Consider the following 461,373-nt stretch of genomic DNA (forward strand, 5'->3'; position numbering starts at 1 on the left):
CCGCGCGCCGGCCCGCCCGTGGAAACTGCTACTTGACCGTGATCACCGGGCTGGTGATCTGCTGGGTGGCGCTCTCCAGGTACACCCGGTAGGTGCTGTCCTTGTCGAGGTCGGCCGGGAGCTTCACTCCGTAGGTCAGCTTGCCCAGGGCGTCGGCGGTGGTGGTGCCGACGTAAATGCGGTTGTCGACCGTGCCCTTGGTGCGGACCAGGTAGACCTTGACCTTCTCGGCGGGGTTGAAGCCGAAGGCGGTGGCGGTCAGCTGCTCGCCGGGGGCGACGGTGGTCTTGTCGACGACGACCTGCTCGCCGGTGTTGCCGGTGCCGAGTTCGGTGACGGTGCGCTCGCCCGCGTCGTTCTTGCGGATGACGAAGCCGTCGTGGTGCTCGCCGTTGGCGTAGCGGGCCTCGAAGCGGATCTGGTCCTTGTCGACGTCGATCATCTGGTAGAGCTGGGTGTTCTCGCTCTGGCTGATGACCTCGGCGCCGTTGCCGGTCCAGTTGACGCCGCCGTTGAGCTCGTACATCTTGCCGCCGACGACCGACACCACGTACGAGACGCCGTTGTGGGTGGTCGCCGACTGGCGGGCGGACTTCAGGTTGCCTCGGCCGTACGAGTGGTCGTGGCCCTGGAGGACCAGGTCGACGCCGTACTTCTCGAACAGCGGGGCCCACAGGGCGCGGACGACCGGGTTGTTGCGGGTGCCCGTGTTGGAGTAGACGGGGTGGTGGAAGGTCACCACGGTCCACTTGTTCGGGTTGTCCTTCAGCAGGCCCTCGAGCCATTCGGTCTGCTTGGTCATCAGCTCGGGGATCGACTGCACGTTGGTGTTCAGGCCGATGAAGCGCACGCCCTGGTAGTCCACCCAGTACGCGGTCTTCGCGATGTTCTGCGCGCCGGGGTAGTCGGTCCAGGCCGGGCCGTTGTCGGGGTAGGGGAACTGCGGCACCCAGAACGACGACAGGTTGGCGCCGCTGTACTCGTGGTTACCGGTGATGGAGAGGTTGTTGACCTGGCTGTCGATGAAGCCGCCGGCCTTGAACCACTGGCCCCACTGCTCCTCGCTGTTGGCGGAGTCGATGAGGTCGCCGGCGTTGACGATCATCTTGGCCTGCGGCCGGTCGGCGAACGCCTGGCGGAAGACCCTCGGGACGGCCGAGTCGATGTAGTTCTGCGCGTCGCCGTAGTAGATGAAGGAGAACGGCTGGAAGCCGGCGGCGGCGGTGGTGAAGTCGTTCCACTCGCTCCAGTTGGTGCCGTCGCCGACGCGGTAGGTGTATCGGGTGGCGGGCTTGAGGCCGGTGAACTCGACCGTGTGGTACGTCGAGGCGTAGCCGAGGGTGGTGTTAACCGGGGTGCTCGACTGCGCCTTGACGTTGCTGACGGCGCCGGCGGCGGGGGCGACCTCGCCCAGCGCGCGGGGCGACTCCAGGATCTCGGCCTGGGCGAACTCCGAGGTGGTCTCGGCGCGCCAGGTGACCTTCTGGGACGACGCGGGCGTCGTGGTCGGGGTCAGGATGACCCGGTCGGGCATCGGGGTGGGCTTGTGGATCTCGGCGGCGGGGAACTTCGGCGGGGCCGCGGCGCCGAACGCCATCGGGCTGAAGGACAGGCCGCCCACGAGCAGCGCGCTGGCGCCGATCACGATTTTGGCCTGCCGGGTCCGCAGGGACCAGGGTCGGGTGGCGTCACTCACGTCGAGCTTCACTCCTGAGGAAGGGACTTCACCCCACCGAGGGGCACGGTGGGGTGTCCGAAATCCACGCAGAACCGGTTGACCGAAGATCGGCCGCGACCTTGCCGGGAGGTGAACTGACGATCTCCGGGAGGCCGTTGTGAGCAGGGTCACCCGGGGCCGGTCGAGCCGTCATCCCCGCTCCGCGTGCCCGACACCCGGCGTTGCGGTGATATTTCACTTGATCCACCAGCCTGGGGCCATGCAGACCACCCGCCGGTCGTCGCGCCTGCTGACGACGGCGCCGGCCGTGCTGGCGCTCGGCGCGCTGTTCGTCCTGCCCGCTCCGGCGGCCGTGCACAAGGGCGCCGACTTCATGACGCCGGAGACGACCGGGGTGCTCAACCTGGAGCCGGGCGAGTGCTTCACCGACCCGGAGTACTCCCCCGCCGCGGGTGAGGAGGTCGTCCTCTACACGGCCTGCGACCAGCACGCCCACAACCAGTCCTACGGCTTCGTGCACGCCGACGACGGGCCCTACGACCGCGCCGCGCTGGCCGCGTTCGGCTGGAACAGCTGCGAGCGGGGCTTCGTGCACTACTGGCCCGGCGACGCGGGGGCCGGGCTGGACTACTACCCGATCCTGCCGACCGCCGAGACCTGGGCCGACGGCGACCGCGACGTCATGTGCGTGGTGTACGACCCCCGTGGCGAACTGACCGGATCCCTGCTCCCCCGGGCCTGAGGCGCGGAGGGGCGATGGACGCCACTCGTGCTGGCGGGCGTGCTCGACGCGCCCAGACGGCCCATGCCCAGTCGCGGCAGACCGCGCCCGGCGTGGCGTGCCGTCCGGTTCCGCGCGTTCGGAGACGATCGGCTGGTGGACGTCATCGGCGCCGGTTTCGGGCGGACCTGCACCCTGTCTCTGAAAGAGGCCCTCGAGATCATCGGTTTCGGCCCCTGCTATCACATGCTCACCGTCGTCGAGGAGCCGCGCCGCGTCCACGACTGGCTCGGGGTCGGTGACGGCAAGACGGCCGACTGGGATCGCATCTTCCGGGGGTTCCGGTCGGTGGTCGACTTCCCGGCCGTCTCCTACTGGCGGGAGCTGACCGACCATTATCCCGACGCCAAGGTCGTGCTGACCGTGCGCGATCCGGAGCGGTGGTACGAGAGCGCGCGGGAGACGATCTTCCAGCACACCGTCGACGTCGACGAGCCCGAGTCGTGGTGGCGGCGGGAGCTGCACCGGCTGGCGCTGCGGCGGGTGCCCGAGATGGCGCTGTTCCCGAAGATGGCGAAGGCCACGGTGGCCGATCAGGTGTTCGGCGGGCGGATCGGCGACCGCGCGCACTGCGTCGAGGTGTTCCGGCGGCACGTCGAGGAGGTCGAAGCCGCGATCCCGGCCGACCGGCTGCTCGTGTTCGAGTGCCGCGAGGGGTGGGAGCCGCTCTGCCGGTTCCTCGGCGTGCCGGTGCCCGACGTGCCGTTTCCGCACGTCAACGACCGCACTCACTTCAACCGAGGACAACCCTGGCGGGATCTGCGGATGCTCCTCCTAGGTCGTCGGCGGGGAGGATCACGGTGAAGGTCGCGCCCTCTCCCGGGGCGCCGGCCGCCGTCAGAATGCCGTCGTGGCCGTCGACGACCTCTTTCACCAGGGCCAGGCCGAGGCCGTAGCCCCGGCTCTCGGTCACGTGGCGGGTGAACAGGCGCGCGGGGTCGCCGGGGGCGAGGCCCGCGCCGTCGTCGGCGACCGTCAGGCTGACGCGGTCGGCGGAGGCGGCCAGGGTGATGGTGATGCGGCCGCCGGGGGAGGTGTGGGTGAGGGCGTTGTCGACCAGGGCCGACAGGACGCGGCGCAGGGCGGGGGCCGCGCCGCTGACGACCGTCGGGCCGTTCGCGCGGCGGACCTCGATGGTGACGCCGCGCGACTCGGCGCGGGGCGACTCGGCCTCGGCGAGTTCCTGGGCCAGCAGGGCCAGGTCGACGGGGCGGCGCAGGCGGTCGCTGAGCAGCAGGTCGTCGACGACCTCGCCGAGTTCGCGGGTGCCGAGGACGAGCCGGTCGACGTCCTCGACGGGCAGTTCGCCGCGCCGCAGGCGGAGCGAGACGAGCTGGGCGCGGGTGTGCAGGCGGGCGAGGGGGGTGCGCAGTTCGTGGCTGACGTCCTCGGTGAAGCGGCGCTGGCGGGCCAGGGCCTCGCCGAGCGGGGCGATGGCGCGGCGGGCGATCAGGTGGCCGATCAGCACGGCGGCCAGCAGTGACACGATCCCGGCGACGACCAGGGTGTGCAGCAGGCGTTCGCGTTCGGCGATCTGGTAGCGCAGGTCGAGCGCGGCCTGGCGGATGACGCCGCCGCGGCGTTCGGTCTGGATGAGGTATTCGAGGCCGCCGAGTTCGGCGCGCTCGATCCGGGTGCCGCCGTCGCGTTCGACGCCCCGGATCCCGGCCATCCACGGCAGGGTGTCGGGCGCTCCCGGGGAGCGGCGCAGGACGCCGCCCTCGACCTCGACGAGCCACAGGCAGGGCGGCGGGCTGGTGATGGAGGCGCGTTCGACGCCGACTCTGACCTCGCGGCGGGCGGCGGCGTCCTGCTGGCCGGCCATCACGCCGTAGACCAGGCCGCCCATGATGAGCAGCATGACCGAGATGGTGCCGGCGACGCGCAGGGTCACCCGGCGGCGGGCGCGGGTCAGCAGCGCGTTCACAGGCTGCCCAGCCGGTAGCCGACGCCGCGGACCGTGCGGACCACGCCCGAGCCGAGTTTGCCGCGCAGGTAGTAGACGTAGGTGTCGACGATCGACTCCGTCGTCGCGCCGTCGAAGACGCCCTGGCGCAGCGACGCCCTCGTGTGGACGTGCCGGGGGCGCACGGCCAGCGCGCGGAGCAGGCGGCACTCCTGGCCCGACAGCGGCACCTGCGCGCCGTCGGGCAGCCACACCGCCTGCGCGCCCAGGTCGAGCCAGGCGCGGCCGAGCGGGAGCAGCTCGGCGTGGTCGGCGTGGCGGCGGGTGAGCGCGCGCACCCGGGCCAGGAGTTCGTCGATCTCGAACGGTTTGACCAGGTAGTCCTCCGCCCCGGCGTCGAGGCCGGTGACGCGGTCGTGCAGGCTGCCGAAGGCGGTGAGGAACAGCGCCGGGACGGTGACGGCCCGGCGCCGCAGGCGGCGGATCAGGTCGACTCCGTCGAGGGCGGGCAGCCCACGGTCGACGACCATGACGTCGTAGGTCCGGCTCAGCGCCAGGTGGAGGCCGCGCTGGCCCTCCCCGGCGTGGTCGACCTCGTAGCCGTGGTCGGTGAGGATCTCGACGAGGAGCGCGCCGAGTTCTCGGTCGTCTTCGATGAGCAGCAGCCGACGTGCCACGGAACCAAAGTGTCACTCCTGTCACCGATGCGCCAGAGGCCGAAAATCATCACCTGCGGTTCTGCCGCAAAATAGGTGAAAGTTACACCAATTGATCCTCGCGTTCCGGGTCCCCGGCCTCCAGCCGGGCGGGCAGCGCGAGCTGGTAGAGCGGCAGCGCGCCGGCCGTGGTGATGACGGCGACCAGGACCAGCATCGCGAAGACCTCCTGGCCGATCATCCCGTGGGCCAGGCCGATGTTGATGAAGATCAGGATCATCAGGCCCCGGGCGTTCATCAGCGCGCCGACGGCGTACGACTCGCGCCACGAGAAGCCCATCGCCTTCATCGAGACGGCGCAGCCGAAGTACTTCCCGACGAAGCCGGCCAGCAGGATCAGCGCGAAGGCCAGCAGCATCGCGCCGCCCGCGATGCCGTCGAGGTGGGTGTTGAGGCCCGAGAAGGTGAAGAACACCGGCAGCAGCAGCGTGGAGACGACCTCCATCATGCGGCCGTGCAGGGCCTCGCGGAACCTCGGGTCGCGGGGCATGGCCAGGCCCGCGATGAAGCCGCCGAACACGGCGTAGACGCCGATCCAGTCGGTCAGCCAGCCGGCGGTCAGGGGGACGAGCACGACGACGTACATCATGGAGGGGCTCAGGGTGCCCGTGGCGGCGAAGCGGGCGCCGAGGGGGCGCAGCAGCGGGGCCACCAGCTTCAGCATGACCACGGCGAACAGGGCGGTCAGCGCGATCGTGCGGAGCGCGGCGCCGCCGCCGCCGTCGAGGTGGAGGGCGGTCAGCAGGGCCAGCAGGCACCACGCCACGGCGTCGTCGACGGAGGCCGCCAGCAGGGTGAGCCGGCCGATCGGGGAGTTCTCCAGGCCGCGTTCGTAGAGGATGCGGGCCAGCATCGGGAAGGCCGTCAGCGACAGGGCGCCGCCGAGGAAGAGGGCGAACTCCCACGGTGCGGTCTCCCCGGTCGACAGGCTCCCGTAGAAGAGCAGGCCCACGCCGAAGCCGAGGGCCAGCGACGGCAGGAAGCCCGAGACGGCCAGCACGCCGGCCCGTCTGACCTGCGCGGGGCTGCTGGCGGTGTGGTCGAGGCCGGCGCCGACGAGGAACATGTAGAGGGTCAGGCCGATGGTGCTCAGGACGTACAGGATCGGTTTGATCTCGGCCGGGAACAGCGACTGCTGCGCGGCCGGGAACAACCAGCCGAACAGGGTCGGGCCGAGCAGCACGCCCGCGACCATCTCCCCCAGCACGCGCGGCTGGCGCACCATCAGCGCGATCCGGCCGCAGATCGCGGCGACGACGAGGATGACGACCAGGGCGGGCAGCACCTTCAGCACGAGTTCGAGATTGGCGTCCATGTGATCACCTGTCTCCGAAGTGGCGGGCGCAGAGGGCCTGGCGACGGGCGTCCCAGACCATGTACGCGCCGAGCACGAGTTGGACGAGGCTGCGCCAGACGTCCTCCCACCGGTCGCGCACCGCCATGACCCGGAGTCTCCAGGCGGGCGGCGGCGAACCAGCGGGGGTGAGCAGGCAGGGGCCCCGGTTGGGCAGCGAACGGGTGTGCCGGGCCGACGAGGAGAACTCCCACCGGCTCAGGAGCTCGCGGAACGCCGCGCGCAGCGCGATGGGCGACAACCGCCAGGCCGGGCAGGGCCGGTTGGCGGCGACGCCGAACGGGATGTGGTTGAGGTCCCGGACGCCGTGCTCGAACCGGGCCGGGTCGAAGCGGTCGGGGTCGGGGAACCCGGCGCGGTGGAAGTCGGCGTAGTTGAAGCAGAGCACCGACCCCTCCGGGATGTCCGGCATGTCGCCCCGGGTGATGCGGTGCGCGACGCCGAACAGCGGATAGAGCCGGAAGGTCTCGTTGATGACCTGGTCGAGGAACCGGTCGTCTCCGGTACGGGCGCGCGCCTGCGTCTCCCGGTGGTGGGCCAGCACCATGCCGATGTGCGCGGTCGCCTCGGCCATCTGGACCACGGCCGTGTTGAAGAAGACGCCCTGCAGGTAGAGGGCCTGCTCGTGCCGGGTCAGCCCGCCGGGGAGCGGCTGCCGGACGTCGTCGAGCCGGGTCTCCAGGTAGGCGGTGAGCCGGTCGCGGCGGTCCATGTGCCGCAGGCCCGTGCACTTCAGCGCGGTCACGACGTCGTCGGCGTTGGCCGTGATCAGGGCCCGCGCCTCGGGCGGGCACTCCTCCCCGAAGACGAGCTCGTAGGAGAACTCGGCCCAGATCGGCATGGCCAGGTCGCGCAGCCGGTAGGTCGGGGCGGCGCGGCGGGCGCAGCGCGCGGCCAGGGCCTCGATCTCGGTCTTCGAGACCGCCAGGAACCCCCGCGTCGCGGCGGCCACCTCGTCGTAGCGCTCCCCCGGCTCCAGATGCTCCTGGTGCAGGTCGGCGCCCGGCGAGAGCCAGTACCAGAACAGGTCGGACAGGGCCGCGCCCCGGCTGCGGCCCGAGGCGGCCGGGTGGGAGTAGACCTCGCGGAACCGGTCGACCGGCACGTTGAGCGTCTCCTCGCCGTTGACGCGCTCGAACACCAGCAGCCGCAGCGCGACCACCCGGCCGGGCAGCCACCAGGGCAGGCTCAGCACGAAGAGGGCGAGCAGGATCAGCATCGCCGCACCACGCTCGGGTCGAGCGGGGCGCCGGTCAGCGCCATGGCGACCTCGGTCTCGGTACGGAAGCGGCGCAGCACCTCGCGCACGCCCCGTTCCCCCTCGGCGGCCAGCGCCCACACGACCGGCCGCCCGACCAGCACCGCGCGGGCGCCCAGGGCGAGCGCGGCCACGACGTCGGTGCCGCGCCGCACCCCGCCGTCGACCGTCACCGGCACGTCCCCGCCGACCGCCTCGACGACGCCGGGCAGCAGGTCGATCGCGGCGGCGACCCGGTCGAGCTGGCGGCCGCCGTGGTTGGAGACCATGACCATGGCGGCCCCGTGCGCGACGGCGGTCCGGGCGTCGGCGGGGTGGGTGACGCCCTTGACGATCAGCGGCAGGCCGGTGACCTCGCGCAGCCGGTCGAGGTGCGCCCAGGAGATCTCCGGGGAGAACTCGATCGGCCGCACGACGCCGCCCTCGCGGAGGTTCTCGCAGGCCAGTCCCTCGGGCAGGTCGTGGAAGCCGTTGTGCAGGTCGCGCGGCCGGATGCCGAACACCGGCGAGTCGGCGGTGACGACCAGGGCCCGGCAGCCCGCCTTCTCCGCCCGCCCGGCGACGCGTTCGGTGAAGGCCATGTCGGGCTGGACGTACAGCTGGAACCACAGGGTCGCGCCCGTGTCGGCGACGGCCTCGATCGGGGTGGTCGAGGCCATGCTGACGATCATGATCGTGTCCTCGGCGGCGGCGGCCCGCGCGGTCGCGAGCTCGCCGTCGGGATGCGCGAGCCGGTGGAAGGCGGTCGGGGCGATCAGCACCGGCAGGGACGCCCGGCCGCCGGGCAGGGTCACCGCCAGGTCGGGCCGGACCCCGCCGAACACGCGCGGCACCAGCCGCAGCCGCGCGAACGCCGCCTCGTTCTCGTGGACGGCGCTCTCGTCGCCCGCCCCGCCGGCGAAGTAGTCGTAGTGGGCCTTCGGGAGGCGCTCCCTCGCGACGGCCTCGTACGAGGGCATCAGACCGTCCGGGCGAAGAAGGCCCGCAGCGGTTCCAGGTGGACGTCGGGGGACGTCCAGTCGTTCTCCAGGTTCTCGGTGACGTGGTGGACGGCCGGCTCCGCGCCGGGGCGGTGGTGGCGGACGACCGGGTGGAGGTAGTGGCCCTCGTCGGCGCGCGCCGAGTCGCTCTGGGTGATCCGGCCCACCGTCACGTCGAAGGGGTCGACCTGGTCGTGGCCGGGGCCGTACTCCAGCGTGATCGTGTAGTGGGGACCCTCGATCGGCAGGTCGACCGGGCGTTCCTCCAGGTAGCGGCCGTCGTGGGTGATCACGTCGCCGATCACGCCGAACTGCTGCCACAGGGCCGAGCTGCGGTTGACCCGGTCGAGCACCGCCTGCGCCATCGCCTTCGGGTCGGCGCCGACGTCTTCGCCGGGCCACGCCACGTCGTGGTGCCGCTCCTCCAGGATGCGGTGCAGGGCGCGCACGCCGTAGCGGAAGCCGTGGATGAAGCCGCTGGTGCCGCGCTTGAAGTCGCGCGACTGGGTGATGGTGCCGGCGAAGTAGAGGCCCGGCACGTCGATCGACTCGTAGGCCGGAGTCAGCGCCGGGAAGCGGCCGCTGACGTGCAGCGCGGGGCGGCAGGTGTCGTCGAAGATCGACCGGTCGAAGGCGAACCCGGCGCAGACGATGACGCGGTCGTAGGGGATGTCCTTGGTGACCTCGTCGGCCCGCACGAACGCGACCGTCACCCGGTAGGTGCCGTCGTCGAGGCGCTCGATGTGCCGCACCTCGCCGTCGAGGATCGCGTTCTGGGACTTGAGCTGGTAGGTGTCGAGGAAGTTGTTGTTGATCGCGCGCAGGTGGCCGACGTAGTGGGTGCGCCAGGCCAGCTTGACCGAGTGGGGCCCGGCCACGTGGACGACCGCCGCGGTCTCGACCAGGTTGTCGGCGGTCTCGAAGGCCGAGTTGCCCTTGCCGATGATGAGCACCCGCTTGTCGACGAAGTCCTGCGGGTCGACGGAGACCACGCCGTACTGTTCGGCCTGCTCGACGCCGGGGATGGCCGGGACGTTCTCCCTGCTCACCCCGGTGGCGATGATCAGCCGGCGGGCGGTGCGCACGACGCCGTGGTCGTCGGTGACGGCGAAGCCGCCGTCGGTGCGGGTCACCCGGCGGGCGCGGGAGCCGTACACCACATCGAGGCCCTCGGCGAATCTGGCCAGGTAGCGCACCATGTCGTCGGCGTGCGGGAAGTAGCGGTCGCTGAAGCGGGTGAACAGCAGCTCCGGGTCGTCGGACAGGAGGCTGTTCCAGTCCATGCGGAGGTTCAGCTCGGGGTCGTCGGTGCCGTTGTACTTCTTGTTGATGGAGATGAGGGTCCGATGGCGGGGGAAGGTCGTGAAGAACGTGCCCGGCTCCGGGCCCGCCTCCATGATCGTGTACGACCTTCCGGCCGCCCTCAGGAACCATCCCATCTGCAGACCGGCCGGTCCCGCGCCGATCACCAGGTAATCCAGCATGCCCCCAGTGTTGGCGGGCGATTCTCAGAGAACGATCAGAGCCAGTAAGGCCTTCTTGTCAGGCTTGCCCGACGGGGCCAGGGGGACCTCCTCGACGACCGTGATCGTGGCGGGCACGTGGTCGGCCCCCAGTTCCTCCCTGACGTGGTCGCGCAGCTCGTCCAGGTCGGGCTCCTTCGCGACGACGAACGCGTGGGCCGCCTCGCCGGTGGCCCGGTCGGGGGCGCCGACGACGTAGGCGGCCTCGACGCCGGGGCAGCTCTCCAGGGCGCGCTCGATCGGCCCGAGGTAGACGACCATGGCGTTGACCATGACGGCCTCGCGGATGCGCCCGACGATGTGGATGTAGCCGTCGTCGTCTACGTGGCCCAGGTCGCCGGTGCGCAACCAGCCGTCGGCGATCGGGTTCTCCTCGCCGTTCCAGTAGCCGCTCATCAGGTAGGGGCTGCTCACCAGCAGCTCGCCCTCCTCGACCCTGACCCGGACCATCGGATGGGGGCGGCCGACGGTGTGCCCCTTCGCGGCCAGCTCACGCGGGGTGATCATGGAGATCGACCCGGCCTCGGTCGCGCCGTAGCCCTGGTAGACGACCGGCCCGAGCAGCTTCACCGCCCGCTCCAGCCGGGACGCCGAGATGGGCGAGCCGCCGATCATCATGGTGCGCATGTCGGGCAGCTCGGTGCCGGTGTCGACGATCTGGGTCAGCCGGGGCACCGTGAAGATCGAGCCGGTGATGCGCAGGTCGCGGTAGACGCGCGGGAACTCCGGGTCGACCGGGATCACCAGGGTGCCGCCGCCGAGCAGCGCGAGCGCGAGGTGCTCGAAGACGACCATGCTCGCCAGCGTGCCGAACAGCAGATACCGCTCGAACCCGGCGGCCATCTCCCGGGCCACCGGCGACCACTCCTGCGGCTGCCAGGCCCAGTGGCGGTCGAGCGCGCCGTAGGTGAGCGCGCACCCCTTCGGCCGGCCCGTGCTGCCGCTGGTGAAGGCCAGCAGGGCGACGTCGCCGGGCCGGGCCAGCGGGGTCAGGATGGGCGCGCCCCCGGCCTCCGGCAGGGTGTCGTCGTCGACGACGTGGTCGACGTCCATCGACAGGACGTGGGCCAGCTGCGCCCTGGAGTAGCCCGGCCGCACGCCGACCACGCGGCAACCCAGGACGTGCGCGGCCATCTGGGCGGCGAACGCCTCGGGCGTGACCGACGTCCGGAACGCGATCGCCTTGCCGCGCAGGCCCTCGGCGTCGAGGGCGCCCGCCATGGAGCCGATCATGGCGAGCAGCTCCGCGCGCGTGACGACGCGGGAGCCGTGCTCGAACACGGGCCGGTGCGGCTCCTCGTGCAGGAGGTCCAGCAGCGGGGCGGGGAAGACCATGCGCGTCTCCTTCGGGTCTGGGAAAGCGGCGACGAACGCGATACAACCACCAAGAGATCAGAGCCCGATCAGACCCCTTCAGCCCCCCGGAGGCCGCTCGTGGACGTCATCGGCGCGGGATTCGGCCGGACCGGCACCAGGTCGCTGAAGGCGGCCCTCGAACTGCTCGGATTCGGCCCCTGCTACCACATGGCCAGCGTGATCGCCGAGCCCCGCCGGGTCGGCCAGTGGCTGGAAGTGGGGGAAGGCCGGTCGGCCGACTGGGACATGATCTTCGAGGGCCACCGGTCGGCGGCCGACTTCCCGGCGTCGGCCTACTGGCGCGAACTGGCCGCCCACTACCCGAAGGCGAAGATCATCCTGACGGTCCGCGACCCCGGCCGCTGGTACGACAGCGCCCGCGAGACCATCTTCCGCCGCCCCATCGAAGCCGCCACCCCCAAACCGTGGTGGCGCCGCCTGGTGACCCGGCTGATCGCCTGGCGGGTGCCCGACTTCGCGCTCTTTCCCCAGATGTTGCGCACGACGGTCTACGACCGGGTGTTCGACGGCAAGGTCGCCGACCGCGAGCACTGCCTGGAGGTGTTCCGGCGGCACGTGGCGGAGGTCACGGCGGAGATCCCAGCCGAACGGCTGCTGGTGTTCGAGTGCAAGGAGGGGTGGGAGCCGCTGTGCCGGTTCCTGGGGGTGCCGGTCCCGGACGTGCCGTTTCCGCAGGCCAACGAGCGGGCGGCGTTCCACGGCAAACGCCCGGGGAGGGCCCTGCGGCTGATCGTGCGCGGCCGCTGAGTTCAGCCCGCCAGCATGGCGCGCATGCGGCCGATCTCGATCTGCTGGCCCGTCACGATGTCGAGCGCCAGCGTCCGCATCAGCTGGTCGCGGCCCGCCTTGAGCTGCTCCCCCGCCATCGTCACCGCGCCCTCGTGGTGGCGGATCATCAGCGTCAGGAACAGCCGGTCGAACGCCTCCCCGCGGGCCGCGCGCAGGTCGTTCATCTCCGCCAGCGAGGCCATGCCGTAGCCCGTCGTATGGCTGTGGCCGGCCGGGATCTCGCGGCCGAGGCGGGTCAGCCAGCCGCTCAGGACGCCGATCTCCGGCTGCTGGGCGGCCGTGATCCGGACGGCCAGGGCCTTCACCTGGGGGTCGGCGGCGCGATCGGGGGCCAGGCCCGTCATCTCCAGGGCCTGGCGGTGGTGGCCGATCATGCCTTCGGCGAAGCGCACGTCGGCGGCGGCCACCTCTTCGGCGTCGACGCCCAGCGTCTGGCCGGGGGTGGCGACCGCGCCGCTCTCCCCGGGGGCGCCGGGCAGCACGACCGGGGGGCCCGAGCCCGCCACCACCGGGCGCGGGTCGTCCGCGCCGGGGGTGCAGGCGGCCACCGCCGTGAGGGCGATGGCCGCTAAGACGGCACGTCTCACGGGTCGAGGTCGTCGGCCGCGCGGGCCGCGAAGGCGTCCATGGCGGCGCGGGTGACCGGGCCGGGGCCGACCGGCAGGGCCTTGCCGTCGACCAGGCCGATCGGCTGGATGTCGCGGGTCGTCGAGGTCAGGAAGGCCTCTTCGGCGTCGTAGAGCGCGGCGAGGGGGACGTCCTCCTCGACGGCGTCGGGGTACCACTCCAGGGCCAGGGCGCGGGTGACGCCGGCCAGGCAGCCCGACGACAGGGTCGGGGTGACCAGGCGGCCGCCCGTGACGATGAAGATGTTGCTGCCGGTGCCCTCGCAGAGGTTGCCGGCCAGGTTCTCGAAGATCGCCTCGCCGCCGCCGCGCTCCTTGGCGTAGGCCAGGGCCTTGGCGTTGTCGCCGTAGGAGGTCGACTTCACGCCGGTCAGCGCGCCGCGCTCGTTGCGGGGCCACGGGACGACGACCACGTCGGCGGTGACCGGGAACGGCTTCTGCTCGCCGACGATGATGATCGTGTTGGTGCCCTCGGAGCCGCGGTCGCTGCCCAGCGGCCCCGGTCCGCTCGTGTAGGTGATGCGGATGCGGCCCAGCGGCCACGCGGGAGCCGCCGCGACGGTCTCCCGGACGCCCTCGGCGATGGCCTTCGTGTCGGGTGCGGGGAGGTCCATGCGCTTGGCCGAGAGAGCCAGGCGGTCGAGGTGGCGGGTGAGGGCGAAAACCTCGCCGTTCGTCACCTTGATCGTCTCGAAGACGCCGTCGCCGACCATGAGCCCGTGGTCGAAGACGGACACGACCGCCTTCTCCGGAGCGATCAGATCGCCGTTGACCCAGATGGGAACCGCCATGTGAGCCTTCTACCCTTCGTCTGAGCGGGATGCGAGCGCGATGAGCCGGGACGCCTTCAGCTCCGTCTCGCGCCATTCGTGCCCGGGGTCGGAGCCCCATGTGATGCCGGCACCGGTGCCGAAGCGGATCTCCTCACCGGTGATCCAGAAGGTGCGGATGCCCACCGCCAGGGCGGCCTCGCGCCGATCGGCGTCGACCCAGCCCACCGCCCCACAGTATGGCCCCCGGGGCGCTGGTTCGAGCGCATTGATGATGCTCAGCGCGGACGATTTCGGCGCACCCGTGACGGAACCGGGCGGGAACGTCGCGGCAAAGATCTCCGGCCACGACCTCCGGGTGGTCGCCTGGACGGTCGACACGAGGTGCACCAGCCCGGGATGCTCCTCCACGGCCAGCAGCTCGGGCACGGTCACGGAGCCGACGTCGGCGACGATCCCGAGGTCGTTGCGGACCAGGTCGACGATCATCACGTTCTCTGCGTAGTCCTTCTCCAGCAGGTCGGCGTACGTCTCCCCGGTCCCCTTGATCGGCCGGGAGGTGATCACCGGGCCGCTGCGCCCCAGGTAGAGCTCGGGCGAGGCCGACACCACGGTCAGCCCCGGCACGTGGATCACCGCCGAGTGGGGCGCCGGGTTGCCCTCGGCCAGCAGCCCGGCCAGCGCCAGCGGGTCGCTGCGGTGGGTGAGCGGCGCCGACAACACCCGGCACAGGTTGGCTTGGTAGACCTCGCCCCGCTCGATGTGGTCGCGGATGGCCCGCACCCCGGCCTCGTAACCGGCCTGGTCGAGGGAGGAGCGCCACTCAGAACGGCGCGGCCCGATCCACGGGCCGCTGGGGGCGGGCAGCGGCGCGGGGCGGACGTCGTCGAAGCGGGCCAGGGTGACCTTGCCCTCGAACTCCACCACGACCGCCCACCAGCCGCCCTCGTCGAGGGCGGCCAGATCGGTGGCGACGTCGCTCAGGCCGGTGGCCAGACGGCCCGCGACGTGGGCGAAGGCGTCGTGCATCCGGCCATTCTCCCAGCGGCCTCCGCGAGCACGCGCGTCAGCTCCCGGGCAGCGGGCAGCGGCACGCGCGGCAGCGCCGCGAGCACGGTCCGGCGCGGGGCGTTCGCGGCGATCGGGCGCAGCACCAGGTCGGGCCGCATGCCCTGGGTCGCGAGGGCCGGGACGAGGGTCACGCCCAGCCCGGCCGCGACGAAGCCGAGCTTGGCCGTCCACTCCCCCACCCGCATGCCGACCCTCGGGGTGAACCCGGCGGCGGCGCACGCGGCGGCCAGCATGAGGCCCTGGCCCGGCCGGGCGCCCTCGATCCAGTTGTCGTCGCGCAGGTCGCGCAGGTCGACCTCGGCCCGCCCGGCCAGCGGGTGGCCGGCGGGCAGGCCGACGAGGAACTCCTCCTCCAGCAGCGGTTCGAGCACGATCGAAGGGGGCGCGTCGAGCCCGGCCGGGTAGTCGCTGACCACGGCGACGTCGATGGCGCCCTGGTCGAGCCGGTCGACGAGATGGCCGGTCATGCCCTCGATGAGGGTGGTGTCGACGTCGGGGAAGGCGGCCCGGTAGTCCTTCAGCGCGGCCGGGACCAGCGCGGCGTTCGCGGTCGCGAAGGCGCCGACGCGCAGCCGCCCGCCGGTCCCCCGGTGGACGGCGGCCAGCTCCTCCTCGGCCCGCTGGAGGCGGTCGAGCACCTCGCGGGTGTGCCGGAGCAGGGTGACCCCGGCGGGTGTGAGGCGCACCCCCCGGGGCAGCCGCTCGAACAGCGGCCCGCCCGCCCGCGACTCCAGCGCCGCGACCCGCCGGGACACGGCCGACTGGGTGTACTGGAGCTCTGCGGCCGCGGCGGTGAAGGAGCCGAGCCGGGCGACCGCGTCGATCAGGCGCAGCGCGTCGGTGTCGAACACGGGAGCTCCTCTTTGCCATTCCCTAGCAACATGCCTTCCATGAAATGTACGCGCTGGTGGAATGCCTTGAGCAGGGCTAGGGTCGAAATGTGATCGCTTTTCTGGGATTGGGGAACATGGGTTCCCCCATGGCCCGCCGCCTCGTCGCCGCGGGCCAGAAGGTGACCGTGTGGAACCGCACGCGCAAGGAGTTCGACGGCGCGGCCGTGGCCGATTCGCCCGCCGAGGCGGTGTCGGGCGCGCCGATCGTCATCTCGATGTTGTCGAACCCCGACGCCGTGGCCGAGGTCGTCGAGGCGGCCAAGCCGGGCCTGTCGGCCGGGACAATCTGGGTGGAGATGTCCACGATCGGGCCCGACGCCGTGGCCGAGGTGCGGGCCCAGTTGCCCGACGGCGTCCGCCTGGTCGACGCGCCCGTGCTCGGCACGGTCGGCCCCGCCGCCGAGGGCAAGCTGCGCGTGATCGCGGGCGGGGAGGCCGCCGACGTCGAGCCGGTCAGAGACGTGCTCGGGGTGTTCGGGACCGTCCACCACTACGGTCCGCTGGGCTCCGGCGCGAAGATGAAGCTCGCCGTCATGGCCGGGCAGTTGTCGGTGCAGGTGCTGCTGGCCGAGAACCTCGCCTACGTCCAGCGGCTCGGCCTGTCGACCGCCGACTACTTCGACCTGCTCGACGCCACCCTGCTCGGCACCGCCGGCGAACGGCTGCGCCCGGTGGTCGAGGACGGTGTGCCCGAGACCCGCTTCAAGCTCGCCCTCGCGGCCAAGGACCTCACGCTCGCCACCGAGGGCCCCGGCGAGGTGCAGACCCTGACCGCCGCCGCCCGGGACCGCTTCGCCCAGGCCGCCGCGGCCGGGCACGGCGAGGGCGACATCACCGGCATCGTGCCCGCGCTGCTGGAACTGCCGTGAGGCTCAACCCGCCGACCGTCCCGGCCACGAACGGGCGCTACTCCCACGCGGTCAGGGCCGGCGACCTGCTGTTCGTCTCGGGCCAGGTCGCCGTCGACGCCTCCGGCGAGGTCGTCGCCCCGGGTGACATGACCGCGCAAACCGAGGTCGTGTACGACCACCTCCGGCTCATCCTCGAAGATCAGGGCGCGACCTTCGCCGACGTGGTCCACATCCGCACCTTCCTGACCGAAATGGACGGCCTGCTCGACCACGCGGCCGTGCGGGGGCGGCACGTGCCCTCTCCCCCGCCGGCCAGCACGACCGTCGAGGTGTCGCGGCTGTTCCGGCCCGGCCTGGTGGTCGAGGTGGAACTCGTCGCCGACCTCGCCGGAAGCGGCCGGTGAGCGCCTTTTCGCCGTGAGCCGGCGGAGACGGCGGTGGGGGCCGGGGTGGGCGGAGCCGTAACTAGGAAAGCCGGCCTGTGATCTTCTCCACCGCCTCGACCAGCGCGCCCGAGGCGACGAGGCGCACGACCGACTCGATCTCGGGCGCGAGGAACCGGTCGGGCCCCGGCCCGGCGACCGACTCGCGCACCAGCGCCAGCGCCGCGCCGGTCCCCGGAGCGGGCCGGTGCGGCGCGCGCAGGTCGAGCGCGCGGGCGGCGGTGAGCGTCTCGATGGCGAGCACCCGGGTCAGCCCGTCGATCGCGGTCCGCAACTTCCGCGCGGCCGACCAGCCCATGGAGACGTGGTCCTCCTGCATCGCCGACGACGGGATCGAGTCGACGCTCGCCGGCACCGCCAGCCGCTTGAGCTCGGAGACGATGGCCGCCTGGGTGTACTGGGCGATCATGTGCCCCGAGTCGACCCCCGGATCGTGGGCGAGGAACGCGGGCAGCCCGTGGCTGCGGGCGACGTCGAGCATGCGGTCGGTCCGCCGCTCGGCCATCGACGCGACGTCGGCCACCGCGATGGCCAGGAAGTCGAGGACGTAGCCGACGGGCGCGCCGTGGAAGTTGCCGTTCGACTCGACGCGGCCGTCGCTGAGGACGACGGGGTTGTCGATGGCGGCCTGGAGTTCCCGACCCGCGACGAGCGCGGCGTGGTCGGCGGTGTCGCGCGCGGCGCCGGCGACCTGGGGGGCGCAGCGGAGGGAGTAGGCGTCCTGGACGCGGGTGCAGGAACCGTCGCGGTGCGACGCCATGATGCCGGAATCGCGCAGCAGTTGGCGGAGGTTGGCTGCGGAGGCGCGCTGGCCGGGGTGGGGCCTTAGCTTTTGCAGGTCGTCGGCGAAGACGGCGTCGGTGCCGAGCAGGGCCTCGACCGACATCGCGGCAGAGATGTCTGCCGATTTGAGCAGGTTGTCGAGGTCGGCGAGGGCGAGGATGAGCATGCCGAGCATGCCGTCGGTGCCGTTGACGAGCGCCAGGCCCTCCTTGGCGGCGAGCTCCACGGGCTCGATTCCCGCCTCTTTGAGGGCTTCGCCTGTGGGCCTGAGAATGTTCTTCGCATCCCTGACCCGGCCTTCGCCCATGATCGTGAGAGCGACGTGGGAGAGGGGGGCGAGGTCGCCGGAGCAGCCCAGGGAGCCGTATTCATGGACGACCGGGGTGATGTGGGCGTTGAGGAGGTCTCTGAGGACCTTCGCCGTTTCTGGACGGACTCCCGTGTGACCGGTCGCCAGGGTGCGCAGCCTCAGGAGCATGAGGGCTCTGACGACCTCGGTCTCGACCTCGGGGCCGTTGCCGGCGGCGTGGGAGCGGATCAGGCTGCGCTGGAGCTGGGCGCGGAGTTCCGGGTCGATGTGCCTCGTCGCGAGGGCGCCGAAGCCTGTGGAGACTCCGTAGGACGGGGTGTCGCCTTCTGCGAGTTCTTCGATTCGGCCTCTGGACGCGGCCATCTCGGCGACGGCGTCTTCCGTCAGGGCGACCTGGGCGCCTTGGCGGGCTACGTGGACGACGTCCTCGAAGGTCAGGTCTCCGATCCGCACGACTTGGCTCATGGCGCTCCCTCACGATGTAACTATCGTGGAGCATGTTAGCTCCTTACGCGGGTCATCGATTTGGGGGTCGGGCGAAGATTCGCTAGTGTTCTCAACGTGAGCCCGGGGAACTGGCCGGGAGCGCAAGCGGAAGTGGCTCAGGGGTAGAGCATCACCTTGCCAAGGTGAGGGTCGCGGGTTCGAATCCCGTCTTCCGCTCGGAAAGTTGCTTGGACGATTAGCTCAGCGGGAGAGCGCTTCCCTGACACGGAAGAGGTCACAGGTTCAATCCCTGTATCGTCCACCAGATCAATGCAGGTCGCAAAGGGTTTCGGAGATCCTCCGGAACCCTTTTTCGATGTTTCGAGGGGTCGCGGGGAGCCAACTCAGGCGGACTTTTCCCGGGCGCAAAACCTCGTTCTTGGCCTCTGCGCCTCTGTGATCTTCAGGCTAAGTTGCAGATGCTAGATCGACTGTTACGCGGGTGCCGACATGACGAATGAGATCGGCGATCGTCTGACGCGGACGCCGTCCGCTCAGCGGCACCTCGGCCTGCTGATGCCGAGCGGTGACATTCAAATCGACCGCCGCCGACCAGGTCAACGCGGCATCCGCACACTCCGAAGAAGAAGTGATCAAGGCCGTCGTCCAGGACATCGGTCCAGGCCAGAGAGATTACCGGCACTCCGGACTGTTGACTCCGTACGGTTTGCCTCAGCGGCGGCCTTGGCCTTCGGATAGCCTTGCCGATCGAATCGTCGCCGGCCAAAGGCACCGTGCAGGCATTGCGGTGTGACCTGCGGTGGAAGGCGGCCTGTGGGCTGGAGTTGTATGACACCGCGTTCGATCCGTCGCTGCTGACCTAATTTCCGGCGGCGGCTGGCCCGCTCCCGCAAGCCGATCTGCATGTTTGAGCCCGTCCGTGAGGTGGTCGCGGCGACCGGAGTACTCAAGGGCAGGCAGCGGCGGGCGCTGGATTCGCCGATGCTGGATGAAGCGGTGGCCACGCAGGACACCGTCCATCTCGTGCACGGGCATCCCGAATTCGAAATACGAGGAGTTCCGCCTCGATCGCGACACAGCGCATTCACATCGAAAAGCGACTATCATGATCGTTTCGCAAGGGAACCCGATTCTTGATCAGGATCAAAGAATGTGATGATTGCGATATTCTCCAGCAAGGGACGACTTCGCCGTCTCCGCAAGGTCGGCGGAAATTCCGGCCGCGCACTTTTCCAGGAATTCACCGACGACTTCGCGGGGCCAGCCGGCAGCAGCGGCAGCCGGCCAGAAGCGAAGCATGTCATACGATTCCCGCCGATCGACGAAATCAATGATCCGTCCGATGGCATCGCCATCTGGGACCATCCGCAGCATAGCCATCGCCCGGAAGGCGCCGTCCGTAAGCGCGTCGTTGTCGAGTTCCATACACCAGAATACCGGTGTAACGTCGTCGTCGGATGCCCTGTCCAGCCGCACGATCGCATCACCGAGGGCCAGGTACGCGGATTCCGAATCCAATCCGCGGGAAACCGCCACTCCTTCAGGAAAGGCAGGGCGGGGGCATATTAACAGGCCCCTAGAGACATGATCATATGATATTGGGTCTCCCATGTTCTGCTTTTTTTGACCTCTTTCCGGAGAGCAGAAAGCAGTGCCGGACCCGCTGTGACGTCCTGCAGTTTGCGTAGCATTTTCGCGGCCGCACGCCGACGACTCGACGAAGCGTCCTGAAGTTGCTCCATCGCCGCACGAAGACCGAGCGCCATCACATACCCCCCGGAACACTAATCGAAGCGGCCATATCCGGCACCACACCCGCCTCGTTCGGCACATGACATCCCCGGCGTCACATAGCCGCGGTTCTGGGCGCTGCTGTTGCAGGCCGCGCCTTCGACACAAAGGTTACTCGAGTTGAGATTCCCTCTGTTCGCCTTAGGGACATTCCGATGACCGATCTGCTTATTGGCGGGGTTTGAAGAGACCTGCTCGCAACGCCAGCACTGATATCTGTCTCCTGCTTCTGCTATTTCATCCTGGGTCCACCCCGCCTGCTCCCGGAGCCGATTGATTCTCGCGGCCTCCTCTTGGAGCATTCTCAGCCTGGTTGCACTCGGCACCGGCTTTCGCCAGACGCTGTTTCCAGAGGAGATTCGCGGACATGAATCCCTCACCGAACGGGCGGCCGAGTATGCCTTCACAGATCCTCGCGGCAGCGTGGTGCTGCAGGAGCCAATTGAGGGAGCCACTACCATCCGACTCCTTCATGCTCACCACGACCGCGCCAGTGCGTTAATGCAGGCGAGAGGCTCACGAATCGACTCAGCACGACCCGCGAAATTTCCCTGGCACGGAAGAGGTCACAGGTTCAATCCCTGTATCGTCCGCTCTCGAAGACGGGCGACCTGCGGTCGCGACTTTGGTCGCTCCGCGGGTCTTCTTCGTTTTATACGGGGGACGCCCCCCTGAACCCCCCGCTGTCAGGGGGTTGCGCCCCCTCACGCTTCGCGGTCCCGCGTCGGTTTCGCCCGGGTCGCTGCGCTCCTGGCGAAGGGCTGCGCCCCTCGCGCTCCCTGCACAGGCCTCGCTTCGCTCGGGTTTCTATCAGAGACAAGGGGTAGCCGATCCCACACAAGGTCTTAGGTCCGACGTATCAGAGTCGAAAGACACCGCAAGCCCGTAGCGCTGCAGCCTCGATAACCAATTCAGAAGCCAAGATCTTCGGGCTCTGTGCCACCCCTGACCAGTGTCTGTGAAGGGCACTTGGAGAGTCGGTCATCTACCCCCTTGAGGTCATGCGGACCATGAGCGCCCTTCTCCACATACCGTCAGTTCCAGCAGAATCGACGACATTACCCGCGCCGCCCTCGCCCTCACCCATTTCGAGCGCGATGTGCTCTCGAGCGATTCCGCAACGATCATTGAGGTCATGAGACCGCAACCGGTGATCGAGCACGGAAAGGTGACCCTGCGATGCTGGCGACCGGAGGAGGACGTCGCGGTCCTGTTTCGGCTGATCGAAGAGTCGCTGGAACACCTGCGCCCGTGGATGCCGTGGGTGGCCGGGCACAGCAGGCAGGCCACCGCTGATTTCCTGGCGGGGTGCAGGCCTCGGTGGGAGCGCGGCGAGGCCTACGACTACGCGATCGTTTACCGGGGTGCGGTCGTCGGCAGCTGTGGGATGTCCACCAGCGCCGGCCCCGGCGGCTGGCAGATCGGTTACTGGCTGCACCCGGCCCTAACCGGTCGCGGCCTGGCGACGGCGGCCGTGATCGCCTTGGCCGAGCAGGCGTTCGCGCTGCCGGGGGTGGCGTACGTCGAAATCGTCCATGATGTCGCCAACGCCGCCAGCGGCGCGGTAGCCCGGCGCGCGGGCTTCAGCCAGACGGGGCGCCAAGCCACCCGGTTGCCGCCGGTCCCCGGGAGGAGCGGCGTCGAGCTGGTCTGGCGGCTGTCTCGTCCGCCGCAGCCGTAAGGAGAGTGGTCACATCGGCCGGATGCCCGTCTGATCGCCGTAGGAGGGAGGGCCGAAGCGTTCGCACAGGCGCTCGAGCCCCAGACCGCTGATGAGCAGGCGTTCCTTGGCGCTGCCGACCAAGTCGGCGCTCCAGGTGACAAATCCGCCGTCGCCGAGGTTCAGATCATCTCCCGCCGGGGTGGTGGCGCGGATCTCGAAGCAGGCGTCCCGGTAGTAGCCGCGGCCGTTGATGCGGTCGTCGTCGAAAGCGAACGCGGTGCTGGGATACGCCTCCGTGAGCGGGTCCAGGACGTCCTCAAGCAAGGCTCCGCGGTGCCGTCCGGCGGTCAAATCGGTGACGGACACGCGCACCGCCGTAACCCGGTAACCGAGGGCGCGGACGTCGTCCAGGATGTCGAGGTGGACGCCGATCTGCTCGGCCAGGGCTGTGGTCTCGAAGGCGAACGAGCCCTCGTCGCGGCCGGCGGTGCACAGCCCCAGCAGCATGAAGTGCGCCGCCATACCTGGCCCGGCGAAGGCCTGGGCGCGCACCACCCGGTGAACGGCCGCCAGCTGGACCCGCTGGTGTGAGCGCGGATCGGAGCGCAGGACCTCCCGGCGGCGTACCGCGCATTCCAGAGCCAGCACGTTGGTGGTGTCCGCGACGACCTCGGTCGTGCGGACAGTCGTGACCATTTTGTTCTGGTCTACGGTCGCCACCGCCGAGACGGTGCCCAGCGGGCACAGCGGCGACAGGGCCACGGCAGCGAAGGCGCGCTCAGACAACCGCCCATGTACCAGGGCCTCCAGGCGTGCCAGTTCGCCGGCGTCCAGCGCCGACGGCCGGACAAAACGGTTGCGCTCATAAGTGTGCAGCAGGCGAGCGGGCGTCACCGCGGCGGCGCGGCGGTGATAGACCTCCAACAGCAGCGTCTGCAGATCGGTCGGCGACAATCGCTCGGCAAGCGCCTCGAGCAGCTCGGGAACGGCGCCTTCACGCAGAATCCGGCCAAGCCACCGATCATGCGCCCGCGCCGCCGGCGGACCATCACTGTGTCCCGACGGATCACTCATCAGTTCATCGTGGAGGACTTCCGGGCATCGGCGCACCGAATTTACCAACCGCCTTCCCCCCGTCGATCCGCAACCGCGCGTTTACTTCCCGGTGTCGACGTCCTTGAGCGCCACGCACCCCGATCAGAGTTCGGCGGTCTGCAGCAAGCCAGTCAGGGCCGACCGCGCCGGCGCCTGCACCACTCCGGCGGAGCCGGCCGGTCGGGGTCACCAGGCGTTGAGCCAGTATCGGAAGTATTCGGTCGTCGACTTGACGACGACGGGCTCCCGGTAGGCCTCGGGCCAGATCTGCAGAAGGTAGTGCATCTCCATCTCCTCCTCGTCCATCCCAAGGACGTGGTAGCGCAGGCGATAAGCACCGGGCCCGGCGGTCAAGGGAGGCACCGGGTGGGACCGCGCATCGCCCCATTCCTCCAGCGTGAGCCGACCCGACGGCGAATCGAAGGCGATTTCCACGATGTCCTCATAGCCGTCGAGGTCAGGACCGGGATCGCTGTCGGCTACGGCCACGGTGAACGGCGCGGTTCCGTATTGGAAACCGAAGATCAGCTGGGCTGTGCCCTCTCCCGGAAGAATGATCCCGACATCCGATGACGCCTCGAAGTCGAGAGGGCTTTCACACTTCTCGTCGACCAGGTAGGCCTGGCTGTAGTCGACGCCCAGTTCCACGTTGACGGTGTACACGATTGACATGACCGGCAGCCTAGACAGGCCGACCGACAAGATCGGCGTCCTCGCGCCTGTGCTCGCCCCCACGCATGACCACCAGGATCGCGACCAGGATCGCGAGTTGCACCATCGCCGACCACAGCCGGCCGAGGCCGCCACGAGCGTGGCAAGGATGTGCTGTACTCGCTTCGCTCGCTTGTAAGTCCAGAAGCATGGCGAGTCGATTACTTCGATGGAATCACGACTGTGGCCGAGGATTAGAACTTCACTGATACGGGTTCTTTTTGGGAACTGATTTCCTTCAGACGTCGGTAAGCGGCGAAGGCCGCCGAGGGGTGAGCATGCCACGTCCATTCATGCGTCGTTCCTCGCATATAGAAGCCGCCCTTCCACAGTAGGAACTGCACGGGGATGTACATCCGCGCCCTACCGACGTGGGGCTCCTCGCTCACAGCGACGGGCGGCACCCTGGACCGGCCTCTGGGGCAGTGGGACCACCTCGACCCACTGCCGGCAGAGGGCGGACTGATCAGTCGACGCACGTGGCGTAATGCGTGGATCGGATGACCCACGTGCCGCCGCCCGGGGAGATGTAGGTCGTCAGGTTGTAGTACGTCCCGGTGTCGCAGTCGTGGCCGACCGCGAGGACGGCCGCCCTGGCCCGCTGCTGGGCCAGGGCGAGCCCGGCCTCGTAGGTGTTGCCCGCCCCTACGGCCGTGGCGCTGCGGGGGGTGTCATAGCCGTCGGCGTGGGCGGTCATGGGCGTGGCCGTCAGGCCGGCCGCCGCGATCGCTGAGACGAGGACGAACCGGCGAAGAAAATTGCCTTTTTGCATGCTTCTCCTCCAGGGACGGATCATTCGACCGGCCGAGGATAACTTTCGAAGAGACCGCGGCGAAGACGGCATTGACCGCACCGTCGCCGGAATCCGGCTCATCGTGCTGTTTCTCGCTGGAGGAGCATGTAATTTACAGCCGGACGAAGTCGAAAATAGACGAGGCGGTGACGGATCTATGGGCTCCCGCTCCACAACGAGTTCAATCCCCTGCCGCGGCCGACCTGAAATCGTCGCAGCTAGGGGTGGCCTTTGTCGATCAAGGTCGGCGAGAATCCCCAAAGTGATACGTCTGATCATCGTGGGGGTCGTCTTCTTACCCGCGGCTCCGGTCGATGCCGCCCCCGATCCACTTGCCGCGCTGAAGACCGGGTTTTCGCCGGGCGGGGGGTGGCGTTCGTCGACACCACCTCGATCGTCGGAGCGACCACGGAGAAGTTCGTCGTCCGAAAGGGCCGGCTGCAGTTCCATGACGGGATACGTCTCGCCGCCTCCGACATCAGCGCCGAGTTCTTCGGGCCGGTGCCCGACCCGCATCCGGAGGTGCTGTCGCCCGGCCGCGCCATCATGATCGGGAAGACGTCCTACACCAAGGGGCTCGGTTACGAGGTCCCCGAAGGGAAGACGTGGTTCGTCGAGAAGAACGGCCGGCCCAATGGGAGCGCCACGGTGTTCGCCCAGCCCGTCTATCCCGGTGAAACGGCGACGCTCACCATGCTGCTCCAGCACGCCACGCGGTCGGGGCGCGCGGGCCGTATCTACACCGGGTTGATCAATCTGTCCGAACTGCACGACATCTCACCGTGGTTCCGGCAGGTCGTCGGCGAGCGTCACGTGTTCGAGGCCACGGCGAACCTTCGTTACCGGGCTCACGCTCGACGCCCGGAACCTTCCCAAGCGCCTGGTGACGGACGTCGAAGCCGGGCACCTCATCCCCGACCGCGGCTGGGACCGGGTGGACCTCCACACGGTCACCGCCTACTCCGGCTGGGGCGCGAAGGTCTCCATCAAGAAGCCTCCGGCCGGCACGGTCTCGGACGTCCTGCTCAAAGGATGACACCACCGCGCACGTCACCCGGCCCGCAGCACCGCTACGACGCGCTGGACGCCCGCCGCAGGAACACGAACGATCGGCCCAACGCCGCACGCCCCGGCCCTTCACACAGGGCCGGGGCGTGCGGGTGGTTCGCGGTTTGGATCAGCCCTGGGTCAGGGGGGCCAGCTTCGGGTCGTTCGCGTACGACTCGGCGGCGTTGTCCTTCGTCACGATGACCGGCGGGAGCAGGTACGCGGGCACGACCTTCTGGCCGTTGTCGTACGAGTCCTTGTCGTTGATCGTCGGCTCGGTGCCGGCCTGGAGCGACTTGACCATCCCGATCGTCTCGGCCACCAGCTTGCGGGTGTCCTTGTTGATCGTGGAGTACTGCTCGCCGGCCATGATCGACTTGACCGACTCGACCTCGGAGTCCTGGCCGGTCACCACGGGGATGTCCTTGCCGGCGCCCTTGACCGACGTGATGATGGCGCGCGCCAGCGTGTCGTTCGGCGACAGGACGCCGTCGAGGTGCTTGTCGCCGTTGTACGTCGAGGTCAGCAGCGAGTCCATGCGCGACTGGGCGTTCTCGGCCTTCCAGCCCTGGATGGCCGTCTGCTTGATGTCGGTCTGGCCCGAGCCGACGACGACGTCGCCGCTGTCGATGGCGGGCTTGAGGACGTCCATCGCGCCGTTGAAGAACACGCCCGAGTTGTTGTCGTCGGGCGAGCCTGAGAACAGTTCGACCGTCCAGGGGCCTTCGGGCTTCTTGGCCTTCATGCCGTCCAGGAGCGCCTGGCCCTGGAGCTGGCCGACCTTGAAGTTGTCGAAGGCGATGTAGTAGTCGACGTCGGGGGTGTTGGTGATCAGGCGGTCGTACGCGATGACGACCGCGCCCGCCTCCTTGGCCTGCTTGACCTGGGTGGTCAGCTGCGCGGCGTCGGTGGCGCCGATGACGATGACCTTGGCGCCCTTGGTGACCATGGCCGAGATCTGGGCCTGCTGGTCGGCGACGGTGGTGGAGGCGCCGGCGTACTGGACGTCGGAGGTGAAGCCGGCCTCCTTGAGCCCGTTGGTGAACAGGTCACCGGCGAGCACCCAGTTCTCGGAGGTCTTCGAGGGCAGCGCCACGCCGATGAGGGCGTCGGCGGCGAAGCCCTTCGCCGGGGCGGCGCTGCCGCTGGCGCCGGCGGCGGGGGCGCCTTCCCGCTCGGAGCCGCACGCGCTCAGCGTGAGCAGCGCCACGGCGCCGATCAGCGCGACGCTCCTGGTCAGATATTTCCGCATGGTGAAACGTGCCCTTCTTGGTGGTGATGTCACGAGCGGCGTGGGGAACACGCGCCCGGGGAGGTGGTCAGCCGGCGACCGGGGCCTTGCCGGCGTCGGAGGTAGGTGTGGCGGTGGGCGGGGGTGGATCGTCCCGGCGGAAGGGGCGCATCAGCGACCCGATGATGGAGAAGCGGCCCTGGCTCTTGTTGTAGACGTCGAAGGCGACCGCGAGCAGCAGGACCAGGCCCTTGATGATCTGGACCATGTCGGAGCCGACGCCTTCGAGCTGCAGGCCGTTGTTCAGCAGGGCCATGACCAGGCCGCCGACGATGGAGCCGCTGATGGTGCCGAGGCCGCCCGAGACGGCGGCGCCGCCGATGAAGACGGCCGCGATGGCGTCGAGCTCCCAGCTCAGGCCGTCCTGCGGGCCGGAGGCCGACGACCGCGCCACGAAGATCATCCCGGCCAGCGCGGCCAGGACGGACATGTTCATCATGACGAGGAAGTTGACCCGCTTCAGCTTCACGCCGGACAACTCGGCGGCGCGCGAGTTGCCGCCGACCGCGTAGATGTGGCGGCCGCCGATGGTGTTGCGGGTGTAGTGGGAGTACGCCAGCACGAGCGCGATCAGGATGATGCCGGAGATCGGCAGGCTGGTGCCGACCCGGCCGCCGGCGAAGCGCAGGGTGGCGAACACGATGACGCCGACCATGACCGCCATGCGCAGCACCGAGATCCACATCGGCGCGACGTCGGCGTTCATCTCGCGCCGGGTCTGGCGCGACTTGAGCTCCCGCCAGATGACGCCCGCGCACGCGGCCAGGCCGAGCAGCAGCGTCAGGTTGTTGTAGCCGGTGTCCGGGCCGATCTCGGGGAGGAAGCCGGCGCCGATCGTCCGGAAGCCCTCCGACACCGGGACGGTGTCGGCGTTGCCGATGTACTGGTTGCCGCCGCGGAACAGCAGCATGCCGGCCAGCGTCACGATGAACGCCGGCACGCCGACGTACGCGACCCAGAAGCCCTGCCAGGCGCCGATCAGCGCGCCGACGGCCAGCCCGAGCAGGATGCCGACCGGCCACGGCAGGGAGAACTCCTGCATGGCCTTGGCGACCACGATGCCGGTGAAGGCGGCGACCGAGCCGACCGACAGGTCGATGTGCCCGGCCACGATCACCATCAGCATGCCGATGGCCAGGATGAGGATGTAGGAGTACTGGCTGACGACGGCGATCAGGTTCCCCGAGGTCAGCGTCAGGCCGTCGGTCCAGATCTGGAACAGCAGCACGATGGCCACGAGCGTGAAGATCATGCCGAACTGGCGGGCGTTGGAGGTGGTGCCCCCGAACAGGTTCTTCTGGAGGTCTTTGATTCGGCTCATCGGATCGGCGTCTTCTTGGTAGAGGTCATCTGTTTCATGAGGAGTTCCGGGTCGGCGTCGGCGCGGGAGACCTCGCCGGTGACCGTGCCCTCGAAGACCGTGTAGATGCGGTCGCACAGGCCGATGAGCTCGGGCAGCTCCGAGGAGATGACGATGACGCCCTTGCCCTGGTCGGCGAGCCGCTGGATGATCCCGTAGATCTCGTACTTGGCGCCCACGTCGATGCCCCGGGTGGGCTCGTCGAGGATCAGCAGGTCGGGGTCGGTGAACATCCACTTGGCCAGCACGACCTTCTGCTGGTTGCCGCCCGACAGCTTCGTCACGCCCTCGTCGACGCTGGGGCTCTTGACCCGCAGGCTCTGGCGGTACTCCTCGGCGGCGCGGTACTCGCGCACCGGGTCGACCACGCCGTGGCTGGAGACCTTCGACAACTTCGCCGCGACCATGGACGTCTTGATGTCGTCGAGCAGGTTGAGGCCGATCGCCTTGCGGTCTTCGCTCACGTACGCCAGGCCGTGCCGGATGGCGTCCGAGACCGTCCGGAGCTGGACCTCCTCGCCGTCCTTGAAGATCCGGCCGCTCAGGTAGACGCCGTAGGAGCGGCCGAACAGGCTCATCGCCAGCTCGGTGCGCCCGGCGCCCATGAGGCCGGCGAAGCCGACGATCTCGCCGCGCCGGACGGTGAAGCTCGACCCCTTGCACACCAGCCGGTCGGCCGAGATCGGGTGGCGGACCGTCCAGTCGCGCACCTCGAAGAAGACCTCGCCGATGTCCGGCGTGTGCTCGGGGAAGCGGCTGTGCAGCTCGCGGCCGACCATGCCGCGCACGATGCGGTCCTCGTTGACGCCGTCGGCATGGACGTCCAGGCTCTCGATCGTGCGGCCGTCGCGCAGGATGGTGATGGTGTCGGCGACGGCCTCGATCTCGTTCAGCTTGTGGGAGATGATGATCGAGGTCACGCCCCGCCTGCGGATGCCGCGCAGCAGGTCGAGCAGGTGGCGCGAGTCGGCCTCGTTGAGGGCCGCGGTCGGCTCGTCCAGGATGAGCAGCTTCACGTCCTTGGCGAACGCCTTGGCGATCTCGACGAGCTGCTGCTTGCCGACGCCGATGTCCTTGACGAGGGTGTCGGGGTCCTCGTGCAGGCCGACCTGCTCCATCAGCTCCAGCGCCCGGCGCTGCGCGGCCTTCCAGTCGATGCCGAACCGTCCCCTCGGCTCGTTGCCGAGGAAGATGTTCTCGGTGATCGACATGCCCGGCACCAGCGCGAGCTCCTGGTGGATGATGACGATGCCGGCCTGCTCGCTGGCGCGGATGTCGGAGAACCGCACCTGCTCGCCCTGGTAGACGATGTCACCGGTGTAGGTCCCGTGGGGATGGACGCCGCTGAGCACCTTCATGAGCGTCGACTTGCCGGCGCCGTTCTCCCCGCAGATCGCGTGGATCTCGCCCTGCCGGACCTCGAGGTTCACGTCGGACAGCGCGGTGACACCGGGGAAGGTCTTGGTGATCGACCGCATCTCCAGCAGGACCGGAGCACTCATCATGCCCGAGTCTCCGTGGTCACAACTTGCCTCACTTGTTTCATGACTTAGTTGTTAGAACTATCCGAAGGACCATAAATCCATTGGATTTACTAAGTCAACGCTCTGGTGCAGACTGTGACCCGACAGACGAGCAGGAAGGATCCTGAGTGCGACAGGCAGGTACGAATCTCCCCAAAGTGGGACGATACAACCAGGCTGTGGTGCTGGACCAAATCCAGCTCGCCGATGGCATCAGCCGCGTCGAGATCGCCGAACGCACCGGGCTCACCCCGCAGACCGTCTCCGGCATCGTCCGCCGGCTCATCGACGAGGGCATGGTGCGGGAGGACGGCGCCAGCCGCGTGCTCAACGGCGGCAAGCCGCGCACCACGCTCCGGCTCAACCCCGACGCCCGCGCGGCGGTCGGCGTGCACTTCGATCCCGCCAAGCTGACCTGCACCGTCGTCGACCTGCTCGGCCGGCCGCTGGCCGTCCGCCGCCGTCCCGTGACCGCGGGCACCGACCCCGCCGACGTCGTCGCCGCGATGGCCGCGCTCGTCGACGAGGTGCTCGCCGAGTCGCAGGTCCCTCCTGGACGCGTCCTCGGCGTCGGCCTGGCCGCGCCCGGCCCGCTCGACCAGAACCGCGGCCTCATCGTGGCCCCGCCCCAGCTCGCGAACTGGACCCGGGTCCCCGTGCAGCGCATGCTCGCCGAGGCCACCGGGCTGCCGGTGACGCTCGACAACGACGCCACCGCCGCCGCCGTGGCCGAACGCTGGTCGGGCGCGGGCAAGGGGGTGGCCCACTTCGCCTATCTCTACTTCGGCACCGGCATCGGCGGCGGGCTCATCCTCAACCACCAGGTCTACCGGGGCGGTTCGCTGAACGCCGGGGAGTTCGGCCACTCCACCGTGCTCGCCGACGGCCCCGAGTGCTACTGCGGCAACCACGGCTGCCTCGAACGCCTGGTCAACCCGTCGGCGCTGGTCGCCCAGACGCACGGGAGGCTCGCCACCGGCCGGACCGGTGTGCTCGCCGACCGGTTCCGCCTCGACCCGTCCTCCGTCGACCACGCCGCGATCCTGCGCGCGGCGGCCGACGGCGACCCGCTCGCCGTCGAGGTCATCGACGAGGCCGCCGGGCACGTCGCCTCGGTCGCCGTCAGCGTCGCCAACTTCGTCGACGTCGACCTGATCGTCCTGGGCGGTCACGGCATCGAGCACGTCGAAGACCGGTTCGCGGCGGCGGTCGCCGCCGCGCTGGCGACGCGGCCGCTGTCACGGCACATCCGGGTCGTCGAGGTCGCCGCCTCTCCCCTGGGCGCCGACGCCGCCGTGGTGGGCGCGGCGACGCTGGTCCTGCACACGACGTACTCGCCCCAGTTGTCGGCGTTCCTGTCCCACTGAGCTGGGATTGTTCCCGTTTTGTTATCGTTGATCACGGGGGATCACGGTCGGAGAGCGGGGGCTCGGCATGGGCGCGTCCGGGGGTGCGCACGAGGCGTTCCGCGGGTGGGTGCGGAACCTGCTCGCGCACGTCGGCGGGTCGGGTGAAGCCCGGCGGTCCCGGGAGATCTACCAGACCTCGACCATGAGCGCCCTCCTCGACGGGGTCTACGAGGGGGACGTGACGGTCGGCGAGCTGCTCGAACACGGCGACTTCGGCCTCGGGACCTTCAACCGGCTCGATGGCGAGATGCTGATCCTCGACGGCGTCTGCCACCACCTGCGCGCCGACGGCAGCGCCCACGTCGCGGGCCGCGACGAGAAGACGCCGTTCGCGGTGGTCACCCGCTTCACCCCCGACGTCACCATCCCGGTCACCTCGCCCGCCGGCCACGACGCCGTCACCGCAATCATCGACGAGGCCGCCGGGAGCCCCAACGTCGTCTGCGCCATCAGGGTCACCGGGACGTTCGGCCAGGTCCACACCCGGACCGTGATGGAGCAGTCGCCGCCGTTCCCGCCGCTGACCGAGGCGACCAAGGGGCAGCGGGAGACCAGGTTCACCGGCGTCACGGGCACGCTGGCCGGTTACCGCACCCCCGACTTCGAGCAGGGCATCTCGGTGGCCGGCTACCACCTGCACTTCGTCGACGAGAGCCGCCGGCACGGCGGGCACTCCCTCGGTTTCCAGCTGGATCACGGGACGATCGAGGTCGGAATCCGGTCGGAGATCCATCTCAGCCTCCCCCGCACCCCGCAGTTCCTCGACTCGAACCTGACCGGCGGCGACATCGCCGCCCAGATCCGCCGGACCGAAGGCGGCTGACGCGAGGAGTGACGACCATGGGCCACGACGACGGACCGGCGCGCTCGGCGCAGCGCGCGGTGGAGACTCTGGCGGCGTTCGGCGTGCGCTACGTGTTCGGCGTACCGGGAGCGAAGATCGACGAACTGTACGACGCCCTCGTCGACGGCGGCCCCCAGCTCGTGGTGTGCCGCCACGAGCAGAACGCCGCGCTGATGGCGGCGGCGGTCGGGCGGCTGACCGGGGTGCCGGGCTGCGCCCTGGTCACCTCGGGGCCGGGCACCACCAACCTGGTCACCGGCCTGCTCACCGCCAACACCGAGCAGTTCCCGATGCTGGCCCTGTGCGGCGCGGTCGCCCGGCGCGACCGGCTCAAACGCACCCACCAGACGATGGACGCCGCCGCCGCGCTCAAGCCGGTCACCAAGTGGGTGGGCGAGGTCGACGACCCCGACGACGTCGCCGAGGCCCTCGCGAACGCCCTGCGCGCCGCGACGACCGAGCCGCGCGGCGCGGCCGCGGTGATCCTGCCCATGGACGTCGCCGCCGCGCCGACCGGCGCGCGCATCACCCGGGCGCTGCCGGTGCCCCCGATGGGCCCCGCGCCCAGCGAGCGGATCAGGCGGGCGGCGGAGCTGATCCGCGACGCGGAGCGCCCGGTGATCCTGGCGGGCCTGCGGTCGGCCGACCCCGACGCCTGCGCCGCCCTGCGTGAGCTGATCGCGGGCACCGACCTGCCGGTGGTGGAGACCTTCCAGGCGGCCGGGGTGGTCTCCCGGAAGCTGGAGGACCACTTCATCGGCCGGGTCGGGCTGTTCCGCAACCAGCCGGGAGACGTCCTCATCGCGCACGCCGACCTGCTCGTCACGGTCGGCTTCGACGCGGTCGAGTACGACCCTGGCCTGTGGAACCTCGACCCGTCGCGCCCGATCGTGCACGTCGACTCGGTGAACGCCGACATCGACGACGCCTACCAGCCGGTGATCGAGCTGCGCGGCGACATCGCCGCCACCCTCACCGAGCTGGCCCGGCCGCTGGCCGGGTTGCGGCTGAGCGAGAAGGACAACGCCGCCGTCGCCGAACAGCGCCGCGAACTGGCCCGGATCGACGAACGGGCGCTGGCCGCCCCGGCCACCGACCTCGGCCTGAACCCGGCGGCCGTCATCCTCAAGATCAGGGAACTGGTCGACGACGACGCCACGGTCGTGGCCGACATCGGGTCGAACTACATCTACACCGCCCGGCACTTCCGCAGCTACGAGCCCCGGCACCTGCTGTTCTCCAACGGCCAGCAGACGCTCGGGGTGGCCCTCCCCTGGGCCATGGTCGCCGCCATGCTGCGCCCGGCCACCCAGGTCGTCTCGATCTCCGGCGACGGCGGCTTCCTGTTCACCGCCCAGGAACTCGAGACGGCCACCCGCCTGGGCCTGCGGCTGACCCACGTGATCCTGCGCGACAACACCTACGACATGGTCGCCTTCCAGGAGAAGCTGAAATACGGCCGGACCTCCGGGGTCCGGCTCGGCGACTACGACATCGTCCAGTACGCCGGGGCCTTCGGCGCCCACGGGATCAGGGTCGCCACGATGGAGGAGTTCGAGACCGAACTCCGGCAGGCCCTGAGCCGCGAGACGCTCACCATGCCCGGCGTGACGATCATCGACGTGACCGTCGACTACAGCCACAACACCGACCTGTTCGCCGAGCTGCACGACGGCGTGCTCGCCTGACGGCCGCTCAGGCGTCCGCGACGAACCGGGCGAGCAGGGTCACCAGCGTGGCCAGGTCGTCGTCGGGCCAGTCGCGGGTGCGGGCGGAGAACTCCCGGCCGCGCTCGTCGAGAGTGGCCGCGACGCGGCGGCGGCCCTCCTCGGTCAGCGCGACGATGACGCTGCGGCCGTCGTCGGGCGCGCGGGAGGCGTCGAGCAGCGCCAGGGAGCGCATCCGGCCGATCAGGGTGCTGGTGGAGCTGCGGTCCATGCCGACGGCCTCGGCGACGGCGCTCGGCCTGGCCGGGCCGAAGGCGTAGAGCCAGCGGGCGATGTGGAACGCGGCCGGTTGCAGCCCTTCGTGGAAGTGCGCGGCGCTGCGCTCGCTCAGCGCCCGGCTCGCGCTCAGCAGCGCGTTGATCTGCTCGCCCAGCGCCAGTTCGAGCGCAGCCCGGTCGGAGTTGGTTTGCACATGCAAATCATATCGCCCTAAAGTGATGGGCATATGCAAACCATCGTCATCACCGGCGCCACCGGCGGCCTGGGCCGCCTGGCCGCGCTCACCCTGGCCCGCCGGGGCGCCCACGTCGTGATCACCGCCCGCGATCCCCGCAAGGCCGAGGAACTGCGCGCCGAGGCGGGGGTCGAGGTCGTCCTGGGCGACCTGTCCCGGCTCGCCGACGTGCGCCGGATCGCCCGCGAGATCACCGGCCGCCACGAGCGCGTCGACGTGCTCGTCAACAACGCCGGGCTGCACGCCTTCACCCCGCGCGCCACCGCCGACGGCCTGCCCGAGATGGTCGCGGTCAACTACCTGGCCCCCTGGCTGCTGACCCGCGAACTGCTGCCCGCGCTGCGCCGAGCCCCGGCCGCGCGGGTCGTGAACGTCGCCTCGCAGGCCGCCCGCCACCACGGTGCGCTGCGCCTGCCGGACGACCTGACGGAGATCGTCCCGTTCACCGCACGCGGGTCGTCGGCCCACTACGGGCGGAGCAAGCTGCTCGGCATCATGTTCACCCTCGAACTCGCCCGCCGGCTGGCCGGCACCACCGTCACCGCGAACTGCCTGAATCCCGGCTTCAACACCACCGGCCTCGGCCGCGAACTCCGCTTCGCCGTCCCGCTGGAGAGGCTGCTCACCCGGTGGTCGATCGGCGACCCGGCGCGTGGCGCGGCCCTGATCACCACCCTCGCCGCCGACCCCGCCTTCGCCGGGCGGTCGGGCGGCTACTACTCGGTCCCGGGGGCCCGCGCGATCACGCCACCGGCCCCTGCGGGCGACCCCGAACCGGCGGCCCGGTTGTGGCGGGAGACCGAGCGCGTCGTCGACGGATATTCCGGCCGGGAAGGGGCAGAGACCGGCTCACCGGCCCGCTGACAGGAGAACGCCCGTGGACGAGAGCCCGAGGGAACCCGGCCGATTCCGCCGTCGCGAAGAGGGCATCCGCCTGAGACTGCGCTCCGTGTCCGCGCCCGACCTGGCCGTGCGTTTCGCGCTCAGCGCGGCGATCTTCGTGGTCGCGGGCCTGGTCGCCGACCGCTGGGGTCCGGTGGTCGGCGGCGTCTCCCTGGCCGTGCCCGCCGCGCTGGCGGCCACGCTGGCGCTGATCGCGACCAAGGAGCAGCGCGGCCGGCCGGTCGCCCACGACGCCAAGGGCATGGTGCTCGGCGCGGCGGGCCTCATCGGGTTCGCCGGGTGCGTGTGGGGGCTGGCGGTGACGGTGCCCGCGTGGCTCGCCCTGGTGATCGCCACGGCGATCTGGATCGTCATCGCCGACATCCTCTACCTGGTGTTCGGCCGCCCGGTTCCGTCCACGACCTGAAGGGCGGTCAGCCACGCCGGCGTCGCCGGCCGGAGGTCGGCCACAGGGCCGCGTTGGTGATGATCCCGCAGATCACGACCAGCACGCCCAGGAGGACCTCGAGAATCAGGGTGTCCGGCATGTTGATCCCTCCTCGACCTCGTCGGGGGTTCCTTTCACTATTCCCGCACGTCACAGACCTGGTCAAATGCCTTAAGGTGGACGGACGGGGGGAGTACTTCCCAAGCGCCGATCCGGTCAGTACGGACGTGACCGAACGTTCCCGGATGGCCGCCCACGCCACGGGCGAAGGAGACCTCGAACAGCCGAGCTTGTTCGAGGAGGGGTTGTTCTGGAGACGATCGGTTCCCCGGTCCTGTGGGCGATCACCGTGGCCGCACTGGCCCTGCTGCTGACCGTCGACTTCATCCTGACCCACCGCCCGCACCACGTGCGGATGCGCGAGGCGGTGGGCTGGTCGATCTTCTACCTGGCGCTGCCGCTGGTCTTCGGCGTGTGGGTGTGGGTGGCCCACGGGTCGGGCGTGGCGGTGGAGTTCTACACCGGCTACATGGTCGAGAAGTCCCTGTCGGTCGACAACCTGTTCGTGTTCATGCTGCTGCTGTCGTCGTTCGCGGTGCCCGACGCGCTGGCCCAGCGGGTCCTGCTGCTCGGCATCATCGGGGCGCTGGCGCTGCGCGCGGTGTTCATCGCCCTGGGGGCGGCCGTCCTGCAGAGCGGCACGTGGGCGTTCCTGCTGTTCGGCGCGGTGCTGATCGCCGCCGCCGGGAAGATCGTCAAGGACTCCATGGCCGGGCACGGGCAGGAGGTCGACATCTCCTCCATGCGGACCGTCCGGCTGCTGCGCCGCGTCATGCCCGTCACCGACGACTACCGGGGCTCCCACCTGGTCGTCCGCGAGGGCGGGCGGCGGGCCCTGACCCCGCTGGCGCTGGCGGTCGTGGCCGTCTTCGCCACCGACATCGTGTTCGCGGTCGACTCGGTGCCCGCCGTCTACGGCGTGACCCAGGACCCGTTCCTCGTCTTCGCCACCAACGCCTTCGCCCTGCTGGGCCTGCGCGCGCTCTATTTCGTGCTCATGGACGTCCTGACGAGGCTCCGGCACCTGAACCACGGCCTCGGCGCGATCCTGGCGTTCATCGGGATCAAGCTCATCCTGCACTGGGCCCACGGCATCTGGACGTGGGTGCCGGAGATCCCCACCCTGCTGTCGCTGGGGGTCATCATCGCGATCCTGGCCACGGTCACGATCACCAGCGTCGCCGCCAACCGCCGCGACGCCGAGCCCGCCGAACCGCCCGGGCAGCCGGTCAGGCGCTAACAGCCCGCGCTGGCGCGCGGCGACTCGGCCAGGCCGAAGCCGAGCTGGCTGTACAACTCCAGCTGGTCGTAGTAGTCGCGGTGGGTGACGACCAGTCCGTCCACGACATAGGTCATGCAGGCGGCCCGGACCGTGATGTGCCGGCCGGTCCCCTGCACCTCCCGCCCGTCGGGCAACAGCAGGTTCCCGAGGTGGGTGCCGGTGAACACCCATTCCCGCACCATGGGGTCGTCACCCGGCACCTCCAGCCAGGCCGTCTGGCGGTAGTCGGGAAAGGCGTCGAAGGCCTGCTCGTAGAACCAGGCGATCTCATCCCGCCCTTCGGCGATGCCCGCCGGGGCCACCAGGACGGCGTCGGGGCTGTAGATCGCGAGCAGCCCGGGCATGTCGTGCGCGTTGATGGCGTTGCTCAATCGGCGTCGGATGTCCCAGGAATCGGACATGACGAAAGCCCTTCAATAGCGACCGGAGACAGGAGTCCCCTTTTTTCGAAACTATCCAGCACGGGGTCAGTCACCGATCCCGATAGCGTGTTGCGGACGTCCCGGAAGGCGGCGCGGCGTCGCGGCCACCCCATAGCGGTGCCATCAGGGCAAAGATCCCGTAACCGTCAGCCGTTTCATCGCCGCCAGGGTCTCCTCGATCGCCTCCGGGAGGCCGGGCTCGCCGTCGCGGTCGAGCCACCGGGTGACCGCCGTCCTGATGGCGGTCACGGCGAGTTCGGCGGCCAGCCGGGCGGTCAGCTGGTCGGCGCCGCGGTCGCGGAAGCCCTGCTCCAGCGCCTCCGACATGAGCGCCCACTTGCGCAGCTCCCGCTCGTGCAGGGCGGGTTCGGCGTCGATCACGGCCCGGCGGCGCAGCAGGTAGTCGAGGCTGCGGCCCTCGAAGAGCTCGACCAGGGCCGGGGCCAGGCCCTCGGCGATCAGGTCCATCGGCCCGAGCGACGGCGGGGCGGCGGCCATGAGGCGGGCCACCTGGCCGGGCACCGACTCCTCCCCCGAGAACAGCACCTCGCGCTTGTCGGCGAAGTGCCGGAAGAAGGTGCGGGTGGTGAGCCCGGCCCTGGCCGTGATCTGCGGCACGGTGGTCTCGGTGAAGCCCTGCTCGGCGAAGAGTTCGAGCGCCGCCTGTTCGAGCCGTTCCCGCGTACCCGGCTGCCATCGACTCATGCGGCAGATCCTACTGATGACACGTCGTGTCATGCCATGCCATAGTGATGACACGACATGTCATCACTTATGGAGGCGACCATGGCTGGGGAGATCTGGGTGCTCGGCGCGACCGGGCGGGTCGGCCGCGAGGCGGTCACGCTGCTCCGGAAGGCGGGGGCCGAAGTGGTCGTGACCGGCCGCGAGCGGGAGCGGCTGGCGACGGCAGGCCCGGACCTCCGGGCGGTCACCGGCTCACTCGACGAGGTCTGCGCGCGGCTGGCCGCAGAGAGACCGGCGGTCGTGGTCAACACGGTGGGCCCGTTCACCGCGACCGCGCCGAAGGTCGTCCGGGCCTGCCCGCCCGGCACCTGCTACGTCGACGTCGCCAACGAGCTGAGCGCCTTCGAGGCGCTGCACGCCATCGGCGGCGAGGCCGGGCGCACGCTGGTCTCCGGGGCGGGCTTCGGCGTGCTGGCGACCGAGAGCATCCTGCTCCACCTGCTGGCGGGCGAGGAGCAGCCGTCGCGGGTCCGGGTCGACGCCGTCGCGTCCGTCGCGATCGAGGCCGGCCCCATCGGCGCGGCGCTGGCGTCCACGATCGTGGAGACGATGCGCGACGGCGGCCGGGAGGTGCGGCGGGGCCGGCTGGTGCGCACCCGGGCCGGCCGGGCCGCCGAACGGCTGACCACCCCCGAGGGCGACGTGGTCACCACCGCCGCTTTGGGCAGCGGCGAGTTGTTCGCCGCCTGGCGGGCCAGCGGCGCGGACTCGGTGATCGGCGCGTCGGCGCTGGTCCCGGCCAATCCGGCCGTCCGGGCCGCCCTCCCGGCGGTCGGCGGCGTGTTGCGGCTGCCCGGCGTGGCCGGGTTCGCCGCCCGGCGGCTGGCCCGGGTCACGATCGCCACGGCGAAGGAGCGCCCGCGCCCGTCGTCGTGGGCGCGCGCCCGGGTCGAATGGCCGTCGGGGCGGGTGCGCGAGGGCTGGTTGCGCACCGGGGAGGCGATGACGTTCACCGTCGAAGCCGTGACGGAGGTGGCCCGCCGCCTGGCCGCCGGCGAGGGCCGCCCGGGGGCGTTCACCCCGGCCCGGCTGCTCGGCCCCGAGGTGGCCCTGGCGGCCGGCGCCGAGTTCACGGTCACCCGCTGACGTGTCACAATCCGGCACATGCCCGACGTCACGCTCCGCCCCGTCACCGACGCCGACCGCGACGCCGTGACGGCGCTGCGCGTCGCCCCCGAGCAGGACGAATACGTGGCCGGCGTGGCCGACTCCTTCGCCGACGCCGAACGTTACCCGGAGGCGAAGCCGCGCTACTGGGCGATCTACGCCGGCGAGACGCCGGTCGGATTCCTGATGATCAGCGACGACGTGCCGCCGGGCGACCCGGAGATCCTCGGCCCCTACTTCCTGTGGCGGCTCCTCGTGGACGCCCGGTACCAGGGACGCGGCTACGGGCGGGCGGCCCTGGCCGCACTGGCCGACTACCTCGGCACCCGGCCCGGGGCCGAGGAGTTGCTGACCAGCGTCCACCACGGAGAGATCGGCTCGCCGATGGGGTTCTACCTGCGGCTGGGGTTCGAGGACACCGGGATCGACCACGAGGGCGAACGGGTGCTGCGGGTGCCGGTCAGCCGTCTGCGGCCATGACCGCCGAGAACCAGTCGAGCGTCGCCACGACCACGTCGAACACCGCCGGATCAGCCAGCCGCGTGTTCGGGATCGACGGGTAGAGGTTCAGCTTCGCCACCGGGATGTCCACGCCGGGCGCGTCGTTGAGGCGGGTGCGCAGCTCCTCGCGGAGCGCCAGGTCGTCGAACGGCGGATGCTTGAGCAGCGCGCCGAACGGGATCTCGAAGGTCTTGGCGTACACGCGGCCGACGACCACGTCGCGACTGCCCGACCTGCGGGAGAGCCCGCACGAGGCGCCGGCCGAAGTGCCGTGCACGAGCCGGCCGCCCGTCTTGACCCAGTGGTCGACGACCCGCTGGACCGCCCCGGCGGCCTGCGGGCCGCTCGCGTCGTTGAGCTGCGTCACCAGGCGCGCGAGTTCGCCGGAGGCCGGGTCGAACTCCCCCACGTCGTCGACGATGCCGGCCCCCGGCAGGCCGACGAGTTCGGCGAGTTCGCGGGCGGTCAGGTGACGGGCCGGATCGGCCCGGCCGGCCGCGTCGAGGGGCACCCCTTCGGCCGCCAGCAGCGCGGTGACGTCGCGGGTGTCGGCGGGGTCGGGCCAGCGGAAGCCCTCCGACACCTGGCCCGCCTTGGTGAGGACCCGGTGGGCGTTGAGCACGGTCGTGCTCCCGAGGTGGACGCCGACGGGGACCGCGTGGGATCCGATGAGCTCGGCCAGGTCGGAGTAGGACGTCCAGGTGCCGGGCGGCAGCGCGGCCAGGGCGCGGTGGAGCAGCGTCCAGTCGCGGGAGGCGGCGGAGCCCCGGTCGGTCTTCTCCGGGCCGGGCCAGATCTCGATCGCGCGATCGGCCAGCAGACCGGCGCGGGCCCGGATCTCCGGCTCGCCCCAGGTCGGATTGGCGGCGATCTCCTGGTTCATGACCAGGCCGCTCTGCCCCAGGGCGGCGCGTTTGACGGCGAACGAGTGGTTGCTCAGCTCGGAGTTGTAGCCGCTCAGGGTGAGGTTGCCGAGAGTGTGGACGAGGCCGCTGTGCAGCCCCTCGGGATCCTGCGCGGCGAGTTCGGCCCGCCACGCCGGGGTCAGGGTCTGCGGCAGGACGTGCTCGATCGTGATGCGCCGGTCGGCGAGGTCGACGCGCTCCTTGCTGCCGAGCGACTCCTCGATGCGGCGGAGCACGAGCTTCTGCTGGACCGCGCGGCCCTGCCAGTAGAAGGCCCGGTCGCGGATCTCGGTGCGCAGCTGGTCGTCGTCGGCCCAGTAGAGACGCGCGGCCGACAACTCGCGGCGCACCTCCCCCGCCGGGTCGTCGGAGGTGACGGTCGCGGCCAGCCGCTGGAAGATGCGGTTGAGGTTGCTGGTGGACACGGCGGCGATCAGACGGCGGACCAGGAAGCTCTCGACGTAGCGGAGCGCCTCGGCGATCTGGGCGTCGTCCACCAGCCCCTCTTCCCGGAACTCCAGGAGACGCATGACGAGCGGGTAGGTCGTGGTGGCCTGCCACTCGTTGAGGAACCGGAGCCGGTCGGCGATCTCGCCGTCTCCCTCGGGAGCCAGGATCGCCCGCAGGTGCCGGGCGCGCCGGTGCAGGCCGGCGACGTACGACTCGATGCGCGGCTCGTCTCTGCCCATCGCCTGCAGGAGCTCCTGGTGGCCCCGGTAGACGGCGTTGTACTGAGCGGCGTCACCGCGTTCGAGCACCAGGACCAGGAACATCAGCTGTTCCATGGCCTTGGCGTCGAGGAGGTCCTGGATCGGCTTCCAGTGGTCGTCGTAGACCTGCTGCCCCCGGGTGGGCAGGCACATGAAGACGTAGTTGCGGATCAGGTCGACCTGGCTCAGCCGCATGCCGGTGTTGTTGATCGACTCGAAGATGCGGAAGGCGTTGTCGTCCTTCTCGACCGTGATGAGCACCAGGTTCAGCCGGTCGAGCAGCACCGACTCGACCCGGGCGACGTCATGGGGGTCGGCCGGGTCGTCGAACTCCTCGATCATGGTCCGGAAGTACTGGTAGGCGTTGCCGACCAGGCTGCCGAGCCTGCCCTCCGGCACGGCGTCGACGCACGCCTTGAACGCGTCGCGGTCGGCCTGGGTGGGCAGCAGGCGGTAGCGCCGTTCGCCCCGCTGGAACTTGTTGATCAGGTGCGGCTCGTCGATGCGCTCGCGGTGACCGGGATCCTCCGGGATGAGGTGGTCACGCAGGGCGCACAGGGCCAGCATGAGGGTGGTCAGCCGCTGCTGGCCGTCGACCACGATCCACTGGGAGCGGCTCGGTGCGAGATCGGGGCCGGGGGCGAGCACGACGGAGCCGAGGAAATGACTCGGCGCGTCGTCGCGCCCTTCGGCGAGCAGGTCGACCTGCGCACGGACGTCGGCCCACAACCGGCCCAGCTGCTGGCGCTCCCAGGTGTACTGCCGCTGGTAGAGCGGCACCAGCAGCTGCTGGTCGCCCTGGATCAGCCGGCGGAGGGTGATCTCGGTCGCCTTCACGCCCCTACTTCGCGGCCGGACCACCGCGCGTTACGCGCGGAGAACCGGTCGCGCCCGTTCAGACGAGATGTCCATGCTTGGTCTCGGAGCTGCCGGTCCGGGTGGGTTCGATTCCCGCACCCGCCACCGGCGTTCCCGCCGCCGTCACGGCGGCGGGAACGGGTGAGCGGCTATGCCCGTTCGGCCGCGGCGGCGGCGACCATGTTGGCCAAGGCCGCCAGGGTCTCCGGGTAGGCGCGGGTCTTCAGGCCGCAGTCGGGGTTGACCCACAACCTGTCGGCCGGGACGGCCTGGAGGGCGGTGCGGAGGTTGGCGGCCATCTCCTCGCTCGTGGGGACGCGGGGGGAGTGGATGTCGTACACGCCGGGGCCGATGCCGTTGGCGTAACCGGCGGCTTGCAGGTAGGGCAGGAGTTCCATGTGGGAGCGGGCCGCCTCGATGCTGGTCACGTCGGCGTCGAGGTCGGCGATGGGGCTGAGGATCTCGCCGAACTCCGAGTAGCACATGTGGGTGTGGATCTGGGTGGCGTCGGCGGCGCCGGAGGTGGCCAGGCGGAAGGCGCCGACGGCCCACGCCAGGTAGTCGTCGTGGTCGGCGGCGCGGAGCGGGAGGAGTTCGCGCAGGGCGGGTTCGTCGACCTGGATGATCGCGATGCCGGCCGCCTCCAGGTCGGCGATCTCGTCGCGGAGGGCGAGGGCGACCTGGCGGGCGGTCTCGGCGAGCGGCTGGTCGTCGCGGACGAACGACCAGGCCAGCATCGTGACCGGGCCGGTGAGCATGCCCTTGACCGGCTTCGGGGTGAGCGACTGGGCGTAGGCGGCCCAGGTGACGGTCATGGGGCGGGGGCGGGTGATGTCTCCGTACAGGATCGGGGGGCGGACGCACCTGGTGCCGTAGGACTGGACCCAGCCCGCTTCGGTGGCGGCGTAGCCGTCGAGCTGTTCGGCGAAGTACTGGACCATGTCGTTGCGTTCGGGTTCGCCGTGGACGAGGACGTCCAGGCCGAGGTCCTCCTGGAGCCTGATCACGCGGGCGATCTCGGCGCGCATGGCGGCGACGTAGGCGGGTTCGCCGATGCGGCCGGCCCGCAGGTCGGCGCGGGCGGCGCGGATCTCGGCGGTCTGCGGGAACGAGCCGATGGTCGTGGTGGTCAGCGGGGGCAGGCCGAGCCTCTCCCGCTGGGCGGCGAGGCGCGCCTCCCGGTCGGACCGGCGGGCGTCGAAGCGCACCGGTTCGCGGTGCCCCGCCTTCGGGGCGTCGGGCCACTCCGCGTCGTCGAGGCCGGCGGCCAGGGCGACCAGTTCGGCGACCTTCTGGCGGGCGAACGCGAGCCGGGCCCGCACCGCCGGGTCGAGCGCCGTCTCGGTGCCGAGGTCGACGGGCACGTGCAGCAGCGAACACGAGGTGCTCAGCTCGACCGTGTCGGCGAGGCCGAGCACGACCGCGTACGCCGACCTGACCCGCGCCGGGTCGGCCCGCCAGACGTTGCGCCCGTCGACGACCCCGGCCACCACCTTCTTCCTCGGCAGGCCGCCGACGGAGGCCAGTGCCTCCAGGTTGCCGGGGCCGGCGACGAGGTCGAGGGCGACCCCCTCCACGTCGGTGGCCGCGATCTCCCGCAGCGCCTCCGGCGCGACCGCGCCGAAGTAGGTGGCGAGCAGGATCTTCGGCCGGCTGGCCAGCCCGCCGAGCCGCCGGTAGGCCCGGCCGAGCGCCTCGACGTCGCGGGATCTCAGGTCGCGGGCCAGGACCGGTTCGTCGAGCTGCACCCACGACGCACCCGCGCCCGCGAGCCGTTCGAGCAGCTCGGCGTAGACCTCGACGAGGGGGTCGAGCAGGTCGAGCGGGTCGAACCCGTCGGGTGAGCCGGGCGCGGGCTTGGCCAGCAGCAGGTAGGTGAGCGGGCCGACGAGCACCGGGCGCGTCTCGATTCCGAGGCGGCGGGCTTCGAGGTATTCGGCGACCGGCTTGGCGGCCGAGCCGTCGGCCAGCCGGAAGCGGGTGCCGGCGGTGAGCTCCGGCACGATGTAGTGGTAGTTCGTGTCGAACCACTTCGTCATCTCCAGCGGCGGCAGCTCAGCCGTGCCGCGGGCCAGGGCGAAGTAGCGGTCGAGGCCGGTCAGGGCGCGGTAGCGCGCCGGGACGGCGTCGATCATGACGGTGGTGTCGAGCACCTGGTCGTACAGGGAGAAGGTGTTCGACGGGATGGCGCCGAGCCCCGCGTCGCGCAGCTCGGTCCAGACCGAGCGGCGCAGGTGCGCCGCGGTGGTCTCCAGCTGGGCGGCGTCGATGCGGCCGGCCCAGTAGTCCTCGGTGGCGAACTTGAGTTCCCGGCGCGCGCCGATGCGCGGGTAACCCAGAATCGTCGTGTTCACGGCTGTTTCCCTCGTCTCGCCGATTCGCGGCCGGGCAGGAGGAGGACAGCGCTCGACGGCGCAGGCCCTCCCACGAGGCCGCGTACCACCACGCGCCGGGGTCGGCGCGCGGGCGGAGGCAGGTCTTCGGACTCGTGGGCGCTGGTGCTCGTTCCTACTGGCCGTCGCTTCCCAAGCCCGGGGGGCTCAGTGCTGGTGACGGCGGTCGTTCCCACATACCGCTGCGGGGCAGTCCCGGATTCGCACCGGGTTCCCTCTTACGACGCCCGTCTCCGGCGGAGGCGGGCGAACCATCCACGCCCGCGAGACTATCGCGGGAAGGCCGGGCGATGAAAACCTGGACCATGCCCTCCAAGACGGCCCGATCGGCCCGTGTCCTGCCCGCCCCGGAGACCCCCCGACCCGCCCGGTCGCGTTACGCGATCGGACTGGTGGCCGCCATCGCGGTGGCGGGCTCGCTGGGTTACCTGTTCGGCGCCCCCGACCCCGCCGAGACGTCTGCCGCCGAGATGCGGGCGGCCGAGATGAAACGGGACGTGCAGCAGGTCACCGAGCTGACGTCGATGGCCCGTGCGACGGCCGGGGAGATCACCCCGGTCATGGCGGGGCTGGGCGAGGCGCTGCCGCCCGGCGGCGCGCTGGCCGCCCGCACCCCCACCGACGCGGAGGTCGCCGACTGGCAGCGGGTGATGAAGCAGGCGGTCGAGCGCCACGCCGTCACGCCGTCGGGCACGACCGCGACGAACGTGGCGCGCGGCGCTTTCCGCACCGCCGTCGACGGCATGGCGGTCGCGGTCGACACCTACGCGTTCTGCCGGACGCTGGGCACCGACGTGCGCGCGGGCTGCCTCGACGTGGCCCGGCGGCAGCGCACGACCGGCGTGATGACCTGGTCGGTCGCGGCCACCCAGCTCGACGCGGTCAACGTCGACGCCGGCAACGGGCACCAGCACGTCTACCTGAGCAGCACGCCGGGCGAGGGGGGCATGACGGCCGACGGGGTGCCCGAGGGGTCGAACTAGCGGGACAGCGGCAGGTTGACCCGGGGCAGCCCGTCGGCGCCTCGGGTCACCTCCGCGGCGACGCCGTACACCTCGGCGAGCAGTTCGTTCGTGACCACTTTCGCGGGCGGGCCGTCGGCGACCAGGCGGCCCGCGCTCAGCACCGCCAGCCGGTCGCAGGCGGCCCCGGCGAGCTGGAGGTCGTGCAGCGCGGCGACGACGGTGACGCCCAGGGAGCGCACCAGCCGCAGCAGCTCCACCTGGTGACGCAGGTCCAGATGGTTGGTGGGTTCGTCGAGCAGGAGCAGGCCGGGCTGCTGGACCAGCGCCCTGGCCAGGTGGACGCGCTGGCGTTCGCCGCCCGACAGGTGCGTGTAGGACCGGCGGGCGAGTGTGCGCACCTCGCACCGCTCCATCGCCTCGTCGATCAGGTCGTGGTCGGCGCGGGTGAGGCGGCCCAGGCCGCCCAGGTAGGGCACCCGGCCGAGGGCGACGATCTGCTCGACGCTGTTCTCCAGGTCGGCGGGCGAGTCCTGGGTGACGACGGCCACCCGGCGGGCGACGTCTCCCGCCCCGGCGGTCCACACGTTCAGGCCGTCCACCAGGATCCGGCCGCGGTCGGGGCGCCGCCGCCGGTAGACGCAGCGCAGCAGGCTCGACTTGCCGCTGCCGTTGGGGCCGATCAGCCCGAGGATCTCCCCGGGCGGCACCGACAGCGTGATGTCGTGGAGCACGGGAGCCCAGGCGACGTCCTCGATCTCCAGGGAAAGGCTCACGAGAACGCCCTCCGGTTGGCGCGGGCCAGCAGCACCAGGAAGAACGGCGCGCCCAGCATCGCGGTGATGACCCCGATGGGGATCTCGTCGGGCTGGTTGAGCAGGCGGGCCCCGACGTCCACCCACACCATCAGCAGCGCCCCGGCCAGGGCGCTGAGCGGCACCACCCACCGGTTGTCGCCGCCGACGACCATGCGGACGGCGTGCGGCACCATCAGCGCCACGAACCCGATGCCGCCGCTGACCGACACGACCGCGCCGACCGTGATCGCCGAACCGATGACCAGCCGCACCCGCAGCCGGTTCACCTCGACGCCCAGGCTCGTGGCCCCTTCCTCGCCCAGGACGAGGGCGTTCAGCCCGGCCGACCGCGACCAGAACCACCCGGCGAAGACCGCGACCACGATCGCGGGGACGGGCAGGTCGCTCCACTGGGTGCCGGACAGGCCGCCGAGCGTCCAGAACAGCGCCGACCGCAGTTGCGAGTCGGGCGAGTTGAGCACGATGAAGTTGGTCGCGGCCTCCGCCAGCGCGGCGACGGCGACCCCCGACAGGATCAGCCGGGTGACCCCGAGCTGCCCGCCGTTCCGGGCCAGCAGCAGCACCACGGCGAAGGTGGCCATGGCGCCGGTGAAGGCGGCCACGGGCAGCAGCCACGACAACCCGGACATCAGGGCCAGGACCGCGCCCAGTGACGCCCCGGAGCTGGCGCCGATCAGGTAGGGGTCGGCCAGCGGGTTGCGCAGCACCCCCTGGAGCACCGCGCCGGTGACGGCCAGGCCCGCGCCGACGATCGCGCCGAGCAGGACCCGGGGCAGCCGGATGTCCCGCACGATCACCGCCGGCGGCCCCGTGGGAGCGTCGCCGAAGACGATCCGCCACACGTCCGTGAAGGGGATGTCGACCGGTCCGAGCCCGACGGCGGCGATCAGGGACAGCCCGAGCAGCACGGCGAGCAGCACCACCGAGCCCGCCAGGGTCACCCGCCGGGCGGCGGCGCGCACGGTCAACGGGCGAAGCCCTCGGCGAGGGCCTTCAGCGCGCGGCCGCTGCGCAGGCCGGGCTGGAGGTCGTTGACGGGGACGACGACGAACCGGTTCTCCTTCACGGCCGTCACGTCCTTGATCGGGGCGTAGGAGCGCATCCACTCGATGGACTCGTCGGCGGGCTCGAAGACCTGGTCCTCGACGATGATCACCTGGGGGTCGCGCTTGACCAGTTCCTCCCAGGAGACCTGGCCGAACTCCGTGGTCTCGGGGAAGATGTTCTGCCCGCCGGCCCGGCGGGCCAGGTCGTACACCAGAGTGGTGGCGCCGCTGGTCAGCGGCTTGTCCTTGCCTCCGGCGTAGTCGAAGACGCGCAGCGCGGGGGTGACGGGGGTGACGGCGTCGACCTCCGCCTTGAGGGTGGCGACGAGCTGCTCGGCCCGGTCCGGCACGCCGAAGATCCGGCCGAGGGCGCGGAGGTCGTCGTAGGTCTGCTCGACGGCGGCGGTGCCGCCGGGGCAGCTCGCCGAGAGCAGGTGGCTGTTGACGCCCTCCTTCTGCAGTACGGCCCGGTCGCCGAGCGCCTTGGGGCCGTAGTCGTCGGGGTAGCCGCTGACGACCAGGTCGGGGGCGGCGGCGTAGACGACCTCCTTGGACGGGGGCGGGAAGGCCGATTCGGAGATCACCTTCACGCCGGTCAGGTCCGCGGCGTACTCGCTCATGATGTCGGTGGCCGCGACGGTGCCGGCCAGCCGGTCCTTCAGGCCCAGGGCCAGCACGACCTCGGTGGCGACGGTGCTGGAGGTGACGATCCGGCGCGGCGGCTCGGCGTAGGTGTAGACGGCGCCGCAGTTGCTCACCTCGACCGGCGCGGGGGCCGCCGCCGGGGCCGGGGCCGCCGTGGGGGCGGGGGCCGCGCAGGCGGTCAACAGGGCGAGAGCGGCCAGGGCCGTCAGGGGCTTGTGCATCGGTTCTCCTTGGGGACGACACGTGCGGCGTACTCGCCGCGGACGCGCAGGGTGTCGAGGATCGCGGCGGGCACGTCGCCGGCGACCTCGGTGGCGGCGGCCACCAGGCACGCCTGGTCGGCGGCGAACGCGGCCAGCCCGGCCGGGCCGAGGTCGGCCAGGTCGGCGGCCGGGACGCGGTCGGTGACCAGGGCGATCCACTCGTCGAGGGCGGCCCCGTGGGGGCGGGCGCCGGTGGCGGCGGCGACCAGGCGCAACGTGGCGGCGCGTTCGAGCTCGTCGTAGCGGCCTTCGGCGCGCAGGCCGTCGAGGACGGCGTCCACGACCGAGGCGGGCAGCACGGCGCGGCCCGCGGGGCGCACGGCGCGCCACTGGGAGGTCTGCTCGAAGTGCCAGGAGCGCTCGGCGGGCCGGACGCCGTCGCGGGCCAGCAGGTCGAGCAGCGCGAGGGCGTCGGCGAGCTTGACGTCGCGCCGCCCGGTGGGCAACCACGCGCGCAGCGGGCTGTCGCGGCCCGCCAGCAGTTCGGGCCAGCGCCGGTCGGGATAGTGCAGCGCCTTCGCCGTCGCGGCCAGTTCCGCCGCCTCCTCTGCGGGCAGCACGCCTTCCCGTACGGCGGCGCGCAGCGTGGCCCGGATGCTGACCATCGCCTCGTTGACCGGGCGATAAGCGTGCCCGGCGTCGAGGTGGGCGACCGCGACCTCGTCGTCGTCGGTGAGTTCCCCAGCGACGATCGCCCGGTAGACCTCGCCGACGCCGGTCATGCCGAAGGGGGCGAGCTCGGCGGCGCGCAGGGCGCCCATGCTGGCCGCCCCGGCCACGGCGACGCCTTCGGACATCGCCCAGAGGATCTCCTTGTGCCAGACGGCGGGCACCCGTTCGTACACCCCGTCGATGAGAGCGATGACACGCGGGCGGCCGGCCGCGACGACGGCGGCCACGTCGCCCTGACCGGCGGGGGGCAGCACCGCGACGTCGCGGCCGGGCAGGGCGTCGACGATCCGGCCGGCCGGGATCGTCGGACCGGCGAAGACGGCGATCTCAGGCATTGGCGCCCGCCCATCCGGCGGCGAGCGCGCGAGGGCCGGGCAGGGTCGGTTCGCCGGTGAGCGCGCCGGCCCCCTCCAGGCCGGGGACCAGCGCCTTGACCACCGGCACGCCCAGCGACGGGCGGGTCAGGTCGACCGCGGTCACCTGGTCGAGTCCGGCCGCCGCCAGCCGGTCGAGCAGCCAGTCGAGGTCGTCGCCGAGCAGGTCGTGGTCGGCCCCGGCCACCGTGAACGGCCGGGCGTGCGGGAGGGTGGCGCGCAGCGCGTCGCGGAACTCCTCGACCCCGCCGGTGTCGGTGGTCTGCGCGTAGCGCTCCCGGGTGACGTCGTCGCGCGCGCCCGAGATGGTGATCAGCCGCGACTGCGCCGCCTCCGTCAGCGCCCGCTGCACCGCGACGGCCGGGTGGGGGTGACAGCCCAGCCCGGTGGCGGCGGGCAGCGGCCGGAACGGGTCGGGTTCGGCGGCCACGACGTGGCACAGCACCACCGGCACGCCGAGGTCGGAGGTGAGGTCGAACAGCGCCGCCTCGACGCCCGCCCGGTCGTAGCGGTCGAGCAGCCGCGCCGTCTCGGGGTCGGTCAGCGTGGCGGCGTCGATCCGGGCCCCGGCCTGGGCCGGGCCGTCGCGCAGGTCCCACAGGGCCGCCGCGTCGCGTTCGATCAGTTCGCACAGCGCGTGGACGAGCGCCTCCAGCGTGCTGTTGCCCCCGGCCAGCCCGTTGCTGTCACGCGAGAGCCCGTGCCCGGTCAGCGCGGGCGGCAGGGTGAAGTCGAGGCTCACCGCCTCGTACGGCACCGCGCGCGGTTCGCCCGTGCGCACGTCGGCGCCGTCGATCCACAACAGCGGGGTGACGTCGTCGAGCACCCCGTCGGCGGTGCGCGGCAGGAGGCGCGGGTCAAGCGCCGCCGGGCCCAGTTCGGCGGGCCGGGCCAGCCGCAGCGGGCGGTCGACGACCTCGGCGTGGGCGTGCTCGACGGCCTCCATGGCCGCCGACACCCGGCTCGCCGCGCGGCTGACGCCCTTGCCCTGGCTGACCGACAGGCTGCGGGCGTTGGGCCGGTACGCGGTGGCGACCGGGATGCCGATGAGGTCGAGACCGGTCACGTCGGCGACGCGGGTCACCCCGCAGGCGGCCAGCGCGGGGCCGAGCCGCCGCCAGGTGTCGTCGAGGGTGGCGGCGCGGTGGGTGCCGGTCGTGGTCAGCTTGCGGCCGGGGCGGTCGAGGTTCCAGGGGTCAGACATGGGGCACCGGCAGCCTCTCGACGCGGCCGGGCAGCGGGTCGAGGCCCGCGCCCAGGAAGGGGTAGGCGGCCGGACCGGTGGAGCGCAGCCCCGGCACCACGACCCGGGCCACCCGCACTCCCACCTCGGCCAGGTCGGGCGGGGTGAGGTCGACGGTGATCACGTCGAGATCGGGGGCGGCGGACGGCGTACCAGAAGGCACACCGCCGGCGAGGCGGTCCCGGACGGCCGAGGCGACCCGCGCGTCGGCGAGCAGCTGCAACGTGCAGAGCACATCGGTGGCGTCGCCGAGGTCGGGGGCGTAGGAGTCGAGATACCGGCGGTCGGCCCGGTGCGGTCGCAGCGGACCGGCCGGGCGTTCCCACTCCGGCACCCCGGCGGCGACCTCGGCGAGGGCGTCGAGGGACCGCAGCGCCTCGGCGGCCGCCGACCGGGCCGAGCCGGTCGCGCAGCCGACGCCGACCAGGCCGTCGGGCGTGACCGCCGCGCAGAGCACCACCGGCGCGCCCGGCCTGTTCGGCACCGACCGCCAGGTGAGCTCCGCCCCGGCCGGGGCGGGCAGCGGCGGCCCGTCGGCCAAGGGGAAGGCCGCTCCCCCGTGCCAGGCGGTGGCGAGGGCGTGCCGTTCCAGGACCTCCGCGAGCGCCGAGGCGCGGGCCGCCTCCAGGGTGGGCCCGGCGGCGATGCCCGCCGCGATCGGCAGGTGCGCCGGGCGGCCCCGCACCAGGCTGTGCTCGCCGGCCGGCAACCAGACCAGCGACGCGGGCACCCACACCCGCTTTCCGTCGCCGGTCCGGCCGGGCGTCCACGAGAGCACGTCGTCGCGGCGCAGGCCGGCGAACGGGAAGCCGGGCCGGGCGTGCTGCTCCGGGGAGTAGAGGGCGAGCCGGTCGGGGTCGACGGCGGCGTCGAGGTCGTGCCAGGTCGCGCGTCTCAGGTCGGCGGGGACCAGGTGGCCGGCGTACCGTTCGGCGGCCTCGCCCAGCGCCCGGAGCCGGGCGCGGGCCGGGTCGCCGAAGGACGCGCCTCCGGTGAGGGGGTTGCCGAGGGGGTGGGCGAACCGGCCGGTGGCGGCCAGTTCGGCGGTCGCGGTGTGCAGCACGGCGTGGCTGCGCCCGGTCTCCAGCCGGGTGACCGGGCCGGTGCGGGGGTCGAGCAGGGCGTCCATCGGATCTCTCAGGTGTGCGGGAGCGGGACGAGGTTGACGTCGGCCTCCGCGAGCGGGGCGGCGCGCAGCCCGAGGCGGACCGGATCGGCGTAGAGCCGGTCGCCGCCGAGGAAGGGGAAGGCGGCGGGCGGGTTGGAGTAGGCGCCGGGCACGATCACCCGGACCACGCGGGCGCCCGTCGCGGCCACGTCGGGGGTGGTGAGGTCGACGGCGTGGGCGCGCAGCCCGAGCGCCGCGATCCGGTCGAGGTAGGCGCGGCGGACGTCGCCGGTGATCGTCGGCAGGTCGCCGAGGCGGACCGGCTCGGCCGGGCCGGTGATGGGGCCGAGTTCGGCGGCCATCGCCGGGTCGAGCCAGATCTGGCTGTGGCAGGCCAGATCCACCACATCGCGGAAGTCGCTCCGGTAGGAGGCGGCGTAGGCGCGGTCGGGCCGGTGCGGCTTGAGCATGTCCGGGCTGAGCACGCCGTCCTCGACGGCCTGGTAGATCGTGCCGTCGGCGTCCAGCAGGCCCAGGGAGTAGATGCGCAGGGTCACCGCCTCGGCCATCGCCTTCGCCACCGCGTGCGCCGGATCGGGCCGGGCGGCGACGCCGAACGTGCGGATGCCGAGGGCCGGGTCGTGCAGCAGGACGCCGATCACCGCGACGTCGAACGTCGTCGGGATGCTCACCACGCGATAGCGCAGGTCCCCCGCCGCCCGTCCCCAGCCGGGGCCGAGGCCGGCGTCGGGGCGCAGCAGGTGGGCCAGCCGGGCGTCGGCGACGTCCACAGGGGAGGCCGGCAGCCGGTTGGCCCACCAGATGACGGTGGCGTCCCGCTCGATGACCTCCTCCAGCCCCGAGGTCAGCGCGAAGCGCAGGTCGGGACCGGCCGCGAGCCCGGCGAGCATGGCGTAGTTGGTGGCGGGCTCGGCCGCGCGCGGCGGCACGAGGTAGTTGACGAAGACGAGGGAGGCGGGCACCCACACCGGCGGCCCGTCGAGGGTGGAACCGCGGATCCAGAGCACCGGCAGGTCGGCGGTGAACGGGACGAACGGGCAGCCGGGCTCGGCGTACTGATTCGCCGAGTACAACGCGAGGGTCGCCGGGTCCAGGGCGTTCTCCCCGGCCGCGCTCAGTTCCGTGTACGTCGCCCGCCGGAGCCCGGCCGGGACGAAGTTGCCGCAGTACCGTTCGATCGCCTCGCCCGCCGCGCTCGCGCGGGCCCGGCCGGGGTCGTGGAAGGCGGTGCCGGTCGCGACCCGGTCGGCGGGCCAGGGCAGGAAGCCGGAGATCCCGGCGACCGAGGCGGTGCACACGTCCAGCCCCTGCGGCCACCAGGGCTCGGGCGGCACCGGGTCGAGGCGGGTGATCAGCCCGGTACGCGGGTCAGGCGGCGGCAGGCTCATCGAGGACCTCCCGGGACCAGCAGTTCGACGTCGGCGACCGTCACGACGACCGGCGTCTCCGGCGCGGGGTGGCGGGGGTGCCGCCCGACGGTGAGCTCCAGGTGCAGGGTGTGGCCCGCCGGGAGGTCGACGGCGACGGGCGCGCAGCGGAGCTCCGCCGTTCCGCGTCCGGGGGTGATCGGCTCGGCGCCGTCGCTCAGCCGGGTGCGCACGCCCGCCGGGGTCTCGTGGACGAGCGTGGCGACCAGTTCGGCGGGCCGTCCGGTCTCCACGCGGCAGCGCACCCGCGCCGCGCCGTGCCAGCCGACCCCGTCGGCGACGCTCAGGCGGACGACGTCGGCGCGCGGCCCGACGGCCGACAGGTCGGCCGAGTGGGGCAGCGACGGATGGGGGTCGGCCGGGTCGTGGTCGATCGACGCGCGCGCCGGGCCGGTCAGCGGCAGGGTGCGCAGCGCCGGGCGGGCGACCGGCCGGGGGTCCTTCGTTTCCCACCGGTTGCTCCCGAGCACCAGGCAGCGGTGCCCGAGCTCCGGGTCGGCGCCGGCCGCGACCGCCGCGAGCCACGAGAGCGCCAGCTCGGCGGGGTCGGGGCCGGCCGGGATGTCGATCGCGCACTCCGCCTGGAGCCGGTGCGTCAGCGGCGACGCCCACCCGCCCATCACCACGGTCGCCCGCCGGGCCAGGGCCGCCTGGCGCAGGGTGGTGGCGGCCGAGCCGCAGTACCAGCTGCCCAGGTGCAGGGTCGGCACACCGGCCGCGCGGATGCGCGACACCGCCCTGCGGGCCTGCGGTTTCCAGCAGCCCGGCGCGGGCGGCCAGTCGCCCAGCGGCACCGGCCAGACCGGCCGGGTCAGCGCCAGGTCGTAGAGGCCGGGGCGGAGCCGACGGCCGCCGCCGATCTCGGTACGCCACCACAACTCCTCGTCGACCGCCAGGGCGGCGTCGGGCCAGGGCTGGCGGCTGACCACGCCCCGCACCGACGGGTGGCCGACGGCGCACCACGCGGCGTACGCCTCATAAGCGGTGCCGTAGAGATAGGTGACGCCGTCGGACCAGGGTTGCGCGGTCGTCCAGTCGAGGGCGGCGTGGCCGTCGGCCAGCTCGTCCGCGCCGGCCTCGAAGTCGCCGGGCGAGCGGTAGCGGCCGCGCAGGTCTTGGAGGACCACGGCCAGGCCCGCGCGGGTCAGCGCGTCGGCCTCGGGCCACAGTCCGGCCGTGCCGTAGGGGGTGCGGACCACGACGGTCGGCGCGGGCAGCCGGTCGGGCAGGAAGACGTCGGCCACGAGCCCGCCGGCCGGGACGTCGATCATGATCACGGCCGCTCCGTCATGAGCCCGCCGGGCACCGGCAGCACGGGATGCCGGGCGAGCAGCCCGGTCGCCGGGTCGAAGCCCGCCTGGACGCCCGTTCCCGGCGCGTCCCGGCCGTGGAGGTGGGCCCACACGTCGGCGACGATCAGCGCGGCGGCGACGTGCGCCCCGGCCGGGTGGGCCCGGTCGGGCTCGGGCGCGCCGCCGGAGTCGAGCCACGCCCAGTGGGCGGCCAGTTCGTCCGGCCACGGCGAGGCGGCCAGGCGGCGTAACCGCAGATCCTCGTAGGAGGCGGTGCCGGGGCCGGTCCAGAAGGGGCCGGCGTACCAGCGCCGCCCTTCGGCGAAGCCCACGTGCAGCGCGGCGCCGCCCGCCCTGGCCTCGACGTCGAGCCGCCGGAACAGGGCGTCGCGCGGCCACGGCGCGACCGCGATTCGTACCGCGACCTCGTCGTCGTCGCCTGCGGCGAGCAGACCGGCGCCGCCGAGCAGGTGGGCGAGCGCGTCGAACAGCGGGCCGTCGCCGGTCAGCGCGACCGCGCCCGGACGGCGCACCGGGACCGGCGTCAGCACGCCCTCCTCGGCGAAGACCTCCGTCAGGCCGGGGTCGTCGAGCGGCGGGCGCTCGGGGCGGTCGCCTTCGGGGGCGGACACGGCGAGGAAGTCCTCTTCCGGGGTGTGCACCAGCCAGCCGTCCGGCGTCGGGACGAACGACACCCCACCGGCGAGCTCCATTGGGTTTCCTTCCTGCTCTAGGCTGCGGGGACCACGGGCGGGGACGCGATACGCGCGCGTCCCCGCCCGTGGCTGGGCCGGCTAGCGCCAGGCCACGCTCGACCGGGTCACGGTCGAGTGGTTGTTTGAGTGCACGCTCGCCCGGACCTGAGCGACCTTCAGCTTCGTCACCTTCATCACGAATCACCTCCTCGCGTCGTCGTCGGGACGGGTCGCCCGTCCAGGAGCTCGGCGGCGTCCGCCTGCGCCTGGACGAGACGTCGGTAGGGCGCGCAGCGCGCCATGAGGTCGGCGTGGGCGCCGACGTCGGCGATGCGACCGTGGTCGAGCACGGCGACCAGGTCGGCGTGCCGGAGCGTGGTGAGCCGGTGGGCGATGACCAGGGTGGTGCGCCCGGCCCTGACCCGGTCGAGCGCGGTCTGCATCTCGTGTTCCGAGAGGGCGTCGAGCTGGCTGGACGACTCGTCCAGGACCAGGACCGGGCGGTCGCGCAGCAGCGCCCGCGCGATGGCGACCCGCTGCCGTTCCCCGCCCGACAGGGCGGCCCCGCGCTCCCCGACCACGGTGTCGAGGCCGCCGGGCAGCCGGTCGAGGAAGGGGGTGACGCGGGCGTCGGCGCAGGCGCGGGCCAGATCCTCGGCGCTCGCCCCGGGCCGGGCCAGTTCCAGGTTGGCGCGCAGGGTGTCGTGGAAGAGGAACGCCTCCTGCGGCACGTGGCAGACGAGCTCGGGCAGGTCGCCGACGGGCAGGTCGCGCAGGTCGGTGCCGCCGACGCGGACCGCGCCGGACGCCGGGTCGAAGTGCCGGAGCAGCAGATGGGCCAGGGTCGTCTTGCCCGCGCCGGTCGCGCCCGCCAGGGCGAGCGTGGCCCCGGCCGGGACGGTCAGCGAGACGCCGCGCAGCACCGGGCGCGTCTCGTCGTAGCCGAACACCACCTCGTCGAACTCGACCGAGGGAGGCCCGGCCGCCCCGGGGAGGGCGGCGGTGCCGGTGTCGGCGACGGCGGCCGGCTCCTCCAGCAGGTCGAAGACGCGGTCGGCGGAGGAGGAGGTGACGCCCCACACCCGGGTGACCTGGAGCAGCATCGTGATCGGGGTGAACGCGGCGCCGGCGAGCGCGACCGAGGCCAGCAGCGCGGGCGTGGCCAGGCCGGTGTGCAGCCCGGTGACCAGGACGGTCAGGGTCGCGCCGCCGATCGCGAGGCCGCCCGCAGCGGTCTCCAGCCCGGCGCGGCGGGCCTGCCGTCGCCGCGCCGCCGCGAGCCGCCGGTCGGCCGCCCGCATCCGGTCGAGCCAGTCGTCGCCCCGGCCGAACGAGAGGATCTCCCGCAGTCCCTGCACCAGGTCGGTGACCTCGACGTTCAGCGCGGTGAGCGCGTCGGTGAGATCGGCGCCGTGCCGCGCCCCGCTGCGCCGCAGCGCCAGGGGCAGGGCGAGCGCGGCCGCCAGCCACGGCGTCAGCGCGAGCGCCGCCCAGCCGCCGCCGATCACCGCCGTCGCGGCGACGGCGGCCGGGGCGACCACGACGGCCGCCGCGAGGTAGATCGAGGTGTGCGCGTAGAAGATCTCCAGGCTCTCGCTGTCCTGGAGCGCCCGGACGACCAGGTCGCCGCCGCGCCTGCGGATCAGCCCGCCGGGGGCGATCCGGGCGAAGGCCAGGTAGAGCCACTGCCGCACCTGGGCCAGCACGCGGAAGGACAACTCGTGGGAGATCCACGACTCGATCCAGTTGGCGAGCGCGCGGGCCGCCGTGAGACCGAGGGCCCACCAGAACATCGGCCACAGATCGGCCGAGCCGGCCAGCGCCCGGCCGACGGCGGCGGCCGCGACCACGGTCGCCGCCATCCCGGCGGCCTGGTTGACGACCGCGAACAGCACCGAGACCCCGAACGGGCGCAGGTGCCCGGCCAGCACCTGGAGCAGCCCGTCGGCGCCGCCGCCCCGGAGCGCGGCGGGGCGGCCGTGCTCCCAGGCCGCGACGGCGTGCGACGGCGCGGTCATGGCGTGCCTCCGTGCTGGGCCGCCACCAGGCCGGACCAGAGTCCGGCGCGGGCGGCGAGGTCGGCGGGGCGGCCGTGCTCCACCAGTTCGCCGTCGTCGAGGACGGCCACCGTGTCGGCGTCGACCAGGCTCGACAGGCGGTGCGCGATCATGATCGTGGTGCGGCCGGCCCGCAGTTCGCCGAGCGCGTCGCACAGCGCCGCCTCGGTCGCGCCGTCGACGGCCGAGGTGGCCTCGTCGAGGATGAGCACCGGCGCGTCCTTCAGCAGGGCCCGCGCGATGGCGACGCGCTGGCGTTCGCCGCCCGACAGGCGCTCCCCGCGTTCGCCGACGACCGTGTCGAAGCCGTCGGGCCATGCCTCGACGACGTCGAGGATGCGGGCGCGGCGGGCGGCGTCCCGGAGCGCGGCCGGGCCGGCGTCGGGGCGGGCCAGGCGGAGGTTGTCGGCGATCGTGCCGTGGAAGAGATAGGTGTCCTGCGCGACGACGGCGGTCATCGCGCGGACCTCGCCGCGATCGAGGTCGCGCAGGTCGACGCCGTCGGCCAGGATCCGGCCGCTCTGCGGGTCGAAGTGCCGCTGGAGCAGGGCGACCAGGGTGGACTTGCCCGACCCCGACCGGCCGGTGACGGCCAGGGTGGCGCCCGGTTCGATCGTCAGGGTGAGGCCGCGCAGCGCGGGGCGGGCCGCGCCAGGGTAGGCGAAGGTGACCGCGTGCAGGGCCAGGCCGGGCGGCCGGGCCGGGCGCGTCCTCGTGACGGGCGTGACCGGCGCGGGGGCGGGCGCGTCGGCGTCCAGCAGGGCGACGACGCCGCGGCCGGCGGCCAGGCCGTGGAAGCCCTCGTGCCAGTAGTTCTGCAGTTCCAGCACCGGGCGGAACGCCTCGGCGGTCAACCAGGCGACCAGCAGCAGGCCGGCCGCGTCGAGCTGACCGGTGGAGTGGCGGATCGCGGCGACCACCACCGACAGGGTGGTGCCGGCCGTCAGGAGGAAGGCGCTGATCACGTAGACGGCGCTGGAGGCGGCCAGGTCGCCCATGGTCGCGCGGTAGAGCGCGAGGGCGTCGCGCCGCAGGCGGTGGCCGTAGACGCCGGTCGCGCCGAGCGCCTTCAGGGTCGTCATGCCCTGCAGGGCGTCGAGGACCCGGGCGGCGAAGTCCTCGTACGCCGTCCAGTGCCGCCGGGCCCGCGCCCCCATGATCCGCCGCCAGAACGGCCGGGACGCGGGCACCAGCACCACGCAGGTCCCGGCGATCGCGCCCGCCACCGGATCCTGCCAGGTCAGCACGGCCACGACGATCAGCGGACCGCCCACGCTCACGACCACCTGCGGCAGGTAGAAGCCCACGTAGGCGCGGATCGCCTCCACGCCGTCGGCGATCGTGGTCCGCAGCGTCCCGGCCGGCCGGGTGACGGTGTGACCGGGCCCGAGGTCGAGCAGCCGCTCGGCCAGCCGCAGCCGCAGCCGGGCCTGGACCAGCGACGCCGTCCGGTTCGCCGCCTGGTCGCGGCCCCATAACAGCAGGCCGCGCAGCACGACGAGCAGCCCCGTCAGCACCAGCGGCCCGCCCACGCGGGCCGGATCGGGCGCGCCGGAGACGAGGGCGCGCCGGATCGCCTCGACGAGCGCGACCGCCTGCCCCGCGCCCGCCGCCGACGCGAGCAACGAGAGCAGGGCGGTCGCGGCCATCGAGCGGAGGGCGCCCCGTGCCAGACCCAGCAGTCGCCGCTGTACGAGCACGTTTCGCCTCCTTTCCGACGGGTGAGCCGGGAGAGACGCTAGGCGAGAATGATTTTCATTGTCAACAAGAATTTGGGGATGGTTTTCATTTTCTTTGCACGGTACGGTCCTCGCGTGACCGAGATCGAGGAGCGGAGCGCCACCGGCCTGGGCTCGTTGCTGGCCGGCAACCGGGACTTCCGGCTGTTGTGGCTGGGCAACCTGGTCAGCGTCTGCGGGGGCTGGTTCACCGCCGTCGCCGTGTTCGCCATGTTGTACGCGCACACCGGCGCGGCCCTCGCGGCGGGCGCCTCCCTGGCCGTGCGCTACCTGCCCGGCGTGTTGTTCGGGACCTGGGGCGGCGTGCTGGCCGACCGGCTCGACCGCAGAACGGTCATGCTGACCGGCGACGCCGTGCTCGCGGTGCTGGCGCTGGTGTTCCTGCTGGCCGACAGCCCCGGCACGATCTGGCTCGCCTACCCGCTGACCTTCGCCTCGGCCGCCGTGGGCTTCGTCTTCCAGGCCGCGCGCAACGCCTGGATGCCCTCACTCGTGCGGCCGGAGGAGACCGTGCTCTACGCCGCGGCGGTCCAGGTCAACGGCCTGCTGTTCCAGGCGGTCGGCGGGCTGGCCGGGGCCGCCGCCGTCACGCTGGTCGGCTGGCGGTGGGCGTTCGTGGTCAACGCGGTGTCGTTCCTGGTGTCGTTCCACTTCACCGCCAAGGTCCGGCGCGGCGACCGGCGCGGCGACACCCGGCCGGGGGCGGCGCGCGGCCTGCGGGCCTTCCGCGAGGGCCTGCGCGCGGTCCGGCGCAGCCGGCTCGTCTCGGCCCTGCTGCTCCTGGAGGCGGTGTTCTGCCTGGGCCTGGGCGGCTCGATCACGGCCATGACCGCGCTCGCCGTCGAGGTCCACGACCTGGGCGACGGCGGCACGGGCTGGTTCTACGCGGCGCAGGGGCTCGCCGGGGCGGTCGTGCTGCTGGCCGCCGCGCCCCGGCTGAAGCGGCTGCCGGAAGACCGGCGGCTGGTCGTCCTCGGGTGGTCGTGCATCGGGGAGGGCCTGTGCACCGCCGTGCTGGGGCTGCCGTCGGGCGCGGTGGGGGCGCTCGTGGTCTGGGCGCTCGCCGCGTGCGCGGACGTCGTCTACGGGCCGGTGTCGATGGCGATCCTGCTCGGCCACTCCCCCAACGAGCTGCGCGGCCGGGTGGTCTCGTTGTGGAGCGCGACGGCGACGGCCGCGCTGGGCGTCTCGGCCGTCGTGTCGGGGGCCCTGCTCGACGCGCTGGGACCGGCGGCGCTGCTGCCGGTCCTCGGCGCGTGCATGGCATTGCCTGGCGCGGTCTGGCTGGTGGCGCTGCGGGCGGGCCTGCTGGGGGTCACTCGTACGGCTCGACCGGCTGCGGAATCGGGGTGAGCGAGACGGCGGTCAGTTCGGGGGCGATGGTCCCGGGTTCGAGTCTCCCGGAGGGCGGCCGCTTCCACGTCCCGACCACCTCCACCCAGGTGTTCTCCGGCGGCATCTCGGCGTCGAGCACCGCCACCTTCAACGCGACGCCGTCGGCCGCGCAGCAGGCGATCTGGATGCGGGCCAGATACCACCGGTCCTTCTTCTTCGCCGACGGCACGGCGAACCCCGTCAGCCGCACCTGCTGACCGGCCAGCGAGCCGGCCCCCTCGCCCCAGGCCCGGCCGGTGAACTCGGCGATGGTCATCTCGTTGACCTGCCCGGCCGCGAGCGCGTCGTAGGTCTCGGCGGCGGCCACCGGCCGCGCCTGCGGCTCCTCCGACTTCGCCGAGAACGCGCCGAGCGCGGGCGGGGCGATCAGGAAGATGGCGAACACGGGCAGCGTCAGCAACCAGGCGACTCCCGGCGTGTGCGGGTGATCGTGGTCGTCGTGGTCGTCGTGGTCGTGGGACGCGCCGCGCCACTCCTGGACCAGCCCGATCACGCCCAGCGCCAGCACCACCACGCCCGCCGCGATCAGGAAGGGCCGGAAGCCGGGCTTCACGTAGTTCAGATAGGTGGTCGACACGGTGGTGATGCGCAGCACCGCGCCGCCGAGCAGGACGAGGATCATGCTCTGGGTCAGCCGGTTCACAGCAGGACCTCCCCGGCCGCCAGGCTGACGGCCACCGCGAGAACGAACGTCAGCGGGATGAAGCGGGCGGCGAACCGCCGTCCGAAGGTCCCGGTCTGCAGGGCGATGAGCTTCAGGTCGACCATCGGCCCGACCACCAGGAACGCGAGCTTGGCCGTCGGCGAGAAGGCGGTCAGCGAGGCGGCCACGAACGCGTCGGCCTCCGAGCAGATCGACAGGATCACCGCCAGCAGCGCCAGGACCAGCACCGACACCACCGGGACACCCGCGACCGACTCCAGCCACGCGCGGGGCACCACCACGTTCATCGTCGCCGCGGTCGCGCCGCCGACGACGAGGAAGCCGCCGGCGTGCAGGAAGTCGTGGCGCATCGCCTCGACGAACGAGCGCCACTTCGGCCCGTGCCCGACCGGCCGCGAGGGGATGCGCAACCAGTCGCTGCGGCCGAAGCGCAACCACACCCAGCCCGCCACGACCGCGACCAGGAGCGAGGCCGCGAACCGCGCGACCGCCATCATCGGCTCTCCCGGGAAGGCCACCACGGTGGCGACGATCACGATCGGGTTGATCGCCGGTGAGGCCAGCAGGAACGACAGCGCGGCGGCGGGGGTCACCCCGCGCGACATCAGCCCAGAGGCGACCGGCACCGACGCGCACTCGCAGCCGGGCAGCACCGCCCCGGCCGCCCCCGCGACCGGCACCGCCAGGAACGGGCGCTTCGGCAGCGCCCGGGTCCAGAACGAGGCGGGCACAAAGGCGGTGATCGCGGCCGACAGCAGCACCCCGAAGGCCAGGAAGGGCAGCGCCTGCACGCAGATGGCCACGAAGATCGTCGCCCACGCCTGGAGCGCCGGGGCGGTCAGGTAGGGCGCGAACACCAGCCGCCCGAGCAGCAGCAGCCCGACGACCACGACGAAGATCCACGGGCTGACGGCCCCCAGCGGCTGCCGCCGTCCCCATTCGGGCGGCGGCACCTCCTCGGCAGCCTGGGTCTCGACCCGTTCAGACATGCGCCGTCTCTCCCACGGTTGAGTGAAAGTGGTGATGATAACCATGTGTGTCGGCGCTGATTGTAGGGACAGAAGAGGCAATCCGCCTAGACCGGAATCTGCCGGGCGCGGTGGCGGCGGACCGCGTCGCGGTTGGCGCACGGCTGGGAGCAGTAGCGCTGGCGCGCGGTGCGCGAGGTGTCGGCGAAGATCCGGTCGCAGCCCTCGACGGCGCACCGGCCGAGCCGGTCCATGCCCCGGTTGACCAGGTGCATCGCCGTGCCCACCGCGATCAGCGCGAACAACACCGCGCCGAGCGGCTGCCGGTCGTCGCGGTAGTGCAGGTGCCAGCCGTGGGCGTGGTCGGTGAGGCGGGGGTAGGCGGCCGAGCGGGCCAGCAGGTCGTTGAGCAGGGCGGCCTTCTCGCGCTCGCCCGGGGCGTCGACGACGCGCGTCCACTCGCCGATGAGGGCGCGGGTGCGGTCGAGGTCGGCGGCGTCGACCGGCAGTTCCAGCACCAGCCCGGCCGCGCGGCAGCGGCCGGCGAGGTCCTCGGGGGTGGCGGGCGGGTCGTTGGCCAGGCCGGCGGCGAAGTTCACCACATCCGCGCCGTAAGGGTTGAGGTGCACAAGCTCATTACAGCAGCCTGGACGTCATGGTGCGAGGCGCAACAGAACATGACATCCCCGAACTGGTCCGGCTGAGGGCGCTGCTCTTCGACGACCTCGGCGGCGACTTCTTCAACCCCGCCGACCCCGCCGCCGACTGGCGCGCCACCCTGGCGCAGGTCTTCGGCCGCAAGCTGGCCGAGCCCGACTGCCGCATCCTGGTCGTGGACGCCCCCGAGGGCCTGGCCGCCTGCGGCATCGGCACGATCGAGCAGTGGTTCCCCGGCCCCCACTCCCGCAACGGGCGGATCGGCCACGTCATCGGCATGGTCACCGACCCGGCCCACCGGCGGCGCGGGCACGGCCGGGCGGTCATGCTCGGCCTGCTCGGCTGGTTCCGCGACCGCGACGCCGTGCGGGTCGACCTGACGGCCTCGCGGGAGGCCGAACCGCTCTACCGTTCGCTCGGCTTCGCCGGCCACCCCGACCCCCTGCTGTGCTGGAAGCCGTGACGCGTTACCGCTGGGTCGTCCTGGGGGCCGCGACCTTCACCCAGGCGGCGGCCGCGTTCTTCGTCCAGGGGATCGGCGCGATGGGCGTGTACCTGCAGCGGGACCTCGGCATCGGCACGGCCCGGCTCGGCCTGCTGCTGTCGGCGGCCTACCTTCTCCCCCTGGCCGGGCTGGTGGTGGCGGGCCGGCTCATCGACCGGTACGACGAACGCCGGGTCGTCGGCGGCGGCGTGCTCCTGGTCGCCGCCGCGCTGGCCGCCGGGAGCGCGGCCCCCGGCTACCTCTCGCTGCTCGTCGTGCTGCTGGTCGTCGGAGCGGGCTACAGCACCGTCCAGCCGGGCGGCAGCACGTCGGTGGCGTCGTGGTTCGGCCCCGCCGAGCGCGGCCTGGCGATGGGGGTGCGGCAGGCGGGGCTGCCGCTCGGCGGGGTGCTGGCCGCGGCCGCGCTGCCCGCGCTCGCGGCGGCGCACGGCTGGCGGTCGACGCTGGCCGCCGGGGCGGTCGCGGCGCTGCTGGGGGCGGTCGCGTTCACGGTCTTCTGCCGGCCCGCGCCGGGACGGGCCGCCGTGCGGGCCCCGGCCCGGATGCGGCCGGAGCTGCTGCGGGAGCCGTACATGCGGAAGATCGTGTTGTCGGGCACGGCCATGGTGTCGGTGCACAGCGGGCTGGGCGTCCTGACGGTGCTGCACCTGCACGGGGTGGCGTCGATGGACCCGGCGTCGGCGGCGCTCGTCTACGTGGCGGTGCAGTGCGCCGGGGCGGCGGGCCGCGTCGTGCTGGCGGCGTGGAGCGACCGGCACCGATCGGGGCGCTACGCCTGTGTGCTGGTGTGCCTGGCCGCCGTCGTGGTCGGCCTGGCCGCGCTGGCGACCCCGCTCGGCCGCTCCCCCGTCGCGGCCTCGGCGCTGTTCGTCTGGCTGGGGTTCTTCGGGATCGGCTGGTACGGGCCCTGGGTCGCCTACGCCGCCGAGTCGGCCCCGCCCGGCCACACCGGCTTCGCCCTCGGGCTGGCCATGGCCGTCAACCAGGTCGCCGTCGTCGCGGCCCCGGCCGCCCTGGGCCTCCTCACCGATCTGACCGGCGGCTTCTCCGCCGCCTGGCTGCTGCTCGCCGTGCTGGCCGCCGTCACGCTGACGCGGACGGCCCGGCCATGACCAGCTCCGAGGGCAACCGCCGCAGTCCCCGGACGACGTCGGGCGTCGCCCCGAACGCCTCCGCCACCACCGGGTCGCTGCGCAGCAGGTGGGCCAGGTGGCGCAGCGCGTGGGCCGCCACGTCGCCGACCCGCAGGTCGTCGGGCGCGGGACGGGCGGGAGCAGCGCCCCGGGCGAGCCGGAACTCGGTCAGCTCCTCGGCGGGCCGGCGCGGGTCGGGATCGGGGCAGACGGCGTAGGTGAGCACCAGCCGGCCCTGCGGCTGGTAGCGCCAGCTGGTGGAGTGGACCACGGTGGTCTGGTCGTCGGCCGCCACCCCCACGTGGCGGCGGACCGCCTCGTCGGGCGTCTCGCCGTCGCGCAGCGCGGTCACCAGGCGGCGGTAGCGCCAGCCGCCCTCGTCGGCCCGGAGCACGAGGATCTCGACCGACAGCGGAACCAGCCCATGGTCGTCCACGTGTAGCCCTCCACTTGTTGCGACCTGTATGCAGCAGCGTACTGATCGCAACATGGTGCTTGATCCGCGGGCGGCGATATGGGTGCAATTGCGGAAGGGAACCAACGAGAGGCGGACCGCCCATGCCGGGACTGCTCGTGCTGATGGGGTCGGGCGAGACCAGCCCCACGATGGTCGAGGTCCACCGGTCCGCCGCCCGCACGCTAGGCCGGCATCCGCGGGCCGTGCTGCTGGACACCCCCTACGCCTTCCAGGAGAACGCCGCCGACATCACCGCCCGCGCCCGCGCCTACTTCGCCCGCAGCGTCGGCCTCGACGTGATCGCCGGCGACGACGTCGCCGGGGCCGACTGGGTCTTCTCCGGCCCCGGCAGCCCCACCTACGCCCTCGACCGCTGGTCGGCGGGGCCGATCGGGGCCGACCTGCGCGCCCGTGTGGCCGCCCGGCGCGGCGTCACCGTGCTCGCCTCGGCCGCCGCCTGCACCGCCGGGGTCGCCGCCGTCCCCGTGTACGAGATCTACAAGGTCGGCGCCGACCCCCACTGGCGGGAGGGCCTCGACCTGCTCGGCCCCCTCGGGCTGCGGGTCGTGGTGATCCCCCACTACGACAACGCCGAGGGCGGCACCCACGACACGCGCTACTGCTACCTGGGCGAGCGCCGCCTGACCGCGATGGAGGCCGAACTCCCCGGCGACGTCGCGATCCTGGGCGTCGACGAGCACACCGCCGTCACCGTCGACCTCGACGACGGCCGGGTCACCGTGTCCGGCCGGGGCGCGCTGACCGTCCGCCGCCACGGCGCGCAGACGCGGTTCCCCGCCGGGACCGTCACCGACCTGCCCGGCCTCACCCGCGGCGGCGGCCCCGCCACCCGCGCTCCTGCTCCCGCCGGGGCCCAGGTCACCCTCGCGGAGCTCATGGCCGCCTGCGCGGGCCGGTTCGAGGCGGCGCTGTCGGCGTACGACGGCCCGGCCGCCGCCTCGGCGGTGCTCGACCTGGAGGCGGAGATCGTCACGTGGGCGGCCGACACCGAGGCCGACGAGGGCGGCGTCGACCAGGCGCGCGACGCCCTCCGGCTGATGATCGCCCGGCTCGGCGCGTCGGCGGGCCGCGCCGAGCGCGTCGTCGCGGCCGTGGTCGCGCTCCGTTCGGAACTGCGCGCGAAGGGCGGCTACGCGGCGGCCGACGAGCTCCGGCGGGCGCTCGCGGCGGCCGGGGTGAGCGTCCACGACACCGGCGAGGGCCCCCGCTGGGCCTTCTGAGCCGGGCGGGAACGCCGGTGGAGCCGGCCGCCACGGGCGACCGGCTCCACGCGGGTACTACGTCAGGCCGGGATCAGACCCGGGTCCACTTCTGGTTGTTGCCGCCGTGGCAGGTGTAGATCTGCAGCCGGGAGCCGTTCGCGGTGCCGGAGCCCACGATGTCCAGGCACTTGTTCGCGCCGATGGCGGTGATGGTGCCGTCGGAGTTCAGGCGCCACTTCTGGTTGTTCTGGCCGTTGCAGTCCCAGATGCTGACCGTGGCTCCGTTGGCGGTGCTGTTGCCGCTCACGTCCAGGCACTTGTTGCCGTAGACCCGCAGCTCGTTCGCGCTGGTGGAGGTCCAGCGCTGGTTGTTCTGGCCGTTGCAGTCCCAAATCTGCACGATCGCGCCGTTGTTCTGCGAGGCACCGCTGATGTCCAGGCACCGGTTCGACGCCACGCCGCGCAGGGCGCTGGTGGTGCCGGTCGAGGGCGACGGGGACGGCGAGGCCGACGGGGACGGGGAGGGCGAGACGGTCGTCAGTTCCTTGATGCGGATGTTGCGGTACTGCACCACGTCGGGGGAACCGTGCTGCTGGATGCCGATGTACCCCTGCGTGAGCGAGCGGCTGGAAACGGTGTTGGTGAAGTCGTTGATCTTGGTGCCGTTCAGGAAGACCTGGAGCCGCTCACCCTCTACGAGCAGCTCGTAGGTGTTCCAGCTGCCCGGCGGGTTCAGGGCGGCGTCGCGGGCGGTGATGTCGGCCGCCTTGAAGCCGTAGATCGCGCCCGTCGTCTTGTCGGCGCTGTCGGTGGCGTCGATCTGCACCTCGTGCCCGGTGTCGAGCGCCCCCTGGGCGCTGCTCGGGGTGGGGAAGCCCACGATGACGCCGGAGTTGGAGTCGCCGGTCAGCTTCCAGTCGAGCTTGAGCGAGTAGGAGCCGAACTGCTTGGTGCTGTACCACAACATGCCCATGCCGCCGGAGGAGGTCAGCGTGCCCCCGCTGTTGGAGAACGAGCCGGGACCGACCTGCTGCCAGCCCGTCGTCGAGCCGTTGTACAGCGAGGTGTAGCCGGTCTCGGGGCGGCAGTCGGCGTTGGCGGCCTTGGCCGCGTACTTGATGCCACCGAGCAGCAGGGTGCGGAAGTTGGAGTCGGAGTACGACTCCTGCGTGTGGCCGAGGCCGGTGTAGAACGCGCGGCCGTTCGACTGCGGGTGGCACCAGGTGATCGGGTGGTCGCCCATGCCGCCGCCGCTGTAGGTGCTCTCGTCCAGGTTCTGGAGAACCTTCACGTTCGGGCGGGGGTTGCTGCGGTAGCTGTACCACTCGTCGGTGCGCGACCAGGTCGCGCCCAGGTGGGCGGTGGCCGCGTGGGCCCGGTCCTCGTTGCGGACGGTGGCCTGCTGGATCGCGGGGTGGCTGTTGAACCAGGCGCCCACGAGCTGGCCGTAGTAGGACCAGTTGTACTCGGTGTCGGCGGCCGCGTGGACGCCGACGTAACCGCCGCCGCCGTCCACCCAGGTCTGGAAGGCCGACTGCTGGGTGTCGTTCAGCACGTCGCCGGTCGTGCTGAGGAACACCACCGCCTTGTACTGGGAGAGGTTGCCGGCGTTGAAGGCGCTGGAGTCCTCGGTGGAGTCGACCGTGAAGTCGTTGGCCGCGCCGATGTCGCGGATGGCCTGGGTGCCGACCGCGATCGAGTCGTGCCGGAAACCGGCCGTCTTGGAGAAGACGAGAATCTTGAAGGCGGCGGCGTTGGCGGGAACGGCCGGGACCAGGGTCGCGGCGGCGGCGGTGGTAACGGCCATCGCGGTCAGCGCCAGGCGCCGCAGCGCCGATGGCCTCCGGTCGCCGCCCACGCGCCCGTGTGCGGCAGAGGTCAGATGTCGCAGCATTGGGAGTGTCCTTCCGTCGTGACGCCCGGCGCGGCCGCGCCGGGCGTCACATCATTGGTGTTGTGGTGGGGCGGAGGACCTTAGACCCGGGTCCACTTCTGGTTGGAACCGCCGTTGCAGGTCCAGATGCGCGCCTTGGTGCCGTTGGCGGTGCCGTTGACCTCCAGGCACTTGTTCGCCCCGACGGCGGTGATGGTGCCGTCGGAGTTCAGCCGCCACTTCTGGTTGTTCTGGCCGTTGCAGTCCCAGATGAGCACCGCGGTGCCGTCGGCCGTGCCGGCGCCGTTGACGTCGAGGCACTTGTTGCCGTACACCCGGAGCTCGGTCGCGCTCGTGCTGGTCCACTGCTGGTTGGTCTGGCCGTTGCAGTCCCAGATCTGGGCCAGCGCGCCGTTGGTCGTCGACGCGCCGTTCACGTCGAGGCACCGGTTCGAGGCGGTCCCGCGGAACGCGCTCGTGGTGCTCGACGAGGTGCCGGTGGTGAAGGTGTAGGCGTCGAGGTCGAACAGGTAGCCCCCGGCGGTGCCGCGGAAGACGAGGTACAGCGTCGTGGCTCCGGACGGCGCGCCGCTGAGGTTCGCCGTGACGTTGGCGAAGGTCTCCCAGCCGCCGGTCGCGGCGACGGTCGCCGTGCCCAGCAGGGTGCCGGTGGCCGAGCCCGCCCGGACCTCGATCCGGCCGCCCGAACCCGCCGAGGACACCCGCGCGGTGAAGCTCGTGGCGTTGCTCAGGTTGTAGGGCGTGAAGGAGATCCAGTCGCCGTCCTCGATGAAGCCGACCGTCTTGCCGCCCTCGGCGGTGGTCTTGTCGGTCGTCTGGACGCCCTGCATGGCGCCGAAGTGCTCGGCCTGGCGGCGCTTCGGCTGGAGGGTGCGGCTGCTGGTGGAGGTCAGGCCGCCGTTGTCGGTGTAGGAGGCGGTGAAGATGCCGAAGATGTTCGCCGCCGAGTCGTGCTCGCCGTCGACCGGCACCGTGATGGAGCCGCTGCAGCCGGTCTGCGAGGTGATCTGGTGGGCGTGGCTGTCATGGCCCAGGAAGTAGGTCACCGACACCTTGGAGCAGTCGATGGTGCCGTCCTCCGGGTCGCTCACGCTGACCTGGAACGGGACCGTGTCGCCGAAGGCGAACAGCTGGCCGTTGCCGGGGTTGCCGAGCGTGACCACCGGGGCGGTGTTGCCCACGGTCACGCTGACGCTCGCGCTCCCGGTCAGGCCTTGTGGGTCGCGGACCGTGAGCGTGGCGGTGTAGGCGCCGTTGGCGGAGTAGGTCTTGCTCGGGTTGGCCGAGGTGGAGGAGGTGCCGTCGCCGAAGTTCCACGAGTACGACAACGAGCCGCCCTCGGGGTCGGAGCTGCCCGAGGAGGAGAACTGCACCGTCAGCGGGGCCGCGCCGGAGGTCTTGTCGGAGGAGGCCCGCGCGATCGGGTTGCGGTTGGCCTGGCCGATGTACTCGATTCGGTAGAGGGCCTGGTTGTTGTTGCCGGTGCCGTAGTCGAGCACGTACAGCGCGCCGTCGGGGCCGAAGGCCATGTCCATCACCTGCGTGCCCGACCAGGGGAACGAGGAGATCTCGCCGTAGCCGCCGGAGGAGGTGACCTCGATGGCCTTGATCCAGCGGCGGCCGTACTCGCCGGCGAAGAAGCGGCCGTTGAGGGTCGAGGGGAACTTGACCGAGGAGTTCAGGTTGGCGTCGTACCGGTAGACCGGGCCGCCCATGGGCGACTCGGAGCCGGAGCCGAACTCCGAGGGCGAGCCGGAGTCACCGGCGTACCGGATCCACGCGGGCTTGGCCGCGGGCAGGGTCTGGATGCCGGTGTTGCGGAAGGAGTTGTTGGTCGCGCCGCCGGAGCAGTTGTACTTGTTGCCGGTGCTGTTGGTGGAGAAGTTCCACTCGTTGTACGTCTCGTTGGTGGAGTTGCTTCCCGTGCAGTACGGCCAGCCGAAGAAGCCCGGACCGGTGACCCGGTTGAACTCCACCTGGCCGCTGGGGCCGCGGCTGGAGTTGGACGACCCGGAGTCCGGCCCGTAGTCGCCGAGGTAGACGACGCCGGTCGCCTTGTCGACGCTCATCCGGAACGGGTTGCGGAAGCCCATCGCGTAGATCTCCGGACGGGTGTTCGCCGTCCCCGGCGCGAACATGTTGCCGCTGGGGATCGTGTACGACCCGTCGGCCTGCGGGGTGATGCGCAGGAGCTTGCCGCGCAGGTCGTTGCTGTTGGCGGAGGTGCGCTGGGCGTCGTACTGCGGGTTGCGGTTGGTGCGCTCGTCCAGGGGGGAGTAGCCGCTCGACTCGAACGGGTTGGTGTCGTCGCCCGTGGTCAGGTAGAGGTTGCCCTGGGCGTCGAAGTCGATGTCGCCGCCCACGTGGCAACACTGGCCGCGGTCGTTGGCGACCCGCAGGACGATCTTCTCGCTGGAGGTGTTGAGGGTGTCGTCCGAGTTCAGGGTGAACCTGGACAGGTACAGTTCACCCTTCCACGCGTCGAACTGCGACTGGTTGCCGGTCGCGGGGGCGTCCCCGGTGCCGGTGCTCAGCCGCGGCGAGTAGTAGAGCCAGACGTAGCGGTTGGTGGCGAAGTTCGGGTCGACCGCCACCCCCTGGAGGCCCTCTTCGTCGTGGGTGTAGACGTTGAGCCGGGCGGCCACCTTGGTGTTGCCGCTGGCGTCGGTCACGCGGACCGTGCCGTCGCGGGAGGTGTGGATGACCGAGCGGTTCGGCATCACGGCCAGTGACATCGCCTCGCCCAGCTCGTTCCCGCCCGAGGCGAGTGAGATCTGCTGGTAGTCGGAGGCCGAGATGGTCAGCGCGTTCGCCGGTGATGCGGAGAGCGCGACGACGGCCGGCGCGACGAGCGCCAATGTGGTCAGCATCCTGAGCCACGGACGTCGGGACATGCGGTGTTCCTTCCTGACATGGGAGAAGTCAGGGCAAGGCGCGCGCCGCCACGCTGTTGCCGGGAGGGTCATGCTTCTCGTTGCCCGGAGGTGTGCCGCCTCGGGAGCATCGCTACCTATTACGGTCAGGTCACCCCTGATCGTCAAGGTCTTAAGCCCGCTTATTTCATGAACCGCCTCCCCTTCCACCCACCCCTGCAGGGGGTCCATCGTCGATGAGCTGCGAAGATCGCTTCGGTCGCCGGAATCGAGGCCGGAAATCTGAATGAATCATTCACATCCGGCGCCCAGATGAGCCCGCTCAAGCCGTAGCCCACTGGACAAGTCAGTCATACTCTTGTCGAATCGATTCGCTCCCCCTCCCCTCCCCCGAAGGAGCTCGGCGATGCAGCCTTCTCCCATCCCCTTACCGGGCCGCGCGGCCCTCGTCACGATGGTCGTGGCGGTGCTGACCATGCTTCTGGCCGCCTCCCTGACCTGGTGGACCCCGGCCACGGCGGCGACCACGCCGCTGATCGGCACGGCGTCCGGCCGGTGCCTGGACGTGCCAGGGGCGACCCAGGCCAACGGCACGCAGACGCAGATCTGGGACTGCAACGGGCAGTCGAACCAGCAGTGGACCACCACGAGCAGCAGCGAGCTCCGGGTGTACGGCGGCAAGTGCCTCGACGTGAACGGCGCGGGCACGGCCGACGGGACCACGGTGATCATCTGGGACTGCAACGGGCAGAACAACCAGAAGTGGCGGCTGAACTCCGACGGCAGCATCACCGCCCTGGGCTCGAACAAGTGCCTCGACGTGTCGGCCTACGGCACCGCCAACGGCACCAAGGTCCACATCTGGACCTGCCACGGCGGCGCCAACCAGAAGTGGTCGACCGGCACCCAGCCCAGCCCGTCGCCGTCCCCGTCGACGAGCCCGAGCCCGCCGCCGCCCGGGTCGCGCCCGTGTGACATCTACGGCGCGGGCGGCACGCCGTGCATCGCCGCCCACAGCACCACCCGGGCGCTGTTCAACGCCTACGCCGGCAACCTCTACCAGGTCAGGCGCTCCTCCGACAACACGACCAGGAACATCGCGGTGCTGACCGCGGGCGGCATCGCCAACGCCGCCGCGCAGGACTCGTTCTGCTCCGGCACGACCTGCGTGATCACCGTGGTCTACGACCAGTCGGGACGCGGCAACGACCTGTGGTACCAGGGCTCCAGCGTGGTGCCCGGCTCCCCGCAGAGCCGCCCGGCGGTCGCCACCACCGAGTCGCTCACCGTGGGCGGCAACAAGGCCTACTCGCTGTACATCAACCCCGGCAACAGCTACTGGCGGGACGGCCACCTGACCGGCGTCCCGACGGGCGCCGCGCCCGAGGGCATGTACATGGTGACCAGCGGCATCCACGTCAACGGCGGCTGCTGCTTCGACTACGGCAACAGCGAGACCACCCGCAAGGCCGACGCGGCCGGGGCCATGGACGCCATCAACTTCAGCACCCAGTGCTGGTTCGGCGGCTGCCAGGGGTCCGGCCCGTGGGTGCAGGCCGACCTGGAGTGGGGCCTGTTCCCGGGTGGCAGCCAGTCGTGGAACACCAACCAGCGGGCCTTCCCGCACAAGTTCGTGACCGCGACGCTGAAGAACAACGGCACCACCCGCTTCGCCATCAAGGGCAGCAACGCCCAGTCGGGCAGCCTCTACACGCTGTACGACGGCGCGCTGCCCAACGGCTACAGCCCGATGAAGAAGCAGGGGGCCATCATCCTGGGCAGCGGCGGCGACTGCTGCAAGCCCGACGGCGGCGCCAACCTCAGCGCCGGCACCTTCTACGAAGGGGCCATGGTCGCCGGTTACCCGAGTGACGCCGTCGAGAACGCCGTCCAGGCCGAAGTGGTCTCCGCCGGCTACCGCTGACCGGAGCCGCCCCGGGGCGCGGTGATCCCGCGCCCCGGGGTCAGCCCGCCTTCGCGGCCTGTTCACGGGCGGCCTCGCCGATCGCGGTGAGGTGGTCTCCCGAGCCGCTGACGACGACGAGGTGGTCCTCGGTGAACACGGCGACGTCCGTCGTGCCGCCGCGGGTCACCACGTTGGACGGGCCGGGCCGCGACTCCACCTTCCCCGCCGACGAGCACTCCGCGTAGAAGCGCTTGAAGGTCTGGAAGACGTCCGTGCCCGACACGACCACCTCCGAGACCGACGCCCCACCCGCCGACGAGAACACCCGGAACCGCACCCGGGCGTCGTCCGGGGCGATGGCACGTTTCCCACACGGCACCAGCGCCTCGTCGAGGTCGGCCCAGCGGGTGTCGCCGGTCGAGTCCGCCGTCCAGGGCCCGCCGGGCAGTTGCGCGGCGTCGAGCAGCACCTGCGGCGGCGGCGGACTCGCCGCGACCGGTTCCGTCTCCCCGGTGCAGGCGGACAACCCGGCCGCCGCGACCGCGACGGCGAGCACCCATCGGCTCATCTGGTCCTCCTCTGGGACGACGAAGAAACGGCCAGCACCGAGGCCGCGACGACCGCCAGCAGGGCCGCGAACCCGGCCAGGGCCAGGTGCAGCAGGCGGACGGTCACCGTCTCGGGCACCGGCGCCGCGCCCGCCGCCATCGCGGCGCTCGCGACGGCCCAGCCGGCGCCGAGGCCCGCCTTGGCCGGGGACACGGGGGTGACCGCGTCGAGGCAGCCGCACGGGACCCGGCCGCGGGCCCGCAGCAGGATCAGGAGATACCCGGCCAGCAGGGCGTGCCACACCGCGGCCGCCGCCCAGACGTACCGCCCGGGGTCTCCCCCGAGCCAGCAGGCGACCACCGCGACGCCGAGCACCGGCCCGGCCACGGCGGCGGCGCGGAGCGCCCAGGCGGGCAGCAGGCCGTGGGCGCGGGTGACCTCCCCCGCGCCGAGGAACGCCGCCGCCACGAGGAGCAGCGCGCCGGCCAGGGCCACGTCGGCGACCAGGATCATCGTTCACCACCCCAGGAGCACGACCAGCAGCACGGCCAGGAACCCGGCCGCGCACCACCGGCCCACCCATCCGAGCCGCCCCAGCAGGTGGCGGTCCCACCGGGCCGGGTCGCCGCTCAGCGACCGGGTCAGCGGCATCAGCACCCGGCCCAGGCCGAACCCGAGCCCGGCCAGCACCCCGGGGAGCAGCCCGCCGACGAGCACGACGGCCAGCACCAGGGCGTGCGGGAGCGCGGTCGGCGAGAACGTGCGCACGCCGGTGCCCATCTCGAAGCCGAACTGGAACGGGCCCTCGAACCGGCTGCGCGGGATGATCTCCTGCGGCACCAGCCTGCGGTTCTGGATCAGCGACAGCGGGCGTCCGGCCAGCTCGAAGGCGAGCAGCACCGCGACGACCGGGATCAGCGCCCAGGTCCGCCCGATCTCCGGCACCACCGAGACGAGACCGCCGAAGGCCCCCGCGACCGTGCCCGACACCAGCCCGCCCAGCATCAGCCCGGACGAGAACGCCGTGAGTTGTCCCCGCCAGACCGGCGAGGTCAGCAGATCCGCTGAGTTGAGGCTTCAAACCGAGCCGGACAACGAGAACCCGGCGACCACGCCCATCAGCGCCCAGGCGAGGAAGTCGAGCCTCCCGGGCCAGACCGCGCCCAGCACCGCCACGGCCGCCGTCAGGACGAAGAGGGACGCGGCCGTGCGGGTGGCGGGCAGGGTCACGGGTTGGCCCGCGAGCAGATGTAGAAGGTGCTGCCCGCGCCGTACACCACGAAGCGGCCGTCGGCGCAGCGGTAGGGGGTGCTGCCGTGCGTCCAGCGCCAGGCGTTCTTCTTCGACACCCCGCTCGCGCCGCACTCGACGATCGGCGTGTAGTAGGAGTAGGCGTTGCCGTCGGTGCGGAACCAGCCGTCGCTGCCGCAGTAGCTGGAGGCGTACGACCCGCCGACGCACACCCGCTGGGTGGTGCCGTCGCGGTAGCCGTCGAAGTTGGCGTAGCCGCTGTTGGAGCAGCCCGACCACTCCGAACCGGCCGTCGCGGAGGCGCTCTTGATCCGGGCCGGCGGCAGGGCGCCCACCACGTTCAGCGCCAGCGCGCCGCCGAGCACGCCGACCGACTTGACCATCGTGCGCCGCGACACCCGGACCCGGACCGGCGGGCGCGCCGCCACGTCCTCGTCCGCGGCCGGCACGTCGGACCAGTAGTCGCGGGACATGTCGTTCACCTCACGTTCGACGATTCGGGCAGATCCACCCCGAGGAGCCGGTCGAGGTCCGGGTCGGACCCGACCACGCGACGCCACTCCTCGGCGCCGTCGGGTGCGTACTTGACGAGGGAGGGGGTCGCGCCGACCGCGACGGAGCCGAGCAGGTCGGCGTCCACGACGGCCTCGACGTGCGGGGCCGCCTCGACCCACGCCGCGCACGCCTCCGCCGCCGCGAGCAGGACCAGGTGGCCGCCGACCTGGCCGGACGGCATCCCGGCCAGATGGACGGCCCGGGCCCGGCAGCTCGGGCACTGTTCCGAGACCACGAGCACGAAGGTCGGCCGGCCGTCGGAGGAGGCGAACCGGGCCACCCTGCGGACGGTCTCCGGGCCGGAGACGGCGGCGAGGGCCGAGATGACCGCCTGCTGGAGCTCGCGCACGATCCTCAGCAGGGCGGAGATCGCGAACAGGGCGATCACCATGCCGAGGAAGGCGAACACGGCCAGGGAGTTGACGACGTTCTGCACGGCGTCAGCTCAGCCCGCAGGTGAGGGAGTCGGCGACGGCCGCGAAGCGCGGGTCGTCGGCCTCCCGCGCGGTCAGGATCGTGGTCGTCGAGGCGTTGACCAGGACGGCCGAGCGCAGCAGCCGCCCGTCGTCGGCCCGTTCCTCGCGTTTCCACAACGCGCCGCCGCGCACCCGCTTCCCGGCGCCGCCGGGGGTGGGCAGCGCGCCGGCCGGGTTCACCTGGATGGAGCAGACGCCCTCCAGGCTGTTGACCGCGAGCAGGCCGTCGGTGCGCACCCGCGACCCGAGCCGGGGGGTCAGCACGACGCCTTCGGGGGCGTCGCGGATGTCGAAGGCGGCGAGCTGGCCGATGAACACCTCGAACGGCACGTTGGTGCCCTGGACGAAGGTGTAGACCTCGTGGTGCGGCCCGATCCACACCATGGTCGTGCCCGCGTTCTCGGGGTCCTCGTGGGAGACCAGCCGGGCCCCGTTCCACGACACCTCGCGGACGGTGAACCGGTCGTACTCGCCGAGGTGGCGCGCGATGAGCTCGCGCGCGCCGGCCGCGCCGGTGTGGAAACGCTGGGCGCCGTTCTCGTTCCGCGCCCAGAACAGGTAGCTCCAGCCCATGGTGAAGGGTTGTGGGCTGCCGTCCACGGTGAGCGTCCGGCCGTCAGGTGTTCGCGCTAACATCGCCACGGGACCAGAGTGAGCGCGCCCGCCACACGGCCGCCACATTGCCGCCACATCACAGGCTCGCGTCCTCCATGAGGATGCGGTCGTGCAGGGCGGTCAGCGTGGCCGACGGCCCGACGCCGATGTGCTCGACCAGCGCCGCCCGGCAGTCGTGGTAGGCCAGCAGCGCGTCGGCCCGGCGTCCGCTCTTGTGCAGGGCCAGCATGAGCCGCGCGCGCAGGTCCTCCCGCAGCGGGGCCCCGGCGACCGCGACCCTGAGCTGGTCGATGGCCTCCTCGTAGGCCCCCAGGCGGATGCACGCGCCGGCGTAGTCGCCGACGGCGGCGGTGCGGCGTTCGTCGAGCCGGGTGGCGGCGTTGCGCAGCGCCTCGGAGCTGTCGGCGAGGTCCTGGAGCGCCCCGCCGCGCCACAGGGCGAGGCCGTCTCTGAGCAGGCGCGCGGCTTCGGCGTCGTCGCGTTCGGCCAGGGCGGCGGCCGCGGCCGACCGCGCGGCCTCGAAGTCGGCCAGGTCGAGCCGGTCTTCGACGTCGGTCACCCGGTAGCCGCCGGGCACGGTCCGGATCTCGACGCCGGAGCAGGCCAGCCCCTTGCGCAGGTCGGCGATGTACGTCTGCAGGTTCCGCCGCGCCGACGGCGGGGCCGCGTCACCCCACAACGCGGCGATGCACCGTTCGGTCGAGACCGTGTGGGGCGCGTCGAGCAGCAGGAGGGCGAGGAGCTGGCGGTGCTTGATCCTGGTCACGGACAGCTGGCTGCCGTCCGGCCGATGGATCTCGAAGTGCCCGAGCAGGAGAAATCTCATGGAACTCCAGCCGACTCTGGGGAGCAGCGGAGACGGACGGGAATCGAACCCGCCGCGCCGAGATCCTCGGCGCCACCGGTTTTGAAGACCGGGAGGGCCACCAGGCACCTACACGTCCCCGATGGTAACGCTATCAGAGAAATGTTCTGGAGCCAGTGGTGTCCTGGCGGCGGGTGACGCCCAGCCGGTCGAGCTGTTCCAGCAGCGGCACGACGACCCGGCGGGTGGTGTTCAGCGCGGTCCGCGCCTGCGCCACGGTGAACGGCGAGGGCAACCGGGCGAGCACCTCGGCCGCCTCCTCCAACGCTCCCGGCGGCAGCACGACGCCGGGAGCGAGCCGGACCAGCTCGCCCGCCGCCTCGGCCGCCGCCAGCGCCCGCCGGTCGAGCCCCAGTCCGGCGAGCCGGTCGGCGTCGGGCGCGGCGAACGGGTCGGCGGCCCAGTCGCGCCGCAGTTCGGCGACCCCGGGCGTGCGGGCCGGCAGGATCAGCCGCCCGCGCACGGAGCGGACGGCGGTGCCCTCGGCGAGCGCGTCCACCAGCGCCCGGTCGGGCAGGCCGAGCAGCTGCCGCGCGGTCTCCGCCGGGAGGTTCGGCCGCTCGGCCACGACCTCCGCGAGCCGTCGGCGGAGCCCGGCCCAGTGATCGGGATCGGCGACCCAGTCCCCCGCGACCGGGGCGGCGTCCACGGGTGTGCCCATGGCGGCCAGTTCGCCGCGCCGGGCCAGGCCGCGCCGCCGCAACTCGGCCGCGCCGTCCGGCCGCCCAGTCATCAGAGCGAGTTCGGCCGCCCGCGCCCTGGCCGCCCCCCGCCGCCGCAACTCCGGCGGGCGGACGTCGAGCACCACCGCCCCCCACACCCGGCGGCTGCCCGGGTCGCGCAGCAGCGCCCGGTCGCCGACCCGCACGGGCAGCGGCCGGGGCAGGGTCACCCGCACGGTGTCCGCGCCGAGCGCACGCAGCCGGGCGGGCTCGGCGGCGGTGCCGAGGTGCCAGGTGACCTGCTCCGGCGGACGGCCCTCGCCGCACAGCCGGACGTCGAGCACCACCACGTCGAGCCAGCGGCCGGGGGTCACCAGGCAGTGCCCGCGCCGGGGACGCGCGCCGCCGCGCAGGTTCACCGCGACCCGCGCGGGGGCGGCGACCTCGGTCTTCGCCTCGTTGAGGCTGTGCAGGCCGCGGACCCGCACGTCGTCGCCGCCGAGCCGCAGTGTGTCGCCGGCCCGGATCACGCCCGCGCCGAGCGTGCCGGTGACGACGGTCCCCCGCCCCTCGACGGTGAAGACGCGGTCGATCCACAGGCGCACGTCCGCGTCCGGGGCCGGGGCGTCCGGGGGGATCGCGGCCAGCAGTTCCCGCAGGCCGGGCAGGCCGTGTCCGGTGACCGCGCTCACGGCGGCGGCCGGCACGCCGTCGAGGCCGGTGCCGCGCAGCCGGTCGCGGCAGTCGGCCAGCACCGGCCCGGGGTCGGCCAGGTCCGACCGGGTGACGGCGAGCACGCCCCGGCCGACGCCCAGGGCGTTGAGGATCTCCAGGTGCTCCTGCGACTGCACCGACCAGCCGGCGTCGGCGGCCACCACGAACAGCACCGCCGTGACCGGGCCGACCCCCGCCAGCATGTTGCCGACGAAGCGCTCGTGGCCGGGCACGTCGACGAAGGCGAGGCCGTCCGTCCAGACGTACCCGAGGTCGATGGTCAGGCCGCGCCGCCGTTCCTCCTCCCACCGGTCGGGCTCCATGCCGGTGAGCGCCCGCAGCAGCGTGGACTTCCCGTGGTCGACGTGCCCGGCGGTGGCGATCACCCGCACGCGGCCACCACGGCGACCAGCACGGCGGCGACGAGGTCGTCGTCGCGGTGCGGCGTGACCGCGCGCAGGTCGAGCAGGCAGCGGCCGCCCTCGACCCGGCCGACCACCGCCGGGTCGCCGGTGCGCAGCGGCCCGGCCAGGTCCTCGGCCACCGCCACCGCCGCGCTGGGCAGCCCGACGCCGGGTGCTCCGCCGCCGCCGACGGCCGCCTCGGTGTCGACCGCCTCGGCCTTCACCCCCTCCTCGGCCAGGCGGCGCACCAGGTCGGCGGCGCGGCGGCGCAGCACGGCCGGGTCGGCGGCCAGGGCCTCGCGGGCGGGGTTGGCCGCGTGGGTGAGGGTGGCCTCCACCGCCGCCAGGGTCAGCTTGTCGACGCGCAGCGCGCGGGCCAGCGGGTGGCGGCGCAGCCGCTCGACCAGCTCGGCCCGCCCGAGCAGCAGGCCGCACTGCGGGCCGCCGAGCAGCTTGTCGCCGCTGGCGGTGACCAGGTCGGCGCCGGCCCGCAACCACGTCGCGGCGTCGGGCTCGTCGGGCAGCAGGGGTTCGGGCGTGAGCAGCCCGGAGCCGATGTCGGCGACCAGCGGCACGCCCAGCCCGGCCAGCTCGCCGACCGACGGGGTCGCCGCGAAGCCCTCGATCCGGTAGTTCGAGGGGTGCACCTTGAGCACGAAGCCGGTCGCGGGGCCGATCGCGTCCGCGTAGTCGGCCACCGACGTGCGGTTGGTGGTGCCGACCTCGCGCAGGCGGGCCCCGGTGGAGGCGAGCAGGTCGGGCAGCCGGAAGCCGTCGCCGATCTCGACCAGCTCGCCGCGGCTGATCACGATCTCGCGCCCCTGGGCGAGCGCGGTCGCGGCCAGCACCAGGGCGGCGGCGTTGTTGTTGACGAGGTGGACCGCCCCGGCGTCCGGGACCGCCCGCGCGAGCGCCGCCAGCGCGGCCCGGCCGCGCCGGGCCCGTTTCCCGGTCTCCAGGTCGAACTCGACGTCGGTGGTGCCGGCCGCGCCGCGGATCGCGTCCAGCGCCGGGGCCGACAGCGGGGCCCGGCCGAGGTTGGTGTGCAGGAGCACGCCGGTCGCGTTGATCACCTCGCGGGGCCCGCCGCCGGGCAGCGAGCGCACCACCTCTTCTGGCACGTCGGCGGGGCTGATCTCCCCGTCTCTCGCCCGCCGCTGGGCGGCCTGGACCGCGCCTTTGACGCGGCCGCGTCCCAGGAGCTCGATGAGCGGGGCGAGGCGGGGATCGTCCAGAAGCGCGTCGGTGCGCGGGATGTGGCGCCGCGAGTCGGTCACGATAAATCGGGATATACCAATCCGCTGATGCGCGCAATGATCCCGATCATGATGAGACTGACCCACTACGCCCAGGGCGGCGGCTGCGCGTGCAAGATCCCGCCCGGCGAACTCGAGGACGTCCTGGCGGGGCTCGGCGTCACGCCCAAGGACCCGGCCGGGGAACTGCTGGTCGGGCTGGAGACCGGCGACGACGCCGCGGTCGTCCGCATCGAGGGCGGCACGGCGGTCGTCGCCACCGCCGACTTCTTCACCCCCGTGGTGGACGACCCCTACGACTGGGGCCGCATCGCCGCCGCCAACGCCCTCTCAGACGTCTACGCCATGGGCGGTCGCCCCCTCCTGGCGCTCAACCTGCTGTGCTGGCCGCGCGAGACCCTCCCCTACGACCTGGCCCGCGAGGTTCTGCGCGGCGGCGCCGACGTGGCCGCGCAGGCGGGCTGCCATCTGGCGGGCGGCCACAGCGTCGTCGACGCCGAACCCAAATACGGCATGGCCGTCACCGGCCTCGCCGACCCCGCCGCGCTGATGCGCAACGACGCCGGCCGCGCCGGGTTGCCGCTCTCGCTGACCAAGCCGCTCGGGCTCGGCGTGCTCAACAACCGCCACAAGGCGACCGGCGAGGTGTTCCCGGAAGCGGTCGAGATCATGACGCGGCTCAACGCCGACGCGAGCGCCGCCGCGGTCGCGGCCGGGGTGCGCTGCGCGACCGACGTGACCGGCTTCGGGCTGCTCGGCCACCTGTTCAAGCTGGCCAGGGCCTCCGGCGTGACCGCCGTGGTCGACGGCGCGGCGGTGCCGATGCTCGACGGCGCGCGCGAGTCCGTGCGGGACGGGTTCGTGCCCGGGGGCTCGCGGCGCAACCTCGGCTGGGTCGCGCCGCACCTGTCGGGCGGGGCCGACGAGGAGACGATGCTCCTGCTGGCCGACGCCCAGACGTCCGGGGGGCTGCTGATCGCCGGCGAGGTGCCGGGCGCGACGGTGATCGGCGAGCTGGTGCCCCGGGGCGAGCACCCGATCGTGGTCAGGTGACGACGCCCGGTTCGGACGCCGCCGACCGCACCAGGTTCGCCCGCAACCAGGTCTCGGTCGTGCTCACGTGCATGAGCGCGGCCGCCTGGGCGAGCACCGCGTCGCCCCGCTCCAGCGCCCGGTAGATGGCCTCGTGCTCGGAGATCGTGCGCCCGGCCACGTTGCCCTCGAGCACCCCGCGCCAGACCCGGGCCCGGACGGTCCGGCTCGCTATCCCCATGAGCAGCGCGCACAGCGCCCGGTTGCCGGTGGCCTCGAACACGGCGCGGTGGAAGGCGTCGTCGTGGTGGGTGAGCAGCTCGACGTCGCCCTGGGCGGCGACCATGGCGTCGAGCTGCTTCTGCAGCTCGGCCAGTTGGTCGGGGGTGATGCGGGTGGCCGCCAGGCTGGTGGCGACCGGCTCGAACAGCCGCCGCACCTCGGTGATCTCCAGCAGGTCGTCCCCCTGCATCATCTCGACCGCGACGCCGACGCCTTCGAGCAGCAGCGCGGGGTCGAGCGAGGTGACGTAGGTGCCGTCGCCGCGGCGTACCTCCAGCACACGGGTCGTGACCAGGGAGCGCACGGCCTCGCGGAGGAGGTTGCGGGACAGGCCCAGCGACGCGGCCAGGTCCTGCTCGGGAGGCAGCCGGGCTCCGGGAGGCAGCGTCCCGTCCTTGATGAGCTGCCGGATGCGGACGATCGCCTGCTCGGTCAGAGACATACGTGCATCCTGCCCCGAATGCCCGTCCGCCGGGAAACCCGAGACAGACATGTGATGTTCGATGCCATCTCAAGAACGGACTTCTCAGGCATTCTGAGATAAGCGCAGGTGGTCGCGATTATGTTCAACAGCTCTAGACACCGGCAGGGTTTGGGTCATAGAAAGACATCCCATGTCCGGCGCTCACCTCTAGGAGTGACGATGAGAATCAGACGCTTACCCGTCGCCGTCACGTTGTCAATGGCGGCTTGTCTGCTGGCGGCGTGCGGCGGTGACGACACCCCGGGGCCGGCGGCGGGCGCCCCGGCCGACGCCCCGGCGAAACCGGTGATCGGGGTCGACTACCCCCGCTCCGACACCGACTTCTGGAACTCCTACATCAGTTACGCCCCCAAGTTCGGCGGTGAACTGGGCGTCGACCTGAAGACCACCAACTCCCAGAACGACATCGCCAAGCTCACCGCCAACGTGCAGAGCCTGGTCAGCCAGGGCATCAAGGGCCTGGTCATGGCCCCGCAGGACACCGCGGCGGTGGCCCCCACGCTCCAGCAGCTGGAGGGCAAGAAGATCCCCGTCGTGCTGGTGGACACCCGGCCCGACACGGGCAACGCCTTCATGGTCGTGCGCGCCGACAACCGCGCCTACGGCGAGAAGGCGTGCCGCTACCTCGGCGAGCAGCTGAAGGGCGCGGGCAAGGTCGTCATGCTGCAGGGCGACCTGGCCTCCATCAACGGCCGCGACCGCACCGAGGCCTTCAACGAGTGCATGGCCGCGAACTACCCCGGCATCAAGGTCTTCGGCGAGGCCACGAACTGGGACGGCGCGGTCGCCTCGCAGAAGCTCTCGACGGTGCTCACCGCCAACCCCGACGTCAAGGGCGTCTACATGCAGTCGAGCTTCGCGCTGGCGGGCACCCTGCAGGTGCTCAAGCAGCGGAACCTGCTGGTGCCGCCGACCGACCCCAAGCACGTCTTCGTCGTCTCCAACGACGGCATCCCGCAGGAGCTCAAGGACATCGCGGCCGGCAACATCGACGCGACCGTGTCCCAGCCCGCCGACCTCTACGCCAAGTGGGCGCTGGAGTACACCAAGGCGGCGATCGAGGGCAAGACCTTCGCCCCCGGCAAGACCGACCACGACAGCACCATCATCGAGGTCCGGCCGGGCCTGCTGGAGGACCAGCTGTCGGCCCCGCTCGTCACCCTCGACGGCGGCACCTACGGCGGCATCCAGAGCGTCAAGCACGACGACAAGTCGCTCTGGGGCAACAACCTGAGCTGAGAGGCACGAAGATGGGCGCTTCCACGAGCCCTTCCTCCGTGACCGGCCCCATCGCCGAGGCGGAGCGCATCACCAAGAGATACGGCGAGACGGTGGCGCTGGACGGCGCCCACATCACGATCACGCCGGGCGAGACCCACGCCCTCGTCGGCCGCAACGGCGCGGGCAAGTCCACCCTGGTCTCCATCCTGACGGGCCTGCAGGAGCCCGACGAGGGGGCGATCCGGTTCGGCGGGCGGCCGGCGCCCCGCCTGTCGGAGCGCGACGCCTGGCGGGAACGGGTCGCCTGCGTCTACCAGAAGTCCACGATCATCCCCGAGCTGACCGTGGCCGAGAACCTCTACCTGAACCGCCACGACCACAACGGCCTGCGGCTGGTCAGCTGGAAGAGCATGTGGAAGAAGGCGGCCGACCTGCTGGAGACCTGGTCGGTGGACGTGGACGTGCGTCTGCCGGCCAAGGAGCTCGGCGTCGAGCAGCGGCAGTTCGTCGAGATCGCCCGCGCCCTGTCCTTCGGCGCGCGGTTCATCATCCTCGACGAGCCGACCGCGCAGCTCGACGGGGCGGCCATCGCCCGCCTCTTCGACCGGATGCGGGCGATGCGCGAACAGGGGGTCACGTTCCTGTTCATCAGCCACCACCTGCAGGAGATCTACGAGATCTGCGACACCGTCACGGTCTTCCGCGACGCCCGGCACATCCTCACGGCGCCGGTCATGGAACTGCCCCGGGGAGACCTGGTGGCCGCCATGACCGGGGAGGCGGCGGGCCTTCAGGAGAGGAAGGCCCGCCCCTCCGTCCCGGTCGACGCCGACGTGATCCTGGACGTCCGCGGGCTGACCGACGGCGACCTGTACGCCGGCGTCGACCTGCGGGTCAGGGCCGGGGAGATCGTCGGGCTGGCCGGCCTCGGCGGCAGCGGGAAGACCGAGCTCGCCGAGACCATCGCGGGGCTCCGGGCGCCCCGCGAGGGCACGGTCGAGGTCGCCGGACGCCGCCCGCGCGCGGGCAGCGTGCCCGACTCGCTGGCGGCGGGGGTCGGGCTGGTCCCCCGCGACCGGCACCACCAGGGGCTGATCCCGCTGATGTCGATCGCCGACAACACGACGATGACCGTGCCCGAGCGGCTGGGCACGGCCGGGCTGGTGAGCGGCCGCCGCCGCGACGAGCTCGCCCGCGAGATGATCACGAACCTGGCCATCAAGACCCCCGGCCCCGAACTGCCCGTCAACGGGCTGTCGGGCGGCAACCAGCAGAAGGTCGTGATGGCCCGCGCGCTGGCGAGCGACCCCCGCCTGCTCGTGCTGATCACCCCGACGGCGGGCGTGGACGTGCGGTCGAAGGAGTTCCTGCTCGCGAAGGTCGAGGAGATCGCCGGGAAGGGCACCGGCGTCGTCATCGCCTCCGACGAACTGGACGACCTGCGCCTGTGCGACCGCGTGCTGGTGATGTTCCACGGCCGGGTCACCACCGAACTGGCCGCCGGCTGGCACGACCACGAGATGGTGGCGGCCATGGAAGGAGTCGAGCTCGATGCCTGAGACCACCGCCGCCCCCGCGGAGACCGGGCGGCCCGCGCCGAAGGGGTCTGCCGGGTCGAGACCGGCGCTGCGCCTGGCCCGGCTGCGCGACTTCGCGCTGGTCCCGGCGATCATCGCGATCGCGATCGTCGGCCAGATCGTGCACCCGATCTTCCTGCAGGCCGACAACATCATCAACATCCTGCAGACCATGTCGGAGATCTCGCTGCTGGTCCTGGCGCAGGCGCTGGTGCTGATCGTCGGCAAGATGGACCTGTCGCTGGAGTCGACCTTCGGCCTGGCGCCCGGCGTGGCCGCCTGGCTGACGGTCGCGGTCGGCACCGGCTCGGGGCTCGGGCTGCTGTCGGGCTTCTGGGCGATCCCCATCACCCTGGCGGTCGGGGTGCTCGTCGGGGTGGTGAACGCGTTGTTCATCGTCCGGTTCGGGCTCAACGGGTTCATCGTCACGCTGGGCATGCTCATCGTGCTGCGGGGCCTGCTCACCGGCATCTCCGGCGGGCAGACTTTCTTCAACCTGCCCGAGTCGATGACCTACCTGGGCTCGGCGATGTGGTTCGGCGTGCCCGCCTCGATCTGGATCTGCCTGCTGCTGTTCGCGGTCGGCGTCCTGGTCATGGGCTTCACCGGGTTCGGCCGCTCGCTGTACGCCATCGGCGGCAACGTCGACGCCGCGAAGGCGGCCGGCATCCGCACCGACCGGGTGCTCTGGATCACCCTGATCGCCGCCAGCGTGCTGGCGGCGATCGGCGGGCTGCTGCTGACCGGCCGGCTCGCCTCCGTCGCCGCCGCGCAGGGCGACGGGGCGATCTTCACGGTGTTCGCCGCCGCCGTCATCGGCGGGGTCAGCCTGAACGGCGGCAAGGGCACGGTGTTCGGCGCGTTCACCGGCATCCTGCTGCTCTACATGATCCAGAACGTCCTCACCCTGGCCGGCGTGCCGGCCCAGTGGATCGAGGCGCTCAACGGCGCGATCATCCTGACCGCCCTGGCCCTGTCGAGGCTCACGGGCGGCAAGACACAGGAATGACGCCCGCCTGATCTCGCGTCCGGGCGCCTACGACGGCAGCAGAGGGAGCAGCGCGTTGAGGCGCCCGGACGCGAAACCCGACAGGTCGAGCGAGCAGAAGGTGAAACCCGCGCCGCGCACGGCGGCGTCGATGCGCTCGCGCGCCTCGCCGGCCCGGAGGATCTCCTCGCGCGGCACCTCGATCCGGGCCAGGGTGCCGCCCGCGTGGGCGCGCACCCGGCACACCGGGAAGCCGAGGTCGCGCAGCGCCGCCTCGGCGGCCTCGATCCTGGCCAGCACCTCGGTCGTGACCGGGTCGCCGTAGCTCACCCGCGAGGCCAGGCACGGCGCGGCGGGCTTGGCGGCGGTCACCAGGCCGAGTTCCCGGCTGGCCGCGCGGACGTCGGCCTTGGTCAGGCCCGCGTCGACCAGCGGCGTGATGACGCCGCGTTCGGCCGCGGCCCGCTGGCCGGGCCGGTGGTCGCCCAGGTCGTCGAGGTTGGTGCCGACGGCGACGGCCGCCCCCATGGCCGCCGCGAGCGGGGCCACCGCGTCGAACAACGCCGACTTGCAGTGGTAACAGCGGTCGCGCCCGTTGGCGGCGTACTCGGGCCGGTCGATCTCGTCGGTGCAGACCTCGACGTGGGCCAGGCCGTGCTCGCGCGCGAAGGCGCGGGCGGCCGACCGTTCGGCCGCGGCCAGGCTCGGCGAGACCGCGGTGACCGCCAGCGCCCGCACGCCCAGGGCCCGTCCGGCCGCGTAGGCGAGCAGGGCCGAGTCGGCGCCGCCGGAATAGGCGACGACGACCGCCCGCTCCTCGCGCAGCCGGGCCGTCAGCCTCTCGACGGGGTCACTCATGGTTGTCCTCTCTGAAGTCGCGGGGGCCGGTCAGGCTCTCCTCGACGCCGAGGACGTGCATCGCGGCGTGGATGCGCGCCCGCTCGGGGTCGCGGGCGCACAGCGCCAGGTAGACGGCGCGGTGCTCCCCGAGCGTGCGCTGCACGGCCTCCGGGTCGGTCATGCCCCGCCAGATCCGGGCCCGGACCGTGCGCCCGGACATGTTCTGGATGACGGCGGCCAGCACGGCGTTGCCGCAGTGGGAGGTGATCAGCGTGTGGAAGTCGTGGTCGAGGGCCACGAGCTTGCCGTGGTCGATCTCCGGCCCCGACGCCAGCCGTTCGGCCTCCTCCAGCAGGTTGCCCAAGGCGACGAGGTCGTCGTCGGGGATGCGGACGGCCGCCAGGGCCGTCGCCTCCGCCTCCAGGATCCGCCGTACGTGCAGGAACTCCCCGGCGCCGGCGTGCTGGTGGATGTCGACGACGAAGCTCATGCCGTCGAGCAGCAGCGCCGGGGACAGGCTGGTGACGTAGGTGCCGTCGCCCTGCCGCGTCTGCAGGACGCGCATGGCGATGAGCGCGCGCACGGCCTCGCGCAGCGTGTTGCGGGCGATGCCGAGCTGGTCGGCGAGCTCCTTCTCGATCGGGAGTTTCTGGCCCGGACGAAGCTCGCCGTCGACGATCATCTGCTTGATCGTGTCGATCGCGCTCTCGATGACTCCCACGCCACCACCCTTACTGCCGTGCCCACTGCGGGCCATCAGGGTAGCGGTACATCTGCACGGATTCCGGGAGCATCTGGGCGCTGTAGCCCGGCGCCTCGGGGAGCCGGTAGCGTCCGCCGCCCACCCGGACCGGGTCGGTGAAGTGCTCGTGCAGGTGGTCGACGTACTCCAGCACACGCCCTTCCAGGCTGCCGCTCACGCAGACGTAGTCGATCACCGACAGGTGCTGGACGATCTCGCACAGGCCGACGCCCCCGGCGTGCGGGCAGACGGGCACGCCGAACTTCGCGGCCATCAGCAGGATCGGGATGATCTCGTTGACCGACGCCAGGCGGCAGGAGTCGATCTGGCAGTAGTCGATCGCCTCCGCCTGGAGGAGCTGCTTGAACATCACCCGGTTGTGGCAGTGCTCGCCGGTGGCGACGCCGACGGGCGCGATGGCCTTGCGGATGGCGGCGTGGCCCAGCACGTCGTCGGGGCTGGTCGGCTCCTCGATCCACAGCGGCTCGAAGGCGGCCAGCCGGTTCACCCAGGAGATGGCGTCCGGCACGTCCCACACCTGGTTGGCGTCGATCATGAGGTGGCGGGAGCCGAGCTCCTCGCGGGCGATGGCCAGCCGCCGCAGGTCGTCGTCGATGTCCCCGCCGACCTTGAACTTGACGTGCGTCCAGCCCTGGGCGACCGCTTCGGCGACCAGCCGGCGCAGTTTGCCGTCGTCGTAGCCGAGCCAGCCGGGCGAGGTGGTGTAGGCGGGGTAGCCGTGCTCGGCCAGTTCGGCGACGCGCTCCTCGCGGGTGGGCTGGAGCCGGGCGAGCATCTCGACGGCCTCGGCGGGGGTCAGCACGTCGGACAGATAGCGGAAGTCGCAGGCCGCCACGATCTCCTCGGGCGTCATGTCGGCCACCAGCCGCCACAACGGCTTGCCGGCCCGGCGGGCGGCCAGGTCCCAGGCGGCGTTGAGCACGGCGGCGGCGGCGAGGTGCACCACGCCCTTCTCGGGCCCGAGCCAGCGCATCTGGCTGTCGGCCATGATCTCGCGGTAGAGCCCGCCCAGGTCGGCGGCGAGGGCGTCGACGTCGCGGCCGGCCAGCCGGGCGCCGATCTGTCGGGCGGCGGCCACGCAGAGGTCGTTGCCGCGGCCGATGGTGAACGTCAGGCCGTATCCGGTCAGGTCGTCGTCGGTGCCGAGGACCACGTAGGCGGCGGAGTAGTCGCCGTCGGGGTTCATCGCGTCCGAGCCGTCGAGCGTGGCGGAGGTGGGGAACCTGACGTCGATCACGTCCACTGAGGTGATCGTCGGCATAATGATCTCCAATTGATCGGATGAATATGGGTTAGACGGTAGGCCCCGGCCTACCAGAGGTCAACAAAGTCACCTACTTAACCCGATGAATCTGGCGACCTTTGCCAAGAGGGCCAGGTCGGCGGGGCGGCCGGCACACCCCACCCTCACCGGGATCAATCAATCCCATGTTTCCTCAAGATCATGTGGCGAAAGAGGGCAAATGTCGGGCCTCACCACGACTATTGACCCTATTAATCCCATGTTTGTAACCTGACGGTCACCTGACCCCCTGGCAAGGGAGTACCGAGAGATGTCTGACTTATCCCGCAGGCAGATGCTGAGATTCGGCGCCGCCGGAGCCGGCGCCGCGATCCTGCCCCTGCAGTGGACGGCGGTCGCCCGCGCCGCCGCGGCCCCGCCGGCGGAGGCCGGCGACCTGGCCTTGTGGTACGACGAGAGCGCCGGCACCGATTGGTTGCGCGCCCTGCCGATCGGCAACGGCCGGCTGGGCGCGATGGTCTACGGCAACGCCGACGTCGAGCGCCTCCAGCTCAACGAGGACACCGTCTGGGCCGGCGGGCCTTACGACCAGAGCAGCGGCCGGAACGCGAACTCGCTGGGCCAGATCCGGAACCTGGTCTTCCAGAACCAGTGGAGCCAGGCGCAGAGCCTGATCGACCAGACCATGCTGGGCGGCCCGGCGGGCCAGCTCGCCTACCAGACCGTCGGCAACTTCCGGCTCACGTTCAGCGGCGGCTCCAGCGGGATCTCGGAGTACAACCGCTACCTCGACCTGACCACGGCCACCACCGTGACCACGTACGCCCAGAACGGCACCCGGTTCAAACGCGAGATCCTGGCCAGCGCGCCCGACCAGGTCATCGTGATCCGGCTGACCGCCGACCGGTCGAACGCGATCACGTTCTCGGCCACGTTCGACAGCCCGCAGCGCACGACGCGGTCGAGCCCCGACGGCACGACCGTCGCCCTCGACGGCGTCTCGGGCAACTTCGAGGGCATCTCGGGCCAGGTCCGCTTCCTCGGCCTGGCCCGTGCCATCGCCGACGGCGGCAGCGTCAGCAGCTCGGGCGGCACCCTCCAGGTGACCGGCGCGACCAGCGTGACCGTGCTGATCTCGATCGGGTCGAGCTACAAGAACTACCGTGACGTCAGCGGCGACTACCAGGGCATCGCCCGCGGTCACCTGTCGGCCGCCGCCCAGCGGTCGTTCAGCGATCTGCGCAGCCGTCACGTGGCCGACTACCAGACCCTGTTCAACCGCACCACGCTCGACCTGGGCCGGACCTCGGCCGCCGACCAGCCCACCGACGTGCGCATCGCGCAGCACAACAGCGTCAACGACCCGCAGTTCGCCGCGTTGTTGTTCCAATACGGGCGCTACCTGCTCATCTCCTCCTCCCGCCCCGGCACTCAGCCGGCCAACCTGCAGGGCATCTGGAACGACTCCCTCAGCCCGGCGTGGGACTCCAAGTACACGATCAACGCCAACCTGCCGATGAACTACTGGCACGCGAACACCACGAACCTGGCCGAATGTTTCGACCCGGTGTTCAAGATGATCAGCGACCTGACCGTCACCGGCGCCCGCACCGCCCAGGCGCAGTACAACGCCGGCGGCTGGGTCACCCACCACAACACCGACGCCTGGCGTGCCACCTCAGTCGTCGACGGCGCCTTCTGGGGCATGTGGCAGACCGGCGGCGCCTGGCTGGCCACCCTCATCTGGGAGCACTACACCTTCACCGGCGACCTGGACTTCCTGCGCACCTACTACCCCGCCATGAAGGGCGCGGCGCAGTTCTTCCTCGACACCCTCGTCACCGAACCCAGCCTCGGCTACCTCGTCACCAACCCGTCCAACAGCCCCGAACTCGGGCACCACAACGGCGTCAGCGTCTGCGCGGGCCCGACCATGGACAACCAGATCCTGCGCGACCTGTTCAACGGCGTCGCCCAGGCCGCCCAGACCCTCAGCGTGGACTCCTCCTTCCGCACCCAGGTCCTGGCCGCCCGCGACCGGCTGGCCCCGATGAAGACGGGGTCACGCGGCAACATCCAGGAGTGGTTGTACGACTGGATCGAGCCCGAGACCAACCACCGGCACGTCTCCCACCTCTACGGCCTGCACCCGAGCAACCAGATCACCCGGCGCGGCACCCCGAGCCTCTACACCGCCGCCCGCCGGACGCTGGAGTTGCGAGGTGACGACGGGACGGGCTGGTCGCTCGCCTGGAAGATCAACTACTGGGCGCGGCTGGAAGAGGGCGCCCGCGCCCTCACCCTGCTGCGGCTGCTGGTCACCACCTCCCGGCTCGCGCCGAACATGTTCGACCTGCACCCGCCCTTCCAGATCGACGGCAACTTCGGCGCCACCTCCGGCATCGCCGAGATGCTGCTGCACAGCCACAACGGCGAGCTGCACATCCTGCCCGCACTGCCCTCGGCCTGGGCCGCCGGCAAGGTCACCGGCCTGCGCGGACGCGGCGGCTACACCGTCTCCACCACCTGGAGCTCGGGCCGCGCCACCGAGATCCTGGTGCGGTTCGACCGGGCCGGGACCGTCCGGGTGCGCAACGCCGTCTTCACCGGCACCGTCGAAGTCACCGACAGCGGCGCCGCGGTCACCTTCACCAAGCCCGAATCCGACCTGGTCTCCTTCACCGGGCAGGCGGGCCGCACCTACCGGCTGACCGGGACCGGCACCCCGCAGCAACCCACCTCCTGGGTGCGGATCGTCAACGGCACCACCGGGCTCGTGCTCGACAGCGGCGGCAACGTGGCCTCCGGCTCGGTCGTCAAGCAGTGGACGTCCGGCAGTTCGACCAACCTGCAGTGGCAGCTGGTCGACCTGGGCAGCGGCTGGTACCGGATCGTCAACCGCACCAACGGCATGGTGATCGACAGCTGGGGCAACACCGCCAACGGCGCCAACGCCCGCCAGTCGGCGTGGAACGGCGGCAACAACCAGCAGTGGCGGCTCAACGACGTCGGCAACGGGCGTTACCAGATCATCAACCGCGGCACCGGGACCTCCCTCGACGGCATGGGCAACGCCACCTCGGGCTCGACCGTGTGCATGTGGGCGCCCAACACCAACACCAACAACCAGTGGACGATCGTCTCCGCATGACGCGACGAGGCCCTGCCGCCCCCGGGGTGGCAGGGCCTCGCGCCGGACGGTCAGCGTCCCCAGAGTCGCCAGGTCTGGTTCAGCGGACTGCCCTGCCCCGCCGCGATGCACGTCCACTGGTGGACGGCCGCACGGGGTGCGGTGGAGATGGTGCTCACGTCCACGCACTTGCCGCTGTGCCGGGCGATGAGCTGGTAGTCGTGGGAGTCGTTGCCGCTGTAGGTCACCTTGCGGAGCGTGAACTGCTGGTTCTGGGAACCGCTGTTGCACGTCCACTGGATGACCGCCGCGCCGTCGGCGGTGGAGACCCCGTTGACGTCGAGGCACTTGCCGCTCTGCCGGTTGACGACGGTGAAGGTGTTCGAGACGCCGCTCACCGGGACGAAGTTCCACAACTGCTGGTCGCCGCCCTCGCAGTAGAACTGCTGCTGGGCGGTGCCGTTGGCGGTCGAGGAGTTCGGGTTGTCGAGGCACTGCTGGGAGTGCTGCGCCACGGCGACCGAGGTGAAGCTCCCGTCCGACGGCGGCACGAGGGTGACGGTCAGCGCGTCGGAGATGGCGTTGTTGGGCAGGTTGAGCGTGACCGCGTTGTTCGACAGCGTGACGACCGAGTTCGAGATCGTGATCGGCCCCTGCACGGCGCCGCCGCTGTTGTTCGGGATGCGCTGCACGATCGCCCGCACCTGGTTGTTCTGCACGATGCCGCTCGTGGTGTCGAGCCGCTGGAGGTTGACGGCGAGGTTGCCGGTGGTGCGGCCGCCGCCGACGAGCACCCGGGCCGACCCGGTGTCCTTCGTCGCGAACGCGTCGTAGGAGTTGCTCGGGGTGACCGCCACGGTCTGGCCGGTCTGGGAGGCGTAGAAGCGGTAGACCCACCACTCGCCCTTGGGCTGGTGCTGCCCGGCGCTGTTGCGGATCAGCAGGTTGGCGGCGTCGTTGTGCAGGTTGCCGCCGCCGCCCCAGTGGGCGCGCAGGCCGTCGGCCCCCGCGCGTTCCAGGCGGGAGATGTACCAGGCGCCGTCGGCGGGGTTCTGCTCGTCGGGGGCCCCGTACTCGTTGATCTGGTAGGGCCTCGGGTGCGCGATGCCGCGCGAGTTCAGGGTGGTGTTGGCGGCGGCCACGTTCGCGACCGGGTCGCCCGGCAGCGAGTGCCAGCTGATGATGTCCGGCACCACGTTGTTGGCCTTGATGAAGTCGAGGTAGGCGTTCCAGAAGGAGTGGGAGGTGGAGGGCACGCACGCGCAGCTCGGCCCGACGATCAGGTGGTCGGGGAACGCGGCGCGCACCCGCTGGTAGCTGCGGCGCCACAGTTCGAGGTACTGGGACTGCGGGCGGTTCCAGAACAGGGTGATGTTCGGCTCGTTCCACAGGTCCCACTGGACGGTGATGCCCGCGGCGCGCACGTCGTTGATGACGCGCGTCAGGAAGTTGTCGTAGTCGGTCCAGTCGCCGTTGTCGCCGGGGAAGCGGGAGATGCCCGCGCCGTCGGCGCCCCACAGGTCGTGCGGGAGCAGGATGAACTGGCCGCCGAGGGCGATGGTGCGGCGGGCCTGGGCCACGGTGGAGTTCCACCGCCGGTCGTACCCGCCCGACACCCAGCCGCCGTTCGGGAGCTGGGCGCCGCCGGCCCGCATGTAGCGGAACTTGACGTCGCGGTAGAAGTGGTCGGCCGGGCCGGTGCCGTTCTCGGTCATGCCGTAGATCCAGCCGGACGCACGGTAGGCAGGGCTCGCGCCCGTGGTGGCGAAGTTGACGGTGATGGCCTCGTCGGCCGCGAAGGCCGGGGCGGCGGGCACGACCAGAGCGGTCGCGGCGAGTGCGCAGGCGGCGACCACGGATCTCAATCGGGTACGCATCGGGCTACTCCTGGAGGCGAGGTGATCTCACGCGGGGGGTGGGTAGCGAATCGATTCGACCGCAGATTAGGTCCGGTTACGACGCCATGTCAACGGAGTGACGGGCTTGTGAAACGAATCGATTCGCGGCTACGCCGGGGCCGGTCCCGTCGTGGCGCGCAGCGAGATCGGCGGGGCGACCAGCAGGTGGCGGTGGGCCGCCGACGGGTCGGCGATGCGCCCGAGCAGCAGGTCGACGGCCTGCGCGCCCAGCTCGACGGCGGGCACGTCGGCCGCGGTGAGCGGCGGGTGGAGGTTCTCGGCCCAGTGGCGGGCCGCGACGCCCACGATCGAGAAGTCGCGCGGCACCTCGCGGCCGCTCCGGGCCAGCGCGTGGTAGACCCCGGCGGCGGCCGCCTCGTTCACGGTGGCGATGGCGGTCAGCTCGGGGTGCTCCGCGAGCAGGTGCTCGGTGCAGGCCTGACCGGCCTGGGCGTCGTCGGCGCAGCAGACGGCCACGCCGCGCAGGCCGCGGTCGGCGACCGCGCGGTCGAACCCGGCCCGCGCCCGGTGCCCCGGCCCGTATCCGGCGGCCACCAGTTCGGCGCTGCGGTTGACCAGGGCGATGTCGCGGTGGCCGAGGTCGGCGAGGTGGTGGACGCAGCGGGCGATGAGCGTCTCGTAGTCGATGTCGACCCAGGACATGCCGGCCGGGTCGCGGGTGCGGCCGATGCCGACGAAGGGCAGGCCGCTGGCCATCAGCCGGGCGACCCGGTCGTCTTCGAGCCGTATCTCCATGACGATCACGCCGTCGACCCGCTGACCGGTGACGACGCGCTCGAAGGAGCGGTCGTGCTCGCCTCCCGAGGGCGACAGCAGCACGTCGAGGTCGGCCCGCGCGGCGGCGTCGACGACGCTGGCGACGAAGCCGAGCTGCATGTCGGTCAGCCGGGTGCTGGCGGGCGGGATGACGAGGCCGATCGTGCGGGTGCGGCCCTCCTTGAGGGCACGGGCCGCCGCGTTGGGGCGGTAGCCCAGTTCGTCGATCACCGCCAGGATGCGCTGTTTGGTCTCCGGTGAGACCGGGCGGCGGCCGGTGAGCGCGTAGGACACGGTGCTGCGGGACACTCCCGCCCTCTTGGCGATCTCCCCGATGTTCACCCGAGCATCGTAGTCGAATCGTTCCACAATTCATCAGCGAGGACCCCATTGACGTCCACGGGCAACACGCTTATCTTCGGTCGAACCGATTCGTCGAATCGGTTCGACCGAGGGAGGTCACCCCCGATGAGATCTTCCGCGTCCGGCCGTATCGCCACCGGCCTCGGACTGGCCCTGCTGGCCGCCTGCTCCACCCCCTCCGCCCCTTCCGCCGTCGAGGAGGCCCCGGCGTCCGCGGCCGCCCCGTCGGCCTACACGATCTGGGACCCCTATCCGCAGTACGACGGCAGCTCCGAATGGGTGCGCCTGCTGGAGGCGTGCGGCACCCAGGCCGGCGTCACGGTGGAGCGCACCGGCTACGACACCAGCGACCTGACCAACAAGGTGCTGCTGGCCGCGCAGCAGGGCAATGCGCCCGACGTGCTGATCGTCGACAACCCGGTCGTCTCCACGCTGGCCGAGGCCGGCGTGCTGACGACGACCGCGGAGAACAAGCTCGACGTCTCGGCCGTCTCCCCCAACCTGCTGGGAGCCGGCCAGAGCGGCGGCGAGACGTTCGGCGTCCCGATCGGCGCCAACACCCTGGCGCTCTACTACAACAAGGACGTGCTCGACAAGGCGGGCGTCGACCCGGCGTCGGTCACCGACTGGGCCGCGCTCACCGCCGCGCTGGAGAAGGTGACGAAGTCCGGCGGCAAGGGCATCACGTTCTCCGCGATCGGCACCGAGGAGGGCAGCTTCCAGTTCCTCCCCTGGTTCTGGGGCTCCGGCGCGAACCTCACCAAGCTCGACTCCCCCGAGGGCGTCGCGGCGGTGACGCTCTGGACCGACTGGCTGAAGAAGGGGTACGCCCCCAACTCGGTCATCAACAACACCCAGACCACCAGCTGGCAGGAGTTCGCCACCGGCGAGTACGCCTTCGCCGAGAACGGCACCTGGCAGCTCGCCAACGCCGAGAAGGCCGGCTTCCCCTACGGCGTCATCCCGATCCCGGCCAAGGCCGGCGGCCCGGCCCCGGCGCCCACCGGCGGGGAGTTCGTCTCCATCCCCGTCCAGCAGGACACCGGCCGGTACGCCGCCTCCCAGCAGCTGGTCGCCTGCCTGACCAACGGCGAGAACTCGCTCAAGACGACCACCACGTTGTCCTACATCGCCCCGACCGACTCCGTGCAGCAGCAGCAGGTCGCGGCCGACGCCAAGCTCGGCGTGTGGGTCGAGGCCGTCAAGGTCGCCAAGGGCCGGACCGGCGACGACCTGGGCACCAAGTATCCGAAGATCTCCGAGCCGATATGGGGGGCCGTCCAGGCGGCGCTGAGCTCCTCGAAGCCCCCGCAGGAGGCCATGACCGAGGCCCAGACCGCGGCGGCGAGCGCCACGCAGTGAGGGTCCGCCTCGGATCAGGGCAGTGGGCGGCCTGGGCGTTCCTCGCCCCGGTCGTCGTCTACCTGGTGGTCTTCTACGCCTATCCGCTTTACCGCAACGTCGAGCTGAGCCTGCGGAACTACACCGTGCGCTCGTTCGTGCGGGGCGACGCGCCGTTCGCCGGGTTCGACAACTACCTCAAGGTGTTCGACGACCCGGCGTTCGGCCCGGCCCTGTGGCACACCGTCGTCTTCACGGTCGTCTCGCTGGTGTTCCAGTTCACGATCGGGCTCGCCCTGGCGCTGTTCTTCGTGCGGAACTTCCCGCTGTCGGCGACGCTGCGGGCGCTGTTCCTGGTGCCCTGGCTGCTGCCGCTGATCGTGTCGGCCTCGACGTGGACGTGGTTGCTGAACAGCGAGTCGGGCGTGGTCAACGCGGCGCTGGGCGTGGTGGGGCTCGGGCCGGTGAACTGGCTGACCTCGCCCGACTGGTCGCTCTGGTCGGTGACGATCGCCAACATCTGGATCGGCGTCCCGTTCAACCTGGTGGTGCTCTACTCCGGCCTCCAGGCGATCCCGGCGAGCGTGTACGAGGCCGCCGCCCTCGACGGCGCGAACCGGCGGCAGCGCTTCTGGCGCATCACCTTCCCGCTGCTGCGGCCGGTGTCGGCGATCACCCTGCTCCTCGGCCTCGTCTACACGCTGAAGGTGTTCGACATCATCTGGATCATGACCAGGGGCGGCCCGAGCGGGTCGTCCACCACCTTCGCGACCTGGTCCTACCGGCTGGGCTTCGGCAACCTCGTCCCGTCGTTCGGGCCGGGCGCGGCGGTGGGCAACCTGCTGATCGTGGCGGCGCTGGTGTTCGGTCTCGTGTACGTCCGCACGCTGCACCGGCGGGTGCCGTGATGAGACGGGTGAAGACCGCGATCGGGCTGGCCCTGACCGCCGTGATGCTGTTCCCGGTCTACTGGATGGTCAACGTCTCGTTCACCCGCGACGAGAACATGCGCCGCAGCCCGCCGCACTGGTTCCCCGTCGACGGCACGCTGGAGGGCTACCGGGCGGTGCTCGACAAGCAGCTGCCCTACCTCGGCACGAGCCTGGTCATCGGGCTCGGCACGGTGGTGCTGACGGTGGTCGTCGCGGCGCCGGCGGCGTACGCCCTGGCCAAGCTGCGGCCGAGGGGCGGCGGGGTGCTCAGCTTCCTGCTGCTGATCGCGCAGATGATCCCCGGGATCATCATGGCGATGGGCTTCTACGCCGTCTTCCTGTCGGCCGGGGTGCTCAACACCGTGCCAGGCCTCATCGTGGCCGACTCGACGCTGGCCGTGCCGTTCGCGGTGCTCGTGCTGACCGCGTTCATGTCGGGCCTGCCCGAGGAGCTGCTGCAGGCGGCCCGGGTCGACGGCGCCGGGACGGTGCGCACCTTCTGGTCGATCGTGCTGCCGCTCAGCCGCAACGCCCTCGTCACCGTCTCGCTGTTCGCCTTCCTGTGGGCCTGGTCGGACTTCGTCTTCGCCTCGACCCTCGACCAGGGCGGCGACCACCAGCCGATCACCCTCGGCATCTACCACTACATCGGCCACAACAACCAGGAGTGGAACGCCATCATGGCCACCGCCGTGGTGGCGTCGATCCCGGCGGCCGTGCTGCTCGTCATCGCCCAGCGTTACGTCGCCGCCGGGGTCACCGCCGGCGCCGTGAAGGACTGACCTCTAGGAGAAGGGCCACCCCTCCGTGTTCTCCCTACGGGACATCCCGTTCAGCCATCGCGGCTCCTGGTTCGGCTTCTCCCCGGTGATCGCCGAGAAGACGTACGCCGACCAGGTGCACCTGGTCTCGCACCAGACCGGGATGCACGCCGTCCTGCGCCTCGAGGTCGACCCGGGGGCGGCGCTGACCGCCACGCCGCAGCAGCTCCTCTGGGAGCGCGGCGACGACCGGATCGAGCTCGCCTACGAGAACCCCGACACGGTGCGCATCCGGGGCCGGGGCCTCGACCTGGGCCTGGTGGCGGCCGACCCCGTGCTCACCCCGTTCAGCGGGCCCTACTTCTACCGCGAGCCGTCCGACGGGTCGTACGTGTTCACCCTCTACCAGACCGGCCGCCGCTACCGGATCACCGTGCTGCGCGGCGCGGCCGAACCCATGGGCACGCAGGCGCTCGGCGGCGCGGAGCGCGGGGTCACCCTGACGGGCGACTGGGAGGTCGCCGTCGAGGAGTACGAGACCGCCCGCGCCCCCTACGTCGAGGCCGACACGTTCGAGCAGGTGGTCAAGGCGGCCCGCGCCGAGTTCGACGCGTTCGCGGCGGCGGTGGCCCCCTGGCGCGACGGCACGACCCCGGCCGCCGAACTGGCGGTGTACGTGTTGTGGTCGGCGACGGTCCGCCCGGCGGGGTTCGTCACCCGTCCGGGGGTGCTGATGTCCAAGCACTGGATGGACAAGGTGTGGAGCTGGGACCACTGCTTCAACGCCCTGGCCCTGGGCGAGGGGCTGCCCGAGCTGGCCTGGCACCAGTTCCGGCTGCCCTTCGACCACCAGGACGGCGCGGGCGCGCTGCCCGACTCCGTGACGCACTCCGAGATCCTCTACAACTTCGTCAAACCGCCCATCCACGGCTGGGCCCTGGGCCGCCTGCCGTGGCGGCCCGAGCCCGAGGAGACGTACCGGCTGCTGGAGCGGTGGACGGACTTCTGGCTGACCGCCCGGCGGATCCCCGGCCACGAACTGGCCTACTACCAGCACGGCAACGACAGCGGCTGGGACAACGCCACCACCTTCGACCCCGAGCGCGTCGTCGAGACGGCCGACCTGGCCGCCTTCCTCGTGCTCCAGATGCGCGAGCTGGCCCGCTGCGCGCCCGGCCCGGAGGAGGCGGCCCGCTGGAGCGCCGCCGCCGACCGCATGAAGAACGCGCTGCTGACCGAGTTGTGGACGGGCGACCGGTTCGTCGCCCGCGGCGCGCTCACCGGCCGGACGTGGTCGAGCGACAGCCTGCTCGACCTGATGCCCATCGTGCTCGGCGAGGAGCTGCCCGCCGAGGTGAGCACCGTGCTCGCCGGGCGGATCGAACGGCACCTGACCGAGTTCGGGCCGGCCACCGAGCTGCCGTCGTCGCCGCACTACCTGGACGACGGCTACTGGCGCGGCCCCATCTGGGCGCCCTCGACGATCCTGATCGAGGACGGGCTGCGCCGCGCCGGGCACGTCGGCCTCGCCGACGAGATCAGCGACCGGTTCCGCCGCCTGTGCGAGAAGTCGGGCTTCGCCGAGAACTTCGACGCGCGCACCGGCCAGGGGCTGCGCGACCGCGCGTACACGTGGACGGCGAGCGCCTACCTGATCCTGGCGGCGGCACGGCGCGGCTGAGATCACAGGGCGTCGAGGGCCTCCCGGGTGAGCGTGCCGAGCGACTTGCCCGTCGAGGCGGCCAGGCGGGCGAGGTCGTCGTATTCGGGTTTGACGCCCCACGGCCCCTCCTTCATCCGCACGGTCCGGCCGTACAGCTCGACCGTCCGGATGACCCGGGGGACGGTGACCTTGTCGACCTGGCTGCGGCGCAGCCCGAGCGTGCCGGTCTCCGCGAAGATCAGGTTCTCCAGCTGGTCGGCCAGGTCGGCGGGTGTGAGCACGTGCAGGACGTGCGCCGGGCGGCCCTTCTTCATCACCGCCGGCGTGATCCACGCGTCGGCGGCCCCGGCCGCCAGCATGCGCGCGATGACGTGCCCGAGCAGTTCCCCGGTGACGTCGTCGAGGTTGGTCGACAGGACGATCTGCCGGTCCTCCCGCGTGAGCGGGACGCCGAGGGTGGCGACGACGACGTTGGGCCGGTCGGGCAGCCGCCGGGTGCCCGCGCCGTAGCCGGTGGCGCGCACCTCCATGGGCGGCACCCCGCCGTAGACCGTGCCGGCGGCGCGCAGCAGGGCGGCCCCGGTGGGGGTGACCGCCTCGTGCTCGCCGCCGCTGCGCACCTGGGCCCCCCGGAGCAGGGCGAGGGTGGCCGGGGCGGGCACCGGCAGCACCCCGTGGCGGGTCTCGACGCTGCCGCCGCCGAGCGGCAGCGGCGCGCAGTGGACCTGGGTGACGCCGAGGTCGGCCAGCGCGGCGGCGCAGCCGACGATGTCCACCAGCGTGTCGTGCCCGCCGAGCTCGTGCAGGTGGACGTCGCCGGGCGGCAGGCCGTGCAGCTCGGCCTCGACCTCGGCGATGGCCTTCAGGGCACGTTCGGCGACGGTCAGGCCGGTGCGGGCCGCCATCTCGATGAGCACCGAGGCGGGGCGCTCGGTCGCGTCGTCGTCGACCTCGACGCGGACGCGGACCGCCATGAGCGCGCCGGTGCGCACGTTCTCGGCCTCCAGCCGCCAGCCGGTCAGGCCGGTGCGGGCGACGGCCTGCCGGACGACGTCCACGGAGGCGCCGACCGACACCAACGCCCCGAGGAGCATGTCGCCGGCCAGGCCGGTGAACGGGTTGAGGTGGAGGATCACGGGCGCCGCCTGGTCAGCCGGTAGGCGGCCAGCGCGGCGCCGAACCCCGAGTCGATGTTGACGACGGTGATGCCCGCCGCGCACGAGGTCATCATGGCCAGCAGGGCCGTCACGCCCTCCAGGGCCGCGCCGTAGCCGACGGACGTGGGCACGGCGACGACCGGCGTCTCCACCAGCCCGCCGACCACGCTCGCCAGCGCGCCCTCCATGCCCGCGACGACGATCACACTGTCGGCCTCGCGGAGGTCGTCCACCACGGCCAGGACGCGGTGGATGCCCGCCACCCCCACGTCGCGGATCACGGTGGTCTCCAGGCCGAGCGCGGTCGCCACGGCCGCCGCCTCGGCCGCCACCGGCCCGTCGGCGGTGCCGGCGGTGACCACGGCCACCCGGTGCCCGAGGAGCAGCGCCGGCCGCCACACCAGCAGCCGGGCCGCCTCGTCGTAGCGGCCGCCGGGCACGCGCTCGCGGACCTCGGCGGCGGCGTCGGGGTCGACCCGGGTCACCAGAACGGGGCCGTCGTTGCGGCCGAGCAGCACCTCGACGATCCCGGCGATCTCTCCGGCCCGCTTGCCCGGCCCGTAGACGATCTCGGGCAGGCCCTGGCGCCGTTCCCGGTCGAGGTCGACCCGCGCGTACCCGATGTCCACCGCTACGCCCCCGCCAGGTAGGGGATGGTCATCGGCCCTTCGGGCAGCACGCACACGCTGCCCGGCAGGCTCCGGACCGTCGCCCCGATGTCGTGGGTCTGCTCCAGGTGGGCGGCCGACAGGTCGGCGTCGCTCAGGTGGGAGGTGTGCACGATGACCCGCGCGTGCCGCTGGATGCGCGCCTGGATCTGCACCTGCCACTGGTCGGGCACCGTCTCGGCGCGGGCCGAGATCTCCTCGAACAGCGCGTCGGGCGAGGCCGCGCCGGTCAGCGTCTCGCGGTAGGGGCCGTGGTCGGGGAAGCCGTCGCGGCACTCGGCCGCGCAGATGACCACGCCGCCCGGCCGCACGATCTGCGCGGCGGCGCTCATGCCCTTCACCGCCTGGTAGAGGTTCTGGTCGAGCGGGAACCCGGCGTTGGTGGTGACCACGACGTCGAAGGCCGCCGGCACGGGCCGCATCGCCGCCGCGCGGGCGGCGTCCATGGCGGCGGTGTGCATCGGCGTGAGGTCGCCGCCGAAGGCCTTGACGATCTTCTGTTCCCGGTTGAGCACGACGTCGAGGGAGAAGGTGACGCCGGTGCCGGCCGCGATGGCCCTGACGTCGTCGTGGACGGGGTTGCCCTCGGTGACGCCCCACGTCGCGCGGGGGTCGCCGATGCGGGCCGCGTCGTGCAGGGTGAGCACGCTCTCCAGCGCGGCGAGCCCGGGGGCGACCAGCTTGGGGCCGCCGGAGAAGCCGGCGAAGAAGTGCGGCTCGACGAACCCCGTCGTGATCCGCACGTCGGCGTCGGCCCACTCGCGGTTGAGCCAGACCGGCACGTCCTTGCCGAACCGGCCCATCCAGCGCAGCGACGACGCGTCGCGGGAGTCGTGGTTGACGATCCGCACGGAGTCGACGACGGCGTCGCCGAACATGGCGCGCAGCTCCTCCGGGGTGTTGCCCCGGTGGGTGCCGGTCGCCACCAGGATCACCACGTCGTCGAGCGACACGAGCCCGTCGAGCTCGTCGAGGATCGCCGGGATCATCAGGTGCCGGGGTTGCGGCCGGGTGCCGTCGCAGGCCGAGATCGCCACCGTCTGGCCGCGCCTCACCCGGTCGCGCAGCGGCGGGCCCGCGACGGGTTCGCGCAGCGCCCGGCGCACCTCGGCCGCCTCGTCGGCGACCGGCGGCCGGGCGACCGGCGTGATCACGGTGGTGCGGTCGGCGGGCATGTCCACCAGCAGGCCGTCCGTGCCGTACGCGAGGTCGACGAGCAGGCCGCTCATGACGTCGCCGGCCGCAGGCGCAGACCGGCCATCCCGCCGTCGACGGGCAGTTCGATGCCGACCGTCGACCCCGACGCCGGTCCCGCCAGGTAGGCGACGGCGTTCGCGACCTCCTCGGCGGCGACCAGGCGGCCGTGCGGCTGCCGCGCCTGGAGTGCGGCCCGCTCGGCGGCGGGGTCGGGGGCGGCGTCCAGCAGCCGGCCGATCCAGGGGGTGTCGACGGTGCCGGGCGTGACGCAGTTGACCCGGACGCCCTCGCGGACGTGGTCGGCCGCCATCGCGCGGGTCAGCGCGAGCACGGCCCCCTTGGAGGCGGAGTAGAGGGCCCGCTGGGGCAGCCCGGCCGTGGCCGCGATCGAGCAGACGTTCACGATCGCCGCGCTCGGCGACTCGCGCAGGTGCGGCAGCGCGGCCCGGCTCAGCCGGACGATGCCCAGCACGTTGAGGTCCAGCACCCGCAGCCACTCGGCGTCGTCGTTGTCGGCGACCGTGCCCTGCGCGCCGATGCCGGCGTTGTTGACCAGCACGTCGATGCGCCCGAAGCGGTCGGCCACCGCGGCGACCGCGCGCCGCACGGCGGCGTCGTCGGTCACGTCGCAGACGAACTCGGCGCCGGCCAGGTCGAGGACCGCCACCTTCGCGCCCCGGGCCGTCAGCTCCTCGGCGACCGCCCGGCCGATGCCGGAGGCGCCGCCGGTGACGATCGCGACCAGGCCGTCGAAGTCGCCGCTCATGCCTGCCCCATCCGCTGCCGCTGGCGTCCCAGTCCGTCGATCTCGACCTCGACGACGTCTCCGGCGCGCAGGTAGGCGTCGGCCCCCCGGCCCAGGGCGACGCCCGCCGGGGTGCCGGTGTTCACCACGTCACCCGGTTCGAGCACCATGAACTGGCTGAGGTACCAGACGACGTGGTGGACGCCGAAGATCTGGTTCTTGGTGCTGCCGTTCTGCCGCAGCTCGCCGTTGACCCACAACCGCAGGCCGAGCGCCTGCGGGTCGCCGACCTCGTCGGGCGTGACCAGCCAGGGCCCCATCGGGTTGAACGTCTCGCACGACTTGCCCTTGTCCCACTGGCCGCCGCGCTCAAGCTGGAACTCCCGCTCGGAGACGTCGTTGACGACGGCGTACCCGGCGATGACCCCGGCCGCGTCCTCCGGGGAGGCGAGGTAGCGGGCCGTCGCGCCGATGACGATCGCCAGCTCGACCTCGTAGTCGGTCTTGACGCTGCCGCGCGGCACCAGCACCTCGTCGTCGGGCCCGACCACCGTGTCCGGCGCCTTCATGAAGACGACCGGCTCGGCCGGGACGGCCGCGCCGGTCTCCTCGGCGTGGTCGGAGTAGTTCAGCCCGATGCACACGACCTTCCCTGGCCGCGCGACCGGGGCGCCGACCCGCTGGCCGGATTCGGCGCGCGGCAGGTCACCCGCCGCGAGGGCGGCACGCACCCGCTCGACGCCCCCTCCGGCGAGGAACGCGCCGTCGACGTCCGCCGTCAGCGACGACAGATCGAAGACGTTCCCCTCGGCGTCGACGACGCAGGGCCGTTCGGCTCCCGGACTCCCCAACCGGCACAACTTCACGCCATTACCTTCTTCCACTCAGGGTCAGGGGGAAGCTAATTCGTATGACGTCTGACGTCAAGACGGTGCAGGCCTGACCCGAGACGGCGAAACGCCCCTTGAGATACTAAAAGGACTTTCGGCAACGAAGGGGATGACCATGTCTTCCAGGACTTCTGCCGCCGCCTCCCCCCTCGGCAGCTGGGTGGGGACCGACTACGAGACCGTCGCCGAATTCGGCGACCTGATGCCGACTGGCGTGACCGTGACCGACGACGGGCGCCTGTTCGTCTCGTTCCCGAGGTGGGGGGACGACGTGCCCTGCACCGTCGCCGAGGTCGTCAAGGGGGAGCCGGTCCCCTATCCCGACCCCGAGTTCAACGCGTGGAGCCCGGGGGCCGCCGCGGAGACCCTGGTGTCGGTGCAGAGCGTGATCACCGACCCGGCCGGGCATGTGTGGCTGCTCGACACGGGCAGCCTGGCCTTCGAGCCGTGGCTGGAGGACGGGCCGAAACTGGTCGAGGTCGATCCGGCCACCGACCAGGTGGTCCGGGTGATCCGGCTCGACCCGGCGGCGGCCATCCCGACGACCTACCTCAACGACGTACGCTTCGACCTATCGCGGGGGCCGGGAGGGTATGCGTACATGACCGACTGCGCGCCCGAAGGGGCGCTGATCGTGGCCGACCTCGCCTCCGGGGAGACCTGGGCCCGGCTCCGCGGGCACGCGAGCACGTCGGCGGTGCCCGGGTTCAGCGCGATCGTGCAGGGGATCGTTCGAGAGGGCTACCGGGTCGGCGTCGACGGCATCGCGCTGAGCGCCGACGGCTCGCGGCTGTTCTACTGCCCGCTGTCGAGCCGGCGCCTCTACAGCGTGGCGACCGACGCCCTGCTCGACCGCTCCCTCGACGACGCCCAGGTCGCGGCCACGGTCGTCGACCTGGGCGACAAGGGCGCCTCCGACGGCCTGGAGTCCGACGCCGAGGGGTTCGTCTACGCCACCGCCTACGAGCACAGCGCCGTCGTCCGGCGCGACCCCGGCGGACACTGGTCGACGCTCCTGCACGCGCCCGCCCTGCTCTGGCCCGACACCCTGGCGCTGGCGGCCGACGGCTTCCTGTACGTCAGCGTGAACCAGCTGCCGCGCAGCCCGCTGTTCAACGGCGGGATCGACACCCGGGTACCGCCCTACCAGGTCATCCGGGTCCAGACCGGCGCCCGCCCGATCCGCCTGACGGAGGAACGATGATCGTCGCCGGAGTCGACGGATCCCCGTCCGCGCTGGCCGCCGTGGACTACGCGGCCGCCGACGCCGCCCGCAGGAACACCTCGCTGCGGCTCGTGCACGTCCGCGAGACCTGGACGGGCATCCGGCTCAGCCAGCTGCACGACGTCGAGAACACCTACGGCGAGGAGGTCCTGGCCACCGCCGAGCGCCGCGCCCACGCGAGCGCGCCCGGCGTCTCGGTGACCACCGGCCTGGCGACCGGGGGCGTCGTCGCCCGGTTGCAGGAGGAGGCCGCCAAGGCCGACGCGGTCGTGATCGGCAGCCGTGGCACCGGCGGGTTCACCGGCATGATCCTCGGCTCGGTCGGCCTCGGGCTGGCCGGGCACACGCCCGGACCGGTCATCGTGGTGCGCGAGCCGTCGCCGCCGGCGCACGGGCGGCTGCTCGCGGGCTACGACGGCAGCGAGGAGGCCGACGTCGCGCTGGAGTTCGCCTTCGCCGAGGCCCGCCGCCGCGGGGCCGCGCTCAGAGCGGTCTTCTCCTGGCAACCGCCGCCGTTCTCCTCGGTCGGCACCATGTACGACAACCTGATCCACTGCGTGTACGAGGAGCGCACCGGTTACGTCGAGGAGCGTTTCACCGCCTGGCGCGACCGGCACCCCGGCGTGCCGGTGGAGTACGCCAGCGTCTACGGCCACCCGGTGAACGTGCTGGCCGAGGAGTCGAAAGCGGCCGACCTGGTGATCGCGGGCTCACGGGGGCTCGGCGCCTTCGGCGCGGCCGTGCTCGGCTCGGTCGGCCACGGCCTGCTCCACCACGCCCACTGCCCCGTCGCGATCGTCAGCTCGCCTGCCGGGTCGGCATGATCGTGACCTGCTGCAGGTTGACCCTCGGCGGCAGCGAGGCCAGGAAGCCCACCGTCGCGGCGACGTCCTGCGGGGTCAGCCACTCCATGACCTCCCTGGAGCCCTCCAGCCAGGCCCGCACCCCCTGGTCGGTCACGTGGTCCTGGAGTTCGGTGCCGACGATGCCGGGCTCGATCGCCGAGACCCGCACGTCCTTCCCGCCCAGCTCGGCGCGCAGGTGCCGGGACAGGTGGGTGACGTAGGCCTTGGTCGCGGAGTAGACGGCGAACCCGGGCAGGACGTTCTGCGCCAGGATCGACGAGGTGTTGACCAGGTCGGCGACCCCGTTGGCGGCGGCCGACTCGACGAGCTGCGGCAGGAACGCCTCGACGGCGTTCATCAGCCCGGTCACGTTCAGGTCGATCTGGTGCCGCCACTGGTCGGCGGCCAGTTGTTCGACGGGCGCGGGCAACATCACGCCCGCGTTGTTGAAGAGCAGACCGGCCGGGCCCCACTCCGACCTGACCCGGCCGGCGGCCTCCCGCAGCGCCGCCGCGTCGGTCACGTCGGCCGCCAGCACCAGCGCCCGGCCGCCGCCGTCGGCGATGCGGGCGGCGAGGTCGTCGAGCCGGTCGGCCCGGCGGGCCACCAGGGCGACGCGGGCGCCCAGGGAGGCGAGGTGTTCGGCGGTCGCGGCGCCGATGCCGCTGGAGGCTCCGGTCACCACGGCGATCCGGCCGTCGAGGTTCATCGAGATTGACATGGGCCCAGCTCACCAGCCTCGGGAGGCGGCGGGCGGCGTACAGGGAGCCCTCTCCCGGCTGGTACTCGCAGGGCCACCCTGGACGACCTGGGCAGCCTCGACGCGGGGTGAGACTGGACGGATGGACCGCAGTCACGAGACCGCCGACTTCCTGCGCGGCCGGAGGGCGCGGCTCCGTCCCGACGCGGCGGGCCTGCCCGGCGACGGGCGGATCCGCCGGGTACCCGGGCTGCGCCGCGACGAGGTCGCCCGGCTGGCCGGGGTCAGCGTCGAGTACTACACCCGGCTGGAGCAGGGCCGGGGCGGCAACCCGTCACCCGAGGTCGTCGCGGCCCTGGCCGAAGCGCTGCGGCTCGATCCGGCCGAGCGGGAGCACCTCGCCGACCTGCTGGGCCGCACCCCCGCTCCCACCCCCGCCACGCCCCAGCGGGTCAGATCGGGCCTGCACCTGATGTTGCGGAACCTCGACCGGGTGCCCGCCTACGTCATGGGCCGCCGGACCGACGTCCTGGCCTCCAACCGGCTGGCCCGCGCGGTCATCGGCGACTTCGACGCCCTCCCCGTGCCGCACCGCAACATCGCCCGGATCAGCTTCCTCGACCCGCAGGCCCGCGAACGGCTGGTCGACTGGGAGCAGTGCGCCCTGGAGACGGTGGCGACCCTGCGGCTGGAGGCCGGCCGCAACCCCGGCGACCGGCGGCTGGCCGACCTGATCCGCGAGCTGACCCTGCGCTCCCCCGAGTTCGCGCGCTGGTGGGACGACCACCGCGTCTTCCGCCGCACCCACGGCACCAAACGGTTCCGCCACCCGATCGCCGGCGACCTGGAGTTCTTCTACGAGAACCTGCGCTCGCCCGACGACCCCGACCAGTCTCTGTGCGTCTTCAACGTCGAGCCGGGCTCCCCGACCGAACGCAACCTGCGGCTCCTGGCCTGACCTACAGGCGTTCGGCGGCCCGCCGGGGGCGGCGCCTGACCCGGGAGACGACGAACCAGACGACGGCGAGCGCGACCACCACGATGACGACGTTCGACAGGATGCCCGCGTAGCCCTCGACGACGCTCCAGTTCTCGCCCAGGTAGTAGCCCGCGAGCACGAAGACGGTGTTCCAGATGGCGCTGCCCAGCGTCGTGAACAGCAGGAACGTCGCCATCGGCATGCGGGTGACCCCGGCCGGGATCGAGATGAGGCTGCGGAAGATCGGGATCATGCGCCCGAAGAACACGGTCTTGCGGCCGTGGCGGGCGAACCACGCCTGCGTCTTCTCGATGTCCGACATCTTGATCAGCGGCAACCTGGCCGCCAGCCGCATCATGCGCTCTTCGCCGAGCATCGCCCCGATGCCGTAGAGGGCGACCGCGCCGACGACCGAGCCGACGGTCGTCCAGATCAGCACCGCCAGGAGCGACAGGTCACCCCGCGCGGCGGTGAACCCGGCGAGCGGCAGGATCGCCTCGCTGGGCAGCGGCGGGAAGAGGTTCTCCAGAGCGATGGCCAGCCCCGCGCCGGGCGCCCCGAGCGTCTCCATCAGTCCGATGACCCACCCGGCGAGACCGCCGAGGTCGCTGCTCAATTGATGCCCCCTGGAATTCGGCTCCGTCCACGCTAGGGCCGCGAAGATCAGCGCCGGATCAGCGAGGCGTTAACCGTGCGCTAACCAAGAGCCGGGGGCGACCACGCCGTGCCGGGTCTGCCGCACGATCTCGGCGAGCACCTTCTCCCCCGCGACGGAGGCGTCGAGCCCGGCCCCGACACGGGCCTCCAGCCGCCCGTCCACGACCCCGACGCGGGCCACCCCCGAGCCGAGCGCCAGGTCGGCGACCTCCTGCACCCCCGCGACGTCGACCCAGGACGACCCGGCCCGCGCCCAGCCCGCCCCCCGCTCCACCGGGGGAATCCCGAAGTCGTCGAGGCGAACCTCCCCGTCGGCGGCCGCGATCATCAGCCGCTCGACCTCGCCGAGCAGCGCCGCGGCCTCCTCGGCGGTCGCCAGCCGGGCGTCGACCCCGAGCCCGCACCCGAGCTTCCCGTCGAGCCGGTAGACGTCGAACTCGACCGGCGCGTCGAAACTCCGGTCACCCGCCCCGGCCTCCACCCCCGACGCCGGCAGGATCGCCCGCGAATGCCCGGTCGTGTTGTTGACGACGACGTCCCGATGACAGGGCATGCCCCGCACCCGCTCGGCCGCCCGCATCGCAGCGTTCAGCCGGGCCGAGTCATAACGCCCGTATTTGTACGCGGCCAGCGCCGCGGCGTTCATCCGCACGACGGCCTCGGGGAACGACGCGGTCGCGGTGAACGGGATCCAGGTCTCCTGCGAGATCGTGCCGACGTAGTCCCGCAACTCAGGCGAGAACCGGTTGCTGCACAGGCAGTTGAGCAGGCACCCCGATTCCCCCGTCCAGCGCGTCAGCACCGCCGCGAACGCCGCCATCACGACGGCCAGCGGCCGCACCCCCGTGGTCGCGGCGAGCCCGGCCACCGCCCCGGCCCCCGCCCGCGACCCCAAGAGCACCTGGTGATGCCCCTTCTGATCGGGAAACCGGTAGGGCAGCCCGAGCGAACAGAGCGGCCGCTCCTCCAGATGCCGCCCCCAGTAGCGGATCGACCCGTCGAGCTGCCGCCGCCCGGCGGGACTGTGCTCGAAGTCGGCCCGATCGGCAGGATGGTAGTCAGCCGGTGGCACTTCCCGCCCCGCCAGCAACGCGGCGAGCTCGCCCCGCAACACGGTCATCGCCGACAGATCGGCCGCGACGTGCGAGACATGGAGCACGACGACGAACGGCACCCCGCCCCGCGTGACCACCCGCACCCGAAGCGGCAGATCGGCGGCCGGATCGAAGGGCCGCGCCCCCGACAACGTCCAGTCGCGCTCGGACCCGGTGGCCTCGACGACCTCGGCGACCACCATGCCTTCGGCCTGGACGACCTGCTCGCCGCCACGCAACAGAGTTCTCAACGCCTCGTGGCGACTTACCAGCTCACCGACGGCGGCGCCGACGGCGTCGAGCGTCATCGCGCGCGGGGGTCGGACCACGGCCGACAGAATGTCGGCGGGGCCGGGAAAGTCCGGCCTGATCCACTCCAGGACGTTCTTCTGCCCCACCGTGAGGGGCCATCGGCCGGAACGGCGGCCCGAGAACCGGATCTTGAGGTCGGTCATGGACGACCCCACTAGAGGTGACGAACCGGAAGAGGCTGCCCTGATCGGCACTGCTCGCTGTGACCGGACGGCTGGTTCAAGCCCACTCCTTCGGCACCTTCGGCGTCGGTGGGAGAAGGCTAAATAGCGCTTTTGGGGGCGTCAAGGCGGCGTGTAACTTTCACATTCTTGGGGTGGGACGGAATTCTTGACATGCGGGTGTGGTGAATTGTTACAGAACTCTTCACTTTGGAGGCGGGGGCGGGGTTCGGGGAGTCCAGGAAGCGTTTCCGGGGAGTTTATTTTGGCGATAGGGAAGCGCATTTTCGGACGGCCGGTGCGCCAATAGGGCGACCCTCTCGGAACGTGATCGCGACCTCGCGGAACAGAGGATCCCTCCGACTGAGACCGGACCAGAGCGGCCGGGAACCGACACCCGAAAGCGATCGCAGCCCGAGAACAGAGAACCCTCGCACGGGGCTGGCGAGCCGAAGACCGGACACCTTCAGGATGCCCGAAAGGGGCACCTGCGACCAGAGCACCCTCAAGCACAGGGCACCCCACAACTGGTCACCGAAAACGCCTGAGAGCGATACAGGCTAAAAGGGCGATCAGACTCGGGGGCCAATCAAGTGGCCTCGACTCGAGCACCCGCTTCTCGCATCCCACCTTTTACGTCGAGCCTCCCACCCGTATATCCACCTGGATTACAGCCTCAGCTCGCACCGCATAGCCCTGGATTCGCAGCGGATATCCAGCCACCAGGCGGAAAATACAGACGGATTCAGACCGCAACAAAGCAGAACTGACGGCGGCGAGCTTGCGCACCAAGGCGGGATGACCGTCATCTAATGCGCAGCCAGGAGAATCGACCGTCAGCGACAGAGAACCGCCGCTGTCACTTCGAACCAGTCACCAGTCAATCGGTCACCGGTTGCCAGTACCCCATGCAACCAGTTCACCGGCAGCTGGTCATCGATTCCACAGTCGCCAGTCCGATAGCGTGGAATGCCAAAACTGGGCCTCTGATCGCCCAATCGCTGGTCACCGCTCGTCGGTCCCAGGTCACCAGTCCGCCCGTCACCACTTCCCGTTCCGCTGGTCGCAAGTCCGCTGATCGCTGATCATGGGTCGCCAGTTGCCGATCCGCTGATCACGGATCGCCGGGCACCGCTCATCGGTCCCCTGGTCATCAGTCCGTGGGTCCACCAGTCACCGGTTCCCTGGTCCGCTGATCGCCAGTCGCCACGCACCGCTCGTCGGTCCCCGGTGACCAGTCCGCCCGTCACCACTTCCCGTTCCGCTGATCGCAAGTCCGCTGATCGCTGATCATGGGTCGCCGGTTGCCGATCCGCTGATCACGGATCGCCGGGCACCGCTCATCGGTCCCCTGGTCATCAGTCCGTGAGTCCACCCATCGTCAGTCTTCCCATCACCAGTTCCTGGTTCGCCGATCGCCGGCCGCTGGTCACCGCTCGTCGCTCTCAGGTCACCAGCCCCTACGTCACCACTTCCTGTTCCGCTGGTCGCAAGTCCGCTGATCGTTGATCATGGGTCGCCGGTTGTCGATCTGCCGATCACGGGTCGCCGGGCACTGCTCATCGGTTTCCTGGTCATCAGTCCGTGGATCCACCCATCACCAGTTCCCTGGTCCGCTGATCGCCGGCCGCTGGTCACCTGCCATGCGGGAGCGTGCGGTCTCACTCACCCCGGGGCCCAGCAGCCGGCTTCCCCAGCGGATAGGTCTCAACGGACTCGTACCGCAACGGCGGCCCAGGGTGGCTCACGAACAGCTGGACGTTGTCAGCCGTCCAGAAAGCCGATTCGAAGCTGTTCAAGGCGTCGGCCAGCGGCCGCAGGTCAACGCCCTTGCGGCTTCTGAGCAGGGTGAAGTGCGCCCGAAAAGGCCGCCCGTCGGGCTCCCCGGCCCCCGCCCGCCGGGCGCCGGCCGCGACCGACCCCGCCAGCCGGGCCAGTCGGCCGGGCTCCCGCACCCCCAGCCACAACACCCCCACCCCACCCCGCCCGGTGAACGTCCCGGACTCCCCCAAAGCCAGCGGCAGCGGTTCGTGATGCCCGGCCGCCCGCCCCAGCCGGGTGCTCAGGTCGGACCGCACCCGGTCGGGCACCTCGCCGAGGAACGCCAGGGTGATGTGCCAGTTGGCGGGCTCGACCCACGTCAGGTCAGGCCATGCGTCCCGCAGCGGCGCCACCGCCCGGGAGACCTCTTCCAGCACGCCGGGCGGCGGCACCAGCGCGACGAACATTCTGCTCATTCCCGCAGTATCCACCGGCCGATCTCCGGACCCCCGACACCCGCTCGCCGGCCCCTTCCGCGCCCCGGATTTCCCTTCCACGGCAACCCATCGCCAATGTTCTGCTTTTGGTCATTTTGAACACCACCCCGCAGGCTGCCGGTTCACCTCATTGGGCTATCCTCGCCAATGCCTTTATGTCGTCCTAAATGCGGACAATGCCCCGTTGGCGGTCCGTAGACGGCGTATTCCGGCATTCCCTCCGTCCGAAAGGCGACTGGTGCGTTACCGTCTTGCGCCGCTTGCGGCAGCAGCAGTTCTGTCCCTCCCGTTAACGTGGGTCTCGGCCCCCGCGCAGGCCCAGGTCAAGCCGTGCGCCGGCCACGGCACCGACGCCGCGGTGCAGAGCCCGATCGAGATCGACCGGTCGAAGTCGTGCCCCGGCCACGGCCCCGCGATCACGATCCACTACCCGAACTCCGTCGACGGCACGATCCTGTTCCAGGACAAGGCCCCGCTGGGTGAGATCAGCGAGCACGACGACGTCCGCTTCGTCATCGGCGCTGGCGGCACGCAGCCGTACATCACCTACGGCGGGGAGCGCTACAACCTGAACAACGTGCACTTCCACGGCCACGCCGAGCACAAGTTCGCCGGCCAGGCGACCGCTCCCCTCGAGGCGCACTTCGTGCACACCAAGGCGACCGGCACCGGCTACGTGGTCTTCGGCGTGATGATCGACGCCAAGACCTTCCTCGGCCAGACCCAGCACGACCGCCTGATCAAGTCCCCGCCCGCCCTCGGCGCGTCGAAGCCCATCACGGGCATCCACCTCAACGACATGCTCCCGGCGAACCGCGCGACCTACCGCTACACCGGCTCCCTCACGACGCCGGACGAGGTGGGCACCTACTTCCAGCCGGTGAACTGGGTCGTCTTCGACCAGCACTCGAAGGCCCACCGCCTGAACGTCCTGGGCTACCGCTCCCTGTGGGGCACGGAGGGCAACTTCCGCGAGCTGCAGGAGAACCACCCTGCGGCGAACATCTACTCGTACCACTAGACCCCAGCGGTCAGAACCCACGCCGACCCGAGCTCACCCTCGGGTCGGCGTGTCCTTTCCGGCCCTTGTACGCCGCCACGGAAGCCCACAGAGGTCACTCCGGCTTCTGCTCCGGCTCGTCGGCCCTGCCCCCAAGCTTGATCACCAGCAGAGACAGGGCGAGCCACGCGCCCCCGTACACAAGGATGCGGGCCATCAGGTACTCCCGAGTGATCCTCTCAGGACCCTCGATGAGGTAGTCGGTGATGCCATGCCCCAAGCCGGGAAGCACCGTTATCCCGGCCACCAGTGCGAGCGGCTTCCAGAGCCCCGCGTTCCACTTCTTCTTCACTTGGCCCCCAGCCCGGCACGATCTCGCCGAACCCCACCCTCACGCGAGCCCGCCCCCACCACAAGGCCCGAACTGTCAGCGCACGCGGCCTACCCGGTAAGTCTGCGCGGCACATCGGGCTCACCCGACTCGGCTTCCAGCTAACCGGCCCAGCATCACGACCGGCATCCCAGCCGAACACAACGAGGGCGTCGCCCTGGTCTTGATGAACATCATGAGGCCGGGATGGGGCGGTGGGCTCCGACGCCCGCGATCAGCAGGATGCCCCAGTTAGCGCAGCGGACCCGGCATCCAGCCGCGCGCCCTGGAAACCCGGCCACCCGGCTCCGCTTCCCGATCGGCCGGATCTGCCCACCGACCCAGTCTCCGACCACCGTGCCTGGCCACCCGGCCCGGCATCCCGGCCACCCGACTACGCTTCCCGACCGCTCGGCCAGGCTCCACAACACCTCGACCCGATGCCAGGGTCACCCGATCCGGCATCCGGCCACTCGCCCTGGGGTTCCGAAGTCTCCCGACCACGATGCCCGCCACCGGACCCGCATCGCGGCCGCTCAATGGGCACCCAGCCATCCGAACCGGCGCGCCGCTAGCCCGGCCCATCCCTGGTCATTCGGCGTGAAACCCAGCCACACGCCGATGAGCACACGCTCCGCGCCCAACGCCATCCCTGCACGAGCGCATCGGGCGACACTGCGGGCGGGCTGTGCGCATGTCGCCTCAGGTCACAACAGCCTCCTCGTCAGTGGTGCCCGGGCTCTGAAGACCAAGGCGATCGCGGCCGCCAGCAGCGGCAGCCCCACCACCAGCGTCGCCAGGAACGCCCACGGCAGCGCGATCGTGGCCGGGTCGCCGCTGCCTTGGGATGTCATCGGCCGGGCCAGAGCCACCCCCGTGACCGTCCCCGCGCCGAGGCCGATCACCGCGCCCAGGCCCGCGATGAACAGGGCCTGGCCTGCGACGGTCCAGCGCAGGGTCCATGGTGGGGCGCCGATGGCGAGCATGGTCGCTCTGTCGGGGCGCATGTCGGCCGCCGCCAGGCGGGTGGCGGCCAGGGTGCCGCCGACGACCAGCAAGACTGCCGCGCCGAGCCAGATCCACAACCAGATCGGGCCGCTCGGGTCCGGAGGACCGGATTCGGTGGCGATGGAGACGCGTTTGGTGACCTTGGTCAGGTCGCTCCACAGGGTGGAGTCTCTGGGCAGATCGTGCATCGCGTAGAGCTGGCGCGGCGAAGCGGTGAAGCCTGCCTGCCGGACGAAGGACAGCGGGAGCAGGGTGCCTCCCTGGAACTCGTCGGCCGGGGTGGCGACCACCGCGGGTACCTCGATCCGGCGGTCGGGGTAGGAGGCGACGTTGGCCCGTAAGGTGATCTTGCCGTTGCGCACGCTCGCCGGGTCGAAGACCACCGCTTTGCCGCTCGCCAGAGCCGCTGCGGCGACCGGGTCGTCGCGGCCCTGGAGGAGGCGGAGGAGGTCGCGGTCGCCGACGGCGGCGGTGCGGCGGACGCGGGCGCCGTTCCAGCGGGCGGTGTAACGCAGAGCGTAACGGCGGCCTTCGGCGTCGTGGAGTTGGTAGCCGAGGGCCATGGGCACGCCCGGGAGCAGGCGGGAGGTCTCGGCACGCAGTTCGGTCCACGTCGAGTCGCGCATCGTGCCGCCCCAGACGGCCAGCAGGCCCGCCGGGCGGCCCGACGTGTAGGAGTGGCGGTAGTCCTGCCGCTGGCTTTCCGTCGCGATGCCGACCTCCACGGCCACTGCTGTCACCGCGATGACGGCGGCCACGGCGCTCACCGTACGCGAGCGGTTGCGGACGGCGTCGCGGACCGCGATGCGGAACGGGAGCCGCAGCCGCGCGGCGACCCGACCGGCGAACCAGACGAGGAACGGGGTCAGGGCCACCAGGCCGAACAGGATCGGCAGCGAGGAGACGAACGGCCACACCAGCTGGGACTGCCGACGCGCGGCCACGCTGGCGACCAGGCCGCCGAGCACCAGTGCCGCGCCGATGAGCGACCACGCCAGGGGCCAGGGTCGACGGGGTTTGGCGGGGGCACGTCCGGCCAGCACGGTCGGGGTGTGCTGGCGTCCCGCCTGCAGGGCCGGGACGAGCGCGGCCACGATCCCGGTGCAGAGCCCGATCGCGGCGATGTAGAGGACCTCGCGCCACGGGATGTCGGGAGGGCCGATCTGTCCGCCCAACTGGGCGAGCACGGGTGCGGTTCCCAGCCCGGCGCCGACGCCCAGGACGGTGGCCGTCACGGTGGCGAAGCCGCCCAGGACCAGCCCGTCGGCCAGCATGATCAGCCGCAGGTGCGCGGGCGAACCGCCCTGGGCGGCGATGGCGGCCAGTTCGCGGCGGCGACGGCGGAGGCCGACCGCGAAGGCCGGGCCGGCGAGCAGGACCGGTACCAGGATCACCATGAGCACGATGACGGCGATCCCGATCGGGAGGGGGGTGCTCCACAGGCTGGCCGGGCGATAGACCTGGTTGGGGAGCAGGTCGCGGGCGACGACGTACAGACCGAACTTGTTGAGCTCCGCCACGTCGGCCCAGGTGACGGGGCCGGGGGCGGTGGCGAGCCAGCCAGGCCCCTCCACGGGGTGAGTGTCGGTGCGCGGCGCCATCGGCAGGTCGGGGCCCGCCACCTGCCGGATCGTCGGCATGTGGGGGTGGTCGACGATGCCCGTCACCCTCAGCGGCGGGGCGTCGGCCGGGCGCAGCAGGTCGCCCGGGTGCAGGTCGAGGGCGGGGGTCACGACGACCTCGCCCGCCCGGGGCAGCCGGCCCTCGTCGAGTGTCAGCAGACCCTTGGTGAGGGGGTCGTCGAGGTCGACCTCGATCGCCTCGACCGGGCCGGACGGCAGCCGGAGGGTGCCGGTGGCGAAGGGGAGCACGCGGCTGCCCGGCCCGAGGAGCGTGGTGATCTCGGCGGGCTGGGCCGGCGGTCGCTCGGATACTCCGTCGGTCGTCCAGGAGGTGTCGGTCAGGCTCTGCTCGATCGTCGCGCCCGGCGGAAGCTGGGCGAGCCGGGCGTCGGCGGCCCCGATCCGGGAGCCGAGGCTCTCCTGGACGCTGAGGGTGGTGGTCGCGTAGAGGACGAGCAGGCCGGTGATCAGCAGCACGGGCAGGCCGATCATGACCACGATGAGGGCGCTGCGGCCCCGGGCCCGCCGGACGCCGCGCCGCGAGATGCGCAGCGCGGCGACGAAGGCGCTCATCGGGCGCTCGCGAACGGCACGTCGGTGGCGTCGGCGACCAGGCCGTCGCGGAGGAACACGACTCGGTCGGCCCACGCGGCGTATCGGGGTTCGTGGGTCACGAGCAGCACCGACGCGCCCGCCGCGCACCGGGCGGCCAGTAAGCGGAGGATCTCGTCGCCGGCGAGGGTGTCGAGGGCGCCGGTGGGCTCGTCGGCCAGGAGGAGGCGGCGGTCGCCCACCAGGGCGCGGGCGATGGCGACCTGCTGGCGCTGGCCGCCGGACAGTTCGTCGGGGAACCGGTCGGCGAGGGTCTCGGCGCCGATCTCGGTCAGCACGGCCATGGCCTCGGCGCGGGCCCGCCGGGACCGTACGCCGTCGAGTTCGCGAGGCAGCATGACGTTCTCGGCCGCCGTGAGGGAGGCGATCAGGTTGAGGTCCTGGAAGACGAAGCCGACGCTGCGGCGGCGTAAGGCCGCCAGGTCGCGCACGGTGGACAGGTCGCGGCCGTCGACGTGGACGGTGCCCGACGTCGGCCGGTCGAGGCCGCCCGCGATGTTGAGCAGGGTCGACTTGCCCGACCCCGACGGGCCCATGACCGCGACCAGTTCTCCTTCGCCGACCTGGAGGCTCACCCCTTTCAGGGCGTGTACGGCCGTCTCGCCGTCTCCATGCACTCTGGTCACCCCGGCCAGTGCTACGACGGTCATGGCGCCTCCTTGAGAACGGCCTCGCAGTGGTCGAGCCACCGCTGTTCGGCCTCGGCCTGAAAGATCATGGAATCGAGCACGAGCAGCTGGGCCCGCCCCGCCGTGCTGTCGCGTTTGGCCCGGGTCAGCTGCTGGAGCGTGCGCATCGTGGCGGTGCGCTGGCGCCGGACGACCTCGGCGACGTCGACCTCTTTCGCGGCGACGGCCATGGCCAGCTTGATGACCAGTTCGTCGCGGGGCCGGTCGGACGGGACGACCGGCGTGGTGAACCACCGCTCCATCTCGGCCCGACCGGCCTCGGTGAGGGTGTAGACGACCCGGCCCTGGTCGTCGGTCTCCCCCGGCGCGACCAGGCCGTCACGCTCCATGCGGGCCAGCGTCGTGTAGACCTGGCCGACGTTCAGCGGCCAGGTCGCCCCTGTGGACGCCTCGAAGTCGACCCGCAACTGATAGCCATGGCGGGGCCCCCTGCTGAGCAGAGCGAGCAACCCGTGCCTGATCGACATGGTTACTCAGTATGCATACCGGGTATGCATCCGGCAAGTCGCCGACCACGGTGAGGGGAGACCGACATGGCCGGTCCGCGAAGGATCAGACCAGCGAACGCGCGAACGCGGCGACCGCGTTCCGCAGGTCGCGGATGCCGGGACGGCCGCGAAGCGGGTGCACGTTGTTGGTCAGCAGGATCACGGTCAGCCCGCGTTCGAGGTCGACCACGAGCGAGGTCCCGGTGAACCCCGAATGCCCATGGGCGTCGGCGAGCGGCCCGACGATCGCCGGATCCCCGATCCGGAACCCGAGCCCCTGCCGGAACGACGCCCCCGCCACCCCTTGATCGCGCGTCATCTCCGCGACCGACTCCGCCGAAAGCACTCCGGCCCCACCGGTCCGCAGAATCTCGGCGAACCGCAACAGATCACCCGCCGTCGCGAACAACCCGGCATGCCCCGCCACCCCACCGAGAGCGTGGGCGGTCTCATCATGCACCTCACCACGCACGACAACCCCCAAAAGCGAGCCCGTGAGCTCCCTATCGCACGCAGCTCCTCCACCGTCGGCCTCATAAGCGATCTCGTCGCTACGACCGCCGTCGACGCCCCCGCCCGTCAGCCCTCTGCCGCGCGCAGCTCCTCCGTCGTCGGCAACGTGGGCGATTTCACGGCCATCGACGCCCACGCGCACCCTGTCGCACGAGGCTCCCCCTTCGGCGGCCTCCTGGCCGATCACGCCACTTGGACCGCCATCGACGACCGTGCGCTCCGGTTTGAATTCGGTCGCGGCGATCCGAGGAAGTAGCCCGGCACCCGGCCGGTACGTCGTGTCCGTCAGCCCCAGCGGCCCCGTGACGACCCGCTCGACCAGCGCGTCGAGCGGCGTACCGGAGACGATCTCGCAGATCCGCCCCACCGTGATCATCCCCACGTCGGAGTACACGTAAGGACCGGGAGGTCCGGTGACAGGAGCCGACAACACGAAGTCCCACCGCGACTCCGGCGCGATCCCGTCAGGCCGTCGCCCCGGCGGCAGGCCCGACGTGTGCGTGAGCAGGTGCCGCAGCGTGATCGACGGCCGATCGCCGTAATAAGAAGGCAGCCAGGTCGCAACGGGCTCGTCCAGGCCCAGAAGACCGGTTTCGACCAGTGACATCGCCACGACCGTCGTGAACAGTTTCGTCAGCGACGCCAAGTCGAAGACCGAGTCGACCGCCACAGGTGGGCGGTCTCCGAGAAGCGTCTCGGTCGCGTCGGCGTACCGGATCAGTTCACCCACCGCCGACACGGCCGCCGGTTCGCCGTCGATCGCCACCAGGGCCACCGCCGCCGACGCGACCGACGGGACGGCTGCGGCCAGGAGGCGGTCAAGCATGGTGGAGGGCGGTGTCCAGGCGGTTTCCTGAGTCGGCGAGGATGGCGCGGGCCCGGTCGGCCTCGACGGCGCGTTCGATCATGACGACGGCCGTCTTGAGTTCCAGGTCGGCGGCCTCCAGCACGGTGCGGGCCTCGGTGAGGCCGGTGCCGGTGATGTCGCTGACGATGCGGGCGGCGCGGTCGGCGAGTTTGGAGTTGGTCGGCGACATCTCGACCATGTGGTTCCCGTAGGTGCGGCCGCTGCGGATCATCGTGATGGTCGACATCATGTTGAGCACGAGCTTCTGCGCCGTCCCGGCCTTGAGGCGGGTCGAGCCGGTGATCACCTCGGGGCCGACGACGACCTCGACGGCGTGGTCGGCGGCGGCCGACAGCGGGCCGCCGGTGTTGCACGACAACCCGACGGTCAGCGCGCCGCGCCGGGCCGCCTCGGCGACCGCGCCGACGACGTAGGGGGCGCGGCCGCTGGCCGAGATGCCCACGACGGAGTCGAGCGGGCCGACCCCGGCGACGGCGCGCGCGCCCGCCTCGGCGTCATCTTCGGCGCCTTCGACCGACCTGACCAGCGCCTCCTCGCCTCCGGCGATGATGCCGCAGACCTGGTCGGGTGTGGTGCCGAAGGTGGGCGGGCACTCCGAGGCGTCCAGGACGGCCAGGCGGCCGGAGGTGCCGGCGCCGACGTAGATCAGGCGTCCGCCACGGGACATGCGCGCGGCGATGGCGTCGATCGCGGCGGAGATGGCCGGGATCGCCAGGGCCACCGCGCCGGGCACGGTCGCGTCGGCCGCGTTCATGCGGCGGGCGATCTCCTCGGTGGGGAGCTCGTCGATGCGGCGGTGGCGGGGGTCACTCTGTTCGGTGACCAGGCCGCCGAGTGACTGTGTCATGAGAACTCCTTGCGATAGAGCCAGAAGACCCGCTCGACCCGCGCGCCGACGGCCTTGGCGTAGAAACCGATGGGCCCGACCCAGGCGATCTCCGCGGCGGGCAGCCCGGCGGCGGCCATGTCGGCGAGGCAGCGGCGCAGCAGGGCGGTGCCGACGCCGAGGCCGCGCGCCTTCGGGGTGGTGCCCATGGGGCCGAACCAGGCGGGGCGCGCCCCCCAGGCGGCGAAGCCGACGATCTCCCCGTCGACCCGGGCGTGGTAGCAGCGTTCGGCCTCCACGGACTCCCAGGCCCAGGCCTCGTTCCAGTTCTCCCGGATGAAGTCGGCGACCCCCGCGCGATCGTCGGAGATCGTGAAGTCGCCCGGAACCACCGAGAAGTCGGCGCCGAGGTCGACCGTCATGTTGCAGGCGGCCCGGTAGCGCTCGTACCCGAGGCTGTCGGCCAGGCACAACGCCGGCGTGTACCGCACGTCGATGCCGGGCCAGGCGTAACAGGGCGGGTTGCCGGCGAACCGCATCTCCCGCGCCCCGTGGGACCGGGCCCACTCCTCGGCCGCGAGCACCAGGGAGCGCCCGGTGCCGCGCCGCCGGGCGGCCGGGTCGACGGCCAGCAGGTCGACATGCCCGATATCTCCCCCGTGGGACATCGAGGCGAACACGACGCCGTCCTGCTTGGCGAAGGACGTCCACACGCGGCCGTCCGGCGGCGTGACGAGGCGGTCGACGAGCGCCTCGGCGGCGTCGGCGTCCCAGATCAGCGCGTCTCGGAGCTTCACGCCGCTTCCACCGGGATCACGTTGCGCCGCTGCGGGTGGTAGCAGGCGTGCGCCTGCGCGCCGTCGGAGACCAGCGCGGGCAGTGCGGCCTCGCACCGGTCGGTGCGGAACGGGCAGCGGCGGGCGAACAGGCAGCCGGTGTCGGGGTGGGCCTCGTTCAGGGCCTCGGTCGGCACGACCCGCTCGGGGCCGGGCCGCTCCACGCCGTGCAGGACGGGGATGGCCGACAGCAGCGACTGCGTGTAGGGGTGGACCGGGCCCGAGATGACCTGCTCGGTCGGGCCGCTCTCGACGACCTGGCCCCGGTAGATCACGTAGAGCTCGCCGTCGCCGCCGATGTAGCGGGCGGTGGCGATGTCGTGGGTGATGAACAGGACGCTCACGTTCAGCCGTTCCCGCAGGTCCTTCAGCAGGGCCAGCACGCCGAGCCGCAGCGACACGTCGATCATCGAGACCGACTCGTCGGCGACCAGCACCTCGGGGTCGACGGTCAGCGCCCGCGCGATCACCACGCGCTGGCGCATGCCGCCCGACAGCTGGTGCGGGTAGCGCGGCAGCACGTAGCCGGGGTCGATGCCGACGAGGGCCAGCAGCTCGCGGGCCCGCTCCTCCATCCACGCCTTGCCCCGGCCGGTCTGCTTGGCGCGCAGGGCCAGCGGCGCGGCGAGGGTCTGGTGGATGGTCCGGGTCGGGTTGAGCGCCGAATAGGGGTCCTGGTGGATCAGCTGGATCCGGCGGAAGAACGGCTCGCGATGCCGGGGCTTCAGCGACGACATCGGGGTGCCGTCGATGACGATGTCGCCGCCGTCGTAGCTCTCCAGCCCGGCGACGATCCGGCCGAGGGTGGTCTTCCCGCAGCCCGACTCGCCGATGAAGGTGACCGCGCCGCCCTTCTCGATGGCGAAGTCGACCCCGCGCAGGGCGGGCACCGCGCGGGCGCCGAGCATGTTCCCGCGCTGCTTGTACGTCTTGGTGATGCCGCTCGCGGTGATCACACATACTCCTTCGGGACGACCGGGGTGGCGAGCCGCCCCACCGCGTGACAGGCGACGGTGCGGGCGTCACGGGTGACCGGCTCGGGGTCGACGGTGTCGCAGACGGCGATGCGCAGCGGGCAGCGCTCGCGGAACACGCACCCCTGCTTGGGGATGGTGCCCAGCGTGGGCGGCCGTCCGGGCAGGGCCCGCGCCTCGTCGATGTCGCCCGAGAGCCGGGGGATCGCCCGGATCAGGCCCTTCGTGTACGGATGCCGGGGCGCGCCCAGCACCTCGGTGGTCGGGCCGTGTTCGACGACGCGGCCGCCGTACATGACCGCGAGGCTGTCGGTGACCTCGGCGGCGACCCCCATGTCGTGGGTGATGATCAGCGTGGTCAGGCCGCGCTCGTGGTGGACGTCCCGGACGATCTTGAGGATCGCCGCCTGAGTGATCATGTCGAGGGCGGTCGTGGGCTCGTCCAGGACCACCAGATGGGCGTTGAGGACCAGCGCGAACATGATGCCGACCCGCTGCCGCATGCCGCCGGAGAGCTCGTGCTGGTAGGAGTCGAGCACCCGGCCGCCGTCGAGGCCCATGCGGCCCAGCAGCGCCCGCGCGTCCTTCAGCAGGGCGGGCAGGTCGTCGAAGTCGTGGGAGCGGCCCAGGTCGAGCAGCTGCTTGCCGACGGTCTTCAGCGGGTTCAGGGAGTTCTGGGCGGCCTGGAAGACGTACCCGACCTGACGGCCGCGCACCCGCCGCAGCTCCTCGCCCGTGAGTTCCACCACGTTGCCGAGGCCGTCGATCTCGACGGTGCCCTCTTTGATGCGGCCGGGCGGCTGCACCGCGTTGAGCAGCGACAACGCCAGGGTCGACTTGCCCGAGCCCGACTCGCCGACGATGCCGGTGATGGTGCCGGGCGCGAGCGACAGGGAGACGCCCCCGAGCGCGGGCAGTTCCCCGGCGGGGGTCTTGTAGACGACGGTGAGGTCCTTTACGCGCACGCCGGGTGCGGAAGTCCTGGTCATGTTCGGCCTACTCCTCACGCAGACGGGGGTTGAAGATCTCGTCCATCGCGTCGACGACCAGCACGATCCCGAGGGTCAGCAGCAGGATCGCCAGCAGCGGCGCCAGCAGGTAGGGCAGCGCGGCCGTGCTCGACAGCGCCCCGCCGCCGAAGACCGACAGGTTGAGCATCACGCCCCAGTTGTTGGCGTCGAACGGCAGCACGCCCAGGAAGAACAGGCCGACCTGCGCGTAGATCGCGCCGGTCACCGCGATCAGCATGTTCATCGCGATGTACGGCGCCATCGGCGGCAGCAGCTCGCGCAGCACGATGTGGCGGGTGGGCAGGCCCAGGCCCTTGGCCGCCTCGATGAAGCCGCGTTCGCGCAGCGAGAGCGACTGCGACCGGACCGCGCGGGCGATGCCGCCCCAGCCCAGCAGGCCGAGCACGACGCCCATCTCGATCGGGCTGGTGAACTTCCACACCGTCGACAGCACCAGCAGCAGCGGCAGGCCCGGGATGGTGAGCTGGAGGTCGGTGAGCCGCATGAGCACGCTGTCCCACCGGCCCCGGTGGAACCCGGCCAGCAGGCCGATCAGGGTGCCCACGGCGACCGTGATCACGGCCGTGGCCAGGCCCGCGAGCAGCACGTATCGGGTGCCGGTGACGACCAGGGCGAGCACGTCGGTGCCCTCGAAGTCGGTGCCGAACGGGTGGGCCCAGCTCGGCGAGGCGTAGAGCGCGTTGTCGTCGCGCGGCAGCGGGTTCGGGTAGAGCAGCGGCCCGAAGATCCCCATGAACACGAACAGGACGACGATGGCGACGCCGACCATGCGGCTCGGCTTGCGCCGCAGCACCCGCCCGACGCCGCGCCAGAAGTTGCGGCGCAGCGAGATCGGCGCGGGCGCCACCGGAGAGGTGACGGTCATGCCTCGGCTCCCTTGCGGACTCGGGGGTCGATGACGGCGTACAGGAGGTCGGCCGCGATGTTGGCGACGACGATGGCGACGGTGAGCACCAGGAAGGTGCCGCCCATCAGCGCGTAGTCGCGGGCGCCGATGCTGTTGACGAGCAGCAGGCCCAGACCCGGGTAGTTGAAGATCGACTCGATGAAGATCGCGCCGCCGAAGAGCAGGCCCAGCGACAGGGCCAGGATCGTGAACAGCGGCAGGATCGCGTTGCGGGCGATGTAGCGGAACAGGATGCCCCGGCTCATGCCGCGCAGCTCGGCGGCCATGATGAAGTCGTCGCCGAGCACGGTCGCCACGCTCGACTTCATCGCCAGGATCCACCCGCCGTAGCTGGCCAGCGCGTAGGTGAGCACCGGCAGCGTGGCGTGCTGGATCAGCGAGGCGATGTAGGGCCCGTTGAAGCCGGGGGTGAAGTCGATGTCGACCGGGCCGCCGGCGGGCAGGATCGGCCACAGCGTCGAGAAGACCGCCACGACCAGCAGGCCGATGACGTACTGCGGGATGCCGTGCAGCAGCGAGCCGGAGATCGCCAGGGCGTCGCCGAGCTTGCCCGACCGCTTGATCGCCGCGTAGACGCCCAGGGTCACGCCGAGCAGGAAGCTCAGCAGCGTGCCGCCGAGCACCGGCAGGATGGTCCACTTGGCCGCCGACCCGATGATGGTCGCGACGCCGGTGCCCGGGGTGCTGAGCGACTGGCCCAGGTTCCCGTGGATCAGGCCGTTCAGGTAGTCGACGTACTGGCTCCACAGGCTGCCCTTGGGCAGGAAGCCGTAGAGGGCCGCGGTGGCGCGTTCGGCCGCGTCGGGTGACATGCCCTGTTCGATGAGCTTCTCGTACTGGCCCCTGACGGGGTCACCCGGGATGTTGCGGATGATCACGAAGCTGAGCGTGGTGACCACCCAGATCATGGCCAGGCCGCGGGCCAGGTGGCCGGAGAGCCGCCGGACGACGGTTTTCATCGGGTCCCCTGTTCCTTGATCAGGCCGAGCTGCATCCACACGCCCGCCGACAGGCGCAGCACGTCGCTGTCGTTGGGCGGCCAGCCGGTGAAGCGGCTGTCGTTGACGAACTGGGTGTTGACGTAGTCGTACAGCTGGATCATCGGCAGGTTCTGGTTGGTCAGCCGGGCCAGGGTGCCGACGATCTGCTTCTGCTGCGCCGGGTCGGCGACGTTCAGCTGGTTGGTCAGCGCGCCCGGGTTGACGCCGTCGAGCGTCTCGGGGCCGCCCATCCAGTTGCCCTCCTTGCCGGGGGGCACGTGGGTGAGGTTGCCCGCGAGCAGCTGCCAGCCGTTGGCCGAGCCGTAGATGCGCTGGTAGATGTTGTACGGCGCGGGCCCGAGCGCCATCAGCCACAGGCCGATGTCGTACTTCCCGGCCGCCAGCTCGTCGAGGTAGAGCGTGTAGTCGGCCGAGGTCAGCACCGACGCCTGGATGCCGTGGTCGTTGAGCTGGCTGGTGATCGCCTTGGCGGCGGCGACCCAGTCGGAGAACGAGGCCGGCACGTGCAGCTCCACGACCCAGGGCGAGCCGTCGGGCATCGTCCACTTGCCGTTGACCTGCTTCATCCCGGCGGCCTTGAGCTCCTGCGCCGCCTTGGCGGGGTCGGGCTTGTACTGGTCGAGGCCGTTGATCGAGTCGCCGAGCCACGACTTGGCGGCCTCGGCGTGGATGCCGGTGGTGGTCGGCGACGGGGTGCCGCCCTCGGGCGAGGCGACCTTGGTGACCTGCGAGCGGTCGATCAGGTAGGCCAGCGCCTTGCGGACGTGCACGTTGTCGTAGGGCGCCTTGGTCTGGTTGAACGCCATCGAGACGGCGACCGGCGAGAAGCCCTTGACGACCTCGTTGCCGTCGGTCTGCCGGATGCGGTTCAGCACGCCGCTCGGCACCGCCGTGAAGGGGGCGCTGTCGAGGCGTCCGGCGATCAGGTAGTTCCAGATCTGCTGGTTGCCGGTGTAGTTGAGCACCTTCACGCGGTTGGGCGCGATCTTGTCGCTGGCCCAGAAGTGCTTGTTCTTGACGAGCAGGGCCTCGCCCGGGTTCACCCGCTCCAGCACGAACGGCCCGGCCGACACGTCCTTGGGCGGGGCGAAGGTGATGACCTTCTGCGCCAGCCCCGTGATCGAGGCCTTGGCCTTCTCGGCGGCGGGGCCGCTCCCCCGGGCCAGCTTGAGCTGGGTCCAGAAGTCGGCCGGCAGCAGCGAGCCGAAGACGTGGGCCGGGACGACCACGGTCGACAGGACGTTGCGCAGGAACGTGTTGCTCTTGTTCGCGCCCTGGGTGACCTTCACCGTGTGGGGGTCGACGACGATCACGTCGGCCGCCGAGCCGGCGGCCTTCGGGTCGACCGCGTAGGCGGTGCCGCCCTGGGTGTAGGCCAGGCCGATCGACGTCTTGACGTCCTGGCTGGTCACGGGCTTGCCGTCGGACCACTTCGCGTTGGGCTGGAGGTGCACCACGACCTCGCTCTGGTCGGGCGTGGTGGTCCAGCTCTGGGCGATCCCCGGATAGAACTGGTTGGGGTCGACCGGGTCGTTCTTGGGCCAGGCCAGCGACATGGCGTCGTAGCCGAGGAAGGTGTTGCCCTGCGGGTTGAACGGGTTGATCGGCGCGGTGGCGTCGATCTGCTTGGCTCCGTCGATCGTGGTGTAGACGCCCGCCTCGCCGGACCCCCCCACGCCGCTGCACGCGGTGCCCGTGACGGTTGCGATCACCGCCACGGCTGCGATCGCCGCGAGTCGTCTCATGAACTACTCCTGGTTGCCGGTTTCCCTGGACGATACGGGCGGCTTCCGGAGAGGTCAATTTTTTTCACCCGTGGCGACGGATGTGGAGTTAATTTTTACTCAGGGTCATCTAGCTGCGATGACGCCTCTCGGCGTAGCGATCAAGAGCGTCCTTGGTGACCCGAAGCGCGGTGTCGGCGGCGCTGAAGGTGCGCTGGGCGACACCCACGAAGACGCAGTCGACGATGAGCAGCTGACTGATCCGCGAGGCGAGCGCGCCGGGCCGGAACTCGGTCTCGCGGCCCGCCGAGACCAGCACGTGGGCCGCCAGCCCGGCCAGCGTCGAGCGCGGGTTGTTGGTGATCGCGACGACGGTCGCGCCGGCCTCGCGGGCGGCCCTGATCGGCTCGACCACGTCGGCCGTCTCGCCGGTGCAGCTGACCGCCACCCAGAGGTCGCCGGGCCCGGCCAGGGCGGCGGCCGTCAGGGCGAGGTGGACGTCGGTGAACGGGTGCCCGGCCAGGCCGATGCGCATCAGCTTCTGCGCCATGTCGGCCGCGACCAGCCCGGACGCCCCCACGCCGAGCATGCTGACCCGGTTGGCCCCGACGACGGCGTCCACGACCTGGGCGAGCCGTTCGGGGGTGAGCTGGGCGGCGGTGTCGGCGATGGCGTCCGACTCGGCGCGGGTGACCTTGGCGATCACGTCGGCGAGCGGGTCGGAGGGGGCCAGGTCGCCCGGCACCAGCCGGTCGGCCGCCTGCCGCGACTGGGTCTGCGCCGAGGCCGCCGCGAGCGCCAGGCGCAGCTCGGAGTAGCCCGAGAAGCCCAGCGCGCGGGCGGTCCGCACGATCGTGGCCTGGCTGGCGCCCGAGGCGGCGCTGAGCTCGGTGATCGTGCTGCGGGCGACCATCGCGGGATCGTCGAGGATCAGCCGGGCGATCGACCGCACCGAGGGGGTGAGCGAGGGAAGCACCGCCCGCACGCTCGCCACCAGGTTCGCGGCTGTCGGTCCGCTCATGGGGGGCTCTCCTTCTCCGGCGTGGTCTCCGGCGTGTTCTCCGGGGTGGGGGGTCGGTGGGCCAGCCGGCGCGCGGCGGCCCTGGCCGAGGCGCGGGAGTTGCCGTTCGTGGCGACGTAGCCCGCGCCGGCCGGGGGGCCGGGCAGGCCGGTCTCCACGACGATCGCGTCGGGCCGGGTCTCCAGGGCCCTGCCCAGCACCTCTCTTATCCAGCCGTGCCGGGCGGCGTCCTGCACGACCACCACGAGGGGGCGGTCGGCGCTGAGGTCGGGGAGGGGGTCGCCGACGGTGACGGAGACCGCCTGGGTGCCGGGGAGGAGCTCGGCCAGCGCGCGGGCGACGCCGGGCGGGGTGCCGCTGTCGGCGGCCTGGTTCGGGCGGGCGGTGACCTCCACGACCAGCGGGGCGCGGTCGAGCCGGGGTTCGCCCACCACGTGGAGGGCGGCGATGGCGGCCGTCAGGCCCAGGTCGTCGTCGGGCTCGCCCGCGGCGGCGGCCCGCGCGCCGGCCTGGCCCGCGTGCCAGCCGACCAGCTCGCCGACCCGGCGGGACGCCTCGGCCAGGCGTTCCTCCGGGAGCCGTCCCTGCCTCACCGCGGCCACGATGGCGTCGCGGAGGGCGTACACGGAGGAGCCGTCGGCGGACGAGATGCCCGCGCAGACCGCGTCGGCCCCGACGGACAGGGCCCTGACCGCGATCTCCTCCGGCGGCCAGTGGGCGGCGACCGCCCGCATCTCGATCGCGTCGGTCACCACCAGGCCGCCGAAGCCGAGGGTCTCGCGGAGCAACCCGGTCATGACCGCGTGGCTGAGCGTCGCGGGCACGTCGTCGAGGGCGGGCACCAGCAGGTGCCCGACCATGATCGCCCGCACCCCGGCGTCGATCGCGGCCCGGAAGGGGCGCAGGTCGCGTTCGGCGAGGACCTCGGGAGAGGCGTGCACGGTCGGCAGCTCGACGTGGGAGTCGGCGATCGTGTCGCCGTGGCCGGGGAAGTGCTTGGCGCAGGCCGCCACGCCGGACCCCTGGAGCCCGTCGACCCAGGCGGCGGTGTGCCGGGCGACCAGCCCGGGGTCGGCGCCGAACGAGCGCACGCCGATGACGGGGTTGTCGGGGTTGGCGTTCACGTCGGCGACGGGCGCGTAGTCGAGGCTGATGCCGGTGGTGCCGAGGAGCCGGCCGATCCGGCGGGCGACGTGCTCGGTGACGTGGACGTCGTCGGCGACGCCGAGGGCCCGGTTGCCCGGCCACGAGCTGCCGTCGCGCGCCTCCAGGCGGGTGACCGACCCGCCCTCCTCGTCGACCGCCACGACGACGTCGGGGCTCTCGGCCCTGATCTGGGCCACCAGGTCGGCGGTCCGCATCTGGTCGGACAGGTTGCGGGCGAACAGGACGACCCCGCCGAGGCCGTCGCCGAGCGCCCTTCTCAGCCAGTCGGGCGGCGCGGTGCCGTCGAACCCGGGCTGGAGCACGCTCATCGCCATCCGCTCAAGCCGCATGCGCGTCCCCGATCACCCGGCGGTGCGCGTCGGCCGACGGGAACGCCACCCGGAGCGCCAGCGCGGCGGCCCCGGCCGCGTTGTCGCGGGCGGGGATGGTCGCGACGTCGCCGAGTTCGGCCCTGACCAGCCGGGCCAGCTCGGTCGGCTGGGTGAGCAGCGACCCGGCGAGCACCATGGGTCCGGGGCCGGGCCCGAGCGCGCGGGCGGTGGCGGTGAGGCGGCGGGCGGCGTCGATCATGATGGCGATGGCGGCCTCGTCGCCGAAGCGGGCGGCCTCGTCGGCGATCGGCGCGAACCGGCCGAGGGAGGCCGGGCCCTGGTCGGCGACCTGGGCGTACACGCGGGAGACGATCTCGTCGGGCGAGCGGCCGAGGTCGAGCCGGTCGACCAGGTCGGTGCGCACGCCGCGGCCGTCGAGGGACTTCAGCGCCGCCGTCACGGCCTGGCGGCCGATCCAGACGCCGGAGCCCTCGTCGCCGACCAGCCAGCCGTGGCCGTCGGCGACCCTGACCACGTCCCACCCGGCGATGCGGGCCGCGACCGAGCCCGTGCCGGCGAGCAGGACCGTGCCGTCGGGCTCGGCCGTCGCGCCGGCGAAGGCCACGAGCACGTCGGCCACCACGAACGGCCGCCCGGGGAGCCCGGCCGCCCGCCACGCCTCGGCGGCGAGCTTCCCGGCCCGTCCGGCACCTGATCCGGCCAGGCCGAACACGCCGGCGACGACCCGCGCGGGGTCGAGCCCGCGCATGGCCTCGCGGAGCGCGGCCAGCAGGTTCGCGGCCGGATCGGCGGCCGAGACCACGTTCGCGCCCGCGGCGTGGCCGCGCCCCGCGACCCGGCCGTCTTGGCCGACGACCACGCATCGGGTGCTGGTGCCCCCGCCGTCCACTCCGATGATCAACGCTGTCACAGCTCATCCCCCTGGAAATACCTTCCAAGAAGGTACAAGAGGATGAAGATTTCCTACAACGACCACGCTGTTAGCCTCGTCACTTCCGGGGTCACGCGCCCCTTATGGATCACTTTGAGGCGGTTAGCGGACCTCAGCCGGGTATGGGGAGCGCATGGGACGCCTACCTCGGCCCCGAGGGCCGATCTCCGAGGGGATCATCTCCGCACTCTCCGGCGGCCCCCTGCCGCCCGCCGGCGACCCCGACCCGTTCGGGGAGGATCTCCACCTGTCCCTGTACGCCTGCTACGAACTCCACTACCAGGGCTTCGACGGCGTCGACCCCGAATGGGAGTGGGACCCCGGCCTGCTGGCCCTGCGCCGCGACCTCGAACGCGTCTTCCTGACGGCGCTGCGCGACGGCGTCGCGGGGGGCGCCGACGTCGAGGCGGAGGTCGACGCGGCGATGGCCGACTCCCCCGGCGGGATCTCGCACTTCCTGGAGGCCAAGGGCGAACTCTGGCACCTGCGCGAATACGTGGTCCACCGGTCGGCCTACCACCACAAGGAGGCCGACCCGCACGCCTGGGTCATCCCCCGGCTGACCGGCCAGGCCAAGGCGTCGCTCGTCGCGGTCGAGTTCGACGAGTTCGGCGGCGGCCGGCACGCCCGCATGCACTCGAAACTGTTCGGCGACCTGATGCGCGCCCTCGACCTCGACGACGCCTACCTGGCCCGGCTCGACGACGTCCCGGCGCCGATGCTGGCCGTGGTCAACATGATGTCCCTGTTCGGCCTGCACCGGTCGCTGCGCGGCGCCCTGGTCGGCCACTTCGCCTCGGCCGAGATCACCACCTCGCCGGGCGCGGCCCGGATGGCGCGGGCCCTCGACCGGTTGGGCGTCGGCGAGAAGGTGTTCTTCACCGAGCACGTGGAGGCGGACGCCGTCCACGAACAGGTGCTGCGCCGCGACGTCGTCGGCGACCTGCTGCGGCGCGAACCCGCGCTGACCGGCGACGTCGTCTTCGGCTTCCAGGCCACCGACCTGCTGGAGGGCCGGTTCTCCCGGCACGTGCTCGACGCCTGGGACCGGGGCCGCACCTCGCTCAGGGAGTCCCCCGATGGCCGGTGACCCGACGCGGATCACGATGGTGACCGGCGGCCCGATCCTGGTGGAGGGCCCGGTGGAGATCACCCTGGACGACGGCCGGGTGGTGCGCTCCGACCGCTTCGTGGTCGCCCTGTGCGCGTGCAAGCGCAGCCGGACCTACCCCATCTGCGACACCAGCCACCGACCCAAGCACCGACGGGGAGAGTCATGAACATCGATCTCACGGGCAAGACCGCGCTGGTCACCGGCTCGACGCAGGGCATCGGCCTGGCCATCGCGACCGGCCTGGCCCGCTCGGGCGCCAGGGTCGGCGTGAACGGCCGCAACCCCGAACGCGTCGAGAAGGCCGCCGCCGAGGTGGGCGGCTTCCCGGTCGTGGCCGACGTGGTCGAGGGCGCCGACGACATCCTGAAGGCGCTCCCGGACGTCGACATCCTGGTCAACAGCTTCGGCGTCTTCGAGTCGCGCCCCGCCCTGGAGATCACCGACGGCGAGTGGCGCCGCTACTTCGAGGCCAACGTCCTGTCGGCGGTCCGGCTGACCCGCGCCTACCTGCCCGCCATGATGAAACGCGGCTGGGGCCGCGTCCAGTACATCGCCAGCGACTCGGCCGTCGCGACGCCCATCGAGATGATCCACTACGGCATGTCGAAAACGGCCCTGCTGGCGGTCTCGCGGGGCTTCGCCAAGGAGGCGGCGGGCACGGGCGTGACGGTCAACAGCGTCATCGCCGGCCCGACCCACACGGGCGGCGTCGAGGATTTCGTGTACGGCCTGGTCAGCCGCGACCTGCCATGGGAGGAGGCGCAGCGGGAGTTCATGCGGCGGCACCGGCCCCACTCGCTGATCCAGCGGCTGATCGAACCGGAGGAGATCGCCAACATGGTGACCTACCTGGCGTCGCCACTGGCGTCGGCGACGACGGGCGGGGCGCTCCGGGTCGACGGCGGTTACGTGGACGCGATCCTGCCCTAGATGATCAGTGCATGTATGACGTGTTCGAATCCCAGTGGGAGAACTTCGACGACCACTTCGTCATGGCCTGGGCCGAGGGCCTGACGATCGAGGAGACCGCCCGGCGGCTGGGCGCCGACCCGGCCACGGCGACCCCGTGCCCGCTGGCGGAACTCCCCCCGTTCGAAACCGAGATGCTCGACGTCGTCACCTTGATCGGGGAGTTCGGCGGCTGGACCCTGACGCTCCAGGTCCTCATGGGCGACGCGAACGACGCCGAGAAGCTCGCCGCCCTCTCCGCCGGCGGCGGCCGCGCGATCGGCATCGGCTGGATCAACGGGGACAACCATCGGGTGAACGTCGCCGCCGACGGCGAAGAGGTGTTCTCCGAACGCTTCGCGGACGCCCTGCGGCCCGGCGGCCCGCTGGCCCCCCACGCCGACGGCCTGAGCATCCCCGACCGCGACGAGATCCCCGACGACGAGGACTACCCCGAGGCGGCGGTGATCAGCACCGTCCTGACGGCCGTCGGCCGGTACGTCGGCCGGCAGGTCGACGAGGAATGGCTGACCAGGCCTCACGTGGCGTATCTGGTCAGAGGCTAGTCCTCGCAGGTGAGCACCGGTTCGGCGTCGTAGACCGTGTGGAACTTCTGGCGCCGGACCTCCTTGCCGTCCTTCTTGAACACCCGGGTCACGTCGATCGAGAAGCCCTGGGCCCCGCCCATCGGCAGGCAGTCGGGCCCCGAGTCCGTGATGGGGTCGGCCGAGTTCACGTTGTACGGGCCCGAGCTCTCCGCCTCGATCTCCCAGCGTTTGGTGCTCCAGAACGTCACCGTCACCGACGTCGAGGTGTACGACGTCGTCACCAGCACCCCGTACTTCGAGTCGTTCTTCCAGCGGAAGTCCGGTTGCGGGTACGACACCGTCGACTCCCGTCCGGCCGGGTAGCGGGAGATGTAGTACTGGTGCGCCATGTGCTGGACGTCCTGGAAGCCGCCGAAGAACACGGCGTTGAACATGGTCGTCACGAACTGGGAGATGCCGCCGCCGACGTCGTTGACGAACCGGCCGCTGGAGATCATGGGGGCGGAGACGAAGCCGCGGGCGGTGTCGCGCTTTCCGACGGTGCCGTTCAGGGAGAAGGTCTCCCCGGGCATCACCAGGTGGTTGTCGAGGATGTCGGCGATGGTGTGGATGTTGGTCACGCGGGGGGCGCAGCAGGGGTGGTGGGTGGTGAAGGTCGACACCTTCTCCTTGATGCCGAGCGCCTTCGCCTTCTCCGTCGTCAGTGCCGGCTCGCTGGTGGTGAAGGCCACCTCGACGGTACGGTCGCCGCTGCCCGCCACCGTCTCCTCGACCGCGGTCTTCAGGGCCGCCGCGTCGACGCCCTGGCCGGTCTGCGACGGCACCACCACCGGCTTGCCCTTGACGATCTTGAAGCGGGCGTCCTTGGGGGCCTTGGCCGCGTCGACCAGGCGTTCCTCGACCCCGGCCAGGGCTCTGCGGGCGTTGAACGCGGGGCGTAACTCCCCCTGCTCGTCGGGCAGGAACCGCAGGTTGGCCGCGACGACGGCGGCGGGCAGCTCGGCCGACCGGCCGCCGTTGGTCAGGGTGATCGGGCCGGCCGCCTCCTTGGCGGTGGAGGCCGCGAAGCGGCGCATCGCGTCGGCCGTCGTGTACGGCTCGACGACGCCGAGTTCCAGGGAGACGGTCCGCTCGCCCTGGAGGTAGGCCTGCCGCAGTTTCCCGGCGGCGTCGGCCCGGTCGACGGCGCGTCCGGCGGCGGGGGTCACCACCCGGGGGGTGAGGCCCCGGTAGAGCACGCCGCCCTGCCGGGCCGGGCGGTCGGCGCCCTCGGCCACGGCGGCGACGGCGGCCGCGAGGCGCTCCTCGTCCACCTTCAGCCGCAGCGGGACGTCCCGGCGGCCGAACAGGGCCTGAAGGGAGTCGACCACGCCGCCCTGCGCGGCGGCCACGGTGCCCGCGAGGTCGAAGGCGAGGCCGGCGTCTTCGGGGACGACCTCGGTCTCCTTGCCGCCGGCGGTGACCACGATGGGGCGGTCGGCGCGGACGGCGAGCCCGGCCTCCAGCCTCTCCCGCGCGTCGGCCGGGTCGAGGCCGCCGACGTCGATCCCGGCGACGAAGGTGTTGCGGGGCAGTTCCCCGGCGAACGCCACGGCGGGCCCGCCGACCGCCGCGACCAGCGCCAGGACGACCAGGCCGGCGATGACGAGGGGGGTCCTCGACCGGCGCGGCGGCTCCGGCGGGGGCGCGCTCCGGCCTAACCCGCTGGCCCCATCGGTCACGTACGTCACAGCCGGCCTCCCACCCATTTCGGGCATTTTAGGGGGCCGGAGGACCTATGCGGTCAGCCGCGTCCTTATCTCCGCGACAAGTCCGGCGGCCGCCGCCTCGATCTGGACGCGCACTTTCTCGAAGTCGGCGCGGCCCCCGTAATAAGGGTCGGCGACGTCGGGGGAATCGGCGTCGGGGTCGAATTCGCGCAGCAGCCGGACTTTCTCCCGGTCGGCCTCGCTCGGGGCCATGGAACGCAGGTCGCGCAGGTGGCCGTTGTCGAGGGCGATGATCAGGTCGTACCGGCGGAACCACAACGCGCGGAACTGGCGGGCGCTGTGGGCGCTGGTGTATCCGGCCCGGCGCAGGGCGGCGATCGTGCGGTGGTCGGCGGGTTTGCCGATGTGCCAGCCCTGGGTGCCGGAGCTGTCGACCTCGACGTCGAGACCGGCGTCGTCGAGGCGGCGGCGCAGGATGTGCTCGGCCATCGGGGAACGGCAGATGTTGCCGGTGCAGACGAACGTCACGCGAAAGACCACGACGCGCACCCTATACCCGAGAACTTTGTCACCTGATGTCCGTATAGACCATTTAGTTATCGAAACTTCCCGAATCGGTTGTTTCGACAGCTTGACGGTGATCATCTTTTGGGCGAAGACTTCAAAAATAATCTGCGTGCCCTCTCCCGCCCGGTAGAACCTCGCCCGGCAGGCACGCACATCTGGAGGAACTTCAGTGAGGATCGTTCCCCGAAGGAGGAGCCGCCAGCTGGCGGTCGGCCTCGCCATCCCCATCGCCCTCGTGCTCAGCCCGCTGCCGAGCCTCGCTGACCCGGTGCCACCGGTCAGCGCGGTTCCCGCCGACCGGCAGCCCGCCGGCACCCAGAACGGTGTCGCGCTGATCCGCATCGTCGTTCCCGACCAGGCGGCCGTCGACCGCCTGAACGACATGGGCGTCGACCTCGCCGAGTACAAGAAGCCCGTCGACGACGGCCTCGAGGTCCACGCGGTGCTCAGCCCCGAGGAGGCCCAGGCGCTCCGCGACCAGGGCTTCGACCTGCGCGGCACCATCTCCGACCAGAGCGACGTCGCCGAGAACCAGGCGCAGCGACGCCAGGCGCTCGCGCGCATCGCCGCCGCGGAGGCGGCCGACAGCGACAAGCTGACCGTGCTGCGCTCGGAGTGGTTCACCAACACCGGCAACCAGCGTTTCCTGTCGGTCGAGGTCAAGTCGAGCGCCGTGGACGCCGAGACCGTGCTCACCGTGAGCTGGGACAACGGACCGGGCACCGAGCCCGGTTCGGGCGGCACCGCCACGATGAGCCGCTTCACCGACGCCGGTCAGTACATGTACCACCGGTTCAACTCGCCGCTGCCGATCAACACCGCTCCCTCCAAGGTGACGATCTCCAGCAACCGCGGCGGCACGACCACGGTCGACGTGAAGGAGTGGCTCGGCGCGCCGCAGAAGGCGCCCAGCCCCCACTACGTCTCCGACTTCATCGACCACTACATGGACCCGACGGAGATCACCGACCGCATCGTCGGCCTCGCCGCCGAGTTCCCGAAGATCGCCGAGATCGTCGACCTGCCGAACAAGACCAACGGCTACCGCCGCCTGGCCCAGGCGCAGTTCGGCGGCACCGGCGCGGCCGCGTTCTACGTGAGCTCCAAGGCGTACGGCCACGAGGGCGGCAACGACATCACGTTCGCGCTGGCCAACCCGGGCACCGCGAGCAGCCCGCTCTCGGTCGCGGTGACCGCCAAGGCGATCTCGGTCAGCCTCGGCACCGACGCCGCCGGCGCGGTCAACAGCACCACCAAGCAGGTCGTGGACGCCGTCAACGCCAGCCCGGCCGCTTCCGCCCTGGTGAAGGCCAGCCTCTACCGCACCAACACCGGCGCGGCCGTGGCCCCCACCTCGGCGGCGACCGCGCTGACCGACGGCCTCAAGGCCCCGGCGGCCATCTCGCGCGAGCCCTTCCAGACGAAGGTGCTGCGCATCGGCCGCGACCGCGACGGCTCGAAGACCGGCGTCTTCCTGTACTGCCAGGAGCACGCCCGCGAGTGGGTGACCCCGATCACCTGCCTGGAGACCGCCGAGCGGCTGCTGCGCAACTACGCGCACGACCGCCAGACCAAGGACCTGGTCGACGACCTCGACATCTTCGTCCTGCCGGTCACCAACCCCGACGGCGCGCACTACAGCTTCTACGACTTCAACTCGATGCGCCGCAACATGACCAACCACTGCCCCGAGAACAACGGCGACCCGGGCCGCCGCAACTCGTGGGGTGTGGACCTCAACCGCAACTTCTCCGTCGGTTCGCTCACCGACGGCTACAGCGGCGCCTCAAGCTCCTGCACCAGCGACACCTACGCCGGCCCGGCGGAGCTGTCGGAGCCGGAGGCCAAGAACGAGGTCTGGCTGACCCACCAGTTCCCGAACATCAAGTTCGCGATGAACACCCACTCGTACGGCGGCTACTTCATGTGGCCTCCGGGCGCCTACAAGTCGGCCGGCCGTGAGCTGCTGCCGCGCGTCGACTTCGGCACCGAGAACTACTTCTGGGACGCCTCGTCCGAGATCCTGTCGGCCGTCCAGGCCTGGCGCGGCACGGGCATCTGGCCGGGCCGCACCGGTCCGGTCCCGGACGTGCTGTACTCGGCCGCCGGCAACAGCGCCGACGAGCACTGGTTCAACCGCGGCATCATCGGCTGGGACTTCGAGGTCGGCGCCGACCTCTGGAACCCGACCACCAAGCGCTTCGAGCCCGTCGGCTTCCAGCCGCCGTTCGCGGAGGGCCACCAGGAGGCCATGGAGTTCGCCAACGGCCAGATCGCCATCCTGAAGGTGGCGAGCGAGTTCGCCGACGACGGCAAGCGGCCCACCTCCAGCCTGGTCAAGGTGTCGAGCGGTCCGGGCACCGCGACCTTCACCTTCTCGGTGAACGAGGCCGCCAACGTCTACTACACCCTCGACGGCAGCAGGCCGACGCTCCAGAGCACCAAGCTGGAGCAGGCCGGTATGCGCGAGGGCGCGGCGCACATCACGGTCGACAAGAACACCACCGTCAACTGGTTCTCGGTCGACATCGCCGGGAACGTCGAGCGGAACTACGACCCCGCCACCGGCTCGGGCAACTACAGCTCGAAGGTCGTCAAGGTCGGATAACGCAGCACCAGACGGCCGCCGGGCAGCCCGCCCGGCGGCCGTCGCCGTTCCGCTTTCATTAGAGGTTTCCCGACAGCTGGCGTGAAAAGATCAGATCCGGTACGTTCCAGCACGGCGGGCCGCATTCCCGGCTCCCCCCTGCCCTCACCAGAAGCCAAGGATCAATGCTGTCCACTACCAGGCGAGGATTCCTCGCGGGCACCGGCGGGATGTTCGCCGCCGGTCTGGCCTCCGCGAGCGTGGCCCAGACGGCTGAGGCGCGTCCCCGCGCCCCGCGCAACATCGTCCTGATCCTCGCCGACGATCTGGGCGTGAGCGAGATCGGTCCCTACGGCCAGCGCATCATCGCGACGCCGAACCTCGACCGCATGGCGGCCCAGGGCGTGCGCTTCCGCAACGCCTTCGCGGGCTCCTCGCTCTGCGCGCCGTCGCGCTGCTCCCTGCTGACCGGCCTGCACACCGGTCACGGGACCGTCCGCGAGAACCCCGAAGGCGGCCCGCAGCACGCGCTGAACCCGGGCGACCTGACCTTCGCCGAGGTCGCGCGGCTGGCCGGCTACCGCACCGCCCTCATCGGCAAGTGGGGCTTCGGGCCCGAGCAGCCCGACCAGGACTCCCACCCGAACGTGCGCGGCTACGACGAGTTCTACGGCTACATCACCCACGTCCACGCCCACCAGTACTGGCCGACGTACCTGTGGCACAACCGCGAGATGGTGGCCTTCGACGGGGCGACGTACTCCCCCGACTTCCTGCGCGACCGCGCGGTCAAGTTCATCAGGGAGTCGGCCAAGGACGGCAAGCCGTTCCTGCTCCAGTTCGCCACGATCCTGCCCCACTCGCCGAGCGAGATCCCGGGCGACGCGGGCCAGTACGCCGACATGCCGTGGACCAAGGCCAACCGCCGCCACGCCGCCCAGGTGACCCGGCTCGACGCCCACGTGGGCGACATCCTGCGCACCCTGCGCGAGGCGGGCGTGGCCGACGACACCATCGTGATCTTCACGGCCGACAACGGCCCCCATCACGAGAAGGGCGTCGACCCGAACATCTTCAACTCCAACGGCCCCTACCGGGGCGTCAAGCGTCAGCTGTACGACGGCGGCATCCGCATCCCGATGATCGCCTACAACCCGTCGTTCACCCCGAAGGTCGTCGAAGACCACGTGGCGTTGTGGGACATCCTGCCGACGGTGGCCGACGTCGCGGGCCTGCCCGTCCCGGCCCACGTCGACGGCCGTTCGTTCCGCGGCCTGCTGACCGGCGACCGCTACGCGGGCCACCCGTTCCTGGTGTGGAACCGGCCGCGCAAGATGCAGGCGATCCGGCGCGGCCACTGGAAGCTGATCCGCTTCGAGCCGAACATCGCCGGGGCCGGCCCCGAGGGCCGCAACGAGCTGTACGACCTGCGCGGCGACCGGGGCGAGCGCCACAACGTGGCCGAACGCCACCCGAAGCTGGTCGCGGAGCTGACCGAGCTGCTCGACGGGGCCATCGGCCCCGACCCGCGCATCCCCTACGGCCTGACGGCCCGCGAGGAGGCCGGCGGCGTGGTGGTCGCGCTGGCCAACGGCTCGAACGGCCCGTGGACGAAGGTCCGCCTCTACCTCGACGACGACGACGCCAAGAGCGTCGGCCAGGAACGCCTGGTCAAGGCCGAGTCGTTCGTGGCGACGTTCCCGAAGCGGGGCAGGGTCGCGCACGCCCGCTTCACCGCCGGCGGCGAGGAGATCCACTTCCGGACCAAGGTCCAGAAGGCGCCCCACTGACATGCGGATCATCGAAGGCGCCGGGGTCTGGGCCGGCGGGGGCGACGACTGGACCGAGCACCTGCGCACCCCCGACCTGTCGGTGGGCACCTACTGCATCCCGGCGGGCGGCCTCGACGACCAGAGCCCGCACACCGAGGACGAGATCTACGTCGTGACCACCGGCCGCGCCCGCATCGTCACCCCGACGGGCGAGGCGCAGGTCGGTCCCGGCGCGGTCATCTTCGTCCCGGCGGGCGAAGACCACCGCTTCGTCGACGTGACCGAGGACCTGACCCTCCTGGTGGTCTTCGGCCCGGCCTACGGCTCCCGCGGCGGCACGTGAGCAGTCCACCGATCGCCGGGCCGCCGTCCGGTCCGGTGGACGTCCCGCCCGTGGTGGCGGCCTTCGCCGGGGGCGGCGCCGTCACCCCGGTCTGGCGCAACGGGCTCGGCGGCCTGACCTTCCGCGTCGGCGACCAATACGTGAAGTGGTCGCCCGCGACGAGCCCGGGGCCGGACCTGCGCGTCGAAGCCGACCGTCTCCGGTGGGCCTCCCCGTGGGCGAGGGTGCCGCGCGTCGTCGGCCAGGGCGCGGACGAACACGGATCGTGGCTGGTCACCGAGGCGCTTCCCGGGTGGTCCCCCGTCGACCCCCGGCGGCCCGTCACACCGGAGATCGCGGCGCGGGCCATCGGCCGGGGGTTGCGGTCGCTGCACGACGCCGCTCCCGTGGCCGGCTGCCCCTTCGACTGGGGCGTGCCCATGCGGCTCGCCAAGGCCGACCGGCGCATCGCCGCCGGCATGAGCCCGGCCGAGTGGTGGCCGGAGCACCGGGGCCTGGACGTGGAGCGTGCCAGGGCGAAGCTCGGCAGCCCGCCGGAGATCGACCGGCTGGTCGTCTGCCACGGGGACGCGTGCGTGCCGAACACGCTGATCGACGACGCCGGTTCGTTCGCCGGTCACGTCGACCTCGGTTCGCTCGGCGTGGCCGACCGCTGGGCCGATCTGGCGGTGGCGGCGTGGAGCATGGACTGGAACTTCGGGCCCGGTCACGACGGGCTGGTCTATGAGGCGTACGGGGTGGCTCCGGACCCCGTGCGCATCGCCTATTCCCGCCTGCTCTGGGACCTCACGTAGATCAATAAGGAAACTTTCCTATTGACAACTCAAGTGACAGGGGTGTTACATCCTCTTAATTTAAGCCGTAAAGCGCTTCCGGAGGACTCCCATGCGCCGACCGAGGCTGCTCCTCGCCCTGTTAACCGCGGCCGCCACGCTCGTCAGCGGGCTGGTGGCCATCCCCCAGGCACAGGCCGCCATCGGCCCCGTGACCTGGTCTGACGAGTTCAACGCTCCGGCGGGCACGTCGATCGACGGGTCCAAGTGGAAGTTCGACATCGGCGGCGGCGGCTGGGGCAACAACGAGCAGCAGTACTACACGAACTCGACTCGCAACGTTTACCACGACGGCGCGGGCAACCTCGCGATCACAGCCCGGCGGGAGAACCCGTCGAACCTCCAGTGCCACTACGGAACCTGCCAGTACACCTCCGGCCGCATCCTCACGGCCGACCGGTTCACGCAGGCGTACGGGCGGTTCGAGGCGCGACTGAAGATCCCGAGGGGGCAGGGCATCTGGCCGGCGTTCTGGATGCTGGGCGGCGGCACCTGGCCCAACGGCGGCGAGATCGACATCATGGAGAACGTCGGCAACCAGCCGAACACCGTCTACGGCACCGTCCACGGCCCCGGCTACTTCGGCGGCACGGCGGTCGGCGGCAACCGGTCGATCGGCGCCCCGCTCGCCGACGCCTTCCACACCTACCGCGTCGACTGGTCGCCCAACCTGATCATCTGGTACCTCGACGGGTCGGAGTTCTTCCGCGTCACCCCCTCCAGCCTGCGTGGCAACGCCTGGGTCTTCGACCACCCGTTCTTCATGATCCTGAACGTGGCGGTCGGCGGCTACTGGCCCGGCTACCCCGACGGCTCCACCCAGTTCCCGCAGACCATGCTGATCGACTACGTCCGCGTCTCAGCCTGGCAGCCCGACGGCGGCGGCGGCACCGGCAGCAACCTGCGGTCGGCCATGAACAGCAAGTGCATCGACATCCCCGCCGCCAACCCGGTCGACGCCGCCAGGCTGCAGATGTACGACTGCAACGGCACCGCCGCCCAGCAGTGGTCGATCAACTCCGACGGCACGGTCCGCGCGATGGGCAAGTGCATGGACGCCGCCGCGGCCGGCACCGCCAACGGGACCGCGATCCAGCTCTACACGTGCAACGGCACCGCCGCCCAGCGCTTCACCCTGTCGGGCGCGGGCGACCTGGTGAACGTCGCCGCCAACAGATGCGTCGACATCGCCGGCCGCAACACCGCCAACGGAGCCCAGCTCCATCTGTGGGACTGCACGGGCGCCTCCAACCAGAAGTGGTCGCGCTCGTAACGTCCAGAAAAAAGAGAAAGGGCGCCCGCGACCCGGGCGCCCTTTCTTTTGCCCGCAGTTCTGCCTGTTTCAGGCTTAATTCAGTCGTGACACGCCGGTCATCCGGTTGAGTATTGACGGTTTTCGGCACCGGTTCGATACTCGGTTCACTCTTGGAGAGCGTTCTCTGTGAGGGGGTGAACCCATGTCCCGGCGGATCGCCAACCGCACCCGTGTCATCCGCGCGCTGCGGGAGCGCGGCCCGTTGTCGCGCCGCGAGCTCGCCGGAATCGGGTTGTCCCGCTCGACCGTCACCGCCGTCGTCGAGGAGCTCGTCGGCGCGGGGCTGGTCGTCGAGGTCTCCGGGCCCGCCCGGGGAGCCGGGCGGCCGGCGCAGCTCATCTCGCTCTCCCCCGCGCTCGGGGTCGCGGTGGGGGTCGAGATCGCCAACGGGGTGGTCCGGGCGGCGGTCTGCGACCTCTCCCGGCGGCTGCTCGCCCATGACGCGGTCGTGGTCGACGAGCGTACAAGACCCGAAGAGACGCTGGTCGTGGTGGCCGAGCTGGTCGACCGGCTGCTCGGCGGGCGGTCGCGCGACGACGTGCTCGGGGTCGGGATCGCGATCCCGGGGCCGATCCAGCGCGGCACCGGGCGCAACGGGCGGGCCACCACGCTGAAGCCGTGGGTGGACGTCAACCCCTACGTCACCGCGGCCGAGGCGCTGAAGCTGCCGATCGCGGTCGACAACGACGCCAACCTCGCCGCCGTCGCCGAGGCCACGTGGGGCGCGGCGCGCGGGCTGCGCGACGTCGCCTACGTCTACTCCGCCGCCGGCATCGGCGTCGGGTTCATCCTGAACGGCTCCCTGTACGCCGGCGCGAACGGCACCGCCGGGGAGCTCGGCCACACCACGATCGACGAGAACGGCGAGATCTGCGAGTGCGGCGGCCGGGGCTGCCTGAACACGCTGGCCAACGCCGCGTCGATCTCCCTCAACCTGCGCCGGAGCCATGGACGCGAACTGTCCATCGCCGAGGTCATCGCGCTCGCCCACGACGGGGATCTCGGTTGCCGCCGGGTCATCGCCGACGCGGGCCGGCACATCGGGCTGGCCGCGGCCAACCTCTACAACCTGCTCGACCCCGAGCTGATCGTCCTGGGCGGGAACCTCGCGCCCGCCGGGGAGATCCTGCTGGGGCCGCTGCGGGAGTCCATGGCCCGACGGGCCATCCACGCCGGGGAGGTGCTGCCGCCCTTCATCGTCGGCGAGCTCGATCAGGACGTGGTGGTCGTGATGGGCGCCGCCGCCGTCGTGCTGCGGGACGACGAGAGGTTCCCGCTGCCCGACAGGTGACGGCCCGGCTCACGGTTGCCGCCGCGAGCCGGGCCTTTTACGCCACGGGGTGGGCCCGTGGCGGCGACACAAATAGTGGAGCAGTCATGAATTTACCTCGCCTCGGCATGCTTCTCGTGCTGGTGCTGGCGACGGCCTGCGGGACGGCGGCCGAGCCGCCCGCGTCGGCCCCCGCCGCCGGATCCTCAGGGAAGCTGAAGATCGCCCTGTCCAACTCGTTCATCGGGAACCAGTGGCGGGTCGAGATGGAGAACGTCTTCAAGGCGGCGTGCGCGATGCCGCCGTACAAGGACCAGGTCGACTGCAGCGTCTTCAACGCCGGCAACGACGTGTCGACGCAGTCGCGGCAGATCTCGAACCTGATCTCGCAGGGCGTCGACGGCATCGTCATCAACGCGGCCTCGACGAGCGGGCTCAACGGGGTCGTGCAGCAGGCCTGCGATCGAGGCATCACCGTGGTGTCGTTCGACAACACCGTCGATCACCCGTGCGGGATCACGGTCAACACCGACCAACTGAAGTTCGGGCAGCAGCTCGCGCAGTTCATCGTCGACGAGCTCGGCGGCACCGGCAACGTGGTCATGGTCACCGGCGTGGCCGGGACCGGCGCCGACAACGACCGCAACAAGGGCGCCAAGGAGGTGTTCGCGGCCAACCCCGGGATCAAGGTGGTGGCCGAGTACAGCGGCATGTGGGACTCGGCGACCGCCCAGCGGGTCACCGCCGCGCAGCTGCCGAGCCTGCCCGACGTCGACGGCGTGTGGGTCTCGGGCGGCACCGACGGCGTCATCAAGGCGTTCGCCGACGCCAAGCGGGAGATGCCGGTGTTCGGCGGGGAGGCCGAGAACGGCTTCCGCAAGTACATGGCCGGAACGCTGACGCCGCAGGTCAAGGGCATGTCCATCGGCCAGCCGCCCTACCTGTCGGTGGTCGCGCTGGAGCTGGCGCGGGCGGTCATCAAGAAGGAGCGCGCGAAGGGCAACCTGACGATCCCGTTCCCGGTCGTGACCGGCTCGGCGCTCACCCCGGGTGAGACGGTCTTCCCCGACCTGCCCGACAGCTTCTTCGCCGACTTCACCGACTCGGGGCCGAACGCGATCCTGGTGTTGTGCCAGCAGGCCGCGACCGACGGCACCCCCTGCCCCGGCGCGACCCTCTCCGTCAAGCTCGGCACCCCATGACCGTCACGGCCACCGGGGTCGGGCGCGCGTTCGGCGGCGTCCAGGCCCTCCGGGACGCGTCGTTCGCGGCGCGTCCCGGGGAGATCCACGCCCTGGCCGGGGAGAACGGCGCGGGGAAGAGCACCCTCATCAAGGTGCTCTGCGGCGCGATCCGCGCCGACACCGGGACCGTCGTGGTCGAGGGCCGGGTCGCGACCGCGTTCCAGGAGCTCTCGCTGCTGCCCGACCTGACCGTGGCGGAGAACCTGCTGCTGGCCGCGCCGCCCCGGGGGCGGCTCGGCCTGGTCCGCCGCAGCCGCCTCGCCGACGAGGCCGCTCTGATCCTCTCCCGGTACGGGGCCTCCGGCGTCGACCCCCGCTCCCCCGCCCGTGACCTGGCCGTCTCCCAGAAACAGGTGGTCGAGCTGGTGCGAGTGCTGGCCCTGGAGCCCGACGTGGTCTTCCTGGACGAACCGACGGCCGCCCTGGCCGAACGCGAGGTCGACTGGCTCGCCGGGCACATGCGCCGCCTGCGCGACGCCGGGGCGTGCGTCATCTTCACCTCGCACCGATGGCGGGAGATCGAGCGCCTGGCCGACCGCGTGACCGTCTTCCGGGGCGGCACGAACGTGGCGACGCGCGACCGCCTGTCGGAGGAGGAGGCCATCACCCTGATGACGGGCCGCACGCTCGGCGCCACCTACCCCGACGTCTCGGAGATCGTTCCGGGAGAGAGCGCGCTGACGGTGACCGGCCTGACGAGCGGGCGGCTCCGCGAGGTGTCGTTCGAGCTGCGCAGGGGCGAGATCCTCGGCGTGGGCGGCCTGGCCGGGCAGGGCCAGCGCGACCTCTTCCTGACCCTGTTCGGCGCGGGGAAACCCGCCGCCGGACGGTTGTCGGTCACCCGGGCGACCGGCGGCACGGCCGAGCCGGTCGCCGACGGCCGGCCGAGCGCCCGCGCGGGCCTGCTGCCGGACTGGCCGGTACGGCTGCGGCAGCCCCGCGACGCCATCAAGGCCGGGATCGCCTACGTGCCCGAAGACCGCAAGGCCGAAGGGCTGCTGCTGCACCTGTCGATCCGCGACAACATCGCGCTCGCCACGCTGGCCCGGCGCTCCCGCGCCGGGTTCATCCGGCACCGGGCCGAGAAGGCCGCCGTCTCGGGCATCGCCGGGAAGCTCGCCATCGGCGCCGGGCGCTCGACGGCGCAGGCGGCCGGCACGTTGTCGGGCGGCAACCAGCAGAAGGCGGTGATGGCCCGCTGGCTGCTCACCGACGCCGACGTCTTCCTGCTCTACGACGTCACCCGGGGCGTCGACGCCGCCACCAAGCACGACATCTACCACCTCATCGCCGACCTGGCCCGCGACGGCAAGGCGATCCTCTTCTACTCCAGCGAGACCGAGGAGATCGCCGGGTTGTGCCACCGCGTGCTGGTGCTGCGCGAGGGCCGGATCGCGGCCGAGCTGCCCGGCCCTGTCGGCGACGCGGAGACCATCGTGGCCGCCTCGATCAGGGAGCCCGCCGATGCGTGACCTCCAGGACCGGCTCGGCTACCTCGTGCTGGCGGCGACCGCGCTCGCCTACTTCACCGTCTACACCACCAGCCTGGGCCGGCCGCCCGGCTCGTTCGACTACCTCGCGATCCTCAACACCACGATGCCGCTCGTGCTGGTCGCGCTCGGGCAGAGCCTCGTCGTGCTCACCGGCGGCATCGACCTGTCGGTCGGCGGGGTCGTGAGCCTGTGCGTCGCGATCACCGCCGCCACCGGGGGCGCCCCCGGCTGGATTTTCGCCGTGGTGCTGCTCGGCGGCCTGTGCGGCCTGGTCAACGGCCTGGTGGTGGCGTACGGGCGGATCGCGCCCATCCTCACCACCCTGGCCACGTTGTCGGTCTACACCGGGGCGGCCCTGTGGGTGCTGCCCGTCCCGGGCGGGTCGATCGCGCCCGAGGTCAGGGCGGTGTTGTCGAACCCGAACGTGCCCACCGGCCTCGGCTGGCTGGCGCTGGCCGTGGCCGGCTGGTGGGTGCTGCGCCGCACCCGGTTCGGCATGCGCGTCTACGCCGTCGGCAGCGACGAGACCTCGGCCCGCGCGGTCGGCGTGCCGGTCGAGCGGGTCAAGGCGAAGGTCTACGCGCTGTCGGGCCTGTGCTCGGCCGCCGCGGCGGTGTTCTACGTCGCCACGACGACGGCGGGCGACGCCAACGCCGGGGCGCCGTTCATCCTCACCTCCATCGCCTCGGTCGTCGTCGGCGGGGTCGCGTTCACCGGCGGGAAGGGCAGCGCGATGGGCGCGGTGGCGGGCGCGGTCGCGCTCACGCTGGTCATCGACGTGTTGTTCTTCGCCGGGATCGACCCGCTCTACCAGTCGCTCTTCCAGGGGTTGTTCCTGGTCGTCGCGGTGCTGCTCGGCACCGGGGCCGCCCTGCTCGCCCGCCGGAGGGCCGCGTGAACCGCCGTGCCGCCTACGCCGTCGCCGTCGCGGCGGTCGTGCTGATCCTCGGGGCCGTGTTGTCGCCGGGCTTCGCGTCGTGGCCGGGCCTGCGCGCCGTCCTGATCGTGGCGAGCTTCACCGGCTTCGTCGCGGCCGGGCAGATGCTGGTGGTCCTGGTCGGCGGCATCGACCTGTCGATCCCGTGGGTGCTCAACGCGGCGGCGATCGTGCTGACCACGACCGGCCTGGGCCTGGCCGACCGGCTGCCGCTCGCGCTGGCGCTGGCCGTCGGGGCGGGCCTGCTGGCGGGCCTGGTCAACGGCCTGGGCGTCGCCTGGCTCGGGGTGCCGGCGGTCGTCATGACGCTGGGCATGAACGGCGTCCTGCAGGGCCTCACCCTGGGCGTCTCCCAGGGTCTGACCTGCGGAGACTGCGGCCACTACGCGCCGCAGCCGCTCCGGGACCTGTTCGCCGGCACCGTCCCGGCCGCGCTGCTGGTCTGGCTGGGCGCCGCGCTGTTCGTGACGGTCCTGCTCACGCTGACCACCTTCGGGCGCCGCGTGTACGCGACCGGCGCCAACCCCCGCGCCGCCTACCTGTCCGGGGTGGGGGTGAAGGGGGTGACGGTCGCCCTCTACACGCTGTCGGGCGGGTTCGCCGCGCTCGCGGGCATCATGCTGGTCGGCTACGGCGGACAGGCGTCGCTGGGCCTCGGCGACCCCTACCTGTTCGAGTCGATCGCGGCCGTCGTCGTCGGCGGGGTCTCCATCCTCGGCGGCCGGGGCACCTACGTCGGCGTCATCGCCGGGTCGCTGACGCTGGTGGCCGTCACCACGGTGCTGCGCGCCCAGCAGGTGCCCGAATACGGCCGCCTGATGATCTACGGCCTGGTCATCCTGGCCATCCTGTTCGCCTACGGCCGGGAGAGGGCCCATGATTGACGTCTTCAGCGACATCCCCTGCGCGCTGGGCGAGAGCGCCCTCTGGGACGGCGAACGCCTCTACTGGGTCGACATCCTCGGCCACCGCATCTACGCCAAACCCTGGTCCGGCGGCGACACGGCCGTCGTCGCCACCCCCGGCCCGGTCGGCGCGGTCGCGCTGCGCCGAACGGGCCTGGTCGCCACGCTCCGCCACAGCATCGCCTTCGCCGACGTCGACGCGGGCACCGTCGAGAGCGTCGTCCAGGTCGAGAGCGCCCCGGAGAACCGGCTGAACGACGGCGCGGTCGACGCCGAGGGCCGGTTCTGGTTCGGTTCGATGAACCTGGCCGAGAAGGACCCGACCGGCTCCTTCTACCGCCTCAACCCCGACCTCACCGTGGAGAAGGTCTTCGGCGGCGTCATCTGCTCCAACGGCCCGGCGTTCAGCCCCGACGGGAAGACGGTCTACCACGTCGACTCCACGGCGCGGCGCATCACGGCGTACACGGATGAGGGCAGCCGGATCTTCGCCACCGACGACGACTGCTTCCCCGACGGCCTGGCCGTCGACGCCGAGGGCGGCGTGTGGAACTGCAAGTGGGACGGCGCGCGCGTCGTCCGCTACGCCCCCGACGGCACGATCGACCGGGTCATCGAGGTCCCGGTCGAACGGCCGACCCGGTGCGCCTTCGCCGGGCCGGGCCTCGACGTCCTGGCGATCACCACGGCGAAGGGAGACCGGCCGCTGTCGGGCCAGGTGCTCCTGGCCGACCCGGGGGTGAAGGGGCTCCCGGCCCATCGGTTCCCGGGCTGACCGGCGGTCAGCCGTCGAAGCGGCGGCGGGCGGTCTCGATGTGGCCGAAGTACTCGTGGGTCCAGCCGCAGATGAGATCGACCGTCGCGCGCAGGGCCTGGCCCGGCCCGGTGAGGGTGTATTCGACCTTCGGCGGCACCGTGGGGTGCACCGTGCGCTCGGCCAGGCCGTTGCGCTCCAGCATGCGCAGGTTCTGGGTGAGCATCTTGTGGCTGATGCCCTCGACCTCGTCGCGCAGTTCGCTGAAGCGCAGGGTGCGCTCGCCGAGGGTCTCGATGATCAGCAGCGCCCATTTGTTGGCGACGTCGGAGAAGATCTCCCGCGCCAGGGAGTCGGCGCGCCTGAGGTCGGCTTCGTCGTCGGTGCCCTTGGTCACCACGAGTTCCCCAGTTTTTGAAAAGTGCGTTCTTCCACGTCAACGTACACTCTCTTATGGTTCCCAAGTAACCGCAAGAGAGTCAAGGGAGACCTCATGGCCGTTTCGCTCATCGACCCCGACGGCTTCGTCCGGCACCCGCTCTACCACCATGTCGCGGTGGCGAGCGGAAGCAGGCAGGTCCACATCGCGGGGCAGGTCGCCTGGGACGAGCACGGGAACCTGGTGGCGCCGGGCGACCTGTCCGGGCAGGTCGCCCAGGTCTACCGCAACGTCGCCAGGGCGCTGGAAGCGGCCGGGGCGACCTTCCACGTCACCTGATGCGCCGCGGGCTGGAAGAGGGAGATGTACGACGCCTTCAAAGCGGGCGTCGAACAGACCGCCGGTGGCGCTGATCGGGGTGGACGTGCTGTTCGAGCCCGGCATCCTCGTCGAGGCCGAGGTCACCGCGGTCGTCGAGTAGGACTTGAGTGTGCCCCGGGGGCACGGTGTTCGCTGGTCCGGCCGGCGGCCTGAGAGGAACACACGATGAATCCCGTGACACTGGAACAGCCGACGGAGGTCCGCCCGTTCGGCGCGCATCTGCGCATGAGCGGGTGGAAGCCGCTGGTCGTCATCGTCGTGCCGTCGGCCGTGATGCTGATCCTGCAGATCCTCCTCTACCAGCTCGTCGGCGTCATCGAGGGCAGCGACGACCCGCTGGCCGCCACGTTCACGCCGCTGAAGTTCCTGGCCGTCAACCTGAGCGTCGGCGCGGCGGCCCTGCCGGCGATCACGCTGCTGGCCTGGGCGGCGAAGGTCCCGTGGCGCGTGCTCCTCAGCGCACCGCGCGCCTTCGACCCGCGCCGCCTATGGCGATATCTGCTCGGCGCGGCGCTGCTGGTGGCCGCCGGCATCGGCGCCGTGGCGGTGGTCGCCCCCGACGCCCCGGGCTGGACCGCCTTCGGGGTGAGCGCCACGACGATCGCCATGCTGGCGCTCGTCCTCGTGACCACCCCGATCCAGGCCGCCGGAGAGGAGCTGATGTTCCGGGCCGCCGTGCTGCCCGCCGCCGCGTCATGGGTGCGCGCGGCCCGCCCGGCCCTGGCCGTCGGCCTCGTGGTCTCCAGCCTGGCCTTCGCGGTGATGCACGGCTCGACCGACCCGTGGTTGTTCGGCTACTACGCCTTCATCGGCGTCTCCACCGGCCTGATGGCGATCATCAGCCGCGGCCTGGAAGCGCCGATCGCCTTTCACGTCGCCAACAACGTCCTGATGACGACCGTCAACACCCTGATGGCCGACGGCGCGGCCTTCCCCCTCGACCGATCCACCGACACCGGCGACGCGTCCCTGCTGATCCTCGCCGCCGTGAACGTCGGCATGGTCGTCCTGGTCTGGCTACGCGAACGGCGCGCGAAGGGGGCCGGCCGATGACCTGGAGCACCCGCGAGCTGGCGGAACTCGCGGACACCACAGTGAAGACGGTGCGCCACTACCACGAGATCGGCCTGCTCGACGAGCCCGACCGCTCCCCCAACGGCTACAAACGCTACGAGGTCCGCCACCTGACGCGGCTCCTGCAGATCAAGCGGCTGACCGGCCTGGGAGTGCCCTTGGCCCAGGTGGCCGCGATGCCCGCCGACACCGACCACCAGGCGTCGGTCCTCCGGACCCTGGACGCCGAACTGGAGGCGACGGTGGAACGGCTCCAGGCCATCCGCCGGGTCCTGGCGACGTTGTCGGAACCGGGCACGTCACTGGACGTGCCGACCGGGTTCGGCCGCGTCGCGGAGCCGCTGCGCGACAACGACCGCGCCCTCCTGACGATCTACGCCCAGTTCTTCTCGGACGCGTCGATGAACGCCGTACTTCACGGCCTTGAGGCATCCCCCAACCCGGCCCTCGACGAGGAGTTCCGCGACCTTCCCGAAGACGCCGACGAGGCAACACGGCAGGCGCTCGCCGAGAAGCTCGCCCCGTTCGTCGACGGGGCGGTCACGCTGGAACTCAAGGCCGCCGCACCCCGAGCGGCCCGAGCGGCCCTCGGCCGTGCTCTCGAAGCGCTCTACAACCGGGCCCAGCTCGACGTGCTGCACCGGGCACACGTGATCAGCACTTGACGGAAGGGGAACGGCCGACGCGTGTCACGTCACGGCCACGTCGGCCGCGTCCATCAACGGCAGCCGGAGCACGAACCGGGCACCCCGTGGCGCGTCCTCGGCCAGCAGGGTTCCGTCGTGCGCCTGCGCGATGTCCCGGGAGATGGCCAGGCCCAGTCCGCTGCCCCCGGGTTCGCGGTGCCGGGCGGCGTCGAGCCGGACGAAGCGTTCGAAGATGCGCTCGCGATCCTGGGGCGCGATGCCGAGGCCGTCGTCGGCCACGGTGACCACCGCCCTTCCGTCCACACGCTCGGCGGAGATCTCGACGACCGCGCCCGCGTGCCGCCGGGCGTTGGCCAGCAGGTTGCTCAGGACCCGGATCAGCTGGATGCGGTTGCCCCAGACCACCACCTCACCGTCGACGTGGACGTGCACCGGCACGCCGCCCGCCAGGGTCGCCGTCTCCTGCGCGATCAGCGCGCCGAGGTCGATCGGCTCGAGCGCGGCGGGCACCCCGGCGCGGAGACGCGACAACACCAGCAGGTCGTCGACGATCGCCACCAGCCGCTCGGTGACCGAGAACGCCTTCCGTACGGTTTCGCGGGGATCGACGTCGTCGGGATAGAGGACCGCCTCTTCCAGCTGGGCGTGCAGTCCGGCGAGCGGGTTCCTCAGCTCGTGGGAGGTGGTGGAGGCGAATCGGCGTTGCAGCTCCACCGAGTCCTCCAGCCGGGCCAGCGTCTGGTTGACGGTGAAAGCGAGGCGCGCGAACTCGTCGTACCCGGGAGGCTGGGGTACCCGCAGGCTCAGGTCGCTCACCGTGATCTCCGACATCCGCTCCCGGATCGCGTGGGCGCGGCACATCACCCGGGTCGAGAACCGCCAGTTCGTCCACGCCACGAGGAAGGCGATCACCAGGACTCCGGCGGCGGTGCCGACGGGCAGGGCAGGAGAGGTAAGGATGGCCGGTTCGCGCATGCCCGCGTAGACGAACAGGGGCTCGCCGTACCCCAGCAGGCTGCTGGTCTGGGGAGGGACCCGGCTGGCGGTGAACAGCACGCACCCGCCCTGCGGGAAGCACTCCGTGCCGTCCTTGCTCTGATCGTGAACCGAGGGCCGCACCGTGCTCAGGGCCGGCAGCCCCGCCGCCGCCTTGCTGGCCGCGACCACCTGGCCATGAGAGTCGACGAGCTGAAGCAGGTCGACGCTGTCCGACGACGTCGACTCCGGCACCTTGCCCGGCTCCAACGCCGCGATCCACTCGGTGGAGACCCGCTGTGTCTCGTGGAACGCCTGCGCCTTGACCCTGTCGATGATCAGGAAATCGAAGGCGACACCGATCACGATGAGGAAGACCAACGCCATCGCCCCGATGGCGAACGTGGTACGCGCCCGCACGGAATGCAGGAAAAGCGATCCCCATCCGGCTACCACGACAACCCCCTCCTCGCAGAACGCAGGTCAGGATGTTGTCAACGGTATTCACCGGAAGCACAACACCACACAAAGCCACCCAAAGCAGCCCAAAAGAACGCCGAGGTTTTACTCATCACACGTGTCCCAGCGATCAAGCAGCGACGGCTCCGACGCACGCCACAGCCCGGTACGTCCCGCGGATCGCCGCGTATACCGGCTTCCAGCCGAACGCCTCCGAGGTACTGGGTATGGCCGCCTCCTCTCGCAAGCAATCAAGGCCTTGGTCGTGAGTTCATCCCTGGAAGACATCAGGTGGCCACAGAAGGGTCGGGTGGCCGGCCCGGCGGAGCCGTAACGGAAGAAGAAGCATTTCGAGCGAAGCGAGGCCTTCCCAGGGAACGCGAGGGGCGGAGCCCTTCGCCCGGGAGCGGCAGCGACCCCCGGAGCGAATGCGACGGCCGGGACCGCGGAAGCGGGCCGGGGGGAGCGTGAGGGGGCGCAGCCCCCTGACAGCGGGGGGCTCGGGGGGGTCGTCCCCCCGTATGCTCGACCTATGTATGACGACGGGCTGGTGACCTGCACGGATGCCGAGCTGATCATCAGGGCCTACTACCTCTGGGGTGGCGACAAGCGCATCTCCCTGAGGGCCATCCGGGCTGTCAACGCCGTGCCGTTGCCGCATGGCAGTTGGCGGCTCTGGGGTACCGGTGACTTCGTGCACTGGTACAACCTCGATCGTGATCGGCCCCGTCGGCGGATGGCCCTCTGGATCGACGTCGGCGCGCGGATCGTGCCGGCTGTCACGCCGAAGGATCCGGGGCGGTTGATCACTGAACTGGCGTCGAGAGGGATCCGGACGAATCGGGCCGGGTATGTGCAGCGTGGTCAGAGCTGGATGCGGCCGGCCTGACGCGCTGCCCCGTCGCGAGGTCGACCACGGTGCCGTGGCGGCTGGTGGCGGCGTGGGCGGCGGCGTACAGGATCAGGACGTTCATGAGTTTCAGGAACAGCAGCATGCCCACCGCGCCCGCCACCACCGTGTAGGCGGGGTTCGACGAGCTCAGGTTGAAGTAGATCTGGCCTGCCGTCTTCAGGACTTCCAGGCCGATCGTGATGATCAGGGCGGGGCCGATCACGCGGCGGGGCGACAGGCGCAGTCTCGGCGCCAGTGTCAGCAGCGCGGCCGACAGCAGCAGGTTGACGGCGAAGCCCAATCCGAACGCGGCGGCTCCGAGGGCGAATCTCGTCATGGGGGCGTCGGGGCCGACGGTGTGGCCGGTGATCCACAGCAGGGCCGACTGGGCGCCGAACGACAGGGCCAGCGACGCCGCCAGCAGCAGGCCCAGGGCCGCCAGCACGCCCAGGTCGATGAGCCAGCGGGTGAGGAAGCGGCCGGGGTATTCGTCGAGGCCCCACACGGCGCGGCTCGACGAGCGCATCGAGTCGACCCAGAACAGGCCGGTCAGCGGGAGGCCGAACAGGGCGATCCAGCCGGCCGTGTCGCGGGCGTCGCGCAGGGCCGCGACGTCGAGGCGGGGGAAGGTGTCGGCCAGGTAGTCGGCGATCTGGGTGAGCGCGCCGGGGGTGTCCCAGACGTGGCCCATGATCACGAACGCGAGCAGGCCCAGCGCGAAGATGGCGAAGAAGGCGTAGTAGGTCAGGCCCGCCGACAGGCGGCCTCCGTCGGCCTGGTCGAATCTCAGGACCGCGCGGACGTGGTGGTCGATCCAGGGATGACGCAGGCGGAGGCTGCTCCATCGACTCACCCGCATGGCCCCTTATTACCCGAGAAGCGCTGTTTCAGACGGTGCCGCCACTGCGCCAGTAGACCCCGTCCTCCCTGGACAACAGGTCATTATCGATGAGGTAGCGGCGCAGGGCGGCGTAGTCGTCGAAGAAACCGGCGAGGACCTCGTTGACCTCCTTCTCGGGGTAGCGCACGCCGATCTCGAACGACTGGGCGACGCGGTCGAGGACCGCCAGGCGCACCGCGTGTTTCGCGGGCATCTGCACCAGGCGGCCCCCGACCAGGAACCTGTCTATGACCTCTTGACTGATCTCGGCACTCATGCCTCGATCGTAGGGCGGTTCCCGGTTACCAGAGGAACTGCGGCGGGATGCGGAACCGCCGGACCGGGGCCGTCACCGTCCGGACCACGACCGGCGCGTACACCTCCCGCTCGTAGCAGCCGCGGGCGTACTTGCAGGCCTCGTTGAAGCCGTTCTCGACGTTCAGCGCGGTGCCCCAGTTGTCCCACGCCCGGTCACGGGCGCGGGCGCGGGCCTGGGCGGCCAGCGCGCGTTCCCGGTCCTTCTGGGCCTGGATCATCTTGAGGCGGTTCTGGTAGAGCCGCTCCGCCTCGATGTCGACCTTCATGCCGGGTTTGGCGTGCCCCATGACGGCCTCGTCGATCGTGACGTCCTGTCTCCTGGCCTGGATGCGGCTGTCCGCCTCTCTGATCGCCTTCTTCGCCGCGTTCTTGGCCGGGCCGTTGGCCAGGGCCTTGCCGACGATCGGCACGAGCCCGGCCGCGCCCACGGCGCAGTCGACCTTCTTGCCCTCCTTGCACGACTTCACCGTGTCGATGACGCCGGTCACGGTGGAGACCGCGCCGAGCACCGCCGCGAACGGCTGGCCGCCGGGGATCACCGCGGCGGCCATCGCCGCGTACCCGGTGACCGCGGAGATCTTGCCGGAGTGCTCCCAGAGGAACTTGCCGGCGCCCTTGACCACGTTGACCTGGTGGTTGATCGCCGTGACGGCGACCGCCTTGGCGACGTTGGTGACCTTGTCCATCCACGCCGGCTTCTTGATCCCGAACAGCAGGCCGTCGGGGTCGGTGAAGGTCAGCGGGTTGCCGTTGGAGTAGCTGTAGCCGTGCATCTGCTGCGGGTCGAGCGGGTCGATGACCGGGTCGACGCTGATGAACGCGCCGAGCAGCGGGTCGTAGTCGCGGGCCCCGATGTTGACCAGGCCCGTGGGATCGTTGGTGCCGCCGACGAAGCCCTTCTCCCCCGCCCAGAAGGCGGGGTTGCCGCCGCGCTGGGCGCCGAACGGGAGGCTGCGCTTGCGGGTGGCCGTCAGGTCGGCGGCCTTGATCATCGCCTCGGCCGTGTTGTGGTGGTCCTGGGCCAGCCAGGCCAGGCCGGTGAGCCCGGTCCCGGTCCGCACCGCGACGGTGTCGTCGCCCTGGAGGTAGTAGCGGGTGCCGGTCACCGTGGTGCCAACCGCCTTCACCTCCTGGCCGTGCGGGAGGTAGGCGGTGATGGCGCCGGGCTCCTTGCGGATCAGGCGGGCGCCCTCGGCGTCGTACAGGTAGGAGGTGGTCTGGCCGTTCTGGACGGTGGTGGCCAGGTCGCCCTCGGCGTCCCAGGTGAGGGTGGTGGCCGCGCCGTTGACGGTCCGGGCGTTCATGTTGCCGGCTTCGTCGTAGGCGTAGGAGTCGGAGCCGCCGGTGGACTTGTCGACCCGGGTGACGGCGTGCGGCCTGGAACCCGCCGCGCCGCCCTGGGCGGGCTGGACGAAGTCGCGGACGGTCGTGGTGGTGGCGGTGCGCCAGGTCTCGGTGTCCCGGCTGCCGGTGGTCGTGTACGCGTAGCTGTGCCAGTAGGGCGCGGGGCCGCCGAGCGTGGCGGCCGAGCGGGCGGCCGGGGCGCAGTCGCCGTTGACGGGGGTCCACGCCTCGGTCATGCGGCGCAGGTGGTCGGTGGTGAAGCACTGGTGGTCGGCCTGCTGGCCGCCGTTCGGCCGGTCGCTGACCTTGGTGACCGAGCCCATCTGGTCGTACTCGTAGTTGAAGTTGGCCGTCTGGTTCTTCAGCTCCGGCGTCGTCGAGCTGGTCACCAGGCGGCCGGTGGGCTCGTCGAAGGTCTCGGTCTGCCAGACGCGTTTGTCGTCCTGACCGAGGATGCGCTGGATGCGCCCGCCGATCTGGTTGTAGACGGTGTCGTTGACGTAGATCTGCAGGCCGCTCTTGATGTACGACTGCTTGCCGACGGCGTTGTAGCCGTACTCGAGCTTCTCCTCGGGCAGGTTGCCGACGGCCGGCAGGGTCAGCGTGGCGGGCTGGCCGTCCTGCTTGTAGGTGGTCTTGTACTCGTACGTCTTGGCCAGCGCGCCCGTCTCGGCGGGCAGGGTGACCGTCATGCCGGTCGCGTAGCCGCCCGCGTCGTAGCCGCTGATCAGGGTGGAGTACTTGGCCGAGCCGTTGTACCTGATCGACCCGGCGGGCTTGCCGAGGCCGCCGGTGGCGGTGTCGTAGAGCCACTCGGAGCGCAGCGGGCCGGTCGCCGAGCCCTCGCGCAGGGTGGTCTTGCGGCCCAGCGGGTCGTAGGTGTACGCGAGCACGACGCCCCGCGCGTCCTTGACGCCGGTGAGCTGCCCGGCGGTGTCGAAGGTCTGCTCGCTGACGCCCTTGTCGGGGTCCTCCAGCTTCACCTTGTTGCCGCGCACGTCGTAGGTGTTGCGCCAGACGTTCCCGGCCTGGTCGGTGATGGACGCCAGGTCGCCCTTGTCGGTGTAGGCGTACCGGGTCCGGTCGTAGGTGGCGGCCGTGAACGAGTGGAACTGGCGCAGTTCGACGGTCCGGCCCCGGGCGTCCTGAACGGTCTCGGTCTTGGTGCCGCCGATCGGCGGCGTGACGACCGTGCCGGTCCCGGTGTAGGCCGTCGTGGTCGCCCACTTGGCCACGCCGTACGCCTTGAACTCGGCCTTGGTGAGCCGGCCGGCGCCGTCGTAGGTGTTCTCGGTCACCGACGGGATCGCCTTGGTGGGCACCGCGATGGCCTCACCCGGCCCACTGGTGTCGTGGTAGTAGGGGTCGGAGCTCCACGCGACCAGGCCGCGCGAGTCGTAGACGGTGTCGGCGATGACCCGGCCGCCGCCGACCGCCTGGCTCTGCGCCTGACGCTGGCGCAGCAGCGCGTCGAACAGCACGGTCGAGGTCTGGTAGCGCCCGGTGCCGTCGGGGAGCAGCTTCTTCGTGGTGGTGACCGACGGCGCGGTGTTGCGCACCTTGTAGGCGTACAGGATGTTGGCGGCTTCGCTCTTGGCCCGGCCCGGCAGCCAGACCTTGGTCAGCCGGCCCGCGCCGTCGTATTCGAGCTCGGTCTTGCGGCCGCCCGCGTCGGTGACGGTCGTCGGCACCTGCCAGGCCGCCTCCATCAGCGAGGAGGCCGTGTGGTCGAGCGCGTTGGTGGTCTTCACCTCGGTGACCGGACCGGCCTTGTCCGGGACGTACTGCGTCTTCGTCGTCCGGTTCAGGGAGTCGGTGGCCGAGGTCGCGCGGCCGTTGGCGTCGTAGGTCGTGGTGGTGACGGCGAACCACTGCGGCGTGGTGCCGCTCCAGCCCTTGAGCTCCTCCTCCTTGACGACCAGGCCGCGGGTCGGCGCGGTGCCGAGCGGCTTGGAGAGGTCGTCGTAGTAGTTGCGCTCCTGCATGATCACGTCGCCGGGGATCGACGGGGTGGTCGCGCAGGCGACGCCGTACTGGTCGGTCTGGAGCACCTTGTCCTTGATCCACAGGGTGCCGTTGTGGACGTAGGACGTCTTGGTGCACTGGTCGTCGGCGGCCGTGGCCTCGTCGCCGAGGTCGCTGACCTCGGTCGGCAGGTTCTCGGCGTTGACCTTGGTCAGCACCTTCGACCACTGGGTCGTGCCGTCGGCGAGCCGGGTGCGGGTGAGCTGCACCGGCGTGTGCACCATGTACGCCTTGAGCGCCCCCGACGCGCCGGTCTGGGTGAAGCCGGGCTCGGTGAGCTTCCCGGTGATCCACTGGCCGCCAACGCCGTCGAAGGTGGTCTGCTCGCGCAGCTGGCCCTGGTAGGCGTCGTGGTCCTCGATGCGCTTGGAGTGGGCGTCGCCCGTGCCGTCGAGGCTGTCCTTCACCCAGACGTCGCGGACCTTGTCGTCGGGCTGCTTGTCGCCGTCCATGCCGCGGAAGTAGCGGTACTCGCTGACCGACTGCGGTCCGGTCTCCAGGCCGTTCCTGACGCGGACGTGGCCGTAGCCGCGCCACTGGCCCCAGGTGCGCTTCTTCTCCTCGACGAGCTCGCTGTCGTCGTACTTCCACATCGGGGTGTCGAGGTAGTCGTAGTTGGTCTGCTCGTGGGTGAAGCCGCCGCCGTTGTCGTACAGGTCGATGCGCTTGACGACGTACTTGTTGAACCAGTCGAGGGTCGGATCGGTGCCGTCCTGGGTCGCCCACTGCGGGAAGCAGCGTTTGCCGTTGGCGTGCACCGCCGGCAGCGCGCTGCGGGTGCAGTCGCTCGGCAGATAGGTGACGCCGATCTGGGCGCCGGTCTCGGTGGTGATCGACACGATGCGGAAGCGGTTGAGCGCGGTCCGCCCGTCGTTCGCGCCGTCGACCCGGTTGGGGAACGGGTCGGCGCCGGGCGAGAACGTCACCGCCGGATCGGTCACCGCCGTGCCGCCCTTGATGCCCGAGCCCGAGTGGGTGATCGAGTCGAGCCACATGGGCACGCCCTCGTTCTGGCTCACGCCCGCGTTCAGCCACGAGTGCTTGAGCGTCCACGACTCCACGGTGCGGAAGCCGCTGCCGTCGCGGACCTGGGCGCGCACGGCCGACAGGCGCTTCTGCGTCCAGAACGTGGGCGACATCTGCTCGGTGCACTTGTCGCGGCAGTACTGGTCCCACGGCACGTCGGGCCACGACGCCGCGACCGCCTTGCCGTTCGAGTCGAAACAGGTCGCGCCGGCCAGGCAGCGGTCGGCCACGTCGAACGCGATGCGCGCGGAGGCCGTGGACTGGTCGGTGCGGGTGCCGTAGTCGATCGTGGTCAGGTAGCCGCCGCGGTCGTAGGTCTGGCGTTTGTCGGCGTCGAACTCGCGGCCGTAGGCGCCGGTCTCCTTGCCGTAGTTCAGCGTCATCGTGTTGCCGTGGGGGTCGACGACGTAGTCGAGGTTCCAGCGCCACGCCTGGGTCTCGCGGCTGCCGGCGAAGTCGCCGGACTCGTAGCCGGGGTCGCCGGGGTGGTTGCCGTACACCTGGGTGGTCCAGGCCGAGTCGGTGCGGCGCCCGAAGAAGTACTGGGCGCCGTCGATCGTGGTGACCTTCCAGTGTTCACCGTCGTAGACGCCGTTGGAGGCGTCGTCGAGCAGTTCGACGCGGGAGCCGTCGTCGCCGGTGCCCTTCCACTTGCCGCCGCCCAGGTCGATCAGCTCGGTCGAGCTGCCGTTGAGGCTCATCGTGGCGTTGGGCTTCCACCAGCACTGGTCGCCGGTCTTCTTGTCCTTGTTGTTCGGATCCTTCCCGCCGACCGCCTTGGTGTCGTCGAGGCAGCTCTTGTACGTCCGCTCGATGAAGCCGGTCCACATGTCCCAGCCGTCGCCGACCCACGACCCCTGCCCGTTCTGGCCGGAGGTCTTGCCGTCGACCGCCTGCGACGAATACGAGAAGGCGAGCGAGGGCGTCGGGCCGCCGACCGCGGGCGGGCTCTTGATCGGGTACTTCCACGAGAACGCGCCCGTCTGCTGCGACACCTGCCACGTCGAGGCGGGGGTCAGCGACGTCGCCTTGTAGTCGCCGTTCGGCCCGGCCGGGGCGGCGGCGGCCGCCAGCAGCTGGGGCGCGCCCGCCGCCGGGAGGGCGACGTCGGCCGTCAGGGTCTGCGTCGCGGCGTCGTTCTTGCCGTCCACGGGGACGGCGGCGTCCAGCCCGCAGCCCTTCGCGCCGGGGGTGGTCAGCGCGCAGGCCGGGAGCCGGACCAGCCGTAATCGGCTGGCCCAGTCGCCGCCGAAGGCGCCGGCGAACCCGGAGTAGTCGAGGTTGACGCCGACCGTGCCGGTCGAGCGCTGGCCGTCGCTGCGCGCCACCGACATCATGACGCCGCTGATCCCGGCGGTCTCGGCGGCGGCGCGGCCGTACACCCGCACGCCGACCCGGCCCACCGAGGCCGCCGCGGCGACGCTGACCGCCTGACCGGCGGCGGCCCGCGCGCCGGGGGTGATCTGCGCGGCGGTGTCGGCCGGCCAGACGATCGTGGACGGGCCCTTGACCCGGGGCGGCTGGGCCGTCTCGACGACGGTCCGGCGCGTCTGGTCCTCGACGGGGACGGGGGTGACGTCGACCGGGACCGGGGGCTCCCAGTCGGCGAGGGCGTTGGCCGTCCCCCCGCTGACGATGCCGGCCCCCGACAGGACGAGGGCGATCAGTAAGGCGGCGGGTTTCCTCATCCCTTGGCTCCGTCCGTGACGATCTCACTCTGGGTCAGTGCCTTCTGGAAGGCGGCGACCCTGTCGACGGCGCCGGTCCAGTACTGCGTGAGGGCGCCGGCGTCCTTGGCCCGGCCGACCGACCAGCCCTGGGTCGCCGACCACGTCGAGGTGAAGGGGACCTGGTCGGCCTCCTCCCAGTTCAGGCCGTTGACGTAGATCCGCAGGCGGGTGCCGTCGTAGACGCCGGCCAGGTGGGTCCAGCCGGTGCCGACCGACTCGGTGGAGCACGCCTTGGTCTCGGCGCCGCCGTCGGCGGCGTACATGGCGAAGCACCAGCCCTCGGAGCGGTAGCCGAGGCGGAAGCCCGAGCCGGTCGCGCCGTGGGAGGAGACGGCGGTCGTCGGGCCGCTCACGGTGGTGGAGCCGAGCTTCACCAGGGCGGTGACGGTGAAGGGGGTCTTGGTGTCGACGACCGGCTGGGTGCTCGCCCAGGCCGACGCGCCGTCGAGGGACAGCGCGTAGCCGCCACTGCGCCCGGCGACGCGGGCGGCCGGACCGGCCTTGCTGTCGAGGGTGGTCCCGGCGGGGTCGGAGGCGGCGGTGGTGCCGGACGCCTCGTTGAAGCCCCACCCGATCGCCTTGGCCGGGACCGGGCGGACCAGGAACTCGTAGGTGAACGGGCTGCCCGCGACGTTGCCGGCCGCGTCGGCGGCGCGGGCGGTGAGCAGGTTGACGCCGTCGCGGTCGGGGGTGAGCGCGCCGGTCCAGACGTCGCCGGTGGTGGTCACCCAGCCCTTGTTGACGCCGTTGAGGGTCAGCTCGAAGCGGTTGGCGCCGGACGCGCCGATCGCGAACGTGCCCGCCTGGCCGGCCCCGCCGTTCCAGCTGCCGTCGCTCGCGGGCGGGTACTCCGCCGAGGTCACGCTCACGTTGGTCGGCGCGGTGGTGTCGACGGTGAAGTCGAACCAGCCGCCCCAGCCGCCGCAGACGTAGGCGTCACAACCCCGGACCCGCCAGGAGTAGGCGCCCTCCGCCAGCGTCGGCGTGACCTTCCACGCGGCGGCCTGGCCGGAGGCGCGGTTGGAGACCGACGAGCCGGACGCCGCCTTGCGGGTGGCGCGGGCGCGGTCGTACACCTCGAACTCGACCCTCGCGAGGGTGCCGCCGTTGGGGTCGGCGGCGACCGCCGACAGCGTGGGCGTGCCCGAACGCACCCAGGCGCAGGAGATGCCGCAGTCGGTGGTGATCTTCAGGGAGGTCGGCGTCGTCGGGGTGTGGTTGTAGGTGATGATCAGCGCCACCGAGCCCGGGATGAAGTTGCTCCACCCCATGTGGTCGCCCTCGTCGGAGGAGATGAGCGCGAAGGTGGTCTGCGAGGCGCGGGCGTTGGCCTGGCTCTGCATCCGGCCTTCGAGCACCTTGGCGCTGCCGTCGTCGTAGACCTTCTTCTGGTCGCCCGACGGGCAGCTCGACTCGTTGGCGTCGAACTTCTCGGTGCCGATGGTCTGCACGTTGCCGCTGCTGGTGCTGTTCCAGGTCGCGGTGTTCATGGCGGAGATGTTGTTGCGGAACAGCAGGTTGGTGTTGGCGCCCGCGCAGTTGGCGACGTGGTCGGCGGTCACCGCGAACTCGGCGGCCTGGATCGTCGCGCCGGCCAGCTGGGCGGTGTCGAACCGCATGTAGGCCCGCCACTTGCACGAGGTGTTCCACTGGCGGCCGACCCGCAGCTCGCTGCGGTAGCTGGTGTAGAAGCTGGTGCCGGGCGAGCAGCTGTTGGTGTGCGTCCAGTTGCCGCCCATGCTGGGCTTGCTGAACGCCGGGTCGATGTAGATCGGGAAGGTCGCGTCGGAGGCGGTCAGCAGCGCCTGGTCGGGCACCACGACCAGTTCGTGCGCGCCCACCTCGACGTCCATCTCGGCGGTGCGGCCGGGCGCGCTGTCGGCGCCCTCGTCACCGGCGCCGTCGGCGTCCCACATGAGCGCCGAGCCCGACGCGAACAGCACGTTCCCGGCGGCGTCGACGACCTCCAGGGCCGACTCGTTCTCGCGGATCGACGCCCCGCCGGTCGCCTCGATCGGGAAGGCGATGCGGGCGAGCTCGGAGTTCTGGGCGGCCTCGGGCGTGTTCACCACGAGGTACTGCGAGAAGCCGTCGGGTTCGGCCCGCAGTTGCAGGTCGACGCCGGGCAGCACGCCGGCGTAGGTGGCGGTGTCGCCGTTCAGCGAGGGCGCGGGAAGGTTCCAGGGCGACTTGATGCTGACGGAGGCGGCGCCCTCGGTGAGGGTCACCATGGGGTCGGCGCCGCCGGTGGAGAAGCGCACGTCCGCTGAGGTCGCGACCGGGGTGACCCCGCCCAGCAGGCGCAGGTCGGTGTTCACGTCGGTCCAGACGCCGTTCTTGACGACCTGGGTGGGATAGAGGGAGGTGACGGCCTCCATCGTGCCGTCGGGCTGCGCGAAGACCTGGCTGGTCTCGGTGCGTTCGGAGAGCACCTCGACCTCGGTGCCGCACTGGGCGGCCAGGCCGGCCGCGCCGTCGGGGTTGTCGGCGGCCGCGACGCACGTCGGGGCCGTGGGGATGGGAACGGGCACGGCCGCCGCCGGGGCGGGCAGTGCGACAAGGGTGGAAAGGGAGAGCAGGACGGCCGACAGGGCCGTCCAGGAGCGGGAAACCACGATGTCTCCTCAGGTATGGCTGGGGCTGAGGCACACCATGAGGCACGGGCGTATTTTTGCCGTATAGGCGAAGAGAGTGGCGTATATACCCTTCTGGAGTTTCGCGGGATATACGGCTCTTGACCCGATCCGATAATGAATAAGGCACATATAACGATCGACCGGTAAGGTGCATCTCACTCCCGGAGATCACCCCGAAGGTGGCGATGAGGCTTCGCGTTCTCGGTCCCCTCGACATCACGATCGACGGCGCGCAGGTGCCGCTGCGGTCGGAGAAGCAACGGCTGCTGCTGGCCGTGCTGATCGGCAACGCCAACGCTCCCACGGCGGGTTCCCGCCTGATCGGGGCGCTCTGGGAGGAACCCCCCGCCTCGGCGCACGAGAACCTCCGCCTGTACGTCTACCACCTGCGCAAAGCCCTGGGGGACCGCGACCGGGTGGTCCGCCACCCCTCCGGCTACGCCCTGGCGGTCGGCCCCGGCGAGCTCGACGCGGCCGACTTCGAGGCCCTCACGGCCGAGGGCGCCCGCGCGATGAACGGCGGCGACCCCGCCACCGGGCGGCGGCTGCTGGCCAGGGCGCTGGAGATGTGGCGCGGACCGGCGTACGGCAACCTCGCCGACCACCCCGCGATCTGGCCCGCCGCAACCCGCCTGGAAGAGGCGCGGTTACGGGCGGCCGAATTGAGGATCACCGCCGACCTCGCGCTGGGCCGCCACGAGGACCTCATCGGCGAACTCACCGGCCTGGTCGCCGAGCACCCGACCCGCGAACGGCTGCGCGCCCACCTGATGCTGGCCCTCCACCGGGCCGGCCGCCGGGCCGAGGCGCTGGAGACCTTCCGCGAGGGACGGCGGGTCCTCATCGGCGAGCTCGGCCTGGAACCCGGCGCCGAACTGCGGGCGCTGCACGAGGAGATCCTGCGCGGCGACTCCGGCTCGGCCGCGCCGCGCCCGGCCGAGCCCAAGACCGGGCCGACCCTGTTCCCCACGCCCGCGCAGCTCCCCCACGACGTCGCCGACTTCGTCGGCCGGGCCGAGGAGCTCGGCGAGCTCGACCGGCTGCTCGACCTGCGGCAGAGCCAGGGCGTGCCGGCCTTCCTCGGGCTCACCGGCATGGGCGGCGTCGGCAAGACCGGCCTGGCGGTCCACTGGGCCCACCGGGTCTCCGGCCGCTTCGCCGACGGCCAGCTCTACGTCGACCTGCGCGGCTACGCCGAGGACGCCGAACCGCTGGCCCCCCGCCAGGTGGTCGACCGGTTCCTGCGCGCGCTCGGCGTGCCGGGCAGCCGGATCCCCGACGACGTCGACGAACGGGCCGGGCTGCTGCGCAGCGTGCTCTCGCGGCGGCGGGTGCTGCTCGTGCTCGACAACGCCCGCGACGCCGGGCAGGTCCGGCCGCTGCTGCCCGGCTCCCCCGGGTGCGCGGTCATGGTGACCAGCCGCGACGGGCTCGACGGGCTGGTCGCGCAGGAACGCGCCGACGTCATCCAGGTCAACACCCTCGGCGACCTGGAGGGCGTGGCCGTGCTGGCGGGCCTGGCCGGCGGCGCGGTCGACCGGGCCGACCCCGAACTGGCCCGGCTGAGCGAGCTCTGCGGCGGGCTGCCGCTGGCCCTGCGCATCGCCGGGGCCCGGCTGGCCGGGCGCACCCGCCTGACCGCGGGCGTGCTGGCCGGGCACCTGGCCGACGAGCGCAACCGGCTCAGCGAGCTCAGCCACGGCGGGGTGCGGGTGCGGGCCAACTTCGGGCTCAGCTACCGCGACCTCGACCCGGAGGCGGCGACACTTTTCCGGCGGCTGAGCCTGCTCGGGGTGCCCGACTTCGGCGAATGGGCCGGTGGGCCGCTGCTCGGCATCGGCCGCGAACCCCTCGGCGAGCTGTTCGAGCAGCTCGTCGCGGCGCAGCTGCTCGAAGTGGTGGCGCAGGAGGGCGCGGGCGGAGTGCGCTACCGCTTCCACGACCTGGTCCGCCTGTTCGCCCGCGAACGCGCCATGGAGGAGGACGACGACGCCGCCCGCGCCGCCGCGATGGGCCGCTCGCTCGCCCTGTGGTTGTCGCTGGCGCAGGAGGCCCACCGCCGCGAGTACGGCGGCGACTTCGCCGTGCTGCGCGGGAGCACGCCCCGCCGGGTGCCCGACCCGGCGCTGGCCGACGCGCTGCTGGGCGAGCCGATCGAGTGGCTGGCCGCCGAGCGGGCCGGGCTGGTGGCGGCCGTCTCGCAGGCCGCGGACCTTGGGCTGGCCTCGCTCGCCTGGGAGCTCGCGATGACGTGCGTGACGCTGTTCGAGGCGCGCAGCCTGTTCGACGACTGGCGCTCCACCCACGAGGTCGCGCTGGCCGCCGCCCGCGCGGCGGGCGACGGGCTCGGCGAGGCCGCGATGGTGTACGGACTGGGCAGCCTGGCCCTGTTCCGGCAGGAGTACGCGACCGCGGCCGACCTGCTGGAGGACTCCTCGGCCCGGTTCGAGGCGCTCGGCGCCGACCACGGCGTGGGGCTGGCGCTGCGCAACCTCGCGCTGCTCGACCGCATCACCGGCACCCCCGAACGCGCCCACCACCGCTACAAGGAGGCGGCCGACCTGCTCAGCGAGGCCGGCGACCGGGCCGCCCAGGCCCACTCGGGCATCGGGATGGCCCAGATCCGCCTGGAGGAGGGCGTCTTCGCCGAGGCCGAGACGCTGCTGCGGGACGCCCTGCGCACCTTCGAGGACATCGGCAACCGGCGCGGCCAGGCGCAGGCGCTGTTCCGGCTCGGCGACGCCTACCTGCGGCAGGAACGCCCCGAACCCGCGCGCGACGCGTTCGCGGCGGCGCTGCCGCTGGTGCGCGCCATCGGCGACCTCGTCGGCGAGGCCTACCTGCTGCGCGGCCTCGGGCAGGCGCAGCTCGCCTCCGGCGAACGGCAGGCCGCCGAGACCTCGATGCGGGCCGCCGTCGCCGCCGCGCAACGGGTCGGCGACCAGTTCGCCGAGGCCAGCGCGTCACTCGGACTCGGCTCCCTCTACGAGTCCGGCGATGACCTCGGCGCCGCGGTGCCGCATCTCGAACGAGCGGTGACGTTGTTCGCCGAGATGGACAACACGACCTGGCGGGCCCGCGCAATGGACGCCCTCGCCGTCACCCTCCAGCGGACGGGCGACGAGGAGGCCGCGCGGGCCCTGTGGGAGGCGGCCCACTCGCTGCTGCTCGGCCTCGACTCCCCCGAGGCCGCGAAGCTGGCGGCGCGGCTCACGCCGCGCCCCGAGTAGGCCGCTCCCGTCCAGTGGCCGGCGGCGCCCGTCAGGGGCAGCCGTCGGCGTTGCCCCAGTGCATGTTCTCGGGGCACTCGTTGCCGATGACCTCGTTCCACGGAACGGCCGAAGCCGGCCCGCCGAGGCCCTGGAGCGCGCCGATCACCAGGGCGGAGACGATCAGTCCGGCTTTGACAACTCTCTTCATGATGATTCCCCGTCGGGAAGGGGAGCCCGTTCAGTTGCTGGGGCGTTCGTTGCCCCAGTGCATGTTCGGGTCCGGAGGGATTACGCATTCGTCGGAGCCGACAGCGTAATCGCACGGCGGAGGCGGCAGCGGCCCCGGCTTTGCGAGGGCGGGCGCGCCGAACACCCCGATCGCTCCGGCCGCCAGCGCGGCCACGACGGCGGCCTTCCGGCCCTTCCTCAGGTTCACTCGGCGCCCCCATCAGGGTTGTCGTTCGCGCAATCGGGATTGCCCCAGTGCATGTTGCTCCCGCACACGATGGGGGTCTGCCAGTACTTGGTGGGATCGGTGAGGGTGATGCTGATCAGGACGCCGCCGTCAGGTTCGACGGCCGCGGCGGGCGCGCTGAGTGCCCCGAGGACGCCGGCCGTCAGCGCGAGAACGGCCAGCCCCTTCATCGCTCTTTCCTTCATGGGTGGTCCCCCGTCAGAGGTGGGAGGCCAGCGTGGCACGAGAGCGTATACGGGGCGTATATCCACTCGTCAGCGGCTCAGTCGACCGCGATGTGCCCGGCCAGGACGCCGACGTTCGCCGGGCCGGCGGCCACGGTGGCGCCCAGGGCGGCCACGGCCAGCAGCAGGGAGATGACCAGAGCCTTCGTGCGATCGCGCATGACTGTCTCCTTGTCGGTGAGGTCTCGATCGTCGCACGCGAATCGTCGCTATGGACGGTGGACGACGACCTCGACGCCCACCCCGAGGTCGCCGAGCGTGCGGGCGGCGTCGGCGAGCGACAGGCGGACCAGCGGGAACAGCCGCTCCGGCGGAATCGGGGTGACCGACAGGACCGCGAAGACCACCCGCGAGGGGCGCGCCGGGCCGGTGAACCGGCTGCGGGCGGCGGTCGCGGCGGCGGCGACGACCGGGCCGAGACCGGCGGGGGTGGTCACATAGACCAGGTCGCCCTGGGCGGTGAGCAGGTCGCCGAGTTCGCCGCCGGGCAGGGCGAGCAGGTCGGGGCGGAGGTTCCCGGCGTTGGCGGCGTAGACGCGGGGCGGCTCCCCCGGACGCCAGGCGGGCAGGCCGGGGCCGGCGCCGAAGAGGGGGCGGATGGCGGCCAGGGCGGCGGTCAGCCTTTCGGGGTCGAGTTCCCGCCAGTCGCCGTCGATCAAAGCCCAGCGGTCGTCCATGACGGCCTGGAGCCAGGCCAGCGCGCGGGCGCCGCCGACGTCCTTCGAGCCGGCGTACATGCGCACGACGCCCGACCGGAGCGCGGCCACCCTCGCGCCGGCGGGCTGGAGGAGGGCGCGCTGCAGCAGGTAGGCGACGTCGACCGTGTCACGCCAGCCGGACACGCTGCCGACCTTGACGCGGAAGCGGTCGGCCCGCGCGTGCGCGGCGCGGCAGGCGGGCGGCACGGCCACCGACCACGTCACCGCCTCGCCGGCGGCGCGGGTGTCGATCCGGGCGTCGAGGCGGGCGTCGAGTTCGGCCCGGGGTAACGGGGGGCGGCAGCGGCTCATGGGTCGTCTTCCTTCTCGCGGGTTCCTTCAGTTGTGGAAATGTAATACTGGAAATTACTGGAAGCAACTGGAATAGCTTGGCTTTCCGTGGGGCCGCTGTTAAGGTGCGGAAACGTGGATCTGGACGGGCTGGAAGCACAGATGGGGAAGCTGAGGAAAGCCATCCGGCAGGCGACGGCGGCCGGGCGGCACGCCGAGGCGCGGGCGCTGCGGGCCCGGCTGCGGGAGGCCGAGCGTCAGTGGGACGCCGAGGTCGAGCAGCCCGCGACGCAGCCTCCGCTGGTTCCGGTACGCGAACAGGTCCACCGGGCGCTGACCCTGCTCGGCGCCCCGACCGCCGCCAAGATGATCGTCGCGGTCGACGAGTCGTTCTTCGGCGGCCAGATGGCCAACACCCAGCTCACCAGCCTCCGGCGGGACGAGGAGAAGTCCTACCGGTCGGCGCCCGGCGCCCGGCCCTACTACCTGTGCGCGGCGCTGACCTCCGAACTGCTGTCCCCGGCCCGGGGTTTACTGGCGCTCAGCACGTGGGCGCTGCCGCAGCGGATCATCGGGCCGCTGAGCCCGCGCACCGACTTCCTGACCTCGGCCGTCCGGCTCGCCGAGCACCTGATGCGGCTCGACGACGCCTCGCCGGGCGCGTTCCGGCTGCTGGGGCAGCTGGCGCAGAACATCCCGGGGGCCGGCGACGGCTTCGGACCGGCCGATCCGGCCAAGGTGATCGCCGCGGCGGGGGCGGAGCTGGCCGTACACCAGGAGAGGGATCAGATGGACAGGCGGGAGGCGGCCGCGCGGGCGGCCGACCGGCTCGGGCCGGTCGAGCGGCTCTTCGGTTCGGGGGTCAAGGCGGTGAGGTCGGCGTGAACCGGCTCGACGCCATCCGGGGCACGACGCCGGGGCAGGATCACAACGCGCGCAGCATCGCCGCCCTGGCGGCGAACCCGGCGTGCGACCGGCGGGCGGTCCTCGACGCCGCGGCCATCGACAAGCCCCGGCTGATGCGCCGGTTGCGGTTCGACGACCGGTGGGGCCAGTCGCCGTTCGCGATCCAGCGCAACCAGCAGTTCACCGACCTGGTGAAGGCCAACGGCGCGGCCCACCTGCTGCGGCTGCTGCGCACCCTGCTCGACCTGCCGATCGAGGAGGCGGGCTACGTCAACCTCGAAGACGCCGGGGGCAACGAGGGCCACGTCGCGCGGCACGGGCACACCCGCCGGATCATCCGGCAGACCGCCGAGGGCCGGGGCCGGGCGACCATCCTCGACCGGCCGCTGCTGCGGCTCGACGTCGCGGGCGCGCAGGTCTACCTGGAGCCCGACGTGATCGCCTTCCAGCTGGGCGGCCGGTTCCACATCGTGGCGATCAAGTCGTTCGCGATCGTCGACGACCAGGCCGACACCCCGAAGGTGTCGGCGGCGGCGCGCGAGGCGGCGGTCTACGTCCACGCGCTGCGCGACCTCGTCGGCCGCGACCTGGTCTCCCACGACGTGATCCTGGTCTGCCCGCGCGACTTCACCAACGAGCCGACGGCGACCACGGTCGACGTGCGCCACCAGCTCGTCACCCTCGCCCGGCAGCTCTCCCGGCTGACCCGGATCGACACGATCCTCGACCGGCTGCCCGAGCGCCTGAGTCTCGACGTCGACGCGCTGCCGGCGGCCGAGATCGAGGCCGCGGTGGCCGCGATCCCGGCCCGCTACGCGCCGCAGTGCCTGTCGGCCTGCGAGTTGTCGCACCTGTGCCGCCGCGAGGCCCACGACCTGGGGCATCTCGACGCGCTGGGCCGCGTCGTCCGCGACGACCTGGGCGGCATCGAGTCGATGCAGACCGCGCTGCGGGTGGCGACGCCGGGCGAGCCGGTGGCCGACGACCAGGCCGAGATCGCCGAACGGCTCCGCCACGTCGCGCGCCTCTACGACGAGGCGGTCGCGTGAGCCTGCTCCACTCCTACGTGAAGGTGCGGGCGCGGGAGCGGGGGCGGGCGCTGCCGCGCGCCACCGTGCGCCACGTCCACCTGGCCGAGGCGCCGATGGTGTTCGTGCCGCTGCGGCTGGCCGGTGAGGCCGCCGCGCCGCTCGGCGCGATGGTCGGCACCGACCCCGCCCGGCCGACGCTGCTCGTGGTGCCCCAGCCGCGCAACCGCGACCTGCGGTTCCAGTTCCTCGCCGACCTGGGGGCGGTGCTGCTGCCCTACGTCGACCGGATCTCCCGGCAGGTCGAGACGGTCGAGGCGAAGACCCCGTTCGAGCGCTGCCTCGACGCGCCGCAGATCGTGGTGCCGAGCCCCGGCGGGGTCGAGTTCACCGCCAAGCTGGGGCGCTCCTCGCGGTTCCGGCGTACGACCGGTCCCTACGCGGTCGACCCGGCGGTGCCGATGCTGGGCCGGTGGTTGACGTTCCTGGCCGAGCAGAGCGAGTTCGCCGGGTCGTCGCTGATGGTGGCGATGACCGAGCTGCTGACCGCCCACTGGGTGACCGGGCAGAGCGCGGTCGAAGACGGCGACCTGGCCGCGCTGCTCGGCTGGATCGACCCGCCCGAGGGCCTGACCGGCCCCGAGGCGGCGGCGCTGGCCGACGACCCGCTGACCCCGCCCGCCGGGCCCGACACCCATCCCGAGTTCGACCGGCAGGAGCTGCAGAAGGCGATCGAGCACTACGACGTGACCGGCTCGGCCGGGCAGGTCGAGGAGGCGCTGCACGGCCAGCTGCGCCCCACGTGGGACCGCATGTGGCAGGCGATCGGGCTGCTCGCGGCGCTGAAGGAGTCGCCCGGCGCGACCGCGCGCTGGGAGCGCGACCGCGTCCACGTCGCCCTCCACCGCGCCTGGATCGACGGCGGCGGGCTGCCGCAGGGCAAGCGCGACAGCGCGGTCGCGGCGGCCAAGCGGCTGGCCCGGCTGGAGGCGGCGCAGCAGTCGTTCGAGGCGACCCGCGCGTTCGACGACCCGCTCGTGATGGCCGAATACCGCGCCGACGGGGTGGCGTTCGCGGGCGAGGTCGTGGCCGTCGACCTCACCCGGCGCATCGTGCCGCCGGGCGGCAAACGCGAGGTGCCGCGTCCCCTGGTGACGATCGAGACCGCCGATCCGGTACGCCTGTCGAAGGGCAAGAAGGTGCGCTCGCCCTCCCGCCCGCGTCAGTCGGCGACCATCGCCGAGCTCACCGAGACGACGGTGACCGTCCAGATCGACGACGGCATGGGCCGGGGCGGGCAGCCCGCCGAGGGCAGCGTGCCCGGGGTCGGGACCGTGATCTGCTACACCGAGCTCGACCCCGGCGAGTCGCGGCGCGCGCCCCTGCCGCCGCGCGAGGAGACGCCGTGGACCCACGGCGGCCCGCCGCCCGAATACGTGCCGACCGACGACGACGCGATGGAGCCCTGGTCGTGACCCCCGCCGAGGCCGCCAGGGCGGCCACCGAGACCATCCTGGCCGACTACACCAGCGCCGCCGCGCCGGGCCTGGTGGTCGACTCGCCTCCCGGCGCCGGGAAGACGACGCTGGTCGTCGAGACCACCGCCGCCATCGCCGCCAAGGGCGAGCGGCTGATGATCGTGGCCCAGACCAACGAGCAGGTCGACGACCTGGTCGACCGGCTGGCCCGGCGCGCCCCCGAGCTGAGCGTCGGGCGGCTGCACGCCGAGGGCTTCGACCCGCCCGAGCGGGTGCGCCGCCACGCCGCCGTCACCACCGGCAGTAAGATCGCCCAGGTCGACGCCTGCCAGGTCGTCACCGCCACCGCCGACAAGTGGGCCTACGTCGCCGACCGGAGCTGGAAGTGGGCGATCGTCGACGAGGCCTACCAGATGCGCTCCGACAAGCTCCTCGGGGTCGCGCGGCTGTTCGCCGACGGGCACGCGCTGTTCGTCGGCGACCCGGGCCAGCTCGACCCGTTCAGCGTGGTCGACAGCGAGCGGTGGACCGGCCTGAAGTGGGACCCGCTGCAGAGCGCCGTCGCGGTGACCCAGCGGCTCAACGGGCTGCGCACCCACCGGCTGCCGGTGTCGTGGCGGCTGCCGGCCAGCGCCGCGCCGATGGTGGCCGAGGCGTTCTACCCGGCGGGCGGCTTCACGGCCGGCACCGAGGAGGGCACCCGGCGGCTGGAGCTGACCGTGCCGGGCCTGCGCTCGGCGTTCGACCGTACGGTCGAGATGGCCGCCGCCACCGGGTGGGCGCTCTACGAGCTGCCGAACCGGCACACCGTGCGCACCGACCCCGAGGCCGCGCAGGCGTGCGCCGAGATCGCCCGGCGGATGGTGCAGCGCGGCGCGGTCGCCCACGACGAGCACGGCTCCCACCCGGTGACCCCCGACCGGATCGCCATCGGCTGCGCCCACAACGACCAGGTCGCGGCGGTGAAGCTGGCCGGGCCGCCCGAGGGCGTCACGGTCGACACCGCAAACCGGCTCCAGGGCCGCGAGTACGACGTCACGATCGTGCTCCACCCGCTGTCGGGGCGGCGCGACGCGACCGCGTTCCACCTGGAGTCGGGGCGGTTGTGCGTCTTGACCTCGCGGCACCGGCACGCCTGTGTCGTGGTGGCCCGCGCGGGCATCGCCGACCTGCTCGACCACCATCCGATGAGCCCCCGGGTGCAGCTCAACGTGCCGATCAAGTTCCCCGACGGGTGGGCCGCGAACCACGCGGTCCTGGCCCACCTGGAGAACTACAGGGCCTGAGCCAGCACGTCGCCGATCAGCGTCGCGGTCAGCCCGATCTTGTACGCCGTCTCGGGGAAGGCCGGCGTCCAGTCGAGGCGGGCCGCCCGCGCGAACAGCTCCTCCGACGGGGCCTCGCCGGTGAGCGCCGCCTCGACCTCGGGCAGCCGGAGCGGCACCGCCGCCACTCCCCCGACGGCCACCCCGGCCCGGGTGACGACGCCGTCGCGCACGGTCAGGTGGGCGACCGCCTCGGCCAGCGGCCACTCGGCCGAGGCGCGGCCGATGGCCCGCTTGTACCCGGCGCGTTCGCCCTCGACGGGCGGCGGCAGGGTCACCGCGGTGAGCAGGTCGGACGGGTCGAGCAGGTGGTCGCGGGCGCCGTCGCCGTAGAGGGCGGCCACCGGCGTCGAGGGCCGGTTCTCGATCTCCGCGACGGCGTCGTAGGTGAGCAGCGCCATCGCCACCGACGACGGGTGGGGCGCGACGCACGGCCCGAGGTCGAGCACGACGGCGCGCTCCCCCGGGTTGCCGCGTGCCGGGCAGCCCTCGCCGCCGGTCTTCAGGCACTCGTAGTGCTCGTTGCGGTAGTAGCGGCAGCGGGTGCGCTGGAGCAGCACCCCGCCGACCGTGGCGGCCCGCCTGATCTGCGGCGTCGCCAGCGCGCCGGCCGTCAGGGCGAGGGCGGGGTAGGCGGCGGTCAGGGCGGGGTCGGTCGCCAGGGTGTCGACGGTGACCATCGCGCCGATGCGGAAGCCGCCGTCGCCGGTGGTCTCGATCGACCGGAGGCCCCGGTCGTACAGGTCGACGATCGGGCCGGTCGAGCGGCCCGACAGGCGGCGTTCCATCAGGTCGGTGCCGCCCGCCAGGTATTCGGTCATCGGGGCATCCCTTCGAGCAGGCGGTCGGGGCGGATGGGCAGGTCGAGCGGGCGGAAGCCGGTCGCGTTGAAGACCGCGTTGCCCACCGAGGCGGCGACCGAGACGGTGCACACCTCGCCGAGCCCGATGCCGCCGCCCGGGACGTGGTCCCAGCCGTCCTCGTGGAAGTGGATGGTCATCTCGGGGGTGTCCTTGACGCCCGGCAGCCGGTAGTCCTCCAGGTTCGCCGACAGGACCACACCCGTGCGCGGGTCGGTGAGCCGCTCCTCGTAGAGGGCGTAGCCGATGCCCTGCACGATGCCGCCCTCGCACTGGTTGAGGGCGGCGGCCCGGTTGTAGATCGCGCCGACGGCGACGCCGCCCCACACCCGGGTGACCCGCGTGTGGCCGAGGAGGGTGTCGACCTCCACTTCGGTGATGTGGACGGCTCCCGCCAGCCCCCGGCCGATCCGCAGGTGGTCCATCGACACCGGGACCGCGGAGCCGCGCCGGTCCTTGGGCCGTTCGCCGACCACGGTCGTGCCCTCGGCCTCGGCCACGGGCTTGCCGCCGAGGTGGGCGGCGAGTTTTCCGGCGGCGTCGCGGGCGGCCGGGCCGACCGAGGCCGTCGACCGGCTGCCGCCCGCCACCGGGCCGTGGGGCGCGTCGGAGTGGCCGAGCTCGACGACGATGTCGGCGTCGGGGAAGACCTCCCTGATCGTGTTGCGGATGACGGTCCGGACGCCGGTGCCGATGTCCTGGGTGGCGGTCCGGGCGACGATCCGGCCGTCGCGCACCGTGAGCTCGACCTTGGTGTCGAGGTCGGCGGTGTAGATCCAGTTGGCCGCGGCGGCCCCGACGCCGCGCCGGTAGCGGCCGGTCTGGGGTGCGGTCGGCCGGTCGCGCCACAGCGGCAGGTCGCCGGCGATCTCGTAGAGGGCGCGGCGGCGGCGGTTGCCGTCCCAGGTGCGCCGGAGCTTGAGCGGGTCGGCGCCGAGCTTGTGGGCGATGGCGTCGACGCCCTGCTCGACCGCCCACGCGAACGGCGGTCCGCCCGGTCCCCGGAAGGGGCTGGCGGGGGGCGCGTTGGCGATGACGTCGCGGTCGCGGACGTGGCGGGGGCCGAAGCCGTACATGAGCAGGCCCAGGGTCGCGACCATGGAGCCGGTCGAGACGCCGCCGTGGCCCGAGACGTCGAGGGTGATCGCGGCCAGCCCGCCGGTCGGGGTGCCGAGCATGCGCAGCTCCGAGCGGGTGCCGGGCCGGTAGCCGGTGTCGGTGAGCTCCTCGGCGCGGGACATCGCGACCCTGACCGGGCGGCCCAGCTTCCGGGAGAGCTCGACGGCGGCGACGGCGTCGGTGCCCAGGCCCAGCTTCGCGCCGAACCCGCCGCCGACGTGGTGGGCGACGACCTCGACCTTCGGCGGGTTCCAGCGTTTGGCGGCGGCGGCCTTGAGGTGCGGGAGCGCCTGGGTGGAGGTGTAGAGCGTCAGCCCGTCGGGCCGCCAGTCGGCGACCGAGGCGTGCGGTTCGAGCGCGGTGTGCGACTGACCTGAGGTGGTGAACGTGGCGGCGAAGTAGCCGGGCGCGTTCCGCTCCTCGGCGGCGTCGAGCCGCCGCCGCGCGGTGCGCCCGCGCCAGGCGGAGGCGTAGCCGGACCGGACGTTGCCCCGCCACCGCGCCGGGAACCCGGCGCCCTCGGCGCTGGAGGGCGCGCTCTTCTGCGCGGCGGCGTCTTCGAAGATCACCGGTGCGCCGTCGCGCCGGGCTTCCTCGGGGTCGACGACGGAGGGCAGTTCCACGTAGTCGACCGTGACGGTTTTAGCGAGCTCCCGCGCCAGGGCGGGCGTCTCGGCGGCGACGGCCGCGATCGGCTGCCCGGTGTACCGGACGACGTCACCGTGGAGAAGCCGCACGAAACCCGCGACCCCAGACGGCTTTCCGGGCGGAGGCGCGGACGCCGACCCACCAGGCGCATCCGGAAATGTCACCATCACGCGTGCATGCGGAAGCCGGGAGCGCACGATCACCCCGTGCAGCATGCCGGGAAGGGTCACGTCGACCGTGTACTCGGCCGCGCCCGTCACCTTCGCCGGGGCCTCGACCCGGGCGGGCACCGGCTCGCGGTCGTCGAACGTGCCCGCGCACGCCTCCTGGACGGCGGTGAGGATGTTCTCGTAGGCCCCGCACCGGCACAGGTGGCCGGTCAGCGCGTCGGCGACCTCCTCGCGGAAGGGCGTGCCCTCGTGGTCCTTGCGCCACCGGTCGTGGAAGGCCACGGCCTCGGTCACGAAGCCCGGCGTGCAGAAGCCGCACTGGAGCGCGTCGCACTCGACGAAGGCCCGCTGGACGGGATGGTCACCGCCCACCCCCTCGACGGTGGTGACCTCGGTCCCGTCGAGACGGGCGGCGGGCAGCAGGCACGACACCCGCGCCTCGCCGTCGACGAGGATCGTGCAGGCCCCGCACACCCCGGCGCCGCAGGAGACCTTGGTGCCGGTGGCCCCGAACGCGGTCCTGATCACGTCGGCGGCGGTGTCGCCGGGGCCGGGGTCGTGCTCGCGGGGACTGCCGTTGAACGTCAGGCGCATGGAGGGGCTTCCCTTCGGCTCTTATCCGGAGTGAATGTTCACTCCGCTCCGCCCGGTATGTCAAGCAGCGCCCACGTGGCCGCCTCGGCCGCCGACAGGTCGGCGGCGGTCAGCAGCAGCCCCGCGCGCCGCGCCTTCACCAGCCCGACCAGTGCGCCGTAGACGAGCGCGACCAGCATCTGCGGATCGCCGGACCGGATCTCCCCCGCCTTCTGCCCCTCGGAGACGAACTCCACCGCCATCCCGTCGACCGACGCCGAGGCGGTCCGGCTGTCGACGTCGAGGTAGCTCTCGTGCTGTTGCAGTTCGAGGAACGCGAACGCCTCCGGGTGGTCGGCGGCGAACCCGACGAACGCGTGGAAGATCGCCGCGAACGTGCCCGCGTAGGACGCCTCAGCCGGCCGCTCGGCCGCGATCCGCTCGGCCAGCCGCTGTTTCCAGAGCCGGTAGACGGCGTTGCCCAGCGCCTCCTTGCTGGGGAAGTACCGATAGAGGGTGCCCACCGACACCCCCGCCCGGTCGGCCACCACGGCCACCGGGGTGTCGCCATAGGTACGCTCGTCGAACACCGCGAGCGCTGCGTCGAGCAGCGCCGCACGCGTACCTCCCGCTCGTGTCATTCCGGCAGTCTACGGTGGGCCTCGTGGGGATGACCTGGGACGAACCGGCCACCGTCGCCGAAGCGGAGGCGATCCAGTCGCGCCTGCGCCCGCTCGCCGATCTGACCTCGGAAGGACCCGCCGAGATCGGCCTCACGGCCGGGCTCGACGTGGGCTACGCGGCCGACGGCACGGTCACCGGAGCCGTGGTGGTGCTCGACGCCGACCTGAACGTCGTCGACCAGGCGGTGGCCCGCGAGCAGGCCAGATTCCCCTACGTGCCGGGGCTGTTCGCGTTCCGCGAGATCCCGCCCCTGCTGACGGCGCTCTCCCGCCTGTCGGTCACGCCGGGCCTGCTGGTCTGCGACGGCTACGGGGTGGCGCACCCCCGCCGGTTCGGGCTGGCCTGCCACCTGGGCGTGCTGACCGGGCTGCCGGCGATCGGGGTGGCGAAGACGGCGTTCGTCGGGACCCACGAGACCCCCGCCGACGAGCGCGGGTCGTGGACGCCGATCGTGCTCGACGGCGAGACGGTCGGCCGGGCCCTGCGCACCCGGGCCGGGGTGAAGCCGGTCTACGTGTCGCAGGGGCACCGGATGAGCCTCGGCAACGCGTGCGACCAGGTGCTGCGGCTGGCCCCGGTGTTCCGGCTGCCCGAGCCGATCAGGCTGGCCGACCGGCTCTCTCGTACCTGATCGACAGGTCGGGCCGCCAGACGCCCTCCTCCTGCGCGAGCTCCCAGCCACCCTCGACGACGTCGCCGTCGAGGGTGGCGGTGAAGCGCTGGGCGAACCCGGGCTGGTCGCGCCACATCTTCCAGACGCCGTCGTCGAAGGTGCACTGGTAGACCCGGTGCACGCCCCGTCCGTCGGAGTAGAGCTGGGTGAGCCGCCCGGTGCCGTCGTCGGGGCCGTAGACGCAGACCACGGGGAACAACTCGGGCATGCCCTGGTCGCCGGGGAAGACGTCGGTGCGCTGGACGACGAACCGGTCGTCGAGCCAGGTGAACTCCGACCTGACCCGGCCGAGCACCTGACCGCCGGGGAGGGCGGTCGTGACGGCCCACTCGCCGATGAGAGGTGTCATTCGCTGCATCCCGCATGCGTAGCAGAAAACGGCACCGCCTGCTCCGCGGCGCGGCTGACCTCCTCCCAGGCCGCCCAGGTCTCCATCTTCCGACGGGAGACGTCGAAGGCGAGGTCGTAGACCATGCTGCCGAGCAGCAGCCGCAGCGGCGGGTCGTCGCTGTCGACGAGCGTCATGACGGCCTTCGCAGCGAGTTCCGGCAGGCTGTCGACGGACCCCTCGGCGAAGCGTTTCTCCAGTTCGGCGCGGAGCGGCGCATAGACGTCCATGGGCTCGGTCGTGACCAGCCCGGTGGTGTAGAGGTCGGTCCAGTAGCCGCCGGGCTCGACGATGGTGACCTTGACGCCGAACGCCTCGGCCTCGGCCGCCAGCGCCTCGCTCATGCCTTCGAGGGCGAACTTGCTCGCGCTGTACATGCCCGTGAGCGGGAAGCCGCCCAGCGCGCCGATGCTGGAGATCTGCAGGATGTGGCCGCTCCCCTGGGCGCGCAGGTGCGGCAGCACGGCCTGGCCGACCCAGAGGGGGCCGAAGAAGTTCGTCTCCATCTGGGCCCGCGCGTCGGCCTCGCCGAACTCCTCCAGCATGCCCATGGCGAGGTAGCCGGCGTTGTTGACGACGACGTCGAGGCGGCCCATGCGCCGCACCGCCTCGTCGACGGCGGCCCGGACGGCCGCGCGGTCGGTGACGTCGAGTTGCAGGGCGAGGAACCGGTCGCCGTGCTCGGCGGCCAGTTCCTCCAGCGGGGCGAGGGTGCGGGCCGCCCCGACGACGCGGTCGCCCGCGGCGAGCGCGGCCTCGGCGAAGGCCCGGCCGAGGCCCCGGCTCGCTCCGGTGACGAACCACACACGATCAACGGTCATGGTGTTCTCCTGAGGTTAGGCGAGACGAACCGTCTCGGCTTGCCTGACTGTAATACGAGACGGTCCGTCTCGTCTACACTTCTGCCATGACGACGCAGAGAAAGGCGCCCGACGCGGCGCGGCGCAACGAGGCCGCCCGCCGGTCGATCCTCACCGCCGCCCTCGACCTGGCCGGCGAGGTCGGCTACGCCCGCCTGAGCATCGAGGCCATCGCCGCCCGCGCCGGGGCGGGCAAGCAGACCATCTACCGGTGGTGGCCGTCGAAGGGGGCGGTGCTGTTCGACGCGCTGCTGATGCTCGCCGAAGGCCCCACCGACGAGCCCGCCGACCTGCCCGACACGGGCGATCTCGAAGCCGACCTGAAGACCGTGCTCCGGGCCACCGTCGCCGAACTGAACGAGCCGCGCTACAGCGAGCCGATGCGCGCCCTGGCGATCGAGATCCTGCTCGACCCGGCCCTCGCCGCCGACTTCGCCGAACGCCTCGACGAGCCGATGCGGGAGATCAAGCGCCGCCGCCTCCGCAAGGCTCAGCGGGCGGGACAGATCGGGCCCGGCGTCGACCTCGACGTGGCCGTCGACCTCCTGTGGGGGCCGCTGAAGAACCGGTGGCTGCACCGCGAGGGGCCGCTGACCGCCGAATACGCCGACGCCGTCGTCGAGACCGCCCTGGACGGGCTCCGGCCGGCCGCTGAGTAGCCCCCTACTCTCCCCTGGACCGTTCTCGGGGGCCATGGTGGACTTCCGACATTCCTTCCGAAGGCCACCAGGAGCCTTGTATGGACGTAAAGGCCGTCTTAACCGCCGCCGCCGAGGATCCACAACCCGAGGCCGCCGCCCCGCAGCCCGTCTGGACCGTCGTGCCCGGCACCCTGGCCGACTTCCTGGCCACGGCCGGCACGCTCACCCTCGACCAGCGGCGGCTGATCGTCCGGCAGGCCCTGGTCGTGTTCGAGCAGAACTTCGCCCACCTGCCGCTCAAGGTCGCCATGCACGGCGTCAACCCCGTCCAGCGGCTCCGGCTGCTCGCGGCGCGGCTTAGCCGCCAGGAGACCCCCGACCCCGAGTGGGCCTTCCACTTCGAGCTCCAGTCGATCTTCCACTCGGTACGCGACCTGCACACCGGCTACCAGCTGCCCAAGCCGTTCGCCGACGCGGCCGCGTTCCTGCCGTTCCGCATCGAGCAGGCCGGCGACCGCTACCTCGTCACCCAGGTCAACGCCGGCCTCCTGCCCGTCGGCGGCGACCTCAAGGTCGGCGTCACGGTCACGCACTGGAACGGCACGCCGATCGGAAGGGCCGCCGACGTCAACGGCGAACGCTACGCGGGCGGCAACCTGGCCGCCCGGCACGCGCGCGGGCTCGAGTCGCTGACCCAGCGGTCGCTCGCCGGGCACCTGCCGCCCGACGAGGAGTGGGTCGTCGTCTCGTACGTCGACCTCGACGGCAAGCCCCAGGAGCTGCGCATGCCGTGGCTGGTGCTGCGCCGGATCACACCGGCCGCCCCGGTCGGCGGCGACGCGCCGCGCGGCGTGGACATCGAGGGCGAGCAGCTGGCGTCCATCAGGAGCTTCCTGTTCGAGGGCGCTGGGCCGTCGAACTACACCGCGACCGGCATCTTCCTCTGGCGGCCCGTCGAGACGGCGTCGGGCACGTTCGGGCACGTCCGCATCACCGGCTTCAGCCTCGGCGAGTTCACCTCGCAGGCCCAGTTCGCAGCCGCGCTGCAGGCGCACGTCGAGGCGTTCGCGCGGATCATCACGTCGCTGCCGGAGGACGGGCTGATCATCGACATCCGGAGCAACCCGGGCGGCCACATCCTGGCCGGGGAGATCCTGCTCCAGTTCCTCACCCACCGCCGCGTCCAGCCCGAACCGGCCCAGATGGTGAGCTCGCCGCTGAACCTGCTGCTGGCCAGGCACACCCCCGACTACGCGCGCTGGCGCCGGTCGCTGGAGTTGTCGGTCGAGACGGGCGCGGTCTACTCCGACGCCTTCCCGCTCAGCTCGGAGGAGATCGTCAACGCGTTCGGGCAGTTCTACCACGGCCCGGTCGTGCTGATCACCGACGCGCGCTGCTACTCGACCTCCGACATCTTCGCCGCCGGGTTCGCCGACCACGCCATCGGCACGATCATCGGCGTCGACGACAACACCGGCGCGGGCGGCGCCAACGTGGTCGGCCAGGCCGACCTGCTCGACGACCTGCGCGACGTGCCCGGCAGCCCCTACGAGCCGCTGCCGGCGGGCGCCGAGATCAGCGTGGCGATCAGGCGCACCCTGCGGGTGGGCGACTCGGCCGGGACCCCGCTGGAGGACCTCGGCGTGGTGCCGTCGGTCCGCCACCGGCTCACCGTCGCCGACGTGCTGGAGGGCAACCCCGACCTGATGGAGACGGCCGGGCGCGAACTCGCCAAGCTGCCGAAGCGGCGGCTCCGGCTGGGTGTCGTCCCGGGCGACGACGCGCTCGTCGCCCACTTCGACACCCTCGGCCTCGACCGGGTCGACGTGTACGTCGACGGACGCCCCCGTGGCTCAGTCGACGTCGCCCCCGGGGCCGGCAGCCTCACCCTGCCGGGCACCGGTGAGCAGGTCAGGGCCGAGGGATTCCTCGGCGGGGAGCTCGTGGCGGTCGCCACGGCCTTCCCGGGCTAGCGGCGGGCCGCGGCCGACCGGCGCACCTTCTTGTCGAGCCACGTCGGCCCGCTCGACCGGATCGTGACGTCGGCGTCGAGTTCCTGCGCGACCAGCCCGGCCCACGACTCGGGCGCGGCCGACAGGATCGGGCGGGCGGTGAGCAGGCGCTCGGACTCCCGGGCGCGGTGCTCCAGCCCGCCGCCGGGCACCAGGGTCAGGCCGTCGGCGTACTCGCGGCAGACCTTGAGCTCGGGGTGCTCCTCGGCCACGTCGAGGTGGGTCACCGCGATCTCGTCGACGCCGCCGCAGACGCGGGCGGCGTAGCGGAGCGCGACGAGGTCGAGGTGGCCGGTGCGGAACGGGCCCTGCCACTCGCCGGTCATGTTGTGGCGCTCGGGCAGGTGGAGGGTCGGGTCCTCGGTCACGAACGGGCCGTTGCCGTGCCGGGTCATGTACGTCCGGACCACGCCCAGCCGCTTCGCGTCGTCCAGGCCGGCCTCGCCGAGCAGTTCGAACGCGTTGGTGAACGTGGTGGTCGACCAGGTCGTGTAGGGGTGGAAGCCGTGCCACTCGTCGAGCAGCACGCCCTGGGCGCCCTCGAAGATCAGCGGCCCGCCCGAGGGCAGCCGCCCGGTGTGCACGGTCGCGCCGAACTGGCGGTAGGCCTCGGCGACGTCGTCGACCGACGGCATCCTGATCGGCTGCCCGATCTCGGCCGAGGCCCAGTCGCGCAGCCGCCGCAGCAGCGGCTTCAGCGCCCGGAGGTTGCCGCAGTCGGCGACCCGGATGGCCGAGCCCGGGTTGTCGATCGCGTAGGACGCCGTCTCGCCGACGCCCATGCCGCACGAACCGTGGCGGCGGTCACCCCGGGAACGTTCCCGGAACTGGTTGACGCGCATGTGGAACGGCGTGGTGACCAGCGCCTCGGGGTCGACGGTCAGCAGGTCGAACGGCCGGTGCACGCCGAGCGCGCGCAGGTGGTTGGCCTCGCTGGCCAGCCGGATCGGGTCGACCATCATGAACTTCGACAGGAACGTCGGCACGCCCCAGAAGGTGCCCGCGCCGAACTGGGCGAAGGTGTGGTGACGGCCGTCGGGGGTGACGACGTTGTGGCCCGCCTGGCCGCCGCCGTTGTAGCGGACGACGGCCCTGACGTTGGCGTGCCGGGAGCACAGGTAGTCGACGATGGTGCCCTTGCCCGCGTCGCCGTATCCGAGGTCGGCGACGATCACGTGGTCTTCCATGGTGGCCTCCACTCTCGCTAGTGGGCCTTCTGGGACATGACGCGGTCGACCACGGTGAGCGCGATCGTGTCGCAGATCGACGAGATGTCGTCGAGCTCGATCACGCGGTCGCCGAGAAGCGTGCGCCACAGGCCGCTGACCTGCTGGTCGCCCGCGTGGGAGGTGCCGCCAGGGATGATCATGTTGATGTCCCAGGTGCGGGCGGCCTCCTTGATCACGGTCTCGGTGCGGACGTCCTTGACCATGGACTCCCCGAACAGGGTCGCGACCTGGTGGCCGGCCACCGTCGGGTAGGGCATCTCGTCGCCGATGACGAAGGCGACCCCCTTCACGCCGCGCTTCTCGTGGCAGTCGAGCGCGGTGTGCCGGGCCAGGAAGTAGAGGGCCAGTTCGTAGCTCTCCTGCATGCCGCCGCCCCCGCCGCCCTCCAGGAGGATGCGGCGCAGGTCCTCGTCCATGCGGTTGTCGGACTCGAACTGGCCGATCTGGAGGGGCGCGCGGTCGCAGGTCGCGTCGCCGACGGCGCCGAAGAGGATCTGGGCGTCGGGGACGAGCGCGGTGACCGTGGAGAGCAGGCTCGGCAGGCGCTCCTGCAACTGCCGGGGGACCCGCTGCATCGAACCGGTGACGTCGAAGAAGACGGCGACGGCGACGCTCTCGGGGTGTTCCTGGGAGTCGCGCGCCTCCCGGACCCTCACGTTGTAGGGGTCGAGCGCCTGGTGCACCCGCCAGGTGTGGCGGGGCTGGTTGCGCATCGCCTCGTTGTGCCCGAAGGCGGCTAATCCGCGCTGCTCCCGGTAGGTCTGCGCGGCCTCGAACTCATCGTCGGACCAGTGGCCCCATCCCATGTGCGGTGACTCCTCATCGGTGGCTTCGAGTGTTCGGTGGCTTCTCTAGGTGGTCTCGGACGGGCGCAGTAACGCCGGATGCAGCTGGGTCGCGCCGCCCCACCGGTAGAGCCGGGCACGGGGGCCCCCACGTTCTCCCCCGCGCTCGGTGGTGCGGCCGGTCTCCTCGACGTAGCCGTCGACCGACATCACCTTCCGGTGGAAGTTGCCCGGGTGCAGCTGCTCTCCCCACACGACCTCGTAGACGTTGCGCAGCTCGGAGATGGTGAACTCCGGCCCCACGAACGACGTGGCGAGCGAGCTGTACTCCAGCTTGTTGCGGGCCCGTTCGACGCCCTCGGCCAGGATCGCGGCGTGGTCGAAGGCGAGCTTCATGTCTCTGGTGGCAGCCAGGGACATCCACGCGGCGTTCTTGGCGTCGGTGCCGGCGACGGGTTCGGGCACCTGGGGGGCGAAGGCCAGGTAGGCCACCGTGAACACGCGCAGGGGGCGCGGGTCGCGGCCGGGCTTGCCGAAGGTCTTCAGCTGGTCCAGGTAGACACGGTCGAGATCGGTCTGCTTGAGGCCGGTCTCCTCTCTCAGTTCACGGGCGGCGGCCTCGGGCAGGTCCTCGTCAGGCTGCACGAACCCGCCGGGGAGCGCCCACTCGCCCTCGAACGGCGGCTCGCCGCGTTCGATGAGCAGCACGTGGAGCTCCTTGTCGCGGATCGTCAGGATGACGAGGTCGACCGTCACGCCCACAGGCGGGTAAGAGCGCGGCTCATAGGTTCTCAGCCATTTCGCTTCCGCCTCTTTCATCGCACCGTCTTTCTCATACTGAGTACTTCTGCATTTGAGCATAACCCCGTGTGCACGTGCACACAAGCCGCCCTTCGGCCGTCCGCGTCTCGCTTTGAACGTTTCACCACTCTCCGTACGCCGTCCCACGTCGGTTGACCTCGGGTCGTCACGTTCCCGAAACACCCTGTACGCCGAACGGAAACGCGCCCACATTGAGATCCGCCCACCCCCCTGGAGATGACCTGCTATGAGACCCCCACCCAGACTCCGGCCGCGGTCGTGGCGGTTCCGCGCCACGGCCGTGTTCGCCGCGGTGGCGGCGGCCGTCGCGCTCGCCACCTTCCCGACCCTCCCCGCCAGCGCCGCCATCGCGTGCCAGGTGACCTACGCCAAGCAGTGGGACAACGGTTCCGGCTTCGGCGCCAACATCTCCATCCAGAACCTCGGCGACGCGGTCAGCCCGTGGCGCCTGACCTACACCTGGCCGGGCAACCAGACGGTGCAGCAGGGCTGGAACGGCACCTGGTCGCAGTCGGGCTCGAACGTGACGGTCGTCGCCCCGTCGTGGGCGCAGAGCCTGGGCACCGGCGCGAACGTCGGGGTCGGCTTCAACGGCCAGTACTCCGGCACCAACACCAACCCGTCGACGTTCTCGCTGAACGGCACGGTCTGCAACGGCCCGAACCCCTCGCCGTCGCCGTCGCCCTCGCCGAGCCCGCAGGCGCTCCTGGTGACCCCGACGACGGTGAGCGTGCCCGAGGGCGGCACCGCGACCTACTCGGTGCGGCTCCAGGCGCAGCCCTCGTCGAACGTCACGGTGACCTCGACGGCCGGTTCGGGCGACACCAGCCTGACCGTGAGCTCCGGGTCGAGCCTGACGTTCACCTCGTCGAACTGGGCCACCGCCCAGACGGTGACGCTGGCCGCCGCGCAGGACTCCGACAGCACCAACGGCTCCCGCACGATCGCGGTCGCCTCCAGCGGCCTGACCAGCGTGAGCGTCACCGCGAACGAGGTCGACGACGACCCGGGCACCACCCAGTCGCTGATCGTCTCACCGACCGCGCTGCAGGTCCCCGAGGGCAACACCGCGATCTTCGGGGTGCGGCTGGCCATCGCGCCCTCCTCGAACGTCACCGTGACCACGACGGCGAGCTCCAGCGGCGACGCCGACCTGACCGCGACCGCCGGCACCTCGCTGACGTTCACGCCGTCGAACTACGCGACCGCGCAGAACGTGACGCTGAGCGCGGCGCAGGACAGCGACAGCACGAACGGCTCGCGCACCTTCACCGTGGCGTCCAGCGGCCTGTCCTCGGTGGCCGTCACGGCGACGGAGGCCGACGACGAGAACACCAGCAACGCGTACATCACCGAGTTCCAGACGCAGTACAACAAGCTCAAGTCGAGCGCCTCGGGCTACCTGTCGCCGGAGGGCATCCCCTACCACTCGGTGGAGACGCTGCTCGTCGAGGCGCCCGACCACGGCCACGAGACCACGTCGGAGGCGTTCTCCTACCTGATCTGGCTGGAGGCGCAGTACGGCCGCGTGACCCGCAACTGGGCGCCGTTCAACGCCTCGTGGTCGCTGATGGAGCAGTACATCATCCCGTCGACGGCGGGGCAGCCGGGCGGGCAGACGGCGTACAACCCCGCTGACCCGGCCGACTACGCGCCCGAGTTCAACCAGCCGAACCAGTACCCGTCGCCGCTCTCGACGAGCGTCGTCGCGGGTCAGGACCCGCTGGCCAACGAGCTCCAGTCGACCTACGGCAACCGCACCATGTACGCCATGCACTGGCTGATCGACGTCGACGACGTCTACGGCTTCGGCACCGGCCGCGGCAGCAGCCTCAGCGAGTGCGGCGACAACACCAAGCGGGTCACCTACATCAACACCTACCAGCGCGGCCCGCAGGAGTCGGTGTTCGAGACCATCCCGCACCCGTCGTGCGAGACGCAGCGGTACGGCCAGAGCGGCGGCGGCTTCCAGCCGCTGTTCATCCAGGGCACCGCGGCCCCGCAGTGGCGTTACACCAACGCCCCCGACGCCGACGCCCGCGCCGTCCAGGCCGCCTACTGGGCGCTGATCTGGGCGACCGAGCAGGGCAACCAGTCGCAGATCTCCTCGACCCTCACCAAGGCCGGCAAGCTCGGCGACTACCTGCGCTACGCGATGTACGACAAGTACTTCAAGAACCCCGGCTGCGCGTCGCCGACCTGCACCGCCGGTTCGGGCAAGAGCAGCTCGGCGTACCTGCTGAACTGGTACTTCGCCTGGGGCGGCGCCATGGACGGCACGTGGGCGTGGCGGATCGGCTCCAGCCACAACCACGGCGGCTACCAGAACCCGCTCGCGGCCTGGGTGCTCAGCTCGGCCGGCCCGAGCGCGCTGCGCCCGCAGTCGCCGACGGCGGCGACCGACTGGGGCACCTCGCTCACCCGCCAGGTGCAGTTCTACAAGTGGCTCCAGTCGGCCGAGGGCGGCATCGCCGGCGGCGCGACCAACTCGTGGGACGGCGCCTACGCGTCCCGGCCGAGCAACCTGCCGCAGTTCTTCGGCCAGACGTACGACGTCGACCCCGTCTACCACGACCCGCCCTCCAACCAGTGGTTCGGTTTCCAGGCCTGGGGCATGCAGCGCCTCGCGGAGCTCTACTACGTGACCGGCAACACGATGGCCAAGTCGGTGCTCGACAAGTGGGTCCCGTGGGCCGTGGCGAACACGACCCTGGGCAGCGGCGCGACCTTCGCCATCCCGAACGAGATGGACTGGTCGGGCGCCCCGTCGGCGAGCTTCAGCAGCACGTCCGGCACCCCGGCCGACAACCCCGGCCTGCACGTGTCCATCCGCAACACCGGCACCGACGTCGGCGTCGCGGCCTCCCTGGCCCGGACGCTGATCTGGTACGCCGCCAAGGAGAACGGCTCGACCCTGGGCAACTCGGCGAAGGCCACGGCCAAGGGGCTGATCGACCGCCTGCTGCTGTCGAAGACCAGCAAGGGCATCGCGATCCCCGAGCCGCGCGCCGACTACCAGCGCTTCGACGACGTCTACAACGCGTCGACGGGCCAGGGGGTCTACATCCCCTCCGGCTTCAGCGGCGTCATGCCCAACGGCGACACGATCGTCCCGGGCAAGTCGTTCCTCGGCATCCGATCCTTCTACCTGCAGGACCCGGAATGGTCCAAGGTCCAGGCATACCTGGACGGCGGAGCCGTGCCGACGTTCACCTATCACCGGTTCTGGGCCCAGGCCGACATCGCCATGGCCCTGGCCGACTACGGCACGCTGTTCCCGGCGGGCTGACCATCGACCGGCGCGGGCCCGCACGGGCCCGCGCCGGGCTGTTCTGGAGTACGCAGTGAGAGCACAGTTCGCGGGGGGACGCGAAGGCAGGGCGCGGCTGGCCTGGGGGCAGCGCGCCATCTGGGACGCCGTCCAGCAGGCCGGACCGGCCAACGCCCACTTCTTCAACATCGGCCGGCTGATCCCCTTCGCCCGGGGACGCGGCCCGTTCCCGCTCGACGACGTGGTCGCGGCCGTCGCCGCGCTGACCGTCCGGCACGAGGCCCTCAGGGCCCGCACCCACGTCGACGAGGACGGCGAGCCCTTCCAGGTGGTCCACGGCGCGGGCGCGCTGCCGATCCGGCTGGCCGAGTGCGCCGACGAGGAGGCCGACGAGGTCGCCGAGGTGCTGCTGGCCGACCTGGGCCGCACGGCGTTCGCGCCCGGCGACGAGTGGCCGTCGCGGTTCGGCCTGGTGGTCGTCGACGGCATGGTCCGGCACGTGGTGTTCGTGCTGTGCCACCTGGCCGCCGACGACTACGCCGCCGACCTGGTCGCCCGCGAGCTGCGCAACCTGCTGCTGCGCGGGAGCTTCCCCGTCCAGCCGTCGCAGCAGCTGCTCGACCTGGTGACCGAGGAGGAGTCGGGCGTCGGCCGCTACCGCTCGGAGGCCGCGCTGGCCCACTGGGAGAAGGGCTACCGGCGTATCCCGCCGGCCATGTTCCCCCAGGTGGTCGGCCCGCCGGCCGAGCCGCGCTGGAGCCGGGCGCTGCTGCGGTCGCACGCCCTGGAGGACGCGGTCGCGGTGGTGGCCACCCGCCATCACGTCAGCACCGCGACGGTGCTGATGACCGCGGTGACCGTGCTGCTCGGCCCGCTGCTGGGGCACGACGTCTGCGCGATCACCCCGATCGTGCACAACCGCTACCGGCCGGCCACCCGCAACCTGGTCGCCACCCTGACCCAGCTCGGCCTGTTCACGCTGCGGAGCGACCCCCTAGCGCCGCTGGCCAAGACCCTGGAGCAGTCCCACTCCGACGCGATGCGCTCCTACCGCCACGCCCAGTACGACCAGCGCGCCTGGGACGCGATGGTGGAGAAGGTGAGCGCCGACCGGGACGTGCGCGTCTACCCGTCGTGCTGCTTCAACGACGTGCGGCCGGTGGAGCAGCGCACGGCCGCGCAGGTGCCGACCGACGGCCCGTGCCCGGCCGAGGTGGAGTGGCTGCCGGGGGTGGCCCACTTCAACTGCGACTTCTGCTTCGTGGTCACCCGCCAGTCCGGGACCCTGGCGATCGGCCTGACGGCCGACACGTGCCGGTTCCCGCGCGACCGGATGGTGACGCTGATGCGCGGGGTCGAGGAGCTGATCGTCGAGTCGGCGTACCGGGACACCCGGCCGGTGGATCTGCGGGTGTTGCGGTGACGGCACGGCGGACGGGCGGTGAACTGGGGTTTATGTCCGACTTGTCCCCAGCGCGTATCCACGAAGACGGACCAGCCCGGTAGTCAAAGCCTGATATTTCACGATTTTGTCAGCGGTGTGAGCATCCTCCTTGACAAGGTTCACAACCCCTCAAGGAGTTCCCGTGCGGCGTGCCCTGTCCTTAGGCGTGGCCTCGATCGCCACCCTCGCCCTGCTCGCCACCCCCGCCTCCGCCACCCCTCCCGGCATCCCCTCCCACGCCACCGCCGTCAGCCAGCTCAACGCGCTGACCGTGGCGAACGAGGCCAACGCCGGCTCCTACAACCGGGACCTGTTCCCGCACTGGAGCACCGTCTCCGGGGCGTGCAACACCCGGGAGCAGGTGCTCAAGCGCGACGGCAGCGGCGTCGTCGTGAACTCCTCCTGCGCCGCGACCTCCGGCAGCTGGTACTCGCCGTACGACGGCGCCACCTGGAGCAACGCGGCCGACGTCGACATCGACCACATGGTGCCGCTGTCGGAGGCGTGGAAGTCCGGCGCGAACGCCTGGACCACCAGCCGCCGTGAGCAGTTCGCCAACGACCTGTCGAGCCCGCAGCTCTGGGCCGTGACCGACAACGTCAACCAGTCGAAGGGCGACAAGGACCCGGCGGCGTGGAAGCCGTCCAGGACCGCCTTCTACTGCACCTACGCCAAGTCGTGGATCGCCGTGAAGTACAAGTACTCACTGAAGCTCCAGTCGGCGGAGAAGACGGCCCTGAACTCGATGCTCGGCTACTGCTGACCCCTGACCGCGAGGGGGCCGGTCCGTCCGGCCCCCTTCAGCATCTCCTGGCCGATGAGGTCATCGGGGAGGGCGTCGGGCACCCGGTCGTCGAAGTACCAGAGCTGCCTGATGAACCGGGACACCAGCACGGCCGTCGCCATGACGAGCGCGAACAGGACGTACATCAGCGCGATCCCGCGGCCCTCGCCGGTGCCGATGACGAGCCCGACCGAGCCGGCCAGCAGGCCGCCCTCGACCATGAGGGGTTCCAGCAGGGCGGTGCCGTAGGGGGCGACCAAGCCGTAGCCGAGCGGCAGGGTGGAGAAGGCGATCACCTGGTTCAGCGCGAACACCCGGCCGTGGAACCGCTGCGGCACCTTGACCTGGATGATCGTGTTGTAGATGCCGTTCAGGACGGTCAGCGAGAAGAACATGCCGAACACCCCGGCCGCGATCACGACCAGGTTCTCCTGCGCCCCCACCACGACCGCGCCCGCCGACAGCGCCACCGTCGACCAGAGCTGACCCCGCAGGCGGCGCCGGCGCGGGCCGCCCCAGATGGTCATGAGCAGGCCGCCGACGAACACGCCCAGGCCGCCCGCGAAGGTGACCCGGCCGACGTCCTGGAGGTCGCCGAAGCTCAGCACCAGCGGCGAGACCAGCAGGAACAGCGGCGACATGAACAGGTTCACCACGGCGAAGAAGAGCAGCATGCTGCGGATGCCGCGGTTGCCCCAGGTGAACTTCAGGCCGTTGACCAGCTCGGTGAGCAGCGGCTCGCGCCGCCGCCAGCCCATCGTCTTGGGGAACCGGACGATCAGCACCGTGAGGATGGCGACCGTGTAGCTGACCACGTCGATGATCAGGATGCCGCCGAGCCCGACGACCGACATCAGCCCGGCCGCCGCCAGCGGCGGCACCAGGTTGGCCAGGCCGCCGACCATGCCCATGAGCCCGTTGGCGTGCCCGAGGAACCGTTTCGGCACGATCTGCGGCACCGCCGCCGCCCAGGCGACGCGCTGGAAGGTGAGCGCCAGCGAGAGCAGCACCAGCAGCGGGTAGACGTGCCAGACCATCAGGTTGCCGGTCCACACGAGCACGCCGAGCGCGAGCTGGGTGCCGCCCGCCGCGATGTCGCTGAACAGGATGACCCTGCGCCGGTCGAACCGGTCGACGACGGTGCCCGCGAGCGGCGCGGCGAGCATGCCGGGGACCAGCGCCAGCACCGAGAACAGCGCGAAGTTCACCAGCGAGCCGGTGGTCATGTAGATCCACAGCGGCAGCGCGAACTCGGTCAGCGCGGTCCCGGTGATGGAGACGAGCTGCCCGGCGGCCAGCGCGGCGAAGCGCTTCATGCCCGGCTTCGGCCCGACGTGGACGTCGGGGCGCGGCTCCCCGTCACCGGCGGCGCCGGCCGTCGACAGGCCCTCCAGCCACCAGGTCTCCTCGCCCGTCCGCCTGGTCAGGCTCTCGGACGAGCCCTCCTCGATGGCGCGGTGGGTGTGGGTGACGATGGTGGCCAGTTCCTCGTTGCGGTACTTCACGAAGTAGTGGGCGGCCTCGTCGAGCACCACGCAGGCGGTGGTGTCGGCCACGCAGTGCCATTCGCGGAACCGTTCCTGGTAGTACTCCATCGCGGGGTCGCGCTCCCCCACCACCGCGATGACCGGGGCCGACAGCGGCGGCAGCTCCTTCTCGAAGACCTCGGTGAAGTACGCCTCGGCCTCCCGGGTGCCCGACCTGCGGTTGGCCACGATGAGCTTGAGCTCCTCCTGGTCGAACTCGGCGACGTCCAGGCCGGCGGCGCTCAGGGCGTTGATGCGGCCCTGGTCGCCGCCCAGCTCCTCCAGCCACTGGCCGATCCGGGCGAAGGGGCCCTTCGGGCGGGCGAAGGGGAAGGCGCCGCCCAGGTAGACGGCCTCGGGGGCGCGTCCGGCGGCCTCCAGGTGGCGGGCCGCCTCGATGCTGATCATGCCGCCGAGGCCGCAGTGGCCGTACAGCACGATCGGGCCGGTGACCTTGGCGAGGATCTCGTCGGCGTACTCCTTGGCGACCTCGTCCATGGGGCGGGGCTGTTCGCCGAGTTCGTTGCCCGGTACGGCCAGGGAGTACAGGGCCCAGTCGTCGGGCAGCGCGTCGGCCAGCGGCTTGTAGATGATCGCGCTGCCGCCGCCGTAGGGGGCGCAGACGACCGTGGCGCGGGCCGGGCGCGACGGGGTGAGGCGGTGCAGCAGGCCGGCGGCCGCCTTCTCGGTCGACGGGTCGAGCAGCCGGGCCAGGTCGCGCACGGTCGGGTGCTTGAACAGGTCGAGCAGGGTGGCGACGTGCCCGGCCTTGCGCAGCCGGGCGACGACCTGCATGGCCAGCAGCGAGTGGCCGCCGAGGTCGAAGAAGTCGTCGGTGACGCTGACCCGCTCCAGGTTCAGCACGGCGGCCCAGATCCCGGCGACGAGATCCTCCAGTTCGGTCTCCGGGTCGGTGAACGCGCCGGTCGGCTCGGCCACCGCCGCCGGGTCGGGCAGCGCGGCCCGGTCGACCTTGCCGTGGGACTTCAGCGGGAGGCGGTCGAGCCAGACGTACCGGGCCGGGACCATGTAGTCGGGCAGGCGGTCCTTCAGCCAGGCGCGCAGCGCGGCGGTGTCGCCGACCCCGGCCAGGTAGGCCACCAGGCGCTGGTCGCGCAGTTCGACGACCGCCTGGGCGACGCCCTCGTAGGTGCCGAGCAGGGTCTCGATCTCGCCGAGTTCGACGCGGTAGCCGCGCACCTTGACCTGGAGGTCGCGGCGGCCGAGGAACTGGAGCTCGCCCGACTCCAGCCATCTCCCCAGGTCGCCGGTCTTGTAGAGGCGGGCGCCGGGAGGGCCGTACGGATCGGGGGTGAATTTCTCCGCGGTCAGCGCGGGGCGGCCGAGGTAGCCGCGGGCCAGCCGCGCGCCGCCGAGGCAGATCTCCCCGGGCATGCCGATGGGGACCGGCCGGCCGTCGGCGTCGAGCAGCCGCACGGTCGCGCCCGGCAGCGGCCTGCCGATGGGCAGCAGGCCCTTCTCGTCGCCGACCTCGTGGGTGGTCACGCCGACCGTGGCCTCGGTGGGGCCGTAGTGGTTGACGACCCGGACGTGCCGGGTCAGCCCGGCCGCCCACTCGGCCGGGGCCGCCTCGCCGCCCAGGATGAGCAACTTGCGCGGCAGCAGCTCCGCCGGGTCGGCCTCGGCGAGGAGGGCGGCCAGGTGGGAGGGCGTGATCTTGAGGTAGTCGGGCGGATAGAGCCGGAAATATCCCGCCAGGTCGGGGGCGGCGGTCTTCGGCGGCAGTAGGTGCAGGCAGCCGCCCGTCAGCAGCGACAGGTAGAAGACGGTGATGCCGAAGTCGAAGGCGAGCGACTGGAGCAGCGCGAACTCCGAGCCGGGCTCGACCGCGAACCGCTCGCGCACCCCGGCCAGGTAGACCAGCACCTCCCGGTGCTGCACCGCCACGCCCTTCGGCCGCCCGGTCGTCCCGGACGTGTAGATGACGTAGGCCAGGTCGTCGGGCGTGACCGAGGTCGCGGGCGCCTCGTCGGCTCCGCCGCCGTCGAGATAGATCCCGGTGACCCCGTCGGGCCGCAGCTCGGGGGTGGTCACCGCGACGGCGATCCCGGCGTCTTCGATCATGTACGCCATCCGCGCCGCCGGCAGCTCGGGGTCGACCGGCACATAGGCCGCCCCCGACTTCAGCACGCCCAGGATCGCCACCGCGATCTCGGCCGACTGCTCCAGGCAGACCGCGACCCGGTCGCCGGGGCGCACCCCGTGCTCGACGAGCCGCGCGGCCAGGTGGTTGGCCTGCCGGTCGAGCTCCCGGTAGGTGAGGGTGTCGTCGCCGAACACCACGGCCGGGGCGTCGGAGACCCGCACGGTGTGGTGCAGCAGCGTGGCGTCGAGAAGCCGCGGCTCGGCCGACTCGCCGAACGCCAGGGTCGCGGCCGCCTCGTGCGCGGGCACCAGGTCGAGCGTGGAGATCCGGGCCGACGGGTCGGCCGCGATCGAGCGCAGCAGCGTCCCGAACGACTCGGCCATCCGCCGCACGGTCGACGGCTTGAACAGGTCGGTGCAGTAGATGAACGAGGCGCCCATGCCGTCGAGGCCCTCGTACAGGTAGAGCGCCAGGTCGAACCGGGCGGCGGTCACGTCGGCGGAGAACCCGCCGACCCTGACGCCCTCGGCGCTGCCCGATCCGGTCTGGAAGTTCTGCAGCGCGAACATCACCTGGAAGATGGGCGTCCGGCTGACGTCGCGCTCGACGTTCAGCTCGTTGACGAGCTGGTCGAACGGGAGCTCCTGGTGGGAGAAGGCGTCGAGCGCGCCGTCCTTCACCCGGTCGAGCAGGTCGGTGAACGACGGGTCGCCGTCGAGGTCGGCCCGCATCGCCAGGGTGTTGACGAACATGCCGACCAGCCCGTCGAGCTCCGGCTGGCCGCGCCCGCTGACGGGGCTGCCGACGGCGAAGTCGTCCTGCCCCGACCAGCGGCCGAGCAGCACCTGCAACGCCGCCAGGAAGGTCATGTACGGCGTCGCCCCGCGCGCGTTCCCGAGCTCGGTCAGCGCGGCCACCAGTTCCCCGTCGAGCTGGAACTGGTGCTCGGCGCCGTTGGCGCTCTGCTCCGGCGGCCGGGGCAGGTCGGCGGGAAGGTCGAGCGGCGGCAGGTGGGCCAGCCGGTCGCGCCAGTAGTCGACGTCGGCCTGGAAGACCCGGCCGCGCTGCCAGAGGGCGTAGTCGCCGTACTGCACCGGCAGCGGCGGCAGCTCCTTCCCGGCGAGCAGGGTCAGGATGTCGCCCAGCAGCACGTCGCCCGACCAGCCGTCGGTGACGGCGTGGTGGGCGGCCAGCTGGAGCACGTGCTCGCGTTCGGAGACGTGCACGAGCGTGGCCCGCAGCAGCGGCCCCGTGGCCAGGTCGAACGGCCGGTTCAGGTCCTCTGAGATCAGCCGCCGGGCCTCCTCGGCGTCGGCGGCCTCACGCACGGTCAGGTCGACCGGGGTCTCGTCGTCGATGACGAGTTCCGGCAGGCCGTCGTCGGTGGTGGTGAACCGGGTGCGCAGCGTCTCGTGCCGGGCCGTCACCTGCGCCAGCGCGTCGCGCACGGCGTCGTCGGCGACCTCGCCCTCCAGCCAGGCCGAGAACGGGACGGTGTAGGCGGTGGTGCCGGGGCGGTACTGCTCCAGGAACCACAACCGCTCCTGCGCGTGCGACAGCGGCGGCACGACCCCCGGCTCGCGGGGGGCGATGACGGCCTTGGCGGTGCGGCGGCGCAGCCGCTGCTGGATGAGGGCCCGCTTGGCCGCCGAGAGATCCTGGGTCATGACTCCTCCAGCAGGGCGAGCGCCTCTTCGTCGGACAGGTCGCCGAGCTCGGCCAGCAGCAGGTCCTCGACCGCTTGGCCGAGGGTCTCGACGGTGGTGTGCGTGAACAGGGTGCGGATCGGCACCGAGACGCCGACCGTGCTCTCCAACCGGGCCGCGACCCGGATGGCGAGCAGCGAATGCCCGCCGAGCTGGAAGAAGTCGTCGAACGCGCCGATGCCCTCGACGCCCAGCAGTTCGCTCCACACGTCGGCGACCAGCGCCTCGGCGTCGGTGCGGGGCGCCACGAACGTCTCCTGCCGGAGCGGTTCGGGTTCGGGCAGCGCGAGCCGGTCGAGCTTGCCGTTCGGGGTCAGCGGCAGCGCGTCGAGCGGCACGAACACGTGGGGCACGTAACTGGCGGGCAGCCGCTCGATGAGCCGCTCCCGCAGGTGGTCGGTGCTCCCCACGACGTAGGCGACCAGCACGTCGCCCTTGACCGCCACGGCGGCCCTGGCGACGCCGTCGAGCGACTCCAGCGCCGACTCGACCTCGCCGAGCTCGATCCGGTGCCCGCGCAGCTTGACCTGGTCGTCGTTGCGGCCCAGGAACTCCAGCGTGCCGTCCCAGTTCCAGCGCACCAGGTCACCGGTGCGGTAGACGCCGCCGACGAACCGTTCGGCCGTCAGCTCGGGCCGCCGCAGATACCCGTCGGCCACCCCGAGCCCCCCGATGACGAGCTCACCCGGGGCCCTCGGCGGGACGGGGTTCAGCCCCGCGTCGACGACGGCCACGGTCGTGTTGCCGATCGGCCGCCCGATCGAGATCTCCCCCGGATCGTCGGGCACCTCCCACGCGGTCGACCAGATGGTGGTCTCGGTCGGCCCGTAGACGTTCACGAGCCGCCCGGTCCGGCCCTTCAGCTCCGCGGCCAGCCCGGCGGGCAGCGCCTCCCCGCCGACGAGCGCGGTGACACGGGGCAGCTCGCCCTCCAGCAGCACCCGCCACCCGGAGGGCGTGGCCTGGACGTGGGTCACCCCGCCCTCGGAGATCCGCCGCGCCAGCGCCGGCCCGTCGAGCGCGATGGCCGGATCGGCGACCACGATCCGCCCGCCGGTGACGAGCGGCAGGTAGAGCTCCAGCCCGGAGATGTCGAACGACAGCGAGGTCAACGCCAGCCAGACGTCATCGGGCGTGGACCCGAGCAGCTCCCGCATGGAGACGAGGAAGTTCAGCAAGGCCCGATGGGGAACCACCACCCCCTTCGGCTTCCCGGTCGAACCGGAGGTGTAGAGCACATAAGCGGGGTCTTCCAGCAGCGGCCCGGCGGTATGCCCGCCAAGGTTCGCGCCGCCCGATATTTCGTGACCCGGGGCCGAGGGGATGTCGCGCGTGCCGACATGCCCGCCATCGTTCGCGCCGCCCGAAATTTCGGGACTGTCCAGGCGGATGACGGGAAGAGCTCCGCTTCCCTTTGGTTCGCGGTCGGCGAGTATGGCTTTGGGTTGGGCGTCGGCCAGGACGAAGGCGATGCGGGCCTCCGGGTAGGCCGGGTCGAGGGGCAGGTAGGCCGCGCCCGCCTTCATGACCGCGAGCATGCCCGTCAACGCCCGTGCCGACCGCTCGGCGAGGATCGCGACCACGTCGCCGCGGCCGACACCGAGGGCCCTCAACTCGGCGGCCAGGGTGTCGGCGGCCATGAGGAGATCCCGGTAGGTGAGGTCGTCCACGGCCACGCGGTCGCTCGGGGTGATCAGGTCGAGCAGCGTGCCGGAGGGGAGCGGGAGGTCGGGGCCGGGGCCCCATTCGGCCAGGGCCGCGTCGTCCTCGGAGGTGCGCATGGTCAGGGCCGACAGCGGGGCGGTCGGGTCGGCGGCGATCTCGTAAAGGCAGGACAGGAAACGTTCGGCGAAGCGCTGGACCGTCGTGGTGTCGAGGATGGCCAGGTCGTAGTCGAAGACGAGGGTCAGGCCGCCGTCGACCGGCCAGACCGTCAGGGTCAGGTCGAAGGGGGTCTTGATGGCCCCGGCGTCGTAGGGCTCGTGGCGCAGCCCTCCGAAGGTCTCCGGGAGGTTGCCCTCCGAGGTGTGGCTGTGCAGGATCAGCATGGTCTGGAACAGGGCCGTCTGGCCGAGGTCGCGGCGCACGCCGAGCACCGACTTGATGCGTTCGACCGGCACGTCCTGGTGGGCCAGGGCGTCGACGAGGGTCGCCCACGTGCGGCGGAGCAGTTCGTCGAAGCCGGGGTCGCCGCTCAGGTCGGCCCGCAGGACCAGGGTGTGCGCAAGGTAGCCGATCACCGATTCGAGTTCGACGCGTTCGCGGGCGGCCGTCGGGGAGCCGACCGCGAAGTCGTGCTGGCCGGTGTGCCGTGACAACACCGCCTGGTAGGCGGCGAGCAGGACCATGAACAGCGTCGTGCCGCTGTCGCGGCCGATCGCCTCCAGGCGCGCGACCAGGTCGGCGGGGGCCGGCACGCTCAGCTCCCCGCCGATCCGCGCGCCGTCGAGGGGGCGCGGGCGGTCGAGGGGGAGTTCCAGGGCCGGTACGCCGGCCAGCCGCTCCTTCCAGTGCGCGAGCGCCGCCGCGCCCTCGTCGAGGGCCTCCCGCCGGAGTTGCCAGAGCGACACGTCGCCAGCCTGGACGGGCAGCGGGGGGAGGTCGGCGCCGTCGTACAGGGCGGCCAGCTCCGTGATCATCACGTTGACCGAGTAGCCGTCGGCGATGATGTGGTTCATCGCGACGCAGAGCACGTGGTCGTCGGGGCTGATCTGCACCAGCGTCGCCCTGACGGGGGGAGCCGCCGCCAGGTCGAACGGGGTGGTGACGAGTTCGGCGCAGAAGTCGGCGACGGCGTCCTCGGGCAGCGCGATCCACTCGATGGTTCCCCCGCCGGGCGGGTCGACGACCAGCGTCGGGCGGCCGTCGTCGGCGGGGAAGCGGGTGCGCAGCGACTCGTGCCGGTCGACCAGGGCGCGGTAGGCGTCGGCGAACCGGGCCAGGTCGAGGGGGCCGTGGAGGCGGCGGGCCAGGTACATGTTGCTGGAGGCGTCGCCGGGGGTGAAGTGGTCCATGAACCACAGGCGTTCCTGCGCCGCCGACAGCGGCACGGGGGTGCCGGGCTCGCGGGGTTCCAGCGGCACCACGCCGGGGTCGGCGCCGATGGCGGCGGCCAGCCCGGCGACGGTCGGGTGGGCGAACAGGGCCCGCACCGGGACCGGCACGCCGAACGCCTTCGACAACAACGCCGCCGCGCGGGGGGCCAGCAGCGACCGGCCGCCGAGGGCGAAGAAGTCGTCGTCGGCCCCGACGTCGCCGACGCCGACGACCTCGCCGAAGACGCGCGCGATGCGGCGTTCGGCGGGGGTCTCGGGCGCGCGGTGGGTGCGGGCGACCGGAACGGCCTCGACACGCGGCGGGGCCGCCAGTCCCTCGGCCCGCCAGGCCGCCCCGCCGAGGGTGACCCCGGGGAACAGCAGGCCGGACAGCGGCTCGTCGGGGCTCGCCACCACGGCCGCCAGCAGCGTGGTCAGCCGGGCGGCCAGCGCCTCGATCCGGCCCGCGTCGAACAGGGCCGAGTCGTAGGTGAGGTCGAGGGCGAGGGTGTCGCCGGAGCGCCAGGCGTCGACGGTGAGGTCGTAGCGGGCCGGGACGTGGTCGAGCGGGAACACCTCGCCGAGGCCGTCGGGCAGGGTGTCGAGGTTGAGCACGGTCTGGAACAGCGGCGCCTGCCCGAGGTCGCGGCCGAGGTCGAGTTCGGCGAGCAGCCGTTCGACCGGCACCTCCTCGTCGGCCATCGCGGCCAGCACGGTCGCCCGCGCCCGCGCGAGCAGCCCGGCGAACGTCGGGTCGCCCGAGAGGTCGGCGCGCAGCACCAGCGTGTTGCCGAGGCGGCCGAACACGGGCTCCAGCTCGACCCGGCCGCGCCCGCCGGTCGGCGCGCCGACGGCGAAGTCGTGCAGGCCGGTCTCCGCCGACAGCACCGCCTGGTAGGCGGCCAGCAGCACGGTGAACAGGGTGGTGCCCTGGCGCTGGGCGAGCGTTTCGAGCGGGGGGATCGGGAGCTCCGTACGTACCCGCGCGCCTCTTCTGGCCGCGACGGCGGGGCGGGGACGGTCGGCGGGCAGGTTGAGCACCGGCAGGTCGGCGAGCCGGTCGCGCCAGCGGGCCAGCGCGTCGGCCCCGAGCCCGGCCGCCTCCCGGCCGCGCTGCCAGGCCACCACGTCGCCGTGCTGGAGCAGCACCGGCTCACGGTCGTCGGCCAGGTCGTCGGCGAGGACGTCGAGCGACCACTCGTCGCCGGCGATGCCGTGGAAGACCACGCAGAGCACGTGCTCGCCGCCGAGCCGCACCAGCGCGGCCCGCACGGGCGGCGCGGCGGCCAGGTCGAACGGGGCGTTGACGCGCGCCGACAGCAGCGCCCTGGCCTCCTCCTCGGTCGCGGCGGTCAGCCGTTCGAGCGGCAGCGGGAACCGGTCCTCGACGACCGCGACCGGCCGCCCGTCGGCGTCGGGGAAGCGGGTGCGCAGCGCCTCGTGCCGGTCGACGGCCCTCTGGAGGGCGTGTTCGAGCGCATCGGGGTCGAGGGGGCCGCGCAGGCGGCGGGTCAGGTGGAGGTTCCACGAGGCGTCGCCGGGGTCGAAGCGGTGCAGGAACCAGAGCCGTTCCTGCGCGGGCGACAGCAGCACCGGCGACCCGGCGGGCCGGGGCTCCAGCGGCACCGACACGGTGTCGAGCCCGTCGAGCACCGCCGCCAGCGCCTCGACCGTGGGCGCGCCGAACAGCTCCCTGACGGGGATCTCCACCCCGAGCCGCCGCGTCAGCCGCGCGGTGACCTTGGTGGCCAGCAGGGAGTGCCCGCCGACCGCGAAGAAGTCGGCCTCCGCGCCGACCCGGTCGAGCCCGAGCACCTCGGCGAACGCCTCGGCGACGACCCGTTCGGTCGCGGTACGGGGCACGATCTCCCCCGCGCTCCGGGCGGGCGCCGGGAGGGCGAGCCGGTCGACCTTGCCGTTGGGGGTGAGCGGCAGCGCGTCGAGCGGGATCACGACCGACGGGATCATGTACGCGGGCAAACGCTCTCTCAGAGCGCTCAAAAGATCGCCGTGGTCGCCGACGACGTAGGCCACCAGCACCTCGCCGTGCACGGCCACCACGGCCTGGGCGACGCCGTCGAGCTCCTCCAGCACGGTCTCGATCTCGCCCAGCTCGATGCGGTGGCCGCGGAGCTTGACCTGGGTGTCGGCGCGGCCGAGGAAGTCGAGCCCGCCGTCGGCGCGGCGGCGGACCAGGTCGCCGGTCCGGTAGAGGCGCTCTCCCCCGGCGGTCGGCAGGAAGCGCTCGGCGGTCAGCGCGGGCCGGCCGAGGTAGCCGTCGGCGACGCCGAGCCCGCCGATGTAGAGCTCGCCCTCCTCCACCGGCCGCCCGTCGTCGTCGAGCACGTGGACGGTCGTGTTCAGGATCGGCGTGCCGATGCTGACGTGCGCGGGGTTCTTCGGCACCTCCCACGCGGTGGACCAGATGGTCGTCTCGGTCGGGCCGTAGACGTTCACCAGCCGGGCGCACCGGGCGGCCAGCCGCCGGGCCAGCCCGAGCGGCAGGGCCTCGCCGCCGACCAGGCCGGTGACGTTCCCGGCGAACCCGGCGTCGAGCAGCACCCGCCAGCCCGAGGGGGTCGCCTGGACGTGGGTGACGCCCTCGCGCTCGACGAGGTCGCGCAGGCGCGCGCCGTCGCGGGCGGTCTCGGCGTCGGCGACCACCATCCGGCCGCCGGTCACCAGGGGCAGGTAGAGCTCCAGGCCGGAGATGTCGAACGAGAGCGACGTGAGGGCCAGCCACACGTCGTCGGGCCCGGCGCCGAGGAGCTCGCGCATGCCGGTCAGGAAGTTGAGCAGGGCCCGGTGCGAGATGACGACGCCCTTGGGGCGGCCGGTCGAGCCGGAGGTGTAGAGGACGTAGGCGCGCGCGTCCCGGCGTCCGCCGACGTCACCGCTCGCGCCGTCGACGTCGATCACCGGCCCCCGGAAGCCGGGGAGGCTGTCGCGGAGATGCGGCCTGGTCAAGGCGGCCGCAGCCCCGGAGTCCTCCAGGATCATCGCGATCCGGGCGGCGGGGTAGCCCGGATCGAGGGGTAAGTAGGCCGCTCCGGCTTTCAGGACGCCGAGTAACGCGGCCACCATTTCAGCCGATCTGTCGACATAGAGGGCGACGAGGTCGCCCGGTCCGACTCCGGCGTCGGCGAGGCGGCGGGCCACGCCGCGGGCGGCGGCGTCGAGGTCGCCGTAGGTCAGCGTGCGGTCCCCGCACACCACCGCGACCCGGCCGGGCGACGCTTCTGCGTGGGCCTCGAAGAGGTCCAGGAAGGCCGGGACGTTCGTCAGGGTGGTTTCGATCATGCAGCCATCTCCCAGGGATGAAACAGGACTTCTCCGCGATCAAGGACTTCGGCGACAATCGCGGGATGACAGTGCCCGAACAGGCCGACAAGCGCCGCGCCCTCGTGGCCAAGCTGCTGGCGCGCAAGGCCGCCCCGCAGGGGGTCACCCCGGTTCCGCGGGACGGCGGCCCGCTCCCGTGCTCCCACGAGCAGCGCCGCATCTGGCTGGCCCAGCAGTCCGACCCGGCCGCCGCCCCCAACGTCACGCTGGGCGTGGCCCTCTCGGGGGAACTCGACCTCGCCCGGCTGGCCGGGGCGTTCACGGCGCTGATCCGACGGCACGAGGTGTTCCGGACCACGTACACCGAAGCCCCCGAGCAGGTCGTCCACGGCGCGCTGCCGGCGCCCCTGGAGTACCTCGACGCCGGCGACCTGCCCCATCCGGAGCAGGCGGCGCTCGACCTGGCCCTCGCGCGGAGCGGCGAGCGGTTCGCGCTCGGGCAGGGCCCGCTGCTGCGGCTGACGGTGTTCCGGGTCGGCCCCGGCGAGCACCGGCTGTTCCTGGTCTGCCACCACATCGCCGCCGACGGCGGCTCGCTGGGCGTGGTGGCCGACGACCTCGCCGCGCTCTACTCGGGCCTGGCGCTGCCCGACCTGCCGATCCAGTACGCCGACTACGCCGCCTGGTCGGTCAGGCGCGCCGAGACGCGGATCGAGGAACGCCTCCCCTACTGGCGCGACCTGCTCGGCGGCGCCCCGGGCCCGCTCTTCACCGGCACCGCCGGCTCCCAGGGCGGGAGGGCCGGCGCGACCGCCGCGATCAGGGTCGGCCGGGAGACCGTCGACCGGCTGCGGCGGCTGGGCGAGGGCCCGACGACGCCGTTCGTGGCGCTCTGCGCCGCCTATCTGACGCTGCTCCAGCGGATGACCGGCCGGCGCGACCTGGTCACCGGGATCGTCTCGGCCTCGCGCACCCGCAGAGAGCTCGAATCGGTCGTCGGCACGTTCGTGAACATGGTGCCGCTGCGCCTCGCGCTGCCCGCAGGGCAGGGGTTCCCCGCGCTGCTCACCAAGGTCAGGGAGGCCGCGGCGGGGGCGCTGGCCAACGAGATCCCCTTCGACACCCTGGTCTCGCGGGCGGGGGTGGCCCGGATCCCGGGCGTGCATCCGGTGTTCCAGACGTCGTTCATCCACCGCGACGACCCGAAGCCCGCGCCCGTCTGGCAGGGCCTGGAGGCGCGCGTCTGGGACCACGAGGTCGACGACGCGGCGCTCGACCTGATGCTGACCGCGACCCCGCGCGGGGACGACTACGAGCTCGCCTTCACCGGCAAGCTTGACCGATTCTCCGCAGGTCAGGTCAAGGAGCTGCCGGTCGTCTTCCGGGACTTGCTGGAAGAACTTCGATGACGGGCCCGGCACCCGCGCATTGGATCACGCCGGGCGGGGGCGGCGGTAGCGCCGTCTCACTTACCGGCACAGTCTTCAAAGCCTGAATGGCGTGTGGGGGCCGGTGGGAATGACGCACCGGCCCCCACGCCGTCGCCCGGGGCCACGGTGACGCCGGCGCGCGCCGCCCATGTCACCCTGCCCTCCGGGACGGGGGTGCGGGGGGCCGGTGGTCAGGACACCGGCGCCCCGCGCGTCCTACTTCTCCTGGTGCTCGGCGCGGTCGCCGCTCCAGTCGGTGTGGTAGACCCCTTCGCGGTCGACCCGGTTGTAGGTGTGGGCGCCGAAGTAGTCGCGCAGGCCCTGGATCAGCGCCGCCGGGAGGCGGTCGCGGCGCAGGCCGTCGTAGTAGGCCAGCGCCGAGGAGAACCCGGGAGTCGGGACCCCGATCGAGGCGGCCGTGGAGACGACCCGGCGCCAGGCGCCCTGCGCCTCGGCCAGCGCCTCGCTGAAGGACGGCGAGGCCAGCAGCGTCGGCAGCCCCGGGTCCTTGGCGTAGGCGTCGCGGATCCGGTCGAGGAACCGGGCCCGGATGATGCAGCCGCCGCGCCAGATCGTGGCCATGTCGCCGAGGTTGATGTTCCAGCCGAACTCCTTGGAGGCGGCGGCCATCTGGTCGAAGCCCTGGGCGTACGCCACGATCTTCGAGGCGAGCAGGGCCTGCCGGACGTCGTCGACCAGCGAGTAGTTCGGCGCCGACCCGATCGGGCCCTCGAGGTCGCGGGCCGCCTGGCGGCGGGTGACGTCGCCCGACAGGCCGCGCGCGAACACCGCCTCGGCGATGCCGGTGACCGGCACCCCGAGTTCGAGGGCGTTCTGGACCGTCCAGCGGCCGGTGCCCTTCTGCTCGGCGCGGTCGGCGACGACGTCCACGAACGGACGGCCCGTCTTGGCGTCGACGTGGCCGAGCACCTCGGCGGTGATCTCGATCAGGTAGGACTCGAGGTCGCCCCGGTTCCACTCGGTGAAGATCTCCGCCAGCTCGCCCGGGGAGCGGCCGAGGGCCTGCCGGAGCAGGTCGTAGGCCTCCGCGATGAGCTGCATGTCGGAGTATTCGATGCCGTTGTGGACCATCTTCACGAAGTGGCCCGCGCCGTCGGCGCCGACGTGGGTGCAGCAGGGCACCCCGTCGACCTTGGCCGCGATGTCCTCCAGGATCGGCCCGAGGGACTTGTAGGCCTCCGGCGACCCGCCCGGCATGATGCTGGGCCCGTTGAGGGCGCCTTCCTCACCGCCGGAGATGCCGGTGCCGACGAAGTGGATCCCGCGCTCCTTGAGCGCCGCCTCGCGCCGCCGGGTGTCGGTGAAGAGGGCGTTCCCGCCGTCGACGATCATGTCGCCGGGCTCCATGTGGGCCGCCAGGTCCTCGATCACGGCGTCGGTCGACGGACCGGCCTTCACCATGATGATCGCCTTGCGGGGTTTCGTGAGCGACGCCACGAACTCCGCCGTCGTGCCCGTCGCGACGAACGCGCCCTCTCCGGCGTGGTTCTCGACGAGCTCCTGGGTCTTGCTCTCGGTGCGGTTGTGCACCGCGACGACGTATCCGTGGTGGGCCAGGTTCCTCGCGAGGTTCCGGCCCATAACCGCAAGGCCGGTCACTCCGATGTCAGCCGTGCCCAAAACGTTCTTGTCCATGCGCCGCTCCTATCCTTCCGGGCAGCTCAGTAACCGTAACTGCCGCCCGCTGACGACGTCGGCGTGGTGGCCGCCGACGGCTTGGGCGTCGCCGCCGCAGGCGCCGAAGGCGCCGGCGTCGACGCCGCGCCGGGCAGCGGCCCGGCGTCCGACGGCCTCAACACGCCCAGGAGGCCGTGCTGCGCCTTGTCGATACCCGCCGCGAACCATACAGAGTTCTCTCCGCCGTTCGCCGCAGTGCCCGGCTCCAGATCCCACAGACCCTCGAGCTGGATCGCCTGACCGTTGGTCTGCCGCAGCGGCCCGAGGTAGCGTCCGGTGCGGGCGTTGTAGGCGTTGACCAGCCCATCTCCGAAGTTACCCACCAGAACGGCCCCGGCCAAGGCGCCGAATCCACGCGGGGCGCGGATCATCGCCCAGGGGGCGTTCAGCGCGCCGCGGTTGGCGAAGCGGCCGAGGAAGCGCCCGTTGGCGGAGAAGCGGGAGACGAAGCCGTTGCCCCGGCCGGGCACGGCCTTGCCGGTGGTGGCGTCGCGCTTGGCGTACGCGACCATGATCACGTTACCGACGACCTCGACGTTGAACGGCGCGTAGTCGCTGGGCATGCGCGGGTCGCGGAACTGCGAGCGGGACAGCCGCACCCGGTCGAACTCGCTGTCGTACACGTGGATCTTGCCGTGCGAGAATGAGGGGGCCAGCAGGAAGGCGCCCCGGTTGGTGTTCATCACCGCCAGGCCCTTGTAGTCGGCGTTCTTCGTGAACGCCGCGATGATCGCGTTCTTCGGGTTGACCTCGGCGTTCCACGCCGTGATCGCGCCCGAGGGGCTGGCGAAGATGAAGGTCGCGGGCTTGTCCTTGATCAGGAACTCGTCCTGCGACATGTTGACGACCTGTCCGGTCGGCGTGCCGCCCGGAATGGCGACCTCGGTCTGCTCCTTCTTGGCGTTGCCGGAGTAGACGGTCGCGACACCGGTGCCGGCGCCCGAGACCCACAACGTCTTGCCCATCGCCAGGCCCCAGGGGTTCACCAGCTTGGGGTCGGTGACGGGGGCCTTGCCGGGCACGTCCGAGACCAGGTTGACCTGGGCGAACCGGTTGGTCGACGTGGTCGTCTTGCTAACCTTGACGGTGGCGGGCTTGGCCTGTGGGGCCGTCTGGGCGCTGGCGGGAATGCTCAGGGGGGTGCTCAGAACGAGCGTCCCGGCGGTGAGCACGGCGACGCGTGAACGCATCTGGTGGTCTCCTTCGAGGGCCTTCTCGGTTCATGACCTAAGGTGCGGAGGTTCGCGAAGCTCCCTTACGGGCGGAGATACGCGGGCCTTCCCGAGAGGGTTCAGAGGAATGTCACCGGCCTATAAACCTAGTAAAAGGGTAGGGTTTGCCGAGTCCATGAGCAGGCAAAGCCCCTTTGACCCGTCCACCTGGCTGTCTATCGTCGACGTGTGATCCTTGGAGACTCCGGAATGTTCCTCCCCCAGCCTCAGCGCTCCGTCGTGGCGATCCCCCCGCCCGGAGACGGCCCCGGTTTCTGGGCCGGCGCGCCGAGCAGCGTGGTGACGCCCGACGGCACGATCTACCTGGCCTACCGGCTCCGCCGTCCCATTGGCGAAGGCCGCGGCTACGCGATCCAGATCGCCCGCTCCGACGACGGCGAGCGCTTCGAGCCGGTGCTCACGATCACCAAGGACCAGATGCGGACCGAGTCGCTGGAGCGCCCGACGCTCGTGCTGACCCCCGAGGGCGGCTGGCGGCTCTACCTGAGCTGCGCGACCTACGGCACCAAGCACTGGCGGGTGGAGCTGCTGGAGGCGGCCGCCCCCGAAGACCTCGACCCGGCGAGCGCCCGCGTGGTGCTGCCCGGCGACCTCAAGACGGGCGTCAAAGACCCGGTGATCGTCCACCACGGCGGCCAGTGGCACCTGTGGGCGTCCTGCCACCCGCTGGAGGTCCCCGAGGAGGCCGACCAGATGGTCACCGACTACGCGACCAGCCCCGACGGCCGCGACTGGTCGTGGCACGGCACCGCCCTCGACCGCCGCCCCGGCGCCTGGGACAGCCGGGGCGTGCGCATCTCGGCGGTCCGCTTCACCGACGACGGCGTGCTCGCCTACTACGACGGCCGGGCCAGCGCGGCCGAGAACTACGAGGAGCGCACCGGCGTCGCCACCGGCCCCGACCCGTCGACCCTGACGGCCGTTGGCGACCACCCCCACGCCCAGTCGCCCCACGGCGGCCTGCGCTACCTCGACATCCTCGACCTGCCGGGCGGCGGCACCCGCATCTTCTACGAGTGGACCCGCCCCGACGGCGCCCACGACCTGCGCACCGAACTCCTCTGACGGAACCCGGGCCGCCGGTCAAGACTCTTTCTCCGTTACGGCTCCGCCCACCCCGGCGCCGACGCCCGCCCCGGCCGGGCGCCGCACCCGGCGCCGGCCACCGCTCGACCGGCCCGCCGCGACGAGCTATCTGGGGCGGCCGTTGCGCGCCTGCCCCTGGCCCTCGGGCCGGTGGCCGACCTGGCCGCCCGAGCGGTCGCGCGGGCCGATCCAGTCGGAGAAGTCCTCCCCGGTGACCTCTTCCAGCAGCTTGACGTCGTCGGTGAAGTAGGCGATGAGCTCCTGCCGCTGCTCCCACGTCAGGGGCCGCCGGGCCTTGCCGTCGCGCTGGAGCACCCGGGCGAGCGGCGCGGTCAGCACCTGCCCGCCGAGCCGGTCGCCGACCCGCACCACCTGTGACAACACCTGGTGCAGGACCGTCTCCTGCGGGTGCACGGTCACGTTCTCCCGGGGCACCTCGGAGATCAGCCCGGTCCGCACGCCCAGATGCCCGCAGATGCGGTCGAGCGTCTCCCCCGGCCGGTCGAGCAGGTCGCGGTAGCGGAAGACGAGCACCTGCTCCTCGGTGAACAGGTCGTAGAGGTCGCGCAGCTGTTCGCCGTACTTACCCAGGCCGACGTAGTGCCAGAAGGGGGCCCATCCGGCCCTGATCCGCTCGGGTTCCCGGGCGCACGCCTCCACGACGTCGCCGACGGGCTCCAGCCCCGCCGACCACAGGTGGGTCCAGTTCGAGTGGGCCCGTTCGACCGGGTCGCGGACGACCACGATGAGCCGCACCTCGGGGATGAGCGCCTTGATGCGCCGGTGGGCGTCCCGGTCGTACAGGTAGAACGGGGTCGACTCGCCGTTCAGGTAGCCGGGCCGGAACAGGGCCTCGTAGTCGTCGCGCCGCCAGACGTGCTCCCGGTAGGTCTCGGCGTCGCCGGGGCCGCCCCTCTCCGGCGGCGGGCCGTCGGAGAGGAAGAACTTCGGCTCCTTCACCGGCGACATATGCAGGTCCGGATGGGCGTTGAGCGCGGCGTGCAGGGCGGTCGTGGCGGCCTTGGGAGCCCCGATGACCAGGAAGCCGGGCAGAGTCACACTAACCTCCACTTTTCCTACAAAGTTAGTCTGGAATCGATCCTCCTTCAACGTCCCGGCACTTCCCACGCTACGTGCGCCTCACCGGCGGTTGGCAACCAGATCTGCGCCAAGGTATTCACAATATGTAATCAAGCGATTACTCTTGGTAGTAACAGCAGGTCAAAAGCCTGCCAAGTACGTAAGGAGTGAGATCATGGATCTCGTCAAGCCCGCCGCCCTCGCCACCGCGACCGTGCTCTGCCTGGCCCTCCCGGCCGGGGCGAGCACCGCGTCCCCCGCCGCGTCCTCCGGCGTGGCGGTGACCTCCGCCCCCTCCACCGTCCACGCCGGGCAGACCGTCCGGCTCCGCACCAGGGCCTGCCCCAACCGGCCCGGTTACGCCTACTCCCCGGCCTGGGGCCGCAGCGTCACGCTGCTGCCCAACGGGGTGCGGGCGACCGGCACGGCCACCGTCTGGTCGGGCACCAAGCCGGGCACCTACTCGATCTCCGTCGCCTGCCAGGGCCAGACATACCCGAGCGCGTTCGGCTACCTGACGGTCGTGGCGGCCGGGACCTCGGTGAAGTACCGGGTCCAGCACGTCCGCAAGGGCAGCCACCTCAACGTCCGGTCGGGGCCGGGCCTGGGCCATCGGGTGGTCGGCAAGCTCAAGTGGAAGGCGACCGTCCAGGGGTCCCCGGTCCGTGAGAAGGGCTGGGTCAAGGTGACCACCAAGCACGGCACGACCGGCTGGTCGTACGGCTACTACCTGCGCCGCGCCTAGCCGGTCACCAGGTCGTGGGTCCGTTCGGGCACGTCCCCGGCCGAACGGGCCCGCCTCCGGCAGGTCAGCGCGGCCAGCGCCGTCGTGATCGGCACCGCCGCGATCAGCCCGATCGTGCCCACGATGCTCCGGACCAGTTCCTGGGCCACCACCGGCCCGGCCAGCACCTCGCCCAGGGGCTCGTTCCCGACGCTGATGAGCAGCAGCAGCGGGAGCGACGCGCCGGCGTACGCGAGCACGATCGTGTTGATGACCGAGGCGATGTGCGCCCGCCCGACCCGGGAGGCGGCCCGGTAGAGCTGCCGGGCCGTGTATCCCGGGTTGGCGTGGGCGAGTTCGGCGACCGTGGCGCTCTGGGTGACCGTGACGTCGTCGAGCACGCCGAGCGAGCCGATGATGACGCTGGCCAGCAGCAGCCCCTGGGTGTTGATCTGGAGGCTGGTGCCCAGCAGGAAGCTGGTGTCGTCGGTCACGCCGGTCAGGTGGGCCCACTCGATGGCCGCCAGCGCGAGCACCCCCGTGAGGCCGAGGCTCACCAGGGTGCCGATCACGGCCACCGAGGTGGGCACGGTGACGCCGTGGGTGACGTACAGGACGATCAACATGATCGCCGCCGAGCCGACGACGGCGATCAGCAGCGGCGGCCGCCCGGCCAGGATGGCCGGGAGCACGAACGTGAGCAGCAGCCCGAACGTGATCGCGAGCCCGGCCAGCGCGGTCAGCCCCCGCCAGCGCCCGAAGGCGACCACCGCCAGCGCGAACGCCGCCCCGAACACCCACAACGGCGTCGAGCGGTCGTGGTCGGAGACGGCGTAGGTGCCGTCCTGCAGGTCGAGCACGACCACCTCGTCACCCACGGCGAACGTCGCCGACCCGGGCGCGGTCGGCACCATCGCGGTGACCCGGTCGAACAGCGAGAACTCGACGGTGGCCGACTCCCCCGAGATCGCGCTGATCGTCCCGACGGTCTCGGGGAGCCGCGGCTCCTGCGGCCCCTTCTTCAGGTCACCCGGCCACAGGACGACGAGCGCGACGAGCGTGGCGACCGCCAGCGGCACGATGACGGCCACCATGGCCCAGACGGTTCGGCGGTCGGCGGGGGCGGCCGGTCCGTGCGAGTGACCCATGGTGGGGAACAGTAGCTCAGGCCGACATGATGGCGACCCCCAGGCACATCTCGTCGGCGGTGCCCTCGCCCCACACGACGTAGCGGGCCGGTTCCTTCTCCAGCTGCGGCAGCATGCCGCGGAGTCCGGCGTCGTGGGTGCAGGTCACCCGCACCACGTCGCCCTTCGCCACCTTCACCGGCGCGGGCAGCGGGCGCAGCGCCTGGTCGTCGAAGTTGTAATCGGGCACGTCGAGCAGGGTCTGGGCGCCCGCCTTCCCGGGGTTGAGCTCGACCTTGATCGACCGTCCGAGCAGGTGCATGTGCCCGGCCAGGGCGTGCAGGAGCCCCTCCCTCTGCATGGGGATGTCGCAGTGCTGGGTGGGCCCGGGTTCCGCCGGGCCGCACAGCTCGGTCAGGAAGCCCTGCATCCGCGCCGACTCGGCCCCGAACCGGCGGCCGATGTCCTCGACGGCGGCCTTGCGGTCGCAGAGCGGCCCCGACTCCGCCGGGGCGCACGGGAGTTCGACGGCCCCCGCGAACAGGGCGGTGCCCAGCGGCTGGAGCTGCCGGTCGCTCACCCGCAGCCGGATGGCCGACTGGTCGGCGCCCTGCCCGCCCCGGGTGTTGTAGTGGACCTGCATGACGAGCCGGCTGCCCGGCGGGATCGGGTGGCCGTACTTCGGGTCGAGCAGCGTCTCCTGGACGCCCGGCGCCCAGTGGGCCACCCATCCGGCCTCCCGCACCCCCGCGTCGGCGAAGCAGGTCCAGCCCTGGCCGAGGGCGGCGGCGTCGGCCTTCTCCGCCTCGGCGACCTGTTCGGGGGCCAGCCGGAAGAAGATCGCGTGGTGCACGACGGCGAGGTTGAGCGGCTGGAACTGGGCCCCCGTCAGGAAGCCGCTGCCCTCCGCGCCGGGGTCGATGAGGAAACACCGGTAGTCGTCGGTCCCGCCGTTGGGCCCTTTGGGGGTGTACGGCTCCGGCATCGTCAGCGTGACGAACCGTTCGCCGTCGCGCAGCGGCTGCGCGGGCGCCTTGGAGGCCCCGTGCCCGTGTTCCGGCGTGGCCGCGGGCGGCGTCGCCGCGTTCTGCGTTCCGCAAGCCGCCGTCACCACGAAGACCAGGAGCGCGGCCAGGCTTCCCCGAAGTCGATTCATGGCTTCAACGCTGACGCACCCGGCGCCGCCCGGCCATCCTCCTTTGGGGAGGGAGAGATCGTCCCTTCGGAGGGGTCCTCAGGTCGACTCCCGTATGACGAGTTCGGCGGGCAGCACGATCGAGGTGAGCGGCCCGCCGCCCATCCGGTCGACCAGCAGCCGGGTCATCGCGCCGACCTGCTCGGCCACCGGGTGCCGCACGGTCGTCAGCGGCGGATGGGTGAAGCGGGCCGCCTCGAAGTCGTCGTAGCCGGCCACCGCGACGTCGTCGGGCACCCGCCGGCCGGCCCGGCGCAGCGTCTGGAGCGCGCCGATGGCCATCAGGTCGTTGGCGGCGAAGACGGCGTCGACGTCGGGTTCGGCCCTGAGCAGGCGGGCCATCGCCTCGGCCCCCGACTGCCGGGTGAAGTCGCCGTGGACGACCTGCGCCCGCTGCCCGGCGTCGGCGACCGCGCCGAGGTAGCCGGCCAGCCGGTCCTGCCCGGCGATCATGTCGGGCGGGCCGGCGATCGTGGCGACCTTCCGGCGGCCCCGGTTGAGCAGGTGGTTCACCGCCAGCCGCGCCCCGGAGGGGTTGTCGCTGTCGGCGAACCCGATCGGCACCGAGGGCGCGGGCCGCCCGTAGGAGACGACCGGCACCCCGATCCGGTCGATGGCCCGCGGCAGCGGGTCGGACTCGTGCATCGACACGAGCATCACACCGTCGACGTGGCCGCCCGCGACGTACCGCTCGATGCGCGCCGAGCTGCCCGGCCCGGTGCCGAGCATCAGCACGACCTGCCGGTCGACGTCGCCGAGTTCCCGGCTGACCGACCGGCTCACGAGCGCGAACAACGGATCCTCGGAGAACACCCGAGACAACGGTTCACCCACCACCAGCGCCACGGACCCAGACACGCCGGCCACCCTTCCAGAGAAATGCAAGAGAGCGATTTCCTGCACAGGCTGGCCCTTTCCGCAGAACGCGTCAAGGCCCAAAGTTTCCGAGAGAGCGCTCTCATTTTCGCACCGGACCTATTGACCACTGTGAGACGGGCGGAGCACAGTGTCGGGCAGACCGATCCGCCGTCGCGGCGTCATCCCCATCCGCGAGGGGCCGTCTCCAGCGGCCCCTCCGCGAGGCTGCCCGGAAACCGTCACCGGCGCCGCCTGGGAGCGGATCAGAGAAAGGGTCCGACATGCTCACTCGAGTCACCCGATTAGCGGCCGCCGCCGTCGTCGTGGCCACGGCGCTGGTCGGCATTCCGGCCGCCGCGTCCGTCCCGTCGACGCCGTCGGGCTGGTCGCTGGTCTGGGCCGACGACTTCACCGGCTCGGCCAACTCGCTGCCGTCGTCGTCGAACTGGATCATCGACACCGGCTACGGCTACTCCGGCGGCCCGTCCAATTGGGGCACCGGCGAGATCCAGCAGTACACGAGCAACACCCAGAACCTCAGCCTCGACGGCAGCGGCAACCTGCGCATCACCCCGATCAAGGCGAGCAACGGCTCCTGGACGTCGGGCCGCATCGAGACCCGCCGCGCCGACTTCAAGCCCTCGGCGGGCGGCGTCCTGCGCATCGAGGGCCGGATCCAGATGCCCAACGTGACCGGCGCCTCGGCGATGGGCTACTGGCCGGCGTTCTGGTCGCTGGGCGCGCCCTACCGGGGCAACTACTGGAACTGGCCCGGCATCGGCGAGCTCGACATCATGGAGAACGTCAACGGCGTCAACGCGGTCTGGGGAACGCTCCACTGCGGCGTCAACCCGGGCGGCCCCTGCAACGAGACCAACGGCCTGGGCGCCAGCCGGGCGTGCCCGAACTCCAGCTGCCAGTCGGCCTTCCACACCTACCGCCTCGAATGGGACCGCAGCGTCTCCCCCAACCAGATCCGCTGGTACGTCGACGGCATCCAGTTCTTCAGCGTCAACCAGGCCCAGTTCGACTCCACGACCTGGTCGAACATGACCAGCCACAACGGCTACTTCCTGCTGCTGAACGTGGCGATCGGCGGCGCCTTCCCCAACGGCGTGGCCGGCTACTCGACGCCGACGTCCTCGACGGTCTCCGGCAAGCCGATGCTGGTCGACTACGTGGCCGTCTGGCACAGCGGCGGCGGCACCACCAACCCCAGCCCGACGCCGACGCCCTCCCCGACCGGGGGCGGCGGCGGGGTGAACGCCCGCTCCACCATCCAGGCCGAGGCCTACCAGGCCCAGAGCGGCACCCAGCTGGAGACGACCACCGACAGCGGCGGCGGCCAGAACGTCGCCTACATCTCCAACGGCGACTACCTGCGCTTCGACAACGTGCAGTTCGGCACCTCGGCCGCCACCCAGTTCCGGGCCCGGGTGGCCTCGGGCGCGACCGGCGGCGTGAGCGGCCTGATCCAGGTGCGCCTGGGCAGCCCGACCGCCACCCCGATCGGCAGCCTGTCAGTGGGCAACACCGGCGGCTGGCAGAACTGGCAGACGATCCCGGCCAACATCGGCGGGGTCACCGGCACGCAGACCGTCTACCTGACCTTCAGCAGCGGCCAGCCGGCCGACTTCGTGAACCTGAACTGGTTCCAGTTCGGCAACTGACCCCCTGACCGCCCCGGCCGATGCGGCGCCATCGGCCGGGGTCATCCCTGTTGGGACAACTCCTTCAACCGGGCACCGAAACGGCCCCCGCCTGGGGCGGGGGCCGTACCGGGAAGAGGGGTTCAGAGAGCCGCCACCGGCTCCTCCTTGGCGAGCTCCTCGGGGCCGCCCCGGAGCGGGATCTCCTTGATGAAGGCCGCCAGGATCGGGACGGCGACCGCGAAGACGATCGCCCAGAGGAACACGCCGCTGATCGCGCCGGCCAGCGACTCCAGGAAGCCGGTCTTGATCTGCGGCGGGAGCTGGGCCAGGGCGGCGGGGCTCATCTGGCCGCCCGAGGCGACCATGTCGCCGGCCTGCTCGCCGAACTTCTCGCGCAGGCCGTCGGCCAGGTGGTTGTTGAACACCGCGCCGAACAGGGCCACGCCGAACGAGCCGCCGATCGAGCGGAAGAAGGTCGAGGCGCTGGAGGCCACGCCCAGGTCCTTCTGCTCGACGCTGTTCTGCGCGATCAGCATGGTGGTCTGCATCAGGAAGCCCATGCCGAGGCCGAGCACGGCGATGAACACGCCGGTCTGCCACAGCGGGGTGTGCACGTCCATCAGCGTGAGCAGGCCCATGCCGATGGCCATGACGACCCCGCCGATGACCGGGAACGCCTTGTACTTGCCGGTGGTGGTGATGCGCTTGCCGACGTACAGGGAGACGACCATCGAGGCGGCCATCATCGGCAGCAGCAGCAGGCCGGAGTTGGTCGCGGTCGCGCCCTGGACGAGCTGCTGGAACAGCGGCAGGAACGAGATCGCGCCGAACATGGCGAAGCCGAGCAGGAAGCCGATCCACGAGATCAGGTTGAAGTTGCGGTCCTTGAAGACGTGCAGCGGCATGATCGGCTCGGCCGCGCGCCGCTCGACCGGGATGAACGCCGCGAACGACACGACCGCGAGCACGGCCAGGCCGATGATCTGCCACGATCCCCACGGGTAGCCGTGACTCTGGCCCCCCCATGAGGTGATCAGGACCAAAGCGGTGATCCCGACCGTGAGGATGATCGCGCCGAACCAGTCGATGCGGTGCTCGGTGCGCTTCTTGGGCAGGTCGAGCTTGAGCCAGAGCCACACCAGCGAGATCCCGCCGAGGGGCAGGTTCACGTAGAAGGCCCAGCGCCAGTCGAGGTGGTCGGTGATGAAGCCGCCGGCGAGGGGACCGGCGATCATCGCGACCGACATGATGGCGGCCATGATGCCCTGGTACTGACCGCGCTCACGCGGCGGGACCAGGTCGCCGATGATGGCCATGACGCCGACGATGAGGCCGCCGGCGCCGAGGCCCTGGATCGCGCGGAAGGCGATCAGCTCGGTCATGCCGTTGTCGACGCCGCCGAGGAACTCCGAGCCGGCCATGCCGCACAGGGCCGAGCCGACGAGGAAGATGACGATCGAGGTGAGGAAGACGGTCTTGCGGCCGTAGAGGTCGCCCAGCTTGCCCCAGATGGGGGTGGACACCGTCGTGCCCAGGATGTAGGCGGTGGTGACCCACGTGAAGTATTCGAGACCGTTCAGCTCGCCGACGATGCGGGGCATCGCGGTGCCGACGATCATGTTGTCGAGGAAGGCGAGCATCATCGCCAGGAGCAACCCCGGCAAGATGATCATTACTTCTCTGGACCGCGCCGGAGGAGGACTGGCGGCGGTTTCCGACATTGCGGGGCCCCCTTGTTAAACCCATGAACTTACTTGCCGACCGGCAAGTGGCCGGAGTTAAGGTAAGGTCCGTCTCAGCCGCCCGTCAAGTTGAATTCAAAGGACGACCAAACGCCATGAGCGAACGCGCGTTCGCCCCTCGGGAGACCCGAGACAAGACCCGCGACACCCGCGCGCGCATCCAGGAGATCGCGCTCGAACTGTTCACCGAACAGGGCTACGAGGCGACCTCGCTCCGCGAGATCGCCGAGGCGCTGGGGGTGACCAAGGCGGCCCTCTACTACCACTTCAAGACCAAGGAGGACATCGTCGCGGGCATGGTCATCGACCGCATCGCGACGCTCGACGTGATCATCGGCGAACTGCGCGCCCACGACACGGTCACGCCCGAGGTCCGCCGCGCCGCGATCGTCCGCTACGCCGAGGGCGCCTACGAGGGCCGCGCGATCACCCGCTTCATGGAGCGCAACCCGACCGCGATGAAGCACCACCCGGTGATGCTGCGCATGCGCGAGAAGGTGATGGAGCTCAGCGACCTCCTGGTCGACCACGACCAGCCGCTGACCCACCGGCTCAAGCACGGCCTGGCCCTGTTCGCGATCCACGCGGTCGGCTTCATGCTGCCCGACCCGAAGATCGACGAGAACGAGAAGTACGAGGCGTCACTGAAGGTTGCCCTGGAATTGATCGAGGCGACCGGGAGTTGATCGGCCCGAAAGGGTAGGTGACACCACATGCTTTACGGTAGGGAACACGTCGAGCGTTACCAGGCCACCGACGGCGCCGAGGGTCACGACTGGCAGGGCACGACGGCCGCCCTGCTGACCACGACGGGCCGCCGCACCGGCACCAAGCACACGACTCCGCTGATCTACCAGAAGTACGGCGACGACTATCTGCTGGTCGCGTCGAAGGGCGGCGCCGACGCCGCGCCCGAGTGGTACCTGAACCTCCAGGCCGAGCCCGAGGTGGAGTTCCAGGTCTTGGGCGACAAGTTCCGCGCCCGCGCCCGGACCGCCACCCCGGAGGAGAAGCCCGACATGTGGCGGGTGATGGCCGCCGCCTGGCCCGACTACGACGAGTACACGAAGAAGACCGACCGCGAGATCCCGGTCGTCGTCATCGAACGCGTCTGACGCGGGCCGCTCTGATATACAGCCGGGATGACCGAAGCCCTGGACTTCCCGGCTCTGCTGCGGCTGATCGACGACCGGTCGGCCGCCTTCCAGGCCGCGCTCACCGCCGCGCCCAGGCTCGACCTGCCGGTGCCGACCTGTCCCGAGTGGACGATCGCGGATCTCGCCCGTCACCTGGGCGACGGGCAACGCTCCTGGGCCGCCACCGTCACCGCCGGTCCGGCCGCCACGGCCAGGTCCACCTCGTCCGACGCCCCGGCGCCGCAGGAGGCCGGCGCCCTCGCGGCCTGGTTCGCCGCGTCCACCCGGGAGCTGCTCGACGCCCTCCGCGAGGCCGGCCCCGATCGCGGCTGCTGGACCTGGTGGGGCGGCTCGCAGTCGCCCCAGACCAGCGGCGCCGTCGCCCGCCACCGGCTCCAGGAGGCGGCGGTGCACGCCTACGACGCCCAGCTCGCCGCGGGCACGAAGCAGCCGCTGCCCGCCGAGGTCGCGCTCGACGGCGTCGAGGAGTTCCTGTCCACCTGCTGCGCCACCCCGAGCCCCTGGCCGCACGCCCCCACCGCCTTCGACTTCCACGCCTCCGAGGGCCGCTCGTGGCGCCTCACGGCCGACGGCGACGGCGCCCGCGTCACCCGGCTCCGCGCCCCCGTCGTGGGCGCCGCCGTCCACGGCACGGCCAGTGACCTGGTGCTCTTCATGTACGACCGCCTCCCGGCCGGCTCACTGCGCATCGACGGCGACGCCACCCTGATCGACCTGCTCCGCGCCTGGGAGCCGGAGTAGGCCCCACGGCGGCTACCAGGCGACCACGCCCTCCTCGTTGACGAACGTGCCCGTGGGGCCGTCGTCGCCGAGCAGGGCCATCGACACCGACACGGCCGCGCCCTGGGCGGCCGTCCGGTCGCCCTGGAAGCCGTTCAGGTCGGTCGCGCAGTAGCCGGGTGAGATCGCGTTCACCTTGACCGGGGTGCCGGCCAGCTCCTTGGCGTACAGGGCGGTGACCATGTTGAGGGCCGTCTTCGACGACTGGTAGGCCAGGCTGTTCAGGTCGCCCCACGGGTTGGCCGGGTCGGTCGTGACCGTGAGGCTGCCGACCTCGCTGGAGACCATGACGATGCGGCCGGCGGGCGACTTGAGCAGCAGCGGGACCATCGTGTTGGTGACCGCGACGACGCCGAAGACGTTCACCTCGTAGAGCCCGCGCATCAGGTCGAGCGGGGTCTCGGTGGGCGGGCCGCCCTGGGCGATCCCGGCGTTGTTGACCAGGACGTCCAGGGAACCGAAACGCTCCTCCAGGTACGCGGCGGCGGCGGTGATCGTCTCGGGAAAGGTCACGTCGAGTTCGACGAACGCGACGCCGAGCCGGGCGGCGGCCGCCGCTCCCCTGCCGGGGTCCCGGGCGCCGATCACCACGTCCACGCCCCGCTCCGCCAGGAGGCGGGCGGTCTCGAAGCCGATTCCCTTGTTCGCGCCGGTGACGAGTGCTGTTGTCATGGCCCTCAGCCTGGGCCGGGCCGGATCGGGGCACGAGAGACCGCCCGAGGCTGGGATCGGCGGTACCACCCACGCGCCGCCGATACGAGGAAAAATCGGAGCATGGACAGGAATGGGCTGGCCGACTTCCTCCGCACCCGCCGCGCCCGGCTGAAGCCCCGCGACGTCGGGTTGCCCGACGGCGCGCGGCGGCGGACCGCGGGGCTGCGACGGCAGGAGGTCGCCGAGCTGGCCGGGATGTCGGTCGACTACTACATCCGGCTGGAGCAGGGCCGCGGCCCCCATCCCTCGCGCCAGATCCTCAACGCGCTGGCCCGCGCCCTCATGCTCAACGCCGACGAGCGCGCCCACCTCTACAACCTCGCCGGAGAGACCCCCGCGCAGGTCAGCGGCGCGGCGACGCCGCCGCAGGGCGTGCTGGAGCTGCTGGCGACGCTCACCGACATCCCCGCCTACGTGCTCGACGACGGGTTCGACGTGCTGGCCGCCAACCCGATGGCCCTGCACCTGATCCCCTACCTCCAGGTCGGCGGGAACGAGATGCGCGGCATCTTCGCCGGTCCGGTGCACCGCGCGGTCTGCCGCCACGCCGAGTCGTTCGCCGCCGCGGCGGTCCGCGAGCTGCGGGCGGCGTCGGCGACCCGGCCGGAGCTGGCCGGCCTGATCGCCGAACTGGCCGCGCGCAGCGCCCTGTTCACCGATCTGTGGGCCGCCCACGACGTGGAGATCCGCCGTGAGCTGCGCAAACAGCTGCTGCACGAGGTCGCCGGCGAGATCGACGTCCGGCGGCAGATCCTGGCCATCCCCGACTCGGGCCAGCGCCTGATCATGTACGTCCCGGTCCCCGGCACCGGCGCGCAGGAGGCCCTCAGGAGGGTTCGGGAACTGCTGGACCGACCGGGATACGCGCGGTCAGGGTGAAGCCCCCGGCCGACGCGCCCGCCTGGAGGGTGCCGCCGACCAGCATGACGCGCTCCCGCAGGCCCGCCAGCCCGTAGCCCGACTCGCCGAAGACCCGCCCGCGCGGCGGCCCGGCGGCGTTGTGGATGACGATGACGAGCTGGTCGTCGGCGATCCGCCCGGTCACCCTGACCACCGCCTTGGGCGCGTGCTTGCGGGCGTTGTTCAGGCCCTCCTGGACGACGCGGTAGGCGGCGTGCTGGACGCTGCGCGACAGGGCGGCCCCGTCGACGGCGAAGTCGAGCTCCACCCGCTGCCCGGTCGTGTTGCTGTCGGCCACCAGGCGGGGGATGGCGTCGATGCCCTGGGCCGAGTCGGGCAGGTCGCCCGCCCGGAGCACGGTGAGCAGTTCGCGGAGTTCCGTGAGGGCGCGTACACCCTGGTCTTCGATGTCCCTGGCCAGGGCGGGGTCGTCCTCCTGGTCGGTGTCCTCCTGGATCATGCCGGCCTTGAGCACCATCACGGTCACGGCGTGGGTCACGGTGTCGTGCAGCTCGGCCGCGATCCGCCTGCGCTCCCGCGCGGCGGCGTTCTCCTCCCTGATGTGGACGTCGTCCGTCAGCGTCTGGATCATGTCGCGGTAGCCGCGCACCCAGGTGCCGACGACGGCGGCGACGTACACGGTCGTGATCGCGCGCACGGCGTCGATGCCGACGTTGGGGCTCATGTTGGGCTGGTAGTGGTAGCCGACAGCGAACCCGACGGTCAGCACGGCCGCCACCGCCTGCCACCACCGCACGGTCCGGTGGGCCGTCATCGAGTAGGCGGCGATCGACACCGGGATCGACTGCCCGGTGAACAGGTAGCAGACCAGCGAGAACACCAGCGACGGCCCGGCCCAACGGCGCCGGACCAGCATGGTCAGCGAGGCGACGACCGCGCTCGCGGTGGCCACCCAGATCGGCACCACGATCGAGGAGTCGTAGGGGTCGACCAGCGCCTGCGGCAGCGTGTAGGCGAGCAGCGTGACGACCAGGAGCAGGTCGACGATCCTGGCCCGCCGTTCGGGGTCGAGGGATTCCCAGCCCTCCCGCCACCGGTCGATCGTCTCCCGCATGCCGCCAATGTCGGCTCCGCGAAGGCCCGCCGGGCCCTCTGACACGCGGACTTTCCCGATCTTGTACGAACACGCGTTTCCGCTCCCCGCGCACTTGGGGGCAGGATAGAGCGGTGAGCCTGATCGAGCGCCTGCCGCAGACCCCCGACCCGGATTCCCTCTTCGAGGCGTTCGCCGCCTGGAACGAGGAGCGTGGGCTGACGCTCTATCCGGCGCAGGAGGAGGCGCTGATGGAGGTGGTGACGGGCAGCAACCTGATCCTGTCGACCCCCACCGGCTCGGGCAAGTCGCTCGTCGCGGCCGGCGCCCACTTCGCCGCGCTCGCCAACGACCAGGTCTCCTTCTACACCGCGCCCATCAAGGCGCTGGTCTCGGAGAAGTTCTTCGACCTGTGCGCGATCTTCGGCACCGAGAACGTCGGCATGATGACCGGCGACGCCTCGGTCAACGCCGACGCCCCGATCATCTGCTGCACCGCCGAGATCCTCGCCCAGGTCGCGCTGGCCGAGGGCCGCGAGGCCGACGTCGGCATGGTGATCATGGACGAGTTCCACTTCTACGCCGAGCCCGACCGGGGCTGGGCCTGGCAGGTCCCGCTGCTGGAGCTGCCGCAGGCCCAGTTCGTCTTGATGTCGGCGACCCTGGGCGACGTCACCCGCTTCGAGAAGGACCTCAACCGGCGCACCGGCCGCCCGACGGCCGTGGTCAAGCACTCCGAGCGCCCGGTGCCGCTGGTCTACTCGTACCGGATGACCCCGCTCCACGAGACGCTGGAGGAGTTCCTGTCGACCGGGCAGGCCCCCGTCTACGTCGTGCACTTCACCCAGGCCGCCGCGATGGAACGCGCGCAGGCGCTGATGAGCATCAACATGTGCAGCAAGGCCGAGAAGGAGGCCATCGCGGCCCTGATCGGCAACTTCCGCTTCACCACCAAGTTCGGCCGCGCGCTGTCGCGGCTGGTGCGCCACGGGATCGGCGTCCACCACGCGGGCATGCTGCCGAAATACCGCCGGCTCGTCGAGAAGCTCGCCCAGGCCGGCCTCCTGAAGGTCATCTGCGGCACCGACACCCTCGGCGTCGGCGTCAACGTCCCGATCCGCACGGTCCTGTTCACCGCCCTCACGAAGTACGACGGCAACCGGGTGCGCCGCCTGCGCGCCCGCGAGTTCCACCAGATCGCCGGCCGGGCCGGCCGCGCCGGATTCGACACCATCGGCTACGTCTCCTGCCAGGCCCCCGACCACGTGATCGAGAACGAACGCGCCCTGGCGAAGATCGGCGACGACCCCAAACGCAGGAGGGGCTACGCCCGCAAGAAGCCGCCGGAGGGCTTCGTCAACTGGAACGAGGAGACCTTCGAGAAGCTCCAGACGGCCGAACCCGAGCCGCTGACCAGCCGCTTCAAGGTCTCCAACGCGATGCTGCTGGCGGTCATCAACCGTCCAGGCAACTGCTTCCAGGCGATGAAGAGCCTGCTGACCGACAACCACGAGGAGCGCAAGAACCAGCGCCGCCACATCAGCCACGCCATCGCGATCTACCGCTCGCTGCTGGCCGGCGGCATCGTCGAGACGCTGAAGGAACCCGACGAGCAGGGCCGGTACGCCCGCCTCACGGTCGACCTCCAGCAGGACTTCGCCCTCAACCAGGCCCTGTCGACCTTCGCCCTGGCCACCTTCGAACTGCTGGCCCCCGACAGCCCCACCTACGCCCTCGACGTCGTCAGCGTCGTCGAGTCGACCCTCGACGACCCCCGCCAGATCCTGCACGCCCAGCTCAACAAGGCCCGCGGCGAGGCGGTCGCCCAGATGAAGGCCGACGGCATCGAATACGAGGAGCGTATGGAGCTCCTCCAAGAGGTCACCTACCCGATGCCGCTGGAGGCCCTGCTCTTCGGCGCCTACGAGACCTACCGCCAGGGCCACCCGTGGGTCGGCGACCACACGGTCAGCCCGAAGGCCATCATCCGCGACATGTACGAACGCGCGATGACCTTCACCGACTACATCCAGTTCTACGAACTGGCCCGGTCGGAGGGCACCGTCCTGCGCTACCTGGCCGACGCCTACCGCGCCCTGTCGCGCACCGTCCCCGAGCACATGAAGACCGACGACCTGATCGACCTGATCGAATGGCTCGGCGAACTGATCCGCCAGGTCGACTCCAGCCTGATCGACGAATGGGAGAAGCTCGCCAACCCGTCGGAGGCCCTGGAACACCGCGACGAACTCGAGTCGAAGATCCGCCCCGTCACCGCCAACGCCCGCGCGTTCCGCGTCCTGGTCCGCAACGCGATGTTCCGCATGGTGGAACTTGCGGCGCTCGACCAGCAGGAGACGCTGGAGGAGATGTACCCCGACGTCGACTGGGCGGCCGGCCTCGACGCCTACTACGACGAACACGACACGATCGGCACCGGCCCTTCGGCGCGCGGCCCGGCGTTCCTGCGGATCGAGGAGGAGCCGGGGGTCTGGCGGGTACGCCAGGTCATCGAAGACCCGGCCGGAGACGGCGACTGGGGCGTGAGCGCAGACGCGGATCTGGCGGCGTCCGACGAGGAGGGCACCGCCGTGCTCCACGTGACGGGTATCAACCGCCTCTAACGACCGGACCAGCCGAACTGTTCAAGCCGATGCCGGGCGATCTCCGTCTCCGCTTCGGTGAACAGTTCGGCGAATTCGGGGCGAAGCACGAGCGCTTCGACGGTGAGGTCCAGCCGTCCGCGTTCCCACAGAGCCGCGAAGCCGTCCGACACCGCCGGTGACTTCAGCAGCCGCCGGGCCGTGGCCAGGCCGCCGTGCTCGGCGAGCATGCTCAGGAAGTAGGACGCGTGGTAGTTGGCCTCGCTACGGGCGCGATCGTAGATGGAGCGCATGGCCGCCTCGAAGGCCGTGTGATCGGGATCAGGTGAGCTGCTCGGAATGGGCATGTCCTGCTCCTCCCCAGACGCCGCCTCGCTGCGCCTGGAGGCATAGCCGAGAAGCGCGTCCACTGACGTGAACACCTCGTAGCCGAGCTCCTCCAGCCTGGGCAGGTCGGCCGCCTCGGGGTCGAGTTCGAGGACCACGGGCTTGCCCTGCCCTGCCTGCAGTCCCTCGGGCCAGAACGCCTCGGCCACGGCCAGGGAGCGGCCGGTGACAGGGTCGGCGATCTCGCTGTCCAGAGCCGGGTCGGCGTAGCCGAGCCGGGTCAGCTCTTCGGCCATGGCCTTCACCTGAGCGGATCGCACGTCATCGGCGTCGTCCGCGACGACCGCGACCGGTGGCAGCTCCCCGGCTGCGGCGACCGCACCGCCGTCCCGCAGGCCGGCGAGGAAGGACTGCGCGGACGCCGCCAGCAGCTCCCGCCGCGCCTCCAGGAAGTCGAGATAGCGGTCGACGCGCCAGAGGTCCGGATCGGTGGGGATCCATTGCGAGGCGAGCACGCCCGGGTGCTTCTCCTCAGCTTCGGCGAAGTAGTCCTCGGGGGCCCGCTTGCCGATCACCAGGTTCGTGTTCTGGGTGAGGAAGCAGAAGTTGGCGATGGCGTTCACATCGGCCCGGTCGTAGCCGGCGGGGTAGAGCAGTGCCTTCGGGAAGATGTGGTGGACCTGCAGGTTGGTCAGTTTGCCGAGCATCTCGGCGTGCAGCGGCAGGCCGGTGCCGAAATCCCGTGCACCGTGTACACGGGTCAGCATGTAGAGGAGCGGGTAGAAGCGGGACCCTCGGGTGGAGCCGTCGAAGTCGTGTGGCCGGATCTCCAGGTTGCCACCACGCCAGCGCTCCAGCGACGCGATCAGCCCGTCGATCCCGGCACGCCCGGCGGTGTCATAGTCCTGGGCGAGGATGGTCTCGGTGGAACCGGCGTGCCGGCCCCACAGCGCCGCGTGGACGTACCAGAACAGCACCCGGTCGCGGTAAGCGCCGTCGGGGAAGCCGCCGCCGGGAGTCAGGTGCAGCAGCCGGGAGATGACCGGAAGGGCGTAGCGCCCCATCAGCACTTGGTCGTGGTCGAGGCCCAGGCGTCCGGACGCCGCGCCGAGAAGGGTGTCCACATAGAGCACCGACTTCGCGAGGGCCGTCTCGAACTCCCCGTCGCTGACCATGTCGAGCGCCGTGAAGACCGACCGTCCGGTGGCCACGGCGGTGACGTTGCGCAGCAGCCAGTCGAGGGAGAAGGTGAAGCCCTTGTCGGCCCAGCCGTCCAGATGCTGCCTCATGACCTTACGCGCGGGCGACCACTGGGCGCAGATCTTGGCCAGGGCGAGATCGCCCTTGGACAGAGCCGTGCCTCCCGAGTTGACCCGGTTGAAGATGTCGACGACCACATCCACGTTCTTGTCGGGCCCGGTGATCTTCTCCTCGTGGAACTGCCGGTTCTCCAGGTTTTTCAGCTGGTTCAGCCTGGAGAGGTAGGTCGACAGTTTGTCGGGATACTGGGCGAAGGCCTGGAAGAAGGGTTCCAGCCCGTGAGTGAAGAGCCGGGTCACGTCGACCCACCTGGCGTCGTCGCGCATCTTCGCCGGGCCGTAGAACTCGAACGTCTCGTCTTCGACGTTGAACCGGAGCCCGGTGAACGCCGAGGCGTCTCCTTCGAAGAACGCCGGAGGCTTGCCGCGCATGATCCCGTAAAGCGTGGTGATGCGCTGCTGCCCGTCGAGTAGCAGCAGCCGCACCCCGGCTTCGGCCGAAGCGCCGCGAATGGAAGCCATTTCCGGCTCGGTCTCCCACAGCAGCAGCCCGCCGACGGGATAGCCCTTGTAGAGCGAGCGCATCAGGCCCCGGACCTGGTCGCGAGTCCACACGTAGCCGCGCTGGAACTCGGGCAGCAGGACGGTGCCGTTGTCGATCTGATGGAGGAGTACCGAGAGGGTGGCCAATTCATTCGCTCCGGGGAAGGCTGGCGAGTAATTCGCGAACTTGTAAGACGCTCGGATGTTTCGGTCCGTATCGATTCTCAATGTCAGGGAGCAGATCCGTCAGCGTTTTCCCCGCCCGGACCGGATCTCCCGACCCAACTTCGAGAAGTGCGATGTGGCGCCGGAGCTCCAGCGTGCGATCGTCGTCGATGCCGAGCCGACGCTCGTCTTCCAGCAGCCGACCGAGCTGGTCGAGGGCGAGGGTCGTCTCTCCGACAGCCGCGTGGCAGTTGGCCTCCATCAGCCGGAAACGCAGCACGAGATCGGCGCCCGGCCCATCTCGTTCGGCAAGGACGGCGGCCAGGTCGGCGAACTCCGTCGCCGCCCGCCGGTAGTCACCGGCCAGGAAGAGCACGTCCGCCAGCTCGATCCGCATCGAGATCACATCGGGGTCGGTGACGCCTAGCGCCCGTGTCGCGGGCTCCAGAGCGCCGGCGAGCACCTCGGCCGCCTGGGTGAACCGGGATTCAGCCTTGAGCAGGTGGGCGTCCTTCCTGGCCAGCCCGAGATCGCTCGGCCGGAACGGCGCCGCGTCAGGAACGGATGTGGTCGATGCAGGACGGACCGGCGCCGGCTCCGGTCGCTCCTGCGGACGCGCTCCGACTCGGCTGACGACGCCCGCGTACATCCGGGCAGGGTGCGAGTCGGACGCATCGACATAGCCGGGGAAGGCGGGCAGCTCGCGGCAGAAGCCGAGGAGGCGGTCGTAGACGACGGCGGCTGATTCCGGACGGTTGTCGGGTGCCTTCTGCAACAGCCAGAGAACCAGGCGTTCAAGCCCCTCCGGTACGTCACGCCGCCGCTGGCGAAGAGGTCGGGGGGCGCGGCCGATGTGATTGTGCATCGACGCCAGCGGAGTGACGCCCGCGAACTGGTTCTCCCCTGACAGCATCTCGTCGAGGACCACACCCAAGGCGTAGAGATCGCTCTGGGGGCTGGTCGAACCCGCCATGACCTGCTCGGGCGCCATGTATTCAGGGGTGCCCACCGCGACGCCCGTAGCGGTCAGCCGCGTCGAGCCCGGCGACAGGGCGATGGCCACCCCGAAGTCGAGGACCTTGACAGTGCCGTCGGGGCTGAGCATGAGGTTTCCGGGCTTCAGGTCGCGGTGGATCAGCGAGTTCTCGTGGGCCCTCGCCAGCACCGAGCAGACCTGGGCGGCGATCGCCGCCGCCCAGGGGACGGGAATTTCCGTCTCGTCGAGAAGGGCTGAGACTGAGCAGCCGTGGATGAGCTGCATGACCAGATAGAGGTCGTCGTCGTACGTCCCACAGTCGTAGACGGCGGGTACACCCGGGTGTTCGAGCCGGGCGGTGATGCGGGATTCCCGCACGAACCGCTGGGTGAGTTCGTTGTCCGGTCTACCGTCGGGCAGACGGTCGATGCGGATGAACTTCACCGCGACCGGGCGATCCAGTCGCTTGTCGTAGCCGAACCACACCTCGCCCATGCCGCCGCCGCGCCGGGAGAGCGGATCCAGCTCGTAACGACTGTCGATGACCCGCAAACCGACCGCCCTCCATGCCCGAATCCGCGTTCCTCCGAAAAGTTACACCAGCCACGAAACGGAAATCTCCCTAGAATTCCCCCATGCCTCGCGAATATTGGGCGGCAACCCGGAATGACGGCATGAACAGACGGATTCTCACAACTCCAGTCACCATGAGTTTCGGTTGGACTTTAGCGCCTCTATGGTCATTTGGGCTTCTCACGGTGTGCGTCACCGGACCCGCCGCCTATCGGCTCCGCAGTCGCGAGCACGGGTTGGTGGCCGGGGCCCATTTCGTTCTCCTCCTCGCGGCCTTCGCGCTCACTGGGATCTACGGCCCCGAGTCCTGGCAGAACTCGGTCGCAGCCTTCATGTGGGCGCTGGGGCCGTGGTGGGGAGGCAGCGTCCACGCCTTTGTGCTCAAGGCCCGCCTGGCCCGACCGCGCATGGCTGTCCCGCCGATCTCCAACCCGCCGATCTCCGTCCCAGCCACTCCTGTACCCCCGGGCTCCGGCCCCTGGAATCCCTGGGGTACGCCCGCGCCGCCCGCGCCGCCGGTCTCCCCTGCACCTCCGCGGGTGCGCATGTATGGGACATACACCGTTTTGAGCACGCTGGGTGAGGGCGGCCAGGGCGTCGTCTACCTCGGTGCGGGGCCTGACGGACGGCAGGTCGCGATCAAGGTCCTGCACGAGCGGCTCCAGGGCACGAAGGGGCACCTGCGTTTCACTCGCGAGGTCACCGCCGCCAAGCGGGTACCCTCGTTCTCCACCGCCCGGATCCTCGACGTCGGCTTCGAGGACGACGCTCCCTACATCGTGAGCGAGTACGTCCGCGGGCCCTCGCTGGACCGGCTCGTCCGGGCGAACGGCCCCCTGAACGGCGACAGCCTCGTCCGGCTCGCCATCGCCACCTCCGCCGCGCTGAACGCCATCCATTCCGTTGAGATCGTCCACCGAGACCTGAAACCCGCCAACGTCCTCATCGGGCCCGACGGCCCGCGCGTCATCGACTTCGGGATCGCCAAGGCCCTCGACCAGGCCACCATGACGTCGGGCGTCGTCAAGGGCACGCCCTCGTACATGTCACCGGAACAGGTCTCGGGGCTGCCGATCAGCCCCCAGACCGATGTCTTCAGCTGGGCCTCGACGATGTACTACGGGGCGACCGGCCGTCAGGCGTTCGACGGCCGGACGGTCTTCCAGGTCTTCGAGGCCGTCTTGCACTACCAGCCCGACCTGCGCGAACTGCCGTCACCGCTGCGCGGCCCGCTAGCGGCCTGCCTGGACAAGGAGCCGCGCAACCGGCCGACCCCGGCCGAACTCATGCTGTCGATGGCCCGTTAGCCGGACGGCCGGAGCTGTCCGTTGATCAGCCCCTGGAGGATCTGCTCCACCAGGGAACCGCCGGTCTCCGCGACCTGACGTACGGCGCTCTCGAAGATCTCCACCTGCCGGAACACCTCGCCATAGCGCCGCTGTTCGTCGACGGGCAGCCGCGGCAGGCGCGCCCGCCGCACGTCCACGCGATAGGCGCCGGACCCCGTCGTCGCGGCCAGCTCAGCGGAGACCCGGAGGAAACCGGCCACGAAGCGGGGGTCGAGGACGGCCGAATCCACCCGGATCAGGATCAGGTGGGGGCCGAGCGCGACCTCCTCCGTCATCACCCGCGCGGTCACCAGGCGGGTCACGACGGGAATGACAATGTCGCCGGGCCTGGCCGTCACGACGTCACGGCCATCTTCTCCCTGACCCGTCGGGCCCCGGCCGAGAGTGACGTCCTTCGCCGTGAGCAGCGGCACCGGCCCCGATTCCGTCTCCATCCGCATCGGTGTCTGCTCGATCTGGACGGTTCCGGCCCTGGCCAGCTCCGCGAGAGTGGTCATGGCCAGATCGCGGGTCTCCGGGCCGACACCCGGCAACAGCCCGGCCAGTCCGGCCGTGAACCGCCCGAGGGTGTCACGGGTCCGATCGAGATCGTCCATCCGGACGGCCGCCACCTTCGGCAGATGACGCGACGGGGTCAGGTCGACGTCGTCGTCGAGCAGATCGATGATCGGGACAGGGTGACCCACCGCTTCGATGCCGTCGGCGAACGCCTCTATCGGGCCATCGGCCATGAGAACGGTGGCGGGGACGCCGGCTGTGTCATCGGGGCGGCGTAGCACCCATATGTGGGGTGGCAGCGCCGACTGCGGGGCCGAACCGGCCGGCAGTCCGATGACCGCCTGGAGGGTGCCAGTCCGCAGGAGTTGCGCCCGGATCCGGCGTCCGGACCGCCGGTTGGCCGCGGCCGGGGGCATCAGGACCACCACTCGGCCACCCGGCGAAACACGGGCGAGGCAGTGTTGCACCCAAGCGAGCTCCGATTCGCCACGCGGCGGCAGGCCGTACTGCCATCGGGGGTCGTTGGTGAGCTGTTCGTAGCCCCAGCCACGCTCGTTGAAGGGCGGCACGCACATGGCCCCGTCGACGTGGATGTCGGGCCAGGCGTCGTTGAGCAGCGCGTCCCCTTCTCGGACCTGTGTCTCCGGCCCTTTCGCCGCGATGCGGGCGGCGGCGAACAGCGCCATCGCGGGGTCGCGCTCCTGCCCGCGCACCTTGCCCCGTTCGAACAGCGCCTCCATGAGCAGCGTGCCGGGGCCGCAGATCGGATCGAGCACAGTGACACAGGGCCCGAGCAACCGCGCCATCAGTGCCGCGACGGGGGCGGGGACGGTCGACACCCGGCGGGAGTGAGTCTCGACGTAGCGTTTGAACAGGAACTCCACCGCGTCTGCGGTGCCGTGCCGGGCGGCGAGTCCGGCCGCAGCCTCGACGAGCGGCTCGGGAGGCGGGTCCCATGCTCCCAGGAGCAGCCGATTCCGCACCAGGGTCGCGGCCACCCTGCTCACCAGCCACGCGAGCTCAAGATCGTCTGCGGAGTTGCGGATCAGCTGCCAGGCTCGTTCGTCCTCGGGGAGCTCGTCGAGTTTTCCCTGCTCGCGCAGCCAGGTCTCGACTTCGGCGAGCGAGAAGAGTGGATTGGACGAGGTCCCGCCGACCGGTTCGGGAAAGTCCTGAAACCTGCGGCGCCAGTTGCTGACGGCGGCCCGGCCCACTCCGGCCAGCCGGGCGATGTCGCCCGCCGCCACCGTGGCGTTGGCCGTGGCGTCGTCGTGCATCACATACCTCTCTCCCCTAGCGGAGCCGTTCGAGCACGCCTCTGGCCCGCAGCTCGGCGACGTGCTCGGCCGCGCGCTGCGGCGCGGCCCCGCCGTGCACCAGCAGTCCTGCCTCGATGTTCCTGGCAACTCCCGACTGGGTCAGGTTGGCGCTGGACACCAGCAGCACCCGCCGGTCCGCCACGGCCAGTTTGGCGTGCATCTTCGCACCTTTCCCATCCGCCTCACCGGGTCCGGCCCGGTGGGCGGCAGGCCAGTGCCACAGCTCGACTCCGGGCACGGTCAGGAACGCCGCCGCCGGCTCGGCACCGCCCAAGGCGGAACCGGCCCCTTGGAGGGTTTCGACCACCGCGATCACCGAGACGCCCCGCCGGACCGCCGTGCGCAGGGCCTCCAGCAAAGGAGCGTACGGTTTGGCCGAATAGGTCATCAGCACCAGCTCTTGGACCGCCTCGGCGACCAGATCCACCAGCACCTGCGCGGTCGCCCGCACCGGAACTGAATGGCTACCCGGTCCGCTCCAGACCGGCTCGACCCTGATGGCCCCGGCGTGCTGGGCATGCCCGTCGGCCACTCCCCTCAGATAGGCGACCGCCTCGACATCGGGTACGGACTCCGCGTCGACCGCGGCCAGCACGTCCCGCGCCGCGTCGGCGAAGCCCGGCACCGGCAGTGCCCCGGGGATCGCGCTCCTAGGCCGTCCGTCGGCGATCCGGTCGGCCAGGACACGCAACCGGGACGGCCCCATCGTGGCGGCTGCCGCAGCCACGGCCTCGGTGAAGCGCGAACGCCGCGTCACGGCAGCTCGGGATAGAGGGCCAGGTCGGGGTCGTCGATGGGCACCACGAACCGCCGGTCGAGGAAGCGGTTGCCGCGCTCACAGGTGGTCTCGGAGACGAACAGGCACACGTGGCAGGCGGCTCCGTGCAGGAAGTCGGCCGGGGCCTGCGGCAGGCGTCCAGAGCACAACGGGTCGGACGAGCAGTGCATAGCGTCATGCAGCGCCCGGCGGGTCAACCGGACGAGGTTCGCCGGCTCGGCCAGGGAGACCAGGCCGCCGAGGGTTCCCTCCGCGTCGGGCACCGCCGTGTAGATCAGGATGCCGGCGCGTGGGTCGTCAGCCGAGCCCGCGTAGATGCGCTCCGACAGGCTCGCCGAGCTGTAGCCGCATTCCAGCGCGATCGTCCTGATCAACAGATGGGACAGCGTGTGCAGGGCGTAGAACCGGGCCCCGGGCCAGTGCTGCATCTCGTCGAAGGTGTTCTTGATGCGATCGCTGTAGCGGTGCGTCCGGAAGCGTCCATAGGCCTCCTTGTGCTCCCGGAGGGCGAGTGTGCTCTCGACGCGCTTCTCCCAGTCCGACAGGAGGTCTTCAGGAAGCTTGAGGAAGATCCCCTCTCCCCGGACTTCGCTCGCCGGAACCCACGTGGGCTTGTCTCTGGCGAGAGGGGCCCGGGTGACCAGGTCGGGGTCTTCGGGGTCGGGGGCGTCCAGGCGGGTGAAGCCGATGAGGGCCCGGACCTCACGGAGCCGTTCGGCCTGGATGACATCGGCGAAGACACCGAGAAGCGGTTCAGGGACGCCGTCGGGGTCGCGGCGCAGGGTGAAGTCGGCATCGGGTTCGGGCAGCTCAACGGCCGAGAGCACCTCCCATTCAGCGGTCCGCAGGTCGGGGTAGCCCTGTTCCGGGGGTTCGGGCGCGTCGATGCGGGTGCGATGCTGTTCGAGCGCCTCCCACAGGGTCTGGTCGTCCCACTTGTCGAACTCACGCAGCGCCGGCACGTTGTCACGTAGGTACGGCAGCATGCTGACGTTCTGGATGCCGTAGAGGGCCGACCAGTGCTGGGCCACTTTGGCGGCCAGAACGCTTGCCCCCGTCTCCGGCACCCACAACGACGACAGCGTCTGGGCGAACCACTGGTTGGACGCGCCGACGACGAGAACCCGTACCGGCCGGGTGCACGTCTCGAACGTCGACAGGTGGGGGTGGCGGCCTCGGCAGGCCGGCAGGTTCTGCTCACCCCGGCGGCCCATGGCCTCGGTGATGTTGCGCCGCTGCTCGCAGCGGTCACACTTGATCTCCACGTTGGCGCCGAGATTGCCGCCCCGGTCGTCCATGCTCAGCGGCGGGAAGTCGACCTCGCACTTACCACCTCGATGCACGAACCGGGCGTAGGGAAAGTCGTCGAGATGACCGGCCGTACACGCGAGCACGAAGCGGGCGGCCACGGCCAGCGGCTTGGTGCCCGACTTCTTCCGGGGGCAGCTCTTGTGGAAGAACCGGGCCTCGTGCGGCGCGTGCTTCCTGCTGTTCTCGAAGTCGAAGACGACCTGTGACTCGATGGGGGCCAGCGTGTTGCAGGCCGTGCACCGCATCCACGCGGGGAACGGAACCGTCGGCACCCCGACCCGGGCGGCGTCGTCGCCATCCCCGTCCGGTCTCCAGGGGGCCGGCTTCAACTTCGTGACCGTCTTGCCCAGCAGGGTCTGCACGGCCGCAAGAAGCCGGGGCTCGGCCAGTTCCGCCGGACCGGCGGCCGACTCGTAGCGCCAGTCGTCCACACCCCTGACCAGGACCGAGAAGTTGGGCAGGTCGACCAGCGCACCGACTCCTCCGGTGAACATCAGATGGCTCGGCCGTACCGCGCCGACCCTCCGCCGGTGCCTCTCGGGCCTTCCGGCCATCACCGCCCCTTTCCATTCAACGTGGTCTCGCCGAGTTCGTCGCCCTCGGGAGTGTCATCATCGCTGTCGTCCGCCCCCGTCGAGGCGAAGACCCACTCGGGCACCCCATAGGCGGGGGCGAACATCTCCTCGACTCGGGGAACCAGGAGGTTGATCTCGTTTTCGGTCTCGCGCATCGACTGACCAATGGTCATCGTGTCCCACCGGCCGTCTCCCGCCTGGTGCAGCAGCCCCTTGAGCTGCTGCTTGCTGGACGAGTTCGCCTGGTAGCCGAGCCGGAACTCTCCACCCTGCTCCCTGTTCCAGACGTCGGTCACCACGTTGAGGCGTTCGCGCAGGTAGTCACGTCCACGTTCGCCCGCCACCGCCTCCGCCCTGGCCAGGAACCTGTCCCGGACCCGGGCGGCCAGCGGTCCGCCCAGATCGACGTCCTGGGCGTCGGCGTTGCGGGAGTAGGTGTCATCCGCGTTGCGCAGCGCCGCGACGAAGGCGGCCGTGACGCCTCGGTCAAGGGCCCTTCGCGTGTACGGGGTGACCGACAGTGCCTCCACCTGCCGGTAGAAGGTGGCGTGGTAGTGCTCGAAGTCCTCGAAATGGGCCAGGTCACGTGGGCGTGACCAGTTGTAGAGCGTCACCACCAGTCCGGGCCGCTCGGCGTCACGGCCGACACGGGAGGACGCCTGGATGTACTCGGCCGTGTTCTTGGGCTGGCCCGTCACCACCATCAGCCCGAACCGCGACACGTCCACGCCGACCTGCAGCATCGAAGTGGCCAGCACGACGTCCACGGGCAACCGTTTGCGCGCGGAACGCCGGCCGACGAGCTGGTGTTCCGGCCGCTTGTCGCGATAGGCGAACGCCCGCTCCTGCGCGATGTCGAACTTGCGGCGGGAGGTGTCGAACTCCGGGTCGAAGCCGACCTCCAGGTTCCTGAGCACCTCGCTGATGTCGGTGGAGGAGATCCGCGACGTCAGCTCCTGGACGGTGAGCATCTCCAGCCGGGTCGACAGCCGGTTCGAAAGGCCCTTGCGCCTGCCGTGCGACCGGATGCGGGTGGTCACGTCGTCGTCGACGTAGCGCCGCATGCCGGCCAGTTCGCGAGTGGCGTTGAAGTAGCCGACCAAGGTCATGTACGGATCGGCGGGCGCCCCGTACTTGTCGAAGGTGGTCTGGCCGGCGATGAGCAGGATCTCCGCGAGCCGGATTTCGGCGGACTTGAGGCGCACCCCGTGCGCGCACACGCCGAGGTAGCGCCGGCCGGGGTCGGCGGGCGTGATCGCGACCTGGCGCGAGAAGAAGGTGTCGGCCACGTCGATGACCTGCGGCGGGAAGATCGCCAGTTCTCTCGCGAAGACGCCGAGGACCTGGGCGTCCGCCCGCTTGGTGGTGGCCGTGGAGGCGACGATCTTGGGTCCGTGGTTGTCACCCCACGTACACAGCTCATCGACCGCGGCCTCGAAGAGGCCGACCGTGGTGCCGAGAGCGCCCGAGATCAGGTGCAGCTCGTCCTGGATGATCAGGTCCGGCGGACGCAACGGGACGACCTGCTGTATCTGAGTGGCCGGAAGCGCGCCCTTCGCGTTGTGCCGGGGCGTGCAGCCGGTCTTGTCGTCCAGGTCGTCGTGGCGATAGCCGTGGCGGGGACACCACTCCCGGACCCGCCCGAACAGGTTCCCGGCGAACCCCTTCCACGGGAGCTGGGCGAGCTTGTCGACCGTGGCGATGACCAGGCTCGGCGTGAGCCGGTAGATCTCCTCGTCGACCGTCAGGATCGGCAGCCCCTCGCCCGGCGACATGCGCCGGGAGAACGGGCAGGCGGTCACCCCTTCACCGTTGGCGCAGTAGAGCACCACCCGGCGACGGTCTTCGTCGACGTGCAGATCCTGGTGACCGCGCAGGGTCTGACCGCACCAGGGACAGGCGAGGGTCTGCAGCACATTGGGCCGTTTGCCCTCCGGAGCCGCCCGCGCGGCGTCGACCTCCTTCTGGGCCCCGTCGAACCAGTTCGGCGACACGGTGCCACCGACCCAGAGCCCGATACGGAAGGGTGTGCCACCCCAGGTAACCGGATCGTCGCGGCGGATCATCTCCGCGGCGCAGACGAGCGCGGCGGCCCGCTGGAACTGCTGCGCGGTGAGCAGCCGGAGCGTGTACCGCATCAGCACGGCCACTCCGTCGAGCCCGCTGCGGGCCTGCTCGGCCGCGCCCACCACCTTCTGCAGGCGCCTGATGGCGAAGGTGTACGCGGTCAGCCCCAGATAGGCCTCGGTCTTGCCGCCACCCGTGGGGAAGAACAGCAGGTCGGCGGTGCCGGTATGGTCGGCAGCCCGTTCCGGGTGGGCCGGGTCGGCCAGCGCGGGCAGGTTGAGCAGGACGAACGCGAGCTGGAACGCCCGCCACGACGCCGCCTTCGCGCCCTGCTCCTTGACGACCTCGGTGGCCTGCTCGAAGGTCAGCCCGCGTTCCTGCCGCAGCTTGGCGATCGCGCTGTGCCGCCGCTGCGCGGCCATCGTCTCGTTGGCGAACCGGAACGCCTTGAAGGCGTCGTCGTCGCGCATCAGCAGGTCGATGCCCGCCTTGATCCGCCCGGCCGCCATACGTGCCTTGAACACCGCGTTCTCGGCCACCGGCCGCAGCGCCTCGGGTAGGCCCGGAATGTCGGCGTCGCGCAGGTTCAGCCAGTGCACGTATCCGTCGGCGAGGGGCGCGAGACCGGCGCGAAGCTCCTCCCGGCCGACGGCGGCCAGCGCGTCCATCGACAGCTCGACACCGTCGAGACCGTCGGTCGGCGCGACGGTCGCCGGCACGTTGTACTCGGGCAGCCAGGTCGTGCGCAGCTCGTGCGCGCATCGCTCGTCCGGGCCGATCTCGGCGTGGACGGCGACGTTGCGACCTGATGCGTAGCGGCGTTCGTTGCGGTAGAGCAGGCGTAGGTGGGCGTCCTCGTCGTCGTATCCGGCCTGGCCGCCGTCGAGCGGGTCGTCGATGGGCAGGAAGATCGCCCTGGCGCCGTCGAGTGCGCGTACCTTCAGCTCGGTCTGGAACAGCCAGGCCGTGTCCTTGTTGCTCGACGGCTCGACCTGGGTGTTGATCAGCGCCAGCTCGACCACCCGGCGGTCGTCCCGGTTCTGCACGGTGATCGCCAGCAGGACCCCGGGATCGTCGGCTCGTCCGCCGGTGAGCGGGACACGCGCCGACGAGCCACGATCGAGCCGGATCTCCTTATCGTGACTGACAGGTCGACGCGCCCAGGTCCGGACCTTCTTGCCGCCCTCCTGCTCGACCTCGGACTTCGTGTAGTGGCCCCACGACGTGGAGACCGCGACCACGTCGACGTCGGCGGGCACCGCGAACGACAGCCCCATGGAGGAGGCCCAGAGACGACCGAGGTTCTGCGATGTGGTGATCTCGGGCAGATCGGCCTCCGACGCATCGCCCTGGACGGCGATCTCGGTGTCAGGGACCTCGTCGGCCTCATCTCTTGAGGAGGTCGGCGAGTGCTTCGGGCCAAGCATGCCGACCAGGTAGCGCTCGCGGGGGCCCATGGCGCGGGGCGAGAACTCCTCGTAGTCGCCGTTCCACGGGCCGAGAAGATCGTGGAGGACCAGTTCCTGGAACTCGTCCCTGATCGTGTACGAGGATCCTGGGACGAACTCTTGAGGCTGGTCCAGCGGCGCCTCTTCCTGTACGACCTGAGCCTCCGGGGCCGGCGCTGAGGTCAAGTCGAGCGTCTGCTGCCTGTTGCCCAGGTCGGGGAACAGGTCCTCCTGGTCATTGATCATGAGGTTGGCGGTTCCTCGGTGGTGATCCGGCAAGAGCGGGGAGTGGGATCGCGGACATCAGAACAGGGTTTCGTCCGCGGCGCGCTTGGCCCTCTTCCTGGCCTTGTCATGCAGGCCGCGGGCGACTTCGTCGGCGTAACGCTCGTGGTTGAGCTTAAGAAGCCGGTCGACAAACTCCCGTTGCACGGTAGGGCCGACGGTGTAGCGGGTCTCCCGCGCGACGGGGCGGTGACCGTATTCGAGCTTGTCGATCAAATCATCCCAGGCGTAGGCCCGACAGACGGCCTCGTCGATGGCACGGTGGATGCGGCGCAGGTCGACGATGTCCTCGTCGGTATTGGCGGGGTCGTTGACCATGTTGTAGGTGACGGTCAGCCCAGCTTTCCGCGAAAGCATGAGATTTCGACGATAGACGTCGAGCTCCTGGCCGATATCCCGCATCTCTTGCGTGAGCTCGGGAAGCGGCAGGGTCTCAAAGACATCCGAGGGCGTGTATCGGAGATCCGCTTTCATCGAAGAGGCTCTTGCTCGCGCCCACCAGTAGTGTTGAGCGCTCGATAGCAGAGCAAGCATTGCTGTGTCGTCGGTGGCAAAAACCACAACGGCCTCACTGATCACCTGACCGGTGTGGACCATGGCCGGCATTACAAGCTTGCTAACCCGAGTAAGAGCAATGACCCGATCCAGCCTAGAAATAGCTTCGTAGAGTTCCGGCCGAGACCTTTGGTAGCGCCACCAAGCTTCTCGCGTTCGCTTCTCGCTGTGATTTGCTCGAACAGGCTTAACAAGCCTAACTACGTGATCATATGGATCCGTGTAACTCCTAGCCTTGCTCTCCTCCCAGTCTCTGAAATTGACCACCCACCGACTGGCAATACAATCAGGGTCGGAGTTTAGATCCTGCCCATTCAAGAAAGGAAAAAGAACCTCGGAATTGCGACTATCACGATCGATCATGATTCCGGCAACATCTGGATCCATTGCAAAGCCGATCCCATCCAGCTTCGAACCTTGATATGCAGTTCCATCGTTGGCCTGCAGCTTTGACGGATCATCCGATATTTGAAAATCGGCGTCCAATGAAGAGTTGATCATAGGGACAGCTACGTCATCCTTGATGGCCTTGACCTTGTCACCTAGGAGCATGCCGGTAGTCCAGATGGCACAGTATTCCAAAGTGGCACTTTTGGAAGGCCACGGCTTGCTCTTGATTGCCCGCCTAATAGTGATCCCTCGTTGCAAGAGTTGCCCAAGGCCAACTTCGCGCGTATCTCCTTGAGCAAGCGTATTTGTGGCGATAACTCCCACCTGTCCCGTCGAAGTGATCAAACTATGAGCACGGAGCACAAAGTAAGCCACTAGATCACACCTCCCACCCGCCCGGACCCCACCCGCGATGCCCTCGACAAGATATTCCCGATAGGCAACACCTAGAGGCGCGGTGATTTTGGTGCCCCCCAAGAATGGCGGATTGCCGATAATAGCGTCGAATCCTGGATCGCCGCCTCGACCACATAGATCTCTGTCAAATACTTCAGGAAATACCAATGGCCAATGAATTGGCCGACGTTCGAAGGATTCGGAAACTCGATCCCGGTTGAGCCACTTCTTGCATTGCTCCCGAGCTTCCAGTTCGGCTCGAGGCGAATTCTCTCTGATGCGCCGAACAAAGTCAGAGGCGCCGATTGAGCCACTGCGGAGACCGATGTCACCCCTACTCGCGTAAGCGAGCGCCGCTCCCACCACAAGATCAGCGAACAGCCGCGCCTGTGACGTCTTCAGTTCTGCATCGGCGAGAATGCTACGTTTCGTGGCTAGCGCAGCCATAGGGTTGCTACCAAGTTGAATGCCGGCCAGTTTCCGACGCGCCTTCGCGACCTCGCGAACTACATCGCGTGCCCCGATCGCAAAGTTCCGAAGCGCCCGCTTCTCATGGATTTCTCGTCCCCGCTTCGGGTCCATATGCATGACCTCTAGCTGGTCGAGCGAGGTAATTCCCAGCAGCGAATCCCCTGCGACCAGCCGGTCGTCGAGGAAGGTGAAAGGCCGTTCACGGTCCATCGACACGAGCCAGAGTGACAGTTTTGCCATCTCGACCGCCATGGGGTTGATATCCACCCCGTAAAGGCAGTGTTCGATGATCTGGCGGATGGCCTCGACGACTACTGGGTCCTGGTCCGCATCTCCCGTACTAGAAGCTGAACCGGCCGCCCGATAGGCAACCGCACGGGGGTCTTCTTCCCGTGACCACGCCTCCACGAGATGCCGGCTCAGGTAGCGCGCGGCGGCGACCAGGAACGCCGCCGAGCCCATCGCAATGTCGGCAACCTTCAGCTCGAGGATTTCCGCGCTCGACTTCGGCTCCCACTTCGACTGGTCAGCCGTCTGGAGTGGCCCGATCCGATAGACCAGCGGCTCCAGCGCCCCCTCGACCACCTGCTCGGCGAGGTCACGCGGCGTATAGTGGGTTCCGGTGTTCTTCCGCAGCGCCGACTCGGTCACATAGAGCGCCCCGTTGAGGATGACCACGGGCAGTTCGCGCAGGTCGTGGCGGAGGATGCCGTAGAAGGGCAGCACCTGTTCGGCCAGATCACGGTCTCCTCCCGTCACGGCCAGCAGCTTGCGCAGCGCCTCGACGCGCTCGGCGCTCGACAGGGGCGCCAGGCGCTTGGCGACGGCCGAGGCCGTGCCGATGCCGGAGGACTTGTACTTCTCCGCCAGCCTCGCGGCCAGTTCCCCACCCGACTGGGCCGCAAGTCTCTGTAGGTCAGAGAGGTCGACCTCCTCCTCCAGACCGGACTTTCCGACCAGCCCCACAACGGTGTCGGTGGCGCGGCGGCCCTCAAAGGACAGCAGGCCCTCGTAGACGTAGCCGATCTGCTCGACGTCGAGTTCCCGGAAGCTGAGTTTGCGCCGCTCCCCCGTCTTTCGGGTCCCGATCTGCACGTACTGGACCGCTTTGAGCATGTGCAGCACGGTCCGGTCGTCGATCGACAGCGGCAGCCACGCATACACATCAGGGTCGAACATGGAGCCGTCGTGGGCATGCATCTTCAGACGGGGATGGTCGATGCCGGCGTACACGGCATTGAAGAGAGCCAGCAGCCGGTGCCAGGCCGCCTGGGTCTGCTCCAGGTCGTTCTCGCTGCCTTCGAGTGCGCGCTGCTCCAGCTCGGCGCAGAGGCCACCGGCCGAGTAGGCGGTGGCGTAGAGCTGGTTGTCCGACGGCAGCAGGCCGCGTTCTTCGGCGAAGAGGACGAAGACGATGCGCATCATGACGGTCACCGCGCCCCGGTAGACGTCGTGGGCCTCGACGTCGTCGATGCCCGGGCCGCCCGCCTCGCGGTCGCGGATGCCGGCCCGGCCGATAGCCGCCACCAGCAGTTCGACCGCCTGGCGGACCTGGACACCCAGCGCCTCGGTGATGTCCTCCTGGTTGTCCTTGCTCGACTTGAGGAGGGCGACCAGGGTCTCGTCGTCGGGATAGGAGAAGAAGCGGGCCCGGCTCAGTAGGGAGACGAACGCGCGCACGACATCGCGCTCGGCGGCCTCGGGCCAGGAGATGGCGTCGAAGGTGGCGCTCGTTGTGACACCACCGCGCGGGGCCCACACGAGAGTCCACCAGCGGCCGTCCGTGGCCAGGCCGAGTTCGACGTCGTGGTGGCGGCAGAGCTGGGCGAGGCGGTCGACGGTGGTCGCGGCCCAGGCGTCTCCCTTGACGCGGGCGGTCGGGCGGTCGTCGCTGATCAGGCCGAGCAGCCGGACCGTGCCCGGCTTGGCTTCCTCACCCGGTGTGACCAGGGCGAAGTCGGGCGTCAGCCAGGTGTCGTGCTGAGGGACCTCCAGGCTGAAGGTGTCGAGCCCGGTCGTGTGCAGGGCCTCCTCCCAGCCGAGGAGGTGGCGCAGCACGTACAGGATCCAGTCGCCGGGAAGCCCATCCGCCTGCCAGGTGCCGTGTTCGAGGCGCAGCCGCTCGCGGGCGGCCTTGTCCAGGGGGTCGAGCGACGGCCAGGTGCGCCGGAGCACGGGCAGGGAGAGGAACGGGCCGGAGACCTCGACGAGGCTCAGCCAGTCTTGGTGCACGCGGGACGCGTCGGGCTGCTTGCGCCAACCGGCCTGGCTCATCGGGAGGCCTCCTGCCTGGGAACGACGAAGATCACGGCTACGGGGAAAAGGTGTTCCTTGAAGTCGCGGTAGCGGGCCGCGACGGCTTCCTGCTCGCGCCGCCTCTCCTCGTCGAGCCGGTCGAGGCGGGCCTGCCACGAGTCGCGGTCCTTCAGATACTGGCGGATCTCCTGCTCGTCTTTGGTCGCCTCGATGACCGAGAACAGGCCGTCGTCCTCCTCACCGGCGGCCAGGGTGGCGCGCAGGGTGGCCGCGAACCGGTCGAAGTTGGCCGCGATGCGGTTCAGCTCGGCTTCCTGGCGTTTGGCCAGCGCGTTGTCGAGCGAGTCGCGACGGGTGCGCATGCGCGCCTCGATCGCGTCGACCAGGCCGGGCCGCATCCGGCCCCAGACCTCGGCCAGCCGCCGGTGCAGGTGGGGAGATGCGGGCAGTCCCTGGTTCAGGCCCCGGTCGAGGATGCCGTTGAGGGCGCCCTGGGCGTCGAGGCGGCGGAACCGGCCGCTCTGCTGGGCCCAGCCGCCGGCGTAGATGACCTCTTCGTGGAGCCGCATCCCGTCGCCGCCGACCAGGACGAATCTGGCGTAGGCGCCGATCAGCGTGGTCTCCAGGGCGGGATCGTCGCTGATCACAGCGGTCACCCGGTTGAGACCGATGTCGGGGTTGGAGACCGCGGCGCGCAGCAGCCGGGTCGACATGGCGACCAGCGGGTGGTTGAGGTGGGCGAGCACGACGTCGTCGCGCAACTCGGTGAGAGCGTCCGGGTCGAAGGTCACCGGGCGCTGTTTCGGCGGGGCGCCGTCTTTGGTGATCTTCTCGAGCAGCCCGGCCGAGGCCCGTTCCCACGACGCGGTCAGCGTCGGCACCTCGAAAAGCCCTTCGATGAGGTGCTTCTCGTCGAGGTGGGGCTTGAGCGGCTGCTGTCTGGCCAGGTCGAGGGCTGTGTCGACCACCCGTTTGATGTTCCCGGGGGTGATCCGCAGCTCGCCGACGGTCTCGTCGAGCCGCGCGCGGAGCTTTTTGACCTGTGCGCCGATGTCGGTCTCGACGGGTACGTCCTCGGTGGGTGCGACGCGATCGACGTCGTCGAGGCCGACGTCTTCGCCGAGCATCCGGCGCTGGACCCGCTCGGAGATGACCGCGTTGACCGGACCGAGGTCCTTCTGCTGCCGGGCCACTTTCTCGGCGATGCGGGCGAGGAACTCCAGGTCGGCCTCGTAGGAGTCGACGGCGGTGGTCCAGCCGGTGCCGATGAAGTGGCGGATGTCCGGAGTGTGCCGCTGGCCGTAGCGGTCAATGCGGCCGATGCGCTGTTCGAGCTTGTTGGGATTGAACGGGATATCGTAGTTGACCAGCCGGTGGCAGTGATTCTGCAGGTCGATGCCTTCCCCCGCCGCGTCGGTGGCGATGAGAATCCGCACGTCGTATTCGGCGGGGTCCTTCTGAAAGGCCTGCCGCACCTGTTCGCGCTCTTCGGTGGACATGCCGCCGTGGAGCAGCTTCAGCCGGTCTCCGCCGAGACCCTCCTGCGTCAGCAGGCCGGCCAGCCAGGTCTGGGTGTCGCGGTATTCGGTGAACACCACGACGCGCTCGTTCTCCCAGTGCGTGTCGGGGCGGCAGACGGCCGTGAGATAGGTGATGAGCTCCCGCGCCTTGGCGTCAGGCCGGACGGCGTGCTTCTTCGCCCATTGCTGCATGCGCTCCAAGAGCTCGACCTCCTGCCGGGTCGCGCCTTCCTGCAGGGGGTGGGCGCGGTTGACCGCGTCGTCTTCGGCCTCGGCGAGTGACTCGTCGTCGAGCGAAGCCGTGTAGTCGGCGAACTCCTCCAGCCATTCGGGGACGTCGTCGGACTCGTCGAAGGTGTCGGCAACCCTGCCCTTCACGGTTTCGAGGTAGACGCCGACCGTGTGAAGGAACGCAGCCGGGCTGGAGAAGAGCCGCTTCTTGAGCAGCAGGGTCACGAGGTCGGCCGCTTTGCGGCCCCGCTGCTTGGTCAGGCGCCTGCGCCGCACCTCGGCGAACTCTTTGAGGAGCTCGTGGATCTCCCGCTCGTCGGCCGGATAGAGAACGGGCATCGCGTGAGCTTCGCGGCGGCGGAACCTCTCGGACCCGTCGGCGTTCTTGATGTCCCGCTTCAGGCGTCGCACGACGACATCGGTGAGCGCGGCTGAGTCGGGCTCGATCCCGCGGGCGAACCGCTGGTCGTCGAGGGTTTCCAGCAGCGCGGTGAACGACGCCTGGTAGCCGTTGTGGGGAGTGGCGGACAGGAACAGCCGGTGGGTGAAGTGGGGAGACAGCCTGCGGATGAGCTTGGTCTGCTGGGAGTCGACGGCGTACACCTGTTTGGGAGCGGCCGGGGCGACGTGGTGTGCCTCGTCGAGGATGAGCAGGTCGAAGGCGCGCTTCTCGCCGGTGGGGTCGAGCATTTCGTCGATCAGCCGCTGCGCTTTCTGCCCTCGCAGCCAGGGAAGGCTGACGATGGTCAGCGGGTGGATCTCGAACGGGTTGGCCGCGCTTCCGTGGGTGCGGCGAACAATCGCGCAGCGCTCCGTGTCGATGATGGTGAAGTCGAGGCCGAACTTCTCAGCCATCTCGTCTTTCCATTTCAGCGTCAGCCCCGCCGGGCAGACCACCATGATCCGCCGGGCGCGCTGCGTCAGCAGGAGTTCCTGCGCGACCAGGCCCGCCTCGATGGTCTTGCCAAGACCGACGTCGTCGGCGAGCAGGAGGTTGACCCTGGGCGCCTCGACCGCGCGGGCGACCGGCTCAAGCTGGTAGTCCTCGAGAGCGACGCCCGACCGGAACGGCGCCTGCAACATCTTCACGTCGGCGGAGGTGACGGCCGACCACCGGATCGCGTCGAGGAACGCCGCCAGCCGCGCGGGCGGGTCGAACGCGGTCACCTCAGGTAGTGAGCCGCCGGGCAGGACCCTGCTCCCGGGTTCGACTTCCCAGATCACGTCGAGCGTGTGGCCGTATCGCCCCTCTTCAACGCTCTGCAGGCTCACCAGCGTGCTGGACGTGCCCGCCTCGACATCGCTCACCACCCAGCGCTGCCCGCGAACCGCGACCAGGGCTCCGATGGCGGGTTTGTCCGACGTCGCACTCGTCACGTTCTCTCCTCGCCAACGGCATCGGTGGGGGCTGGGGGTCCGCTGCTTCGCGACAGTTTGGCAGCCCGGCGGAACGATCCAGATCGTTTTCGCCCGGAACCGGCGTGCGGTGGAATCTACGCCACCTTTTTGTAGGTTGTCCAGAGCAGAGAAAGAGTTGTGCACTCGATTCACAGTCTGCTCTAATTTGCGCCACCTACACACCGCGAGTCGCTCGGAGCCCCCCGTGTACAACAATCACCCGCAGCCCTACCCGCAGACCGTGATCGTCCAGAAGAAGGGAGGCGGCTGCCTGAAGGCGGTCCTTGTCGGAGCCGCCGTCCTCATGGGCTTGACCGTCGTGGGCGCGATCGTCAACGGCGGCGCCGAACCCGAGGGCGCCGGCACCGCGACGATGGCCGATCCCGCCGCAGAGGGAGCTGCGGAGGAGACCGAGGCAGACGCGGAACCGGAGGAGCCGAAAACCGCGGGCATCGGCGACACCGTCAGAGACGGCGACTTCGCCTTCAAGGTGACGAAGGTCGAGAAGGGCCTTGCCCAGGTGGGCGAGGGCTTCCTCGTCTCGGAGGCGCAGGGGCAGTACGTGCTGATCCACGTGACGGTGAAGAACATCGGCACCGAGTCACAGATGTTCAGCGACTCGTCCCAGAAGCTCGTCGACACGAAGGGCCGCCAGTTCGACGCCGACTCAGGGGCCGCCGCGCTTGGCCTGAAAAACTCCAACAGCTTCCTGAACAGCATCAACCCCGGCAACTCCGTCAAGGGCATCCTGCTGTTCGACGTCCCGAGGAACATCACCCTGACGTCGGTCGAGCTACACGACTCGATCTTCTCTGAAGGAGTAGAAGTCTCTCTGACCAAATGACGTTGCATGCCGTCGCACTGGTTGACATGCGTACCAACCACCCGGAATGATCTCGCCGAATTCCCTCGGATGGATCGGTCCATCCGGAATTCCAGTGGACGTACGCCCCAAATCTGAAGAGAGGTTCGGTCTCCCGTGACGGACCAGGAGCTTGCCGCCGAACTCCGCGCGCTCGCCGATCTACCCGGCCTCGATTCCCGGGCCCGGCAGTTGCGCGACCTGGCGGAGGCGGTCGTCGAGCCCGCGCAGGGCGAACGGTGGTGCGACCTGGACCTTTTCGCGGCATTCGACCCCGCCGACTCGGTGCAGGACTTTCCGGCCGACTCCCGGTTCCTCAAGAAGTTGGACTGGATCCAGTCGGTCATCATCTTCCTCCCCATCGTCGTCACCTGGTTGGGACTCAAGGTGGCGACCACCGCATACGGGGAAACGCTGGCCGCGGGCGGGGTCGAGGCAGCGCGCAGGCCATTCCTTGAGATGTGGCAGCAAGGCTTCGACGGCCGTCTGAGCGTCTGGTGGCGTTTCGACAACATCGCGATCGGGACTCTCATCGCGATCGCGGCCGTCGTCGCCATCACCATCACCGAACGGGTCAAGCGCCGGCAGGCCGAAGACCGCGCCGTCGACGAGGCGGCCGCGCTGCGATCGCGTCTGCGGGCCGCTCTGACCGAGGCGTCCCTGATCCTCAACCAGGTGCGGTTGAGCTCCCCGGCCCGGTTCCAGGCAGAACTTTCCAAGGGCGCGGCCGACCTGAACAAGGTCGGCAAGACCATCGGCAAGCTCCACACGCAGGTGGTGGAGGCCCTCAGCACCGCCCTGGGGGCGACGGACCAGGCCACGGATGCTCTCACGGCCGGAGTCGCGCAGACCCGCGACTCGATGGCGACCGTCGAGAAGCACCTCACCGCGGTGACGGCCGCGGCCGAATCGCTCAAGGCGTCCGTCGACCGGACCGCTTACGCCATCGACGCCATCGGCGAGAAAACCGACGAGGCCGTCGGCCGCGTCGGCGAACGCCTAGGCAGTGTGCTCGCCGAGAGCACCAACGGCGTTCAGAGGTCGATCGACAACCTGACGAGCGCGACCGAGAAATCGGTGCGCGAGAGCACCACGGGCCTGAACACCCGGGTCGGCGAACTGGTGGGCGCCACCCTCGCGATCGGAACCGCCGTCGGCCGGGTCGAGACGGCCGCGGCCGAGAGCGGAGACCGCATCAGCCATGTCCTGGCGGAGACCAACGGGACCCTCGGCGCCGCCGGCACCGAGGTGCGGGAGGCCTTGGACGACTGGGCCTCCACCGCCAGCGCACACGCCTCCCGGATCGAACTGGTCGCCGACACGGCGGGCCGCACCGCGCAGCTGCTCGAAGACGCCCGGGACGCGATGGACCGGCTCCCGAACGACCTCACCACCGCGCTCAGAGAGATCCCCATGGCCGTCCGGGACGTCACCGGCCTCGACGTCGCCGAACTGCGCGACGCCATCGGACGTCTGGAGAACGCGGTGCTCCAAGCGGCCACCGCAGTGGCGGCCGGGACGGGTGGAGAGCGGGCCGCAGGATGACGCCCGCACGCCGCAGCGCCAAGCCCGCCCCGCTGGTGCTCCTGGCCGGCTGGCTGTTCGCCGACCTGCTGCTGGGGCTGACGATCATCATGCTGGGGGCGCAGGCTCCCCCACCCGTACCGGCCAAACCGGCCGCCGGGAAGAGCAGCCCCTCGCCGAGCCCGTCCCCCTGCTCGAGCCGGGCAGCGGGTGTGGCGGCCAAGCCCACGAAACTCTCGTTCCGGGTGAACCCCGGATCCTCGGAGCCACAGCTTCTCGGGCAGGTGAAACGGGAGCTGCGCAAGCACCGCAAGCGCCTCGCCGGGCGTAACGCGGGCATGGTCCTCACCTTCGGCGCCGACGGAGGGGCGGGCGACGGTGTGCACCTGGCCACCCGGGTCAACGCCGCCGCCCGTAAGGCGCTTCCGCGCGTCTTTGAAAGAGCGGCGACCCGCAATTTCCACGACCTCTCCGCGCCAAGCGGATCGGTCTCCATGGAGGTCTACTTCGTCTCCGGCGGCTGCGCGCCCGCCAAGAAGAGTGCGTGAATGGCCTTCCGTCCACATGCTCTCGACCGTGAGCGCGCCACGCTGGCCCTCGGGTCCACGCCGCTCGGTCATGGCACCAGCGGTGTCATCACACGTCTGGAGGGCGGGGAGAAGCTCCTCTACAAGGAGTACGCGCCACGGGCCGGCCGGGTGAACGGCACCGCTTTGGCCGATCTCGTCGAGTCGGGGCACCGTGACCCGGAGCTGCGGTCCCGCTGCTCCTGGCCGATGGCGAGAGTGGTCGACGGAGACCAGGTGACCGGTTTCCTGATGCGTGAAACAGCCGGAGGATTCCATCGCACGGTCGGCGCGGAACTTGACCTCGCCACCCGGCATGATTTCGCCGTCCAGGCCGCCGAGCTCGTTCTCCACCTGCACGGCAAGGGCTGGATCGTCGGGAACCTGTCGATTCACAAGATCCTCTGGAGGCACGGCGAGATCTTCCTGGTGGGCTGCGACGGGCTGCGCAGGCACGGCGCGGAACCCGTGGTGCGGCCAACCGGGATTTCCAGCGTGCACGATCCGTGGCAACCGCCGACCGGCCCGGACTTCGACACCGACCGCTATCGCCTCGCACTCCTCATCGGCCGGACACTGTCCGGAGACCCCACCGTACGACCAGGTGAGCCGCTCTTCCTCGATCCCGGATTCCCCGATCGGGTGTCTTCTGCGGTCAGCGAGATGTTCGCCCGTGCCGGTGGCCCGCGTGGCGGCCGCCCTGCGGCGTCCGAATGGCTGCAGTCTTTGTCCGGCCGCAAACGCATCGCGGTTCCCCGTCCTCTACTCGGCGGCGTGCGGGCCGGGGTGCTTTCGGATTCCGTACCGGAAGATCCGGAATCCGAGAATCTCGTCTTCGTGACTCGGGACCCTGAGGACTCGGAGCCAGAAATCTTCGAGTTCGAAATTCTCGATGTCGAGGAATTCGAAATTCTCGATGTCGAGGAAGACGAGTACGCGGTAGTCGTGGAACCGGTTGCCGAGCAATCCCCCGACCTGTCGGTACCCGCCGAATCATTGGGCCGACGGGTGATCGACTCCCCTGTCTACGCCGAGCAGCGAGAGCTGGCGCCCCGCACCCCCGTCGATGACGTAACCGTCGCCTTTCTCGTCACCCATGTGGCGGACGGCAATGGCCGGGCCTCGGTCGCGGATCTCGCCCGGCTGCTCGGTGAGGAGCCCAGCCGGATGGTCATGCTGCTCCGTTCGGTCAGGGGCCTGCTCAACGTCGAACAGACCGAAGTGATCACGCTGAAGGACAACGACCGCACGGTCGTACTGAACGTGCCGCTGCTGGAAGAACAGTTTCTCGAGGAGGACGAACCGTGACCAAGGTCAGCCGTGCCAGGCGGCGGCAGATCATCGACGCGCTAGGCCGGGGAACCGTGCCCAGCGTGGGGCTCGACCTGTTCGCGGTCGGCATGGACCGCTTCGAGCGGGCACTCGACGACGACCTGACCGCGGTCACCGCCGGAGGCGCGGGTTTCAAGGCGATCCGCGGGGAATACGGCTCGGGGAAGACGTTCTTCGCGCGCTGGCTGGCCGAGAAGGCCAAGCGGAGGAGGATGGCGGCCAGCGAGATCCAGATCTCGGAGCGCACTCCGCTGCACCGGCTCGACACGGTCTACCGATCCATGGTCGGCAGCCTGAGCACGGCATCCATCCGGCCCAGCGCACTGCGGGACATCGTCGACACCTGGCTGCTCACGCTCGAAGACGACACCGGGGTCGCCAGGGGTGACAGGATGAAGCTGTCGGCGGCGGTAGAGGAGCTGATCGAGACCCGCCTGGCCGCGACCGCCAGAAACGCCCCGGCGTTCTCGGCAGCACTGCGCTTTTACCGGCGAGCCCTGATGACGGGCGACCAGGCGACCGCCGATGGCCTGCTCGCCTGGGTGAGCGGCGAACCGAACGTCTCCGCCACCGTCCGCCGTTACGCGGGTCTCAAGGGCGACGTCGACGGAGCCACAGCCCTCCACTTCCTTCAAGGACTGCTGACGGTGCTGCGCGACTGCGGCCATCCCGGGCTGCTGGTCGTACTCGATGAGGTCGAGACCCTCCAAAAGGTCCGCAGCGACTATCGCGACCGGGGCCTCAACGCCCTGCGCCAGCTCATCGACGAGATCGACAAGGGCCGCTTCCCGGGGCTCTACCTGGTCGTCACGGGCACGCCCGCCTTCTACGACGGCCAGCTCGGCGTCCAGCGGCTGACTCCGCTGGCCCAGCGGCTGCACACCGACTTCACCACGGACCCGCGCTTCGACACCGCTCGCGCGGTGCAGATCCGGCTCACCGGTTTCGACCGTGAGAGGCTCGTCACCCTCGGCTGCGTCGTCCGCGACTTGTACGCCGGGGGCGACCCCGCCGAACGCCGGATCAGAGACCGGGTCGACGACGTCTACATCAAGGACCTGGCCGGCGCGGTCGAGGGCCATCTCGGCGCGGGCGTCGCGCCCCGGATCTTCCTCCGCAAGCTCGTCCAGGACGTGCTCCACCGGGTCTCCGAACACGAGCACTTCGACCCGCGTCGTGACTACCGCCAGGTCAGCGTCGTGGCGAGCGAACTCACCGACGACGAGCGCAACGCCTATGAGAAGCGGCGTCGCGCCGTGTCGGCCGACGACGTCGATCTCGACCTGCCATGAGAACCGCCGCCCTCCACCCCACGCTCGCCTACCACCTGACCAACACCATGGGCTGGCCGAGCCTTAGGCCCTTTCAGGAGAAGGCCTTCCCTCCGATCGCCGAGGGCCACGACACCCTGCTCATCGCGCCCACGGCGGGCGGCAAGACCGAGGCGGCGGTGTTCCCGCTGTTCGGCCTGATGGAAGAGCGCGGCTGGACCGGCCTGACCGTCCTGTACGTCTGCCCGCTGAAGGCCCTGCTCAACAACCTGTTACCCCGGCTGGAGAGATACGCCGCCTGGCTGGGCAGGAGGGTGGGGCTCTGGCACGGCGACGTGTCGGCGTCCCGCCGGCAGGCGATCCTGCGGGATCCGCCCGACATTCTGCTGACCACGCCCGAGTCGCTGGAAGCCATGCTTGTCAGCCGAGGCGTCGACCACCGCCGCCTGTTCGGGGGACTGCGGACGGTCATAGTCGACGAGGTCCACGCGTTCGCCCGAGACGACAGAGGATGGCACCTGCTGGCCGTCCTCGAGCGCCTCACCCGGCTGGCCGGCCGGCCGCTCCAGAGGGTCGGCCTGTCGGCGACCGTCGGCAACCCGCACGACCTGATGTCCTGGCTTCAGGGTTCGGGCTCGGCCGACCGCCTCGCGGATGTGGTCGCCCCGGACGAGGAGGCCGCTGCCGCCGCCGACGTGGAGCTCGACTACGTCGGTTCCCTTCCCAACGCGGCCCGCGTCATCGCGGCGCTGCACGGCGGTGAGAAGCGGCTCGTCTTCTGCGACTCGCGCAGGATGGTGGAGGAGCTCGGTGAGCTGCTCCGGGGCCAGGGCGTGACGACCTTCCTGTCCCACTCGTCGCTGTCGGCCGACGAACGCCGCCGGGCCGAAGAGGCTTTCGCCCAGGCGCGCGACTGCGTCATCGTCTCGACGTCAACCCTCGAACTCGGCATCGACGTCGGGGACCTCGATCGGGTCATCCAGATCAACGCCCCGTGGTCGGTCGCGTCCTTCTTGCAGCGGCTCGGCCGGACGGGGCGGCGGGCCGGCCTGCGGCGCAACTGTCTCGTGCTGGCGCTGACCCGGCACGACCTGCTCGCCTCGGCGGGGCTGCTGCTCCTGTGGAGCAGGGGGTACATCGAGCCGTTGCACGCCCCGCCCCAACCACGGCACATCGTCGCCCAGCAACTACTCGCGCTCACGCTGCAGGAGGGACGGATCGGCGACGCCCTGTGGATCGACTGGTGGCGAGGGCTCGCTCCGTTCGAATCGGCCCAGCCCATCCTCGATCACCTGATCCGCGACGGCTATCTCGAACGAGACGGCGAAGGCCTCCACGTCGGCACCCAAGCGGAGCAACGGTTCGGGCGCCGGAACTTCATGGACCTCACCGCGGTGTTCACCGCCCCGCCCGAGTTCACCGTCATGAACGGCAACACCGAGATCGGCCGCACCGATCCGGCCCTGTTGACCGCCGCCGTCCCGGGCTCGCGACTCCTGCTGCTGGCCGGTCGCACCTGGTCGGTGGAGTGGATCGACTGGAAGCGACGACGCTGTTTCGTCAGCCCCGTCGACGGCGGCGGTGGAAAGGCCCGCTGGTCGGGAGCCCAGTCGGTAGGCACCTCTTTCGCCCTGTCCAGAGCCGTGCGGGACGTCGTCCTCGGCACCGATCCGCCGGTCGGGCTGACCCGGCGGGCGACCGGTGAGCTTTCGCTGGCCCGCGGCGAGCATCGCGACCTCGTCCACCCCGACGGCACCGTGATCGCGCGAGAGAACGGAGATCTCCACTGGTGGACCTGGGCGGGTTACCGGGCCAACGCCACGATCAAGGCGACCCTCGGCGCGTTGGCCGACCCGACCCATCCCGTGGACGACCTGTCCATCCGGCTCAGGAACGACCTCACGGGCACCGGCTGGCGACGCGGCCTCGCAGACCGGCTTCGGCCACCGGCGATCGATGACCGGGCCCTGAACGGGCTCAAGTTCACCACACTGCTGGCTCGGGAACTCGCCGCCGACACGCTCGCCACCCGTCTGGCCGACCCGGTGGCTGCCGTTTTCGTGCTGTCGGAACCGGTGCGGCTCGCGGTCAGGTGATCTTGGACAGGTCGACGATCACGAGCCGGCCGTCCAGCCGATAGCTCAGCAGCCTGTCGTCGGGGCCCGGCACCGGGATCGCGATCCCGCCCGCCTGCACCCCCCGCGCCGCCAGCGGCTTGACCCCCAGGTCGGCCACCTGCCCCGACACCAGGTCGTAGAGCCCTGCCCAGATCTCCCCCGGCCCCGCCAGGGTGCTGGAGGTGACGAAGCGGTCGCGGGCGGGCCGGGACACCGGCGGGTCGGTCAGCTTGGTCGCCCGCAGCCCGGCCCCCGACCGCGCTGAGGCCAGCCGGTCGGCCGACACGCACAGGTAGACCCCGCACAACGACCCGGGGCGCGTCTCCCGCCGTTCCCCCGTCTCGGCGTTGACCGCCGTGGTGAAGGCACGGGCCGGTGACCCCACCCACGGCCACTTCAGCACGTGCTGCCCCTGCGTCCCCGGCACCTCGGCAGGCCGGCCGCCCGCGTAGGGCACCCGCCACACGCCGCCCGCGTCGGTCGACCACACGACGCCCTGGGCGGTCGGTTCGAGACCCGTCACCGTGCCGGTCAGCGCGAAGGCGGCGACGGCGACCGGGTCGCCGCCCTCCAGCGGCAGCGTCCAGATCTCGCCGACGCGGCCGGCGCCGTCGCGGCGGGCGGTCCACCACACGATGTGGCCCGATCCGGCGGCGACGCCCGAGGGGTGGACGACGGTCCGAGGGGGCACGGCGAGTTCGGCCAGTTCGGTGGTCTGGCCGTCGCTCAGCTTGTACGTCACCAGCGCCTCCGACCGTTCGAAGCCCTTGGCCACGGTGGCGAGGACGGTGTCGTCGTCGAGGAACAGGCGCGGGGTGATCGTGCGGCCGTCGGGCAGCGCCGACGGGACGACGTGGACGGCCTGGGGCCAGAGGTCCTGCACGAGCGGGGGGCGGTCGGCGAGGGCGGTGCCGTTCAGGGTGCCGGTGAGGGCGAGGGCGGCGAGCAGCAGGCGCAAGGTCAGCCTCCCACCGGGCCGCAGTCGGACACGAAGGTGCCGAGCTGGCGGCAGGTCTGCAGCACGACGTCGGAGGCGTCGAGGTAGTGCCGGACCACGGTCCCGGCGCCGCCGGTGTTCTCGTCGTAGCCCTGGCCGGCGCCGCCGACGCCCACGTAGGTGCGGACCGACTGGCCGTCGGCCTCGGTGTCCCACACGTCGAGCACGCCCCGGTCGTGGACGGCCCGGCCGCCGCCGGGGGTCAGGGTGGTCACCGGGCCGCCCGCCGCCGCGCTCGCGGGCGCGGCCAGCAGGGCCGCCGTGGCGAGGGCGGCGACAGCCGATCTGCGACGCATGCAAGCACGATAAGTCACGAATCCATAAAGTGACTATCAACCGCCGGAAAGGGCGTCTTCCGCCTCGGGGACGGCGTAGTCGTCGGGGTCGTCGAGCCAGCCGTGCGGCAGGGCCACCTTCTGGCGTTCGCCGCTCTTGCCGCGCGGGCCATCGGCGGCCTCGCCGGGCCACGGCTGGTCGGGGTCGAGGCCCGACAGCCGCTCGCGCAGCTCGTCGATCGAGGCGGCCTGGGCGGTGAGCCGGCGGGTCTCCGCGCCGACGGAGAACGCCTTCAGATACCACCCGACGTGCTTGCGGAAGTCGGAGACGCCGTGCTTCTCGTCGCCCATCACCTCGACCAGGAGCTCGGCGTGGCGCAGCAGCATGGTGACGACCTCGCCGAGGCGGGGCTCGGCGCGCTCGGGCGAGCCGTTGAACGCGTTCTCCAGGTCGCGGAAGAGCCACGGCCGGCCGAGGCAACCGCGGCCGATCACGACGCCGTCGCAGCCGGTCTGGGCGACCATGCGCAGGGCGTCGTCGGCGGTCCAGATGTCGCCGTTGCCGAGCACCGGCACCTCGCCGGGCACGGCGTCGCGCAGGCGGGCGACGGCGTCCCAGTCGGCGAAGCCGCCGTAGTGCTGGATGGCGGTGCGGGCGTGCAGGGCCACGGCCTGCACGCCCTCTTCCGCGGCGATCCGGCCGGCGTCGAGGTAGGTGAGGTGGTCGTCGTCGATGCCCTTGCGCATCTTCACGGTCACCGGCAGGGGGCCCGCGTTGGCGACCACCTCGCGGATGATCGCCCGCAGCAGCCGCCGCTTGTAGGGCACCGCCGCGCCGCCGCCGCGCCGGGTCACCTTGGGCACCGGGCAGCCGAAGTTGAGGTCGATGTGGTCGGCCAGGTCTTCATCGGCGATGATCTTGGCGGCGCGGCCCATGTAGACCGGGTCGACGCCGTAGAGCTGGATGCTGCGGGGCGACTCGGCCGGGCCGAAGCGGATCATCTCGTAGGTCAGCGGGTTGCGTTCGACCAGCGCGCGCGAGGTGATCATCTCGCACACGAACAGGCCGCCGCCCTGCTCGCGGCAGAGCGTGCGGTAGGCGCGGTTGGTGATGCCGGCCATCGGGGCGAGCACCACCGGGGGCCAGACGTCGAGCGACCCGATTTTCATCTGCTCATTGTCGTCCACGGCCGGGGGTGACCGGTGCACTAGCCTGGTCGCATGCTGCTGCGGTTGCGGATCGCGCTGCCCGACCGTCCCGGCGCCCTGGGGGCGGTCACGCAGGCCCTCGGTGTCGCGGGGGCCGACATCATCCAGGTCGTCGTGCTCGACCGGGGCGACGAACGCGCGGTCGACGACTTCACCGTCTCGTGGCCCGACGCCGCGCCGCGCGAGCATCTCCTGCGGGCCCTCGACGAGATCCCCGACATCAAGGTCGAGGGCGTGTGGGCCACCCGCGAGGCGCCGGGCACCTTCCCCGAGCTGGAGGTGCTCAAGTTCCTGACCACCGCCGGAGAACGCGCGCTGCCCACCCTGGTCGACGCGATGCCGGTGATCTTCAGCGCCGACTGGGCGGCCTGCGCGGCCGACGGCAGCCACGACGTGGTCTGCGCCAGCTGGCGGGCGCCCGAGTCGGTCAGGTTCCCCGAGCTGGTCCCGGCCCGGCCGGTGGCCGCGACGCTCGACTCGGGGGTCCACGTGGTCAACGCGCCGCTGCCGCCGCTGGCCTTGACGCTGGTGCTGGCCCGGGTCGAGGGGCCCGCCTTTCACCGCATCGAGGTGGCGCGGCTGGCCCGGATCCTCGACATCTTCCTGCTGCTGCCCGCCATCGAGGCGGGCGCCGAGCGCGCCTTCCGGTCGTCTCAGCCCACGTGATCGCGCCAGGAGTGCTGAGGGTCGTACCCGAGCACCTTCCTGGCCTTGTCGATCGACAGCAGCGTGCCGAACTCGCCCACGTCGTGGGTGAACTCGACGCCCGGGAACTCCTCGCGCATCAGGTCGGCCGAGGGGCGGTCCATCACGGTGTCGGCCGCCGCGATCACGAAGCTCTCGGCCCCGGTGACCTCGGCGGTCAGGGCCAGGCGGCAACTCTGCGCGACGTCGCGCACGTCGACGTAGCCCCACAGGTTGAAGCGCCGCGAGGCGGGGTCGGCCCAGTACGACGGGACGTTCGCGTAGTCCTCGGGCAGGTGGATGTTGGACAGGCGCAGGGCCACGAACGGGATGCCCGACCAGGCCGCGACGTGCTCGGCGGTGGTCTCGGTGACGACCTTCGACAACGCGTAGGCGGTCGTCGGCACCGGATAGTGGGCCTCGTCGACCGGCGCGTAGCGGGGGGCGTCGTCGAAGGGCAGGCCCAGGGTGGTCTCGCTGGAGGCCCAGACGACGCGGCGCAGCTTGAGGGTGGCCGCCGCCAGGAACACGTTGGCGTTCATGGTCACGTTGCGCTGGAAGGTGACGGCCGGGGTGGCCAGGCCGGGGGCGGGGATGTTGGCCAGGTGGACGACGGCCGAGCAGCCTTCGAGGACCTCGATCGCCTGCCCGTGGTCGGTCAGGTCGGCGGCCAGCACGCCGGGACCGGCGAGGTCGGTGGCGACCACGTCGTAGCCGTGGTCGCGCAGGTCGGCGACGACCGCCCGGCCCGCCTTCCCGGCCGCGCCGGTGACACAGATGCGTTCCATGGCTCGGAAGCCTTTCACATCCGGGCGAGCCGGTTGATACCGGTCGCATACAGGATTTTCGGGGCTTTTGCTCCGCGTGCCAGGGTGAGCATGGCCCGGCCGATCGCCTCGGTGGTGGTCACCATCCGGGGGAACAACCGGGAGAACACCGGCCAGATCGGCGTGCCGATCATGTACAGCACCCGGTAGGCCCGGGTCTTGCTGGTCGCGCCGTGCAGGGCCCTGATCACGCCGGGGCGCATCGCGAAGGCCCGGTCGAACCGCTCGAAGAGCGCGTTCTCGGTCTCGCCCTTCACCCGGGCCCACATCCGCCGCCCATCGGGGTCGGCGCCCTGCGCCGAGACGTACACGAAGGTCACGTCGCGCCGCAGCGTGCGGGCGACGTCGGTGGTCAGCGTGTACGTCACCTGCCGGTAGTCGGCCTCGGACATCCCGCCCGAGCTGACCCCGACGCAGAAGAAACACGCGTCGAACCCCTGCAGGAACGCCGCGTACCCGGCCGGTTGCGAGACGTCGGAGATCACTTCGGTGAGTTTGGGGTCGGTGACGCCGGTGGGCGTGCGCCCGACGACGAGCACCTCGGACACGTCGGGGGCGAGCAGGCACTCCCGCAGGACCCCCTGGCCGACCATTCCGGTCGCCCCGAACACGATCACTCGCACATAACCGACATTACGCCTGCACGACCACGGAGGTGACGAGCAGTCCGCCCTCGGCCGCCCAGCGGCCCTCGAACACCGGTAACGGCGAGTCGACGAGGATCCGGGCGCTGAACACACCATCACCGAAGGTCACATGCGCGTCCTCGAACCCCAGCCAGCGCCCGGTGATCGGGAACCACGCCTTGTAGACCGACTCCTTGGCGGAGAACAGCAGCCGGTCCCAGGCCACCACCGGCCGGGACGCCAGCAGCCGCCCGACGTCCATCTGCTCCTCGGGCGAGGCGACCGCGCCCAGCACCCCTTCGGGCACGGGCTGGTCGGGCTCGGCGTCGATGCCGATCGAGGCGATCACGTCGTCGGGGGCCACGGCGGCGGCCCGGTAGCCGTCGCAGTGGGTCATGCTGCCCACGATGCCCTTGGGCCACAGGGGTTCGCGCTTGGGGCCCGAGAGGATGGGCACGTCGGCGTGCCCGAACGACGAGAGGGCCTGGCGGGCGCACCAGCGGGCGGTGGCGAACTCGGCCTGACGGCGCGGCACGGCGCGGGCGACCAGAGGCTCCTCCTCGGGGAGGGGCCGCACGCCGGGCGGGTCGCCGAAGCTCTCGTGCCACACGACGCCCGGGGGAAGCACCGATCCCAGCATGAAACGCCCCCTTTCCGGCTGGACCTTACCGCCTGGAGGGTCACGGTAAAGTGACAGCCCAGGAGGTCCGATGTCTGACAGCACACCCGAATCCGCCGTCGAGGCGGAGGTGACCGACGAGTCGATCGACGGGGTCGCCGACGAGGCGAACGCGGAAGACGAGCTCAAGCGGAAGTTCCGCGAGGCTCTCGACCGTAAGCGCCAGGCGCAGTCCGACCGCAACGGGAAGGGTGCCCGGGGGTCGTCCAAGATCCACGGCACGCACGAGGCCGCCGGCGGCAAACGTTCGTTTCGCCGCAAGAGCGGGGGCTGACACCCGCTGAAAGGGGCCGCCATCGGTGGGGGGCCTTCCGATCCGCGTGATCCAGGCGCACTATGGAAAGTGACATCCTGGGCGAAATCGCATGGAGCGGCTGTGCAAGGTCACCTTCCGGCGGCGGTCCCGCTGCTGTCCCGAGGCAAGCACCGCAACCCGCGCAAGGGTGCGTGTTTCATGGAGTTCGCGTCCTATCTGGCCGGTGAGCGCTGGAGCGACCACCCGGCCTGCACGCATCCGCTGCTGGCGGCGATGGCGCGGCTTGTCAACGACTACACGACCGACACCAACCGGCAGCGGCTCGCGCCGCTGATCCCGTCGGTGATCGGGCTCACCACCAACGATCCACGGGCCGACGTCCGGATCGCGCTGCGCGCGGCCACGACGGCGCTGCCGGTGGTCGCGGCCGAACGGCAACTGGCCCTCGCGGTCTCGGTGCTGGCGGCCGAGCACGTCCTGGCCGACCTCGAAGGCCGGGAACCCGGCCTCGAACCGGCCAGCCAGGAGGCGCTCGACCTGGTGCCCGACGCCGCCCGCTGGGCCTACGGCTTCCGCAGCGGGGTCAAGGTGTCCCGCCGCGGCTTCCGCCGCTACGCGGCGCCGAACACGGTCCAGCTGGCCGTACGGGGCGTCTCGCAGGCGTGCGTCGAAGATCCCGACCGGATCCTGCGCGGCCTGCTGACCATGGCCATCGACGAGGTCAGGGCCATGGTCGACGGCCCCGTCGACGGCGATCAGGTGGAGACGCGGCCGCTGGCCTTCAGAGCGGGCCTGTAGAGGGCCCCGCCGGCGAGGATCGCCACACAGGCCGCGCCGAGCATGAAGCCCCAGCTGACGTCGGTCAGGTGGTGCATGCCCCGGTAGAGCCGCGAGGCGGCGATGCCCAGCGGCACCGCCAGGCCGATCGCGAGCAGGATCCACCGCAGGATCGCGTGCCGGTGCAGGTGCAGGCCGAGCACGACGGCGACGCCGAGATAGAAGGCGACGCCCGCGCTGGTGTGCCCGGAGGGCCAGCTGGAGGTGGGCGGCGCCGGGTCGAGGTGGGCCACCTCGGGCCGGGGCCGCTCCGACACGACCGTCGACGCCAGGAAGATCAGCGACTGCGCCCACACGGCGAAGATCAGGAACACCGACTCCCGCCACCGCTTGTACGCGATCCGGAACCCGATCGCGAAGATCGCCGTGGCCACCACGATCACCGGCGTGTCGGAGAACGACGACACGACGTCGGTGACGCCGTTCCAGAACGGCGACCGCTCCCCCGCGACCTCCCGGCTGACCTCCTCGTCGCGGGCGATCAGCCAGCTGTCGCCCAGCACCCGCACCAGCAGCAGGCCGGTGCCGAGCGTGGCGATCAGCAGGACGAACAGCGGCAGCAGCACCCGCCGCCCGACCTCTTTGAAGTCGACCCGCTGCCACGGACGCTCGTGGGCGTGCTCGCGGGTCGCCGGGGGGCTCGTCGTCACCATTGGGGCTCCAATCTGATTCATCGGGGCTCTCCCGTGCCCTTCGGGGCGGCCATCTCCGGCTCGACCCCCTCGATGTAGGGGTCGACCGGCCGCCGGCCCATCCGCCGCCGCCAGGCCTCGAACCCGGCGGCCGTCGCGGCCACCACCACCAGCGCCAGGATCAGCCCGGCCACCACGTCGCTGAGCCAGTGCACGCCGAGGGCGACCCGGGTGAAGGCGACCGTCACCGACGCCAGCGCGGCCAGCGTCCAGGCGACCGCCCGCCACGCCCCGTGCAGGACGGGCAGCAGCAGGAGCACCAGGGTGACCGCGCCCAGCGCGGCGTTGAGGGCGTGGCCCGAGGGGAACGACCAGCCGGGCGCCCAGGAGACCGGGTCGGGCAACATCGGCCGGGCCCGCTCCACGGCGATCTTCACGGCCAGCCCGATCAGCCCGCCCGCGACCACGGTCGTGATCGCCCAGATGGCCAGCCGGGGGGCGCCGCGCAGCAGCATGTACACGGCCGCGGCCCCGACCAGCACCCGCCACGTCTCCGGCGCGAGGGCGTTGGTGATGAACTCCATCGCCCGGGCGAAGCCGGGGTTGCTCAGCGCGTAGGAGTGCAGATCGGCGGCGACGCCCTGGTCGAAGCGGTTGAGTGGGGTGAAGGCGCTCTTCACCAAAACCAGCAGGATCATGAACGGGACCAGCAGAAGCGCGGCCGCCAGGGTCGCGGCCGTCAGCCGCGCGCCCAGGGCGCCGTCGGGTCCCTGCATCCATCGGCGCATCTCCGTCATGGGCCGCCGTGCTACCCCGGCGCGGGGCGATCGAACATCAACATCCCACGCGCAAGGGGGCCTTCGCCGACCAGCGGCCCGAGGCGGCGTCCTGGGCGCGGGCGTAGGCGTTGGGGGCGCCGGAGCAGTGGGGCAGGCCGGTCTTCTTGCCCCAGCTGCCGCCCGGGTAGCCGGGGAACTCGGCGGCGGCGATCACGCCGCTCCAGACCAGCGCGCCGCCCGGCCGGCGGACGTAGAGCTTGACCTGGCCGACGTTGTAGTGGCTGCCGTTGAGCTTGACGACGTGGCCCTCGGTGGTGATCCACAGTTTCGCGAGCATGCGCCGGGAGTCGGCCGCCGCGTTGTCGGCCCTGGCCTGGGCGCGCACCGAGGGGATGACGCACACGTCGTCCTCGTGGAAGGCCTCGCGCCAGACGTAGCCCTCGACGCAGGTGTGGTCGTCGCCGGCCCAGCGGGTCGCCTTGAGCGCGTTGTCGGCCAGGGTCGCCGCCCGCGTCGCCGGGGTCACGCAGACCCGGTCGGCGGGGCGGGCGGCACGGTACACGAAGCCCTCACGGCAGAGCTGGGGGGCGGCGGAGGCGGGGGCGGCCGCGGCGCCGAGGAGGAGCGCGGCGGCCGTGAGGGTACGCAGGATCATGGGTGGAGCTCCAGAAGGGCGTGGGTGTTGCCCTCCCTTATGCACCGGAGCGCCTGCAGAATCCTTGCAAACCCGTGTCAGGCCGACTGGAGCAGGGCGTACGCGCCGCCCGCGCGCAGCAGTTCGTCGTGGGAGCCGGTCTCGGCGACGCGGCCGTGCTCCATGACCACGATGCGGTCGGCGTTCCGGATCGTGGACAGCCGGTGGGCCACCACCAGCACCGTCCGGCCGGCGACGAGGCGGGCCATGGCCTGCTGGATCAGCTGCTCCGATCGGGTGTCGAGGGCCGAGGTCGCCTCGTCGAGGATCAGGATGCGGGGGTCCCTGATGAGGGCGCGGGCGATGGCCAGCCGCTGCTTCTGGCCGCCCGACAGTCGGGCGCCGCGCTCGCCGACCACGGTGTCCCAGCCCTCGGGCAGCCGGTCGACGAACTCGGCGGCGTTGGCGTCCTCCAGCGCGCGGCGGACCACCTCATCGGGCACGTCGGGCAGGCCGTAGGTGACGTTCTCCCGGACGCTGCCCTCGAACAGGGTCGACTCCTGCGGCACCACCGACACGAACCGCCGGTAGGTGCGCAGGTCGAGGATCTCCATGTCGACGCCGTCGAGCAGGATGCGGCCCTCGGTGGGGCGCAGGAAGCCGATGACGAGGTTGAGGACGGTGGACTTGCCCGCGCCGGAGGCGCCGACGAGGGCCACGGTCTCGCCGGGGCGTACCGACAGGGATAGGTCCTCGACGCCGTAGGTGAAGGAGACGTCCTGGAAGTCGAGGCGGCCGGTCACCTCGGCGACCTCGGCCTTGCCGTCGTTGTGCTCCAGGTCGGGGGCCTGCAGGACCTCGCCGATCGAGCGCACCGACTCCAGCCCCTTGCTGATGATCGGGGTCAGGCTCATCAGGGAGGTGACCGCGGTGGTCAGGGTGGTGAAGAAGGTGCTGAGCATGACCACGTCGCCGGGGGTCAGGGCGAACACGCGGTGGTACGACACCAGCGCCGCCCCCGCCAGGCACACGACGCCGAGGGTGTTGAGCAGGATCCAGGCCAGCGAGCCGAACCGGCCGTTGACGAGGTCGAGCCGCAGGCCGGTGCGGAGCACCGTGCGCAGGGTGCCGTCGACGCGGTGCAGGGCGTCCTTCTCCAGGCCGTGGGCGCGGGTGATCGGGATCAGGTGGGTCATCTCGGTGACCCGGGAGGACAACCGCTCGACCTCGACGCGGAAGCTCTCGTTGTCGGTGCGCATGCGGTCGCGCATCCGCATCACCAGGATCGCGGCGGCCGGGACGACGAGCAGGAAGACGGGCAGCGCCTGCGGCACCTTGACGGCGATGACGGTCACCCCGCCCGCCAGCATCACCAGCGCCGACAGGCCGATGTCGCCGGCCTGCTGCGACATCGTCTCGACGCTCTCGACGTCGCGGATGACCTTGGTCTGCAGCACCCCGGCGCTGACCCGGGCGTGGTAGCCGATCGAGAGCTGCTGCATCCGGGCGCACAACGAGGAGCGCAACCCGGTGCTCACCTTGCGGATGGTGCCGCTGAGGCGGCGTACATAGAGCAGGTGGAAGGGGTAGTTCAGGGTGAGCAGCAGGCACAGCACCCCGGCGTTGAGCCAGATGCCGGCGACCGGTCCCCGGTCGACCAGGACGTCGATGATGTTGGCGGTGACCAGCGGCAGCATCCACGTGGGGCTGTGCTTGAACACGAAGGCGACCACCGCGATCAGGAGAGATGCGCGGTGGTCGCGGTAGAGGTAGGCGAGCGTCCGGATCGGATGTTCGCCCCGGTAGCGGTGGTCCAGTTCACCCATCGTTGTCCCCAGCGCAAAATATCTACAGATTCAGGGTAGATCTTCGCATCTCAGGATTAACGGGGTCATATCGTGGCGTAAACCACCTTCCACGCCCCGCCGTAGAGGCACTGGACGGAGACCTTGGTGGTCTTGGCCTCGGAGCAGACCTTCAGCTCGACGAGGGTGGCCTTCTTGTACGTGAAGCTGTAGGAGACCGGCGTCTTGTAGGTGCAGTCGCGGAAGGTCTTGTGGGTGAAGGGCTGGTTGCCGCCCTTCTGGTAGGTGATCCGGAAGACCGCGTAGCCGCAGCCGGAGCCCTTGGTCAGGTCGCTGATCTTGCCGCTGACCTTGATGTCGGCGTTCTCGATGACGGCGCCGGGGTTGGTGATCACACCGGTCAGGGAGCCCTTGGTGTACGCCCGCTTGCCCGAGCTGTAGCGCTCGAACTTCTTGGCGGGGGCCTGCTGGGCGAGGTCGGTCTTGGACGCGACCGGGGGTTTGTCGGCGAAGGCGGGGGCGGAGGGGACGAGGACGAGGGCGAGAGCTGCGACGAGGCCGCCAAGGAGGCGCACGGCTGGTTCCCTTCGGGGGTGTTTCGCTTGTTGTGGTGACACCATCTCCACAACTCCTTGCACGCCGCTTACGATCCGGTTATGAAGGCCCTGAACGCCCGCCGTGTCGCCTGGGAAGGCGCCCGTGTCGTCGTCGAGGCGTCGACGGCCGAGGCCTATTGGTGGGTCAACGACATGATCGGCCGCTACCTGGGCGTCATGTACCAGCTGAAGCTGGCCGAGACCCGGCTGCGCCTCCTGGAGGACGACGAGTTCACGGTCGCCGAGACCGGCGCCTGGCGGGCCCGCCTCGACGACCTGCTGGCCGAGCGGCCCGACCTGACCCCGGTCGTGGCCGACCTGACCAAGGAGACCTCGGCCCGCCTTCCCTAGGCTGACCGCATGACGATCCGTCCCGCCGGGCCCGGCGACCTCGCGTCGGTCGCCGCCGTCTACGAGCACTACGCGCGCACCACCGTCATCACCTTCGACGAGGCCGGGCTCGACCGGGCGGCGTGGGAGGCCAAGGCCGGCACCGGGTGGCCCTTCCTGGTGGCCGAGGTCGAGGGGGTCGTGGCGGGGTTCGGGTACGCGGGGCCGTACCGGCCGAAACCGGCCTATCGCTACACGGTGGAGGATTCCCTCTATATTTCCCCCGAGTACACCGGACGGGGGCTCGGGCGGGCCCTGCTGCGCGAGCTGATGGTCCGGTCGAGGGAAGCGGGGGCCAGACAGATGATCGCGGTGATCGCCGACGCGCAGCCCGCGTCGGTGGGCCTGCACGTCGCCGAGGGGTTCACCGAGGCCGGGCGGCTGCGGGACGTGGGGTTCAAACTGGGGCGCTGGGTCGACACCGCCCTCTACCAGAGGGCGTTGTCATGAGGGCGGTCGTGTACGACGCCGTCAAGGAGCGGCCCACGGTCCGCGAGGTGCCCGACCCGGTCGCCGGACCGGGCGAGGTGGTCGTGCGGGTCGAGGCGACCGGCCTGTGCCGGAGCGACTGGCACGGGTGGCAGGGCCACGACTCCGACATCCAGACCTTCCCGCACGTGCCGGGGCACGAGTTCGCGGGCGTGATCGCCGACGTCGGGCCGGGCGTGACGGGCTGGGCGGCCGGCGACCGGGTCACCGCGCCGTTCATCTTCGCCTGCGGCGTGTGCGCCCAGTGCCGCGCGGGCGACCACCAGGTGTGCCCGGCGCAAACCCAGCCGGGCTTCACCCACTGGGGCTCCTACGCCGAGTACGTCGTCGTGCGGAACGCGGCGGTCAACCTGATCGCGCTGCCCGCCGACCTGTCGTTCGGGGCCGCCGCCGCGCTCGGCTGCCGGTTCGCGACCGCGTTCCGGGCCGTCGTCCACCAGGGGCGGGTGCGTCCCGGCGAGTGGGTGGCCGTGCACGGATGCGGCGGGGTCGGGTTGTCGGCGGTGATGATCGCGGCGGCGGCCGGGGCCCGGGTGGTCGCGGTCGACGTCAACCCCGACGCGCTCGCGCTGGCCGCCGCGGCGGGGGCCGCGGAGACGCTGCCGCCGGGCCGCCTCGACCGGCTGGTCGAGCTCACCGGCGGCGTCCACCTGTCGATGGACGCCTTCGGCTCCGCCGCGACCTGCCGGAACTCGATCGGGAGCCTGCGCAGGCGGGGGCGGCACGTGCAGATCGGGCTGCTGCCCGGTGACACCGAGCTCTCGATGGGCCGGGTCATCGCGTGGGAGCTGGAACTCCTCGGCAGCCACGGCATGCCCGCCCACGCCTATCCCGAGATGCTCGCCCTCATCGAGAACGGCTCGCTGGCGCCCGAACTGCTGATCACCCGGACCATCCCCCTGGACGAGGCGCCCGAGGCGCTCGTCCAGGGCGGGCGGCCCGGGGTGACGCTGATCAGCCCTTGAAGGCGCGCAGCCGCAGGCTGTTGGCGACCACGAACACCGACGACAGCGCCATCGCCGCCCCGGCGATCATGGGGCTGAGCAGGCCGAGGGCGGCCAGCGGCAGGGCCGCCACGTTGTAGGCGAAGGCCCAGAACAGGTTGCCCTTGATGGTCCGCAGGGTCCGGCGCGACAACCGGATCGCCGCGGCGGCCACCCGCAGGTCGCCCCTGACCAGGGTCAGGTCGGCGGCCTCGATGGCGGCGTCGGTGCCGGTGCCCATGGCCAGCCCCAGGTCGGCCTGGGCCAGCGCGGCGGCGTCGTTGACGCCGTCGCCCACCATGGCGACCACGCGGCCCTCGGCCTGGAGCCGTTTGACGGCCTCGACCTTGCCCGCCGGGAGGACCCCGGCGACGACCTCGTCGATGCCGACCTGACCGGCGATCTCGCGGGCGACGGCCTCGTGGTCGCCGGTCAGCAGGACCGGCCGCAGCCCGAGCGCGCGCAGCTGGCCGATCGCGGCGGCCGACGACGGCTTCAGCACGTCGCTCACCGTCATGACGGCGGCGCGCACGCCGTCGATCGTGACGGCCACGCCCTGCTCGGCCCGGCCGACGGCCACCTCGCGGCCCTCGACGACGCCCCGCACGCCCACTCCGGCCGTCGCGGCGAAGTCGGCGACCGGCGGCAGGTCGGTGTGGCCCTTGACCAGCGCCCGCGCGATGGGGTGCTCGGAGGCGTGCTCGACGGCGGCGGCCAGGCGGCGGACCTCCTGCTCGTCGAAGCCCTCCTCGACGCGGACCTCGACCAGCGTCATGCGGCCCTCGGTGACCGTGCCCGTCTTGTCGAGCACGACCGTGTCGACCCGCCGGGTCGATTCGAGCGCCTCGGGGCCCTTGATGAGGATGCCGAGCTGCGCGCCCCGGCCGGTGCCGACCAGCAGCGCGGTCGGGGTGGCCAGGCCCAGGGCGCACGGGCAGGCGATGATCAGCACCGCCACTGCGGCGGTGAAGGCCGCCACCGGGCCCGCGACCGGGAGCCAGAAGCCGAGCGTGGCCACCGCGAGGGCGATCACGACCGGCACGAAGACGCCGGAGATCCGGTCGGCGAGCCGCTGCACGCGGGCCTTGCCGGTCTGGGCCTCCTCGACCATGCGGGCCATCTGCGCCAGCGTGGTGTCGGACCCGACGCGGGTGGCCCGGACGACCAGCCGCCCGCCCGCGTTGACGGTCGCGCCGGTGACCGCGTCGCCGGCCCGCACCTCGACCGGCATCGACTCGCCGGTCAGCATCGAGGCGTCGACCGCCGAGGCGCCCTCGTGGACGACGCCGTCGGTGGCGATCTTCTCGCCGGGCCGGACCACGAACAGGTCGCCCGCTTTGAGCAGCTCGGCCGGGATCCGGCTCTCCTTGCCGTCGCGCAGCACCGCGACGTCCTTGGCGCCGAGCTCCATCAGGGTGCGCAGGGCGTCGCCGGCGCGGCGTTTGGCGCGGGCCTCGAAGTAGCGCCCGGCCAGCAGGAACGCCGTCACGCCCGCGGCGGTCTCCAGGTAGATGTTGCCGGCGCCGTCGCTGCGCTCGATCGCGAACGAGAACGGGTGGACCATGCCGGGCTCCCCGGCCGTGCCGAGGAACAGCGCCCACAACGACCAGCCGAAGGCGGCCAGCGTGCCGAGCGACACCAGCGTGTCCATGGTGGCCGCGCCGTGGCGGAGGTTGGTCCAGGCGGCCTTGTGGAACGGCCACCCGGCGTAGACGACGACCGGGGCGGCCAGGGTCAGGGAGAGCCACTGCCAGGAGGTGAACTGGAGCGCCGGGATCATCGCCATCGCGATCACGGGGACCGCGAGCACGACGGCGGTGATCAGCCGGGTCTTCAGCGGGTCGCCCTCGGCGGCCTCGGGCTTCTCCTCGGGCAGCGTCGCGCTGTATCCGGCCTTCTCCACCTCTTCGACCAGCGTGCGCACCGACACCCCGGGCGCGAAGACGACGTTGGCCTTCTCGGTGGCGTAGTTGACGGTGGCGGTCACGCCGTCGATCTTGTTGAGCTTGCGTTCGATCCGGTTGGCGCACGACGCGCAGGTCATGCCGCCGATGGAGAGCTGGATGAGGTTGGGCATGTCATCCCTCCAGCGTGAACGACGCGGTGCGGACCTCGCCGTCGTGCTTGAAGTCGAAGAACAACCGGTAGGCGCCGCCCTCGGGGGGCGCCTGGGCCATGAAGACGAGCCCGGTCATCGGGTGGACGTGCAGGTAGGCCAGGTCGCCGGCGCGCAGCATGACCAGATGGCCCTGGGCGCCCAGGTAGGGCTCCGGGTCGACCGGCGTGCCGTCTCTGCTGACCGCGAGGGCGAGCGGCGAGGGCTGGCCGGGGTTCATCTCGCCCTGGAGGGTGACGGTGTAGCCGTCGACGGTGGACGTCCGGCTCGTCTTGGGGAACGGGTCGGGCTCGAAGTCGCCCGGGGCGGTCAGGTCGGCGCCGAGGGTGAGGGCCGGGCCGCCTTCGGGGGCGAAGTCGGCGTACATGCGGTAGGCGCCGGGTTCCGGGAGGGCGAGCGGGATGGTCCAGGTGCCGTCGGGGGCCAGCTCGGGGTGGAGGTGCTGGAAGCCGCCCAGGTCGCGGGGGGCCACGATCAGGTGCAGCTTCTTCTCGTGGGCGACCTGGTAGCCGGTGACCGGCTTGCCGTCGGGGCCGACGATGTGGAAGGCGAAGTCGTGGCTCTTTCCCGGTTCCAGCGTGGTGGTCGCGGGGCGCAGGCGGTAGCCGTCTTGGGAGATCTGCAGGCCGCCCGGCACGCTCGGGGCGGTCTCGCCGGTCTCCTCGTGGGCGTGCCCGCCGTGGGCGGGCTCGGGAGAGTAGGCGACCTGACCTCGTGGCGGGTCCTCCTGGGTGACGCCGACCGCGTAGGCCCCGCCGAAGACGACGGCGAGGCCGGCGGCGAAGACGCCCAGCTTCGTGGCGGTGTTCACGCCGGGCCCACCAAGGTGTAGCCGGCCTCCTCGACGGCGGCCTTGAGGGCGGTCTCGTCGACCGGGCTCTCGCTGGTCACGGTCACCGTGCCCGTCGGCACGTCGACCTTGACGTCGCTCACGCCCGCGATGGCGCGGACCTCTTCGGAGACGGAGCTGGCGCAGTGTCCGCAGGTCATGCCGGTGACGGTGTATGCGGTGACGGTCATGGCGGTTCCTCTTTCAGGTCGAGTCGTCAGGAGCGGACGAGCCGGGCGATGGCGTCGGAGGCTTCCTTGATCTTCGCGTCGGCCTCGGGGCCGCCCTTGGCGGTGGCCTCGGCGACGCAGTGGGCCAGGTGCTCTTCGAGGAGCGCCAGGGCGAACGACTGCAGCGCGCGGTTGGCGGCCGACACCTGGGTCAGCACGTCGATGCAGTACTTGTCTTCTTCGACCATGCGCTGCAGGCCCCTGACCTGCCCCTCGATCCGGCGGAGCCGCTTCAGATGGTCTTGCTTGTGATCGGTGTAGCCGTGCATCGCGACCTCCCCGGGCCTTCGTCCTTGCTCAATAGTACCCCTAGGGGGTAGTGGTATAGAATCTAGCATACCCCCAGGGGGTTTAGTCGAGGAGGTCCGGAAATGCACGATCACCATGTGGCGCAGTACCGGCGGCTGTTCTGGTGGATGCTGGCGCTGGCCGTGCCGACGGTCCTCACCTCCGGCATGTTCGCCATGGTCGTGGGCTACCAGGCCCCCGGCCCGCCGTGGTTGTCACCGGTGCTCGGCACCGTCATGTACGTCTGGGGCGGCCGCCCGTTCCTGACCGGGGCCGTCGACGAGCTGCGGTCGCGCCGGCCCGGGATGATGCTGCTGGTCGGGCTGGCCATCACGGTCGCCTTCGTCGCCTCGATGGGCGCGAGCCTGGGGCTGCTCGACCACGGTCTCGACTTCTGGTGGGAACTGGCGCTGCTGATCGTGATCATGCTGCTGGGCCACTGGATCGAGATGCGCTCGCTGGCCCGCACCACCTCGGCGCTCGACTCGCTGGCCGCCCTGCTGCCCGACGAGGCCGAACGCGCCGACGGCACGCGGGTGCCGCCGTCGGAGCTGCGGGTGGGCGACGTCGTGGTGGTCCGGCCGGGCGGCCGGATCCCGGCCGACGGCGTGGTCGTCGCGGGCTCGGCCGGCCTGGACGAATCGATGATCACCGGCGAGTCGGCGACCGTCCGCAGGTCGGAGGGCGACCGGGTGGTCGCCGGGACCGTCGCGACCGACTCGGGCCTGCGCGTCGAGGTGCGGGCCGTCGGCGAGGACACCGCGCTGGCGGGCATCCGGCGGCTGGTCGAGGCCGCCCAGAACTCCACCTCGCGGGCCCAGCGCATCGCCGACCGGGCGGCCGCGCTGCTGTTCTGGTTCGCGCTCGGCGCGGGCCTGCTCACGGCGGCCGTCTGGACGCTGCTCGGGCAGCCCGACGAGGCGGTGGTCAGGACCATCACGGTCCTGGTGATCGCCTGCCCGCACGCCCTCGGCCTGGCCATTCCGCTGGTGGTGTCGATCGCGACCGAACGGGCCGCCCGCGCGGGGGTGCTGGTCAAAGACCGGCTGGCGCTCGAGAGCATGCGGACCGTCGACACCGTGCTGTTCGACAAGACCGGCACCCTGACCAAGGGCCGGCCCGCGCTCACCTGGGTCACCTCCGACGAGGTGCTGGCGCTGGCGGCGGCGGCCGAGGCCGACTCCGAGCATCCGCTCGCCAAGGCGATCGTGGCGGCGGCCAAGGAGCGCGGGCTCGACGTCGAGCCGGCGACGGAGTTCGTCTCCTCCCCCGCCCTCGGGGTGTCGGCCCGGGTCGGGTCGCAGACGGTGCAGGTCGGCGGGCCCGCGCTGCTCGAACGCGAGGGCGCCGAACCGCTGCGGGAGGCCGAGGGGGCGACCCTGCTGCACGTCCTGGCCGACGGCGCGGTCGTGGGGGCGCTGACGCTCGCCGACGAGATCCGGCCCGAGTCGCGCCGGGCCGTCGCCGACCTCGAATCGCGCGGGGTCGAGGTCGTGATGATCACCGGCGACGCCCGTCAGGTGGCCGAGGCGGTCGCGCGTGAGCTGGGGATCGCCCGCTTCTACGCGGGAGTACGGCCCGAGGACAAGGCGGGAGCCGTACAGGAACTGCAGGACGAAGGGCGGCGCGTCGCGATGGTCGGCGACGGGGTGAACGACGCGCCCGCGCTGGCGCGGGCGGACGTCGGGATCGCCATCGGGGCGGGCACCGACGTCGCCATCGCCTCGGCCGGGGTCATCCTCGCCGGAGACGACCCCCGGGCCGTGCCGTCGGTCATGGACCTGTCGCGGGCCGCCTACCGGAAGATGAAGCAGAACCTCTGGTGGGCGGCGGGTTACAACCTCATTTCGGTCCCCCTGGCGGCCGGGGTGCTGGCGCCGTGGGGGTTCGTGCTGCCGATGTCGGTCGGCGCGATCCTGATGTCGGCCTCCACGGTCGTGGTGGCCGCCAACGCTCAGCTGCTGCGGCGGCTGAGGCTCTCGTAGAGGTCCCGGGTGCGTTCGGCGATGGCCGGCCAGGAGAACTCCGCCACCGCGCGGGCCCGGCCGGCGCGGCCCATGCGGGCGGCCAGATCGGGGTCGGCAAGCAGCCGGTTGACGTCGGCGGCGAGGGCGTGGGCGAACAGGGCCGGGTCGCGCGGCTCGCCGTGCTCGCCCGCCTCGATCGGCACCAGCAGGCCGGTCTCGTCGTGCGCGACCACCTCGGGGATGCCGCCGGTCGCGGTGGCGACGACGGCGGTCTCGCAGGCCATCGCCTCCAGGTTCACGATCCCCATGGGCTCGTAGACCGACGGGCAGACGAAGACGGTCGCGTGGGTGAGGATCTCGATGATCTCCGGGCGCGGGCGCATCTCGGTGATCCAGATGACGCCCTCGCGGGTGGCCTGCAGCTCCTCGACCAGGGCGGTCACCTCGGCGGCGATCTCGGGCGTGTCGGGCGCCCCGGCGCAGAGCACGAGCTGCGCGGCCGGGTCGAAGTCGCGGGCGGCCCGCAGCAGGTGGGTCAGGCCCTTCTGGCGGGTGATCCGGCCGACGAAGACGACGTAGGGCTTGCCGGGGTCGATGCCGTGCCGCAGCAGCGCCTCGCTGGAGGAGGCGGGGGCGTACTCGTCGGTGTCGATGCCGTTGTGGATCACCGTCACCTTGCCCGGGTCGATCTCCGGGTAGCAGGCCAGCACGTCGCGGCGCATGCCGCCGGAGACCGCGATGATCGCGTCCGCGGCGGCCAGGGCGGTGCGCTCGGCCCACGACGACAACACGTAGCCGCCGCCGAGCTGCTCGGCCTTCCAGGGGCGGAGCGGTTCGAGGCTGTGGGTGGTGGCGACGTGCGGGATGCCGTAGAGCATCTTGGCGACGTGGCCGGCAAAGTTGGCGTACCAGGTGTGGGAGTGCACGAGGTCGGCCCCCGCGCAGCCGGCCGCCATCTCCAGGTCGGTCCCGAGCACCTGGAGCGCGGCGTTCGCCGAGGTCAGGCCGGGTGGAGTCGAGTAGGCGTCGGCGCCCTCGCGGGGCGCGCCGAAGCAGCGGACCCGCGCGTCGAGGAGCCGTCGCAGCTCCCGCGAGAGGTATTCGATGTGCACACCCGCCCCGCCGTAAACGTCGGGCGGGAACTCACGGCTCAAAAGATCGACACGCATATGCGCAGCCTAGTGTTTGCGACCGTTTTGACGGGTTAAGGTCTGCGTCATGAGGGTCATGGCAATTGTGCTCGCCGGTGGTGAGGGGAAGCGGCTCATGCCGCTGACCGCGGACCGGGCCAAGCCGGCGGTGCCGTTCGGCGGGATCTACCGGCTCATCGATTTCGTCCTGTCGAACCTGGCCAACGGGCACTATCTCCAGATCGTGGTCCTGACCCAGTACAAGAACCACAGTCTCGACCGGCACATCTCGCGCACCTGGCGCCTGTCGGCGATGCTCGGCAACTACGTGACCCCGGTGCCCGCGCAGCAGCGCCTCGGCCCCCACTGGTTCTCCGGGTCGGCCGACGCCCTCCTCCAGAACCTCAACCTGGTCTACGACGAGCTGCCCGACCACGTGATCGTGTTCGGCGCCGACCACATCTACCGCATGGACCCGCGCCAGATGGTGGAGCAGCACATCGACTCGGGCGCCGACGTGACGGTGGCGGCGATCCGCCAGCCGCTGTCGACCTCCGACCAGTTCGGCGTGATCGAGACCGACCCGACCGGCCGCCGCATCACCGCCTTCCGCGAGAAGCCGAAGGACGCAGTCGGCCTGCCCGACTCCCCCGGCGAGATCTTCGCCTCGATGGGCAACTACGTCTTCCGGACGCAGGCCATGATCGAGGCCGTCCGCGAGGACGCCCTGGACTCCTCCAGCAAGCACGACCTGGGCGGCAACATCATCCCGATGATGGTCAAGGCCGGCAGCGCCGAGGTGTACGACTTCAAGAACAACATCGTGCCCGGCTCGACCGAACGCGACCGCGGCTACTGGCGCGACGTGGGAACGCTCGACGCCTACTACGACGCCCACATGGACCTGATCTCGCCCCACCCGGTCTTCAACCTGTACAACGACCGGTGGCCGATCTACACCGGCCACGACCCGCTGCCCCCGGCCAAGTTCGTGCACAACGACGGCGACCGGGTCGGCCGCGCGATCGACTCGCTGGTGTCGGCCGGTGTGATCGTCTCGGGCGGCCTGGCGCTGCGCTCGGTGCTCTCCCCCGGCGTGATCCTGCACAGCCACGCCCACGTCGAGGACTCGGTGCTGATGGGCAACGTCAAGGTGGGCCGGGGCGCGATCGTGCGCCGGGCCATCGTCGACAAGAACGTCGTCATCCCCGACGGCGCCCGCATCGGCTTCGACCTCGAAGAGGACCGCGAGCGGTTCGAGGTCACCAAGGACGGCGTCGTGGTGATCGGGAAGAACGAGATCATCGACCGTTGATGCGCCAGGTGGGCTCGACGACCGTCCAGGCGTCGGCCCAGTCGCGGCGGACCCGGCGCCACACCAGCAGCCGGGTCACGCCCAGCAGGACGCAGCTCGCGACGATCATGGCCAGCGGCACGCCCGTGCCGACGGTCAGCGCGGCCACCACGGTGGTCTCGCGGTCGCGCGGGCGCGGCACCGGCTGGCCCTGCGTGTCGGTGTAGACGGTGATCTTCTGGCCCTTCATGGACAACACCGGGGCCTGGACCAGGCCCTGGTGGTCTCTGCCGTCAGGGCCCTTCCAGGCGGCCATCACGGTCGCCGTCGCCGGGCCGTTCACGGTCGCGTGCACGCGGGCGTCGTCGAGCAGGGTCGCCTCGGTGGCGTGCCGGGCACGCGCCTGCTCGTGTTCGGCGCGCACGCCCTCGCCGTAGGCCCTGATCCCCAGCATCAGCCCGCACACCACGGCGGCGAGCGTGACGAGGACGGCCAGCCGGCGGACCGCCGCCTCGACGCGGTCACACGGGCGGCGCAACGGGTTCCGGTCGAATCCCAGCCAGCGCCGGAACCGGACCACAGGATTTGCAGCCATCTCCCCACCTCTAGGGATCCCTACCACTTCACATCCGGTTTATGCCTATTTCCGGACATGTGACCTGGGGTTTCCGCCGCTTCGCGTTACGCTCGGGGGCGTGCGCCCAGCCCTCCTCGCCCTCACCGCCCTGCTCTTACTCGCGGCCTGCTCCACACCGCAGCCCAAGCCCATTCCGGGCACCGAGGTGCCCGACGGCTTCCACCGCATCGGCAGCGTGGCCACCGGCGTCTCGATCGGCGTGCCGACCGCCTGGAAGGTCGTCGACCTGTCGAAATCCGGCTTCGAGGAGCAGCTCGCGGCCACCGGCCTCACCGGCCCCGCGCTCGACCAGGCCCGCGAGGGCCTGAAGGCCCTCCAGAGCGCCAAGGCCGTCTACGCCCTCGACCCCGCCAGCCGCGAGGAGTCGAAGCAGGGCTTCGTCACCAACCTCAACGGCTTCTGCCAGCCGAGCGTGGGCGGCTCCAACGAGGCCCTCCAGCAGCAGGCCGAGCAGCAGCTCGCGAGCGTCGGCGCGACGGTCTCCGACGCGGGCGTGGTGAAGGTCGGCTCCGGTCAGGGGGTGCGCATCCGCTACACCCTGAAGATGCCGGCCGGGCCGGTCCAGGGCACCCAGTACTACGCCCACTCGGGCAAGGGCACGACCTGCGTGGTGACGCTGACGACCGACCTCGCGGGCAGGGAGACCCTGTTCGAGCAGATCGGGTCGACGATCAGACCTCTGTGATCCGCAGCCGGGGCAGGCTCTCCGGGTGGTTCTCCCTGATCCACGTCACCAGGTGCTCCCGCACGTCGCACCGCAGGTCCCAGGCGCTGGCCGAGTCGGCGGCCGACATGAGGGCGCGCACCTCGACCAGCCCGCCGGGGGTGACGTCGGTGACCTGGAGGGTCCAGTCCTTCTGGTCCCAGAGCGGGTTGTCCTTGATCGCCCGGTGCAGTTCGGCGCGCAGTTCGGCGATGGGCACCGCCCAGTCGACGCGCAGGAAGACGGTGCCGAGGATCCGGCTCTCGTGCCGGGTCCAGTTCTCGAACGGGTTGTTGGCGAAGTGGGAGACGGGCAGGATCAGCCGCCGTTCGTCCCAGAGCCGCAGCGACACGTAGGTGAGGGTGAGCTCCTCGACCCGTCCCCACTCGCCCTGGACGACCACGACGTCGTCGAGCCTTATGGCGTCGGAGAAGGCCAGTTGGAGGCCGGCCAGCAGGTTGCCCAGGGTCGACTGGGCCGCGATCCCGACCAGCACACCGGCGATGCCCGCCGACGCGAGCAGCCCCGCTCCCAGCGCCCTGACCTGGGGGAAGGTGAACAACATGGCGCCGAGGGCGAGCACGATCACGGCGGCGGCGCAGACCCGGCGCACCAGCTCGATCTGGGTCCTGATCCGCCGGGCCCGCCGGTTGGCGTCCCCTTCGACCCGCACCAGCCGTTCCAGTACGACGTCCGTCACCGCGTAGGCGGCCTGGATGACGAGCCAGGTGACGCAGAAGATCAGCGCGATGGTGGTCAGGTGGCCGACCCAGCCCTCGGCGTCGGGCGGGATCAGCCCCCGGTCGTAGACGGCGGTGCCGGTGGCGAGGGCGGCGGTCACGAAGCCGGGCCAGGTGCAGCGCCGGACCAGCGGCCCGGCCAGGGCCCAGCGGTCGCCGACGAGCCGTGAGCGCAGGATGCGCCGCACCAGCTCGACCGCGATGAGGGCGGCGAGCACGGCGATGGCGAGGGAGATCCAGTTCCATGCGTCCGTCACGGATTGAGATCACCACATTTATGGCTCTTTGTCAGATTTTTGGGGTCAGATTATTGCTTGAGGCCGAGATCGGTCAGGACGTCGCGGGAGCGGGCCGACTCGACGCCCAGCCAGTCGTCGAAGTCGGGGCCCTCCAGGTAGAGCGGGGCCCAGAGGTGGCGGCGGCAGGAGGCGGCCCACTCGTCGGAGGCGCCGATGCTGCGGCACAGGTCGAGCAGGTGGGCGCGGTCGTCGTCGCGGAGCGCGTCGGAGGCCAGCAGGGCGCGCCAGTCGGCGTGGACGAGACGGACCCCCGACTCCATCAGGGTCGGCGCGTCGACCTCCGGCAGGCGCTCGGGCGACGAGACGGCCAGCGCCCGGACGCGACCGGCGCGGATCTGCGGCGCGAGCCCGGCGACCCCGCCGACGCCGGCCGCGACCCGGCCGTCGAGCAGCGCGCCCAGCAGCCCGTCTCCGCCGGCGAAGGAGGCGTAGTCGACGAGGCGCGCGTCGGCGCCGAGCCCCTTGGCGACCAGGCCGCACAGGACGTGGTCGGCGCCGCCGTGGCCCCGGCCGCCCATCAGCACCGAGCCGGGAGCCCGGCGCAGCGCGGCGGCCAGGTCGCCGAAGTGCCGGAACCGGGAGCCCATCGGGGCGACCACGACCGACCACTCCCCCGCCATCCGGGCGAGCGGGACCGTGCCCGTCAGGTTGACCAGCGCGGGCCCCGCGACCAGCAGCCGCCCCCGGCTCGCACGGTGGGTGAAGTCCTTGATCGACGCCTTGTCGCCGTCGCAGGTGGTGACGTCGACGGCGCGGGCCAGGCCGCGCTTCGTGACGAGCCGCCGCAGTTCCCGGGCGAACGCGTCGTCGAGCCCGCCCACGACGGCGGGCACGACCAGGGAGAGCGGCACGCCCAGTGGGCGTGGGTCAGCCCCGCAGCCGGCGGCCAATGCGGCGAGCCCGGCTCCCCACAGGAGGAACTCCCGACGCCGCACTCCGCCCTCCCCTCGGTCTTACACGTTGAGCATATGACCGATTACCTGGCGTTACGTCGGCGGGGTCCGGGTTGACGGGAGAGGTCTCCATCAATTAACTAATGCATTAGTGGATTGATGGGAGTGACGTTGATCGAGTTCTCTCTCGACAAGAGGTCGGGCGTGGCGACGTACATGCAGATCGTCCAGCAGGTCGAACAGGCCATGCGGCTCGGCCGGCTGACCCCCGGCGACCGGCTGCCGACGGCGGCCGAGGTGGTGGGCAGGCTGGCGATCAACCCGAACACGGTGCTGCGGGCCTACCGCGAGCTGGAGTCCCGGGGGCTGGTGGAGCCCCGGCCCGGCCTGGGCACCTTCGTGCGGCGGTCGCTGGCCCGGCCGCGCGACCCCGCGCTGGAACGGCGGCTGGCGGCCTGGGTGCACGACGCGCGGGCCGGCGGCCTCGGGGCCGACGACATCCGGGCCCTGGTCGAGTCGGCCCTGTCCGGCGGCCTGACCGGGGAGGCGACGGCGTGAACGCGCTGGAACTGACCGGCGCCGGGTTGCGTTACGGCCGGACCTGGGCGCTGCGCGGCTGTTTCGCCGGGGTGCCGCAGGGGCGCGTGGCGGCGCTCGTGGGGCCCAACGGGGCCGGCAAGTCGTCGCTGATGCGGCTCGCCGTCGGCCTGCGCAGGGCGAGCGAGGGCGAGGTCACCGTCTTCGGACGGCCGCCGCGCGGCGCGAACCTGCCCCGGGTGGCGTTCGTCGCGCAGGACAAGCCGCTCTACCCCGAGCTCACCGTCGCCGAGACGATCAGGGCCGGAGCCGGGCTGAACCCGAACTTCGACACGCAGGGGGCGCGCAAACGGCTCGACGACCTCGGCATCCCGCAGCGCAGGCGCGTCCGCCAGTTGTCGGGGGGCCAGCGCGCCCAGGTCGCCATCACGCTGGCCGTCGCCAAGCGGGCCGACCTGATCGTGCTCGACGAGCCCCTCGCCAACCTCGACCCGCTGGCCCGCCACGAGGTCATGGAGGGGCTCATGTCGGCCGTCGCCGAGCGGGGGCTCACCGTGCTGCTCTCCTCGCACGTCGTGGCCGAGCTCGCCGAGGTCTGCGACCACCTGATCCTGGTCTCCCGGGGCCGGGTGCAGGTCGCGGGCGACATCGAGGAGCTGGTCGCGGCGCACCGGCTGCTCGTGGGGCCGGCCGGCGAGCCGCCCGCCGGTTCCTACGACGTCATCGGCAGGAGCGACACCGAACGGCAGACCACCCTGCTGGTCCGGGCCAGGGGGCCGGTCCACGACCCCCGCTGGACCGCCCGCGAGCTCTCCCTGGAGGACATGGTGCTCGGTTACCTGCGCGCGCCCGACGCCGTGCTGACCCCGAGGCCGGTGGCGTTGTGACCTGGCTCGCGATCAGGCAGCACCGGGTCCGCATGATCAGCATGGCGTGCGTCGTCGCCCTGTGGGCCGGGTTCGTCGCCGTCGAGCGCCTCTACCCCGGCGTGCGGGGCATCTCGGCCAGTCTGTTCCCCTACCTGCCCCTCGTCATGGCGGTGTTCCTGGGGGCGCCGCTGCTCGCGCGGGAGTACGAACGCGGCACCCACCAGTTCGCCTGGACGCAGTCGATCAGCCGGAGCCGCTGGCTGGCCCCCCAGGTCGGCACCGCCGCCGCGCTCGCCCTGGTCACGACCGGGCTGGTCACCGCGCTGATCTGCTGGTCGCTGCGGACCGTCCCGCCGGAGCTGACCGGCCTGCTCCCGTTCACCTGGACGCTCTTCGCGCTCGCCCTGGGCACGTTCTGGAGCGCCGTCACCCGCCGGACCACCGTCGCCATGGGCGCGTCGTTCTTCGGCGTCGCCGCCTGCCAGCTGATCGCCGAAGGGCTGCGCAACCGGGCCGCCCGCGAGCTCGGCTGGACCCCCGCCACGCTCGGCGCGGTGGAGGCCGCGATCACGGCCGGGCTCGCGGGCGCCCTCTTCGCGGGCGCGTGGTGGTTCGTCACGCGCCGCGATCCCGGCTAGACGTCCAGCGCGGCCAGGTCCCCCGGGGAGAGCGAGGGGAGGTCGAGCAGTTCGTCGAGCTGGGCGATCGTGGACGGCCCGATGATCGGGCTGACCCCGGCGGCGAGCAGCCAGGCCAGCACGACCTGGTTGCGGGTCGCCCCGAGGCCGTCGGCCACCTCCCCGAGCGCCGCCAGCCTGCGGGTGGTCCCGGGGTGGTCGTAGGCGTCGGGGAAGGGGCGCTCCGGACGTACATAGGACCCCGAGATGAGCGGCGTGTAGGCCCACAGGTCGAGGCCCTCCGAGGCCACGTAGTCGAGGGTCTCGTCGGTCACCCACGCGAAACGGTGGTTGACGCCCTCGACCTGGGTCCAGGGCCGGGGGGTCAGGTACGAGTACCGCAGTTGCAGCGCCGAGTAGGGCGCGCCCAGGGCGCGGGCGCGCTCGACCCGCCACGTGGGGTGGTTGGAGACGCCGACGCGGGTGGTGAGACCGTCGGCGACCAGGCCGGCGAGGGCCCCGGCCGTCTCCTCCAGCGGGACCGACCGGTCTTCCATGTGGGTCCAGAAGAGGTCGACCCGGTCGATCCCGAGGCGGCCGAGGCTCAGCGCGAGCGCCTCCTTGAGGGCGGGCGCCGAGAGGCCCTCCCTGCTGGCGGGCCACTCCCCCGGGCCGACCGGCTCGGCCCCGGCCTTGGTGGCCAGGGTCAGCCGGTCGCGCAGGCCCGGACGGGCGGCCAGCCAGCGGCCCAGGAGCCGCTCGCTCTGGCCGCCCCGGCCGTCCGGGTCGTTCCAGAAGGCGTAGCAGTTCGCGGTGTCGATCACCGTTCCACCGGCGTCGACGAACCGGTCGAGCAGCGCGAACGAGGTGCGTTCGTCGGTCAGGGTGCCGAAGTTCATGGCCCCGAGCACAAGAGAGGTCATGCCGACACCCTGAACCCTGGAGTGCGCTCCAGGTCAAACCTGGGTGCATCCGGGGATGGACGGCACGCCGCTGCTGCCCGGCCGGGTGGCCTGGAAGCCGAAGCTGGTGCTCTGGCCCGAGCTCAGGCTGGCGTTGTAGCTCATACCGGTGATCGTCACGTTCGACCCGCTGACCGAGACCTGCGAGCTCCAGCTCGACGTGATCTGGTGGCCCGAGGGCAGCGTGAACGGCAGCGACCAGTTCGACGCCGGACCGTTCAGCGTGAACTGGGCGACGTAGCCGCCGCCCCACTGGTCGAACCTGACGGTGCAGCTGCCGCTCTGACCGCCGCCCGAGGTGGTCAGCTGGACCGTGTTCGACTGCCCGGACACGTTCCCGGCCGCGTCGTAGGCGGTCACGTAGAACTGGTAGGTCGTCGAGGCCGACAGGCCCGTCGCCGAGTAGGACGTCGAGCTCGACGTGCCGACCTGGCTGAACGACCCGCTGGTGCCCTGGCGGCGGTAGATCCGGTAGCCCGCGACGCCGACGTTGTCGGACGAGGCGCTCCACGACAGGTTCGTGCCGTTCGCCGTCAGGTTCGAGGGCGCGCTCGGCGCGGTGGTGTCCTGGTTGGAGCCGCCGCTGGTCGAGTAGGTGAAGTTGTTCACCGTCAGCCCCGCGCCGCCGATCCACGGCTCGAACCCGGCCTGCACGCTGGTCAGGTACCACGACCGCTGCGCGTAGCCGCGGGAGACCGCGTCGCTGTAGAAGGTGTTCACGGCGAAGTCCATCGAGGAGGTCGGGGACGTGCGCACGTACGAGATCACGTTCCAGCCGATGTTGCCGAACCAGACCTGCCAGGTGCCCCCGGCCAGGTTCACCGTCGCGACCTGGCTGCCGATCGGCTGGATGGAACCCTGGCGGTTGAGCCAGATCATGACCTCGGCACCGGTGTTCTGGCCGTCGGTGCGCGGCGTCGGGTCGAACCAGATGTCGTAGGCGGCGTCCCACGTGCCGCTCGACGGGTAGCTCATGCTGACGCTGGTCCGGACGTTGCCGAAGTTGCCGGAGCTGGCCTGCATGGGCAGGTTGCTGCCGCTGGAGCAGTTCGCGTAGTGGCACCCGGCGTAGATCGTCGGGTAGGAGGCCGGGGCCCCGTTCGTGGCGTTGTTGTGGTTGGCCGACTGGATGGTGAATCCGCCGGACTGGTTGACGTCGATGCACTGGGAGGTGTTGGCGCCCCAGACGTTGTTGATCACAACGTAGCGGCCCGACTGGATGGTGGTGGAACCGTACTTCTCGCAGATCACAGGCGCGGCCTGCGCGGGGGAGACGCCGAAGAGCACGAAACCGCCGAGCAGCGCCGCCACAAGGGCGATGCGTCTCATGTCACGGACGCTAGGACGGGCCGGTGAAGCGTCCTACGAAACCTCTCGCGACGCCGGGCTGACCTGCGGAGAAGCCTGAAACTTACACCAGCACGCCTTCGAGGAACAGGTCGAGCAGGCGCTCCTGCCTGACCGGGTCGCTCTCGCACGACCACGCGATGCCGTGGACGATCGTCGCCAGGTCGGGCTGGGTGAGGTCGGGCCGCACCGCGCCGGTCTCCTTCGCCTTCGCGAGCAGGTCGGCGGAGACCGAGAAGAGGGCCTCGCACTGTCCGTGCAGGGGCGATTCGGGGTTGTTGACCGCCACGGCCAGCTCGGCGGTGAGCCCCCGGGTGGCGGTGATGTGGTGGAGCTGGGCCAGCAGCCATTCGCGGAGGGCGCGGCCCGGGTCGTCGGGGGTCAGGTCGCGCGCGGTGGCCGCCATCGCCTCGAAGCGGTCGCGGAGCACGGCCAGGATCAGATCCTGCCGGGTCGGGAAGTGGCGGTAGAGCGTGCCGACGCCGACGCCGGCGGCCTTGGCGATGTCTTCGAGCGACGCCTCGGTGCCCTTCTCCCCGAAGGCCGCCGAGGCCTCGGTCAGCAGGCGCTCGTAGTTGCGGCGCGCATCGGCCCTCACGACAACTCCCTTGCGTAAACGGAGGCGGCCTCCATATATTTACCGGAGTCGGCCTCCGATTATTTTATCGCCTGAAAGGCCTCCCCTTGAACCCTCGCCAGCGCATCACGCTGCTCGTGATCGCCCTCGCCCAGCTCATGCTGATCCTCGACGGCACGATCGTGACCGTCGCCCTCCCCGGCATCCAGGAGGAACTCGGCTTCAGCCCCGGAGGGCTGTCGTGGGTGATGAACGCGTACATGCTGGCCTTCGGCGGCCTGCTGCTCCTCGGCGGCCGGGCCGGCGACATCCTCGGCCGCCGCCGCGCCCTGATGGCCGGTGTGCTGATCTTCACCCTGGCCTCGCTCCTGGGCGGCTTCGCCCCCGGCCCCGAGGCCATGATCGCCTCCCGGGTGCTCCAGGGCGTCGGCGGCGCCCTGGCCGGCCTGGCCCTCATCACCGGCAACTTCCCGCAGGGCCCGCTGCGCGACCGCGCCATCGCCGTGTTCACCTCGGTCGGCGCGGCGGGGGCCGCGATCGGGCTGCTCGCGGGCGGGGTGCTGACCGACCTGGTGTCGTGGCGCTGGGTCATGTTCGTGAACGTCCCGATCGGCCTGGCGATCCTGGCCCTGGCCCCCGTGGTCGTCCGCGAGACCCCGCGCGTGCCCGGCCGCTTCGACCTGGCCGGCGCCGTGACCGCCACGACCGGCTCCACCGGCCTCGTGTACGGCCTGGTCCGCGCCTCCGAACAGGGCTGGGACGACGGATGGGCCCTCGCGTCCCTGCTGGGCGGGGTGCTCCTGCTGGCCCTCTTCATCCGGGTCGAACGGCGCGCCGCGCAACCGGTCATGCCGCTGCGCCTGTTCGGCGAACGGTCCCAGGTGGCCGGTTACGTCTCGATGCTGCTGCTCCCGGCCGCGATGATGGGCACGTTCTTCTTCCTCACCCAGTTCGTGCAGTCGGGCCTCGGCTACTCGCCCCTCCAGGCGGGCCTCGCCTTCCTGCCGCTGGCCCTGACCATCCTGACGCTGTCGCAACTCGCGGGCCGGATCCTGCGCGTGGTCAGCCCGCAGCGGGCGTCGGTCGCGGGCATGCTGCTGATCCCGGCCGGCCTGGCGTGGTTGTCGCGCATCGACGCGACGACGGCGTACTTCCCGGGCGTGTTCGCGCCGCTGGTCATCCTGGGCGTGGGCGCGGCGGCCGCCCTGGTCGTGATGAGCATGCGCATCATCAACGGCGTCCAGGGCGACGACGCGGGCGCGGCCTCGGGGTTGCTCCAGGCCATGCAGCAGACGGGCGGCTCGCTCGGGCTGGCGGTGCTGGTGACGGTGCACGCGTCGGCGGGCCTGTCGGCCACGTTCCTGACGGCGGCGGGCTTCTCCCTGCTGGCCCTGCTGATCGTGACCGTCCTGCGGCCCCGGCGGCCGGCGCCGGAGCCGAAGGACGGGCAGCCCGTGGTCACTCGACGGTGACGCTCTTGGCGAGGTTGCGGGGGCGGTCGACGTCGCGGCCGAGGGCGACCGCCGCGTGGTAGGCGAAGAGCTGGAGCGGGATCGACAGCAGGATCGGGTCGAGCTCGTTCTGGTTCTTCGGGACCAGGATGCAGTCGTCGGCCTGGTCGGTCTCGCGGTGGCCGACCATCAGGATGCGGCCGCTGCGGGCGCGGATCTCGCCCAGGGTGGTGAGGTTCTTGTCGAGCATCTCGTCGTCGGGCACGATCGCGACCGTCGGCATCTCGGGGCCGATCAGCGCCAGCGGGCCGTGCTTGAGCTCGCTCGCCGGGTAGGCCTCCGCGTGGACGTAGGAGACCTCCTTGAGCTTCTGCGCGCCCTCGCGGGCCACCGGGTAGCCACGCACCCGGCCGATGAACATCATCCCGGTCGAGGTCGCGTACTTGTGGGCCAGCTCGCGGATGTGCTCCTCCTGGGTGAGGATCTCCTTGATCTGGTCGGGCAGGGCGCGCAGGCCCTCGCAGATGCGGCGGCCGTCGGCGGGCGACAGGTCGCGCACCCGGCCCAGGTGCAGGGCGAGCAGGGCGAAGGCCGCCGCCGTCGAGGTGAACGCCTTGGTCGAGGCGACCGAGACCTCCGGCCCGGCGTGCAGGTAGACGCCGCCGTCGCACTCGCGGGCGATGGCCGAGCCGACCGTGTTGACGATGCCGAGGACCCGGCCGCCCTTGCGCTTGAGCTCCTGGACGGCCGCCAGGGTGTCGTAGGTCTCGCCCGACTGGCTGATGGCGACGTACAGGGTGTCGGCCTCGACGACCGGGCTGCGGTAGCGGAACTCCGAGGCCGGTTCGGCGTCGGCGGGGATGCGGGCGAGCTCCTCGATGAGCTGGGCGCCGATCTGGCCCGAGTAGTAGGCCGAGCCGCAGCCGATGATCTTGACGCGGCGGAACGAGCGGGTCTCGCGGGCGTCCATGTTCAGGCCGCCGAGGTGGGCGACGTGGAAGCGGTCGTCGAGGCGGCCGCGCAGGGTGCGGGCGATCGTGTCGGGCTGCTCGGAGATCTCCTTGAGCAGGTAGTGCTCGTAGCCGCCGGTGTCGTAGTGGCCGGTGTCCCAGTCGACCGTCAGCGGCTCCTTCGCGGTCTCGCGGGCGTCGCCGCCGAAGGTGTGGAAGCCGTCGGCCTTCAGGACGGCCAGCTCGCCGTCCTCCAGGTGCACGACCTGGCGGGTGTAGCGGACCAGCGCGGCGACGTCGGAGGCGGCGAACATCTCCTTCTCGCCGATGCCCAGCACGATCGGGCTGCCCAGCCGGGCCACCACGACCTCGCCGGGGCGCTGCGCGTCGACCACGGCGATGCCGTAGGTGCCGACGACGCTCTTCAGGGCCCGGCGGACCGCGTCCTCGAGGCTGTCGGTCTCCTCGACGGCGCGGGCGATCAGGTGCGAGAGCACCTCGGAGTCGGTCTCGCTGAGGAACTTGACGCCCTCGCCCTCGAGCCGCTGCCGCAGCGCGTCGGCGTTCTCGATGATCCCGTTGTGGACGACCGCGATGCGCTCGTCGCTCGACAGGTGCGGGTGGGCGTTGACGTCGCTCGGCACGCCGTGGGTGGCCCAGCGGGTGTGCCCGATGCCGGTGGCGCCCTTGAACCGGGCCGGCACCGCCGCCGCCAGGTCGGCCACGCGGCCCTTGACCTTGCGGGTCTTCAGCGCCCTCGACGCGACGACGGCGACGCCCGCGGAGTCGTAGCCTCGGTATTCGAGCCTCTGGAGCCCCTCCAGCAAGATGGGCGCGGCGTCCTTCGGCCCGACGTAGGCCACGATTCCGCACATAGAGTTCACCCTCCGTAGATGATCCGGCGGAGCTGGCGCTGTGACAGCTCCGGTGCCGCGACCCGGCGCGCGGGCAGCTCGGCGGCCACCCGGCGGAAGATCTCGTCGTTGCCGAGCCCGCGTGCCCGCAATTCGGCATGCCTGCGCCTGACATAGGCCTCGGCCGTCTCGCCGAAGTAGCTGAGCACGTCGGCGACCACCCTCGCCGCCTCCCCCGGACCGAGCGAGGTGGTCCGCATGAGGTGGGCGATGAGGTCGTCGTACGGCACAGAGATGGACCTTACGGAGGAGGAACCGGGAATACCAAGAATCCTGCCCGGAATCGGGCATCAAACCCCGTTTTTGTACGTCCACCGTCCGGCGAGCATCGTCCCGAGGATCTCCGGGCTCCGCAGATCGCACATGTCGCCCACGACGACAAGATCAGCCGCGTCGCCCACGTGGACTCCGGTCCGTCCCTGGGCGGCCGCCGCCAGGGCCGTCTCCAGGGAGATCGCCTGCTCGGGATGCCAGGCCGGCCGGTCGTCGTCGGTCCGGGTGACGGCCGAGGCGATGCCGTCCCACGGGTCGAGCGGCGACACCGGGGCGTCGGAGCCGATCTCGATCGTCGCCCCGGCGGCCAGCAGGTCGGCGAAGGCGTAGGCGCGGTCGGTCCGCCCCGGCCACTGGACGTCGGCGACCTCCCGGTCGTCGGGCTGGTGCGCGGGCTGCACGCCGGCGACGAGCCCGTCCAGCGCGAACCGGGGGAAGTCCTGCCGGGAGACCAGCTGCGCGTGCTCGATGCGCCCCGGGCAGCCGAGGGTGTGGAAGGCGTCGAGCGCGATGGTGACCGCGTCGTCGCCGATGGCGTGCACGGCCGGGTGGATCCCGTTCTCGGCGGCCCGCTTCATCACCCCGAGCAGCTCGTCGGGCGGCAGCTCCAGCAGGCCCCGGGAGGTGGTGCCCGGGTAGGGGTCGGCGCAGTAGGCGGTCCGGGTGTTCAGGGACCCGTCCACGAACATCTTCACCGGCCCGACCGTGAGGAACTCCCCGATCTCCATTCCGGTACGCAGCCCGTTGGCGATCGCGGTGTCGAGGCGGTCGCGCGGGATCGAGCAGGCCACCCGCACGTCGGTCCGGCGGCGCCGCCAGTCGTGCACGTTGTCGGCGTACTCGAAGTCGATGATCCCGGTCACCCCCCGCGCCGCCGCGGCCGTCATGGCCTCGGCCACCCAGGCGTCGACCTGCTCGACCGGCGGGGGCGGCAGCGCGGCCAGGCCGCGGAAGCAGTCGCCTTCGAGGAGCACCCCGGTCGGGTGGTCGCCCCGCCCGATCAGGGCGAGCGCCGCCTGGTTGAACCACGCCGTGTGCAGGTCGTTGCTGACCAGCACGACGGGGTGCTCGCCGGGCAGCAGGTCCTTGTGCATCTCGTCGGCCCAGAAGGCGTCGCGGAAGCCGAAGCCCATGGTGGGCTCCCCGGGTCGTACCGCCGCCAGGATGAGCGAGACGGCGTGCGCGGCGGAGGTCGCCGCGGAGAGATCGGCGCGGCGGCGGTTCTGCGCCCACTGCACGGAGTGCACGTGGGCGTCCACGAGACCGGGCAGCACGGTCGCGCCCTGGAGGTCGACGATCTCTTCGGGGGTGACGTCGCCGGGGGCGACGACCCGCCCGGCCGAGATCCCGAACGCGGTGAGCGGCCCGCCGATCCCGGCTCGGGCGTTCCTGAACAGGAGAGACATGCCCTGAACCTTATTTGTCAGTCTTTGTGTCTTTATAGGGGGTATGGTCCGTGTGCAAACTTAAGGGATGCTTGCTCCAGACCTGACGCGTGAACTCGGCACCGTCCCCGAGTACGACCGGTTCGCCACCGTCGACGAGGTCAACGAGTGCCTGACCGGCCTGGCCGCCGCCCACCGCGGCCTGACCTCGATCGACCGGATCGGCACCTCACGCCTGGGCGACCCCCTGCTGTGCCTCACCATCGGCGACGGCGACCGCGACGTCGTCGTGGCCGCCGGCCCCCACCCCAACGAGCCCATCGGCGGCCTCACGGTCATGCACCTGGCCTCCCGGCTCTGCGCGGACGTCAGGCTGCGCAACGGCGCCCGCTGGCACATCGTCGGCTGCCTCGACCCCGACGGCACCCGCCTCAACGAGGGCTGGTTCGCCGGGCCGTACACCAAAGCCCACTACGGCCGGCACTTCTACCGCCCCGCCGGCGACGAACAGGTCGAATGGACCTTCCCGTTCACCTACAAACGGTCCTACTTCGACCGCGTCCTGCCGGAAACATTGGCCCTGATGCGCCTGATCGACCGCACCCGCCCCGCCTTCCTCACCACCCTCCACAACGGCGAACTCGGCGGCGTCTTCTACTACCTCTCGCGCCCCGAGCCGGAACTCCAGTCGGTGCTCACCGAACTCCCGGCCCTGTTCGGCCTCCCCCTCCACGTCGGCGAACCCGAACACCCCGCCATCGGCCAGCTCGCCCCCGCGATCTTCCTCACCCCCCGCATGGAGGAGACCTACGACTACGTCGAAGCCCTCGGCCAGGATCCGACCGAGGTCATCACCGGCGCCGCCTCCGACACCTACGCCGCCCGCTGGGGCACCCTCTGCCTCACCGCCGAACTCCCCTACTGGGTCGACCCCGCCGCCGGCGACACCTCCGAGACCGAGATCCCGTACGGGGAACTGATCCGCACCCAGGCCGCCCACCTGCGCGAGACCGCCACCACCCTGGAGGAGACCCTCACCGGCGTCACCGCCGACCTGATCAGCTCCTCCCCCTTCCTACGCGCCTCCCGCTTCTTCATCCCGATGCTCGCCAGCATCGCCGCCACCGACGAGAACCGCTCCACCGCCTCCAGCGCCTCCCGCCCCGCCACCGCCGCCGAGGTCTCCTCGTGCCGCGACCTCGTCCACAGCTACCGCCTCCGCTTCGGCGGCATGCTGCTGCGCGCCCTCGAAGGCGAAATGGCCATCGGCAACGGCACCCCCGCCATCAGACGCGGCTGCCGGACCCTGTCGGAGACCTACGAAAAATGGTGCGTGAACGCCGAAAACGAGATGTCCGACCAGACGATCCCCATCGCCCACCTGGTCGCCATCCAGTACGGCGCGATCCTCGCAGGCGCGCGGCACGCGCTTGGTGCGCACGAGCACCCGGGAAACACGCTAAAGTCTTCTTCGTGAGGCCGACCCGGAAGGGAACGGCGGATCACGCGGAAGTGGCTCAGGGGTAGAGCATCACCTTGCCAAGGTGAGGGTCGCGGGTTCGAATCCCGTCTTCCGCTCGGTGGAGTGGCCGAGAGGCGAGGCAGCGGCCTGCAAAGCCGCGTACACGGGTTCAAATCCCGTCTCCACCTCCAGGTCGTCACGAAGGCTCGTGAAGTCCGCTAGAGTAAGACAGGTGTCGCGGAGGTAAATCCGAGGCGACCACGCGGAAGTGGCTCAGGGGTAGAGCATCACCTTGCCAAGGTGAGGGTCGCGGGTTCGAATCCCGTCTTCCGCTCGGAAGTTTGCTTGGACGATTAGCTCAGCGGGAGAGCGCTTCCCTGACACGGAAGAGGTCACAGGTTCAATCCCTGTATCGTCCACCAGGAGACGGGAGACCTGCGGTCGGCGCTTTGGCGCCTTCGGCGGGTCTCCTTCGTTTATACGGGGGGACGACCCCCCGAACCCCCCGATGTCAGGGGGCTTCGCCCCCTCACGCTCCCCCTGGCCCGCTGTCGCGGTCCTGGCCGTCGCATTCGCTCCGGGGCGCTGCGCTTTCAGCGAAGGGCTCCGCCCCTCGCGCTCCCTGGAACGGCCTCGCTTCGCTCGGGCTGCACTCGCTTCGCTCGATTGATCCGAATTTCGTTCATACGTTGTACAGCACGAGAGGAATACAGCAAGGGCGCCTTAGCGATGCGCTTGCGCGCTTCATTAGCGTCGAATTGGGGCAGCCGCCACTTTCGTTCGAGGTCTCCGTTAACGTCGCGTACCCGGCTCCCGCTGGCGTGTAAACGCGGCTAGGACGCTCACCGCTTGTTCACTTTAGACCGCCGGCCCATCACGAAGGTGAGGTCAACGGGAGAGCGCCAACAGCCTGCAGTCCTGGCATGGTCTGCGGCGTGACAGTCTGGCCGCAGTCAATCCCTGTACGGCAGAGAACATCGTTGGTGACGAGCCATGGCCCCTTCCCCGGCTGTCGTCAAGGGCAGGACAGCCACAGGCGCGGCGCAGAAGGTTCTCCACTGCCTCCTGCTGTCCGGCGGGCCTGATCAGGTGCGGACCCCTCTAGGGGTTCGGCACCGCCTGCTGCGACCTCCGGGCTCGAACTGTGGTTGCCGCTGATCACCGGCGGCCGGCCGGCGTGGGTATCGCGGCGACCTCGTTGTCGGATCCGCTGCTGATCGCGCTTTCGCATCAGGAGTTCGCGGCTGGGCTCAGGTGCGAGCGTCGAAGCCCGATCTCGACTCCAGGATCCCGGCGGCGTTGTCCTCCGCCCAGCCGGCCAGGTCTCGGACCACCTTGAGCAAGCTGATCCCGCGCGGGGTCAGCGCGTAGTCGACGCGCGGAGGCTTGGTGTCGTAGACGGTCCTGGTCACCAGGCCGTCGCGCTCCAGCCCTTGCAAGGTTGCGCTGAGCATGCGTTTGGTGATGGGCCTGCTCATCCGGCTGAGCTCGTTGAACCTGCGGGTGGTGTCGTCGAGCTGGCAGATGACGACGACCGACCACTTGTCGCCGATGCGTTCGAGCACGTCGCGGATCAGGGCGAGGCGGGCTTCCTCGCACAGCGCGGCGTCCGGTGCCTCCATGAGCGGCTGCGACATGTCGGCAGTATACGGCAGATACCAGGTTCCGATCTGGGCGGTTCCCTGAGCGATACCTGGTCATGGTGAAGTGCCTCCTTGTGGCTCCTCCGAAGTCGGTGAGAAGGTACTGAAGTCAGACCTGGTATACATTCGGAACCATTCGGGAGCTGCAACGATGCAAGCGATCGGAGTGTATGAGTTCGGGGGACCCGAGGCTCTGCGTGTCCTCGACCTGCCCGAGCCCCACGCCGGGCCCGGTGAGGTTCGGGTGCGGGTACACGCGGCGGCGGTGAACCCGGCCGACACCCTGCTGCGCTCCGGCGTCAACGCGTGGGCGTTCGCCGGGGTGCCCGGTCCCTACGTGCCCGGCCTCGACGTCGCCGGGGTGGTCGACGAGATCGGGCCCGACACCGAGACCGAATTGTCCCTGGGGCAATCGGTGATGGCGATGGTGACGCCGCTGGGCGGCTATGCCGAACATGTGGTGTTGCCAGCCGGATGGGTGGTCCGGGCGTCGGCGGACGCCGATCACGTGGAGGCGGCGACGCTTCCGATGAACGGGCTCACCGCGCTGCTGGCGCTCGACCTGCTGGCGCTCACTCCCGGGGCGGTGCTGGGCGTCGTCGGCGCCGCCGGGACCCTCGGCGGGTATCTCGTCCAGCTGGCCGTCCACGCCGGACTGACCGTGGTCGCCGACGCCTCGCCCGCCGACGAGGCGCTGGTCCGTCGCCTAGGTGCGACCGAAGTCGTGGTCAGGGCGCCTGACGTCGCCGAACGCATCCGGGCCCGTTACCCGGACGGGGTGGACGCCGTCGCCGACACGGCGCTGGTCGGGCCGCGGCTGCTCGCCGCCGTTCGTGACGGAGGCGGCTACGCCCGTTTCCGCAGTGGCGACGAGCCGGGTGGTCACGAGTTCGGCGAGGACGACCGGGTCGCGGTGCGGGCGGTGTTCGTCCCCGACTACGCGGGCCGGACCGACAAGCTGCACCGGATCCGCGAACTGGCCGAATCAGGGGTGCTCACGCCGCGCGTCGCGGCCACCCTGCCGGCCGCCGAGGCGGCCCTCGCCCACCGGCGGCTCGAAGCCGGCGGCCTGCGTGGCCGTCTGGTCCTCACCTTCTGACATCTCCTTTCATCCACTTCACCGACACAGGAGTCGACGTGTCCGCACATCTCACCGACAAAGTCATTCTGATCACCGGCGCCACCTCCGGCATGGGCCGCGCCACCGCCGAGCGCATCGCGGCCGAGGGCGCGAAGGTCGTCTTGGCCGCACGCGGCAAGGAGGCCGGTGACGCTCTGGTGGCGAGCATCCGCGGCGGCGGAGGGGAGGCCACGTTCGTGCCCGCCGACGTGACGGTGGAGGCCGACTCGGCGGAGCTGGTCAGGCAGGCGGTGAGCCGGTACGGCCGCCTCGACGGCGTGTTCAACAACGTCGGCGCCGCCACGGCGCCCGGTCCGGTGACCGACGTCGACGCCGACGCCTGGCACGCCGAACTGGCCCTCAACCTCACCAGCGTCTTCTACGGCCTCAAGCACCAGATCCCGGCCCTGCGGGCGAGCGGCGGCGGCGCGATCGTGAACAACGCGTCCGTCACCGGCGTCCAGGGCCAGTCCGGCTTCTCCGCCTACGCCGCCGCCAAGCACGGCGTCATCGGGCTCACCCGGTCAGCGGCGCTGGAGACGGCCGAGACGGCCATCCGGATCAACGCCCTGGTCACCGGCGGCGTCGACACCCCGCTTCTGCGGGGCGGCATGGGCCCCACCCCGGACGAGGCGCTGCGGGCCGCCGGCGCGATGCACCCGCTCGGGCGGATCGGGCGGCCGGAGGAGATCGCCGCCTTCGTGGCGTTCCTGCTGAGCGACGAGGCCGCGTTCATCACCGGAGCCGCCCTCGCGATCGACGGCGGGATGACCGCCGCCTGACGGGGCGCCGACCGGCACGGCTGTTCAGCCGTCGGCCGGCGTGTCGAGCACCCGCAGGAGCGCTGCGGCGTACCGGGTGAGATCTTCCGGATGCGCTTTCACGAGCGCGGTGGTGCCCAGGACGCGGCGCATCAGCCACACCCCCGCCTGGACGGCGAGCATCAGTTCGGCCCGCGCCTCCGCGTCGGGGCCGGAGAGTTCCTCACTCAGGTGCCGCGCGGCGTGCCGGCCGATCGCGTCCCGCATGATCTCCGCGGCCCTCGGGCTGGCGGCCGACCGGAGCATGAGCAGGAACGGCCCGAGTTCCTCGGCGTCGGGCGCCGTCCGTGAGACGAGAGTCCGCGCGGTCTGCTCGGCGAGTTCGGGTCCCGTTCCGGTGATGACGGTACGCGGGGCGAAGGACACGTCGACCGCCTCGGCGAACAGCTGCTCCTTCGACCCGAAGTAGCGGTTGATGAGCATCGCGGTCACGCCCGCGTCCCGGGCGATGTCGCGTACTCCCACCCCGTCGTAGCCGTGCCGGGTGAAGGCGGCGACCGCCGCATCGAGGATGGCTTGCCGGGTCCCGGCGGCGTCGCGTCTGCGCCGGTCAGGGGCGGTCTCGTCGGTCATTCTACAACTGTATACTTCCACGAAAGTCTACACCTGTAGACAAAATGATTCGGGGAGGAACACCATGAACCTGCACCTGAGCGGACGACGCGCGCTGGTCACCGGCTCCAGTTCCGGCATCGGGGAAGCCGTCGCCAGGGCCCTGGCCGCCGAGGGGGCCGACGTCGTCGTCCACGGCCGCGACCGCACCCGGGCCGAATCCGTCGCCGCCGCCATCCGCGCCGAAGGCGGCGGCGCCCAGGTGGCCATCGGCGACCTGACCACCGACGCGGGCGCCGACGCCGTCGCCGAGGCCGCGCTGGGCGGCGGGCCGATCGACATCCTGGTCAACAACGCCGGCGCCTACCGGCACCTCTCCTGGCACGACGCCTCCGCCGAGGACTGGCGTCAGACCTACGAGATCAACGTCATCTCGGGGGTCCGCATGATCAAGCGGATCGTCCCGGGCATGCGCGAACGCGGCTGGGGCCGGGTCGTCCAGATCGGCGGCGGCCTCGCCGTGCAGCCGATCGCCGACCTCCCGCACTACACAGCGACCCTGGCCGCGCGCCACAACCTCGCCGTCTCACTCGCGCGGGAGTTGCGAGGCAGCGGCGTCACCTCCAACACCGTCTCCCCCGGCGCCGTCCTGGTCGACGCCGTCGAACGTCTCGTCACCGATCTCGCCCCCGTGCGCGGCTGGGGCGAGTCATGGGAGGAGATCGAACCCCGCGCGATCGACACGCTGGCCCCCAACGACGTCGGCCGGTTCGGCCGCGCCGACGAGATCGCCGCCGCGGTCCTCTACCTCACCGGCCCGCTCGCCGACTACGTCACCGGCACCACGCTGCGGGTGGACGGCGGCACCGTCAAAGGCGTCCACTGACGCGCCGCGGCGACACGACACCCACCTCTTACCTTCAGGAGTTCCCCGTGACGACCATCGACGACGTCGAAGAGATCAAGCGGCTCAAGGCGCGCTACTTCCGGTTCCACGACCTCAAGATGTGGGACGCCTTCCTCGGGCTGTTCACCCCGGACGTCCACATCGAGATCGGCGACACGGTGATGCGCGACCCCGCCGCGATGGTCCGCATCACCAGCGCCTGGGTCGGGGACGCGACCACCGTCCACCGGGGCTTCATGCCCGAGATCGACGTCACCGGGCCCGACACCGCCACCGGCGTCTGGAGCATGGACGACTACCTCGTCTGGCCGGAGAAGGACGGCCTCACACAGGGCATGCGGGGCTACGGGCACTACTACGAGCGATACCGGAAGATCGACGGCAGTTGGCTGATCAGCGCACTGCGGCTTGACCGCCTGAAGGTCGAGGTCTTCGAAGGCGGCCTGCCTCCCGTCCCCACCGTGTGACGACGTCCCGGGCCCAGCCTATTTCCCGGCCGGGCTTTCCGGTTATCGCAGGCGTTCCGGAACGGAGAAAGGTCCACGTTTCACGTTTCTCTTCACCGGGGTATTTCTAGCGCGATAATGCTTGATTCTGCATAAAGGCGATTCAGTGATCGTCTCCCGAAGGATTCGAGCATCTGAAAGGCAGAAGCCGGTCGAGGGTCAGGTGGGGTGTAGAATCACCGCTCTCCGTGAACGGGAAGAACCATGAGACATCCCGAGGTCATTCTCGGAGCCGATCTCGACCGGGCCGATTTCACCGGGCAGAAGCTGACTGATCTCGTCATCGGCGAGGGCAGCAGGCTGACGCGGTGCGACTTCACCGGTGCCGTCGTTCGCGGTGGGTCGCTGGGGGCGGGCATGCATCCCACCGAATACCTGGAGTGCGATTTCAGCGGCGCGCGGCTGAAGCAGGTGTCACCGGGCCGCGCGTCGTTCATCTCCTGCGTGTTCAACGGCGTGCAGATCATGAACATGATGTCGCTGGAGGCCGAATTCGTCGACTGCACCTTCACCGGTCTGCTGAAGTCGGTCACCTTCAGCGCCACGCCCGATCTGTTCGACGACCGGCTCCTGCGGACCCGTAACCGATTCTCGGGCAATGATTTCTCCGGCGCCGAACTACGCGAGGTCGCCTTCCGCGGAGGTGTCGACCTTGACGCCCAGCGTCTCCCCGGCGGCGACGGGTTCCTCCTGCTGCGACAGGCGGCCGGGATCCTCACCGAGGCGAGGAAGGACATCGCCACCTGGACCTCCACGCCAGACCGGGATGAGGCGTCGATCGTGACCGGCGTCCTCCTCGACGAAACGGCGATGGGTCAGCGTGACCTGTTCATCGCGACCTCATTCCTGACCAAGCGCCTCTCACCGGATTACGCTCAGCGACTGCTGTCGATCATCGCGGCCTAGAGCCTGAGGCCCAGTCCCGCAGCGGGCCCACGTCGCCCCGAGGTGGTCGAGGCATACCTGGCGTGGCCGGCCCCGTCGGCGATGCCGAGCCTGCCGCGCGGCGTCGATCGCGCCTCTCCGGCGGTCGGTGGGCCGACGGCTCTTCGGCCAGGCTTCATTGGGTGCTCGTGGGCGCGTCACCAGCGCTTTCCTGGTGATCTCTTTAATCGGGTGCTTGTGCCCTTGATCCAACTGGGCGCAGCGGGGGCGTCATCCCCGTGTCATCACATGACCCGAGGTAGCAATGAAATCGATGGTCTCGAACCATCCACGTACGAAGCTTCTGCTGGTGGCGCTTGCCGCGGCGACGACGTTGGCGGTCTCACCTGCCGCCGTGTACGCGGACGGCACCGCGCCGGTCACCGGCGGCATCCCCCTGATCGACACGACCGAGCAGATCGGGCCGGGGATCGCGTTACAGCACGTCAAGGCGCTCGACCAGAAGGGCTGGTACGACGCGCGGTTCCTCACCGTCGACCTGTCGAACACGGCCGTCAGCACCGATCTGCTGACCGCCGGACCGGTCGCGGCCGGAGGGCCGCTCAGCGTCGCCGCCAACAAGGTGGGGGCCGTCGCGGGGGTCAACGGGGAGTTCTTCGACATCGGCAACTCCAACGCGGCGCTCGGCGGCGAGGTCCTCGACGGGCAGCTCAGGAAGACCGCTGACATCGGCGGCCGCCAGCACGTCGGCGTCAGCAAGGACGGCGTCGCCCAGCTGGTGAACCTCATGGTGAACGCGGCCGCGAACTTCTCGGGCGCGGACCACAAGGTGCTGTCCGTCAACGCCGCGAACGGCGGCGGGGTCCCGGCTGACGGGCTGATCGCGTTCACCTCGGCGTGGGGTGAGTACAGCCGCAACCGCGGCATGACCGGCGTGGGCAACGACCAGATCGCCGAGGTGCTGGTCCGGAACGGGTCGGTCGTCTCTGTCACGCCGAACGGTCCTGCGGGTTCTGGGGCGATTCCGGACGACGGCTTCGTGCTCGTCGGGCGTGGCGCCGCGGCGACCGCGATTCGCGCGTTGCAGCCCGGCAACCCGGTGACGCTCAGCTACGCGCTCGCCGACGAGGCCGCCAAGACGATGAAGTTCGCGCTCGGCCACGGCGGCACCGTCGTCACCGGCGGCCAGGTCGTGCCCGGCCTCGACACCTCGATCGCCCCGCGCACCGCGCTCGGCTTCAAGGACGGCGGCCGCACGCTCGTGCTCGCCACCTGGGACGGGCCGGGCGGCACCGGCAAGGGCGGCGTCGGGATCGACAAGGAGGCGCGTGACCTCGTCGCGATGGGCGTGCAGACCGCGGTCAACCTCGACGGCGGCGGCTCGACCACGATGGTCGCCCGCGAGCTCGGCGAGGACGCCGCGACCGTGCGCAACGTGCCGTCCGACGGGCGGGAGCGCAACGACCCGAACGGCGTGGGGGTGTTCGTCGCCAAGGGCGACGGCAAGCTGCACGAGCTGCTGATCAAGCCCGCGGCCGGGCTGAAGGTCTTCCCGGGGCTGCGTCTTCCGCTCCTCGCGGCGGGCGTCGACGACCACCAGACGCCGGTCGGCGTCGACGCCGGTTCCGTGCAGTGGTCTGCTCGCGGAGCGTCCGTCGAGGGCGGGACGCTGGTGGCGCCGGACAAGCCGAACGGGCGGATCAGCGTCGACGCCCGCGTGGGCGCCGTGGTCGCGAAGCCCGTGAAGGTCACCGTTCTCGACCCGGTCAGCGCGGTCGAGTTGTCGTCCAAGAGGCTTTCCATCGCCGAGGCGACGCCCGCCAACGCGGTGACCGTCTCCGTGACCGGGCGCAACGCGCAGGGGTACGCGGCCCCGATCGACCCCCGGGACCTCACGCTCGACTACGACCACGCCGTCGTCGACATCCAGCCGGTGGACGGCAAGCTGAAGATCACCCCCCTCACGGCCGCGGGCACCATTCTCACGGTCTCGGTCGGCGGCGCGTCGGTCCAGCTGCCGATCACGGTCGGCGTCGAGACCAAGACGGTCTACGACTTCGACGACGACGTGCTGGCCCGCTGGCGCAACAACAGCACTGCGGCCACGACGTTCTCGGCCGACCCCGACGGGCTGCGGATCGACTTCAACGCCATGCGCAACGTGGGCATCACCGCCGCGTCGGCGGCCCGGCGCATCGCCGTGCCCGGCCAGCCGCTGCGGGTGCGCGTGCGGATCAAGTCGAGCATCGACGTGCCGAACGGCCTGACGTACCTGGCCTACACCGACGCGAACGGCAAGGGCACCGGCGTCTACGGCACCGCCCTGACCGCGAGCGGCGACTGGCAGAACGCGACGTTCACGATGCCGGCGAACACGCCGTTCCCGATCTCGATCTCGGGCTTCCAGGGCATCAACACGAGCGTCCCGCAGCAGAAGGCGGGCACGTTCGTCCTGGACCGCATCGAGGCCGACGTCCCGACGTCGATCGACCTGCCCGCCCAGCCCGACCTGCGGCCCGACCCGCTCATCTCCGACGACGGCTCGCTGCCCGAGGGCGCCGGCACGTGGCGGTTCGCCACCCTGTCGGACGTGCAGTTCACCGCCGACAACCCGGCGCTGACCCAGGTCGCGACCGCCGCCGTCAGGCGGATCCGCGCGACCAAGCCGGACCTGGTCGTCCTCAACGGTGACATCACCGACCGCGGCCTGCCGCAGGACCTCGCGCTCGCCCGCCAGGTGCTCACCGACGCCGGGTGCGACCTCGTCCCGGTCGGCCAGGAGCCGCCGGCGGACAGCACGCCCAACCCGGACGCCGGCTCGATCCCGTGTTACTACGTGCCGGGCAACCACGAGTCCTACGGTCTCAACAACGTCCAGTCCGACCTGACGAACTTCATCAAGGAGTTCGGGCAGCCGTACCGGACGTTCGACCACAAGGGCACCCGGTTCATCCTGCTCGCCAGCTCGATCGGGTCGCTGCGCTCGACGGCCTGGGACCAGCTCCCCATGCTGCAGAAGGCGCTCGGGGACGCCGAGAAGGACACCTCGGTGCACAACGTCGTCGTGTTCGCCCACCACCCGGTGGACGACCCCGCCGAGACCGATTCCAGCCAGCTCGGCGACCGCGACGAGGTCGCGCTGATCGAGAACCTGCTGACCGACTTCCGCGACACCACGGGCAAGGGCACCGCGATGGTCGGCTCCCACGCCCAGATCGCCGACGTCCACCGCCTCGAAGGCGTGCCGTACATGGTGCTGCCGTCGTCGGGCAAGGACCCCTACGGCACGCCCGACCGGGGCGGCTTCACCGGATGGGTCAACTGGTCGGTCGACTCGCGGCGCGACGCCGACAAGCAGTGGCTCGAGGCCGAGGTGCGCGCCTTCGCGCAGTCCATCACGCTCACCACCCCCGACACGCTCAAGGTGGACGAGACGGCGCAGCTCTCGGGCAGCATCGTCCAGCCGTCGGGCGTGTCGGCGGGCACCCGCGTGGTGCCGCTGCGCTACCCGATGTCGGTCGACTGGAGCGGCTCGTCCACCCTGGCGATCGGCAGCGGGCAGGACGCCGTCGACACGGCCGTCCGCAAGGGCCGGGTCGCGATCCTCGACCCGCGCACCCGGACGCTCACCGCGCTGAACCCCGGCACGGTGACCGTGACGGTGACGAACGACTCGATGCGGGCGTACACCGACGACAGTTCGCTGGCGCCGATCACGACGTCGAAGACCATCCAGGTCCTGCCCGGCAAGTGACCGCAGCCTGCAACCGGCGCGGCTGAGGGCGAGCACATACGTGCTCGCCCTCAGTGCTGTCCGGCGCCGACCTTCAGTAGCTGTCGCTCCACCGGTACCACGCACCCCGCAGATGTTCGAAGGTCGACGCCGCTCCCCCGTTGATCTCGTGGGCCGGCGGTCTCCTCTCCGGGCTCCAGACATAACCACTGGGGTCCACACCGACCACGGCCTCGCTCGTCACGAAATAGACGCGGTCGCGGAAGCGGTAGACCCTGATGAACTCGACCCCGCCGATCGTGACTTCCCCGGTCTCCTCCGCACCGATCGTCTCGGCCGCCCGCTCCAATTCGGGAAGGGCGCGCAGGACGAGGTCTTCGTGGCTGGGGCCGCAGGCCGTCAGCGTCATCAGGGCGGCGTACACGACCAGTCTTCTCACCCGCGAATTGTCGGCGATCGCTGGTAGAGATGGCGGATGTTCTTCGAAGGCAATGAGATCTACGGCGACGACCGCGAACACGACCGATATCTCGACGCGCAGTTCCGCGGCAGAACCGCCGATCCTCGTGACTGCGGCGAGACGTTCCTCCCCGAATCCGGGTTCTATGACGTCGACAGGATGGGCGCCCACCGGGAGACCTTCGCCGGGCTTCCCGTGGCCGGATATCGGCTGCTCAAGGGCCGCGCCACCGTCGATCCCGCGCTGGTGGCCTGGCCCCTGCACGGTTGTGAGATGTTCGAGGAGGCCGACGAGGACGGCTACCTCTCGGGGCTGGAGGACCTGCTCGCCGTCGCCGACGGGGCGCGGATCGAGGCCATCGTCGCTCCCGGCATCAGCGCGCGCCACGCGCCCGCGGTGCTCGCGGCCAACGCCCACCGGCTGCCCCGATTACGGTCGCTGTTCCTCGGCTGCACCGATCCCGAATACCAGATCTCCTGGATCACGCACGCTGACATCACCCCGGTCCTGGAGGCGTTTCCCCTGCTGGAGCGGCTGGACGTCCGGGGCGCCGACGGCCTTGAACTGAAGCCCGTCCGCCACTCGTCGCTGAGGATCCTGCGGTTCGAGACCGGAGGGCTGCCCGAAGAGGTCGTGCGGGCGATCGGGGAGAGCGAGTTGCCGGCGCTGGAGCACGTGGAGTTGTGGCTCGGCACGGCCGCCTACGGCGGCGGCGCGACGGTGAACGACCTCGCGGGCATCCTCGGCGGCACGGGTCTGCCGGCGCTGCGCCGGCTGGGCCTGCGCGACAGCGAGATCCAGGACCGGGTGGCCGCAGCCGTGGCGGCCGCGCCGGTCGTCTCCCGGCTGGAGGAGCTCAGCCTGGCCATGGGCAGCCTGACCGACGACGGGGTCGAGGCGCTGCTGACCGGCCAGCCGCTGACCCACCTGCGCCGGCTCGACCTGCACCACCACTTCGTCTCGGAGCCCATGGGCGAACGGCTCCGCGCGGCCCTGCCCGAGGTCGAGATCGACCTCTCCGAACCTCAGGACCGGCGGACGGGGCCGTACATCTCCGTCGCCGAATGACCCGGGACGACGTCGCTGACCAGCCGATATAGCTCGCGTATATCCCGATGACCCAGCGTTCTGCCCGTCAGGTCAACCGGCGTGAAGGAGCGGAATGCGAAAGATCCACAAGCTGGCCCTCGTCTCGGGAACGGTCTCGGCGCTTCTCCTCGGGGTCGCGCCTCCGGCGATGGCCGCCAGTTCGAGTTGTTCGATCCCGCTGTTCTGGACCACGTGCACGACGGGGACGGTGGCCGCGAACTCCGGCACGCACGATCTCATGGTCATCGCCACGAACTGCCCGGGGCCGCTCGGCGGCAAGTCCCTGGCCATCAAGCTCCAGGACGTCGGCACCGGACAGTACTTCTGGTACTCCAGCGTCCCCTACGGCTACGCGCGGTACGTCAAGGTGTCCGGCCTCTACGGCAGTTACAAGCTGCGCCTGGACGGTGAGCCGACCCGGTTCGGTCAGCTCACCACCAACGTGAACGGCTGGACGCCGGGGCTGCGCGCCTGCTGATCAGGCGCAGACCGCCTGGCGGGGAAGGCCGGCGGCGTAGGTGGCCCACTCGGCGGCGGTGAGATCGCGGCCGGAGGCCCGGCACAACCCCGACACCGCCGCGGCGGGGTCGAGGGGCCAGCGGATGATGCGGCCGGAGTCGTCGCCGCTGATCAGTTCGCCGGCCGGGGTGAAAGTCAGGGCCTTGATCGGCAGGGTGGGGCCGGTCAGCCGGGCGAAGGGGCGCCGGCTGGCCAGGTCCCACACGATGATCGTGCGGTCTTCCCCGGCCGAGGCGAGCAGCCGTCCGTCGGCGCTGAAGGCGACGGCGTGGACGGGGGCGGTGTGGCCGGTCAGCGGGGTGGCGACGGTCCGGCCGGCCGGGTCGTGCAGTCTGACGGTCCGGTCGGCGCCCGCGGTGGCGATCGTCCGCCCGTCGGGGCTGAAGGCGACGTCCAGGATCGAGCCGTGGCCGGGACGGACCCGGGTGATCTCCGTGTCGGTGGCTGTGTTCCAGAGCACGAGCAGGTCCGACGGGCCGGCGGAGACGAGCAGCGGGTCGCGGGGGCTGTAGGCGACCACGGTGGACAGGTAGGGCGGGGCGTCGAACGGCGTCTCCTTGGGGGCGGCGGGGTCGGTGACGTCCCAGCGGAACCGGCTGATCGCGGTCGTCACCAGGGTGCGGCCCGATGGGTCGAAGGCGACGCTGGTGGTGGCGCCCGTGCCGGCGTAGCGGGTCTCGCTGAGCCGCCGCCGGGTGGGCACGTCCCACAGGGTGAGGCTGTGGTCGCGGCCGACGGCGGCGAGCACGCGGCCGTCGGGGCTGTAGGCGATCGACCTGACCTGGTCGGGGTGGCCGTCGAGGATGGCGAGGGGGTGCCCGGTCAGGTCCCAGAGCCGGACGGTCCGGTCGCTGCCGGCCGAGGCCGCGGTGGTGCCGTCGGGGCTGATCTGGAGGTCGTTGACGGCCTGGTCGTGGCCGCCGAAGAGCGGGACCGCGTGCTCGCGGATCACGATCGACGGGCCCATGCCGCCCGAGGCGAGCCGGGAGCCGTCGGCGCTGAGGGCCAGGGCCCTGGTCTCGGCGCGGCTGCGGTCGAGGTAGGTCTCGACGGGTCGCCGGCGGGTCAGATCCCAGACGGTGATCTTGCCGTCCTCGTCGGCCACCGCCACCCGGTCTCCGGCGGGGGCGGACACGTCCCACGCGTAGGGGCCGCCGGTCGGCAGCGCGAACATGGGGGTGACCTCGTCGCGGGTCAGCCGCCAGAACTTGGCCCCGCCGGTGTCGGAGGCGGTGACCAGCGTCTCCCCGGAGACGATCACGCGGTGCACGCGCTCCGTGGGCACCTCGGCGTGGCGGCGGCCGGTGCGGACGTCCAGCACGACCGGGTGCTCCGGTCCGGCGGCGACCAGCAGCGAGTTCCCGGCGGCGAAGGCCAGCGAGCCGACGGACGGCCCGCCCGTGCCGATCGATCGGCGGGTGCCGGCGGGCAACGTCCACAGGTCTATGGCGCCGTCGTCGTGGCCGGCCGCGAGCGTGCGGCCGTCGGTGGAGAAGGCCATGGCGGGGGTGAGTTCGGTGAGCCGTTCGGTGAAGACGGCCTTCATGGTGGTGGTGTCCCAGACGACGATCGAGCCGCGCGCCCCCTTCGCGACGGGTTCGCGGGCGGTGGAGGCGAGGTAGCGCCCGTCGCCGCTGAACGCGGCGCTCCTGACGTACAGCGGCACGTCGGTCTGGTGATCGGTGAGGGTGGCGATCCTGCGGTGGTCGCGGTCCCACACGCCGACGGTGCCGTCGACTCCGGCGGCGGCCATCATGCCGCCGTCGGGGCTGAACGCCAGCGCGTAGACGCCGGCCCCGCCGGGGCGGACCTCGACGCGCCGCCGGGCCGCCGCGGCGACGCTCAGCACCCCGCCGACCGTCTCGGCGTCGGCGGTGAGGCGGTGGGCGGCGACGGCCAGCAGGCCGGCCAGGTCGGGGTCGGTGTCGAGCAGGAACCGGGCCGTCAGCGACAACCGGCCGGAGGCCGCGATGTGCTGCTGGCGCTGGGCTTCGCGGCTCTGGCCGACCGCGACGCCGCCGCTGACGAAGGCCAGCAGGAGCAGCGCCGCGATCCCGGCGACCAGTCGCTTCAGCAGCCGGTTGCGGCGGCGTACCGCGACGAGTTCGCCCTGCTCGGCGGACCGGGACGCGGACAGGAAGGCGGCCTCCAGCGTGTTCGGCTCGTCCGGGTGCTCGTCGGCCCAGGTCAGAGCCGACGACAGGCGCGAGCCTCGGTAGAGCGTGCCGGGGTCGCGGTGGTGGTCGTCCCAGAGCCGGGCGGCCTCGGTGACGCCGCGGTGCACCAGGAGCGCCGCGCGGTCGTCGGTGAGCCAGCCGCGCAACCGGGGCCAGTTGCGGATCAGCGCCTCGTGCGCGACCTCGGCCGTGCCCTCGCCGAGGGTGACCAGCCGGGCGGCGGCCAGCCGCAGCAGCACGCCGGTGACCACCGGTTCGGCGGCGATGCCAACCAGTTCGGTGGTGGCGACCGGACGGCGGGTGTCCTCGGTGCCCTCTCCCAGGGCCGACAGCCGCAGGAAGATGCGCCGGGCCGCCTGGCGTTCCTCGGGGCCGAGGCCGGCGTACACCTGCTCGGCGGTCTGGGCGATGGCCCCGGCGACGCCGCCGGTGCCCTGGTAGGCGTCCAGGCTGAGCAGGGTGCCCTCGCGGGCCCGCCACGTTTCCAGGAGGGCGTGCGAGACGAGCGGCAGCCCGCCCGGTTCGGCGACGGCGGCGGCGACGATCTCGGCCAGCATCTCGGGCTGCACCCGCAACCCCGCCCGCGCGGCCGGGCCGACGACGATGTCCCGCAACTCGGCCGTCGACGGCGGTCCCACCAGCACCTGCGCCTCGCCGGTGAGCGCGTCGACGAGGTCGGGATAGCGGGTCAGCCGGCCCAGGAAGTCGGCCCGGACGCCCAGGACCACCCGCCGCCCGGGTTCCAGCAGCCGGGCCACGAACGCGCGCCGTTCCGCCTCGTCGGCGCAGAGCGTGAAGACCTCCTCGAACTGGTCGACGACCAGCAGCCCGCCGGTCTCCTCCGGCACCTGGGCGAGCGGGTGCTCCCCCGGCGTGACCAGCACGCCGTCGGGCCGGGCCCCGAGCAGCCCGGCGCGCAGCAGCGACGACTTGCCGCTGCCCGAGGCGCCGTACACCGCGACGAGCGGCAGCCGGTCGGACAGGTCGGCCAGCCGGTCGCGCAGCGCCTCCCGTCCGAAGAACCAGGCGGCGTCCGCCGCCTGAAAGGCCGCCAGTCCCCGGTACGGGCACTCGCCGGTGTCGGACGGCAGGGGGATCAGCTCCTCGTCGCCCCGCAACATCGCCTCGTGCAGCCGCCGCAGATCGAGGCCGGGTTCGACGCCGAGCTCCCGGTCGAGCACCTCCCTGGCCTCGTGGAAGCCCTCCAGCGCCTCGGCCTGCCGTCCGGATCGGTAGAGCGCCAGCATCAGGTGGGCGCGCAGCCCCTCGCGGAAGGGGTGCCGCCGGACCAGTTCGGTGAGCTCGGCGACGCTGTCGCCGGGACGGCCGGCCCGCAACATCGCGGTCGCCCACGACTCGGCCGCGGCGAGCCGGGCCTCGTCGAGGGCGCCCGCGGCCTCGGCGACCGGCGGGCAGTCGGCGAACCCCTCGAACGCCTCGCCCCGCCACATCCTCAGGGCCTCGCCCACCCTCTTGGCGGCCAGTTCGGCCTCTCCGGCCTCCAGCGCCGCCTCGCCCTGGGCGGTCAGGTCGCGGAAGCGGCGGGCGTCGAGCCCGGGGGCGTGCAGGGTGTAGCCGCCGGGCCCGCGGGTCACCACGTCGTCGCCCAGGGTCCGGCGCAGGCGGTGGACGTACAGGTAGAGGTTGTGCCGTGCCGACGCCGGCGGCCGGTCGCCCCAGACGGCCTCGATCAGCGTCTCGGCCGAATGCGGCCGGCCGGCCCCGGCCAGCAGGACGGCGAGCGTCAGCCGCAGCTTGCGGGCGTCTCCGAGAGAGACCTCGGCCCCGTCCCGGATGACCCGCAACGGCCCCAGCACGTTGAATTCCATCCGGCTTCACGACTCCCGGGCCAGAGCTTGACGATCAAGGAGCCCAGGTTCGCGACGCCCCTTCCTCCTGTCAAGAAGGAAGATCTGGCTCCCGCGTCCGCGCGGAGGTACACACAGGAGTGCCCCCCACATCAGGAGACCACCATGGCCAGTACGACCGCGTCCGCCGACCTCGACGCCTCCCCCGACCGGGTCTGGGCCCTGATGGGCGGCTTCGGCTCGCTGCCCGACTGGTTGCCCTCCATCACGTCCAGTGAGCTGCTGGAGGGTGGCCGTGTCCGCAGGGTCGTCACCAAGGACGGCGTCGTCATCGTCGAGCGCCTGCAGCACTTCGACGATCAGGCCCGCACCTACGGCTACTCCGCGGGCGAGTTGCGTCTCCCCGTGCGCGACTACCGGGCCGTGATCGCCGTCCTCGGCGTCCCCGGCGCTCCGGAGAGGTCCCGCGTCGAGTGGACGGGCACGTTCACGCCCGACGGGGCCACCGAGGAGGAGGCGGTCGCGGTCGTCCATCGGGTGCTGAGCGGTGGGCTCGATTCGCTGCGGCGGGCGCTCGACGGCTGAACGGGCGAGGGCCTCCCCCAGAAGGGGAGGCCCTCTCCTCTTCACTGGGCGAAGACCACCGGGCGGACCTCGATGCCCATGCCGTCGACGTGGGCGTCCGGGATGAGGGCCGCGAGTTCCAGGGCCCTCTCCCGGTTCTCGACCTCGATCAGGTAGTAGCCGCCGAAGAACTCCTTCGTCTCCAGGAACGGGCCGTCGGTGACGACCGGGATGCCGCCGCGGACGGTGACCACGGCGCTCTGCGTCGGGTCGGCCAGGGCCGCCGTGGCGACCATCTCGCCCGACTTGGTGATGGCCTCCATGAAGTCGCCGTGGCCGGCCATCACCTCCTGGCGCTGCTGTTCCGTGAGGCCGTCCCAGAGGCGGGGGTTCATGTGCATGATCAAGAGGAACTTCATCGTGTCTCTCCTTCGGTGTGCTTCCGGTGATGAGTCGGAGCCACCGCCGGGTTCTCTACATCGGTGCCCAGGGATTCGCGAGGTTCCACGTGCTGTTCGCCGCCCTCGGTCAGGGCACGGTCGTCGACGTCGGCTACCCGGGCCTGTCGTCGTCGTTCCAGCAGGTGGTCGGCGGGGCGTTCCTCGCGGCGGTGGTGATCAGGCACCGGGTGCTGGGCGGTGTACGCGGCGACGACCCGGTGTGATCACATGGACACATGATCGTCGTGGGGGTCGACGGGCTGGCGCCCGGTGTGCTGGCGGTGGAGTGGGCGGCGCGGGAGGCGGCTTTGCGCGGGGTTCCGCTGCGGCTTGTGAGCGTCGTACCGGAATGGTGCCTGCACGAGAGCCCCGAGGGCCCGGTCGCCGACATCGGCGGGTGGATGCGCGACGGGGGCGCGACCGCCCTGGCCGAGGCGACGCAGGCCGCCCGGCGGGTGGCCGAAGAGGTCGCCGTCGAGACCGCCCTGACCGGCGGCGATCCCCGGCAGGAGCTCATCGCGCTCTCCCGTGAGGCCGGCCTGCTCGTCGTCGGCGACTCCGGCATGGGGTCGCTGCGCGGCCTGCTGATCGGCTCGGTCGCCCTCGGCGTGGCCGGGCACGCCCACTGCGACGTGGTCGTGGTCCGGCCCGCTCCGGCCGAACCCCGCCCGGAGGTCGTCGTGGGCGTCGACGGGTCGGCGGCGCAGTCGCGGGTGCTCGACTTCGCGTTCCGGGAGGCCGCCGTCCGCGGCGTCGGGCTGCGCGCCGTCATCGCCTGGAACTGGCGCGACGCCCTGGGCGCCGTCGGCGGCGAGCCGGAGGCGAGCGGCCGGGCCCTGGCGGAGGCCCTCGCGGGCCGTGGGGAGAGCTATCCGGACGTCCAGGTGTGGATGGAGATCGTCGAGGGGCACCCCGTCGAGGTCCTGCGCCGCGCCGCCGCGCACGCCGAACTGCTGGCGGTCGGCTCACGCGGGCGCGGGCCGCTGGCCGGCATGGTGCTGGGGTCGGTCAGCCAGGCGCTGCTGCACATCGCGCCCTGCCCCATCGCCGTCGTGCGCGAACGGTGATCGGGGCCGGCGCCGGCGGGCATGGCCTGAGCCGATCGCGGAATGATGATCGGTACCAAGCCCACGAGAAGGAGCGGCCATGCGGATCGGCGTCGTCTTCCCCCAGACCGAGATCGGCCCCGACGTCGGCGCGGTGCGCGCCTACGGGCAGCGGGTCGAGGAACTGGGCTTCACCCACGTGATGGCCTACGACCACGTGCTGGGGGCCGATCCGGACGTCCACCAGGGCTGGGACGGCCCCTACGACGTGTCCACCGCCTTCCACGAGCCGATGGTGCTGTTCGGCTACCTCGCCGCGCTGACCTCGCTCGAGATGGTGACCGCGATCATCATCGCGCCGCAGCGGCAGACCGCGCTGCTGGCCAAGCAGGCGGCCGAGGTCGACCTGCTCACCGGCGGCCGGTTCCGGCTCGGGGTGGGGCTGGGCTGGAACCGGGTCGAGTACGAGGCCCTCGGGCAGGACTTCACGACCCGGGGCAGGCGGATCGAGGAGCAGGTCACGCTGATGCGACGGCTCTGGACCGAACGGTCGCTCAGCTTCGACGGGGAGTTCGACCGGGTGACCGGGGCGGGGCTCGCCCCGCTGCCGGTGCAGCGCCCGATCCCCGTGTGGTTCGGCGCGCAGTCCGCGCCGGCGTACCGGAGGGTCGGGCGGCTGGCCGACGGCTGGTTCCCGCAGCTGGAACCGGGCCCCGGCCTGGCGGAGGCGAAGGCGGCGGTCGAGCGGGCCGCCGCCGAGGCGGGCCGCGACCCGGCCGCCCTCGGCATGGACGGCCGCCTCCGGTGGACCCCCGACCAGGACGTGCTGGCCGAGAAGGCCCGGGGATGGCGGGAGCACGGCGCGACCCACGTCAGCGTCAACACGATGAACGCGGGCCTGCGCACCGTCGACGAGCACCTGGCGGCGCTGGAGACGGCGGCCGCGACCCTCCTCTGATTTCCCGACAAAATACGTAGGTTTTTAGGGGATATACGTAGTTTCGCTGATGTGCGGAGCGGCCCGGCCGAACAGGGTGGAGGACACCAGTCCACTGCCGCCAGAGGTGCCGATGCGTTACGAACTGCTGGGGCCGCTCCGTGTGTCCGACGGCCGGGAGTCCCGTTTCCTCAGCGCTCCGAAGATGGAGACGACCCTCGCCATCCTGCTCGTCAGGGCCGAGTGGGTCACCACCAAGGAGCAGCTCATCACCGAGTTGTGGGGGGAGTCGCCGCCCCAGCGGGCCTCGGCGGCGCTGCACGTCTACATCTCCCAGCTGCGCAAGTTCCTGGCCTCGGCCGGGCACGGCGAGGGCGACGCGATCGTCACCCGCGCGTCGGGCTACGTGCTGCGCCTGCGCGACGCCGAGTACGACGTGGCCGACTTCCAGCGGGCCGTCGGCCACGGCCGGATGTGCCTGCAGGCCGGGCGGTACGAGGAGGCGCTCGCCCAGTTCGAGGAGGCGCTGCGGCTGGTGCGCGGGCCGGTGCTCGACCAGCTGCCCGAAGGGCCCGTGCTGGCCGCGTTCGCCGCGTGGGCGGAGGAGGAGCGGCTCGACTGCCTGGAGTTGTCGATCGAGGCGCGGACCGCGCTCGGACGGCACCGCGAGGTGATCGGGCCGCTGAACGGGCTGATCACGCAACATCCGCTCCGGGAGTCGTTCTACCGGCAGCTCATGCTGGCCCTCTACCGCTCGGAGCGGCAGGCCGACGCGCTGCAGGTCTACCGCACCGCACAGCGGGTGCTGCAGGCCGAGCTCGGGGTGCAGCCCTGCCCGGCGCTGCGGCGGCTGCACCACGCGATCCTCACCTCCGACGCCCTGCTCGACCTGCGTGCGGCCAGTTGACCGCCGCCGACCTGTGGTTGCGCCGCTACCACGCCGCCCCGTCGGCCTCGGCCGAGCTGGTCTGCTTCCCGCACGCGGGCGGCGCGGCGGCCTACTGGCGTCCGCTGTCGGCCCTGCTGGCCCCCGGCGTCGAGACGCTGGCGGTGCAGTATCCGGGCCGCCAGGACCGCCACCGCGAGCCGCCGGCGGCCGGCCTGCACGAGCTGGCCGACCGGCTGGCCGTAGTGCTCGCCCGACCGGCGGCGCGGCCCCGCGTGTTCCTCGGGCACAGCATGGGCGCCTCCCTCGCGTACGAGGTGGCCGCCCGGCTGGAGGGCACGACGGCCGCGCCCGCCCGGCTGATCCTGTCGGGCCGCCGCGCGCCCTCGCGGTGGCGGCCCTCCCCCGAGCCCCTGGACGACGCCGCGCTCGTCGCACGGGTGCGCGCGCTGGGCGGCACCGACGCCGACCGGCTCGCCGACCCCGACGTGCTGGAGCTGGTGCTGCCCGCCCTGCGCGCCGACCACCGCGCCCTGGCGGGCTACCGCGACACGCCGGGCACGCCGGTCTCCTGCCCGGTGACGGCCTTCGCCGGCGACCGCGACGAGGAGGCCCCGGCCGCCGACGTGGCGGCCTGGCGGCACCACACGACCGGCGGGTTCGACCTGCGGGTCTTCCCCGGCGGGCACTTCTTCCTCGCCGACGACGCGCCGGGCAAGGCCCGCCTCATCGCTGAGCTGGCCCGGCCGGTTCCGACACGCTGAGCAGGCGCACCAGCGCGGCGCGGGAGGCGACGCCGAGCTTGGCGTAGATGCGGTTGAGGTGGACGTCGACCGTGCGAGGGCTGATCCGCAGGCGCTCGGCGATGTCCTTGGTCTTCAGCCCCTCGCCCGCCAGGTCGGCGACCTCGCGTTCGCGTGAGGTCAGCTCGCCCAGCCCGGCCTGCGGGCCGGGGGCGGCGTTCTGGAGGGCGGCGCGGGCGAGGTCGCGGGCCCGCGCGCCGCCCGGTGGGCCGTCGCCGAGGAGGGCCAGCGCCTCTTCGTAGCAGCGGGCGGCCGGCTCCCAGCGGCGGGCCTGGGCGTGCACGTGGCCCTGGGCGAGCCGGGCGTATCCGGCCGCCTCGGGCAGGCCGACGGCGGCCGCGGCGTCGGCGGCGGCCCCGGCCCAGCGGGCGACGCGGGCGGGCGGGCCGTCGTCGTGGCGCAGGGTCGCCGCGGCCAGCAGTTCGTAGCACCAGGCCGCGTAGACCTGGACCGGCTCGGGCACCTGCTCGGGCAGGCCGCCCGGCTCGGGCTCGTGCGGCAGCAGCACGGCCAGCGCGCGGCCGGGGTCGCCGCCCGTCAGCGCGGCCTCGGCGAACAGCAGGGCGTTGATCGGGGTCCGGGCGGCGACGAGATGGTCGTCGCGGCCGGTCGGCAGGGTGGGGCGGCCGAGCCGGGCCCAGGAGGCGGCGATCAGGGCGTCGGCCAGGGCGACGTGGTCGGCGCGGCCGATGCGGTGGGCGACCGACCGGGCCTCCAGCGAGACCGCGTGCGCGTCGGCGGGCCGGCCCCGGTGGTAGTGGACGTAGCCCAGGGTGCCGAGCAGTGGGGCCATCAGGTGGGCCTCGCCCCGTTCGCGGGCCCCCGACAGGGCGCGTTCGGCGTGCGCGCGGGCCGGGTCGTAGCCGCCCATGAGGGCCTCGGCCCACGCGAGCACGAGCAGGTGCGCGGCCTCCCGGGAGCCGGCCGGGGTCTCCCGGCCGTCGAGGAGCCGGGCGGCCTCCCGGAGCGGTCCGGCGGCCCCCGCGGGGTGGCCGCCGATGACCGTGCACATGCCGAGCAGGGCCAGCCGGCCCGCCCCGGTGATCGGGTCCTCGTACGCGGCGTTCCTGGCCAGCGCCTCGACGTCGGCGCGGTCCGGGACCTGCCCGGCCAGCACCTTGGCGAGCTGCGCCTGCACGTGCAGCAGGGCGCGGGCGACCGGGTCGGCGTCGCCGCGCGCGGCCAGTTCGGCCAGCACGAGCGACTGGGCCTCGGCCGCGTCGCCGAGCGCGGCGGTCACCGACGACAGGAAGGCGACGGTGCGGGCCACGGGGCGGCCGCCGAGCACCTGCCGGGCCAGGTCGCGGACCCCTTCGGCGTCGCCGGTGGCCGCCAGCGCGCGGACGACCGGCCGCCACGACCCGGGGCCGGGTTCGGCGCCGTGGGCGCGGTGCGCCCGCAACGCCGAGCCGAGCCAGTGGGCGGCCTCGGCCGGGCGGCCGTTGCGCAGCGCGTCGTGGACGGCGGCCGTCAGGAGCGCGGCGTCGGCCGAGAGGACGCCGGAGCGTTCGGCGTGCCGGGCCACCTCGGCGGGCGGCGCGCCGGTGGCCGACAGGTGCCGGGCGGCCCTGCCGTGCGCCGCCGACCGCCAGCAGGGGTCGACGGCGGCGTACAGGGCGCGCCGGACGAGCGGGTGGCGGAAGGTGAGGGCGCCGGGGCTGCCGGGGACGGGCCGGATCAGGTCGCGCCGCCGGAGCTCGGTCAGCACCCGGCAGGCGACGTCGCGGTCGACCCCGGCCACGGCGGCCACCGCGCCGACGTCGAGGACGTCGCCGAGCACGGCCGCGGCGTCGAGCACCAGCCGGGCCTCCCCCGGCAGCGGCTCGGTCTCGGCGAGCAGCCTGGCTCCGAGGCTGCCGCGCGTCCAGGGGCCGTCGTCGGCCGGGAGGCCGGCCAGCGCGGTCAGGTAGAGGGGGTTGCCCATCGCGTCGTCGTGCAGGCCCCGGACGGCCGCGAGGTCGACGCCGTCGAGCAGCCGGGCCGACTGCCCGTGGCTCAGCGGGCCGAGCGCGACCGAGGCGACGCCACCGAGGTCGAGCACCGAGCGCAGCCTGACCGGCGACTGGCGGGGGCGGTGGGCGACGACGGTGGTCAGCGGGCCGTCGACGGGACGCCGGATGAGCATCTCCAGCAGCGCCACGGACATCGGGTCGGCCCAGTGGACGTCGTCGAGGAGCAGCAGCACGTCGCCGGGCGCGGCGGCCAGGCAGTCGGCCAGCGCCCGGCGCACCGTGACGAAGAGCCGGTGGCGGCCGGCGAACGAGCCGGTCTCGGCGTCACCGGCGCTCCCGAGCACGTCGATCAGCCTGGCGGCGGCGGGCACGATGTGGCCCTCCGGCCCGCGCCAGGTGGCCAGGGCCTGGAGGAAGGGGTGGAAGGGCTGTTCGGCGCCCGCTTCGGAGCAGCGGCCCGGCAGCACGGTGACGCCGTCGCGGCGGGCCTCCCCGGCGAGGCCGCCGAGCAACCACGACTTGCCCGCGCCGGGGTCGCCGGTCAGCTCGGCGACCCGGCCGTGCCGGTCGCGCGCGGCCCGGACGAGACGGGTCAGGCGGTCGAACTCCAGGTCTCTGACGAGCGCGGGGCGCCGGATCTCATGAGCACGGGCGATGACCGTCATCTTCGCGGAAGCCTCCCCAAGGTTTCTATACAAAACCTACTGGAATTGGGGAATAGCATAACCAACCTTCGCGGCCCGCCCGATTAGCGCATCATCGCAATCCGCATTTCCGCACCGGCCGGAATCGCCGCGCCGACGCCCGTGCGTCCGCTGACCGGGCACGACACATCCCGGCAAATTACCTCTAACCGGATTCCGGGGGCGTTAAGTCGCGCTTTAGAAGCGCGGCCGAAGATGAGGCTCGCCGATCCGGCCCATTCGAGGGGTGAGCAGCCTGTGTCCACACTCCGGGACGTCCACGCCCGGCACGCCGTCCGGCGCGTCCCTCTCGGCGACGCCGCCGAGGTGCTGGTCGACCTGCGCGACGGCACGCCGGTCGTGCGCCGGCTCGACCTGGTGGCGGCCGGCACCCGCGCCCACCTGCGGCTCGTCAGCGAGTACCGGGGCGACTCCCGGCAGGAGGCCGGGCTCGGCCCCGGCTGGCGGCTCGACCCCGCGCCGACGCGGGGACCGGCGGGCGAACCCGTCGTCGTCGACGACCAGGGCCGCGTCGTCACGCTGCACCGCGACACGGGCGGCCTGATCACGAAGATCGTCGACCCGCTCGGCGCGCAGGCCGCCTTCTTCCTGTACGACCTGGCCGGCCGCCCCGTCCGGCACACCGACGCCGCCGGGGCCGCGACCCTGTTCCGCTGGGACGACGACGACCGCCTGACCGCGATCGAGGACCCCACCGGCGGCACGCTGACCTTCGCCTACGACGGCCGGGCGGTGACCGGGCTCGACTGGGGCGCCGGCCGGCTCGCCTTCGCCTACGCCCCCGGCCGCACCACGGTGACCGACACCGCCGGGCGGGTGAGCGTGCACGACTTCGACGAGAAGGGCCGGCTGACCGGGCTCGGCGACGGCCGCCGCTGGTCCTGGACCGGCGACGACCTCCTCCACGAGGAGATCGACGCCCTCGGCGGCGTGGTCACCCGCGAGCACGACCCCGAGGGCCGCGTGACCACGCTGCGGCTGCCGACCGGCGAGGAGAGCCACGCGACCTACGGCCCGCGCACCGTGCTGCGCGATCCGGCGGGCCGCGAACTGCGGCTGGACGCCGACCCGTACGGCCGCCCGGTGCGCGCCCTGGTGCCCGGCCGGGACGAACCCCTCGACATCCGCACCTACCACCCGGTGCACGGCCGCGTGCTGACGTTCACCGACGGCGGCGGCCACACCACCTCCTTCGGCTACGACGCCGCCGGGAACCTGACCTCGGTCACCCCGCCCGCGCCGCTCGGCCCGGTCCGGTACGCCTACGACGGCCTGTCGCGCGTCACGGCCGTGACCGGGGGCGACGGCCGTACGGTCGGCTACCGGCACGACCCCGCCGGGCGCCTGGCGGAGGTCGTCGACGAGGCGACCGGCACGGTGCTGGCCGCCTTCTCCCACGACGGCCTCGGCCGGGTCGCCCGCCGCTCCGGGCCCGGCTGGTCGTACGCCCACACCTGGACCCCGACCGGCCGCGGCCCCCGGATCGCCCGGAGCGTGCGCACCGCCGACGGCGAACCGGACGAGGAGGTGCGTCACGACCACTCCCCCGACGGCGACCTGCTCGCCGTCACCACCCCGGGCGGCACCACCGCCTACTCCTACGACGACCACGGCCGCCCCGCGACGGTCACCACCCCCTCGGGGCACGTGGCCCGGCTCACCCACGACGCCGCCGGGCGGCTGATCGGGGTGGACCTGGGGGCGGCCGTACAGGAGATCGAACACGACGCGTCGGGCCGCCGCACCGCGCTCACCGTGCGCGGCCCCGACGGCGAGCCGCGGCTGACCGCCCGCTACGCCTACGAGGGCGGCCTGCTGCGCGCCGCCGAGATCGACGGCGCGACCGTGGAGTACGCCTACGACGGCCTGGGCCGGCTGATCCGGGCCGGCGACGTCGAGTACGCCTACGACCGCGCGAACAACCTGGTCAGGCTGGGCGAGATCGCCTTCACGCTGAACGCGGCCGGGCAGGTCACCCGCTTCGGCGACACCCGGTTCGCCTACGACGGCGCGGGCGACTTCGTCGAGGAGGAGAACCCGACCGGCTCGTTCGCCTACAGCCCCACCCGCCAGACCCTCACCGGCGTCTTCGGCGGGGTCACGGTCGTGGACGTCGCCTACGACGGCCTCGACCAGCGCACCCCGCGCCGCATCACCGAGACCACCGTCGACGGCCGGACCGTCACCCACGTGCTGACCTGGTCGGAGCTCGGGCTGCTCCGCGTCGTCGACGACGGCGCACCCACCGACCTGATCCGCCTCCCCGACGGCACGCCGATCGCCCTGACCGCCCCCGGCGGCGCGCACCACTGGATCGTGACCGACCACCGGGGCTCGGTGCTGGCCCTGATCGGCCTCGACGGCGAGGTCACCGCCCGCTACCGCTACACCCCCCACGGCGCGGTCACCGCCGAGGGCCCGGCCGCCGCCCTGAACCCGCTGCGCTTCCTGGGCGCCTACCAGCTGCTGCGCAGCGCGCACGTGCTCGACGACCACCTCTACAACGGCTACTGGGGCCGCTTCACCCAGCCCGACCCGCGCCGCCGCGCGTACGCGCCCTACACCTTCCGCGACAACGACCCCGTCAACACCGGAACGCCGGCCCGGCACGACTTCTGGGCCGTGCTGGCCGGGCACCCGGCGGAGCGCTTCTTCCCCGGCCCGCCGGAGCCTCCGCTGCCGGAGTGCGCGGGCGACCGTCTCCCCCTGATCGCGGGCGAACCCCCGGCCCGCTTCCCCCTGCACTGACCCGCACTGACGAGAGGACCTCATCATGGCCGACCAGATCGTGATCCGCGCGCCCAAGGAGATCGTGGTCAAGGTGGTGGACGACGTCACGGTCGCCGACCCGCAGATCGGGCAGACCGGCACGTTCGACGACGAGATCTACGACGAGGACGGCACCCTGCTGGGCACCTCCCACGGCTCGTTCCGCATCGAGTACGTGCGCCCCGGCGACGGCGGCCTGATGACCTACTACACCGAGGACATCACGCTGACCGACGGCACCATCCACGCCGAGGGCTGGGCCGACTTCAACGACGTGCGCACCAGCGAGTGGGTCTACTACCCGGCCACCGGCACCGGCGGCAGGTACGAGGGCCTCACCGGGTTCCGCACCTGGCGCATGACGGGCGTGCGGGCCTCGGCCGAGGCGCGCATCCTGCTCGCCGGCTGAGCCGATGCACATCCTCTCGGCCGCCTCGGCGCTGCCCGGCCCGCCCGTCGACAACGCCGCGCTGGCCCGCCGCTTCGGCATGGACGCGTTGTGGGAGCAGTGGGTGGCGGCGTTCATCGGCACCGACGCCCGCCACCTCGCGCTCGACCTGGAGTCGGGGAAGGTCACCACGACCCTGGCCGACCTGGCCGCCGACGCCGGGGCCCGCGCCCTGGCGGCGGCGGGCGTGACGGCGGGCGAGGTGGACGCGGTCGTCCTGGGCACCGCGACCCCCGACCGGCTGATGCCCGCCACCGTCAACGTGGTCGCCGACCGGCTCGGCATCGACCAGGTGCGCACCTTCCAGCTGCAGTCGGGCTGCTCGGGGGCCGTGCAGGCCCTCGACGTGGCCCGGCAGCTGCTGCTCGCCGGGGAGACCCGCACGGTGCTGGTGCTCGGCGGCGACGTCATCGCGCGCTTCTACGACGTGACCCGCGACCTGACCAGGGCGGCCCCGGCCGAGCTGGTCAACTACGTGCTGTTCGGCGACGCGGCGGGCGCGGCCGTGGTGTCGGCGGACGCCCGGCCCGGGTCGGCGCGGGTGCGGGCGCTGTTCACCCGCCTGGTCGGCCTGGGCCGGGAACCCGGCGCGGTGCTGGAGTGGTTCGGCCCCGCCGACCGCGACGACGACCGCCCGGCCGCGACCGAGGACTACAAGGCCATCGAGAAGCACGTGCCCGAGATGACCGAGGAGGTGCTGCTCGAACTGCTGCGCACGGTGGGCTGGACCGACCGCGACGTCGACCTGGTGCTGCCGCCGCAGCTCTCGGGCCGGATGACCCGGCTCATCACCGACCGGCTGGCGCTGCCCGCCGCCCGCGAGGTCTCCGTCGTCGGCCACGCCGGGAACTGCGGCAACGCCATCGTCTTCCTCCAGCTGGAGCGGGCGCTGGCGGCGTTGTCGCCCGGCGAGCGGGCGATCGGGGTGTCGATCGAGTCGAGCAAGTGGATCAAGGCCGGGTTCGCCCTGGAAGGGGCGGCGGCGTGAACGGCGTGCCCGCCGCCGCCGACTGGCCGTCGGTGCGGGGGCGGCTGGCGGAGCTGCCCGACGACGCGCTGCCGCGCGCCGGGCGTCTGCTGGCCCGGCTCGACCCCGCCGAGGTGCTCGCCGCCCATCCGGCCACGCCTCTGGTCTCCCTGTACGTCACCGGCCACGGCACCCTCGCCGCGCTGCGCCCGGCGCTGGCGGTGGAACTGGCCCGGCACGGCCTGCTGGCCGGGGTCGCCCTCGCCGACTTCGACGCCTGGGTGCGCGACCTGGCCAACCCCGCGAGCGACCTCTACACGGCCCTCGCGGCGGCCGAGGGGCCGGCGTTCGCGCTGGCCGTGCTCGACCCCGAGATCGTCGCCGCCGAGCTACCCCTCCCCTGGCGGGCCGACGACGCCGCCCGGGTGTTCGACGCGAAGGTCACCCTGGTCGAGAAGCTCGCCGCGACGTTCGCCGCGACCGCGCGCGGGGCCACGCTGGTGCTCAACACCCTCCCGCTGCCGCGCGAGCTGACCGCCCAGCTGCTCGACCGGCGCGAGCGGGCCGCCCTCGGCGCGGCCTGGCGGGAGGCCAACGCGCGGCTGCTCCGGCTCGACCGCCCTGAGGTGGCCGTCGTCGACCTCGACCCGCTGCTCTCCGAGGGGGTCCGGGCCCGCGACCCCCGGCAGAGCGTCTACGCCCAGGCCCACCTGACCGACGACCTGCTCGCGGCGTACGCGCGGGAGGTCGGCCACCTGGCCCGGCAGGCGGCCGGGCTCGCCCGGAAGGTGCTCGTGCTCGACCTCGACGAGACCGTCTGGGGCGGGGTGCTCGGGGAGGCCGGGCCCGAGGGCATCGAGGTGGCCGAGGGCTACCGGGGCGCGGCGTTCACCCGGTTCCAGCGGGTGGTGCGGCAACTCGGCGCGCAGGGCGTGCTGGTGGCGGCGGTCAGCAAGAACGACCCCGAGCCGGTGGCCGGGGTGCTGCGCGACCATCCCGGCATGACGTTGCGCGACGGCGACTTCGTCCAGGTGCGGGCCAACTGGCGGCCCAAGCACGACAACCTGGCCGAGCTGGCGGCCGACCTCAACCTGGGCGCCGACGCCTTCGTGTTCGCCGACGACAGCTCCTTCGAACGCGGCCTGGTGCGCCGCGAACTGCCCGGCGTCGCCGTGGTCGACCTCACCGCCGAACCCGCGCTGCACGTCGCGGCGCTGCTGCGCGACGGCTGGTTCGACGTGCCCCGGCTCACCTCGGAGGACCGGGCCCGCCCGGCCCGCTACCGCGAGGAGGACGCCCGGCGCGGCTTCCTGGAGACCTTCGACTCCCTCGACGGCTACCTGGCCGAACTCGGCACCGAGGTGCGGCTCGCGCCCGCCGCCCCGGCCCAGCTCGACCGGGTCTCCCAGCTCACCCTGCGCACCAACCAGTTCAACCTGACCACCCGGCGGTTGTCCCCGGCCGACGTGCGCGACCTGGCCGGCGACCCGGACGCCCGGGTGCTCGCCGTCGCCTCCGCCGACCGGTTCGGCGACCACGGCCTGGTGGGCGCGGTCGTGCTGCGCCGCGACGGCGCGGTGCTGCGGGTGGAGGACTTCCTGCTGAGCTGCCGGGTGTTCGCGCGCGGCATCGAGCAGGCGGTGCTCGGCGCGGTGCTGGAGCACGCCCTCGGCTCGGCCGCCGCCGAGGTGCGGGCCGCCTACCGGCGCACCGCCAAGAACGGCAGGGTGGCCGGCTTCTATCCGGAGGCCGGGTTCGCGACCGTGCACGCCGACGAGGCGGGGGCCGAGTTCCGGCACGACCTGACCCGGCCGCCGGAGCCGGTCCCGCACATCCGCCTCAGCGCCGATTTCGGAGGATGACGCCCCATGATCTCCGTCGAGGAGTACCTCGTGCTGCTGCGCGACGAACTGGCCCTCCCGGTCACCGAGGACGACCTCGGCCGGTCGCTCGACACGGTCGACGCGTGGGACTCGGTCCACCTGCTCACCCTCTGCACGCTGCTGGAACGCCAGACGGGCCGGCCGTTGCCGTTCGCCCGGGTGCTGGAGGCCCCCAGCCTGGCGGCGGTCTACGAACTGGCGGTCGCGTCGTGACCGGCGTCGCGCCCTATCGGGAACGGCGGCACACGCTGTTCTTCCTGGAGGCGATCCGCGACTTCTCCCCCGTCTTCCTCGACACCGAGGTCGACATGACCGCCGTGCTGGCGCACCGCGCCGTCCACGGCCACGCGGTCACCGCCTACGTGCTGCACGCCGCCGGGCGGGTGCTGGCCAAGCACCCGGAGGCCAACGCGGCGATCCAGGGGCGGTTCCGGCCGAAAGTGGCCCGCTACCCGTTCGTCAGCGGCAAGGTGACGCTCGACCGCACGCTCAACGGGCGGCGGGTGGTGCTCGGCACGGTGGTGCCGAACCTCCACGAGGCCGCCCTGTCCGACGTCCACGCCCATCTGGCGCGGGTGCGCCAGGGCGACCCGGAGAAGCTGAAGGACTTCGAGGGGGTGCGGCGGCTGCACCGCGCGCCGTGGGCGCTGGGCCGCCGCCGGTTCCGCAGGGCCGCCCGGTCGCTCGACCTGCGGCCGCACCTGACCGGCACCTTCGCGGTGACCTCGCTCGGCCACCGGGCGGTCGACTCCTTCCACTCGGTCGGCGGCACCACCACCACGTTCGGCGTCGGCCGGATCGCCGACCGGGTCGTGGTGCGCGACGGCGTGCCCGCCGTCGCGCCCGTGATGCGGCTCAGCCTCGCGTTCGACCACCGGGTGATCGACGGGGCGGAGGCCGCCGACGTGCTGACCGAGGTGAAAGAGGCCCTGGAGAACCTATGACCGACCTGGACGAGCTGAAGAACTACGTCGTCGCGCACGCCCGCTCGCAGGGCCTGCCGCCCGAGCACTCGGCGGCGATCCTGGCCCGCATCCACGACGACGATTCGTGGGTGCGCGAGTGGAGCGCCGAGGGCGACCGGATGGCCGCCGCCGACCGCCTGCTGGAGGCCAACGCCCACTACATCATGGCCCGCTTCCCCTACCTCGACGGCCCGGCGCGGCAGGAGGCCGCCGCCCGCAGCCGGGCCGTCTTCGACCGCTGGCGGGCCGGCTTCCCGCAGATCAGGCCGCTGGAGGGCCCGGCCCCCGGCTGGACCGTCGGCCTGGACGCCGCCGAGCCCCGGCCGCTGCTGGTGCTGACCGGCGGCATCATCTCGGTCAAGGAGCAGTGGGCGGCGGTGCTGCCGCAGCTCGACGCGCTCGGCTTCGCCGGGATCGTCACCGAGATGCCGCAGGTCGGCGAGAACCCGGTGCCCTACGACGCCGACGCCTGGCGCTTCTTCCCCGCCCTGCTCGACGCGGTCGACGGCCGCGCCGACACCGCCAGGACCTACCTGCTGGCGCTGAGCTTCAGCGGCCACCTGGCGCTGCGCGCCGCCGGGCACGACGACCGGATCAGGGGCGTGGTGGGCGCGGGCGCGCCGCTGCGCCACTTCTTCACCGACGAGACCTGGCAGGCGAGGGTGCCGGGCGTCACCACCGAGACGCTGGCCCACCTGACCGGGGCCGGCCGCGACAAGGTCTACCCGCTGATCCGCGACTGGGCGCTGACCCCGGAGGAGCTGTCGGCGGTGCGGGTCCCGGTCGCCCACGTGACGAGCCTGCGCGACGAGATCATCCCGCCCGCCGACGCCGCCCTGCTGCGCGAGCGGGTGCGCGGGGTGCGGGTGCTGGAGCACGACGACGTGCACGGCGCGCCGTCGTCGTTCGCGCAGACCCGGCTCTGGACGCTGCTGTCGGTGCTGCGCATCCACGGCGGCTTCGCGCCCCAGCGGGTGGCCCTCACGAAGGAGTTCTCGAAGCTCCGGTACGCCTCATGACCCGAACGCGCGCAGGAACGTGTCGACCCCGGCGACGGCCACCTTCTCGGCCTCGCGGGGGTCGAGCGGCCGGGAGCCGAACGTGCTGAGCGTCGGGAGCTCCTCGTAGACCAGGGCGATGAACTGGTTGGCCGCCCTGATCGGGTCGTCGATGCGGAGGTGGCCGGCGTTGGCCAGCCGGGCCAGCCGCCCGGCCAGCGCCTCGATGAACTGGTCGGGGCCGCTCGCCCTGACCTGGTCGAACAGGTCGGGGAAACGCACCGCCTCGGCGTAGAGGAGACGGCGGACGGCCTGCGACTGCTCGTCGGTGTAGCAGGCCACCAGCTTGCCCGCGACGTCTTCAAGGCCGGGGCGCAGCCCGTCGGCCGCGCCGGGGAACGACTCCAGGACCTCCATCGTCTTGCCGTTGGCCCGCGCCGCGGTCTCGGTCATGACGTGGCGGAACAGGTTCTCCTTCGAACCGAGGTGGTTGTAGATGGTCGGCTTGGCCACCCCCGCCTCGGCGGCGATCAGGTCGAGGCTCGCCTGCGCGTAGCCGACGCGGGCGAACACCCGTAGCGCGGCCTCCACGATGGCCCGGCGTTTGTCCAGCCGCCCTCGGTCGGAGGTCGATTTCTCGGTGTCGCCAACGCTCATTTCGCCATGCTACCGTCCCAGGCAGGTAATTGAACTCACCAGTTCATTTTCACTGTCTCCCCGGTTCAAAGGAGTTGTCATGTCAGGCACGGTCCGGCTCGACCGCGCGCTGCTCACGCTGATCGGCGTGATGGTGCTCGGCGGGATGATGTCCTACCTCGACGCGACGATCGTCAACGTCGGGATCAGCACGCTGACCGCCGAGTTCGAGGCGACCCTGGCCACGATCGAGTGGGTGACCACCGGCTACCTGCTCGCGGTCGCGCTGGCGATCCCGCTGGCCGGGTGGGCGACGGTGCGCTTCGGCGCCAAGCGCATGTGGCTGCTCGGCCTGACCGTGTTCCTGGCCGGGTCGACGCTCTCGGCCTTCGCCTGGAACGCCGAGAGCCTCATCGTGTTCCGGATCCTCCAGGGCCTCGGCGGCGGCATGGTCGACCCGATCATGATGACCGTCGTGGCGGGCGCGGCCGGTCCGGCCCGCATCGCCCGCGTGATGGGGCTCATCTCGATCCCGATCACCCTCGGCCCGGTCGTCGGCCCGATCGTCGGCGGCCTGATCCTCGACAACCTCAGCTGGCAGTGGATGTTCCTGGTCAACATCCCCTTCGCGGTCGCCGCGATCGTGCTGGCCGTGGTCGTGCTGCCGGCCGACGGGCCCGGGGCCGACGCGCCGCTCGACTGGATCGGCGTGTTCACCCTGTCGCCCGGCTTCGCCGCGCTCGTCTTCGCGTTGTCGCGCGCCGGGGCCGAGGGCTTCGGCAGCACGTCGGTGGTGATCGGCCTGGTCGTGGGCCTGGCGCTGTTCGCCGCCTACATCGTGCACGCCCTGCGTACCCGCGGCACGCCGCTGCTCGACCTGCGGCTGTTCCGCAGCAGGGGCTTCAGCGCCAGCGTGACCACCATGTTCCTCATCGGCGGCGGCCTGTTCTCGCTGCTGTTCCTGCTGCCGCTCTACTACCAGGAGGTGCGCGGCGAGTCGGTGCTGGCCTCGGGCCTGCTGCTGGCCCCGCTCGGGCTCGGCACGCTCGTCGGCATGCCGGTCGCGGGCAACCTGGCCGACAAGCTCGGCGCGCGGCGGCTGGTGCCGGTCGGCGCGCTGCTCATCGGGCTGGGCGCGCTGGTGTTCACCGGCTCCGACGCGGGCACCTCGCAGCTGCTGCTGACCGGCGCGCAGCTCGCCGCCGGGTTCGGCCTCGGGCTGGTCGGCGCGCCGACGATGGGGTCGGTCTACCGGACGGTGCCCGGCGACGCGGTGGCCGGGGCGACCGGCGCGGTCTTCATCCTCAACCAGATCGGCGCCTCGCTCGGCATCGCCGTCGTCGCGCTCATCCTCCAGGGCGGCGGCGCGCACACCGCCCCCACGCCCACGACCTTCGCCAACGCCTTCTGGTGGCCGGTGGCCGCCGCAGCGGTGGTCTTCGCGGCCGGGCTGCTGCTCCCCGGCAGGCCCGAGGCCGCCCCCGCCGAGCCCGTCGCCAAACCGGCCCCCTCCGAAGGAGCCCTGTCATGACCCTGCCCTTATCGGTCCTCGACGTCGTCCCGGTCTTCGAGGGCGGCTCGGCCACCCAGGCCCTGAACGACACCGTCGCCTTCGCCGCCGAGGCAGAGAAGCTGGGCTACCTGCGCTACTGGGTGGCCGAGCACCACAACACCACCAGCCTGGCCACCTCCGCCCCGGCCGTGCTGGCCGGGCGGCTCGCGGCGGCGACCACGACCCTGCGGGTGGGGTCGGGCGGGGTGCTGCTGCCCAACCACGCCCCGCTCGTGGTGGCCGAGCAGTTCGGCACGCTGGAGGCCCTCCATCCCGGCCGGATCGACCTCGGGCTCGGCCGGGCCCCCGGCACCGACCCGCGCACCGCCCGCGCGCTGCGCCGCTCCCCCGAGGGCGCGGCCGACTTCGCCGGGGAGATCGGCGAGCTGCGCGGCTACTTCGCGCCCGCCGACCCGTCGACCGGCATCGTCGCGGTCCCGGCCGCCGACGCGCGGCCCGACCTGTGGGTGCTCGGGTCGAGCCCCGGCAGCGGCGCGCTCGCCGGGTCGCTGGGGCTGCCGTACGCGTACGCGCACCAGATCAACCCGCGCGACACGGCACAGGCGCTGGCGGCCTACCGCGACGCGTTCCGGCCCTCGGCCGACCTCGACCGGCCGCGCACCCTGATCGCGGCGCTGGTCACCGTGGCCCCCACCGACGACGAGGCCCTCATCGCGGCCTCCTCCTACCTGCTCGGCAAGGTGCTGATGCGCACCTCGCCCCACTTCGACGTGTTCCCGGCCGGGGCGCGGGCGGCCGCGTACCGGTGGTCGCCGGCCGAGCGGGAGTTCGTGCGGGCCCTGGTCGAGCCGCAGCTCATCGGGAGCGTCGAGACGGTGGCCGGCAAGCTCGACCGGCTGGTCGGGGAGACCGGCGCCGACGAGCTGATGGCGCTGACCGTGGTGCCGTCGCAGGACGACCGGCTGCGGTCGTTCCGGCTGCTGGCCGAGGCCGCGTCGATCGTGGTTTCAGCCCCGCTTTAGCGGCACTCCCGATAGTTCGAGCGAGCGCACATCGAACGTATCTGGAGTTCCCATGCCTCCATCACGTGCCGTACTGGCGGCCGTCGTCCTCATCGCCCTCGCCGCCTGCGGCACGGAGAACACCGGTGGGACCAGCGGCGGCCAGGCGGCCGAGCCCGCCGTCTCCGGCACCCTCACCCACGCGGTCAACGAGGAGCCCGACTGCTGGGATCCGCACGTCAGCGCGCAGGACGTCACCTCGTTCCTGCAGCGCCCGGTCTACGACTCGCTGGTCTACCAGACGCCCGACGGCGCCCTGGAGCCGTGGCTGGCCACCAAGTGGGAGATCAGCCCCGACAGCAAGACCTACACCTTCACGCTGCGCGAGGACGTCGTCTTCCACGACGGCGCCAAGCTCGACGCCGAGGCGGTCAAGGCCAACTTCGACCACATCACCGCCAAGGAGACCAACTCCCAGTACGCGGCCGGGCTGCTCGGCCCGTACAAGGGCGTGACGGTCGTCGGCCCCCACCAGGTGAAGGTCGAGTTCGACCGGCCCTACGTGCCGTTCCTCCAGGCGGCCAGCACCACGGCGCTGGGCATCGCCTCCCCCGCCACGCTGAAGGCCGGGCCGGACAAGCTGTGCGCCGCCGGCGCCGGCTCGGTCGGCTCGGGGCCCTTCACGTCGGGCGCCTACGTGCGCGGCCAGGAGCGGACGTACACCAGGAACGCCGCCTACAACTGGGCGCCCAAGAGCGCCGGGCACACCGGCCCGGCCCGGCTGGAGACCTTGAAGGTCCGGTTCATCTCCGAGGCGGCCACCCGGGTCGGGGCGCTGACCTCCGGCCAGGTCGACACGGCCAGCGCGATCCCGGCCAACCAGCTCGGGCTGCTCACGGCCGACCCGAGGCTGCAGGTGCTCGACAAGCAGGTGCCCGGGGCGGTGAACGCCTTCTACCTGAACACCAAGGGCGCGCTGTTCTCCGACGTGCGGGTGCGGCGGGCCTTCCAGCGGGCCATCGACGTCGACACGCTGGTGAAGTCGGTCTTCCAGGGCCTCTACCAGCGGGCCTGGAGCCCGCTTTCGCCGACCACCCCGGCCAGCTACGACGCCTCGCTGGAGAACACCTGGCCGCCCGACCCGGCGTTGTCGGCCAAGCTGCTCGACGAGGCCGGCTGGACCGGCCGCGACGCCGAGGGCTACCGCACCAAGGACGGCAAGCGGCTCACCGTGGTCGCCCCGATCTACGGCGAGGCGAGCACGTTCTCGCAGGCGGTGCAGGGCGACCTGAAGAAGTCGGGCATCTACCTGGAGCTGCTCGCCTCGACCGACGCGATCGAGATCGGCGGCCGCCTCGACGAGGGCCGCTACGACGTGGTCGAGTTGTCGTGGGCGCGCGGCGACGGCGACATCCTGAGCCACTTCTTCTTCTCCGACCAGACGTCCAAGAACAGCGGCCACAACTTCGCCCAGGTCACCGACCCCGAGGTCGACACGTGGCTGACGGCGGCGCAGACCGCGCAGGAGCCCGCCCAGCGCGCCGCCGAGTACGCCAAGGCGCAGAAGTGGGCGATCGAGAACGCCGTGGTGGTGCCGACCTACGTCGACACGCAGAACCTCGGCGCCAGCAAGAAGGTGCGCGACCTGCGGCTGAGCATCTCGGCGCACCCCGAGTTCTACGGCGCCTGGGTCGAGGCCCCGTGAGGGGTGTGCTGACCCGGCTGGTGAGCGCGGCCCTCGTCGTGTGGGCCGCGGCCACCTGCGCCTTCCTGGTTCTCCAGCTCATCCCGGGCGACCCGGTCTACGCCGTCGTCGGCTCCGACGCGCTGGTCTCCGAGGAGCAGCACGAGCGGATCCGCGCCGAATACGGCCTCGACCAGCCGCTCGTGGTGCAGTACCTGAGCTACGTCGCCCGGCTGGCGACCTTCCGGTTCGGCGACTCCTACCAGCTCCAGCAGCCGGTGGCGACGGTGCTGGCCGACCAGCTGTGGCCGACCGTGCAGCTCGCGCTGGCGGCCACCGTGCTGGCCCCGATCCTGGCGGTGCTGGTGGCGGTGGCCACCTCGGGGCGGCGGCACTGGCCGCGCCGGGTGGCGGCGGCGGTGGAGCTGGTGGTGGTGTCGACGCCGTCGTTCTGGCTCGGCATCATGCTGCTGACGATCTTCTCGTTCCGGCTGGGCTGGTTGCCGGTGTCGGAGACCGGCGGCGTCGCGTCGCTGGTGCTGCCCACGATCACCCTGGCGCTGCCGATCGCGGCCGTGCTGACCCAGGTGATGCGCGAGGGCCTGCTCGCCGCGCTCGACCAGCCGTTCGCGGTGACCGCGCGGGCGCGCGGCGTGCCCGAGACGGCGGTGCGCTACCGGCACGCCCTGCGCCACTCGGCGCTGCCCGCGCTGACCATGGCGGGCTGGTTCACCGGCACCCTGCTCGGCGGCGCGGTGATCGTGGAGAACGTGTTCGCCCGGCCCGGCATCGGGCGCGTCACCCTCCAGGCGGTCGGCGACCGCGACCTGCCGGTCGTGCAGGGCGTGGTGGCGCTGTCGGCGGTGGTGTTCGTCGCGGTCAGCGTGCTGGTCGACGTCCTGTACGCCGTCGTCGACCCCCGCCTGCGCCGGAGGACGGGGGTGCAGGCGATATGAGGCACACAGGCATCGCGCTGGCGGGGGCGTTCCTGGTGCTCCTCGTCGTGGCGGCGCTCTTCCCCGGGCTGCTGGCCGGGGGCGACCCGACCGCGACCGACCCGCTGTCCACCTTCCTGCCGCCCGGCTCGGCGCACTTCTTCGGCACCGACCAGCTCGGGCGCGACGTCTTCACCCGGGTCGTGTACGGCGCCCGCCACTCGCTGGCCATCGGCGCGGCGGCCACCGTGGGCGGGCTCCTCATCGCCGTGGTGTGGGGCCTGCTGGCGGCGTTGTCGGGCCGGTTCGGCGACGCGGTGCTGATGCGGGTCGCCGACGCCCTGCTGGCGCTGCCCGGCCTGCTGCTGGCCCTGCTCGTGGTGCTGATCACCGGCAAGGGCGTGGTCGGCGCGACGCTCGCGGTGGCCGTGGGCATCGCGCCCGGCTTCGCCCGGGTCGTGCGCGCGCAGGCGCTCGTGGTGCGCCGGTCGGGCTACGTCGAGGCGGCGATCGGGCTCGGTGTGCCCCGGCCGCTGGTCGTGCTGCGGCACGTGCTGCCCAACACGTTCGGGCCGCTGCTGGTGCTGGCCACCGTCACGCTCGGCGTCTCGATCTCTTCGGGCGCGGCCCTCAGCTACCTGGGCCTGGGCGCGCAGCCGCCGACGCCCGAGTGGGGGGCGATGCTCACCGAGAGCCAGGGCTTCCTGCATCTGGCCTGGTGGGCGGCGCTGTTCCCGGGGCTGCTGCTGGTCTTGACCGTCGTCGCGGTGACCGTCGCCGGTCGCCACGCCCAGAACCGATCCGAGGGACGGTACGCCTCATGAGCCTCGTCGAGGCCGTAGACCTTGACGTCCGGTTCGCCGCCGGCCGGGTGCACGCCGTGCGCGGCGCGTCGTTGCGGCTGGCGGCGGGCCGCTGCCTGGCCCTGGTCGGCGAGTCGGGGTCGGGCAAGTCGGCGCTGGCCCGCTCGCTCCTCGGGCTGGCCGGGCCGACCGCCACGGTCACCGCCGCCGAACTGCGCGTCGCCGGGGAGGACGCCCGGACCTTCGGCCCGCGCGAGTGGCGCCGGGTGCGCGGCCGGCACGTCGGGCTCGTCTCCCAGGACGCGCTGGTCGCCCTCGACCCGCTGCGCCCGATCGGCGCCGAGATCACCGAGTCGCTGCTGGCGCACCGCACGGTGCCCCGGAGCCGGGCCCGCGAACGGGTGGTCGACCTGCTCACCCGGGTCGGGGTGCCCGACCCGGAGGAGCGCGCCCGCCAGTACGTCCACCAGCTCTCGGGCGGGCTGCGCCAGCGGGCCCTCATCGCCTCGGCCATCGCGGCCGAACCGGGGATCCTGATCGCCGACGAGCCGACCACCGCGCTCGACGCCGCCGTGCAGGCGCGGGTGCTGGCCCTGCTGGCCGAGCTCAAAGAGCAGGGCACCGGGCTGCTGCTGATCTCCCACGATCTCGCGGTGGTGGAGGCGCTGGCCGACGAGGTCGCGGTGATGCGGCACGGCGTGATCGTCGAGACCGGCCCGACCGAGCGGGTGCTGGAGGAGCCGCGGCATCCGTACACGAAGGAGCTGCTCGCCGCCGTGCCGGGGAGCAGGCCCCGGACCGGGCGGGGGCGGCCACCCGAAGGCGCTCCGTTGCTCGACGTCACCGGCGTGGTGAAGCGGTTCGCCGGCCGCACGGCGGTGGCGGGCGTCGGCTTCACGCTGCGGCCGGGCGAGACGCTCGGGCTGGTCGGCGAGTCGGGTTCGGGCAAGACCACGCTGGCCCGCGTCGTGCTCGGGATGGCCCGGCCCGACGAGGGCACGGTGCTGCTCGACGGCGAACCCTGGAGCGGGGTGCCCGAACGGGCCCGCCGGACGCGGCGGCACACGATCCAGCTCGTGCCGCAGGACCCGCTCAGCGCCGTCGACCCGCGCTGGCCGGTGTCGCGGATCGTCGGCGAGGCGCTGGCCGCGACCGGCGTGCCCCGCGCCGAACGCGCCGACCGAACCGTGGTGCTGCTGGACCGGGTCGGGCTGACCGCCGACCTGCTCGGGCGGCGGCCCGCCGCGTTGTCGGGCGGCCAGCGGCAGCGGGTGGCCGTCGCCCGCGCCCTGGCGACCAGGCCGCGGCTGCTGGTGTGCGACGAGCCGGTGTCGGCGCTCGACGTGTCGGTGCAGGCGCAGGTGCTCGACCTGCTGCGCCGCCTCCAGGAGGAGCTCGGCCTGGCCACCCTGTTCATCTCCCACGACCTGGCCGTGGTGCGCGAGGTCTGCGACCGGGTGATGGTGATGAAGGACGGGGTCGTCGTCGAGTCGGGGCCGGTCGAGGAGGTGTTCGCGGGGCCCGTGCATCCGTACACGAAGTCGCTGCTGGACGCGGTGCCGCGCCGGGCCCGCGCGGCGCGCGAACCCGCGCAAGAACGGCTTTAGAGCCGCCCAATACCACGCTGCCAGCCTCACTCCCATGACCAGCTCACCAGAACAGACCCGCGGCGCACGGCTCCCGTCGCTGACCGGGCTGCGCTTCCTCGCGGCGCTGCTCGTGTTCGCCTTCCACACCACCTGGCAGACCAAGTTCGTCGACACCCCGGTCTTCGAGAGCGCCGGCTTCTACGGCGTCACCTTCTTCTTCGTGCTCAGCGGGTTCGTGCTGACCTGGTCGGCCCGGCCCGGCGACACGCCGCCGAAGGTGTGGCGGCGGCGGGTGGTGAAGATCTTCCCCAACCACCTGGTCACGTTCGCCGTGGCCGGGGTGCTGATGCTGCTGACCGCGCAGGCGTTCACCACCACCGGCACCCTGGCCAACCTGTTCCTGCTCCAGGCGTGGATCCCCGACCTCACCGTGCCGAACACGATGAACTCGGTGAGCTGGTCGTTGTCGTGCGAGTTGTTCTTCTACCTGACCTTCCCGTGGATCCTGCGGCTGCTGAACCGCTTCTCCGCGCGGGCGTTGTGGATCACGGCCGGCGCCCTGGTGGCGGTGACGCTGCTGGTGCCGCTGGTGTCGGTGTACCTGATCGGCGGGCAGCCGCTGCCGTTCATCTCCGACGGGACGTTGTCGTTCGAGCAGATCTGGTTCGTGTACTTCTTCCCGCCGGTCCGGGCGGCCGAGTTCGTCCTCGGCGTGGTGGCGGCGCGGCTGGCGCTGGAGGGGGCGTGGCCCCGGTTCGGACTGGCCCCCGCGCTGCTCGTCGCGGTCGGCGGCTACGTCGTGCAGGCGAACGTGCCCTACCTCTGGGGCATCGCCGGGACGGCGGCCATCTGGCTGACGCCGCTGGTGGTGGCCGCCGCGCAGGCCGACCGGCGGCTGACCCGGTCGCCGTTCCGGGGGCGGGCGCTGGTGCGGCTCGGGGAGTGGTCGTTCGCGTTCTACATGGTGCACGGGCTGACGGTCACCTACCTGCACCGCTACCTGGTCGCCGACCGCGACCCGACGCCGCTCGCGGGGGCGGGGCTGCTGGTGCTGGCCCTCGCGGTCGCGCTGGTGCTGGCCTGGGCCCTGTTCACGTTCGTGGAGACCCCGGCGGTCCGCCGGTTCAGCGCGTCACGGCAGGTCCCGACGGTCTCCACGCCTCTCAGGGAGGTGGCCGAATGACTCAGCTGCCCGAGTATCCGCAGGCCCGCGGGTGCCCTTTCCAGCCCGCGTCCGGGTACGCCGACTACGCCCCGGTCGCCAAGGTGCGGCTCTACAACGGGCGCGAGGTGTGGGCGGTGACCGGGCACGCCGAGGCGCGGCAGGTGCTGCTCGACCCGGTCACCTACTCCTCCGACCGGGTCCATCCGCACTACCCGGCGCTGGCGCCCCGCTTCGAGTCGGCCCGCAAGGTGCGCAACTTCATCGGCATGGACCCGCCGGAACACACCGTGCAGCGGCGCATGCTGCTGTCGAGCTTCACCGTGAAGAAGACCAACGCGCTGCGGCCCCGCATCCAGAGCCTGGTCGACGGGCTCGTCGACGAGATCGAGGCCAAGGGCCCGGTCGCCGACCTGGTGCCCGACTTCGCGCTGCCGGTGCCCTCGATCGTCATCTGCGAGCTGCTCGGCGTGCCCTACGCCGACCACGGGTTCTTCGAGCACCAGTCGCGGCGGGTGGTCACCGGCAGCACCACCCTGGAGGAGAGCGCCGACGCGTTCGCGCAGCTCAAGGGGTATCTCGACGAGCTGATCCGGCGCAAGCAGCGGGAACCCGGCGACGGGCTGCTCGACACCCTGATCGCCGAGCAGGTCGAGACGGGCGGGCTGACCCGGGCCGAGCTGGTCGACATCGCGCTGCTGCTGCTCGTGGCCGGTCACGAGACCACCGCGAGCGCCATCGCGCTCGGCGTCGTCACCCTGCTTGAGCACCCCGATCAGCTGGCCGCGCTGCGGTCGGACCCGCGACTGCTGCCGACGGCCGTGGAGGAGCTGCTGCGCTTCATGGCCATCGCCGACGGCATCGCCCGGTTCGCCACCGCCGACGCCGACCTGGCCGGGCACCGGGTGCGGGCCGGCGACGGGGTCGTGGTCGTCATCGCCACCGCCAACCGCGACGGCGAGGCGTTCCCCTCCCCCGCCGCGTTCGCGGTCGACCGCGGGGCCCGCCACCACGTGTCGTTCGGGCACGGCGTGCACCAGTGCATCGGCCAGAACCTGGCGCGCGCCGAGATGGAGATCGCGCTCGGCACGCTCTTCCGCAGGCTGCCCGGCCTGCGGCTGGCCCGGGACCTCGCCGACCTGCCGATCAAGGAGGCGGGCGGCGTCCAGGGTGTCTGGGAACTGCCCGTCACCTGGTGAACAGGAGTCGTACATGCGAATCAGCGCCGATCAGGGACGCTGCCTGGGCGCGGGACAGTGCGTGCTGTCCGCGCCCGACCACTTCGACCAGTCCGAGCTCGGGCTGGTCGACGTGCTCGACCCGGAGGTGCCGGAAGGGGACGAGCAGCGTTTCCGGGACATCCTCGACCTCTGCCCGTCACAGGCCCTGTCACTGGAGGCGTGACCATGCCGATCAGCGGAACCCTCGCCGACGCCGTCGCCGACCGCGCCGGAACCCGCCCCCGGCCGCTGGCCGAACTGCCGGAGTTCGACTCCGTCGACGTGACCGAGCCCGCCGCGCCGGTGCACGTGCGCGTCTACCGCCCGCGCGGCGTGCCCGGACCGCTGCCCGCGACGTTGTGGCTGCACGGCGGCGGGTTCGTGCTGGGCAACGTCGACCACGTCCACCAGGCGGCGGCGCAGGCGGCGGCGTACGCCTCCGCCGTCGTGGTCGCGGTCGGCTACCGGCTCGCGCCCGAGCACCCCTTCCCGGCCGGGCTGGACGACTCCTACGCGGCGCTCGAATGGCTGGCCGCCGAGGCCGGCGCGCTCGGGGTGGACGCCGCCCGGCTCGGCGTGGCCGGGGCGAGTTCCGGCGCGGCGCTGGCCACGGGCGTGGCGCTGCTGGCCCGCGACCGGGGCGGGCCGCCGCTGGTGTTCCAGCACCTGGCGACACCGGCCCTGGACGACCGTCTGGAGACCGCGTCGATGCGCACGCTGACCGACGCGCCCATCTGGAACCGGGGGCTGGCGCTGGAGAGCTGGCGTCTCTACCTGGGCGGCGGCGGGGTCTCCGGCTATGCCGCGCCCGCCCGGGTGGACGACCTGGCCGGCCTGCCGCCCGCCTACGTCTCCACCGCGGGCCTCGATCCGCTGCGCGACGAGGGCGTCCTGTACGCCCTGCGGCTGGCCCAGGCCGGGGTGCCCGTCGAGCTGCACAACTTCCCGGGCTTCTACCACGCCTTCGGCGGGCCCGATCTGCCGTCGGAGCAACAGCGGATCGCGGTCGAGCATCTGGCGGCGCTCAAGCGGGGGCTCTGGCCGTGACGGCGCCGCCGGGTGAGCGGCCGGTCGGCGCCGCTCGCCAGGCGGCGGAACGACGGCGGGCGGGGCCGGCCAGGCGGGAGCCGTAACGGAGCAGAAGTGGCTTTAGATCGCCTCAAGGCCATCCTTAGCGGTTCCGGCCAAGCTGCGTTGTATGTCCGACTCACCCACCAGCACCCCCATCGCCGTCATCGGCCTGGCCTGCCGGCTGCCGGGCGCGGCGGACCCCGACTCCTTCTGGCGGCTGCTCTCGGAGGGGCGCGACGCGGTCGGCGCCGCCCCCGCCGGGCGCGGCCTGGGTGAGGCGCCCGGGGCCTACCTCGACGAGGTCGACCGCTTCGACGCCGCCTTCTTCGGCATCTCGCCGAAGGAGGCGGCGGCGATGGACCCGCAGCAGCGGCTCCTGCTCGAACTGGGCTGGGAGGCCCTGGAGGAGGCCGGCGTCGTGCCCGCCTCGCTGGCGGGCAGCCGGACCGCCGTCTTCGCCGCCGCCCTCTGGGACGACTACGCCACCCTCCACCACCTGCGCGGAGCGCCGCCCGGCCGGCACGCGATGACCGGCCTGAACCGGGGCGTGCTGGCCAACCGGCTCTCCTACGTGCTCGGGCTGACCGGGCCGAGCCTGACCGTCGACGCGGCGCAGTCGTCGTCGCTGGTCGCGGTGCACCTGGCGAGCGAGAGCCTGCGCCGCGGCGAGTCCGACCTGGCGCTGGTCGGCGGGGTGAACCTGATCCTGTCGCCCGACAGCGGGGCCCGCAGCGCCGGGTTCGGCGCGCTGTCGCCCGACGGCCGCTGCTTCACCTTCGACGCCCGCGCCAACGGCTACGTGCGCGGCGAGGGCGGGGTGGCCGTGCTGCTCAAGCCGCTCGACCGGGCGCTGGCCGACGGCGACCGCGTCCACGCGGTGCTGCTCGGCGGCGCGGTCAACAACGACGGCGCCTCCGCCGGGCTGACGGTGCCCGACCGGGCCGCGCAGGAGGCGGTGATCCGCGCCGCGCACGCCCGCGCCGGAACCGCGCCCGGCGAGGTCGGCTACGTGGAGCTGCACGGCACCGGCACCCCGGTGGGCGACCCGATCGAGGCGGCGGCGCTGGGGGCCGCCCTCGGCTCCGGCCGCCCGCTGCTGGTGGGGTCGGTGAAGACGAACGTCGGCCATCTGGAGGGCGCGGCCGGGCTGACCGGGCTGCTCAAGGCGGTGCTGGCGGTCCGGCACCGGCGGGTGCCCGCGAGCCTGAACTTCCGCGACCCGAACCCGGCCATCACCCTCGACGAACTGGGCCTGCGGGTGGCGGCCGAGCCGTCGGCGTGGCCGCTGGAGGGGCGCGCGGTGGCGGGGGTGAGCTCGTTCGGCATGGGCGGGACCAACGCCCACGTCGTGGTGGCGGAGCACTCCGTCCCGGAGCCGCCCGACGACGTCGCCGATGGGCGGTTGCTGCCGTTCGTGGTGTCCGGGCGCGACGCGGCGGCGCTGCGAGCGCAGGCCGGGCGGCTGGCCGAGGCGACGGGAGGCCGGGCGGCCGATGTGGCGTACTCGCTGGCGACGACCCGGACCCGGTTCGCCAGCCGCGCCGTGGTGCTGGCCGAGGACGCCGACGGCCTCGCCGACGGGCTGAAGGCGGTGGCCGAGGGGCGCGAACATCCGTCGGTCGTGCGCGGGGAGGCGGCCGCGCGCCCCCGCACGGCGTTCCTGTTCACCGGGCAGGGCAGCCAGTACGCGGGCATGGGCGCCGAGCTCTACCAGGCGGAACCGGTGTTCGCCGCCGCCTTCGACGAGGTGGCCGCCGCCTTCGCGCCGCACCTCGACCTGGCCGCGATCCTCTCAGGCGACCTGCTCCACGAGACCCGTCACACCCAGCCCGCGCTGTTCGCGCTGGAGACGGCGCTGTTCCGGCTGCTGGCGCACCGGGGCGTGCGCGCCGACGTGGTCACCGGCCACTCGATCGGCGAGGTGACGGCCGCGCACGTGGCCGGGGTGTTGTCGCTGCCCGACGCGGCGGCGCTGGTCGCGGCGCGGGCCCGGCTCATGTGGTCGGCGCCCTCGGGCGGCGCCATGGTGGCGGTCGAGGCGACCGAGGAGGAGGTCGCGCCGCACCTCGGCGACGGGGTGGACCTCGGCGCGGTCAACGGCCCCACGTCCGTGGTGCTGTCGGGCGACGCCGGCGCGGTCGCCCGGGTGGCCGGGCTGTTCGCCGCCGACGGACGGCGGACCCGGGCGCTGACGGTGAGCCACGCCTTCCACTCGGCGCACATGGATCCGATCCTGGACGAGTTCCACGCCGTCGCCGCCACCCTCGCCTACCGGCCGCCGGACATCCCGGTCGTCGGCAACGTGACCGGGAGGATCGCGACGCCCGAGCAGCTGACCGACCCGGCGTACTGGACCCGGCACATCCGGCACGCCGTGCGCTTCCACGACGCCCTCACGACGCTGCGCGCCGACGGCGTGACCACATTCCTCGAACTCGGCCCCGACGCGGTGTTGTCCGCCCTGGTGCCGGGAGGCCAGGCGGTGCTGCGGCGCGGCCGGCCGGAACGGGCCACCCTGCTGCGCGCACTGGCCGCGGCACACACGGCCGGCACCGACGTCGACCTGGGCGGCCTCGCGGCCGGCCGGGTCGTGCCCCTGCCCACCTACGCCTTCCAGCGGACCCGCCACTGGTTCGACGAGACGCCCCAACCCGTTCCGGATCCCGCCGGCGCGGCCGTGCTGCCCGACCTGCTCGACCTGGTCCGCACGCAGACCGCCATCGTGCTCGGCCACGTCACCGGTGACGCCGTCGACGGCGACCGCACCTTCAAGGACCTGGGCTTCGACTCGATGGCCGCCGTCGAACTCCGCGAACGGCTCGCCGCGGCGACCGGCCTGGACCTGCCGGCCGGGCTCGTCTACAACCATCCCACCCCGCACGCGGTCGTCGCGTCACTGCGGGCGGAACTGGCCCCCGGCCGTGTGACGCCCCAGCGGGCGGTGACCGGCGACCCCGTGGTCATCGTCGGCATGGCCTGCCGCTACCCCGGCGGGGTGACCTCACCGGAGGACCTGTGGCGGCTGGTCGCCGACGGCGTCGACGCCGTCGGCCCCTTCCCCGCCGACCGCGGCTGGCAGCTCGGCCCCGGCACGGGCTTCGCCCGGCAGGGCGGTTTCCTGTACGACGCCGCGGACTTCGACGCCGGCTTCTTCGGCATCAGCCCCCGGGAGGCCACGGCGATCGACCCGCAACAGCGGCTGCTGCTGGAGACGGCGTGGGAGACCTTCGAGCGGGCCGGCATCGACCCCGGGACGCTCCGCGGCTCCCGGACGGCCGTGTTCGTCGGCGGCACCTCGCAGGACTACGGCCCCCGCCTGCACGAACCCGCCGAAGGCTTCGACGGCTACCTCCTCACCGGCAGCACGGTCAGCGTGGCGTCGGGGCGGGTGGCGTACACGTTCGGCCTGGAGGGCCCCGCCGTGACCGTCGACACGGCGTGCTCCTCCTCTTTGGTGGCGTTGCACCTGGCGGTCCAGGCGCTGCGGCAGGGCGAGTGCGACCTCGCGCTGGCAGGCGGGGTGACGGTGATGGCGACACCCGGCATGTTCCTGGAGTTCAGCCGCCAGCGCGGCCTGTCGGCCGACGGCCGCTGCAAGGCGTTCGCCGCCGCCGCCGACGGGACAGGCTGGTCGGAAGGCGCGGGTCTGCTCCTGGTCGAGCGGCTCTCCGACGCCCGCCGCAACGGCCACCCGGTGCTCGCGGTGGTGCGCGGCACGGCGGTCAACCAGGACGGCGCCTCCAACGGCCTGACCGCGCCCAACGGCCCGTCGCAGGAGCGGGTCATCAGGGCGGCCCTCGCCAACGCCGGCCTGGCCGCCTCCGACGTGGACGCCGTCGAGGCCCACGGGACGGGCACCCGGCTCGGCGACCCGATCGAGGCCGAAGCCCTGATCGCTACGTATGGGCAGGAGCGGGAAAGGCCGGCGTGGCTGGGCTCGCTGAAGTCGAACATCGGGCACACGCAGGCGGCGGCGGGGGTCGGTGGCGTCATAAAGATGGTCCAGGCGATGCGGCATGGGCTGCTGCCCCGAACCTTGCACGTCGACGCGCCCAGCCCGCACGTGCGCTGGAACGACGGGCTCCGGCTGCTCACGGAACCGGTGGCGTGGCCACACGACGACGACCGGCTTCGGCGGGCCGCTGTGTCGTCATTCGGCATCAGCGGCACGAATGCTCACGTGGTTCTGGAGGAGCCTGCTGGCACCAACGGCCTTGCGGTTCTCGGCGGGCCCTCGCCTGCGGTCTCGTCAATCGGTGCCAAGGTCCACGTGGTTCTGGGGGAACGGGATCCTGCCGTCTCGTCCGCCGTTATGAGCGCCTCTGTGGTTCCGGAGGAGCCGCTTACTGGCGGCCTGTCCTCCGACATCAGCGCCCACGTGGTCTTCGAGGAACCAGAAACCGCCGTTTCATCGTCCGGCGACAGCGCGCACGTCGTCTTGGAGGAACCGGAGCACACCACCGAGCCCAGCGCGGTGCTCGGGCCGGTGCCGGTGCTCCTCTCGGCGCGGAGCTCCGAGGCGTTGCGGGCGCAGGCCGGCCGTCTGCGTGATCATGTCATCGCGAGGCCCGATCTCGATCTGCGGGGCGCCGCCCATACCCTCGCGACCGGGCGCGCCAGGTTCACCCACCGGGCTGCCGTCATCACCGGCGATCGGGCCGAGTTGCTGGCGGCGCTGACGGCACTGGCCGACGACGGGCACCACCCCGCACTGGCCCGTGGGGTGGCTGCGCAGCGGCCCCGGACCGCGTTCCTGTTCACCGGGCAGGGAAGCCAGCGGCCCGGCATGGGACGTGAGCTCTACCAGGCCGAACCCGTCTTCGCCGCCGCGTTCGACGACGTGATTGCCGTGCTGGAACCCGGGCTCAAAGAGATCATCTTCGGCGACTCCAGGCTGCTCGACCAGACCCGCTACACCCAATCCGCCCTCTTCGCCCTGCAGACCGCGCTCTACCGACTGCTGGAACACCACGGACTCCGACCCGACGCCGTGCTCGGGCACTCGGTCGGCTCCATCGCCGCCGCCCATGTCGCCGGGGTGCTGAGCCTGGGCGACGCGGCGAAGCTCGTCACCGCCCGCGCTCGGCTCATGCAGGAACTTCCGGCCGGCGGGGGGATGGCCGCACTCTCCCTCGGGGAGGCCGAAGTCCTCGCGTTGCTGGACGGGCTCACCGACCAGGTCTCACTCGCCGCGATCAACGGGCCGCGCGCCACCGTCGTCTCCGGCACTCTTCAGGGCGTCGAGCAGGTCATCGAACGGGCAGCGGGCGCAAAGGTGAAGCGGCTGACGGTCAGTCACGCCTTCCACTCACCCCTGATGGAGCCGATGCTCGAAGAGTTCCGGCACGTCCTCGACACGCTGCACTTCGCCGAGCCCACCATTCCGATCGTCTCCGACCGCACCGGAGAACTGGGCGGGCTCGACAATCCCCAGCACTGGGTCAGGCATGTCCGCGAACCCATCCGCTTCACCGACGCCATCGCCACGCTCACCGACATTCAGACCTTCGTCGAGATCGGGCCGGATGCCGTCCTCACGGCTTTGCTCCCCAACCACAACGCCCACCCCACCCTCCGCCGCAACCACCCGGAAAACCTCACCCGGCTCCTCGCCACCCTCCACACCACCGGCCTGCCCGTCGGCTGGCCGACCGACGGCACCACGGACCCCGTCGACCTGCCCACCTACCCCTTCCAGCGCGAGCGCTACTGGTTGACGAGCAGGCCGGAGCTGCCGGGGCTCACCGCCACGGGCCACCCCTTCCTGGGCGCGTCGGTCGAACGGGCCGACGACGACGGGCTGCTGATCACCGGGCGCGTCTCCCTGGAGGCCCACCCCTGGCTGGCCGGGCACCGGATCGGCGGCTCGGTCCTGCTGCCGGGAACGGCGCTCGTGGAACTGGCTTTGGCGGCGGGCGAGCGCGCCGGAGTTCCTCGCGTCGAGGAGCTCACCATCGACACGCCACTCGTCTTGCCGGAGAAGGGCTCGGTGAACCTGCAACTCTCCGTCGGTCCGGCGAGCGCCGACGGCAGCCGGACTCTGAGCGTGTACGCCCGCGACCACCGCGACCGCTCCGACCACCCAGATGGCTCTGACCTCCCCAGCTACTCCCACCTTTCCGGCCCCTCTGACCGCTCTAATGGCTCCGGCCACTCCGACATCTCCGGCCGCCCCGACGTCACCGGTGGTGCGAACCACGTCGGCGGCTCCGACCTCCGCGACCGCCCGAACCACCGCGACCGCAATGACCACTCCGACCGCCCCGGCCACTTGGGCCGCTTTAGCCGCTCTGACCGCTTCAGCCCTTCTGACCGCCCCAGCCACTCTGGTGTCTCCAGCCGCCCCGACGTCCCCAGCGGCGCGGACCACATCGGCGGTTCCGACCTCCGCGCCCACCCGAACCACCCCGACCGCAATGACCACTCCGACCGCCCCGGCCAATCCGGCGTCTCCAGCCGCCCCAACATCCCGGGCGATGCGGACCACGTCGGCGGCTCCGACGTTTCGTGGCGTCGCCACGCCACCGGGCTGCTCGGGCCCTCCCGGGGTAAAGCCAGCCGGGTGGCCGCCGCCTGGCCGCCGCCAGGGGCGGAACCGATCGACCCCGACGTCCTCTACGCCGACCTTGCTGACGCCGGTTACGTCTACGGTCCCGATTTCCAAGGCGTGCGGGCGGCCTGGCGGCAGGACGATCGACTGCACGCCGAATTGGAGCTGCCCGGCGACCCAGGCGCGTTCCGGCTGCATCCCGCGCTACTCGACGCCGCGCTGCACCCGCTCGTGGGCCGCGAGCTCCCCCACGCCAACGGGCTGCCCGTCCCGTTCGTGTGGACCGGCGTCGAACTCTCGGCGACGAAGGCCAAGACGTTGCGGGTCACCTGGTCGGCCGACCGGCTGGACGCCACCGACGACACCGGCCGGCCCGTGCTCACGGCCGAAACCGTGACCCTCCGTCCAATCCCCGCCCTCCGGCCCGCGTTCCCCGATCTGCACCGCCTCACCTGGACGCCCAGTCCCGCCGCCCAACCCGAGAGTGAGTCCGTCACGATCAGGGTCCCGGCAGGGCGGGGCGCGGCGGCGTTCGTACTGAAGGCCGTGCAGGAGGCAGCTGACGCCCGGCTGCTCTTCCTGACAGATGGCGCGGTCGCCGCCGTCGAGGGCGATCAGGTCGGCGATCCGTGGCAGGCCGCCGCATGGGGCCTGCTCCGGACGGCGCAGAGCGAGCGGCCCGGCCGGTTCGCCGTCGCCGACGCGCCCCCGGACACCCCGGCCAACATCCTCGCGTCCCTCCCTTCTGATGAGCCGCAGGTCGCCATCCGGGACGGGGTGGTGCTAGTCCCAAGGCTCACGCGGGCCGAGCCGACAGGGCCGGCCACGGTGTTCGACGAGCGGACCGTCGTGGTGACCGGCGGCACCGGCGGGCTGGCGCGGCCCGTCGTCCGGCATCTGGTGCGGCGACACGGCGTGCGGCGGCTGCTGCTGCTCAGCCGGCGTGGGCCGGACGCCGACGGGGCCGCCGAGTTCGCCCATGAACTGGCCGAGCTCGGCGCGCGGGCCGTTTTCGCCGCCGTGGACGTCGCCGACCGGGAGGCGCTGGCGGCGGTGCTGGCCGACGTACCGGAAGAGGAACCGATCGGCGCGGTGGTGCACCTCGCGGGCGTGCTCGACGACGGGACGCTGGAGTCGCTGACCGCCGAGCGCCTCGACGGCGTGTTGCGGCCGAAGGCCGACGCCGCCTGGCACCTGCACGAACTGACCAGGGATCTGCCGCTCGCGGCGTTCGTCCTGTTCTCGTCGGTCTCCGGGGTCGTCGGCACGGCGGGCCAGGCCGGTTACGCCGCCGCCAACGCCTACCTCGACGCGCTCGCCCTGCACCGCCGCGCGCTCGGGCTGCCCGCGACGTCGCTGGCCTGGGGGTTGTGGGAGGGCGGCATGGGCGAAACGCTCGACCCGGCCGCACGGGCCCGCTGGTCGCGGTCGGGGTTGCCGCCGCTGACGGAGGCGCGCGGCCTGGAGCTGCTCGACGCCGCCCTCGCGGCGGGGGACGACGCGGTGCTCGTGCCCGCCGGGGTGGACCTCCCAGCGCTGCGGCGGCGCGCCGCCACCGGGCCGCTGCCCGCGCCGTTGCGCGGGCTGGTGCCGCCGGTCCGGCGCAGGACGGCCGGGTCGTGGCCCGAACGCATCGCGGGCCTCCCCGAGCACGAGCGGTCCCGGGCCGTCGCCGAGACGGTGCTGGCGGCGGTCGCCGACGTGCTCGGACACACCAGTGCGGCGGGCCTCGACCCGGCCCGCGCCTTCCGCGACCTGGGGTTCGACTCGCTCACCGGGGTCGAGCTGCGCAACCGGCTCGGCACGGTGACCGGCCTGCGGCTACCCGCCACCGTCACCTTCGACCACCCGTCGGCCGACGCGCTCACCGCCCACCTGACCGGCCTGCTGCCCGGCACCGCGACCCGCGAGGCGGTCGCCGTGACGACGGTCCAGGACGACGACCCGGTCGTCATCGTCGGCATGGCCTGCCGTTATCCGGGCGGGGTGGCCTCGCCGGAGGACCTGTGGCGGCTGGTCGCCGACGGCGTCGACGCCGTCGGGCCCTTCCCCGCCGACCGGGGCTGGGATCTCGATTCCCTGTACGACCCCGATCCCGACCGCGTCGGCACCTCCTACACCCGGCAGGGCGGTTTCCTGTACGACGCCGCCGACTTCGACCCCGCCTTCTTCGGCATCAGCCCCCGGGAGGCGGCCGCGATCGACCCCCAGCAGCGGTTGCTGCTGGAGACGGCGTGGGAGACCTTCGAACGGGCCGGCATCGCCCCCGACTCGGTCCGCGGCTCGCGCACCGCCGTGTTCGCCGGGGTCATGTACAACGACTACGCCGCCCGGTTGACGCGGGCGCCGAAGGACCTCGAGGGCTACCTGCTGACGGGCAACACCGGAAGCGTGTTGTCTGGACGGCTGGCCTACACGTTCGGCCTGGAGGGCCCGGCCGTCACGGTCGACACGGCCTGCTCCTCGTCGCTGGTGGCGCTGCACCTGGCGGTCCAGGCGCTGCGCCGGGGTGAGTGCGACCTGGCGCTGGCGGGCGGGGTGACGGTGATGGCCGGGCCGGGGACGTTCGTGGAGTTCAGCCGCCAGCGCGGGTTGTCAGCCGACGGCCGCTGCAAGGCGTTCGCGGCGACGGCCGACGGCACCGGCTGGTCGGAAGGCGCGGGCCTCCTCCTGGTCGAACGCCTCTCCGACGCCCGCCGCAACGGCCACCCGATCCTCGCCGTCGTGCGCGGCACGGCCGTCAACCAGGACGGCGCCTCCAACGGCCTCACCGCTCCGAACGGCCCTTCCCAGGAACGAGTCATCCGCCAAGCACTCGCCAACGCCAACCTCACCCCCGCCGACGTGGACGCCGTCGAAGCCCACGGCACCGGAACCCGCCTCGGCGACCCCATCGAAGCGCAAGCACTCCTATCCACCTACGGACAGAACCGCGAACACCCCGCCTGGCTCGGCTCCCTGAAGTCGAACCTCGGCCACACCCAGGCAGCGGCCGGAGTCGGCGGCATCATCAAAATGGTCCAGGCCATGCGAAACGGCCTGCTCCCCCGCACCCTGCACGTGGACGAACCCACCCCACACGTCGACTGGGACAGCGGCGCGGTCCGGCTCCTCACCGAACCAGTGGCGTGGCCCCACGACGACAACCGGCCCCGCCGCGCCGCCGTCTCCTCATTCGGCATCAGCGGCACCAACGCCCACGTCATCCTCGAAGAACCCAAGCCGCTCACCAACGCCCGCTCAGTTCTCGAACAATCCGAACCCCCCGCCAACGCCCGCCTAGTTCTCGCAGGACCCAAGCCGCTAACCAACGCCCACCTGGTTCTCGAAGGACCCCAGCCACTCACCGACACCCACGTGGTTCTGGAAGAACAAGAGCCCATCGCGACCTCCGCCGTGAAAAGACCCGCCCCTGACTCGGCAGCCGATCCGAGAAACGGCGCGGTACACATCCAGACGGACGGGCCGGTGCCGGTTCTGCTCTCCGCCCACACCCCCCAGGCCCTGCAAGCACAGGCCGCGCGCCTGCGTGAGCATCTCGCCGACCGTCCCGAGCTCGGTTTGCGGGCCGTCGGGAGGGCGCTAATCACCAGCAGGGCGCACCTGCCGCACCGCGCCGGTGTCGTGGCCGCCGACCGGGACGCCCTGCTCGCGGCGCTCGGCGTGCTGGCCGACGGCGGGGAGCACCCGGCGATCACGCGCGGGGAGGCTGCGGCCCGGCCCCGCACCGCGTTCCTGTTCACCGGGCAGGGCAGCCAGCGTGCAGGGATGGGCCGTGAGCTCTACGAGGCCGAGCCCGTCTTCGCCGCCGCGTTCGACGACGTGCTCGCCGTGCTGGAACCCGGGCTCAAGGAGATCGTCTTCACCGGATCCGACCTCCTCGACGAGACCCGCTACACCCAGCCCGCCCTCTTCGCCCTGGAGACCGCGCTCTTCCGGCTCCTCGACCACCTCGGCGTCCGGCCCGATCTGCTCGCCGGTCACTCGATCGGTGAGGTCACCGCCGCGCACGTCGCCGGGGTGCTCGACCTCGCCGACGCCGCCACGCTGGTCACCGCCCGCGCCCGGCTCATGCACGCCGCCCCGGCGGGCGGGGCGATGATCGCCGTCGAGGCCACCGAGGAGGAGGTCCGGCCCCACCTCACCGAGGGCGTCGACCTGGCCTCGGTGAACGGCGTGCGGGCCGTCGTCGTCGCGGGCGACGCCCCGGCCGTCCAGGCGGTCGCCGAGCGGTTCAAGGGCCGCCGGGTGCGGCCGCTGAAGGTCAGTCACGCGTTCCACTCGCCGCACATGGATCCGGTCCTGGACGAGTTCCACGCCGTCGCGGCCACCCTGACCTACCGGGCCCCGGCCGTGCCGATCGTCAGCACGGTCACCGGCCGGGTCGCGACGGCGGAGGAGCTGGCCGATCCGGCGTACTGGGCCGGGCAGATCCGGCGGACGGTCCGGTTCCACGACGCGGTCGCCGTGTTGCGGGACCACGGCGTGACCACGTTCCTCGAACTGGGGCCCGACGCCGTGCTGAGCGCGCTCACCGGCGACGGGATCCCGCTGCTCCGCCGCGACCACGCCGAACCTGACACCGTGGCGGCGGCGGTCGTGGCGGCGTACACGAAGGGGACCCGGCTCGTCGTGGCCGGCGGGCCGGCGGCCGAGTTGCCCACGTATGCCTTCCAGCGGGCCCGTCACTGGCTCGACGCCACCCCGGCGGAGAGCCTGTTCGAGCAGGTCACCGAGCTGGGCGACGGCGGTGTGCTGTTCGCGGGCCGCCTGTCGCAGGACGCGCACCCGTGGCTGGCCGACCACCGCGTCGCGGGCGGCACCCCGCTCCCGGGGGCGTTCCTCGCCGAGGCCGCGCTGCAGGCGGGGGCGCACGCGGGGGTCCCGGTCGTCGACGAGCTGACCCTCGAAGCGCCCCTGCCGCTCCCGGCCCGGTTCCAGATCCTGGTGGAACCGGCGGGCGACGACGGGCGGCGCGTGTTCGCCGTGCACGCGAAGGTCGGCGACGAGCCGTGGACGCGGCACGCCTCCGGCCACCTCACCACCTCCGCCGCCGACCCGGTCGCCGCGCCGGAGACCTGGCCGCCCGCCGGGGCCGAGCCGGTCGACGTGGACGACTGGTACACCGCCCTCGCCGACCTCGGCTACGACTACGGGCCCGCGTTCCGGAACGTGCGGGCGGCCTGGCGGTCCGGCCGCACGATCTTCACCGAGGTCGTGTCCGCCCAGCCCGCCGACGCCCGGTTCGGGCTGCATCCGGCGCTGCTGGACGCGGCCCTGCACCCGCTGCCCGTCACCGGCGACGGCGCGGGGCTGCGGCTGCCGTTCTCCTGGTCGGGCGTGCGGCTGCACGCATCGGGCGCGTCGGCGCTCCGGGTACGCATCGACCCGGCCGAGCGTGACGGCGCGGCGCTGACCCTCTGGGACGAGTCGGGCCGCCCGGTCGCGTCGATCGCCTCGGTGGTCCTGCGGGCCGGGACCCGGTCGGCCCCCGCCTACGAGCTCACCTGGCGGCCGGTCCCGCTCCCGGCGACGGCCGCCGAGGAGACCGACCTCGCGCCCGTGCCGCCCGGCCCGGCGGGCGAGGCGGCCGAACGGGCGCTCACGCTGGTCCGGGACCGGTTGTCCGGCGACGGCCCCCGGCTGGCCTTCGTCACCACTCACGCGGTCGCCACCCGGGACGGCGAGCCCGTGGAGCAGCCGGGCCAGGCCGCCGCCTGGGGGCTGGTGCGCAGCGCGCAGACCGAGCACCCCGGCAGGTTCGTGCTGGTCGACACCGACGGCACGGCCGCCTCCGACCGGGCGCTGCCCGCTGCGCTGGCCCTGGACGAACCGCAGGTCGCCCTCCGCGACGGCCGTGTCCTGGTGCCCCGCCTGAACCGGATCGGCGTGGGCGGCGGGACGAGCCGGCTGCGGCCGGAGGGAACGGTGCTGATCACCGGCGCGACCGGGTCGCTGGGCGGGCTGGTCGCCGAGCACCTGGTCGTCCACCACGGCGTGCGGAACCTGCTGCTGGTCAGCAGGCGCGGCCCCGACGCGCCCGGCGCGGACGCGCTGGCCGACCGGCTGACCGCGCTCGGCGGCCTGCCCGAACTGGTCGCCTGCGACCTCGCCGACGGCGACGCGGTGGCCCGGCTGCTCGCCGACCGGCCGGTCACCGCCGTGATCCACACGGCGGCCGTGCTCGACGACGCGACGGTCGCCGACCTGACCCCCGAGCGGGTGCGCGCGGTGCTGGCGGCCAAGGCCGACGGGGCCGACCACCTGAGCCGCCTCACCGGCGACCTCGACGCGTTCGTCCTGTTCTCCTCGATCGCCGGCACGGTCGGCACCGCCGGTCAGGCCGGCTACGCCGCCGCCAACGCCTACCTCGACGCGCTGGCCGCCCACCGCCACGCGCGCGGCCTGCCCGCCACGTCGCTCGCCTGGGGCCTGTGGGAGCAGGACGACGGCCTGGCCGCCGGGTTGTCGGCGGCCGACCTGGCGCGACTGGCCCGGACCGGCGTCGCGCCGCTCTCCCGCGACGACGCGCTGGCCCTGTTCGACGCGGCCCTGCGCACCGGCTGGGCCGACCGTCCGGCCTTGGTACCGGCCCGCCTCGACACCAAGGCGCTGGCCGCGCCGGGGGTGGTGGTGCCGCCGCCGTTGCGGTCGCTGGTGCCGCAGAGGCAGGCCGCGCCCCGCCGCGCCGCGACGGATCTGCTCGGCCTCGTCAGGGAGACCGCCGCGACCGTGCTCGGCCACCCGTCGGCCGAGCCCGTCGCGGCCGGACGCGCCTTCACCGACCTGGGCTTCGACTCGCTGGCCGCCGTCGACCTGCGCAACCGGCTGAGCGCCGCCGTCGGCGTGAAACTGCCCACGACCCTGGTCTTCGACCACCCGACCCCCGCCGCTTTGGCAACGTGGTTGGGGTCACACCTCGCCGACGAAACCCCCCAGCCCGAATCGGCGCCCGCCGTAACGCGGGCCGACGACGACCCGATCGCGATCGTCGCGATGGCCTGCCGCTACCCCGGCGGCGTGGCGTCGCCGGAGGACCTGTGGCGGCTGGTCGCCGACGGCGTCGACGCCGTCGGCCCCTTCCCCGCCGACCGGGGCTGGGATCTCGATTCCCTGTACGACCCGGACCCCGCCGCCCCCGGCACCAGCTACGCCCGTGACGGCGGTTTCCTGTACGACGCCGCCGGGTTCGACGCCGGCTTCTTCGGCATCAGCCCGAGGGAGGCGGCCGCGATCGACCCCCAGCAGCGGTTGCTGCTGGAGACGGCGTGGGAGACCTTCGAACGGGCCGGCATCGACCCCGGAACGCTGCGCGGCTCCCGGACCGGGGTGTTCGCCGGGGTCATGTACAACGACTACGGCGCACGCCTGCACCAGGCCGCCCGGTCGCCGGAGGGTTTCGAGGGATACCTGGTCAGCGGCAGCGCGGGAAGCGTGGCGTCGGGTCGGGTGGCCTACACGTTCGGCCTGGAGGGCCCTGCCGTCACCGTCGACACGGCCTGCTCCTCATCGCTGGTGGCCTTGCACCTGGCCGTCCAAGCGCTGCGGCAGGGCGAGTGCGACCTGGCATTGGCAGGCGGGGTGACCGTGATGGCCAGCCCCGCGACCTTCGTGGAGTTCAGCCGCCAACGTGGCCTGTCCCCCGACGGCCGCTGCAAAGCGTTCGCGGCGGCGGCCGACGGCACCGGCTGGTCGGAAGGCGCGGGCCTGCTCCTGGTCGAACGCCTCTCCGACGCCCGCCGCAACGGCCATCCCATCCTCGCCGTAGTCCGCGGCACAGCCGTCAACCAGGACGGCGCCTCCAACGGCCTCACCGCCCCCAACGGCCCCTCCCAGGAACGAGTCATCCGCCAAGCCCTCGCCAACGCCAACCTCACCCCCGCCGACGTAGACGCCGTCGAAGCCCACGGCACCGGCACCCGGCTAGGCGACCCCATCGAAGCCCAAGCCCTCCTCGCCACTTACGGACAGAACCGCCAACACCCCGCCTGGCTCGGCTCCCTGAAGTCGAACCTCGGCCACACCCAAGCGGCGGCGGGCGTCGGCGGCATCATCAAGATGGTCCAAGCAATGCGCAACGGCCTGCTCCCCCGCACCCTGCACGTGGACGAACCCACCCCACACGTCGACTGGAACAGCGGCGCAATCCAACTCCTCACCGAACCAGTGACATGGCCCCACGACGACAACCGGCCCCGCCGAGCCGCCGTCTCCTCATTCGGCATCAGCGGCACCAACGCCCACGTAATCCTCGAACAACCCAAACCCCCCGCCAACGCCCACATAGCTCACGAAGGACCCCAGCCACTCGCCGACACCCGTGTGGTTCTGAAAGCACCCAAGCCCGCCGCCAACGCCCTTGTGGAACCCGAGCCCACCACCAACTCCCATGCAGAACCCGAGCCGGCCACCGACACCCATGCGGGACCCGAGCTCCCCGCCGACACTCTTCTGGGACTTGAGCCCTCCACCGACAGCTTTGTGGAACTCAAGCCCGCCATCACACATGGGGGGACACCCTGGCCGCTGCTGCTGTCGGCGCACAGTCCTGAGGCGCTGCGGGCGCAGGCGCGTCTCCTGCACGACCATCTCGCCGCCGACCCCGGGCCTGACCTCGCCGCGACCGCTCGCACGCTGGCCACCGGCCGGGCCGCGTTAACCCATCGGGCTGCCGTCGTCACCGGCGACCGGGACGAACTGCTGGCCGCGTTGACGGCCCTGGCCGACGGGGAAGGGCACCGCGCGCTGGTCGTGAGGGAGGCCGCTGAGCCGAAGACGGCGTTCCTGTTCACCGGGCAGGGTAGCCAGCGGCCCGGCATGGGACGTGAGCTCTACCAGGCCGAACCTGTCTTCGCCGCCGCCTTCGACGACGTGCTCGGCCACCTCGAACCCGGACTCAAAGAGATCATCTTCGGCGGCTCCGGGCTGCTCGACCAAACCCGCTACACCCAGCCGGCCCTCTTCGCTCTGCAGACCGCGCTCTACCGGCTGCTGGAACACCACGGACTCCGACCCGACGCCGTGCTCGGGCACTCGGTCGGCTCCATCGCCGCCGCCCACATCGCCGGGGTGCTCGACCTGGCCGACGCCGCCAAGCTCGTCACCGCCCGCGCCCGGCTCATGCAGGAGCTCCAACCCGGCGGGGCCATGGCGGCGCTTTCGATCGGCGAGGCCGACGTGGTGGAACTCTTGGATGGGCTCACCGACCACGTCTCGCTGGCCGCCGTCAACGGGCCGCGCGCCACCGTCGTCTCCGGCACCCAGAGCGCCGTCGAGCAGGTCATCGAGCGCGCCCACGGCGCGAAGGTGAAACGGCTGACGGTCAGCCACGCCTTCCACTCACCCCTGATGGAACCGATGCTCGAAGAGTTCCGGCAGGTCGTGGAAACGCTGGACTTCGCCGAGCCCGCCATTCCGATCGTCTCCGACCGCACCGGCCAACTGGGCGGGCTCGACGAACCCGACCACTGGGTCAGGCACGTCCGCGAACCCATCCGCTTCACCAACGCCATCGCCACCCTCACCGACATCCACACCTTCGTCGAGATCGGGCCCGACGCCGTCCTCACCGCCCTGCTCCCCGACCACGACGCCCACCCCACCCTCCGCCGCGACCACCCGGAAGACCTCACCCGGCTTCTCGCCACCCTCCACACCACCGGCCTGACCGTCGACTGGGCGAAACGCTTCCACGCAGGCCCGGCCGCCGACCTGCCCACCTACCCCTTCCAGCGCGAGCGCTACTGGCTCAACCCCCCGCCCACCCGCGCAGCAGGTCACGACGACCCCGGTCACCCGCTGCTCACCTCAGCGGTCGACCTGGCGGGCGACGATGGACTCGTCTTCAGCGGGCGGTTGTCCACCCGCACCCATCCGTGGCTGGCCGACCACGTCATCGCGGGCACGCCCCTGCTCCCGGCCACCGTCCTGCTCGACCTGGCCCTGCACGCGGGCGGCCACGCCGGCGCGCCGGTCGTCGAGGAGCTCACGCTGGTCGCGCCGTTCCCCATCCCGGCCGAGGGCGCGGTCGTCGTCCAGGTCGCGGTCGCCGCCGCAGATGGCGACGGGCGGCGGGCGGTGACCGTACACTCCCGGAACGACGCGCCCGGCAGCCCGTGGACGACGCACGCCACCGGCCATCTCGCCCCAGACCTGCCGCATGAACCGACCGCCCCGCAGGCGTGGCCGCCCGGAGAGCCCGTCGACGTCGAGGACGCCTATGAGCGGCTGGCGGCGCTCGGATACGGCTACGGCCCGGCGTTCCGGAACCTGCGCGCCGCCTGGCGGCGCGGCGACGAGCTCTTCGCCGAGGTCTCCAGCGGCGACGACTGCTTCGACGCCGCGCTGCACCCGCTCGCCCTCGACGGCGACACCGTCCGGTTGCCGTTCTCGTGGACGGGTGTGCGGCGCGGCGGGCCCGCCGCCGAGGTCGTCCGGGCCCGGCTGACCCCGAAGGGCGGCGACCGGTTCGGGCTGACCGTGTGGAACCCCGACGGCGGCACGGTCCTGGAGGGTGAGCTGGCCGTCCAGGTGAAACGGGCGGGCGGGCTGCACCGGGTGGCGTGGACCCGGGCGAGAAGCCAGGCCGCCGCGCCCTACACGCTGCTGCGCTCGGCGGGCGAGGCGCTCGACCGTCTCGGCGAGCCGGGTGACGTGGTGCTCGACGTGCGCGGCACCGGGTACGGGCCGGTGACCTCGGCCGTGCTGGAGGTCGTCCAGGCCTGGGTGGAGCAGGACGCCCCGGGAAGGCTCGCGGTGCTCACCCACCACGCGGTGGAGGTGCTCGACGGCGACCCCGTCACAGGGCTGGCCCAGTCGGCGTTGTGGGGGCTGGTGCGCACGGCGGAGACCGAGCATCCCGGCAGGTTCGTGCTGGTCGACACCGACGGCTCGGCCGACCCCGGGCTGGCGCTGGCCTTGCGGGAACCCCAGGTCGCGCTCCGGAACGGCGGGGCCTACCTGCCCGCGTTGACGTCCGTCCCGGTGCGCTCGGGAACCACGCCGATCCGGACCGGCGGGACCGTCCTGGTGACCGGTGCCACCGGCGCGCTGGGGGCGCTGCTCGCCGAGCATCTCGTCACCCGCCACGGCGTGCGGCACCTGCTGCTCGTCAGCAGGCGCGGCCCCGCCGCGCCCGGCGCGGGCGACCTCGTGAGGCGGCTGACCGAACTCGGCGCGGCCCCCGTCGTGGCGGCCTGCGACACCGGCGACCCGGTGCGGCTGCGGCGGCTGCTCGACGACATCCCGGCCGACCGGCCGCTCAGCGCGGTCGTGCACGCCGCCGCCGTCCTCGACGACACGACCGTCACCGACCTGACGCCCGGCCGGCTGCACTCCGTGCTGACCGCCAAGGCCGACGCCGCGCACTTCCTGCACCACTTCACCCGGCGTCTCCCCCTCGACGCCTTCGTGCTGTTCTCGTCGGTCGCCGGGGTGATCGGCAACGCCGGGCAGGCCAACTACGCCGCCGCCAACACCTATCTCGACGCCCTCGCCGGGCACCGGCACGCCCTGGGGCTGCCCGCGACGTCCATCGCCTGGGGGTTGTGGGCGCAGGAGGCCGGCCTGGGGGGCGGGCTCGGCCCGGCCGAGCTGGCCAGGATCGCCCGCACGGGCGTCGCCCCGCTCGACCCCGGCGACGCGCTGGCCCTGTTCGACGCCGCGCTCGCGGGCGACGTCCCGGCCGTGGTCGCGGCCCGGTTCGAGCGGCTCCCCCGGCTCGTGGCCGCGAAAGCCCCGGCCGCGAAGTCGGAGGAAGGCGTTCCGCCGCTGGTCAGGACGCTGACCGGCGCGCCGGTCACCGACCGGCCGGGGCTGGCGCTGACGCGGGTGCGGGACGTGGTCGCCGACGTGCTGCGGTTGCCGTCAGGGCGGACCGTGCCGTCGGAGCGCGGCCTGCTCGACCTCGGCTTCGACTCGCTGACGGCCGTCGAGCTGCGCAACCGGCTCGCGATGGAGACGGGGCTGCGGCTGCCCGCCACGCTCCTGTTCGACCATCCGACCCCCACCGCGCTGGCCGCCCACCTGCACGGCGAACTCGCCCTCCGGCTCCCCGGCGGCGCCGCCCCCGCCCCGGCCGCCCCGGTGCCGGTCACCGGCCCGGTGGACGTCGTCCAGGACGCCACCGACGAGGAACTCTTCCTGCTCATCGACACGCAACTCGGTTCCGACCACGAGGACAGGTGACGGCACGATGACCACCGAGGCCAAGCTCCGCGACTACCTCAAGAGGGTCACCGGCGACCTGCTGCAGACCCGGCAGCGGTTGTCGGAGGTCGAGTCGGCCCGCCAGGAGCCGATCGCGATCGTCGGCATGGCCTGCCGCTACCCGGGCGGGGTGCGCTCGCCGGAGGACCTGTGGCGGCTCGTCTCCGAGGGCGTGGACGCGATCTCGCCGTTCCCCGCCGACCGGGGCTGGGACGTCCCGGCGTTGTACGACCCCGACCCGGAGCGCATCGGGAGGACGTACACGAAAGAAGGCGGTTTCCTGCACGACGCCGCCGACTTCGACCCGGCCTTCTTCGGCATCAGCCCCCGCGAGGCGGTCAGCATGGACCCGCAGCAGCGGCTGCTGCTGGAGACCGCCTGGGAGGCGTTCGAGCGCGCCGGCATCGACCCGGAGTCGGCGCGCGGCTCCCGGACGGGCGTGTTCGCGGGGGTCATGTACGCCGACTACGGCGGCCGGATCAGGCAGGCGCCCGAGGAGCTGGAAGGCTACATCGGCACCGGCAGCGCCGGCTCGGTCGCCTCGGGCCGGTTGTCCTACGTGCTCGGCCTGGTCGGCCCGGCCATCACGATCGACACGGCCTGCTCGTCGTCGCTGGTGGCGCTGCACCTGGCGGTCCGCGCGCTGCGGGCCGGCGAGTGCGACCTGGCGCTGGCGGGCGGCGCGACGGTGATCGCCACGCCGGGCCTGTTCGTCGAGTTCAGCCGCCAGCGCGGGCTGTCTCCCGACGGCCGCTGCAAGGCCTTCGCGGCGGCGGCCGACGGCACCGGCTGGGGCGAGGGCGTCGGCCTGCTGCTGGTCGAGCGCCTGTCCGACGCGGTCCGCAACGGCCACCCGGTCCTGGCGGTCGTGCGCGGCACCGCGGTCAACCAGGACGGCACCAGCGGCCAGCTCTCCGCCCCGAACGGACCCGCGCAGCAGCGGGTCATCAGGGCGGCCCTCGCCGACGCGGGCCTGTCGCCCTCGGACGTGGACGCCGTCGAGGCGCACGGCACCGGCACCCGCCTCGGCGACCCGATCGAGGCGCAGGCCTTGCTCGCGACCTACGGTCAGGACCGGGACGAACCGGCCTGGCTGGGCTCGCTGAAGTCGAACATCGGCCACACGCAGGCGGCGGCCGGGGTCGGCGGCATCATCAAGATGGTCCATGCGATGCGGCACGGCGTGCTGCCGAAGACCCTGCACGTGGACGAACCCAGCCCGCACGTCGACTGGACGACCGGCGCGGTGAACCTGCTGACCGAGGCCCGTCCCTGGGGGCGGCCCGACGACCGTCCCCGACGTGCGGCGGTGTCGTCGTTCGGGATCAGCGGCACCAACGCCCACGTCGTCCTGGAGGAGAGCCCGGCGGCACCTCGGGACCCGGCCGGCGCGCCCGGCCCCGTGCCGGTCCTGCTGTCGGCCCACAACCCCGAGGCGCTGGGGGCGCAGGCCCGGCAGTTGCGCGACCACCTCGCCGCCCGGCCCGAGCTGGAGCCCGTGCACCTCGCGCACACCCTCGCCACCGGACGGGCCGGGCTCCCGCACCGGGCGGTGGCCGTCGCGGCCGACCGGGCCGGGCTGCTCGCCACCCTCGACGCGCTGGCCGCCGACCGGCCGCACCCCGATCTCGTCAGGGACGTGGCGGCTCCGCGCGGGAAGGTGGTCTTCGTCTTCCCCGGTCAGGGGTCCCAGTGGGACGGCATGGCCAGAGACCTCCTCGCCACCTCCCCTGTGTTCGCCGAGCACCTGCGGGCCGCCGCCGAGGCGATCGAGGCCCATGCGGGCTGGAACCTGATCGACGTGCTGAACGGCCCTTCCATCGATCGGGTGGACGTCATCCAACCGGCCCTGTTCGCCGTCATGACCAGCCTGGCCCGCCTGTGGGAACACCACGGCGTCCGCCCTGACGCGGTCATCGGCCACTCCCAGGGCGAGATCGCCGCCGCCCACATCGCGGGCGCGCTCACCCTCGACGACGCCGCGAAAATCGTCACCCTCCGGTCGAAGGCGTTGCTGGCGCTGGCCGGAACGGGCGGGATGGCCTCCGTGTCCCTGAGCGCCGCCGCGCTGGCCGCCCACCTCGCGCCCTACGACGACCTGCACGTCGCCGCCCGCAACAGCCCTCGCGCGACCGTCATCGCGGGTGACGCCGCGCAGCTCGACGATCTTCTGACCACCCTCGACGCCCGCAGGATCCCGGTCGACTACGCCTCCCACAGCCCCCACGTCCACCGCCTCCGCGACGAACTCCTGACCCTCCTCGGCGGAATCGCGACGCGACCGGCCGCCGTCCCGCTCTACTCGACCGTCACGACCGAGATCGCCGACCTCACCCCCGAGTACTGGTTCGACAACCTGGCCCGCCCGGTCCGCTTCCACGAGACCCTCGAAAAGCTCGCCGGCGACGGCTACACCACGTTCGTCGAGGCGAGCCCCCATCCCGTCCTCACGACGCCCGTCCAGGACACCGTCGACGACCCCGCCCTCCTGGTGACCGGCACCCTGCGCCGCGACAAGGGCACCCTCCACCAGTTCCACCTGAACCTGGCCGCCCTGAAGACCGGCGGCCACGACGTGGCCTGGCACCTGCCGGAACAGGACGCCACCGACCTGCCGACCTACCCCTTCCAGCGTGAGCGCTACTGGCTGGAGGACGCCGCCGCCCCCGGCGACCCCGAGAGCCTCGGCCTGCGCGCCACCCGCCACCCGCTGCTGCCCGCCTCGACCACCCTCGCGACCGACACCCTCCTGCTCACCGGCCGCGCCGCCCCCCGCATCCACCCGTGGCTGACCGAACACACGATCCACGGCACGCCGGTGCTGCCTCCGGCCGCCTACCTCGACCTCGCCCTCCAGGCCGGGCACGCATTAGGCGGCCTCGCGGTCGCGGAGCTGGTCACGGGCCCACCCCTGGCCCTCCCCACCGAGGGCGCCGTCGACCTCCAGCTCACCGTCGGCCCGCCGACCGAACAGGGCCAGCGCCCCTTCACCCTGTACGCCCGCCCCGGCGACGCGGAAGAGGTCCAATGGACCAGCCACGCCACAGGCACCCTGGCCCCGCTGACCTCGTCGCCTGCACCGGCCACTCCGACCGGATCAGTCCCATCACCTGGCCGCGTCCCAGCACCCGTGCTTGTCCCGCCACCCGGCCAGATCCCGCCCTCGGCCCCTGACTCCAACCGGCCGACCGCGACGGCCTCGGTCGTGCCGGGCGCGACGGCTTCGGTCTGGCCGCCGTCGGGTGCTGTCGAGGTCGATGTGAGCGAGGTCCACGCGGCCCTGGCCGCCGCCGGGCATGACCACGGCGATGCCTTCCATGGGCTGAGCCGGTTGTGGCGGCGCGACGGTGAGGTCTTCGCCGAGGTGACCGGCCCGGCCGCTCTCGACGCCGGGCGGCATGCCCTGCACCCTGCCCTGCTCACCGCCGCGCTTCAGCCGTTGCTCGCCGGTGCGGGTCCGGCGGCCGTGCCGGCGGAGTGGCGGGGGGTGGTCCTCCACACGCCCGGAGCCGCCGAGCTGAGAATCCACGCCACCCGCATCGGGGAACACGACTTCGCCCTCGCGATCACCACTCCCGACGGGCTTCCGGTCGCGTCGGTCGAGTCGGTCCGGTTGCGGCGGCTCGACGGGTTGCGGCCCGCCGGCGCCCGGCCCGACCGGTTCCTCACCCTCACCTGGCCCGAGACCCCGTTGCCGACAGATACGGCCGTCTCCTGGACGGCGGCCGATCCGGGCATCCCCGGTCTGCCCGAACCGGGTGACGGAGACCCGGAGTTCGTGCTCCTCCCGGTCACCTCGGCCAGCACCCTCCTGCCCGAGCTGCTCGACTGGCTGGCCGGCGACTCGCCCGCCCGGCTCGTCGTCGTCACGCGGCACGCCGTCACCGTCGCGGCGGGCGACGTCCAGGATCTCGCGCCCGCGCCCGTCTGGGGGCTGGTCAGGGCGGCGCAGTCGGAGCATCCGGGCCGGATCGTCCTGGTCGACCTCGACGGCCACGAGTCATCGCTGCGGGTGCTGCCGGCCGCCCTCGCGCTGGACGAGCCGCAGGTCGCGCTGCGGCAGGGGGTCGCGCACGTGCCGCGGCTGGTCACCGCAGGGCCGGCCGACTTCCCTTCGGAGCCGGCGAGGAGGGCGGGGACCGTGCTGGTCTCCGGTTCCGGCGACCTCGCCGAAGCGGCGGCCGAGCACCTCGTCACCGTTCTCGGGCGCGACCGGCTGCTGCTCGTGGAGGGCGATCCCAAGCTGGCCGAGAGGTTGCGGGCGCTGGGCGCCGACGTCCTGGTCGCCGCCGACGGGGCGGACGACCGGGAGTCGCTGGCCGAGGCGCTGGCGCTGCTCCCGGCGGAGCACGCGCTCACGGGGGTCGTGCACGTCGCCGATTCCGACGTGGAGTCGGTGCTCACGTCGTACACACCCGAGCAGTTCACCACCGGGCTGCGCCGCGCCGGCGACGCGGCCTGGAACCTGCACGAACTGACCCTCGGCCTGGATCTGGACCTGTTCGCCCTGCTCACCCCGCACGTCTCCGGGGTGCTGGGCGGCACCGGGCAGGGCGCGCGGGCGGCGACCGGCGCCTACCTCGACGCGCTCGCGCACCACCGCGCCACGCTCGGGCTGCCGGGGGTCGCCATCGCCTGGGGTCCCAGGGAGGAGGATCCGGGTTCCGGGCGGGCCGGGCTGGTGCCCTCGGGCGCGGGGCAGAGCGCGCCGCTGTTCGGGCTGGCGCTGGGCTCCGCGCGGGCCGCGCTGGTGGCGGCCCGCCCGGCGACCGCCGCGCTCCGGGCGCTGGCCGCCGCCGGTCTGCTGCCGCCGCCGCTGCGGCCCTTCGCCGGTCAGGTCGCGGCGGTCGCGGGCGCGCCGGTCGTCGCGACGCTGGCCGGGCGCTCGCCCGCCGACCAGGAACGACTGCTCCTGGACGTCATCACCGACCAGGCCGCAGCCGTTCTCGGCTTCACCGGGCAGAGCGGCCTCGACGCCACCCGCGCGTTCAAGGACCTGGGCTTCGACTCCCTGACGGCGGTCGAGTTCCGCAACCGGCTCGCCACGGCCACCGGCCTCAAGCTGCCCACGACGCTGATCTTCGACCACCCGTCGCCGCGCGCCCTGGCCGCCTTCCTGCGCGCCGAACTGCTGGGCGCCTCCGCCACGCCGGTCGCCGCCGCCCCGCGCCGGGCCGACGAGCCGATCGCGATCGTGGCGATGGCCTGCCGCTATCCGGGTGACGTGCGCACCCCGGAGGACCTGTGGTCGGTGGTGTCCGGCGAACGCGACGTCATCTCGCCGTTCCCCGCCGACCGGGGCTGGGACCTGGAGCGCCTGTTCGACCCCGACCCCGCCCACGCGGGCACCTCATACGCCCGCGAGGGCGGTTTCCTGCACGACGCGGCGGGCTTCGACCCGGCGTTCTTCGGCATCAGCCCGCGCGAGGCGGTCAGCATGGACCCGCAGCAGCGGCTGCTGCTGGAGACCGCCTGGGAGGCGTTCGAACGGGCCGGCATCGACCCGACGTCGCTGCACGGTTCGGCGACGGGCGTCTACGCGGGCGTGGTCTACACCGACTACGGCTCGCGGGTACGGCTCCCGCCGGACATGGAGGGCTATCTCGGCATCGGCAGCGCGGGCAGCATCGCGTCGGGACGCATCGCGTACACCCTCGGCCTGCGCGGCCCGGCCGTCACCGTGGACACCGCCTGCTCGGCGTCGCTGGTCGCGCTGCACCTGGCGGTCCGCGCGCTGCGGGGCGGGGAGTGCGACCTGGCGCTGGCGGGCGGCGCCACCGTGCTCTCCCACCCGGACATCTTCATCGGCTTCAGCCGCCAGCGCGGCCTGGCCCCCGACGCGCGCTGCAAGGCGTTCGCCGCCGCCGCCGACGGCACCGCCTTCGGCGAGGGCGTGGGCCTGCTGCTGATCGAGCGCCTGTCGGACGCCGTCCGCAACGGCCACCCGGTCCTGGCCGTGATCCGGGGCACCGCGATCAACCAGGACGGCGCCTCGAACGGCCTGACCGCGCCCAACGGCCCGTCGCAGCAGGCGGTCATCCGCGCGGCCCTCACCGACGCGGGCCTGTCCGCCTCCGACGTGGACGCCATCGAGGCGCACGGCACGGGCACCCGCCTCGGCGACCCCATCGAGGCGCAGGCCCTGCTCGCGACCTATGGTCAGGACCGCGACGAACCGGCCTGGCTGGGCTCGCTGAAGTCGAACATCGGCCACACCCAGGCGGCGGCCGGGGTCGGCGGGGTGATCAAAATGGTCGAGGCCCTCCGGAACGAAGTGCTGCCCCGAACCCTGCACGTGGACGAGCCGACCCCGCACGTCGACTGGGCCGCGGGCGACGTGCGCCTTCTCGCGGAGGCCCGCCCGTGGGCTCGGGAGGCCGGGCGGGTCCGGCGCGCGGGCGTCTCGGGCTTCGGCATGAGCGGCACCAACGCCCACGTCATCATCGAGGAGGCCCCCGACGCCGCCGCGCCGCGCTCCGAACCCGCCTCGCCTTCCCGGAGCGAAGCTTCCGAGGCCGCCGCCGACGCGCCGGTGCTGCTTTCGGCGCACAACGGTCAGGCGTTGCGGGCGCAGGCCCGGCGGTTGCGCGACCACCTGTCCGCCCGCCCGGCCCTGCTGCCCTCAGACCTGTCCCGCACCCTCGCCACCGGCCGCGCCGCGCTCGCCCACCGGGCCGCCGTCGTCGCGGGAGACCGCGAGACGCTGCTCGCGGCGCTCGACGCCCTCGCGGACGACCGCCCCGACCCGCAGCTGGTTCGAGGGCAGGTCAGCCCGCTGGGCAAGACGGTCTTCGTGTTCCCCGGTCAGGGGTCCCAGTGGGACGGCATGGCCAGAGACCTCCTCGCCACCTCCCCCGTCTTCGCCGACCACCTCCGGGCCGCCGCCGAGGCGATCGAGAGACACGCGGGCTGGAACCTGATCGACGTCCTCGACGGCCCGCCCGTCGACCGGGTCGACATCATCCAACCGGCCCTGTTCGCCGTCATGACCAGCCTGGCCCGCCTGTGGGAACACCACGGCGTCCACCCGGACGCCGTCATCGGCCACTCCCAGGGCGAGATCGCCGCCGCCCACATCGCGGGCGCGCTCACCCTCGACGACGCCGCGAAAATCGTCACCCTCCGCTCGAAGGCCCTACTCGCCCTCGCCGGAACGGGCGGGATGGCCTCCGTCTCACGAAGCGCCGCCGACGTGGCCGCCCGCCTCACCCGATACGACGACCTGCACATCGCCGCCCACAACAGCCCCAACGCCACGGTCATCGCCGGCGACCCCGCCCAGCTCGACCACCTGCTCGGCACTCTCGAGAACGCCCGCAGGATCCCCGTCGACTACGCCTCCCACAGCCCCCACGTCCACCGCCTCCGCGACGAACTCCTCGCCCTGCTCGACGGCATCCGGCCGCAACCCCCGGCCGTCCCCCTCTACTCCACCGTCACCGCGGACCTCCCCGCCCTCACCCCCGAGTACTGGTTCGACAACCTCGCCAACCCGGTCCGCTTCCACCAGACCCTCACGAAGCTCCTGGACGACGGCCACACCACGTTCGTCGAAGCGAGCCCCCACCCGGTGCTGACGACGGCCGTCCAGGACACCCTCGAACACCCGTCGCTGCTGGTCACCGGCACCCTGCGCCGGCACAAGGGCACCCTGCGCCAGTTCCGGCTGAACCTGGCCGCCCTCCACGCCGACGGCCACCCGGTCGACTGGCGGCTGCCGGAGCAGGGCGTCACCGACCTGCCCACGTATGCCTTCCAGCGCGAGCGCTACTGGCTGACCGGCCCGCCGGTGGGCGGCGTCGACGCGGCCGAGCACCCGTTCCTGACCGCGGTGACCGTGCTCGCCGAGACGGGGGCGCTGGTCGCGACCGGCAGCGTCTCCCGCGACGCGCACGGCTGGCTCGCCGACCACGCCGTGCGCGGCACGGCCCTGCTTCCGGCGACGGCCCTGCTCGAACTCGCCCTCCAGGCCGGGCACCTGTCGGGCGCCGCGTCCCGCCTCGACGAACTCACCCTGGAGGCCCCCCTCCACCTGCCCGACCGGGGAACCGTCCGGCTCCAGGCGGAGGTGAGCGCCCCCGACGAGTCGGGCCACCGCCGGGTGACCGTGCACTCCCGCCGCGCGGGCGACCTGGAGTGGACCCGCCACGCCGCCGGCACCCTGACCCCGCCCGGCGAACCCCCCGCGGCGACGGCCTGGCCCCCGCCGGACGCCGTCCCCCTCCCGGTCGGCGACCTCTACGACCGGCTGGCCGACCTCGGCTACGAGTACGGCCCCGCCTTCCGCAACCTCACCGCCGCCTGGCGCGAGGGCGACACCGTGCACGCGGAGGTCCGCCTGCCGGAGGGCCACGAGGACGACGCCGCCCGGTTCGCCCTCCACCCCGCCCTCTTCGACGCGGCCCTGCACGCCATGGCGCTCGGCGGTTTCCTCGGCGAAGGGGTCCGGCTCCCGTTCACCTGGTCGGGCGTCGACCTGTTCGCCACCGGCGCCACCGCCCTGCGCGCCACCCTGACCCCCGCCGGCGACGACACGGTCGCCGTCACCCTCACCGACCCGACCGGCGCCCCGGTCGCCCGGGTCGAGTCCCTGACCCTCCGCGCCGCCCCTGCGACGCAGACCGCCGAACCCAGTTCCCTGTACGACCTGACCTGGACCGACCTCCCCGCGATCCCGGGGGAGGATCCGGCCGCGCGCCTTCCCGCCGACGTGACCGTGATCGAGTGGCCCGCCTCCGCCGCCGACGGGGACGTCCCGCAAGCCGTGGCCGCCAACGTACGATCACTGATCGACCGGCTGACCGCCTGGCTGGCCGAGAACCACGGCCCCGCCTCCCGTCTGGCGATCCTGACCAGGAACGCCGTCGCCGTGTCACCGGGCGACCGCCTCGACCTCGCCTCGGCCCCCCTGTGGGGAGTTGCGCGGTCGGCCGCCACCGAGAACCCGGGCCGCGTCGTCGTCGTCGACCTCGACGACGCCTCGGCCGACGCCCTCCCGGCGGCCCTGGCGAGCGGCGAGCCCCAGCTGGCCCTCCGCGACGGCCGCGCCCTGGTCCCCCGGCTGGCCCGGACCCCCCGTCACCCCGCCGTCGACCCACCGGCAGGCACGTGGCGGCTGACCACCCCGGGCGGCTCCCCCGACGACCTGCGCGCCGCCCCCTTCCCCGAGGCCGAGGCTCCCCTGGCTCCCCACCAGGTCAGGCTGCACGTCCGCGCGGCGGGGCTGAACTTCCGCGACGTCCTGACCGCGCTCGGCATGGTCCCCTCGCCCACCCCCCTGGGCGCCGAAACGGCGGGCGTCGTGGCCGAGGTCGGCGCGGCGGTCTCGGGGCTGAGCGTCGGGGACCGGGTCTTCGGCCTGGTGCCGGGCGCGGTGGGGCCGGTCGCCGTCGCCGACCACCGGCTGCTCGCCCCGATCCCCGGCGGCTGGTCGTTCGCCGAGGCCGCGAGCGTGCCGGCCGTATTCACCACCGCCTACCACGCCCTCGTCACGCTGGCCCGCGTCCAGGCGGGAGAACGGGTGCTGGTCCACGCCGCCGCCGGCGGGGTGGGGCTGGCGGCGGTGCAGCTGGCGCGGCACCTGGGCGCGGAGGTGTACGCCACCGCCAGCCCGGCCAAGTGGCCCGCGCTGCGCGCCCTGGGGATCCCGCCCGAGCGCATCGCCTCCTCCCGCACCGACGCGTTCGCGGCCGCGTTCAGGCAGGTCGACGTCGTGCTGAACTCCCTGACCGGGGACCTGCTCGACGCCTCGCTCGGCCTGCTGCCGCCGGGCGGCCGGTTCGTCGAGATGGGCATCGCCGACCCCCGCGACCCCGACGGCGTCGAGTACCTGCCGTTCGAACTGCTCGACATGCCGGTCGAGGAGGTCGCGGCCGCCTTCCACGGAGTGCTGGCGCTGTTCGCGGAGGGGGCGCTGCGGCCGTCGCGGGTCACCACCTGGGACGTGCGGCAGGCCCCGGCCGCGTTCCGGCACTTCGCCCAGGCGGCCCACGTGGGCAAGCTGGTGCTGACGCTGCCGTCCGTACACGAAGGGACCGTGCTCGTCACCGGCGGGACCGGCACGATCGGGGCGGCGCTGGCCCGGCACCTGGTGGCCGCGCACGGCGTGCGGCATCTGCTGCTGACGAGCCGGCGCGGCCCGGACGCGCCCGGCGCGGCCGAGCTGGCCGGGGAACTGGCCGCGGCGGGGGCGGAGGTGCGGGTCGTGGCCTGCGACGCCGCCGACCGGGCGGCGCTGGCCGCGCTGCTGGCCGACGTCCCCGGTGACCGGCCGCTCACGGCCGTCTTCCACACGGCCGGAGTGCTCGACGACGGCGTGCTCGCCTCGCTGACGCCGGAGAAGGTCGCGGCGGCGCTGCGGCCCAAGGTCGACGCCGCCTGGAACCTGCACGAGCTGACCGGCGACCTCGACGCGTTCGTGTTGTTCTCCTCGGCGTCGGGGCTGCTCGGCGGCGCGGGTCAGGCCAACTACGCCGCCGCCAACGTCTTCCTGGACGCCCTCGCCGCGCACCGCCGCGAGCGCGGGCTGCCCGCGACCTCGCTCGCGTGGGGCCTGTGGCGGGAGGCGAGCGGCATGACCGGGCACCTGGGCGCGGCCGACCTGGCCCGCATCGCCCGGGGCGGGCTCGCGCCGATGCCGGTGGAGGAGGGGCTGGCGCTGTTCGACGCCGCCCTGCGGGCCGACCGGCCGCTGCTGGTGCCGGCGGTGCTCGACGAGGGCGCGCTGCGGGCGCGGGCCGAGGCGGGTGAGGCGCCGCCGGTCCTGCGGGGGCTGGTGCGTGCTCGTGTACGCCGGGCCGCCCGGCACGCGCCGGTCTCGCCCGCCGGCCTGGCCGACCGGCTGGCCGCGCTGCCGGGGCCCGACCGGGCGCAGGCGCTGCTGACCCTCGTCAGGGAGCAGGTGGCGGCGGTGCTCGGGCACTCCGGCGCAGACGGGGTCGCCGCCGACCAGGCGTTCAAGGAGATCGGCTTCGACTCGCTGACCTCGGTCGAGCTGCGCAACCGGGTGGCGGCGGCGACCGGGCTGCGGCTGCCGACCACGCTGGCCTTCGACTTCCCGACCCCGGCCGCGCTGGCCGTCCACCTGCGCGGACTGCTCGCCCCCGACGACACGGCGGCCGAACTCGACCGGCTGCTGTCGTCGGTGACCGTCGACGGACCCGATTTCGCCACGATCAGAGACCGGCTGCGCGCGGCGTTGTGGCGCTGGGAGGAGGGCTCCCGCCACGGCGAGGAGACCGGCGACGACCTCGCGGCGGCCACCGACGAGGAGCTCTTCCGCACGCTCGACGAGGAACTCGACCCGCTGTGACCCCTGGAGACGACATGACCAGCAACGAGGACCGGCTGCGCGAGTACCTCAAGCGGACCACCGCCGACCTGCGCCAGGCCCGGCGGCGCATCCGCGAACTGGAGGACCGGCCGCACGAGCCCATCGCGATCGTCGCCGCCGCCTGCCGCCTGCCCGGCGGCGCCGACAGCCCCGAGGCGTTGTGGCGGCTGCTCGACGCGGGGATCGACGCCGTCGGCGGCTTCCCCGCCGACCGGGGGTGGGACCTCGACGCGCTGTACGACCCCGACCCGGACCACACCGGGACGACGTACACGAAGGAAGGCGGTTTCCTGTACGACGCCGCCGGCTTCGACGCGGCCTTCTTCGGCATGGGCCCGCGCGAGGCGACCGCCACCGATCCGCAGCAGCGGCTGCTGCTGGAGACGTCGTGGGAGGCCGTGGAGCGGGCCGGGATCGCGCCGGGATCGCTGCGCGGCAGCCGGACGGGCGTGTTCGCCGGGGTCGTGTCCCAGGCGTACGTGCCGCCGCCCGACCGGGTCCCGGACGGCTTCGAGGGCCACCTGATGACCGGCAACGCGACCAGCGTCGCCACCGGCCGGATCGCCTACCACCTGGGGCTGGAGGGACCGGCGGTGACCGTCGACACGGCGTGCTCGTCGTCGCTGGTGGCGCTGCACCTGGCGGCCCAGTCGCTGCGGCGCGGCGAGTGCGACCTGGCGCTGGCGGGCGGGGTCACGGTGATGGCGACGCCGGTGCTGCTGGTCGAGTTCAGCCGCCAGCGCGGGCTGGCCCCCGACGCGCGGTGCAAGGCGTTCGCCGCCGCCGCCGACGGCACCGGCTTCGCCGAGGGCGTCGGCCTGCTCGTGCTGGAACGCCTCTCGGACGCCCGGCGCAACGGCCGGACCGTGCTGGCCGTGCTGCGCGGCTCGGCGGTCAACCAGGACGGCGCGTCGAACGGCCTGACCGCGCCCAACGGCCCGACGCAGGAGCGGGTGATCAGGGCCGCGCTCGCCGACGCCCGCCTCGCCCCCGAGCAGGTCGACGCCGTGGAGGCCCACGGGACGGGCACCCGTCTGGGCGACCCGATCGAGGCGGGGGCGATCCTGGCGACGTACGGGCGGAACCGGGACGAACCCCTGTGGCTGGGGTCGGTGAAGTCGAACCTCGGCCACACCCAGGCCGCCGCCGGGGTGGCCGGCGTCATCAAGATCATCGAGGCGCTCCGGCACGAGACGCTGCCCCGCACCCTGCACGTGGACGAGCCGACCCCGCACGTCGACTGGGAGAGCGGCGCGGTCCGCCTCCTCACCGAACCGGTGCCGTGGCCCCGGGGCGGGCACCCGCGCCGGGCGGGGGTCTCGTCGTTCGGCATCAGCGGCACCAACGCCCACGTCATCATCGAGGAGGCGCCCTCGACGGAAGGCGTCGAACCCGGAGCCCCCAGCCGTGAGGACCCGGGCGCCAAGGGAACGGCGGCCACCGGTTCTCGCCATGATCCGGCGGTGGACCCGGGCGCCCCCGCCGCGCCGTGGCCCTTGTCGGGCCGCACCGAGACCGCCCTCCGTGCCCAGGCGGCCCGCCTGCTCGACCGCCTGACCACCCACCCGCACCTGGACGACGCCCGGGTCGGCCGCACCCTGGCGCTGGGCCGCACCCCGCTGAAGCACCGGGCGGTCGTGCTGCCCGGCGACCGCGACCAGCGCCTGCGCGCCCTGGCCGACCTCGCGGCGGGCCGCACGTCGCGGCACGTGGTCCGGGCGACGGCCGCCGAACGGACCGGCGCGGCCTACCTGTTCACCGGCCAGGGCAGCCAGCGCCCCGGCATGGGCCGCGGCCTCTACGAGACGTGGCCGGTCTTCGCCGAGGCGCTGGACGAGGTCGCCGCCGGCTTCACGCCCCACCTGGACCACCCGTTGAAGGACCTGCTGTTCGGCGACGCGGCCGTCCTCGATCGGACCGAATACGCCCAGCCCGCCCTGTTCGGCCTGGAGGTCGCCCTGTTCCGGCTGCTGGCGCGGCTCGCCCCGCCGCCCGCGCGGGTGGCCGGGCACTCGCTCGGCGGGCTGGCCGCCGCGCACGCCGCCGGGGTGCTCTCGCTCGACGACGCCTGCGCCCTGGTCGCGGCGCGGGCGAGGCTGATGCAGGCCCAGCCCGAAGGCGGCGCGATGACGGCGATCGAGGCCACGGAGGCCGAGGTCTCCGAGGCGCTGCACGGCTATGCGGGCCGGGTCGGCCTGGCCGCCGTCAACGGCCCCACGGCGGTGGTCGTCTCCGGTGACGCCGACGCGGTCACCGAGGTCGCCGCCACCTTCACCGCGCGCGGCCACCGCACCAGCAGGCTGCGGGTCGGCCACGCCTTCCACTCACCGCACATGGACGGGGCCCTTGAGCCCTTCCGCGCGGCGGCCGCCAGGGTGACGTTCCGCGAACCGGTCATCCCTCTCGTGTCGGAGGTGACCGGCCGCGAGGCGACGTACAGAGAACTGGAAGACCCGGACTACTGGGTGCGCCACCTGCGGTCCACGGTCCGGTTCGGCGACGTGGTCGCCACCCTGCGCGAAGCCGGGGTGCGCACGTTCGTCGAGGTCGGCCCCGACGCCGTGCTCACCCCGATGGCGGCGCGGGCGCTGCCCGACGACGCGCTCGTGCTCCCGGCCCTGACGAAGGACCGGCCCGAGCCGGAGGCGGTGGCGGCGCTGGTCGCGCGGCTGCACGCGGCGGGCGGCGCGGTCGACTGGTCGGCCTGGCACGAGCCCGGCCCGCCCGCCGACCTGCCGACCTACCCGTTCGAACACGAGCACCACTGGTGGGGCTCGGCGGCCCGGACCGCCGGCCCGGAGGCGGGACCGGCCGAGACGACGCTGCTCGACCTGGTGCGGTCGCACGCCGCCGAGGTGCTCGGCCACGCCGCGCCCGACCGGATCGGCCCGGAGGACAATTTCCTGCACATCGGCTTCTCGTCGTTCAGCGCCCTGGAGGTGCGCAACCGGTTGTGCGAGGCGACGGGGCTGACCCTGCCGCCGGTGCTGCTGTACGACTACCCGACCCCCGCCGCCGTCGCGGGCTTCCTGGAGGAGCGGCTCACCACGTGACCGGCAGCCGGTGGATTCCCTGCACCGACCCGCCCGGCTTGACCCCGAGCGCCTCGACGGGCTCGGCGAGGCGCAGGCCGGGCAGGCGGGTGACCAGCTCGCGCAGCCCGATCTCCAGTTCGGCGCGGGCCAGGTTCTGCCCGATGCACTGGTGGACGCCGTGCCCGAAGGCCAGGTGCCCGCGCGCGTCGCGGCCGAGGTCGAGCGTGTCGGGGTCGGCGTAGACGCGCCCGTCGCGGTTGGCGGCGGCGTTGGGCAGGTAGACGCCGTCGCCCGCGCGGATCGTCACCCCGCCGACCTCGATGTCGGCGGCGGCGACCCGCTGGAGCTCGTCGGCGACCGACAGGAAGCGCAGCAGTTCCTCGACGTGGTCCTTGGCCCGGTCGGGGTGCTCACGCAGCACGGCGAGCTGTTCGGGGTGCTCCAGCAGGGTCAGGATGCTCAGCGCCATCATGCTGGCCGTCGTCTCGTGCCCGGCGACCAGCAGGAACATCGAGATCGACGCGACCTCGGCCCGGGTCAGCCGCCCGGTCGCCAGCTGCTCCCTGAGCAGCGTGTCGACCACGCCCTCGCCGGGCTCGGCGAGCTTGCGTCCGATCAGCTCGTCGAAGTAGGCGGTCAGCGCCACGGCCGCGTCGGCGGCGTCCTGGGCGGTGCTGGTCGCCATCAGCATCTTCCTGGTCTGCGCCTCGAAGAAGTCGTGGTCGGCGTACGGCACCCCGAGCAGTTCGCAGATCACGGTCGACGGCACGGCGAGCGTGAACTCGGGCACCAGGTCGGCGCCGGGCCCCTTCGCGAGCAGCGCGTCGATGCGCTCGGTGACGATGCGCAGGATCACCGGCCGCAGCTTCTTGAGCCCGTTGACGGTGAAGCTCGGCGCGAGCATGCGCCGCTGCACGTCGTGCTCGGGCGGGTCCATGCCAACAAGGGCGACCAGCCGGGAGGCGGCCATCCGGGGCACCAGCACCGGGAAGTCGGCCCGCGACCGGTCGGACGACAACCGGGGGTCGAGCAGGAGCGCCCGCGTCTCGGGGTGCCCGGTGATCACCCAGGCGACCCGGCCGTCGTACAGGCGCACGCGCGTGGCGACGCCGGACTCCCGCAGCCGCTCGTATCCGGCGGGCGGGTGGTAGGGGCAACCTCGGTTCATGGGGAAGTCGGGGATCTCGCTCATCCGTCCCTCGCACAGTCTCGATGGGTGGTGCGCTGGAGCATGAGGGGTCGCGCTGAAGCGATGCTGAATTCAGCCGCGCTTCAGGCCCGTGATGGAGGGGTGGAGACCGAGACGATCTCGCGGTGGCGGCGTACCCGCCGAGGTTTTGACCATTCGTGGATTGTGGACGAAAACGTATTCTGTCTACGTTTTTGGGATGAAGATCCTGGTCGTGGGGGCAGGAGCGGTCGGCGGATACTTCGGCGGCCGCCTCGTTCAGGCGGGCCGAGACGTCACCTTCCTGGTCCGCCCCAAACGGGCCCGGCTCATCAGCACGCGCCGGTTGCGGATCGTCGGCCTGGGCGAGGAGACGACGCTTCAGCCGCACACGATCCTGGCGAACGAGATCACCTCGACCTACGACCTGGTCCTCGTCTCGGTCAAGGCGGCCGCGCTGCGGTCGGCCATGGACGACTTCGCCCCGGCGGTCGGGCCCGGCACGCTCATCCTGCCGGTGCTCAACGGCATGCGGCACGTCGACGACCTCGCCGGGCGGTTCGGCGAGCGCAGGGTGCTCGGCGGGGTCGTGGTGGTGAGCACCACCCTCGACGCCGGGGGCGACATCCTCCGGCTCGCCGACATGCAGAGCCTCACCTACGGCTCCCGCGCCGGGCCCGCGCCCGACGAGCTGGTCGGCGTGCTCGGCGGCGCCGGGTTCGAGACCCGGCAGGCGGCCGACATCGTCGGCGAGATGTGGGCCAAATGGGTGTTCATCGCCGCGACCGGCGCGGTGACGTGCCTGATGCGCGGCACGGTGGGGGAGGTCGCGTCCACGCCCGGAGGGGTGGAGTTCGCCCGCGCGGTCGTGGCCGAGTGCGCCGCCGTCGCCGAGGCCGCCGGTCATCCGGTGCCGGCCGACGCGCTCGACGCCACCCGCCAGACGGTGACCGCGACCCACTCGTCGCTGACGTCGTCGGCCTACCGCGACCTGATCCGCGACCGGCCCGTCGAGGTCGAGGAGATCTTCGGCGACCTGGTGCGGCGCGCCCGGGAACTGGGCACGCCGGTCCCGCTGCTCGGCCTGGCCACCCTCAACCTCCGCGTCTACATGGGCCGGCGGGCGTGACCGCCCAGTTCGGCGACTACCAAAACAAAATCTACGCGGCCGGCCTGCGCGGGCTGGTCCCCGCGTTGCCGATGACCTTCGCCGGCCTGGAGGCCGGGGCCGAGGCGGCGCTGCCCCCGTCGATCTGGTCCTACGTCGCGGGCGGCGCGGGCGACGAGCACACCCAGCGCGCCAACGTCGCGGCCTTCCGGCCGGCGCCGCCCGGCGCGACCTGTCCATCGAGCTGTACGGAATGCGGCTCCCCACCCCGCTCTTCCTGGCCCCGATCGGGGTGATCGGCCTGTGCGCCCAAGACGGCCACGGCGACCTCGCCACCGCACGGGCGGCTCCGCCGACCCCATGTGCGTCTGCCACCCCGACGACGCCCGCCGCGCCAAGGACGCCGGAGTCGTTGGCATCTACTGCTCCAACCAGGGCGGCCTGCCCGCCCTCGACGTCCTGCCCGAGGTGGTCGAGGCGGCGGACGGCCTGCCGGTGCTGTTCGACTCGGGCGTGCGGTCGGGCGCCGACGTGGTCAAGGCCCTGGCGCTGGGCGCGACCGCCGTGGGCGTCGGCCGCCCCTACGCCTACGGCCTGGCGCTCGGCGGCGCCGGCGGGATCGTCCACGTGCTCCGGACGATCCTCGCCGAGGCCGACCTGATCATGGCCGTCGACGGCTACCCGTCCGTCGCCGACCTGACCCCGCAGAGCCTCCGCCCGGTCCCGGCCGGGTCATGACCCCACCGCGACGGTGACCTTCCGCCACGGCGTCCACTCCGAGACGAGCGGAGCCTCCACCGCCTCCGCGCGCACCCGCCAGCGGATGTGCCAGCCGTCGGCCAGCAACCCTTCGGGCAGGGTGACCGCCGCCGGGCCGAGACCGGCCCAGATCTGCCCGGCGCCCTGCTCCGGCACGTCGGGGTCGTGCTCGACCTCGAAGCGGGCGCGCATGGTGAAGCCGTAGGGGTGGGAGACGAAGACCCGCAACGTCGGGGTGAGGCTCGACGTCACCGCCACCTCGCCCTTCTGCACCGACGGCCGGACGACCGGACCAGAAACCCGGGGAGGCGCCTCGTGCACCTCGCCGTACCGCCACCCGGTCCAGGCGCCGACGTACCCGTTCGCCGGGACGTGGTCGCGGCCCCGCCAGCGGATCTGCCAGCCCTGCTGGAGCAGCCCCTCGGGCACCCGTGCCGTCGCCGATTCGCCCGGGTCCGCCACGTCGGAGACGGCCGTCCAGATGAGGCCCGTGCCCTGGCCGGGCACCGCCGGGTCGTGCTCGATCTCGAACTCCGCCTGTACGCCGCCTCCGGTCAGCAGCGGCGTCAGCGAGGCGACCGTGGTGACGCCGTTCCACACGTGGACCGGCGCGATCGGCACGGTCCGCGTCACGACCACCAGGCCGGTGTCGACGGTGAGCGTCAGGACCGGCGGCGCGAGGTCGGCGCTCTCCGACGCCGCGAAGACCCAGTAGCCCTCGTCGACGTTCTCGTCGTCGCCCTCGACGGCCAGACCGTAGTTCTGCGCCCCGGCGCCCCACGCCCGCACGATGTCGGTGACCGGCCATTCGACGAAGGCGGGCGCGCTCTCGCAGTCGTGACCGGCGATCGCCGCGCCCTCGGGGGTCGTGGCGGGCGTGCTGGCCCAGTGCAGGTCGTCGGGGTTCCACGGGGTCGTCACCCGGCTGACCCGGACGCCCTCGTGGGCGCCGGGGTGGCACGCCGTCGCGGCGTCGACGGCCAGCCGCAACGTCGCCGAGGTGACGCGGCCCTCCACGGACGGCAGGACGAACCTCAGATAGGCCCGGCCTTCGGACCCGTCGGGGAAGTCGCCCACGTAGTGGCGCGCGGCGTCGGGCGGCGCCGGGGACCCCGGCCCGTTACTCGACGCCACGCCGACGTCGGCGAGCAGGGCGGCGTCGGCCGTGACGTCGGCGTAAGCGGCCGGGACGGCGGTGAGGCCGGTCGCCACCAGGGTGAGGGCGAGTAGGAGGGACGTGCGACACATCATCGGGCGCTCCTCGGGACGCGGAGCGGCCGTCGGTCGGGTGCGCCCCCGCAGGGCACCCGCCGACGGCCGCCGGAGATCACTGGTTCAGGTCGACGGTGAAGTAGCGCCACTCCGACTGCGCCGCGAACGGGCCGCCGTTCGCGCGGACCCGCCAGCGCAGCCGCCAGCCGTCGTGCAGCACGCCCTCGGGCACGGTGAGCTCCGTCTGCGTCCCCGAGGGGGAGTCGTCGAGCGGGGAGCCCGACCAGTGGTAGCCGGCGCCCTGGTCCGGTACGGCCGGATCGTGCTCGATCTCGAAGGCCACGTTCAGCGGGTCGACGAACGGGTGGCTCGCGGTGGCCCGGAAGGTGGGGGTGAGGGTCGTGGTCACCGTCACGCCGCCCGACTCCTGGGCCGGGGTCATCTCGGCCCCGGTGATCTCGGGCACGACGCTGGACAGGGTGGCCGGCTGCCACGGCGACCAGTCGGAGGTGGTGCCCGCCGTCACGTTGTGGGCGCGGACCCGGAAGCGGATGCGCCAGCCGTCCTGGAGCAGCCCTTCGGGGACGTCCGCTATCGGCTTGCCGCCGTTGGAGGTCTGGTTCGAGGTGGCGCTCCAGATCAGCCCGGTGCCCTGTTCGGGCACGGCGGGGTCGTGGTCGATCTGGAACTCGGCGGTCAGCCGGCCCCCGGCCGGATCGCGCACCTGCGTGTAGATGCGGGGCGTGGTCGAGGCGAGCCACAGGTGGTCGCCGTCCTGGTGGCTGCCGGTGACGTACACCTGCCCCGTGGACGGCGTGGAGGGCACCTCCATGGTGACCGACAGGACCGGGGCGGGACTGTTCTCGGAGGCCCCGAGGTACCAGACGCCGTCGTCGGTCGACTCGTTCGGAGACTGGAGCACGAAGCCGTGGTTCTCCGCCCCGGCCGCCCAGTCGTGGACGATGCCCGTGACCGGCCACTCCGTCTGCCCGGCGGCGGTCCCGCAGGGGAGGTCGGCGAGGGCGGTGACCGCGTTCTCCGGCACCGAGGCGGGCGTGTTGCCCCAGTGCAGGTAGTCGGCGGCCCAGGGTTCGGCGACCCGGCGCACCTCGATCCCCTCCCTGGCGGCCGGCCGGCAGGTCGGCGTCTTGACGACCGGGATCCGCAACGCGGCCGAAAGGATCACGCCCTGCGGCAGCGAGGACAGGTCGAACCGCAGGTAGCCCCGGTAGTCGGCGGCCGCCGACCCGCCGACGAGGAGGTACTGCGCGTCGGGCCGGGCGGGCGAGGCGTGGTTGTTCCCGGTGAACACGTGGACGTCGTCGACCACCCCGAGGGTCTTCACGACGACGAGGGCCGGGGGCGTTTCGGCCGCCGCCGGGGCCGGCGCGACGGCCGGTCCGGCCACCGCCAGGGCGGCGACGAGCAGGGAGAGTGCCCTCCTCCGCAGGAGGGATGGTGCAGACATCATCGGGCTCCTTGGGATGCGGAGATGATCTTTGGCATCGCGCAAGGACATTAACAAAATCCCCGAATAATCGAAATATTGACATTTCGAAGATGAAATCAGGAAGGACCGACAAACCCCGTCTTCGTCACCCCTTCAGCCGGGCGCCGAGCGACACCAGGGCGCCGGCCATCATCAGCGCCGCGTTCGCCTGGACCTCGTAACCGTCGAGGAACGCCGTACGCTCGACGACGATACGGTTGAAATGGTCGAAGAACCGGAGCGGAATCACGGGGTCGCCCGCGATGACCTGGTTCAGCATTCCGGTGAGACCTTCGAGAATGGCGACGACGCCGATCGACGCGATCAGTTTCCGCATTTATGAATCCTCCAGCCGGGAGGCCGCCGCCATCACGACGATCCCGAGAACGGCGAGAATGAGGTTCGCGAAGATCTCGTAACCCTGCAGCGCGTCGACGCGTTCGACGACGAAGCGGTTGAAGGCGTTCAGCACGATGCCGAAGAAAGGCTGCACCGCGATCTGGTCGATCGTCCCGCTGACGCCTTCGAGGACCATCAGAAATCCCAGCCCCTGCAAGAATTTACGCATGCCGCCAGCCTAAAGGGGGGTCCTCTCGGCGCGGATCGCCCATCGGGCTGACGCGATCCGCCGAAAGTCGGATCGGCGGGCCGTCGCCGGTCTTCGGCCGGCCGCGCTCATACTTTGGTCGCATCGCGGAGGGAAAATTTCGACTTCCGTCGACCGCCCCCATCCCGTCGGCCGATGAATACAAACGCATTCGGTCTCTAACGTGTGACAAATGCTGGGCACAATTCATCATTCACCGGAGCATGCTCGCGGCGACCATTCTGGTGAACATGCGAGGGAGTCGACTACGCGAAACGGTGACGGAACCTGCCCTGCCGGGCTTGGTCGACGACCGGATCTGCCCGCGCTGCGGCGAACCGCTCATCCATCCACGAGCAGCGTCGCCGGTTCCGCATGCGCGCGCAGCACCCCGATCACCCGCGGCAGCCGCTCGGTCGCATTCCCGGACGCCTCACGGTGCCGAGCCGACAGATCCGCCGCCATTTCCACGGGTGACGGGTCGGCTAAGCAGCGGTCGTCCAGGATCGGACGAGCGCATGGACGCGCCTCTCTCCAGCGGCCGAGCAGCCGGAATCCGGCCCGCGTCGACGCCGGCGGGAGAAGTCCGGCGAGTTCGTCGAACCGTATGAATTCGTGAGAGAACCGTAGGCTTCGCTGAGATGGAGACGCCCGGAGTGAGACGTTCGTCCCGGCGCACGCCGCGTGACTGGCTGGTCGACACGCTCCTGTTCCTGTTCGCCGCCGTGATCGGGGTCGTGACGGCCGCCGAGCGCCTAGGCATGCCCGAGCCGGTGACGCCTGCCGTGTTCGTGCTCGACCAGGTCGTCGGGGTGCTGGGCTGCGCGGCCCTGTGGTGGCGCAGGCGGTGGCCGGTCGAGCTGGCGCTGGCGCTGGTCGTGTTGTCGGCCTTCTTCGAGCTGGCCGGGGGCGCGACGCTGGTGGCGATGTTCACGGTGGCGGTGCACCGGTCGGTGCGCGCCACCATGACGATCTTCGGGCTGGGCCTCGTGACCGCGTTCGTGTTCGCGCTGGCCCGGCAGGGGCCCGGCGAGACCCGGGACACGCTGTTCCTGCTCGGGGTCTCGCTCCAGACGGCGGCCACCGGCTGGGGCCTGCTCGTCCACCACCGACGGCGGCTGCTGGAGACGCTGAAGGAGACCGCGGCCAGGGCCGAGGCCGAGGCGCAGCAGCGGGTGCGCGAGGCCCTCGCGCGGGAGATCCACGATGTGCTCGGTCACCGGCTCTCGCTGCTCAGCGTGCACGCGGGCGCGCTGGAGTTCAATCCGGACGCCTCCCCCGACGAGGTCTCCCGGGCGGCGACGGTGATCCGGCAGAGCGCCCATCAGGCGCTCCAGGATCTGCGCGAGGTCATCGGGGTGCTGCGCGCGCCCGTGGAGGAGCTCTCGCAGGGTTCGCTCGACCGGATCAAGGAGCTCGTCGCCGAGTCGCGGCGGGCGGGCATGACCGTCCGCCTGACCATGGACGTCGACGGCGCCGCCGTCCCCGGCCGGGCCGGGCACACCGGTTACCGCATCGTCCAGGAAGGGCTGACCAACGCCCGCAAGCACGCGCCCGGCGCGGAGGTCGCGGTCACGGTGGCGGGCACGCCGGGCGAGTGGCTGACCATCGAGGTCCGCAACGCCGTCACCGCCTCCCCCGGCGGCCCGCCCGGCCAGGGGCTGGAGGGGCTGGCCGAGCGGGTCCGGCCCATGGGCGGCCGGGTGACGTACGGCCCCGACGGCGACGCCTGGTCGTTGTCGGCGTGGCTACCCTGGCCTCCATGACCGCCGTGCTCATCGCCGACGACGACCCGCTGGTCCGCATGGGGCTGACCCTGATGTTCCGGGGCGCGCCCGATCTCACGGTCGTCGCCGAGGCCGGAGACGGGCGGGAGGCGGTGGAGCTGACCACCCGGCACCGTCCCGACGTCGTGCTGATGGACATCCGGATGCCGGTCATGGACGGCCTGACCGCCACCGAGGAGATCCGCTCGCGGCCGGGCGCGCCGGAGGTCATCGTCATGACCACCTTCGACGCCGACGACCACGTCCTGCGCGCGCTGCGCGCCGGGGCGGCCGGCTACCTGCTCAAGGACACCCCGCCGGCCGAGATCGTCGCCGCGGTGCGCCAGGTCCGGATGGGCAACCCGGTGCTCTCCCCCGCCGTGACGCGCCGCCTGCTCGCCCGGGTCACCGACTCGCGCGCCGACGAACGCCGCACCCGCGCCGGGGAGCGCCTGTCGGTGCTAGTCGGCCGCGAACGCGAGGTCGCCGTCGCGGTCGGCCGCGGCCTGTCGAACGCCGAGATCGGCGCCGAACTCCACATCAGCCTGGCCACGGTCAAGACCCACGTGTCGGCCGTCCTGACCAAGTGCGGCCTGAACAACCGCGTCCAGATCGCGCTGCTGGTCCACGAGGCCGGCCTCCTCGACGACTGAACCCGCTCCGGCCTGGGACACGGTGTTCCACTCCGATGAACGGCGGAGGAACGCCTGACCGGTGTGAGAACGATGAGGTTTGTGGCCGCCGTGCTGGCGGTCGTCGCGGCGCTGGCCGCGTTCACGCCCGAGCCGCAGTGGACGGGCGTCAAGTTCTGGGCCTGGGGGCTGAACTCCGGCGGCCAGTTCGGCGACGGCACCACCGACGGCAGTCCGGTCCCGACGCTGGTGGGCCGGTTGCCCGGCCGTCCGTATGGTTCGGTGCGCATCAGGCAGGTGGCGACCGGGGGCACGTTCAGCGCCGGGATCAACGACCGCGGCGTGGTCTACCTGTGGGGCGACCTGCCCGGCGTGGTCTCCTCGACGACCCCGCGCGAGGTCTACGGCCTGCCGTTCGTCAGCTCGTTGTCCGTGGGCGACCGGCATGTGCTGGCCGTGGACGCCGACGGGTCGGTCTGGGCGTGGGGCGACAACACCTACCGCCAGCTCGGCGACGGCACGACCGTCAGCCGGCCCACGCCGGTGAAGGTTCCCGGCCTGGCCGATGTGCGCAGCGTGTCGGCCGGATACCGGTACAGCCTGGCCGTCACGACCGACGGCTCCGTCTGGGCCTGGGGCCACAACGGGTTCGCCGAGCTCGGCGACGGCACCACGGTCAACCGCCCTGCCCCGGTCCGGCTCACGGGCGTCTCCGGCGTGCTGACCGCGCACGCCTCGCGCAGCGGCGTGCACTCGGCCGCGCTGAAGTCCGACGGCACGGTGTGGACGTGGGGCTCCAACGCCTCGGGCCAGCTCGGCATCGGGGCGGCCCCGAGGTCGTACGTGCCGGTGCAGGTGCCCGGCATCGCGAACGCGCAGATGGTGCTGCCCGGCGAGAAGTCGACGTTCGCCGTCGCCGGAGGCCACCTCTACGCCTGGGGCGACAACACCTCCGGCCGCCTCGGCGACGGCACCACCCTGCCCCGGCGCACCCCGGTCGTCACCCCGATCGCCGGCCTGACCTGGGCCGACCCCGGCACCGGCGGCACCTCGGCCGGCGTCACCGCCGACGGGAGGGTGCTGACCTGGGGCGACAACACCCACGGCGCGCTCGGCACCGGCTCGGCGGCCCCCTACGAGACCGCCGCGCACCCGGTCGCGGTGCTCACCTCGCGGGTGAGCACGATCTCGGTCGGCCGCTCGACCACCCTGGCCCTGGTCGGCAACCAGCCCGACCCGACGCCGACGAGCCCGCCGGCCACGGTGGCGGTGCCCGACGTGACGGGCCTGTTCGAGGACACCGCGATCACCCGGATCGCCGAGCACGGCCTGACACTCGGCTCGGTGACCCAGTGGGTCGACCGGTTGTGCAGTGAGGTCGGCCAGGTGACCGAGCAGGATCCGGCCCCCGGCGTCGTCGTGCCGCGCGGCCACGAGGTGAACATCACCGTCGCCGTCGCCCCGGCCGGGCCGTGTCCGTGAGCGCCCGGACGGCCCCGCCGCCCCGGAACGACCAGCGCCGCCCGAAGCCGCCGCCGAAGCCGAAGAACGTCGGCGGCGCCCGTTAGGTTGGCCCGGTGACGTCACCCCGAACCGTCGAAGAAGCCGTCCAGGCCGAGTCGTCCGGCCGGCCGCCGCGTTACCTGTTCTTCTGGGGCCACCGCCCGTCCCGCGACGGCGGGGTGGGCGCGGGCTGCCTGAGCCAGTGGTGGGAGGCCGAATTCACCGAAGACGGCCACGTCTTCCGCTCGGCCGAGCACTACATGATGGCCCACAAGGCGTGGTTGTTCGACGACGCCGAGACGGCCGCCGGGATCCTCGCGGCGGCCCACCCGGGCGAGGCCAAGAAGCTGGGCCGCCAGGTCCGCGGCTTCGACGACGCCGTCTGGACCGCCCACCGCTACGACATCGTGGTCCGGGGCAGCACCGCCAAGTTCGCCGCCCATGCCGACCTGCGCGCGTTCCTGCTCGGCACCCGCGACCGGGTGCTGGTCGAGGCCAGCCCCTACGACCGCGTCTGGGGCATCGGCCTGACCGCGAGCGACGAACGGGCCGCCTCGCCCACGACCTGGCGCGGCCTCAACCTGCTCGGCTTCGCCCTGATGGAGGCCCGGGATCGGCTGACGGAAGGGTGACCGTCATGGTCAGCCCGCCGCCCGGCGTCTCGTCGGGGGTGAGCGCGCCGCCCATCGCCTCGGCCAGCCCTCGCGACAGTGCGAGACCGAGCCCGACCCCCGAGTGGGTGTCGCGGTCGCCGAGGCGCTGGAACGGCTGGAAGACCTGGTCGTGGGCCTCGGGCGGGATGCCGGGGCCGCGGTCGACGACGCGGATCTCCACCTTGTTGTCGTGGGAGCTGGCCGTGACCAGCACGGAGTCGGGGCTGTAGCGCAGCGCGTTCGACACCAGGTTGGCCAGCACCCGTTCGAGCAGCGCCGGGTCGGCGGTCACCTCGGGCAGGTCGTCGGGCACGTCGATGCGCACCCGCAGGTCCTCGACCGCCCTGGGCAGCACCTCCGCCAGCGCGACCGGCTGGAGGGCCACGCCGAGCACCCCGGCCTGGAGCCGGCTCATGTCGAGGAGGTTCTCCACCAGCCGGGTCAGTTTCACCAGCGACTCGTCGGCGGTGGCGAGCAGTTCGGCCTGGTCGGCGGCTGACCACGTCACGTCGGTGCTGCGCAGGCCCTCGACCGCCGCCTTGGCCGAGGCGAGGGGGGTGCGCAGGTCGTGGCTGACGGCGGCGAGCAGGGCGGTGCGCATCCGGTCGGCCTCGGCCAGCGGTTTGGCCTGTTCCGCTTCGGCCTCCAGGCGGCGCTGGCGCAGCGCGACGGCCGTCTCGGCGGCGAACGCCTCCAGGACGCGGCGGTCGGAGGCGCCCAGCAGGCGGCCCCGCACCGCGAGCACCAGGTTCTCGTCGATCACCACGTCGGTGTCGGCGGCGCCGGGGCTGGTGCACGGCACCCCTCCGGAGGTGGCGACGATGCGCCACGCCTCGGGGTCGGCGCGGTCGTCGAGGGCGGGGGCGGTGGCGCGTTCGAGGAGGGTGACGGAGGTGAGGCCGTAGGTCTCGCGGAGGCGGGCCAGCAGGGAGGGCAGGGCCGCCTCGCCGCGCAGCACGTGGCCCGCCAGGGTCGACAGCACCTCGGCGTCGGCGCCCGCCATGGCGGCCTCGCGGGTGCGGCGGGCCGCCAGGTCGACCACCAGGCTCACCATGACGGCGACCAGGACGTACACGAAGAGAGCCAGCAGGTTCTGCGGGTCGGCGACGGTGATCTTGTCGACCGGCGGGGTGAAGAAGTAGTTCAGCAGCAGGAAGCCGACGACGGCGGCCGTGATCGCCGGCGACATGCCGCCGACCAGGGCGACCATCACGACCAGCAGCAGGAACAGCAGGATCTCGCTGGGCAGCGCGAGCAGGTCGCGCAGCGGGTAGACGACGGCGGTCAGCGCGGGCATGCCGATCAGCGCCGTCGCCCATCCGGCGAGGCGTCGGGTGCGGGTCAGCGCGGCCCGGGAGCCGGGCCGGGGCAGGCCCCTGCGGGCCTGCTGATGGGTGATCATGTGGACGTCGATCGAGCCCGACCGCGCGATCGTCTCGGCCCCGACCCCGCGGAAGAGGATCTGCGCCAGCCGCCCCCGCCGCGACGCGCCCAGCACCAGCTGGGTGGCGTTGACCCCGCGCGCGAAGTCGAGCAGCGCCCGGGGCACGTCGTCGCCGACGACCTGGTGGTAGGTCCCGCCGAGCGCCTCGACCAGGGCGCGCTGCCGGGCCAGGTTGACCGGGTCGCCGCCGACCAGCCCGTCGCCCTGGGTGACGTGCACGGCGAGCAGGTCGGCGCCCTTGGTCCAGGTGGTGACCCGGGCCGCGCGCCGGATCAGGGTGTCGCCCTCGGGCCCGCCGGTCAGGGCGACGACGACGCGTTCGCGCGCCTCCCACGTGGTGGCGATGCCGTGTTCGGCGCGGTAGCGGTCGAGCTGGTCGTCGACCCGTCCGGCCACCCAGAGCAGCGCCAGTTCGCGCAGCGCGGTCAGGTTGCCGACCCGGAAGTAGTTCGACAGCGCCGCGTCGACCTTCTCGGGCGCGTAGACGTTGCCGTGGGCCATGCGGCGGCGCAGCGCCTCGGGCGACATGTCGACCAGCTCGATCTGGTCGGCCCGGCGCACCACCTCGTCGGGCACCGTCTCCCGCTGCGGCACGCCGGTGATCTCCTCGACGACGTCGTTCAGCGATTCCAGGTGTTGCACGTTCACCGTCGTGACGACGTCGATGCCGGCGTCGAGCAGCTCCTCGACGTCCTGCCAGCGTTTGGCGTTGCGCGACCCCGGCACGTTGGTGTGCGCGAGCTCGTCGACCAGGGCGACCTTGGGGCGGCGGGCGAGCACGGCGTCGACGTCCATCTCGGTGAACAGCGTGCCCCGGTAGGGCAGCTCGCGGCGCGGCACCGCCTCCAGGCCGGTGAGCAGCGTGGCCGTCTTGGGGCGGCCGTGGGTCTCGACCAGGCCGACCACGACGTCGCGGCCGCGTTCGGCGGCGCGGCGGCCCTCGCCGAGCATGGCGAAGGTCTTGCCGACGCCCGGGGCCGCGCCCAGGTAGACGCGCAGGCGGCCCCGGGCCGTCATCGGTCCAGGTCCAGGTTCAGGGCCAGGACGTTGACGCCGGGTTCACCCATGAAGCCGATGGCGGGGACGTCGGTATGGCGGCGGACAAGGGCGCGGACCTCTTCGACCGGGCGGCCGCGTTCCCTCGCGACTCGGGCGGCCTGGAGGTCGGCGTACCTGACCGAGATGTGCGGGTCGAGGCCCGACCCGCTCGCGGTCACCGCGTCCGGCGGGACGGTCCACCGGGCGCCGCCCCTGATGGGCACGGTCCGCCCGGCCGCATAGCTCTGTCCCTTTTGGGCGCATTCGACGTTCACTCCCTGATATTCGGTCATGAAGGGCACCGCCGGGCACGGTTCGTTCACGCTGACCACCCGGCCCGGGAAGACCTTGAGCACCGCGCCGACCCCCGAGCCGGTGCAGAACGGCCGGGCGCCGCTCACCCCCTCCCGCTCCCCGACCCGCTTGGATCGGGCGCAGACCTGGGTGAGCAGGCTGGGTCTCCCCGGTACGTCGACCACGCTCTCCGGCCCGAGGTTGCTCGCCCCGGTGCGGAGCATGTCGTAGCCGGTGGCCGACGGGCGGCTCTGGAAGTAGCGGGGGCTCCCGGCGAAGTCCTGCGCGATCAGCCGGCTGCCCTTGGCGAGGAGCGAGCCGTCGGCCTTGTGCCGGAAGAACACCTGGGCCACGCCCAGGACGACGAGCGGGTAGAGGCCGCCCGCGACGACGGTCAGCACGAGGAGGGCGCGGACCGCCACGCCGAGCCGCCGGGTCACGACAACCCCGGCAGGTGGTGGATCAGCAGGTCGATCAGCTTGATCCCGGCGAACGGGGCCAGCACGCCGCCCAGTCCGTAGACGAGCAGGTTGCGGCTGAGCAGCGCCGACGCGTTCGCCGGACGGTAGGCGACGCCGCGCAGCGCGAGCGGGATCAGCGCCACGATGACCAGCGCGTTGAAGACCACCGCCGACAGGATCGCCGACTGCGGGGTGGCCAGGCGCATCACGTTCAGCGTGCCGAGGCCCGGATAGACGGCGGCGAAGACGGCCGGGATGATCGCGAAGTACTTGGCGATGTCGTTGGCGATGGAGAACGTGGTCAGCGCGCCCCGGGTGATGAGCAGCTGCTTGCCGATCTCGACGATCTCGATGAGCTTGGTCGGGTTGGAGTCGAGGTCGACCATGTTCCCGGCCTCCTTGGCGGCCGAGGTGCCGGTGTTCATGGCGACGCCGACGTCGGCCTGGGCCAGGGCGGGGGCGTCGTTGGTGCCGTCGCCGGTCATCGCGACCAGGCGGCCGCCGCGCTGCTCGCTCTTGATCAGGGCGAGCTTGTCTTCGGGGGTGGCCTCGGCGAGGAAGTCGTCCACGCCCGCCTCGTCGGCGATGGCCCTGGCGGTGAGGGGGTTGTCGCCGGTGATCATGACGGTCCTGATGCCCATGCGGCGCATCTCGTCGAAGCGTTCGCGCATGCCCTGTTTGACGACGTCCTTGAGGTGGATCACGCCGAGCACCCGGCCGCGTTCGGCCACCACGAGCGGGGTGCCGCCGCCGGCCGCGATGGCGTCGACCAGCGGGCCGATCTCGTCGGCGGGGTGGCCGCCAACGTCGCGCACCCATGTCATGACTGCGGTCGCGGCGCCCTTGCGGATCTGCCGGTCGCCGACGTCGACGCCGCTCATCCGGGTGCGGGCCGAGAACGGCACCCAGTGCGCCCCGGCGACCGGGCGTTCGCGCAGGCCGAAGTGCTCCTTGGCGTAGACGACGATCGAGCGGCCCTCGGGGGTGTCGTCGGCGAGGCTGGAGAGCTGCGCGGCCTCGGCGAGGTCGCGCAGGTCGACGCCCTCGGCGGCCTCGAAGGCGGCGGCCTGCCGGTTGCCGAGCGTGATGGTGCCGGTCTTGTCGAGCAGCAGGGTGGTGACGTCGCCGGCCGCCTCGACCGCCCGGCCGCTCATGGCCAGCACGTTGCGCCGCACCAGCCGGTCCATCCCGGCGATGCCGATGGCCGACAGCAGCGCCCCGATGGTGGTCGGGATCAGGCAGACCAGCAGCGCGACGAGCGTCACCCCGGTGACCCCGTCGGCCGTCAGGGCGGCCGAGTCGGGCACGCCGGGGTTGACGGCCTTGGAGTGGATCGCCATCGGCTGCATGGTGGCGGTGGCGACGAGGAAGACGACGGTCAGCGCGGCGAGCAGGATGTTCAGCGCGATCTCGTTGGGGGTCTTCTGCCGGTTCGCGCCCTCGACCAGGGCGATCATGCGGTCGACGAAGCTCTCCCCCGGCTTCTGGGTGATCCGGACGACGATCCGGTCGGACAGCACCTTGGTGCCGCCGGTGACGGCGCTGCGGTCGCCGCCCGACTCGCGGATGACCGGGGCCGACTCGCCGGTGATGGCCGACTCGTCGACGCTGGCGATGCCCTCGATCACGTCGCCGTCGCCCGGGATCACCTGGCCCGCCTCCACCACGACGACGTCGCCCGTCCGGGGCGCGACCGCGGGCCGGGCCGCGCGCAGCGACGCGGCCTGCGCCCGGCCCCGGTCTTCGGCGACCGACTCGGCCAGGTTGGCGAACAGCACGGTCAGCCAGAGCCACACGACGACCGCCCAGGCGAAGAAGCCGGGCGTCACGATGGCCAGGACGGTCGCGGCGACCGCGCCCACCTCGACGACGAACATAACCGGGTTGCGCCACATCGTCAGCGGGCTGAGCTTGGCCAGCGCGCCGAGGAGGGCGGTCATCCGCCGACGCCTTCGGCCAGCGGCCCGAGGGCCAGCGCGGGCAGGAAGGTCAGCGCCACCACGACGACCGTCACGCCGACGACCAGGCCGACGAACTGCGGCCGGTGGGTGGGCAGGGTGCCGGCCGACGACGGCACGGGCGTCTGCCGGGCCAGCGACCCGGCCAGGGCCAGCACGAACACGATCGGCACGAACCGGCCCACCAGCATGGCGACGCCGAGGGCGACGTCCCACCACGGGGTGCCGGTGGTCAGCCCGGCGAACGCCGACCCGTTGTTGTTGGCGGCGCTGGCGAAGGCGTAGAGGACCTCGGAGAGGCCGTGGGGGCCGGTGTTCAGCATCCCGGCGAGGCCCGCCCGGTTGGCCAGGGCCAGCGCCGTGCCGGTCAGCACCAGGACCGGGGTGACCAGGAAGTAGAGCGAGGCGAGCTTGATCTCCCGGGCGGCGATCTTCTTGCCGAGGTACTCGGGGGTGCGGCCGACCATCAGGCCCGCCACGAAGACGGTGATCACGGCCAGGATCAGCAGGCCGTAGAGGCCCGAGCCGACCCCGCCGGGGGCGACCTCGCCGAGCATCATGTTGACCATGGTCATCATCCCGCCGAGCGGGGTGAACGAGTCGTGCGCCGCGTTGACCGCGCCGGTCGAGGTCAGGGTCGTCGACGCGGCGAAGGTGGCGCTCTCGGACAACCCGAACCGGACCTCCTTGCCCTCCATGGCCATGCCGGCGGCCTGCGGGACGGTGGCGGCGGCGCGCAGCTCGAAGACGTTCGTCAGCACGACCGAGGCGACGGCGATGACCGCGACGACGGCGGCCAGGGCGTATCCCTGGCGGTTCTGGCCCACCATCCGGCCGAAGGCGCGCGGCAGCGCGACCGGGATGAGCAGCATCAGCAGGTTCGCCAGCCAGTTGGTCCAGCCGTTCGGGTTCTCCCACGGGTGCGCGGAGTTGGCGGCGTAGAACCCGCCGCCGTTGGTGCCGAGTTGTTTGACCGCCTCCTGGCTCGCGACCGGCCCGCCGGTCAGCGTGGTCGTGCCGCCCAGGGCGGCGGGCACCTCGTGGGGGCCGGCCAGGTTCTGCACCACGCCGCCCGCGACCAGCAGGACCGCGCCCGCGAAGGCGAGCGGGAGCAGGATCCGGTACGTCCCTCGGACCAGGTCGGCCCAGAAGTTGCCGATCGTGGTGCTGCCGCTGCGGGCGAACCCGCGCACCAGGGCCATCGCGACCGCGAGGCCGACGGCGGCCGACACGAAGTTCTGCACCGCCAGGCCGCTCATCTGGACGAGGTGCCCCATGGTGTTCTCCCCGGCGTAGGACTGCCAGTTCGTGTTGGTCACGAAGCTGACGGCCGTGTTCCAGGCCACGTGGTCGGTGACCGGCGGGAAGCCGAGGGACAGGAAGAGGTGGTTCTGGACGCGCTGGAAGACGTACAGGAACAGGATCGAGACCAGCGAGAAGGCCAGCACCGACCGCGCGTAGCCCGGCCACCGCTGCTCCCGGCGCGGCGCGACGCCGAGCAGGCGGTAGGTCAGCCGTTCGGCCCGGGTGTCGGAGGTGCCCGAGTAGACCCGGTGGATGTGGTCGCCCAGCGGCCGGTAGAGCAGCGCCAGCACGACGACCAGGGTGAGCGCGGTCACCGGAACCGCTCCGGGAACAGCAGCGCCACCACGACGTAGGCCGTCAGCACGACCGCGCCCACGAGCCCGATGAGGTTGACGGCGCTCACAACCGCTCGACCGCCTTCACCAGCAGGGCGAGCAGCACGAAGGACACGATCGTCAGCACGACGAGGATCAGGTCACCCCACATGGACGTGCGGCCTCCTCAGCGGATCGGGCTCGGCGAGCCGCAGCACCTCACGGGTCAGCGGCGGCACGTCGCCGCCGCCGAAGATCAGATAGCGGAGCATCGCGTTGATCGGGTTGCCCTCGGTCCAGTGGAAGTAGATGTTGGGCACCCGGCCGGTCCGGTCGCGCAGGTAGAGCAGCAGCGCGGCCAGCGCGTTGGACACCGTCGAGCTCTCCACGTTCAGCACCTTGTGCCCGAACCGCTCCTCGCCCCGCACGTAGAGCTCGGTCTCGAACTCCGAGGCGTCGTTGACGGTGACCTCGACGAACATCGCCTGCTCCGAGGTGCGCAGCCGGTGCATGAACCAGTTCTCGCGCAGCTTGTCGTTGTACTCGGCCTGGTCGCGGCGCTGCGGCTCGTTGGCGATGAGGTGCAGCTCCCCGGCGCAGCACTCGTTGACGAACTCCTCGGCCAGCGGGTCGAGCCGCACCCGCGTCACCCGCAGCTCGGTCGACCGCGTCGCCCGCGAGATCAGCGAGGTGACCACGATGGCCACGATGAAGAACGCGGCGATCTTGACGCCGTCGGGCCGCTCGATCACGTTGTCGACCAGCGTGTACGTCAGCACCGCGCTGATGATCCCGAAGGCCCACGCCGCTTTGCGCCGCCCCTTGGCCCGGGTCGACAGGCAGCTCGCGACGGCCGCCGACAACATCAGCACCAGCACGCCGGTGGCGTAGGCCCCGGCCTGCTGGTCGACGTCGGCGTCGAAGATGAAGGTGATCACGAAGGCGATGACGGTGAGGATCAGCACCAGCGGCCGGACCGCCGAGGTCCATTCGGGGGCCATGCCGTAGCGCGGCAGGAAACGGGGGACGAGGTTGATCAGCCCGGCCATCGCCGAGGCCCCGGCGAACCAGAGGATGGCGATGGTGCTGACGTCGTACAGGGTGCCGAACCAGTCGCCCAGATAGGCGTGCGCGAGGTAGGCGAGGGCCCGGCCGTTGGCGCTGCCGCCGGGCTGGAACTCGTGCGCGGGAATCAGCAGGGTCGTCACGAAGCTGCTAAGGATCAGGAACACGCTCATGATCAGGGCGGCCGCGGTGAGCATCTTGCGGGCCGACCTGATGCGCTGCGGGATGTCGCCCCTGATGACGGGCATCACCGCGACCCCGGTCTCGAAGCCCGACAGGCCCAGCGCCAGCCGGGGCATCACCAGCAGCGCCAGCCCGATCATGGCCAGCGGGGAGGCGTGCCGGGCCTCCAGCAGCCGGTCCCACTGGCCGAACACGGCCGGATTCGCCGCGACGTGCTCGATGGCGACCGCCACGACCACGGCGTTCAGCGCCAGGTAGAGCGCCACGAGCACGGTCGCCACCCCGACGGCCTCGGTGAAACCGGCCAGGAAGATCGCGCCGAGGGCGGCCAGCAGCACGAGCGTGACCGGGATCTCCTGGCCGTCGAGCCAGCGGGGCGCGAAGGGGTTCTCCAAGATGTGGGCGGTCGCGTCGGCCGCCGACAGGGTCATCGTGATGACGAAGTCGGTGGCGGCGAAGCCGAGCAGGCAGAGCACGAACAGCTTGCCCTGCCAGGCCGGGACCAGCCGCTCCAGCATCGCGATCGAGCCGGCGCCGTGGGGGCTCTCGCCGGCGACGTACCGGTAGACGGGCAGCGCCCCGAGCAGGGTGAGGGCCACCAGGAACAGGGTCGCGACGGGTGACAACGCGCCCGCCGCGAGGGCGGCGATGCCCGGCTGGTAGCCCAGGGTGGAGAAGTAGTCGACGCCGGTCAGGCACATGACCCGCCACCAGGCGTGCTTCTCCTCCGGCCCCTGTTCCAGGTGGCTGCGGTCGGCCGTGAGCCCGTTCAGGAGCCACTCCCGCAGGGCCACGGCACCCCCTCCTCATCTGTGGAGGGGGAGATTTCTCATGATCGCAGGTGGCCGTCGAAGAACCCGACGGGGGTGGCCTGTTCCCGCTGGGGCACGCCGTCGAGGCGCTGCCCGAGGGTCTGGGTGAAGGCCAGGAACGCCTCGAAGCGCATCAGGATCTGCAGGTCCTCGGTCGTGACGACGTGCACGAAGGTCAGGCCGTCGTCGAGCCGGTAGGACTGGTAGGTGATCTCGCCGGGCCTCTCCTTGGCGAGTTCGGCGAAGACGGCCTCCAGGAGGCGCACGTTCTCCTCGGCCTTCTCCTGGTCGGCGACGCGGTAGCGGATGATCTGGGTCGGCATGGCCGGACCCTATCGGGCGGAGTCACGAACGCCCCATTTCGCCGGAAACACTCCTCTTTCCAGGGGGCTTCCCGAGCGATCTTGGAAAAACTGTCGGCAGGACGTGACAGAGTGTCGTCATCCGAAAATCTGTTCGAAGGAGCTCGTATGCTCACGACCGACTACCTGCCGGGCGCCCCCTGCTGGATCGACCTCGGCTCGCCCGACGTCGACGCCTCGACCACGTTCTACGCCTCGGTGCTCGACTGGGGCTTCCAGTCGGCCGACCCCGACTCGGGCGGCTACGGCTTCTTCCTCCACGACCGCAAGGTCGTCGCCGCGGCCGGCCCGCTGACCGAGGAGAGCACCGGCTCGGCCTGGACCATCTACTTCGCCACCCCCGACGCCGACGAGGCCGTGGCCCGCGCCGAGAAGGCGGGCGGCACGATCAGGGTCGCCCCCTACGACGTGTTCGACCAGGGCCGCACCGCCGCCCTGACCGACCCGGCCGGGGCCGACTTCGCGATCTGGCAGGGCCGGGGCCGCAAGGGCCTCGACACCGTGACCGAGCCCGGCAGCCTGGGCTGGACCGAGCTCTACGTCGCCAGCCCGCCCGCCGTCGCGCCCTTCTACCAGGCGGCGCTCGACCACGAGTCGATCGAGGCCACCGTCGCCGGGGTCGGCTACACGACGATCCGGCTGCCCGGCGGCGACCGCCCGACGATCGGCGGCGTGATCACCCTCAACCCCGGCACCAAGCCGTTCTGGCTGCCCTACTTCGAGGTCAGAGACGTCGACGCGGCCGTCGAGGCGACCGTCTCCGAGGGCGGCACCATCCTCGACCCGCCCGTTTCCGTCGAGAGCGTGGGCCGGTTCGCGGTCCTGGCCGACCAGTTCGGCGCCCGCTTCGCCGTGATCACCAGCGGCTGAACCGGGCGATTTAACACAACGACCTCCCGTTTCACATCGTGGTTACAAACGGGCAATGGACTCGAAATGGCTTCTTGGCAATCTCGGCGTGGCGGCCAATCGACGTGGCCCGCCTCCGAGGAAGGGAAAGACGTTGGCGTTCAAGGCCGAGTACATCTGGATTGACGGCACTGAGCCGACCCCGAAGCTCCGGTCCAAGACCAAGGTGCTGGCGGACGGCGCCGAGCTCCCCACCTGGGGCTTCGACGGTTCGAGCACGAACCAGGCCGAGGGCCACGCCTCCGACTGCGTGCTCAAGCCGGTCTTCTCGTGTCCCGACCCCATCCGGGGCGGCGACAACGTGCTGGTGCTGTGTGAGGTCTACAACGTCGACGGCTCGATCCACCCGACCAACACCCGGGCGCTGCTGACCCCGATCGCCGAGCGTTACGCCGACCAGCAGTCGTGGTTCGGCATCGAGCAGGAGTACACCTTCTTCAAGGACGGCCGCCCCTACGGCTTCCCGGTCGGCGGCTACCCCGGCCCGCAGGGCCCCTACTACTGCGGCATCGGCGCCGACGAGGTCGTCGGCCGTGACATCGTCGAGGCCCACATGGACGCCTGCATCGAGGCGGGCCTGGCGATCTCCGGCATCAACGCCGAGGTCATGCCCGGCCAGTGGGAGTTCCAGATCGGCCCGGCCGGTCCCGTCGAGGTCTCCGACCACATGTGGATGGCCCGCTACCTGCTCTACCGGATCGCCGAAGACTACGGCGTGTCCGCCACGCTCGACGCCAAGCCCGCCAAGGGCGACTGGAACGGCGCCGGCGCCCACACCAACTTCTCCACCAAGGCCATGCGCGAGGGCTACGACGCGATCATCGCGGCCTGCGAGGCGCTCGGCGGCGAGGGCAAGGTCGAGGAGCACATCGCCGGCTACGGCTTCGGCATCGAGCAGCGCCTCACCGGCCACCACGAGACCGCGCCCTACAACGTCTACAGCTACGGCGTGTCCAACCGCGGCGCCTCGGTCCGCATCCCGTGGCAGGTCGAGGTCGACAAGAAGGGCTACATCGAAGACCGTCGCCCCAACGCCAACGCCGACCCCTACGTGGTCACCCGCCTGCTGGTGAACACCTGCTGCTCGGTCCTCGAGACCAAGGACCTGGTGTAACCGCACGGTCCCACCGCAGTCGCGGCTCCGGCCCCTTCGCGCCCTCGGCGCGGAGGGGCCGCGCCCGTTCCGGCGGTCCGTTACCCGGGAATCGGACGACACCGCCCCCCGGTGCGCACCGGCCCCTACGGAGGCGCGCAAGAATCATGCAGATGCTTACACGATTTGCATGACTATGCGTGGAATGCGACGGTGATGCACGTTAATGCTGGGCAGCGTTTCGGCCGTCGCTGTAAAGTCGCTGTGAGAAACCAGGCAAGTGATCATGGTGCCGCCGATGAATGATCATTCTGCCCCCCTGGTCGGCCGGCGGGACGTGCTGAATGATCTTCGGGGGTCGCTGGACGCGATCGTGAGCGGGGAGTTCCGGCTGCTCGCGCTCGTCGGCGAGCCCGGAGCCGGGAAGACCCGGCTGCTGGCCGAGCTCGAAACCCTCGCCGCCGAACGCGGCTGCCTCACCCTCTGGGGCCGGGCCGCCGAGTTCGAGCAGGTCATGCCGTTCTCCGCCCTGGTCGACGCCCTCGACGGCCACCTCGAAGAGACCCGCCACGAACATCCGGAGCCGGGCGCCCCGGGTCACGACGCGCAGTTGCTGGCCTCCGTCTTCCCCGCGCTCGGCGCGACCGCCGAGCCCTCCGACGACGTGTCCGCGCTGGCCCGTTACCGCCTCTACCGCGCCGTCGCGCAGCTCCTCGCCCGGATCGCCCGGCCCGGCGGGCTGGTGCTGGTGCTCGACGACGTCCACTGGGCCGACGACGCCACGGTCGAGTTCCTCGACCACGTCAGCCGGCACTCCCCCAAGGCGCCGCTGCTGGTCGTGGTGGCCTACCGGCCGAAGCAGGCCCCGCCCCGGCTCGCCCTCGGCGGTGAGCGCGTGATCATCGGGCCGCTCTCGGAGGAGGAGGCCGGGGAGCTGCTCGGGCCCCACGTGACCAGGAGCCGCAAGAAGGCCCTCTACGACGCCAGCGAGGGCAACCCCTTCTACTTACAGGCCCTGGCCCGGATCGAGGCCGGCGACCTGCCCGGCTCCAAGACCGACGCGCTCACCATGGAGCTGCGCGACCTGTCGGGCGACGCGCTGATCGTCGTCCAGGGCGCGGCGGTGGCCGCCGACGAGTTCGAGGCGGGCCTGGCCGCCGTGGCCGCCAGGGTGCCGCTGTCGACCGCCCTCGACGCGCTCGACGAACTGGTCGACCGCGACCTGGTGCGGCCCGGCGCGGGCGGGCGGTTCCGCTTCCGTCATCCGCTGGTGCGGCAGGCGGCGTACGAGTCGGCCAAGGCCGGGTGGCGGTTGTCGGCCCATCGGCGGGTCGCCGAGCGGCTGGCCGAGGTCGACGCCCCGGCCACGCTGCGCGCCGTCCACGTGGAGCGTTCGGCGGCGTTCGGCGACCGCGACGCGGTCGACGTGCTGGTGAACGCCGCCCGGCAGGTCGCCACCACCGCGCCGGCGACCTCGGCCCACTGGCTGCAGGCCGCGCTCGGGCTGCTGCCCGACGACACCCCCGACCGGCTCGACCTGCTGCTGGAACTGGCCCGCAACCAGACCGTCAGCGGCCGCCTCACCGAGGCCAGGAACACCGCCTACGAGGTGCTGCGGCTGCTCCCCCGCGACGACTACGCCCGCCGCGCGCAGGCCGCCCGCTTCTGCGCCCTGGTCGAGCGGCTGCTCGACCGGCCGGGCGAAGGCCGGGCCGTGCTGGTGTCGGAACTGCGGGAGATCCCCGAACCGCGGCTCCCGGCGGCGCTGCCGATGCGGCTGCGCCTGGTGGCCGAGAGCCTGATGCGCGGCGACCACCGCGCCGGGCAGGCCGTGCTCGACTTCATGCCCGACGACAGCGACGACCCCGGCCTGCGGCTGGCCATCGCGATGTTGCGCCCGATGACCGCCTACGCCGGCCACCGCGTCGAGGAGGCACTCGGCCACGTCGCCGCCGCGCAGGCGCTGGCCGAGACCACCCCCGAGATCCACCAGCTCGCCTGGATGGACACCGTCGCCTGGATGTGCTGGTCGGAGATCTGGCTCGGGCAGCACCTGCCGGCCCTGGCCCGGTTCGAGCGGGCCATCGCGGCGGTGAAGGCGACCGGGCAGACCTTCATCCTGACCAACATGCTGGCCGGGCTGGCCCGCCTCAACGGCGTGCTCGGCCGCATCCCCGAAGGCCAGATCGCCGCCGAGGAGTCGGCCGAGATCGCCCTGCTGCTCAACTCCGGCTACGCCCGCGTGGTCGCCATGGCCCAGCAGAGCCTGCTCGCGGGCGCGGCCGGCGACGACGAGGACGCCATCCGCCTCGGCCACGAGGCCGCCACCTCGGGCGTCAGCGTCAGCGAGTGGCCGGGCGCGCAGGCCCGCTTCGCCTACGCCACCGCCCTGGCCAACTCGGGCCGCATCGACGACGAGGCCGTCGCGGCCGTCGAGGAGGACTTCGCCGGCGACCGGCTGGAGGAGTTCAGCATGCTCGCCTTCTGCGAGACCATGGCCTGCGCCCACGCCGCGAGGAACGAGCCGAAGGAGTCGGTCGCCTGGGCCGAGCGGGCGGCCGCGATGGCCCGCCCGGAGCTGGAGCTCACCGACGGGCTGGCCCGCCTGGCCCGCGCCCACGCGACGGTCGGCGCGGAGGCCGAGGAGCTGGCCCTGACCGCCGCCGAGATCCTCACCAGGGCCGGCCACCGGCTCGACGCCGGGCGGGCGCTGCTGCGGGCGGGCGTGGCGTGCGTCGACGGGGGCCGCAAACGGGCCGCGCTGCCGCATCTGGAGGCGGCCCACGAGATCTTCACCGCGTGCGGGGCCCGGGGCATGGCCGCCGCGGCGGTGCGGGAACAGCGCCGCGCCGGCAAGCGGGTGGCGGCGGCGCGGGCCACGGGGGCCCACGGGCTGACGGGACGGGAACTGGAGATCGCCCGGCTGGTCGCCGAGGGGTGCAGCAACCAGCAGATCGCGACCCGCCTGCACATCTCGGTACGCACCGTCGAAACGCATCTGACCAGGGCGTTCGAGAAGCTCGGGGTGACCTCTCGCGGCGGCATGACGGCCGCGCTCGGCCAGCTCGGCTGAATGTACGAGTTTTCCACGATGTAGGGGTGTGCCCCGCCTTGGCATTGTGGGACCCGAGAGGAGGCGGACTCATGCGCATAGCCCGGTTCACCAACGACGGCGTCAGCGACGCCGAGATCACCATGCACCCGTTCCCGACCGACGACGGCCTGGGCCTCGAACTGACCCGGTTCTTCCGGGCCGATTCCGACGACGTCGTGCTGCTGCTGCACGGTCTGCCCGCCTCCACCGACATGTTCATCATGCCGGAGCACGTCAACCTGGTGACCTACCTGCTCAACAACGGGCTGACCGACGTCTGGTCCCTGGATTTCCGGATGAGCTGCCGGCACCCCTACGACACCGAGACCCACCGCTTCACCCTCGACGACATCGCGCTGTTCGACCACCCGGCCGGGCTGGCCGAGCTGCGCCGCCACATCGGGCCGCGCAAGCGCATCCACGTGATCGCGCAGTGCCTCGGGTCGGTGTCGTTCATGATGAGCCTGGCCGCCGGGCTGGTCGACGGCATCGCCAGCGTCACCTCCAACAGCGTCGCCCTGGTCACCCACGTGCCGACCTGGTCGAAGCTGAAGCTGGCGTTCGGGCCGGGCTTCTTCGACTACGTCGCCGGGGTGCCGTTCCTCGACCCCCGGTTCGGCGACGCGCCGGTCATGACGCGCGGCTGGATGATCTCGCGGATGGTGTCGCTGTTCCACCGCGAGTGCGACGTGCGCTCGTGCCACATGATCAGCTTCATGTGGGGGGCCGGGAACCCGGGCCTGTGGAGCCACGAGAACCTCGCCGAGGAGACCCACCACCGGGTGGCCGACCTGTTCGGCGCCAACGGCGTCCACTACTACCGGCACATGCGGAAGATGGTGCGCGCCGGCCACGCCGTCCGCCACGACGACCGGTTCCGCGAGCTGCCTGCCGACTACCTGGCGGCCGCCGCCGACGTCGACGTGCCGGTGCTGTTCCTCACCGGCGACCGCAACCATGTCTTCACCGACTCCAACATCGTCTGCCACGAGCTCATGTCGCGGCACAACCCGGGGCTGCACGAGCTGCGCGTGCTGCCCGGCTACGGCCACGTCGACCCCATCATCGGCAAGAACGCGCACCTCGACGTCTTCCCGCACATCCTCGACTTCATCAAGAGGAGCAGCGGTGGAACACGTTGACGCGGTGGTCGTCGGCTCCGGCTTCGGCGGGGCCGTGGCGGCCTACCGGCTGGCCGAGGCGGGCCTGTCGGTCGTCGTGCTCGAACGCGGCCGTCCCTACCCGCCCGGCAGCTTCCCGCGCAGCCCCGCCCAGATGAGCCGCGCGTTCTGGGACCCGTCCGAGGGCCTCCACGGCATGTACGACGTGTGGAGCTTCGGCTCGTGCGACTCGATCGTCTCCAGCGGCCTCGGCGGCGGCTCGCTCATCTACGCCAACGTGCTGCTGCGCAAGGACGAGGAGGCGTTCGTCACCGAGTCGCCGCTCCCGGGCGGCGGCCACGAGAACTGGCCGGTCGGCCGGGCCGACCTCGACCCCCACTACGACGAGGTCGAGCGCATGCTCGGCGCCACCACCTACCCGATCGACCGCCCGGCCTACCGCGACACGCTGAAGACGCGGGTGATCCAGGACGCCGCGGCCGAGCTGGGCCTCGACTTCTCGCTGCCGCCGCTGGCGGTGGCCTTCGCCCCCAAGCCGGGCGCCGAGCCGGGCCTGGGCCTGCCGATCGTCGAGCCCGAATACGGCAGCCTGCACGGCGCCGCCCGGCACACCTGCCGGCTCTGCGGCGAGTGCAACATCGGCTGCAACGAGGGCGCCAAGAACAGCCTCGACCACAACTACCTGTCCGCCGCCCGCCACAAGGGCGCCGACATCCGGACCCTGCACGAGGTGAAGTCGATCACCCCGCGCACCGGCGGCGGCTACGACATCGGCTACGTGCAGCACGACCCCACGACCGGCCCGCATTCGATCAGCTGCGACGCGCTGGTGCTGGCCGCGGGGACGTACGGCACGGTGAAGCTGCTGTTGTCGAACCGGCACGCGCTGCCCGGCATGAGCCACATGCTGGGCACCCGGTTCTCCGGCAACGGCGATCTGATCGCGTTCCTGCTGCGGGCCAAGGACCGGCCCGTGGCGGCGTCGAAGGGACCGGTCATCACGAGTGTGGTCAGGTTGCCGGGGTCGGCGTACATCCAGGAGGGCGGGTTCCCCGCCTTCGTCGACTGGATAGCGGAGGCCGCCGACGTCGGCGACGAGTTCAAGCGGGCGGTCAGGTTCGCGCTGGAGCGCGTACGGGGCCTGGTCACCCGCGACCACAACCTGTCGGCCGAGTTCGCCCGCCTCATGGGGAGAGGCGAGCTCTCGGACCGGTCACTGCCGATGCTGGCCATGGGGCGCGACGTCCCCGACGGCATCCTGCGTCTGTCGGGCGACCGGCTGGTCCTCGACTGGACGGCCGAGACCAGCGACGCGTATTTCGACCGGGTGCGCGGCACGATCCGCCGGATCGGCGACGTGCTGGGCGCCGACTACTCCGACGCGCCGCTGAAGCGGGTGGTCACCGTCCACCCGCTCGGCGGCGCGCCGATGGGCCGCCACATCGGCGAGGGCGTCGTCGACGCCGACGGCCAGGTCTTCGGGCACGAGGGCCTGTACGTCGCCGACGGCGCCGCCATGCCCGGCCCGGTGGGGGCCAATCCGGCCCTGACCATCGCGGCCATGGCCGACCGGCTGGCCACACGGCTGGCCGACCGAATGACCACGACGAAGAAGGCACGTCTGATGGGAATCCGCACGGTCACCGGGCTCTCCTTCACCGAGGAGATGCGCGGTTCGCTCGACGGCACCGATCCGGTCAGCTTCCGGATCACCATCACGGCCGACGACGTCGACCGCTTCCTCGCCGAGCCCGACCACACGGCACGGGCGGAGGGATGGATAGACGCCGCTGTCTGCGGGGGCCGGCGTCCCATCGAGCGGGGCTGGTTCAACCTCTTCGCACCCGGAGAGGCGCCCGATCGCCGGGAGATGCGGTATCTGCTGCACTTCCGCGACGGCGAGGGCCGGCCCCGCACTCTGGCGGGGATCAAGAACGTCGAGCACGGGCCGCCCACGCGGCTCTGGCTCGACACGTCGACGTTGCACACGCGGCTGCTCGAAGGCCACGTCCAGGAGGACGACCCGGCGAAGCCGCTCGGTTCGGGCACCATGCACATCTCGCCGTCCGACCTGGCGCGCATGCTGACGACGTTCAAGACGACGGGGCCGAACGGGCTGGCGGCGCTGGCCCGGTTCGGCACCTTCTTCCTGGGCGAGCTCTGGGACGTCTACGGGCCGGGACGGTAGGCGGCCCACGGGTCGAAGTCGACTTCGAGGGGCTCCTGCGGGGGCCTCTCGTCTTCGGGCACGTGCTGGAGGTTGACCCGGATGCGCGTCCAGGTCGACGACCGTCCGCGCATCGAGTCGACGAGGACGTCGGCGGGTTCGAGCCGCGCGGCCGCCTCGGGGTGGCGCCGTCTCCAGTTCTCCAGCGCCCGCAGCGCCGGCTCCTTCTTCTCGGAGCGGGCGATCTCGATGACGGGGAACTTCTGCGGGTTCTTCGGCCGGGGCCCCTGCGCCTTGGCGAGCGCGAGCAGCGAGTCGAGCGAGCCCTCGACCCCGTCCATGGCGGCCCACGGGTCGCCGCGTTCCTCGAAGCGGGCGGCGACCGTCTCCATCGTGAACTCGGTCGGGTCGCAGTCGGGCACTTCGTCCCAGGTCAGCGGGGTCGACACCCAGCCCGTCGGGCGCACGGAGTAGGCGCTGACGGTGGTGCGGTCGCGGGCGTTCTGGTTGAAGTCGACGAAGACGCCCTGCCGCTCCTCCTTCCACCAGTGGGAGGTGGCGAGCTCGGGGGCGCGCCGCTCGACCTCGCGGGCCACCGCCTCGGCGGCCTTGCGCACCTGCGGGTAGGTCCAGCCGGGCGCGATCGGCGCGTAGACGTGGAAGCCGCGCGAGCCCGACGTCTTCGGGAACGGCGTCAGGCCGTGCTCGGTCAGGACATCGCGGGCGGTCAGCGCGACCTGGATGATGTCGGGCCACGGCACGCCCGGCACCGGGTCGAGGTCGACGCGCAGCTCGTCGGGGTGGTCGATGTCGGGGAAACGCACCGAGTGGGGGTTGAGGTCGACGCAGCCCAGGTTGACGCACCACACGACGGTCGCCAGGTCACGTCCGACGACCTCTTCGGCGCTGCGCCCGCTCGGGTAGCGGAACTCGGCGACGTCGATCCAGTCAGGCCGCTTGGCGGGCGCCCGCTTCTGGAAGAACGGCTCCTCGTCGACGCCGTGGACGAAGCGTTTGAGCACGGTCGGCCGGTCGGCGACCCCCCTCAGGGCTCCCCCGCCGACCGACAGGTAGTAGCGGACCAGGTCGAGCTTGGTGTGGCCGGTGCGCGGGAAGACCACCCGATCGGGATTGGTGATCGTGACCTCGCGCCCGCCGACCTCCACGATCTCCGCGCCGGGCATGTCTCTCACCTTAATTCTTGAGACAGATTCCTAGCGCGAGCCACGACCGGCCTCCGGCCGTCCGCGTCCCGCTTCGGCGTCGATCTCCGCCCGGGTGGGCATCGAGGTCGACGCGCCGGGCCGCCGCACCGACAGCGCGGCGGCCGCGGTGGCGAACTCCAGGGCCTCCTTCGCGGTACGGCCCTCCGTCCGGGCGACCGTGAACGCCCCCGCGAAGGTGTCGCCGGCGGCGGTCGTGTCGATCGCCTCGACCGGGCGGCCGGGCACCCGGAGGCGTGAGCCGTCCCGTGAGCCGTAGATCGCCCCGTCGGCACCAAGGGTGACCACCACCTCGGGAACCAGCGTCAGAAGCGCTTCCAGCGCCTCCTCCGGCGCTGTGAGACCGGTGATGGCGGCAGCTTCGTGCTCATTGGGCAGGAGAAGCCCCACGGCGTCCAGAAGCTCCCTCGGCAGCGGCACGACCGGCGCGGGCGTCAGCACCACCAGCCCGGAGAAGGCCCGGGCCGCCGCGACGACGGCGGGCATGGGCAGTTCCAGCTGGAGCAGGAGGGCGTCCGTCGCGCGGCCCTCGGCGCCCGAGTCGGCGCAGCGGCCGTGCGGAGCGGTCCCGGAGACGGTCCGGGCGTCCTCCGGGGTCACCTTCCCGTTGGCGCCGGGGACGACGATGATCGAGTTGGCCCCGCCGTCCTCGACGACGATGTGCGCGACGCCCGACGGCCCTTCGGCGGTGCGCAGCCCCCCGGTGTCCACACCTGACCGGTCGAGCGCGGCGCGCAGCTCGGCGCCGAACCCGTCGGAGCCCACCGCGCCGACGAACCGGACGTCTCCCCCCGCAAGTGCCGATGCAATTGCTTGGTTGGCCCCTTTTCCACCACAGATAGTGCGGAATTCCCGGCCTGTGACAGTTTCTCCCAGGTCAGGGGCTTTTTTCACGTACGCGACGAGGTCCATGTTGGCGCTACCGAACACAGTGATCATGGATTCCATACTCCCCTCTGCGAACGACTCGGCCCGTCGACTCCACTAATTCGCCCGTAAGGTCCTAGAATCCGCCGGTGTGAACGAAGGTCATGACGTTCCGGCGAAGCTCCCCACCCGGGAGCGCTCGTCACGCCCGGGTGGAGGCGGCCGCCACCGGCGCCCGCTGCCCGTCACGCTGCCCGCCGACGCGCCCGTCTTGGTGCTCGCGGTCCCGGGCGCGGTCGACGACGTCGTGACCGAACTGGCGACCACGATCAGGGTCGACAACCCGACCCTCGACCTGCGCCTGATCTCGCTCAGCGACGGCGGGGCCGACCTCGCCAAGGAATTCGCCGCCATCGGCAACGCCCGCACCTCCGACGGCCACGCCGCCATCACGGTACCCCTCGTCACCGGCCCCCACCCGCGCGTCATGCGTTCGGTCCGCGAGGCCGCCCGCGAGAGCGAGGCCGACGTGGTCGTCACCGACCCGCTCGGCCCCCACCCGCTGCTGGCCGAGGCCCTGCACGTCCGCCTCGCCGAGAAGGGCCTGGCCCGCGCCGACCGCATCCGGCTCTTCAACGTCACCTCGCCCGTCGACGGCATCATCGTGGCCACGGTCGGCGGCGACGAGTCGGCCCGCGGCGCCGACGCCACGGCGGTCCTGCTGGCCGCCCGGCTGGCCCTGCCGGTCGTCCCGGCCGCCTTCGACGGCCGCCCGACGGTGGCCGACGCGGCCGAGCGGCTGCGCAACATCGGCGCCTCCCGCATCGCCCTGGCCCCGTTCATCATCGGCCCGGAAGCCGACGCCGACCGGGTGAGCGCTCTCACCGAGAACTACAACTGCGCCGCGCCCCTGGGCGCCCACGAGGCGGTCGGCCGCCTGGTGACCCTGCGCTACGGCACCGTCTGGGGCAGCCTCGACCCCGACTACGACGAGGAACTCACCGAAGACGACCCCCACTAGGCCGCAAGCCGGTCACAAGTCGGCCCGGCTCCAATGGGGGACGTGAAACGACGTATCCTCACGGCCGTCGCGGCCGCCGCGCTGACCCTGACCGCCACCCCGGCCCACGCCGCCCCCACCACCTGGAAGTGGGGCGGCATCCACTCCACCGACGGCTGGGCCACCGCCTGGGGCAAGATCACCGTCGGCCAGTCGGGCCACCACGTCTCCGGCAACCTCGACGACTCCCACGGCCGCACCTGCTCCTGGCTCCTGATCAGGTCCATGAGCGCCACCAACGGCAAGTGGCGGACGCACGGCATCTACAACTGCGTCACCGGCACCGGCACGTTCAGGAAGAACCTGGGCGGCGTGCTCCAGATCCGCGCCCAGGTCTGCCGCGGCACCGCCAAGAAGCCCGTCAACAAGTGCTCGAAGTGGAAGACCATCTGGACGCAAGGGGGCTAGGGCAGCCGACGGCGGCCGGCGAAGCCGAGCGTGGTCAGGTGGTACCACGACAACGACGACTCGCCCTCCAGCCAGCACAACCGGACCGACTCGCCGTCGAGCACCGACGGGAAGTCGATCAGGAACGGCGCCAGGCCCTTCACCTCGATGCCGGTCTCGGTGAACCACCCGATCGTCTCTGCCAGCCGCGCCTCGTACGCCTTCGACTCGGCCAGCCCGCCCAGCCGGGAGTGGCCGGAGGCGCGCAGGTCGAGCGTCAGCTCGGCCAGATCGGCCCGCAGGTCGACGAGCACGATCGCGCGGGCCAGCACCTCGGGCATGAGGGCGTCGGCCTCGTCGAGGTCGAAGGTTCGGTCCATGTCAGAGATCATTCACGGTGTCGCGGAGGATCGTCCAGCCGAACGCGTCGTCGTCGCCGTCTCCGTGGGGCCGCGTGAACCTCGTCGCCTCGACGGCGACGTCGTTGAGCCGCCAGCGCAGCCGGTAGAGGTCGAGCAGCCACGAAAGCGTGCCCTCGGTCTCGCCCAGCAGCCACAGGTCGCGCTCGGGGTGGCTGATCAGGGCGGTGTCCCAGTCGATGAGCCGCCAGCCGTCGCGGGTGCGCATCGTGTTGCCCGGATGGGGCTCGCCGTGCGTGAGCACCATCCGGTCACGCATCTTCAGGGCGTCGTGGACGAGGGAGTCGTACCGGCCGAAGTGCTCTTTCAGCACCTCGGCGCGGCCGGCGAGCAGGTCGGCGGCGCGCGCCCCGAACGGGCCCTCACCCGGGGTGAAGGCCAGCACCGAGTCGCGGCCGGGGATCTGGAACGTGTCAAAACGGGCCTGACAGACCGGCGACCGGTGCACCTCGCGGACCATGCGCAGGGTCGCGGCGCGGTGCTCGGGGGAGCTGAACTCGCCCCATTCGAAGCTCTCTCCGGTCAGGTACGGGTAGAGCTGGAGCGTCCACCGCCCGACGGTCACCAGAGGAGCGGCGGGCGCGACCCCGACGGAGGGCGGAACCGCGCCGAGGGCGGCCGCCAGCGCGTCGTGGGGCTTGTCGTCGGCGGTCACGAACCAGTCGTCGCCGGCCTTCCAGTGGTGGCTGCCGAAGCCCAGCGGCAGGTAGTCGAGGCCGGGAATGTCCAGGTTCCATGACTCCCGCATCACAGTCCGGAGAAGATCGGCTGGGAGTTCCCGGGGAGGCGTGAGCATGACACGAGTACTAACAGAGTGACGGTTGATCCACCAAACGCGCTTATATAACGTGACATTTTATGAAACGCCCCCTCAGGCTGCTGGTCGCGGCAGCGCTGCTCGCACCCCTCGCCTTAGCGAACGCCACCCAAGCGTTCGCCGCAGAACCCCTCCCCGACACGGAGACCCCGTGGCGGTACGACCACTGGCCCCAGACCCAGCCGTGGCAGCAGGACGAGCCGGCCTCCGCGCTGCGGACGCTCGGCGGCCACTCGGACATGCCGAAGCCGATCGACCCGCAGAACTGGGAGAACCCCGACCACATGACGTGGTCGGACTACAAGAAGCCCCCCGGCACGTCGTGGAACGACCCGAACGTCAAGGGCAGCGACCGCACCTTCAAGGGCGCTCTGGTCCTGCTCGACTACCCGAACCAGCCGTTCGTGGTGACGCAGCCGCAGGGCTCGACGGTGTTCAAGAACCCGTCGGCGCAGGCCCACGACATCCCGCGTGACCAGGTCGCCAAGTTCTACCAGGACTTCCTGAACACGCCGAACGACCTGAACAAGGGCCACACCATCCACGAGTACTGGATGGAGGACTCGGGCGGCCGCATCGGCGTCGAGCTCACCGGCTTCGGCCCGTACCAGATGCCGGGCAAGGACCACGAGTACGCGCTGGAGTACCAGCGCGCCGCGTGCCCGGCGGGCGACTCGTGCAACAAGAACCTGCGCAACGACGGCAACGCCGCGTGGCTCGCCGGCGTCGGCCAGGAGGTCGCCGACCAGTTCGACTTCGTCTTCTACCTGAGCGCGGGCCAGGACGAGTCGTCGACCTGGCAGGAGTTCGGGATGATGAAGTTCCCGACCAAGGAGGACGTGACCGACGAGTTCGGTCCCGACGACCCCGCCCTGCCCAACTGGTCGGCCACCCGCTACGTCGACTGGACCTCCTGGCAGGCCGGCTCCACCTTCTGGCCGAACGCCCGCTTCGGCGTCGACTCGGTCCAGGCCGAGAGCTCTGGCATGGGCGTCTACGCCCACGAGCTGTCGCACATCTTCGGCATCGCCGACAACTACAACAACCCCTATGGGGTGCCGGTACGCCGGGCGTACACCGGCATCTGGGAGATGCTCAGCCGGGGCAGCTTCAACGGCCCTGGCGGCCCGCACAGCCGCTGGCTGATCCCGCCGACCGGCGGCGGCTCGATGGGCGCCCAGCACATGCTGCGCAACAAGATCAAGCTGAACATGGTCGACGAGCAGAACGTGCTGCGCCTCAACCGTGACCAGCTCGACGAGTCGGGCCTGGTCGTCGCCGACGTGACCGCCCGCGCCGTCCAGCCCGGCGCCAAGGGCCTGTCGGGCGTCAACATCGCCTTCCAGAGCGGCGACAAGTCCCCCGCCTGCCAGTGGCAGACCGACCCGCTGTGCGACGGCGGCAACTACAACAACTACACCGTCGAGGTCGTCGACCGCATGGGCGCCGACTCGTTCACGCCCGACTCGGGCGTCCTGATCGCCAAGACCAAGGACCAGGACTCCGCGCCGTTCGAGTGGGTCGTGGACGCCAACCCGCAGGACATCGGCATGACCGACTACGTCCTGCCCGACGGCACCGCCGTCCCGATCACGATCGGCGACTACCGCCAGCTCTCCGACGCCCTGTTCAAGGCCGGCGCCGACAGCGGTTCGGAGTACGAGTTCAAGGACGAGGCCAACCGGCTGCACTTCTACGTCCTGGACCTTCGTCGGGCGAAGGACGGGACGTTGTCGTACAAGGTGGCCGTGCGCTCGCTCGACGGCTCGGGCCCGCAGAAGCGCGGCGTCCGCGTCCTGCCCTCGGCCGGCATCACCCTGGGCGACGGCATGGCGACCTGCAAGTTCCCGCTGACCAACACCGGCAAGTCCGCGACCTCTGCCGCGGCGCACCCGGAGGACGTGTCGGCGTACGCGAAGAGCGACGTCTACCGCCTGTCGACCTCGGTGAACGGCAAGGGCTGGTCGGTCAACGTGCCGAACTTCCTGACCTCGGCCGAGTTCGGCAAGACGGTGACGGTGCCGGTCCACGCGATCCGCGCCAAGGGCGGCAGCCTGCTGGCGACGATCAAGCTGACCGCGACCTCGGAGAGCGACCCGACGAAGAAGGCTACGGCGACCTGCCTGGCCATCGGCCGGTAGTCGTCTCGCCGGATTGAGACCAGGGCGGCCCTTCTCCCCAGGGGCCGCCCTTTTCTCTGCGATTAAAATGGAGCTCCAGCTCGATTCGGCGTCAACGCGAATCACGACCCGCGCGTCATTCCCTTCGATCACCACCCGAAGGGAATTCGAGATGCCCGCCAGAAAGAAGCGACCTGCGCCGAAGCCGAAGACCGGAAGGATAGTCGGCGGGGGAATTCTGGCGGTGACCGGAATAGGCGGATTCTTATGGGCCGGAATCGCCGATTGGTCCCCCGTTCTGCGTGTGGTCTTCGCCGGGGCGGCGCTCACAGGAATCGGGCTCATCATCTACGCGCTGAAAGATCAGCGGAGGATCCCGGTCGTCATCGCGAATGTCGGATTGATCTGCGCCGGGGCGGCGGGTCTCGCGGCGGTCCCCTTCGACTCCGATGACAAACCCGTGCCGCCCCCCTCACCGTCGCCATCGCCGTCGCAGACCAGCAGTCGACAGCCGCCGATCAAGGTGGACCTCGTCCGGATCGAACCCAACGACGACTCCAACGTGTGGGCCACCCGCGAACCACTGGCCCTCACCCCCGCCCAGTTGCGGGAGTGGGATGCGGCCGAAGACGACGACGCCTGGATCCTGGCCAAAGGCGGCGTCTACGTCGGGCAGACCGAAACGCGGATCGTCATCAAGGGCAACCACGTCACGCCCGTGACGCTGGTGGGCATGAGAGCGATCTCCACCTGCGAGGAGCCGCTGAACGGGTCGTACTTGACCAACCCCAACCAGGGGATCACCGAGATCGCCAAGGTCGGCTTCGACCTCGACCGGCCGAATCCCGAAGCGGCCTCCGTGGTGGTGGACGAACTGGGCCACCCGGTCGAGGACGAAGAGGGAAAGATCGAAATGCGCGGCGTCTTCCTCAAGGAGGCCAAGGACGTCCGTCTGGAGAAGGACGAGCCCGTCACTTTCCGGGTGTACGCCCAGGTCACCCGGTTCTACTGCACATACGTCATCCGGATCGAGACGCTCTCCAACGGGGAGATCTCCCAGACCACCATTGACAACAACGGCCAGCCGTTCCGGTTGACCGGCCATGCCAAGGGCGCCGACTTCGCCGGATATCGCGACGTCTACTTCGGCGGGCTCTGGAACAAAAGCGTCGGCTGGGCCCGGGGCAAGCGGACCGCAGACGGCCGGTGGCAGCCCCGAAACCCCGCTTGGTGACCTCAGGGAGACCAGGCGACGGCCGTGACGCCACGGACGCCCCCGGGTTCGAGAGTGAGCGCTCCGGAGTCGACGATGCCCACGGCGTCCACCGCGACCCGGCCCACGACGTCCAGCCGTCGGCCGTCAGGCCCGTGATCCTGGCGGATCGCCCGCTCTCCCGTGGGAGTCCACCGGTCGCCGCGGAGCCGGTACACCTCCGGCTCGACCTGCCGCACCCGTGGGTCAGCGCAGGCGGGGCCCAGGATTAGCGATGCGTACACCTCTCCGCGCCGATCGAACCAGACGGCCCGGGTGTGCCATCGTCGGTTCCCCGCCACCTGTGGCGGTGCCACGGTGAGTTGCCGGCCCGACTTGAGGTCGACCACCACCGGGGTGCCGGTGTTGTTGCAGATCCCGCCGTGGCCTTGGGCGATGTAGGCCATGCGGCTGCCCTCGTGGTCGAACGCCGCCCCGGCCGGTGGCCGGGACCCACTGCTGACCGCGAGAGGCCAGAAGCGCCCGTCCGATGACAGGCGATACATCCGCTGAGGACCCCCGGAGAACTCCGAATTCTCGCGCAGCACGACGCCGTCGGGCCGGGTGGACGCGCCGACGATCACCAGTGGCGGCCAGTTGCCCTCCGAGAGGGTCAGCCGTCCTACGTCGCCGGTCAGCGGATAGGTGAGCAGTTCGGCATTCTCCGCACCCGGGTCATCGGAGACCAGCAGGTGGCCGTGGAACGCGATGCGGTCACACACGCAGGCCCACGTACGAGTGGCGCCGCCGACGCGCGTCGAGGCGAGACCGATCTGGCTGACCTTGCCGGAGTCCCTGGTCATCAGCCAGGCCAGTCGGCTGCCGTCCGGCGACCATTGCAGTTGCCGGACCGTCCATTCCCCCGGAACCACCCCTAGAATGCGATTCGGTGCAATCATGATATTTTTGGACGTCGCGTAAGCGTAACGCGCGGCACGTTCAGGCCCGCTTCCCGACGCGGCCGCCGTCAAGGTCACGGATAATACGAGAATGGCCGTCGGCCGTCTCCAGGCGTTCATCGTCAATCCTCCGGAATACTTTCCGGATCACGTTAACGGCTGATTCTCGTCAGTGTTCATGGTCCAATCCCGGTTTATGTTCGTAGAGCCATTCCACGTTGGCCCGGCTCGTCTCGTCGGCCGGTGTGTAGACCACGATCCGTGACTCCGCCGGCGCGCCCAGCGCCAGGCTCGTGCTGATCAGGTTCAGCAGTCCCACAGCCGGATGCTTCATGATCTTGGTCCGCCGCCACGACCGGGCCACGTCATGCGCCGCCCACATCCGGGCGAACTCCGCGCTCTCCATCGTCAGCCGGTCGATGAAGGTCGTCCAGGCCGGTTCGCCCAGGTGCCGCCCGTACGCCGCCCGGAAGGTCGCGACCATCTGCGGCAGTTCCTCCTCGCGGTTCATCATGACCGCGCAGCAGCCGGGGCCGTTCAGCATCTGCCACAACGCGTTGCGCTCGCAGCGCGGCACGGTCACCAGGCGGCAGAACAGGGCGGCGTACGACTCGTTCCAGGCCAGCAAGTCGTAGCGGGCGTTGTAGACGGCCGCCGGGAGCGGGGCCAGGCCGTCGAGGATGACCCTGACCGCGGGGTCGAGGTCGGCCTCGTCGGGGTCGCCGGCCGCGCCGCCGGGGACGTCGGCCAGGCGGTAGAGGTGTTCGCGTTCGGTCGCGTCGAGCTGGAGGGTGCGGGCCACCGCGTCGAGGACCTGGCCCGAGACGTTGATCGGGCGGCCCTGTTCCAGCCACGTGTACCAGGTCACGCCGACCCCGGCCAGCTGGGCGACCTCCTCGCGGCGCAGGCCGGGGGTGCGGCGGCGGGTGCCGGGTGGCAGGCCCACGTCTTCGGGGGTGATGCGGGCACGGCGGTTCTTCAGGAAGGCGGCGAGTTCTCCACGCACCATGGTGCCCCCAATACCAGGATAAGCAGGCTCTTAGTAACTGGATGAGCGTCGCGTCACTCTACTCGTCATGACCCTTGTCGTTAACCGGTCGCGGCCCCTTCTGGGGCTGATCCTGACCGGTCAGTTCATGGCGATCCTCGACGTGTCGATCGTCAACGTCGCCGCGCCCACCATCCAGTCCGACCTGGCCGCGTCCGGAGCGGAGCTCCAGCTGATCGTGGCGGGGTACACGATCGCGTACGCGATGCTGCTCGTCACCGGGGCCCGGCTCGGCGGGCGGTCGGGGTATCGGCGGTGGTTCCTCGCCGGGCTCGCCGTGTTCACCGTGGCGTCGCTGCTCTGCGGGCTGGCCCCGGGCGCGGCCGCGCTCGTCGTCTTCCGGTTGCTTCAGGGCGCGGGAGCCGCCCTGATGGTGCCGCAGGTGCTCAGTCTCATCCAGGTCGGCATTCCGCAGGAGGGGCGGGCCCGCGCGCTGGGGATCTACGCCGCGGTCATCTCCCTCGCGGCGGTCGCCGGGCAGATCCTCGGCGGGCTGCTCGTCACGCTCGACCTGTTCGGCAGCTCGTGGCGGCCGATCTTCCTGGTCAACGTGCCCATCGGGGCGGCGCTGCTGTGGCTGGGCGCGCGGAACCTGCCCGCCGACGAACCCCGGCCGGGGCGGGGGCTCGACCTGCCGGGGCTGTTCACGCTGTCGCTGGCGACGAGCCTGGTCGTGGTGCCGCTCGTGCTCGAGCGCGGCTGGGTGGTCATGGTCGCGGGCGCGCTGGTCTTCGCCGGGTTCGTGGTGATCCAGCGCCGGGCCGCGCATCCGCTCATCCCGGGGCGGCTGCTCCGGGTTCCCGGGCTCGTGGCGGCGGGGGTCGCGATCTTCGGGGCGATGGCCGTGTACGGCGGATTCCTGTTCTCCAACGCCCTGCACCTGCAGAACGACCTGCACGACTCCCCGCTGCGGGCGGGGCTGACCTTCGTGCCGATGGCGGCGGCGTTCGCGGTGGTGAGCCTCAACTGGAAGCGGGTGCCCGCCCGGTTGCACCGGCGGCTGATCGTCTCGGCCTTCTTGGTCGTGGCGCTCGGGCTGGTCGCGCTGGCCGGGGTGTTCTCCGGGGGCGGGCACGGGCTGCCGTACCTGCTGGTCGTGCTGGCGGTGGTCGGGGCCGGGATGGCGGGGGCGTTCAGCCCGCTCATGACGGTCGCGCTGGCCCGGGTGGCGCCCGCCGACGCGCCGGACGCCAGCGGCCTGCTCGCGATGATGCTGCAGTTGGGTCAGGTCGTGGGGGTCGCCGCGTTCGGGACGCTGTTCCTCAGCGGCGGGTCGATCTCGGTCACGATGACGGGCCTGGCCGCGACCGCGCTCGCGTCCGCCGTCGCGGCCAGGTGGCTTCGGTAGGGGCCCGCTAGTAGGAGCACTGCACCACGAGGTCGTCGATGTCCGACGCCGCGGTCGACCCCGAGCCCGCCGGGTTCACGATGGCGAACCTGACCACGACGTCGGTGCGCCGGGCGGTCCAGCCCGCCGTCACCTGCCGGTAGTTCCGCGTCCCGTCGGGGGTGAGCTGGGCGAACGCGATGTACGTCCACGTGTCCGGGTCGATGACCTCGACGTTCAGGAAGACGTTCCGGCCGGTCACGTTGGCCCAGACGCCCAGGCCGCACCGCGCGCCCGGGTGGGCGGACACCGGCGTGAGCTGGATCGTCCGCCTGATCGAGCACCACTCTCCCTGATCCAGCGCGTAGATGTGGGCGAGCCCGCTTCCCGAACGCGGCGTCAACCCCCAGCCGCTCCACGAGGGTGTGCCGCAGATCTCCGGGTCGGTGCTCGCCCACCTCAGGCGGGCGGGCGGCGGGGACTCGAAGCCGTCGGTCAACTGCCAGATCCCGGCGGACGCCGGGGCGGCCGGGAGCAGCGCGGTCGTGAGGACCGCCGCCGCGAACAGGCGTAAGGCTGAGCGCATCGATCTCATGCCCGCATTGTCGCCACCGCGCCCCCTGCTGTTGACCCTGGACTTTTCGCCGTCCGGCCCCAGGGTCGCGGTCGCTAGAGGCGGGCCCGCCAGATGTCGAGGGCCATGTAGGGCCGCATGCCCATCGACGTGTAGAGGCCCAGGGCGGGCGTCACGTTGTTGGTGTCGACGTCGAGGATGGTGCCGACCCGGCCGCGCCGGTAGTCGGCGGCGAAGGCGCGGCTGAGCAGCAGCTTGCCGAGGCCCCGGCCGCGGTGGCCGGGGAGCACCGCCAGGCGCTGGACGTAGCCGCAGTTCTCGTCGGGCACGAAGTTGTCGGTGCCCATGAGGGCGGCGGCCGGCTTGCCGTGCACGCGGGCGAGCAGCAGCTGACTCCAGTCGTTGCTGCTGGACGCCTCGCGCGCCTCGTACCACTCGTCGTAGGTGCGCTCGTAGGCGCCGAAGTGCTCGGCGAAGCCGAGTTCCAGCACGCGGTGGACGTCGCGGAGCAGGGGTTCCTTGTCGAAGGCGGCGGCCTCCACGGTGACGCCGGGCAGGAACAGCACCTCGGGCTGCTCGGTGTGGTCGACGCGCATGCGGTGGAAGGTGGTCGCGTAGGTGAAGCCGCGCGACTCGACGGCCCGCCGCTGGGCGGCGTCCTGGGCGTACACCCCGATTTCGGCGGTGACGCCGGTGAAGCGGCCGAGGACCCGCTCCCACAACGCCTCGGCCGCGCCGGGGGTGCGGGCGCGCACGTCGAGCATGACCTCGTCGGTGCGGCCCTTGCGCATGGCCTGGCCGAAGCCGGTCAGGCGGCCGTCCTCGAAGCAGAGCCAGCCGTCGGTCGCCGGGTCGAAGTCGGGGTCGACGAGCAGGTCGGCGATGTCGTCGAGGGTGGAGTCGGGGCGGCCGACCACCGCCGTGTCGAGTTCGGCGATCAGGTCGAAGATCGCCTGCGCGTCCGCCGGTTTCGGCCGGGTGAGTTCCATGGCTCTTTTATAGGATTGCGCGCTTGTCAGGGGCTTGTGAATTCATTGGAGACGGTATGGGCAGAGACCGGGCGACGGTCCGGGACGTCGCGGCGGCGACCGGGTTGTCCATCGCCACCGTCTCGCGGGTGCTCAACGGGCAGGCCAACGTCGCGCCGCACACCCGTGAGCTGGTGCTCGCGGCCGTCGGCCGCCTCGGTGACCAGGCGCCCCGGCCGCGCGCCGAGCAGGCCGCCGGGGCGGTGTTCGTGCGCTGCCCCTACCTGCTGACCGACTACTTCGGCCTCATCGTGTCGTCGGTCGCCGAGACCATCGACCTGCACGGCCGCCAGCTGATCCTGAACGCGGGCGAGGCCGCCCAGCCGGCCGAGACGCTCGAATCCCTGCCGGGCCGCTCAGGGATCGCGGGCGCGATCCTGATCCTGCCTCCGGAAGAGCCTTCGGTCCTTGTACGGCTCCGCGACCGGGGTTTCCCGTTCGTGGTCGTCGACCCGCGCACCCCGCCCGCCAAGGACATGGCCGCCGTGTCGGCCGCCCACTTCGCCGGGGGCCGGGCCGTGATGGCCCACCTGGTGGGCCTGGGCCACCGCCGGGTCGGCATCATCGGCGGGCCGGTCGAGTGGCTGGCCGCCGAGGCGCGGCTGGCCGGGTACACCGCCGCGCTGGCCGGGGCGGGCGTGCTGCCGGCGCCGGAGCTGACCCGGGCGGTGGTCGAGCCGAACACGCGCAACGGGCACCGGGCCGCGGCCGAGCTGCTCGACCTGCCCGAGCGGCCGACGGCGCTGGTGGCGTTCAACGACAAGATGGCCGTCGGCGCGATGTGGGCCGCCGCCGAGCGCGGCCTGTCGATCCCGGGCGACCTGTCGATCGCCGGTTTCGACGACATCGACGTGAGCCGCGCGACGAGCCCGGCCCTGACCACGGTGCGTCAGCCCCTGCAGGAGATGGGCCGCACGGCGGTCACCCTGCTCATGCGGATCCTCGGCCGGCAGGCCGTCGAGGCGCTGCACGTGTCGCTGGGCGCCGAGCTGGTCGTGCGTGGATCCACTGGACCGGTCCCGGCTGTTCCAGCTGTTTCACACTGAGCTTGACAGGATTTGTCGTGCGTGTTGTGCTGTGGCGCACAGCAAGGTTTCTTTCCTGTTTCATTTGTTACATGGTCCGCCAGCCGGCGTCCCGCGGACCGCGAAAGGAATCAACGGTGTCACCTCCCCTTCGCCGGGCCGTCGCGATCGGCGCCGCCCTCGCCACCACCGCGGCGTTACTGACGGCCGCTCCCGCCGCGTACGCCGCCAACGAGACCGTCAACGTCTGGCTCACCACCACCTCCGACGGGGGCGGCCGGAACGTCACCCGCGGCCTCCAGCAGCAGTCGCCCGTCACCTTCAGCACCACCGCCGGCGGGGCCACCCACACGATCACGGTCAACGAGAACACGACGTACCAGACCTTCGAGGGCGGCGGCGCGTCGATCACCGACACCACCGCCCACCTGTTCCGCGGCGGCGCGATCAGCGCGGCCACCCGCGACGCGGTGATGCGCCGCCTGTTCCACCCGGTCGACGGCATCGGCCTGTCGTTCGTGCGCAACCCGATCGGGGCATCCGACCTGTCCCGGCCGGGCAACGTGTCGCTCGACGACACCTGCTGCAACCTCAACGACTTCGGCGCCAACGGCTACGACACCAACGTGCGGCTGCTCACCCAGCAGGCCAAGCAGCTCAACCCGCAACTGCGGGTGAAGGGCGTGCCGTGGAGCGCCCCCGGCTGGATGAAGGACAACGGCCGGATGGACCAGATGGGCTGGCTCCAGTCGCAGTATTACTCGATGTACGCCCAGTACTTCGTCAAGTACATCCAGAGCTACCAGGCGATCGGCGTGCCGGTCGACTACGTCTCGGTCCAGAACGAGCCCAACTGCTGCCAGGCGGGCAACCCGACCGCGATGAACTACCCCGGCATGAGCTGGAACTCCTCCGGCCTGGTCGAGCTGACCAAGAACCACATCTACCCGGCGTTCCGGGCGGCCGGCATCAGCACCAAGGTGATGGTGCACGACTGGAACTACGGCGACTACAACCAGATCGGCGCCGGCCTGCTGGCCGACCCGGCGGTGCGCAACGACCCGCTGTTCGCCGGCATCGCCTGGCACGGCTACTTCGGCGACCCGAACGTCGGCACGCAGGTGCACAACCAGTATCCGAACGTGAACCAGTTCTCGACGGAGCACTCGGGCGGCACCTGGATCGGCAACCAGCACAACGAAGACATGTCGGACATCGTGAACTACACCCGGAACTGGTCGAAGAGCATCGTCAAGTGGTCGCTCGCGCTCAACCAGTCGATGGGCCCGCACAACGGCGGCTGCGACGTCTGCACCGGCCTGGTCACCGTCCAGGAGGGCGGCTCCCGCGCCGGCCAGGTCGACAACACGATCGAGTACTACACGACCGGTCACCTGACCAAGTTCGTCAAGCCCGGCGCGGCCCGCGTCGACTCGACCGCCAACGGCACCGTCCAGAACGTGGCCTGGAAGAACACCGACGGCACCAAGGCCCTGATCGCCCACAACGGCACCACCTCGTCGCAGTCGGTGCGCGTCAACTGGGGCAACCAGGCCTTCACCTACACCCTCCCGGCCCGGACCACCGCCACCTTCACCTGGACCGGCACCCAGAGCGGCGGCGGGGGCGGCACCACCGGCCAGATCACCGGCCTGGGCGGCAAGTGCGTCGACGTCGCCGGGGCCAGCACGGCCAACGGCGCGGCGGTGCAGCTCTACACCTGCAACGGCACCGCCGCCCAGCAGTGGACCCGCCCCGGCGACGGCACCATCCGCGCCTTCGGCAAGTGCCTCGACGTCACCGGGCAGAGCACCGCCAACGGCGCGCAACTCCAGTTGTGGACGTGCGGCGGCACCGCCAACCAGCAGTGGACGTACACCTCCGGCCGGGACCTGGTGAACCCGGTGTCCGGCAAGTGCGCCGACGCCACGGGCAACTCCAGCGCCGACGGGACCCGGCTGCAGATCTGGACCTGCGGCGGCACGGCCAATCAGAAGTGGAACGCCTAGCCATCTGAATGGGGTGTGAAGGGGTGGCCGGACCTCGGGGGGTCCGGCCATCTTCGCGTCCGGCCTTGACCACCGGATGGCCTCAGACGCCCGTGACCTGCCGCACCCCGCGCGGCCGGTTGGCGCCGGGTGTGGCGCGGTTCGAAGGTGGCGGTCGGTGCCGGGGTGGGCGTGAGCCGTAACGGAAGCTAGTTGTTGATCTGGGGTTTGCCTTTGCCCTTGAAGAAGATGCCGGGGAAGCCGGCGGTCTCGAAGCCGAGGCTCGGGTTGTTGGCGAGCTTCGACCTCGTGATGTGCAGGGTCCCGCTGTTGTCGTTGCTGACGAAGAAGATCGCGCCGCCGCCCTCGTTGGCGCGGTTGTTCCGGATGGTCGAGCCGGAGATCGTGACGGTGAAGAGGTTGCCGTCCATGTAGAGCGCGCCGCCGCTGCCGCCGCCGGGTTTGCCGCTGCGGGCCGGGTTCGCGCCCGAGCCGGTGGCGCGGTTGCCGGTGAAGACGCTGTCGACGATCACCCACGAGACGCCGATGCTGCTCAGCGCGCCGCCGTTGGCGCAGGTCCCGTTGGTGAAGCGGCTCTTCCTGACGGTGACGGGCAGGTCGCGGTACTGGTCGAGCACGCGGATGGCCGCGCCGCCCAGGTCGGGGCCGCTCGCCTCGCAGCGGTTGCGGGTGAAGGTCGTGTTGCTGACCGACAGGCGCCCGCCCCGGACGAACACGGCGCCACCGCCGCCGCCCTCGGCGCGCTGCCCGATCGAGTTGCCGTCGGCGAACCCGATGTTCTTGATCGTCAGCCGGGGGGTGGCCTGGTCCTGGCAGTGGGAGGTGGTCCAGACCTGGGCCTTGTCGCAGGTGTTCATGTAGAGGACGCGGCGCCGGCCCATGCCGCTGAGGGTGACCTTGCCGCCGCCGTCGAGGATCACGTCGCGGCTGGTGTTGCGCACCTTCGCGGTGGCGGTCATCTTGATCGTGACCGGCTTCGGGCCGCACGAGAAGCGGATGGTCCCGCCCCTGGCGACCGCTCTGACGACGGCCTGTGAGGTGCAGCTCGCGGGGGTTCCCGTGCCGACGACCTGGACGGCCGCCGCCTGAGCCGGGGCCGCCGGGAGCACGGAGACGAGCAGGACGGCGGGAAGCAGGAGACGCATCTGGCGAACGTTACTCCTGGGACGTTCCGGCGTGAAACGGCACGTTCCACGCCGGAACCGTCTACCACCAGGTGTTGTTGCCCCGCGCCAGCCGCCACAGCCGGTCGGTGGAGTTCTGGTCGGCGTCGAGGTGCAGCGAGTCCCAGCCGCCCCCGGCCTCCCACGTCGCGACGGTGATCGCCAGGTTCGGGTTCACCCGGGGCCGGAACGCCCCCCACCCGGTGGGCGTGTCGGCGTAGGTCTCCTCGGCCCGCCGCGACCAGTCCTGCAGCTTCGACCCGTCGCACGCCCGGATGACGAGCGGGTCACCGGCCACCGGATCGGCCGTGCCCGGCTGCAGGCACTTGTTCGCCAGTTCGTTCCTGAAGACGGTGTAGCCGTCGGACCGTTCGTCGACCGTCCAGCGCGCGGTCGTGTACTGATAGGCGGGCGACCGCAGGCTGATCACCCGGGCGCCCTCGGCGGTGCCGTTGTCGGCCACCGCGAGGCGGCTGCCGTCCATCCGGTTGTAGACGCGGATGTCGGTGGTGTGGTCGGCGTACGCCGGACTCGCGGCCCCAACCAGACAGACCACGACGATCGGCACGATGCTTCGCACAGTCGGCTTCCCCTTCCCCAGGCGGACGCCCTTCCGGCTCCACTTATACACACCCTCCGCCGGATACCGTCGGACCTGGGATTTTCCGCACGCCCGGACGCTACCGGATGACCCCGGACGGCCACGGATTTCCCCGGAATTTTTCCGCCATATCCGCACATCGGCTCGCCGATTGAAATTCAGTAACTAATGGTGCATGCCATCACGACAGGCATTACTCTCACAATTGCCACGGTTATCACCGCGTCCAGAAACGGATCCCCCATGCGTGATGAGCTCGCCGGCAAGGCCTCCCGAGACCTGCTCCGCGACACGGCGGTCGGCCTGCGGGTCGACGCCGGCAACCCGTCACTCAAAGAGGTCGAGAAGGCCGCCACGGCCCTGTGCGCTGAGGAAGACCACGCGGGCTGGGTGCGCTTACCCGACTCGACCCTGTCCGACTACCTGTCGGGCCGCCGCGACGTGCTGCCCGACTGGCGGTTCATCCACACGTTCGTGGTGGTGTGCCACCGCCTGGCGATCGCCAACGGCCTCGACCCGGAACCGCTGCGCGACCTGAAGGCGACGTTCGGGGCGCTCTGGAAGGCGGCCAAGCACAAGGAGAAGGGCTCGCTGACGGTGATCACTCCGCTCCCCTACCGTCAGTACGACATCCTGGAACCGACAATCTGACCTCGACCGAGGCGGAGGCCAGCAGGGCGAGCTTCTCCGCGGCCTCCCCGCCCGGCTCGGGATGGTAGATCACCAGCATCAGCCCGTCGGTCCCGCTGACGGCGAGCTTCTCGCGGTCGAGCCGGAGCTCGCCGACCTGGGGATGGTCGAAGGTGAGCGTGGCCCCGAGCCGCCCGGCGACGTCGTGCCGTCCCCACAACCGGCGGAAGTGCTCACTGGCGAGGGAGAGCTCCCCCACGAGCTCGATGAACCGCGGATCGTCGATGTCGCTGCCGACCGACTGCCGGAACCCGGCCAGCAGCACCGCCGTGGCGCGCTCCCAGTCGGGGAAGAGGGCCTGCTCGGCGGGGTCGAGGAAGACGTCCCTCAGCCGGTTGCCGCCCGCCTTCAACCTCGGCGAGATCGCCGTCGCCAGCGCGTTGGCCGTCAGCACGTCGAGATAGCGGCCCTCGACGAAGGCGGGGAACGGGAGTGCGGCGACCAGCCGTGCGGTGCTCGCCGGCACGACCTCTTTCCGTGACCGTCTCCGCGCGCGGCGGGGCTTCTCCTCGGCGAGCCCGAGGAGATAGGAGTCGTCGTCCAGCCGGAGGACCCGGGCGATCGCCTGGAGGACCTGGACGGAGGGGTGTCGGTCGCGGCCCTGCTCCAGGCGGAGGTAGTACTCGGCGCTGATCCCCGCGAGCATCGCGACCTCCTCGCGCCGCAGGCCCGGCACCCGGCGGGTGCCCAGAGACGGGATGCCGACCTGGTCGGGGGTGACCAGTTCGCGCCGGGCACGGAGGTACTCGCCCAGAAGGTTCATGCTTCTCACGGTATTCGGGGTCGGCCGGTGCCTGCCTGTCCCTGTCACTACCAGTGTCGGGAGGGACCTGGCCGGCCTTTCGGCAGGCCCGCAGCCTTGACGGCATGACTCAGCAACGTGTTCTCGTCACCGGCGGGTCCGGCTTCGTCGCCGGGCACTGCATCCTCCACCTGCTCGACCAGGGATACGACGTCCGCACCACCGTGCGGTCGGCTTCCGGCGTGCTTCCCAGCGCCGACCTGACCGTCGTCACCGCCGACCTCCTCAGCGACGACGGGTGGGCCGACGCCGTCGACGGGGTCGACTTCGTGCTCCACGTGGCCTCACCGGTGCGCCTCGGACCGGTGGACGACGAAAACGACGTGATCGCCCCCGCTCTCGACGGGACCGTGCGGGTGCTCCGGGCGGCGAAGGAGGCCGGGGTCCGGCGGGTCGTGCTCACCTCCGCCTTCCACGCGGCCGGCTTCGGGCATCCGCCCACCGACCACACCTTCACCGAGGAGGACTGGTCCGTCGTGGACGGGCCGGGGATGGACGCCTACGGGCGGGCCAAGACGCTGGCCGAACGGGCGGCCTGGGACTTCGCGGCCGGGGGGCCGATGGAGCTGGTGACCCTGCTGCCGGTGGCGGTGATGGGGCCGATCCTGGGCGGGCAGATCACCGGGGCGAACCACATCCTCCGGGAGCTCCTGGAGGGGCGGGTTCCCGGGTCTCCCGGGATGTGGATTCCTGTCGTGGACGTACGGGACGTGGCCGGAGCCCACGTCGCGGCGATGACCGAAGGGGCGGCCGCGGGGCACCGGTTCCTGCTGTCGAGCGGCCCGGCCATGACGGTGCGGGAGATCGGGGGGCTTCTCCGTGACCATCTGGCGGAGTCGGCGCCTGAGGTGGCGGCGCGGATCGGGGCGTTGTTCTCTTCTGAGGACGGGGAGACGGAGCGGGCCAAGAGGGTGTCGAGCGAGAAGGCTCGGCGGGTTCTGGGATGGCGGCCACGAGCCTCGGAGGAGGCCGTCAGGGCGGGGGCGGACAGCATGATCGAAAGCGCGGCCAAGCGATCAGACGTTTCATGACCACACTGGCCAAACCGTCACATCCTCACTACCTGCGGCGAACCCACTTTCTGTCAGTTTGACAAGAAGCTACGGTGGGCCGGGTGAGCGATTGGGAGGCACCCCGCGTTCTGCTGGCGGTGGATCTGGTGATCCTGACCGTCCGCGGCTCTACGCTGCAGGTCCTGCTCGTGGAGCGCGGGGTCGAGCCGTTCGAGGGCGCGCTCGCCCTGCCCGGCGGATTCCTCCGGGACCTCGACGAAGACATCCCGGCGGCCGCCCGGCGGGAACTCGAAGAAGAGGCCGGGCTCGCCGACGAGCCGCACCTCGAACCCCTCGGCGTCTACGGCGAACCGGGACGCGACCCGCGGGGGCGGGTGATCTCGGTGGCGCATCTGGCGATCGCGCCGCGGCTGCCGGAGCCGGTCGCGGGCACCGACGCGGCCGAGGCGTGGTGGAAGCCGGTGGACGACGTGTTGTCCGGCCGGCTGGAACTGGCCTTCGACCATCGGCGCATCGTCGCCGACGGCGTCGAGCGGGCCAGGGCGAAACTGGAGCATTCGGCTCTCGCCACCGCGTTCTGTGGCGAGACCTTCACCATCTCAGAGCTGCAACAGGTGTACGAGGCCGTCTGGGGCGTGCAACTCGACCCCAGGAACTTCTACCGCAAGGTTCAGCGCGCCCAGGGGTTCATCGTTCCCGCCGGGCCGTCGCTGCGCCCGGGGAACGGCCGCCCGGCCCGGCTCTTCAGAGCGGGCCCCGTCCACACCCTGAATCCCCCCATGGTCCGCTCCGCCCACTAAGGAGACGCACGTGACCAAGCCCTCCACGATCATCCTCACCGCCCTCGACCTGGAGTACGAGGCGGTCAAGGCACACCTCACCGGCGTCGAGACGCACCGCCACCGGGCCGGCACCCTCTTCGAGACCGGCCGCATCGGCGGCTGCCGGGTCGTCCTCGGCCTGGTCGGCACCGGTAACCAGGCCGCCGCGGTCATCACCGAGCGGGCCATCACCGAGTTCGAGCCGTCGGCCGTGTTGTTCGTCGGCGTGGCGGGAGCGCTGTGGCCCCACATCGAACTCGGCGACGTCGTGGTCGCCAACCGGGCGTACGCCTACCACGGCCTGACCAGCGAGGACGACGGCGACAAGGCCCGCCCGCGAGCCTGGCAGACCTCCCACTGGGCCGAGCAGATCGCCCATCACCTGGTTCGCGGCAACGCCTGGACCAAGTATCTGGCGCCCGGAGCAGAGATCCCGAAAGTCCACTTCGGGCCGATCGCGGCCGGTGAGGTCGTGCAGGACTCGGCCATCTCCGCGCACGCCAAATGGGTGCGGCAGACGTACAACGACGCCAAGGCCATCGAGATGGAGGCCGCCGGAGTGAGCGAGGCGGCGCATTTGAACGGGTCGCTGCCCGTCGTGGTCATCCGAGGCATCAGCGACCGGGCCGACGGCACCAAGGTCACCTCCGACGGAGCGGGCTGGCAGCAGCGGGCCGTCACGAACGCGGCGGCGCTGGCCGCCGCGCTGACCGAGGAAATGTCCAAGGAGATCAAACCGAGGAACGACCCCAGAAAGGCGGCCGGCAAGCCCATGAACGAGCGCGTGACGAACATCGCCCGAGGCAACGCCCGAGTCGGCGTCATGGCCGGCGCCATTCACGGCGACGTGAACCTGAACCAGGCGCCCGAGGAGCGGGAGGACCCCGAGGTCCTGCTCGCGGAGTTGCGCCGCAGGCTCGGCGCGGCCAGGCGTGATGGGGTCGTCGACGAGGCCACCTACAGCCACGCCGGTCAGGAGATCGACACCGCGGCCGACTCTCTGGCAGAGGGAACGTCCGAGGGCAAGAGCACCGCGCTCATCGCGCTGAAGAAGGTGAACGGCCTGCTCATGGACGTGGCCGACCTCGCCGCACGGGTCGTGGCCATAATCGCGGCGATCAAGGGCTTAGGGTGAACGAGACCGTCAACCATGTAGAGGACTCCATGGTCGGCGTTCTGGCCGACGTCGTTCACAACGTCTACCAGAACTTCTACGAGCAGGCGAAAGCCTTAACGGCTGCCGAGTCTTTCGATATCGGTCTGGGCTACCTGCACAGAGGGGTGCCCGACAAAGCCAGGGAGCACATCACCGACGCGGTGACCCGTGGCCATGTGAGCAGCCGATCCTATCTCTATTTGCTGCTCGCCCTGCTGAGCGGCCGCACTCTTCAACAGGTGGAGAAGTCCGAGTTCGAGCTGCTGCGTTCCCTGCGGAGCAAGCTGGAAGACCAGGCCGGCGACTCGTGGTCACAGGCGATCCGTGCGATCAACGATCTTCTGGCCACGCTGGTGAAAGAGGACCTCGACCCGCAGGCTGTCAACGACCGGCTTAAGGAGGTCCATCCCGAAAGGCGAGAAGAGATCCTTCGCCATCTGGACATCTTCCTCAACGGCCCCATTCTCGATGGCCTATGGACACGGACGTCCGACTCGGCGAACGAGAACCGCTTCGAGAACAACCGTCTCGAGAGGGCCTGGAAGTTCTTCCACCCCGAACCGGCCGGCGCGCGGGCGCGGCTGCCCATGCCGAGCCGAGTGACCTTTGGCGACCGGGCGCGCGCCTACGCGTACACGGGGGTCGGCACGTGGTGTCTGCTCTGGCTGGTCGTGGTCGCGTGGCAGAGCAACTGGTCGGCTGCGGTCGTCGGTCTCCTCCTCTTCGCGGGCGGAGCCCGCCTAGCCGTTCTCGACCTGTCCGAATGGCGTTCCGCGCAGCCGCGAAAAACGGTCGGATTCAGCCGCCTTCCCCGCGTGGCCGCCCCGGCAGGAGGTTTTGCGAACAAGGTCGATCGGAAGTTAGACCAACTCTTCGCGAAATACGCTCAGGAAGACATCACCCGGGCCGTTTGGCTGGAGGAGACCCAAGACGCGCGCAGCGTCCTTCGAGATGAGATCGTCGAAATCTACAGAGACGAGAGAACCAGCGCGGACGAGGTCGCGTGGCTCATCGAACACTTGGTGGCCGGCATCAGAGCGCGTTGGGAGAAAGGGACCCTGCGAGACTCCGGTGAGCCGCGCGCTGTCCCCTTCTCCAGGAAGGCCTTGGTGGCCTGCGGGGCCGTCGCCGTGCTCGTCGGCACCGCAATCATGACATGGAGCGCCATCCACATCCGGCCGGTCACCGGACTGCTCGACACCACGGTTCTCCTCGCCTGCGTGTGGGCCGCCGTCGGGCGATGGTCCTTCATCCGCGCGGAGCGACGAAGGGCCGAGGCAGAGACGGCAAAGTACAAAGCCGTCATGGCCGATCGGTTGGCCGCTTACGAGAGGTGGAAGCAGCAGCTGGCCGACAGGCCAAACGACACCGAGATGGCCGAATGGCTCGACCACGACCGCAAAGCGCTGCTGGCCGAAGCCATGACCCGCTGGAAGCTCACGGCGAGGGACATCGTCGCGCACACCTTCATCGAAAGGCCCTTGCGGCCATATGAAAGAGCCCGTCTGGCCGACGGCCCGTGGCGCTATTCGCGGTATCGCATCCAGGTGCTGCTGCTGACTAGTGACGGCGTCCGGCAGATCGGTATGAGCCTCGAATTTCTCAACGGTGAAATTCGCCCCGGAGTTCGGTTCAGCTACCAGTACGACAAGGTGGTGTCCGCGAAGGTGCAGCCGGTCTTCGGCCGAATGACCTTCGAGCTCACGCTGGTCAACGGCGACCCCATCAAGATCACCGTGGCCGATGAGGACGCGGACCTGCCCGAGGTCACCGAGCTGACGCTCGACGCGGCCGGCCTCGGCAACACCCTGCACCTCCTCGAGGGGATCGCGGCGGAGGGCAAACGGTGGATCGGCAACGAGCGGGCGCGGGAGCGGGAAAAGGTGAAGGAGCTCGCGGAGGCCGCAAGGGTGATCTTCGACGGGCCGTCCAGTGATCCGCCAATGTCCACTGTCTAGGGTCGAAACCATGGATTACGTACGTTTGGGGCAGACCGGTCTCAAGGTCAGCCGCATCTGTCTCGGCATGATGAGCTACGGCCAGCCCAGCGAAGCCGCCAGCTGGATCCTCCCCGAAGACCAGTCCGAACCCCTGGTCCGCCAAGCCGTAGAAGCCGGCGTCACCTTCTTCGACACCGCCGACGTCTACTCCGCCGGCGCCTCGGAAGTCGTCACCGGCAACCTGCTCAGGAAGTTCTTCGAGAGCAGAGACGACTACGTCCTCGCGACGAAGGTCTTCTTCCCCGTCCGCCAAGGCCAGAACGACAAGGGCCTGTCGCGCAAGCACATCATGGCCGCCATCGACGACTCCCTCACCCGCCTGGGCACCGACTTCGTCGACCTCTACCAGATCCACCGCTGGGACGACGAAACCCCCATCGAAGAGACGATGGAAGCCCTCCACGACGTCGTGAAGGCCGGCAAAGCGAGATACATCGGCGCGAGCTCGATGCGCGCCTGGCAGTTCGCCAAGGCCCAGCACGTCGCGGAGGTCAACGGCTGGACCAAGTTCGTGTCGATGCAGAACCACTACAACAAGTACTTCACTTGTCGCGGGTAGAAGACCATCACCGTGTAAAGCGACCCCGGATTCCTCGACGAGACGACGAAGGCCGGTTGAGCTGCCGAAATGCTCCCAGCCATACCGCCCGAGGCCAGATCCGCAAGCCTAAAAGATCTTCAAGCAAGCCCGATCAGCGACGAGTTTCTCTACAAGGTCAAGGCGGCCCGCCTTTCGGCAGGCCGCGTAGAGGCGTGTAGCCCGCTCCACCCACGCCCAGCAATGTCGACTGGAATCAATGCCAGATAAGCATCAGAACGTTTTCATGGGTTTATCTGGGCGGTACTATTGACCAATCGCAAACGAAGATCGAAAAGATGAACGATAACGGTCGGGTCATAATTCATCCGACGTCGGACCCAAATTCATCACCTCGAACCGGATGACTCCACGAGGTGCTACCTCAACAGGTCGGATTAAGATTTGATCCCGCTTCAAACCATCATAAATATTTCAACTTTCACAGTAGGCGCCATAGCGGTCCTTATGCTGATTTTCGGCTTCGTTAGATATGTAACATCTAGCAGAGAGTCGTCTACTGTACAATCCGCCAAGAATGTCATCCTATATGCCATCACTGGCCTGGCAATCGCACTCTTGTTGAACGCGATCATGGTTTTTGTCTTAGGAGACCTAAGCTGGGATCTCCAAATCGATACACTATGGCTCCTGGTCGCAATCTTCATTATCGTTGCAGTGGTGGCAGCGTATTTCCTTGTGGCTTATGTGTTCCAAAAGCGTCTGGCCGCCGAAATCAAAAAAGAGCGCATAAGGTTGAGTTCAAACAATTTATCCCAACTAATAACCATCCTCGAAAATACGCCAAGCGACTTTTTCTTGGAAGTTCTCCGTGAGGCGCGCGACGGTGGAACGGAAATCAACTATCAGGCACTGGCCCAAAGACGCCATGACAGTAAGTTTGGTACCGACCGCCATTTCGATAGAGGTTTCGACCTACTCGAAGTAAGCGATAGCGAGGATTCTGCTCCCGCCGTCAGGGCCATAGCTTCGGGGCTTGATGCCATCTTCCGAAAGTTGGGCCCCCCACCCGAAGGCAGCATCAAAGACGTTAAGCATCCCGTTCGGGGCGATGGCGGTCGCACATGACTAAGAATACTCCGAACAACTCGGATGCCAGTGGGCTTGAAATTGCGCTGCAATGGGCTGAGCTTCCGACCGATCACTTGCAAGTTGCTCTCGCCGCCCTAGAACCCCAGCTGCAGCGAGAGCACGAAATTAGAAAGATTAAATTACAGCACGATCGCGAAAGCATCAAGGAGCGACGCAATCACCTTTTGTATATGACAGGACTCTATATGGCGTTTACCATTTCAGTTGGAGCCATCGCTGGAGCAACGGTCGCAGGGTTAGAGGGAAACCTTCCCCTCGCCCTCATTTTGTGCGGACCTACAATTCTATCCATCATTGGAATATTCGCCCTCAGGAAGAGTTCTGCCTCGCAGATCCGCGAAGCTTCCAAACAACAGAAAGAACTGCTAGCTTCGGCGCAATTAATGCAGCCTTGACTAGCTGTACGTGTCGCCGAAGACGCCTTTCGGGGAGGCGATCAACTTAACCAAAAATCTCATAGTATTAGTGGTCACTAGGCGGCCGAGCCCCCGCGTGGGCATCGAAATCATGATCGTGAAAGACTGACCCAAGCACAGCCAGCGAGACCGAGCTCGACGATCCGTCGATCCCGACTAGCATCGCTCATCGAGCTTGGGAGACAGCCATGCACTTTCGAACACTCGGACAAGGTATGCAGGTGTCGGCCATCGGTCTGGGCTGCATGGGGATGTCTCAGGGCTATGGCTCGAATCCCGGCACGCACCATGACATGGTCAGCGTGATCCGGACCTCTGTCGATGCCGGGGTGACGTTCTTCGACACTGCCGAGATTTACGGCCCATTTGTCAACGAAGAACTCGTGGGTGAGGCTGTCGCCCCCATCCGTGATCAGATCCAGTTGGCGACTAAGTTTGGCTGGGACATCCAGGACGGTAAGTCGGTTGGTCTGAATTCACGGCCGGAGCACATCAAGAAGGTCGCCGACGCCTGCTTGCAAAGACTCGGAGTCGAGACGATCGACCTGTTCTATCAGCACCGGGTAGACCCCAACGTTCCAATTGAGGACGTCGCCGGGACGGTCGGCGAACTGGTTCAGGCGGGCAAGGTCAAGCGCTTCGGCCTGTCCGAAGTAGGAGCCGACACCCTCCGCAAGGCGCACACGACCTACCCAGTCACCGCAGTCCAGTCGGAGTATTCGCTGTGGACGCGAGACCCCGAGCCCGAGATTCTGCCCACCTGTGCGGAGCTGGGCATCGGCTTCGTACCGTTCAGCCCCCTCGGCCGCGGATTCCTCACCGGAGCCATCGACCCCAGCGCATCCTTCTCGCAGGGCGACATGCGAGCCACGATCCCGCGTTTCCAGGCCGAGAATCTCTCCGCCAACCAGGCACTCGTCAACCACGTCCGTGCTCTGGCTGAAGCCCAGGGCGTCACCCCGGCGCAAGTCGCCCTGGCGTGGCTACTGGCCCAGGCGCCCTGGATCGTGCCCATCCCCGGAACCCGATCGTTGTCCCGGCTTAAGGAGAACGCAGGGGCTACCGAGGTCGGGCTATCCGCCGATGAACGAGCCGATCTCGACGCGTTGGCCGCCCGAGTAGGCGTAGCCGGTGATCGATACTCCGAGGCCCACATGAAGCTCGTAGGCCATTGATCATCACGTATAGAGCGGCAGTGCTCCGCGCCGCCGTAAGGCGGCCCTCCGCTCTGCCACTCGCCGGGCTGCGGCCTGGGGGCCGGTCCCGGCGGCGGCAGCTCTGGGCCGCTTCGCCGCACCGGCCGGCCGCCACACCGAACGCACTCGCCGCACCCCGGAGCACTGCCGCTCTGAGTCGAGGATGGGCCGGGAAACACTCGCCAGACGAGCGCTCAACCCGGCCCATCCTCTGGACCTCCGAAACAGACCGAGCAAGCGGGGGCTATCACTCGGCGCTCCTCGTCCGCACCCCGAGGAGCCATGCCGTTCCGGAGGAGTCATAGGAATTGGCTGCCGCGCGGCTTCCGTTCCTCAGTCGCTGGCGCTCCCTGCGGTACGGGTCCACTTGCCATCGGAATATCCCAGCCGATCACCGTTGATCGCTTGGAAGACCCCCCATGTTCAGCGGCCCCCAGAATGCGCGGGAGTCCCCGTAAATCGGTGGGACAACGTGGCTCTCACGTGCCCTTACGTATTGCTCACTGAGACGATGAGCCGCCCCGGCGACGCTGTGGGCGTAGGTGGCGAGAGGGTGCCCGCGACGACTGAGGCCGGGAGCCTGCCACCAGATCACCACCCCATCGGCCCGCGCGATCAGGCCATGCCAGATGCACACCGCCACCAGGCCGCGATTGAGCTCGACGAGGTAACTGGGCACGTTGCGCCTGGCCAGTTCGGCGATGAGTTGTTCTCCGGCCATGCGGGCGCTCACCAGCCCACCACCGGACCAGCCATTTCGGCCGTGCGCATCCGGTCACGAAGATCGTGGATGTCGGTGGAGTCGACGATCACGGGGCAGGTGGCGGGCCAGGCCGCGAAGGCCCAGAACCGTCGACTGGCGACGCCGTAGAAGACCACCCAGGCCGATTCGACGAGATCGAGACCCGCAGCCGTCGCCCTCATCGCCGCGTCCCAGTTGGGTTCCCCGGGCTCAGTCTTCACTCCCGGTGGACCGTTTATGTCCCGGTACCGTACGCCTCTAGCATGTTGCACGGGTCGCGCACCTCCACGTGTGCGATCAAGGATCCGTCCTCGTGTGCTCGCACTTGGGCGGATCCGACTTATCCGGCATTTGCGGCAAGAGTTGATCGTCTGCCACTTACTCGGGATCTGCCGCAAGCATGTCTAGACTCGTAGTTGGATGACCACGGATTCCTTGTCCGCATGGCGTCCGCACTCTGCGGACAAACAAATCCGCCACGACCGAAGGGCCGATCTTGGAGAAATTCGGCGCAGCCTTACGCCGTCTGCGTGGTGATCTCACGACTCGCGAACTCGCCAGCCGTGCCGCCGTATCCAAGAGCCACATTTCCGATTTGGAGACAGGCCGACGCGCTCCCAGCGCACAAGTCGCCACTGCTCTCGACAGGGCGCTTTCCGCCAACGGCGAGTTGGTCGCGCTCTACTCCCGATCGATCTCTGCCGCACCGCATTACCAAGCACCCGCAGAAGCATCGGGAACGACGGACTACGTTTCGGAGATCCGAGACACGAACCTCCACCTGATCGCTCTCGACTCACGGTACGGAGGAACCGGAATCGCGGACGTCGCGCTTCAGGCGTTCCGTTCCGCAAGGCGAACGATCGCGACCGGGGCGCACACCGCCAACGAAACCGACCTCCAGGCCGCCACAGGCGAAACCGGTGAGATCGCTGCTTGGTGCCTGTACGACGGAGACCGACTGGACGAGTCACGCGTCGTCACCCACGAGGCGATGTTCATGTCCCGGCTCGCAGGTGACCGGGCCATGGAACTCTTCTCACTCTCCCATCTGGCCCTGATCGACCTACATCAGCGACACTCACGCGACGCCTTACGCATCGCCGAGAGCGTCATGGATCCCGGATTCGTCGCCCCTCGGCTCGGAGCTCTTTTCAAGATCCGGGCAGCCCGCGCGCTGGCTCAATCAGGAGACCGGCGCCGATCGCTCGAGACTCTCGCCCAGGCCGAGAGCGCGTTGCTCGACTCGGTTCATCCGCATGACCCTCACTGGACGTGGTGGCTGGACTCCTCGGAGATGGCTGTTCAAAGAGGCCTGCTCTATCTGGAGTTGGGTGAGTACTCGGCGGCGATGCCTCACCTAAACGACGCCGCGCACGGCCGGATACGCCGCGACCCCTACGCCCCGGCGAATGGCACGAGCATCACAGCGCACGGCGAAGAATGGGGCCGCGCGGCGTACAACGACCTGATTCATCTCTTCCTGGCGCTGGCCATGGCGGAGGCGTGGTCAGACGCCGAGTCGATCGCCGCGACTGTCACCGAGTTCACCCGCGAGGTGGTCTCGGCCCGCAGTGAGGTGATGTTGAAGACGGCCGTCAGGCTCGTCTTCTCGGCAAGTCCTCAGGGGGGACCATCAGGGAGCCTGCTCGATCTCTCGGAGGAAATCTGCCGCGCTCGAGCGTGGTCCGTCACTCGGTAGAAAACCGTGCCGTGATGCGTCCATAGAAGTGCACGTCGGCGCACTTCTTCATAATGCGCAATACTGCCGATATGTCATTGCATATGACGCGGACGACACAAGAGCCACAAATGCATTGCTCTTTGTGCTGGATTAATTCTCAAAGACAGCATGCATCATATTGATGGATACACAAGCGATTGAGTATATCCATTTCCTTGAACAGAGGCGCCGCAACTTCAACACGATGGCTTTCTGCCCAGATAACCGATCGCCGGCCGACTATGACGGAGATTCGAGGTAAGCGATCATCCAAATGCATCCTCATGGAAGTAACGAGTTCAATCGTCGACCGACGAAATACCGCCTCCACGCATCAGCCTCTCAACAGGAAGGACGACGGCATTCGCGAGGGAGACGTTACAAACGGTACAATGAGTGACGACCAGAGGGCTGATATGCCCGTGAATACAGGCGTAGCCGGATAGAATCTCAGTTGGCGCTTCCCCCCAATAATCGGGGCGCATCATCGAGCGGATATCGACAGGGCGAGTGTCCGTCACCTCCCAACCTTGTTCAGACGGGGTCGAGGAGTCATCAGAGGTGAAAGTTTGGCCCTCCGGAGTCAAGCGTAGGGCGTCGATAATATCTGCTGGAACACGAAAACGATCCTCGGGATGGAGTGCGACTATTTTTCTAATCACCTCGCGTAGCTGTGGAGTCGCATCGAAACCCTCCATAATCAAGTTCCCACTGATTATATTGGCCACCACAGCTGGTAAATTATCTGCATTCTCATACGGAATCCGACCGGTCAGCGCAAAGCACATAACCACTCCGAGGGAATAGATGTCACCCCTGATGTCGACAGGCATGCTGGAGATGCTTTCTGGAGACATGTACGCGGGGGTGCCGATCAGAAGGTTCGCATCGGTGACAACGGTCATATCTGAGCGTTTAGCAATTCCGAAGTCAATGATGACCGCTCCCGATGAAGGCGTCATCATAATGTTGGATGGCTTAAGATCGAGGCGAAAGACTCCTTGTAGCCTTAAATATTCTAGAGCTTCGGCCACCTGTAACGCCATCAGTGTCACATCCTCAGACGGAAGAGGTCCTTGGGTGTCAACCAATTCCTGGAGCGTAATCCCATCAATCAGATCCATGATAAGGATAGGTAGGCCGTCGTCTCCAGAAATGACCTCCAGAGTTCGGACAATGCGCGGATGACGAAGCACGACCGCGATCGTGGCTTCTCGGTCGTAACGAGACGCCAGCTCAGGATTCAAGCGGTCGCCACTGTGTGGCATCTTAACGGCGACTTCACGTCTAAGTCTTTTGTCGCGAGCGCGGTAGACACGGCTCATTCCGCCTTCCCCGATCAGTTCGACCAGTTCGTATCGATCAGCAATGGTCCGCAATACCGACTCCAACACGGTCCCGTCCATAGACTGGCCAGCGGATCCCGCAGTTGTAGAAGTGTCCAAACCCAGCGGTACTCGGAGTGACACAGCTAGCGCCGCACGCTCGCTCTCATTGCCCCATGCAATGCCCAGAAGTTGAGCCGCAACCTCATCGGCGAGTTTGTAAGAGACGACACCGCCTTCAGCCTCTTGGCCGACCATCGTGGCGTCTGCGCGCTCAGGGTCGCGCACCACGACAAGAATTTCATGGTCTGTCAGGTGACGCAGGAGACGATTGACGCTTCGGCGGGCGATACGAAGGAGCGGATCTAGTTCAGGTTCCTCGGCGGAACCCTCAATATCCAGTACTGTGAAGGAATCCCCTTGCCGCCTGAGAATCCAGTCCACAACGTAATAGCCCATCAGCCGCCATCGATCCTCGTCGATCTCCTCACGGAACAACCGCTCGCGGTGTCCTCTGCTGAAATACGCTCCTAGCAATTCCTCCAGCCGGGCGTAGAAAGCCACACGGACTTTGTCTGCATCATCGATTACTAAGAAAGGGCGGCCTCGCTCCCAGCGGATAAGATCTCCGAATTCTTGGAGAAGGCGACGCGGAACCCCTCGCGCCTTGAAGCGTAAATAGCTTGCGAGCTCATGGGCCGCTGGCGAGTCCCCGTCCTTTAGAACATGCTTGACGAGCATGTCAGGCGCATGCCAAATACAGGGAACATAGCGGCGCCATGCGAAAACACTTTCGTACACACCGTTGCCTCGACTGGAATCACGGACCGCGTGGTCATGGAGATCGGGTCCAGCGGCCACCAAGAAATGCGCTCCACGCATTGTCAACGTATTTTTGATACTACTGAGCAGGTGTTGCACTTCGTTCAGCCCATCCGGGCTTGATGTCAATTTATCGACTTCATCGAGGACGATTACGAGGTGTACCTTCGCTACTTTTCGACGCCACCAGCGCCGGGCCGGTGCCGGGCGGCTGAGGAGCTTTATGATACGAGCTAGGTCGTGTTCGACATCGCTTTCCGCATAGGTGAGGTAAGAAGCCTCCATGGCGAGCGACTTGGTGCGTTTGGTGGAAAAGCCGACGCTCGGGACGAGCCAACCCGCCGGACCACTGAGCTTCTTAATGGCTGTACCCACCCCCAGCTGCAGCGAGGTCCCACGCTCCGACGCATCGGATCGGGTTTGCTTTATCCCGATCGACGTTCTAATGTATGCCAACATGAGCGCACGCTGAGTTGTTTCATCCAGGCGTGCAATGACGTTCTCATCCGCGAGCGCCTCATAAAGACGGCGAACGATCGCGAACAATAGATGCTCTGCCGCAATGGGGCGTGCGACATTAATAATGATCGGTACCACGATTTCGCCGGTCGTAGTGCTGGAGATGACTCCCAGAGCTTGCATTATAATTGTACTTTTCCCCACACCGCGGAATCCGGTGATAAGAAACGTTCCACCCTTGGACTGTTCAAGTCGCTGCCTGAGCTCTTGAATAAGGCCCTGATTACCAAGAAGGGGAAGATCCTTCTCATCCACTTGAAGTGGTTCGTGAACGTATCGAAAAGATTCTTTCAGGGGTAGCCTTAGCATCTATCCCCAGCCTCCCAACACGCTTGTTTCAACTATTGAGCGTAGTCATATGATCACCCATGGTGGGCGACATTGGCAATAGCTGGCCTACGATCACGAACTATCAAAATTCTTCGCCATGAGGGAGCGCACAGTTCGCAGCTAGCTACAACGAGGAGGGCTTGCGGGATCGTTCGGCAAGGGTGGCGGCACTATTCGGCCGCCCAAAACGTCGAGTTGAACTAAAGTGTTAGTCATCAATGACCGTAATCGACCCGCAGTCACCTTGGCTGATAGCGCGACCTCGTGAGGCGCCGGAGCTTGCTTCCGCCGTAGCCATCCTCCGCCCGCCGAACTCGATTTGCTCGCCCTACAGGTCCCCATGGCATTCCGCCGGCCCACCACTCCCGCCGTTCAACTCTGAGAAACCTGCCGTCGTTCGTTCTCACGCTTGATGCGCCGGGCCGTCGACACCTGTTGCCGAGCGATCTCGGCCCAGAAGTGTTCGCCCTTGCCGTGCCCACTCCCCGCGTACCGCCACTGCAACATGGTCACCGTCTCCCGGTCATCCTCTGCCAGTCCCAAGGACGCGCGAGCCAACGACCTCCGGTAGTTCGCGCGGACCTGGCGGAGAGCGCCCAAGGTCGTCGAGTACTGGCGGGACCTGGTCGAGAAGTGGCCCCGATAACCGAGCATGTGCGCCCACTGTTTGAGTCGTAGGCGGTCGAAGCCCGGCATCATCGACAGCGCCCAGCAGGTGTAGATCATCCTCCGGGCGTGCTCGCTCACCTTGAGGTCGTCGATCTGTTCGGGACGTCTCACCCGCCGGTCCACCGTTCCCGCCGACTCAGCGCCCTTGGTGGCGTACTTAGCGATGTAGGCCGCCACCCTGCCGTCTGTCATGCCGCCCAGTTCCGCGCCGAGGTAGACCGGCTGCACGTCGAGTTGCCGACCCCACCGCAGGACGACGCGACGCCCCTCGTCTCCGCGTACTCCTGTCAAGGCCGTCACCTTTACTCGTTCGGCAGTTCGCCTGATCGCCTCGTCCAGCAGGGGAACGGTTGCCCAGGACGGAGGAGGATCGCCAGGACCGGCCGGGCCGTCGAGCCGAATCACGGCGTGGAAGTGAACCAAGCCGCGCGTCTGGTATTCGGCAACCTTGGCGTAGGAGACGCGCAGGTTCCGCCGCAACTCGGCACGGGAGATGCCACGCTGCCCGGCGAGGGTGGTCAGCACGTCCCGAGTGAAGCAGCGCCACAGCTCCCCGGCATGAGCGTTCCACAGGACCGCGCCCGAGTAGTCGAAGCAGTCCGCGCAGATGGGCTGTCCTAGCCGCGAGTCGTCCTGACCATGACGCACCCGGCACCCTTCCGGCCGCCCATGCACACAGAGCGGATCGCCCCGCCGAGGACGGCACAACAGAGCCTTGCCCGCACGCTCACGACGGGAGTGCACCGCCCCGAAGGACGGCGCGGTGAACGTGGCGAACACGCGAGGATGCGCGCTGACCTCCTCTGGCACGCCCTTGCCGCCCTGCAACCCGGAGATGATCAGGTGGAAGGTGTCGTCTCGGTACACCTCAGAGCAGGCCGGGCACCGGGAGGCCCGCCTGTTTCCGCAGGCGGTCAGCAGGTAGCCGGTAGGTTCGTCAGCCGTCCGGTAGGTCTCGACGATCTCGCCGGTCTGCGCGTCGGCAACGTACCGCTCACCATGCAGCCGGATCGGTTGAGCGCACCCACCCGTGGCCTTGACCATCTGCTGCCAGCGAGGAAAGTCCGGCAGCCCCGCCCGTTCGGCAGCGGCGTACATGTCGGCGGTGAAGGGACCGGTCATGAGGCCATCGCCTCCTCGCCAGTAGACGAGGAGGCGGGTTCGTCGATGTCGCCACTGATCTCGACACCGAGGATGCAGCCGATTCGCTGCCACTTCTGTTCTGACCACCGGGGGCGTTCGGCAGCTTTCTTCCTGCCCCACTCACGAGCTGAGGTTGCAGGGCGCAAAGTCAAGCGGTGACCTCCTAACTCTCGAAGGAGTGGAGGCACGCCAGAAAGCAAGCTCACAGGTGGGGCCGTCGCCGCGCGCAGCAGTGCCAGCGCTGACGACAAGCCCAGACGAGTCGCTTCATCGAGAGTTATTTGGAGGCAATCATGTATTGGCTATTTGGTGTGGAAACGTTCTCCACTGGCGCCACCCGGCGGCCGAGAGCCCACCCCAGCCTCATCTTTTATTTTTGTTTGTTGGCTTAGGTCAGCGATTCGCGGTCGAACAAACCGCTGGGGAGCTACCCCGCGCCAGGCGCCACCCCGGCATGCGACTCGTAGTTGCCTGAGAGCCACTCGCGTGTCTCCGTGCCATCTACAACTACCAGGCCACACCGACAGTTCCCGAACGTGATTCAGCCTTCAGACCAAATGGGGTCCAGGAGGTCGGGATTGAATACTTTGCTCCCCTTGATCCCCGGATAAACGATCACCGCTCGAAACGCCTCGCGCAGATAGGCCCGCTTCGTGGACAGCGGCATACCGCCTTCCTCCTCCGGCAGATACCAGCGTCGACGGAAGTCCTCCACATCGATGACCTGCCGGGCCGTCTCGCGCTCCACCGCCGCCGTGTGCCTCTTCGACTCGCCGCGAAGGCGAGCGATGGTCTTCTCCAGGTCGCCGGCCAACTGGAAGAACAGGTCATTGGACATGCCGCCGGAATTCCACTGAACAGAGAGCGCCTTAAGACGTACTTGCGCGTCGTTCAGTTCTTTCGCGCCCGCCCACTCCTGAGGCCGGACTCCCTGCCGCCGGCCCATCTCCTTGTCTTCGAGACTCGCCAGCAGCGCCTCAGAGATGAACTCGTCCACGAGGTCACCCCGCCGCGAGACACCACCGCAGCCGCCCTCTGACTTGGACGGGCAGGCATATGCGTGCTGCCTGACATCCGTCTGCCCGGTCACCCGCAGTTTGGTGTTGCACAGAACGCCGTCCGGCCCCGCCTTCCCACACCGCAGGATGCCGACCAGCAGATAGCGCGCGTCCCGGTAGTCCGGCGAATGAGCCGGACCAAGTTCGCCGTTCCGCCGGACGAAGTGACCCTTTCGCCCGTCGAACATGTCGCGGATGGTCTGCCATTCCTCCGGAGAGATGATCGTCTCCCAGACGCCTTCCACCGGGTTGCCGTCAGGACCACGGACGAGTTCCCCGCCGATCTCCCGCCACCCGCACAGACGCGGGTTCGTCAGCACGACCTTGAGCGACCGCGAGATCCAGTCGTTGCCGAGGCTGGTCTTCACGCCGAGGCGCTGCCACTCCATGACGATCGAATACACCGACCGGCCACCGATGAAGTCCCGGGCCGCCTTGCGCACAAGATCGGCCTCAGCCGGGTCGAGAGTGCGTCGGTCGTCCTTCCACCCGAACGGTCGAGGCCCGCCACTCGGTACGCCGCGCTGTGCCCGCGACTGGTGAGAAGTGCGCATCCGGCGCTGCATCTTGCGGACCTCCATCTTGGAGATCACCGCCCCGAACAGGCCCATGCTCTCCACGTCTTCGCTGTACAGGTCCTTGACCTGCCGCTTGTCGGCGTAGACCCGCCCGTCGCGGTGAGTGAAGGCATCCACGACCCGCTCGTAGTCACCGGGACGCCGCACCAGCCTGTCATCAGCGACAACGACCAGGCCGGAAACAGGAGCGCCCTCGGACAGCTTGCCCGCCTTGAGGACCTTCAGCAGGAGCTCGAAGTCATCGCGCACTACATCCATCTTGGCGGCCGACTTGTCGTTGTCGGTGAACTCCGCCACCACGACCCAGCCATTCTGCTTGGCTGTCTCGTGGTTGATGCGGTGCTGGTCCTCCACGCTGTGCTCATCCCGCCGAAGGTCGGCGGAGGCGCGAGCGTAGGACACGACCGGGATCATCCCGCTGGTCAGCGCTACCGAGAGCTTCTGCATGCGCCTCATCATGCATGAGATGCGCAACTACAACCTCCTCTACCGCGAGGAGGAACGCGAGATGATCCCGCTCTGCGCCGACCAAGGCGTCGGTCTCATCCCCTGGTCCCCTTTGGCAAGGGGCCTCCTGGCCCGCGCCGGCCAAACCCGCCACACCACCCGCCAGGAAGGCGACGGCGACCGCCAGCGTTTCCTCTACGGCGGCCCCGGCGACGCCGACGTCCTGGCCAAGGTCGCCGAACTGGCAGCAGAGCGCGGCACAGCCCCGGCGACCCTCGCGCTGGCCTGGCTGCTCCACCAGCCCGGCATGGTCGCCCCCATCATCGGCGCCACGAAAGACGGCCACATCGCCGACGCCCTGGCCGCCATCGGCCTCGACCTGTCAGACAAGGAACGGGCAACCCTGGAAGAGGGCTACCAGCCCAGGTCAGCCCACTTCTGAAACCGACACCGCCCGATACGGATACCCGTCCTGCCCCGGCGCCTCGAACTCCAGGTCGACGGCCTGCCCGGCCCTCAGCGCCCGGTAGCCGTCGGCCTGGATGTGGCTGAAGTGCGCCCAAGCGCCCCCGGGCGTCTCCGGCGAGTCGATCACTCCCCACCCGAGGTCGGCGTGCCACTCCCGTACGACCCCTCGAACGCCCATACCCGGACGATACAGTCGCGACCATGGCGCCCATCGAGTTGTTCCAGCGTGTCGCGGCCACCGTCCCGGCCTATGCCGCCTTCCTGAGGGAACACGCCGTCGACCCCGCCGCGATCAGGACGCCGGAGGACTTCGCGACGCTCCCCTTCACGACGAAGGACAACTACACCCGCCGCCACCCCCTCAACGACCTCTGCCGCGACGGCGTGCTCCAGGGCATGATCGCCGTCTCCTCCGGCTCGACCGGCGAGCCGTCGTTCTGGGCCAGGACCGCCGACGACGAGAAGGTCATCGCCGACCGCTTCGCCCAGGTCATGGACGGCTTCGGCAGAAGACCGACGCTGGCCGTCGTCTGCTTCTCCCTCGGCACCTGGGTAGGCGGCCTGTTCACGCTGGCCTGCATCAGGCACCTGCAGGACCGCGGCTACCCCATCACCGTCGTCGCCCCGGGCAACAACCCCGCGGAGATCCAAAGGGTGGTGCCCCAGTTGGCCCCGCTCGCCGAGCAGACGGTCCTGTTCGGCTACCCGCCGTTCGTCAAGGATGTCATCGACACCCTCGACCTCCCCTGGGCGTCGTACAACATCAAGATCGTGACCGCGGGTGAGGTCTTCTCCGAGGAGTGGCGTTCGCTGGTGGCCGAGCGGGCCGGGATCGCCGACCCGGTCACCTCCTTCGCGTCCCTGTACGGCACCGCCGACGCCGGCGTCCTGGGCAACGAGACACCCCTGTCCATCGAGATCAGGCGCCATCTGGCCGCCCACCCGGAGAAGGCCAGGGAGCTGTTCAAGGCCGACCGCCTGCCGACGCTGGTCCAGTACGACCCGGCGGTCCGCTACTTCGAGGAGTGCGACGGCACCCTGCTGTTCAGCGGCGACAACGGCATCCCGCTGATCCGCTACCACATCGCCGACGAGGGCGGCCTGATCCCCTACGCCGACATGCTGCGACAAATTGGAATCCGCCCGCAGCACGACGGTCCCGAGCTCCCGTTCGTCTACGTCTTCGGCCGCAGCCGCTTCGCCGTCTCCTTCTACGGCGCGAACGTCTACGCCGAAAACATCTCCGTCGGCCTGGAACAACCCGAGGTCAACAAGGCGGTGACCGGCAAGTTCGTGCTGAGCGCCCCCGAAAGCGCCGACGGCCTGCACGTCACCGTCGAGCTGGCCCCGGGCCACGACCCGTCGGAAGACCTCGCCAAGGAGATCGCCGCCCAGATCGTCACCCATCTCCGGCGGCTGAACAGCGAGTTCGCCCATTACGTCCCCGAGCGCAGGCAGCTGCCGCTGGTCACGTTGCGGCCCTACGCCGACCCCGCCGACTTCCCGCCCGGCGTCAAGCACCGCTATGTACGCTGATCGACATGGCACGGGCGAATGACGAGGCCGCTGCGGCCCTGGAAGAGTACGCCGAACTGTTCGCGCTGAACGGCGGCGACGCCTTCCGGGTGCGCAGCTACCAGAAGGCGGCCAAGTCGATCGCCGGTTACCCCGACGACCTGCGCGAGACGCCGGTGCGGCAGATCCCGGGCGTCGGCGAGGCGATCGCGAAGAAGATGGAGGAGTTCCTCGAACGGGGCAGCTTCCGGCAGCTCGACGACCTGCGGTCGAAGGTGCCCGACGGGGTGCGCAGGCTGACGAAGGTCCCGACCCTCGGGCCGAAGAAGGCGCTGTTCCTGTTCCAGGAGCTCGGCATCGACTCGCCCGCCGCGCTCGAACAGGCGATCAAAGACGGCCGGCTCAAGGGGCTGAAGGGCTTCGGGCCGAAGACCGAGGAGAACATCCTCAAGGGCATCGCCCAGATGGCCGAGACCCGCGTGCATCTGGGCGTCGCGGCCGAGCTGGCCGACCGGGTGATGGCCTCGCTCGACGCCGACCACATGACGTTCGCCGGGTCGTTGCGGCGCATGCGCGACACGGTCGGCGACATCGACATCCTGGCCGTGGGCTCGCCCGAGCTGATGGAGACCTTCGCCGCGCAGCCCTACGTCACCGAGGTGATCGCGCGGGGCGAGAAGAAGACGTCGGTCCGCACCGACCGGGGGCTCCAGGTCGACCTTCGGCTGGTGCCGGAGGAGTCGTGGGGGGCCGCGCTGATCTACTTCACGGGGTCGAAGGAGCACAACGTCCACCTGCGTGAGATGTGTGTGAAGAAGGGGTGGAAGCTGTCCGAGTACGGACTCTTCGACGCCGACGACAACGTGATCGCCGCCGCCACCGAGGAGGACATCTACGCCGCGCTCGGCATGGAGTGGATCCCGCCGACGCTGCGCGAAGACGGCGGCGAGATCCAGGCGGCGCTCAAGCACGAGCTGCCCCGGCTGGTCACCCTCGACGACCTGAAGGGCGACCTGCACACCCACACCGACCTGACCGACGGCATCGCCACCCTCGAAGACATGCTGGCCGCCGCCGCCAAGCGCGGCTACGCCTACTACGCCGTCACCGACCACGCCCCCGACCTGGTCATGCAGCGCATGACGCTGGAGAAGGCACTGGCGCAGCGGGCCCGGCTCGACGAGCTGCAGAAGAGCTATCCGGACATGCGGCTGCTCCACGGCAGCGAGCTCAACATCGGGCCCGACGGGTCGGTCGACTGGCCCGAGGAGATCCTGGCGGGCTTCGACGTCTGCGTCGCCAGCGTGCACTCCCACTTCAACCAGTCACGCGACGAGATGACCCGCCGGTTCATCGCCGCCTGCGAGAACCCGCAGGTCGACATCATCGGCCACCCGACCACCCGCAAGATCGGCAAGCGGCCGGGCGTCGACGCCGACTGGGACGCGGTCTTCCGCGCCGCCGCCCGCACCGGCACCGCGCTGGAGATCGACGCCTACCCCGACCGCGCCGACCTGCCCTCCGACCTGGTCCGCCTGGCCCGCCACCACGGCGTCAAGTTCTCCATCGACAGCGACTCCCACGCCATCCCCCACCTCGACAACCAGAAGTTCGGCGTCGGCATCGCCCAGCGCGGCTGGCTGACCCCCGACGACGTGATCAACACCTGGCCGATCGAGAAACTGCTGCACTTCCTCGGCCGCTGAAAAGCCTTTCATCCGTTACCGCTCCCGCCCGGCCGGCGCCGACCCCCGCCCCCGGCCGGGCGCCGCATCCGGCGCCCCGCACCCGCTCCCGGCGGCCCGCCGCCACGCCTCAGAAGGCCACCCGATCACCGACGGCCAGCTCGCCCGAACGCACGACTTCGGCGTAGACGCCCAGGCAGGGCGACCCGTCGACGCGGTTGTCCCGCAGGAGGGTCCTGACCGCCTCGGCGCTGCGGGGCAGGTCGCCGTGGGCGAGCGTCGGAACCGCGCAGCGCGGGGTCGGCGCGAGCACCCGCAGCACCACCGGCCCGACGGCGAGCTCCCGCCCGGTCCAGTCGTTCTCGGCGTAGGGCGTGGAATCGGGCAGGTCGAGCACCAGGTTGGGCCGGTAACGCACCATGTCAGCGCCGGCCCGGTCGAGCGTGGCGCTGGTCACCAGGTGGATCGCGGCGTAGTCGACGAAGTTGCCGCCCGGCGTGCCCTGGCCGATCCGCAGGTGGACGAAGGGCACGTCGGCGTCGACCCCGGCGTCCATGACCGCTTCGGGGTCGGGGCGGCCGACCGTCGCGCCCTCGGGCCGGGTGGTCACCAACCGGACCTCGCGCCCCAGCGCCCGTGAGACGGCGTCGGCGGCGTGGCCGGCCGGCACGGTGCGGCCGTCGGGACAGCGGATCCGCGGGGTCCCGCCGTCCCATTGGGCGGCGAAACCGAGCAGGTCGCGCCACAGGCGCGGGTGTTTGGCGCTGGCCACCATCCCGGTCGCCACGTCGAGCAGCGCGGCCACCCGGTCGCCTTCGACGCCCTGCTCGGTCACGGCCGCCGCCTCGACGTCCTCGCCGAGCATCGACTTGACCGGGTAGCGCCGCAGCGCCGTCACGGATCCCTGGCTCATGCCGTCGGATGGTACTTGGCGAGGAACGCGCGGATCAGCGCCGCGACCTCGTCTCCGGCGCTCTCCAGCAGGAAGTGGCCGCCGTCGAACAGGTGGACCTCCGCGTGCGGGGTGTCGCGGGCGAAGGCGCGGGCCCCGTCGGGTCCGAAGAAGGGGTCGTGCACGCCCCAGGCCGCCAGCACCGGCACCTGCCGGGTCCGCAGCCACTCGTGCAGCGCCGGGTAGAGCGGCGGGTTGGTGGCGTAGTCGAGGAACAGCCGCAGCTGGATCTCCGCGTTGCCGGGCCGCGAGATGAAGGCGTGGTCGAGGTGCCAGGTGTCGGGGCTGACGACGCTCTCGTCCTCGACGCCGGTGACGTACTGGCCGCGGATCGACTCCAGCGTGAAGGCCGTCCGCAGGGCCGCCTCGTTGGCCGGGCTCTGGTCGCGCTGGTAGTCCCAGACGGCCTGCCAGCCGGAGGGGACGAAGCCCTCGTCGTAGCCGTTGCCGTTCTGGGTGATCACCGCGACGACCGCGCCGGGGTCGCGCAGCGCCAGCCGCCAGCCGATCGGGGCGCCGTAGTCCTGCACGCCGATCGCGTAGCGGGCGACGCCCAACTGGCCGAGCAGCCCGGCGGTGAGGTCGGCCAGCGCGTCGAAGCCGTAGTCGAACTCGGTGACCGGCGGCGCGTCGGAGAGCCCGAACCCGAGGTGGTCGGGCGCGATGACCCGATAGCCCGCCAGCCGCGGGATCAGGTTGCGGAACATGAACGAGCTGGTCGGGAAGCCGTGCAGCAGCACGATCGTCGGCAGGTCGGGTGATCCGGTCTCGCGGTAGAAGAGCCGATGCCCGTCGACCGTGGCGTACCGGTGGTGGACCACAGTATCCATCGTTCTAACCACCTTTCATCTTGATGACGGTTAGATCGTAGGCAGACGAGGTGTAACCTTGTCAACAACCGAATGGAGGTTAGAACGACGTGGTCGACGACGAAGGGCTGCTCCTGGCCCTGCTCAACACCACCCCGACCATCTCGGGCGAGGTGACCGACCTGCTCGCCGACCCCGAGACGGCCCGCGCCTGGCTGACCGAGCACGCGGGTGAGGAGGCGCTCGGCGAAGACCTCGGCCTGCTGCGCTCGACCCGCGACACGCTGCAAGCTCTGATCCACGACCGGGCCGCGCCCGCGGCGCTCGCGCCCGCGCTCGACGGCGTCGGCTACCGGCCGCTCCTCGACGACACGGGCCTCGCCTGGCGGCTCTCGACCCCGCGCGACCACGCGCTGGCCGCCCGCGCCGTGGTGGCGTGGGACGCCCTGCGGCGCACCGCGCCCGGCCGGCTGCGCGCCTGCGAGAACACCGACGAGTGCACGCTGTTCCTCGTCGACCGCTCCAAGAGCAACAGCGCCCGGTGGTGCTCGATGGCCGGGTGCGGCAACCGCATGAAGGCCCGCCGCCACTACGAACGGCGGCGGAACACGCGCGCCGCCGACTGACCGGGAGACCCCCGGAGTGCCGCCCGCGAGAGCGGTAGATCACAATGGGTACAGGCAGCCAGAGATCATGGCATACGGCAAGATGGGGTATTTGTTCGACGCCATCGTGGCGCACCCGGTGATCGTCGAGTAGCGAAGTGTTACCTTTGCGGAAGGTTCGCTGGTTTTCGTGCAGCTCGCGGGGGTTCGCGGGGGGCTGGCCGCCTATGGGGGAAGTACGGGGAGTCGATTCCGCGCTGTCAGAATCGCTCCTTGGAGACGTCTTGGTAACGCCCCGGTAACCGCTCCTGAGGAGGATGGGGGCGGAATCCGGCGGAGAACGACAGGGGGAGGTTGCCCATGGGCCAGCTCACGGCACTCGACGCGCAGTTCCTCAGCACCGAGTCCGAAACGACGGTCACCCACGTCGCCGGCGTCGCCGTCCTTGACGGCAGCGTCACCCGCGACCGGCTGGTCGCGCTGCTGCGCGACCGCGTCCACCTCGCACCGCCGCTGCGGATGCGCCTCGCCGACGTGCCCTTCGGGCTCGACCGGCCCTACTGGACCGAAGACGACGACTTCGACGTCGCCGACCACGTCCACGAGTCGACCCTGCGGCACGAAGACGAACTCGCCGTCCACGTCGCCCGGCTCCACGCCCGCAAGCTCGACCGGAGCCGCCCGCTCTGGGAGATGCACCTGATCCACGGCCTCGGCGAGGGCCGCGTCGCCGTCTACACGAAGGTCCACCACGCCGCCATCGACGGCGTGTCGGGCTCGGAGATCCTCGGCGCGTTCCTCGACCTGACGCCCGAGCAGCGGCAGGTCGAGCCGCCCTCCGCCGACACGCCGCGCGCCAAGGCGCCCAACCCGGCCGAGATGCTCGCCGGGGCGTTCGGCCGCCTGCTGTCCCAGCCCGGCGACGCGGTGCGGTCGCTGACCCGCGCGGTCGCCGACCTCGACGCGATGCCGGTCTCCGGCGGCCTGCCCGGCGCCCACCGGCTGGCCAGCGCCGCCCGCCGCCTGCTCGGCGAGAAGCCGCTGCCGCCGCTGCCCTCGCTGGCCGCGCCGCGCACCCCGTTCAACGGCCCGATCACCCGCATGCGGACCTTCGCCTACGGGTCGATCGCGCTCAGCGACGTCAAGCACGTCGGCCGCTCGTTCGGCATGAGCGTCAACGACGTCGTGATGACGGTCGTGTCGGGCGCGCTGCGGTCGTGGCTGGAGGAGCACGCCGCGCTGCCCGGCCAGCCGCTGGTGGCGGCGGTCCCGGTGGCGGTGCGCACCAACAAGGGCCACGAGACCATCGGCAACCAGATCTCCGCGATGATCACCCCGCTGGCCACCGACGTCGCCGACCCCGAGGAGCGCCTGTCGGCGGTCAGGGGCCTGATGGCCACCGCCAAGCGCCGCTTCGCGGTGTCCCGCACGAACTGGCTCAACGACCTCTGCTCGGTGCTGCCCGCCCCGATCGCCGGCCTCGCGACCCCCCACCTGTTCCGGCTGGCCGGCAAGGTCACGCCCGGGGTGAACCTGATCGTGTCGAACGTGCCCGGCCCGCAGCTGCCGCTCTACCTGTGCGGCGCCCGGCTGCTGGCCTACTACCCGATGTCGGTGCTCACCGACCTGACGGGCGGCCTGTCGATCACGTGCCTCTCCTACGACGGCAGCCTCGACTTCGGCGTCGTCGCGTGCCCGGCCAGAGTGCCGGACGTCTGGCGGATCATGGACCACCTGCGCGAGGCGATGGCCGAGTTGGTGAAACTGGCCGACGCGGTCGACGTGGAGTGACCGCAGGGTGACCTCAGGCCGACTCGCGGACCACCAGGCGGGTCGGCACGGTCACCGACTCGATCTGATCGGCGCCGTCGATCAGGTCGAGCAGGATCCTGACCGTCTCCTCGGCGATCTCGGTCAGCGGCTGCCTGACGGTGGTCAGCGGCGGGTGGGTCGACATGGCGACGTCGGAGTCGTCGAAGCCGCCGACCGCCACGTCGTCGGGCACCCTGCGGCCGGCCGCGCGCAGCGTCGCCAGGGCGCCGGACGCCATCACGTCGGAGGCGCAGAAGACGGCGTCGAGGTCGGGGGAGCGCTCCAGGAGGCGGGCCATCGCGACCTCGCCCGAGCGGCGGGTCCAGTCGCCGTGTTCGATCAGCTTCTTGGCGGCGCGGCGGCCCAGGACGTCGGTGAAGCCTTCGAGGCGCTGGATACCGCCGGGGGTGTCCATCGGGCCGGTGATGATGGCGATCTTGCGGCGGCCCTGGTCGGCCAGGTACTTGGTCATCTGGCGGGCGCCGCCGCGTTCGTCGCAGGCGGCGTAGGGGATGACGTTCTCCATGCCGATCACCGCGCCGCACGACACGGCCGGGATGTGCAGGCCGCCGAGCGCCTCGACCAGCGGGTCTCCGGCGTGGGTCGACTGGAGCAGCACGCCGTCGGCGTGGCCGCCCTTGACGTAGCGCAGCACCCGGTCGCGGTCGCCCGCGTCGCCCGCGATCATCATCACCAGGGACAGGTCGCGCTCCCCCAGGCGGCGGATCGCGGTGCGGATGGTGGTGCTGTAGTTGGGGTCTTCGAAGAGCTTCTCGTTGGGCTCCGAAAGGACCATGACCACCGAACCGGCGCGCTGGGTGACCAGACTGCGCGCGTTGCGGTTCACCACGTAGCCCGTCTCGGCGATGGCCCGCTCGATGGCCAGCCGGGCGGCGGTGCTGACGTAGCGGTCGCCGTTGAGCACCCGGGAGACGGTCCCGCGCGAGACGCCCGCCGCCGCCGCGACGTCGTGGATGGTGGGCCGTTTCACCCCGTCATTCTCCCCTAGCCCTTGACGGCTCCGCTCGACAGGTCGGTGCGCCAGTAGCGCTGCATCGTGAGGAACAGGGCGATCAGCGGGATGATCGACAACAACGCGCCGGTGATGATCAGGTTGTAGAGCGAGGGCTGGTTGGCCCCGGCCGCCAGCAGCGTGTAGAGGCCGACGGTCAGCGGGAACTTGCCGTCGTCGCCGAGCATGATGAACGGCAGCAGGAAGTTGTTCCAGATGGCGACGAACTGGAACAGGAAGATCGTCACCATGCCGGGCACCATCAGCGGCAGGCCGACCGTCCGGAGCAGCCGCCACTCGCCGCCGCCGTCGATGCGGCCCGCTTCGAGCAGGGAGTCGGGCACGGCCGCGCCGGCGTAGATGCGGGCGAGGTAGATGCCGTACGGATGCAGGATCTGCGGCAGCAGCACGGCCCAGTAGGTGTCGGCGAGCCCGACCTTGGCGAACAGCAGATATTGCGGCACGGCCAGCACCACCGACGGCACCAGCACCCCGCCGATCAGCACGTTGAAGATCAGGTTCCGGCCCCGGAACCGGTACTTGGCCAGCGCGAACCCGGCCACGGCCGACACGGCGGTCGACAGCAGCGCCCCGCCGCCCGCGTAGAACGCGGTGTTGGCCATCCACCTCCAGAAGACCCCGTCCCTGTACGCGCTCAGCTCCCCCAGGTTGCCCAGCAGCCCCGACCCGGGGGCGAAGGTGCCGAGGGTGAACAGCTCGGCGGGCGACTTGGACGCCGCCACCAGCACCCAGCTCACCGGCAGCAGGCAGTAGAGCGCCCCGAGCAGCAGCACCCCGGTGGGCACGAGCCGGGTCATCGGACCTCCCCGAACGCGCGTCCGCGCACCACACGCAGGAACCCGAACGACACCACGAGCGAGACCGCCGCGATGACCAGCGACGTCGCCGCCGCCGAGTAGAGGTCGCCGGTCACGAAGGCGTCCCGGTAGACCTTCATGAGCGGCGACCAGGTCGAGCTGATCGTGTTGCTGAACGGCCGGAGCGTGGTCGGCTCGGTGAAGACCTGGACGGTGGCGATCAGCGAGAACACCGTGGTCAGCACGATCGCCGGCACCAGCAGCGGGATCTTGACCCGCAGCGCGATGGCGAGCTCGGATGCCCCGTCGATGCGGGCCGCCTCGTAGTAGCTGCGCGGGATGGCCTTCAGGTTCGTGTAGAGCACGAGCATGTTGAAGCCGGTCCCGCCCCAGACGGCGACGTTGGCCATCGAGTAGGTGACGGCCGTCGCGCCCAGGAAGTCGACCCCGCCGATCGGGGTGAGGCTCGGCAGGTAGAGGAAGCCCCACAGGAGCGAGGCGACCACCCCGGGCACGGCGTACGGCAGGAAGATCGCGATCCGGCTGAACCGGGCCAGCCGGGCGTGCGCCGAGTCGAGCAGCAGCGCGAACAGCAGCGCCAGCCCGAGCATCACGACCAGCACGAGCGCGCCGTAGCCGACCACCCGCAACCAGCCCGCCCACAGTTCGCCGTCGGCGACGGCGGCCGTCAGGTTGTCGGCCCCCGCCCAGACCTCCTGCCGTGAGCCCTTCCCGAGCCCGAGCCCGGAGACCTTCGTCCGGCGCAGGCTGAGGTAGACGGTGTAGCCGATGGGCAGCGCGAAGAACAGCAGGAACAGCACGATCGCGGGCGTCAGGAAGAGCAGGGGCGCGAAGCCCCGGCCGCCACTGGGCCGCGCCGCCGCACGTCGACGACGACCCCTGCCCGCGACTCTGCGAAGGTGATCGCCGCGCCCGGCCGCCGCGCTCCCGGAAGCTCCTGGCGCGACGTCGCCGCTGTCGTGGATGGACATCTAGCCCGCCAGGGTGAAGCCGGACTTCCGCATGTCCGCCACCGTCGCGTCCTGCATGGTCTTGACGGCGGTGGCGAACGGCGCCTTGTCCTTGAGCGCCTTGTCGAAGCCGTCCTTGTAGGCGTTGTAGGTCACGCCCACGTTGGGGCCGAAGGTGAAGCCGCGGGCGGTGGTGCCGATGGTCGCGGCCTGCTGCCAGAAGTCGGGCTGGCTCTCGGCGAAGTAGGCCGGGGGGTCGCCCAGCGACGTCTGGCCCTTGGCGGCCGCCGGGTAGATGAACGCCTCCTTGACCAGCAGGTCGAGGGCGGCCTGGTCGGTGTTGAGCCAGGTCGCGAACTTCAGCGCGGCGGCGCGGTTCTTCGACCCGGCGGAGATCGCGGTGGACGAACCGCCCCAGAAGCCGCTGACGTTCTCCCCCGCCGTCCACTGCGGCAGCGGGGCCACGGCCCACTTGCCCTTGCCGTCGGGGGCGTTGCTCTCCAGGACGCCGGGGCCCCAGACCGCCGACGGCCAGCTGAGCTGGGTGCCGTCGTTGAGGGCCTTGTTCCACTCGGGGGTGAAGTAGGGCTGGTCGTCGATGACGCCCTCGGCGACCAGGCCGCCCCAGAACTCGGCGACCTTGGTCGTCGCGGCGTCGTCGATGCCGACCTTCCAGGCGTCGCCGGAGATCGACCACCACTGCGCGCCCGCCTGCTGGGCGAGGCCCGCGAACCAGCCGGGGTCCTTGCTGGAGAAGCTGCCCAGGTAGACCTTCGGGTCGGCCTCGTGGACGGTGCGGGCGGCCTCGGCGTAGTCGGCCCAGGTCTTCGGGACCTCGACGCCGTACTTCTCGAAGAGGTCCTTGCGGTAGTAGAGCATCATCGGGCCGCTGTCCTGCGGGATGGCGTACACGCCGTCGGTGCCGAGCGTGACCAGGCCCCACAGGCCCTCGGCGTATTCGCCCTTGAGCGCGGCGGCGTCGGCGGCCAGGTCGGCGACCGCGTCGGCGGCGACGAACGAGGGCAGGTGCTGGTATTCGGCCTGGACCAGGTCGGGCGCGTTGCCGGCCTTGGCGGCGGTGAGGAACTTGGCGGCCGCGTCGTCGCCGCCGGCCTGTTTGCTGACGGTGACCGTGATGTCGGGGTTGGCGGCGTTCCAGACTTGGGCGATCTTGTCCATGTTCGGGGCCCAGGTCCAGTACGTCAGCGTGACCGGGCCGGCGGGGGCGGCCGCTTCGGGTTCCGGGGCGGGGGTACCGCCGCCGCCGCTGCACCCGGCGGCGAGGGTGACGGCGAGCAGAGCGGCGAGGGCCAGTCGGGTCGTAGGCATCCGAACCTCCGGGAGTCTCTGTGAACGTTCACAGAGTGAAATCTGAGGGTTCTGCTGTCAATGCCCCGTTACATGCTCGTTAACTGGACGGCTCTCCCGTCGTGAATTACTGTGCACGTTCACAGAACCAACAGTGGGGGGCCCGTGGCAGGCATCGCGTTCGGCGGCGACTACAACCCGGAACAGTGGCCGCGCGAGGTGCAGGAGGAGGACGTCCGGCTGATGCGGGAGGCCGGGGTGACCATGGTCAGCCTGGGCATCTTCGCCTGGGCGCTGCTCGAACCGGCCGAGGGCCGCTACGAGTTCGGCTGGCTCGACGAGATCGTCGAGCGCCTCCACGCCAACGGCATCACGATCGGCATGGGCACCCCGACCGCCGCCCCGCCCCCCTGGTTCACCCGCCGCCACCCCGACTCGCTCCCGGTGACCCGGGAGGGCCGCCGCGTCGGCGCCGGCGCCCGCGAGCACGCCTGCTCCAGCCACCCCGCCTTCCGCCGCGCCACCACCGAACTGGTCTCCCGGCTGGCCGAACGCTACGGCGACCACCCGGCGGTGGTGATGTGGCACGTCCACAACGAATACGGCGCTCCCCTCGGCGAGTGCTACTGCGACGCGAGCGTGGCCGCCTGGCGCGAATGGCTCCAGGTCCGGTACGCCACCCTCGACGCCCTCAACGACGCCTGGGGCACCACGTTCTGGGGCCAGCGTTACGGCGACTGGGCCGAGATCGACGCCCCCCGCTGGAGCCACACCGTCGTCAACCCGGCCCAGCGCCTCGACTACGCCCGCTTCGCCAACGACGAGCACCGGGGCCACTTCCTGCTCCAGAAGGAGCTGCTGGCCGGGAAGCCGGTGACCACCAACTTCGCCGGGACGGTCAACTGCAAGTCCATGAACCTGTGGACGTGGGCCGCCGACGTCGACGTCGTCGCCAACGACCACTACCTCGACGCCGAACGCCCCGACAACCACATCCACCTGGCCATGTCGGCCGACCTCAGCCGCTCGCTGGCCGGCGGCGGCCCGTGGATGCTGATGGAGCACTCCACCGGCGCGGTCAGCTGGCAGCGGCGCGGCATCGCCAAACGCCCCGGCGAGATGCGCCGCAACAGCCTGGCCCACGTGGCCCGCGGCTCCGACTCGGTGTTGTTTTTCCAGTGGCGGGCCTCCCGGTTCGGGGCCGAGAAGTTCCACTCGGCGATGGTGCCCCACGCGGGCACCGACTCGGCGATCTGGCGCGACGTGGTGCGCCTCGGCGCGGAGGTCGGCCGGCTGGCCGAGGTGGCGGGCGCCCGGGTGACGGCCGAGGTCGCGATCGTGTGGGACTGGGAGTCCTACTGGGCGCTGGAGCTGGAGTGGCGGCCGTCGTCCGAGCTGCGGTTCCTGGAGCGGGTGGAGGCGTACTACGAGGCGTTGTGGCGCGAGCACGTGACCGTCGACTTCGTGCACCCCTCGGCCGACCTCTCGCGCTACCGGCTGGTGGTGGCGCCCAGCTCCTACCTGCTGACCGAGGGCGCGGCCAAGAACCTCCAGCGGTACGTCGAGGACGGCGGCACGCTCCTGGTGTCGTACTTCTCGGGCATCGTCGACGAGCACGACGCCGTGCACCCCGGCGCCTATCCGGGGGTGCTGCGCGAGGTGCTCGGGCTGAGCGTGGAGGAGTTCCACCCCCTCCGCGAGGACGAGACCGCCGCCCTCACCCCGCTGAACTTTTCACCCGGCTCGTCGGGTGCCGAGAGCGCCGGCCGGAGCTGGTCGGAGCGGGTGCGGCCGGCCGGGGCGCGGGTCGTGCGGAGCTTCGTCACCGGGCCCGACGCCGGGCACCCGGCGGTGACCAGGCACCGCCTCGGCGCCGGAATCGCCTGGTACGTCGCCACCGCCCCCGGCGACCTGCGGGAGCTGCTGGCCGGGATCGCCGGTGACGCCGGGGTCGCCCGGCCGTCCGGGCTGCCCGACACGCTGGAGATGGTCCATCGTGGCCCCTACGTCTTCCTCATCAACCACGCCGGGGACTCCGTGCACGTCCCGGACGTCGCCGGTGAGGAGCTGATCTCGGGCGCCCCCTTCATCGGGGAGGTGCCCGCCGGTGGGGTGTGCGTCGTGCGCACCCCCTGACACCCACCGGAGGACCCAGGTGAAACGCACGCTCGTGGCCGTCGCGGCCACGCTCACCCTGCTCGTGTTACCCGCCCCGGCGCAGGCCCAGCCGCCCGCGCCGGTCCGGGGGGCCGACGTCTCCAGCCTCGCCAAGTCCGAGGCGTACGGCGGCGTCTACCGCGACGCGTACGGCCGGCGCGGCGACGCGCTGCGCATCATGCGCGACGCCGGGGTGAACCACATCAGGCTGAAGGTCTGGGTGAACCCCGCCGACGGTTACAACGACAAGGCCCACGTCGTGGCGGTCGCCAGGAGGGCCAAGGCGCTCGGCATGAAGCTGCTGGTCGACTTCCACTACTCCGACTCGTGGGCCGACCCCGGCAAGCAGAACAAGCCCGCCGCCTGGGCCGCGCTCCCCTACGACCAGCTCAAGCAGGCCGTCTACGACCACACCTTCGACGTGCTCGACACCCTGCGGCGGCAGGGGGCGACGGCCGACCTCGTCCAGATCGGCAACGAGCTCAACGGCGGCCTGCTCTGGCCCGACGGCCAGTGGGACGCCTGGCCCGGCATGGCCGGCCTGCTCAACGCCGGGTACGACGCCGTCAAGGCCGTCTCCCGGCACACCAAGGTCGTCATCCACCTCGCCAACGGCGGAGACAACGGCCTCTACCGCTGGTGGTTCGACAACGCCGCCACCCACGGCATCCGCTACGACGTGATCGGGTTGTCCTACTACCCGTACTGGCACGGCACCCTGGCGGCCTTCCAGGCCAACCTCAACGACGTCGCCGCCCGCTACGGCAAGCCCGTGGTCGTCGCCGAGACCGGCTACCCGTTCACCACCGCCGACAAGGACGGCTGGGCGAACCTGGTCTACGCGGCCGAGCCCTACCCCGGCTACCCGGCGACCCCGCAGGGCCAGGCCGCCTTCGTGGCGAAGATGTACGAGATCGTCAGGGCCGTGCCGAACGGCCTGGGGCTGGGCCTGTTCTACTGGGAGGCGACCTGGACCGGCGTGCCCGGCAACGGCTGGGACCCGGCCGACCCGAGCTCCGGCAACGCCTGGGAGAACCAGGCCCTGTTCGACTACAGCGACCGCGCCCTCACGGGCCTGCGCACGCTGGGCGCCGGCCGCTGAGAGGTCCGCAGGCAGAGCGCGGTGAACCACGCTGAGATGACGACGACCCCGGCGGTGAACAGGAGCAGGCTCCAGCCCGCTCCGCCCGCCGAGGCCATCGTGGCGAAGCCCGCGAAGAAGAAGACCCCGCTGAGGGCCGAGCCGGCCGCCCATCCGGTCAGGCCCTCGGCGCGGAACCTCCTGGCCACGACGAGGGCCGCGACGGTGACGGCGGTGAAGCCGACGGCGCCGCAGGCGAAGTGCATGAGGCCCGGGAAGCTGACCGCGCCGCCCACCGGGTCGACGGTGAAGATCCCGGCGCCGACGAGGCTCAGACCGTACAGGGAGAAGAGCACTCTGAGGAGCCCGGTGAACGCGAGGGCCCCGGCGACGACGGCCAGGCCGGACAACCCGAGGTTGGCGATGTGGATCCAGCCGTAGGGGCCCAGCGACAGGGCGCTCCACGGTTCACGAAGGGGGTCGAAGCCGTCGCGGAAGGCGATTTCGAGCAGGGAGACGACGACGTAGAAGGGGCCGGCGAGCGCGCCGAGGCGCGGCGAGATTCGGTTCATGCCCTCCCCTCGAACGGGGACGGCGTTTTTCGACGGGCGCGCGGGAGATTTCTCAGACGTCCATGCCGAACGTCGCCGACCGGCCCGACCGCTGACCGGTGGCGGTGAACTCGTGGTGCCCGTCGGGGAGGGTCAGGTGGTAGTGGAAGCCCCGGAACCGAGCCCCGCCCAGTTCGTCCATCTCCGTCTGCGCGGCCTCCCGGCCTCCCGTCGTCACGACGACGACCTCGCCCGGCTCGAAGCCGCCGAACATCAGGTCGACCGCACGCAGCTCCGAGTTGCCCCAGATCGACACGGTGGGCGGCTTGGCCGGATCGAACGTCGGGGCGACCGTCGGCACCGGGGGCGGCGGAGACGTCGACTCGCCGGGCGCGACGACCGTTCGGAGCGGGCGCGCGACCTCCTCCGTCGGGACCGTAACCTCCTCCGCTGGGACCGCGACCTCCTGCGTGGGGACCGCGGCTTCCCGCATCGGGCCGACGGCGTAGATCGGGGCGGCCTCTTCCGGGGAGCCGCCAGAGGACCCGGACGTCAGGACCACTCCCACCACGACGACGGTCGTCGCCGCGACGGCGACGGCGGCCGCGGCGACCACTTTGGCCGATTCCATGAATAGATCCCCGCCGTTTCCCCATTGAAGGCCGAAATTAATTCGGGCTTTCCCGGGAGAAATGCTAATCGTTCAATGGTCGCGAAAGTGAAACGGTTTCCGTGCGATTCACAAATGGGCCAGGGCCGTCGCCATCAAATCGGCGACCACGTCGGCGTCGATCGTGTGCCCGGTCAAATGGCTGATGCTCTCCTGATAGAGCAGCACGGCCGCGAACGTCGCCGCCGCCGCCTCCAGCCGGGCCGCGTCGCCGCGCCCGCCCGGCAGCGCGAGCTCCAGCGCGAACCGCGCCCGCCGGATGATCTCGGAGTTGAGCCCGTGGATGCGGTCTTTCACCGACCGGTGCGTGTCGGCCTCGCGGAACAGGATGCGCCGCATCGACGGCGACGCCGTCAGCGGCAGCCGCCGGGCCAGCTTCGACAGGGCCCGCGCGGCGTCGCCGGGCGCGGGCTCGGGGTCCTCCTCCGTCACGAGGGTGCGTTCGTCGACCAGCGACACCAGCACGTCGATCTTGCGGGGGAAGTAGTGGAAGACGAGCCCCTTGGGCACCCCGGCGACCGCGGCGATCCGCGCGGTGGGGGTGGCGTCGTAGCCGCCGCCCGCGAACAGTTCCTCGGCGGCGTCGAGGATCCGGCTGCGCGCGTCCGATGGGCTGTCCACGCGCCGACCATAACCGCTGTCCACACCGCCCCGACATGCCGGAAAAGGAACACCCGCCTTCCAACCGGGCGGAACGGCGAGAAGCCCCCGGGGGCGGGTCCCGGGGGCTTCTCTCCTGGAGGTGTTTCTGGGTGGCGCTTCTAGTGGGTCGACGCCTTCTCGGCGCCGACGCCGGTGAGGGAGCGGACCTCCATCTCCGCGTACTTCGCGTCGTTGTACTCCTTGCTCATCCGCGTGGCGATGTAGCCGCACAGGAAGCCGATCGGGATCGAGAACAGGCCCGGGTTCTCCATCGGGAACCAGTGGAAGTCCATGTCCTTGATCAGCGAGGTCGGACGGCCCGACACGACCGGCGAGAAGATCACCAGGACCAGGGCGGAGACGAGACCGCCGTAGATCGAGGCCACCGCGCCGGCGGTGTTGAACCTCTTCCAGAACAGGCTGTAGAGGATCGCCGGCAGGTTGCCCGAGGCCGCGATGGCGAAGGCCAGGGCGACCAGGAACGCCACGTTCTGCGCCTGGGCGAGGATGCCCAGGCCGATCGCGACCGCGCCGATGACGAAGGCCGAGACGCGGGCGACCAGGATCTCCTGCTTCTCGGTGACGTTGCCGCGCTTGAAGACGTGCGCGTAGAGGTCGTGGGCGAAGCTGGAGGAGCTGGCCAGGGTGAGACCGGCGACGACCGCGAGGATCGTGGCGAAGGCGACGGCGGCGATGACGGCCAGCAGGATCGTGCCGCCGATGTCGCCGAAGATGGCCTCGCCGATCGCCAGCGCGAGTTGCGGCGCCGCCGTGTTGCCGGCGGCGTTCTCGGTGCGGATCGCCTCGCTGCCGACCATGGCCGCGGCGCCGAAGCCCAGGACCAGGGTGAGCAGGTAGAAGGTGCCGATGATGCCGATGCCCCACAGGACCGACTTGCGGGCGTCCTTGGCGGTGGGCACGGTGTAGAAGCGGATCAGGATGTGCGGCAGGCCGGCGGTACCGAGCACCAGGGCAAGGCCCAAGCTGATCAGGTCGAACTTGCCCCAGATGCCCTGGGCGTCGGTACCGTAACGCAGGCCGGGCTCGGTGAAGGCCTTGCCCTTGCCGCTCTGCGCGGCCGCCTCGCCGATCAGGCCCGACAGGTTGAAGCCGTACTTGCCGAGGACCAGCAGGGTGACCAGGGTCGCGCCGCCCATCAGCAGCACGGCCTTGACGATCTGGACCCAGGTGGTGCCCTTCATGCCGCCGACGACGACGTACACGATCATCAGGATGCCGACGCCGACGATGGTGAGCGCCTTGCCCGAGTCGGAGGTGATGCCGAGCAGCAGGCCGACCAGGGCGCCCGCGCCGACCATCTGGGCGAGCAGGTAGAAGATCGAGACGACGATCGTCGAGACGCCGGCCGCGGTGCGGACCGGGCGCGGGCTCATCCGGAAGGCGAGCACGTCGGCCATCGTGTACTTGCCGGAGTTCCGCATCAGCTCGGCGACCAGCAGCAGCGCGACCAGCCACGCCACCAGGAAGCCGATGGAGTAGAGGAAGCCGTCGTAGCCGTAGAGGGCGATCAGGCCGGCGATGCCGAGGAACGAGGCGGCCGACATGTAGTCGCCGCCGATGGCCAGGCCGTTCTGCGCCGCGCTGAAGGCGCGGCCGCCCGCGTAGTAGTCGGCGGCGGTCTTGTTCTGCCGGCTGGCCCAGAAGGTGATCGCCAGGGTCCCGACCACGAAGAGCAGGAACAGGACGGTGGCGAGTGTCGTGTGGCTCATTTATTTGTCCGCCTTCTCGATCTCACCGCGGAGCTCGTCGGCCAGGGGGTCGAGCTTGGCCGCCGAATGCCTTGCGTAGGCCCACGAGATGTAGAAGGTGGACACGAACTGGAGCAGTCCGAAGATCAACGCGACGTTGATGTTGCCCAGCACCTTGATGGCCATGAAGTCGCGCGCGAACGCCGACAACACGACGTACAGGAGGTACCAGACCAAGAAGGCGACCGTCATCGGGAACGCCCACGAGCGGTATCGGCGGCGCAGTTCCTGGAACCGGTCCGTCGCTCTTATCTGCTCATATACCGACGAGTCATGTTGCTCCGTCGTCACGAGACCTCCCACGCTGTGATCTGGATCACCCACAAGGTAGGAGTGGACGCTACCCCGGGAGGAGATACGGAGACCGGTCCTTCGCCGAGCAGACGGGCAAAGGCGCTCAGTGTTGTACGGCTTGCGCCGAATGGTCCGCTATCCACGACGAACGGCACCCTTTTCGGCCGACCTCAACCGTCCGTTATGACGACCGTGGACGCCAATCGCCCCGGTCCACGTCAAGTGTCTCGGGTGTGTGGAGACGTACCATCGTGCGCGCCACGTTGGGCGGCGTCCTGCCGGGGGTGAGCAGCGACACGACGACCATGACGGAGAACGAGATCGGCACCGTCCAGGCGGCCGGCTGGGCCAGCAGCGCCCCGGCCCAGCCGCCGTGGGGCCCGCCGACGACGGTGATCAGCCCGGCCACCGCGGCCAGCCCTCCCCCGGCCAGCAGCCCGGCGACCGCGCCCGAGGTGGTGAGCCGCCGCCACCAGATGCCGAGCACCAGCAGCGGGCAGAACGACGAGGCGGCGACGGCGAACGCGAGCCCGACCACGTCGGCGACCGGCAGCGCCCGCGCGACGACGGCCAGCCCGAACGGCACCGCGACCCCGATCACCGTGGCGACCCGGAACGACCGCACGCCGTCGGTGAAGCGCAGGATGTCCTGCCCGAGCACGCCCGCCACCGAGACCGCCAGCCCCGACGACGTCGACAGGAACGCCGCGAACGCCCCGCCGGTGACCAGCGCGGTGAGCAGTTCCCCGGCGACCCCGCCGACGAGGTGCCCCGGCAGGGCCAGCACGACCGAGTCGGGCCCGTCGAGCGAGAGCGAGTAGACCCGGCCGAGGTAGCCGTAGATCGACGGCAGCAGGTAGAAGGCCCCCAGCAGCGACAGCACGACCAGGGTGGTGCGCCGGGCGGCCCGCCCGTCGGGGTTGGTGTAGAACCGCACGAGCACGTGCGGCAGCCCCATGGTGCCCAGGAACGTGGCCAGGATCAGCGAGTAGGTCGCGTAGACGGGATGTTCGCGCCCGTGCAGCGGCAGCGCCCACGGGTCGCCGGCGGGCAGGCCGGGCGCGCCGTCGGCCCGCCAGGCGAGCAGCATGAACACCAGCGGCACGGCCAGCGCGGTCAGCTTGAGCCAGTACTGGAACGCCTGCACGAACGTGATCGACTTCATCCCGCCCGACAACACGTTGACCGCGACGACCCCGGCGACCAGCACCCCGCCCGCCCAGGCGGGCGCCCCGGTGATCGCCCGGAACACCATGCCGGCGCTCTGGAACTGCGGCATCAGGTAGAGCCACCCGATGAGCACGACGAGCACGCTCGACACCCGCCGCACGGCCATCGACTCCAGCCGCGCCTCGGCGAAGTCGGGCAGCGTGTACGCCCCCGACCGCCGCAGCGGCGCCGACACCAGCACCAGCAGCACGAGGTAGCCGCCGGTCCAGCCGACGGGCAGCCACAACATGTCGGCGCCGTAGGTGAGGATGAGCCCGGCGATGCCCAGGAACGAGGCCGCCGACAGGTACTCCCCGCCGATGGCCGAGGCGTTCCAGAGCGGCGTGACGGTCCGCGAGGCGACGTAGAAGTCGGAGGTGGTGCGCGACACCCGCACCCCGAACGCCCCGATGAGGACCGCCGCGAGCACCACGAGCACGATCGCGACGAGCGAGCTCAATCGCCCTCCACCAGCTCGGCGAACCGCCGTTCGTTGCGTTCGGCCGCCCGGACGTACAACCAGGCCCCGACGACGAACGCGGGGTAGATGAGCCCGGCGAGCACCAGCCACGGCAGCGGCAGCCCGAGCACCACCACCTCCCGCATCGACGGGACCAGCATGAACAGTAAGGGCAGCCCGCCGATCACGCAGGCCAGCAGCGTGCAGACGAACAGCGCCAGGCGGAGCTGGGTGCGGATGAGCGAGCGCATGTAGACCTCGCCGAGCCGCGTCTGCTCGTCGATCTCCCGCGTGACGGGGTAGCGCGGGCGGCGGGCGGCGCTGGTGCGGGGGCTCGTCACCGTCTCGCGGCGCGGCTTGCTCACGTCGGGGTCGTCTCCGGCGCGCGGCTGACGGGCCGGCGCGCGGCGGCGGCGCGGGGCGGGCGGCGGGTCACTGCTCCGGCTTGGCACGGCGGGCCCGGCGCACCAGCAGGTCGCGCAGTTCGCGGGTGTGGCGGCGGCTGACCGGGATCTCGGTGTCGCCGATGCGGACCACGCAGCGGCCCGAGTCGATGTGCAGCTCGTCGATGTGCTTGACCGCGACGAGATGGCTGCGGTGCACCCGCAGGAAGCCGGCCGAGGCCCAGCGTTCCTCCAGGGCGGCGAGCGGGATGCGGACCAGGTGGCTGCCGGTGGCGGTGTGCAGGCGGGCGTAGTCCCCGCGCGCCTCGACGTAGCGCACCTCGGTCGAGGCGACGAAGCGGGTGACGCCGCCGAGCTCGACCGGGATGGTGTCGCTGGTCTCGGGCTCGGTGTAGGCCTCGCTCCCGGCGCAGACCCGGCGGATCGCCTCGGCCAGGCGGTCGGGGCGGACCGGCTTGAGCAGGTAGTCCTCGGCCTTCAGCTCGAAGGCGTCGACGGCGTGGTCTTCGTAGGCGGTGACGAAGACGACCTTCGGCGGGCGGGAGAACTGGGTCAGCAACCGGCCGAGCACCACCCCGTCGAGCCCGCGCATGCGGATGTCGAGGAAGACGGCGTCGATGGGGCGGCCGTCGGCCATGGCCCGGTCGAGCAGCTTCAGCGCGGCGGCGCCGTCGCGGGCGGTCTGCACCTCGCCGATGCGGGGATCGGCGCGCAAGAGGTAGGCCAGGTCTTCGAGCGCGGGCTGTTCGTCGTCCACAGCCAGCACCCGCAACCCGCTCACGTCCCCAACCCCTTCTCTCAATGAGTCCCTAGAGCGTGATAAATCGGCATTTGGAAGTCAACGCTCGTTCGGAATCGTTAACTACGTTCCGTTACGGCTTCGCCCACCACGGCCCCGACCAGCGCCTCCGGCCCGCGCCGCATCCGGCGCCGACCGGCCGCGCCCGGATCGCCCCGCCACGGCCTCACCGGACCGTCACCCCGGGCCGGTACTTGGGCATCCGCATGCTGACCTTGGTCCCGGCACCCTGGCCGGTCTCGACGACGAGCCCGAACTCGTCGCCGTAGACCTGGCGCAGCCGCTCGTCGACGTTGGCGAGCCCGACCCCGGTCGCCCGCTCCTCCCCCGCGAGCACCCGCCGCAGGTGCTCGGGGTCCATGCCGAGGCCGTCGTCCTCGACGGTGATCGAGCACTCCGACCCGGCGTCCTCGGCGACGATCGAGATCCGGCCGACGCCGGGTTTGCTCTCCAGGCCGTGCCTGACCGCGTTCTCCACGAGCGGCTGGATGCACAGGAACGGCACCGCCACCGCCAGCACCTCGGGCGCGATCCGCAACGTCACCTGGAGCTGGTCGCCGAACCGGGCCCGCTCCAGCGTCAGGTAGCGGTCTATCGAGCGCAGCTCCTCCGCCAGGGTGGTGTAGTCGCCGTGCCGCCGGAACGAGTAGCGGGTGAAGTCGGCGAAGTCGATCAGGAGCTCCCGGGCCCGCTCGGGGTCGGTCCGCACGAACGAGGCGATCGTCGTGAGGGAGTTGTAGATGAAGTGGGGCGAGATCTGCGCCCGCAGGGCCCGGACCTCCGCCTCCATGAGCAGGGTGCGCGACCGGTCGAGCTCGGCGAGTTCGAGCTGCGAGTCGACCCAGCGGGCGACCTCCTGCACGGCCCGCACCAGCCCGGCCGAGGTGTGGTCGCCGTAGGCGGCCAGCGAGCCGACCACCCGGTCGTCGGTGGTGAGCGGCACGACGACCGCGTGCCTGATCGGGCATTCGGGCTGCGTGCAGGAGAGCTGGAGGACCTGGATGCGGCCGTCCTTGAGGGTGCTGGCCGCGTGGTCGAAGGCCTCGCGGGCGTGGTGGTCGCCGGTCCCGTCGTAGACGAGCAGCTCCTCGGCGTTGGTGATGGCTATCGCCGGTGAGCCGAGGAGCTGCCGCAGGTGACGTGAGGCCTTCAGGACGCCCGCCTGGGTGAGCCCGGCGCGCAGCGGGGGCGCGGCGAGGCTGGCGGTGTGCAGGGTCTCGAACGTGGCCCGTTCGGCCGGGCCGCTGCCGAGCTCGCGGCGTCCGCTCAGCACGCGCCACAACACGACCGCCGGGACACCGACCAGGGCTGCGACCACCAGGACGGCGACCAGGGGCTCCACGTCGCGGAGCCTACCGGACCGGTTCGGGAAGCTTGTCCTCCGAGACGGTTTCGTGCTCCTCGTCCAGCAGCGTGGTCTCGTCGAACGGGTCGCGGCCCGACAGCACCTCCTGGGCGCGCTCCCGGTCGAACTCCCCGGTCCAGCTGCCGATGAGCACGGTCGCCACCGCGTTGCCGGCGAAGTTGGTCAGCGCGCGGGCCTCGGACATGAAGCGGTCGATGCCGACGATGAGGCCGACGCCGTCGACGAGCTCGGGCCGGTGCGACTGGAGGCCGGAGGCGAGGGTGGCCAGGCCCGCGCCGGTGACCCCGGCCGCGCCCTTGGACGCGATCATCATGAAGACCAGCAGCGAGACCTGCTCGCCGAACGACAGCGGGGCCCCGGTCGCGCTGGCCACGAAGAGGGTGGCCATCGTGAGGTAGATCGCGGTCCCGTCGAGGTTGAACGAGTAGCCGGTCGGCACGGTGATGCCGACGACCGGACGGCTCACGCCGAGGTGCTCCATCTTGGCGATCAGCCGCGGCAGCGCCGACTCCGACGACGAGGTCGACAGGATCAGCAGGAACTCGCGCCGCAGGTAGGAGAACAGCGCCAGGATGTTGACGCGGGCGACCAGGTGCAGCATCGGGCCGAGGACGACGAACACGAACAGCAGGCAGGTCGCGTAGAAGCTGAGCATGATGACGCCGAGGCTGGTCAGGGCGTCGATCCCGGTCGCGCCGACCACGGCCGCCATCGCGCCGAACGCGCCGACCGGCGCGGCCCACATGATCATGGCGAGGATGCGGAAGACGAGCCGCTGGATGTGCTCGACGCCGGCCAGGATCGGCGTGGCCCGCGACCCCATCGCCTGGAGGGCGAACCCGGCGAGCAGCGCGACCAGCAGCGTCTGGAGCACCGAGCCCTCGGTGAACGCCGAGACGAGCGTGGCCGGGATGATGCCGAGCAGGAACGCCGTGGTGTCGCTCTCGCCGCCCTTGGCGGCCTCGGCCGCGGCGGCCTCCCGCGCGGAGTCGGTAAGCTGCAGCCCCTGACCGGGGTCGACCAGGTTCCCCACGACCAGGCCGATCGCGAGCGCCACGGTCGACATGACCAGGAAGTAACCGAGGGCGAGCCCGCCGACCCGGCCGACCTTGGCGGCCTTGGCCACCGAACCGATGCCGAGCACGATCGTGCAGAAGATGATCGGGCTGATCATCATCTTGATCAGCGCCACGAAGGCGGTGCCCAGCGGCTTCAGCGCGACCCCGAGGTCGGGGGCGAGGAAGCCGACGGCGACACCGGCGACGGCCGCGACGATGACGGCGAGGTAGAGGTAGCGCGTCTTGTCGCGTCTCACCTGGGGTTCGGACATCAGGTTCTCACTCTCCCTGGGGGGTGTCGGTGGGGCGACTATCCGCCTGGGGAGTGACCTGGGTCACTATTGCGTACATTTCGTTCACCGGACCGAGTCAGGAGAGGTGAGGCCGGATGCGGCGGTGGAGCCTCGCGCGGCAGATGCTCGTGCTCCAGATCGTCGTCGTGGTGGCGACCGTGGCGGCCGGGACCGTGATGGCGATCCTGCAAACGCGTGACCTGGTCACCGAGGACGCGACGGCGGTGACCCGCGCGGTCGCGGTCAGCGTGGCGGCGGCCCCGTCGGTGCTGGCCGCGCTCGACGACCCCGACCCGACGGCCGCGCTCGAACCGTACGCCGAGAGGGTGCGGGCCGAGACCGGGGTCAACTTCATCACGATCATGACGACGGCGGGCATCCGCTACACCCACCCCACCCGGGCGGAGATAGGGAAGCCCTACCTGGGCACCACGGCCCCCGCCCTGGCCGGGCGGACCTTCAGCGAGACGTACACGGGCACCCTGGGACCCTCGACGCGGACCATCACCCCCGTGCGCGACGCGTCGGGCCGGGTCAGGGCGCTGGTGAGCGCCGGTATAACGGTGGAGAACATCGGCGGCCGGCTGCGCGAGCAGCTGGAGGCCGGGGTGCTCGCCGGGCTGCTCGGCCTCGCGGCCGGAACCGCGGGCACCTACCTGGCCGGCCGCCGCCTCCGCCGCCACACCCACGACCTCGGGACCCAAGAGCTGACCCGCATGTACGAGTACCACGAGGCGATCCTGCACGCCGTCCGCGAGGGCCTGCTGCTGGTCGACGGCCGGGGCGTGCTCACGCTGTGCAACGACGGCGCCCGCGAGCTGCTCGGCCTCCCGGAGCACGCCGAAGGCAGGTTCGTCGAGTCGCTCGGCCTGCCGCCCTCGCTGACCGAGCTGCTGACGTCGGGCGGCAACCGGACCGACGAGATCCACCTGACCGGCGACCGGGTGCTGCTGGTCAGCGTCTCGGCGGTCAGGTCGGGCGCCCGCTCCCTCGGCACGGTCGTCACGCTGCGCGACCACACCGAGCTCCAGGACGTCACGGGCCAGCTCGACGCCGAACGCGGCTTCGCCGACGCGCTGCGGTCGGCCGCCCACGAGTCGGCCAACCGCCTGCACACCGTGATCAGCCTGGTCGAACTGGGCCGCCCCGACGAGGCGGTGTCGTTCGCGACCGAGGAACTGCGGGCCGCCCAGGAACTGACCGACCGCGTCGTGGCGGCGGTCCGCGAACCGGTGCTGGCGGCGCTGCTGCTCGGCAAGTCGGCCCAGGCGGCCGAACGCGGCGTGGAGTTGTCGATCACCCCGGAGAGCGAGCTCGACGACGTCGGCCTCGACCCCCACGACCTGGTGGCGATCCTGGCGAACCTGATCGACAACGCGGTCGACGCGGCCATGTCGGGAGCGCCGCCCGCGAAGGTGGAGGTGCACGTCGCGGCGTTCGGCGACGTCTGCGAGATCCGGGTGGCCGACAGCGGTCCGGGCCTCGACCCCGACCGGGCCGAGGAGGCCTACCAGCGCGGCTGGACGACCAAGGGCGACGGCCGGGGCCTCGGCCTGCCCCTGGCGGTGCAGGCGGTGCGCAGGCTGGGCGGCACGATCGAGGTGAGCGCCGGCCGGGGCGCGGTCTTCACCGTCCGGCTTCCCCTGCCCGAGAGGACCGCGTCGTGATCTCCGTGCTCGTCGTCGAGGACGAGGAGATCACCGCCGAGGCCAACCGGGTCTACGTGGAACGGGTGCCCGGGTTCGAGGTCGCCGGAGTGGTGCGTTCGGGCGGCGAGGCGCTGCGGTTCCTCCGCAGGCAGCCCGTCGACCTGGTGCTGCTCGACCTCTACCTGCCCGACATGCACGGCCTGGACGTCTGCCGGGCGATCAGGGGCGCGGGCGTCCTGTGCGACGTCATCGTCGTCACCTCGGCCCGCGACCTGTCGATGGTGCGCTCGGCCGTGTCGGCGGGGGTGGCGCAGTACGTGCTGAAGCCGTTCACGTTCGCCGCCCTCAACGACAAGCTGCGCCAGTACGCCAGGTTCCGCTCCTCCGCCGACGCGTCGGGCGAGGCGAGCGGGCAGGGGGAGGTCGACGACATGCTGGCCGCCCTGCGCGGCCCCGGCCGGTCGCACCTGCCGAAGGGCCTGACCCAGCCGACCCTGGAGGCCGTGGTCGCCGAGCTCCGGGGCGCGGCCGACGGCATGTCGGCCACCGCGGTCGCCGCCTCGGTCGGGGTCTCGCGGGTGACGGCCCGGCGCTACCTGGAGCACCTGACGGAGAGCGGGGCGGCCCGGCGGCTGCCCCAATACGGCGGCATCGGCCGGCCCGAGCTGGTCTATCAGCTCATCTGAGCGCTGATCTTCGCGGCGTACTCGCGGGCCTCCTCGTCGGAGGCGTACTTTGTACGCGGCCAGAAGAAGCCCCGCAGCCCGTCCTTCGGGTTCCTCGGCACCACGTGGGTGTGCAGGTGGGCGACCGACTGCGAGACGACGTTGTTGAGGGCCACGAAGCTGCCCTTCGCGTCGAGCCCCGCCATGACGGCCCGGGTGACGGCCTGCACCCGCTCGAAGTAGGGCCCGACGTCGGCGAGGTCGAGCAGCGTGACGACGTGGGTCTTCGGCACGACCAGGACATGGCCCTTGAACACGGGCCGGTGGTCGAGGAAGGCGAACACGACGTCGTCGTCGTAGACCGCGACGGTGTCGGCCGCACCGGCCACCATCGCGCAGAACAGGCAGTCGCTCATCCTGCCGACCCTAGGCCGTGCCGGGCGTAGGAGGTGAGGCGCTCGGCGAACGCGACGACGAGGTCGCGCAGTTCATCGGGGCGCTCGACGACGAACGGCCGGTCGAGCGAGGCGAGCACCGGCGGCAGCCAGTCGAGCCGCTCCACCCGCAGCTCGACCCGCCACCCGCCCTCGGCCTCCTCCAGACTCGCGACGCTCTCGGGCAGGCGGGCGCGGATCTGCGCGGCCGTCCCGTGGATCCGCAGCACCACCTCATGCCGGTAGTCCGCCGTGGCGAACGCCTCCACGAGCCGCCGGGCCGGATCGGAGCCGGCCAGCGCGTCGAACGAGCCGGGCAGGGCGCGTACGGCCGCGATGCGATCGAGCCGGAAGGTCCGGTCGTCGCCGATCCGCTGGTCCCGGCCGGTGACGTACCACCGGCCGGCGTGGGCGACGATCCCGTGGGCGTGCAGCGTGCGTTCGCTGCGTTTGCCGTCGCGGCCGGTGTAGCGGATCGAGACCGGGCGGCGGTGGCGCACCGCGTCGGCGAGGGTGAGCAGGACCTCGGCGTCGGGGGTGGCGGCCCCGCCAGGACGGTCGGTGAAGGCGAGCGTCTCCAGGAGCGCGTCGAGCCGTCGGGCGAGGTGCCGGGGCAGCACCCGCCGGATCTTCGCCGAGGCCGTCTCGGCCGCCGTCGTCATCTCCCCACTGCGGCCGGCGACCAGGCCGAGCAGCACGGCCAGCGCCTCGTCGTCGCCCAGCATGAGGGGAGGCAGGCGGTAGCCGGGGGCGAGCCGGTAGCCGCCGTACCGGCCGCGCACCGACTCCACGGGCACGTCGAGGTCGACCAGCTGCCGCACGTAGCGCCGCACGGTGCGCCCCTCGACGCCGAGCCGGTCGGCGAGTTCGGCCACGGTCCGGGTGCCGCCCGACTGGAGCAGTTCCAAAAGCGTCAGCACGCGGCCGGTGGGTCGAGGCATTTTCGCAGCTTAGTGCCGATACCGGACCGATTCTGTCCCCTATTTCTCCTAGCCTGCGGCTCATGGACTTCGTCTCGATCCGCATCATCACCGGCGACGTGGCGCGCCTCGTCGACTTCTACGAGCGGGCCACCGGCACGCCCGCGACCCGGGCCACCGAGGACTTCGCCGAACTCAGGACCGCCCACGCCACCCTCGCCATCGCGAGCACCCGCACCGTCCCGCTGTTCGCCCCGGGCGCCGCCCGGCCGGCGGACAACCACAGCGTGATCATCGAGTTCCGCGTCGACGACGTGGACCGGCTCCGCCCCAACCTCGCCGACGTCGTCACCGAGCCGACCACGATGCCCTGGGGCAACCGGTCGATGCTTTTCCGCGACCCCGACGGCAACCTGGTCAACTTCTTCACCCCGCCCCGCTCTAGTTGAAAATTAAACAATCATCTGCCTATGATCCGGGGCATTCGGAGATCTTGTTGAAACGGAAGGCAGCAGATGCTCACGTTCACGAAGCAATCCGTAATGCGCCTGGCCGCGGCGGCGTTCGCGGCGGCGGCGGTGGCCACGGCGGCGGCTCCGGCCTCCGCCGCGACCGGACCGTCGGGCACGGTCAACTTCTACGCCGACGCGTGGTTCACCACCCAGATCGCGGCCTACGACGCCGCCACGCTGGGCACGGGCTGCCACGTGCTGCCCTCGGTCGCGCACGCGGAGTGGAACGACACGAACGTCGCCATCGAGGTCTACACGACCACCGACTGCACCGGCCACGCCCTGTACTTCCCCGCGAACGACATCCACAGCTTCATCAGATTCGACGCGCGGAGCTTCCGGGTCGCCTGACCGGGCCCTACCACCCCACCTTGAGGGTGCCCTTCAGCAGGGCACGGGCGACGACCATCCGCTGGACGTCGTTCGTGCCCTCGCCGATGGCCATCAGCGGCGCGTCGCGGTAGAGGCGTTCGAGCACGAACTCCTGCGAGTACCCGTAGCCGCCGTGGATGCGCATCGCCTCCATCGTCGTGGTCAGCGCCATCTCGGAGGCGAAGTACTTCGCCATGGCCGCCTCGCCGGTCACCGCCCCCTGCTCCGACCGGGTCGCCGCCCAGTAGGTCATCAGCCGGGCGGCCTGGATCTCGGTCGCCATGTCGGCCAGCTTCAGCTGGATCGCCTGGAACTCGGAGATGGGCTGCCCGAACGCCGTGCGCTCCTTCGAGTAGGCCAGCGCCGCGTCGTAGGCGCACTGGGCCACCCCGACCGCGCGGGCCGCGATGTTGATGCGCCCGAGTTCGAGGGCCGCCAGCACCTGCTGCAGGCCGCGCCCCTCGACGCCGCCCAGCAGCCGCCCGGCCGGCACCCGCACCGCGTCGAGCACGACCTCGCACGTCTCGGTGCCCTTGTAGCCGAGTTTCGGCAGGTCACGGCTGACCTGGAGGTCGGCCTGGTCGACCAGCAGCACCGACATGCCCCGGTGCGCCGGCGTCTCCTCCGAGGTCTTCACCAGCACGGGCAGCGGGTCGGCGTGCCGGGCGTTGGTGATCCACGTCTTGGTGCCGGTGACGACGTAGTGGCCGCCGTCTCTGACGGCGCGGGTCGTGATGCCCTGCAGGTCGGTGCCGGCCCCGGGTTCGGTCAACGCGATGCCGGTACGCCGCCCGCCCGACGCCCACGCCGGCAGGAACTCCTCCTTCTGCGCGTCGGTCCCGTACCGGGCGACCATCCACGTCGCGAGCGAATGGGAGCCCAGGATCCCGGCCACGCCCATCCAGCCGCGCGCGATCTCCTCGAAGACGAGGGCGAAGGAGACCCGGTCGAGGTCGAGCCCCCCGTACGCCTCGGGGATCGTCATGCCGAACAGGCCCAGCGACGCGAACGCGTCGACGATCTCGGCCGGGTAGCGGCCCGAGCGTTCCCATTCGGCCGCGACCGGGACGATCTCGGCGTCGACGAACTGCCGGAGGGTGCGCCGGAAGAGCACCTGGTCGTCGGTGAGGTCGAAGTTCATGCCAGCGGCCCGTTCTTCGCGACGGGGAAGAAGCCCTTGTCGTGGGGGGCGTCGCGTTTGTAGACCAGGACCGCGCGCCGCCACGACATGACCTCGTCGCCGTCCTGGTTCAGGCCGCGGGTGCGGCAGGTGACGATCCCGGCGTACGGCCGCGACTTCGACTCGCGCACGGCCTCGACCAGCGACTCGGCGTAGAGGGTGTCGCCGACGAAGACGGGGTGGGTGAGCCGGATCTCGTCCCAGCCGAGGTTCATCGAGGCGTTCTGGCTGACGTCGATGACCGACAGGCCGAGCACGATCGCGACCGACAACCCCGAGTTCACGATGACCTTCCCGACGGGGGCCCGCGCGGCGAAGTGGGCGTTGAAGTGGTTCTGGTTGGTGTTCATCGTCAGCAGGGTGAACCACGTGTTGTCCGCCTCGGAGATGGTCCGGCCGAGGGGGTGCTGGAACACGTCACCGACGACGAAATCCTCGTAGTAACGGCCGAGATGGGCTGCGTGTACGGTCACTCCCCTATCGTCCCCAGATCTCCCTCCGAGTGATCACCCCGTCGACCGGGAATGCCTGGGTAAACAAAGGGTGAACAAACGGCAAACGAGAGGAGATTGTTGTCCGCCTCACTGGCTGTTCTCGCCGGAGTGTTCGCGGTGGTCTCGGGGGTCAACGACGGCGGCGCGCTGCTCGGCGCCGGGCTCCGGGTCCCGGGGGTGCGCCCACTGGTGGCGCTGTTCCTGTTGGTCGCCGCCGTCGCGGCGGTCCCCATGCTGACGTCGCGGGTGGCCGCGACCTTCACGACCCGGCTGGCGTCGCTGCCGGGCGCCGCCGGGCAGGTCGCGATGACCGTCGCGGTGGTCTGCGCGCTCGTCGTCGTGCTGGCGCTGAGCAGCCGGGGCTGGCCGACCAGCCTCACGCTGGCCATCGTCGGCGGCCTGACCGGCGCGGCCGCCGGGCTCGGGCTGCCCGTCTCGCCGGGCGGGGTCGGCCTGGTGCTCGCGGCGGGCGTCGCCGCGCCCTTCATCGGCGCGACGGTGGCCGTGCTCGCCAGCCGCGTGGTGTCGGGGCTGGGCCGGGCGCAGTCGCTGCCGCGCCTCCACTGGGGCGGGTTCGCGGTGCAGTGCCTCGCCTACGCCGCCAACGACGGCCAGAAGATGCTCGCCGTCTTCCTCGTCGGGCTGGGCGTGGGCGGCGCGCCGCCGCTGGTCTGCCTGCTGGTCGCGGCGCTGTTCGCGGTCGGCGCGGTCTACGGCCTGCCGCGCGCCGGGCAGACGCTCAGCCGCCAGCTGCTGCCCGCCCGTCCGCTGCACGCCGTGGCCGCCGGGCTGGGCAGCGGCCTGTCGGTGATCGGCTGCGCGGCGGCCGGAGCGCCGGTGAGCATGACGCAGGCCATCGCGGGCGGCTTCGTCGGCGCGGGGGTGGCCGACGGCGTGCGCCGGGTGCGCTGGGCGGCGACGTCCAAGATCGTGCTCGCCTGGACGCTGACCCTCCCGGTCAGCGGCCTGCTCGGCCTCGGGGCCGGGCTGCTGGTCAAGGGGGTGACCGGGTGAGACGGCTCCGGCGGGTGCTCGGCCTGATGCGCGGCCGCATGGACACCACCCTCGCCGACGCGCTCATCGGCCAGCTCGACGCGACCCGCGAGGGCGCGTGGCTGGCCATCGCGATGAGCGGCGGCGAGATCGGCCGCACCAAGGCCCACCAGGCGATGCGCGAGATCGAGCACCGCGGCGACACCTGCCGCGCCCGCCTGGTCGCCGAACTGGCCGGGGCCCTGGTCACCCCGATCGACCGCGAGGACCTGTTCCGCCTGTCGCGGTCGATCGACGACATCCTCGACTCGCTGCGCGACTTCGTCCGCGAGTCCCACCTCTACCGGGTGCGCGGCAGGCAGCGCTTCGCCCCGATGCTCGACCAGGTCATCGTGGGCGTCGACGCCCTGGAGAAGTCGGTCCGCGACCTGGTCACCCGCTCGTCGGCGGTCGGCCACGACGCCCTGGAGGCCAAGAAGGCCGGCGGCACGATCAAACGCATGTACCAGTACGAGATCGCCCGCATCCTCTCCTCCGACATCACCGCCGAGGCGCTGCGCGAACGCGAACTGGTCCGCCGCCTCGAGATCGTGGGCACCGCGATCGGCGAGGCCGCCGACGCCATCGCCGACGGCGCGATGAAGCGGTGACTACAGTCGGGGCATGCGAAGATCACTCCCCTTCCGGCGCCTCACACCGGCGGAGAAGCGACTCGTCGCCGCCTACCCGACGGGGGAATGGGTCGACGTCCACCCGGGCGGCGACCGGCCCGCGACGAAACGGAACGGCTGGTTACCCGGCCGGGCGCCGGCCGCCCGAGCCGACCAGACCGACGAGGGCGCGGTCCCCCGCGCCGACCAGGCGCGGAACCGCCGGGCGAACCGGGTGGCCGACGCGCTGACCGCCGCCGGCGAGACCGGCCGGGATCGTATCGTCCGGGCCGAGGTCATCCGGGCGCTCTTACTCGGGGCCCGGCCCGTCGCGCCCGGCGAGGTCGCCGCGATCCGGCTGATCGGCGCCCGGATCGTCGGGGACATCGATCTGGGCGGCGCCGACGTGACCGCGACCCTCCACCTGATCGAGTGTCTCGTCCACGGCGTCATCGACCTGGTCGAGGCGCAGACGAAGGCGCTGCGCTTCCGCGACTGCGACGTCCGGCGCATCCGGGCCGGGCGAGCCCGGATCGACGGCGTGCTCGACCTCGGCGGCAGCGTGCTCCACGAGGGGATCCGGCTCGACAACGCCCACGTCAGCGGGCAGTTGCGGATGTCGGGCTGCCGCCTCGGCAGCCCCGCCGCCTGGACCGCCCCGAAGTCGGGGTGGGCGAGCGCCGAGTACCTCGGCGACCCCCGCGAACTCGCCCAGCCGCACACCGCCATCTGGGCGGGCGGCCTCGTGGTGGAGGGCGGCGCGTTCCTGCGCGGCATGACGGTCACCGGCGGGCTGCGCATGCACGGCGCCCGCTTCAACGGCGGCCTCTGGCTCCAGAACACCACGATCACCGCCACCGGACGCCACGCCGTCCACGCCGACTACGTCCACGCCACGGTCGTGAACATGGGCGACGGCTTCTGCGCCGAGGGCGAGATCAGCCTGCGCGGCGCCAAGATCAGCGGCACCCTCTCGCTCGACGGCGCGACCCTGAAGGCCGAGGAGCTGGCGGTGCACACCCGCCACCTCGA

The 461,373-nt window shown here is 71.4% G+C and carries 372 protein-coding genes, 7 tRNA genes, 1 pseudogene and 1 riboswitch (1 of these 381 only partly in view); of the genes and pseudogenes, 176 read left to right on the plus strand and 204 right to left on the minus strand.

The annotated features are described in order from the left end of the window. Positions 1-28: 28 nt before the first annotated feature. A complete protein-coding gene (locus AW274_RS01025; protein ID WP_083973867.1) occupies positions 29-1,696 on the minus strand; it encodes a purple acid phosphatase family protein in 1,668 nt (555 codons plus the stop codon). Positions 1,697-1,937: 241 nt separating this feature from the next. Here AW274_RS01025 and AW274_RS01030 point away from each other — a divergent pair, with 241 nt between their 5' ends. Then, positions 1,938-2,420 carry a hypothetical protein gene (locus tag AW274_RS01030; protein ID WP_062428396.1) on the plus strand — a complete coding sequence of 161 codons (483 nt, stop codon included), beginning with the start codon at positions 1,938-1,940 and terminating at the stop codon, positions 2,418-2,420. Between the two features lie 135 nt (positions 2,421-2,555). Then, on the plus strand, positions 2,556-3,263 hold the full coding sequence (locus AW274_RS01035) for a sulfotransferase family protein (RefSeq protein WP_062428397.1): 708 nt from the start codon (positions 2,556-2,558) through the stop codon (positions 3,261-3,263). On the opposite strand, the gene AW274_RS01040 is transcribed toward AW274_RS01035, so the two are convergent. From AW274_RS01040 to AW274_RS01070, 7 genes are all read right to left on the minus strand, one after another. Further along, positions 3,193-4,386: a sensor histidine kinase gene (locus tag AW274_RS01040; protein ID WP_062428398.1), complete on the minus strand. Its 1,194-nt coding sequence runs from the start codon at positions 4,384-4,386 to the stop codon at positions 3,193-3,195. The genes AW274_RS01035 and AW274_RS01040 overlap by 71 nt on opposite strands. After that, positions 4,383-5,042: a response regulator transcription factor gene (locus AW274_RS01045; RefSeq protein ID WP_232319927.1), complete on the minus strand. Its 660-nt coding sequence runs from the start codon at positions 5,040-5,042 to the stop codon at positions 4,383-4,385. Before AW274_RS01045 ends, AW274_RS01040 begins: the two co-directional genes overlap by 4 nt. An 82-nt stretch (positions 5,043-5,124) precedes the next feature. Beyond that, positions 5,125-6,396, minus strand: coding sequence for a cation:proton antiporter (locus AW274_RS01050; protein WP_062428399.1), 1,272 nt, complete (start codon positions 6,394-6,396; stop codon positions 5,125-5,127). Between the two features lie 4 nt (positions 6,397-6,400). Further along, positions 6,401-7,654: a cytochrome P450 gene (locus AW274_RS01055; RefSeq protein ID WP_062428400.1), complete on the minus strand. Its 1,254-nt coding sequence runs from the start codon at positions 7,652-7,654 to the stop codon at positions 6,401-6,403. After that, on the minus strand, positions 7,648-8,652 hold the full coding sequence (locus AW274_RS01060) for an alpha-hydroxy acid oxidase (protein ID WP_062428401.1): 1,005 nt from the start codon (positions 8,650-8,652) through the stop codon (positions 7,648-7,650). The genes AW274_RS01055 and AW274_RS01060 overlap by 7 nt, the downstream gene beginning before the upstream one ends. Then, positions 8,652-10,157 (minus strand): NAD(P)-binding domain-containing protein, encoded by a 1,506-nt coding sequence (locus AW274_RS01065; RefSeq protein WP_062428402.1) that lies wholly within the window; start codon positions 10,155-10,157, stop codon positions 8,652-8,654. Before AW274_RS01065 ends, AW274_RS01060 begins: the two co-directional genes overlap by 1 nt. A 24-nt stretch (positions 10,158-10,181) precedes the next feature. After that, on the minus strand, positions 10,182-11,531 hold the full coding sequence (locus AW274_RS01070) for a class I adenylate-forming enzyme family protein (RefSeq protein WP_062428404.1): 1,350 nt from the start codon (positions 11,529-11,531) through the stop codon (positions 10,182-10,184). A 99-nt stretch (positions 11,532-11,630) separates the two neighbouring features. On the opposite strand from AW274_RS01070, the gene AW274_RS01075 reads away from it, so the two are divergent. Next, positions 11,631-12,320, plus strand: a complete 690-nt coding sequence (locus AW274_RS01075) for a sulfotransferase family protein (RefSeq protein WP_062428406.1) — start codon at positions 11,631-11,633, stop codon at positions 12,318-12,320. 2 nt (positions 12,321-12,322) lie between these two features. On the opposite strand, the gene AW274_RS01080 is transcribed toward AW274_RS01075, so the two are convergent. The 4 genes from AW274_RS01080 to AW274_RS01095 are packed head-to-tail and all read right to left on the minus strand — an operon-like array spanning position 12,323 to position 15,680. Continuing rightward, a complete protein-coding gene (locus AW274_RS01080; protein WP_062428408.1) occupies positions 12,323-12,949 on the minus strand; it encodes a DUF305 domain-containing protein in 627 nt (208 codons plus the stop codon). Continuing rightward, positions 12,946-13,779, minus strand: a complete 834-nt coding sequence (locus tag AW274_RS01085) for an aminotransferase class IV (protein ID WP_062428409.1) — start codon at positions 13,777-13,779, stop codon at positions 12,946-12,948. The genes AW274_RS01080 and AW274_RS01085 overlap by 4 nt, the downstream gene beginning before the upstream one ends. 9 nt (positions 13,780-13,788) lie before the next feature. Continuing rightward, on the minus strand, positions 13,789-14,787 hold the full coding sequence (locus AW274_RS01090) for a chorismate-binding protein (RefSeq protein WP_062428412.1): 999 nt from the start codon (positions 14,785-14,787) through the stop codon (positions 13,789-13,791). Beyond that, positions 14,739-15,680 (minus strand): LysR family transcriptional regulator, encoded by a 942-nt coding sequence (locus tag AW274_RS01095; RefSeq protein WP_062428414.1) that lies wholly within the window; start codon positions 15,678-15,680, stop codon positions 14,739-14,741. The genes AW274_RS01090 and AW274_RS01095 overlap by 49 nt, the downstream gene beginning before the upstream one ends. A 116-nt stretch (positions 15,681-15,796) precedes the next feature. Between AW274_RS01095 and AW274_RS01100 the strand changes: the two genes are divergently transcribed. After that, the gene (locus tag AW274_RS01100; RefSeq protein ID WP_083973761.1) at positions 15,797-16,591 is read left to right on the plus strand and encodes an NAD(P)-dependent oxidoreductase; all 795 of its coding nucleotides are present in this window, start codon (positions 15,797-15,799) and stop codon (positions 16,589-16,591) included. Then, positions 16,588-16,977: a RidA family protein gene (locus AW274_RS41670; RefSeq protein ID WP_062428418.1), complete on the plus strand. Its 390-nt coding sequence runs from the start codon at positions 16,588-16,590 to the stop codon at positions 16,975-16,977. The genes AW274_RS01100 and AW274_RS41670 overlap by 4 nt, the downstream gene beginning before the upstream one ends. Before the next feature lie 61 nt (positions 16,978-17,038). Here the strand turns inward: AW274_RS41670 and hutH are convergent, their stop codons facing one another. Continuing rightward, on the minus strand, positions 17,039-18,574 hold the full coding sequence (gene hutH / locus AW274_RS01110; RefSeq protein ID WP_062428420.1) for a histidine ammonia-lyase: 1,536 nt from the start codon (positions 18,572-18,574) through the stop codon (positions 17,039-17,041). 126 nt (positions 18,575-18,700) lie between these two features. On the opposite strand from hutH, the gene AW274_RS01115 reads away from it, so the two are divergent. Both AW274_RS01115 and AW274_RS01120 read left to right on the plus strand, forming a co-directional pair. Beyond that, a tRNA-Gly gene (locus tag AW274_RS01115) sits at positions 18,701-18,772 on the plus strand. A 13-nt stretch (positions 18,773-18,785) separates the two neighbouring features. Then, positions 18,786-18,860: transfer RNA gene (locus AW274_RS01120), tRNA-Val, on the plus strand. 143 nt (positions 18,861-19,003) lie between these two features. Here the strand turns inward: AW274_RS01120 and AW274_RS39925 are convergent. Then, positions 19,004-19,210, minus strand: a complete 207-nt coding sequence (locus AW274_RS39925; RefSeq protein WP_157519701.1) for a hypothetical protein — start codon at positions 19,208-19,210, stop codon at positions 19,004-19,006. Between the two features lie 489 nt (positions 19,211-19,699). Further along, a complete protein-coding gene (locus tag AW274_RS01125) occupies positions 19,700-20,092 on the minus strand; it encodes a hypothetical protein (protein WP_157519702.1) in 393 nt (130 codons plus the stop codon). Positions 20,093-21,482: 1,390 nt separating this feature from the next. Here AW274_RS01125 and AW274_RS01130 point away from each other — a divergent pair. Next, positions 21,483-22,028 (plus strand): GNAT family N-acetyltransferase, encoded by a 546-nt coding sequence (locus AW274_RS01130; RefSeq protein WP_157519703.1) that lies wholly within the window; start codon positions 21,483-21,485, stop codon positions 22,026-22,028. 9 nt (positions 22,029-22,037) lie between these two features. Here AW274_RS01130 and AW274_RS01135 read toward each other — a convergent pair whose 3' ends face one another. The 3 genes from AW274_RS01135 to AW274_RS01150 all read right to left on the minus strand — a co-directional run bounded on the left by AW274_RS01135 (position 22,038) and on the right by AW274_RS01150 (position 24,588). Beyond that, positions 22,038-23,084: a hypothetical protein gene (locus AW274_RS01135; RefSeq protein WP_198168970.1), complete on the minus strand. Its 1,047-nt coding sequence runs from the start codon at positions 23,082-23,084 to the stop codon at positions 22,038-22,040. Positions 23,085-23,291: 207 nt separating this feature from the next. Continuing rightward, positions 23,292-23,777: a hypothetical protein gene (locus AW274_RS01140; protein WP_062428426.1), complete on the minus strand. Its 486-nt coding sequence runs from the start codon at positions 23,775-23,777 to the stop codon at positions 23,292-23,294. A gap of 505 nt (positions 23,778-24,282) precedes the next feature. Further along, entirely contained in the window at positions 24,283-24,588 is a 306-nt protein-coding gene (locus tag AW274_RS01150) for a hypothetical protein (protein ID WP_062428430.1), read from the minus strand. A 904-nt stretch (positions 24,589-25,492) separates the two neighbouring features. Here AW274_RS01150 and AW274_RS39930 point away from each other — a divergent pair. After that, positions 25,493-25,645 carry a hypothetical protein gene (locus AW274_RS39930; protein ID WP_157519704.1) on the plus strand — a complete coding sequence of 51 codons (153 nt, stop codon included), beginning with the start codon at positions 25,493-25,495 and terminating at the stop codon, positions 25,643-25,645. 141 nt (positions 25,646-25,786) lie between these two features. Here the strand turns inward: AW274_RS39930 and AW274_RS01155 are convergent, their stop codons facing one another. From AW274_RS01155 to mmsA, 3 genes are all read right to left on the minus strand, one after another. Beyond that, complete coding sequence (locus tag AW274_RS01155) at positions 25,787-26,908, minus strand: substrate-binding domain-containing protein (protein WP_062428432.1); 1,122 nt, start codon at positions 26,906-26,908, stop codon at positions 25,787-25,789. A 67-nt stretch (positions 26,909-26,975) separates the two neighbouring features. Then, the gene (gene mmsB, locus AW274_RS01160; protein ID WP_062428434.1) at positions 26,976-28,268 is read right to left on the minus strand and encodes a multiple monosaccharide ABC transporter permease; all 1,293 of its coding nucleotides are present in this window, start codon (positions 28,266-28,268) and stop codon (positions 26,976-26,978) included. Further along, positions 28,265-29,812 carry a multiple monosaccharide ABC transporter ATP-binding protein gene (gene mmsA, locus AW274_RS01165; RefSeq protein ID WP_062428436.1) on the minus strand — a complete coding sequence of 516 codons (1,548 nt, stop codon included), beginning with the start codon at positions 29,810-29,812 and terminating at the stop codon, positions 28,265-28,267. Before mmsA ends, mmsB begins: the two co-directional genes overlap by 4 nt. 197 nt (positions 29,813-30,009) lie before the next feature. Here mmsA and AW274_RS01170 point away from each other — a divergent pair, with 197 nt between their 5' ends. From AW274_RS01170 to alsS, 3 genes are all read left to right on the plus strand, one after another. Further along, positions 30,010-31,197, plus strand: a complete 1,188-nt coding sequence (locus AW274_RS01170) for an ROK family transcriptional regulator (RefSeq protein ID WP_198168971.1) — start codon at positions 30,010-30,012, stop codon at positions 31,195-31,197. Positions 31,198-31,264: 67 nt separating this feature from the next. Further along, the gene (gene budA / locus AW274_RS01175) at positions 31,265-32,062 is read left to right on the plus strand and encodes an acetolactate decarboxylase (protein WP_062428440.1); all 798 of its coding nucleotides are present in this window, start codon (positions 31,265-31,267) and stop codon (positions 32,060-32,062) included. A 17-nt stretch (positions 32,063-32,079) separates the two neighbouring features. Further along, the gene (gene alsS, locus AW274_RS01180; RefSeq protein WP_062428442.1) at positions 32,080-33,771 is read left to right on the plus strand and encodes an acetolactate synthase AlsS; all 1,692 of its coding nucleotides are present in this window, start codon (positions 32,080-32,082) and stop codon (positions 33,769-33,771) included. Between the two features lie 7 nt (positions 33,772-33,778). Here alsS and AW274_RS01185 read toward each other — a convergent pair whose 3' ends face one another. Next, entirely contained in the window at positions 33,779-34,222 is a 444-nt protein-coding gene (locus tag AW274_RS01185; RefSeq protein WP_198168972.1) for a MarR family winged helix-turn-helix transcriptional regulator, read from the minus strand. Between the two features lie 33 nt (positions 34,223-34,255). Here AW274_RS01185 and AW274_RS01190 point away from each other — a divergent pair, with 33 nt between their 5' ends. The 3 genes from AW274_RS01190 to AW274_RS01200 all read left to right on the plus strand — a co-directional run bounded on the left by AW274_RS01190 (position 34,256) and on the right by AW274_RS01200 (position 36,894). After that, on the plus strand, positions 34,256-35,128 hold the full coding sequence (locus tag AW274_RS01190) for an SDR family NAD(P)-dependent oxidoreductase (RefSeq protein ID WP_062428444.1): 873 nt from the start codon (positions 34,256-34,258) through the stop codon (positions 35,126-35,128). A gap of 13 nt (positions 35,129-35,141) precedes the next feature. Next, entirely contained in the window at positions 35,142-35,573 is a 432-nt protein-coding gene (locus AW274_RS01195) for a hypothetical protein (RefSeq protein WP_062428446.1), read from the plus strand. Positions 35,574-35,928: 355 nt separating this feature from the next. Further along, on the plus strand, positions 35,929-36,894 hold the full coding sequence (locus AW274_RS01200) for a TerC/Alx family metal homeostasis membrane protein (protein ID WP_269750540.1): 966 nt from the start codon (positions 35,929-35,931) through the stop codon (positions 36,892-36,894). On the opposite strand, the gene AW274_RS01205 is transcribed toward AW274_RS01200, so the two are convergent. Together AW274_RS01205 and AW274_RS01210 are read right to left on the minus strand one after the other, a co-directional pair. Further along, positions 36,891-37,337 (minus strand): ester cyclase, encoded by a 447-nt coding sequence (locus AW274_RS01205; protein ID WP_062428449.1) that lies wholly within the window; start codon positions 37,335-37,337, stop codon positions 36,891-36,893. The two genes, AW274_RS01200 and AW274_RS01205, sit on opposite strands and share 4 nt — an antisense overlap. Before the next feature lie 144 nt (positions 37,338-37,481). Then, positions 37,482-38,063 (minus strand): TetR/AcrR family transcriptional regulator, encoded by a 582-nt coding sequence (locus tag AW274_RS01210; RefSeq protein ID WP_062428451.1) that lies wholly within the window; start codon positions 38,061-38,063, stop codon positions 37,482-37,484. Positions 38,064-38,144: 81 nt separating this feature from the next. Here AW274_RS01210 and AW274_RS01215 point away from each other — a divergent pair, with 81 nt between their 5' ends. Together AW274_RS01215 and AW274_RS01220 are read left to right on the plus strand one after the other, a co-directional pair. Beyond that, a complete protein-coding gene (locus AW274_RS01215; protein ID WP_062430075.1) occupies positions 38,145-39,191 on the plus strand; it encodes a saccharopine dehydrogenase family protein in 1,047 nt (348 codons plus the stop codon). Positions 39,192-39,209: 18 nt separating this feature from the next. After that, the gene (locus AW274_RS01220; RefSeq protein WP_062428453.1) at positions 39,210-39,692 is read left to right on the plus strand and encodes a GNAT family N-acetyltransferase; all 483 of its coding nucleotides are present in this window, start codon (positions 39,210-39,212) and stop codon (positions 39,690-39,692) included. On the opposite strand, the gene AW274_RS01225 is transcribed toward AW274_RS01220, so the two are convergent. Next, complete coding sequence (locus AW274_RS01225) at positions 39,673-42,165, minus strand: GmrSD restriction endonuclease domain-containing protein (protein ID WP_062428455.1); 2,493 nt, start codon at positions 42,163-42,165, stop codon at positions 39,673-39,675. The two genes, AW274_RS01220 and AW274_RS01225, sit on opposite strands and share 20 nt — an antisense overlap. Before the next feature lie 170 nt (positions 42,166-42,335). Continuing rightward, positions 42,336-44,540, minus strand: a complete 2,205-nt coding sequence (gene metE / locus AW274_RS01230; protein ID WP_062428457.1) for a 5-methyltetrahydropteroyltriglutamate--homocysteine S-methyltransferase — start codon at positions 44,538-44,540, stop codon at positions 42,336-42,338. A gap of 100 nt (positions 44,541-44,640) precedes the next feature. Further along, positions 44,641-44,851, minus strand: a riboswitch (cobalamin riboswitch). Between the two features lie 18 nt (positions 44,852-44,869). Here metE and AW274_RS01235 point away from each other — a divergent pair. Further along, positions 44,870-45,562, plus strand: a complete 693-nt coding sequence (locus AW274_RS01235; protein WP_157519705.1) for a hypothetical protein — start codon at positions 44,870-44,872, stop codon at positions 45,560-45,562. On the opposite strand, the gene AW274_RS01240 is transcribed toward AW274_RS01235, so the two are convergent. The 11 genes from AW274_RS01240 to AW274_RS01290 all read right to left on the minus strand — a co-directional run bounded on the left by AW274_RS01240 (position 45,559) and on the right by AW274_RS01290 (position 58,902). After that, on the minus strand, positions 45,559-46,317 hold the full coding sequence (locus AW274_RS01240; RefSeq protein WP_062428461.1) for an ABC transporter ATP-binding protein: 759 nt from the start codon (positions 46,315-46,317) through the stop codon (positions 45,559-45,561). The genes AW274_RS01235 and AW274_RS01240 overlap by 4 nt on opposite strands. Then, a complete protein-coding gene (locus tag AW274_RS01245; protein ID WP_232320002.1) occupies positions 46,314-47,321 on the minus strand; it encodes a FecCD family ABC transporter permease in 1,008 nt (335 codons plus the stop codon). Before AW274_RS01245 ends, AW274_RS01240 begins: the two co-directional genes overlap by 4 nt. Positions 47,322-47,323: 2 nt before the next feature. Beyond that, positions 47,324-48,271, minus strand: coding sequence for an ABC transporter substrate-binding protein (locus AW274_RS01250; protein WP_062428466.1), 948 nt, complete (start codon positions 48,269-48,271; stop codon positions 47,324-47,326). Next, on the minus strand, positions 48,256-49,320 hold the full coding sequence (locus AW274_RS01255; RefSeq protein WP_062428468.1) for a TfuA-like protein: 1,065 nt from the start codon (positions 49,318-49,320) through the stop codon (positions 48,256-48,258). The genes AW274_RS01250 and AW274_RS01255 overlap by 16 nt, the downstream gene beginning before the upstream one ends. Next, positions 49,313-50,563: a YcaO-like family protein gene (locus tag AW274_RS01260; protein WP_062428470.1), complete on the minus strand. Its 1,251-nt coding sequence runs from the start codon at positions 50,561-50,563 to the stop codon at positions 49,313-49,315. Before AW274_RS01260 ends, AW274_RS01255 begins: the two co-directional genes overlap by 8 nt. Next, positions 50,556-51,731: a YcaO-like family protein gene (locus AW274_RS01265; RefSeq protein WP_062428472.1), complete on the minus strand. Its 1,176-nt coding sequence runs from the start codon at positions 51,729-51,731 to the stop codon at positions 50,556-50,558. The genes AW274_RS01260 and AW274_RS01265 overlap by 8 nt, the downstream gene beginning before the upstream one ends. 8 nt (positions 51,732-51,739) lie before the next feature. Continuing rightward, the gene (locus AW274_RS01270) at positions 51,740-53,119 is read right to left on the minus strand and encodes a YcaO-like family protein (protein WP_062428474.1); all 1,380 of its coding nucleotides are present in this window, start codon (positions 53,117-53,119) and stop codon (positions 51,740-51,742) included. Beyond that, positions 53,116-54,429, minus strand: a complete 1,314-nt coding sequence (locus AW274_RS01275; protein WP_062430076.1) for a CocE/NonD family hydrolase — start codon at positions 54,427-54,429, stop codon at positions 53,116-53,118. The genes AW274_RS01270 and AW274_RS01275 overlap by 4 nt, the downstream gene beginning before the upstream one ends. A gap of 2 nt (positions 54,430-54,431) precedes the next feature. Then, on the minus strand, positions 54,432-55,163 hold the full coding sequence (locus AW274_RS01280; protein ID WP_062428476.1) for a hypothetical protein: 732 nt from the start codon (positions 55,161-55,163) through the stop codon (positions 54,432-54,434). Positions 55,164-55,339: 176 nt separating this feature from the next. Continuing rightward, positions 55,340-57,163, minus strand: coding sequence for an ABC transporter ATP-binding protein (locus tag AW274_RS01285; protein WP_083973763.1), 1,824 nt, complete (start codon positions 57,161-57,163; stop codon positions 55,340-55,342). Beyond that, positions 57,160-58,902, minus strand: coding sequence for an ABC transporter ATP-binding protein/permease (locus AW274_RS01290; protein WP_062428477.1), 1,743 nt, complete (start codon positions 58,900-58,902; stop codon positions 57,160-57,162). Before AW274_RS01290 ends, AW274_RS01285 begins: the two co-directional genes overlap by 4 nt. A gap of 114 nt (positions 58,903-59,016) precedes the next feature. Between AW274_RS01290 and AW274_RS01295 the strand changes: the two genes are divergently transcribed. Then, entirely contained in the window at positions 59,017-60,294 is a 1,278-nt protein-coding gene (locus AW274_RS01295) for an MFS transporter (RefSeq protein ID WP_198168974.1), read from the plus strand. On the opposite strand, the gene AW274_RS01300 is transcribed toward AW274_RS01295, so the two are convergent. From AW274_RS01300 to AW274_RS01310, 3 genes are all read right to left on the minus strand, one after another. Then, complete coding sequence (locus AW274_RS01300; protein ID WP_062428481.1) at positions 60,257-60,979, minus strand: TIGR03943 family putative permease subunit; 723 nt, start codon at positions 60,977-60,979, stop codon at positions 60,257-60,259. The two genes, AW274_RS01295 and AW274_RS01300, sit on opposite strands and share 38 nt — an antisense overlap. Beyond that, positions 60,976-61,989 (minus strand): permease, encoded by a 1,014-nt coding sequence (locus tag AW274_RS01305; RefSeq protein WP_062428483.1) that lies wholly within the window; start codon positions 61,987-61,989, stop codon positions 60,976-60,978. Before AW274_RS01305 ends, AW274_RS01300 begins: the two co-directional genes overlap by 4 nt. An 86-nt stretch (positions 61,990-62,075) precedes the next feature. Further along, a complete protein-coding gene (locus AW274_RS01310) occupies positions 62,076-62,597 on the minus strand; it encodes a CGNR zinc finger domain-containing protein (RefSeq protein ID WP_062428485.1) in 522 nt (173 codons plus the stop codon). A gap of 26 nt (positions 62,598-62,623) precedes the next feature. On the opposite strand from AW274_RS01310, the gene AW274_RS01315 reads away from it, so the two are divergent. Continuing rightward, complete coding sequence (locus AW274_RS01315; protein WP_062428487.1) at positions 62,624-63,088, plus strand: GNAT family N-acetyltransferase; 465 nt, start codon at positions 62,624-62,626, stop codon at positions 63,086-63,088. Next, positions 63,085-64,242 (plus strand): MFS transporter, encoded by a 1,158-nt coding sequence (locus AW274_RS01320; RefSeq protein WP_232319929.1) that lies wholly within the window; start codon positions 63,085-63,087, stop codon positions 64,240-64,242. The genes AW274_RS01315 and AW274_RS01320 overlap by 4 nt, the downstream gene beginning before the upstream one ends. Here AW274_RS01320 and AW274_RS01325 read toward each other — a convergent pair. Next, complete coding sequence (locus AW274_RS01325) at positions 64,214-64,699, minus strand: hypothetical protein (RefSeq protein WP_062428490.1); 486 nt, start codon at positions 64,697-64,699, stop codon at positions 64,214-64,216. The two genes, AW274_RS01320 and AW274_RS01325, sit on opposite strands and share 29 nt — an antisense overlap. 122 nt (positions 64,700-64,821) lie before the next feature. On the opposite strand from AW274_RS01325, the gene AW274_RS42525 reads away from it, so the two are divergent. Then, positions 64,822-65,961: a cysteine--tRNA ligase gene (locus tag AW274_RS42525; protein WP_062428493.1), complete on the plus strand. Its 1,140-nt coding sequence runs from the start codon at positions 64,822-64,824 to the stop codon at positions 65,959-65,961. Between the two features lie 73 nt (positions 65,962-66,034). Here AW274_RS42525 and AW274_RS01335 read toward each other — a convergent pair whose 3' ends face one another. Next, positions 66,035-67,837 (minus strand): ThuA domain-containing protein, encoded by a 1,803-nt coding sequence (locus AW274_RS01335; protein ID WP_198168975.1) that lies wholly within the window; start codon positions 67,835-67,837, stop codon positions 66,035-66,037. A gap of 80 nt (positions 67,838-67,917) precedes the next feature. Continuing rightward, on the minus strand, positions 67,918-70,731 hold the full coding sequence (locus AW274_RS01340) for a carbohydrate-binding protein (RefSeq protein ID WP_062428495.1): 2,814 nt from the start codon (positions 70,729-70,731) through the stop codon (positions 67,918-67,920). Positions 70,732-71,116: 385 nt separating this feature from the next. Between AW274_RS01340 and AW274_RS01345 the strand changes: the two genes are divergently transcribed. Next, positions 71,117-72,634: an arabinofuranosidase catalytic domain-containing protein gene (locus AW274_RS01345; protein WP_198168976.1), complete on the plus strand. Its 1,518-nt coding sequence runs from the start codon at positions 71,117-71,119 to the stop codon at positions 72,632-72,634. 40 nt (positions 72,635-72,674) lie between these two features. Here the strand turns inward: AW274_RS01345 and AW274_RS01350 are convergent, their stop codons facing one another. The 11 genes from AW274_RS01350 to selA form a co-directional block, all read right to left on the minus strand. After that, positions 72,675-73,184, minus strand: coding sequence for a hypothetical protein (locus AW274_RS01350; protein WP_157519708.1), 510 nt, complete (start codon positions 73,182-73,184; stop codon positions 72,675-72,677). After that, positions 73,181-73,678: a MauE/DoxX family redox-associated membrane protein gene (locus AW274_RS01355; protein WP_062428499.1), complete on the minus strand. Its 498-nt coding sequence runs from the start codon at positions 73,676-73,678 to the stop codon at positions 73,181-73,183. Before AW274_RS01355 ends, AW274_RS01350 begins: the two co-directional genes overlap by 4 nt. A 3-nt stretch (positions 73,679-73,681) precedes the next feature. Continuing rightward, the gene (locus AW274_RS01360) at positions 73,682-74,170 is read right to left on the minus strand and encodes a hypothetical protein (RefSeq protein ID WP_062428502.1); all 489 of its coding nucleotides are present in this window, start codon (positions 74,168-74,170) and stop codon (positions 73,682-73,684) included. Positions 74,171-74,242: 72 nt separating this feature from the next. Then, positions 74,243-74,395, minus strand: a complete 153-nt coding sequence (locus tag AW274_RS39935) for a hypothetical protein (protein ID WP_157519709.1) — start codon at positions 74,393-74,395, stop codon at positions 74,243-74,245. After that, positions 74,392-74,889: a hypothetical protein gene (locus tag AW274_RS01365; RefSeq protein ID WP_157519710.1), complete on the minus strand. Its 498-nt coding sequence runs from the start codon at positions 74,887-74,889 to the stop codon at positions 74,392-74,394. The genes AW274_RS39935 and AW274_RS01365 overlap by 4 nt, the downstream gene beginning before the upstream one ends. A gap of 5 nt (positions 74,890-74,894) precedes the next feature. After that, positions 74,895-75,407 carry a hypothetical protein gene (locus AW274_RS01370; protein WP_062428507.1) on the minus strand — a complete coding sequence of 171 codons (513 nt, stop codon included), beginning with the start codon at positions 75,405-75,407 and terminating at the stop codon, positions 74,895-74,897. 4 nt (positions 75,408-75,411) lie between these two features. After that, positions 75,412-76,089: a hypothetical protein gene (locus tag AW274_RS01375; protein ID WP_157519711.1), complete on the minus strand. Its 678-nt coding sequence runs from the start codon at positions 76,087-76,089 to the stop codon at positions 75,412-75,414. A gap of 49 nt (positions 76,090-76,138) precedes the next feature. Then, positions 76,139-76,888 carry an AfsR/SARP family transcriptional regulator gene (locus tag AW274_RS01380; RefSeq protein WP_062428511.1) on the minus strand — a complete coding sequence of 250 codons (750 nt, stop codon included), beginning with the start codon at positions 76,886-76,888 and terminating at the stop codon, positions 76,139-76,141. Positions 76,889-76,914: 26 nt separating this feature from the next. Then, a tRNA-Sec gene (locus tag AW274_RS01385) sits at positions 76,915-77,008 on the minus strand. Positions 77,009-77,021: 13 nt separating this feature from the next. Further along, the gene (locus tag AW274_RS01390) at positions 77,022-78,695 is read right to left on the minus strand and encodes a SelB domain-containing protein (protein ID WP_062428513.1); all 1,674 of its coding nucleotides are present in this window, start codon (positions 78,693-78,695) and stop codon (positions 77,022-77,024) included. Further along, positions 78,686-79,984, minus strand: a complete 1,299-nt coding sequence (gene selA, locus AW274_RS01395; protein WP_062428515.1) for an L-seryl-tRNA(Sec) selenium transferase — start codon at positions 79,982-79,984, stop codon at positions 78,686-78,688. Before selA ends, AW274_RS01390 begins: the two co-directional genes overlap by 10 nt. Positions 79,985-80,020: 36 nt before the next feature. Between selA and selD the strand changes: the two genes are divergently transcribed. After that, the gene (gene selD, locus AW274_RS01400) at positions 80,021-81,016 is read left to right on the plus strand and encodes a selenide, water dikinase SelD (protein ID WP_062428517.1); all 996 of its coding nucleotides are present in this window, start codon (positions 80,021-80,023) and stop codon (positions 81,014-81,016) included. On the opposite strand, the gene AW274_RS01405 is transcribed toward selD, so the two are convergent. Further along, positions 81,009-81,719, minus strand: coding sequence for a FadR/GntR family transcriptional regulator (locus tag AW274_RS01405; protein ID WP_062428519.1), 711 nt, complete (start codon positions 81,717-81,719; stop codon positions 81,009-81,011). The genes selD and AW274_RS01405 overlap by 8 nt on opposite strands. Positions 81,720-81,920: 201 nt before the next feature. On the opposite strand from AW274_RS01405, the gene AW274_RS01410 reads away from it, so the two are divergent. The 3 genes from AW274_RS01410 to AW274_RS01420 are packed head-to-tail and all read left to right on the plus strand — an operon-like array spanning position 81,921 to position 85,568. Continuing rightward, a complete protein-coding gene (locus tag AW274_RS01410; protein ID WP_062428521.1) occupies positions 81,921-83,000 on the plus strand; it encodes a sugar ABC transporter substrate-binding protein in 1,080 nt (359 codons plus the stop codon). A gap of 38 nt (positions 83,001-83,038) precedes the next feature. Continuing rightward, positions 83,039-84,541, plus strand: coding sequence for a sugar ABC transporter ATP-binding protein (locus AW274_RS01415; RefSeq protein ID WP_198168977.1), 1,503 nt, complete (start codon positions 83,039-83,041; stop codon positions 84,539-84,541). Further along, positions 84,534-85,568, plus strand: coding sequence for an ABC transporter permease (locus AW274_RS01420; RefSeq protein WP_062428525.1), 1,035 nt, complete (start codon positions 84,534-84,536; stop codon positions 85,566-85,568). The genes AW274_RS01415 and AW274_RS01420 overlap by 8 nt, the downstream gene beginning before the upstream one ends. A 27-nt stretch (positions 85,569-85,595) precedes the next feature. Here AW274_RS01420 and larE read toward each other — a convergent pair whose 3' ends face one another. Genes larE through AW274_RS01435 form a run of 3 tightly spaced genes read right to left on the minus strand, consistent with a single transcriptional unit; the run spans position 85,596 to position 88,393 of the window. Further along, positions 85,596-86,405 (minus strand): ATP-dependent sacrificial sulfur transferase LarE, encoded by an 810-nt coding sequence (gene larE / locus AW274_RS01425; RefSeq protein WP_062428526.1) that lies wholly within the window; start codon positions 86,403-86,405, stop codon positions 85,596-85,598. Continuing rightward, complete coding sequence (locus AW274_RS01430; protein ID WP_062428529.1) at positions 86,398-87,108, minus strand: FadR/GntR family transcriptional regulator; 711 nt, start codon at positions 87,106-87,108, stop codon at positions 86,398-86,400. The genes larE and AW274_RS01430 overlap by 8 nt, the downstream gene beginning before the upstream one ends. 10 nt (positions 87,109-87,118) lie before the next feature. Beyond that, on the minus strand, positions 87,119-88,393 hold the full coding sequence (locus AW274_RS01435; protein ID WP_232319932.1) for an enolase C-terminal domain-like protein: 1,275 nt from the start codon (positions 88,391-88,393) through the stop codon (positions 87,119-87,121). 310 nt (positions 88,394-88,703) lie between these two features. On the opposite strand from AW274_RS01435, the gene AW274_RS01440 reads away from it, so the two are divergent. After that, positions 88,704-91,544 (plus strand): glycosyl hydrolase family 95 catalytic domain-containing protein, encoded by a 2,841-nt coding sequence (locus AW274_RS01440; protein ID WP_062428534.1) that lies wholly within the window; start codon positions 88,704-88,706, stop codon positions 91,542-91,544. A 50-nt stretch (positions 91,545-91,594) separates the two neighbouring features. Here the strand turns inward: AW274_RS01440 and AW274_RS01445 are convergent, their stop codons facing one another. Together AW274_RS01445 and AW274_RS01450 are read right to left on the minus strand one after the other, a co-directional pair. Continuing rightward, entirely contained in the window at positions 91,595-93,400 is a 1,806-nt protein-coding gene (locus AW274_RS01445) for an RICIN domain-containing protein (protein ID WP_062428535.1), read from the minus strand. 129 nt (positions 93,401-93,529) lie between these two features. Continuing rightward, positions 93,530-94,540 carry a LacI family DNA-binding transcriptional regulator gene (locus tag AW274_RS01450; protein ID WP_062428537.1) on the minus strand — a complete coding sequence of 337 codons (1,011 nt, stop codon included), beginning with the start codon at positions 94,538-94,540 and terminating at the stop codon, positions 93,530-93,532. A gap of 126 nt (positions 94,541-94,666) precedes the next feature. On the opposite strand from AW274_RS01450, the gene AW274_RS01455 reads away from it, so the two are divergent. The 4 genes from AW274_RS01455 to AW274_RS01470 are packed head-to-tail and all read left to right on the plus strand — an operon-like array spanning position 94,667 to position 99,276. Further along, entirely contained in the window at positions 94,667-95,923 is a 1,257-nt protein-coding gene (locus AW274_RS01455; protein ID WP_062428539.1) for a sugar ABC transporter substrate-binding protein, read from the plus strand. Further along, positions 95,920-96,810, plus strand: coding sequence for a carbohydrate ABC transporter permease (locus AW274_RS01460; RefSeq protein ID WP_062428541.1), 891 nt, complete (start codon positions 95,920-95,922; stop codon positions 96,808-96,810). Before AW274_RS01455 ends, AW274_RS01460 begins: the two co-directional genes overlap by 4 nt. After that, positions 96,810-97,616: a carbohydrate ABC transporter permease gene (locus tag AW274_RS01465; protein WP_062428543.1), complete on the plus strand. Its 807-nt coding sequence runs from the start codon at positions 96,810-96,812 to the stop codon at positions 97,614-97,616. Before AW274_RS01460 ends, AW274_RS01465 begins: the two co-directional genes overlap by 1 nt. Before the next feature lie 25 nt (positions 97,617-97,641). Beyond that, a complete protein-coding gene (locus AW274_RS01470) occupies positions 97,642-99,276 on the plus strand; it encodes an amylo-alpha-1,6-glucosidase (protein WP_062428545.1) in 1,635 nt (544 codons plus the stop codon). A gap of 2 nt (positions 99,277-99,278) precedes the next feature. On the opposite strand, the gene larC is transcribed toward AW274_RS01470, so the two are convergent. The 5 genes from larC to AW274_RS01495 are packed head-to-tail and all read right to left on the minus strand — an operon-like array spanning position 99,279 to position 103,891. After that, positions 99,279-100,394, minus strand: a complete 1,116-nt coding sequence (gene larC, locus AW274_RS01475) for a nickel pincer cofactor biosynthesis protein LarC (protein ID WP_083973765.1) — start codon at positions 100,392-100,394, stop codon at positions 99,279-99,281. Further along, positions 100,391-101,044, minus strand: a complete 654-nt coding sequence (gene larB, locus AW274_RS01480; protein WP_062428547.1) for a nickel pincer cofactor biosynthesis protein LarB — start codon at positions 101,042-101,044, stop codon at positions 100,391-100,393. Before larB ends, larC begins: the two co-directional genes overlap by 4 nt. A gap of 2 nt (positions 101,045-101,046) precedes the next feature. Next, positions 101,047-102,312 carry a nickel-dependent lactate racemase gene (gene larA / locus AW274_RS01485; protein ID WP_062428549.1) on the minus strand — a complete coding sequence of 422 codons (1,266 nt, stop codon included), beginning with the start codon at positions 102,310-102,312 and terminating at the stop codon, positions 101,047-101,049. Further along, a complete protein-coding gene (locus AW274_RS01490; protein ID WP_062428551.1) occupies positions 102,309-103,046 on the minus strand; it encodes an SDR family NAD(P)-dependent oxidoreductase in 738 nt (245 codons plus the stop codon). The genes larA and AW274_RS01490 overlap by 4 nt, the downstream gene beginning before the upstream one ends. Next, entirely contained in the window at positions 103,043-103,891 is an 849-nt protein-coding gene (locus tag AW274_RS01495) for a fumarylacetoacetate hydrolase family protein (RefSeq protein WP_062428552.1), read from the minus strand. The genes AW274_RS01490 and AW274_RS01495 overlap by 4 nt, the downstream gene beginning before the upstream one ends. A gap of 139 nt (positions 103,892-104,030) precedes the next feature. On the opposite strand from AW274_RS01495, the gene AW274_RS01500 reads away from it, so the two are divergent. After that, entirely contained in the window at positions 104,031-105,119 is a 1,089-nt protein-coding gene (locus AW274_RS01500; protein WP_157519712.1) for an L-dopachrome tautomerase-related protein, read from the plus strand. Then, positions 105,116-105,964 (plus strand): universal stress protein, encoded by an 849-nt coding sequence (locus tag AW274_RS01505; RefSeq protein WP_062428556.1) that lies wholly within the window; start codon positions 105,116-105,118, stop codon positions 105,962-105,964. The genes AW274_RS01500 and AW274_RS01505 overlap by 4 nt, the downstream gene beginning before the upstream one ends. Here the strand turns inward: AW274_RS01505 and AW274_RS01510 are convergent. Beyond that, complete coding sequence (locus AW274_RS01510; RefSeq protein WP_062428557.1) at positions 105,939-106,706, minus strand: SDR family oxidoreductase; 768 nt, start codon at positions 106,704-106,706, stop codon at positions 105,939-105,941. The two genes, AW274_RS01505 and AW274_RS01510, sit on opposite strands and share 26 nt — an antisense overlap. A 121-nt stretch (positions 106,707-106,827) precedes the next feature. Between AW274_RS01510 and AW274_RS01515 the strand changes: the two genes are divergently transcribed. Next, a complete protein-coding gene (locus AW274_RS01515) occupies positions 106,828-107,643 on the plus strand; it encodes a helix-turn-helix transcriptional regulator (RefSeq protein WP_062428558.1) in 816 nt (271 codons plus the stop codon). Between the two features lies 1 nt (position 107,644). Here AW274_RS01515 and AW274_RS01520 read toward each other — a convergent pair whose 3' ends face one another. From AW274_RS01520 to thpR, 3 genes are all read right to left on the minus strand, one after another. Next, the gene (locus tag AW274_RS01520) at positions 107,645-108,235 is read right to left on the minus strand and encodes a DedA family protein (protein WP_083973870.1); all 591 of its coding nucleotides are present in this window, start codon (positions 108,233-108,235) and stop codon (positions 107,645-107,647) included. A gap of 114 nt (positions 108,236-108,349) precedes the next feature. After that, positions 108,350-109,870: a condensation domain-containing protein gene (locus tag AW274_RS01525; protein ID WP_062428560.1), complete on the minus strand. Its 1,521-nt coding sequence runs from the start codon at positions 109,868-109,870 to the stop codon at positions 108,350-108,352. 1,679 nt (positions 109,871-111,549) lie between these two features. Continuing rightward, positions 111,550-112,125, minus strand: a complete 576-nt coding sequence (gene thpR / locus AW274_RS01530; protein ID WP_062428561.1) for an RNA 2',3'-cyclic phosphodiesterase — start codon at positions 112,123-112,125, stop codon at positions 111,550-111,552. A 259-nt stretch (positions 112,126-112,384) separates the two neighbouring features. Between thpR and AW274_RS38750 the strand changes: the two genes are divergently transcribed. Continuing rightward, on the plus strand, positions 112,385-113,167 hold the full coding sequence (locus tag AW274_RS38750) for a carbonic anhydrase family protein (RefSeq protein WP_198168978.1): 783 nt from the start codon (positions 112,385-112,387) through the stop codon (positions 113,165-113,167). Positions 113,168-113,261: 94 nt separating this feature from the next. Here AW274_RS38750 and AW274_RS01540 read toward each other — a convergent pair whose 3' ends face one another. From AW274_RS01540 to AW274_RS01610, 15 genes are all read right to left on the minus strand, one after another. After that, positions 113,262-113,498 (minus strand): hypothetical protein, encoded by a 237-nt coding sequence (locus AW274_RS01540; protein WP_157519714.1) that lies wholly within the window; start codon positions 113,496-113,498, stop codon positions 113,262-113,264. A gap of 725 nt (positions 113,499-114,223) precedes the next feature. Next, on the minus strand, positions 114,224-116,719 hold the full coding sequence (locus tag AW274_RS01545; RefSeq protein ID WP_062428564.1) for an FtsX-like permease family protein: 2,496 nt from the start codon (positions 116,717-116,719) through the stop codon (positions 114,224-114,226). Then, positions 116,716-117,408: an ABC transporter ATP-binding protein gene (locus AW274_RS01550; RefSeq protein ID WP_062428566.1), complete on the minus strand. Its 693-nt coding sequence runs from the start codon at positions 117,406-117,408 to the stop codon at positions 116,716-116,718. The genes AW274_RS01545 and AW274_RS01550 overlap by 4 nt, the downstream gene beginning before the upstream one ends. Continuing rightward, positions 117,405-117,914, minus strand: coding sequence for a PadR family transcriptional regulator (locus AW274_RS01555; protein ID WP_062428567.1), 510 nt, complete (start codon positions 117,912-117,914; stop codon positions 117,405-117,407). Before AW274_RS01555 ends, AW274_RS01550 begins: the two co-directional genes overlap by 4 nt. 85 nt (positions 117,915-117,999) lie before the next feature. Then, a complete protein-coding gene (locus AW274_RS38755; protein WP_062428569.1) occupies positions 118,000-119,274 on the minus strand; it encodes a serine hydrolase domain-containing protein in 1,275 nt (424 codons plus the stop codon). Then, positions 119,267-120,163 carry an N-acetylmuramic acid 6-phosphate etherase gene (murQ, locus tag AW274_RS01565; RefSeq protein WP_062428571.1) on the minus strand — a complete coding sequence of 299 codons (897 nt, stop codon included), beginning with the start codon at positions 120,161-120,163 and terminating at the stop codon, positions 119,267-119,269. Before murQ ends, AW274_RS38755 begins: the two co-directional genes overlap by 8 nt. After that, entirely contained in the window at positions 120,160-120,939 is a 780-nt protein-coding gene (locus AW274_RS01570) for a GNAT family N-acetyltransferase (RefSeq protein WP_232319933.1), read from the minus strand. The genes murQ and AW274_RS01570 overlap by 4 nt, the downstream gene beginning before the upstream one ends. After that, entirely contained in the window at positions 120,936-121,934 is a 999-nt protein-coding gene (locus AW274_RS01575) for an ABC transporter ATP-binding protein (RefSeq protein WP_062428573.1), read from the minus strand. The genes AW274_RS01570 and AW274_RS01575 overlap by 4 nt, the downstream gene beginning before the upstream one ends. Beyond that, positions 121,931-122,941: an ABC transporter ATP-binding protein gene (locus AW274_RS01580; RefSeq protein ID WP_062428575.1), complete on the minus strand. Its 1,011-nt coding sequence runs from the start codon at positions 122,939-122,941 to the stop codon at positions 121,931-121,933. The genes AW274_RS01575 and AW274_RS01580 overlap by 4 nt, the downstream gene beginning before the upstream one ends. A 7-nt stretch (positions 122,942-122,948) precedes the next feature. Continuing rightward, complete coding sequence (locus AW274_RS01585; RefSeq protein WP_062428577.1) at positions 122,949-123,848, minus strand: ABC transporter permease; 900 nt, start codon at positions 123,846-123,848, stop codon at positions 122,949-122,951. After that, positions 123,845-124,849 (minus strand): ABC transporter permease, encoded by a 1,005-nt coding sequence (locus AW274_RS01590; RefSeq protein ID WP_062428578.1) that lies wholly within the window; start codon positions 124,847-124,849, stop codon positions 123,845-123,847. Before AW274_RS01590 ends, AW274_RS01585 begins: the two co-directional genes overlap by 4 nt. Beyond that, positions 124,846-126,636 (minus strand): ABC transporter substrate-binding protein, encoded by a 1,791-nt coding sequence (locus AW274_RS01595; protein ID WP_062428580.1) that lies wholly within the window; start codon positions 126,634-126,636, stop codon positions 124,846-124,848. Before AW274_RS01595 ends, AW274_RS01590 begins: the two co-directional genes overlap by 4 nt. A gap of 109 nt (positions 126,637-126,745) precedes the next feature. After that, positions 126,746-127,636, minus strand: coding sequence for a MurR/RpiR family transcriptional regulator (locus tag AW274_RS01600; protein ID WP_062428582.1), 891 nt, complete (start codon positions 127,634-127,636; stop codon positions 126,746-126,748). After that, positions 127,633-129,132 carry a glycoside hydrolase family 3 protein gene (locus tag AW274_RS01605; protein WP_062428584.1) on the minus strand — a complete coding sequence of 500 codons (1,500 nt, stop codon included), beginning with the start codon at positions 129,130-129,132 and terminating at the stop codon, positions 127,633-127,635. Before AW274_RS01605 ends, AW274_RS01600 begins: the two co-directional genes overlap by 4 nt. Continuing rightward, positions 129,122-130,045, minus strand: coding sequence for an N-acetylglucosamine kinase (locus tag AW274_RS01610; protein WP_232319934.1), 924 nt, complete (start codon positions 130,043-130,045; stop codon positions 129,122-129,124). The genes AW274_RS01605 and AW274_RS01610 overlap by 11 nt, the downstream gene beginning before the upstream one ends. Positions 130,046-130,199: 154 nt before the next feature. On the opposite strand from AW274_RS01610, the gene AW274_RS01615 reads away from it, so the two are divergent. The 4 genes from AW274_RS01615 to AW274_RS01630 are packed head-to-tail and all read left to right on the plus strand — an operon-like array spanning position 130,200 to position 132,694. Further along, positions 130,200-131,156 carry an iron-containing redox enzyme family protein gene (locus tag AW274_RS01615; RefSeq protein WP_062428588.1) on the plus strand — a complete coding sequence of 319 codons (957 nt, stop codon included), beginning with the start codon at positions 130,200-130,202 and terminating at the stop codon, positions 131,154-131,156. Continuing rightward, positions 131,146-131,346, plus strand: a complete 201-nt coding sequence (locus AW274_RS01620; protein WP_062341572.1) for a CDGSH iron-sulfur domain-containing protein — start codon at positions 131,146-131,148, stop codon at positions 131,344-131,346. Before AW274_RS01615 ends, AW274_RS01620 begins: the two co-directional genes overlap by 11 nt. After that, the gene (locus AW274_RS01625) at positions 131,343-132,110 is read left to right on the plus strand and encodes an SDR family NAD(P)-dependent oxidoreductase (protein ID WP_062428590.1); all 768 of its coding nucleotides are present in this window, start codon (positions 131,343-131,345) and stop codon (positions 132,108-132,110) included. The genes AW274_RS01620 and AW274_RS01625 overlap by 4 nt, the downstream gene beginning before the upstream one ends. Positions 132,111-132,121: 11 nt before the next feature. Then, positions 132,122-132,694 (plus strand): hypothetical protein, encoded by a 573-nt coding sequence (locus tag AW274_RS01630; RefSeq protein ID WP_062428595.1) that lies wholly within the window; start codon positions 132,122-132,124, stop codon positions 132,692-132,694. Here the strand turns inward: AW274_RS01630 and AW274_RS01635 are convergent. Then, positions 132,691-134,406, minus strand: a complete 1,716-nt coding sequence (locus tag AW274_RS01635) for a VanW family protein (protein ID WP_062428597.1) — start codon at positions 134,404-134,406, stop codon at positions 132,691-132,693. The genes AW274_RS01630 and AW274_RS01635 overlap by 4 nt on opposite strands. A gap of 45 nt (positions 134,407-134,451) precedes the next feature. Next, a complete protein-coding gene (locus AW274_RS01640) occupies positions 134,452-134,925 on the minus strand; it encodes a low molecular weight protein-tyrosine-phosphatase (protein ID WP_062430082.1) in 474 nt (157 codons plus the stop codon). Between the two features lie 196 nt (positions 134,926-135,121). Here AW274_RS01640 and AW274_RS01645 point away from each other — a divergent pair, with 196 nt between their 5' ends. The 11 genes from AW274_RS01645 (at position 135,122) to AW274_RS01695 (ending at position 148,426) form a co-directional block, all read left to right on the plus strand. Then, positions 135,122-137,560, plus strand: a complete 2,439-nt coding sequence (locus AW274_RS01645; RefSeq protein ID WP_062428600.1) for a M14 family zinc carboxypeptidase — start codon at positions 135,122-135,124, stop codon at positions 137,558-137,560. Between the two features lie 164 nt (positions 137,561-137,724). Beyond that, on the plus strand, positions 137,725-139,329 hold the full coding sequence (locus AW274_RS01650; protein ID WP_083973767.1) for an arylsulfatase: 1,605 nt from the start codon (positions 137,725-137,727) through the stop codon (positions 139,327-139,329). A 1-nt stretch (position 139,330) separates the two neighbouring features. After that, on the plus strand, positions 139,331-139,654 hold the full coding sequence (locus AW274_RS01655) for a cupin domain-containing protein (protein WP_062428604.1): 324 nt from the start codon (positions 139,331-139,333) through the stop codon (positions 139,652-139,654). Further along, on the plus strand, positions 139,651-140,448 hold the full coding sequence (locus tag AW274_RS01660; RefSeq protein ID WP_062428606.1) for an aminoglycoside 3'-phosphotransferase: 798 nt from the start codon (positions 139,651-139,653) through the stop codon (positions 140,446-140,448). The genes AW274_RS01655 and AW274_RS01660 overlap by 4 nt, the downstream gene beginning before the upstream one ends. A 91-nt stretch (positions 140,449-140,539) precedes the next feature. After that, on the plus strand, positions 140,540-141,760 hold the full coding sequence (locus AW274_RS01665; protein ID WP_062428607.1) for a glycoside hydrolase family 16 protein: 1,221 nt from the start codon (positions 140,540-140,542) through the stop codon (positions 141,758-141,760). Positions 141,761-141,944: 184 nt separating this feature from the next. After that, the gene (locus AW274_RS01670; protein WP_062428609.1) at positions 141,945-143,093 is read left to right on the plus strand and encodes an ROK family transcriptional regulator; all 1,149 of its coding nucleotides are present in this window, start codon (positions 141,945-141,947) and stop codon (positions 143,091-143,093) included. 86 nt (positions 143,094-143,179) lie between these two features. Continuing rightward, complete coding sequence (locus tag AW274_RS01675) at positions 143,180-144,274, plus strand: sugar ABC transporter substrate-binding protein (RefSeq protein WP_083973768.1); 1,095 nt, start codon at positions 143,180-143,182, stop codon at positions 144,272-144,274. Then, positions 144,271-145,788, plus strand: a complete 1,518-nt coding sequence (locus AW274_RS01680; protein WP_062428614.1) for a sugar ABC transporter ATP-binding protein — start codon at positions 144,271-144,273, stop codon at positions 145,786-145,788. Before AW274_RS01675 ends, AW274_RS01680 begins: the two co-directional genes overlap by 4 nt. Further along, on the plus strand, positions 145,781-146,707 hold the full coding sequence (locus tag AW274_RS01685; protein WP_062428617.1) for an ABC transporter permease: 927 nt from the start codon (positions 145,781-145,783) through the stop codon (positions 146,705-146,707). The genes AW274_RS01680 and AW274_RS01685 overlap by 8 nt, the downstream gene beginning before the upstream one ends. Further along, complete coding sequence (locus tag AW274_RS01690; protein ID WP_062428618.1) at positions 146,704-147,630, plus strand: ABC transporter permease; 927 nt, start codon at positions 146,704-146,706, stop codon at positions 147,628-147,630. Before AW274_RS01685 ends, AW274_RS01690 begins: the two co-directional genes overlap by 4 nt. Then, positions 147,623-148,426, plus strand: coding sequence for an SMP-30/gluconolactonase/LRE family protein (locus AW274_RS01695; RefSeq protein WP_062428620.1), 804 nt, complete (start codon positions 147,623-147,625; stop codon positions 148,424-148,426). Before AW274_RS01690 ends, AW274_RS01695 begins: the two co-directional genes overlap by 8 nt. 7 nt (positions 148,427-148,433) lie before the next feature. On the opposite strand, the gene AW274_RS01700 is transcribed toward AW274_RS01695, so the two are convergent. Then, the gene (locus AW274_RS01700) at positions 148,434-148,802 is read right to left on the minus strand and encodes a winged helix-turn-helix transcriptional regulator (RefSeq protein ID WP_232319935.1); all 369 of its coding nucleotides are present in this window, start codon (positions 148,800-148,802) and stop codon (positions 148,434-148,436) included. Positions 148,803-148,898: 96 nt separating this feature from the next. On the opposite strand from AW274_RS01700, the gene AW274_RS42870 reads away from it, so the two are divergent. The 3 genes from AW274_RS42870 (at position 148,899) to AW274_RS01715 (ending at position 150,904) form a co-directional block, all read left to right on the plus strand. Continuing rightward, positions 148,899-149,123, plus strand: a complete 225-nt coding sequence (locus tag AW274_RS42870) for a RidA family protein (protein WP_369408599.1) — start codon at positions 148,899-148,901, stop codon at positions 149,121-149,123. 216 nt (positions 149,124-149,339) lie between these two features. After that, the gene (locus AW274_RS01710) at positions 149,340-150,218 is read left to right on the plus strand and encodes a CPBP family intramembrane glutamic endopeptidase (protein ID WP_198168979.1); all 879 of its coding nucleotides are present in this window, start codon (positions 149,340-149,342) and stop codon (positions 150,216-150,218) included. Next, positions 150,215-150,904: a helix-turn-helix domain-containing protein gene (locus AW274_RS01715; RefSeq protein WP_062428626.1), complete on the plus strand. Its 690-nt coding sequence runs from the start codon at positions 150,215-150,217 to the stop codon at positions 150,902-150,904. The genes AW274_RS01710 and AW274_RS01715 overlap by 4 nt, the downstream gene beginning before the upstream one ends. Positions 150,905-150,928: 24 nt before the next feature. Here AW274_RS01715 and AW274_RS01720 read toward each other — a convergent pair whose 3' ends face one another. Continuing rightward, a complete protein-coding gene (locus AW274_RS01720) occupies positions 150,929-152,281 on the minus strand; it encodes a HAMP domain-containing sensor histidine kinase (protein ID WP_062428628.1) in 1,353 nt (450 codons plus the stop codon). Positions 152,282-152,852: 571 nt separating this feature from the next. On the opposite strand from AW274_RS01720, the gene AW274_RS39940 reads away from it, so the two are divergent. Beyond that, entirely contained in the window at positions 152,853-153,209 is a 357-nt protein-coding gene (locus AW274_RS39940; RefSeq protein WP_157519716.1) for a hypothetical protein, read from the plus strand. Here the strand turns inward: AW274_RS39940 and AW274_RS01725 are convergent. The 4 genes from AW274_RS01725 to AW274_RS01740 are packed head-to-tail and all read right to left on the minus strand — an operon-like array spanning position 153,127 to position 163,150. Further along, complete coding sequence (locus AW274_RS01725) at positions 153,127-154,065, minus strand: YihY/virulence factor BrkB family protein (RefSeq protein WP_232319936.1); 939 nt, start codon at positions 154,063-154,065, stop codon at positions 153,127-153,129. The genes AW274_RS39940 and AW274_RS01725 overlap by 83 nt on opposite strands. Before the next feature lie 34 nt (positions 154,066-154,099). Then, positions 154,100-154,369, minus strand: coding sequence for a DUF2087 domain-containing protein (locus AW274_RS01730; protein WP_062428630.1), 270 nt, complete (start codon positions 154,367-154,369; stop codon positions 154,100-154,102). A gap of 25 nt (positions 154,370-154,394) precedes the next feature. Beyond that, on the minus strand, positions 154,395-160,493 hold the full coding sequence (locus tag AW274_RS01735) for an RHS repeat-associated core domain-containing protein (protein ID WP_062428633.1): 6,099 nt from the start codon (positions 160,491-160,493) through the stop codon (positions 154,395-154,397). After that, a complete protein-coding gene (locus AW274_RS01740) occupies positions 160,490-163,150 on the minus strand; it encodes a LamG domain-containing protein (RefSeq protein ID WP_062428635.1) in 2,661 nt (886 codons plus the stop codon). Before AW274_RS01740 ends, AW274_RS01735 begins: the two co-directional genes overlap by 4 nt. Before the next feature lie 206 nt (positions 163,151-163,356). Here AW274_RS01740 and AW274_RS01745 point away from each other — a divergent pair, with 206 nt between their 5' ends. Continuing rightward, on the plus strand, positions 163,357-166,401 hold the full coding sequence (locus AW274_RS01745; protein WP_062428637.1) for an AfsR/SARP family transcriptional regulator: 3,045 nt from the start codon (positions 163,357-163,359) through the stop codon (positions 166,399-166,401). A 31-nt stretch (positions 166,402-166,432) separates the two neighbouring features. Here AW274_RS01745 and AW274_RS39945 read toward each other — a convergent pair whose 3' ends face one another. The 4 genes from AW274_RS39945 to AW274_RS01760 all read right to left on the minus strand — a co-directional run bounded on the left by AW274_RS39945 (position 166,433) and on the right by AW274_RS01760 (position 168,092). After that, positions 166,433-166,591 carry a hypothetical protein gene (locus AW274_RS39945; RefSeq protein ID WP_157519717.1) on the minus strand — a complete coding sequence of 53 codons (159 nt, stop codon included), beginning with the start codon at positions 166,589-166,591 and terminating at the stop codon, positions 166,433-166,435. Positions 166,592-166,815: 224 nt separating this feature from the next. Beyond that, positions 166,816-167,028, minus strand: coding sequence for a hypothetical protein (locus tag AW274_RS01755; protein ID WP_062428640.1), 213 nt, complete (start codon positions 167,026-167,028; stop codon positions 166,816-166,818). Between the two features lie 92 nt (positions 167,029-167,120). Further along, entirely contained in the window at positions 167,121-167,243 is a 123-nt protein-coding gene (locus tag AW274_RS42530) for a hypothetical protein (RefSeq protein ID WP_269750525.1), read from the minus strand. 48 nt (positions 167,244-167,291) lie between these two features. Beyond that, positions 167,292-168,092, minus strand: a complete 801-nt coding sequence (locus AW274_RS01760; protein ID WP_062428643.1) for a DUF6119 family protein — start codon at positions 168,090-168,092, stop codon at positions 167,292-167,294. Positions 168,093-168,206: 114 nt separating this feature from the next. On the opposite strand from AW274_RS01760, the gene AW274_RS01765 reads away from it, so the two are divergent. Genes AW274_RS01765 through AW274_RS01780 form a run of 4 tightly spaced genes read left to right on the plus strand, consistent with a single transcriptional unit; the run spans position 168,207 to position 172,769 of the window. After that, positions 168,207-168,956, plus strand: coding sequence for a serine/threonine-protein kinase (locus AW274_RS01765; RefSeq protein WP_232319937.1), 750 nt, complete (start codon positions 168,207-168,209; stop codon positions 168,954-168,956). Continuing rightward, positions 168,953-170,026: a hypothetical protein gene (locus AW274_RS01770; protein WP_062428647.1), complete on the plus strand. Its 1,074-nt coding sequence runs from the start codon at positions 168,953-168,955 to the stop codon at positions 170,024-170,026. Before AW274_RS01765 ends, AW274_RS01770 begins: the two co-directional genes overlap by 4 nt. After that, on the plus strand, positions 170,023-171,480 hold the full coding sequence (locus AW274_RS01775) for a hypothetical protein (protein ID WP_062428649.1): 1,458 nt from the start codon (positions 170,023-170,025) through the stop codon (positions 171,478-171,480). The genes AW274_RS01770 and AW274_RS01775 overlap by 4 nt, the downstream gene beginning before the upstream one ends. Next, positions 171,477-172,769, plus strand: a complete 1,293-nt coding sequence (locus AW274_RS01780; protein WP_232319938.1) for an AAA domain-containing protein — start codon at positions 171,477-171,479, stop codon at positions 172,767-172,769. Before AW274_RS01775 ends, AW274_RS01780 begins: the two co-directional genes overlap by 4 nt. Here AW274_RS01780 and AW274_RS01785 read toward each other — a convergent pair. Genes AW274_RS01785 through AW274_RS01795 form a run of 3 tightly spaced genes read right to left on the minus strand, consistent with a single transcriptional unit; the run spans position 172,757 to position 176,819 of the window. Next, on the minus strand, positions 172,757-173,629 hold the full coding sequence (locus AW274_RS01785) for an FAD binding domain-containing protein (RefSeq protein ID WP_062428656.1): 873 nt from the start codon (positions 173,627-173,629) through the stop codon (positions 172,757-172,759). The genes AW274_RS01780 and AW274_RS01785 overlap by 13 nt on opposite strands. After that, a complete protein-coding gene (locus AW274_RS01790) occupies positions 173,626-176,199 on the minus strand; it encodes a molybdopterin-dependent oxidoreductase (RefSeq protein WP_062428658.1) in 2,574 nt (857 codons plus the stop codon). The genes AW274_RS01785 and AW274_RS01790 overlap by 4 nt, the downstream gene beginning before the upstream one ends. A 38-nt stretch (positions 176,200-176,237) precedes the next feature. Beyond that, positions 176,238-176,819, minus strand: a complete 582-nt coding sequence (locus AW274_RS01795; RefSeq protein WP_063813050.1) for a TetR/AcrR family transcriptional regulator — start codon at positions 176,817-176,819, stop codon at positions 176,238-176,240. 29 nt (positions 176,820-176,848) lie between these two features. Here AW274_RS01795 and AW274_RS01800 point away from each other — a divergent pair, with 29 nt between their 5' ends. Next, the gene (locus AW274_RS01800; protein WP_062428661.1) at positions 176,849-177,493 is read left to right on the plus strand and encodes an endonuclease V; all 645 of its coding nucleotides are present in this window, start codon (positions 176,849-176,851) and stop codon (positions 177,491-177,493) included. On the opposite strand, the gene AW274_RS01805 is transcribed toward AW274_RS01800, so the two are convergent. Together AW274_RS01805 and AW274_RS01810 are read right to left on the minus strand one after the other, a co-directional pair. Then, positions 177,462-177,884: a hypothetical protein gene (locus AW274_RS01805; protein WP_062428663.1), complete on the minus strand. Its 423-nt coding sequence runs from the start codon at positions 177,882-177,884 to the stop codon at positions 177,462-177,464. The two genes, AW274_RS01800 and AW274_RS01805, sit on opposite strands and share 32 nt — an antisense overlap. After that, entirely contained in the window at positions 177,881-178,744 is an 864-nt protein-coding gene (locus tag AW274_RS01810; RefSeq protein WP_062428665.1) for an SDR family NAD(P)-dependent oxidoreductase, read from the minus strand. Before AW274_RS01810 ends, AW274_RS01805 begins: the two co-directional genes overlap by 4 nt. A gap of 86 nt (positions 178,745-178,830) precedes the next feature. Between AW274_RS01810 and AW274_RS01815 the strand changes: the two genes are divergently transcribed. Further along, positions 178,831-179,442 (plus strand): TetR/AcrR family transcriptional regulator, encoded by a 612-nt coding sequence (locus AW274_RS01815; protein ID WP_062428667.1) that lies wholly within the window; start codon positions 178,831-178,833, stop codon positions 179,440-179,442. Positions 179,443-179,522: 80 nt separating this feature from the next. Next, the gene (locus tag AW274_RS01820; protein ID WP_062428669.1) at positions 179,523-181,397 is read left to right on the plus strand and encodes a S41 family peptidase; all 1,875 of its coding nucleotides are present in this window, start codon (positions 179,523-179,525) and stop codon (positions 181,395-181,397) included. Here the strand turns inward: AW274_RS01820 and AW274_RS01825 are convergent. Genes AW274_RS01825 through AW274_RS01835 form a run of 3 tightly spaced genes read right to left on the minus strand, consistent with a single transcriptional unit; the run spans position 181,394 to position 184,269 of the window. Next, on the minus strand, positions 181,394-182,623 hold the full coding sequence (locus AW274_RS01825; protein WP_062428671.1) for an adenylosuccinate synthetase: 1,230 nt from the start codon (positions 182,621-182,623) through the stop codon (positions 181,394-181,396). The genes AW274_RS01820 and AW274_RS01825 overlap by 4 nt on opposite strands. A gap of 17 nt (positions 182,624-182,640) precedes the next feature. Beyond that, complete coding sequence (locus tag AW274_RS01830) at positions 182,641-183,471, minus strand: hypothetical protein (RefSeq protein ID WP_062428673.1); 831 nt, start codon at positions 183,469-183,471, stop codon at positions 182,641-182,643. A 45-nt stretch (positions 183,472-183,516) separates the two neighbouring features. Then, positions 183,517-184,269: an NUDIX hydrolase gene (locus AW274_RS01835; protein WP_062428675.1), complete on the minus strand. Its 753-nt coding sequence runs from the start codon at positions 184,267-184,269 to the stop codon at positions 183,517-183,519. A gap of 229 nt (positions 184,270-184,498) precedes the next feature. Here AW274_RS01835 and AW274_RS01840 point away from each other — a divergent pair, with 229 nt between their 5' ends. The 3 genes from AW274_RS01840 to AW274_RS01850 all read left to right on the plus strand — a co-directional run bounded on the left by AW274_RS01840 (position 184,499) and on the right by AW274_RS01850 (position 189,750). Next, the gene (locus AW274_RS01840; RefSeq protein ID WP_062428677.1) at positions 184,499-187,561 is read left to right on the plus strand and encodes a glycoside hydrolase family 48 protein; all 3,063 of its coding nucleotides are present in this window, start codon (positions 184,499-184,501) and stop codon (positions 187,559-187,561) included. A gap of 55 nt (positions 187,562-187,616) precedes the next feature. Beyond that, positions 187,617-188,966: a condensation domain-containing protein gene (locus AW274_RS01845; protein WP_062428679.1), complete on the plus strand. Its 1,350-nt coding sequence runs from the start codon at positions 187,617-187,619 to the stop codon at positions 188,964-188,966. A 163-nt stretch (positions 188,967-189,129) separates the two neighbouring features. Further along, a complete protein-coding gene (locus AW274_RS01850; RefSeq protein WP_062428680.1) occupies positions 189,130-189,750 on the plus strand; it encodes an HNH endonuclease family protein in 621 nt (206 codons plus the stop codon). On the opposite strand, the gene AW274_RS01855 is transcribed toward AW274_RS01850, so the two are convergent. Further along, positions 189,741-195,071, minus strand: coding sequence for a non-ribosomal peptide synthetase/MFS transporter (locus tag AW274_RS01855; protein ID WP_062428682.1), 5,331 nt, complete (start codon positions 195,069-195,071; stop codon positions 189,741-189,743). The genes AW274_RS01850 and AW274_RS01855 overlap by 10 nt on opposite strands. Further along, positions 195,068-201,445, minus strand: coding sequence for a non-ribosomal peptide synthetase (locus AW274_RS01860; protein ID WP_062428684.1), 6,378 nt, complete (start codon positions 201,443-201,445; stop codon positions 195,068-195,070). Before AW274_RS01860 ends, AW274_RS01855 begins: the two co-directional genes overlap by 4 nt. Before the next feature lie 65 nt (positions 201,446-201,510). Between AW274_RS01860 and AW274_RS01865 the strand changes: the two genes are divergently transcribed. Further along, positions 201,511-202,836, plus strand: coding sequence for a condensation domain-containing protein (locus tag AW274_RS01865; protein WP_198168980.1), 1,326 nt, complete (start codon positions 201,511-201,513; stop codon positions 202,834-202,836). A 237-nt stretch (positions 202,837-203,073) separates the two neighbouring features. On the opposite strand, the gene gnd is transcribed toward AW274_RS01865, so the two are convergent. After that, on the minus strand, positions 203,074-204,498 hold the full coding sequence (gene gnd, locus AW274_RS01870; protein ID WP_198169037.1) for an NADP-dependent phosphogluconate dehydrogenase: 1,425 nt from the start codon (positions 204,496-204,498) through the stop codon (positions 203,074-203,076). 41 nt (positions 204,499-204,539) lie between these two features. Next, complete coding sequence (locus tag AW274_RS01875) at positions 204,540-205,745, minus strand: TIGR03118 family protein (RefSeq protein WP_062428690.1); 1,206 nt, start codon at positions 205,743-205,745, stop codon at positions 204,540-204,542. A 210-nt stretch (positions 205,746-205,955) separates the two neighbouring features. On the opposite strand from AW274_RS01875, the gene AW274_RS01880 reads away from it, so the two are divergent. After that, entirely contained in the window at positions 205,956-206,852 is an 897-nt protein-coding gene (locus tag AW274_RS01880; protein ID WP_232319939.1) for a hypothetical protein, read from the plus strand. A gap of 126 nt (positions 206,853-206,978) precedes the next feature. Here the strand turns inward: AW274_RS01880 and AW274_RS01885 are convergent, their stop codons facing one another. Then, entirely contained in the window at positions 206,979-207,932 is a 954-nt protein-coding gene (locus AW274_RS01885; RefSeq protein ID WP_062428694.1) for a sulfotransferase, read from the minus strand. A gap of 196 nt (positions 207,933-208,128) precedes the next feature. On the opposite strand from AW274_RS01885, the gene AW274_RS01890 reads away from it, so the two are divergent. Continuing rightward, complete coding sequence (locus AW274_RS01890; protein ID WP_062428696.1) at positions 208,129-208,698, plus strand: SH3 domain-containing protein; 570 nt, start codon at positions 208,129-208,131, stop codon at positions 208,696-208,698. Here the strand turns inward: AW274_RS01890 and AW274_RS01895 are convergent. The 3 genes from AW274_RS01895 to AW274_RS01905 form a co-directional block, all read right to left on the minus strand. Next, the gene (locus tag AW274_RS01895; protein WP_062428698.1) at positions 208,695-209,825 is read right to left on the minus strand and encodes a YibE/F family protein; all 1,131 of its coding nucleotides are present in this window, start codon (positions 209,823-209,825) and stop codon (positions 208,695-208,697) included. The two genes, AW274_RS01890 and AW274_RS01895, sit on opposite strands and share 4 nt — an antisense overlap. A gap of 16 nt (positions 209,826-209,841) precedes the next feature. Beyond that, entirely contained in the window at positions 209,842-210,960 is a 1,119-nt protein-coding gene (locus AW274_RS01900) for a monooxygenase (RefSeq protein WP_062428700.1), read from the minus strand. Between the two features lie 78 nt (positions 210,961-211,038). Next, entirely contained in the window at positions 211,039-211,857 is an 819-nt protein-coding gene (locus AW274_RS01905; protein ID WP_232319940.1) for a LacI family DNA-binding transcriptional regulator, read from the minus strand. A 281-nt stretch (positions 211,858-212,138) separates the two neighbouring features. Here AW274_RS01905 and AW274_RS01910 point away from each other — a divergent pair, with 281 nt between their 5' ends. Next, positions 212,139-213,527 (plus strand): glycoside hydrolase family 16 protein, encoded by a 1,389-nt coding sequence (locus AW274_RS01910; protein WP_062428704.1) that lies wholly within the window; start codon positions 212,139-212,141, stop codon positions 213,525-213,527. A 122-nt stretch (positions 213,528-213,649) separates the two neighbouring features. Here the strand turns inward: AW274_RS01910 and AW274_RS01915 are convergent, their stop codons facing one another. After that, positions 213,650-215,230: an MDR family MFS transporter gene (locus tag AW274_RS01915; protein WP_062428706.1), complete on the minus strand. Its 1,581-nt coding sequence runs from the start codon at positions 215,228-215,230 to the stop codon at positions 213,650-213,652. A gap of 116 nt (positions 215,231-215,346) precedes the next feature. Here AW274_RS01915 and AW274_RS42535 point away from each other — a divergent pair, with 116 nt between their 5' ends. The 3 genes from AW274_RS42535 to AW274_RS01930 are packed head-to-tail and all read left to right on the plus strand — an operon-like array spanning position 215,347 to position 217,149. Beyond that, on the plus strand, positions 215,347-215,937 hold the full coding sequence (locus tag AW274_RS42535; protein ID WP_062428709.1) for a TetR/AcrR family transcriptional regulator: 591 nt from the start codon (positions 215,347-215,349) through the stop codon (positions 215,935-215,937). Positions 215,938-215,964: 27 nt separating this feature from the next. Continuing rightward, the gene (locus AW274_RS01925) at positions 215,965-216,366 is read left to right on the plus strand and encodes a nitroreductase family deazaflavin-dependent oxidoreductase (RefSeq protein ID WP_062428711.1); all 402 of its coding nucleotides are present in this window, start codon (positions 215,965-215,967) and stop codon (positions 216,364-216,366) included. A gap of 27 nt (positions 216,367-216,393) precedes the next feature. Continuing rightward, positions 216,394-217,149 carry a maleylpyruvate isomerase family mycothiol-dependent enzyme gene (locus tag AW274_RS01930; protein ID WP_062428713.1) on the plus strand — a complete coding sequence of 252 codons (756 nt, stop codon included), beginning with the start codon at positions 216,394-216,396 and terminating at the stop codon, positions 217,147-217,149. 12 nt (positions 217,150-217,161) lie between these two features. Here AW274_RS01930 and AW274_RS01935 read toward each other — a convergent pair whose 3' ends face one another. Continuing rightward, positions 217,162-217,860: an SDR family oxidoreductase gene (locus AW274_RS01935; RefSeq protein WP_062428715.1), complete on the minus strand. Its 699-nt coding sequence runs from the start codon at positions 217,858-217,860 to the stop codon at positions 217,162-217,164. A 102-nt stretch (positions 217,861-217,962) separates the two neighbouring features. On the opposite strand from AW274_RS01935, the gene AW274_RS01940 reads away from it, so the two are divergent. Then, entirely contained in the window at positions 217,963-218,781 is an 819-nt protein-coding gene (locus AW274_RS01940) for a helix-turn-helix transcriptional regulator (protein WP_062428717.1), read from the plus strand. Here the strand turns inward: AW274_RS01940 and AW274_RS01945 are convergent. Beyond that, positions 218,729-219,877 (minus strand): sensor histidine kinase, encoded by a 1,149-nt coding sequence (locus AW274_RS01945; protein WP_062428720.1) that lies wholly within the window; start codon positions 219,875-219,877, stop codon positions 218,729-218,731. The two genes, AW274_RS01940 and AW274_RS01945, sit on opposite strands and share 53 nt — an antisense overlap. Before the next feature lie 113 nt (positions 219,878-219,990). Between AW274_RS01945 and AW274_RS01950 the strand changes: the two genes are divergently transcribed. Beyond that, complete coding sequence (locus tag AW274_RS01950) at positions 219,991-222,480, plus strand: DEAD/DEAH box helicase (RefSeq protein WP_062428721.1); 2,490 nt, start codon at positions 219,991-219,993, stop codon at positions 222,478-222,480. Here the strand turns inward: AW274_RS01950 and AW274_RS01955 are convergent. Both AW274_RS01955 and AW274_RS01960 read right to left on the minus strand, forming a co-directional pair. Beyond that, positions 222,477-224,735: a GmrSD restriction endonuclease domain-containing protein gene (locus AW274_RS01955; protein ID WP_062428723.1), complete on the minus strand. Its 2,259-nt coding sequence runs from the start codon at positions 224,733-224,735 to the stop codon at positions 222,477-222,479. The genes AW274_RS01950 and AW274_RS01955 overlap by 4 nt on opposite strands. 1 nt (position 224,736) lies before the next feature. Then, a complete protein-coding gene (locus AW274_RS01960; protein WP_063813051.1) occupies positions 224,737-226,281 on the minus strand; it encodes a serine/threonine-protein kinase in 1,545 nt (514 codons plus the stop codon). A gap of 587 nt (positions 226,282-226,868) precedes the next feature. Here AW274_RS01960 and AW274_RS40970 point away from each other — a divergent pair. Then, positions 226,869-227,609 carry a serine/threonine-protein kinase gene (locus AW274_RS40970; protein WP_062428725.1) on the plus strand — a complete coding sequence of 247 codons (741 nt, stop codon included), beginning with the start codon at positions 226,869-226,871 and terminating at the stop codon, positions 227,607-227,609. On the opposite strand, the gene AW274_RS01970 is transcribed toward AW274_RS40970, so the two are convergent. From AW274_RS01970 to drmD, 6 genes are read right to left on the minus strand one after another with little or no spacing between them, the layout of a single operon-like run. Beyond that, positions 227,606-229,426, minus strand: a complete 1,821-nt coding sequence (locus tag AW274_RS01970) for an N-6 DNA methylase (protein ID WP_062428727.1) — start codon at positions 229,424-229,426, stop codon at positions 227,606-227,608. The genes AW274_RS40970 and AW274_RS01970 overlap by 4 nt on opposite strands. A 16-nt stretch (positions 229,427-229,442) precedes the next feature. Next, positions 229,443-230,225: a DISARM system phospholipase D-like protein DrmC gene (gene drmC, locus AW274_RS01975; RefSeq protein WP_062428729.1), complete on the minus strand. Its 783-nt coding sequence runs from the start codon at positions 230,223-230,225 to the stop codon at positions 229,443-229,445. Continuing rightward, positions 230,222-232,111 carry a DUF1998 domain-containing protein gene (gene drmB / locus AW274_RS01980; protein WP_062428731.1) on the minus strand — a complete coding sequence of 630 codons (1,890 nt, stop codon included), beginning with the start codon at positions 232,109-232,111 and terminating at the stop codon, positions 230,222-230,224. The genes drmC and drmB overlap by 4 nt, the downstream gene beginning before the upstream one ends. Next, on the minus strand, positions 232,111-235,893 hold the full coding sequence (gene drmA, locus AW274_RS01985; protein WP_062428733.1) for a DISARM system helicase DrmA: 3,783 nt from the start codon (positions 235,891-235,893) through the stop codon (positions 232,111-232,113). Before drmA ends, drmB begins: the two co-directional genes overlap by 1 nt. 57 nt (positions 235,894-235,950) lie before the next feature. Further along, on the minus strand, positions 235,951-240,018 hold the full coding sequence (locus AW274_RS01990) for an Eco57I restriction-modification methylase domain-containing protein (protein WP_062428735.1): 4,068 nt from the start codon (positions 240,016-240,018) through the stop codon (positions 235,951-235,953). After that, positions 240,015-243,128 carry a DISARM system SNF2-like helicase DrmD gene (gene drmD / locus AW274_RS01995; protein WP_062428737.1) on the minus strand — a complete coding sequence of 1,038 codons (3,114 nt, stop codon included), beginning with the start codon at positions 243,126-243,128 and terminating at the stop codon, positions 240,015-240,017. Before drmD ends, AW274_RS01990 begins: the two co-directional genes overlap by 4 nt. 262 nt (positions 243,129-243,390) lie before the next feature. Here drmD and AW274_RS02000 point away from each other — a divergent pair, with 262 nt between their 5' ends. The 6 genes from AW274_RS02000 to AW274_RS02025 all read left to right on the plus strand — a co-directional run bounded on the left by AW274_RS02000 (position 243,391) and on the right by AW274_RS02025 (position 250,800). Further along, a complete protein-coding gene (locus tag AW274_RS02000) occupies positions 243,391-243,993 on the plus strand; it encodes a DUF4352 domain-containing protein (RefSeq protein ID WP_063813100.1) in 603 nt (200 codons plus the stop codon). A gap of 135 nt (positions 243,994-244,128) precedes the next feature. Continuing rightward, the gene (locus tag AW274_RS02005) at positions 244,129-245,556 is read left to right on the plus strand and encodes a hypothetical protein (RefSeq protein WP_062428742.1); all 1,428 of its coding nucleotides are present in this window, start codon (positions 244,129-244,131) and stop codon (positions 245,554-245,556) included. Beyond that, positions 245,553-246,083 (plus strand): hypothetical protein, encoded by a 531-nt coding sequence (locus AW274_RS02010; protein WP_062428744.1) that lies wholly within the window; start codon positions 245,553-245,555, stop codon positions 246,081-246,083. The genes AW274_RS02005 and AW274_RS02010 overlap by 4 nt, the downstream gene beginning before the upstream one ends. Next, the gene (locus AW274_RS02015; protein WP_062428747.1) at positions 246,084-247,409 is read left to right on the plus strand and encodes a hypothetical protein; all 1,326 of its coding nucleotides are present in this window, start codon (positions 246,084-246,086) and stop codon (positions 247,407-247,409) included. After that, complete coding sequence (brxD, locus tag AW274_RS02020; RefSeq protein WP_062428748.1) at positions 247,406-248,725, plus strand: BREX system ATP-binding protein BrxD; 1,320 nt, start codon at positions 247,406-247,408, stop codon at positions 248,723-248,725. The genes AW274_RS02015 and brxD overlap by 4 nt, the downstream gene beginning before the upstream one ends. Continuing rightward, positions 248,722-250,800 carry a DEAD/DEAH box helicase gene (locus AW274_RS02025; RefSeq protein ID WP_062428751.1) on the plus strand — a complete coding sequence of 693 codons (2,079 nt, stop codon included), beginning with the start codon at positions 248,722-248,724 and terminating at the stop codon, positions 250,798-250,800. The genes brxD and AW274_RS02025 overlap by 4 nt, the downstream gene beginning before the upstream one ends. On the opposite strand, the gene AW274_RS02030 is transcribed toward AW274_RS02025, so the two are convergent. From AW274_RS02030 to dusB, 3 genes are read right to left on the minus strand one after another with little or no spacing between them, the layout of a single operon-like run. Further along, entirely contained in the window at positions 250,793-251,779 is a 987-nt protein-coding gene (locus tag AW274_RS02030; protein WP_062428753.1) for a hypothetical protein, read from the minus strand. The genes AW274_RS02025 and AW274_RS02030 overlap by 8 nt on opposite strands. Before the next feature lie 2 nt (positions 251,780-251,781). Then, a complete protein-coding gene (locus AW274_RS02035) occupies positions 251,782-252,114 on the minus strand; it encodes a hypothetical protein (RefSeq protein ID WP_062428755.1) in 333 nt (110 codons plus the stop codon). A gap of 36 nt (positions 252,115-252,150) precedes the next feature. Continuing rightward, on the minus strand, positions 252,151-253,263 hold the full coding sequence (dusB, locus tag AW274_RS02040) for a tRNA dihydrouridine synthase DusB (protein ID WP_062428757.1): 1,113 nt from the start codon (positions 253,261-253,263) through the stop codon (positions 252,151-252,153). A 51-nt stretch (positions 253,264-253,314) separates the two neighbouring features. Here dusB and AW274_RS02045 point away from each other — a divergent pair, with 51 nt between their 5' ends. Further along, entirely contained in the window at positions 253,315-253,968 is a 654-nt protein-coding gene (locus tag AW274_RS02045; protein ID WP_062428759.1) for an ACT domain-containing protein, read from the plus strand. Here the strand turns inward: AW274_RS02045 and AW274_RS02050 are convergent. The 3 genes from AW274_RS02050 to AW274_RS02060 are packed head-to-tail and all read right to left on the minus strand — an operon-like array spanning position 253,956 to position 256,079. Further along, positions 253,956-254,774 (minus strand): NAD-dependent epimerase/dehydratase family protein, encoded by an 819-nt coding sequence (locus AW274_RS02050; RefSeq protein ID WP_062428761.1) that lies wholly within the window; start codon positions 254,772-254,774, stop codon positions 253,956-253,958. The genes AW274_RS02045 and AW274_RS02050 overlap by 13 nt on opposite strands. 14 nt (positions 254,775-254,788) lie before the next feature. Next, positions 254,789-255,436: an NAD-dependent epimerase/dehydratase family protein gene (locus tag AW274_RS02055; RefSeq protein ID WP_062428763.1), complete on the minus strand. Its 648-nt coding sequence runs from the start codon at positions 255,434-255,436 to the stop codon at positions 254,789-254,791. Positions 255,437-255,446: 10 nt separating this feature from the next. Continuing rightward, entirely contained in the window at positions 255,447-256,079 is a 633-nt protein-coding gene (locus AW274_RS02060; protein WP_062428765.1) for a 4'-phosphopantetheinyl transferase family protein, read from the minus strand. Positions 256,080-256,149: 70 nt separating this feature from the next. On the opposite strand from AW274_RS02060, the gene AW274_RS02065 reads away from it, so the two are divergent. Together AW274_RS02065 and AW274_RS02070 are read left to right on the plus strand one after the other, a co-directional pair. Beyond that, on the plus strand, positions 256,150-256,392 hold the full coding sequence (locus AW274_RS02065) for a DUF5302 domain-containing protein (RefSeq protein ID WP_198168981.1): 243 nt from the start codon (positions 256,150-256,152) through the stop codon (positions 256,390-256,392). Positions 256,393-256,494: 102 nt separating this feature from the next. Then, positions 256,495-257,172, plus strand: coding sequence for a hypothetical protein (locus AW274_RS02070; RefSeq protein ID WP_198168982.1), 678 nt, complete (start codon positions 256,495-256,497; stop codon positions 257,170-257,172). On the opposite strand, the gene AW274_RS02075 is transcribed toward AW274_RS02070, so the two are convergent. The 5 genes from AW274_RS02075 to AW274_RS02095 all read right to left on the minus strand — a co-directional run bounded on the left by AW274_RS02075 (position 257,130) and on the right by AW274_RS02095 (position 261,636). Then, positions 257,130-257,864, minus strand: a complete 735-nt coding sequence (locus AW274_RS02075) for a phosphatase PAP2 family protein (protein ID WP_198168983.1) — start codon at positions 257,862-257,864, stop codon at positions 257,130-257,132. The two genes, AW274_RS02070 and AW274_RS02075, sit on opposite strands and share 43 nt — an antisense overlap. Positions 257,865-257,881: 17 nt before the next feature. Further along, a complete protein-coding gene (locus AW274_RS02080) occupies positions 257,882-258,619 on the minus strand; it encodes a phosphatase PAP2 family protein (protein WP_232319942.1) in 738 nt (245 codons plus the stop codon). A 58-nt stretch (positions 258,620-258,677) separates the two neighbouring features. Continuing rightward, positions 258,678-259,277 carry a hypothetical protein gene (locus AW274_RS02085; protein ID WP_062428767.1) on the minus strand — a complete coding sequence of 200 codons (600 nt, stop codon included), beginning with the start codon at positions 259,275-259,277 and terminating at the stop codon, positions 258,678-258,680. A 77-nt stretch (positions 259,278-259,354) separates the two neighbouring features. Next, positions 259,355-261,082 carry an ABC transporter ATP-binding protein gene (locus tag AW274_RS02090; protein WP_062428770.1) on the minus strand — a complete coding sequence of 576 codons (1,728 nt, stop codon included), beginning with the start codon at positions 261,080-261,082 and terminating at the stop codon, positions 259,355-259,357. Between the two features lie 65 nt (positions 261,083-261,147). Next, complete coding sequence (locus AW274_RS02095) at positions 261,148-261,636, minus strand: hypothetical protein (RefSeq protein WP_062428772.1); 489 nt, start codon at positions 261,634-261,636, stop codon at positions 261,148-261,150. A gap of 81 nt (positions 261,637-261,717) precedes the next feature. On the opposite strand from AW274_RS02095, the gene AW274_RS02100 reads away from it, so the two are divergent. The 3 genes from AW274_RS02100 to AW274_RS02110 are packed head-to-tail and all read left to right on the plus strand — an operon-like array spanning position 261,718 to position 263,501. Further along, positions 261,718-262,008, plus strand: coding sequence for a hypothetical protein (locus AW274_RS02100; protein WP_062428776.1), 291 nt, complete (start codon positions 261,718-261,720; stop codon positions 262,006-262,008). Positions 262,009-262,017: 9 nt separating this feature from the next. Beyond that, on the plus strand, positions 262,018-262,497 hold the full coding sequence (locus AW274_RS02105) for a GNAT family N-acetyltransferase (protein WP_062428778.1): 480 nt from the start codon (positions 262,018-262,020) through the stop codon (positions 262,495-262,497). Beyond that, entirely contained in the window at positions 262,494-263,501 is a 1,008-nt protein-coding gene (locus tag AW274_RS02110) for an alcohol dehydrogenase catalytic domain-containing protein (RefSeq protein ID WP_062428780.1), read from the plus strand. The genes AW274_RS02105 and AW274_RS02110 overlap by 4 nt, the downstream gene beginning before the upstream one ends. Here AW274_RS02110 and AW274_RS02115 read toward each other — a convergent pair. From AW274_RS02115 to AW274_RS02130, 4 genes are read right to left on the minus strand one after another with little or no spacing between them, the layout of a single operon-like run. Beyond that, entirely contained in the window at positions 263,491-265,596 is a 2,106-nt protein-coding gene (locus AW274_RS02115) for a heavy metal translocating P-type ATPase (protein WP_062428782.1), read from the minus strand. The two genes, AW274_RS02110 and AW274_RS02115, sit on opposite strands and share 11 nt — an antisense overlap. A gap of 1 nt (position 265,597) precedes the next feature. After that, positions 265,598-266,446: a DUF8832 domain-containing protein gene (locus AW274_RS02120; RefSeq protein ID WP_063813053.1), complete on the minus strand. Its 849-nt coding sequence runs from the start codon at positions 266,444-266,446 to the stop codon at positions 265,598-265,600. Next, entirely contained in the window at positions 266,443-266,655 is a 213-nt protein-coding gene (locus AW274_RS02125) for a heavy-metal-associated domain-containing protein (protein ID WP_062428784.1), read from the minus strand. The genes AW274_RS02120 and AW274_RS02125 overlap by 4 nt, the downstream gene beginning before the upstream one ends. A gap of 26 nt (positions 266,656-266,681) precedes the next feature. Further along, positions 266,682-266,963 (minus strand): metal-sensitive transcriptional regulator, encoded by a 282-nt coding sequence (locus AW274_RS02130; protein ID WP_030454006.1) that lies wholly within the window; start codon positions 266,961-266,963, stop codon positions 266,682-266,684. A 102-nt stretch (positions 266,964-267,065) separates the two neighbouring features. On the opposite strand from AW274_RS02130, the gene AW274_RS02135 reads away from it, so the two are divergent. After that, positions 267,066-268,967, plus strand: coding sequence for a copper-translocating P-type ATPase (locus AW274_RS02135; protein ID WP_062428786.1), 1,902 nt, complete (start codon positions 267,066-267,068; stop codon positions 268,965-268,967). Here the strand turns inward: AW274_RS02135 and glgA are convergent. Then, positions 268,937-270,118 carry a glycogen synthase gene (glgA, locus tag AW274_RS02140; RefSeq protein ID WP_062428788.1) on the minus strand — a complete coding sequence of 394 codons (1,182 nt, stop codon included), beginning with the start codon at positions 270,116-270,118 and terminating at the stop codon, positions 268,937-268,939. The genes AW274_RS02135 and glgA overlap by 31 nt on opposite strands. A 58-nt stretch (positions 270,119-270,176) precedes the next feature. Between glgA and glgC the strand changes: the two genes are divergently transcribed. Continuing rightward, positions 270,177-271,394: a glucose-1-phosphate adenylyltransferase gene (gene glgC, locus AW274_RS02145; RefSeq protein ID WP_232319943.1), complete on the plus strand. Its 1,218-nt coding sequence runs from the start codon at positions 270,177-270,179 to the stop codon at positions 271,392-271,394. Here glgC and AW274_RS02150 read toward each other — a convergent pair. Then, positions 271,381-271,968, minus strand: a complete 588-nt coding sequence (locus tag AW274_RS02150) for an Rv1733c family protein (protein ID WP_157519718.1) — start codon at positions 271,966-271,968, stop codon at positions 271,381-271,383. The two genes, glgC and AW274_RS02150, sit on opposite strands and share 14 nt — an antisense overlap. A 100-nt stretch (positions 271,969-272,068) precedes the next feature. Here AW274_RS02150 and AW274_RS02155 point away from each other — a divergent pair, with 100 nt between their 5' ends. Beyond that, a complete protein-coding gene (locus AW274_RS02155) occupies positions 272,069-272,695 on the plus strand; it encodes a hypothetical protein (RefSeq protein ID WP_157519719.1) in 627 nt (208 codons plus the stop codon). Here the strand turns inward: AW274_RS02155 and AW274_RS02160 are convergent. After that, positions 272,682-273,710, minus strand: coding sequence for a mechanosensitive ion channel family protein (locus tag AW274_RS02160; protein WP_083973775.1), 1,029 nt, complete (start codon positions 273,708-273,710; stop codon positions 272,682-272,684). The genes AW274_RS02155 and AW274_RS02160 overlap by 14 nt on opposite strands. Before the next feature lie 50 nt (positions 273,711-273,760). Next, positions 273,761-274,687 (minus strand): Bug family tripartite tricarboxylate transporter substrate binding protein, encoded by a 927-nt coding sequence (locus tag AW274_RS02165; RefSeq protein WP_157519720.1) that lies wholly within the window; start codon positions 274,685-274,687, stop codon positions 273,761-273,763. A 123-nt stretch (positions 274,688-274,810) separates the two neighbouring features. Between AW274_RS02165 and AW274_RS02170 the strand changes: the two genes are divergently transcribed. Genes AW274_RS02170 through AW274_RS02180 form a run of 3 tightly spaced genes read left to right on the plus strand, consistent with a single transcriptional unit; the run spans position 274,811 to position 276,689 of the window. Then, on the plus strand, positions 274,811-275,203 hold the full coding sequence (locus AW274_RS02170) for a GntR family transcriptional regulator (protein ID WP_369408600.1): 393 nt from the start codon (positions 274,811-274,813) through the stop codon (positions 275,201-275,203). After that, positions 275,200-276,069: an ABC transporter ATP-binding protein gene (locus tag AW274_RS02175; RefSeq protein WP_062428800.1), complete on the plus strand. Its 870-nt coding sequence runs from the start codon at positions 275,200-275,202 to the stop codon at positions 276,067-276,069. The genes AW274_RS02170 and AW274_RS02175 overlap by 4 nt, the downstream gene beginning before the upstream one ends. Next, positions 276,066-276,689: an ABC transporter permease gene (locus tag AW274_RS02180; RefSeq protein ID WP_062428802.1), complete on the plus strand. Its 624-nt coding sequence runs from the start codon at positions 276,066-276,068 to the stop codon at positions 276,687-276,689. Before AW274_RS02175 ends, AW274_RS02180 begins: the two co-directional genes overlap by 4 nt. Here the strand turns inward: AW274_RS02180 and AW274_RS02185 are convergent. The 3 genes from AW274_RS02185 to AW274_RS02195 all read right to left on the minus strand — a co-directional run bounded on the left by AW274_RS02185 (position 276,686) and on the right by AW274_RS02195 (position 279,575). Continuing rightward, on the minus strand, positions 276,686-277,591 hold the full coding sequence (locus AW274_RS02185; protein ID WP_062428804.1) for an aldo/keto reductase: 906 nt from the start codon (positions 277,589-277,591) through the stop codon (positions 276,686-276,688). The genes AW274_RS02180 and AW274_RS02185 overlap by 4 nt on opposite strands. A gap of 33 nt (positions 277,592-277,624) precedes the next feature. Continuing rightward, positions 277,625-278,959, minus strand: coding sequence for a GH12 family glycosyl hydrolase domain-containing protein (locus AW274_RS02190; RefSeq protein ID WP_062428806.1), 1,335 nt, complete (start codon positions 278,957-278,959; stop codon positions 277,625-277,627). Between the two features lie 82 nt (positions 278,960-279,041). After that, positions 279,042-279,575, minus strand: a complete 534-nt coding sequence (locus tag AW274_RS02195; RefSeq protein WP_062428808.1) for a TetR/AcrR family transcriptional regulator — start codon at positions 279,573-279,575, stop codon at positions 279,042-279,044. A gap of 86 nt (positions 279,576-279,661) precedes the next feature. Between AW274_RS02195 and AW274_RS02200 the strand changes: the two genes are divergently transcribed. Further along, positions 279,662-281,026 carry an MFS transporter gene (locus AW274_RS02200; RefSeq protein WP_062428810.1) on the plus strand — a complete coding sequence of 455 codons (1,365 nt, stop codon included), beginning with the start codon at positions 279,662-279,664 and terminating at the stop codon, positions 281,024-281,026. On the opposite strand, the gene glmS is transcribed toward AW274_RS02200, so the two are convergent. From glmS to AW274_RS02215, 3 genes are read right to left on the minus strand one after another with little or no spacing between them, the layout of a single operon-like run. Beyond that, the gene (gene glmS / locus AW274_RS02205; protein ID WP_062428812.1) at positions 281,013-282,830 is read right to left on the minus strand and encodes a glutamine--fructose-6-phosphate transaminase (isomerizing); all 1,818 of its coding nucleotides are present in this window, start codon (positions 282,828-282,830) and stop codon (positions 281,013-281,015) included. The genes AW274_RS02200 and glmS overlap by 14 nt on opposite strands. 5 nt (positions 282,831-282,835) lie before the next feature. Next, positions 282,836-283,099, minus strand: a complete 264-nt coding sequence (locus AW274_RS02210) for a hypothetical protein (RefSeq protein WP_232319945.1) — start codon at positions 283,097-283,099, stop codon at positions 282,836-282,838. A gap of 60 nt (positions 283,100-283,159) precedes the next feature. Further along, entirely contained in the window at positions 283,160-284,548 is a 1,389-nt protein-coding gene (locus AW274_RS02215; protein WP_062428814.1) for an amidohydrolase, read from the minus strand. Positions 284,549-284,615: 67 nt separating this feature from the next. Between AW274_RS02215 and AW274_RS02220 the strand changes: the two genes are divergently transcribed. The 5 genes from AW274_RS02220 to AW274_RS02240 all read left to right on the plus strand — a co-directional run bounded on the left by AW274_RS02220 (position 284,616) and on the right by AW274_RS02240 (position 286,411). After that, positions 284,616-286,004: a M14 family zinc carboxypeptidase gene (locus tag AW274_RS02220; protein WP_062428816.1), complete on the plus strand. Its 1,389-nt coding sequence runs from the start codon at positions 284,616-284,618 to the stop codon at positions 286,002-286,004. A gap of 29 nt (positions 286,005-286,033) precedes the next feature. After that, positions 286,034-286,105: transfer RNA gene (locus AW274_RS02225), tRNA-Gly, on the plus strand. 1 nt (position 286,106) lies between these two features. Next, positions 286,107-286,180, plus strand: a tRNA-Cys gene (locus AW274_RS02230). Positions 286,181-286,251: 71 nt separating this feature from the next. Next, a tRNA-Gly gene (locus AW274_RS02235) sits at positions 286,252-286,323 on the plus strand. A gap of 13 nt (positions 286,324-286,336) precedes the next feature. After that, positions 286,337-286,411 (plus strand) — tRNA-Val (locus AW274_RS02240). A gap of 828 nt (positions 286,412-287,239) precedes the next feature. Here AW274_RS02240 and AW274_RS02245 read toward each other — a convergent pair. Further along, entirely contained in the window at positions 287,240-287,626 is a 387-nt protein-coding gene (locus AW274_RS02245) for a winged helix-turn-helix transcriptional regulator (protein ID WP_198168984.1), read from the minus strand. A 157-nt stretch (positions 287,627-287,783) separates the two neighbouring features. On the opposite strand from AW274_RS02245, the gene AW274_RS02250 reads away from it, so the two are divergent. After that, positions 287,784-288,731 (plus strand): NADP-dependent oxidoreductase, encoded by a 948-nt coding sequence (locus AW274_RS02250; RefSeq protein WP_062428818.1) that lies wholly within the window; start codon positions 287,784-287,786, stop codon positions 288,729-288,731. Positions 288,732-288,769: 38 nt separating this feature from the next. Continuing rightward, complete coding sequence (locus AW274_RS02255) at positions 288,770-289,534, plus strand: SDR family NAD(P)-dependent oxidoreductase (protein WP_062428819.1); 765 nt, start codon at positions 288,770-288,772, stop codon at positions 289,532-289,534. Between the two features lie 24 nt (positions 289,535-289,558). On the opposite strand, the gene AW274_RS02260 is transcribed toward AW274_RS02255, so the two are convergent. Continuing rightward, on the minus strand, positions 289,559-290,146 hold the full coding sequence (locus AW274_RS02260; RefSeq protein ID WP_083973776.1) for a TetR/AcrR family transcriptional regulator: 588 nt from the start codon (positions 290,144-290,146) through the stop codon (positions 289,559-289,561). A 64-nt stretch (positions 290,147-290,210) separates the two neighbouring features. Here AW274_RS02260 and AW274_RS02265 point away from each other — a divergent pair, with 64 nt between their 5' ends. The 4 genes from AW274_RS02265 to AW274_RS02280 all read left to right on the plus strand — a co-directional run bounded on the left by AW274_RS02265 (position 290,211) and on the right by AW274_RS02280 (position 296,177). Beyond that, the gene (locus AW274_RS02265; protein WP_062428821.1) at positions 290,211-291,011 is read left to right on the plus strand and encodes an SDR family NAD(P)-dependent oxidoreductase; all 801 of its coding nucleotides are present in this window, start codon (positions 290,211-290,213) and stop codon (positions 291,009-291,011) included. A 47-nt stretch (positions 291,012-291,058) separates the two neighbouring features. Beyond that, positions 291,059-291,499, plus strand: coding sequence for a nuclear transport factor 2 family protein (locus AW274_RS02270; RefSeq protein ID WP_062428823.1), 441 nt, complete (start codon positions 291,059-291,061; stop codon positions 291,497-291,499). A 243-nt stretch (positions 291,500-291,742) separates the two neighbouring features. Then, positions 291,743-292,444, plus strand: a complete 702-nt coding sequence (locus AW274_RS02275) for a pentapeptide repeat-containing protein (protein WP_062428826.1) — start codon at positions 291,743-291,745, stop codon at positions 292,442-292,444. A gap of 328 nt (positions 292,445-292,772) precedes the next feature. Then, positions 292,773-296,177, plus strand: a complete 3,405-nt coding sequence (locus AW274_RS02280; RefSeq protein ID WP_198168985.1) for a phosphodiester glycosidase family protein — start codon at positions 292,773-292,775, stop codon at positions 296,175-296,177. A gap of 73 nt (positions 296,178-296,250) precedes the next feature. Here the strand turns inward: AW274_RS02280 and AW274_RS02285 are convergent, their stop codons facing one another. Beyond that, positions 296,251-296,595 carry a hypothetical protein gene (locus tag AW274_RS02285; protein ID WP_157519722.1) on the minus strand — a complete coding sequence of 115 codons (345 nt, stop codon included), beginning with the start codon at positions 296,593-296,595 and terminating at the stop codon, positions 296,251-296,253. A gap of 36 nt (positions 296,596-296,631) precedes the next feature. On the opposite strand from AW274_RS02285, the gene AW274_RS02290 reads away from it, so the two are divergent. Continuing rightward, positions 296,632-297,684 (plus strand): STM4015 family protein, encoded by a 1,053-nt coding sequence (locus AW274_RS02290; protein WP_157519723.1) that lies wholly within the window; start codon positions 296,632-296,634, stop codon positions 297,682-297,684. Positions 297,685-297,778: 94 nt separating this feature from the next. Continuing rightward, positions 297,779-298,183, plus strand: a complete 405-nt coding sequence (locus AW274_RS02295) for a hypothetical protein (protein ID WP_062428832.1) — start codon at positions 297,779-297,781, stop codon at positions 298,181-298,183. Here the strand turns inward: AW274_RS02295 and AW274_RS02300 are convergent, their stop codons facing one another. Next, complete coding sequence (locus AW274_RS02300) at positions 298,184-302,230, minus strand: nSTAND1 domain-containing NTPase (RefSeq protein WP_062428834.1); 4,047 nt, start codon at positions 302,228-302,230, stop codon at positions 298,184-298,186. A 144-nt stretch (positions 302,231-302,374) separates the two neighbouring features. Between AW274_RS02300 and AW274_RS02305 the strand changes: the two genes are divergently transcribed. Then, positions 302,375-302,794: an SRPBCC family protein gene (locus AW274_RS02305; protein WP_062428835.1), complete on the plus strand. Its 420-nt coding sequence runs from the start codon at positions 302,375-302,377 to the stop codon at positions 302,792-302,794. Positions 302,795-302,835: 41 nt separating this feature from the next. Here AW274_RS02305 and AW274_RS02310 read toward each other — a convergent pair whose 3' ends face one another. Then, a complete protein-coding gene (locus AW274_RS02310; protein WP_062428837.1) occupies positions 302,836-303,192 on the minus strand; it encodes a YciI family protein in 357 nt (118 codons plus the stop codon). 29 nt (positions 303,193-303,221) lie between these two features. Here AW274_RS02310 and AW274_RS02315 point away from each other — a divergent pair, with 29 nt between their 5' ends. The 5 genes from AW274_RS02315 (at position 303,222) to AW274_RS02335 (ending at position 306,846) form a co-directional block, all read left to right on the plus strand. Beyond that, complete coding sequence (locus AW274_RS02315) at positions 303,222-303,437, plus strand: hypothetical protein (RefSeq protein WP_157519724.1); 216 nt, start codon at positions 303,222-303,224, stop codon at positions 303,435-303,437. Between the two features lie 12 nt (positions 303,438-303,449). After that, positions 303,450-304,280 carry a universal stress protein gene (locus AW274_RS02320; protein WP_062428841.1) on the plus strand — a complete coding sequence of 277 codons (831 nt, stop codon included), beginning with the start codon at positions 303,450-303,452 and terminating at the stop codon, positions 304,278-304,280. A gap of 79 nt (positions 304,281-304,359) precedes the next feature. After that, positions 304,360-305,217, plus strand: a complete 858-nt coding sequence (locus tag AW274_RS02325) for an LLM class F420-dependent oxidoreductase (protein ID WP_062428843.1) — start codon at positions 304,360-304,362, stop codon at positions 305,215-305,217. Positions 305,218-305,329: 112 nt separating this feature from the next. Then, a complete protein-coding gene (locus AW274_RS02330; RefSeq protein WP_062428845.1) occupies positions 305,330-306,103 on the plus strand; it encodes an AfsR/SARP family transcriptional regulator in 774 nt (257 codons plus the stop codon). Then, complete coding sequence (locus AW274_RS02335; RefSeq protein WP_062428847.1) at positions 306,100-306,846, plus strand: thioesterase II family protein; 747 nt, start codon at positions 306,100-306,102, stop codon at positions 306,844-306,846. The genes AW274_RS02330 and AW274_RS02335 overlap by 4 nt, the downstream gene beginning before the upstream one ends. On the opposite strand, the gene AW274_RS02340 is transcribed toward AW274_RS02335, so the two are convergent. Then, positions 306,809-309,502, minus strand: coding sequence for an ATP-binding protein (locus AW274_RS02340; protein WP_062428849.1), 2,694 nt, complete (start codon positions 309,500-309,502; stop codon positions 306,809-306,811). The two genes, AW274_RS02335 and AW274_RS02340, sit on opposite strands and share 38 nt — an antisense overlap. A 276-nt stretch (positions 309,503-309,778) precedes the next feature. Between AW274_RS02340 and AW274_RS02345 the strand changes: the two genes are divergently transcribed. The 7 genes from AW274_RS02345 to AW274_RS02375 are packed head-to-tail and all read left to right on the plus strand — an operon-like array spanning position 309,779 to position 317,592. Further along, entirely contained in the window at positions 309,779-312,289 is a 2,511-nt protein-coding gene (locus AW274_RS02345) for an RHS repeat domain-containing protein (protein WP_062428851.1), read from the plus strand. Between the two features lie 25 nt (positions 312,290-312,314). Continuing rightward, positions 312,315-312,719 (plus strand): allene oxide cyclase barrel-like domain-containing protein, encoded by a 405-nt coding sequence (locus AW274_RS02350; RefSeq protein ID WP_062428853.1) that lies wholly within the window; start codon positions 312,315-312,317, stop codon positions 312,717-312,719. A 4-nt stretch (positions 312,720-312,723) separates the two neighbouring features. Next, on the plus strand, positions 312,724-313,746 hold the full coding sequence (locus AW274_RS02355; protein WP_062428856.1) for a 3-oxoacyl-ACP synthase III family protein: 1,023 nt from the start codon (positions 312,724-312,726) through the stop codon (positions 313,744-313,746). After that, a complete protein-coding gene (locus tag AW274_RS02360; RefSeq protein WP_062428858.1) occupies positions 313,743-315,587 on the plus strand; it encodes an HAD-IIIC family phosphatase in 1,845 nt (614 codons plus the stop codon). The genes AW274_RS02355 and AW274_RS02360 overlap by 4 nt, the downstream gene beginning before the upstream one ends. Before the next feature lie 6 nt (positions 315,588-315,593). Then, positions 315,594-315,821, plus strand: a complete 228-nt coding sequence (locus AW274_RS39950) for a hypothetical protein (RefSeq protein WP_062428860.1) — start codon at positions 315,594-315,596, stop codon at positions 315,819-315,821. Beyond that, positions 315,818-316,552, plus strand: coding sequence for a 2-oxo acid dehydrogenase subunit E2 (locus AW274_RS02370; RefSeq protein WP_062428862.1), 735 nt, complete (start codon positions 315,818-315,820; stop codon positions 316,550-316,552). The genes AW274_RS39950 and AW274_RS02370 overlap by 4 nt, the downstream gene beginning before the upstream one ends. Beyond that, positions 316,549-317,592, plus strand: coding sequence for an alpha/beta fold hydrolase (locus tag AW274_RS02375; protein WP_062428864.1), 1,044 nt, complete (start codon positions 316,549-316,551; stop codon positions 317,590-317,592). The genes AW274_RS02370 and AW274_RS02375 overlap by 4 nt, the downstream gene beginning before the upstream one ends. On the opposite strand, the gene AW274_RS02380 is transcribed toward AW274_RS02375, so the two are convergent. Then, positions 317,587-318,228, minus strand: coding sequence for a TetR/AcrR family transcriptional regulator (locus AW274_RS02380; protein ID WP_062428866.1), 642 nt, complete (start codon positions 318,226-318,228; stop codon positions 317,587-317,589). The genes AW274_RS02375 and AW274_RS02380 overlap by 6 nt on opposite strands. Positions 318,229-318,307: 79 nt before the next feature. Between AW274_RS02380 and AW274_RS02385 the strand changes: the two genes are divergently transcribed. The 13 genes from AW274_RS02385 to AW274_RS02445 all read left to right on the plus strand — a co-directional run bounded on the left by AW274_RS02385 (position 318,308) and on the right by AW274_RS02445 (position 362,327). Then, entirely contained in the window at positions 318,308-319,738 is a 1,431-nt protein-coding gene (locus AW274_RS02385; RefSeq protein ID WP_062428868.1) for a DHA2 family efflux MFS transporter permease subunit, read from the plus strand. Beyond that, positions 319,735-320,742 (plus strand): LLM class flavin-dependent oxidoreductase, encoded by a 1,008-nt coding sequence (locus tag AW274_RS02390; RefSeq protein WP_062428870.1) that lies wholly within the window; start codon positions 319,735-319,737, stop codon positions 320,740-320,742. Before AW274_RS02385 ends, AW274_RS02390 begins: the two co-directional genes overlap by 4 nt. 52 nt (positions 320,743-320,794) lie before the next feature. Further along, positions 320,795-322,426 carry an ABC transporter substrate-binding protein gene (locus AW274_RS02395; protein WP_062428872.1) on the plus strand — a complete coding sequence of 544 codons (1,632 nt, stop codon included), beginning with the start codon at positions 320,795-320,797 and terminating at the stop codon, positions 322,424-322,426. Continuing rightward, positions 322,423-323,361 carry an ABC transporter permease gene (locus tag AW274_RS02400; RefSeq protein ID WP_232319946.1) on the plus strand — a complete coding sequence of 313 codons (939 nt, stop codon included), beginning with the start codon at positions 322,423-322,425 and terminating at the stop codon, positions 323,359-323,361. Before AW274_RS02395 ends, AW274_RS02400 begins: the two co-directional genes overlap by 4 nt. Next, on the plus strand, positions 323,358-324,164 hold the full coding sequence (locus tag AW274_RS02405) for an ABC transporter permease (RefSeq protein WP_083973779.1): 807 nt from the start codon (positions 323,358-323,360) through the stop codon (positions 324,162-324,164). Before AW274_RS02400 ends, AW274_RS02405 begins: the two co-directional genes overlap by 4 nt. Then, positions 324,161-325,750, plus strand: coding sequence for a dipeptide ABC transporter ATP-binding protein (locus tag AW274_RS02410; protein ID WP_062428874.1), 1,590 nt, complete (start codon positions 324,161-324,163; stop codon positions 325,748-325,750). Before AW274_RS02405 ends, AW274_RS02410 begins: the two co-directional genes overlap by 4 nt. Positions 325,751-325,784: 34 nt before the next feature. Continuing rightward, positions 325,785-326,915, plus strand: a complete 1,131-nt coding sequence (locus tag AW274_RS02415) for an acyltransferase family protein (RefSeq protein ID WP_063813055.1) — start codon at positions 325,785-325,787, stop codon at positions 326,913-326,915. After that, positions 326,912-328,093 carry a cytochrome P450 gene (locus AW274_RS02420; RefSeq protein WP_062428876.1) on the plus strand — a complete coding sequence of 394 codons (1,182 nt, stop codon included), beginning with the start codon at positions 326,912-326,914 and terminating at the stop codon, positions 328,091-328,093. The genes AW274_RS02415 and AW274_RS02420 overlap by 4 nt, the downstream gene beginning before the upstream one ends. A gap of 13 nt (positions 328,094-328,106) precedes the next feature. After that, positions 328,107-328,298: a ferredoxin gene (locus AW274_RS02425; RefSeq protein WP_062428878.1), complete on the plus strand. Its 192-nt coding sequence runs from the start codon at positions 328,107-328,109 to the stop codon at positions 328,296-328,298. A gap of 2 nt (positions 328,299-328,300) precedes the next feature. After that, positions 328,301-329,161 (plus strand): alpha/beta hydrolase fold domain-containing protein, encoded by an 861-nt coding sequence (locus AW274_RS02430; protein ID WP_062428880.1) that lies wholly within the window; start codon positions 328,301-328,303, stop codon positions 329,159-329,161. Positions 329,162-329,312: 151 nt separating this feature from the next. After that, positions 329,313-347,921 (plus strand): type I polyketide synthase, encoded by an 18,609-nt coding sequence (locus AW274_RS41695; protein WP_062428881.1) that lies wholly within the window; start codon positions 329,313-329,315, stop codon positions 347,919-347,921. A 7-nt stretch (positions 347,922-347,928) separates the two neighbouring features. Next, positions 347,929-359,253: a type I polyketide synthase gene (locus AW274_RS02440; RefSeq protein WP_062428883.1), complete on the plus strand. Its 11,325-nt coding sequence runs from the start codon at positions 347,929-347,931 to the stop codon at positions 359,251-359,253. A gap of 14 nt (positions 359,254-359,267) precedes the next feature. Beyond that, positions 359,268-362,327: a type I polyketide synthase gene (locus tag AW274_RS02445; protein ID WP_062428886.1), complete on the plus strand. Its 3,060-nt coding sequence runs from the start codon at positions 359,268-359,270 to the stop codon at positions 362,325-362,327. Here the strand turns inward: AW274_RS02445 and AW274_RS02450 are convergent. Then, positions 362,317-363,501, minus strand: coding sequence for a cytochrome P450 (locus AW274_RS02450; protein ID WP_062428888.1), 1,185 nt, complete (start codon positions 363,499-363,501; stop codon positions 362,317-362,319). The two genes, AW274_RS02445 and AW274_RS02450, sit on opposite strands and share 11 nt — an antisense overlap. A gap of 196 nt (positions 363,502-363,697) precedes the next feature. Between AW274_RS02450 and AW274_RS02455 the strand changes: the two genes are divergently transcribed. Both AW274_RS02455 and AW274_RS38565 read left to right on the plus strand, forming a co-directional pair. Further along, positions 363,698-364,606, plus strand: coding sequence for a 2-dehydropantoate 2-reductase (locus tag AW274_RS02455; RefSeq protein ID WP_062428890.1), 909 nt, complete (start codon positions 363,698-363,700; stop codon positions 364,604-364,606). A 282-nt stretch (positions 364,607-364,888) separates the two neighbouring features. Continuing rightward, positions 364,889-365,323 carry an alpha-hydroxy-acid oxidizing protein gene (locus tag AW274_RS38565; protein WP_232319947.1) on the plus strand — a complete coding sequence of 145 codons (435 nt, stop codon included), beginning with the start codon at positions 364,889-364,891 and terminating at the stop codon, positions 365,321-365,323. Here AW274_RS38565 and AW274_RS02470 read toward each other — a convergent pair. The 4 genes from AW274_RS02470 to AW274_RS02485 all read right to left on the minus strand — a co-directional run bounded on the left by AW274_RS02470 (position 365,318) and on the right by AW274_RS02485 (position 368,580). Continuing rightward, positions 365,318-366,595 (minus strand): DNRLRE domain-containing protein, encoded by a 1,278-nt coding sequence (locus AW274_RS02470; protein ID WP_062428897.1) that lies wholly within the window; start codon positions 366,593-366,595, stop codon positions 365,318-365,320. The two genes, AW274_RS38565 and AW274_RS02470, sit on opposite strands and share 6 nt — an antisense overlap. Before the next feature lie 76 nt (positions 366,596-366,671). Then, complete coding sequence (locus AW274_RS02475; protein ID WP_198168986.1) at positions 366,672-368,024, minus strand: DNRLRE domain-containing protein; 1,353 nt, start codon at positions 368,022-368,024, stop codon at positions 366,672-366,674. Between the two features lie 127 nt (positions 368,025-368,151). After that, positions 368,152-368,382, minus strand: coding sequence for a hypothetical protein (locus tag AW274_RS02480; protein ID WP_062428901.1), 231 nt, complete (start codon positions 368,380-368,382; stop codon positions 368,152-368,154). Next, on the minus strand, positions 368,383-368,580 hold the full coding sequence (locus AW274_RS02485) for a hypothetical protein (RefSeq protein ID WP_369408601.1): 198 nt from the start codon (positions 368,578-368,580) through the stop codon (positions 368,383-368,385). 707 nt (positions 368,581-369,287) lie between these two features. Here AW274_RS02485 and AW274_RS02490 point away from each other — a divergent pair. The 4 genes from AW274_RS02490 (at position 369,288) to ybiA (ending at position 373,164) form a co-directional block, all read left to right on the plus strand. Then, complete coding sequence (locus AW274_RS02490; protein WP_369408602.1) at positions 369,288-370,397, plus strand: sensor histidine kinase; 1,110 nt, start codon at positions 369,288-369,290, stop codon at positions 370,395-370,397. Then, a complete protein-coding gene (locus AW274_RS02495) occupies positions 370,394-371,050 on the plus strand; it encodes a response regulator (protein WP_062428907.1) in 657 nt (218 codons plus the stop codon). The genes AW274_RS02490 and AW274_RS02495 overlap by 4 nt, the downstream gene beginning before the upstream one ends. A gap of 72 nt (positions 371,051-371,122) precedes the next feature. Continuing rightward, positions 371,123-372,511, plus strand: coding sequence for an RCC1-like domain-containing protein (locus tag AW274_RS02500; protein WP_083973780.1), 1,389 nt, complete (start codon positions 371,123-371,125; stop codon positions 372,509-372,511). Positions 372,512-372,606: 95 nt separating this feature from the next. Further along, a complete protein-coding gene (gene ybiA, locus AW274_RS02505; RefSeq protein WP_062428911.1) occupies positions 372,607-373,164 on the plus strand; it encodes a riboflavin biosynthesis intermediates N-glycosidase in 558 nt (185 codons plus the stop codon). Here the strand turns inward: ybiA and AW274_RS02510 are convergent. The 7 genes from AW274_RS02510 to AW274_RS02540 all read right to left on the minus strand — a co-directional run bounded on the left by AW274_RS02510 (position 373,109) and on the right by AW274_RS02540 (position 382,382). Beyond that, positions 373,109-375,646 (minus strand): DUF4118 domain-containing protein, encoded by a 2,538-nt coding sequence (locus tag AW274_RS02510; RefSeq protein WP_062428913.1) that lies wholly within the window; start codon positions 375,644-375,646, stop codon positions 373,109-373,111. The two genes, ybiA and AW274_RS02510, sit on opposite strands and share 56 nt — an antisense overlap. Next, entirely contained in the window at positions 375,643-376,401 is a 759-nt protein-coding gene (locus AW274_RS02515) for a potassium-transporting ATPase subunit C (RefSeq protein WP_062428915.1), read from the minus strand. The genes AW274_RS02510 and AW274_RS02515 overlap by 4 nt, the downstream gene beginning before the upstream one ends. After that, the gene (gene kdpB / locus AW274_RS02520; RefSeq protein WP_062428918.1) at positions 376,398-378,362 is read right to left on the minus strand and encodes a potassium-transporting ATPase subunit KdpB; all 1,965 of its coding nucleotides are present in this window, start codon (positions 378,360-378,362) and stop codon (positions 376,398-376,400) included. Before kdpB ends, AW274_RS02515 begins: the two co-directional genes overlap by 4 nt. Then, positions 378,359-379,999, minus strand: coding sequence for a potassium-transporting ATPase subunit KdpA (gene kdpA, locus AW274_RS02525; protein WP_062428920.1), 1,641 nt, complete (start codon positions 379,997-379,999; stop codon positions 378,359-378,361). The genes kdpB and kdpA overlap by 4 nt, the downstream gene beginning before the upstream one ends. Continuing rightward, the gene (locus AW274_RS39965; protein ID WP_062428922.1) at positions 379,996-380,088 is read right to left on the minus strand and encodes a potassium-transporting ATPase subunit F; all 93 of its coding nucleotides are present in this window, start codon (positions 380,086-380,088) and stop codon (positions 379,996-379,998) included. Before AW274_RS39965 ends, kdpA begins: the two co-directional genes overlap by 4 nt. A gap of 72 nt (positions 380,089-380,160) precedes the next feature. After that, entirely contained in the window at positions 380,161-382,041 is a 1,881-nt protein-coding gene (locus AW274_RS02535) for an APC family permease (RefSeq protein WP_062428924.1), read from the minus strand. A gap of 35 nt (positions 382,042-382,076) precedes the next feature. Then, positions 382,077-382,382, minus strand: coding sequence for a hypothetical protein (locus AW274_RS02540; RefSeq protein WP_062428926.1), 306 nt, complete (start codon positions 382,380-382,382; stop codon positions 382,077-382,079). Positions 382,383-382,529: 147 nt separating this feature from the next. Here AW274_RS02540 and AW274_RS02545 point away from each other — a divergent pair, with 147 nt between their 5' ends. The 5 genes from AW274_RS02545 to AW274_RS02565 all read left to right on the plus strand — a co-directional run bounded on the left by AW274_RS02545 (position 382,530) and on the right by AW274_RS02565 (position 390,826). Beyond that, positions 382,530-383,291 carry a VOC family protein gene (locus tag AW274_RS02545; RefSeq protein ID WP_062428928.1) on the plus strand — a complete coding sequence of 254 codons (762 nt, stop codon included), beginning with the start codon at positions 382,530-382,532 and terminating at the stop codon, positions 383,289-383,291. A 133-nt stretch (positions 383,292-383,424) separates the two neighbouring features. Beyond that, on the plus strand, positions 383,425-384,444 hold the full coding sequence (gene glnII / locus AW274_RS02550; RefSeq protein ID WP_062428930.1) for a glutamine synthetase GlnII: 1,020 nt from the start codon (positions 383,425-383,427) through the stop codon (positions 384,442-384,444). 277 nt (positions 384,445-384,721) lie between these two features. Then, positions 384,722-387,496, plus strand: a complete 2,775-nt coding sequence (locus tag AW274_RS02555) for a helix-turn-helix transcriptional regulator (RefSeq protein WP_157519726.1) — start codon at positions 384,722-384,724, stop codon at positions 387,494-387,496. Between the two features lie 71 nt (positions 387,497-387,567). Next, a complete protein-coding gene (locus AW274_RS39970) occupies positions 387,568-388,659 on the plus strand; it encodes an alpha/beta hydrolase (RefSeq protein WP_062428932.1) in 1,092 nt (363 codons plus the stop codon). Beyond that, positions 388,646-390,826, plus strand: coding sequence for an FAD-dependent oxidoreductase (locus tag AW274_RS02565; RefSeq protein ID WP_062428934.1), 2,181 nt, complete (start codon positions 388,646-388,648; stop codon positions 390,824-390,826). Before AW274_RS39970 ends, AW274_RS02565 begins: the two co-directional genes overlap by 14 nt. Here AW274_RS02565 and ligD read toward each other — a convergent pair. After that, on the minus strand, positions 390,808-391,989 hold the full coding sequence (ligD, locus tag AW274_RS02570) for a non-homologous end-joining DNA ligase (RefSeq protein ID WP_062428936.1): 1,182 nt from the start codon (positions 391,987-391,989) through the stop codon (positions 390,808-390,810). The two genes, AW274_RS02565 and ligD, sit on opposite strands and share 19 nt — an antisense overlap. 30 nt (positions 391,990-392,019) lie before the next feature. Beyond that, complete coding sequence (locus AW274_RS02575; protein WP_062428938.1) at positions 392,020-392,976, minus strand: ribokinase; 957 nt, start codon at positions 392,974-392,976, stop codon at positions 392,020-392,022. A gap of 70 nt (positions 392,977-393,046) precedes the next feature. Between AW274_RS02575 and AW274_RS02580 the strand changes: the two genes are divergently transcribed. Together AW274_RS02580 and AW274_RS39975 are read left to right on the plus strand one after the other, a co-directional pair. Further along, the gene (locus tag AW274_RS02580; RefSeq protein ID WP_062428939.1) at positions 393,047-393,916 is read left to right on the plus strand and encodes a sirohydrochlorin chelatase; all 870 of its coding nucleotides are present in this window, start codon (positions 393,047-393,049) and stop codon (positions 393,914-393,916) included. Positions 393,917-393,958: 42 nt separating this feature from the next. Next, positions 393,959-394,363: a hypothetical protein gene (locus tag AW274_RS39975; protein ID WP_157519727.1), complete on the plus strand. Its 405-nt coding sequence runs from the start codon at positions 393,959-393,961 to the stop codon at positions 394,361-394,363. Here the strand turns inward: AW274_RS39975 and AW274_RS02590 are convergent. Both AW274_RS02590 and AW274_RS02595 read right to left on the minus strand, forming a co-directional pair. Beyond that, positions 394,360-394,722 (minus strand): DUF2203 domain-containing protein, encoded by a 363-nt coding sequence (locus tag AW274_RS02590; RefSeq protein WP_083973783.1) that lies wholly within the window; start codon positions 394,720-394,722, stop codon positions 394,360-394,362. The genes AW274_RS39975 and AW274_RS02590 overlap by 4 nt on opposite strands. 1 nt (position 394,723) lies before the next feature. Further along, positions 394,724-395,509 carry a phosphotransferase gene (locus AW274_RS02595; protein WP_062428945.1) on the minus strand — a complete coding sequence of 262 codons (786 nt, stop codon included), beginning with the start codon at positions 395,507-395,509 and terminating at the stop codon, positions 394,724-394,726. Positions 395,510-395,619: 110 nt separating this feature from the next. Here AW274_RS02595 and AW274_RS02600 point away from each other — a divergent pair, with 110 nt between their 5' ends. Beyond that, positions 395,620-397,719 carry a M6 family metalloprotease domain-containing protein gene (locus AW274_RS02600; RefSeq protein WP_062428947.1) on the plus strand — a complete coding sequence of 700 codons (2,100 nt, stop codon included), beginning with the start codon at positions 395,620-395,622 and terminating at the stop codon, positions 397,717-397,719. 67 nt (positions 397,720-397,786) lie between these two features. Next, entirely contained in the window at positions 397,787-398,932 is a 1,146-nt protein-coding gene (locus tag AW274_RS02605; protein WP_157519729.1) for a hypothetical protein, read from the plus strand. A gap of 2 nt (positions 398,933-398,934) precedes the next feature. On the opposite strand, the gene AW274_RS02610 is transcribed toward AW274_RS02605, so the two are convergent. Further along, complete coding sequence (locus AW274_RS02610; RefSeq protein ID WP_157519730.1) at positions 398,935-399,969, minus strand: hypothetical protein; 1,035 nt, start codon at positions 399,967-399,969, stop codon at positions 398,935-398,937. 49 nt (positions 399,970-400,018) lie between these two features. Beyond that, positions 400,019-400,858, minus strand: a complete 840-nt coding sequence (locus AW274_RS02615) for a helix-turn-helix transcriptional regulator (protein WP_062428952.1) — start codon at positions 400,856-400,858, stop codon at positions 400,019-400,021. 67 nt (positions 400,859-400,925) lie between these two features. Here AW274_RS02615 and AW274_RS02620 point away from each other — a divergent pair, with 67 nt between their 5' ends. Further along, positions 400,926-402,245: an MFS transporter gene (locus AW274_RS02620; RefSeq protein WP_198168987.1), complete on the plus strand. Its 1,320-nt coding sequence runs from the start codon at positions 400,926-400,928 to the stop codon at positions 402,243-402,245. Positions 402,246-402,252: 7 nt separating this feature from the next. On the opposite strand, the gene AW274_RS02625 is transcribed toward AW274_RS02620, so the two are convergent. Together AW274_RS02625 and AW274_RS02630 are read right to left on the minus strand one after the other, a co-directional pair. After that, a complete protein-coding gene (locus AW274_RS02625; protein ID WP_157519731.1) occupies positions 402,253-402,819 on the minus strand; it encodes a hypothetical protein in 567 nt (188 codons plus the stop codon). 74 nt (positions 402,820-402,893) lie between these two features. Then, positions 402,894-403,787 (minus strand): GNAT family N-acetyltransferase, encoded by an 894-nt coding sequence (locus AW274_RS02630; protein ID WP_062428956.1) that lies wholly within the window; start codon positions 403,785-403,787, stop codon positions 402,894-402,896. 56 nt (positions 403,788-403,843) lie between these two features. On the opposite strand from AW274_RS02630, the gene AW274_RS02635 reads away from it, so the two are divergent. Both AW274_RS02635 and AW274_RS02640 read left to right on the plus strand, forming a co-directional pair. Next, positions 403,844-404,872: a LacI family DNA-binding transcriptional regulator gene (locus AW274_RS02635; protein ID WP_062428958.1), complete on the plus strand. Its 1,029-nt coding sequence runs from the start codon at positions 403,844-403,846 to the stop codon at positions 404,870-404,872. A gap of 116 nt (positions 404,873-404,988) precedes the next feature. Then, the gene (locus AW274_RS02640; protein ID WP_062428960.1) at positions 404,989-406,860 is read left to right on the plus strand and encodes a ricin-type beta-trefoil lectin domain protein; all 1,872 of its coding nucleotides are present in this window, start codon (positions 404,989-404,991) and stop codon (positions 406,858-406,860) included. Between the two features lie 188 nt (positions 406,861-407,048). Here the strand turns inward: AW274_RS02640 and AW274_RS02645 are convergent, their stop codons facing one another. Then, positions 407,049-408,005 carry a hypothetical protein gene (locus AW274_RS02645; protein ID WP_062428963.1) on the minus strand — a complete coding sequence of 319 codons (957 nt, stop codon included), beginning with the start codon at positions 408,003-408,005 and terminating at the stop codon, positions 407,049-407,051. Between the two features lie 61 nt (positions 408,006-408,066). Then, positions 408,067-408,603, minus strand: a complete 537-nt coding sequence (locus tag AW274_RS02650) for an RICIN domain-containing protein (RefSeq protein ID WP_062428965.1) — start codon at positions 408,601-408,603, stop codon at positions 408,067-408,069. Between the two features lie 264 nt (positions 408,604-408,867). On the opposite strand from AW274_RS02650, the gene AW274_RS02655 reads away from it, so the two are divergent. Beyond that, positions 408,868-409,275, plus strand: a complete 408-nt coding sequence (locus AW274_RS02655; protein ID WP_062333415.1) for a hypothetical protein — start codon at positions 408,868-408,870, stop codon at positions 409,273-409,275. Here AW274_RS02655 and AW274_RS02660 read toward each other — a convergent pair. Further along, complete coding sequence (locus AW274_RS02660) at positions 409,226-410,077, minus strand: helix-turn-helix domain-containing protein (RefSeq protein ID WP_062428968.1); 852 nt, start codon at positions 410,075-410,077, stop codon at positions 409,226-409,228. The genes AW274_RS02655 and AW274_RS02660 overlap by 50 nt on opposite strands. Positions 410,078-410,181: 104 nt before the next feature. Between AW274_RS02660 and AW274_RS02665 the strand changes: the two genes are divergently transcribed. From AW274_RS02665 to AW274_RS02690, 8 genes and pseudogenes are all read left to right on the plus strand, one after another. Continuing rightward, complete coding sequence (locus AW274_RS02665; protein ID WP_062428970.1) at positions 410,182-411,147, plus strand: NAD-dependent epimerase/dehydratase family protein; 966 nt, start codon at positions 410,182-410,184, stop codon at positions 411,145-411,147. Between the two features lie 83 nt (positions 411,148-411,230). Continuing rightward, positions 411,231-411,929 carry an NUDIX hydrolase gene (locus AW274_RS02670; protein WP_062430096.1) on the plus strand — a complete coding sequence of 233 codons (699 nt, stop codon included), beginning with the start codon at positions 411,231-411,233 and terminating at the stop codon, positions 411,927-411,929. A gap of 10 nt (positions 411,930-411,939) precedes the next feature. Then, a complete protein-coding gene (locus AW274_RS02675) occupies positions 411,940-413,085 on the plus strand; it encodes a 5'-methylthioadenosine/S-adenosylhomocysteine nucleosidase family protein (protein ID WP_062428972.1) in 1,146 nt (381 codons plus the stop codon). After that, positions 413,082-415,064, plus strand: a complete 1,983-nt coding sequence (locus tag AW274_RS02680) for a hypothetical protein (RefSeq protein ID WP_062428974.1) — start codon at positions 413,082-413,084, stop codon at positions 415,062-415,064. Before AW274_RS02675 ends, AW274_RS02680 begins: the two co-directional genes overlap by 4 nt. A gap of 10 nt (positions 415,065-415,074) precedes the next feature. After that, a pseudogene (locus AW274_RS02685) lies at positions 415,075-415,641 on the plus strand (aldo/keto reductase); the annotation flags it as partial. A 621-nt stretch (positions 415,642-416,262) separates the two neighbouring features. Next, the gene (locus AW274_RS39980) at positions 416,263-416,772 is read left to right on the plus strand and encodes a hypothetical protein (protein WP_157519732.1); all 510 of its coding nucleotides are present in this window, start codon (positions 416,263-416,265) and stop codon (positions 416,770-416,772) included. Then, positions 416,769-417,191 carry a hypothetical protein gene (locus AW274_RS39985; RefSeq protein ID WP_157519733.1) on the plus strand — a complete coding sequence of 141 codons (423 nt, stop codon included), beginning with the start codon at positions 416,769-416,771 and terminating at the stop codon, positions 417,189-417,191. The genes AW274_RS39980 and AW274_RS39985 overlap by 4 nt, the downstream gene beginning before the upstream one ends. 209 nt (positions 417,192-417,400) lie before the next feature. After that, a complete protein-coding gene (locus AW274_RS02690) occupies positions 417,401-418,387 on the plus strand; it encodes an aldo/keto reductase (RefSeq protein WP_062428976.1) in 987 nt (328 codons plus the stop codon). 412 nt (positions 418,388-418,799) lie between these two features. Here the strand turns inward: AW274_RS02690 and AW274_RS39990 are convergent, their stop codons facing one another. Together AW274_RS39990 and AW274_RS02695 are read right to left on the minus strand one after the other, a co-directional pair. Then, positions 418,800-419,141 (minus strand): hypothetical protein, encoded by a 342-nt coding sequence (locus tag AW274_RS39990; RefSeq protein ID WP_157519734.1) that lies wholly within the window; start codon positions 419,139-419,141, stop codon positions 418,800-418,802. Then, positions 419,138-419,371, minus strand: coding sequence for a hypothetical protein (locus AW274_RS02695; protein ID WP_157519735.1), 234 nt, complete (start codon positions 419,369-419,371; stop codon positions 419,138-419,140). Before AW274_RS02695 ends, AW274_RS39990 begins: the two co-directional genes overlap by 4 nt. Before the next feature lie 275 nt (positions 419,372-419,646). Here AW274_RS02695 and AW274_RS02700 point away from each other — a divergent pair, with 275 nt between their 5' ends. After that, positions 419,647-420,852 carry a helix-turn-helix domain-containing protein gene (locus tag AW274_RS02700; RefSeq protein ID WP_198168989.1) on the plus strand — a complete coding sequence of 402 codons (1,206 nt, stop codon included), beginning with the start codon at positions 419,647-419,649 and terminating at the stop codon, positions 420,850-420,852. A gap of 320 nt (positions 420,853-421,172) precedes the next feature. Here the strand turns inward: AW274_RS02700 and AW274_RS38830 are convergent, their stop codons facing one another. From AW274_RS38830 to AW274_RS02710, 3 genes are all read right to left on the minus strand, one after another. Continuing rightward, on the minus strand, positions 421,173-423,794 hold the full coding sequence (locus tag AW274_RS38830) for a protein kinase domain-containing protein (RefSeq protein ID WP_198168990.1): 2,622 nt from the start codon (positions 423,792-423,794) through the stop codon (positions 421,173-421,175). A gap of 447 nt (positions 423,795-424,241) precedes the next feature. Beyond that, on the minus strand, positions 424,242-425,660 hold the full coding sequence (locus AW274_RS02705) for a replication initiator (protein WP_063813056.1): 1,419 nt from the start codon (positions 425,658-425,660) through the stop codon (positions 424,242-424,244). 562 nt (positions 425,661-426,222) lie between these two features. After that, the gene (locus AW274_RS02710; RefSeq protein WP_062428982.1) at positions 426,223-427,764 is read right to left on the minus strand and encodes a recombinase family protein; all 1,542 of its coding nucleotides are present in this window, start codon (positions 427,762-427,764) and stop codon (positions 426,223-426,225) included. Between the two features lie 19 nt (positions 427,765-427,783). Here AW274_RS02710 and AW274_RS02715 point away from each other — a divergent pair, with 19 nt between their 5' ends. Continuing rightward, positions 427,784-428,206 carry an aldo/keto reductase gene (locus AW274_RS02715; protein ID WP_232319948.1) on the plus strand — a complete coding sequence of 141 codons (423 nt, stop codon included), beginning with the start codon at positions 427,784-427,786 and terminating at the stop codon, positions 428,204-428,206. Here AW274_RS02715 and AW274_RS02720 read toward each other — a convergent pair. Further along, on the minus strand, positions 428,192-428,410 hold the full coding sequence (locus AW274_RS02720; RefSeq protein WP_062428985.1) for a cold shock domain-containing protein: 219 nt from the start codon (positions 428,408-428,410) through the stop codon (positions 428,192-428,194). The two genes, AW274_RS02715 and AW274_RS02720, sit on opposite strands and share 15 nt — an antisense overlap. A gap of 23 nt (positions 428,411-428,433) precedes the next feature. Here AW274_RS02720 and AW274_RS02725 point away from each other — a divergent pair, with 23 nt between their 5' ends. Next, positions 428,434-429,768 (plus strand): phenylacetate--CoA ligase family protein, encoded by a 1,335-nt coding sequence (locus tag AW274_RS02725; protein ID WP_062428987.1) that lies wholly within the window; start codon positions 428,434-428,436, stop codon positions 429,766-429,768. 5 nt (positions 429,769-429,773) lie between these two features. Continuing rightward, positions 429,774-431,453, plus strand: coding sequence for a DNA polymerase/3'-5' exonuclease PolX (gene polX, locus AW274_RS02730; RefSeq protein WP_062428989.1), 1,680 nt, complete (start codon positions 429,774-429,776; stop codon positions 431,451-431,453). Positions 431,454-431,562: 109 nt separating this feature from the next. On the opposite strand, the gene AW274_RS02735 is transcribed toward polX, so the two are convergent. Next, positions 431,563-432,345 (minus strand): MOSC domain-containing protein, encoded by a 783-nt coding sequence (locus AW274_RS02735; protein WP_062428991.1) that lies wholly within the window; start codon positions 432,343-432,345, stop codon positions 431,563-431,565. Continuing rightward, positions 432,342-433,214 (minus strand): alpha/beta fold hydrolase, encoded by an 873-nt coding sequence (locus tag AW274_RS02740; RefSeq protein WP_062428993.1) that lies wholly within the window; start codon positions 433,212-433,214, stop codon positions 432,342-432,344. The genes AW274_RS02735 and AW274_RS02740 overlap by 4 nt, the downstream gene beginning before the upstream one ends. Positions 433,215-433,303: 89 nt before the next feature. Between AW274_RS02740 and AW274_RS02745 the strand changes: the two genes are divergently transcribed. Then, a complete protein-coding gene (locus AW274_RS02745; RefSeq protein WP_062428995.1) occupies positions 433,304-433,819 on the plus strand; it encodes a CGNR zinc finger domain-containing protein in 516 nt (171 codons plus the stop codon). A 339-nt stretch (positions 433,820-434,158) separates the two neighbouring features. Then, entirely contained in the window at positions 434,159-435,589 is a 1,431-nt protein-coding gene (locus AW274_RS02750) for a WS/DGAT/MGAT family O-acyltransferase (RefSeq protein WP_062428997.1), read from the plus strand. Positions 435,590-435,602: 13 nt separating this feature from the next. On the opposite strand, the gene AW274_RS02755 is transcribed toward AW274_RS02750, so the two are convergent. From AW274_RS02755 to AW274_RS02770, 4 genes are read right to left on the minus strand one after another with little or no spacing between them, the layout of a single operon-like run. Then, positions 435,603-436,601, minus strand: a complete 999-nt coding sequence (locus tag AW274_RS02755) for a LacI family DNA-binding transcriptional regulator (RefSeq protein ID WP_198168991.1) — start codon at positions 436,599-436,601, stop codon at positions 435,603-435,605. A 14-nt stretch (positions 436,602-436,615) separates the two neighbouring features. Further along, positions 436,616-437,440: a carbohydrate ABC transporter permease gene (locus AW274_RS02760; protein WP_062428999.1), complete on the minus strand. Its 825-nt coding sequence runs from the start codon at positions 437,438-437,440 to the stop codon at positions 436,616-436,618. Beyond that, the gene (locus AW274_RS02765) at positions 437,437-438,432 is read right to left on the minus strand and encodes a carbohydrate ABC transporter permease (RefSeq protein ID WP_083973790.1); all 996 of its coding nucleotides are present in this window, start codon (positions 438,430-438,432) and stop codon (positions 437,437-437,439) included. Before AW274_RS02765 ends, AW274_RS02760 begins: the two co-directional genes overlap by 4 nt. Beyond that, positions 438,433-439,740, minus strand: coding sequence for an ABC transporter substrate-binding protein (locus tag AW274_RS02770; protein ID WP_062429000.1), 1,308 nt, complete (start codon positions 439,738-439,740; stop codon positions 438,433-438,435). It lies immediately after the preceding gene. 144 nt (positions 439,741-439,884) lie between these two features. Here AW274_RS02770 and AW274_RS02775 point away from each other — a divergent pair, with 144 nt between their 5' ends. Both AW274_RS02775 and AW274_RS02780 read left to right on the plus strand, forming a co-directional pair. Further along, a complete protein-coding gene (locus AW274_RS02775; RefSeq protein ID WP_062429002.1) occupies positions 439,885-441,855 on the plus strand; it encodes a beta-galactosidase in 1,971 nt (656 codons plus the stop codon). 19 nt (positions 441,856-441,874) lie between these two features. Then, positions 441,875-442,978 carry a glycoside hydrolase family 53 protein gene (locus AW274_RS02780; RefSeq protein ID WP_062429005.1) on the plus strand — a complete coding sequence of 368 codons (1,104 nt, stop codon included), beginning with the start codon at positions 441,875-441,877 and terminating at the stop codon, positions 442,976-442,978. On the opposite strand, the gene AW274_RS02785 is transcribed toward AW274_RS02780, so the two are convergent. The 10 genes from AW274_RS02785 to AW274_RS02830 all read right to left on the minus strand — a co-directional run bounded on the left by AW274_RS02785 (position 442,927) and on the right by AW274_RS02830 (position 452,451). Beyond that, positions 442,927-443,529: a DUF998 domain-containing protein gene (locus tag AW274_RS02785; protein ID WP_062429007.1), complete on the minus strand. Its 603-nt coding sequence runs from the start codon at positions 443,527-443,529 to the stop codon at positions 442,927-442,929. The genes AW274_RS02780 and AW274_RS02785 overlap by 52 nt on opposite strands. A 52-nt stretch (positions 443,530-443,581) precedes the next feature. Beyond that, positions 443,582-444,139 (minus strand): hypothetical protein, encoded by a 558-nt coding sequence (locus AW274_RS02790; RefSeq protein ID WP_062429008.1) that lies wholly within the window; start codon positions 444,137-444,139, stop codon positions 443,582-443,584. A 108-nt stretch (positions 444,140-444,247) separates the two neighbouring features. Continuing rightward, on the minus strand, positions 444,248-444,799 hold the full coding sequence (locus AW274_RS02795) for a TetR/AcrR family transcriptional regulator (RefSeq protein WP_232319949.1): 552 nt from the start codon (positions 444,797-444,799) through the stop codon (positions 444,248-444,250). Positions 444,800-444,939: 140 nt separating this feature from the next. Beyond that, the gene (locus AW274_RS02800) at positions 444,940-446,550 is read right to left on the minus strand and encodes a monocarboxylic acid transporter (protein WP_062429012.1); all 1,611 of its coding nucleotides are present in this window, start codon (positions 446,548-446,550) and stop codon (positions 444,940-444,942) included. Then, entirely contained in the window at positions 446,551-446,880 is a 330-nt protein-coding gene (locus AW274_RS02805; protein ID WP_062429014.1) for a DUF485 domain-containing protein, read from the minus strand. 184 nt (positions 446,881-447,064) lie between these two features. Beyond that, positions 447,065-448,552 (minus strand): sodium/solute symporter, encoded by a 1,488-nt coding sequence (locus tag AW274_RS02810; protein ID WP_062429016.1) that lies wholly within the window; start codon positions 448,550-448,552, stop codon positions 447,065-447,067. Beyond that, positions 448,549-448,917 (minus strand): hypothetical protein, encoded by a 369-nt coding sequence (locus AW274_RS02815; protein WP_062429018.1) that lies wholly within the window; start codon positions 448,915-448,917, stop codon positions 448,549-448,551. Before AW274_RS02815 ends, AW274_RS02810 begins: the two co-directional genes overlap by 4 nt. A 67-nt stretch (positions 448,918-448,984) precedes the next feature. Then, positions 448,985-449,737 carry a LytR/AlgR family response regulator transcription factor gene (locus tag AW274_RS02820; RefSeq protein WP_062333492.1) on the minus strand — a complete coding sequence of 251 codons (753 nt, stop codon included), beginning with the start codon at positions 449,735-449,737 and terminating at the stop codon, positions 448,985-448,987. Positions 449,738-449,921: 184 nt separating this feature from the next. After that, positions 449,922-451,097, minus strand: coding sequence for a sensor histidine kinase (locus tag AW274_RS02825; protein ID WP_062429020.1), 1,176 nt, complete (start codon positions 451,095-451,097; stop codon positions 449,922-449,924). Between the two features lie 10 nt (positions 451,098-451,107). Beyond that, positions 451,108-452,451 carry a cation:dicarboxylate symporter family transporter gene (locus AW274_RS02830; protein WP_062429022.1) on the minus strand — a complete coding sequence of 448 codons (1,344 nt, stop codon included), beginning with the start codon at positions 452,449-452,451 and terminating at the stop codon, positions 451,108-451,110. Positions 452,452-452,567: 116 nt separating this feature from the next. On the opposite strand from AW274_RS02830, the gene AW274_RS02835 reads away from it, so the two are divergent. Continuing rightward, positions 452,568-454,139 carry a sensor histidine kinase gene (locus AW274_RS02835; RefSeq protein ID WP_062429023.1) on the plus strand — a complete coding sequence of 524 codons (1,572 nt, stop codon included), beginning with the start codon at positions 452,568-452,570 and terminating at the stop codon, positions 454,137-454,139. Then, on the plus strand, positions 454,136-454,807 hold the full coding sequence (locus AW274_RS02840; RefSeq protein WP_062429025.1) for a response regulator: 672 nt from the start codon (positions 454,136-454,138) through the stop codon (positions 454,805-454,807). The genes AW274_RS02835 and AW274_RS02840 overlap by 4 nt, the downstream gene beginning before the upstream one ends. On the opposite strand, the gene AW274_RS02845 is transcribed toward AW274_RS02840, so the two are convergent. Together AW274_RS02845 and AW274_RS02850 are read right to left on the minus strand one after the other, a co-directional pair. Further along, positions 454,795-455,202, minus strand: coding sequence for an HIT family protein (locus tag AW274_RS02845; protein WP_062429026.1), 408 nt, complete (start codon positions 455,200-455,202; stop codon positions 454,795-454,797). The genes AW274_RS02840 and AW274_RS02845 overlap by 13 nt on opposite strands. Beyond that, positions 455,199-456,161 carry a helix-turn-helix transcriptional regulator gene (locus tag AW274_RS02850; protein WP_062429029.1) on the minus strand — a complete coding sequence of 321 codons (963 nt, stop codon included), beginning with the start codon at positions 456,159-456,161 and terminating at the stop codon, positions 455,199-455,201. Before AW274_RS02850 ends, AW274_RS02845 begins: the two co-directional genes overlap by 4 nt. Positions 456,162-456,223: 62 nt before the next feature. Between AW274_RS02850 and AW274_RS02855 the strand changes: the two genes are divergently transcribed. Together AW274_RS02855 and AW274_RS02860 are read left to right on the plus strand one after the other, a co-directional pair. Beyond that, positions 456,224-456,589, plus strand: a complete 366-nt coding sequence (locus tag AW274_RS02855) for a VOC family protein (protein WP_062429031.1) — start codon at positions 456,224-456,226, stop codon at positions 456,587-456,589. A gap of 93 nt (positions 456,590-456,682) precedes the next feature. After that, the gene (locus tag AW274_RS02860; RefSeq protein ID WP_062429033.1) at positions 456,683-457,003 is read left to right on the plus strand and encodes a hypothetical protein; all 321 of its coding nucleotides are present in this window, start codon (positions 456,683-456,685) and stop codon (positions 457,001-457,003) included. A gap of 7 nt (positions 457,004-457,010) precedes the next feature. Here AW274_RS02860 and AW274_RS02865 read toward each other — a convergent pair whose 3' ends face one another. Together AW274_RS02865 and AW274_RS02870 are read right to left on the minus strand one after the other, a co-directional pair. After that, entirely contained in the window at positions 457,011-458,165 is a 1,155-nt protein-coding gene (locus tag AW274_RS02865; RefSeq protein ID WP_062429035.1) for an acyl-CoA dehydrogenase family protein, read from the minus strand. Further along, entirely contained in the window at positions 458,162-458,677 is a 516-nt protein-coding gene (locus AW274_RS02870) for a MaoC family dehydratase (RefSeq protein ID WP_062429037.1), read from the minus strand. Before AW274_RS02870 ends, AW274_RS02865 begins: the two co-directional genes overlap by 4 nt. A gap of 99 nt (positions 458,678-458,776) precedes the next feature. On the opposite strand from AW274_RS02870, the gene AW274_RS02875 reads away from it, so the two are divergent. The 3 genes in view from AW274_RS02875 to AW274_RS02885 are tightly spaced (at most 13 nt apart) and all read left to right on the plus strand, a layout consistent with a single transcriptional unit that may run on beyond the window. After that, positions 458,777-459,712 (plus strand): inorganic phosphate transporter, encoded by a 936-nt coding sequence (locus tag AW274_RS02875; RefSeq protein WP_232319950.1) that lies wholly within the window; start codon positions 458,777-458,779, stop codon positions 459,710-459,712. Next, entirely contained in the window at positions 459,709-460,341 is a 633-nt protein-coding gene (locus tag AW274_RS02880; protein ID WP_062429041.1) for a DUF47 domain-containing protein, read from the plus strand. Before AW274_RS02875 ends, AW274_RS02880 begins: the two co-directional genes overlap by 4 nt. A 13-nt stretch (positions 460,342-460,354) precedes the next feature. Beyond that, a protein-coding gene (locus tag AW274_RS02885; RefSeq protein ID WP_062429043.1) for a hypothetical protein crosses the window boundary here: on the plus strand, positions 460,355-461,373 show its 5' portion. The gene runs 661 nt beyond the window's last position; the window shows 1,019 of its 1,680 coding nt (coding positions 1-1,019); the start codon lies at positions 460,355-460,357; its stop codon lies beyond the right edge, outside the window.

The organism is Herbidospora daliensis, from assembly GCF_001570585.1.
Lineage (GTDB): Bacteria > Actinomycetota > Actinomycetes > Streptosporangiales > Streptosporangiaceae > Herbidospora > Herbidospora daliensis.

Coding starts and splice junctions, on each gene's coding strand:
- AW274_RS01030 (WP_062428396.1), top strand. CDS start 1,938: ATGCAGACCACCCGCCGGTCGTCGCGCCTGCTGACGACGGCGCCGGCC.
- AW274_RS01050 (WP_062428399.1), bottom strand. CDS start 6,396: ATGGACGCCAATCTCGAACTCGTGCTGAAGGTGCTGCCCGCCCTGGTC.
- AW274_RS01055 (WP_062428400.1), bottom strand. CDS start 7,654: ATGCTGATCCTGCTCGCCCTCTTCGTGCTGAGCCTGCCCTGGTGGCTG.
- AW274_RS01060 (WP_062428401.1), bottom strand. CDS start 8,652: ATGCCCTCGTACGAGGCCGTCGCGAGGGAGCGCCTCCCGAAGGCCCAC.
- AW274_RS01065 (WP_062428402.1), bottom strand. CDS start 10,157: ATGCTGGATTACCTGGTGATCGGCGCGGGACCGGCCGGTCTGCAGATG.
- AW274_RS01070 (WP_062428404.1), bottom strand. CDS start 11,531: ATGGTCTTCCCCGCCCCGCTGCTGGACCTCCTGCACGAGGAGCCGCAC.
- AW274_RS01085 (WP_062428409.1), bottom strand. CDS start 13,779: ATGGCGGTTCCCATCTGGGTCAACGGCGATCTGATCGCTCCGGAGAAG.
- AW274_RS01090 (WP_062428412.1), bottom strand. CDS start 14,787: ATGCACGACGCCTTCGCCCACGTCGCGGGCCGTCTGGCCACCGGCCTG.
- AW274_RS01100 (WP_083973761.1), top strand. CDS start 15,797: ATGGGTTCCCCCATGGCCCGCCGCCTCGTCGCCGCGGGCCAGAAGGTG.
- hutH (WP_062428420.1), bottom strand. CDS start 18,574: ATGAGCCAAGTCGTGCGGATCGGAGACCTGACCTTCGAGGACGTCGTC.
- AW274_RS39925 (WP_157519701.1), bottom strand. CDS start 19,210: ATGTCCTGGACGACGGCCTTGATCACTTCTTCTTCGGAGTGTGCGGAT.
- AW274_RS01130 (WP_157519703.1), top strand. CDS start 21,483: ATGAGACCGCAACCGGTGATCGAGCACGGAAAGGTGACCCTGCGATGC.
- AW274_RS01135 (WP_198168970.1), bottom strand. CDS start 23,084: ATGAGTGATCCGTCGGGACACAGTGATGGTCCGCCGGCGGCGCGGGCG.
- AW274_RS01140 (WP_062428426.1), bottom strand. CDS start 23,777: ATGTCAATCGTGTACACCGTCAACGTGGAACTGGGCGTCGACTACAGC.
- AW274_RS01150 (WP_062428430.1), bottom strand. CDS start 24,588: ATGCAAAAAGGCAATTTTCTTCGCCGGTTCGTCCTCGTCTCAGCGATC.
- AW274_RS01155 (WP_062428432.1), bottom strand. CDS start 26,908: ATGCGGAAATATCTGACCAGGAGCGTCGCGCTGATCGGCGCCGTGGCG.
- mmsB (WP_062428434.1), bottom strand. CDS start 28,268: ATGAGCCGAATCAAAGACCTCCAGAAGAACCTGTTCGGGGGCACCACC.
- mmsA (WP_062428436.1), bottom strand. CDS start 29,812: ATGATGAGTGCTCCGGTCCTGCTGGAGATGCGGTCGATCACCAAGACC.
- budA (WP_062428440.1), top strand. CDS start 31,265: ATGGGCGCGTCCGGGGGTGCGCACGAGGCGTTCCGCGGGTGGGTGCGG.
- alsS (WP_062428442.1), top strand. CDS start 32,080: ATGGGCCACGACGACGGACCGGCGCGCTCGGCGCAGCGCGCGGTGGAG.
- AW274_RS01190 (WP_062428444.1), top strand. CDS start 34,256: ATGCAAACCATCGTCATCACCGGCGCCACCGGCGGCCTGGGCCGCCTG.
- AW274_RS01205 (WP_062428449.1), bottom strand. CDS start 37,337: ATGTCCGATTCCTGGGACATCCGACGCCGATTGAGCAACGCCATCAAC.
- AW274_RS01210 (WP_062428451.1), bottom strand. CDS start 38,063: ATGAGTCGATGGCAGCCGGGTACGCGGGAACGGCTCGAACAGGCGGCG.
- AW274_RS01215 (WP_062430075.1), top strand. CDS start 38,145: ATGGCTGGGGAGATCTGGGTGCTCGGCGCGACCGGGCGGGTCGGCCGC.
- AW274_RS01220 (WP_062428453.1), top strand. CDS start 39,210: ATGCCCGACGTCACGCTCCGCCCCGTCACCGACGCCGACCGCGACGCC.
- AW274_RS01235 (WP_157519705.1), top strand. CDS start 44,870: ATGAAAACCTGGACCATGCCCTCCAAGACGGCCCGATCGGCCCGTGTC.
- AW274_RS01250 (WP_062428466.1), bottom strand. CDS start 48,271: ATGCACAAGCCCCTGACGGCCCTGGCCGCTCTCGCCCTGTTGACCGCC.
- AW274_RS01255 (WP_062428468.1), bottom strand. CDS start 49,320: ATGCCTGAGATCGCCGTCTTCGCCGGTCCGACGATCCCGGCCGGCCGG.
- AW274_RS01260 (WP_062428470.1), bottom strand. CDS start 50,563: ATGTCTGACCCCTGGAACCTCGACCGCCCCGGCCGCAAGCTGACCACG.
- AW274_RS01265 (WP_062428472.1), bottom strand. CDS start 51,731: ATGGACGCCCTGCTCGACCCCCGCACCGGCCCGGTCACCCGGCTGGAG.
- AW274_RS01270 (WP_062428474.1), bottom strand. CDS start 53,119: ATGAGCCTGCCGCCGCCTGACCCGCGTACCGGGCTGATCACCCGCCTC.
- AW274_RS01275 (WP_062430076.1), bottom strand. CDS start 54,429: ATGATCGACGTCCCGGCCGGCGGGCTCGTGGCCGACGTCTTCCTGCCC.
- AW274_RS01280 (WP_062428476.1), bottom strand. CDS start 55,163: ATGGAGCTCGCCGGTGGGGTGTCGTTCGTCCCGACGCCGGACGGCTGG.
- AW274_RS01285 (WP_083973763.1), bottom strand. CDS start 57,163: ATGACCGCGCCGTCGCACGCCGTCGCGGCCTGGGAGCACGGCCGCCCC.
- AW274_RS01305 (WP_062428483.1), bottom strand. CDS start 61,989: ATGTCTGAACGGGTCGAGACCCAGGCTGCCGAGGAGGTGCCGCCGCCC.
- AW274_RS01315 (WP_062428487.1), top strand. CDS start 62,624: ATGGTGCGAGGCGCAACAGAACATGACATCCCCGAACTGGTCCGGCTG.
- AW274_RS42525 (WP_062428493.1), top strand. CDS start 64,822: ATGCCGGGACTGCTCGTGCTGATGGGGTCGGGCGAGACCAGCCCCACG.
- AW274_RS01335 (WP_198168975.1), bottom strand. CDS start 67,837: ATGCTGCGACATCTGACCTCTGCCGCACACGGGCGCGTGGGCGGCGAC.
- AW274_RS01340 (WP_062428495.1), bottom strand. CDS start 70,731: ATGTCCCGACGTCCGTGGCTCAGGATGCTGACCACATTGGCGCTCGTC.
- AW274_RS01345 (WP_198168976.1), top strand. CDS start 71,117: ATGCAGCCTTCTCCCATCCCCTTACCGGGCCGCGCGGCCCTCGTCACG.
- AW274_RS01350 (WP_157519708.1), bottom strand. CDS start 73,184: ATGAGCCGATGGGTGCTCGCCGTCGCGGTCGCGGCGGCCGGGTTGTCC.
- AW274_RS01355 (WP_062428499.1), bottom strand. CDS start 73,678: ATGATCCTGGTCGCCGACGTGGCCCTGGCCGGCGCGCTGCTCCTCGTG.
- AW274_RS01360 (WP_062428502.1), bottom strand. CDS start 74,170: ATGCTGGGCGGGCTGGTGTCGGGCACGGTCGCGGGGGCCTTCGGCGGT.
- AW274_RS01365 (WP_157519710.1), bottom strand. CDS start 74,889: ATGTCCCGCGACTACTGGTCCGACGTGCCGGCCGCGGACGAGGACGTG.
- AW274_RS01380 (WP_062428511.1), bottom strand. CDS start 76,888: ATGAGATTTCTCCTGCTCGGGCACTTCGAGATCCATCGGCCGGACGGC.
- selD (WP_062428517.1), top strand. CDS start 80,021: ATGATCCCGATCATGATGAGACTGACCCACTACGCCCAGGGCGGCGGC.
- AW274_RS01405 (WP_062428519.1), bottom strand. CDS start 81,719: ATGTCTCTGACCGAGCAGGCGATCGTCCGCATCCGGCAGCTCATCAAG.
- AW274_RS01410 (WP_062428521.1), top strand. CDS start 81,921: ATGAGAATCAGACGCTTACCCGTCGCCGTCACGTTGTCAATGGCGGCT.
- AW274_RS01420 (WP_062428525.1), top strand. CDS start 84,534: ATGCCTGAGACCACCGCCGCCCCCGCGGAGACCGGGCGGCCCGCGCCG.
- larE (WP_062428526.1), bottom strand. CDS start 86,405: ATGAGTGACCCCGTCGAGAGGCTGACGGCCCGGCTGCGCGAGGAGCGG.
- AW274_RS01440 (WP_062428534.1), top strand. CDS start 88,704: ATGTCTGACTTATCCCGCAGGCAGATGCTGAGATTCGGCGCCGCCGGA.
- AW274_RS01445 (WP_062428535.1), bottom strand. CDS start 93,400: ATGCGTACCCGATTGAGATCCGTGGTCGCCGCCTGCGCACTCGCCGCG.
- AW274_RS01455 (WP_062428539.1), top strand. CDS start 94,667: ATGAGATCTTCCGCGTCCGGCCGTATCGCCACCGGCCTCGGACTGGCC.
- AW274_RS01465 (WP_062428543.1), top strand. CDS start 96,810: ATGAGACGGGTGAAGACCGCGATCGGGCTGGCCCTGACCGCCGTGATG.
- larA (WP_062428549.1), bottom strand. CDS start 102,312: ATGAGCGGCCTGCTCGTCGACCTCGCGTACGGCACGGACGGCCTGCTG.
- AW274_RS01490 (WP_062428551.1), bottom strand. CDS start 103,046: ATGAGCGGCGACTTCGACGGCCTGGTCGCGATCGTCACCGGCGGCGCC.
- AW274_RS01500 (WP_157519712.1), top strand. CDS start 104,031: ATGTCTTCCAGGACTTCTGCCGCCGCCTCCCCCCTCGGCAGCTGGGTG.
- AW274_RS01505 (WP_062428556.1), top strand. CDS start 105,116: ATGATCGTCGCCGGAGTCGACGGATCCCCGTCCGCGCTGGCCGCCGTG.
- AW274_RS01510 (WP_062428557.1), bottom strand. CDS start 106,706: ATGTCAATCTCGATGAACCTCGACGGCCGGATCGCCGTGGTGACCGGA.
- AW274_RS01515 (WP_062428558.1), top strand. CDS start 106,828: ATGGACCGCAGTCACGAGACCGCCGACTTCCTGCGCGGCCGGAGGGCG.
- AW274_RS01520 (WP_083973870.1), bottom strand. CDS start 108,235: ATGGAGACGCTCGGGGCGCCCGGCGCGGGGCTGGCCATCGCTCTGGAG.
- AW274_RS01525 (WP_062428560.1), bottom strand. CDS start 109,870: ATGACCGACCTCAAGATCCGGTTCTCGGGCCGCCGTTCCGGCCGATGG.
- thpR (WP_062428561.1), bottom strand. CDS start 112,125: ATGAGCAGAATGTTCGTCGCGCTGGTGCCGCCGCCCGGCGTGCTGGAA.
- AW274_RS01545 (WP_062428564.1), bottom strand. CDS start 116,719: ATGAGCGCCTTCGTCGCCGCGCTGCGCATCTCGCGGCGCGGCGTCCGG.
- AW274_RS01550 (WP_062428566.1), bottom strand. CDS start 117,408: ATGACCGTCGTAGCACTGGCCGGGGTGACCAGAGTGCATGGAGACGGC.
- AW274_RS01555 (WP_062428567.1), bottom strand. CDS start 117,914: ATGTCGATCAGGCACGGGTTGCTCGCTCTGCTCAGCAGGGGGCCCCGC.
- AW274_RS38755 (WP_062428569.1), bottom strand. CDS start 119,274: ATGCTTGACCGCCTCCTGGCCGCAGCCGTCCCGTCGGTCGCGTCGGCG.
- murQ (WP_062428571.1), bottom strand. CDS start 120,163: ATGACACAGTCACTCGGCGGCCTGGTCACCGAACAGAGTGACCCCCGC.
- AW274_RS01580 (WP_062428575.1), bottom strand. CDS start 122,941: ATGACCAGGACTTCCGCACCCGGCGTGCGCGTAAAGGACCTCACCGTC.
- AW274_RS01585 (WP_062428577.1), bottom strand. CDS start 123,848: ATGACCGTCACCTCTCCGGTGGCGCCCGCGCCGATCTCGCTGCGCCGC.
- AW274_RS01590 (WP_062428578.1), bottom strand. CDS start 124,849: ATGAAAACCGTCGTCCGGCGGCTCTCCGGCCACCTGGCCCGCGGCCTG.
- AW274_RS01595 (WP_062428580.1), bottom strand. CDS start 126,636: ATGAGACGACTCGCGGCGATCGCAGCCGTGGCGGTGATCGCAACCGTC.
- AW274_RS01600 (WP_062428582.1), bottom strand. CDS start 127,636: ATGAGCGGACCGACAGCCGCGAACCTGGTGGCGAGCGTGCGGGCGGTG.
- AW274_RS01605 (WP_062428584.1), bottom strand. CDS start 129,132: ATGCGGCTTGAGCGGATGGCGATGAGCGTGCTCCAGCCCGGGTTCGAC.
- AW274_RS01615 (WP_062428588.1), top strand. CDS start 130,200: ATGGGACGCCTACCTCGGCCCCGAGGGCCGATCTCCGAGGGGATCATC.
- AW274_RS01620 (WP_062341572.1), top strand. CDS start 131,146: ATGGCCGGTGACCCGACGCGGATCACGATGGTGACCGGCGGCCCGATC.
- AW274_RS01625 (WP_062428590.1), top strand. CDS start 131,343: ATGAACATCGATCTCACGGGCAAGACCGCGCTGGTCACCGGCTCGACG.
- AW274_RS01630 (WP_062428595.1), top strand. CDS start 132,122: ATGTATGACGTGTTCGAATCCCAGTGGGAGAACTTCGACGACCACTTC.
- AW274_RS01650 (WP_083973767.1), top strand. CDS start 137,725: ATGCTGTCCACTACCAGGCGAGGATTCCTCGCGGGCACCGGCGGGATG.
- AW274_RS01655 (WP_062428604.1), top strand. CDS start 139,331: ATGCGGATCATCGAAGGCGCCGGGGTCTGGGCCGGCGGGGGCGACGAC.
- AW274_RS01665 (WP_062428607.1), top strand. CDS start 140,540: ATGCGCCGACCGAGGCTGCTCCTCGCCCTGTTAACCGCGGCCGCCACG.
- AW274_RS01670 (WP_062428609.1), top strand. CDS start 141,945: ATGTCCCGGCGGATCGCCAACCGCACCCGTGTCATCCGCGCGCTGCGG.
- AW274_RS01675 (WP_083973768.1), top strand. CDS start 143,180: ATGAATTTACCTCGCCTCGGCATGCTTCTCGTGCTGGTGCTGGCGACG.
- AW274_RS01680 (WP_062428614.1), top strand. CDS start 144,271: ATGACCGTCACGGCCACCGGGGTCGGGCGCGCGTTCGGCGGCGTCCAG.
- AW274_RS01685 (WP_062428617.1), top strand. CDS start 145,781: ATGCGTGACCTCCAGGACCGGCTCGGCTACCTCGTGCTGGCGGCGACC.
- AW274_RS01695 (WP_062428620.1), top strand. CDS start 147,623: ATGATTGACGTCTTCAGCGACATCCCCTGCGCGCTGGGCGAGAGCGCC.
- AW274_RS42870 (WP_369408599.1), top strand. CDS start 148,899: ATGGCCGTTTCGCTCATCGACCCCGACGGCTTCGTCCGGCACCCGCTC.
- AW274_RS01715 (WP_062428626.1), top strand. CDS start 150,215: ATGACCTGGAGCACCCGCGAGCTGGCGGAACTCGCGGACACCACAGTG.
- AW274_RS39940 (WP_157519716.1), top strand. CDS start 152,853: ATGTATGACGACGGGCTGGTGACCTGCACGGATGCCGAGCTGATCATC.
- AW274_RS01730 (WP_062428630.1), bottom strand. CDS start 154,369: ATGAGTGCCGAGATCAGTCAAGAGGTCATAGACAGGTTCCTGGTCGGG.
- AW274_RS01735 (WP_062428633.1), bottom strand. CDS start 160,493: ATGAGGAAACCCGCCGCCTTACTGATCGCCCTCGTCCTGTCGGGGGCC.
- AW274_RS01745 (WP_062428637.1), top strand. CDS start 163,357: ATGAGGCTTCGCGTTCTCGGTCCCCTCGACATCACGATCGACGGCGCG.
- AW274_RS39945 (WP_157519717.1), bottom strand. CDS start 166,591: ATGAAGAGAGTTGTCAAAGCCGGACTGATCGTCTCCGCCCTGGTGATC.
- AW274_RS01755 (WP_062428640.1), bottom strand. CDS start 167,028: ATGAAGGGGCTGGCCGTTCTCGCGCTGACGGCCGGCGTCCTCGGGGCA.
- AW274_RS42530 (WP_269750525.1), bottom strand. CDS start 167,243: ATGCGCGATCGCACGAAGGCTCTGGTCATCTCCCTGCTGCTGGCCGTG.
- AW274_RS01760 (WP_062428643.1), bottom strand. CDS start 168,092: ATGAGCCGCTGCCGCCCCCCGTTACCCCGGGCCGAACTCGACGCCCGC.
- AW274_RS01785 (WP_062428656.1), bottom strand. CDS start 173,629: ATGACCGAATACCTGGCGGGCGGCACCGACCTGATGGAACGCCGCCTG.
- AW274_RS01790 (WP_062428658.1), bottom strand. CDS start 176,199: ATGCGCCTGACGTTCAACGGCAGTCCCCGCGAGCACGACCCCGGCCCC.
- AW274_RS01795 (WP_063813050.1), bottom strand. CDS start 176,819: ATGACACGAGCGGGAGGTACGCGTGCGGCGCTGCTCGACGCAGCGCTC.
- AW274_RS01800 (WP_062428661.1), top strand. CDS start 176,849: ATGACCTGGGACGAACCGGCCACCGTCGCCGAAGCGGAGGCGATCCAG.
- AW274_RS01805 (WP_062428663.1), bottom strand. CDS start 177,884: ATGACACCTCTCATCGGCGAGTGGGCCGTCACGACCGCCCTCCCCGGC.
- AW274_RS01810 (WP_062428665.1), bottom strand. CDS start 178,744: ATGACCGTTGATCGTGTGTGGTTCGTCACCGGAGCGAGCCGGGGCCTC.
- AW274_RS01815 (WP_062428667.1), top strand. CDS start 178,831: ATGACGACGCAGAGAAAGGCGCCCGACGCGGCGCGGCGCAACGAGGCC.
- AW274_RS01820 (WP_062428669.1), top strand. CDS start 179,523: ATGGACGTAAAGGCCGTCTTAACCGCCGCCGCCGAGGATCCACAACCC.
- AW274_RS01825 (WP_062428671.1), bottom strand. CDS start 182,623: ATGGAAGACCACGTGATCGTCGCCGACCTCGGATACGGCGACGCGGGC.
- AW274_RS01830 (WP_062428673.1), bottom strand. CDS start 183,471: ATGGGATGGGGCCACTGGTCCGACGATGAGTTCGAGGCCGCGCAGACC.
- AW274_RS01835 (WP_062428675.1), bottom strand. CDS start 184,269: ATGAAAGAGGCGGAAGCGAAATGGCTGAGAACCTATGAGCCGCGCTCT.
- AW274_RS01840 (WP_062428677.1), top strand. CDS start 184,499: ATGAGACCCCCACCCAGACTCCGGCCGCGGTCGTGGCGGTTCCGCGCC.
- AW274_RS01855 (WP_062428682.1), bottom strand. CDS start 195,071: ATGACCCAGGATCTCTCGGCGGCCAAGCGGGCCCTCATCCAGCAGCGG.
- AW274_RS01860 (WP_062428684.1), bottom strand. CDS start 201,445: ATGATCGAAACCACCCTGACGAACGTCCCGGCCTTCCTGGACCTCTTC.
- AW274_RS01865 (WP_198168980.1), top strand. CDS start 201,511: ATGACAGTGCCCGAACAGGCCGACAAGCGCCGCGCCCTCGTGGCCAAG.
- AW274_RS01875 (WP_062428690.1), bottom strand. CDS start 205,745: ATGCGTTCACGCGTCGCCGTGCTCACCGCCGGGACGCTCGTTCTGAGC.
- AW274_RS01890 (WP_062428696.1), top strand. CDS start 208,129: ATGGATCTCGTCAAGCCCGCCGCCCTCGCCACCGCGACCGTGCTCTGC.
- AW274_RS01895 (WP_062428698.1), bottom strand. CDS start 209,825: ATGGGTCACTCGCACGGACCGGCCGCCCCCGCCGACCGCCGAACCGTC.
- AW274_RS01900 (WP_062428700.1), bottom strand. CDS start 210,960: ATGAATCGACTTCGGGGAAGCCTGGCCGCGCTCCTGGTCTTCGTGGTG.
- AW274_RS01910 (WP_062428704.1), top strand. CDS start 212,139: ATGCTCACTCGAGTCACCCGATTAGCGGCCGCCGCCGTCGTCGTGGCC.
- AW274_RS01915 (WP_062428706.1), bottom strand. CDS start 215,230: ATGTCGGAAACCGCCGCCAGTCCTCCTCCGGCGCGGTCCAGAGAAGTA.
- AW274_RS42535 (WP_062428709.1), top strand. CDS start 215,347: ATGAGCGAACGCGCGTTCGCCCCTCGGGAGACCCGAGACAAGACCCGC.
- AW274_RS01925 (WP_062428711.1), top strand. CDS start 215,965: ATGCTTTACGGTAGGGAACACGTCGAGCGTTACCAGGCCACCGACGGC.
- AW274_RS01930 (WP_062428713.1), top strand. CDS start 216,394: ATGACCGAAGCCCTGGACTTCCCGGCTCTGCTGCGGCTGATCGACGAC.
- AW274_RS01935 (WP_062428715.1), bottom strand. CDS start 217,860: ATGACAACAGCACTCGTCACCGGCGCGAACAAGGGAATCGGCTTCGAG.
- AW274_RS01940 (WP_062428717.1), top strand. CDS start 217,963: ATGGACAGGAATGGGCTGGCCGACTTCCTCCGCACCCGCCGCGCCCGG.
- AW274_RS01945 (WP_062428720.1), bottom strand. CDS start 219,877: ATGCGGGAGACGATCGACCGGTGGCGGGAGGGCTGGGAATCCCTCGAC.
- AW274_RS01970 (WP_062428727.1), bottom strand. CDS start 229,426: ATGCACGACGACGCCACGGCCAACGCCACGGTGGCGGCGGGCGACATC.
- drmB (WP_062428731.1), bottom strand. CDS start 232,111: ATGGCCGGAAGGCCCGAGAGGCACCGGCGGAGGGTCGGCGCGGTACGG.
- drmA (WP_062428733.1), bottom strand. CDS start 235,893: ATGATCAATGACCAGGAGGACCTGTTCCCCGACCTGGGCAACAGGCAG.
- AW274_RS01990 (WP_062428735.1), bottom strand. CDS start 240,018: ATGAGCCAGGCCGGTTGGCGCAAGCAGCCCGACGCGTCCCGCGTGCAC.
- AW274_RS02010 (WP_062428744.1), top strand. CDS start 245,553: ATGACGCCCGCACGCCGCAGCGCCAAGCCCGCCCCGCTGGTGCTCCTG.
- AW274_RS02015 (WP_062428747.1), top strand. CDS start 246,084: ATGGCCTTCCGTCCACATGCTCTCGACCGTGAGCGCGCCACGCTGGCC.
- AW274_RS02025 (WP_062428751.1), top strand. CDS start 248,722: ATGAGAACCGCCGCCCTCCACCCCACGCTCGCCTACCACCTGACCAAC.
- AW274_RS02035 (WP_062428755.1), bottom strand. CDS start 252,114: ATGCGTCGCAGATCGGCTGTCGCCGCCCTCGCCACGGCGGCCCTGCTG.
- dusB (WP_062428757.1), bottom strand. CDS start 253,263: ATGAAAATCGGGTCGCTCGACGTCTGGCCCCCGGTGGTGCTCGCCCCG.
- AW274_RS02045 (WP_062428759.1), top strand. CDS start 253,315: ATGCTGCTGCGGTTGCGGATCGCGCTGCCCGACCGTCCCGGCGCCCTG.
- AW274_RS02050 (WP_062428761.1), bottom strand. CDS start 254,774: ATGGAACGCATCTGTGTCACCGGCGCGGCCGGGAAGGCGGGCCGGGCG.
- AW274_RS02060 (WP_062428765.1), bottom strand. CDS start 256,079: ATGCTGGGATCGGTGCTTCCCCCGGGCGTCGTGTGGCACGAGAGCTTC.
- AW274_RS02065 (WP_198168981.1), top strand. CDS start 256,150: ATGTCTGACAGCACACCCGAATCCGCCGTCGAGGCGGAGGTGACCGAC.
- AW274_RS02075 (WP_198168983.1), bottom strand. CDS start 257,864: ATGGTGACGACGAGCCCCCCGGCGACCCGCGAGCACGCCCACGAGCGT.
- AW274_RS02080 (WP_232319942.1), bottom strand. CDS start 258,619: ATGCAGGGACCCGACGGCGCCCTGGGCGCGCGGCTGACGGCCGCGACC.
- AW274_RS02085 (WP_062428767.1), bottom strand. CDS start 259,277: ATGATCCTGCGTACCCTCACGGCCGCCGCGCTCCTCCTCGGCGCCGCG.
- AW274_RS02090 (WP_062428770.1), bottom strand. CDS start 261,082: ATGGGTGAACTGGACCACCGCTACCGGGGCGAACATCCGATCCGGACG.
- AW274_RS02100 (WP_062428776.1), top strand. CDS start 261,718: ATGAAGGCCCTGAACGCCCGCCGTGTCGCCTGGGAAGGCGCCCGTGTC.
- AW274_RS02105 (WP_062428778.1), top strand. CDS start 262,018: ATGACGATCCGTCCCGCCGGGCCCGGCGACCTCGCGTCGGTCGCCGCC.
- AW274_RS02110 (WP_062428780.1), top strand. CDS start 262,494: ATGAGGGCGGTCGTGTACGACGCCGTCAAGGAGCGGCCCACGGTCCGC.
- AW274_RS02115 (WP_062428782.1), bottom strand. CDS start 265,596: ATGCCCAACCTCATCCAGCTCTCCATCGGCGGCATGACCTGCGCGTCG.
- AW274_RS02125 (WP_062428784.1), bottom strand. CDS start 266,655: ATGACCGTCACCGCATACACCGTCACCGGCATGACCTGCGGACACTGC.
- AW274_RS02130 (WP_030454006.1), bottom strand. CDS start 266,963: ATGCACGGCTACACCGATCACAAGCAAGACCATCTGAAGCGGCTCCGC.
- AW274_RS02135 (WP_062428786.1), top strand. CDS start 267,066: ATGCACGATCACCATGTGGCGCAGTACCGGCGGCTGTTCTGGTGGATG.
- glgA (WP_062428788.1), bottom strand. CDS start 270,118: ATGCGTGTCGATCTTTTGAGCCGTGAGTTCCCGCCCGACGTTTACGGC.
- glgC (WP_232319943.1), top strand. CDS start 270,177: ATGGCAATTGTGCTCGCCGGTGGTGAGGGGAAGCGGCTCATGCCGCTG.
- AW274_RS02150 (WP_157519718.1), bottom strand. CDS start 271,968: ATGGCTGCAAATCCTGTGGTCCGGTTCCGGCGCTGGCTGGGATTCGAC.
- AW274_RS02185 (WP_062428804.1), bottom strand. CDS start 277,591: ATGACCTCTCTTGTGCTCGGGGCCATGAACTTCGGCACCCTGACCGAC.
- AW274_RS02190 (WP_062428806.1), bottom strand. CDS start 278,959: ATGAGACGCATCGCCCTTGTGGCGGCGCTGCTCGGCGGTTTCGTGCTC.
- glmS (WP_062428812.1), bottom strand. CDS start 282,830: ATGTGCGGAATCGTGGCCTACGTCGGGCCGAAGGACGCCGCGCCCATC.
- AW274_RS02215 (WP_062428814.1), bottom strand. CDS start 284,548: ATGTCTCTCCTGTTCAGGAACGCCCGAGCCGGGATCGGCGGGCCGCTC.
- AW274_RS02220 (WP_062428816.1), top strand. CDS start 284,616: ATGCTTGCTCCAGACCTGACGCGTGAACTCGGCACCGTCCCCGAGTAC.
- AW274_RS02245 (WP_198168984.1), bottom strand. CDS start 287,626: ATGTCGCAGCCGCTCATGGAGGCACCGGACGCCGCGCTGTGCGAGGAA.
- AW274_RS02250 (WP_062428818.1), top strand. CDS start 287,784: ATGCAAGCGATCGGAGTGTATGAGTTCGGGGGACCCGAGGCTCTGCGT.
- AW274_RS02260 (WP_083973776.1), bottom strand. CDS start 290,146: ATGACCGACGAGACCGCCCCTGACCGGCGCAGACGCGACGCCGCCGGG.
- AW274_RS02265 (WP_062428821.1), top strand. CDS start 290,211: ATGAACCTGCACCTGAGCGGACGACGCGCGCTGGTCACCGGCTCCAGT.
- AW274_RS02275 (WP_062428826.1), top strand. CDS start 291,743: ATGAGACATCCCGAGGTCATTCTCGGAGCCGATCTCGACCGGGCCGAT.
- AW274_RS02290 (WP_157519723.1), top strand. CDS start 296,632: ATGTTCTTCGAAGGCAATGAGATCTACGGCGACGACCGCGAACACGAC.
- AW274_RS02295 (WP_062428832.1), top strand. CDS start 297,779: ATGCGAAAGATCCACAAGCTGGCCCTCGTCTCGGGAACGGTCTCGGCG.
- AW274_RS02300 (WP_062428834.1), bottom strand. CDS start 302,230: ATGGAATTCAACGTGCTGGGGCCGTTGCGGGTCATCCGGGACGGGGCC.
- AW274_RS02305 (WP_062428835.1), top strand. CDS start 302,375: ATGGCCAGTACGACCGCGTCCGCCGACCTCGACGCCTCCCCCGACCGG.
- AW274_RS02310 (WP_062428837.1), bottom strand. CDS start 303,192: ATGAAGTTCCTCTTGATCATGCACATGAACCCCCGCCTCTGGGACGGC.
- AW274_RS02315 (WP_157519724.1), top strand. CDS start 303,222: ATGAGTCGGAGCCACCGCCGGGTTCTCTACATCGGTGCCCAGGGATTC.
- AW274_RS02320 (WP_062428841.1), top strand. CDS start 303,450: ATGATCGTCGTGGGGGTCGACGGGCTGGCGCCCGGTGTGCTGGCGGTG.
- AW274_RS02325 (WP_062428843.1), top strand. CDS start 304,360: ATGCGGATCGGCGTCGTCTTCCCCCAGACCGAGATCGGCCCCGACGTC.
- AW274_RS02330 (WP_062428845.1), top strand. CDS start 305,330: ATGCGTTACGAACTGCTGGGGCCGCTCCGTGTGTCCGACGGCCGGGAG.
- AW274_RS02340 (WP_062428849.1), bottom strand. CDS start 309,502: ATGACGGTCATCGCCCGTGCTCATGAGATCCGGCGCCCCGCGCTCGTC.
- AW274_RS02350 (WP_062428853.1), top strand. CDS start 312,315: ATGGCCGACCAGATCGTGATCCGCGCGCCCAAGGAGATCGTGGTCAAG.
- AW274_RS02355 (WP_062428856.1), top strand. CDS start 312,724: ATGCACATCCTCTCGGCCGCCTCGGCGCTGCCCGGCCCGCCCGTCGAC.
- AW274_RS39950 (WP_062428860.1), top strand. CDS start 315,594: ATGATCTCCGTCGAGGAGTACCTCGTGCTGCTGCGCGACGAACTGGCC.
- AW274_RS02375 (WP_062428864.1), top strand. CDS start 316,549: ATGACCGACCTGGACGAGCTGAAGAACTACGTCGTCGCGCACGCCCGC.
- AW274_RS02380 (WP_062428866.1), bottom strand. CDS start 318,228: ATGAGCGTTGGCGACACCGAGAAATCGACCTCCGACCGAGGGCGGCTG.
- AW274_RS02385 (WP_062428868.1), top strand. CDS start 318,308: ATGTCAGGCACGGTCCGGCTCGACCGCGCGCTGCTCACGCTGATCGGC.
- AW274_RS02390 (WP_062428870.1), top strand. CDS start 319,735: ATGACCCTGCCCTTATCGGTCCTCGACGTCGTCCCGGTCTTCGAGGGC.
- AW274_RS02395 (WP_062428872.1), top strand. CDS start 320,795: ATGCCTCCATCACGTGCCGTACTGGCGGCCGTCGTCCTCATCGCCCTC.
- AW274_RS02405 (WP_083973779.1), top strand. CDS start 323,358: ATGAGGCACACAGGCATCGCGCTGGCGGGGGCGTTCCTGGTGCTCCTC.
- AW274_RS02410 (WP_062428874.1), top strand. CDS start 324,161: ATGAGCCTCGTCGAGGCCGTAGACCTTGACGTCCGGTTCGCCGCCGGC.
- AW274_RS02415 (WP_063813055.1), top strand. CDS start 325,785: ATGACCAGCTCACCAGAACAGACCCGCGGCGCACGGCTCCCGTCGCTG.
- AW274_RS02420 (WP_062428876.1), top strand. CDS start 326,912: ATGACTCAGCTGCCCGAGTATCCGCAGGCCCGCGGGTGCCCTTTCCAG.
- AW274_RS02425 (WP_062428878.1), top strand. CDS start 328,107: ATGCGAATCAGCGCCGATCAGGGACGCTGCCTGGGCGCGGGACAGTGC.
- AW274_RS02430 (WP_062428880.1), top strand. CDS start 328,301: ATGCCGATCAGCGGAACCCTCGCCGACGCCGTCGCCGACCGCGCCGGA.
- AW274_RS41695 (WP_062428881.1), top strand. CDS start 329,313: ATGTCCGACTCACCCACCAGCACCCCCATCGCCGTCATCGGCCTGGCC.
- AW274_RS02440 (WP_062428883.1), top strand. CDS start 347,929: ATGACCACCGAGGCCAAGCTCCGCGACTACCTCAAGAGGGTCACCGGC.
- AW274_RS02445 (WP_062428886.1), top strand. CDS start 359,268: ATGACCAGCAACGAGGACCGGCTGCGCGAGTACCTCAAGCGGACCACC.
- AW274_RS02450 (WP_062428888.1), bottom strand. CDS start 363,501: ATGAGCGAGATCCCCGACTTCCCCATGAACCGAGGTTGCCCCTACCAC.
- AW274_RS02455 (WP_062428890.1), top strand. CDS start 363,698: ATGAAGATCCTGGTCGTGGGGGCAGGAGCGGTCGGCGGATACTTCGGC.
- AW274_RS02470 (WP_062428897.1), bottom strand. CDS start 366,595: ATGATGTGTCGCACGTCCCTCCTACTCGCCCTCACCCTGGTGGCGACC.
- AW274_RS02475 (WP_198168986.1), bottom strand. CDS start 368,024: ATGTCTGCACCATCCCTCCTGCGGAGGAGGGCACTCTCCCTGCTCGTC.
- AW274_RS02480 (WP_062428901.1), bottom strand. CDS start 368,382: ATGCGGAAACTGATCGCGTCGATCGGCGTCGTCGCCATTCTCGAAGGT.
- AW274_RS02485 (WP_369408601.1), bottom strand. CDS start 368,580: ATGGTCCTCGAAGGCGTCAGCGGGACGATCGACCAGATCGCGGTGCAG.
- AW274_RS02495 (WP_062428907.1), top strand. CDS start 370,394: ATGACCGCCGTGCTCATCGCCGACGACGACCCGCTGGTCCGCATGGGG.
- AW274_RS02500 (WP_083973780.1), top strand. CDS start 371,123: ATGAGGTTTGTGGCCGCCGTGCTGGCGGTCGTCGCGGCGCTGGCCGCG.
- AW274_RS02510 (WP_062428913.1), bottom strand. CDS start 375,646: ATGACGGCCCGGGGCCGCCTGCGCGTCTACCTGGGCGCGGCCCCGGGC.
- kdpB (WP_062428918.1), bottom strand. CDS start 378,362: ATGACCGCCCTCCTCGGCGCGCTGGCCAAGCTCAGCCCGCTGACGATG.
- AW274_RS02540 (WP_062428926.1), bottom strand. CDS start 382,382: ATGCCGACCCAGATCATCCGCTACCGCGTCGCCGACCAGGAGAAGGCC.
- AW274_RS02545 (WP_062428928.1), top strand. CDS start 382,530: ATGCTCACGACCGACTACCTGCCGGGCGCCCCCTGCTGGATCGACCTC.
- AW274_RS02555 (WP_157519726.1), top strand. CDS start 384,722: ATGAATGATCATTCTGCCCCCCTGGTCGGCCGGCGGGACGTGCTGAAT.
- AW274_RS39970 (WP_062428932.1), top strand. CDS start 387,568: ATGCGCATAGCCCGGTTCACCAACGACGGCGTCAGCGACGCCGAGATC.
- ligD (WP_062428936.1), bottom strand. CDS start 391,989: ATGCCCGGCGCGGAGATCGTGGAGGTCGGCGGGCGCGAGGTCACGATC.
- AW274_RS02575 (WP_062428938.1), bottom strand. CDS start 392,976: ATGGAATCCATGATCACTGTGTTCGGTAGCGCCAACATGGACCTCGTC.
- AW274_RS02590 (WP_083973783.1), bottom strand. CDS start 394,722: ATGGACCGAACCTTCGACCTCGACGAGGCCGACGCCCTCATGCCCGAG.
- AW274_RS02595 (WP_062428945.1), bottom strand. CDS start 395,509: ATGCGGGAGTCATGGAACCTGGACATTCCCGGCCTCGACTACCTGCCG.
- AW274_RS02600 (WP_062428947.1), top strand. CDS start 395,620: ATGAAACGCCCCCTCAGGCTGCTGGTCGCGGCAGCGCTGCTCGCACCC.
- AW274_RS02605 (WP_157519729.1), top strand. CDS start 397,787: ATGGAGCTCCAGCTCGATTCGGCGTCAACGCGAATCACGACCCGCGCG.
- AW274_RS02610 (WP_157519730.1), bottom strand. CDS start 399,969: ATGAACGCCTGGAGACGGCCGACGGCCATTCTCGTATTATCCGTGACC.
- AW274_RS02615 (WP_062428952.1), bottom strand. CDS start 400,858: ATGGTGCGTGGAGAACTCGCCGCCTTCCTGAAGAACCGCCGTGCCCGC.
- AW274_RS02620 (WP_198168987.1), top strand. CDS start 400,926: ATGACCCTTGTCGTTAACCGGTCGCGGCCCCTTCTGGGGCTGATCCTG.
- AW274_RS02625 (WP_157519731.1), bottom strand. CDS start 402,819: ATGAGATCGATGCGCTCAGCCTTACGCCTGTTCGCGGCGGCGGTCCTC.
- AW274_RS02630 (WP_062428956.1), bottom strand. CDS start 403,787: ATGGAACTCACCCGGCCGAAACCGGCGGACGCGCAGGCGATCTTCGAC.
- AW274_RS02635 (WP_062428958.1), top strand. CDS start 403,844: ATGGGCAGAGACCGGGCGACGGTCCGGGACGTCGCGGCGGCGACCGGG.
- AW274_RS02645 (WP_062428963.1), bottom strand. CDS start 408,005: ATGCGTCTCCTGCTTCCCGCCGTCCTGCTCGTCTCCGTGCTCCCGGCG.
- AW274_RS02655 (WP_062333415.1), top strand. CDS start 408,868: ATGCGTGATGAGCTCGCCGGCAAGGCCTCCCGAGACCTGCTCCGCGAC.
- AW274_RS02660 (WP_062428968.1), bottom strand. CDS start 410,077: ATGAACCTTCTGGGCGAGTACCTCCGTGCCCGGCGCGAACTGGTCACC.
- AW274_RS02665 (WP_062428970.1), top strand. CDS start 410,182: ATGACTCAGCAACGTGTTCTCGTCACCGGCGGGTCCGGCTTCGTCGCC.
- AW274_RS39985 (WP_157519733.1), top strand. CDS start 416,769: ATGACTAAGAATACTCCGAACAACTCGGATGCCAGTGGGCTTGAAATT.
- AW274_RS02690 (WP_062428976.1), top strand. CDS start 417,401: ATGCACTTTCGAACACTCGGACAAGGTATGCAGGTGTCGGCCATCGGT.
- AW274_RS02705 (WP_063813056.1), bottom strand. CDS start 425,660: ATGACCGGTCCCTTCACCGCCGACATGTACGCCGCTGCCGAACGGGCG.
- AW274_RS02710 (WP_062428982.1), bottom strand. CDS start 427,764: ATGCAGAAGCTCTCGGTAGCGCTGACCAGCGGGATGATCCCGGTCGTG.
- AW274_RS02715 (WP_232319948.1), top strand. CDS start 427,784: ATGCGCAACTACAACCTCCTCTACCGCGAGGAGGAACGCGAGATGATC.
- AW274_RS02720 (WP_062428985.1), bottom strand. CDS start 428,410: ATGGGCGTTCGAGGGGTCGTACGGGAGTGGCACGCCGACCTCGGGTGG.
- AW274_RS02725 (WP_062428987.1), top strand. CDS start 428,434: ATGGCGCCCATCGAGTTGTTCCAGCGTGTCGCGGCCACCGTCCCGGCC.
- polX (WP_062428989.1), top strand. CDS start 429,774: ATGGCACGGGCGAATGACGAGGCCGCTGCGGCCCTGGAAGAGTACGCC.
- AW274_RS02735 (WP_062428991.1), bottom strand. CDS start 432,345: ATGAGCCAGGGATCCGTGACGGCGCTGCGGCGCTACCCGGTCAAGTCG.
- AW274_RS02740 (WP_062428993.1), bottom strand. CDS start 433,214: ATGGATACTGTGGTCCACCACCGGTACGCCACGGTCGACGGGCATCGG.
- AW274_RS02750 (WP_062428997.1), top strand. CDS start 434,159: ATGGGCCAGCTCACGGCACTCGACGCGCAGTTCCTCAGCACCGAGTCC.
- AW274_RS02760 (WP_062428999.1), bottom strand. CDS start 437,440: ATGACCCGGCTCGTGCCCACCGGGGTGCTGCTGCTCGGGGCGCTCTAC.
- AW274_RS02765 (WP_083973790.1), bottom strand. CDS start 438,432: ATGTCCATCCACGACAGCGGCGACGTCGCGCCAGGAGCTTCCGGGAGC.
- AW274_RS02770 (WP_062429000.1), bottom strand. CDS start 439,740: ATGCCTACGACCCGACTGGCCCTCGCCGCTCTGCTCGCCGTCACCCTC.
- AW274_RS02785 (WP_062429007.1), bottom strand. CDS start 443,529: ATGAACCGAATCTCGCCGCGCCTCGGCGCGCTCGCCGGCCCCTTCTAC.
- AW274_RS02790 (WP_062429008.1), bottom strand. CDS start 444,139: ATGGAATCGGCCAAAGTGGTCGCCGCGGCCGCCGTCGCCGTCGCGGCG.
- AW274_RS02800 (WP_062429012.1), bottom strand. CDS start 446,550: ATGAGCCACACGACACTCGCCACCGTCCTGTTCCTGCTCTTCGTGGTC.
- AW274_RS02830 (WP_062429022.1), bottom strand. CDS start 452,451: ATGTCCGAACCCCAGGTGAGACGCGACAAGACGCGCTACCTCTACCTC.
- AW274_RS02835 (WP_062429023.1), top strand. CDS start 452,568: ATGCGGCGGTGGAGCCTCGCGCGGCAGATGCTCGTGCTCCAGATCGTC.
- AW274_RS02845 (WP_062429026.1), bottom strand. CDS start 455,202: ATGAGCGACTGCCTGTTCTGCGCGATGGTGGCCGGTGCGGCCGACACC.
- AW274_RS02850 (WP_062429029.1), bottom strand. CDS start 456,161: ATGCCTCGACCCACCGGCCGCGTGCTGACGCTTTTGGAACTGCTCCAG.
- AW274_RS02855 (WP_062429031.1), top strand. CDS start 456,224: ATGGACTTCGTCTCGATCCGCATCATCACCGGCGACGTGGCGCGCCTC.
- AW274_RS02860 (WP_062429033.1), top strand. CDS start 456,683: ATGCGCCTGGCCGCGGCGGCGTTCGCGGCGGCGGCGGTGGCCACGGCG.
- AW274_RS02865 (WP_062429035.1), bottom strand. CDS start 458,165: ATGAACTTCGACCTCACCGACGACCAGGTGCTCTTCCGGCGCACCCTC.